The sequence below is a fragment of the Streptomyces sp. NPDC046335 genome (assembly GCF_055587985.1).
This window is the reverse complement of sequence record NZ_JBVJFF010000003.1, coordinates 1-461,373: the sequence shown is the minus strand read 5'-3', so window position 1 is coordinate 461,373 and position 461,373 is coordinate 1. Positions and strand designations below refer to the sequence as shown.

Genomic DNA, 461,373 nt, shown 5'->3' with positions numbered 1-461,373 from the left:
TCGGACTGCTCGGCGTCGGGCTCAACCTGCTCTCCGCCGCCTCCGCGCTCGGACTGCTCGTCCTCGTCTTCCAGGGCGACTGGGCCGAGGAACTGCTCTCCTTCGTCTCCCTCGGCGGGATCTCCTCGCGGGTGCCGCTCTTCCTCTTCGTGATCCTCTTCGGGCTCTCGATGGACTACCAGGTCTTCGTGGTCAGCAGGATCCGCGAGGCCGCCCTGAACGGCGTGCCCACCCGGGAGGCGGTCCTCGGCGGCATCGCGTCCTCCGCCAAGGTCGTGACCAGCGCCGCGATCGTCATGGTCACCGTCTTCGCGAGCTTCGTGATGCTGCACATCCTGGAGATGAAGCAGATGGGCTTCGTCCTCGCGGCGGCCGTCCTGCTCGACGCCTTCGTGATCCGCGTCATGATCCTGCCCTCCGCGCTGCTCCTGCTGGGGCGCGCCACCTGGTGGCCGTCCGGCGCGATCCGCCGCGCACAGGCGAGGGCGGCGCAGGATCGCACAGAGCGGTTCACCGGAGCAGATGGGGGTGGTGGGTGGGCGGCCACCCATTCGACCGCTTACGATCCTCTGCGTGTCCAAACTGACCGACGTGCCCAAACGGATTCTCATCGGGCGCGCACTGCGCAGTGACCGGCTCGGAGAAACGCTCCTGCCGAAGCGCATCGCACTCCCCGTCTTCGCGTCCGACCCGCTGTCCTCCGTGGCGTACGCGCCGGGAGAGGTCCTTCTCGTCCTCTCCATCGCGGGCGTCTCGGCGTACCACTTCAGCCCGTGGATCGCTGTGGCGGTCGTGGTCCTGATGTTCACCGTCGTCGCGTCGTACAGACAGAACGTGCATGCCTATCCGAGCGGTGGTGGCGACTACGAGGTCGCCACCACCAACCTCGGCCCCAAGGCAGGCCTCACCGTCGCGAGCGCCCTGCTCGTCGACTACGTCCTGACCGTCGCCGTCTCGATCTCCTCCGGCATCGAGAACCTCGGTTCGGCGGTCCCCTTCGTGGTCGAGCACAAGGTGCTCTGCGCCGTGGCCGTGATCCTTCTCCTCACGGTGATGAACCTGCGCGGCGTGAAGGAGTCGGGCAAGCTCTTCGCCATCCCGACCTACGTGTTCGTGACCGGCGTCTTCATCATGATCGCGTGGGGCGCCTTCCGGGGCATCGTCCTGGGCGACACCATGCGGGCGCCGACCGCCGACTACGAGATCAAGCCCGAGCACCAGGGCCTGGCCGGCTTCGCGCTGGTCTTCCTGCTCCTCCGCGCCTTCTCCTCCGGCTGCGCGGCGCTCACCGGCGTCGAGGCGATCAGCAACGGTGTCCCGGCCTTCCGCAAGCCGAAGAGCAAGAACGCGGCGAGCACCCTGACGCTGATGGGCGTCCTCGCCGTCACCATGTTCTGCGGCATCATCGCGCTGGCCATGACGACCAAGGTCCGCATGGCGGAGTACCCGGGCAAGGACCTCTTCCACAACGGAGTGGCGGTCGGCGCCGACTACGTCCAGAACCCGGTGATCTCCCAGGTGGCCGAGGCCGTCTTCGGCCACGGCAGCTTCCTCTTCATGATCCTCGCCGCCGCCACCGCGCTGGTCCTCTTCCTCGCGGCCAACACGGCGTACAACGGCTTCCCGCTGCTCGGCTCGATCCTCGCGCAGGACCGCTACCTGCCGCGCCAGCTCCACACCCGCGGCGACCGCCTGGCCTTCTCCAACGGCATCGTGCTCCTCGCCGGCGCCGCGGCCCTGCTGGTCTTCATCTACGGCGCGGACTCGACCCGCCTGATCCAGCTCTACATCGTCGGCGTCTTCGTCTCCTTCACGCTCAGCCAGATCGGCATGGTCCGGCACTGGAACCGTCACCTGGCGAGCGAGCGGGACCCGAACAAGCGCCGCCACATGATCCGCTCCCGCGCGATCAACACCTTCGGCGCGTTCTTCACCGGCCTCGTCCTGGTCGTCGTACTCGTCACCAAGTTCACGCACGGCGCCTGGGTCGCGCTGCTCGGCATGTGCATCTTCTACGTGACGATGACCGCGATCCGCCGCCACTACGACCGCGTGGCCGAGGAGATCGCCGCCCCGGAGACCCCCGACGACGACAGCATGCGCCCCTCCCGGGTCCACTCGATCGTCCTCGTCTCCAAGATTCACCGACCGACGCTGCGCGCCCTCGCGTACGCGAAGCTGATGCGCTCGAACACCCTTGAGGCGCTCAGCATCAACGTCGACCCGGCGGAGACCAAGGCCCTCAAGGAGGAGTGGGAGCGGCGCGGGATCACGGTCCCCCTGAAGGTCCTCGACTCGCCCTACCGCGAGATCACCCGGCCGATCATCGAGTACGTCAAGAACCTGCGCCGCGAGAGCCCGCGCGACGTGGTCAGCGTGGTCATCCCGGAGTACGTGGTGGGCCACTGGTACGAGCACCTCCTGCACAACCAGAGCGCGCTGCGCCTGAAGGGCCGCCTGCTCTTCACCCCCGGCGTCATGGTGACGTCCGTCCCCTACCAGCTCGACTCCTCCGAGGCCGCGAAGAAGCGGGCCCGCAGGCGCTCGGAGTGGAACGCGCCGGGTGCGGTGCGCCGGGGCCCGGTGGAGAAGCCGAGGCGGACGAAGGAGCCGACCAGCAAGAAGGGCTGAGGCCGCGGGCAGGGCTCGGGGCACGGCTTCGGGCAGGGCTCCGGGCACGGCTTCGACACTGCTTAGGCGGCTTAGGCACGGCTTCGACACTGCTTAGGCATGGCTTATGGCGAGCGGCCGGGCGACACCCACGTAGACTGGTGGGCTGTTGTCCGGCCGTACCCCTTTTTACGTTGTGGAGCCACCCGCCATGCAGGCAGAACCGAAGAAGACGCAGGCGGGGAACGCGGAGGACGCGAGGCCCGCGGCCACGTCGCTGATCGGCCAGGAGTACGAGGTGGAGATCGGCCCCGTCGCGCACGGCGGCCACTGCATCGCCCGTACCGCCGAGGGCCAGGTCCTCTTCGTACGGCACACGCTGCCGGGCGAGAAGGTCGTCGCACGCGTGACGGAGGGCGAGGAGGGGGCCCGTTACCTCCGCGCGGACGCGGTGCGGATCCTGTCGGCGTCCAAGGACCGCGTGGAGGCCCCCTGCCCCTACGCCGGCCCCGGCCGCTGCGGTGGCTGCGACTGGCAGCACGCGAAGCCGGGCGCGCAGCGCCGCCTCAAGGGCGAGGTCATCGCCGAGCAGCTGAAGCACCTGGCGGGCCTGACCCCCGAGGAGGCGGGCTGGGACGGCACGGTCATGCCGGCGGAGGGCGACAAGGTCCCTGCCGGGGAGGTCCCGTCCTGGCGTACGCGCGTGCAGTACGCGGTGGACGAGGACGGCAACGCGGGGCTTCGCCGCCACCGCTCGCACGAGATCGAGCCGATCGAGCACTGCATGATCGCGGCGGAGGGCGTCTCGGAGCTCGGCATCGAGAAGCGCGACTGGTCGGGCATGGCGTCGATCGAGGCGATCGCGGCGACGGGTTCCCAGGACCGTCAGGTGATCCTGGCCCCGAAGCCCGGCGCGCGCCTGCCGATCGTCGAGCTGGACAAGCCGGTGTCAGTGATGCGGATCGGCGAGAAGGACGGCGGAACGCACCGCGTGCACGGCCGCGCCTTCGTGCGCGAGCGGGCGGACGGCCGCACCTACCGCGTCGGCAGCGGCGGCTTCTGGCAGATCCACCCGAAGGCGGCGGACACGCTGATGCTCGCCGTGATGCAGGGCCTCACGCCCCGCAAGGGCGACACGGCCCTGGACCTCTACTGCGGCGTCGGCCTCTTCGCGGGCGCGCTGGCCGACCGCGTCGGCGAGAAGGGCGCGGTGCTCGGCATCGAGTCCAGCAAGCGCGCCGTGGAGGACGCCCGCCACAACCTGGCCGCCTTCGACCGCGTCCGCATCGAGCAGGGCAAGGTCGAATCCGTCCTCCCGCGCACGGGCATCACCGAAGCCGACCTGATCGTCCTGGACCCGCCGCGCGCGGGCGCGGGCAAGCAGACGGTCAAGCACTTGGCGAGCCTGACCCCACGCCGCATCGCCTACGTGGCCTGCGACCCGGCGGCCCTGGCCCGCGACCTGGGCTACTTCCAGACGAACGGCTACCGGGTGCGGTCGCTGCGGGCGTTCGATCTGTTTCCGATGACCCATCATGTCGAGTGCGTCGCGATCCTTGAGCCTGCCGCAAAGGGTGCCTGACCTGCGGTTTTGGCGAGTGTGCATTATGTGCGTTACGGGCGATATCTTGACGCATGAGTGACGCACGCGGAGCCCTCGTGACGCACGTTTGACGCACGTTCTGATGGGGCGTCAGGCGTGCGTCCTCGCAGATGGCAGGTGTCGGGCGTGAAGTTCTGGGGAGCGGCCTTTGCCGTTTCTTGGTGCGCCCCTGTCGGTTATGGCCTCATTTGCGAATGAGGGGAAGTGCGGTTTGCAAACGCCTGCTGGGCGAGGAGCGGTGCGAGATCCGCGCTGCTGGGGGTTGGCGGCATGGGCAGTGTCGGCGTCGTGGCGGTGTTGATGAGCTGTTGAAGGTGGGCTTCGGCGAACGTGAGCCACTCCTTGATTTCAGTGAGTTCGTGTCCGGGCGTTAGGGATGTGGCCCGTTCGCGTACCGCTGTGACGTACTCGGCCAGACGCTTGGCTTTGTGCCAGGTTCCTGTCTGTTCTTCGAGGCGCTTGACGCGGTAGGCGTGGGTGTACGCGGCGTGGGCGTTGCGCAGGGCGTCTTCCTGGTGCAGCAGTGCCGTTTCCTCGGCCTGCGCCTCTGCTCGGCGGTTGCGTTCGGCGGCTTCGCCGCGGAGGTCGATTTCTTGGATGATTTCGGGGAGTTGGTCTTCCAGCGGCCGGCTGTCGAGGTCGGCCCATTCGGTTCCGCGGTGTGGGGTGCCGCCTCCGAGGATGAATCGCAGTCTGTTGGCGGGGGTGTAGTCGAAGCGGGGGATGCGCATCCATGTGTGCTTTGCGGCGTCGGTGCGTTCTTTGTCGGTGGGGATGTGTTTGTGGTGGTCGAGTTCCTGGAGGATGAGGACGTCGAGGCGCTCACCCTGGGCGGTGATGGTGAAGTGCGGTGCTGCGTGCCGGCGGTGACGGGACGGGGGAGTGCTCGGTACAGGGCTTGGTGCTGTTGTGTGGCCGTGTGATTCGGTGGCTGTAACGAGCGCTTGGGTGATGCGCAGGGCTCGGTTGAATACGGCTTTGGTCAGTCCCATGTGGCGTGGGTGCTGTTGGAGTGCGGCGACCACGCGGTGGGGTCGGATGAGTTTGGCCGGGACGGTGATGGGGGTGAGATCGATGAGCTGCCAGGCGGGGATGTCGGTCAGCCTGATTTCGTAGCCGTAGTCAGTTTGCTTTCCGCGGAGCTGCTGCGTGTGGGGGATCTTGCCGGATTTACGTGCGGCGCTGACCCGCGATGCCCAATTCACCGGGCGTGGACCGGATTCGACTGGTTTGGCGAGGTAGTTGTTGTTGGCTCTCAGCTCTTCGAGGAGCTGGTCGGTGTAGTTCGTGCGGGCTTCAGGCGCGGCTCGGGGATGTGGTGGATTGTCGGCGAGCGCTCGCCGTCCCTTGTCGGTGAGCGCGGCGTTCCAATGCCCACGCCGTTTGGTGATTCTGATCAGTCCTCGGCTTTGCAGGGCCTGAGCGCTGACCTTGTGGGTGCTGCCTGGCCAGATTCCGTCGGGACAGCCCTGGCTAACCCAGCTGAGAACATGATGTTGTCGCTCGTTGAGGTCCCCGTGCATGCGGTCCTCCCGTGGCCCCGGGTGTGCTCCTCGGGAGGGACTTTCCCGCCGCTTCCGTAGTAATTCCGAACGCGGTGAGGGGACGTTCGTTCGGACGGGACGTACTGCACGGTCCATGTACGCAGACGGTGGCGCTTATCGGAAGCTCGCTCTGTCGACGTGTCAGTGACTCCCGGTATGAATCAGGGTGCATGTGGCTGCGTGCCGAGGCCACAGCTCACTGAAAGGGGCAGGGCGTGACGGATCAGCCGGTGTTCTTGCTGGGGCAAGGGCTACAGGCGCTGGAAGTCGCCGGGTTCGAGACAGAAGCAGAGTTCCAGAAGTTGCTGGCTCGGCATCCTCGGGTGCTGGACTTCGGCACGTTGGGGGACGGACGTCCGTTGCGTCTTGTGTTGGTGGCGCGGGAGATGGGAGTGGCCACGAGCGCGGACGGCGGTTCCGCGTACTGGCTGGACCACCTCTTCGTCGATGCCGAAGGCGTACCGACGCTCGTGGAAGTCAAACGAGCTACCGACACCCGGATCCGCCGCGAGGTGGTGGGGCAGATGCTCGACTACGCCGCCAACGGAGCCCGCTACTGGCCGGCGGCCCTGCTGCAGCACTCATTCGAAGAGACATGCAGGGCTGACGGCCGTGATCTGGCTGAGGCGTACGGGGAACTGCTGGATGAACGCTCCCCGCACGACTTCTGGGCACTGGTGGAGGAGAGGCTGGCAGCTGGACAAATGCGTCTGCTGTTCGTCGCCGACAGAATCCCGCTGGAGCTCCGCGCGATCGTGGAGTTCCTCAATCGACAGATGAGCCACACCGACGTATACGCAGTGGAACTGACCCAGTACCGCGGCGACGGCGAGCTGACGGTCCTGGTGCCCCGTGTCTACGGCGAAGTCGCTACAGCCGCGAAGTCCCCCTCGGGCCAGCAGCGCAATGCACCTCGCGCGCGTGAGGAACTGGAAGCCGCCCTCGACAGGCGCTGCACGCCCGAGGTGCGTCGTGTCGCCAACGCCTTGTTGGATCACGCACAGGAGCGGGGGCGACTCGTGGGAGGCACCGCCAGGTATCCGAGCATGAATCTCCACTACCAGGCTTCAGGTCAATGGGTGCCGGTCGGGACCTTGTCGCTGTACGACGGAGACGCGGCCGGAGAACTTGCCTTCAGCTTGGGCTCCATCACAAAGCGATTGGGGCGTGAAGCTGTGGCCGGATTCGCGGATGCGCTGCCGCCCGTGGGCGGGCTGGGGACGAAGCTGGCCGTGCAGCGGGAGTCGGGCTTCAAAGGCTGGCCAGGCGTCTCTCTGTCAGCCCTTGCGGCCGCCCCGGGCACGGTAGAGCACATCATCCAAGCGATTGAGCAGCTCCTGGACCAGTAGCCGACAAGACCACGATGCGCTGGTCGGGCAGTGTCTGCGCTGCGATTCGGTCCTTCTCCCGATGCGACGCCACAAAGATCACCAAGGGGGCAAGTTCCGCCCTTGAGGCGTGGATTCTGCTGGCGACGGGGCACACCACGCCGTACGGACGCTGGCCGATGTACACCGGCACGCCCATGGCGAACTCGGGTGCCGGGTCTTCATCGATGTAGGGGGCGGCGCCTGTCGCGCGGCGTATGAAGTCGTACACCGGTTTCTCCAGAGCTGCCTGGCGTCGCATCAACGCATCAATTGCTGCTTGGTGGTCATCGGACCGGCCCGTGCCGAAGCGTTGCCGATCGCGTTCTTGCGCGGCACGGAGGCGTTCGGTACGGCGCTGCTGCTCGGCGTCACGCCGGTGGCTCAACTGACGCTGCGCTGCTGCAAGATGCGCGTCTTCGTCCTGGACGTATCGGGGCGCGGTCCACACCGTGTGCCATTCGCGCAGGGGAGCGATCACGGGTGCTCGTCGGTGATGGGGAACGACCTGTCCGGTGAAGATCCATTTGAGGAATGTGGTTGCAGGGGTCTGAGGGCCGCTCTGCCAGGAGCCATTCGTGAACTTGGCCAGAGCGTCGGTGACGAGGAGACCGTGCTCGTCGTCGAGGGACACGCGTGCGCTCGGAACGTGGCCGAGCCAGGGTGGGCGTTGCCGGTCGGTGAACCAGATGGCGGACACGCTGTCGATACTCATCAACTCCGTCCGGGTGATGATGTCCTGACGGGTAATGGGGGAGAGCTGGGCCTCCAGAGCGATCTGCCAGTCCCCGGTGGGGTGGGTGGCCAGCACATCTGCCCGCCAGGTTCCTGCGGGACCGGGGACTTCGAGTTCTGCATGGGCGCCGGCGGCGCGGGCAGCGGTAGCGAGCTCGAGTTTGAGTAAGTGATGGCGGACGGTCTCCTCCGCGAGGGCGCAGTGGGGTGCCCCTGGAGCGTGGGCAAAGAAGTGCAGGCCGTGAGGCGAGGTCTTCGCGTACATCGTGTGTCCGCACTCGACGCAGGAGAGAGGGGCTGGTGGGCGGGCTCTCCAGATGGTGGCCCAGTCGTGCCCGCAACCGAGATCTGCCATGTGGGCAAAGATTGTTCCCCACTGTGCGTGCAGTGCCCTGAACGCCATCACTCCCCCTGCTGCCCTCAATGCCTTCCATGCGTAAGCCGTCGATGACACCGATCTCGGTGCAGAGGACGCCCCTCGGTCGCCGACTGGTCCGCCGCGGTGGTAGCGGGAGAACGTCCACCGCGGTTCGAGGTGGCCACGTACTGTGCCACCACCTAGCGCGCACGCCTTCGGCAGGCGGCGCAGGCGTGCACGGATCCCGGGCCGTAGCGGTGAATCGGTGTGCCGCAGCCCGCGCAGGGGCCAACATGCCAGATGCGGCAGCCGTAGCGTCGTGAGGCTTCGGCGCGCTGCTCAGGACTGATGTTGAGGCGCTGAGGTTGGCGGGGGATACGGAAGATCCGCTGAGGTACCTCGGGGAAGGTGTGCAGGCCGGATGCGTCAGCATGGTCGCGGCGCGGTCGCCGGTCGTCGAAGATCCGGGTGTCCTCACCGTAGCGACAGGTGGAGTCGAGATCTTCCTCGGTGAACGTCAGAGTCGCCTGCGCCGGTGGTTCCGCGTCGGGAAGCGCCTCGTCCTCGCCGATGATGTTGCGCCAGCGGTCCCTATCGGCTGCCGGGGCCCACAGCCGGGTCGAGGCCCGGGGGTTGTGCTGGGCAGGGATCTTCATGGGCACGTAGTCGCCTTCGGCGCTCGCTGCGACGAGGGCGTCGACCCCGGTGTGGGGCTTGGGTGGCAGGCAGAGCGCCGGCAAGCTCCAGGCGACGTGTAGCCCACCGCACGAACTGCCGTTGAGCGGGCAGGGTCTTTGGGCGGCCGGCGTGCAGGCCCAGTCCTGCAGATGTCGTACCCCGCCGCGTACGAGCATCGCGCGGTCGGAGGCGATGGCCCGCCAGGGCAGGTCATCCACGCGTACCCAGGGTGCACGGTCGATCAGTGCCGCTCGGTCATCGTTGGTCACCCATAAGGGCATGATCCCGTGGTTCGCAGCGGCAGTTGAACGCCGTCGCACGGTCGATGCGGTGATCGGCGAGTATTGGGCCTCCCAGCCGATATGGCCTGCGCTGCCCGACACCAGGACATCGTTGCGTATCTTGCCGTCCGTGCTGCGGGCCTCGATCTGCGCGGCGAGGCCGTGACGGTGCGCGGCACGCGCGATCCGCTCCTTGAGCGCCTTGTGCTTGTCGCTCTCATCGGCTGTCGGTTTGGTGCGTACCGGCAGATGCGCGGCCACCAGGGTCGTGACCCCGTCGACAGTGCGCCGCCGGATTGTCATCCACGGGGAACGGTCTTCTTCTTCGGCCCGGCAGATGCCGGTGCCGTGATGCTGCAGACACTGCAGCAACTCACGGTCGCGCTGTTCGATCGGCAGGGTGATCTCGTCGAGCAAGTCGGGACGGTCCGGGTGTCCGAGGTCCGCATGCGTTAACTCGATCTTGATGTGGTAGCCGGTGTGCCACACGCCGTTTGCCATAACTCAACAGGTCAGGAACGGCCGCTGACAATGCACCAGATCACGTAACGTCTACGGCCATCGTCCTGCTCGGATAGTAGGACACCATCGCGACGCGCTGGCGCTGGTTCGGTGTGCGCCATTTCGCGATCACCTGCGTGGTCGGCGAGGACCGGCCTTTGCTGCCCTGTCGGTTTGCCGGTGGGGCGGCAGAGGCTGTCTGCGCTGGTGAAGTCGGCCCCGCCCGTAGGCGGGTTGGGCCAGAATGCAGCCATGGTTGCGATCATCAGGTGCGAGAGCTTCGAGTACGAAGACGTCAGAGCTCTCGAGGAGATTTACCGGTCTCGTCGTCTTGAGTACGAGTGGACACTCATACGCCAGGAAGAGCTCTTCAAGGGACGACACTTGGCCTTGATCGCAGCTCAGGACAGATATGGGCGCTACGAGGTCAAGTACGTAGGCAAGTGCGTTCGCGGCCGCAAGGCGGCAGACTCGGTGAAGCAGCTGCGCGTCACCTATGTCCGTCCTCTGCAAGTGCCGGTCCCGCTGTCAGAGCTGCTCGAAGCTGTACCAGGTCATCTGCAGCGCCATCTTGCTACGGAAGGGCAGCAGACCAAGACCGCAGGATCCGAGCTGCGGCGCGTACTTCTGGAACGACGCCCCGAAGCACGCGGCGCTATCGATGAGATCGAAGGCGCCATCGCATCATGGGACTTCGGGACTTCGCGCGCTGGCCAAGCAGTCTCCCTGCATCGCGACGGTACCTTGATAGCCGCGCGTATGGCTGGCTTCCGAGCCCCAGATCTGGCCGAATGGGATCCTCCGGCGGAGGAGCTCTACGACGACAGGATGCCGCCGCTCTTCCTTGACTTGGTTGCGCAGCCATCAGCCTCAGAGAGCCGGAGGCAACCCGATCTTCAGGGCAGAACTCGCCGTCCGGACACGATGGCCGCTCAGCCTGCTCTTGAGGATCACCTCATCGCCCACGACACGCACACGATGCGGGGATTGCTGAGCGACGCCACTGATCACGTCGCGTGGCGAGAGTTCCGTGAGCACGGGCGAACGCTGCTCGTCGGGAACGCTAATCGGGCGACAGCGGAACGACTGCTGGGGTGCGACGTTATCTTCTACAACGTCTCGCGAAACAGCATGGTCCTTGTTCAGTACAAGAAACTCGATGCGGAGAAGGGCGGCTTCTACTATCCGAACAGCGACCGGAACCTTGCCAAGGAGCTCCAGCGTATGCGGGCCTTGGACCGGTATGCAGCGAGCGTGACCGACGGAAGCAGCGAGCAGCGTCTCGACGCGAACCCAAGCTGGATCAAGCTCTGTCACCCGAGGTCGGTGTTGCCGCACACCTCGGAGATGATTTACGGCATGTACTTCTCCCGTCGCCAGTTTGAGTCGCTGCGTCAGGATGCTCGGCTGAAGGACGGACGGCAGGGTGCGGTCCGGTTCGGTTACAAGAACGTGCCCGGATACCTGGACAACACGCTGTTCACGCGCTTGGTCGAGACGGGGCAGATCGGCACGACTGGAACCAGCAGCGATCTTGTCCGCCAGCAGGTCTTTCGCACCTTCCGCGGGCAGCGCGATCTGGTGCTGGCGGCGCTCTACGGTGATGAGCCACCGCAGGCGGAGAGGAACGCGAAACGGCGCCTGGGCAGGTAGGGGCGGCCGTAGCGGTCGAATTTCGGCCATGTTGAGAACAGTGCCCGTGGACGTAGGTGGACGTCCACGGACTGGTGCGAACACGGTGAGAACCACTGAGACAGAGGGGGACTGTCCTGGTTCGATCCCCGGAGAGCTACCTACTTCTCTCAGCGGGGCACACTGCATCCATGGCGAGCTTTCAGCAGCGGAAAGCGATAGGCGATGCGCACGAGCGATACGTCGCCGAGCAACTCATCGAACGAGGATGGACAGTGGATTTCTGGGGGCAGGGACTGTTGAGTAGAGCGCTTCAACGCGCACTCCGCAGGACGGACAGCTCCATTCGCTGGTTCCCGGACCTCATCGCGGCGAAGGCAGGGGACCTGGTGCTGATCGATTGCAAGGGCGGGATGACGAGCCAGCGAACAGGGCGTCATGCCATTGAACGCTCGGCAGTTCAGGCGCACTTGCAGCTCGTTGCCTGGACCGGCCTCCCGGTCTACTACGTGTTCGACGGACTCGACGTGTGGGCGCCACACGATGTCCTCATTGCAGGACAGAAAGGCCCGCACAGCGTGATCGGCTCCGGAGCCCCGTACTTCCTGATCGCTGCACAAGGGGCTCGTCGATTCGACGCCCTGTTCGGGGCGAGAGATTTCCCAGAGTTGGGCGTTGCTTCGTAGGCCCGAGTGAAGTCTGTTGCTTCGCCGTCTCTGCGCAGGCTGCAGCCCGCCGGCTACATGCCGGCGGGCTGCAGCATCCAGTGCCTCTACTGGGCGTCGTCCTCGGTCTGGTTCAGCTCTTCCGGCGGTGCTGAGCGCCGGTACTGAGGATGATCGAGATCGAGTTGCTTGGCCGCGTGGAGCGGCACGGGATAGCGCGAGCGGTCGGCCCAGGCGATGGTCTGGTGGCACAGCCGCGCGATGGTGCGCGCGAGCATCGTGGAGTCGATCCCGTCAGCGACAGAGACGGGATAGATCTCGGTGGCCGTCATTGCCCACCACGGGCTCTTGAGCTCATTGGTTTCCCGCTCGTCCTCGTCGCCGGCTTTGCCGGGGTCGGCATCCCAGCGAGTGATCTTGCTACCGAGGGAGCCACCCTTGGCCTGGTAGTTGCGAGGGACGTTGAACAGGACCCAGAACGGGTTGCCGAAGTCGACGCGGGCGCGGTGGAGCTTGGTGGAGGTGAAATCGATGTCTTCCTTCTCGTCTTCAGCGGCCACGTCGGTGACGACGGGGATGAGCTGCGGGACCTCTTCAGCGTTGATGTTCATGCGGATGACCCCGGCGGGTTTACGGCGCGGCGCGCCGCGGCCCTTACCGTGTCCGGGCAGCCAGGTGCGAGGGTCGGCGATGTCGGTGGCCTGGTAGCTCTGGTTCTCGTTGTGCAAGCCGGTCCACATTCGGCGGCAGGAGTGGCCGTCGAGGGTGATGACGTATTCGGTGCCAGGCTCCATTTCGTCGGAGACGAGGCTGGCCAGGGCTGCTTCGACGTCCTCCGCGGCCTCCGCCCACCGCTGCTTCTCCGTTTTGCCCTTGCCGTCTACGTGCAGGGCGAAGTCGCCGGCGTGGAAGTCGGTGATGGCCTGCCGGTAGGGCACCCATTGTCCGATCTGGGGCGTCCATGCCTTCATCGTCCAGACCCCGTCGGGATCCGCGGAGGGGAACAGGGCGGTCGCGACGATGACACGTCTGGTGTTCTTGCCGTCGGCTGTCTTGGCCTGTCGGCGTACGTGGATTCCGACATAGACAAGGCTTCGTGCGTCGCCGGCTCGGCGGTCCTTTCCGATGGCGCGGGCGAGCCGCTGATCGATGATGCCCAGGGAGCGGTTGAGGTCCAGGAGCGCCATATACGCGGCGTGGTCCTTGCCCGGCTTGGGCGGGCTGATCTCGCTGCTTGCTCGCCCGAACGTGCCCGGCTGCAGGCCCTTGGTGAACTGAATGACGATGCCCTTGGTGGCCAACAGGCGGCGTACCTGGAACTTCCCGTCGTAGCGTTCCGCGCGCAGCGCGAACTGTGCGGCTGTCTCGCCCGGTTGCCGCTTCAGTTCCGGAATCTCCGTCTCGCACCATGCGCCGACCAGCACGCCGGGTCCAGCCTTGGCGAAGTCGTCGGCGATGCCCTTCCATTCCAACTCACGGTCGATGTCCGTCCCGTGGGAGAGGAACCGCTCTGCCTTGCGGAAGACGACGTGGATGCCCTCCGCCAGGTGGATCTCATCGCCCTGTTTCGGGTCGGCAGTGAGCCCCTTGGACTCCGGGAAGGCGATCGACAAGGCGTTGATCATCCGCAGGCGGGTGGTGTGGCGATACCAGAGGCAGACGATCCGCAACTGCTCGAAGCCCTGGGCCCGGACGGAAGCCGAGATGTCCATGCTCGGAGGAAAGCCGATGCTATGGAGCAGCTCGCCAGCTTCCACGCGCAGCGCCCGCTCTTGCGGGCTCATCTTCTGCTTGTCGGTGGGCCGCCCTTCGAACGTCATCGGCTCGACGTCGTAGTGCACCCACCCGGCCTTCTTGCCGAGGACCTTCTTCACGTGCTCGGTAAGCAGCCGCAGATGAAGGGTGCCCGGTCCGGTGCCCACGGCAAAGTTGTCGTTCTTCGGGAGCAGCGGCCGGGTGATGCCGGGCTCTGGGGTGATGAAGGATGCGAAGACGTCCTCGGCTTCGGCCCGGTCGATGACAGCCTGCTCGTCGGCAGCCCGCCGGGCCAGCTCATCGAGCACCTCGAGGTTCATTGCGTCGCGGGCGAGGAGTTCCAGAGCACGCTGATTGACTTGGCGCACGGTGCCGTTGCGCACCAGCTCGGTGTGCAGGACCGGGAGTCCGTCACCGCCCTGGTAAACGTAGGAGGACTTGGCGAAGCGCATGTTGCTGTGGATGCGTGTCACGTGGGCGTCGAGCAGGATGACCGGGTCGGCGATGTTGGGCTGAGTCTTCATCGCGACGGAGATCCGCGACATCGCGTACTGCGCCTCGGATGCCGTATTGACCGTTGTGCCGTCGTCGCGGACGTTGTACTTACGTCCGAACGGATGGTCCCAGGCGAGCAGGCCGCCGCGGCTGTCCGGCACATAGGTGACGGCGCGCTTGTTGGGGTTGGCCTTCCAGCCGCTGGTGCGGTTCTTGTAGACCTGCTCACCGTGCTCGTCGAGCTTGGGGGAGCCGTCCTTCTCCTTGGCCGGGACTTTCGTGATGATGGGGAGCAGGTCGTAGAGGGTGAACGGCTCTTCGGCGAGCATCTTGGAGATCACCCACGGCACGGCCACGTACATCCAGTTCGGGCACTTGGGCTGCCGTCCCTCGCGCGGGGTGAGAAAGCGCGTCATCTCGATGGTCTGCTGCGGTGTAGCGGCGACGGCTTGGGCCAGCGGCGGCGGTTCGAGCAGTACGGCCTGGTCAGTGCTCAGCCCGGCTCCGTAGCCGATGATGCAGGTGAACACGTGCCGCAGGGTGTCGTCGCTGATGGGTTCCAGCGAGACCAGGTACTCCAGGTACTTGTCGAGGTAGACGTAGCCACCGGTCTTGAACTTCAGGTAAGTGACCGCGGTGGAGTACGGCAGGCTTTTGTTGTCGTCGCCAATGAGGTTGTACCAGGCGTCGCGTTCAGCCTTGGCGAAGATCCTCAGGTACACCTTCTGCCCTCCGAGCAGGGCGGGGGTGCAGCGCAGGGTGAGGGTGTTGGGCAGGTCGAGGGCGTTGTCGGTCAAGGCTGGGGCCTCTTTCGGAATGAGGGGGTCACGCAGCAGGAGCGAGGTCGACGCCGGCGTAGGAGAGGAAGGCGTTGACGGCTTCGCCGTACAGGTCGGCCATCTGTCGGCGCTCTTCGGGCGTCCAGCGCGATGCCATGCGGTGGATGATGCTGGCCAGGTCGGAACTCCAGGTCTCGTCCTGGAAGGAGTAGTCCACGAAGTGGAGTTCCATGTCGGTGCCGCCGCGGCGGGCGCGGCCGGCGAGTTGGATGAGGGAGACCAGCATTCCGGCCACCATCTGTTCTTGAAGGATGAGGTCCATCGTGGACAGTTGGGGTGAGGAGCGCAGGATGGTGGCGAGCTGCTCGCGGGAGGCGGTGCGCGCTTCCTGGATCGCCCGGGTTGGGTCTGAACTGCCCGCGGGCGTGAAGGTGTTGATGCCTGCTGCGTTGACGCTGCCGTACATCCAGGTCGGATCGTCGATGATCAGCGGGGGCCTGACGCAGATGTAGATCGAGTGGATCGCCGAGCGCAGGTTGACGACGATGTTGAGCCCGCGTGAGATGTTGGCGAGAGGGGCGATGAGGATGTCGCCGAGTTCGGGGAACTCTTCGACTTCCTCGACGGTGATGCGGCGGACCAGGTTGGGGTCGGGGAGGTAGCGGACGTTGCGGAAGCGGTCTTCCTCCCGTACCAGGACGCACACGCGGTGGGTGAGTCCGTGTGCCTTGACCAGGCCGGTGGCGAGGTGGCCGCACTGTTCGTAGCTGTTGGCGGTGAGAATCACCCGTGCGCGAGCGCGGGTGGTGTCGCTTTTGGCGAGGCGAGCCAGTCGCTTGGCGAGCTTGGTCTCGTACAGCTGCTGGGCGATCTCGCGCAGGGCATGGGGTTTGTCGGCCGGGAACTGGCCGGCGATGGAGATCTTCTCGCCGGCGTTCTTGTGGCCCTGGCCGAAGGCGACGGAGGAGGATTCCACCATGATGGAGTCCGGTTGGGCATCGGTCATCCACCAGGTGACGGGGGCGTGGATGTGCTCCTTGACGGCCTGGGGGAAGAAGGCGGTGGCGGACAGGCCCAGGATCGGGCGCTCCACCCTCGCCGTGCGCAGGGACACGATCCCGCCGAGTTCACTGACGTAGGTGTGCGGGTCGCCGGCCATGGTCTGGGTGGAGAGTTTGGCGTCCTTCTCCGGGTTCTTCATCCCTGAGACCCGGTAGCCGTTGATCGGCCGGCCGATGGTGCCGTGGGGGAGTACGTCGGTGATGCCGCCGCCTTGCAAGGTTTCGATGATGCGGTTGGCGGAGACCAGGCCGGTGTGTCGCAGCGATTGCGTGGTGGCGCGCAGTTCGGCCAGGGAGCGGTCCAGTTCTCCCATGAGGGCACGGATCACCAGGTGGTCGATGGTCTTGTTCCGGGTCCGAGCGTCGGTGACGATGCCGCTGAGGGCTTCATGCAGGCGGAGCTTGATGGCGTCGCGCTGGTTGATGCCGCGTGGGGCGACGAGGGACAGCAGCAGGGCGCGGACCCGCTCCCACTTCGGGTCCATCAGCGGGGCAGTGTCCTCCTCGGCGGCCTCGTCGCGTTCGGGCAGCGGCAAGAGTGCATCGAGGCGCTGCACGGCTTCTCGGGGCAGTGGTTCGCCTTGGCCGACCTGGTACTCCGGAAGCAGGGCGGAGATAAGCTCGCGGTCTTTGCTGCGCGGAAGACGCCAGCCCTCGTAGTCGTATTCGTGGCGCAAGCGGGCCACCTTGGCGTCATCGTGGTGGTTGAGCCGGAAGGCTTTGGTGCACAGCCCGGTCAGTAGGGCCTCGGCAGTGAGCCGGACGTGGCTGACCGGCTCGACGAGTTCGCTCTCCAGCCGCAGTGGAAGGTGCTTGGCCGCTTGGTCCAGGGCTTGTGGAGCGGCGGTCCACGGCTGGCGTGAGTGCAACGCGAGATCGTCAGCGCACCGGTCGACGGCCACGGCCTGGAAGGCGTCGATCTCGTCAATGATGACGAAGTCGGTGGCCCGCAGCACGAATTCGCGCACCGGCATGGAGCGCACCGGGCGGCCGTCGAGCTGGACGCCCAGTCGGGTGGTGCCCTGGATGAAGTTGTGGTGGTTGGTCACGATGACTGTTGCCTCGGCCGCCCTGTAAAGGGGGGTGAACTTCCCACAGGTGGGCGCCCACGGGCAGGCTAGGGTGTCGCTGCCGCTGCGCAGGCTGAAGCAGTTCTCTCTTCCGGGACGGTAGATGCCGGCGGTCTCGAGCCAGTGGCGTTGCGCGCAGCCGTAGGCGAGATGGTCCACGTCCCGAAGGCCGCGCTTGCCCCACTCGCCAGGAGTGTCCGGGTCCTCCTTGATCAACGAGGCGTGCTTGATGGCTCGCTCGTGTCGCGAGGCGGGGGACATCAGGGGCGCGCAGGTCGCCGGGTGTTCGATCATGCCGACCTGGTGCAGCAGATCGAGGTCGTGGCTGATGTCCCAGGCTGAGACAAGAGTTGCCTTGACGTCGGGAACCAGAAGGGCGACCCGGTAGCCATTGCATGCTGCCCACGAGCCCAGGAGGCGGACGAGGATGGACTTGCCGGTGCCGGTGGGCGCGTGAAAGATCTGCGTCAGCCCGGACAGCAGCTCCATCACATCGACGGTGTCGGTGTCCCGGGCCCGGACTTGGGCGAACAGCCCGTTGAGGACGTGGAGCAGCCATGGCCCGGATGGGGACTGCGCGTACTGCGTATCGAGGACGGTGGCGATGTCCTTGAGCGCCTGGACGGGAACAGGAATCGAGGACAACCCTGTCCGGGTGGTGAGGGCGGGCAGGGTCTCGTGACTGAGCGGTTCGAGGGACGAGGGGTAACGGGGGATCGTCAGACGGCCGTGGACGATCTCGTTGCCCTCGGTGCGCTCGCTCGTTTCATAAATCTGCCCGGGCGCGGCGAACTCCTGTGGTTTGCGCCGGTTACTGGGGCGCCGGAAGGGGGCCAAGAGGCTGTGCGTGTAGCCCAGGTAGTCGCCGCCGAGCTGCGGGTAGGCCGCATCGGCGGTGTAGGGATCTCCGGCCAGGTGAAACACCGTGGGTTCCGCCTCGTCCTCTTCGTCGCCGACGTTCAGGGCGCCCAGAGCGATCCGGGCCGCGGAGGCGAAGCGTGCGGGATCAGCAAGATCGGGGTTGCTGATCTTCATGACCTCGACCACCAGCAGCCGCTCGTCCGCGCTCAGGGACCGCCACCTGTCCCAGACTTGGGGTTTGCTGCTGGCGAAGAACGCGGCGTGATGGAACACGGCCAGGTCCCGTTCCTCCTCGTCCTTCTGGGGGAAGTAGTGCGCGCTCAAGGCGAGCGCGGCGTGAATGAATGCGGTTGGCACGGTGCGCTCGCTCATGCCCACGTCACCCCCGCGGTACGGCAGACGGTCTCGGCGAAGTCGGTCATGGTGGCGGCCTTCATGGCGTACTTGCTGCAGGTCACGGACAGCAGTGGGATCTGGTCTGCCCGGTGGTCGGGGACCACGAGCCAGCGGGCGCCGCCCTTGTCGCCTTCGTTGCGATCCAGGCTTTCGGCCAGGACGCGGGCGTGTGTGTAGTCCTTCACGTCCACGGTGAACACATGGATGTCGCCGCCTGCCCCGGTCACCTCGATACGGTGGTCGTACGCGTCTTGCATCGGCCACAGCGTGACGTGGGCCCGTCCCCGCTCTGCCAGGGCTCCCAGCCGTTTCGACAGCTCTTGGTGCAGGCGCAGTTCGTGGAGTCCGGGCACGCAGGTGTAGCGCCACACCCCACGCCGCAGCGCCAGGCTGTCCTCGACGGGTTGTGCCTCAGGAACCGTCGTGCTGCCGTCCAGGAACAGTGCCGCCTCGCGTGGTGACGGCTCGAAGGTGCTGTCGGGGTGAAGTTCGGGCGCGCTGCCCATCGTCGGACGGAAGACGAAACTTGCACCGATATCCGCATGCCGGTCATACAGGCAGGCGGCGCGGTAATACTCGCCGACGCCGCTCACCCGCTTGCTGATCTTCATGGGCCACTGGCAGACAGTGCAGGGAAACCACCATGTGCGGTAGGTGGAGTGATAGGGGATCGGTTCGTAGTACCGCAGTGCGTTGAGGGGCAGACCGCGTGTGCTGACAGTTTTCCGGTCCCCGGCCGGGCACTTGACCAGTGTCGTGCGATCGCGTACGTACTGCTCATCGCCGCGCCCCTTGAGCAGCTCGTACATCTGGTCCTGGTCGATCTCGTCCTGGAGCTGTTCGTCGGTGAAGCGCGTACGGCCGTTCCGCTTCAACCACCGCAGGATCCGGTGTAGTTGTGTGGTCTCCCACTGGAGGTCGAAGGCGCTGCTGGTGACGCAGCCATCGGCGTCGACCACGGCGAAGTCGAGGTTGTCGAATGCGGACCGGTCCAACCAGTCAGGGAGCAGACCGTCGACGGTGCCGAGAAGCTTGCGGCGGAACTCACCGAAGGGCAGGTGTACACCCGGCCCATACGCGGCAAGCAGGTCGCCGTAGTACCGCATGAGTTTCTCGGTCCGCTGATGCGGGCCCAGCTCAGGGGCAGTCAGTGCCTCACAGGCTTTGATGAACGTGAAGTTGATCAGCCGGAAGGCATCGAAGTGAGAGAACGTCGGGCTTTCATCGCCAGCTGTGGTCGTCACGGTGGAGAACCGTAGAGCGTGGCACTGACAATCGACCCCGGGAACAACCTAGTTCGAACGGAATTACGAATTTATGGGGTGGTGATGGTCGGATACAACCGTGCGTATTGCTCCCGGTATTCGTCGGCATGCCGTAGGCCGAGCGAGGTTGCGTGCCACCGGTATTCGGCAACGTGCGTGTCGCCGTCAGCCATCCATGGCCTCAGCTCGATGAAGCCGCGGCTGGGATGTGCGCCGCGTTGGGGTCGGTAGCCCACCGCCAGGAAGAACAACGACTTGCCGGTCAATGCGCTCTCATGCACGCCCTCGTCTCCGGTGGCGATCACGCGTGACAGCGTCCCCCAAAGCCACTCGGACAGGAGATGTGCCGGAGTCTTCGGCGCTGGCGGCTCGCCCCGGCCTGCACGGGCGCACGCCCGCCCGCGCCGGGTCATCTCCACGAGAGTCCGTTCGGCCGCACCGATACCGTCGACCTCCACGGAGTCCCTGCTGACGATGATCAGTCCGAGGCGCTCCAGTGAGCTGAGGGTGGCTCCCGCGCCCTGGTCATGAACGCTCTGGGCGCGCAGCCGTTGTTGTAGGCGCGTAAAGCCGAAAACCTCAACCGGTGCGTGTACAGAGAACGGCATCTTCCGCCACTGCCGGGCCGGCGGGACCCCACTGCCGTTCTGCTTGCGCATCCACATCTCGGCTTCGGTCATTTGATCGTCTCGAAGAAATTCATCGAGGTAGACGCGCTGACGGTCGTTGAGCTCCGCCCAGCGTGCAAGTGCCGACGCGGGCGGGCTGGGCTGCTGCTCGTCGGGCAGGGCCGGGGAGATATCGCCGGGTCGTGTCCGCATCCAGGCATCCAAGACCATGCGCACCGGGACGCCGTACACCGTGGCTAGCTCCTTCACGAGGCGACCGGTGCATTCGGGCTTGCGCCAGTTCCAGCCGGACACGTGACGGCCCCGCTCAAGACAGCGGATCTTATGGGCGTCGACGAACAACGCCCGGCCTGCCGACGTATCACGCAGCCGACTGGCGGCGTCTTCGGCCGTCAGCCCGCAGGAGAAACGCAGATGGGCCAGTGTTTCGGTCCCACTCACTGCCTCGGTCAGGTCAGCCATCGAGCAGCGCAGTGCATCGCAAAGGCGCCGCGCGTTCCGCGCCTCTGGGACACAGGTTCCGTCCTCCCAGTACATGACCATCCGGGTCGTCACACCAACGCGGTCCGCCAACTCCTGCACAGACATCCCCGCGTCTTGACGCAGAGACCTGATCTTCGCGCACTGCACCAACAGCAAGCGCCTCGCCATGCCCCCAGCGAAGCGCAAGGAAGTCTTCGTGGCAACTCATGCACAGATGCGTCGAGGCGGGGCGTCGCCGCTTCCGATCGTCCTCGCTTCGGAGGTCGAGGACAAGCTGCAGCATGCCGTTGGCCTGCGCTGGAGTTGCACGCCAAGGTCACAGCAGGTACGAGAAGCGCAGTGCCCCGCCCTCCTCGCGATAGCAGCCCCGGCCGCGCTTCCCGTAAGGGTTGGGGAGCATCTGGATGGCCACCTTGTGTGGGGTGAGGGCGTAGGTGACCACCAGGAGGCGCCAGCGGTCGTTGCCCGCGTGCTGGCGGGCCGCGCGGACCTCGCTCTCCCCCAGCTCGAAGCGGCCTCCTCCGCCCCCGGTCGCCTTCACCTCGTACAGCAAGGGACGGCTGCCGGAGCCGACCCGGAAGTCGAAGCCGAGGCCGTCGTCGCCCGACGGGCCGGGGAAGGCTTTGCGACGGTTGCCCGACACCCAGCCGGTCTCGTCCATGTGGTCCGGGTAGCGCGCGCACAGCCATTGGTACGCGTACCACTCGCCCACGTACCCGATGGCCTCCCGTTGGGCCGTGGTCAGCCCGCTGTCCATACCACCTCCGTACCGCCGCCCGCGCGCGCGGCCGGTGGCCCGGGTGCTCTCGGTCCGGGGGAGGGGGTCCGTGAAACGGAGCGGACCGGCGGCGGTGATGCCTGGCGTAGATCCGCTGTTCAGGACCCGGTCAAGTTCGTGGGTGAGGGCGGTGAAGTCGCCGGAGTGCACGTCGAATTCGCGGCCGCCGACGGAGATCGACCGCCGTTCGCGCTCCCGTTCGCGCCGCTCGTGTTCCGCCGCGTTGCGCACCCGGTCCAAGTCGGCCTCGGACAGCCCGTGGTGCCCGGGATCCGTCGTCACCGCCATCCCGTCGGGCCATTGGCCGAGGGCCGCCAGCCAGCCGACGATGTCGGACGGGGACAAGGGGCGGAAGTCCAGCGCGCCCGCGGCCTCAAGCCGCGCGGTGACCTCCTCGGCCGGCTCGGCTCCGGTCAGGGCCGCGGGCAACGGATGTCCGGCTGCCCCGACCAGGACCGCGAGGTCGGCGGCCAGGCCGGTGATCGTACGGAGATTCGCGCCGCGGACCTGGTCGAGTGCCGGTAGGCGTTCGCCCGACCGGGGCAGCGGGCGGCCCAGGCGCAGCGCCAACTGGTCCTCCACGTGCGCCTCTAGGCTCCCCGTGTCGGCCGTGTCCAATGTGTACGTCCATGCCTCCGGCGTGGTGATCCAGTCGAGGGCCCGGACCGGGGGCCAGTTGGGCATCGGACGGCGCGCGTCGAAGTCCTCCAGTACCGCCCAGCGCAGCCGGTTGACGAGCTCCTTCTTGCGCAGGTCTAGGTGGGCGCGGAGTGCCTCCTCGTGCTCCTCGGCGTGGCTGATCGGTTCCAGGGGCGGGCCAAGCGCGCGCAGGGTGTCGTTCAGCTCGGCGAAACCGATGCCCAGGTCGCGCCGCAGTTCGTCCGTACCGCGGGCCACGCGGGCCCTGGCGATGAACTCGGATACGGGGGCCGGGAGTTCGGCAGCGAACTCCTCAAGGTGCGCCTGGAACTCCCGGGTGTCGCCCGGCGGCGGCAGAAGCAGCGAGTTCGCTGCCTCCGTGCCGAGCAGGTGGATGAGGAAGGGCCGGCAGCGCTCCAGGACCACGCCGATGGCCCCGTCGATCCGGCGGCTCGTCTCATCGACTTGGTGGACTGTGACTTCCAGGGCGTCGGCGAGCTCCTCCTGGCCCGGGTCGCGCAGGTCGGCGTGGCGGGTAGCGAGCTGGTGGGCGGCGAGGCGCAGTCGGTCACCCAACTCCCGCCGTCCCAGCAGCTCGGCGACCGCCACCACGATGCGGGTGATCTCGGGCCAGCCCGGCTCGCCCGCCGGGGCGAGGACGAGCGGATGCTTCGGATCGGGCAGCGGCAGCACTCCACCGAGGCGGCCTGGCAACGTCACGGGCTGGCCGTCGAGCTCGATATTCCAGGAGCGGTAGCGGTGCAGACGTATGCTCCGGACTAGGGACGTCAGCTCGCTCAACTCGGCCTCGCTCGTCCGGGGGCCGCGCGCCAGGTGGTCGGAGAGGACGCCCACGGCCAGGGTAAGCCAGGGCAGTTGTTGGACCAGGGGCTCTCCCATGGCCGCGGGGTCCACCCGTGAGCCGTCCACGGTCACTGTGAACATCAGGTCGTCGGTGTGCCGGACGGCGGTGGGGTGTTCGGCCGTCAGCAACTCGGCGGCCTCCGCCGAGACACCGGGAAGGGTGAGCAGGGGGCGCGCCATCTCCCGTATCAGCAGGGGCGTCAAGCCCTCGCGTTCACCACTGATGTAGAGCACGGCCCCGGCATCACCAGCGCCATCGCTCTCCCCTCCGTCCAGGGCGGACAGCGGAACGCTGATCAGCCGGTCTCCGGACTCAGCGAGCAGACTGGTGCTCTCGGGCAGTGTGGGAAGGGGACGCTGTACGAGGTGCCTCCAGGCGCGTTCGTTCGCACGCTGCGCGGCGGGCCGGTCCTCGGCCCCCAGCGCGGCCTCCGCCGCAAGACGTCCGAGCGCGGCGATGAGGCGGGCGCAGTCCCGGGGATTGCCCCAGGTCGGCATCCGCATTTCCCGCAGGCGGTCGCCCGCCTTCCCGCGTTCCAGAAGGTGGCGCAGCCGATGGTCGACGGTCGGCGCGTACGAGGGCTCCTCTTCCAGCCCGGGCGGGCAGTGCCAGGCGTCGGCCGGCCGAACGAACCGGACGGCCCGGTCGCGACCCCGCACCGGGAGCCACGGCTGCTCCCGGACGAAGACGCCGAGTGGGGTTGGGATCCGTTCCCTGTCCGGGGAACTCTGGCTGCCGGCACTGGTCCAGACGCTGGCGAACCTCGCGTCCTCCCAGCTGGCCAGGCCATGCAGGACAAGCCGTGCGTATGCCAGCCGGGCCTCCTGCCCGAGGCGTTCGATGACGTCCTGGCCGGGGAGCCGCCAGGCGGGGGTTCCCCGGTACGGCGTCCTGGGGTAGTAGACACCGGGCCAGTGGACGTACGGTTCCCACTGCTCCTGCACCTTGGCAGACACCTTCGCCATGCGGACCAGCTGCCGAGTGCAGAGCTCCTGGCCTTGCTCTACCCGGCTCAAGGCGTCGGAGGACCTGACAGGGACCAGCCCGTCGGCCACCCCGGCCTCCAGTAGGAACGCCCGCCACTCCTCGGTCTCGCCCCGCTTGGCAAACTCCTCGGGCGCGGCAAGGAGGCGTCCAGTGATCGTCTTGAGGCTCTTCGACACGTCCTGCCCGGCGGCGACCACTGCCGCCAGGTCCTCACCGGCGGACGCGCGGCCCCAGCCCCGGCCGAAGACGGCGCCGCTCGCCCTGATCAGTCGGCCGTCCGCCGACGGTACGTACAGCCCGAGCGAGGAGATCTCCGTCCCGCCCAGCGAGCGCCGCAGCTGCCACAGCCGGAAGACGAACCGCAGAGTCTGGAGCCGCAGCCGGAGATCGGTGCTCGCGCTGAGCGCCTGCCGCACGTGGTCCAGCAAGCCCCTTGTGTCGTACGGCCGGACGAGCCCCTCCTGCTCGAGGAACGCGCGGGCGGCTCGCCCGCGCGTACGCTCGCCGCTGTCCTTCCAGACCAGCCCGGGGTGTAGGGAGAACAACCGCTTGCCGAGCAGGGCGGGGACGGACGGGGCCTCAGCCTGGTTCGCTTCCGTACGCACCGGTTGGAAGAACGCCTCACGGCGGACCCTCTGACTGCTCGGCTTGCCCTGGGTACTCATGCTTGTGCCCGTACCCGCTCTGCCGAGGGGACGGTTGGTGTGCCGCAGTGTGTGGTCGTCCGCGAGCAGCAACTGCCTGTCGTGCAGGACGTGCCCGTCGTCCTCGAAAACCGCGGCCAGGTCCTCGTACAGCGCGCTCCACTGCTCGGGGGGCTCACCGGGCCGGGGGAGGGGCAGGCCCGCGACAATCCATTCCACGTACTCGGCGAGCATCTCCGGGCCCGGCTCCCATGGACACGCAATGGCCTTGCACAGAGTTGCCAGCCGTTTCAGCCGGTCGCCGCCGATCTCGGGGTCGGCCACCACGATCCCGGCCTCGTGCGCGCGGTGGGCCGTGAGAACGGTCAGGTCGAGGTCCGGCCACAGGACCGCGCCCCGGGGCGGGGCCCAGCTCGTCTCCGGCAGGGCGCCGTCCGCGGCGAGGACAGGCACGAGCGGTACGTCGGCGAGTTCGCTCCTGTGCACACGCAGAGCCGCCGCGCGGAGCCGCCCCGCCGAGCCCTTCTCGCTCTCCCAGCTCACCAGGTCCACGGCCAGCTGCCGCATGGACGGCTCGGGCACGGTACGCAATACCGCGGCGGCTGCCAGACAGGTCTCGGCGACCGCGTCGAACAGCAGCACGTTGAGGGGGTTGTCGGAGGGAAGTCCGGTGCGGTCGAACTTGGTGAAGAAAGGGGCGTTCACGTGTCCTGGGAACGGCGCGGTCTGGTCCTCACCCATCGGCAGGAACGTGTAGATCTGCCCGCGTCGCGGTCGGCGCGGTGCGGGCAGAGGGAGCGCGACCTCGACGACGGCGGACCGCTTCCACGCTTGCCATGTGTCGTCGAGGAGCCCAGCACCCACGGCCTCGGCGAGGGTGCTGTTCAGCCGTTCCTTCTCCACGGTGCCCCGTACTACGAGAAAGGTGCCGGACGGCCCCAGATCCACGGTCGCGCAGGAGACGGGGAATCCGTGCCCGGTGCCGTCCTGCGCAACCGCGAAGCACTCCTCGGAGCGGGTCAGTTCATGCCGCTCGAGCGCCACGTGGCGGTCTGCCTCGCCACCGATGGCCCGCCGTTCCAGCGTCAGGCCAGCAAGCCGGTCGAGGTACAGCATCACCGGTACCTTCGCCTCCGCAAGCTCGCCCATCCGTAGCCGGACCTCGGCCCGGGCGGCCTCGCCCAGCAAGGGCAGCCGGACGATGGTTACGTACCCCCGGGCGGCGAGCTGCCGACAGGTCGCGGGCACACCGTCCAGCGGCAGGGGCGCCTGGAGCGGTGGATACTTGGCGGCCACCTCGTGGGCGTTGTTCTCACCGGCGAGGAACTCCTCCACGTCGACCTTCTGCGCGAAGCGGAAGCAGTACCCGTCCAATTCCGGGCCGAGCGGGCTGTCGGGGTCTGCGCTGTAGATCTCGGGTGCCTCGCTGATTAGCAAGATGCTGCGAAACCCGACCCCCTTGTTCCCGATGCCCTCACCGACCTCCTTCGAGCTCTGCGCGAGCTCGCAGATCCGCTCGACGTTCCGCCAGGTGAAGGGCGTCCCGCCGTTGGCAACGTACAACGTCCCCCACTCGCCCTCCGCCTCGTCCAGCAGTACGTGGATCCGTCCGTCACGGCGGTCCCTCGGATGCGCGTCGTAGCCGTTCTGCAGCAACTCGAAGAGCGAGCGGCCGGCGTACTCCCGCGCGCTCGTGTACGAGACGGAGTTCACCTGCCGCGCCATGCGCAGGACTTGCTCCGATCGGGCCCCCTCCAGCACGGACCGGCCATACTCGCGCAGCTGGTCGGCCCGGGCGTTCCTCGCCATGGTTCTCCCCTTACCTCAGCGTGACGAGGACGGTATCCCGCCCCACTGACATCAGGGGGCGAGGAACCACCCTATGGAGCGCTGCTCGGAGCTGACCCGTCCCAATACCCAACCGGGCTCAAGTCGTTGGCGGACATCCGTCGAGGCCAAGCCGTCCCGCTTCCGCGGCAAGATCGGCGTCTACGATCCGTCGAACGCGTACGGATACGCCAGCAACCAGGGCTACGCCAGCACGGTCCCCGACGGCTGGGACACCTTCAAGCGGCTGCTGCCCTTCGCCCGCGCCGACCACTCGTCCGGCGCGCTCGTCGAGAAGGTCGTCTCCGGCGAGTACGACGTCTCGATCAACCTCAGCGACGGTGTCGTGATCCCGACCGCCGAAGGCAGCGGCGGGCTGCTCGGTTGGAGCTACTCCGATGAGGGGACAGGAGCAAGGATGATCGCAGAGCTCGTCAGTCCGTGATGACGGCGTCACGGTGGATCCACTCCGGGGCGCGGGCCGCCTTGTAGAGGAAGTCGGCGACGTCCGCGCGGCTGATCGCCGGGTGGCCCTTCATCGGGAGGCGCTCGCCGACGCGGTACGTGCCCTTGGCGGGGTTCGCACCGGCCGCCCCCACCTCGACGACCGGGCTGTCGCGGTCCTGCGCGCCCTCGGCTCCGGAGCCACCGACGAGGCCGCCGCACGGGACCTGGGCATGTCGCTGCGTACCTACCGCCGCCGAGTCGCCGAACTGCTGAGCGTCCTCGACGCGGACTCACGTTTCCAGGCCGGAGTACGGGCGGGGGAACTGGGCCTGACCCGGGGCTAAACCTGTTCGGTCGTGATCCGAGCAGGCAGGAGGAAGGCAGCGGACTGCGATGGAGCCGACTGCTGCAGAGTGGTGGACGCCCTAGGTGCCGTGCGTCAGACTCGCGCACGTAATGCACGCAGCGCACACAACGCACACGGTCGATTTGTCCCAAACCGCCTGCGAGGGGCACTGACCTGCGACTCTTTCCACGCGTTTCTGTTCCACATGTTTCGCGATGACCCACCACGTGGAGTGTGTCGCCATCCTCGAACCGGCCGCGAAGGGCTCGTGACCTGCGGTTTTGCCCGTGCGCATTATGTGCGGTGTGGGCGTTATGGGCGATATCTTGACGCTGAAATGACGCTCGTGGCGCTCATTTGACGCTCGTTCTGATGGGGTGTCAGGCGTATCGCGTCGCTGGTCAGCTGGCCTGATGAGGAAGTCCGCGAGGCCGAGGTGCCGGAGAGTTCTGGTGTCAAACAGCCATGCTCAGCCATATCAGCAGAGCGCCCAGCGGGTTCTTCGTCTGCTGGTGGTACAGGCTCGATACTCCCCGTTGACCACGGGAAATGGGGGATCTTAAGGCCGGAGGAGCAGTGTCGGCCCGCGTATGGTCCGGATCTTGGGAGGGGCAGCAGATTGACGGGTCAGCTCCGCTGGTATGGCGGCAGCACGGTGAGTGGTGAGGGATTGCGGCTGAGCCAGTGGTGACGGTGGTGGCGAACATGGTTGTAGTCGATGTAGTGCCACCGGGGGCGTTTGAGTTTGGTGAGCAGGCGGTCCGCCAGGGTGTCGACGACCGTGAGGTCGTCGGTCAGGACGTAGGCTCCGGCGTCGAAGACGGCTGAGCTCCGCTCGCGCGGAGAGCACACCACGCCGTTCCACACGGCGACCGTCCAGGCCGGCTCACCTCCGCTCGAGCGGAGGCGCGACGGCTGGAGGGCTCACGGCGAAAGAATCCAACGTGTGTTGTATGAGGCGGAGACGAGAGCAATGTGCGGAAGGTGGAGCATGGGTCCGGGCAGTGCCGCGTGGTGGTCGGCCGCAGCCGCAGCCTCAGCGCTCAAAGACTCTTTGGAGCCCGAACTGGAGGAGGCTCGTGCGGTTTCCTCTGTAGGTCGTCTTGTCGAAGCCGGTGGGACGGCCGCCCCTGCTGCCCCGGCTCTGGCGGTGAGCGCGCTGATTCTTCGGCTCGGGGATGGTGTGCTTGATCTGGCGTCGCCGCAGGTAGCGGCGGTTGCGGCGGGACGAGTACGCCTCGTCGCCGCCGACATGGTCGGGTCGGGTGCGGGGGCGGCCACTATCGAGGCGACTGACCCGGATACGGTCCATGACGGGGATGAACTGTGGGGCGTCGCCCCACTGTCCGGGGGTGATCAGCAGGGCCAGTGGGCGCCGTCCGCCCTCCCCGGCGAGGTGGATCTTGCTGGTCAGGCCGCCCCGGGAGCGTCCGAGTCCCTCGTCGGGGCGGTGCTGCCGAGGCGTGCGTCTTTTCCCGGAACCCGCGGAGATCTCCGGCGCGCTCCGGCGGCGTGCTGGTGGGCCCGGCAGGAGGTCGAGTCCACGCTGACCATCGACCAGTCGATGCGGCCTTCTGTGTCGACGTCAGCCAGGACGGCGGCGAAGATTCTGTCCCAGGTGCCGTCCGCCGACCAGCGTCTGTGACGTTCGTGCATGGTCTTCCACTTGCCGAAACGTGCAGGCAGATCCCGCCATGGCATCCCCGTGCGGTTGCGATACAGGATCCCGTTGATGACCCTGCGATGGTTTACCCAACGGCCGCCCCGACTACCGGACTTCAGCATATGCGGCTTCAGCCGGGCCTATTCCGCGTTCGTGAGATCCCCTCGCCCCATGGGTATGCCAACGATCAAAGGGTGAGTCAGTCACATGATCCGTCGGACAGGCCCTAGTGATCACTGAGGCCGAGCTGACTCTAACTGACATGATCTGCCACCGGCCATGAAGGTAACGCCCAGTTGCGAAGGATCAGTGCGTAGCGGTCAGCTTGTGCCGTAGAGGGCGGCGGCTATCGCGGCTCGCATCTCGGTGGCACTGCCATATCGCTCCTGTGGATCACGCTCAAGGGCCCGCATGATGATCACCTCATACGCGGGCGGCAGCCCTGGGCGAATCTGCCCTGGGGGCGTTGCCACCTCGGACATCTGGCGCGACATCACTTCGAAGGCGCTGCTGGCAGGGAACGGCACCTGGCCAGTACACAGTTGGTAGAACACGACCCCTGCTCCGTAGATGTCGACGGAAGTCGTGGGGAGTTGGCCGCGGATGGTTTCGGGCGCCATGTAGTTGGCTGTACCCACAATGGTCCCGTTGCCCTGATGCAGCGGTCCTCGCCCTTCCTCCGCGATGACGTGAGAGATCCCGAAGTCGAGGATCTTGACCCTTCCATTCGGCGTCAGCATGATGTTGGCCGGCTTGACGTCGCAGTGAACTACCCCAGCTTGGTGGGCGGCCTCCAACCCGGATAGTGCGTCGTGAACGGCTTCTGCCGCTTCGTCGGGCGACAGCGGCCTGTCCTCATTGAGCGCGGTTGACAGGTCGATGCCCGGGACAAGCTCCATCACGAAGAACCGCCCGGTTTTGCCCTCGACCACGTCGTGGATCGCCGCCACGTTCGGGTGACTCAGTCCGGCCGCGACCCGCACTTCGTTCCAGAAGACCTGCCCTTCGACGGGTTCTTCTTGCCCATGTAGCTGGATCGATTTCAATGCGACCTGTCGGTCCAGGAGACGGTCATAAGCCACATGCACGGTTCCCATGCCTCCCCTCCCGATGGGGTGGAGCACCTCGTAGCGCTCGCCGACCGGGGTCGGCTCCACATAGCGTCGGGAAGCGGTTCCAGCGCTTCGGGCATCCGCCGACCGCAGGAGCAGTCGGTCGGCCAGCGCCTGTAGATGTGTCCCAGGAGCGGGTCGCGAGGCAGCTGCGGGGGTACGTGGCCTGCACCTGGGGTTGCGGGCGATGACCAGGGTGCCGGAGGTGTCGGTACCTGTGCGGTCAGGTGTGGGGCGGCCCTGTGCAGCCAGGGCTCTTTTGACATGGGCGTAGGCGGCGTCGATGCTGATTTCTGCAGGCCCGCCGGCGATGCCATGGGTGAGGACCTGGAGCAGCTCGCCGGTGAAGGCGGTGTAGGTTTCGCCGATCGGTGCGAGTGCGGGTAGGTCGTGGCGGGCGGAGCTGATGACCACTGCTCCCGTGGTCGCCACTTGCCCCCGTAGAGCGTCTGCAGCGTCAGCCATCAGCCCGTGGGCTTGCCCGCTGAAGCAGCTGTCGAGAATCACCACCCGGCGTTCCGCCCGGGTTTGGATCAGCACCGACTTCAGCCATGCGTATGGCAGGCAGGTCCACGGCTCATTTGGCCGCGAGCCGGTGACCGAGACCGAGTACCGCAGCTCGTCGTCGAGATGGCCGTGTCCGCTGTAGTAGACGAGCAGGGTGTCGGTGGCATCGGCGGACGCCCGTCGCACGGGGTCGATGAATTCGGATGACTGGCTGGGGTCGGTGACGACGGTGCAGTGCTCCGACGGCAGGCCCCAGCCTGGTGCTGAGGTGAAGAAGTCGGCGAGTGCTCCAAGGTTGTTCCGGACAGCCGGGAGAGACGGCAGGTGGTCGTAGTCCGCGACACCGATGAGGACCACCCGCGAGGTTTCCGGGCGGGGGAGTGGCATCGGCGACTACTCGCTCTCCAGTGCCCGGACGATCCGGGCAACGTCGGCTGGGTCACCGGAATCCACCGTCACCCGTACGTCGTCGCGCTCGATGGTAACGACCGGCGTCGACGGCCGGGTCCGGCGCCAGGAAGAAATTGCCAGCGCCAGGCTGGCCGTCGAAAAACCGGACTGAGTGACCAACGCGATGACTTCGAGGGCCCCTCCCATCTGGTCCTCGGCAGGCTGCGCAGACTGGAGGACGATGGTTGCCCCAGTCCTAGTCGCCGTGTCCTGGCGGAGCCACTGCGTGAGTTGACGCAAGTCCCGTCCAGGTGAGACCCCATCCACGGAAATGCGGTACTCCGGCATACCCAGGCCCCTCCCCCTCAGTCCCCGTCCGTTACGGGTGCGGACTGGCAATCCATGATAGAGCTGGCCGGACTTGGGGCTGAGGCGGGGCATGGTGCAGCTGCGCCTGGAGCGTCGTGACCAGCATCGGTTACCACCGCAAATGGACTGCTCAGGTCCGCTCAGAGTAGGGCGGCGTCGAGGACGAGTTCGGTGCGCGGGGCCTCCTGGGGAGTCCTGCGTCCTGCGATGAGCAGGCGGCGGGCCTGCTCTCGGAGATCTTCGGGGAGTTACGTGGAAACTGCGCGAGCCCAGTGGGCGCCGACTCGTCGTCCCTCACGCGAGGGCTGGGCTAGCAGCAGTGTCCACAGCCTGTGTCCGCTGGGCCGGCTTCGACACCGGCGTCGTGGACGATCGCGCATGCCGTTGCCGCTCGCGGTCTCCTCCACGTCAATGCCATCGGCAGCCATGATCTGAGGATGGCGTCCCAGCTGCTCGGTGTAGGCGGCCCTTGTTGGATCTCTGCCGCGTCCGCGTCGACGGGCGAAGGCGGCTTCGTCCTGGGCGGATGGATTTTGCGTCGTGACACTCATTTGACACGTGGCGCCTTCATGGAGGGAGATGAGCCGAAAAAGTGTCTCTGACTTGGGGTTTTCCCTGGCCTGTTCAGGCCGACATCTCTCCGATGACTTCGCACGTGGAGTGCGTGGCGATTCTGGAGCCGGTCAAGAAGGGCGACTGACCTGAGGGTTCCTGTTCAGGGGCAGTTTCTCGGCCTGTTTCACCGTCCAGCAGGTCGGGTTCCTCGCCACGGCAAGCCCGAGGACGTATGCCCTCGACGTGACGGCTCGTTCGAAGGCTCCGCTGCTGGTGGTCGATGAGTTGCCGTAGGGGCCTGAGGTCTTGTGGCGGCTCCTGGCGCGGCGGTCGACGTCGTGACGTGCCGGGTCACGGCAGTGACGTGCCGGGTCACGGCAGGAAGCCTTCCACTTCCACACCGAGGCCCTGGGTCCGGGCGGCGTCGAGGACGGCGTCGGCCAGGGCGATGTCCAGCACGCCCAGTCCGAACGGCGCGTAGACGATCGTGCGGCCCCGTTCGGGGGTGAACGCGCTCCCGGAGCCCTCGCCCTCGTCCAGGAGCAGTCGGCCGATTTCCGGGTCGATGAAGTCCCGATGCCCCGCGGCCTGCACGGCGAGGGCGAGGGAGGTGCGCTCGCGCAGCGCGTGATCGACGTCGTCGACGATGTTGTGCGCGTCGAGCAGCGACTCGGGCAGCAGATCGCGCAGAGAGATGTGCAGCACCACCGTGCCGGGCCGGGCTGCCTTCAGGTCCAGGTGCGGTTCGATGGCGGACGTGGCGACGGAGACCAGTCCGTGCGTGGCGAGCGCCCGCTCCGCGCTGTCGAGCGTGACCACCTCGGCTCCGGGTGCCATCGCGGCTGCCCGCGCGGCGAACTCGGCGGCCCGCCGCGGCGAACTGTCGTACAGCGAGAGCGTCTTCAGGCCGGGCAGGGCCGCCTGCACATGGCGCAGGATCTCCAGGTTGATCACACCGCAGCCGATCAGGGCCAGGCCGTCCGGGCGGCGGTCGCGGGTGAGCAGCTCGGCCGCGAGCGCGGCGCTCGCGGCGGTGCGCGTGGCGGAGATCAGGGAGCCCTCGATCAGGGCCTCCGGCCGGCCGGTCTCCAGCGAGTTGAGAATGATCGCCGCGCTGGCCCGCTCGATGCCTCTCTCGATGTTGTCGGGGAAGGAGGCGATCCACTTCATGCCCGCGGCCGGCTTGTCTCCGCCCCGGTAGGCCGGCAGGCCGATGACGCGGTTGCGCGGCTGCCCGGGGAAGCGCAAGAAGACGGAGTGCGGCACGCTGGTGTCGCCCTGTGCGTGAATGCGGTAGGCGTCGGCCACGGTTCGGATGTTGTCGAGTTCACGGCCGTCGAGGATCCGCGAGACCTCGGAGTGTCGCACGATGAGCATGACGAGATTCAGTCCTTCCACAGATACGCGACGGCCCGGGAACACAGCCGGCGCCGACCCGCCGGAACACGGGCGGGCGCCGGATCAGGCGCGGCGGGCGAGCAGTACGCGGTGCATGGGGGTGTCCAGCAGGGCGACGCGGTGCAGCTCGGAATCGGCCAGCCACTGGTCGTAGTCGTGCAGGGTGAACGCGTTGCCGCCGCCGGTGGCGAGCATCGAGGCGGCGAACAGCCGGGAGAACTTGTTCTGGACGGACGCGGGACCTCCGTCGTCGTCGATGATGTGGTCGGCGATGGCGACGAGGCCACCCTGGGTGAGGCTCTTGGAGGACTTCAGCAGCAGCTCACGGGCGGACTCCGGGGTCTGCAGATGGAAGATGTTCACGAAGAGGGCCAGATCGATGTCCGTGCCCCAGTCGTCGTTCCAGAAGTCCTTGACGACCACCTCGAACCGGTCGGCCACGTCCAGCTCCTGTGCCTGCCGCGACGCGATCGCGGTGATCCGCCCGGTGTCTAGGCCGCTCGCCGTCAGCGCGGGGAACTCGCGCAGCAGCAGCTGGCTGTAGATGCCGGTGCCGCAGCCCACGTCCAGGACCCGCGCCGACTCCCCGGTGGACCAGCCCAGGTCACGCAGCGCGGCGGTGAGCGTGCGGACGATCGGCGGCGCCCAGAAGTTGATGCCGCGGACCAGCGCGGTGTAGTCCTCCTCCGATATCTGGTTCACCCGCTCCCCGCCGGTGGCGTCGCGGGCGCCGGTGCGCACGTTCTCGGCGAGGTTGCGCCAGGCGTTCCAGGCCACCTTGCGGTCATGGCTGATCTTCCCGACGAGGCTGTACAGACCGTGCGGCGAGAACACGGCGTGTAGCTCGGGCGGCAGGGTGTAGAGGGCCCGCCCGTCGGCGTTGTGGCTTCGCCGGACCACGTCGTAGGCGTAGAGACCTTCCATGAGCACCCGGGTCGCGCGCAGATCGGTGCCGAGGGTCTCGGCGAGCTGCACGGCGGTGGCAGGACCGCGGGCCAGCGCGGAGAAGGCACCGAGGTCCTGCGCGGCTTCGATGACGCCGGGTGCCCACAGGCCGATCAGGTGCTCATAGAGGTGGTGCGCGGCCTGCGACTCGGCTTCGACGCCGGTCAGGCGGGCAGTGTCGACGAGCGGCGTGAAGCCGGCCGACGCGCCGGCGGTGGTCTCGCCCGGTGCAGTCACGGTGTGCTTCTCCTAGGGGTGACCTTCTGGCGGCAGTCGGTGGGAGGACAGGCGACCACCTGGGCCGCGTACGAGAGGCCCGCGCCGAAGCCCAGGAGGAGCACGGGGGCTCCGCCGGGAATCTCCCCGCGCTCCACGAGCTTCGACAGGGCGAGGGGGATGCTGGCGGCGGAGGTGTTGCCGGAGTCGACGACATCGCGTGCGACGATCGCCTCGGTGGCGCCGAGCTGCTTGGCGACGGCCTCGATGATCCGCAGGTTGGCCTGATGGGTGATTACGGCCGCCAGGTCCGACACGGCGACGTCGGCGCGCTCGCAGGCCTGGCGGGCGACCTGCGCGAGTGAGGTCAGCGCCCAGCGGTAGACCGTCTGTCCTTCCTGCTGGAACACCGCGGGCGGCCCTGCCGGACCGGAGGTCTCCAGAGTGATGGCCGAGCCGTCCTGCGGCCGCGAGCCCCACACCACGGGACCGATACCGTCCGGTTCGGTCCCCTCGGTGGCCGCGATCACCGCCGCGCCCGCGCCGTCGCCGAAGATGATGCAGGTGGAGCGGTCCTGCCAGTCGAGGAAGTCACTCATCTTGTCCACGCCCACGACCAGCGCGATACGGCTGCCGCCGCCCTGTACGGCGAGGGCGGCCGTGGCGAGCGCGTAACTGAAGCCCGCGCAAGCGGCGTTGAGGTCGAAGACGGCGGCGGCGGGGATCCCCAGACGGTGGGCGACACGGGCGGCGATGCTGGGCATGCGGTCCACGGCGGTGCAGGTCGCGACGGTGACCAGGCCGATGTCGGCGGCGTCCACACCCGCCAGGGCGACCGCCTTGGCCGCGGCGTCGGCCGCCATGTCGGCGACACTCTCGTCCGCGGCGGCTATGTGGCGGGTCGCGATGCCGACGCGGGATCTGATCCATGCGTCGGAGGTGTCGACCATGGTGGCGAGCTCGTCGTTGGTGAGTACCCGGCTCGGCTGGTAGTGGGAGATCGACAGGATCCGGCTGCCCGAAACGATCGCGGTCATCGCCTCGTGCTCTTCCTGGGCGACCATGGATTGCGCATGTGTGCTCCTCCTTCGGTCCACAGTGGTGCGCCACGGGCTCCGGCGGTGGCGGTCGTCGCGCGGTCAGCCGAGCACGGGGCCGTCGCCCGACCGGTCCGCGCGGCTGCGCCGGTTGTCCAGATGCGCGTACACCCGCTCCATCCAGCGATCGTTTCCGTCGTACCGCGGGGTGAAGGAGGTCCGTCCGTGCACCGTCACGCGGTTGTCCACCACCGCCAGGTCGCCCACCTGAAGGCGGTGCGCCGACATCGTCGCGACGAACGCGTCGCGCAGCGCGGCCATCGCGACCTTGGCCGTGTCGTCCTGCGGATGCGTGGCGGCGAAGTCGACCACGGCATTGGGGTCGGCCAGGGCCCCCTGAAGAATCGGATGCACCGAGAGGGCGCCGTCCTGAGTGCCGAAGGACGGCGGAGGATCGGTCCGGAACCGCGGCTCGGCGAGCACCTGGATCACGCTCGCTTCGAGGAGCGGCAGCGCCTGGCGGATCGACGACGTGCACAGCTTCGCGTCGCCGGTCGGGTCCTCCCGCAGGGACAACAGGCCCACGTAGTCGGGGCGGTTGTCGTGAAACGCGTTCTCGATGTGCAGTTCGAGGAGCACGGATCCGGCATTGCTCTGCGATATTTCATGACCCGGAACCGGCACCACGTTCTGTACGAGATGGCCGCCCTTCTCGTTGCGGAACGCGATGACCTCGCCCAATTGCAGCATCACCGTTGCGATGACGGCGGCGGCGGTCGTGGGCACACGCTCCACCGAATTCGGAACTCCCGGAGTCGGCGGGAGCTGCTCGCCGGCCGCCGTCACCGGCAGTCCGCGGAGCAGCAGGGTGCCTTGGGGACCCGGATCGTGCCGGAACGCTCGCAGCGCGCGCAGCAGTGTACGGGGGAGCAGCGCGGAGGCGTCCAGTGCGGCCGACGGCCATTCCGGGGTGTCGATGAGCGGGTGGCGGGGGCCGGTGAGTGTCCCGGCGAGTGCGGCGATCTCGGCCCGTTCCTCCGCGGTGATCTCATGAACGACCACCGATTCAAGGGCGGCGCTCGTGTCCGGCGCGACAAATTCAGGCAGCTGGATCTGATGCATAAGGCGACATTCCCCAAGTCCCAGGTCGGCGGCGAGCGTTAAGGCACTGTGGGAAGCCGGTCTATCACCGATCTATTCTCGCTGGACAGCGTCTATCGGACCTGCTGCCGCATCCTGCCCCGCGCCGGTCCGCCGAGGTCGGTGCCAGGCCCCGCCAGTAGGGTTTCTCCCCTGGTCCCGGTCTTCCCGAGTAGCTCAGATATAGATGAAATATTGAATCTGTCTGAACACTTCAGCCGTCCGATCGAATGGGACACCCGGCTGGACGCGGCGAGAGGGAGCCTGTGAAAGGGAAGGTTCACGCGGGGATTCTTGACGCAATCGGAGATACCCCACTCTTTGAATTCGAGAGAATCTTCTCAGGTGCGCCTTTCCGGGTCCTCGCGAAGATGGAGAGCTTCAACCCCGGTGGCAGCATCAAGGACAGAACCGCACTGAACATGCTGCTGCACAAAATCCGTAACGGAGAGCTCGACCCCGCGCGTTCGGTGGTCGTGGAATCGAGTTCGGGAAATCTGGGCGTGGGTCTTGCCCAGATCTGCCGGTACTTCGGGCTGCGTTTCATCTGTGTCGTCGACGGCCGCACCACGGCCCGCAACATCGCGGTGCTGCGCGCCCTCCAGTGCGAGGTCGAGATCGTCGAGCAGCCCGACGCGGTCACCGGCGAGTACCTGCCGGCCCGCCTCGCGCGCGTCCGTGAGCTGCTCGCGACCGTCCCGAACGCCTACTGGCCCAACCAGTACGGCAACCTGCTGAATCCGGGCGCTCACCAACAGACCATGCGGGAGATCGCCCAGGCCCTCGACGGGAGGGTCGACTATCTCTTCTGCGCCGTCGGGACGTTCGGCACCCTCCGTGGCTGTGCCGAATACGTTCGTGAGCACGACCTGGGGACGACCATCGTGGGCGTGGACGCCGTCGGCAGCGTCATTTTCGGAGGTCCGTCCGCGCCGCGTCTCATACCCGGTCATGGTGCTTCGATACGTCCGGAACTCCTCGACACCGCATTGGTGGACGCGGTGGTCCATATCACCGACCTGGAATCCGTGGCGGCCTGTCGCCGGATCGTCGCCAAAGAGGCGGTTCTCGTCGGCGGTTCCTCCGGCGCCGTGCTGGCGGCACTGAACAAGATGACCGACACGATCGAGCCAGGATCGAACTGTGTGCTGATCTTCCCGGACGGCGGCGACAGATATCTCGACACCGTCTACTCCGACGCCTGGGTCACGGCGAATTTCGGTGAAGTGACGCACCTGTGGAAGTAGCTCGAAAAAAACGGCAAGTGCAACAACAGATCCCTGTGACTGAAGGAGAAGTGTCCGATGCCCGAAGAGCAGACTGAAGGACCCGTGTACTGCGTCGTCCTGAACGACGAAGAGCAGTACTCCATCTGGTGGGCCGACCGAGAACTGCCGGCCGGCTGGCGCACGGACGGCACCAAGGGATCCCGCGAGGAATGCCTGAAGCACATCGGCGAGATCTGGACCGACATGCGGCCGCTCAGTCTGCGCAGGCGCATGGAGCAAGAAGCGGCGAAGTAGCTGGAGGCGGCGCCGAGCGACAGGCACCGCCTTTGTCACCGAGACACATCCGGACGGGAAAGCAGATATGGGCGTTGAGGCACGATCGACCGATACAGCCGACGCATACGTCCCCCTGCACGTACGAGTCGAGCGTCAGGCCACGCTGACGCCGTCGGCCGTGGCTGTGGTTGACGGGGCCGAGACATGCACCTACGCGGAACTCGAGTCCCGCGCGGCGCTGTTGGCTCACCGGCTCCGCGAACTGGGAGCCGCGCCGGAGGCGGCGATCGGGGTCTGCCTGCCGCGAGGCATCGATCTCGTCGTGTCGCTGCTCGCGGTCTGGAAGTCCGGCGCGGCCTATGTGCCCCTGGACCCCGAACACCCCTGGGAGCGGTCCGCGTGGGTGCTCAAGGACACCGGAGCGGACCTCGTCGTCGTCGACGACGCGCTGTCCGCCCAGGTGTCGGGCACCGGAGCGCGACCCGTCGCGCCCACCTGTGCTGCGGGCCCGGAATCCCCTGCCGGGCCCGCTTCGGACGTACCCGGCGAGCAGGCTGCGTACATCCTCTACACCTCGGGCTCCACGGGCCGCCCCAAGGGCGTGGTCGTCAGCCATGCCGGAATCGCCAACAGGGTCTCCTGGGTGGTGCGCAGGCAGGGGCTCGGCCCGGCGGACCGTGTGCTGCACAAGACGACGCTCACCTTCGACGCGGCCTGCTGGGAGGTGTTCGCCCCGCTGGTGTCCGGAGGAACGGTCGTCCTCGCGCCGCGGGGAGCGGAGGCCGACGCCGCCACGCTGCTGCGCGCGGTCGCCGCCCACGAGGTGACCGTGCTTCAGGTCGTGCCGTCCATGCTGCGCGTCCTGGCGGACGAACCGGGCTGGGCGGACTGCACCGCACTGCGTCTCCTGTTCTCCGCCGGGGAACCCCTCCACGCGGAACTGGTCCAACGCGTCCTGGCCTGGCGGGACGTGGAGGTCTGGAACACGTACGGCCCGACGGAGTGCTCGATCGACATCACGGCCCACCGGTTCGATCCCGCGCAGCAGCACGGCTCCGTGCCGATCGGCAGGCCCATCCCGGGCATGCGCGTGCTCGTCGCGGACTCCGAGGGGCGCCCCGTCTCGGTGGGCACCCGAGGCGAGCTGTACGCGGGCGGTGTCGGGGTCGCCCGAGGCTATCTGGGGCAGCCTGAGCGCACGGCCGAGAGCTTCGTCCCCGATCCCTTCGCGGCCGACGGGTCCCGTCTGTACCGCACCGGCGACCTGGTCCGCTGGACCCCCGAGGGGACCCTCGAGTATCTGGGCCGCGCCGACGGCCAGGTCAAGGTCAACGGGGTACGTGTCGAACCCGGGGAGGTGGAGGCCGCCCTGGTGGCGCACCCCGATGTGCGGGGAGCCGTCGTCAAGGCCTTCACCCGTGACGGCGCCACCCGCCTGGTGGGATACGTGCAGCGCAGGGATGCCCGGGAAGGGCAGCGTGCCGACGCCGACCTGCGGGGCTTCCTGCGCACCCGGCTGCCCGGCAGCCATGTGCCCGCCGTCGTCGTCGAGCTCGACGCGTTCCCGCTGACCCCCAACGGCAAGGTGGATCGCCTCGCCCTGCCCGAACCGGCTCCCGACGCCGGCCAGGACGTCACGGCCCCGCGCACCGAGGCCGAGCGTCTCGTGGCGAGCGTCTGGCAGGACCTGCTCGGCGACGAGGACATCGGGGTGAACTCCGACTTCTTCCGGCAGGGCGGCACCTCGCTCCAGCTCACGCGCCTCGCCAATCGGCTGCGCTCGGCGTCCGGCAGGGAAGTCCGGCTCCGGGAACTGCTCACGGCGACGACCGTCGAGGCCCAGGCCCTGCTCATCGAGGGGTATGCCGAGGACGCGACCTCGCTGCCCAAGGTCCCGCGTCCCACCGGTGGTTCGGGCGGTCTTCAGGTCTCGTACGGACAGCGCCGCCTGTGGTTCCTCGACCGGATGAACCCCGGCAGCCCGGAATGGGTCTCCGTCCTGCCGCTGCGGGTCCCCGCCGACGCGAGCGACGACTCGGTCCGGCGCGCTCTGGACGCCCTGGTCGCCCGCCACGAGGCGCTGCGCACCCGGTTCGCCGTGGTGGACGGCGAGCCGACGCAGTTCGTGATGGAGCCGGGCGCCCAGGAGCTGACGGTGGTGGAGACGGACCAGGACCAGCTCCCTCAGGTCCTCGCTGCGACCGCCGAACGCGGCTTCGACCTGGAGAAGGGACCCGTGCTGCGGGCCCTGCTGGCCAGGGTGCCCGCCCCGCAGGGGGAGTCCGTCCTCTCCCTGGCGATCCATCACATCGCCTGCGACGGCTGGTCATCGGCGATCCTCGACCGCGAGTTCCATGAGCTCCTGGCCTCCGAGATGAGCGGCCGCCCCGCCCGCCTGGCGCCGCCGCGCCGCCAGTACGCCGACTACGCCGCATGGCAGCGGAGCGCCGAGGACCAGGCGTCCACCGAACGCGAGATCCAGCACTGGGCGTCCGTCCTCGACGGCGTCGAGCCCCTGCCGCTGCCCACCGACCGGCCCCGCCCGCCGGTGCGCGACGGGCGCGGCGGCATCGTCGCCTTCACCCTGCCCGCCCCCCTCACGGCGGCGCTCGAAGAGCTGGGCCGACAGCACGGCGCCACACCGTACGAGACCCTGCTGACCGCGTTCGCCACGCTGCTCGCCCGCTACACCGGCCAGTGGGACACCCCCATCGGCACCCCGGTGGCCGGCCGGGACCGCGAGGAGACCGAGGAGATCGTCGGCTTCTTCCTGAACAGCCTCGTCATCCGCTGCCGCCCGCGGGCCGGCCTCGGCTTCGCCCGGGCCCTCGACGACGTACGAGGCGTCTTCCGCGAGGCGCTCGCCCATCAGACGCTGCCCTTCGAACGCCTCGTCGCGGCACTCGACGCCGAGGGCGACCTCGCCCGCACACCGCTCTACCAGGTGGCCTTCGACCTCCACGACGAGGAGCTCACCGGATCGGCGGCGCTCGACGACTTCCACTCCCTGGAAGACGCCTGGAACGTGGCCAAGACCGACCTCAGCCTCTTCATGCGGCGGGCCGCCGACGGAAGCATGATCGGCGGCCTCGAGTACGCCACCGCGCTGTTCGACCGCACGACCGTCGAACGCCTCGCCCAGCACTTCGTCCGCGTCGTCGAAGCCGTCACCGCCCGCCCCGAACTGCCCCTGGGCCGGCTTCCGCTCCTGTCCCCGCAAGAGAGCGACCGACTCTCCGAATGGAGCCGAAACCCGGGCACGCGGCCCGACGCGTGCTCCTACGAGGTGTTCGAGCGGTGGGCCGCCGCCACACCGGACGCGATCGCCGTGACCGGCGACGGCACCGACCTCACGTACCGCGCACTCGACGAGCGCGCGAACGTCCTCGCGCACCGGCTGCGGGCGCTCGGGGTGGGCCCCGAGGACGTGGTCGGCGTGCTCCTCGACCGCGGCCCCGAGCTGCTGGCGGCACTCCTCGCCGTGTGGAAGGCAGGCGGCGCCTATCTGCCGCTCGACCCGTCGTACCCCGCGGCACGCATGGAGGCCGTGCTCGCCGACGCGGGCGCCCGCGTCCTGGTGCTCGACTCGGCAGGCCGCGACCGGATCGGGCGGCCGCCCGGCACGCGCCTGCTGCTCACCGAAGCGGCCACCGAGCCCGCCGTGACCACCGCGCCCGACCGCACCCCCGATCCGGACGGCCTCGCCTACGTCATCTACACCTCCGGTTCCACAGGACGCCCCAAAGGAGTGCAGGTCACCCACGCCGGACTGGCCAACCACCTCGTCTGGGCCGCCGCGGAACTCGCGGGACGGGGCGAAGGCGGCGCCCCGGTCTTCTCGTCCATCGCCTTCGACCTGGTCGTACCGAACCTGTGGGCTCCCCTCATGGCCGGCCGGACCGTCACCCTGCTGCCGCAGGACCTCGACCTCAGCACCCTGGGCCGGCAGTTGACGGAGGCCGGCCCCTTCGCCTTCGTCAAGATGACCCCGGCCCACCTGGAGATCCTCTCCGAGCAGCTCTCCGCCGAGCAGGTACGCGCCCTGGCGACGGTGTACGTGGTGGCGGGCGAGGCCCTGCCCGGCCGGCTCGTCGACCGCTGGGCCGCACCGGTGATCAACGAGTACGGCCCCACCGAGGCGTCCGTCGGAACCTGCGTCTTCCCGGCACCCGACCAGGGCAACCGGGAGATCGTGCCCATCGGACGCCCGCTGCCGAACGTGACGATGCGGGTGCTCGACCCGTACCTTCAGCCGGTGCCCGTGGGCGTGACGGGGGAGCTGTACGTCGGCGGCGCGGGCGTGGCCCGTGGCTACGCGGGCCGGCCCGCACAGACCGCCGCGGCCTTCCTGCCCGACCCCTTCGGCGCGCCCGGCGACCGGATGTACCGCACCGGCGACCTGGTCCGGCTGCTGCCCGGTGGCGACGTCGACTTCCTCGGACGCATCGATCACCAGGTGAAGATCCGCGGCCACCGCATCGAGACCACGGAGATCCAGCTGGTCCTCGCCGACCACCCGCAGGTGCGTGAGGCGGTCGTCACGGTCCGGGAGACCGGCCCCGGGGACCGCGGCCTCGTCGCCCACTATGTGGCCGCGGGCGACGCACTCCCCACCCATGACGACCTCGTCGACCACTGCGCGGACCGCCTGCCCCCCTACATGGTGCCGTCGGCGTTCACGGCACTGCAGGCCCTCCCGCTCAACGCCAACGGCAAGGTGGACCGGGCCGCTCTCGCCTCACTCGAACCCCAGGGAGAGCCGGACGTCGTGGCGCCGCGCACCGTCGTGGAGGAGCGCATCGCCGAGATCTGGACCGACCTCCTGGGCCGGGACGTCGGAGTGCTCGGCCACTTCTTCCACACGGGCGGCAATTCCATCCTCGCGATCCGTCTGGTCGCGAGCGTTCAGGACGCTTTCGAGATCGAGCTGCCGATGAGGGCCGTCTTCGAGGCGCCGACCGTCGCCGAACTCGCCACGACCGTCGAGGAACTGATCCGGGCCGAGGTCGAGGCGCTGACGGACGACGAACTCATCGCTCAATCACAGCCGTCCGGGGAGTAGAACACACATGAGTACCGAGGACTACACGCAGCACAGCTCGGACGCCGTCCGTGACGAGCTTCTCCGCCGGCGACTCAGCGGCCGCGGCGGCCGCCGGCGTTCCGGGATCGGGCGCGCCGACCGAACCGGGCCCCTGGTGCTTTCCCATGGCCAGCAGCAGATGTGGTTCCTGAACCGCCTCGACCCGGACAGCACCGAATACCTGGTCCCCCTCGCCTTCCGGCTGCGCGGCCGACTGGACACCACGGCTCTCCAGCGGGCCTGGTGGGCCCTCCTCGCCCGCCACGAGATCCTGCGCACCCGCTATGCCATGGCCGACGGGCGGCCCGTGCAGGTCATCGACGGGCCCGTGGACGTCCCGCTGGTGCCGCAGGACCTCACGGACCTGCCCGCCGACGAGCGGGAGGCGCACACCGCCGCGCTCGTTGCCCGGTACCTGGACGAGCCCTTCCAGCTGGAGCACGACTGGCCGGTGCGGGCCCGGCTCCTGCGCCTCGCCCAAGACGATCACGTGCTCACCGTCGTCTTCCACCACATCGCCTGTGACGCGTGGTCCAACCGTATGTTCGCCACCGAACTGAGCGCCCTCTACACGGCCTTCGCCGACGGCACCGACGCCACGCTGCCCTCGCTCGCGGTGCAGTACGCCGACTACGCGCAATGGCAGCGCCAGGAGGTGTCGGGCGCGGCCCTCGAGCGCCAGCTGAGCTACTGGCGCGACCAGCTCACGGGCGTCCGCCCCCTCGACCTGCCGACCGACCGGCCGCGGCCCGCAGTGCGCGGACACGACGGCTCCGAGGTCACGTTCCCGCTGCCTGACGGGGTCGCGGCGCGCGTCCGGGACCTGGCGGCCCGGCATGACACCACGCCCTTCGTGGTCTTCCTGACGGCACTTCAGACGCTCGTCTCGTACTACACCGGCGACAACGACGTCGTCGTGGGCACCGTCGCCAGCGGTCGCACCCGCCCCGAGCTCCAGAACGTCTTCGGTTACTGCATCAACACCCTCGCCATGCGCGCCACCTGGGACGACACCACCTCCTTCGGTGAACTCGTCGACAAGGGCCGGCAGTCACTCATCGACGCCTACGACCATCAGTCGGTGCCGTTCGCCCAGCTCGTGGACGAACTGCAGCCGGAGCGCGACCTGTCCCGCACCCCCCTCTATCAGGTCGCCTTCACCCACCACGAGGCCGGCCGCGAGGGCTTCATCCTGCCCGGGGTGGACGTCACGCCCTACGCGGCGTCCGGCAGCGTCGCCAAGTGCGATCTCGAACTGCGGGTCGGCGAGAACGCCGACGGCTCGTACGAGACCCGGCTCACCTACGCCACCGCACTCTTCGACGAGACCACCGTGCGACGCATGGCTTCCCACTTCGTACGCCTCCTCGACCAGGCGACCCGCGACCCCGACGCCGCCGCCACCGCATTCGACCTCCTCGACACCGACGAGCTGGCGGTCGTGCTGGGCGAGGGTCCGGCTCCGGTGGTCGGTTCGCCGGGTCGGTGCCTGCATGAGGTGTTCGAGGAGCGGGCGCGGCGGACGCCGCAGGCCGTGGCGGTCGTCGCGGACGACGTGGAGCTGTCGTACGGCGAAGTGAACGAGCGGGCGAATCGTCTCGCGCATGTGCTGCGGGACGCCGGGGTCGGCGCGGAGTCGCTGGTGGGCGTGTGCCTGGAGCGTGGCGCGGACCTCGTGCCTTCGCTGCTGGGTGTGCTGAAGGCCGGCGGTGGCTATGTGCCGTTGGATCCGGTGAATCCGGTGGAGCGGTTGCGGTTTGTGCTGGCGGACGCCGGGGTGTCGGTCCTGGTGACGTCGGCCGGGCTCGCCCGGACGGTGGAGTTCGCGGGCCGGGTCGTCGTGCTGGACGGCGCGGACGCGGACGTGATCGCGCAGGCGCCGGCCGGGGACCTGGCCCCGGTGTCGGAGGCATCGAACACGGCGTACGTGATCTACACGTCGGGATCTACGGGACGTCCGAAGGGCGTGGTGGTGCCGCACTCGAACGTGGTGCGGCTGGTGGGGACGGCGCACGAGCACTTTGCGTTCGATGCGTCGGATGTCTTCTCGCTGTTCCACTCCTTCGCGTTCGACGTCTCGGTCTTCGAGATGTGGGGAGCGCTGCTCTTCGGCGGCAGCATCGTCGTGGTCGAGCGTGAGGTGACCCGTTCTCCGGAGGACTTCCTCGACCTGCTGGTGGAGCGCGGGGTGACGGTGCTGAGTCAGACGCCGTCCGCCTTCCGGTCGCTGGTGGTGGCCGCCGGTGCGGGGGACGAGCGGGTCGACAGGCTCTCCCTGCGCGCGGTGGTGTTCGCCGGTGAAAAGCTGGAGATGCCCGAACTCAAGCCCTGGGCCGACCGTTTGGGTCTTGACCGGCCGGCCCTGGTGAACATGTACGGGATCACCGAGACGACCGTGCATACGACGTTCCACCGGGTGGCGCAGGCCGATCTGGAGCCTGCCGGCGGCAACCCGGTGGGGCGGCCGTTGGCTGATCTGCGGGTGTACTTGCTGGACCGGTTGGGCCGGTTGGTTCCGGTGGGTGTGCCGGGAGAGATCCACGTCGCGGGTCCGGGTGTGGCCCGGGGGTACTTGAACCGGCCTGAACTGACGGCGGAGCGGTTCCTGCCCGATCCGTTCGGCGGGACCGGTGCCCGGTCGTATCGCAGCGGGGACCTCGCGGTGCGTCGTCCGGACGGGAGTCTGGACTTCCTGGGCCGGATCGACGACCAGGTGAAGATCCGGGGCTTCCGGATCGAGCTGGGCGAGATCGAGGTCGCGCTTGCCGGGCAGGACGGCGTGAGCGAGGCGGTCGTCGTCACCAGTGACAGCGCTTCGGGGGACCGGTCTCTGGTGGGGTACGTGGTGCCGCAGGCCGGTGCCACGGTGGACGTGGCGGCGGTGCGGACCGGGTTGGGCCGTCTGCTGCCCGAGTACATGGTCCCGTCGGCGGTCGTGGTGCTGGACGCCCTGCCCTTGACGGTGAACGGGAAGCTCGACAAGCGGGCGCTGCCCGCGCCGGACGAGGACGCGTTCGCGCACGCGGAGTTCGTGGCGCCGCGCACACCGGCCGAGGAGCGGATCGCCGGGGTCTGGCGTGACGTACTGGGCGTGGAGAAGGTCGGCGTACAGGACTCGTTCTTCGACCTGGGCGGCGACTCCATTCGCGCGGTCGCCCTCGTCGGTGATATGCGCGCCCAGGGCATCGACGTCGCGGTGCGTGACGTGTTCGCACAGCGGACCGTCGCCGGCCTGGCCGAACTCGTCGGCGGCCGGGACGCGTTGGATGCCTCCGCACAGCGTTACGTCGCGCCGTTCGAGCTGATCGACGACGAGACGCGCGCCCTGCTGCCGGACGGCGTCGTCGACGCCTACCCCCTCACGCAGATCCAGGCCGGGATGGTCGTGGAGATGCTGGCCGACACAGGTCAGAACAACTACCACAACGTCAGTTCCTTCCGGATCCGGGACACCGGGACCTTCCTCCCGGACGCCTTCCGCGCGGCGGTCGAGCGGGTCGTCGCCCGGCACGAGGTGCTGCGCACCTCCATCCACCTCACCGACCTCCCCGTGCCGCTCCAGATGGTCCACGCGTCCGCCGAACTGCCGGTCGCCGTGGCCGACGTGTCGGAGCTGGCGCCGGAGGGCCGGGAAGCGGCCCTGCGCGCCTACATCGCCGGGGAACGGGCGAAGCCCTTCGACCTCGGCACCCCCTCACTGATGCGCTTCGGCGTCCACCTCACCGGTGACGGCGGATGGTGGCTCTCCGTCACCGAGTGCCACCCGATCCTGGAGGGCTGGAGCCACCACTCGCTCCTGATGGAGGTCCTGACCTGCTATCGGCAGTACGCCGACGGCACGGAACTCGACCCCTACGACCTCCCCGACGTGCGCTTCGCGGACACCGTCGCCGCCGAACTCGCCTCTCTGGCCTCCGAGGAGGACCGTGCCTACTGGCGGGGCGTGGTCGGCGGCGGCGAGAAGGTGTCCCTGCCGGCCGGCTGGGGCGACGAGCCGACCGGGCCCCGCACGAAGCATCAGGTGGGCATCGGCTGGGGCGACCTGGAGGACGGCCTGCGCGCGCTCGCGACCCGCGCCGGGGCGTCCCTGAAGAGCGTCATGATGTCGGCCCACGTGAAGGTCATGAGCCAGCTGACCGACGCGGAGACCTTCCACACCGGTCTGGTCTACGACGTCCGTCCCGAGGTCCTCGGCGCGGACCGGGTCCACGGCATGTACCTCAACACCCTGCCGTTCCCGGCCGACCGCACGGCAGGCACCTGGTTGGAACTGGTCCGCCAGGTGTTCGCCCGCGAGGTGGAGACGTGGTCGCACCGCCGGTACCCGCTGCCCGCCATCCAGCGTGACTCCGGTGGCACGCAGCGACTCATCGACGTCTTCTTCAACTACCAGGACTTCCGCCAGGTCGACGCCGACCTGGTCGACGGCACCGTCGGATTCGACGACAGCCCCACCGAGTTCCCGCTGACCATCTCCTCACGCAACCAGCACGTCTACCTGACCGCCGACTCGTGGATACTCAGCCGGGCCAACGCCGAACGCGTCGCGGACATGTACCGTGCCGTCCTCGCGGCAATGGCGCACGACGCCGACGGCGACGCCCGAGCCACCTACCTGCCCGAGGGCGAGCGCCACGCGCTGACCGGTGCGTGGGCGGCCAACCCCGGCCCGCTGCCCTGGCGTACGGTCCGCGAGGCGTTCGAGACGCAGGCCGACGCGACCCCCGACGCCACGGCCGTGTCCGTCGACGGCACCACCATCAGCTACGCGGAACTCGACGCGCGCGCCAACCGGTACGCACAGCACCTGCGCTCCCTGGGCGTCGGCCCCGAGTCCGTCGTCGCCGTGCTCCTCGACCGGGGGCCCGAACTCCTCGCCGTACTGCTGGGTGTCTGGAAGGCCGGTGGCGCCTACCTGCCGCTCGACGCGGTGTTCCCGGACGAGCGGATCGGGCACATGCTCGCCGACGCGGGGGCCGTGGTGACCGTCACCCAGGAGACGCATGCCGAGCGCGTCTCGAAGGTGTCCGACCGGCCGACCGTGCTGGTGGACCGCGACCGGCACCTCGTCGACGCGAGCCCGGCGGAGCGCCCGGAGGCGCCGGCCGGTCCCGGCGCCCTGGACACCCTCGCCTACATGATCTACACGTCCGGCTCCACCGGTCTGTCCAAGGGCGTCCTGGTGACCCACGGCGGTCTGGCGAACCACGTCGAGTGGGCCGTCGGCGAACTCGCCGCCCGTGGCAACGGCGGCGCGCCGCTGTTCTCGTCGATCGCCTTCGACCTGGTCGTCCCCAACCTCTGGGTACCGCTCGTCGTCGGCCAGACCGTGCACCTGCTCCCGCACGACGTGGACCTGGCCGAGCTCGGCCGGCACGTCGCCGCGGCCGGCCCCTACAGCTTCATCAAGCTCACTCCGGCGCACCTCGACATCCTGAACCAGCAGCTCACCGCCGAGCAGGCCGCAGCCCTCACGTCCGTCCTCGTCGTCGCGGGCGAGGCCCTCACCCGGCGGGTGGTCCAGGGGTGGCGCGACCTGGCCCCCGACACGCCCCTGATCAACGAGTACGGTCCGACGGAAGCCTCCGTCGGCACCTGCGTCCACCCGGTCGAAGGCCCCCTGCACGCCGACGTGGTACCGATCGGCAGCCCCTTGCCGAACGTACGGATGCATGTCCTCGACCCGCACCGCGAGCCCGTCCCGGTCGGTGTCCCGGGTGAGCTGTACGTCGGAGGCACCGGCGTCGCCCGCGGCTACGCGGGCCGGCCCGAGCTGACCGCCGACAAGTTCGTGCCCGATCCCTTCGGGGAGCCCGGCGCCAGGCTCTACCGGACCGGTGACCTGGTACGGGTGCTGTCGGGCGGCGTCGTGGACTTCATCGGACGCACCGACGGCCAGGTGAAGATCCGCGGGTACCGGGTCGAACTCGGCGAGATAGAGGCCGCTCTCACCCAGCTCCCGGAGGTCGACGAGGCTCGCGTCCTGCTGCGTGAGGACACCCCGGGGGAGCGGCAGCTCGTTGCCTACCTGGTGCCCGTCGCGGACGGCATCCCCGAGCCCGGCACACTCCGTGCGGTCCTGTCCCGCACGCTTCCCGACTACATGGTGCCGTACGCCTTCGTGGCCGTGGACACCATGCCGCTCAACGCCAACGGGAAGCTCGACGCGCCCGCTCTGCCCGCACCCGGCACGGACGCCTTCGCGCAGGTGCGCCACATCGCCCCGCGCACCCCCTTGGAGGAACGGGTGGCCGCGGTGTGGCGCGACGCCCTGCCGTCCGCGGCCGCGGGCGTGGAGGACGACTTCTTCGAGGCCGGCGGCGACTCGATCCGCGCCGTCGCCCTGGTCGGCAAGCTCCGTGCCGACGGCTTCGACATCGCCGTACGGGACGTCTTCGACCGGCGCACCATCGCGGGAGTCTGCGAACTCATCAGCGGACGCGGAGAGCTGGAAGCCGGCCGGACCGGCGGCGTGGCGCCCTTCGCGATGATCTGTGACGAGGACCGGGCGCGCCTGCCGGAGAGCGTCGTCGACGCCTATCCGCTGTCCCTGAACCAGACCGGCATGCTGGTGGAGACCCTGGTCGACGGCGGCCAGAACAACTACCACAACGTCAACGTCTACCGGGTGCACGACGACCGGCCCTTCGTCTTCTCCCTGTTCCGGCAGGCGGTCCGGGCGGTCACCGCCCGCCACGACGTGCTGCGCACCTCCGTCCACCTGAACGGCTTCTCCGAGCCGATGCAGCTCGTGCACGCCGACGCCGACGTCAGCTGCACCAGCCAGGACCTCAGAGACCTGGACGAGCAGGCGCGGGACGAGGCCCTGAAGGCGTACGTCACCGCTGAACGCATGGACCCCTTCGACCTCAGTGTCGCCTTCCCCCTGCTGCGGGTCGCCGCACACATCGCGGACGACGCCACCTGGTACTGCGCGTTCACCCAGAGCCACGCGGTCCTGGACGGCTGGAGCAACCAGCTGCTCCTCAAGGACATCGTGCAGACCTATCGGGCCCTGCGGGACGGTACGGACCCCGCGCCGCACGCCGCACCGCTGGTCAGGCTCGCCGACTCCGTGGCCGCCGAGCGTGCGGCTCTCGCCTCCGACGAGGATCGCGCGTACTGGCGCGACATCGTCGCGGATTACGCCAAGACGGCCGTACCGGTCACGTGGCACGGCGACCTGTCCGCGCCCGCCGAGGTCGTCCACGCGGTGGTCGACTACCGGGACCTGGACGAGGCACTGCGCGAGGCCGCAGCCGCGGCGAGGGTCTCACCCAAGAGCGTGCTCGTCGCCGCGCACGTGAAGGTGATGAGCCAGCTCACCGACGAACCGGCCTTCCACACCGGCCTGGTGACCCACAGCCGCCCCGAGGCCGCCGGAGCCGACCAGATCCTCGGCACGTTCCTCAACACGCTGCCGTTCCCCGCCGAGCGGCCGACCGGCACCTGGCGCGAGCTGGTGCGCCAGGTCTCCGACCGGGAGATCGAGACCTGGCCGCACCGGCACTTCCCCATGCCCGCCATCCCCAGGGAGCCGGGCTCCGGGCGGCTGGTGGACATCTTCTTCAGCTACCTCGACTTCCACCGGCTCGACAGCGTCGACGCCGAGGAGGGCGCGGGCCTCAACGACAGCCCCACCGAGTTCGGCCTCAGCGTCAGCGCCCTGGGCGGACTGATCACCCTGCGCAGCAACACCCATGTCCTCAGTCGCGCGAATGGTGAGCGTCTGGTGGCGATGTATCGGGGTGTGCTTGAGGCGATGGCTGATGACTTCGATGGGGATGCGGGGGCGGTGTTCCTGCCTGCGGGTGAGGGGGCGTGGCTGCTGGATGCGGGTCGGGGTGAATCGGTGCGGGTTCCGCTGCGTTCGGTCCTGGACCGTTTCGAGGAGCAGGTTGGTCGTACGCCTGATGCCGCGGCGGTTGTTCATGGTGGCGATGTCGTGTCGTATGCGGCTCTTGATGTCCGGGCGAATCGCATCGCGCATCGGTTGCGGGAGCTGGGTGTGGGTGCCGAGTCGGCTGTGGGTGTGCTGTTGGACCGTTGCACTGATTTGCCGGCCGTGTTGTTGGGTGTGTGGAAGGCGGGTGGGGCTTATGTGCCGGTGGATCCGAAGGCGCCCGATGAGCGGACCCGGTATGCGTTGAGTGATGCCGCGGTGAGTGTTCTGGTCACTGACAGCTCGCTCGTGGAGTCGGTTGCCGATGCGGTCGATGCGCCGTGTCTGCTGCTGGACCGTGAGTCGGAGGGTGTCGACGCGTTGCCGGGGACGGCTCCGGCGCGGGTCACCGACCTGGACCAGCTGGCGTATGTGATCTATACGTCGGGTTCCACCGGGCGTCCCAAGGGCGTGCAGACGACGCAGCGGGGTCTGGCCAACTATCTGGACTGGTCCGTGGCGGGTTATCTGTCGGAGGGGGGTGGTGGGGCGCCGCTGTTCTCGTCGGTTGCTTTTGATGTGGTGGTCACGACGCTGTATGCGCCGTTGATCACGGGTCGCCCGTTGCACATTCTGCCTGCGGATGCGGATCTGGCTGAGTTGGGTGAGCTTCTGAGGGCTCAGGGGCCTTATGACTTCATCAAGCTCACGCCAAGTCACCTGGAACTGTTGCTGCCCCAGTTGGCGGGCGCGGGGCAGGACGCGGGGGAGGGCGTGGTTCCGCTGGCCAGGACGTTGATTCCTGGTGGTGATGCGCTCTCGCGGGAGAGTGCGTCGCGGTGGAGCACGCTGTTCGGTGGGGCACGTGTGATCAATGAGTACGGGCCGACGGAGATCACGGTCGGCAACAGTTTCTTCCCTGCGTCGGAGCCGTTCGAGGGGGAGATCCTGCCGATCGGCCGGCCGATTCCCGGGACGAGCATGTATGTGCTCGATGCGGAGATGCGGTTGGTGCCGGTGGGTGTCACCGGTGAGGTGTGTGTCGGTGGTGAGTGTCTGGCGCGGGGGTATGCGGGCCGGCCGGACCTGACGGCGGATCGGTTCGTGCCGGATCCGTACGGGGCTCCGGGTGCGCGGCTGTACCGGACCGGCGACCTGGCGCGTGTGTTGCCGGACGGCAATCTCGAGTTCCGGGGCCGGGTCGACGACCAGGTGAAGATCCGCGGGTTCCGGGTCGAACTCGGCGACATCGAGGTCGCCCTGGCCGGACAGGACGGCGTACGCGAGGCAGTCATGGTCGCCCGCGAGAACCAGACCCTGGTGGGGTACGTCGTGCCGCAGGCCGGTGTCACGGTGGATGTGGCGGAAGTACGGGCCAGGCTGGGGCGGGTCCTGCCGGAGTACATGGTGCCGTCGGCCATCGTGGTCCTGGACGCGATGCCGCTGACCGCGAACGGGAAGCCGGACAAGCGGGCGCTGCCCGCGCCGGACGACGACGCGTTCACCCACGCGGAGTTCGTGGCGCCGCGGACACCTGCGGAGGAGCGGATCGCGGAGGTCTGGCGTGAGGTCCTTGGCGTGGAGCGGGTCGGAGTGCATGACTCGTTCTTCGACCTCGGCGGCGACTCCATCCGCGCAGTCACCCTCGTCGGCGCCCTGCGCGCCCAAGGCATCGACGTCGCAGTCCGGGACGTGTTCGCGCAACGCACCGTGGAGGCCCTGGGCGAACTCGTCGCCCGGCGCGGAGAGCTGAGTGAGGAAGCTCAGCGATCCGTCGCGCCGTTCGAGCTGGTCGACGCCGAGACGCGCGCCCAGTTGCCGGACGATGTCGTGGACGCCTACCCCCTCACCCAGATCCAGACCGGCATGGTCGTCGAGATGCTCACCGACAAGGGCCTCAACCGCTACCACAGTTGCGCCATGCACCGGGTCCCCGACGACCGGCCCTTCGACGAGGCCGCCCTCCGCGAAGCCCTCCGCACCATCGCGAGCCGCCAAGACGTGCTGCGCACGTCCATCGACCTGACCTCGTACTCCGTGCCGATGCAACTGGTCCACGCCGACGTGCGGATTCCGCTCGCGGTACGTGACCTGCGCGGGCTGGGTGACGAGGAGCACCGCCAAACCCTGAACGACTTCTTCGAGGCCGAACGCGCCGATGTCTTCGACCTGACCGTCGCCCCGCTCCTGCGGGTGACCGTCCTGCTGGAGGAGGACGGCTGGCGCCTCGCCTTCACCCAGTTCCACGCCATCACCGAGGGCTGGGGACACCATGTCTTCCTGATGGAACTCCTCACCACTTACGGTCTCTTGGCGGACGGTACGTCCCCCGCCGCCCATGAGGCTCCGGCAGTGCGCTTCGCCGACACCGTCGCCGGGGAGCTCGCCTCCCTCACCTCGCCGGAGGACCGGGCCTACTGGACCGCGCTCGTCGAGGACCGGACGCCCGTCGCTCTGCCCGCCGGTTGGGGGGCGGACGACGTACCCGAGCAAAACCTCACTCTCCGCGTCCAGCTCGACGACCTGGAAAAACCACTGCGCGCACTGGCCTCGCAGGCGAAGGCCTCCGTCAAGGCCGTGCTTCTCGCCGCCCATCTCAAGGTGATGAGCGGGCTCACCGAGGCACGGCACTTCCACGCGGGCCTGGTGTGCGACGTGCGGCCGGAGGCCCTGGGCGCGGACCGCGTCTACGGCATGTTCCTCAACACCGTGCCCTTCCCCGCCGAGCGGCCCATCGGCCGTACGTGGCGTGAGCTGGTCGAACGCGTCCACGAGCAGGAAGTCGACCTGTGGGCGCACCGTCGGTTCCCGCTGCCGGAGATCACTCGCGCGGTGGATGCGGGGCAACGGCTGGTCAACGTGGTGTTCAACTACCAGAACTACCACGTCGTCGACCGGTCGTTGATCGACGTCGGCATGAGCGCCGGCGGCGGAGCCACCGAGTTCGACCTGAACGTCATCGCCATGGCCCACGGCATCAGCCTGAAGACCACTACCCGCGTCCTCAGTCGCGCGAATGGTGAGCGTCTGGTCGGGATGTATCGGGGTGTGCTTGAGGCGATGGCTGCTGATTTTGACGGGGATGCGGGAGCGGCTTTCCTGCCCGCGGGGGAGCGGGACTGGCTTTTGGGTGTGGGCCGGGGTGATGGGGTGGCGAGGCCGCTGCGTTCGGTTCTCGACCGTTTTGAGGAGCAGGTTCGTCGTACGCCTGATGCTGTGGCTGTCGTGCATGGTGGCGATGTTGTTTCGTACGCCGCTTTGGATGTCCGGGCGAATCGCATCGCGCATCGGCTGCGGGAGCTGGGTGTGGGTGCCGAGTCGGCTGTGGGTGTGCTGTTGGACCGTTGCACTGATTTGCCGGCCGTGTTGCTGGGTGTGTGGAAGGCGGGTGGGGCTTATGTGCCGGTGGATCCGAAGGCGCCCGATGAGCGGACCCGGTATGCGTTGAGTGATGCCGCGGTGAGTGTTCTGGTCACTGACAGCTCGCTCGTGGAGTCGGTTGCCGGTGCGGTCGATGCGCCGTGTCTGCTGCTGGACCGTGAGGCGGGCGGGCTCGATGCGTTTCCGGGGACGGCTCCGGAGCGTGTCACTGATCTGGATGGGCTGGCGTATGTGATTTATACGTCGGGTTCCACTGGGCGGCCCAAGGGTGTGCTGACCACGCAGCGGGGTCTGGCCAATTATGTGGACTGGTCTGTGGCCGGGTATTTGTCGGAGGGCGGTGGCGGGGCGCCGCTCTTTTCGTCGGTTGCTTTTGATGTCGTTGTCACGACGTTGTATGCGCCGTTGGTCACGGGTCGGCCGTTGCATATTCTGCCCGCGGGTGCGGACCTGGGGGAGTTGGGCGGTCTTCTCAGGGCGCAGGGCCCCTTCGATTTCATCAAGTTGACGCCCAGTCATTTGGATGTGTTGTTGCCGCAGCTCGCGGATGTGGGGGAGGGGTCGGTTCCGCTGGCCAGGACGTTGATTCCCGGTGGTGATGCGCTTTCGCGGGAGAGTGCGTCGCGGTGGAGCACGCTGTTCGGTGGGGCGCGGGTGATCAATGAGTACGGGCCGACGGAGATTACGGTCGGCAACAGTTTCTTCCCTGCGTCGGAGCCGTTCGAGGGGGAGATTCTGCCGATCGGGCGTCCGATTCCCGGGACGAGCATGTATGTGCTCGATGCGGAGATGCGGCTGGTGCCGCTGGGTGTGACCGGTGAGGTGTGTGTAGGTGGTGAGTGTCTGGCGCGGGGGTATGCGGGCCGGCCGGATGTGACGGCGGATCGGTTCGTGCCGGATCCGTACGGGGCTCCGGGTGCGCGGCTGTACCGGACCGGCGACCTGGCGCGTGTGTTGCCGGACGGCAATCTCGAGTTCCGGGGCCGGGTCGACGACCAGGTGAAGATCCGTGGGTTCCGGGTCGAACTCGGCGACATCGAGGTCGCCCTGGCCGGACAGGACGGCGTACGCGAAGCCGTCGTCGTCACGCGCGAGGCCGCTTCGGGGGACCGGTCGCTGGTGGGGTACGTGGTGCCGGAGCCGGAAGGCATCGTGGATGTGGCGGAGGTACGGGCCGGCCTCGGCCGGCTGCTGCCGGAGTACATGGTGCCGTCGGCCATCGTGGTCCTGGACGCGATGCCGCTGACCGTGAACGGGAAGCCGGACAAGCGGGCGCTGCCCGCGCCGGACGACGACGCGTTCGCCCACGCGGAGTTCATGGCACCGCGGACACCTGCGGAGGAGCGGATCGCGGAGGTCTGGCGTGAGGTCCTTGGCGTGGAGCGGGTCGGAGTGCATGACTCGTTCTTCGACCTCGGCGGCGACTCGATCCGCGCGGTCACCCTCGTCGGCGCCCTGCGCGCCCAAGGCATCGACATAGGTGTCCAGGAGGTCTTCCTGAGCCGCACCGTGGCGGCTCTGGGTGAACTGGTCGGTGAGCGCGGCGAGGTCGCCGCCCCCGAGCAGCGCTTCACCGCGCCGTTCGAGCTGGTCGACGCCGAGACGCGCGCGCAGTTGCCGGACGATGTCGTGGACGCCTACCCCCTCACTCAGAACCAGGTGGGGATGCTGGTTGAGTCGCTGGCCGGTGACGGGCGCGGGAGCTACCACAACGTCGAGGCTTTCCACGTACGGGACGAGCGGCCTTTCGACTTCGGTGTTTTCGAAGAGGCTGTCCGTGTGGTCGTGGCGCGGCACGAGGTGTTGCGGTCGTCGGTGAGTCTGACGGATTACGCGGTGCCGCTGCAGTTGGTGCGTGAGGGCGTCGAGGTTCCGTGCGGGTGGCGCGATGTCAGTGGCCTGAGCGAGGAGGCGGTGCGGGCGGAAGTGCTGTCGTTCGTCGACGCCGAGCGGGCGGATGCCTTCGATCTGGCGGCCTCCGGTTCGTTGTTGCGGGTGTTCGCCCATGCGGGGGCCGCGGACGGCTGGATCTGCACGTTGACGCAGCACCACGCGATTTTGGAGGGCTGGAGCTTCTACGCCCTGTCGATGGAGATCGTGGAGTGCTACCGGCGATTGCGCGATGACGCGGGTTCCGATGCGTATGAGGCTCCGCGGGTGCGTTTTGCGGACGCGGTGGCGGCGGAGTCGCGGGCTCTTGAGTCGGTGGAGGACCGGGAGTTCTGGTCGGGTGTGGTGGCCGGGCGCGAGCGGTTCGTGGTGCCGGCCGGCTTTGGCGATCCGGGCATGGCCGAACCGGCGGGGCCGGTGGAGCCGGTGCGTGTGCGGGTGGAGCTGGCAGGCGTCCGGGAGAGACTGCTGACGTTGGCGGCGGCTGAGGATGTGCAGGTCAAGAGCGTGTTGTTGGCCGCACATGTGAAGGTGCTCGCGCAGTTGTCGCAGGAGGAGGAGTTCTTCACCGGGCTCGTGGGGCACTGCCGACCGGAGGTGGTGGGTGCGGAGCGGGTGTACGGGATGTTCCTGAACACCATGCCGTTCCCGGTCGACCGTACGGCGCGTACGTGGCGTGAGCTGGTGCGTCAGGTGTTCGCGCGGGAAGTCGAGGCGTGGCCGCACCGGCATTACCCGATGCCGCAGGTCCAGCGTGATGCCGGTCGTGGCGGCGAGCGGCTGATCGATGTCCTCTTCAATTACATCGACTTTCAGCAGGGCGCCGAGCCCGGGCCCGTGAGCACCGTCGTCAGCGAGGGGCCCAACGAGTTCGGCCTGGGCGTGCACGCCCGCGGTTGCGACCACTTGGCACTCAGCACGACATCCCGCGTCATGACCCGGAGCAATGCGGAACGCCTGGCAGCGATGTATCGCACGGTGCTGGAGGCCATGGCGACCGACCCCGACGGAGACGCACGCACCATCCGTCTACCTGCTGAGGAGCGCGAAACCATCATGGGAGGAAGCGTCGTGGGTTCCGGTGTGTCGTCTTCGGGCAGTGTGCACGAGTTGTTCGAGGAGCGGGTGCGCCTGTCGCCGGAGGCGGTGGCGGTGATCGCCGGTGGGGTGGAGCTGTCGTACGGGGAGGTGAATGAGCGGGCGAACCGGTTGGCGCATGTGTTGCGGGACGCGGGGGTGGGCGCGGAGTCGCTGGTGGGGGTCTGCCTGGAACGCGGGGCGGATTTGCTGCCGTCCCTGCTGGGCGTGATGAAGGCGGGCGGTGGCTATGTGCCGCTGGACCCGGCCAACCCGGTGGAGCGGTTGCGGTTCATGCTGGCGGACTCCGGCGCGTCGGTCCTGGTGACCACCGCCGAGCTCGCCGGGACGGTGGGCTTCGCGGGGCGGGTCGTCGTGCTGGACGGCGCGGACGCGGACGTGATCGCGCAGGCGCCGGCCGGGGACCTGGTCCCGGTGTCGGAGGCATCGAACACGGCGTACGTGATCTACACGTCGGGATCGACCGGGCGCCCCAAGGGCGTCGTCGTCCCGCACTCGAATGTGATGCGGCTGCTTGAGACGACGTACGAGCACTTCGCGTTCGACGAGTCGGACGTCTTCTCGCTGTTCCACTCCTTCGCGTTCGACGTCTCGGTCTTCGAGATGTGGGGAGCCCTGCTCTTCGGCGGCAGCGTGGTCGTGATCGAGCGCGAGGTGGCGCGTTCACCGGAGGACTTCCTCGACCTGCTGGTGGAGCGTGAGGTGACGGTGCTGTGCCAGACGCCGTCCGCGTTCCGGTCCCTGACAGCCGCAGCGGCCGCGGGGGACAAACGGATTCGGCAACTGTCGTTGCGGTCCGTGGTGTTCGCCGGTGAGAAGCTCGAAGTTCCCGAACTGGCTCCGTGGGTCGAGCGACTGGGTCTCGGTCGCACGGCTCTGGTGAACATGTTCGGGCCGACGGAGACCACGGTCTATGTCACCTACCACCGCATCGTCAGGCGCGACCTGGAGCCCGGTTCGGGCAATCCGATCGGACGCCCGCTCAACGACCTCCGCATCCACCTCCTTGACCCGTCCGGAAGTCTCGTTCCGATGGGTGTTCCGGGCGAGATGCATGTCGCGGGCCCGGGTGTGGCCCGGGGCTATCTGAACCGGCCGGGGCTGACGGCGGAACGGTTCGTGCCGGACCCGTTCGGCGGTCCGGGGGGACGGTTGTACCGCACCGGGGACCTGGCGGTACGACGTCCGGACGGGAGGCTGGAGTTCCTGGGCCGGATCGACGACCAGGTGAAGATCCGGGGATTCAGGGTCGAGCTGGGCGAGATCGAGGTCGCGCTGGCCGCGCAGGAAAGCGTGCGTGAGGCCGTAGTGGTCGCCCGGGAGAACCAGAGACTGGTGGGGTACGTCGTGCCGCGGGCCGGTGCCACCGTGGAGGTGGCGGCGGTACGGGCCGGGGTGGGGCGTGTACTGCCGGACTACATGGTCCCGTCAGCGCTGGTGGTGCTGGATGCTCTGCCGTTGACCCCGAACGGCAAGCTCGACAAGAGAGCGCTGCCGGCGCCGGATGAGGACGCGTTCGCGCGGGCCGCGTTCATCGCCCCGCGCTCCCCCCTGGAAGACCGGATCGCCGGGGTGTGGCGCGATGTCCTCGGCGTGGAGAGGGTCGGCGTACAGGACTCGTTCTTCGACCTCGGCGGCGACTCGATCCGGGCGGTCACGCTGGTCGGTGCCCTGAGGGCGCACGGCGTCGATATTGCCGTACGCGATGTCCTGGCTCGACGCACAGTGGCGGGCCTTGCCGAAATCGCCGACGACCGAGCCCCGCTCGTCGACCGCACCTACCGTTCCGTCGCCCCGTTCGAGCTGATCGACGCCGAGACGCGCGCCCAGTTGCCGGACGATGTGGTGGACGCCTATCCCCTCACTCAGACGCAGGTGGGGATGCTGGTTGAGTCGCTGGCCGGTGACGGGCGCGGGAGCTACCACAATGTGATGGCTTTCCACGTACGGGACGAGCGGCCTTTCGACTTCGGTGTTTTCGAAGAGGCCGTCCGTGTGGTCGTGGCGCGGCACGAGGTGTTGCGTTCGTCGGTGAGTCTGACGGACTACGCGGTGCCGCTGCAGTTGGTGCGTGAGGGCGTCGAGGTTCCGTGCGGGTGGCGCGATGTCAGTGGCCTGAGCGAGGAGGCGGTGCGGGCGGAAGTGCTGTCGTTCGTCGACGCCGAGCGGGCGGATGTCTTCGATCTGGCGGGCTGCGGATCGTTGTTGCGTGTGTTCGCCCATGCGGGGGCCGCGGACGGCTGGATCTGCACGTTGACGCAGCATCACGCGATCCTCGAAGGCTGGAGTTACCACGCACTCTTGATGGAGGTCGTGGGTTGCTATCGGCGTTTGCGTGACGCCGGGGGGCTGGAGGAGTACGAGGCTCCGCCGGTGCGTTTCGCGGACGCGGTGGCGGCGGAGTTGCGGGCTCTTGAGTCGGTGGAGGACCGGGAGTTCTGGTCGGGTGTGGTGGCCGGGCGCGGGCGGTTCGTGCTGCCGACCGGTTTCGGTGGGTCAGGGCCCGTGGAGTCGATGCGTGTGGGAGTGGAGCTGGCAGGCGTCCGGGAGAGACTGCTGGCGTTGGCGGCGGCTGAGGACGTGCCGGTCAAGAGCGTGTTGTTGGCCGCGCACGTGAAGGTGCTCGCGCAGTTGTCGCAGGAGGAGGAGTTCTTCACCGGGCTGGTGGGGCACTGCCGGCCGGAGGTGGTGGGTGCGGAGCGGGTGTACGGGATGTTCCTGAACACCATGCCGTTCCCGGTCGACCGTACGGCGCGTACGTGGCGTGAGCTGGTGCGTCAGGTGTTCGCGCGGGAAGTCGAGGCGTGGGAGCACCGGCACTATCCGATGCCGCAGGTCCAGCGAGACGCCGGCGGTGACGGCGAGCGGCTGATCGACATCCTGTTCAGCTACACCGACTTCCACCAGGTCGACTCCGGAGTCCTCACCCAGGCGGCGACCAGCGACCCGACGGAGTTCGCTCTGTCCGTACACGCCCTGGGCTCGCGGCAGATGGCGCTCACCACGAACACCCGGGTGATGACCCGAGCCAATGCTGAGCGGCTGGCCGCGATGTACCGCGGGGTGCTTGAGGCCATGGCCGCTGACCCCGATGGGGACACGGGGACGGTCTTCTTGCCGCCGGGGGAGCGGTCGTGGCTGGTGGACACCGGCCGGGGAGAGCCCGTTGAGGCCCCGCCTCACCCGGTGCTCGACCGCTTCGAGGAGCAGGTTCGCCTCACTCCAGAGGCCACGGCTGTGGTCCACGGTCCGGAGTCCATTTCTTATGCCGAGCTCGATGCGCGAGCGAACCGGATCGCGCATCGGCTGCGCGGGCTGGGTGTGGGCTGTGAGTCGGTCGTCGGTGTTCTGCTCGAACGGTGTGTCGATCTGCCGGTTGCGCTGCTGGGTGTCTGGAAGGCCGGTGGTGCCTACGTTCCGGTGGATCCGCAGGCTCCGGAGGAGCGCATCCGGTATGCGCTGGCCGATGCCCGAGTGAATGCCCTGGTCACCGACAGTGCGCACGCGGGGCCGGTTTCCGGTGCCGTGGAGGGGCCGTGTCTGCTTCTGGACCGGGAGCCGGAGAGCGTCGACGCGCTCCCGGATTCCGCGCCGCCCCGCGTCACGGATCCCGATCTGCTTGCCTACGTGATCTACACCTCGGGTTCCACCGGTCGCCCCAAGGGGGTGCAGACCACGCACCGGGGCCTCGCCAACTACCTTCGCTGGGCTGTGGCCGGATACGTGGGTGAGGGCAGTGGCGGGGCGCCGCTGTTCTCCTCCGTCGCCTTCGACGTGGTCGTCACGACACTGTTCGCCCCCTTGGTCTCCGGCCAGCCTGTGCACGTGTTGCCTGCTGACGCCGATCTGGCGCAGCTGGGAGATCTCCTGAGGGCTCAGGGCCCGTACGACTTCATCAAGCTCACGCCCGCCCACCTGGATCTGCTGCGGCCCCAACTGGAGGACGCGGCACAGGACACAGGCCCCCTGGCGTCGACGCTGATAGTCGGGGGCGACGCACTGTCCCGGACCAACGCCGAGCGGGGGCGCACGCTCCTCGGCGGAGCACGGGTCATCAATGAGTACGGGCCCACCGAGATCACGGTCGGCAACAGCGTCTTCCCTGCGTCCGAGTCGTTCGAGGGTGAGATCCTGCCCATCGGCCGGCCGATCCCGGGAACCAGCATGTATGTGCTCGACGCGAAGATGCGGCTGGTTCCGGTCGGTGTCACCGGCGAGGTCTGTGTCGGCGGCGAGTGCCTGGCGCGCGGCTATGCCGGCCGTCCCGAACTGACCGCGGAGCGCTTCTTGCCGGATCCGTACGGAACGCCGGGCGCGCGGTTGTACCGGACCGGTGACCTGGCTCGGGTTCTCCCGGACGGCAACCTCGAATTCCGCGGCCGGATCGATGACCAGGTGAAGATCCGGTCGTTCCGGGTCGAACCGGGGGAGGTCGAGGTCGCGCTGGCCGGTCAGGACGGGGTAGGCGAGGCGGTCGTGGTCACGCGCGAGGCCGCGTCCGGGGACCCGATTCTGGTGGGGTACGTGGTGCCCCTGGCCGGGGCCACCGTGGACGTGGCGGCGATCCGGACCGCGTTGGGCCGAGAACTGCCGGAGTACATGGTTCCCTCGGCAGTGGTGGCGCTGGAGGCAATGCCGTTGACGGCGAACGGGAAGCCGGACAGGCGGGCGCTTCCCGCGCCGGACGAGGAGGCCTATGCGCGGGCGGTGTTCGTGGCGCCGCGCACGGCGGCGGAGGAGCACATCGCCGGGGCGTGGCGCGAGGTGCTCGGCCTGGAGCGGATCGGCGTGCTGGACTCGTTCTTCGACCTGGGCGGCGACTCCATCCGCGTGGTCACCCTGGTCGGCGCCCTCCGCGCCCAGGGCATCGACGTAGGTGTCCAGGAAATCTTCCGGCATCGCACCGTGGCCGCACTGACCGAACTGGTCGACGGCCGTGCCGCCCTGGGCGACCAGGCCTACCGTCCCGTCCAGCCGTTCGAGCTGTTGGACGACGAGATCCGGGCCCAGCTGCCCGACGATGTCGTCGACGCCTACCCCCTCACCCAGAACCAGACCGGCATGCTGGTCGAGTCGCTCGCCAGCGGCGGCCGGAACTACCACCTGGTCAACTCCGCGCGCATCCGGGATGACCGCCCCTTCTCGGCCGACGCCCTGGTACAGGCAGTCGGCGCCCTGGTCGCGCGGCACGAGGCTCTGCGCACCTCCGTCGACCTGGAAGGCCACCCCGTCCCGATCCAGCGGGTGCACGCGACAGCCGATCTGCCCATCGGCGTGGTGGACCTGCGACCGCTGGACGCCCGGGAGCAGGAGCTGGCCCTGCGGCAGTTCATGCGGGCGGAGAGCGCCACGCCGTGCTCGCACGACAGCGCGCCGATGATGCGGATCGCGGTACACCTCTGCGGCGACGGCAGCTGGCAGTTCACGATCAGCCAGTCGCACGTCATTCTGGAGGGCTGGAGCTCCCACGTGCTGATGGCCGAACTGATGACGCTCTACCGGGCGCACCGGGACGGCACGACACCAGAGCCGTACGAGCAGGCGCCCATACGGTTCGCGGACGCCGTGGCCGCCGAGCTGCGAGCTCTGGAATCCGAGGACGACCGTGCGTTCTGGCGCGAGGTGGTCACCGGCCGCGCGAAGTACGAGCTCCCGCCCGGCTGGGGCAGCGCGAGCGACGTGCCGCACGAGTCGTACAGCGTTCGCGTTCCCCTCCGCGACCTCGACGCCCGGCTGCGCGCGTTCGCCTCCGGCGCCGAAGTGCCCCTGAAGAGCGTGATGCTTGCCGCGTTCCTCAAGGCCATGGGCGCCTTCACCAGCGATTCGTCGTTCTTCGTCGGCCTCACCACCCACGTCCGCCCGGAGGCGGCCGGGGCGGAACGGGTGCACGGCATGCACCTCAACACGCTGCCGTTCCCCGTTGACCTGAACTCGCCGACCTGGCGTGCTCTGGTCCAGCAGGTCTTCACCCGTGAGACGACGGCCTGGCCGCACCGGCACTATCCGATGCCGGCCATCCAACGTGAGCTGGGGGACGGGCGACGGCTCATCGACGTCTACTTCAGCTATCAGGACTTTGAGCGGTTCGACGGCGGTCTGGCCGATCAATCCGCGAGCTACGGATTCAGTACGAACGAGTTCCCGTTCTCGGTCGCCACCGGCGACGGCTTCCTCAGCCTGCGGTCCAACACCCGGGCGGTCAGTCGCGAGAACATGGAACGGATGGCCGAGGTCTTCCGGGCCGTCCTCGTCTCGATGGCCGACGACCCGGACGGGGACGCCCTCGCGACCGCGCTGCCGGCCGCGGACCGCGTCCTGGCCGACAGCGCTCACCGGCTGAGGGACGAACCGCTGCCGCCGAGAGACCTGTGCTCCCTGATCGAGGAGCAGGCCGCGCGCACGCCGCACGCGACCGCGGTGATCGACGGTGCCCGCGTTCTGTCGTACGCCGAACTCGACGCCCGTGCTGAGCGGCTGGCCGGCCGGCTGCGTTCCGTCGGCATCGCGGAGCGTCCCGCCGAGGAAGCGGTCGTCGGCGTCCTCCTCGAGCGAAGCACGGAACTCGTGGTCTCCCTGCTCGCGGTCTGGAAAGCCGGCGCCGCGTATCTGCCCATCGACCCCTCGTCTCCCCGGCCGCGTGTCATCGGCACACTGCGCGATGCGGGCGTCTCGGTCGTGGTCACGGATGACGCCCTGCGCGAGCGGCTGCCCGACGACCTCGGTGACGGAGTCGTCATCGCCGGCGCCGACGTCCGGGATCCGGCCCCCGCGCCGGCCGTCGTCACGGACCGGGTCAGAGACCTGGACCGCACGGCGTACGTGATCTACACATCAGGTTCCACGGGCCGGCCCAAGGGCGTGCAGGTCACCCATCGCGGCCTGCTCAACCACGTCCGCTGGGCCGTGGACGAGCTGGCGGCCCGGGGCACCGGAGGCGCGCCGCTGTTCTCGTCGGTCGCCTTCGACCTGGTCGTCCCCAACCTGTGGGCCCCGCTGGTGGCCGGGCAGCCGGTGACGGTGTTCCCCGGCACGCTGCCCCTGGACGAGCTGGGGAGCCACCTCGCCGACGCGGCGCCTTTCAGCTTCGTCAAGCTCACCCCCGCCCACCTGGAGCTCCTCAGTGCCCAGTTGACGGCGGAACAGGCGAACGCGCTCGCATCGGTCGTGGTCGTGGCAGGTGAGGCCCTGACCCGCCGGGTGGTCGACTCCTGGCGCAAGCTCGCGCCCCAGGTCGAGCTGGTCAACGAGTACGGGCCGACGGAGACGACCGTGGGGGCCTGCACCTTCACCCTGGGCGACTCCTCACCGGCGGACGTGGTGCCCATCGGCCACGCCCTCCCGGACGTACGCATGTACGTCCTGGACGCATGGGGCGAGCGCGTCCCGGTCGGTGTGCCGGGAGAGCTCTGCGTCGGCGGTGCGGGCGTCGCCCGTGGCTACGTCGAGCGCCCCGGGCTGACGGCTGAGCGATTCCTGCCCGACCCGTACGGCGTGCCCGGAAGCCGCATGTACCGCACAGGCGACCGGGTGCGCATGCTGGCCGACGGCGCCATCGACTTCCTCGGGCGGATGGACGACCAGGTCAAGATCCGCGGCTACCGCGTCGAACCGGCGGAGGTCCGTGCCGCGCTCGCCGCGCACGAGGCGGTCCGTGAGGCGTTCGTCCTCGTCGACGAACCCGCCCTCGGCGAACGCCGGCTGGTGGCCTACGTCGTACCGGAGCAGTCGGACGAGGCCGCGGCGCCGACCGAGACCGAGCTGCGCGCGCACTGCACGGCGCACCTGCCGGAGTACATGGTGCCCTCGGCATTCGTCCTGCTGGAGCGGCTGCCGCTGAACCCCAACGGCAAGATCGACCGGACCGCCCTGCCGGACCCGGACCGGCAGCTACCGGACACGGGGCGTGAGTACCTGGCCCCCGTGGGCTCCACCGAACGGGCCCTGGCCGACATCTGGTCCACGGTGCTCGGCCGGGACCGCATCTCCCTCGACGACAACTTCTTCGACCTGGGCGGCCACTCGATCCTGGTCATCCACGCCGTCGCCATGGCCCACCAGGCCGGGCTGCCGCTCTCGCTGTTCCTCCTCTACCAGCACCCGACGCTGGGCGAACTGGCGGCGGCGTTGGACGCCTCGGCCCCGCAGCCGGCGCACCCGCCCGTCGTGGAGCCGGCGACCGAGCTGGTGCCCGGGGCGGCAGAGGCGCTGGCCCGCGGCAATGTGCCCGGTGCCGCGGTCGCCGTGCTGCGCGGCGGGGAACTGGTGGCCGTGGAGACCTTCGGTACGGCGACCGCGGGGGGCTCGGACGCCGTCAGGCCCGACACGCTCTTCCCGGTCGGTTCCATGAGCAAGCACGTCACCTCGTTCGCCGTGCTGCGCATGGCAGACGAAGGCGCTCTGGATCTCGACGCGGACGTCAATGAGTACCTGTCCGGCTGGCGGATACCCGGCGGCTCCGACGAGCCCCCCGTCACCCTGCGGCACTTGCTGGGTCACATGTCCGGGCTGTCCTTGCTCCAGAGCAAGGGCTTCCCGCGCGGTCAGGAGCCCGCCACCCTGCTCGACCTGTTGCAGGGGCGGCCGCCGGCGACCAACCCGCCGGTCACGCGGGAACTGCCGCCGGGCAGTATGTTCCGCAAGGCCAACGCCAACTTCTCCGTCGTACAGCAGGTGCTCACCGACCTCACCGGGGAACCGTTCCCCGACCTCATGCGGACGCTCGTCTTCGACCCGCTCGGCATGCGCGACAGCAGCTTCGACCAGTACTACCCGGAGACCTCCGGGCGGCCCGTGGCCCTCGGGCACACCGCGGACGGGGCACCGCTCGCGGACGGCTGGCTCGTGCGTCCCGACATGGCGGCCGCCGGCCTGTGGAGCACCGCCGTCGACATGGCACGACTGGCCCTCGCCGTGCGTGGCTCTCGGCTGGGCAGGCCGCTCGCACCGCTCTCCGTCCGGCGCGCCGAGGAGATGCTGACACCCCATCGGGCCAGTTCCTACGGGCTCGGCACGGTGATCGACAGCACGGGCAGCGAGGTGCACTTCGGCCACGGCGGCGAAGCCGTCGGATACCGCGGCCTGACACTGTGCGGCCTGCACGCCGGAACCGGCTGGGTCGTCCTGACGAACGGCCCGGGCGGCCACCACCTGATCAGGGCCCTGGACACGACCGACCGGAGGAAGTGACCCATGTACACCCCCGTGCGCAGTCTCATATCGATCGACGACCTGACGGACGACGAACTGCGGGCGCTCGTCGGCCGCGGAGTCGAGTACAGCACCGGCCGGGCCGGACACCCGTCGCCCCTGGACCGCCAGGTCGCCGGGATCTACTTCCGCATGACCTCCACCCGTACCCGTACCGCCTTCTCCTCGGGCGCCCTGCGTCTGGGCGGAAGGCTGATCACCTACGGCCCCGACGATCTCCAGACCAACACGGGCGAGAGCAGCGAGGACACGGGCCGCGTCTTCTCACGGATGCTCGACGTCCTGGTGGCGAGGACCGGCGGCCCGTCGGCGGAGCTGCGGGCGTGGGCCGCCCAGGACCGGATGTCCGTGGTCAACGCGATGAGTGCCGAGGAGCACCCGACGCAGGCGCTCACCGATCTGACCACCCTGCACGCGCACTTCGGGCGGATCAAGGGCCTGCGGGTCCTGTACCTCGGCGAGGGCAACAACACGGCCGCCGCCCTCGCCCTGGCCCTGTCCCGCTACCCGGAGGTCGAGTTCGATCTGCGCACCCCACCGGGGTACGGCCTGACCGACGACATCCTTCGCTCCGCCAAGGCCCACGCCGCCCGCAGCGGCGCCGGCCTGACCGAGCGGCACGACATGGACGGTCCCCTGGGCACGTACGACGTCATCTACACCACGCGCTGGCGCACCACGGGAACCAGCAAGGCCGACGACGACTGGCAGCGGATCTTCGCGCCCTTCCAGGTGACGCAGGCGCTGTGGGAACACAGCCCGTCCGCGGTCTTCATGCACGACCTGCCCGCCCACCGGGGCGAGGAGGTCACGGCACAGGTGCTCGACGGCCCGGCCAGCATCGCCTTCGACCAGGCGGAGAACAAGATGCACAGCGCCATGGCCGTCCTGGAGTGGTGCCGACAGGGTGGCCGCCTCGATACCGGGCCCCTTGAATGACCCTCTCCTCCGACACCGCGGCGCAACAGGTTCCGCCCAGCGGCCCGCTGCGCCGCAACCGGGACTTCCTGCTGCTGTGGAGCGGGGCCGGCCTGTCCATGCTCGGCTACCGGATGAGCACCGTCACCTACCCCTTGCTGGCGATCTGGTATCTGGACTCGACAGTGGCCGCGGGCCTGATCGGCTTTGCCTCCCTGCTGCCCATGCTGCTCGTGCAGCTGCCGGCCGGGGTGCTCGTCGACCGGTACGACCGGCGCCGCGTGATGATCGGATGCGACATCGTCGGGTGCGTGGCCATGGCCAGCCTCGTGGTGTCGCTCCTCGCGCACCAACTCTGGCTGGGACATCTCATGGCGGTGGCCTTCGTCGAGGGCAGCGCGGCGATCGTCTACCGGCTCGCGGAGCGGGCCGCCGTACGCAACGTGGTCCATCCGCAGCACCTGCCCGCGGCGTTGTCGCAGAACGAGGCCCGTGCGCAGGCCGCCGGGCTGATCGGGCAGCCCGCAGGCAGCTCCCTGTTCACGTTCGCGCGCTGGACCCCGTTCCTGAGCACGGCGGTCGGCCACGTGCTGTCCCTGATCGGCCTCCTGTTCATCAAGGCGGAGTTCCAGACCGAGCGACGCGAGGGGCCGAGAAAGCTGCGCGGCGAACTCCTGGAAGGCATCACCTGGTTGCGCGGCCAGCGCTTCCTGCGCGCGGCCGTCTTCCTGGTCGCCGGAAGCAATCTGCTGTTCCAGATCTCGGGCCTCGCCATCATCCTCGTGGTCAAGGAGAACGGCGGTTCACCGACCGCGATCGGGGTGATCGGAGCGGTGTCGGGCGTCGGGGGCGTCCTGGGGTCCCTGTTCGCCTCCCGGCTCCTCAAGCATCTGCCGCCCCGGACCATCCTGGTGGGCGCGCTGTCCGCGTGGGCGGCCGTCACCTCGTGCCTGGCCTTCACCAGCGGTCTGTACACGATCGGCGGGCTGATGGCGCTCATCAGCTTCGTCGGGGCCTCGATGAACGTCTCGGCCGGCGTCTATCAGGTGCAGACGACCCCCGACGGCCTCCAGGGCCGGGTCACCAGCGTCGCCATGCTGGTGTCCTCCGGGTCCAATTCCATCGGCTCGATCGCCGGGGGAGTGCTGCTGAGCATCGCCAGTACCACCCACACGATCGCCGGCGTCGCCGCGGTGATGTTCCTGCTCGCTGTCTCGGCCGTGCTCAGCCCGGCCGTCCGAAGCGCCGGTGACAGCCCCTTGCTGTCCAAGGGACAGGGCGGTGGACCACCCGCACAGCGGACGGGCGAGGTTTCGAGAGAGGAATGACGATGGGTGAGCGGGACATGACCACCTCGCAGGACGAAGCCCGGGCCGAGTACCTCAGACTCAGACTGGCGGGCAGGAAACACGGCCGCCGGACCGCCCTGCCGCACGCGGACCGCTCGGCCCCGCTGCCGCTCTCCTCGGGGCAGCAGCAGATGTGGTTCCTCAATCAGCTGGACCCCGAAAGCCCCGAGTACCTCGTGCCGATGGCGCTGCGGTTCACGGGGCCGCTCGACGCCGACGCGCTGCTGCACGCCTGGACGCAGGTGCTCGATCGGCACGAGATCCTGCGCACCCGTTACGCCATGGGCGACGAAGGACCCGTCCAGACCATCCACCCGGACGGGCCGCGCGACCTCCCCCGCATCGATCTGTCGACGCTGCGGGACGAGGCCCGGGAGGCGGAGGTCCTGCGGATCCTCACCGAGCAGTCGTCGGCGCGGCTGGACCTCGCACACGACTGGCCGGTGCGCGGCGGGCTGATCCACTGCGCGCCCGACGACCATGTGCTCGTGCTGGTGGCGCACCACATCGTCTGCGACGCCTGGTCGACCCGGCTGTTCGCCCAAGAGATGGGGGCGCTCTACCGGGCCGCGGTGACCGGCGCCTCGCCCGGTCTCCCGCCCCTGGAGATCCAGTACGCGGACTACGCGGCCTGGGAGCAGCAGCACATCTCCGGCCCAGCAGGGCAGCGCCATCTCGCCTACTGGCGAGCGCACCTCGCCGACCTGCCCGTCCTCGACCTGCCCACGGACCGGCGGCGCCCCGCCCGCCGTGACCACACCGCCGACGCGGTCAGGTCCGAACTGCCGACGGCACTCACCGACCGGGTGCGGGCGCTGGCAGGACGGTACGACACCACGCCTTTCGTCGTCCTGCTCACCGCTTTCCAGACGCTGCTCGCCCGCCACACCGGCAGCACGGACCTGGCCGTGGGCACCGTCGTGTCAGGACGTACCCGGCCCGAGGTCCAGCATCTGATCGGCTACGGCATCAACAGCCTGGTCCTGCGCGCCCGTTGGCGGGGGAACCCGTCCTTCGGCACGCTGCTGCGGCAGGCCCGGCAAACCGTGCTCGACGCCTTCGATCACCAGGAGGCGCCGTTCCCCGTGCTGGCGCGCGAGCTGGCACCGGAGCGGGACATGTCCCGTACGCCCCTGTTCCAGAGCATGTTCATGATGCGCGAGACGGCGACAGAGGACTACGGGTTCCCGGGCGTCGACACCGAAGCGCTGAACGTGTTCGCGCCTCGCGCCCGCTTCGATCTCGGCCTGACGGTCGAGGAGGGCCCGGACGGCACCCTGACCTCCCGGCTCGAATACGCCACCGCGCTGTTCGACCGGACCACCGCGGAGCGGCTCCTGCGCCAGTACCACCGGCTGTTGCGGCACGCGGTCGACGAGCCAGGTACTGCGCTCTCCCACCTCGACGTGTCCGACGAAGGCGCCGTCACACGCGCACCCGGACCGCAGGCCCAGGAGGCTCCCCGCTGTCTGCACTCCCTCTTCGAGGAGCAGGCGCGGCGCACCCCTGACGCCGTCGCCGTCGTGGCCGCGGGCACCTCCCTGACCTACGGTGAGCTCGACGCCCGCGCCAACCGCGTGGCGCATCGGCTGCGCGGTCTGGGGGCCGGGCCCGAAAGCCTGGTGGGCGTCTGCCTCACCCGGGGCGCCGAACTCGTACCCGCCCTGCTCGGTGTGCTCAAGGCAGGCGCGGCCTACTTGCCCCTCGATCCCTCGCACCCGCGCGAGCGGCTGCGGTTCGCGCTGCGGGACGCCGGAGCCTCGGTGGTGCTCGCCCAGTCCTCGACCACCGGCCTGCTGAACGGCACCGGCACCGAGACCGTCGTCCTCGACGACGACCAGGATCCGGTGCACACATCCCCGGCGGACGCCCCCGTGACCGGCTGCGTCCCCGACAACCTCGTCTACGCGATCTACACCTCTGGATCCACCGGCCTCCCCAAGGGCGTGGCCCTCACCCACACCAACGTCCACCGCCTGCTGACCAACGCACGCCGGCACCTCGCCTTCGGGGAGGGCGACGTCTGGTCGATGACCCACTCCTACGCCTTCGACGTCGCCGTCTTCGAGATGTGGGGCGCACTCCTGCACGGCGGTCGGCTCGTCGTCGTACCGCACGAGATCAGCAGTACGCCGCAGGAGCTCATCGACCTGCTCGCCGGGGAAGGCGTCACCGTGCTCAGCCAGACCCCGTCGGCGTTCCGCGGCCTGGTGGCCGCGGCCGAGGCGGAGGAACCCCGGCTCGGCCGGCTCGCCCTGCGAACGGTGATCTTCGCGGGCGAACGCCTCGACATCTCCGGTCTGCGGCCCTGGACCGACCGGTTCGGCCTGGACGGTCCTGCCCTGGTCAACATGTATGGGATCACCGAGACGACCGTGCACACCACCTTCCACCGGGTCACCCGCGACGACCTGGACCCTCTCGCCGCCAATGCCGTCGGGCTGCCGCTGGACGACCTCACCGTTCATCTGCTCGACGACCACGGTTGCCCCGTGCCGGACGGCGGGCGAGGCGAGATCCATGTCGGTGGTCCCGGTGTGGCCCGCGGCTATCTGGGCCGGCCTGAGCTCACCGCCGAGCGGTTCGTGCCCGACCCCTTCGGGCCGCCCGGCGCCCGCCTGTACCGCAGCGGCGACCTCGCCCGCCGGGGCCCCGAAGGGCGGCTCCAGTTCCTCGGCCGGACGGACGACCAGGTCAAGGTGCGCGGCTACCGGGTCGAACCCGGCGAGATCGCGACCGTCCTGCGGGAGCACCCGGCCGTCGGCCAGGCAGTCGTGGTCGTCGACGGCACGGCCACCGGCGACCACCGGCTGATCGGCTATGTGGTGCCCCAGGGCGACAGCACGGTCAAGGCCGGGGTGCTGGCCGCACACTGCGCGGCACGGCTCCCTCCGTACATGGTCCCCGTGGCCTTCGTGCCGCTGGACGCGCTGCCGCTGAACGCCAACGGCAAGCTCGACCGCGACCGCCTGCCCCGGCCGGACCGCTCCACTCTCCTCCCGGAAGCCGTGTACGTGGGGCCGCGTTCGGGGTTGGAGGAGCGGGTGGCGGGTGTGTGGGGGGAGGTGCTGGGTGTGGAGCGGGTCGGGGTCTTCGACGGGTTCTTCGATCTGGGCGGGGATTCGATCCGTGCGGTGGCGTTGGTGGGTGCGTTGCGGGCCGCGGGTCTTTCGGTGTCGGTGCGGGATGTGTTCGGTCTGCGGACGGTGGCGGGTCTGTGCGAGGTGCTGGCGGATCGGCCCGCGGCGGAGTCGCAGGAGTCGGTGGCGCCGTTCGCGTTGGTGGACGCGCGGGACCGTGAGCTGGTGCCGGACGGCGTCGTCGACGCGTACCCCATGGCGTCGGCACAGATCGGCATGGTCGTGGACATGCTGACCCGCGACCGGTTCAGCAACTACCACAACGTCGCCACGACCCGGATGCGCGACGACCGGGAGTTCTCCGTGTCGGCACTGCGCGAGGCGGCGCAGGTCGTCGTCGGCCGGCACGAGGTGCTGCGCACCTCCTTCGACCTGCACACCTTCTCCGTACCGATGCAGCTGGTCCATCCGACGGCGACGGTGCCCGTGGTGGTGCGCGACCGCCGGGGCCTGGACGCGGCGGCGCTGCGCGCCGACTTCGACACGTTCCACGACACGGAACGGGCCCACTTCTTCGACCTGGCCGAGCCGCCCATGATGCGGCTGACCGCCCATGTGAGCGACGACGGATGGTGGCTGTCGATCACGGAGTTCCACGCCATCGTCGAGGGGTGGAGCTACCACTCCCTGATGCGCGAACTGATCGACTGCTACCTGCGGATCAGGGACGGCCGGGCCGTGGCACCGAGGCCGCCCGTCGCGGTGCGCTACGCCGACTCGATCGCCGGTGAACTGCGGGCACTCGCCTCGCCCGAGGACCGCGCGTACTGGACGAGGACCGTCGAGACGCACCCCAGGTTCAGCCTCCCGGCCGAGTGGGGGGACCCCCGGGAGCCGGTGCGGACGTACTGGGAGTCCGTCCCCTTCGACGACCTGGAGGACGGCCTGCGGGCCCTCGCCGCGTCGGCGAACGCCTCCCTGAAGAGCGTGCTGGTGGCCGCGTACGGCAAGGTCCTCGGTTCGCTCACGGATCAGCGGCGGTTCAGCGCGGGAGTCGTCGTCCACACCCGACCGGAAGCGCTCGGCGCCGACCACATCTACGGCATGCACCTCAATACCGTCCCGTTCGCCTTCGAGCGTGCGGGTGGTACGTGGCGGGAGTGGGTGCGGCAGGTCTTCGACCGGGAGATGGAGCTGTGGCCGCACCGGCGTTTCCCGATGCCGGAGATCCAGCGCATGGCGGGCGGAGGGCGGCTCGTCAACGTCCTGATCAACCACGTGGACTTCGACCGCCTCGATGACGGAGTCGCCGATCTCGGCACCGCCATGGCGCCCGGCACGACCGAGTTCGACCTCGCCGTCACCACGCTCTCCCGACGCATCAGCCTCAAGAGCCACACCGGAGTACTGAGCCGTGCGAACGCGGCGCGGGTGGCGGCGATGTTCCGTGCGGTCCTTGAGGCGATGGTGGCCGACGGTGACGGGGATGCCGGGGAGGTGTTCCTGCCGTCGGGGGAGCGGGAGGTACTGGCGGGGCTGCGGGCCGCTGAGTTGGGTGGGCCCGAGGTGCTGGTGCCGGAGTTGCTTGCCGAGCGGGTGCGGCTGACGCCGGGGGCGGTGGCCGTGTCGGCCGGTGGTGTGGAGTTGTCGTACGGGGAGGTGGCGGAGCGGGCGAACCGCCTCGCGCAGGTGCTGCGGGGCGCGGGAGTCGGCGCGGAGACGCTGGTGGGGGTGTGCCTGGAGCGTGGGGTGGACCTGGTGGTGGCGCTGTGGGCCGTATGGAAAGCCGGTGGCGCCTACGTGCCCATGGACCCGGCCTTCCCCCTGCCCCGGCTGCGCTCGGTGGTGCGGGAAGCCGGCATCCGGACCGTGCTGACCGGCGGCTCCGTCGCCTCAGCCGTGGAGGGGGCCCTGGGGTCGGCGGCCTGCGTCCGCGTCGACGAGGTGGAGGCGGCACGGACGAGTGCCTCGGAAATGGTGGGCAGCGTCCCGTTCGACCCGCAACCGCTGGACGCACCGCTCGATCCGAACCAGTTGGCCTACGTGATCCACACCTCTGGATCGACGGGGCGGCCCAAGGGCGTCCAGGTCACCCACCGCGGCCTCGCCCACCATGTGCGCTGGGCCGCGCAAACCCTGACCTCCCACGGCGAGGGCGGATCCGCGCTGTTCTCGTCGGTGGCCTTCGATCTCGTCGTACCCAACCTCTGGGCAACGCTGGTCAGCGGACAGCGTCTGTGGATGTGGCCCGAGGACGGTGACCTCGCGGATCTGGCGGACGACTTGTGCGCAGCCGGCCCCTTCAGCTTCCTGAAGCTGACTCCCAGCCATTTGGAGGTACTGGCGAGCCGATTGGACGGGAAGCGCGCGAGGGCGCTGGCCGAGACCGTGCTGTCGGCGGGGGAGACCCTGACCGGATCCGCGGCCGATCGCTGGCTGGGGTGGCTGGGCCCGGGGCGGCTGATCAACGAGTACGGCCCGACCGAGACGACCGTGGGTGCGTCCGTCATGCCGGTGAACATCTCGCCTGCCCCCGACCGGGTCCCGATCGGACGTCCCTTGCCGGGTGTCTCCCTGCACACGGTCGATGAGGGCCTGCGCTCGGTGCCGGTGGGCGTGGTGGGCGAGTTGTGTGTGGGTGGTGTCGGTGTGGCCCGCGGTTATCTGGGCCGGCCTGAGCTCACCGCCGAGCGGTTTGTCCCCGATCCCTTCGGGCCGCCCGGTGCGCGCCTGTACCGCACCGGTGACCTGGCCCGGGTCCTGTTCGACGGCACCGTGGAGTTCGTCGGCCGCACCGACGACCAGGTGAAGATTCGCGGCCACCGCGTCGAGCCCGGTGAGGCCGAGGCCGCCCTCGTCACGCTGCCAGGGGTCGCGGAAGCCTGCGTCGTGGTCTCCACCCTGGGCCGCGGGCCCGCCCTCGTCGCCTACGTGGTGCCCGCCGAAGGCGCCACCCCCGACGGCGCGGAGCTGCGCGCCGCTCTCGAACGGACCTTGCCCTCCCACCTCGTGCCCGCGGCTTTCGTGCCGCTGGACGAGCTGCCGCTGAACGCCAACGGCAAGCTCGACCGCGCCGCTCTGCCCGCTCCCGACGGCGAATCCCTGAGCACCGCCCAGGTGGGGCCGCGTTCGGGGTTGGAGGAGCGGGTGGCGGGTGTGTGGGGGGAGGTGCTGGGTGTGGAGCGGGTCGGGGTCTTCGACGGGTTCTTCGATCTGGGCGGGGATTCGATCCGTGCGGTGGCGTTGGTGGGTGCGTTGCGGGCCGCGGGTCTTTCGGTGTCGGTGCGGGATGTGTTCGGCCTGCGGACGGTGGCGGGTCTGTGTGAGGTGCTGGTGGATCGGCCCGCGGCGGAGTCGCAGGAGTCGGTGGCGCCGTTCGCGTTGGTGGACGCGCGGGACCGTGAGCTGGTGCCGGACGGCGTCGTCGACGCGTACCCCATGGCCCAGACGCAGATCGGCATGGTCGTGGAAATGCTCTCCGACGACTCCCTGCATCCGTACCACAGCGTCTCCTCCTTCCGGATACGTGACGAACACTCCGTCTCCCCGGAGGCGTTGCGCCGTGCGGCGCAGACAGTGGTGGAACGGCACGAAGCCCTGCGCACGTCGTTCGACCTGCACACCTTCTCCGTACCGATGCAGCTGGTGCATCCCGCCGCCGAAGTCCCGGTACGCCTGCGGGACCTGGGCGGTCTGACCGCCGAACAGATCAAGAACTCTCTCGACGAATACCAGGCCCAGGAGCGGGACCGCCCCTTCGACCTGGCATCACCGCCTCTGCTGCGGCTGTGCGCGCACCAGGAGGGCGACGGAGCCTGGTGGCTGACCGTCGTCCGCTGCCACGCGATCTCCGAGGGATGGAGCCACTACAACCTGCTGGTGGAGCTCCTCGGCTGCTACGAGGAGGTCAGGAACGGGACGACGCCCACGAGCCCGCCGCCCGCGGCGGTGCGTTACGCGGACTTCATCGCAGGCGAACTGGAGGCGCTCGCCTCGCCCGACGACCGCTCCTACTGGAGCGGGGTGATCGAGAGATATCGCCGGTTCACGCTGCCCGCGGACTGGGGCACTCCCGGAGCCGCCCGCGAACGCGTCCGGCTCCGCGTCCCCGTCGACGACCTCGCGGACGGACTGAGGGCCTTCGCGAGCCGGTCGGGCGTCTCGCTCAAGAGCGTGCTGCTCGCGGCCCATCTGAAGGTGCTCGGCTCGCTCACCGAGGAGGAGACCTTCTGTACCGGCCTCGTCTGTGACGCCCGGCCTGAGGCGCTCGGCGCCGACCGCGTCTACGGCATGTACCTCAACACGGTCCCGTTCGCCTCCGGCCGTGCGGGTGGTACGTGGCGGGAGTGGGTGCGGCAGGTCTTCGACCGGGAGGTGGAGCTGTGGCCGCACCGGCGTTTCCCGATGCCGGAGATCCAGCGCATGGCCGGCGAAGGGCGGCTCGTCGACGTCTCCTTCAACTACCTCGACTTCAGCAGTATCGACACCGGCCGGATCGACGTGAATCCCACGCTCACCGCCGGGGCGACGGAGTTCGACCTGGCGGTGACCGCACAGGCCGGCCACATCGGGCTCAGCACGCATACCGGGGTGCTGAGCCGTGCGAACGCGGCGCGGGTGGCGGCGATGTTCCGTGCGGTCCTTGAGGCGATGGTGGCCGACGGTGACGGGGATGCCGGGGAGGTGTTCCTGCCGTCGGGGGAGCGGGAGGTATTGGCGGGGCTGCGGGCCGCTGAGTTGGGTGGGCCCGAGGTGCTGGTGCCGGAGTTGCTTGCCGAGCGGGTGCGGCTGACGCCGGGGGCGGTGGCCGTGTCGGCCGGTGGTGTGGAGTTGTCGTACGGGGAGGTGGTGGAGCGGGTGAACCGCCTCGCGCATGTGCTGCGGGGCGCGGGAGTCGGCGTAGAGACGCTGGTGGGGGTGTGCCTGGAGCGTGGGGTGGACCTGGTGGTGGCGCTGTGGGCCGTCTGGAAAGCCGGTGGCGCCTACGTCCCCGTCGACCCCGACGGTCCTCCGGCACGGCTGCGCCACACGATGGCCGACTCGGGAGCCTCGGTGCTCGTGACGTCGGGCGCGTTCGCAGGAAGCCCGGGCGCCGCCTTCACCGGTCGCGTGCTCGTGCTCGACGGCGCGGACGCGGCCCGGGTCGCGACGGCACCGGCGACGGAACCGGACCCCGTACCGGCGCACTCCGGGGCGCACCTCGCCTATCTGATGTACACCTCGGGATCGACGGGGCGGCCCAAGGGCGTCCAGGTCACCCACCGCGGCCTCGCCAACCGTGTCCGGTGGGCCGTCGAAGCGATCGGCCTGCGCGCGGATGACCGTACGCTGCACAAGACCGCACCGAGCTTCGACGCCGCCGTGTGGGAGATCTTCGCTCCCCTGGTGAGCGGCGGAACGCTGGTCCTCGCCCCGCCCGGCGCCGAACGCGACCCCGGGACGATGAACCGCGCGCTGGCCGACGAGCGGGTGACCGTGCTCCAGGCGGTCCCCACCGTGCTGCGGACGCTCGTGGAGTCCCCGCGATGGGCGGACGGTACGGCACTGCGACTCGTCTTCTCCGCCGGAGAGCCGCTCGACGCCGACCTCGCCAGGCGCATCGTGGGCGGACGACCGCTCGCCCTGTGGAACACGTACGGCCCCACCGAGTGCACCATCGACGCCACGGCGCACCGTTACGACCCCGGGCAGGAGACGGGCCCGGTACCCATCGGGCGCCCGCTGCCCGGTGTCTCGTCGCAGGTGCTTGACGGGAATCTGCGCTCGGTGCCGGTGGGTGTGGTGGGCGAGTTGTGTGTGGGTGGTGTCGGTGTGGCCCGCGGTTATCTGGGCCGGCCTGAGCTCACCGCCGAGCGGTTTGTGCCCGATCCCTTCGGGCCGCCCGGTGCGCGCCTGTACCGCACCGGTGACCTGGCCCGGGTCCTGTTCGACGGCACCGTGGAGTTCATCGGCCGTGCCGACGACCAGGTGAAGATCAACGGCGTCCGCGTGGAACCCGGCGAGGTGGCCGTCGCGCTGCGTGCGCTGCCCGGCGTCGCCGATGCCGCGGTCGTGCCGCGGGACGACGAACACGGCAACCGGAGACTGGTCGCGTACACCGTGCCGTCCGGACCCGACGCCCCGGACGGCACCGCTCTGCGCCGCGCCCTCACCGAGTCACTGCCGGCGGCTCTGGTGCCCGCGGTCTTCGTGGGCGTCGAGCGCATACCGCTCACCGCGTCGGGCAAAACGGACCATCGCGCCCTGCCCGCGCTGCCGAACGGCCCGCGGAAAGACCACGTCGAGCCCCGCACAGCGACCGAGCGGGCGCTCGCCGACATCTGGTCCAGGGTGCTGCGCCTCGAACGGGTGGGCGCGCACGACCGGTTCTTCGAGAACGGCGGCGACTCCCTGCGCATCACCAGAGTGATCGCCGCGGCCCACCGGCAGGGCATGCCCCTGACCCTTCGGATGCTCTACGAACACGATGTCCTCAGCGATCTGGCCGCAGTGATCGACTCCCTTGTGGAAGGGCGAGACACGACCATGGTTTCCGACCTCACCCCCGCTACCGACACGGCCCCCGTCCCGTCCACGGGACGCTCCCGCCCAGACACCGCGCCCTCGGTCCCCGAGGACGCCGTACTCGCCGCGATGGACCGCCACGCCGTACCGGGCGTGGGCCTCGCCCTGCTGCGCGGCGGCGAGGTGACCACCCTCGCGGGGTACGGCGTCACCGCGGCGGACCGCCCCGCACCCGTCACCGCGAGCACGCCGTTCCAGGTCGCCTCGATCAGCAAGCACGTCACCGTGCTCGGCGTCCTGCGGCTCGTGGCCGACAAGGTCCTCAACCTGGACGAGGACATCGACCACTACCTGACGTCCTGGCAGGTCCCGCGGAGCACGGGCATCACCCTGCGGGAGCTCCTCAGCCACCAGGCCGGTCTGAGTCACGTGCCGCCCACCAACCATCTGCCCGGCGCCACCATGCCGACGATCCTCGAGGTCCTGCGCGGAGCCCCGCCCGCGGCCAATGAGCCCGTCCGCGCGGAACACCGTGCGGGGCAGGTGTTCAAGAAGACCAACATCAACTTCTCCGTGCTCGAACAGCTCCTCGAGGACGTCACCGGTGAACGGTTCGGCCCGCTGATGCAGCGCCTCGTCCTGGATCCGTTGAAGATGGCGGACAGCAGCTTCGACCAGGCCCACCCGGACAAGTCGCCGGTGCCGGTGGCCATCGGCCACGACGCGAACGGAGCCCCGATCGCGGGCCGTTGGCGGGTGCGCAACGAAGTGGCAGCAGGCGGCCTGTGGGCCAGCGCCCGGGATCTCGCCAAGGTGGCCCTCGAAATCCGCCGGGCCCACAACGACGACGACGGCGTGCTGCTGACCCGCCCCCTGGCCCGTCAGATGGTGATGGTCTGGCACCCCGGCAGCTACTACGGTCTCGGCTCCGTGGTCGACGACTCCGGCGGCGACCACGAATTCGGCCACGGAGGCCGCACGGTCGGCTACCGCAACGGCACCTTCACCCAACTCGGCACCGGCGACGGCCTCGTGATTCTCACGAACGGTGAGTCCGGCAAGCACATCCAGACCTTCGTGGCCGACCACATCAGAGCACCGAAGGCCGGTCTGGGCACCGGCCGGGGCAGCGATGGCTGGGCGAACGCCGTGGACGAACCGGTAGAAGGCCCCCGTCGCGCCCGAAGCGGCGGCGCGAGATGACGCATGATGCCGTGCACGACGTGATCGGGCGGCGCCCGGACACGGAGGCGAGCGCCTTCCTGGTCAGGCTGACCGGACCCGACGGCACCAGCACCTTCGGCTCGGGGGCCGCGGACCTCGACACCGGCGCCCCGCTCCACGCCGGCCAGCACTTCCGCATCGGCGGGGTCACCAAGACGTTCCTCGCCGTGGCCGTGCTGAGCCTCGTCGCCGAGGGGCGGATCGAGCTCGACGAGCCGGTGGAACGCCGGCTGCCCGGCCTGCTGCCCGCGACCGTCACCGTACGCAGCCTGCTGGACCACACCAGCGGCCTCGTGGACGAGAGCGACGTCCGCTACAACGACACCGCCTGGTTCCTGCGCCATCGCTTCGACACCTTCACCCCGGACCAGCTCATCGCCCGAGCCCGGAGCCGCCCGCTCGCCTTCCCGACCGGCACCCGGCAGCAGATCACCCGGGCCAACTACGTCGCGCTCGGCATGCTCGTCGAACAGGTCACCGGGCGCCCCTACGCCGAGGTGACCCGGGACCGGGTGCTTCGCCCACTGGGCCTCGACCACACGCACCTCCCCGGCGACGACCCCGACCTGCCCGTACCTTTCGTCCGCGGATACGACGAGGGCGTGGACGTGACCCGGCACAGCCCCTCGCTGCACGGCGCGGCCGGCGAGATGGTGTCCACGGTGGCCGACCTCGACCGCTTCCTGGACGCCCTCACCGCGGGTGACCTGCTGCCCCCCGACATCGCGCGGGAGATGTACCGCGTACCCGACGTGCCGTACGCGAAGGGCGGTCGCGCGTTCTGCGGAGCGGGTCTCGACAGCGTGACGCTGCCCGGAGACGTGACCGTGTGGGGGATGGTCGGCATCGTGCACGGCTATCTCGCCGGCATCGTGACCGGCGCGACCCCCGAACGCCGGCTCGTCTACCTCATCTGCCCTACACGCCGGGGCGAGTTGCGGGCGCCGCCGATCGTCGCCCGCCTGCTGCACTCCGCCTTCTGCGGTACCTCGAGTAGCCCCATTAGCTAAGAAATATAGGTCCGCGCCGGAGATTGGATGCGGACGACGAAAGGAGCAACAGGGTGCACGACAACCCGATGTGGGCACCGTTCGAGGTCACTCCGGAAGAGACCGGCGCCACGGCCGATGCCGGTGGACTCGTGGCATACCTCCAGGACAAGGAGCGGCTCGACGCGGCTCTGGTCGAGCGGAAGGCCCTCACGTTCCGCGGGTTCGGGGTCGAGACGTCCGAGCTCGAAGCGGTCATGGACGTGCTGGTGCCGCACCGGCTCGCCTATGTGCACGGCAACTCGCCGCGTACCAAGGTCGGCCAGAACGTCTACACGTCGACGGAGTACCCGCCTCAGTACACCATCTCCATGCACAATGAGATGTCGTACGCCCATCAGTGGCCGGCCCGGCTGCTCTTCTACTGCGAGAGGGCACCGCTGAGCGGCGGCGCGACGCCTGTGGTCGACGGCGTCCGCTGGCTCGCCGCACTCGACCCGGAGGTCCGCGAGGCCTTCGCGGGAGGTGTGCGCTACACGCAGAACCTGCACGGCGGCATGGGACTCGGACGGAGCTGGCAGCAGACCTTCGAGACGGAGGACCGTGACGAGGTCGAGCGCTTCCTGGACAAGGGGCAGTCCGAGTGGGAGTGGCGCCCCGACGGCGGTCTCCGGGTGAGCCAGATCCGGAATTCCACCACACGCCATCCGGTCTCCGGGGCCGAGGTCTGGTTCAACCAAGCCGACCAGTGGCACGCCTCGGGCCTGGGCGACCAGACCGCGGCCGCCCTCGCCCAGATCATGCCCGAGGAGGAGATGCCGCAGTCGGTCACCTTCGCAGACGGCACTCCCATTCCCGCCGAGTACATCGCACAGATCCAGGAGCGCGGCCTGGCGTCCGCCGTGGACGTCGACTGGCGGGTCGGCGACCTCCTGCTCATCGACAACGTTCTCGTGGGGCACGGCCGCCGCCCCTTCGAAGGGCCCCGCCGCGTGCTCGTCGCCATGTCCGACTGAGCAGCCGCCCGACCGCCGCTTCACGTTCTGTCCTTTCACACCGCTCGGAGGCACGTACTCATGACTGCGCACGGGGGCCGGGAGCCGGCGTTGCCCCTCACCGTGGAAGGCGATCGGGACGCCCCGGACGTCAGCGGCTACATACGCGACAACCAGGACGCCCTGCGTTCGCAGTTGTCGCAGCACGGCGCCGTGCTGCTGCGGGGGTTCCGCATCGGAGGCGTACCGGGCTTCGAGCAGGCCGTGCGCACCATGTCGGGGGAGCCGCTCGCCTACGCCGAACGCTCTTCACCGAGAAGCTCCATCAAGGGCAACGTCTACACGTCCACGGACTACCCGCCGGATGAGGAGATCTTCCTCCACAACGAGAACTCCTACCAGGCGTCCTGGCCCCGCCTGCTGTTCTTCTACTGCGACCGGCCGCCCGCCACCCGCGGCGCCACGCCGCTCGCCGACACGCGGCGCCTGAACAAGATGATCGACCCCGCGGTCCGCGAGGAGTTCGCCCGCCGCGGCTGGATGGTCGTCCGCAACTTCCACGAGGAGTTCGGGGCGTCATGGCGTTACATCTTCAACACCGACGACCGTGACGAGGCAGAGCGGTACTGCCGCACAAGAGACGTCGACTTCGAGTGGACGGGCGAGGACGTACTGCGCACCCGGGCCGTGCGGCGCGCGATCCACCTCCACCCGGAGACCGCCGAGCAGGTGTGGTTCAACCACATCACCTTCTTCCACCACACGACCCTCCCCGAGGAGGTGAGCGAGGGCCTCCTGAGCCTCTTCGGCGAGGAGAGCCTGCCGAGCAACACGTACTACGGCGACGGCGCGCCCATCCCCAACGACGTGGTCGCCCACCTCAGGGACTGCTACCGCTCCTGCTCCACGCGGTTCGACTGGCAGCAGGACGACCTGCTCGTCGTGGACAACATGCTCGCCTCGCACGGGCGCGAGCCGTTCACCGGCGACCGGCGCATCGCGGTGGCCATGGCCGAGGCGTTCACCCCGCCCGCGGCCCCGGACACCACCGGCCCCGCGGACCTCACGGCCCACTCGGCCCAGCGGGTGGGCTGAGACGTGGCCACTTCCTGGAACACCTGGCTGCGTGTCTCCACACCACGCCCCCGCGCCCGCATCCGGCTCGTCTGCTTCCCGCACGCCGGAGGCGCCGCGAGCGCCTTCCGCGACTGGGGTGCCCTGCTGCCCGCCGCGATCGAGGTCGCCGTCGTGCAGTACCCCGGCAGGCAGGACCGCTTGGGCGACCCCCTGCCGCGGGACGTCGCCGAACTCGCCGCGTGGACCGCGGCCGCCGTCGGGGAACGGCTCGACCGGCCGACGGCGTTCTTCGGCCACAGCATGGGCGCCACCGTGGCCTTCGAGGCGGCGCGGCTGCTCCAGCCCCGGTTCCCCACCCCGCTGGTGCGCCTCTTCGCCTCGGCCCGCAAAGCCCCCGCCCACTGCCGCCCCAACGGGCTGCGCCTGGACGACGCCGCGGTCAAGGCGTTCGTACGCAGACTGGGCGGCGAGGGCGCGGCCCTGCTGGAGAACGAGGAGCTGTCCCGCCTCGTCCTGCCCGTCCTGCGCCACGACCTGAGCATGGTGGAGAGCTACCGGCATGTCCCCGGCGCCCCTTTGACCTGTCCGATCACCGCGATCATCGGCAAGGACGACCCGTCCGTCACCCAGGCCGACGCCGAACGCTGGGGCGCCTGCACCATGGCCGCCTGCCAGGTGCGCGAACTGGACGGCGGCCACTTCTACTTCGAGAAGTCACCGCGCGACGTCATGGATCTGCTCGTGAAGGGCCTGCTGACGGCGGAGGCGGCGCATGTCTGAGGCACGGACGCGGCGCTTCCCCCTGACCGCCGTCCAGGCGGGCGTCTGGTACGGCCACCAGGCCGACTCCTCGGGCCACCAGTACAACGTCAGTCAGTACGTGGACTTCCGTGGGCGCCTCGACACGGCCCTCCTGGCCGAGGCCTGGCGCCGGCTGCGGCAGGAGACCGAGGTCATGCGGATCAGCGCCGTCATCGAGGACGACGGGCTGTATCAGGTCGTCGGTGAAGGCGACGCCGAGCTGCCGCTGCTCGACCTCACCCGGGAGGCCGACCCCGAGGCGGCCGCCCTGGAGTGGATGCGGACCCAGGCGCTGCGGCCCATCGACCTGACCGCGGCGCCCTCGGCCTACGCGCTGCTTCAGCTGGCCACGGACCGGTTCTTCTACTACCACTGCTTCCACCACATCCTCATCGACGCCTACGGCGAGTCGCTGCTGCTGCGCAGGCTCGCGCAGCTCTACACCGCACTGGTCGCGAACCGGCCCGCCCCCGCGGCGGAGTTCACGACACTGGACGAGCTGGCGGAGGAGGAAGCCGCCTACCACGCGTCCCGCGCGTTCGCCCGCGACCGGGCGTACTGGGTCGAGCGTTTCGCGGACCGGCCCACCCCCACCCGGTTGGTGGAGGACCGCGCGCAGGGCGCACGGAGCCGCGGCACCGACGTGCCGACCCTCAACCGGACCAGCGCCTTGAGCGAGGAGACCGAGCGGCGGCTCAGGGAGATCGCCCGAGCCGCCGGAGCCGAATGGCCGGCGACGCTCATCGCCACCATGGCCGCTTACACCGCCCGGACCACGAGGCAGCGCGAAGTCGTGCTGACGTTGCCGCTCACGGCCCGAATGACCCCCGCCATGATGCGGGCCCCGTTCCTGACCGCCAACGCGATGCCGCTGCGGCTGCCGGTGAGCGACGACGACTCGCTCTCCAGCCTGCTGCCGACCGTGGCGCGGGAGATCCGCGTCGTGCTCAAGCACCAGCGCTACCTGCACGAGGACCTCCGCAGGGAGCTGGGCCTGGCGGCGGACGGCCAGGGCCTGCTCGGCGTGATGATCAACGTGATGTCCTTCGACCTCCGGCTCGACTTCGACGGCATCCCGGCCGCGCTCCGCAGCCTGCTGCCCGCGACGACCGGCGACCTGGCGCTCCACGTCTTCGACCGCCGCGACGGGCACGCGCCGCAGCTCGTGTTCGACGCCGACGCCACGCAGTGCGACGCCGTGACGCTCGACGGGCACCGGGCGCGCTTCCTGCGCTTCCTGGAAGCGGCGGTCGCCCGACCGGACACTCCGGTCGGTGAGCTGCCCCTGCTGAGCGAGGCGGAGGAGCGGGAGCTCACTGAGGGCGCCGACGATCCGCGTACGCGTGTCCCGGACACGACCCTTCCGGAGCTGTTCGAGGACCAGGTGCGCCGGACCCCGGACGCGGTGGCGCTCGCCACGCTGGACGAGACCCTTACGTACGCCCAGCTCAACCGCCGGGCGAACAGGTTCGCGCGCACACTCATCGCGCACGGTGCCGGTCCCGAACGCTTCGTCGCACTCGGGCTGCCCCGCTCGACGGACTTCTTCGTCGCCCTGCTGGCAGTGGTCAAGGCGGGCGCGGCCTACGTGCCGATCGACGTCGCCTACCCGGCCGAGCGGGTGTCCCGCATGCTCGACGACTGCGCCCCGGTCTGTGTGGTGACCGCCCAGGACTCCGGCTTCGTCGTGCCGGCCGGTGTGCCATGCCTGGCCGTCGACGCACAGGGCCGGCGCGAGGAGGCCGATCACGATGTGACTCAGGAGGAGCGGGCAGGACGGCTCGGCGCGGCGAACGCCGCCTACACGATCTACACGTCAGGTTCGACGGGCCTGCCCAAGGGCGTGGTGATCAGCCAAGGCAGCGTCGTGAGTTTCGCGGGCGTCTACGCCCGCGTACTCCGTGCCGAACCCCACCACCGGGTGCTCCAGTTCCTCTCCCTGAGCTTCGACGCGTCCGGCGCGGACTTCTGGCCGGCCTGGAAGGCGGGGGCGCGGGTGGTCCTGACGCCGCCGCACGCGTCCCTGCCGGGCCCGGAGCTGACCGAGTTCATGCGCGAGCAGCGGATCACCCACGCCGGCTGGACGCCGACCATGGCGGAGACCATTCCCGACGACGATCTCCCGGACCTCGTCAACCTCATGATCGGCGGCTCAGCTCCCAGCCCGGGCGTCATCGGGCGCTGGTCGGCACGGTGCCGGGTGGCCAATGTGTACGGCCCGACCGAGAACACGGTCGCCGCCACCGCCAGCGCCCCGCTCGTCGGCGAGCAGCACGCACCGATCGGCTTCCCACTGTCCAACACCCGGGCGTTCATCCTCGACGACGAGCTGCGCCCGGTCCCGCCGGGCACCACGGGCGAGCTGTACGTGTCCGGAGCCGGACTGGCCCGCGGCTACTGGCGGCTGCCCGCCGTGACCGCCGAGGGGTTCGTGCCCTGCCCCTTCGGGCCGCCCGGCGCCCGGATGTACCGCACCGGCGACCTGGTGCGCCGCCGAGCGGACGGACCGCTGGACTACATCGGACGCACCGACGGACAAGTGAAGATCCGCGGCTACCGGATCGAGCCGGGTGAGGTGCAGGCCGTGCTCACCGACCATGCCGAGGTGGCTTCCGCGGAGGTCCTCGTCCGGGAGGACGAGCGGGGCGAGCGCAGGCTCGTCGGGTACGTCGCACCCCTCGCCGGAGCGCGTCCGCACGCCGCGGACATCCGCGCCTGGGCCCGCACCAGGCTGCCGGACTTCATGGTGCCGGCGGCGGTGGTGGTTCTCGAAGGACGGGAGTGGCCGCTGACCGCCAACGGAAAGGTGGACACCGGCCGGCTGCCCGCACCCGACTTCTCCGCGCTCACCTCCAGCCGCGAGCCCCGTACCCAGCGCGAGAAGGTGCTGTGCGGGCTCATGGCGGAGGCCCTCGGCCTGGAAAGGGTGGGCGCGGACGACTTCTTCTTCGACCTGGGCGGCGACAGCATCATCGCCACCCGTCTGGCGTCGGCGGCATGCCGCGAGGGCGTGGCGATCACCGTCCGCGACATCTTCCAGCACCGCACGGTCGAGAGCCTCGCCGCCGCTGCCGGCCCCGGCGACCCGGGCGGCGACCGCGCGGGCCCGGACCCCGTGCTGCTGCCCGACGAGGACGAGGTGCTCGCCCGGCTGCGGCGGACGAATCCCGGCGTCAGCGAGGTGCTGCCGCTGTCCCCGCTCCAGGAGGGCTTCCTCTTTCACGAGTTGCTCCATGAAGGGGACGCCGACGTCTACGCGGCCCAGCTCCAGATGGACCTCCGCGGTGAGCTCGATGTGACGGCACTGCACACAGCGGCCCAACAGGTGATCGACCGGCACGGCAATCTGCGTGCCGCATTCGTGCACGACGTGGGCGACCGGGCGGTCCAGGCGATCCACGCCTCGCTCCCCGTGCCCTGGGACACGGCCGACCTGTCCGAGCTGACCCCCGGGCAAAGGGAGGAGCGGGCGACGCGGCTGGCCGCCGATGACCGCACCCGGCCCTTCGACCTCGCCCGTCCGCCGCTCCTGCGGTTCCGGCTGCTCGCCCTGGCGCCAGGACTGCACCGGCTGGTGATCACCGGACAGCACATCCTTGTGGACGCCTGGTCGACGCCGGTCCTGCTGCGTGAACTGTTCGCCCTCTACGCGGGACCCGAACAGGCCGGCCCGCTGCCGGCGGTGGCCCCCTACCGCGCCTACCTGTCCTGGGTCGCAGCCCAGGACGGTGCCGCGGCCGACCGTGCCTGGACCGCCGCACTGGCCGGCCTGGCCGGGCCCACCCTGGTGGCGCCCGGCGCGGCCGAGTCCGCGCGTCTCGAACAGCGCACCCTGTCCGCGCGGTTGACTCACGTGGACACCGCCCGCCTGGTCGCCTGGTGCCGTCACCACGGGGTCACGCTCAACACCGCGGTGCAAGGAGTCTGGGCCCTGCAACTGTTCCGGTGGACCGGTTCGGACGATGTCGTGTTCGGCACGTCCGTCTCCGGCAGGCCACCGGAGGTGCCTGGGATGGAGCGGATGGTGGGCCTGTTCACCAACACCCTGCCGGTACGGGTCAGGCTGCGGCCGGGCGTGAAGTTGTCCGACATGCTCGTGCAACTCCAGGAGCAGCAGGCGCAGGTGATGGATCACCACCACGTGGGCCTCTCCCGTATCCAGCAACTGACCGGACACAGCGCACTGTTCGACACCACCACGGTCTTCCTCGACGCCTCGATGAACGCCAAGGACCTCGACATCACGGCAGGCGGACTGCGGGTGTCCACCCATGCGCTCGTCGAAGGAACTCCGTACCCGCTGCGACTGGCGGCCGTCCGCGGCGACTGCCTGGAACTGGCACTGAACTACCGGCCCGACGTCATCACCGCGGACGCGGCGGACGACTTGCTCGACCGGTGCTCGGGCCTCCTGGCCTCCCTGGCCGAGGCCCCCGAGCAACTGGTCTCCGAAGCGGGAGCGCCGAGCGAGGCGGAACAGGCCCGCATGCTGACCGAATGGGGTGGATACGGAGCATGAGCACCGACACCGTCGATCTCACTCGGCTCACCGACCCGCTGAACCGAGCCGATCCCTACCCCGTCCTGCGGGAGCTGGCGCTCGCGTCGCCGTCCCGGCCCGCCGAAGGGCTCATGCTCATCGGCCGGCACGCGGACTGCTCCGCCGTGCTGCGCCACCCGGCCATGAGCAGCGAACGCGAACGCGCGCGCCTCTCCCCGAACGCCAGGGGGCCAAGGACCCGGAACTTCCTGCACCTGGACCCGCCGGATCACACCCGGCTCCGCAGGCTGGTGGTCAAGGCGTTCACCCCGCGCGTGGTCGCCGCCCTGGAGCCGCGTATCCGGCAGGCCGCCGAGGCACTCTTCGCCGAAGCGGCCGCGAAAGGGCGGTTCGAGGTCGTCGCGGACCTCGCCTATCCACTGCCGCTGCGGATCATGTGCGAACTGCTCGGGGTGCCCTTCGCGGACCGGTACCTGATCCAGGACTGGTCGGGCAAGCTGTCCGAGGCCCTCGAACCGCCGCTGCCCGGCCTCGTCGCCCCGCGCGCCACGGCCCAAGCGGCGCAGGCGCGCTCCGAGTTCATCCAGTACTTCCGCGATCTCATCGCCCGGCGGCGCGCCGACCCGCGTGACGACCTCGTCTCCCATCTCGTACAGGTGGAGGAGTCCGGCGACCGCCTCGACGAGCACGAACTGCTCGCCACCTGCATCCTGCTCATCAACGCGGGCCACGAGACGACGGTCAACCTGATCAGCAACGGCGTCCTGGCCCTGCTGCGCAACCCCGACCAGCTGGAACTGCTGCGCGGCCGACCCGAGTTGTCGGGCAGCGCGGTGGAGGAGGTGCTGCGCTACGACGCCCCCGTGCACGTGACCTCACGCGTGGCGCGCGAGCCGGTGGCCCTCTCCGGCTCACACGCTCAGGAGGGCGATTTCCTCGTGCTGCTCCTGGGCGCGGCGAACCGGGACCCTGACGTGTTCCCGGACCCGGACCGCTTCGACATCCTGCGCTCACCCGGCGCACCGCACCTGTCGTTCTCGGCCGGCCCGCACTTCTGCCTCGGCGCGGGCCTCGCACGCCTCGAGGTGCGCATCGCCTTCGAACTCTTCGCCTCGCGCATGGTCAACCCGCGCCTCGCGGCAGCGGGCCTTTCGTACAAGCCCAACCTCAGCCTGCGCGGCCCCGACCGGCTCGAAGTGGCCTACGAGGGCATTCGACCGGCGGAAACGGAATGAGGAGTGGATTCGTGGATGAGCTGACCACGGCGACGAGTGTTGCGGCGCTTCTGCGGCGGCGCGTCCGTGAGAACCGTGAGGAGCGGGCAGTCGCCCATGTCGCACACCTCGACGGCCCCGACGGCGTCAGTTCATGGACGTACGGCAAGCTGGACGAGGAGGCTCGTGCGGTGGCCGCTCGGCTGCGACACCGGAACAGCCCGGGTGACCGGGTCCTGTTGCTGTACCCGGTGGGGCTGTCGTTCGTAGCCGCCTTCATCGGCTGCCTGTACGCGGGTGTCATCGCCGTACCCGCACCGGAGCCCGGACAGTACCGCCAGCAGCGGCGCCGTCTCAGAGCCATCGCGACAGACGCCGACGTACGGACCGTGCTGACTGATTCGTCAGCTTACGAGGCGGTACTGGACTGGCGCGCCGAGGAGGGTCTCGACCAGCTCCGAGTGGTGGCGACGGACGTCGCGGATCAGGGCTCCGGAGTCCTGGAAGCCGGTGACGCGGTGGAGACGGACCACGGCACGGTCGTGCTCCTCCAATACACCTCGGGGTCCACCGGCGACGCCAAGGGCGTCATGATCACCAACGGCAACATGCTGCACAACGGCGCGTCCTACCTGCGGGGCATGGGACAGCGGCCCGGCTACCGCTCCGGCGGCTGGCTCCCCCTGTACCACGACATGGGACTGAGCGCACAGCTGCTGCCCGCGCTCATGGCCGGTGGCAGCTCCTACCTGATGCAACCGATGACGTTCGTGCGGCGGCCCCACCTCTGGCTGCGCATGATCGACACCTTCGGCATCCAGGTGTCCCATGCGCCCAACTTCGCCTACGACCTGTGTCAGCGCAAGATCACGGACAAGCAGGTGGAGGGCCTCGACCTTTCGCGCTGGGAGTACGCGGGCAACGGCTCGGAGCCGATACAGGCGTCGGTCCTCACGGCCTTCGCGAAACGCTTCGCCGACCACGGCTTCCAGGAGACGTCGTTGGGCCCGAGCTACGGCATGGCCGAAACCGTGGTCTATGTGAGCGGCGTCTCCGGCCGGCGGCCCGTCGTGCGCAGTGTCGACGCGGAGCTGCTCGAACAGGGCGAGTTCGCGCCGGCCCGGCTGGGACGTCCGGCGCGCAACCTGGTCGGGTGCGGCCCCGCGGAGAGCTACGAGGTGCGCGTCGTCGATCCGGTCACGAGGCGGACGGCGCCCCCGGACGGCCTCGGCGAGATCTGGCTGCGGGGCCCCAGCGTCTCGCCGGGGTACTGGGGGCGGAAGGAAGCGTCCCGGGCGACGTTCGACGCCGCCCTCGCGGACGGTGACGGAGGGTGGCTGCGCACCGGTGATCTCGGGATCGTCGTGGACCGGGACGTCTTTGTGAGCGGGCGCATCAAGGACCTGCTCATCGTGCGCGGCCGCAATCTGTACCCCCATGACATCGAGCACGAACTTCGCACCCAGCACCCTGAACTCGGCCAGGTCGGCGCGGCCTTCGGGGTGTCCCCCTCGGAAGCCGAACCGGGGGACGAGCACGTGGTCGTGGCGCACGAGGTGCGCGGGAGCGACGGCGACCTGCTCCAGGCGCTGGGCACGGCGATGAAGCTGACCGTCGCCCGCGAGTTCGGCACGGAGAGCACCGTCATCCTGCTCAGACCCGGTTCCGTCGCCCGCACCACCAGCGGAAAGGTGCGGCGCGGTGAGATGCGCCGCCGCTATCTGGCCGGTGAGCTGGCCCCGGTCTGGCAAGGCTGATGGCCGCCGCCGAGCGGCAGCTACGCCGACCCGTCCGACAATTCGAGGAGACGAAATGACCGCCCCCGCCGACCGCCTGGCACGAGAGACACTGGCTGCCTGGCTGGCCGAGTGCGTCGCCGCCCATGTGCGCATGGCACCCGAGGACATCAAGCCGGCCGAGCCGATGTCGTCGTACGGCCTTGATTCCATCGGTGCCACCTCTTTGCTCGTTCAAATCGAAGAACGAGTCGGTCATGAGCTGGACGCCAATGTCCCCTGGGAATACCCCACCATCGATGCGCTCACAGATTTTGTGTTGCAACTGGAGTCGCAGGATTCCGCTTCGGGCCGGATAGGGGCCGTCTGAGATGCCGGCCGCTGCCGAATTCGCCGTCGCACAGGACGCTCCGGCCCTCGCCAAGATCATTTCGCATGTCGTCGATCTGTGGCCCGAGCACGAGAAATTTCTGACGGGCAGCCTGGCGGGCCTCGACTCGCGTTCGCTGCGCGACACGGAGGAGATCGCGAGCCTCGTATGGAAGCTGGTGGAGCCGGAGATAGCCGCCGTAGTGGCCAGTTATCGCTGGGTGTGCCGAAGGCTTCTCGACGAGGAGCTGTACTTTCGCAGACACGGTTGCTATCGCCACGCATCGGTCCGTGAAGTGGAGGAGTCGGGGTTCTACGATTCCGACGACATCCAGCACTATCACCGGGGCCTTTTGCTTTCCCAGGTCCTGTGGCGCAACCATGCCGACGTCTCCCGGATGTACGTACGCGATTTCCTGTCCCGCTGCGATTCGGGGAGCCGGATCCTGGAGGTCGGCCCGGGGCATGGCCTGTTTCTGGCCCTTGCCGCCCGGCATGCCACTCAGGCGCTCACCGGCTGGGACATCAGCCCCGGGAGCCTCCAGTACACGCGGAGGAACCTCGCCGAAATGGGCGTGAGCGGCGTAGATCTCGCGTTGCACGACATTCAGGACGGAGTGCTCGGGAACGACGGGTTCGACCGTGTCGTGGCCAGCGAACTGCTGGAGCACGTGGACAATCCGGGAGAGGTGCTGCGCTCCCTTGCCGGCGTCATGCGGCCGGGGGCCGAGATCTTCATCAATGTTCCTGTGAATAGTCCGGCTCCGGATCACATCTACCTGTGGAACACCCCGGACGACTTCTTCAAATTTGTCTCTTCGAACGGGATTATTCTGATGAAGACGCATGCGTTCCCTATGTCCGGATATACCGAGCAGCGTGCGCTCGAAGACCGTGTCACGATCTCATGCGTGGCCATCGGAAGGGTGGGGTGAAAGGGGCCGCCACCTTGGTAGTTTGAATTTGTTTTGTGTTGACGGTGTGGTCTGGGCGCCGTTACACTTTGGATGTTCGGTGTTCGATTTGAAGCGAGAGTTTGGGCGGATATCGTCGAACGTCTCGTAGGTTTTTGGCAAAGCCGGAAGCGCGGGGGATTCGTACACACCGCTGGTGGGGCTTTTCGATGGTTCCTCGACGGCGTGTTCTCAAGCTACGCCGATCGTATCGGTCGGTGTGCTGTCCGGACCGGGAGTGGGCGAGTCGTGATGATGCCGACGCCCAAACCCTTCATGCCTGCGACCCACGCCAAGCCCCGAGGCGCGCCATTGATCTCAGGGAGAGAAAGTGGAATTCCAGCTCCTCGGTCCAGTGCAGGCGAGCGGTCGTGACTGCGAAGTGATCATTTCCGGATCGAAGATCTCCACCGTCCTTGCGTCGCTCCTCCTCGCCAGGGAGAGGCTTGTCGGGAGTGACCGCATGAGCTACTTACTGTGGGGTGCGCAGCCTCCGGCCACCCGAAGCGCCCAGATCTACACGTACATCTCCAGGCTGCGGAAAGCGCTCGGCCACGATGTTCAAGTGGAGCGGAAGGGGTCGGGGTACCTGCTCAGAATGAACGGGTCCCGGCTGGACGTCGTGGAGTTCGAGGAACTCTGCCGGATCGGCCAGGGCGAACTGGCCCGCGGAGACTATGCGTCGGCTGCCGAGTCCCTGCGGCGCGCCCTCAGTCTGTGGCGAGGGTCCGCGCTCACCAACGTGACGAGCTACCTCGAGGATGCCGAGAGACCCAGGCTCGACGAGCTCAGGAACGCGGCTCACGAGAGCAGGATCGAGGCTGACCTCGGCCTCGGCCGGCATCGGAGCATCATCCCGGAACTGACGGCCCTCGTTTCGGAGTACCCGACCCGCGAGAAGCTCCGTTCCCAGCTCATGATCTCCCTCTACCGCTGTGACCGGCAGAGCGAGGCGATCGACATGTTCCACGCGGCTCGCCGCTACCTCGCCGACGAACTGGGCGTGGCTCCCGGGGACACACTCAACAACACCTACCTTGCTGTGCTCAGAGGAAATGTCGATCTCCTGATGCCCGCACCATCTGTGCCTTGACGATCCCGGCCGGCCGGGGCAGGGCGGCGAACTCGCACACGTCGTGCCGCGTGCCGCGTCGCCGTACCATCCGGTGGATGGCCGCGCCGCTGATCGCCACCACAGGAACCAGCAGCGTGACGAACGGCATCCAGGGTGCCGCGCGCTCGGAGGAGGCCCGGGCCGCGGCACCCAGCCCGGTGTAGAGGGTGGACCAGAGCAGCGAGCTCGCCACCGACCAGCTGAGGAACCACCGGAACGACTTGCCGGATGCGCCGGCCGCCAGTGGTGCCAGCGTGTGTGCCACCGGGACGAACCGGATCCACACGAGCGCTTGCCATCGCCGCCCTTCGCCGATGAATGCCTTGGCCCGCTGCCAGTGCCGCGGCTTCGAGATCCGGCTGCAGAGGGAATCCGAGAGGCGTCGACCGAGACGTCGGCCGATTCCGTAGCCGGCCGCCTCGCCGATGACCGACCCGAGGGTGGCCGCCGCCACGACGTACAGGAAACTGCCTGGATCCGTCGAGAGGGTGCCGGACAGCACGGTGAGAGAGTCGCCCGGCACCATGAGTCCTACGAAGATCAACGTCTCCGCGACCATGGCAGCGCACAGCAGCAGCGCCAGGAGCCCCACAGGCTGTGCGGCCAGGTGGTCGTGGAGGGTCGCGACGGAAAAGCCCACTGATGCCTCCCTCGCTGTTCAGCCGTGGCGGCTGAGATCGTAGAAGAATCCCGGAATGGTCGTCAGGTCCGGTCGCGCTGGGTCCTGGTCGTCGACGAACTTCGCCGACACCAGGCCCAGTGCGCCAGGCCGGACGGTGAGAAGACAACAGATGGTTCCTCAGGGGAGCCGCTGCCCCGCCCGGCACGTCGTCAGGGCCGGCGTACTCATGGACGCGTCCCCACCGAGCCGCCCACGATCGAGGGCTCCTCGGGCTCGGGAGCGCGGATCTTCTCCGGGGCCGCCGCTGCTTCCTTGCCGCCCGGGATCCAGTGCAGCCACCGCGGCAGGGCCCAGGTCTTCTGGCCCAGCAGGGCCATGATCGCGGGAAGCAGCACACCCCGCACGATGGTGGCATCGATGATGATCGCCATTGACATGCCGACGCCGAGCATCTTGTACTCGATGGCCGACAGCGTGACGAAGATGCTGAAGACGGCGACCATGATGACAGCCGCGCTGCTCACCACGCCGGCGCTGGTGGCGATACCGCTGACGACGGCAGCCGTTGGCTCCTCGCCTGCCCGCCGCCGTTCACGGATCCGGCTCAGGATGAAGATGTGGTAGTCCATGCTCAGGCCGAAGAGCAGCACGAACATGAACAGTGGCAGCCAGCTGGTCACTCCGCCGTACGGGGTGAAGTCCAGGAGCGAAGTGAAGTGACCGTCCTGGAAGACCCAGGTGACGGCACCGTAGGCGGCAGTGATCGACAGCAGGTTGAGGACGATCGAGATGATCGGAACGGCCAGCGACCGGAAGGAGACGAGCAGGAGGATGAAGGCCACGGCGAGCACGAACGTGAAGACGATGGGCGTGGTGTCCCTCAGCGTCTTGGTGAAGTCGTACGGCTGGGCCGTCTGACCGTTCACCGCGTACTCGATGCCGTCGACCTTGCCCAGCGTCGCCGGCAGGAGGTCTTGGCGGAGGGTTTCCAGAGCGGCGTTCGAGGTCTCGTCGGTCCCCGAACCGGCCAGCGGTACCTTGACCACGAGTGCGTCACCGACCGCGGCGCTCGTGATGGAGGTGCTGATTTGCCCGTCGGTGTCGGCCGCCCGCTCGCGCAGTGAGTCGACGGCCTGGCGCACGGCCGAGTCGCCCACGTTGTCGCCCCAGACGACGAGCCGAGCCGGAGACGGATCACCGGGGAAGGCCTTGTCCATACGGGCCACCGTCTCGACGGCGACATTGGAGTGCGGCAGGCTGTCCGTGACGGACGGGTCCTGGAGGCGCATGTCCAGCGCGGGGAGCGCGACCGCCAGCAGCGCGAGCAACGCGGCGCCGCCCCACGCCAACGGACGACGTACCACGGCTCGGGCCACTGTGCCCCACACCCGTGACTCCGCTGCGGCAGTCCGCCGGCGGCCCAGCCAGGGGATCCGGCCCTTGTCCACGCGGTGGCCCAGTACGGACAGGAGAGCCGGGAGCACGGTCATGGAGCCGATCACCGTCAGGCCGACGACGATGCTGGTGCCGACGGCAAGCCCGCGGAAGACGTCCATGCCGGTCAGATACAGGCCGGAAAGACAGAGCATCACGGTGACGCCGGAGAGAACGACGGCGTGTCCGGAGGTGCGAGAGGTGACCTTGAGAGCTTCCTGGAAGCTGCGGCCCCGCTGCCTCTCCTCACGCTCGCGGCGCAGGTAGAACAGGGAGTAGTCGATGCCGACGGCCATGCCGATCAGGAGCACCACGGAGGAGACGGTGCTGTTGATGGGGATCACGTGGCCGAGTGCCTGGAGGAAGCCGAGGGCGGAGAGCACCGCAGTGATCGAGAGCAGCAGCGGGACACTCGCCGCGATCAGCGCGCCGAACACGATGAGCAGGATGATCAGCGTCAGCGGCAGCGAAATGACTTCGGAACGCTGGAAATCGTCGTCGTAGGCGTTGTCCACCGCGGTCCGCGTACTCATGTCGCCGGCCTCGCCGACCCAGACGTTCTCGTGGCGATCCTGGACGGCGTTGATGGCTTTCCACGCCGTTTCGGAGTGCAGGCCCAACTCCTCGTCAGGACCGGAGACCTCGAAGGTCACGAGTCCGGAGCGGCCGTCTTCGGAGAGGAGGCTGTCGTTGCCTTTGTCCAGAGGCGAGCGAACGTCGGCGACCGACTCGGACTCGCGTTTCAACGTCTGCACCATGTCGGTGACCGCTGCCTGGATCTCGGCCGAGGAGAACCGGGTCCGGCTGTCGCTCTCGCGCGGCTGGATCAACACGTTCTCTTGGACGGGCTCGTCGGTCTGCTGCGATCGCAGCACTTCCTGGGCCCGTCCCGATTCCCCTGGGTCGCTCGTCAGGGCTTCGGGGCCCGATACCATGCCGCCGGCCAGTATCGCGGCAAGGACCAGCGCGAACCAGCCCGCGATAGCCGTCTTGCGATGTCGTACTGACCATGCGTTGATGCGTTCGACGAAGGTGCCCCGGGGGCCGTCGACCGCCTCGTCGGGACGCGGCTTGCCAATGCCCGGCATGACGTGTTGTCCTTCCTCAGAGGGTGTTTACCTGCGAGAACTCGCCTACTGGCGAGATGGAGCGCCTTCCATACCTGGGCCGACGAGTTGCCGCTCGTCGGCCCGGGGTCGTTCTGCGGTGGTGCGTCGAGGTCTATTCGGTCTCTTTGAGGATGCGTTCAACCCCGTCCAGGCGGTTCTGCATGTCCTCCAGCCGTGCATTGACGGTCTCCAGTTGGCGCAGCACCGTCTGCTGCGTCTTCGCGCCTTCCTCGGACAGGTCCCGGTAGTCCGACTCGCGGGACAGGAGCGCCTTGGCCCGGGCAGTCGTCGTGCGCATCCATATGAGGACCACGATCACGGACGTGACCAGGATGAAGACGCCGATGATCGCGGCTACGGCCTGCCACTGATACTCGTCATCCATCGGATGACTCCTTTCGTCCGGACTGTGATCCATCACGAGGCAGCGTGAGGGTCTGGGCGGCGTCCGCGATGGTCTCCGGGCTGAGGAGGACCGCGAATCGGGTCACCTCGTAGTACTTCATTGCTTTCCCGTCCTCCGAAAGCTGTAGTTCAGCCGTAACCAGTTCAGCCGCCTCCAACTTGCGGAGGTGCACCTGTAGCAGGGCGCGGCTGATGCCGAGCTCGCGGGCCAACTCGCTCACGTAGCTGCGCTTGCCTGAGAGTGCCGCGACGACACGCATCCGGTGCGGATTGGCGAGCGCCGAGGCAGCCCGCAGCATGTGGTCGCCATTCATCCTCCGCATACCAGCTCCTTGCTCGTGCTAAGGAATACTTGCAGGTGCCTAGAGATGGTGCAACCCCCGGCGTCCGCAGATCCGAACGTCACCTCGGAATTCGAACGAGGGGTGAGGGCGCGGTAGTTGCCGTGGCGGCACGAAGGAGCGGGTATCTGGAAGGCACCTGTTCGGTGCCTCGTTGATGTAGCGCAACGGGAGTGCGCGGGGATTTCGGAGCCGGCCGTGGAGGGCGCCTGAGGGCTTCTGCCTCAGCTCGCCGCCCCGCCGTCCGCCCCGTCCGGGCGCCACGTGGCTGTCACCGTCAAGTGGGCCTGGCCGCTGCCGTTCACGATGCCCAGTTTGAGGTCCTGGCCGACCTGGACGCCGAAGGTGACGGTGATCTCGGTGGGGGGCGTCGACGCGGTGTTCACCGCGGCGTGCACCTCCTGTACGAGCGGGCCGAGCGGCTTGAGCGTGGCGCGCAGCGTGTCGGCGGCGAGCGCGGGGACGTTCCGTGCGCGGGAGACGGGTACGGCGGGGCCCAAGCCGTTGGTGACGGGGGTCGCCTCCTCCGTCAGGACGAACCGGACCGTGGTCCCGTCGTCCAGGGTGAGTCGCGGCTGCTGCGGGTCGGTCAAGACGGCTCCTCAATGTGTTGCGTGGGTGTGTGCCTGGTCGTCACGGACATGGCGGCTCCTCGGGTGTGCCCTCAGGCAACAGCCTGCGTTCCGCGCCGGTGTAGTCGCGCCCGGCGGCGTCGCAGAGCGCACGGAATTGCTCCTCGGGCCGCAGGTCGATGTTCTGTCGCACGGCCCCCGTGTCCACCACCAACCGCTCCCCGTCGACGTGGAACAAGCCCTTCATCAACGGGACCGAGAAGTCGCCTCCGCCTCTGCCGGGGTCGACGAAATGGAGTCGACCGTCACGGAAGACCATCACATGACCGTCCGTCGTGAGGCCGACGAGACCGTCCCTGTCGTCCGCCCACGGGATGCCGCGCGTGAACTGCTTCCTCTTCGGTACGTCCCAGACCCGCGCCTGGGCATCGTCGTTGACGACTGCGAGATACGTGCCCGTCGGATCGAAGGCGAGCAGCGCTTCGTAGGGGGCACTGGCCGAGCCGTAGCTGATGGAGGGACCGTGCAACGCGTCGACGCGCCTCGGCGCCCGTAGGTCCCACAACAAGGTCTCGCCGCGCCTGTCGCTGACCGCGACCTGACCGGGGTGCTCCGGCCTTGCCACGAGCTGATCCCCGATGTAGCCGCCGTCGTCCGGACTCTCGCCCGCGCCCCGGTAGACGGAGAAGGGGCGCGTCGTCACCCTTCCGTCCGCGGCGTCGATCCGCGCCAGCCGGCCCCGGGAAAGCAACGCGATCTCACTGCCGCCGACATCGACCACACCCTGGATACGGTCGAAGCCCGGCAGCGCGTCGTCCAGAGCCACGGGAGGGGAACTGAGGTCGTCCGCCGCGTACGACCGGTTGAGGCCGAGCCCTTCGTCCCACACCACGAGCCGTCGGGAGTCGGCGGTCCACGTGACGGCCCACCTCACCGGCTCGTCGCCCTTTGGGCCGGGAACCCGAATCGACCGCAGCTCCCTGCGCGAGGCGTCCAGGATCGCGAGCCGGCCCTTCGAGGAGACCTGGGCGAGGAGCTGTCCGTTCGGGGACAACGCCTCCGTGTCCACATCCAGGAAGCCGAACGGGGACCGCTTGCCGCCGACCGGGTCGGCCCGTGCCTCCACCAGGGTCGAACCGACGGCAGCCAGGACCGTGAGTCCGTCTCCCTCTCCCGGGAAGGCCGCGACAGCGGTCGCCACCACGGACGCGTCGCCCGAATCCGGGACCCGGGTGTGGAAGGCGCGGCCGGTGCGCACATCCGTCAGAGTGTGTTCCGCGTAGTCGTGCGTCTCGCTCGCGGGATCGCGCGACCGAGCGGTTTTGATCTCGTAGCGGGTGGTGGCGTCGGTGACGCTGAATCCGCCGGCGGCGGGTATCCGATACGAGCGTCCGGGCGCGCGGCCGAGTTCCAGCGCCCGCCCGTCGTCCTGGACGGCGATCTCTCCGCCTGCCCGCAGCGAGGCCGGCGTGGCCATGCGTGTGGAGTGCAGCCGGCGCCCCGACGGCAGGTCCCGCACATCGACGACGTCCCTGGTCGCCGCGGAGGAGCGGAGTGTCGCCACCGCGTCCGCGTCGGCCGTGAACGCGACGTCGTCCAGGCCGGCCGGCAGCGCGATCCGGTCGATCACCTTCCCCGGGCGCCCGGAGTCGGTGGCCCACACGTCCATGAAGGCCGAACCGCACTTCCGCGCCTCGGCCGCGCACCCTTCGTAGGGATGGAACAGCAGCAGACGCTCGCCGTCGCCGCTGAAGTCGAGGACCCTCCGCGGATCCTTCTTCTCCCCGTCGAGTCTGTGGGGGCCGGTCTCCAGGGTCACCGGGCGCTTCGGGCCGCCTCCGCCCGTCCGCCACAGAAGAACGTCTCCCTGTCCGGCGGCGGCCGCGACATGACGCCCGTCGGGGCTCACCACAGTGACCAGATTGCCCTCGGGAACGCCGCTGAGTTCCCGCGCGCGGGGCTTCCCGTCGCGGGCGCCGGTGACCACGGTGACCGTCGACCGTCGGCCGCCCGAGGGCTTCGATTCCACCACCAGTACCCGGCCGTCCTCGCTCGCGGTCAGCTCGTCGACGTTGCCGCGCCACAGGGACGGATGGGTGCCCGTGACGAACTGCCCCCGCACGTACTGGTTCATCAGCGCCTGCCGGGCACGTGAGGTGGGTTCCGTGTGCCATGCGGCGAGGGCCAACTGGAGTGCGGTGGCCGGGTCGTTCGGCGGGCGCTCCTCCGCCACCTGGGCGAGGGTTCCCGCTGCCTGGGTGCGGAGCTGGTGCTCGGTCCGCCGGAGGCTCTGGTAGGTGGTGAACGCCAGGATGACCGCGAGGACGGTCAGCACGCCGAGCACCGCTACGGCGGCCCGCCGCAGCCGGGAGCCGCGCCGTGCGTGGTTCCTGCTGAGGTGGATGTACTCCCGTTCGGCCGACGAGATGTCGTCCGGGTCGGGATGCGCGTTCAGCCGGCACTCCGCCTCGGTGAGGTCCGTGCCGCTGAGCAGCCGGGCGGACTCGCGCTGTTGGGACTGCCAGCGGTGCAGGTCGGTGCGCACCTGTTCCTGCCAGAGGCGGAAGTCGCGGGAATCGATCAGCCATTGCCGCAGGAGAGGCCAGTGGGTCGTCAGCGCCTCGTGCGCCAGGTCGACGATCTCCTCGTGCTCGTCGCCGCCCGGTGCGTGGGAGAGGACGACGAGCTTGCCCGGTGCGAGCCGGCGTGCGAGCGCGACGAGTTCCGGTGCGAGACCGCTCGTGCGGGTGGGTCTACGGGTGAAGGTGTCACCGTCACCCGGGCGGGCGAGCTGGACGAGGAGCCGCTGGGCGAGGACCTGATCGGCCGTGGACAGCTTCTTGTGGGCGAGGTCGGCGTAGCCGACGAGCGCGCCCGCGACTCCGCCCAGGTCGTCGTAGGCCGCGTGCGTGAGCATGGCGCGGCTGCGCCGCTGCCACAGCTCGGTCAGCGCGAACTGGACCAGCGGCATACGACCGGGCTCGTCGCCCGCGTCCGCGACGATCCGCTCCGGCAGGCCCGCTTCGAACCACAGCCCGGGGACGGTGTCGACCGGTGCCGTCACCGCCTGCCGGAGGTTCTCGGCGGCGAGCGGCGCGAGGAACTGGACGGCATCGCTGATGAGGTCGGAGGTGTCGGCCGTGATCAGGACGTTGAGCGAGTCGGGGCGTGCCGTCGCGACGATCCGCAGGTCCTCGCCCGCCAGGTCGGCCAGCAGGCCGAAGAGCGTACGGGCGGCGGCCGGTTCACCGGCCACGTACTCCTCCAGCTGATCCACGAAAAGGACGCGTCCGGAGTCTCCGCTCCGGCCCAGCAGCCGGGCGCGCAGCTCGGAGGCGATGCCGTGGCCCGCGTCGAGCAGACCGGCCAGCTCCCGCGCTTTGGCGAGACGGTCGACCTCGCCCAGGCCCGGTTCCAGCACCTCGGCCAGCGCCCGCGCGACGACGTCGGCGGGAGGCACGCCCAGCAGCGGCCGCAGTTCCGTCACGTCGGCCCCGGCCGCCCGCAGCCGGGGTAGCACCCCGGCACGCACCAGTGACGACTTGCCGCACCCCGACGGCCCGGCCACGAGCGTCACGGCACGCGTGCGGACAGCGGCGAGCAGCCGTTCGGTGTCGGCGTCCCTGCCGTGGAAGAACTCGGCGTCGTCCTCGGTGAACGCGGCCAGGCCCTGGAACGGGCACCGCGACTCCAGCGTGGCCTCGTCGATCAGATGGGCCGAAGGCAGCAGGTACGCGGTGCGCTCGCCCAGGTGGGCGGCCACCGTCATCCCGACGACGCCGTCCTGCGTGTGGTCCCAGACCGGCGCCCCGCTGAAACCCTCCGCGACGCGGGGGCCGGGCTCGTCCGCCTCCATCTGCACCCAGCCGGCCCCCTGCCCGGCGCGCAGCGTCCCGTACGCCCAGACTCCCTGACCGGCGCCTGCCGGAAAGCCCATCGTCCGGAAGGTGTGCCCCCACACGCCCGTCCCGTCGACCAGGGGCGCGGGCCGGGCTCCCTCGACCGGCGCGTCGAGCCTCAGCAGCGCCACATCGGCGTCGCCCGTACGCCAGGACTCCACCGTCGCGCGCGCCCGGGGACGGCCGGCAAGCAAGGGAAAGTCGATGTCGACGGCGCCGTCCGGAGCCTCGTCGGCCCCGGTCTCCGACCCCAGGGACAGTGACGGTGCCAGTGCTCTGACGACGACGTGCGCGCATGTGCACACCACGTCCTCGGTGACCAGGAACCCGGCCCCGACGACCTCTCCGTCACTCGCGAGCACCCGTACCTGCGACGTCTCCAGGACGTCGCTTCCCCGTACAGCGGCCATGGTCAGCCCTCAAATCCCCTGCGCCCTGAGGACATGTCAACAACTGGCGGCGCAGCCCTTCACCGGTGTCACTTTACGCACAACACCCGTGTGCAACAGGGGCTTTGGGGTCACTCCTTGGTCATGTCGACGGGGCTGTCGATGGGGGCGGTCGCCCGGGAGAGCAGGTGGAGTGCGGCCTGTGACGGGGAGCCCGGTTCGGCGATGGCGAGCACGATGTGGCGTTCCTCGTCCTGCGGGGCACGCAGGCTCTGCTGCGTCACGGTGAGGCTGCCGACCAGCGGGTGGTGCATCTCGTACTCCGCGGAGTCGCAGGGGCTGACCCGGTGGTCGGCCCACATGGCGGCGAACTCCGGGCTCTTCATGGTCAGTTCGCCGACGAGCGAGGTGAGCAGCGCGTCGTCGGGGTGCCGTCCTGCCGTCATGCGGAGGTTCTCCACGACCGCCCTCGCCTTGCTCGGCCAGTCGGCGTACAGCGCGCGGGTGTGGGGGTCCAGGAAGACCAGCCGGGCCAGGTTGGGGCGGTTGCCGGGATCAGCCGTGCCGGCCGGGTCGACGTGGGAGGCGAACAGCGCGTGGCCCATGCGGTTCCAGGCCAGTACGTCACTGCGCCGCCCGCTGACGAGGGCCGGAACGTCGCCGAAGGCCTCCAGCAGGTTGAAGATCGCCGCGTCGACGTGTTCCGGCGGCGGGCGGTGGGCGACCGCGCGCCGCTTCACGCTGCCCGCCAGATCGTGCAGGTGCCGCTGCTCGGCCCCGTCCAGGTGCAGCGCCCGGCCGATGGCGTCGAGTACCTCCGGTGAGGCGCCCACGGACTGGCCCTGTTCCAGGCGTGTGTAGTACGAGGAACTCACGCCGGCCAGCAGCGCCAGTTCCTCCCGGCGCAAGCCGGGCACCCGGCGCCGGTCCCCGTAGTCCCGGAGCCCGACGTCCTCGGGACGCAGCTGGGCGCGCCGAGTCTGCAGGAAGTTCCCGAGTTCTCGCTGTCCGCTCATGAGGCCCAGTATGTGGGCCCCGCCGACCGCGAACCTGACCCGGTCAGGGATAGGCACGGCCCGGTCTGGCTCGGCCGCCGCGATGCCGCTGACATGGGTCCCGCACCGTTCGTCCGCCGCGACGGCGGCACTTCCGTGCGGTGCGCGTCTCGCCACCGGCCGCCGATCACCGGCCGACCTGACCCGATTCGATCCGAGCCCGGAGCTTCCCTTGCACACCACCACACACCAGGCCGACGCCGTGCCTGCCCACGTACCCGTGCCCGTGCCCGTACCCGTGCCCGAGGCGGCCGAGTACACGTTCACCCGCAGCGCATGGGTCCACGCCTCTCCGGAGGCGCTGTACGAGGTGATCAGCGATGTCTCGATGATCAGCACCTGGAGCCCCAGCGCTCATGACGTCGCCTACGACGACGGCGACGGGCCCTGGCCCGGCGCCCACTTCGAGGGGCGCAACCGCAGGGGCGAGCGCGAGTGGAGCAGCCGCTCCGAGGTCGTCGAGAGCCGGCCCGGCAGCGTCTTCGCCTTCGTCGTCGAAGGCATCGTCCTATGGCGTTGGACCCTCCGCGCCGACGGCACCGGAACCGTCGTCGAGCAGTCCTGGCAGCTCCTGCGCCTTGACCCGGTGCTCGGCAGCACCCGCGGCGACCTCGACGCCCTGCGTGACCACATGGCCACCAGCGTCGAGCACACCCTCCGCGCCCTGGCGCGCTGGATCGCCGAGCGCGGCGGCACCACCACCAGCCCCTGACCTCCTGACCCCCTCACCCCCGGAGACCGAACGTGAACACCATCACCCTGGGTGACGTCACAGTCACCCGCATCCGCGAGTATTACGGACCTGTGGACATGACTCCCGAGACGTTCTTCCCCGACAGCCCCGCCAAGGCATGGGAAGAACACCGCGCCATGCTGGTCCCGGAGTTCCTGGACGATGACACCCGGATCGTCAACTCGGCCATCCAGAGCTGGCTGTTGCGCAGCGAGGGCAAAACCATCCTCGTCGACACCGGCGTGGGCAATCACAAGGAGCGCCCGTACGCCCCTGTGTGGAGCCGGATGAACACCGGGTTCCTCGACAACCTCGCCCGCGCGGGAGTCCGCCCCGAGGATGTGGACATCGTGATCAATACGCATCTCCACATTGATCACGTCGGCTGGAACACGTATCTCGACGGGCGTACCTGGGTTCCCACCTTTCCCAACGCCACCTACCTGATGCCGAAGGACGACTTCGACTTCTGGAACCCGGAGAACGGCCACAAGACCGTGCTCGGGCGCGGCAACCAGAACGTGTTCGAGGACAGCGTCCTGCCGGTGCACCAGGCAGGACGGACGCTGCTGTGGGAGGGCAGCCACCGGATCGACGCCGGTCTGCGCCTGGAGGCCGCCCCGGGGCACACCCCCGGTTCCTCCGTACTGACGCTCGCCTCCGGGACGGACCGCGCGGTCTTCGTCGGTGACCTGCTGCACAACCCGGTGCAGATCCTCGAACCGGACTGCAACAGCTGCTTCTGCGAGGACCCCGCGCAGGCACGCGCCACCCGGCACAAGGTCCTTGGCCGGGCGGCCGACGACAACGCCCTCGTCATTCCCGCGCACCTGGGCGGCCACGGCGCCGCACACGTGGTGCGCGACGGCAGCAGGTTCGCCGTCAAGGGCTGGGCGCCCTTCTCCCCGTACGACGCACAGGGCTGAACCCTGCGGAAAGGCACTCCAAGTGAACCAGCACACCGGCCCCGGCCCCGTCGTGGCCACCACGCGGGGAACCGTCCGCGGCCTGCGCCAGGGCGGCGTCCACACCTTCCTGAACATTCCCTACGCCGCTCCGCCCCGCGGCGCCGACCGGTTCGCGGGGCCCCGCCCGCACGAACCGTGGGACGGCGTACGGGACGCCACGAGGCCGGGGCCCAACGCCCCGCAGTCCGAACGGAAACTCGGCCGCGTGGACATGTCCCCGTACTTCGGGACCGGTTGGAGCCGTGGCGATGACTACCTCACGGTCAACGTCTGGGCGCCCGCCGACGCGGACGGCGACCTGCCCGTCATGGTGTTCGTCCACGGCGGTGGGTTCGTCGCGGGGTCGACGCGGTCCGCGCTCTACGACGGCTCCGCCTTCGCCCGCGACGGCGTCGTCCTCGTCACCCTCAACTACCGGCTCGGCATCGGGGGATTCCTCGACGTCCCCGGAGCGCCCGCCAACCGCGGCCTGCTCGACGTCGTGGCCGCGCTGCGCTGGGTACGGGACAACATCGCCGCCTTCGGCGGTGCCCCGCACAAGGTCACCCTCTTCGGCCAGTCGGCGGGAGCGACCGTCGTCGGGGGAGTCCTGGCCACTCCCGAGGCCGCGGGACTGTTCCGCCGGGCGATCGTCCAGAGCGGCAGCGGCCTGGGCGCGTTCACGGCCGAGCAGGCCGCCCGCGTCACCGGTGCGGCGGCCCGGGCCCTGGGCATCGAGCCGCACGTCGATGCCTTCGCGCGTATCCCGGACGCCCGCCTGGTGGAGGCGGCGTCCGCGGTCACCGGCACGGACCTGCGGACGGCCACACACCACGACCCGCTGATCGGGCTCAGCCCCTTCAGCCTGGTCCTGGACACCCAGCCGGCCGCCGGCGTCGCCGCGGGCCTCGCCGCCGACGTCGACCTGCTCGTCGGAACCAACACGGAGGAGGGGAACCTCTACCTGGTCCCTGTGGACGCGTACGCCACCTCGACCCGCGCGGACGTCGACGCCGTCGCGGCACGTGCGCACTCCGATCCCGGCCGGCTCGTGGCCACGTACCGCGAGACCCGCCCGGGGGCGACCTTCGGCGAGCTGCGGTCCGCCATCATGGGCGACGCCCTGTTCGGCGCGGGCAGCCGGGCCCTGGCCGACGCACATGCCGACGCCCACGCCGAAGCACGTGTCGGCCGGTCCGGGGGCGCCACCTACCGCTACGAGTTCGCGTGGCGCTCCCAAGCCCTGGGCGGGGAACTCGGCGCCACCCACGCGATGGAGCTGCCGTTCGTCTTCGACCTCACGCGGCTGCCCCAGTTGTACGGTCCCCACGCCATGCTCGGCCCCGACAGGCCCCCGGCCGATCTCGCCCCCCGGGTGCACGAGGCGTGGATACGGTTCGCCGCGACGGGCGATCCCGGCTGGGATACGTACGACTCCGAGCGCAGGGCCACGATGCGTGTCGACGCCGACTGGGCCCTGGTCGACGACCCTCGCGGCCGGGAACGCCAGGTGTGGACCTGACCCGGCGCTCCCTTTGCCCCCGACACACGGTGCTAGGACACGGTCAGCTCGCGTACGTCTCGAACTCGGCGATCCTCGGGGTGCCGGTCGAGCCGGTGATCTCGAAGGTGACCTTCTTCAGGGATGTCCGGGGGAAGGTGATGACGCCCGCGCCGCTGCCGGAGGTCAGGACCGCGCCGGTGTCACCGTTGACCACGCGCCAGGCGCCGACGCGGCCCGTGGCATCCGCCGACTCGCGGATGCTGACCTTGGACACGGCGGTGGCGGTGCCCCACTTGATCGAGACGGAGCCGGTCGATCCGGAGGGCGACCAGTAGGTGTTCAGGTCACCGTCGCGCACATTGCCGTAGCTCGTACCGGAGGCCTTGCCGGAGCCGTCCGCGCCGGCGCCGATGCTGAGGTTGGTCCCGGTGGGCGGCGTGGGGTCGGTGGGGTCCGGCGTGGGGTCGGTGGGGTCCGGGGTGGGGGTCTGCGGGGTGCAGCTGCCGTCGGAGACCTTCATGCCCTTGCCGGCGCCCGCCGTCTGGGCCACGACGGACGGTACGCAGGAGGCCGCGTCGAGCGCGAAGGAGTACGGGACGGAGACCGTGGTGGTGGACTTCATGTCGGGGCCGGCCGGGTTGGTGTCGGTGCCCGGGGGCGACCAGGTCACGTTGTCCAGGATGTTGCCGCTGACCTGCCAGTAGCCCTTGGCATCGGTGTAGAAGGTGCCGAGGACGTCCTTGGAGTCCTCGAAGTAGTTGTTGTCCACCTTGGCCTTGGCTCCGGCGCGGGAGTTGATCCCGGAGTCGTTGAGCCGTGAATAGTGGTTGTTGTACATGTGCGCGATGCCGCCGCGCAGCAGCGGGGCGCGGGAGTCGATGTTCTCGTACAGGTTGTGGTGGAAGGTGACGAACCCGTTGGAGAGTTCGGTCTCGCTGGAACCGATGAGACCGCCGCGCCCGGAGTTGCGCAGGGTGCTGTACGACAACGTCACGTACTGGGTGTTGTTCTTCATGTCGAAGAGGCCGTCGTAGCCCTCGGACTCGCCGCCCGACGCCTCCAGGGAGGAGTGGTCGACCCAGACGTTGCGCACGTCGCTCTCCATGCCGATGGCGTCACCGCCGTTGGACGTGGGAGAACCGGACTTCTTGACGTTCTTGACGGTCACGTTCTGGATGATGATGTTGCTCGACTCGCGGATGTGGATGCCGAGTTGATCGAACACGGCGCCGCCGCCCACGCCCACGATCGTGACGTTGCTGATCTGCTTGAGCTCGATCACCCCGGCCGCCGTGCTGCAACTGCTGCCGGACACCTTGGTGGTGTTGCCGTGGTTGATGGTGCCCTCGACCTCAATGATGATCGGGGTGCTGCTGCTGGCGCGCCCGCACAGCGCGGCGTGGATGGCGGTGCCCGTGGTGGCCTTCACCGTCCGGCCGCCGGTGCCGCCGGTGGTGCCGCCGTTCTGGGAGGCGTAGCCGGTGGCGCTGCCGACGACGCCGGCGGGCGCCGCCGATGCCTCGTCGGACATCGTCAGGGCGGCGGTGGTGGCGCCGGCCAAGGCCATCACGGCCACGGCCGCGGAGAGCCGCAGGGCGACTGGTCTTCTCATGTTCGTATCCCTCTTCGTCGGTGACGGGCCCTGTTCCGGCTCGGCTTCCCGGCCCCGGCCGGACCTCTCGCCGGACAGGTGGCGGCTACCGCGCGAGGGCATGACAGAGTCATGACAAGCGCTGCCGCCGGGAAGTGGAGCCGATGGAGCCGCGGTAAGGGGAAAGCGCTTTCTGCCGCGAGAATAGGGGGGTCGTGAGGAGGCTGACAAGGCTTGTGCAAGGGCCGAAATGCTCCCGGCGCGGCCCGCCTGCGACGCCGCCCGCGTCACGGCCGCACCGCGGCATCCTCCTACGGTGTTCCGCCCGTACTCTGTGTCGGATGCACGGTTGTGTGCACGCGTTCGAGCTTGGTCCAGCCCGTCCAGCCGCGCTCCTTCAGCAGCTCGATCAGCCGACGGGCCGGCGGCAGGGTGTCGAACACATGGATGTCCAGCAGCTCGGCGAACGGTGGATCGAGGGCGGTGTCGTCGACGTAGAAGTCGCCCTGCTCGTCGGCCACCTGCGTGATGTAGGCGGCCAGCCCGTCGGCCAGTTCCACCAGCCGTGGGTCGTCGTCGGTGCGGTCGAGGGCTTCGCTCAGGGTGAGATAGAAGTCGACGATCCGCGGGTCGGCGATCTGGTCCCGCTTGCGTGCCATCCACTCCGGGACGCGCTCGGGGGAGTGCGCGGCCAGCGGGATCCAGCCGTCGCGTTCGACCTGGACGATCCGTTCGTCGACCCCGAGCGCCCGCAGCCGGTCCAGGAAGCTGACCACCTCCTGCGGCAGTGCCAGGCTGTCCCCGGCGGTGAGGCGGGCGATCCGCTCGCGGTGCCGCTGCCGCTCCCGGATCTCCGCCCGCAGCCGCTCGTCGATGTCCGCGACCGCCGCGGCGAACTCCTCCTCGCCGGCCCGCAGCAGCTCCCGTACGCGCGCCAGCGGGACCCCGGCTTCGGCGAGCGTCCGGATCCTGACCAACTCGACCACGGCGGCGGCGTCGTACCTCCGATAGCCGGAGTGGTCCCGCTCCGGCTCGGGCAGCAGCCCCTTGGCGTGATAGTGCCGCACCGCGCGCACCGTCACTCCGGCATACGACGCCAGCTCGCCGATGGTCAGCATCAGAGCAGTCTCCTAGTTCGCGGCCCGGGTGCGGTAGAGACGCCGCGCCCAGAGGTGACCGACCAGCCCGATCACCACACACCAGCCGATGGCCCCCAGCACGTCCGAACCATCGGGCGACCCGGCCAGCAGACCGCGGAAGGCGTCGATGACCGGCGTGTACGGCTGGTGTTCGGCGAACCACCGCAGCCCGGCCGGCATCGATTCGACCGGCACGAACCCGCTGCCCACGAACGGCAGCATGATGAAGATCATCGGCCAGTTGCTCGCGGCCTCCGGGTTCGGGCTGAACAGCCCCAGCGCCACGGCGAACCAGGTCATCGCGTACGACAGCAGCGCGAGCAGACCGACCAGGGCCAGCCACTGCGGCGCCGAGGCCGCGGTCTCCAGGCCGAGCGCGAACGCCAGGCCGAGGACCGTCGCGAGTGCCAGCGCGGTCTGGATCATCGCCCCGAGCACATGGCCGGTGAGCACCGAGACCCGGGCGATGGCCATGGTCCGGAACCGGTCGATGATTCCGCCCGTCATGTCGGCGGCGACCGAGACCGCGGTGCTGATGGACACGCTCGCCACCGCCATCACCAAGATGCCGGGAACGATGAACGTCAGGTAGTCGCCGCGGCCACCCGCCCGGGCGCCGGGCAGACCGGCGCCCATGGTGCCGCCGAAGACGTGGACGAACAGCAGCAGGAACAGCAGCGGCAGACCGATCAGCATCAGCGTCTGCGACGGGTACCGGGCCATGTGCTTCAGGTTGCGGCGCAGCATGGTCACCGAGTCGCGGACGGCATACGTCGCGCTGCTCATGCCCGTACCGCCTGGGGAGTCTCGTCGGTGGCGGGGCGGTCCGTGAGAGCCAGGAACACGTCGTCCAGGTCGGCGGTGTGCACGGCGAGTCCGGTGACCGCGTCGTCATCGATCCCGGCCAGCAGACGTCGCAGGGTGGTGAGGCTGCCGTCGTGCGGCAGGGACAGGGTGAGCGCGGCGGCGTTCAGGCCCGCCTCGGGGAACTCGCGTGCCAGCTCGGCCAGTTGCCCGCCGTCGGCGGCCTGGAGCTCGATGCGGCCGCCGGGTACCAGCCGCTTGAGCTCGGCCGCGGTACCCTCGGCGACGAGCCTGCCCTTGTCGAGCACACCGATCCGGTCGGCGAGCTGGTCGGCCTCCTCCAGGTACTGGGTGGTGAGGAAGACGGTGGCCCCGTCCGCCACCAGCTCCCGCACGATGCCCCACAGGGCGCGGCGGCTGCGCGGGTCGAGACCGGTGGTGGGCTCGTCGAGGAAGATCAGCCGGGGCCCGGACACCAGGGTCATCGCCAGGTCCAGCCGCCGCTTCATGCCGCCGGAGTACGTCGCCGCGCGCCGGTCGGCGGCGTCGACCAGGTCGAACCGTCCGAGCAGTTGCTCGACCACTCTCGGCGCGCGGTCGTGGTGGCGGTCGTGGTGGCGGTCGAGGTGGCCGAGGTCCGCCATCAGGCGCAGGTTCTCCCGCCCGGTCAGAAACTCGTCCACGGCGGAGAACTGTCCGGTCACCCCGATCGACGCGCGCACCTGGTCCGCCTCGCGGCGTACGTCGTATCCGGCGACGCGAGCCTCACCGGCGTCGGCGGGCAGCAACGTGGACAGGATGCGGACCATGGTGGTCTTACCGGCCCCGTTGGGCCCGAGCAGGGCGTAGACGGTGCCTGTGGGGACGGTCAGGTCGACTCCGGCTATCACCTCGTGGTCGCCGTTGTCGTTGCCGTACGACTTGCGTAGACCGGCGACCTCGATCGCGTTGGTTTTCGTCGTCATGCCCGCCATGCTGAGAGGTTGCCCCTGCGTCAGGGTCAACTGTCGCGGCTACTGACTTCGTTGGTCGTCTCCTTCGTGTCCGTGTCCGTGGCCGTGTCCGTGGCCATGTCTGTGGCCGTGGCGTGGGTGCGGCGGCGTCCCAGCAAGGTGGTGCCCGCGATCACCAGGCCGATGGCGGTGACCTTGGCCGCCCCGAGGTAACCGGTCGGCGACCCCTCCGGAACGCCGGGCAGTCCGAGGAAGACCCACGCTGCCGCGAGGCCGCCGAAGACGATCAGCCCGACCGCCCCCCACGTTCCGATCCCCGCCCACCAGGGCTCCAGGGCGTGGGGCTGCTCGTCGCTCTGCTCGACGCCTTTGTCTTGCACGCTCTGTTCTCCCTGTGGGTGTGGTGACGGTCGTAGGGGAAGACGCAGGTCAGGTGTGGGTGGTTCGCCGGGGACACGGCTGCGGGTGACGGTGCCTGACGGTGGCGGTCTGCCGCGACCTATTGTTGAGCAGACGTGAGGTGGCGCGACGGGGGGGGGCTCGGGCGTGGGGAGTGGAGTCGGCGCGGGGTGTCAGCCCGGTGGGCGTGTGACCGGCGGTCGTCCGGCGCCCGCGGTGCTGCCTCCGCCGCTGCGCGCGTGGCTCGGGCTGATCGCGGCTCTCGCCGCGCTGGTGGTCGTCGCGCTCGGGGTCATGTACGCGGGGCACGGCCGGCCGGGCACGGTGGACAGGTGGTTCGTGGACCCGACGGCGGACAGCGTGCGGCCGCCGTGGCGGCACGCCGCTCTGGCCGTGGACTTCCTGGGGGAGCCCGTCGGAGCGGCGGTGCTGGTGGTGGCCGCCGTGGCGGGCTGCCTGCTGCGTCGGCGGCTCCGCGCGGCGGTGTTCATCGTTGTCGGCGTCTGCGTGGCCGTGGGGGCGACGACGCTGCTCAAGCCGCTGGTGGGACGCACCATCCACGGGGACGGCAACTTGGCCTATCCGAGCGGGCACACGGCCTTCCTGACCGCGCTCGCCCTCATGGTGGCGCTGCTCGCGGCCGGCCGGCTCGGCCTGGGCAGGGCGGCCGGTACGTCGCTCGTGCTCGCCGCGGCGCTGGCCGCCGGCGCCGCCATGGGCTGGGCGGAGGTCGCCCTGAGCGCGCACTACCCGACCGACGTCCTCGGCGGCTGGTGCACCGCGCTGGCGGTGATACCGGTGACGGCACGCCTGGTCGACCGGGCGGCCGAGCGGCTCGTCGAGCGTAGGGGTGAGCAGGGGGCGGAGCGGAGGGCTGAGCCGGGGGCTGATCGGCTGGAGGGGCGGGGGGCTGAGCCGAGGGTGGTCCCGCTGGATGGGCGGGGGGCCGACGCCCCCGGTCGGCGGGAGCGGCGCTGACGTTAGGTCACCTTGCTTCCACGGTCGGTGTGGGCGCTGACGTGACGTCGCCTCGCGCCTCCGGCTCACCTCATGCCCTGTGCGGGCCGGGGCCGATGCCCCGGCGCCGGGAGCGTCGCCGATGTCCCGTCATTTCACGCTACGGCTCGGCGGGAAGCGCGTTGACGTCGCGTCATATCGCGCCCCCCCTCACCTCACGCCGCCCCCGACTCGCCCCCCCCGGGGGCCCCCTCGCCTCACGCCAAGCGGCGGAATACCGGCTTCACTGGGCGGCCGCCCAGCCAGGGGGTGGGGTCCGTGGTGTCCAGGGCCTTTCGGTATACCGCGCATGCTTGCGCCACCACCTCGACGGTTCGGTCGATGTCGGCGTCGCTGAGTGCGCTGCTCACCACGAACGACGGGGCGAGCACCCCGCCCGCGAGGAGCCGGCGCAGGAACAGGGTGCGGTACCGCTGTGACGGCCGGCCGTTCTCGTCGAGCGTGGCGAAGACCAGGTTGCTGGCCCGGCCCCGGACCACGACGTGGTCGCCGACGCCCATGCCCGCCGCGACTTCGCGGACCCCGGCCGCCAACCGCTCCCCGAGCGCGTGCAGTTGGGCGGTGACGCCCTCCTCCGCGTACGTCGTCTGCACGGCCATCGCGGCCGCCAGGGAGTGGGTCTCCGCGCCGTGCGTGGTGGACAGCAGGAACACCCGGTCGCCGGAGTGGCGCAGTCCGCCCCGCTCCATCAGCTCGCGGCGTCCCGCAAGCGCGGAGACGGCGAATCCGTTGCCCAGCGCCTTGCCGAACGTGGAGAGGTCGGGGACCACGCCGTACAGGCCCTGGGCGCCCGCCTCGGACCAGCGGAAGCCAGTGATCATCTCGTCGAAGATCAGTACGCAGCCGTGCCGGTCGGCCAGTTCGCGCAGGCCCGCGAGGTAGCCGGGCGGAGGCTCGGTGTGACCCGCGGGTTCGAGGATCAGGCAGGCGACCTCGTCCTGGTACCGGGTGAGCAGCTCCTCCGTGGCGGCCAGATCCCCGTAGGGGAACGACACCGTGAGGTCGGTGGTCGCCGCCGGAATGCCGGCGGGCATCGGCGTCGTACCGATGAACCAGTCGTCGACGGAGAAGAACGGATGGTCGCCGCAGATGGCCACCCGCGGGCGGCCGGTGACGGCGCGGGCGAGGCGTACCGCGGCGGTGGTGGCGTCGGAGCCGTTCTTCGCGAACTTCACCATCTCGGCGGTCGGCACGGTGGCCAGGAAGCGTTCCGCGGCCTCGACCTCCACGACGGACGGCCGGACGAAGTTGCTGCCGCGGTCGATCTCGCGGCGTACCGCCTCGTTCACGCGGGGGTGGGCGTGGCCGAGGCTGACCGACCGCAGGCCGGAGCCGTACTCGATGTAGCGGTTGCCGTCGACGTCCCACACGTGGGCGCCGCGGCCGTGGCTGATGACCGGGGCCAGGTCCTCGGGGTACTGGTCGTCGCCCTTGGCGTAGGTGTGCGCGCCCCCGGGGATCATGGCGTGCAGTCGCTCGTTCGCCTGCCGCGACCGGGGGAGACGGAACTCTTCGGTGCCTTCGGTGTCCGCGCCCACGTCACTCTTCCTTCTGCTTCAGGGCCTCCGCGAGGCTCGGCGCCTGCCGGTCCCGCTGGGACATCAAGGTGACCGGCAGCGGCCACGGAATGGCCAGCTCCGGGTCGTCGAAGGCGATCGTCACGTCCTCGGCCGGGTCGTGCGGGCGGTCGATCCGGTAGGAGATGTCGGCGGTCTCGGTCAGCGCCTGGAAGCCGTGGGCGCACCCCGCCGGGATGTAGAGGGTCCTCTGCGTCTCGTCGGACAGTTCGAAGAAGGCCCGGTTGCGGTACGTCGGCGAGTCGGCCCGCAGGTCCACGACGACGTCGAAGATCTTCCCGTACGAGCAGCGCACCAGCTTGGCCTCGCCGGCTCCGGAGCGCAGGTGCATGCCACGCAGCACGCCCCGGGCCGAGCGGGACACGCTGTCCTGGATGAACGTCTCCGGGGCGAGGCCCACCGAGCGGACCACGTCGGCGTCGAACGTGCGGCAGAAGAAGCCGCGTTCGTCGGCGTACGGTGTCGGCTCGAAGAGGAACGCGCCCGCGATATCCGGGACTTCGGTCGCTTTCATGACACCTCTCGCGTGGCAGGGGTGGGGTCGGGGGTGTGGCCGGCCGCGGGGAACAGGGCCGTGGTCAAGGCGGTGAACTGGTCCGCGAGTTGCCCCGTCGCGATACGGTTCCGCTCGGTGAGCGTCTCCCGCAGTTCCGTCGAGCGCCGCTCCAACTCCCGGAACTGCTTGAGCAGCCGGTCGGCGTCGACCTCACGCGCCGGGTGGCAGTACGCGGCGAGGCCCATCCGTTCCATGAGCGCGTCGCTCTTCGCCGCGTAGCTGAGGGCGAGCGTCGGTGTGCCGGCCTTCAACGCGCAGACCAGGTTGTGGTAGCGGGTCGCCACCACGGCGTCGGCGGCCGCCGTCTCCCTCATCAGGTCGGCGAGCGAGGACGCCTCGGCGGCGGTGACCAGCGGAGAGTCGACCGCGTCGATGATCGCGGCGACCACCGGACGGTCGACGTCGTCGCCGGTGAGCAGCCGGACCGGCCTGCCGTCATCGACCAGTGCGCGGACGAAACGGGTCGTCCCGTCGAGGTAGCGCCCGTAGATCTCCTCGGCCCGGCCGCGGTCGTCGTCGCCGCCGCGGAAGGCCATGACGCCGACACAGACCGTGCCGGCCACAGCGGCAGCCGGCCCCGGCACACCCGCCCCCGGCGTAGGCAACGCGAACGCCAGGTCCGGGTAGACCTCGTCGCGCGTGGTGTCCACGCCCATCGCCCGCATCGCGTCACGGGAGGGGACGTCCCGGTACGACCGGTACGTGGCGAGCCGTGCCGACCAGCGCATCAGGGCCCTGGTCGGCCGGTAGCCGATCGGGGCGGCGCCCACGCCGACCAGGGCGATCCGGGTGCCGGTCAGGCGGCCGGACGCGCAGAGCAGGAACAGTGAGTACGGGAAGCCCCACGGCCGCAGCGGCAGCGTGGCCTCAAGGACGCCCGTGCCGGGCACGATCACCACGTCGTGCCCGCGCACCCAGGCGGCCGTGCGGAACACGTCGACGGCTTTGCCGAGGCCCTTGGCCGCGATCGAGCCCGCACGTGAGGCGGTCCGGTACTCGCCGCGGTACCAGTGCAGTCGTGTGGCGGGGATCCGGTACCGCGACGACACGGCCTCGGGGCCGCCGCACAGTGCGTCCACGACCGCCTCCGGGTGCTCGGCGCGGAGGTAGCCGAGCAGGGCCTCCAGCGACCCGTCGTTGCCGGTGTTGCCGGAGCCGAACAGGCCGAACAGCCCTACGCGGGGGGCGGTCACGGCTGCCTCCCCCGGCGGTCCTCACGGCCGGCGACGAGGTCGTCGAGGGAGACGGTGAGCATGGCAGGGTCGGCCGGGGCGCGGTCCTCGACGCGCTCGCCGGCGCCCGGCCGGGCCCTGCTGGCCATCCACGCGGCCAGGTGGGCGTAGCACGCGCGCCGGTCGGCGGCGGACAGCGGCGCCCGCCGGATCGCCGCGACGAAGCCCCACACGTACTCGGCGAGCAGCCGGGGCGTGGGGTGCAGCGGTCCTGCCCGGCGCGGGTCCAGGTTGACGCACCGGGAGCGCTTGGAGGGGTTGGCCCGCTCGGCGCGGGTGGGGTGGTCGCGGCGGAAGTACAGCAGCTCCGGAACCTGGTGGAAGGGCCCGTGCAGGCCGATCTCGCTGACGAACGTGCGGTCCGCGTGGTGGTAGCTGTCGTGCGGCTTGACCCGGCGCAGCACGTCGGCGCGCATCACCCCGTAGAAGTCGTCGCCGCCCGGCTCGAACAGCATGCTGCGGAAGCGCTCCGGCGCGCGCGGCGAGTCGGTGGCGAGCGTGTACTCGTAGGGGACCTTCACCTGTCCTTCGCTGTCGATGACCGCCTGGTCGGAGTGGGCGAGGACCACCTCGGGGTGTTCGTCCAGCGCGTCGACGCAGCGCCGCAGCAGGTCGCGGGCGTACAGGTCGTCGTGCGAGGCCCACTTGAACAGCTCGCCGCGGCACTGGGTGAACACGTAGTTGTGGTTCGGCGCGGCGCCGATGTTCCTGAGCAGCCGGACGTACCGGATGCGCGAGTCCGCCGCGGCGTACTTGCGGCAGATGTCCTCGGTCGCGTCGGTCGACGCGTTGTCGGTGATGACCAGCTCGAAGTCTTCGTAGGTCTGGCCGAGCAGGGCGTCGAGCGACTCGGCGAGGTACTCCTCGCCGTTGTACACGGGCAGGCCGATGCTCAACCGGGGGTGGGCGGTCATGATGTCCCTTCTTCACGGATGGAGTTGTGGGGGAGTTCGCGCAGGGCGGACCGCAGGTGCAGCCACCACACGGCCGAGCCGCAGACGGTCGCCGCGGCCACGCCCCAGGCCGAGCCGACCGTCCCGGCCACGACCGCCCCGCCGAGCCCGCCGCCGACGTAACAGGCGGAGGCGAACAACTGGCTGCGCAGACTGCGCCGGGCCGCGCCGAGCGCCCGGAGCCCGGCCGCCGCGCCGGTACCGAGCCCCGAGCCCGCGACGCCCAGCGTGACCGGCACGATGAGCGCCGCGGCCGAGCTCCAGACGCTGCCGAGTACCAGCTCGCCGAGCCGGTCGGGTACGAGCAGCAGCGCCGCGCCCCAGCTCAGCGCGGCGACGGCCTGGGCGCCGCCGAGCAGGAGGCAGAATCTGCCGAGGCGGTGCGGGGCGCTCCGCAGCACCCGTGCCGCCTCCGCGACGGTGACCAGGGACAGGCCCATCAGCACGGCCATGAACGGGCCGAGCAGGAGCTCGGCGCCGCGGACCACGCCCACCGCGCCGACACCGACGATCGCGCCGAGCCCGTACGCCCGCAACTGGGCGGCGCCGCTGTTGCTGACGTTCTCGACCAGGTACCGGGAGCCGAGGTCGCGGTGGTCGCGAAGCCACTCGCCCACCCCCGCGGCCCGGGGCCGGATGCCGGACTGGAAGCAGCCGTACACCGCGGCCACCGCGGCGGACCCGCCCCAGGCGAGCACGAAGGCGGCCACGCTGCCGACGCGGGCCGCCACCACCAGGGCGGGGAGGAGCGCGACGGCCCACACGACGTCGTTGACGAACGCCTTGCGCCCGGCTCCGGCGGCGAAGAAGGAGAACCGCCACGCGTCCTGCGCCAGCAGCCCCGGCAGGACGACGCCGAGGCAGGCGAACGCGGTCCCCATCCGGCCGCCGAGGGCGAGCCCGGCCACCACGGAGACCGCGCCGAGGGCGGCACCGACGCCGAGCGCGGTGCCCGACGCGCGGGCCACCGCCCCGCGCCAGGCCGCCTCCGGCACACCGCTGAAGCGCACCATGAGCGGGTCGGTGGCAAGGCCGCGGGAGACGTTGAGCACCAGGCCGTACGTCACCCAGGCCAGGGTGAACACGCCGAACGCGGTCACCCCGAGGGACCGGGCCACGTAGACGCCCACCGCGAAGTTGGACAGGCTGGAGGCCGCCTGGTCCGCGAGCCCCCAGGACAGCCGGCCGGCCAGGGCCCGTTTGGCGGACCGGGCCGGTGGCGTCGTCTTCTCCTTCTCGGTGGTCACCGGCTTCACGCCTTGATCAGCCCGGCGCCGTGCAGGGCGTCGGCCGCGGCGGCGACGGTGTCGAACGGCAGCCCGGACCGCTCGGCGACGTCCAGCAGACCGTGCTCGCCGTCGGAGAGGCTGAGCACCCAGAGCATGGCCATCTGGGCCTGCTTCGCGTCGCTCCGGCCGCCGAGCGAGTCGTACAGCCCGCGCCGGCCCAACTGCGGTTCTCCGTAGGGGCTGAGGTTGACGTACCGCCGGTTGCGGTCGAGCACGGCGAACGCCTCGTGGCACACGGCGAGCGTGTCCGCCAGCGCCCGCGGGGTGACGAAGTCCGGGTTGTCCGCCGAGGTGTGATATTCGGGGTAACCGGCGTACGGGGTGCGGCTGAGCGAGCCCACGCCGAGATCGAACCCGGGCGAGCAGTACTGCCGCTCGTCGTAGCCGTACGGGCTGAACTCCCGTATCTCATGCGGGCGTTCGGAAGCATTCAGCACGTGCCGCATCACCCGGTCGATTTCCGCGTCGCCGCGCCTGCTCTGCTTGTACGTGAGCTGGCCCCTGTCACCCGCGCACGCCAGCACGAGGCCGTGCTTGACCTGTTCGATCCGCTCCTTGTTGCGGGCCAGCCAGGTGATCGCCCCGATGGTGCCGGGCGCGAAGATGAACCGGTAGGTGTAGTACGGCGTCTCCTCCGCCAGCGCCCTGGCAAGGAACGTCGCCACCGCGATGCCCGCCAGGTTGTCGTTGGCCAGCGACGGGTGGCAGACGTGGCAGGAGACGATCACCTCGTCGGGGACCTGCCCGGGGACGACGTGCTCGGCGTAGGTGAGATGGCCGTCGGCGAGAGTGGAGTCGACGCGCACCTCGTACTCGCCGTCCGGCAGCGCGTCCAGGGTTTCCTGGGCCAGGCAGAAGCCCCACTCCGGCGTGTAGTAGCTGGTGCGGTACGGCACCCACGCCGGGTGGTCCGGCAGGGTGTGCAGGTGCGCGCGGAGTTCGGAGAGCGGCATGGTCGCCGACACCGGCACGCTGTAGCCGAGCACGTGCAGGCTGGACGCGGCGAAGTCAACGACGCGGTTGCCCGCGGCGTCGGCGATGTAGGCGTCCCGGATGTTCCACTCCTGCGGCACCGTCCAGTCGAGCACCTGCGTCCCGGTCGGCACCTCGTGCACCGTCAGCGGAACGTACTCGTCGACGATCTCCAGGGTGGCGCGCACCCCGTCGCCGGTGATGCTCCGGCACAGCGGATACAGCCGCTCCACCAGCGCGTGCATCCGCTCGCCCGCCTCGGTCATCGGCGCCACCGCAGGGTGTCGTCGACGGTGCCGGCCTCGGACGCCGCGCGCAGCACGGCGAGACGGGTGAAGCGCCGCTCGAAGCCCTCCCGGGTCAGCCCGTGCTCGCGGTAGGCGTCGGCGAGTTCGAGCGCGCCCTGCTTCACCGTCCACTCGCAGTCGAAGCCGGGTATCGCGGCGCGGAACCGGGAGAAGTCCACCCGGTAGGACCGGGGGTCGGCACCGGTCTCCCCGGTGATGACCACCTTGGAGCCGGACACCGCCTCGGCGACCTGCCCGGCGATCTCGGCGACCGTGACGTTGTTGACCTCGCTGCCGATGTTGAACGCCCGGTCGTGCACGGCCTCCCGCGGTGCGTCAAGGGCGGCCACGAAGGCCCGTGCGATGTCGGCGGCGTGCACCAGCGGACGCCAGGGCGTGCCGTCGGACATCACGAGCACCTCGCCGGACAGCAGCGCGTGGCCCACCAGGTTGTTCAGCACGATGTCGGCGCGCAGCCGCGGGGAGTACCCGAAGGCGGTGGCGTTGCGCATGAACACCGGGCTGAAGTCGCCGTCCGCCAGGGCGTGCAGGTCGTCCTCCACCCGCACCTTGGACTCCGCGTACGGCGTCACCGGGTGCAGCGGGGCGTCCTCGCCGACCAGGTCACCGCCGCCGGCGGCCCCGTAGACCGAGCAGGTCGACGCGTACAGGAAGCGCCGCACCCCGGCGTCGCGGGCCAGCCGGGCGAGGCGTACGGACGCGTGGTGGTTGATGTCGTAGGTGAGGTCGGGTGCCAGCGCTCCCAGCGGGTCGTTGGACAGCGCGGCCAGGTGGATCACGGCGTCCACCCCCGCCACATGTTCGGTGGTGACGTCGCGCAGGTCCACCCGGTGGCCCTGCGGGTCCGCGGGCGGCGGGCCGAGGACGCAGTCGGCGAACAGGCCCGCGTCAAGACCGACGACTTCGTGTCCGGCGGCCACGAGCACCGGGGCCATGACGGTGCCCAGATAGCCCTGGTGTCCGGTGAGCAGTACGCGCAAGGTTCATTCCCCCAGGTCGAAAGTGCCGAGATCGAGAGTGAGTTTGGTGACGGCGAACGCCTCGGCGTAACGCGCGTGGCTTTCGATGCCGCGGATACGCGCGAGACCCAGGAAGGCCTCGCGGTCGTACCAGGGCCGGTGCCGCTGCGAGGGGTAGTGCTCCTGCAACAGCCGCACCTTCTGTTCGGCGATCTCCGGCGCCAGCGGCTGGTACGCCGCCATGCGGCCGAGATCGCCGTCCCACTTGACGATCTCGTAGCCGAGTACGAGATGGTCGCGGAACGCGGTGGTCATGAGCTTCGCCAGGCCGCGGTGGTCCTGGTGGGCGTCATCGGTGCGAGGGGCGAGCACCAGGTCGGGATCGGTCTGCCCGCGCAGCTCCTCGACGGCGGCCTTGGCCTCCTCCCACTGCGCGGGCAGCCGGCCGTCCGCCAGTTTGAGCACGGTCAGGCGCAGGTCGGCGCCGGGGCAGAAGGCGGCGAGCGCGGCCTGCTCCTCCTGCTCCCGCTCACCGCCACCGCCGGTGAGCACCAGCGCGTCCACGCGGATGCCCGGCCGCGCGCGGCACAGCGTGAGGAGCGTGCCGCCGGCGCCGATGGCGATGTCGTCGCAGTGCGCGCCCACCGCCGCGATCCGGTCCAGCCGTCCGGTCCCGAGCCGTATCACGCCCCCACCTCCGCGCCGTCCCGCTCCCACACGGCCCACGGGCGGTCGCCGCGGGTGTAGGCGTCGTCGAGCGCGGCCCGCTCCTTCACGGTGTCGGTCGGCTTCCAGAAGCCGCGGTGCTGGTACGCCACCGCCCGGCCTCGCTTGGCCAGTTGGGCGCAGCCGTCGGCGACCAGGTCACCGTTCTCCGGGATGTGGTCGAAGACCTCCTGGCGGAGCACGAAGTAGCCGCCGTTCTCCCACAGCGGCAGTTCGCTCACCGCGGTGATGCCTCCCACCAGGCCGTCCTCGCCCAGGTCCACGCAGTGGAACGAGGACTGCGGCGGCACCACCATCATCGACGCGCCGGCGTCGCGCCGGGCGAACTGGTCGATCATCCGGGGCAGCGGGGCGTCGGTGAGCACGTCGGCGTAGTTGGCGAGGAACATCTCGTCGCCGTCCAGGTGGTGCCGCACCCGGCGCAGCCGCTCACCGATGGGTGACTCGATGCCGGTCTGCGCGAACGTGATCGTCCAGTCGGCTATGTCGGTGGACAGCAGCTCGGCCCGGCCGCCGCGCAGCACGAAGTCGTTGGACGTCGTCTCCTCGTAGTTGAGGAAGAAGTCCTTGATGTGGTGGGCGCCGTAGCCGAGGCACAGGATGAACTCGGTGTGCCCGAAGTGCGCGTAGTAGCGCATGACGTGCCAGATCAGGGGCCGTGGGCCGACCATCGCCATCGGCTTGGGTACGTCGTCGGCGGCGCCGCTGCGCATCCGCATTCCGTAACCGCCGCAGAACAGTACGACCTTCATGCTGCGACCTCTTTCATGACGTGGCATCGACAATGCTCAGTTCCGGGATGGGGAAGACGAGACGGCCGCCCCAGGAGTGCACGAAGGACAGTTGCTCGACCAGCTCGGCCCGCAGGTTCCAGGGCAGGACCAGTACGTAGTCCGGCCGGTCGGCGGCGATCCGCTCGGGCGGCAGGATCGGGATGCGGGTGCCCGGGGTGAACCTGCCGTGCTTGTAGGGATTGCGGTCGACCGTGTACGAGAGCAGGTCGGGCCGGATGCCGCAGTGGTTGAGCAGGGTGTTGCCCTTGCCGGGGGCGCCGTAGCCGACGACCGTCTCGCCGCGCTCGGCCGCTGTGATGAGGAACTTCAGGAGGTCCCGGCGCACCTTGGCCACCCGGTCGGAGAACTCGGTGTACCCGGACAGCTCCTGGAGCCCGGCGGCCTTCTCCCGGTCCAGGACGTCGGCCACCCGCTGCGAGGGCTCACCGGCCACCTCGGCCGGCCGGGCGAGGAGCCGGATGGAGCCGCCGTGCGTGGGCAGCAACTCCACGTCCACCAGGGTCAGTCCGCCGCTCGCCAGCGCCCGGATCGCGGACGCCACCGTGTAGTACTGGAAGTGCTCGTGGTAGATCGTGTCGTACTGGTTCTGCTCGATCAGGGTCAGCAGGTGCTGCACCTCGATGGAGACCCAGCCGTCGTCGGCGACCAGGGCGCGCAGCCCCTGGGTGAACCCGACCACGTCGGGGATGTGCGCGTACACGTTGTTGGCCACGACCAGGTCCGCCGGGCCGTGCTCGGCGCGGACGGCCGAGCCGGTGTCCGGGCTCAGGAACTCCGTGAGCGTGGGCACGCCCGCCTCCCGCGCCGCCGCGCCGACGTTCACCGACGGCTCGATGCCCAGGCAGCGGATTCCCCGGTCCACCATGTGCTTCAGCAAGTACCCGTCGTTGCTCGCGACCTCGACCACGAAGGCGTCGGGTCCGAGGTCCAGGCGCCGCACGGCGTCGGCGACGAACGTGCGCGCGTGCTCCACCCAGGAGGTCGAGAAGGAGGAGAAGTACGCGTACTCGCTGAACGTCTCCTCCGGCGTGATCAGCGGCGGGATCTGCGCCAGCCAGCAGTCGGTGCAGACCCGCAGGTGCAGCGGGTACGCGGGCTCCGCCCTGTCCAGTTGGTCCGCGGCGAGGAAGCTCTCGCACGGCGGCGTCGCTCCGAGGTCGACGACGCTCGCCATCGCTTCCGAGCCGCAGAGTCGGCATTGAGTCATCTGCTGTTCCCATTCCCCTTGCCCGCGCGGGTGTCCCCGCCGCGAGCCAGTGCTGACCGACCCGCGATCGCGGTTCGGTATCCCTCCACCAGGCGCTCAAGACCCACGGCCGGGCTGAAACCCTGTTCGTAACGGCGCCGGGCCGCCAGGCCCATCGCCCGGTTGAGGTCCGGATCGGCCGTGATCCGGCGTATGCGGGACGCGAGCGAGGCGGAGTCGCCCGGCCGGTGGAGCAGCCCGGTCACGCCGTCCTCGACGAGTTCCACGAAGGAGCCGTGACTCGCGGCGACGGACGGAACCCCGGCCGCCATCGCCTCCGCGACCACCAGGCCGAACGTCTCCATGGCCTCCGACGGAGTCACCATGGCGACCGACCGCGAGATGGCCTCCCTGCACTGCTCCGGGTCGTACAGGCCGAGGTAGCGCACGTCGTCCCGGCCCGCCGCCCAGGCGGTCACCTCGTCCGCCAGTGGCCCCGCGCCGACGAACACGAGCGGCACGCCCACTCCGCCGCTCGCCGCGATCTCGTCCCACGCGGTCATGAGCAGCCGCACGCCCTTGGCCTCCGCGAGCCGGCCGAGGAAGAGCAGGTGCTCACCGGCGCCCGTGCGGCGGGTGCCCGTGTCGGGCACGAAGTTGTGCTTCACCGCGAGACGTCCGGGCGGCATGCCCGACCGCACCAGGATGTCGCGCTGCGCCGCGGAGATGCAGAAGAACCGCTCCACGCCGGACCACCAACGCCGCCGGTTGACCGACAAGCTGACCGCGAGCGGCACCGTCGCGAGGCGGGAGTCGCGGTAGCAGCCGTGCCGCACGGCGGGCAGCGACATCTTCGAACCGACGCACTCGGTGCACGGCCTGCCGTCCCGGTGCAGGGTGCCGGGCGGGCAGACCTGGGTGTAGTTGTGCAGCGTGGCGACGACGGGCACATCGGCGTCGGCGCAGGCGGCGATGACCGAGGGGGACAGGAGTGGGAAGACGTTGTGGACGTGCACCACGTCGGGCCGTTCGGCGCGGAGCCGGGCCGCGAGTTCTGTGCGGACCGCCGGGTTCCACGGCACGAGGAGCGGCACCGCGACCTTGGCGAGCAGCGACCGGGCGGCTATGTCGTCGCTGCGTCGCTCGAACACCTCGACCCGGTGGCCGGCCGCGCGCAGCAGCCCCACCTCCTCGTCGACGACTCGGTTCTCCCCGCTCGGCTGCGCCGAGGAGTAGCGGTTGTGCACCACGAGGACGTGCATGGTCAGGTCACCTTCCGGTCCCGGGCCCAGCTCGGGACACGTCGTCGAGGGGCGGGCGGCACCGGCAGGGGCGTGGCCGCGGCGGGTGCCGCGAGCAGGGCGGCGGCCAGGGCCAGGTGCAGCAGATAGGGCGAGGCGTCGCCGAGACCGGCCTCGGTGTACGAGGAGATCCCGCAGTAGCTGATGAGGAAGATCGCGCAGGCCCGCTGCAACGACGGTGGCCGCAGCAGCGCGACGGCGCCGAGCACGGCGACGAGCGTCGCCACGATGGTGATGCCGATCAGACCCTGCTCGTGGTAGACGGCCAGCCAGCTGTTGTCGATCGGCAGCCCGCCGAACGACTTGTCGCCAAGGCCCATGCCGAACCACTTCTCCGCGGTCGTCCGGTCCTCCGCGAGCAGGGCGTCCCAGACCTTGGCGCGACCGGTGAGGTTGGAGAGGTTCTCCTGGTCCTGCCCGCGCAGGAACCACGCCCGCAGCGCCGAACTGAACACCACCGCGGCCACCGTGGCGCTCAGCACCGCCCAGGTGAAGAACCGGCGGGCGGCCGCACTGGTCAGGATGAGCGAACCGACCGCCAGCGTCAGCGCGATGATCAGGCCGATCGTGGCCGTGCGGGTGTGGGTGAGCGCGAGCAGCACGAGTGAGGACACGATGATGACCGCCGCACCGGCCTTGTCGGTGCGACGGCCCAGCAGGAGCAGCACGGTGAGACCGATGATCACTGCGGCGTACTGTCCGATCTGCGGCGGGGTGAGCGGCCACAACGCGCCGACGAGCCGCCCGCCGTAGTACTCGGGCAGGGCCGTTCCCGGTGAGATGACCAGGCCGACGGCCACCGAGCCGAGCACCGCGAAGTACATCCGGATGTGGTGGCGCACGAAGGTCAGGCCGCCGTCCCACCAGCGGCTGAGCAGCCACAGCGTGCCGACGAAGAGAGCGAGCCGGGCGCAGCGGAACAGCGCGCCGAAGCCGACCTCCAGGTTCGCGCTGGAGATCACGCTCGGCACGAGCAGCAGGGTCAGCAGGAACACGAAGGCGCCGGCCCGGACGCGCAGCCGGAGATTGAGCGCGAGCGCCAGCGTGAACGCCGCGACCAGCGCCCCCATGGTGGCCATCTGGATGAGGGAGCGGGGCAGCGGGACGATGGTCTTCGCCCCGGCGGAGCCGAGCGTGTTGAGGCCAAGCAGCACCCAGACCATGCCGACGGCCTTCGGCGTGCCGCCGCGCGCCGTGTAGCCGCCCATCTCAATCACCGGCCCGTGAGGTGAACGTGCTGCCCGCGTCCTGCCGGTACGGCGTCTCCTGCCACTGCCCTGAGTCGAGCTTCTGGCTCGTGTCCTTGGCGACGAAGCTCCACGGCCCGCGGTAGACGTTGTCGTGCCAGCGGTTGTGCTGCTTGTGGGTGATCGCCTCGGCCACCCGCTTGCCCTTGTACGGCGACCACTTCGGGTAGGTGCCGTAGTTGGCGAGCACCGCCATGCGGCCGCACTCCACCGAGCACTTGACGACGGACGTGTCCAGCAAGAAACGGTTGTCGTGGATGTCCACCCGCTGGGTCTTCCACCGGCAGTCGGCGTACAGGGGCGCGGTGGTGATCTTCGGCCGCGCGCAGCGGTCGGTGTCCTTCACCAGCAACGTGCAGTAGCCGGTCGAGGTGTTGGCCGGGCTGTTGCAGAACCGGTCGGCGTTCTCCCACAGGGTGATCCCGGACCAGTTGTCCTCCAGCACGTTGCGGTAGATCTCGATCTTGTCCGTGCGGGCCCGGACCCGTGGCTCGCCGCCGGCCTCGGACACGTAGATGGTCGCGTACGGGAAGTCGTCGCCGCGCTCGGCGTACTTGCGGCCCTCGACCCAGTTGTTCCGCCGGATCGTGTTGTTCCGGATGACCGCGTTGTAGCTGGTCTCATACATCAGCGCGGCGCCGTCGTTGGCTTCGAGGACGTTGTCCTCGATGCGGAAGTCGTTGTTGTTGTTGTCCGCCCACAACCCGGCCCCGCGGTTGTCGTGCACCCAGTTGCCGCGGATGTCGGCGCCGTCGACGGCCCAGAACTTGACGCCTCCGGTGCAGCCGCAGCCCTCCTGCCGCCGCTCCCAGTCGTCGGTGTTGTTGCCCACGATCTCGTTGCCCTCGACCACGAGACCCTTGATGGAGTCGCCGGTCTTGTACGCGTTCATTCCGTACTGCCCGTTGTCGCGCAGGCAGCTGGCGCGGACCTGCTGGCGGGCGCCGGCCATCAGCCCGGCGCCGGAGTTGTACTGGATCTTCGCGTGCTCGATCACCCACCCGTCGGCCATGTCGTGGTTGACCACGCCTTCGTCGTGCGGTGCGACGAAACGCTCCACGGTCAGGTGGCGGATGGTGACGCCGGGGGCGGTGCCGCTGAACGCGTACTGGTTCTTCTTCCGGCCGTCGAGCACCGCGCCCGGCGCGCCGATGTAGCGGTTCCCCTTCTTGGTCATGACCTGCGCGTACCGCTCCGGCTTGAGCCTGTGCTTGCCCGGCCGGAGCCAGAACGTGGTGTTCGGGGGGCTGCTCTCGGTCTTCGCCGCCAGGTCACCGACGACCGACGGGTCGACCGTCACCGCGCCCTTCGGCGCCTTCGCGGGCCCGGCCGCGGGCTTGGCGCACATCCGGGCCACGGACGTGGCGGGCGCCCCGGACGCGGAGGGCCTGCCGGTCGGCTCCGCCGGGGCGTCCGACGTGCCCGTACACCCCGTCGCCACCAGCAGGACCACCGCCAGCGGTGCCGCGGGCAAGGCCCAATGCCGCCTGATCACCACGCGTCCCCCTAGCCCCGGAACCTCAGTACGGTGGTGAACCCCTCCGTGCCGTCGGCGAAGCCGGTGCCTATCAGCGCCGTGGCGGGTTCCTTGCGCCCGAAGCCGGGGGAGTACCAGCCCAGCGGCGGATCGGTCTCGCCGCGGTGCGCCCGCCAGCTCAGCTGTCCCGGCAGGTCGAGCACCGCCGAGCGGTTCTCGCCGTCCCGGGTCCAGGTGAGCACCGCCCGGTTCCCCACCAGGTCCGCGGTGATCGCGGGGCCGAGGTGGAAGGCCAGGCGCGCGGCCCTGCCCTGGCCGCGCACCTCGTCGATCACGCGCAGCTCCCGGCTCGCGGCGGTCAGCTCCACCCGGCGGCGGTGCACGGAGCGCTCGTAGCCGTCGTGCTCGGCGGACCAGCGGGCCACGCCGTCGCCGGACGGGTCCGCGACCAGGACGCGGCTGCGGGCATGCCGGGTCCACAGGAACGGGCCGCCGGAGACGGACTGGTCGGCGCCGTCCAGTTGCAGCGTGTTGTGGCCGAGGGTCGAGCGGAAGTACTGCCGCCACTGGGGCTGCCCGTGGTAGCAGAACGTCCCCGGGTCGGCGAGCACGTCGACCCCGTCGTGGCGGACCTCCACGGACAGCGCGTCGGCGTGGGCGTGCGCGGCGATGGACAGGAAGCCGTGCGGACCGCCGTCGCAGCGGCACCAGATCTCCCCCGGACCGCGCAGGATGGTCATGCCCGCGTCGGCGAAGTGGTCCGGCCGGCGCGCCGGGCGGGCCACGGCCGGCGCGGTCTCCTGCTTCCCGTACGGCCGGACGAGCGCGGCGAGGAGCGCGGTGCGCACATCGGTGCCGGTCACCGCGGGCCACCAGGGGAGAGAGCCGAACACGGCGTTCCCCGTGGAGAGGAGCGAGGCCCAGCGGTCGGTGCCCGTACCGTCCACGATCAGGCCGTGCCCGTCGTCCGCGTCGCCCTGGCGCGGCGGCCGTAATCGGCTGTCCACGACGGCCGCGAGCGCGTCGGTCATGCGCAGCAGCACGAGCCGTACGGTCGCGGGGACCGGCACGTCCGCGGCGTCCGCCTCGGCCACCGCGGCCAGGCCGAGCTCAAGGACGAGTCCGTGGTACTCGGTGGCCAGCTCGCGGTTGAGGCCGGAACCGAAGGTGTTGCCCCGCAACTGCCGGTCGAGGGACCGCAGCGCGTCGTCCCGCCAGCGCGCCGACGCCGGGAACCAGCCGAACGCGCAGCCCGCGGCGGCCTGCCCGGCGGCCTCCGCGATGACGTGGTTGTTCGCCGAGGACCCCCGGCTGGGGAAAGCGGCCAGCCAGCGCTGGTGGTGCCAGATCTGGCGCAGCGCCACCGGGTTGTCCTCGAAGAGAGCGGCCGCGCCCGGCCAGCCGTCGAGCAGCCGGCGCACCCACACCCAGGAGAGCAGCCGGATGCCCAGCTCGATGCCGCTGATCCAGTGCACGCCGCGCAGCGGTGGGTTGGCCGCCCACCACGACCGCAGGTGATCGGCCACCCGCTCGGCGTACCGCTCGTTCCCGGTGACCGCGTAGGCGGCGGCGAGGACGGTGAGGTACTGGTGCCGGGACAGCTCCCAGATCTGCTTGATGTCGCCGACCGCGTCCTCGTCGCGGTACGGCACGTCGAAGGCGTAGCCCCAGGGGGCCCGGCGCCCGGTCTTCGGGTCGTACCACCAGTCAGGGTCGGCCAGGTCGTCGCGGTCCACCCCGAAGTACTCGGCGTGCCCGGCCATCAGCCGGTCCGCCTGGGCGACGAGACGCTTCGCGGCGTCCGGCGGCACGGCGGCGATCGTCCCGGCGGGCAGCAGCGCGGTGAACCGGGCGCCGGTCACGCTCGGGCAGTCCGGCCGCGCCGACCGCCAGCGCCGCCTGCGCACCGCGTCGCCCACCCGGCCGCCGACCTCGGCCGGCCCCATCCGGGCCAGCCGCCGCAGGTACCAGCCCGGAGTTCCCGCGTTCACCGTCATCAGGGCCTCGCCAGTGTCACCGGCGCACCGGTGACCAGGGAGGTCCGCACGGCCAGGGTGGCCGCCGTGGTGGCGACGAGCGACTCCAGCGGCACCGGCATCGGCCCGCCGGTCCGCACGGCCCTGACGAACGAGGCCAGCTCGGCGGACTGGCCCTTGTCCCTGGCCTTGGGCAGCCGCGAGCTGACCCACCGCTTGGAGCCGTACACCGAGGCGCGGACGAAGTCGTCGAGCCGCAGGGCGTGGCCGTCCGCGACCATGTCCAGCGTCTCCTTGGGGAAGCCGGCCGGTCCTGTGGTGACGTAGCTGATGGTGGCGGTGGACCCGTCGGGGTAGCGCAGGACGACCTGGAGGTCCTCGTTGCCGGGGGCGGCGGTCGCGTACACCGAGACCGGGTCGGCGGCCAGCAGCCAGCTCGCCGTGTCGATGAAGTGCCCGCCCTCACCCGCGAACCGCGAGCCCTGCGTGCCCTGCTGGAGGTACCAGCTGCCGTGTGCGAGGCGGCCGGCGTTGACCAGGTAGCGGAGGTTCGCGGGACCGGTCCTGGCGCCGAACCGCTTCCCGGCCTCCTGGAGCAGTGGCGCGAACCGGCGGTTGAAGCCCACCTGGAGCCGGTCGTTGCCGGACTCCTCCACCGCGGCGAGCACATCGGCCAGCTCGTCCTCGGTGAGCGCCAGGGGCTTCTCCACGAAGACCGCCTTGCCGGCGAGGAGTGCCTTGCGGGTCAGTTCGGCGTGCGAGCTGTGCCGGGTGACCACGAACACCGCATCGACGGACTTGTCGCCGAGCACGGCGTCGAGATCGGTGGTCGCCTCGGCGAAGCCGAACTTCCGCTTCGCGTTGGCCGCGGAAAGCGCCGTCGTGGTGACGACCGTGGACAACTCGACGCCGTCGCGCCCCACCAGGTGCGGCAGCAGCATCGACGTCGCGTAGTTCCCCGCGCCGACGAACGCGAGGCGCACCGGCCCCCTGGCGGCCGTGGCCGGACTCCGCCGCACGTTCACCGCGGGCACGGCGACCACGGGCGCCGCCTCCGCTTCCCCCGTCACTCCCGCCTGCTCGGGGTAGCGGAACAGCACGGCCACCGCCTTCAGGTCGCCGTCCTTCAGGCGCTGGTACGTCTCGGCGGCGTCGTCGAAGTCGGCTATGTGGGAGATCAGGGGCTCCACGTCGACGCGGCCGCGGGCGACGAGGTCGAGGAAGCACGCCAGGTTGCGGCGCTCGGTCCAGCGGACGTAGCCGATCGGGTAGTCGCGCCCCTCCAGCTCGTACTCCGGGTCGTAGCGCCCGGGGCCGTAACTGCGCGAGAACCTGACGTCGAGTTCCTTCTCGTAGTACGCGTTCCACGGCAGGTCAAGGCGGCACTTGCCGATGTCGACGACCCGGCCGCGGTCACGGCTCAGCCGGGCGGCCAGCTCCACGGGCTGGTTGCTGCCGCCGCCGGCGGCCAGATACACCTGGTCCACGCCGTGGCCGCCGGTGAGTTCGGCGACGGCCGCCTCCACGGCCGCGGCCTCCGGGTCGCCGCAGGCCGCCGCGCCCGAGCGCTCGGCGAGCTCGCAGCGCACCGGGTCGGGGTCGACCCCGACGACGCGCACTCCCGAGGCGGTGAGGAGCTGCACCACCAACTGGCCGATCAGACCGAGGCCGATGACCAGCGCGACGTCGCCGAGCTGGGGTTCGCCGCGGCGGACACCCTGCATCGCGATCGACCCGACGGTGCCGAAGGCCGCGTGCCGCGGCGCGAGGCCGTCGGGCACCGGGGCGTAGAGGTTCTTCGGCACCCAGTTCAGCTCGGCGTGCAGCGCGTGCTCATTGCCGGCGCAGGCCACGAGGTCGCCGACCGCCACATCGTCGATCCCGGCACCGACCTGCTCGACCACCCCGCACAGCGAGTAGCCGAGCGGCGTGTAGGAGTCCAGCTTGCCCATCACCTTGCGGTAGGTGGCGGGCACCCCGTTGGTGGCCACGCTCTGCATGACCTTGGCCACCTGGTCGGGACGGGAGCGGGCCTTGCCCACCATCGACATGCCCGCCTCGGACACCTTCATGAGCTCGGTCCCGGTGGAGATCAGCGAGTAGGCGCTCCGCACCAGCACGCCGCCCTGCTTGCACTCCGGCACGGGCACGTCGAGCAGCGCCAGCTCGCCGCTCTTGTAGTTCTGCACAACCTGTTTCACCCGAGCTCCTCTTGATTCTTGCGCTGTCAGGCCGCTTCGCCCCGGCCGGAGCCGGAGGTCGCGCCGCGGTACCAGTACTCAAGGGTCAGCACATGCCACAGATGCTTGGAGAAGTCCCGCTGCCCCGCGGCGTCCTCGGCGACCATCCGCGCCAGCGCGTCACGGCGCAGGAGCCCCGAACGGACGAGCTCGCCGTCGTTCACCACCTCGCGCACCAGCGGTGCCAGATCCCGGCTCATCCAGGCGCGCAGCGGCGCGCTGAACAGGCCCTTGGGCCGGTAGACGATCTCCCGGGGCAGGACCGATCCTGCCGCCTCCTTCAGGACGGCCTTGCCCTGCCGCCCGACGATCTTGCGGTCGCCGGGCACGGTGAACGCCGCCTTGACCACCTCGACGTCCACGTACGGCACCCGTACCTCGGTCGACGCGGCCATGCTTGAGCGGTCCGTGTAGGCGAGGTTCAGGCCCGGCAGGAACATCCGGGAGTCGCCCAGGCACATGCGGTTGACGAAGTCGTCGAGTTCGTTGTCCTCGTAGACGTCCGCGTGCTCGGTCAGCACGTCGTCGACCGTCCCCGCCAGGTCGGGATCGACCAGGCCGAGCAGTTCGTCCCGGTCGTACATGGTGTAGCTGCGCCGGAACGCGGTCTCCTCCGGCAGGTCGGCGAAGGAGAGGAACCGCTTCGCGAAGCGCACCGACCGGTACCCCCGGCGGGCCGTGGCGACCGGCAGCCGGTCCACGGCCCTGGACAGGCCGCGCCGCAGGGGCCGCGGGACGCGCTGGTAGCGCAGCGCGAGGAGGTTGGCCAGGTGCTTGCGGTACCCGGCGAACAGCTCGTCGGCGCCCATCCCCGAGAGCATCACCTTGACCCCGGCCTCCCGGGCGGCCTGGCAGATCAGGAACGTGTTGATCGCGGCGGGGTCGCCGATCGGCTCGTCCAGGTGGTAGGTCATCCGGGGCAGCAGGTCGAGCACGTTCGGAGCGATCTCGATCTCGTGCAGGTCGACGCCGAACTGCTCGGCCACCTGCCGGGCGTAGCGCAGGTCGTCCGGCATCGCCTCGAACTTGGCGTCCTCGGGCCGGAATCCGATCGTGTACGCGGAGATCCCGGGCTGCCGGCGGGCCGCGAGCGCGGTCAGGTAGCTGGAGTCGAGGCCGCCGGAGAGGAAGGTCGCCACGGGTACGTCGGAGAGCAGGTGCCGCCGGGTCGACTCCTCGACGATGGCCGCCACGTCCGGCCGCTCGCCGCTGAGGGCCCGCTCCCGGCCCTCGGCGGCGACGTCCTTCAGGTTCCAGTACCGGCCGCGCTCCACCCGGCCGTCGGGGCGGCACCTGAGCCAGCTCCCCGGCGGCAGCTTCTCCGCCTCGCGGAACGCGCAGCGCGAGTCCGGCACCCAGTAGTACAGGAGCGAGGCCACGAGCGCCCCGTGGTCCACTTCGAGCGACCCGCCGGTCACGGCGGCGAGCGCCTTGAGCTCGGAGGCGAACATCAGGCCCGTACCGCGCCGGAGCAGGAACAGCGGCTTGACGCCCAACTGGTCGCGAGCGAGCACCAGATCACCGGTGCGCTCGTCGAAGACCGCGAAGGCGAACATGCCGCGCAGCCGCGGCAGACAGTCCGTGCCCCAGCGCCGCCAGGCCTCAAGCACCACCTCGGTGTCGGAGGTGCCGCGGAAGCGCACCCCGGCGCCCGTCAGCTCGGCGCGCAGGTCGGGCGCGTTGTACAGCTCGCCGTTGTACGTGAGGGCGAGGCCGCCCGAGACCATCGGCTGGGCGCCGGTCTCGGACAGGTCGATGATGGCGAGACGGCGGTGCCCGAGTTGTACGTCGCCGTCGCCCAGCGGGTGGCCGTACCGGCCGGCCCCGTCCGGACCGCGATGGGCGAGGACATCGGTGAGCCGGTCGGTGACGGCCTTCCCGTCCGGCCATCGGTACGTGCCTGCGATGCCACACATGTTCTACCGCACCTCCTGGTCACTGTCCGGGACCCGTACGGCCGGCATCAGGGGCCGTTCCGTCCGCGGTTGGCCATCCCCCACGGCCTCGACGCCGTGGGAGGTACCGCCATCGTTCTGCCGGGCCAGCCGCTCGTGGTGGCCGCGCAGCGCGGTGTGCAGCCCGTCCCACAGCGTGCCGTCGGTGTGGTCACGCGGATCGGGGTCGATCAGCACCACACCGATCACCGCGATGCGCTGGTCCGCGAGCTGCCGTGCCACGGTGTGCAGCCATGCGGCGCTGCCGTGCCCGGCGCGCACGACGAGCACGGTCTGACCACCGAGGTACTGGAGGTCGGTCCACGCCGTGCCGGGCGCGACCGAGCCGACGCCGAGCCTGCGCACCTGACGCGGCATGGCCGCGGCACGCTCGCCGCCGACCACGGTCACGTCGTCCGGCTTCTCGCGGCTGCCGGCGAGCTCCGTGCCGGGCAGACCGTCGATGACGGCCACCGGACCCTCCGCCGCCAGCGCCCGGGCGGCGTCGAGGGCGATCACGCTCGTACTGCGCGCACAGCCCAGTTCGAGCAGCGACACCGGTTCCGTGGAGCCGCGCACGGTACGGGCCAGGGTCGTGGTGAGTCTCGCCCGTGCCGCCCGGGTCCGCCGGCGCTGCCACAGCCGGGCCGAAAGGCGGGGCGCGCGGGGCAGCTCCGCGATGACCGAGGCGCCCAGGTTCGCCGCGATCTCCCGGCGCAGCACGGGCCGGTCCGCGACCACCGAGCCGACCGCGGCCAGCGCGAGCCCCAGGGCGAGCCCGAGCGCGAGCCCGATCGCGGCGTCGGTGGCCGCGGCCTTGGGCAGGGAGTACGGCACCGCGCGCGGGGCGTCCACGATCTGCGTGCCCGCGACGAGCTTGGGCGTGCCGGTGCGCGCCTCCGCGGCGCGCTGGTCGAAGTCGGCGATACGGGAGTTGAGTTCGGCCCTGCGGGCGAAGAGCGACTCGGTGCTTGCCGAGGACTCCGGGTCGCTGTCCGGCGAGCGGTCGCCGATCTCCTCGTTGACCTCGGCCAGCTCGCCCCGCATGCGGTCACGCTGGTCGAGCAGGGCCTTGGCCTCGGCCTTCGCGGTCTCCCGCATCCGCCGCACGTGGTCCGCGACGAACGCGTCGGCCAGCGCCTGGGCCCGGGCCACCGCCTGCGCGTCGCTGTCGCCCGTCACATCGATCCGGAGCAGGTTGTTGGTCAGGCCGGTGCCCCGGTAGTCCTGGATGAAGTCCTCGGGTTTCTCGGCGGACTTGAGGGCTTGCAGAGCCTTGCCCGCGATGCGCGTGGTCCCCAGCAGTTCGACGTCGGTGCGGATCAGCGTGCCGGTGTCGTTGGGCTGGTCCTCCGCGTGGGAGACCAGCACCTTGGTCACCGCGGTCGGCGGCGGCGGCAGCAGGACCGCCACCGCCACGCCGGCCAGCATCCCCAGCAGCGCCATGAGGCACCAGAGGCGGCGGCGTCTGCGCACCGCCACCACCAGCGCGTGCAGGTCCAGCAGTGGAACGGCTGCCGACGGCTCATCGGTCGTACGCGTCGTCACCCTGAACCTCCCGTCCCGTGGCCGGGGACCGCGAACGCCGGCGTGGCGTTCTCCGGGGGCCGGTCGGCGGACCGCGTCGCGGCGGCCCGGACCGGACCGGCGACGACGACGCCCACGACTTCGTGCCTGCCGTCCGCACACGCCTCGGCGATACCGGCGAGCTCACCGGCCGTCCAGCTGCCCGCGCTGAGCACGACCAGGGCACCGGACTCGGTGCCGCGGTCCGGCACCATCGGCTGCGACACCGGCACCTCCACCACCCGCAGCATGGGGTACCCCCTGCTCGAGGAGGCCGGGGAAGCATCGCTCCCGGACTCGGCGACGAGCTGCCCGGCGGCCCGGCGGGCGATCTCGTCGCCCTCCGGTACGACGACAAGGAGCCGCCGCGGGGCCGGCGACCGGTCCCGGAGGCGAGCGCACACCCGCCGGTAGCGGACGCGCCTGCCGGCCTCGTCGCCGGACGCCTGCGGGGCAGGCATGTCCCACCGGGTGTCGAGGGCCAGGAACCGGCGGATCACGGGCCACGGGCCACGGCCCTCCGGCCGGTGCGCGCGCCGTTCCTCCGGCACGTCGACGGTGCCGATGACCGCCGAGCCCAGCGCGGCGGCGATCTCCGGTTCGGCGCGCAGCCGGCGGTTCGTCCGCGCGGCGGTGAGGTGGCCGACGACCGCGAGCACGAAGAACAGCAGCGCCCCGCCGGCGATGAGCTGCGTCCTCGTCGGCGGCGCCTCGGCGGTCGGCAGGGCCGCCGGTCCCATGACGACCATGCCGGACTTGCTGCTCGCCGGGTCGGCCTCGTCCAGCTTCTTCATGGCCTCTTCCAGCGCGGTGCGGAGCTTCTCGAGCGAGGTGCGGGCCTGCACGCTCTCCACGGTCCGCCCCGGGTCGGCCGCGTTGGCCAGGTCGGTGATGCGGCGGTTGGTCTCCTTGACCTTCTCCCGCAGCACCTCAGGCCCCGTGGCCGCTTCGGGGTCGGTGCTGTCACCCGCGATGCGCGCGGCGAACGTGATGAACTCCCCGGCCATCCGGTCGGAGAGCCGCTGCGCGCGCTCCGGGGAGCCGGCCGTGCCCGAGATCTTGATGATGTTCCCGTCGGCGGCCTCGGCGCTCACCTGGTCCCGCAGCTCGCCCCCGCTGACGCCCGCCCAGCCGAGCTTGGCGGCCGCGCGGTCGACCACCGCCGAACTGGTCGCGATGTCCACCTGGGTCAGCAGCTCGCGCTCCTCCCACTGACCCGGCAGCAGTACCGATGCCGACGCCGTGTAGCGCGGCGGGAAGAGCACCGAGACGCCGTAGCCGACCAGCGCGCCCACCACGGCGAGGGCGGCCAGCAGCCGCAGACGCCCGCGGAGAATCCGCCCGATCGTGACCAGACGTATCGTGTCGTCGCTCAACGGTGCGGCCTCTTCCCTGCGCGGGCCGGGCCGCGCGCCGACACCGGAGTGCGGTCGCGGCAGGCGGCGGCGTAGGCGGCGAGCAGCGACGCCTGCGAGTTCCGCCAGGCGAGCTGTCCGCCGATCCGCTCCTGGCCGATCTTGCCCATGCGGGCCCGCTTCTCCGGATCGTCGAGCAGCAGCGCGATGAGCCCGGCGAACTCGGCCTCGTCGTCGTCGGACGCGTAGAGGGCGGCGTCACCGGCGGAGACCCGCGCCTCCTTCAGGTCGAACGAGACGATCGGCCGGCCCATCGCCATGTACTCCAGGACCTTGTTCATGGTCGACACGTCGTTGAGCGGATTGCGCGGGTCGGGGGAGAGGCACACGTCCGCGGTGGACAGGTAGCGCACCAGGTCGGCGTCCGGAATGCGCCCGGTGAACCGCACCTGATCGCTGAGCCCCAGCTGCCGGGACAGCTCCACCATCGCGTCGAAGGCGTCGCCGCCGCCGACGAACACCGCGTGCCAGTCGGTCCGGCCGAGCTCGTCGCGCAGCTTCGCGAGCGCCCGCAGGGCGTAGTCGACGCCGTCCTGCGGGCCCATGACGCCGAGGTAGCACAGCAGATGAGGCTTGCCGTTCTTCAACTCCGGCTCGGGCGGCACCGGTTGGAACCGGTCGGTCGCGGGCGCGCTGCGCACCACGAAGACGTCCTCCGGCCGCTTGCCGCCGCGGCGCACCGCGACGTCCCGGTAGCTCTCGTTCGTGGCGAGCACGATGTCCGCGGCCCGGTAGGTCAGCCGTTCCAGCGCGCACACGCCGCGGTAGAGCAGGTCCTCGCCGCGGTCGAACCGGGAGAGGTACAGCTCGGGCACCAGGTCGTGCTGGTCGAAGATGAACCGCGCGCCGCGCCGCGTCAGCCACCGGGCCGGCAGGAACAGCAGGTCGGGCGGGTTGCAGGCGTGGACGACATGGACCGGGCCGACCTTGCGGGCCAGCCGGGCCGTGTGCCACAGCGCCGATCCGTACTCCCGCAGGTAGCCGGCGGGACCACCGGTGGCCGCGCGCAACGGGTAGCGGTGGATGGCCACCCCGTCGATCACTGCCTCCGGCTCGGTGTCCCGCTTGCTGCCCCGCGGGCAGATGACGTGCACCTCCCAGCCCGCGTCGCGCAGCGTCGTGCACTCCTGCCACACCCGCCGGTCGAACGGCACCGACAGGTTCTCCACCATGATCAGCGCGCGCCGGTCCTGCCGGTTGCTGCTGGTCGTGTTACCAAGCAAGGCCTATGTACCCCGGTTCGGTCCGGCGCGCGTCGGCGTCGGGTAGATGGATGAGGTCGATGATGACCGGGCCTTCGCCATGGGGCAGCGCCGAGAGGACGGCCGGGTCCTTGGTCCCGACCAGGCACACCTCGGAGTGGTCGAGCACCTCGTCGACGGAGCCCGCCATCAGCTGCGCGAGGTGCGGCAGCCGGGTCTCGATGTACTCGCGGTTCGCGCCGAGCAGCCGCGAGAGGCTCACGTTGGCGTCGTGGATCCGCAGGTCGTACCCCTTGCCGTGGAGTCTCTCCGCCAGCTCGACGAGCGGACTCTCGCGGAGGTCGTCGGTGCCGGGTTTGAAGGAGAGGCCGAACAGGCCCACCCGGCGCTTGCCGGTGCGCTCGACCAGCTCCACCGCACGCTGGAGGTGGTCGGAGTTGGAGGGCAGCACGTGGGCGAGGATGGGCACCGAGACGTCGGCGCGCTGTGCCGCGTGGACCAGGCTGCGCAGGTCCTTGGGCAGGCAGGAGCCGCCGAAGGCGAAGCCGGGGCGCAGGTAGGCGGGGCTGATGTTGAGTTTGCGGTCGGCCAGGAACACGTCCATCACCTGGTGCGAGTCCACCCCGAGGGCCTGGCAGACCGCGCCCAGCTCGTTCGCGAAGCCGATCTTGAGGCCGTGGAACGCGTTGTCCGCGTACTTGATCGCCTCGGCCGTCGGCACCGGCACCCGGAACACCTCGCCGGGCAAGCTGTCGTACAGCGCCGCCACCACGTCGCCGCTCGCCGCGTCGAGCTCACCGATGACGGTCTTGGGCGGATCGAAGAAGTCCCGCACGCTGGTGCCCTCGCGCAGGAACTCCGGGTTGACCGCGACCCCGAAGTCCACCCCGGCCGTGCCGCCGACGGACTTCTCCAGGATCGGCACGAGCAGGTTCAGGCAGGTGCCCGGGAGCATGGTGCTGCGGAACACGACGGTGTGCCGCCCGCCCCGCTCGGCCAGCGCGGCGCCGATCTGCTCGGTGACCCGCTCCAGATACGTGGTGCACAGGCTGCCGTTGGGCTCCGACGGCGTGCCCACGCAGATCAGCGACACCTCGCTGTCCATGATCGCTTCGCGGACGTCACCGGTGGCGCGTAACGCCCCGGTCCGCACGACCTCGGCGATGAGCTCGCCGATCCGCTCCTCCACCACCGGGGCCTTGCCGTCGTTGACCAGGTCGACCTTCACCTGGTTGACGTCCACGCCGATGACCTCGTGCCCCATGCCGGACAGGCACGCGGCCGACACACAGCCCACGTAACCCAGTCCGAAAACGCTGACCCTCATGAACCGTCCCCCCAAGGCAGGCCCTTTCGGCCCGCGTTCCGTACGCCGGCTCGACGCCGGTCCCCGCCCATCAGTAGGCCCCCTGCCCGTACACCACGGCACGCAGCGTCTTCCACAAGATCACCGTGTCCAGGGCGAGCGACCAGTCCTCCACGTACCGCAGGTCGAGCCGGACCGCCTCCTCCCACGGCAGGTCGCTGCGCCCGCTGATCTGCCACAGGCCGGTGAGACCGGGCTTGACGAGCAGCCGCCGCCGGATGTCCGGGCCGTACGCGGCGGACTCCTCCGGCAGCGGAGGCCGCGGGCCGACGAGCGACATCGACCCGGTGAGCACGTTGAAGAGCTGCGGCAGCTCGTCGATCGAGTACCGGCGCAGCACCGCTCCCACCCGGGTCACCCGCGGATCCCGGCGGAGCTTGAACAGCAGACCGGCGCCCTCGTTGAGGCCGGCCAGCTCGGCGCGGGCCCCGTCGGCCCCGGCGACCATGGTGCGGAACTTGAAGATCGTGAACTCGCGGCCGTCCTTGCCGACCCTGCGCTGGCGGTACAGCGCCCCACCGCGGCTGTCGGCCAGCACGAGCAGCCCGACGAGCACCATCAGCGGCGCGAAGAGCAGCAGCAGGATCGCGGCGCCCAACCGGTCGACGACCCCTTTGACCGCCCGGCGGCCCCCGGTGAAGGTGGGCATGCTGACCCGCAGCAGCGGAATCCCGAGCACCGCGTCGACGTGCAGCCGCGGCCCCGCCACCTCCATCAGTACGGGGGCCACGACCATCTCGGCATCGCTGCCTTCGAGGTTCCAGGCCAGCCGCTGCAACCGGTCCGGTGACCAGTGCGGGTCCGGGGTGATCGCGACGACACGGTAGCCGTCGCGCTGGACGTGGCCCGCGACGTCCGAAAGCCGGCCGACGACCGGCACTCCGTCGAGCTGGTCGCCGTCGGACCCGAGACCGTCCGTCGTGCACACCGCGTCCACTCGCCAGCCGAGGTGCGGGAGCTTGCGGGCCCGGGAGATCAGGTCCTGCACGGTGGCCAGGCTCCCGGCGGCGAGCACCGGTCTCAGGCACCGCCCTTCCTTACGCTGTTTGTGCAGCCAGAGGCGGAGCAGATACCGCGCCGTCATGGTGAGAAGCCCGATCGCGGGAATCGCGACGAAGATCCATAATTTGATGTTGCGCGAGGTGAGGGCGATCCCGCCGAGCGCCAGTACGACGGCCGCCGTGAACACCGAGCGTCCGAGCCTTCGGAATTCCTCGGCGCCCTGACCGAGTACGGCCGGAGCCCACGCCCGGCTCATGGCAAGCGCTCCCAGCACGAGGAGCTCGGTGCCGAATGCGAGAATTCCCCATTTCTCGTGCCAGTTGGCCGCGTCCCTGGCCCCGAAGAAGCTGCCGATGGACGCCACCACTAAGGCGGTGGTCACCGTATCGCTGGTGATCACGGTACGGCGATATCGCTGTTCCCAGTCGATCGCGGGCCGGCTGATCGTCCCGTCCGCCAGGCGCCCGCGCGCCGGCGGAAACGGGCTGACTAATCCCCCCTGCCGCACAGAACCCCCCAGGTTCCCAGTGGTTCGACGTGTACGCCTAACACTGCCCCTCCCCCCGGGAGGCGCCCCCGCCCCCCGCACCGGTCCTCCCCCCGGGGGACCGAGTCCCCCGTGCCGCGCTGTTCTCCCCGCGGAGGGCCCCCACCCTCCGCACATGCCATTCCGGCTATTGCGGCGCTACTCGTACGGTCCGTTCCGGCGGCAGCGCAAACGCATGTCTGCCGGACTTCGGAGGTGTGCGGAACCTATCGAAATCTCGAGTGCTCCCCGCACCCAAGACCCCCCTTGAGCTGCCGGAGCTAAAGATCATTAATTGGTCGCCTCGTGCCCGAACAGCTGAAGCACGGTCAATCTAGACCATGGGGGCCGGGTATGGAGAGAGGATGTGTGGAATTTGTGCTCAAGCTTTGGGGCTCGCCCGGTCGGGCAAGTGGCGGCCCGGACGCGGACCGGGTGCGCCCCCATGGATGGGGACGCACCCGGTCGTGCGTTACAGGCAGGACTGCTGGCCGGAAGTGGCTAGAAATAGTGTTTGCGGCCGCCGACCGCGCGTCCGGTCGCGCCGAGGATCCACAGCACCGCGCCGACCACGACGAGTACCCCGCCGATGGTCGTCAGCAGTGAGATACCTGCCAGCAGGCCGATGATGAGCAGGATGGCGCCAAGAACAATCATTACGGCTCCGATCGTCAAGTCTTCCCGGTGCGTGGGCCGCCGGCTTCGGTGGGCCCACAGTTCCCGGCGGCGCTGATTGGGTCGTGCCACATCCGTGTGCCCTGCGCCCGGCCATTCATGCGGGTGCGCCGATGAGATGTGAGCCGGCGGACGGACCGGCGCGGGTTCCGCGCTCGCGCCGAGAGCAATGGCTACTTCGCTGATCCGGGCCTTTCGTGCTTGCCGGCATTGAAGCGCGCCTTCTTCTGACGATTCCCGCATGTGTTCATGTCGCACCATTTGCGGGTGCGACTTCGGCTGGTGTCGAAAAAGGCGGCCTGGCAGGTCGGCGATGAGCACAAGGCCAGTCTTCCGTCCCGTTCGCCCGAGATGACGCTGATCGCGTCGGCGGCGACAACGCCCAGGGCGTCCTCCACGGAGGAATTCGAGCCGAGCAGCCATTGCCGGTTTCCCTCGGGAGTCAAGACGGCCGCGGCCCGGCCCTGAGTGCTGCGGTCATTGATGACCTGGACAGCGGACATGGGGAGGGGGTCCCGGCGCGCGGCGGCTGTCGCGGCGGCGTGAATTGATTCCCTCAGCTCCCGAGCGCATTCGAGCTGGGCGGTGGTGCAGGAATCCACGGCGAGGCCATTCACCGCCAGCCAGTCGACGAGTCGGCCCGGTGTGGGAATGCGTTCCACGGCGTCGCCGCGACGCTCCGTGAGAGTCGCCGTGAAGCTGGTCGCCAGCACCTTGCCGAGACGGAAGTCGGGGAACTGAACACGCATGGAACCACCTTAGCCGGTTGCAGGCCCGCACCGAGGGCTGCTAGAACCGTCATAGCCGGTTCCAGTGTGCGGCTCGCGGCCTGCCGGACGCCGTGAGCCGGTCCGCCCGATGGCCAGGAGGTCTCATGTCGACCAGCGACGTACAAGCATGTGAATTCCACGCAACCGACGCCGACCTCGACGATCTGCGCGGGCGGTTGGCCGCGGCACGGCTGCCGGAAGCCGAGACGGTCCATCGCGCCGCGCCCGGCCCCGGCCGATGGGGGCAGGGAGTTCCTCTTGCCGACCTCGTGGACCTCGTGGACTACTGGCGCAGCGGATACGACTGGCGGTCGTTCGAAGCGCGCCTTGACCGGATGGGCCAGTTCCGTACGACCATTGACGGTCTGGGAATCCACTTCCTGCACCGCCGGTCCGCGCGCGCGGACGCCACTCCGCTGATCGTGACGCACGGCTGGCCCGGCAGTATCGCCGAGTTCATCGACGTAATCGACGAGCTGGCGGACCCGGAAGACGCGGACGCGCCGGCGTTCCACGTCGTGGCCCCTTCGCTGCCGGGTTTCGGTTACAGCGACAAGCCGGCCGCCACCGGGTGGGGGACCGAAAAGATCGCGGCCGCCTGGGTGGAACTGATGGGAAGGCTCGGCTACCGCAGGTTTCTGGCCCACGGCGGCGACTGGGGAGGCAATATCACCACGGTTCTCGGCGGCAGGTTCCCGGAGCATGTTCTCGGCATCCACACCACATTCGCGGAGGCACTGCCCGGGGCGACGACGGACGGGCTGACGGCGGCCGAGCGCGAATGGGCCGAGGAAACCCGCGATTTCTGGCGCCACCGCGCGGCGTACGCGAAGCAGCAGGCGACCCGGCCGCAGACCATTGGATACTCGCTCGTCGACTCACCGGTCGGGCTCCTCGCCTGGATTCTCGACAAGTTCGCCGAGTGGTCGGACACCGAAGACAGTCCGTTCGAGACGATTTCCAGGGACAGGGTTCTTGACGACGTCACCCTGTACTGGCTGACGCGGACCGGCGCGTCGGCAGCCCGCATTTACTACGAGAGCCACAATTCGCTCGACCCCGAGCTCCGGGTCGACGTCCCGTCGGCAATCACCATGTATCCCCGCGACGTCGAGAAGTGCCCGCGCGCCTGGGCGCAGGAGCGGTACCGGCAGATCGTCCGATGGAGGGCGCCCGAAGCCGGGGGACATTTCCCGTCGCTGGAGGTGCCCGAGTACTGGGTCAAGGACCTCCGAGAAGGCCTCGCGGCAGTACTGGCAGCCGGCGGTGTGGGCTAGTCGAGGTCGTGGTCGTCGATGACGTTCTGGGCCGTGTGCAGCAGTGGCTGGTCGTTGGCGAAGGCGTGGGCCCGCAGGCGGGCGAGGGCGTCGTCAGGAGTGAGGCCGTACTTCGCGGCGACGACGCCCGCGGCCATGTGCACCACCGGCGGATAGCCCTGCGGCCCGCTCGTCGTGGGCTGCGACCGGGCGGTGAGCACGTGCGGGTGCTCGTCCAGCGCGAGGAGGGCGAAGATGCGCGCGTAGGCCTTGGCCCGGGTCTTCTGTGCCGCGGTGAACGGGCGGGGCTCGCAACGGTAGACGTCCGTGGCGCCGATCGGAACGTCACCGACGGACAGGGGCAGGGCCAGCACGCAGCGGCCTCCCTGCTCCAGGACGATGGGAGCGTACGCGGGCCACCGGTCGGCCGCGTCGTTCAGGTCGGGCACTTCGACGACGCCGCGCTTCGTGTACGCGTCGGTGCACGGCCCCTCTCCGGCCACCAGCTGGGCGTCCTCCGCGAGGCGGGCGCGCTCGTCGGTGGCGCAGGCCAACAGCCGCAGCTCCCCGGCGATGACCAGGGTGACGCCCGCGAAGTCGACGTCCAGGTCGGCGGCGCAGGCCCGGCAGGCGGTCGCGAGCGTCGGGCCGCCGGTCGCGGCGGAGTCACTGACGTTCTGCCATGCCCTGGAGTAGTGGTCGTCGTTCACCGGCCGTCCCTGCGGAGTTACGGAGTACGTGGTCAGGGCCGCTGTATGGCGGAGGTGTCGAGGGTGCCGTCGAGGATCTGCCGGCACAGCACGGTCAGCGAGAGGCGATGGGCGCGCGCGTACCGGCGCAGCGCGTCGAACGCCTCGTCCGGTGTGGTCTGCCACCGCTCGGTCAGGACGCCCTTGGTCTGCTCGATGACGACCCGGCTGGACAGGGCGGCCCGCAACTGGGCCCGCTCGACGTTGCTGTGCACGATGGAGCGCTGTTGCAGTATGGCGATGGTCGCCACATCGGCGAGCGCCTGTGCCACCCGCGCGTCGGACTCGCTGAGTTTCTGCGCCCGGGTGTCGAAGAGGTTCAGCGCGCCCACGTTCTGCTGGCGCAGGCGCATGGGCAGGGCGTGTGTCGTGACGAAGCCCGCCTCCAGGGCCTGCTCGGCGAAGCGCGGGAACCCGGAGGTGTCCGAGGGCGAGGCGAGGGCGATGTTCAGCCGGGCGGCACCGCTGCGCTGGGCCTCCACGCAGGGCCCCTCGTCGACCTGGATCGCGAAGAGTTCGAGCAGCCGGGTGTGTTCGTTGGACGCCGCGATCAGCTGGAGGCCGCCGTGGGGATCGGTGAGCATGATGCCTACGGCGGACACGTCGAGGAGTTCGTCGCACCGTTCGCACAGGTGGTGCAGGAAATCGATCAGGTCGAAGTTGTCGACCAGCGTGTCCACGGCATCAAGCATGGCCGCCAACAGTTTTTCCTCGCGCGTCATGGCCCGTCAGTCCCTTCACCGGCAGCCGTTCCCGGCCCGGCCTCATCATCTCTGAAGCGCAGTCGTCTGGCCACCACGTCGTCGGCGACTTCGACCACGGAGCGTCCGTGGCGGAAGGCATGGGCTCTCAGCAGCAGAAGTGCCTGAGCGAGGGACACCCCGGCCTGCACGCTGACCACGCCCGTCGCCTGGTGGACGGCGGCCCGGTAGAAGTCCGAACCGTTCTCCGCCGCGGCGAACGCGTCCAGCGGTGGGCCGCCCCCCAGGAGGGCCGCGGTCAGCGCGCCCGCCACGATCCAGGCGTCGGTCATCCTGGCGTCCGGCAGCGGGCCGGGGACCGCGCACTGAAGCGTCAGGGAGCCCAGGCAGGCGGAGCCGACGTGCAGCGGGAAACCAAAGACCGCGCCGATGCCGAGTGCCGTCATCTCGGGCAGCAGCCCCGGCCACCGGTCGGCCGGCAGGCGCGGCACGTACGGTGCGAAGACCGGCGCGCAGGAGGCGGCCACCTCCGGGCCCGGACCCTGACCCAGGGTGAACTGGAGATCCTCCAGCCGGGCGCTGACGTCACCGGAACACCACACCAGTTCGCTCAGGCCGTCGTCGGTCGTCACCGACACGGCGAGACCGTCCACCCCCAGGACCCCGGCGCACATACGTGGATCGGCGCCGAGCAGGCTCCTGCCGCCCGGGACGGGACGGAGGCTCCCCAAGACAACGGCAAGGTCGTCGTCGGTCGGCATCTTCGCACCTCCAGCCCAGCCGCTTCGGGGAGGTCGACCTGCGGCGCGGGAACCAGTCTCGTGTAATGGCCAGTCTAGACAGCCCCCGCTGTCCGGCTTCGGGTAACCGGTGCCCGGCGAACACATCCCTACACCTGTGGTGGGAGCGCCCGCGGCGTAGACTGAAGGACCACGCTTCGCCAGGTGGCACCGGCCGCCGAGGGCCCCTCGCAGCAGCTTCGCCCGGGGCGGCGTCGGCGGTGGGACCCGGAGATCGGAAGGCCTCCATGGCCGCGCGAACACGGGCTGCCGCCCCGCCCGTATCAGCATCGGTATCAGTATCGGTGCGCCCGTTATGTCTCCCCGTCCGGGAGCGGCGGTGATCGCTGCCCGGTATGCAGGCAGGGCCCACCCGGCCCGTCTCATCAGCGAGGCGTGCCGCACGGCACTGCGCGGCGAGTACTCGGTGGGACTGACGCTGGCGGCCCGGCCCGCGTACGCGGACCGGGTGTCACTGTCCGCCGCGGGCCTCCTGGCAGGGCCTGGCGAATCGCTCCAGATCAGCCTGGGGGAGGGGCCGTGCGTCCAGGCCCTGAGCCGGCACGGGCCGGTAGCGGTCGACGACGTCGATGTCGCGGACGCGACACGCCAGTGGCCGCTCTTCGCCCTGCGGGCCAGGGAGCACGGCATCCGCGCGCTGTACGCCCTGCCCACGCAGGACGGCTCCGCATCCACCGGGCCGGCCGAGCTGGTGCTCACGCTCTACCGGGACCGCCCCGGCCCGGCGTCCGACGCGGACCTCGAAACCGCCCGGGACCACGTGGCCGCCGCCGCGCTCCTGCTCGTCTCACCCGCGATGCCGTCGCCCTCGTCGTCCACCGCGCCGAGCGGGGAGAGCCCCGACGACGTCTGGCTCGTACCGGGCCCCGCGGTCGTGCACCAGGCCATCGGCGTGCTCAGCTACCGGCACGCCGTCTCCACGGGGGAGGCCCTGGCACTGCTCCGCGCCCACACCAGCAGCTGCGACACGGACCTGCCCTCGCTCGCCCATGCCGTCGTCCACGAGAAGCTGGAGCTGCCCGGACCGCCGGGCCCGTCCTCTCCGGGGCCGTCGTGGACCTGACCGCGACGCCGTGAGAGGCCGGTGAGCCGCGTCGGCCAGGCACCGGCCGGGAGCGTCCTGTGAGGAGAAGAGCAACGCGATGCCCGAGGAACGCCCAGGCAGGCACGGGCCCGAGCAGCAGGCGCTCTTCGGGTGGGAGGAGGCCGCGCCGGAGACGACTGCGCACCGGACGTTCCGGGACAGCCCGGAGGCGCGGCGGATGCTGGACGTGCGGGAGGTCTACGCGGAGCCCGCGGCCCTCGACTCCCCGCGCGGCCGGCAGATCATGGCCCGGCTGCCGGGCGTGCGGGTGACCGAGGTCGAGGGGCACTGGCGCATCCCGTCCCTGCACGGCAACGACGGCAACATCGGGCGGTGGGTCCGCATCAAGACGCAGACCCTCGTCCTCGGGGTGAAACAGACGCTCACCACCCGCGTCAACGGCAGGTCCGCCGACTGGATCGCCCCGGGCACCTCCAACGGGTGCGCGATGTCCTGCGCCTACTGCTACGTCCCGCGCCGCAAGGGTTTCGCCAACCCCATCACGCTGTTCACCAACATCGAGGCGATCCTGGCCCATGTCCGGCGCCACGTACGCGCCCAGGGGCCCAAGACCACGCCCAACCAGTGCGACCCGCGGGCGTGGGTCTACGACTTCGGCGAGAACGGTGACTGCTCGGTCGACGACCTGGTCTGCGACAACACCGCGGACTTCATCGCCGCGTTCCGCTCCATGCCGACGGCCAAGGCGTCCTTCGCGACCAAGTTCGTCAACCCCGACCTGCTCGCGCTGGACCCCCGGGGGCGGACCCGTATCCGCTTCTCCGTCATGCCGCCCGACGACGCGAAGCTCCTGGACATCCGCACCAGCCCGGTCCCCGAGCGGATCGCCGCTGCCGCCGACTTCCTCGACGCCGGGTACGAGGTGCACTTCAACCTCTCGCCGGTCGTGCTGCGGCCCGGCTGGGAGCGGGACTGGGCCGATCTCCTCGACCACCTCGACGACGTCCTGCCCGCCCGGGTGAAGGAACAGGCGGCGGCCGAGATCATCATGCTCACCCACAACCAGGGCCTGCACGACGTCAACCTGGGCTGGCACCCCCGCGCCGAGGAGCTGCTGTGGCAGCCGGACATCCAGGAGACCAAGCGCTCGCAGAACGGGGCGCTCAACGTCCGGTACGCCATCGACGTCAAGCAGCGCTCACTGGCGCGCCTGCACGAGCTGATCGCCGAGCGAGCGCCGTGGCTGCGGGTCAGGTACGCGTTCTGAGGAGAGGGACGGGTTCAGCGCCGTCTTCGTGACGCGGGGTTCAGTGCACCCAGCCCGTGTAGCTGCGACCGCCCTGTGGTGCACCCGGGCCGGCGCGGTGGGGGGACTGGGGAGACTGCTGCGAGGTCAGCGTGGCGGAGACCGCTCTGACCAGCCAGGCGTTGACCGACAGCCCCTCGCGGGCCGCGGCCTCCTCGATCCGGGTCTTCAGCTGCTCGGGCGGCCGGAAGTTGATGCGGGACGTGACGCCGTCCTTGGCGCCGAGATCGGCCGGCAGCGCGGCGGGCGGCGCCGGAAGCGCGCCGCTGGAGGCAGGTGCGAAGCCGTCCTCGACGCCGGGAGAGGCGGACTCGGACGGCGGCCGCGTGACGACGAAACCGGGGTCGAGGCCGCGCAGCCGCACCTCGACGGAGCCGGGGGCCAGTTCGCGGGTGATCTCGTCAGCGGCGGTCGACAAGGCGTCGAGGAGCACCAGCCGGATGGCGGAGGACAACGGCGCGACGAGGCGTTCGGCGACCTCGCGTGTCTGCGGGTCCCCCGCCTCGGCCGCGATGGCCAGCTCCTGCCGCAAATTGTCGACATACCGCATGAGTTCCATGGCTCATCCTCACGCTGACGCGGCGCGAGGTGCAAGTTCGTCCGCGAGGCCGCGGGGGCGGGGTCTTCAGGCCGGGTCACGGCGGCGCCGGAGCCGGAGGTGGCGCCACAATGGCACATGCACCGAAACGGCAACTGCCGGTATGCACCGGAAGGTTGTCGGGGGCCATGGACTGCGATCACTTGTGAATGGCGCCACCCTCACGCCATGATGGCGCCACGAACTCGACGACGTACGTACGCAATCGGCTCACCAGGGAAGGCCGGCATGCCCACTTTCGACACTCCCGTACCGATCACCGCCAGGATCGAGATCTTCGCGGGTGCCATCACCGTCACGGCGAGCGGACGGACCGACACGGTGGTCGAGGTCCGCCCCGCCGACCGTTCCGACCCGGCCGACGTGAAGGCCGCGGAGCAGATGCGGGTCGACTTCGCGCAGGACAAGTTGCACGTCAGGGCCCCGGCGCAGATGCTCCCACGGCTCGGCACCCCGTCGCGTCGCGCCGGCTCCGTGGACGTGGTGATCGAGCTTCCCGAGGGCTCCCGTCTGCGGGGGAGCGCTTCCTCGGTGACGCTGCGCGGTGAGGGCCGCCTCGGCGAGTGCCGGTTCGAGGCCGCGCACAGCGACATCCGGCTGGAGGAGACGGGACCGCTCCGGCTGACCACGTCCCGCGGCGAGATCAGCGTGGCCCGGGTGGCCGGAGACGCCAAGGCCGTCAACGGCTCGGGTGGTGTACGCGTCGACGCGATCGACGGAGCGGCCCTGATCGGCAACGACCAGGGCGAGGCCAGGATCGGTGACGTCACCGGGAACATCCGCCTGATCGGCATGAACGGTGACTTCCACGTCGAACGGGCGCACGCGGGCGTCGAGGCCAAGACCGCCAACGGCAGCATCCGGATCGGTGAGATCAGCCGCGGCACGGTCGTGGTGACGGCCGCGTCCGCCGAGATCGAGATCGGCATCCGTGCGGGCACGGCGGCGAAGCTCGACGTGAGGACGCTGACCGGCACGGTCCACAACTCGCTGAAGGCCACCAGCGGGCCATCGGAGAGCGACGAGATCGCCACGGTACGCGTGCGCACCCACAGCGGCGACATCATCATCCGCCGCGCCGGCCCCGTGCGGACGGGGGAGAGGTGATGGCGGCGCGCGAGGGAGTCGTACTGGACGTCGAAGGCCTGCGCATGCGCTACGGCACGACCGAGGTCCTCAAGGACGTGAACCTCCGGGTGCGCGACGGCGAGGTGGTGTGCCTGCTCGGACCGAACGGGGCGGGGAAGACGACCACGCTGGAAATCCTGGAGGGCTTCCGCATGCGGTCGGCCGGCCGGGTCGAGGTGCTGGGCACCGATCCGGCGCACGGCGACGAGCACTGGCGGGCGCGGGTCGGCGTGGTGCTCCACTCGTGGCGGGATCACGGCAGGTGGCGGGTGCGTGAACTCCTCGCCCACCTCGGCATGTACTACGCCCGCTGTTCCACCGGGCAGATCGAGCGGCCGTGGGACCCGGACGAGCTCATCGCCGCCGTCGGGCTGACGGCACAGGCCGGCAAGAAGGTCCGCATGCTCTCCGGCGGCCAGCGCCGGAGGCTGGACGTCGCGGTCGGCATCGTGGGCCGCCCCGAACTGCTCTTCCTCGACGAACCCACCGCCGGCCTCGACCCCGTGGCCCGGCGCGAGTTCCACGGCCTCGTCGAGCGCCTCGCCGGCGAGCAGGACACCACGATCGTGCTCACCACCCACGATCTGCACGAGGCCCAGCAGCTCGCCGACCGCATCATGATCCTCAACGGCGGGCGGATCATCGCCGACGGCACGGCGCGGGAGCTCGCCGAGCGGATCGTCGGCGAGGACACCGTGCGCTGGTCCCGCGCCGGGCGCGACTACGTACGCTCGACCGGCGAATCGACCGAGCTGGCCTTCGAGTTGTTCCGGCGGTACGGCGAGGACATCACGGATCTCGAAGTCCGCAAGGCCACGCTTGAGGACACCTACCTCTCACTGGTGACCGAGAGCGGGCTGGGGGAGGTGACCCGGTGAACGAGACGGCACTGCGAGCGGGCTGGTCCCGCGGCATGATCGAACTGCGCCAGTCGTTCACCAACGGCTCGGACCTGTTCAGCCACTTCTTCTGGCCCGTGCTGATGCTGGCCGTGACGTTCTTCCTGCGGGACGTGTCCTTCGGCGGCAGCGGCTTCGAGCTGGGCACCCTGGTGCTGCCCGGCATCCTCGGCATGAACGCCGCGATGGCCATGGTGTCCATGAGCCAACTCCTCACCGCCGAGCGGGAGGACGGGACGCTCCTGCGGGCCAAGGCGACGCCGAACGGGATGCCCGCCTACCTCATCGGCAAGATCATCTCGGTGGCGGGCGGTGTCGTCGCCGACCTGGCGATCTTCCTCGTACCCGGGCTCTTCCTCGTCCCCGGCCTCACGGTCGGCAGCCTGAGTTCCTGGCTCACGCTGGGCTGGGTGCTGGTTCTCGGCCTGGTCGCCACGCTGCCGATCGGGGCGGTGCTGGGGTCGGTGTTCAGCAGCGCCCGCAGCCAGGGACTGCTCACCCTCCCGATCCTCGCCATGATCGGTACCTCCGGGATCTTCTACCCGGTCACCTCCATGCCGGAGTGGGCGCAGTGGATCGCCCAGGTCTTCCCCGTCTACTGGCTCGGCCTCGGCATGCGCTCGGCCCTGCTCCCGGAGGGCGCGGTCACTGTCGAGATCGGTGAGTCCTGGCGGCACCTGGAGACCGTCGGCGTTCTGACCGGGTGGGCGGTCATCGGTCTCGTCCTCGCCCCCGTCGTGCTGCGGCGCGTGGCCCGGCGCGAATCCGGGTCGACCATGGCCGAGCGCAGGGAGAAGGCCCTTCAGCGGGTCGGCTGACCGGCCTCACGGGCCGGTGGACGTGACCCGACGGCGGCCTCGGCGCCGTCCCGCCCCAGCCGGGCGAGGCGCCGCAGGGCCGGCAGCGCGTCGGCGAGCGCGCCGCGCTCCTCGGGGGCGAGCAGCGCGATGAGCGGCGTGAGCTGCTCGGCCCGTTCCCGGCTCCGCGACTCACCGACGCCGCGGCCCTTCTCGGTGATGCGCACGAGGACGGCGCGGCCGTCGCGCGGGTCGCTCGCGCGTTCCACGAGGCCGTCGCGTTCCAGGCGTCGGACGATCTGGGTGAGTCCCGGCCGGCTGAGCTGTTCGCTCGCGATCAGCTCGGTCAGCCGTTTCGGGCCGCCGTCGCGGGCGAGGGCGTCGAGCACCGACAGCGAGCTGAAGGCGTGGTTACCCCGACGTGGCAGCGGGATGTAGAAGCGGTTGAAGTCCTCGACGACATCGATGAACTGAGTCACATTCAGATGGGTTGCGGAGGCACGCACCCTGGGGAGCCTATAGCTTGCGGAGTGGCGATGTATTGATAACTTACACAAGTTGCTTATGGTGTTTCGGGTGGTCGCCACGGCGTGACGCGCCATGCGGCCGCCCTCTCCGACCGTCGAGCTCTCAACCGTTGTGAGAGGAACGCATGACTGTTCGTGTAGGTATCAACGGCTTCGGCCGCATCGGGAGGAACGTCTTCCGGGCGGTTGCCGCCAGGAACGCGGACCTGGAGATCGTCGCGGTCAACGACTTGGGCGACGTTCCGACCATGGCCCATCTCCTGACCTACGACTCGGTCCTCGGCCGTTTCCCCGAGGAGGTCACCGCCGAGCCCGGCGCGATCCGGGTGGGTGACCGCAAGGTCAAGGTCCTCGCCGAGCGCGACCCCGCCCAACTGCCCTGGGGCGACCTGGGGGTGGACGTCGTCATCGAGTCCACAGGCATCTTCACCAAGGCCGAGAAGGCCCGCGCGCACATCGACGGCGGCGCCAAGAAGGTGATCATCGCCGCGCCCGCGAGCGACGAGGACGTCACGATCGTCCTGGGTGTCAACGACGACATCTATGACCCCGAGCGCCACACGATCATCTCCAACGCCTCCTGCACCACCAACTGCCTGGGCGTTCTGGCCAAGGTGCTGCACGACACGGTCGGCATCGAGTACGGGATGATGACCACGGTCCACGCCTATACGCAGGACCAGAACCTCCAGGACGCACCCCACAAGGACCTGCGCCGCGCGCGCTCGGCCGCCGTCAACGTGGTGCCGACGTCCAGTGGGGCCGCCAAGGCCATCGGCCTCGTCCTGCCCGAACTCAAGGGCCGCCTCGACGCGTTCGCGCTGCGGGTCCCCGTGCCGACCGGGTCGGTCACCGACCTGACGGTCACCACGAGCCGCCGCACCACCGTCGAGGAGATCAACGAGGCGTACGCGAAGGCCGCCGAAGGCGCGTACAAGGGACTGCTCTCCTACACCGAGGCGCCCATCGTCAGCTCCGACATCGTCACGGACCCGGCCTCCTGCGTCTACGACGCCGGACTCACCCGTGTGATGGGCCCGCAGGTCAAGGTCGTCGGCTGGTACGACAACGAGTGGGGCTACTCCAACCGCCTCATCGACCTCGCCCTGAAGGTCGGCACCTCGCTCTAGAGCCTCTCGCGGACGGTCGTGGGCGGTCCCGGCTCCAGGCGTTGCCGCCGCAGGGCGTCGGGCCGGGCCGTCACGGCCGGTCCTGGTTGCCGAGTTCCGCGAGGCGGGAGAGCGCGGGGAGCGCCGCGGTGATCGCCTGCTGGTCCTCGGGCGTCAGTTGGGCGACGAGCGGGAGCAGCCGGCGGATCCGGTCCTCCAGGCGCGACGTGCCGACCTGCCGTCCCGCCTTGGTGATGTGGACGAGGACGGCGCGTCCGTCCGTCGGGTCGGGACGGCGTTCCACGAGCCCGTCCTGTTCGAGGCGCGTGACGAGCTGGGTGAGTCCCGGCTGGCTGATCTGCTCGGTCTTGGCGAGTTTGGTGAGCCGTGTCGGGCCGCGGGAGGTCAGGGTGTCCAGCACCGACAGAGTCGTGAACGACAGCGTCTGGAGCGCGGGCAGACGAATGTAGAAGCGGTTGAAGTTCTCGATCGCCGTGATCAGGGCACCCACGTCCAAGTGGTCCCGCGGGCTGTTGGTCTGCGAAGTGGTCACCCTAGAAAAATAGCGCACACTTATATAGTCTCGTTGATGCATTGGTGGTCGGCGCCTCGCGGCGGTACGCGGGCCGCACCAGACCTCCATGGCGCAATGGCGCGTCGGTCCACGTCAGTAGCGCAGAGCGAGGAATGCATCTATGCCTACGCGTATCGGCACCAATGGATTCGGGCGGATCGGCCGCAGCATCTGTCGCGCGGTGGCCGCACGGAGCACGGACCTCGGCATCGCGACTTCTCCATGAACTCGGCGCCGCCGGAGCCGCATCGCTCATCGCGGTAAAAAGCAGACACTGACGCAGAATTCCCGCCGCTGTCGATCCGGGGTGCTTTCAGCAGAATGCCCAAATCCTCGGGGAAATGAGCATGGCCACGTGAAGGAAATTCCGAGGTTACCGTTCGACAATCCGTCCATCATGGGCATCGCACCCCAGATGCGCGCACTCCAGCGGGAGGGACCGATCACCAGGGTGCGTACCGCCGGCGAGGACGCCTGGCTGGTCACCCGCTACGACGAGGTCAGGACACTGCTCGCCGACCGCCGCCTGCGCCTCAGCAACCCCGACCCGGAGCAGTCGGCCAACAGCGCCGCCAGGGGCTTCATGGTCGCGCTGATGGCCGGGGACGACTGCGAGACCGAGCCCGCCAGGCACGCGCAGATGCGCGCCCTGCTCGTACCCCTCTTCTCCACGCGCCGGATGCGGCAGATGCAGACCCGGATCGAGCACCATGTGGACGAGCTGCTCGACCAGTTGGCCGTCAGCGCTCCGCCGGTCGACCTGCACCGCGCGCTGTCGTTCCCGCTGCCGACCATGGTGGTCTGCGACCTGCTCGGTGTGCCGCTGGAGGACCGGGAGCGGTTCGGGCAGTGGGCGAGGGGCACGTTCGACAACAGCGACGACCAGCACGCGGCGAACACCTTCAAAAAGGTCGTCGACTACATGATGGAACTGGTGGCCCGCAAGCGGACCGAGCCGGGCGACGACATCCTCTCCGAGCTGATCGCCGCCAAGGACGGGACACTGTCCGACGAGGAGATCGTCCAACTGGGCGCCGCCGTCCTGCTGTTCGGCTACGAGACCACCATCGTCCGCATCGACCTGGGCACCCTGCTGCTGTTCCGCAACCCCGCCCAGCGCGCGCAGCTCGTCGAGAACCCCGGCCTCGCCCCCGCGGCGGCCGAGGAGATCCTGCGCCTGAGCGTCGGCGGCAAGGGATCCAACGCGCTGATACCCCGCTACGCGCACGCCGACATCGCCGTCGGCGACACGGTGATCAGGGCCGGGGACGCGGTGAAGCTGGCCATCGGCGCGGCCAACATCGACGAGCGGGCGTACCCCGACGCCGACGTACTGGACCTCACCCGGGACAAGCCCAAGTCGCACCTGGCGTTCGGGCACGGCGCCCGCCACTGCATCGGCCGCACGCTGGCCCGCATCGAGCTGACGGCGGTGTTCGAGCGGCTGTTCCGCAGACTGCCCGACCTGCGGCTCGCGGTGCCCGAGGAGTCGCTGCACTGGCAGGAACACCGGATCACCGGCGGGTTCGACGAAGTCCCCGTGACGTTCTGAGCGGCGTACGCCGGGCGTACGCCGGGCCGCCGATCCGCCCCGAGCAGGAACCTCCGTACTGAGCACGCTCCTTTCCCCACGCGCGGACACCACGAGGACAAGGAACCATGACGGACACTTTCAGCGACTACGTCGACTGCACGCCCCTCATCGACGACCGTGAGGCCCTCGACCGGTTCTACGACGAGCACGGCTATGTCTACCTGCGCGGCGCCCTGGACCGCGAACTCGTGCGGACCGCCGCCGAGCAGATGCTCGCAGGGCTGATCGCGCTCGGCCACGCCGCCCCCGGCACCACGCTCGACACCCTCGCCATCGAGTCCTTCGAGGCGGTCGACGAGGTCGCGATGCACGACCACGTCAAGTACGACGAGCTGTGGAACCACCCCTCGACCCTGAAGGTCTGGGAGAAGGTCTTCGGCGAGCCCGTCTTCGTCTTCAAGTCGACGACGATCCGCTACTACCCCTCCGCCGCGGGCTCCGCCGAACCGAGCTTCCTGACGCCGCTGCACCAGGACGGCTTCTACATAGGCCCGAACAAGGACTTCCGGACCGCCTGGATACCGCTCCTCCCGACGACCCTCGGCACAGGCGGCGTCGCCGTCGCCGACGGCAGCCACAAGAAAGGCCCGCGCGAGCACGTCGTCACCGAGAACTTCCGCCGCTTCGGCCACCCCGTACGCGGTATCCCGGCGGAGGAGTTCGGCGCCGACGAGCGACTGCTGTTCTCGCCCATGGAACCGGGCGACGTGATCATCTTCCACGCCTTCATGTGCCACAAGTCCATCCCGAACGTCTCGGTGGACCCGGCCGCCATGCGGATGTCGATGGACACCCGCGTCCAGCCCGCCTCCTCGCACCGCGGGTTCAACGCCCTGACCCCTTGGCCGGAGTCCGCGAGGGACCCCTCCAAGGGCATCCTGTCGAAGATCACCGGTACCCCGACCACCATCGAATGACCTCGTCACCCCCGCATCCGCCTCAACCGTCCCCCACCAACGCCCGGGTAGGCAACGCATGACGAAACGCGAGGGTCTCCCCTCTCTGCAGGGACCCAGCGCGGCACAGGAGCCCACGGCCGGCCCGAAACCGGCCGCCGCGGGGCTCAGCGGCATCGCCTTCGTGGTGGTGCTCACCGGATACGCCCTGTCCATCGTGGACGCCTCCATCGTCAATGTGGCGCTGAACCCGATCAGTGAGGACCTCCACGGCGGCCCCGCCGCACTGGAACTGGTCGTGTCCGGCTACGGCCTCACCTACGCCCTCGGCCTGGTGCTCGGCGGCCGCCTCGGCGACGCCTTCGGCAGACGGCGCCTGTACGCCTACGGGCTCGCCGCGTTCACCCTCACCTCGGCGCTGTGCGGACTCGCCCCGACCATCGAGTTCCTCGTCACGGCCCGGCTGCTGCAAGGCGCCGCCGCCGCGATGCTCGTACCGCAGGTGCTCGCGACGATCCAGGCGGCCACCGAGGGCCAGGCGCGCGCCCGCGCGATCGGCATGTACGGCGCGACCGCGGCCCTCGGCATGGTCATCGGGCAGATCCTGGGCGGACTCCTCGTCTCGCTGGACATCGCGGGCATCGGCTGGCGGGCGGTCTTCGCGATCAACGTGCCGATCGGCGTGGCCGCGCTGCTCGCGGTCCGGCGCGTCCCCGCGACCAAGGCCGACACGAAGCCGTCCTTCGACCCGAAGGGCACCGCGCTGTTCGGCGTCACCATGGTCAGCGTCCTGGCCCTCGTCGTGGCGGGCCCCGAACTGGGCTGGCCGCCGTGGCTGTGGTCGCTGCTCGTGGTCGCCGCGGTGGGCGCGGTGGCGCTGGCGCGGGCCGAACGCGGACTTGAGGCGCGCGGCGGCTCACCGCTGCTGTCCCCGTCGGTGCTGTCCCACCCGGGGATGCGCAGAGGGCTTGCGGCGATGGTGCCGTTCTCGGCCGGCTTCGGCGCCTTCCTGTTCGTCTACGCGCTGCTCGCGCAGGGGCACTTCGGCTTCGACGGGCTCGAATCCGGCGGGGGTCTCGCGCCGTTCGCCGTGGCGTTCTTCGCGGTGACACTGTTCACCCCAAGGATCGCGGCGGCCCTGGGCGCCCGCATCGTCACCCTGGGCGCCCTCGTCCAGGGCGCGGGCCTGCTGCTGCTCGCCCTGGTGATCGGCCTCGGCTGGCCGCACCCCTCACTGGCGCTCGTGCTCGTCGGGATCGGCCTCTACGGCGTGGGCGCGGCGCTGACAGGGCCGACGCTGTTCCGGATGATCCTCGCCGACGTACCCCCCGCGCAGGCCGGCATGGGCAGCGGTGTGCTGGTCACCAGCCAGCAGATGGCGACCGCGCTCGGCGCGACCGTCGGCGGGACCGTCTATCTCTCCCTGGCCGACTGGCAGTCGACGGTGTCGGCGGCCGTGTCCGTCCTCGCACTCCTGGCATGTTGCTCGGTGACCGTTCTCATGATCAGCCTGAAGCTCCCCGACCCCAGGTGACACCCGCGCCCGTGAACGGCGCGATCTGATCCAGACCTTCTCGTGGGCAACGGCGCGCCGTCCTTCGGCGTACCCGTGCGCAGAAGCGGAGACAGCCAAGTGCACTTACAGACAAGGGCAGCCGTGGTGACCGGCGCGGCCAGCGGCATCGGCCTCGCCCTCAGCGCCCGCTTCGCACGGGCCGGCGCCGGCGTGATCATGGCGGACATCGAAGGCGACGCACTGCGCCGCGAGGCCGCCGGACTCACCGCGCAGGGCGCCCGGGTCACCGCGGTGACCGCCGACCTGACCGACCCGGACGCCGTCGAACGGCTCGCGGACACGGCGTTCGGCCTGCTCGGCGACGTCGACGTGGTGTGCAACAACGCCGGGGTCCTCGGCCCCGTGGGACAGCCCCTGTGGGAGGTGCCGCTGGAGCGCATGCGGCAGGTCTTCGAGGTGAACCACTGGGCGCACGTCCTTGTGGCCCGCGCCTTCGTGCCGCGGCTCCTGGCGCGCGGCCGGCCCGCCCATCTGATCCACACCGCCTCGATGTCCGCCTTCGTCGTCGGCGCGGGCAGCGCCGCCTACGCCGCCTCCAAGCACGCCGACCTCGCGGTCGCCCGCAGCCTGCGCGCCGATCTGGAGGGCACCGGCGTCCGGGTGTCGGTGCTGTGCCCCGGGCGGGTCGACACCCCCATGGTCCAGGGGATGACGGCCCCGCGCGGCGCGGGCGGCGACACCTCGGTGAGCGCCGAGGACGTCGCCGAGATCGTGTGCGAGGCCCTCGGCTCCGACCGCTTCTACCTCTTCAGCAACCCCGACGCCCCGCCGCGGTTGCGCGATCAGTTCGACGACGTATGGCGTCATGTCCCCCTTTCGCCCCCTTCCCCCGAGGAGGAGCTGTGGCCCGCGCCGAAGGCGACGACCGTAGCGACGAACAACTGACCATCGACCTGGCGGCGGTGCGGGAGAAGTACCGGGAGGAACGCGACAAGCGCGGCGTGGGCCGCAGCTACCAGTTCGCGCGCGGTGACTTCAGCCGCTACGCGCGCGACCCCTACACCGAGTGGCGGGAACGCGAGCCGCTCACCGACGAGGTGGACGTCGCCGTCGTCGGCGCGGGCATCGGCGGCCTGCTGACCGGCGCCAACCTGCGCAAGGAGACCGGCCTCGACCGCATCCGGCTGATCGACGAGGCCGGCGACGTCGGCGGCACCTGGTACTGGAACCGCTTCCCCGGCGTCCGGTGCGACGTCGAGAGCTACATCTACATGCCGCTGCTCGAAGAGACCGGCACGATACCCACCGAGAAGTACTCCACCGGGCCCGAGATCTTCGCCCACCTCCAGCGGATCGCCCACCAGTACGACCTCTACCGCGACGCCCTCTTCCAGACCACCGTCACCGAGCTGCGCTGGGACGAGGCCGCCGAGAGGTGGCTGGTGAGCACCGACCGCGGGGACCTGATCCGAGCCCGGTACGTGGCCATGTCGATCGGTCTGATGCACCGCCCCAAACTCCCCGGGCTGCCGGGCCTTGAGACGTTCGCCGGGCACTCCTTCCACACCAGCCGCTGGGACTTCGGCTACACCGGCGGCGACAGCACCGGCGGCCTGACCGGGCTGAAGGACAAGAGGGTCGGCGTCATCGGCACCGGCTCGACGACCATCCAGCTCGCCCCGCACCTCGCCGAGTGGGCCGAGCAGCTCGTCCTCTTCCAGCGCACCCCGGCCACGGTCGACGTCCGCGGCAACCGGCCCACCCCGCCCGGCTGGGCGGACACCCTCGAACCGGGGTGGCAGCAGCGCCGGATGGAGAACTTCCACGCGCTGACCTCCGGCGTCCCGCAGGACGAGGACCTGGTCCAGGACCGCTGGACCCAGACCACGGCGAAGCTGGCCGCCGCGATCCTGCCCACCGGCGACACCGGGGGCGACCCCAAGGAGCGGGCGCTCGCGGCCGAGCGGGCGGACTTCCTCAAGATGGAGGAGCTGCGCGCCCGCATCGACGGCGTCGTCACCGACCCCGCGACCGCCGCCGCCCTCAAGCCGTACTACCGCGTGTACTGCAAGCGGCCCTGCTTCCACGACAGCTACCTCCAGACCTTCAACCGGCCCAACGTGACCCTGGTCGACACGCAGGGGCAGGGCGTGGAACGGCTCACCCCGGGCGGGGTCGTCGCGAACGGCCGGGAGTACCCGGTCGACTGCCTGATCTTCGCCACCGGGTACGAGCACGAGTTCGCCGTCCCGTACACCGACCGCGCCGGCTACGACATCGTCGGCCGCGACGGCACGAGGCTGTCGGAGAAGTGGGCGGACGGGGCGCGCACCCTGCACGGGCTCCAGGTGAACGGCTTCCCCAACTGTTTCATCCTGTCCAAGGTCCAGGCCGGCAGGCACGTCAACATCGCCTACATGCTGGGGGAGCAGACCCGCCACCTCGCGCACATCGTCAAGTGCGTCGAGGAGCGCGGCCACCGGGTCGTGGAGGCCTCGGAGGCCGGCGAGAAGGAATGGGTCGAGGAGATCCTCCGGCTCGCCAGCAACGACCTCGGCTTCCTGGAGAACTGCACGCCCGGCCTCTACAACAACGAGGGCGACCCGGGCGGACTGCCCCTGCTCAACTCCAGCTACGGCGGCGGCTCGGTGGAGTTCGTGGACATCCTCAGGCGCTGGCGCCGGGCGGGCGACCTCGCCGGCCTCGATCTGCGCTGACCACCCCATCCCTCTGTGAAAGGCGGCAACGCCCATGGACGTCACGCCGATACCCGGCGCCGCTCTCGGCGCCGTCGTGGACGGCGCCCATGTCACCGGCGACATGGACAAGACCCAGGCCGAGGAGATCTGGGCGGCGCTCGACACGCACCTCGTCCTGGTCCTGCGCGGCCACGAGACCCCCTCCGACGAGGAGTTCCTGGCCTTCGGCCGCCGCTTCGGGTACATCCCGAAGACCGGCCTGACCAGCGGCGCCCACCCCGACCACAACGAGATCCTGATCGTCTCCAACCTGGTGGAGGACGGCCGCAAGATCGGCGTCGGCGACGCCGAGTGGATGGGCTGGCACACCGACTACTCCTTCCGCCCCCGCGTCTCCCGGGTCGGCTTCCTGGAGGCCGTGGAAGTGCCGTCGTCCGGCGGCGAGACCCTCTTCACCGACATGTACGCCCTGTACGAGTCGCTGCCCGCCGAAGAGCGCCGCCTCCTGCACTCCTACCGGGTCCGCCACGCCCTGCGCACCGGGTACGAGGAGACCATCGAGGAGGAGCTCCAGGGCGAGGTGTCCCTCGGTGAGGGCACCGGGCAGATCAGGGCCGAGGACGGCACCTCCACCATCCACCCGCTGATCGCCCGCAATCCGCGCACCGGCCGCCGGTCGGTCTACGTCAGCACCCTGAACACCGAGCGGATCGTGGACCTCGCCCCCGACGACAGCCGCAAGCTGCTCGACGGACTCCTCTCGCACGCGGGCAAGCCCCAGTACACCTACGCCCACACCTGGCGGCCCGGGGACATCGTCATGTGGGACCAGCTCGGCACCATCCACGCCAAGCAGGCCTTCGACCCGGCCGAACGGCGCGTCATGCGCCAGGTCGTCGGCATCTTCGACGATCCCACCGACCCCTGGCGCGCGGAGGCCGCCGCATGAGCACCGCTCCCGCCTGCCTCCGCCACAGCCGCGTCACGATCACCCCGGCGCTGCGCGCCGCCGTCGACAGGCTCGACCGCCGCTCCCGTCACCAGGCGTCCTACCACTTCGGCTGGATCACCGCCGGGGGCGCGCCCACCAGCGCCGACGCCGGCAAGGCCGTACGCCCTGCGCTCGCGCTCCTGTCGGCCGAGGCGGTCGGCGCACCGCCGGAAGTCGCCCTGCCCGGCGCCGTCGCCGTGGAGCTGGTGCACAACTTCTCCCTGGTGCACGACGACCTGATGGACGGCGACGAGGAACGCCGCCACCGCCGCACGGTGTGGAAACTGTGGGGTCCCTCCAGCGCCATCCTGACGGGTGACGCGATGCTCGCGCTCGCCCAGGAGGTGCTGCTCGACACCGGGCTGCCGACGGCGGCGCCCGCCGCTCGGCTCCTCGCGCGCACCACCCGGCATCTCATCCGAGGCCAGGTCCAGGACCTGTCCTTCGAACAGCGCGCGCACGTCACGGTCGACGAGTGCCTCGACATGGCCGCGGGCAAGACCGGCGCGCTGCTCTCGGCGAGCGCCGCGATCGGCGCCGTCCTCGCCGGGGCGCCGGAGACGACGGTGGACGCGCTCGCGCTCTACGGCGACCACGTCGGCATCGCCTTCCAGCTCGTCGACGACGTTCTCGGCATCTGGGGCGACCCTGCTGTCACCGGCAAGTCGGTCCACTCCGATCTGCGCTCCCGCAAGAAGTCCCTGCCGGTGAGCCACGCACTGAACCAGGACGGCCCGCTCAGCGACGAGCTGGCCACTTGGTTCGCCACCCGCGGCGAACCCGACGAGGAGGAACTGCGCCGGGTGGCAGGCCTGGTCGAGGGCTCAGGCGGCCGGGACTGGGCGCTGGCCGAGGCCGCCCGGCGGATGGCCCTCGCCGAGGACGCGCTGCGCGGCGTCGAGCTGGACGCCGGCGCGCGGGACGAACTCCTCGCGCTCGGACGGTTCGTCGTCGACCGAGAGGTGTGAGGCCCCGCCGGCCCCGCACCCGCACGCCCCGCCCGTACCCGTATACGCCCCAACGCCCCACGCCCGCCCCGCTCCACCACACGTACGCGCACACCGCACACCCCACTCAGCACACCGCGGGCAGCGTCGCCCCGGTGCGTCCCCCTCGCCCCCACCCGGGCGCGCTCAGCGCCCTGTTCCGCAGCCCAGGGAGTATCCCCATGCCCCAGGACGTCGACTTCTCCATACCGCTGCCCGGCCGCCGCAGCCCCGACCACGCCAGAGCCGAGGCCGCGCACATCGAGTGGCCCCGCTCCCTCGGCCTGATCAGCACCGAGGCCGCCGCCGAGCGCCACCGCAAGGGCGGCTACGCCGACCTCGCCTCCCGCTTCTACCCCTCCACCAGCGGCGCCGACCTCGACCTCGGCGTCGACCTGATGTCCTGGTTCTTCCTCTTCGACGACCTCTTCGACGGCCCGCGCGGCGAGGACCCCGTGCGGACCAGGGAGCTCACCGACGCCGTCGCCGCCGCCCTCGACGGACCGCTGCCCGCCTCCGCCCCCCTGATCGCGCACGGCTTCGCCGACGTCTGGCGGCGCACCTGCCGGGGAATGTCGAAGGAGTGGTGCGCCCGCAGCGCCCGGCACTGGCGCAACTACTTCCAGGGCTACGTGGACGAGGCGCACGGCCGCCTCGACGACACGCCCTGCGGTTCGGCCCGGGAGTACCTCGCCATGCGCCGCCACACGATCGGCGTGCAGCCCACCGTCGACCTCGCCGAGGCCACCGGACACTTCGAGGTGCCGCACCGCGTCTTCGACAGCGCCGTCGTGTCGGCGATGCTGCGGATCGCCGTCGACGTCAACCTGATGCTCAACGACATCGCCTCCCTGGAGAAGGAGGAGGCGCGCGGCGAGCTGAACAACATGGTCTTCATCCTGATGCGCGAGCACGGCTGGCCCAAGAGCCGCAGCATCGCGTACATGCAGGACGAAGTGCGCGTACGCCTGGAGGAGTTCCTGCTCCTGGAGAGCATCCTGCCCAAGGTCTGCGACGCCTTCTCCCTCACCGCGGACGAGCGCGAGGCCGTCGAACGCTACCGCCTGGACGCGGTGCGCCCCGTCATCCGCGGCTCGTACGACTGGCACCGCTCCTCGGGACGTTACGACGCCGAGTTCGCGCTGGCCGCCGGCCGCCAGGGGTTCCTGGAGGAGCTCGGCAGCGTCCGCTGACGGCCCCGGCCGCCCCACCCCGTACCACCCGAGGGAAACAAGGAGAACCCCCATGGTCCAGCAGAGCGCCCAGACCTCCCCGACCTCCCCGACCTCCCCGACCGAGCGGCAGACCTTCGTCGCGGGCACGGCGCCCGGAGCCGCGCCCCTCGTCGGGCACGCCTGGCAGATGATGCGCCGCCCGCTCCAGTTCATGTCGTCGCTGTCCCGCCACGGCGACCTGGTGAAGATACGCCTGGGCCCCACCGAGGCCCACGTACCGACCCATCCCGCCCTGCTCCGCCAGGTCCTGACCAGCGACAACGAGTACGACAAGGGCGGCATCTTCTACGACCGCGCCCGCGACATCGCGGGCAACGGCCTGGTCACCTGCCCCTACGCCGACCACCGGCGGCAGCGCAGGCTCATGCAGTCGGCCTTCACCCGCCCCCAGCTCAAGCGGTACGCCTCGGCGATGCACGCCGAGATCGAGACCACCGCCGAGCGCTGGAACGACGGCACGGTGGTCGACGCCTTCCCCGAGATGTACGGCATGGCCCTGCGCACCGTGGGCCGCACGCTGTACTCGACGCCGGTCAGCAAGGAGCTCGCCGACAGCGTGGAGCGCGCCTTCGACGCCGTGCTCAAGGGACTCTTCCGGCAGATGTTCCTGCCCGCGGTGGTGCGCAAGATGCCGAGCCCGGGCAACCGGCGCTACCGCGCCAACCTCGACTACCTGCACCGGACCACGCAGACGCTGATCGACGACTACCGCCGCGACGGCGCCGACCACGACGACCTGCTCTCCGCCCTCCTCGACTCGCGCGACGAGGACGGCGGCAGACTCGGCGACAGGGAGATCCACGACCAGGTCATCACCGTGATGGCGGCCGGCACGGAGACCGTCGCCGCCACCCTCACCTGGATCTTCTACCTGCTCTCCAAATACCCGCGGATCGAGGAACAGCTGTACGCGGAGATCGACGAGGTCCTCGAAGGCAGGGCCCCGGAGTTCGACGACGTCGCCCGGCTCCAGCTCACCGACCGCATCATCACCGAGACCCTGCGGCTCTACCCGCCCGCCTGGCTCTTCACCCGGCTGACCTCCACCGACCTCGACGTGGCCGGGCTGCGGCTGCCCGCGCAGAGCACCGTCGTCTTCAGCCCGGCGGCCGTGGCGCTCGACTCCGGGTCCTTCCCCGGGGAGCGCCGGTTCGACCCCGACCGCTGGCTGCCCGACCGGGTGACGCCGCAGGCCCGGCAGTCGTTCATGGCCTTCGGCACCGGCGCCCGCAAGTGCATCGGCGACCTCTACGCCCGCACCGAGGCCACCCTCGCGCTGGCCACCATCCTCAGCAAGTGGCGGGTCACCTGCGAACCCGGCGTCGACGTGCGCCCCGTCCCGCTGGCCACCGTCTACCAGCCGCGCACCCTGCGCCTGCGGCTGACCGCCCGTACTCCGGGGGCGTAGGGAGCGGCGGGGGCGGCGTGGCGGGGCGGGAGTGGTGCGTACGTCCATGGAGGGTTCGTACGTACAGTGACGGGCACCGCAGCGAGACAACGAGGAGCGTGCCATGCCCGACGACCCCGCACTCACGGGAGACCTCGCCGACCTCTACCGCGACCTGCACGCCCACCCCGAGCTGTCGTTCGAGGAGCACCGCACCGCCGCCGAGGCCGCCCGTCGCGCCGCCTCGTACGGCTACGAGGTCACGACCGGCGTGGGCCGCACCGGCGTCGTGGCCGTGCTGGCGAACGGCGAGGGCCCGGCCGTCCTGCTCCGCGCCGACATGGACGCGCTCCCGGTCGCCGAGGGCACCGGCCTCCCGTACGCCTCCCGCACCGCGGGCGTCATGCACGCCTGCGGCCACGACATGCACGTCACCTGCCTGCTCGGCGCGCTGAAGCTGCTCGCGGACCGCCGCGAGGAATGGTCGGGGCGGATCGTCGCGGTGTTCCAGCCCGCCGAGGAGGCGGGGCAGGGCGCGCAGGAGGTGATCGCCGACCGGTTCTACGAGCGGTTCGGCATCCCCGACGTCGTCCTCGGCCAGCACGTCGCCCCGCTGCCCGCCGGCATGATCGGCGCCCACGCGGGCCCCGCCTTCGCGGCCACCGACGCCCTGCGGGTGCGGATGTTCGGCAAGGGCGGCCACGGCTCACGCCCGGAGGCGACGATCGACCCGGTGGTGATGGCCGCGTCCACGGTGATGCGGCTCCAGACGGTGGTGTCCCGCGAGGTCGCGGGCGGCGAGACCGCCGTCGTCACCGTCGGCGCGCTGCGGGCGGGCACGAAGCACAACATCATCCCCGACGAGGCCGAGCTCCAGCTCAACATCCGTACGTACACCCCCGAGGTCCGCACCCGCGTCCTCGCCGCCGTCGAGCGGATCATCAAGGGCGAGGCGGCCACGGCCGGCGCGGAGCGGGAGCCCGAGATCACGGAGATCGACGCCTTCCCCGTCGTCGTCAACGACGCGCACGCCGTGGAGAAGACGATGGCCGCGGTCGGCGCCGTCATCGGGGCGGAGCAGATCATGGACCCCGGCCAGGTGACCGGCAGCGAGGACGTCGGCTGCTTCGCCACCTCCGCCGACCGTGAGATCCCGCTCTGCTACTGGCTGCTGGGCGGCGCGGACCCGGCGAAGGTCATGGCCGCGCGACAGGCGGGCACCTTCGAGCGGGACATCCCCTCCAACCACTCGCCGTTCTTCGCCCCGCTGATCGAACCGACGATCACCACCGGGGTCACGGCGCTGACGACGGCCGCCCTCGCCTGGCTGGACGGCCGTCGCGCGCACACCGGCTGAGGGCTCAGCCCTCGTCCTCCAGGTCGCCCTCGGTCTCCAGGTACGCCTGCCGCAGCGCTTCGAGCACCGCCGGGTCCGGCTTGGCCCACATGCCGCGCGACTCCGCCTCGAGGAGCCGCTCGGCGATGCCGTGCAGCGCCCAGGGGTTGGCCTCCTGGAGGAACTGCCGGTTGGTGGGGTCGAGGACGTACGTCTCGGTGAGCTTGTCGTACATCCAGTCGGCGACGACGCCCGTCGTGGCGTCGTAGCCGAACAGGTAGTCCACCGTCGCGGCGAGTTCGAAGGCGCCCTTGTAGCCGTGGCGGCGCATCGCCTCGATCCACTTCGGGTTGACGACGCGGGCGCGGAACACCCGCGAGGTCTCCTCGACCAGCGTGCGCGTGCGGACCGTCTCGGGGCGCGTGGAGTCCCCGATGTACGCCTCGGGGGCCGTGCCCCGCAGCGCGCGCACGGTCGCGACCATGCCGCCGTGGTACTGGAAGTAGTCGTCCGAGTCGGCGATGTCGTGCTCGCGCGTGTCGGTGTTCTTGGCCGCCACCGCGATGCGCTTGTACGCCGTCTCCATCTCGGCGCGCGCCGGGCGCCCTTCGAGCCCGCGGCCGTACGCGTAGCCGCCCCACACCGTGTACACCTCGGCGAGGTCCGCGTCCGTGCGCCAGTCGCGGGAGTCGATGAGCTGGAGCAGCCCCGCGCCGTACGTGCCGGGGCGCGAGCCGAAGATGCGGGTGGTGGCCCGGCGCTCGTCGCCGTGCTCGGCCAGGTCGGCCTGGGCGTGGGCGCGTACGTAGTTGTGCTCGTCGGGCTCGTCCAGCGAGGCCGCGAGGCGCACCGCGTCGTCGAGCAGGCCGATCGTGTGCGGGAACGCGTCACGGAAGAAGCCCGAGATGCGCAGCGTCACATCGATGCGCGGGCGGCCCAACTCCTCGTACGGGATGGCCTCAAGGCCGGTGACGCGGCGTGAGGCGTCGTCCCAGACGGGGCGGACGCCGAGCAGCGCCATGGCCTCGGCGACGTCGTCGCCCGCCGTGCGCATGGCACTCGTACCCCACAGGGAGAGGCCCACGGAGGTGGGGTAGTCGCCGTTGTCGTTCTTGTACCGCTCGATGAGCGAGTCGGCCAGGGCCTCGCCCGTCTCCCAGGCGAGCCGGGAGGGGACGGCCTTGGGGTCGACGGAGTAGAAGTTGCGGCCGGTCGGCAGGACGTTGACCAGGCCGCGCAGCGGGGAGCCCGAGGGGCCCGCGGGGACGAAGCCGCCGTTCAGGGCGTGCACGGAGTGGTCGAGCTCGGCGGTGGTGGCCGCCAGGCGCGGCACGACCTCGCGGGCCGCGAACTCCAGGATGGCCCTGACCTGCTCGCTCTGGTCGGCGGGGACGGCGGCCAGGTCCCAGTCCGCGTCGTCCATCGCCTGGACGAGGGCGCGGGCCTTCGCCTCGGCCTCGTCGGCGCTCACGCGGGTCGCGGCGGACTCGTCGAGGCCCAGCGCCTCGCGCAGGCCGGGCAGGGCCGAGGTGCCGCCCCAGATCTGGCGGGCGCGCAGGATCGCCAGGACGAGGTTGACGCGGGCCGCGCCCGCAGGGGCGGTGCCGAGCACGTGCAGACCGTCGCGGATCTGCATGTCCTTGATCTCGCAGAGCCAGCCGTCGACGTGCAGCAGGAAGTCGTCGAAGCCGTCGTCGTCCGGGCGGTCCTCAAGACCGAGGTCGTGGTCGAGCTTCGCCGCCTGGATGAGGGTCCAGATCTGCGCCCGGATCGCGGGCAGCTTCGCCGGGTCCATGGAGCTGATCTGCGCGTACTCGTCGAGGAGCTGCTCCAGGCGCGCGATGTCGCCGTAGGAGTCGGCGCGGTCCATCGGCGGGACCAGGTGGTCGATGAGCGTGGCGTGCACGCGGCGCTTGGCCTGCGTGCCCTCGCCCGGGTCGTTGACCAGGAACGGGTAGACGAGCGGCAGGTCGCCGAGCGCGGCGTCGGGGCCGCAGGCCGCCGAGAGGCCAGCGTTCTTGCCCGGCAGCCACTCCAGGTTGCCGTGCTTGCCGAGGTGCACCATCGCGTCGGCGCCGAACCCGCCGTCGTCGGCGGACGCGGCGATCCAGCGGTACGCGGCCAGGTAGTGGTGCGAGGGCGGCAGATCCGGGTCGTGGTAGATCGCGATCGGGTTCTGGCCGAAGCCGCGCGGCGGCTGGATGAGGATCAGCAGGTTCCCGCGGCGCAGGGCCGCGAGGACGATGTCGCCCTCGGGGTCACCGCCGTCGCCCACACGGGAGCGGTCCAGGAACATCTCGCCGGGCGGCGGCCCCCAGTGCTCCTCGACGGACTCCCGCAGCTCCTGCGGCAGCGTCGCGTACCAGCGCTTGTAGGCGGCGGCCGGGATGCGGACGGGGTTGGCGGCGAGCTGCTCGTCGGTGAGCCAGTCCTGGTCGTGGCCGCCCGCGTCGATCAGCGCGCGGATCAGCTCGTCGCCGTCACCGGAGACCAGGCCCGGGATGTCCTCCGTGGGCCCGAAGTCGTAGCCCTCGTCGATGAGCCTGCGCAGCAGCGCGACGGCGGACGCGGGGGTGTCCAGGCCCACCGCGTTGCCGATGCGGGAGTGCTTGGTCGGGTACGCGGAGAGCACCAGGGCCAGGCGCTTGTCGGCGGCCGGGATGTGCCTCAGGCGGGCGTGCCGCACGGCGATCCCGGCGACGCGGGCCGCGCGCTCCGCGTCGGCGACATAGGCGGGCAGGCCGTCCTCGTCGATCTCCTTGAACGAGAACGGCACGGTGATCAGCCGCCCGTCGAACTCCGGCACCGCGATCTGGCTTGCGGCGTCGAGCGGCGAGACGCCCTCGTCGTTCTCCTGCCAGGCCGAACGCGACCCGGTCAGGCAGAGCGCCTGGAGGATCGGCACGTCGAGGCCGGTCAGCGCGCCCGCGTCCCAGGACTCGTCGTCACCGCCGGCCGACGCCTCGGCGGGCTTGGTGCCGCCCGCCGCGAGGACCGTCGTCACGATGGCGTCCGCCGCGCGCAGCTCCTCGATCAGCTCCGGCTCCGGGGCGCGCAGCGAGGCCACGTACAGCGGCAGCGGGCGGGCGCCCGCGTCCTCGATCGCGCCGCACAGGGCGTCCACGAACGCGGTGTTGCCGCTCATGTGGTGGGCGCGGTAGTAGAGCAGCGCCACGGTCGGGCCTTCGACGTCACGCGCGGCGCGCTCCAGCGGGCCCCAGGACGGCGCGGGCGCGGGCGGCTCGAAGCCGTGGCCGGTGAGCAGCACGGTGTCGGAGAGGAAGCGGGCGAGCTGCTCCAGGTTGGCGGGGCCGCCGTGCGCGAGGTAGGCGTGCGCCTCGGCGGCGATGCCGACCGGCACCGTGGAGGAGGCCATGAGCTGGGCGTCGGGCGCCTGCTCACCGGTGAGCACGACCACCGGCAGACCGCTGGCGGTGAGCTGGTCAAGGCCGTCCTGCCAGGCACGGACGCCGCCGAGGAGGCGTACGACGACCAGGTCGGCGCCGTCGAGAAGGGAGGGCAGCTCGGCGAGGTCCAGGCGGGAGGGGTTGGCGAACCGGTAGTCGACCGGACCCCCCGCCGCGCGGGCGCTGAGCAGATCGGTGTCGGAGGTCGACAGCAGCAGAAGCATGCGGGCGCAGGCCTTCCTCGGGGTGTCCGCGCCCCGGGTGGTCGTATGGACGGCAGGAGTTCCTGGCTCACCCCACGTGGGTGGGGCTCACAGTGGCGGGACCGCGCCGGATTCGCACCGGGCTTCCTCCTTCGGGCCCCTGTCGGGCCCACGCCGTCGCTGGCGTCGGCGGACCTGGCGGACCGCCGTCTGCATAGTAAGTCCTGCCCGCGCCGGAGCGGGCGCCCGCCCGCCCCGAAGGCCCTCGTCGGGAGGCGACCGCCCGCAGGCGCGTGGGTATGCTCGCCGCCATGCCGCCCACCCGAGCAACCTCCACGAACAAGGGCGAATCCCTCATACGTGACCGGGGCGACGCCTGTCCCGGAGCCCTGCGCCCGCACCTCGCCGACGACGGTGCGCTGGTCCGACTCCGGCTGCCCGCAGGGCTTCTGACCGGCCGTCAGGCGCTGGTCCTTGCCGACGCGGCGGAGCGCCTGGCGGACGGCCGGCTCAGCGTCACCTCGCGCGGCAACGTCGAGCTGCGCGGCCTCGCCGAAGACTGCGGCTCCACCCTGGCCGCGCCGCTCGCGGACGCCGGCCTGCTGCCCTCCGCGCGCCATGAACGCGTACGGAACATCGTGGCCTCCCCGCTCGCCGGAATCGACGAGAACGGCCTCGCGGACGTGCAGTTGTGGGCCCGTGAGCTGGACGGGCTCCTCTGCGCCGAGGAGTGGACCACCGCGCTGTCCGGCCGCTTCCTGTTCGCCCTCGACGACGGTCGCGGAGACATGGCGGGGCTCGGCGGCGATGTGACCTTGATCGCAGAATCGGGCGGGACGGCGGTCGCGCGGGTCGGGGCCCTGGCGGTGCGGGTGGCCGCCGCGGACGCCCCGCGCGCCGCCCTCGCCGCGGCCGGGGCGTTCCTCGCCGCGGCGCGCGAGGCGGGCAACGGGGCCTGGCGGGTACGGGAACTGCCTCCCGGCCGCGACGCGGGGGTGGCCGAGGCGCTGAGGCGGGCGTCGATCCCGGCGGTGCCGGTGACCGGGGCGGAGGCGGAGGAGCCGCTCGTGGCGGTTCCGCCGCTGCCCGGGGTCATCGGCCGCGCCGTCGCCGTCAACGCCCCGCTCGGCCGGGTCACCGCCGCCCAGTGGCGGGCCCTTCTGCCGCTGCCCGCCGACGAACTGCGGGTTACCCCGTGGCGCGGCTTCGTCCTCCCCGGCTTCGCCGACGCGACGGCGGCCCGCGACCGCCTGGCCGCACTGGCCGACGCCGGGTTCATCACCGACCCCGCGTCGCCCTGGCTCGGCGTCGGCGCCTGCACCGGACGCCCCGGCTGCGCCAAGTCCCTCGCCGACGTCCGCGCGGACGCCGTGCCGGCCCCCGGCGGCCTGCCCGTCCACTGGTCGGGCTGCGAGCGCCGCTGCGGACACCCGCGCGGTGACTGGGTCGACGTACTCGCCACCGGCGAAGGGCGGTACGAGGTGACGGCCCGCACCGGCGGCACGGCGGCCCCCGTGACCGGCACCACCCTCACCGAGGCGGTCACCACGGCACGTACGGCACAGGCACGTACGCGTACGACATCGGCAACCACAACAACGGCCACGAAATGAGCGAGAGCACAGTGTTCGACTACGAGAAGGACGGCGCGGCGATCTACCGCGAGTCCTTTGCCACCATCCGCGCGGAGGCGGACCTCGCGGGTCTGCCCGCCGACGTCAGCCAGGTCGCGGTGCGGATGATCCACGCCTGCGGCATGGTCGACCTCGTCCGCGACCTCGCCTTCAGCCCCAGCGTGGTCGCCGACGCCCGCAAGGCGCTGCGCGACGGCGCCCCGATCCTGTGCGACGCGAACATGGTCGCGAGCGGCGTCACGCGCAAGCGGCTCCCGGCAGGCAACGAGGTGGTCTGCACCCTCACCGACCCGTCCGTGCCCGACCTCGCCGCGCGGCTCGGCACCACCCGCAGCGCCGCCGCCCTGGAACTCTGGCGCGACCGCCTCGAAGGCTCCGTCGTCGCCATCGGCAACGCGCCCACCGCGCTCTTCCGCCTCCTGGAGATGATCGAGGCGGGCGCGCCGCGCCCGGCCGCCGTGCTCGGTATACCGGTCGGCTTCGTCGGCGCCGCCGAGTCCAAGAACGCGCTCGCCGAGCACACCTCGGGCCTTGAGTACCTGGTCGTACGGGGACGTCGCGGCGGCAGCGCGATGGCCGCGGCGGCGATCAACGCGATTGCGAGCGAGGCGGAGTGAACACCGAGACCACTGATCCGGGGAAGCTGTACGGGGTCGGGCTCGGCCCCGGCGACCCCTCCCTGATGACCGTACGGGCCGTCGAGGTCATCGCCGCCGCCGACGTCGTCGCGTACCACTCCGCGCGGCACGGCCGTTCCATCGCCCGCTCCATCGCGGCGAAGCACCTGCGGGACGACCACATCGAGGAGCCGCTGGTCTACCCCGTCACCACGGAGACCACCGACCACCCCGGCGGCTACCGCGGTGCCCTCGACGAGTTCTACGAGGCCGCCGCCGCACGCCTCGCCGAGCACCTGGACGCCGGGCGCACGGTCGCCGTACTCGCCGAGGGCGACCCGCTCTTCTACGGCTCCTACCAGCACATGCACAAGCGCCTGGCCCACCGCTACGAGACCGAGGTCATCCCCGGCGTCACCTCGGTGAGCGCGGCGGCGGCCCGGCTCGGCGAACCCCTGGTGGAGGCCGAGGAGATCCTCACGATCCTGCCCGGCACCCTCCCCGAGGAGGAGCTCGCCGCGCGGCTCGCGGCGACGGACTCGGCGGTCGTCATGAAGCTCGGCCGCACCTTCGGCAAGGTGCGCGGCGCCCTGGAGCGCGTGGGCCGCCTGGACGAGGCCCGTTACGTGGAGCGCGCCACCATGGAGGGCGAGCGCACCGGACGCCTCGCCGATGTGGACCCGGAGTCGGTGCCGTACTTCTCCGTGGCCGTGCTGCCGAGCCGGGTGGCCCCGCTGACCGGCGGCCCCGCGCCGGAGCCGGCCGCGGACGCCCGCGGCGAGGTCGTCGTGGTCGGCACCGGGCCCGCGGGACCGCTCTGGCTGACCCCCGAGACGCGCGGCGCGCTCGCCGCCGCCGACGACCTGGTCGGCTACACCACCTACGTGGACCGCGTGCCCCACCGCCCGGGTCAGCGGCGGCACGGCTCCGACAACCGCGTGGAGTCCGAGCGCGCCGAGTTCGCCCTCGAACTGGCGCGGCGCGGGCGGCGCGTGGCCGTCGTCTCGGGCGGCGACCCGGGCGTCTTCGCCATGGCCACGGCTGTCCTGGAGGCCGCCTCGCAGGACGCGTACGCGGACCTTCCTGTGCGGGTGCTGCCGGGGGTGACCGCCGCCAACGCGGCCGCCGCCCGCGTGGGCGCCCCCCTCGGCCACGACTACGCCACCATCTCGCTCTCCGACCGCCTCAAGCCGTGGGAGGTCATCGCCTCGCGCCTGGCCGCCGCGGCCTCCGCCGACCTCGTCCTCGCCCTCTACAACCCCGGCTCACGCAGCCGCACCTGGCAGGTGGGCAAGGCACGGGAGCTGCTGCTCGAACACCGGGCGCCCGATACTCCCGTGGTGCTCGGGCGTGACATCGGCGGTCCCGAGGAGAGCGCACGGGTGGTGCGGCTCGCGGACCTCGACCCGGCCGAGGTCGACATGCGCACGCTGTTGATCGTGGGCTCCTCGCAGACGCGGTGGACGCGGCGGTCCGGCGGCGACCAGATCGTCTGGACACCGCGCAGGTACCCGGAGGGCGGGGACGGGAGCTAGACGAGGGAGGGGACAGCAGCTAGGCGCGCCGTCGCAACCAGGCGGCCGCTTCCTCCGGAGTCGCCGCCACCGGTACGCCCTCGGGCGTCGGCGGGCGCCGCACGACCACCACCGGCACCCGCGCCTCGCGCGCGGCGGCCAGCTTCGGGGCCGTCGCCGCGCCGCCGCTGTCCTTCGTCACGAGCACGTCGATCCGATGCCGCCGCAGCAGTTCACGCTCGCCCTCCAGCGTGAACGGGCCCCTGTCGAGGAGCACCTCCATCCGCTCGGGGAACGGCGGCTCCGGCGCGTCCACGGACCGCACGAGGAACCGGAGCGCGTCCAGCTCGGGCCGGGCGAAGGCGGCGAGCCCCATCCGCCCGGTGGTGAGAAAGACGCGCTCACCCAGGGCCGGAAGGGCCTGTGCGGCCTGCTCCAGGCAGCCCACCGGATGCCAGTCGTCGCCCGGGGACGCCACCCAGCCGGGCCTGCGCAGGGCGAGCAGGGGAACATGGGCCGAGGCGGCGGCCGTCGCCGCGTTGAACGAGATCGTCCCGGCGAAAGGATGGGTGGCGTCGATGAGCACGTCCACGCGGTGCTCGCGCAGCCAGGCCGCGAGCCCCTCGGCCCCGCCGAAGCCGCCGACGCGGACCTCGCCGGGCGGCAGCCGGGGTGCCGCGACGCGCCCGGCGAGGGAACTGGTGACCCGAGGCCCCGCCTCGGACGCCTCTCCCGCCTCGTACGCTTCTCCCGCCTCGCCCACGAGAAGCTCGGCCAGGCGGCGGCCCTCGGTCGTTCCCCCAAGAATCAATACGTGCACGGAGTCCGGTTTCCTTCATGAGTGAGGCAAAGGGCGGGCGCAGCGCCCAACTCAAGCACACCGGTCTGCGGCCCGGCTGGACGACCGGCGCCTGTGCGACGGCGGCGACCACGGCCGCGTACACGGCGCTGCTGACCGGCGACTTCCCCGACCCGGTGACCATCACGCTGCCCAAGGGCCAGACGCCCGCCTTCGCGCTCGCCGCGGAGGAGCGCGGGGACGCGTACGCCATGGCGGGCATCGTCAAGGACGCGGGCGACGACCCCGACGTCACGCACGGCGCGCTGGTGCGGTCCACGGTGCGGCGGCTGCCGCCGGGCTCGGGCGTCGTGTTCAGGGCGGGCGCGGGCGTCGGCACGGTCACCCGCCCCGGCCTGCCCCTGGACGTGGGCGAACCGGCGATCAACCCGGTGCCCCGGCAGTTGATGCGGGACCACGTGGCGCGGGTGGCTGCGAGCGCGGGCACGGCCCCGGACGTGGAGATCACCGTCTCCGTCGACCACGGCGAGGAGATCGCCCGCTCCACGTGGAACCCGCGGCTCGGCATCCTCGGCGGCCTGTCGATCCTCGGCACCACCGGCATCGTCGTGCCCTACTCCTGCTCGGCGTGGATCGACTCCATCCGCCGCGGCGTCGACGTGGCGCGGGCGGCTGGGCGCACGCATGTGGCGGGCTGCACCGGTTCGACCTCGGAGAAGACGGTCGTGGCGGAGTACGGCCTCCCCGAGGAAGCCCTCCTCGACATGGGCGACTTCGCGGGAGCGGTCCTGAAGTACATACGCCGCCACCCCGTGGCCCGCCTCACCATCTGCGGCGGCTTCGCCAAGCTCTCCAAGCTGGCGGCGGGCCACCTGGACCTCCACTCGGGCCGCTCCCAGGTCGACAAGGGCTTCCTGGCGGACCTGGCGACACGCGGCGGCGCCTCCGAAGCCCTGGCAGGCCGGATCGCCGCGGCCAACACGGGCCTGGAGGCCCTGCGCCTGTGCGAGGCGGCGGGCGTCCCGCTGGGCGACCTGGTGGCGACCACGGCCCGCGACGAGGCCCTGGCGGTCCTGCGCGGCGCCCCGGTCGAGGTCGACGTCATCTGCATCGACAGAGCGGGCACGGTGGTGGGCCGAAGCACCCCGTGAGCGCTCAGCAGACGTGCCGGTCCCGTTCCGGGGAGTACAGGTGACTGTCGCGGAACTGTGAGGCGCCGAGTGTGCGGCCCACCATGATGACGGCGGTGCGGACGATGCCCGCGGACTTCACCTGGTCCGCGATGTCGCCGAGGGAGCCCCGCAGGATCACCTCGTCGGGCCGGCTGGCCAGGGCGACCACGGCCGCCGGGCACTCGGCGCCGTAGTGGGGCAGCAGCTCCTCGACGACCCGGTCCACGTAGCCCGCGGCGAGGTGCAGCACCAGCAGCGCGCCACTGCGGCCAAGCGTGGCCAGGTCCTCGCCCTCCGGCATGGCCGTGGCCCGCTGGGCGACGCGCGTGAGGATCACCGTCTGGCCGACGGTCGGCACCGTCAGCTCCCGCTTCAGGGCGGCCGCTGCCGCGGCGAACGCGGGAACACCCGGCACCACCTCGTACGGCACCCCCGCCGCGTCGAGCCGCCGCATCTGCTCGGCGACCGCGCTGAACACGGACGGGTCGCCCGAGTGCAGCCGCGCCACGTCGAGTCCCGCCTCGTGCGCACCCACCAGCTCGGCGGTGATCCGGTCCAGGTCGAGCTGCGCGGTGTCCACCAGACGCGCGCCCTCGGGGCACTCGGCGAGCAGCTCGCGCGGCACCAGGGAGCCCGCGTACAGGCAGACCTGGCAGGCCGCGAGCGTCCGGGCGCCGCGCACCGTGATCAGGTCGGCGGCACCGGGGCCCGCGCCGATGAAGTACACGGTCATCGTTGTTGTTCTCCAGACATTCCGGACTTGGTGACAGGCCGCTTGGTGACGGACCACTGGGTGACCGGCATGGCCTGGCGCCACCCGGTGAAGCCGCCGACGGGGACGGCCTGCGCGACGGCGAGCCGCACCAGTTCGCCGCCGTGACGCCGGTAGCGGTCGGCGAGCAGGGCCTCCGACTCCAGCGTGACGGTGTTGGCGACGAGGCGTCCGCCGGCCGGCAGCGCCGCCCAGCAGGCGTCGAGCAGGCCCGGTGCGGTGAGGCCGCCGCCGATGAACACGGCGTCGGGGACGGGAAGCCCGGCGAGCGCGGCGGGGGCCGCACCGGTGACCACGCGCAGCGCGGGGACGCCGAGCCGCTCGGCGTTGCGTCCGATCCGCTCGGCGCGCACGGTGTTCTTCTCGACGGTGACCGCACGGCAGGAGGGGTGCGCCCGCATCCACTCCACCGCGATCGACCCCGAGCCGCCGCCCACGTCCCACAGGAGTTCGCCGGGGGCGGGCGCGAGGGCCGCGAGGGTGGCGGCGCGGACATACCGCTTGGTGAGCTGCCCGTCACTCTCGTACGCCGCGTCGGGCAGCCCCGGCACGGCACCGAGCCGCAACGCCTCTGGGCTGCGGCCGCACTCGACCGCGAGGATGTTCAGCGGGGCGCCGGGCGGATGTGACCAGGCATCGGCCGTGTCCTCGTACGACTTCTCGCGCTCGGAGCCCAGCTGCTCCAGTACGCGCAGCCTGCTCGGGCCGAAGCCGCGGTCGCGCAGCAGGGCGGCCACCTCGGCCGGCGTTCCTGCGTCCGCGCTGAGGACGAGCAGCCGCCGCCCGTCGTGCAGCGCGGCGGCCAGGCGCGCGGCCGGGCGTCCGACGACCGTGACGACCTCCGTGTCCTCGACCGGCCAGCCCAGGCGCGCGCAGGCGAGGGAGACGGAGGAGGGGTGGGGCAGGACGCGCAGGGCCCCGGGGCCCAGCTCCTCGGTCAGGGCGCGCCCGATGCCGTAGAACATGGGGTCGCCGCTGGCCAGGACGGCGATCCGGCGCCCCGCGTGGGCGGCGAGCACGGCCGGCACCGCGGGGCGCAGCGGCGAGGGCCAGGCGACGCGTTCGCCGGGGCAGTGGGAGAGGGGCAGCAGGCCGAGCTGGCGCGGGCCGCCGATCAGGACCTCGGCGTCGGCCAGCGCCGCGCGCGACGCCGCGGAGAGGCCGTCCCAGCCGTCGGCCCCGAGCCCGACGACGGTGACGGCCGGTATGCCTTCGGGGGAGGCGGGAGGTGCGGGGCTCAACTCTGATACCTCGGGGTTCGGGAGGGGACTGCGCGACCGCACTCTACTGCTGACCAGGCCCGGCGCCCTTATCGCACCTGGCGTGCGACAAGCCGTACGGGATGTTCGCGGCGGGTCATTCGTGTCGGTGTTGGGCTGAACGGGTGACTTGGCGTAAGAATTGGCCGGTGCAGATTTCACGTGCGAGCCAGGACGGGGTGGGCCAGTGAGTAACAGTCAGCGCCACGACGTCACCGATGAACAGTGGGAAGGGCTCGCCCAGGTCGTACCTCTGCGCAGCCGCAATGAATGGCCCTCGTGGCCCGGGCACCGTGCGATGCCCGAGGCCGAGACCGAGACGCGGCGGCGCTTCGTGGTGATGCGGGTGAACGTCTTCTCGGACGCCCGCGAGGTGGCCGAGACGGTCATGGCGCAGATCCCGGTCCTCCTCGACCTGACCGGAGCCGAGACGGAAGTGGCCAAGCGCGTACTGGACTTCAGCAGCGGCGTGGTCCTCGGCCTCGGCTGCGGCATGCACCGGGTCGACAAGAACGTCTTCCTCCTGGCGCCGCCCGGCACGGAGGTGCAAGGGCTGGTGGAAGCGGTCTCCCAGTCCTGAAGCTCTGAGCTTCTTGAGCTTCCTGGGCTTCCTGGGCGGTGCTATCCGCGGCGCGGCTGGTTGAAGCGCAGCATGTTGCCGGCCGGGTCGCGGAAAGCGCAGTCACGGACGCCGTAGGGCTGGTCGACCGGCTCCTGGAGCACCTCGCCGCCCGCGGCCCTGACGCGCTCGAAGGTGCCGTCCACGTCGTCGGTGGAGAAGATCACACCGCGCAGCAGGCCCTTGGCGAGAAGCTCCGCCATGACCTGCTTGTCGGCGGGCGACGTGGCCGGGTCGGCGGCCGGCGGTTCGAGCACGATCTCCACGCCCGGCTGCGTGGGCGAGCCGACGGTCACCCATCGAAGCCCTTCGTACGAGACGTCGTTGCGCACCTCCAGGCCGAGGGCGTCACGGTAGAACGAGATGGCCTTGTCATGGTCGTCGACGGCGATGAAACACTGCGAGAGCTTGATGTCCATGCCCTAGAAACTACGGGCGGCCCGGGGCTTTCGCTTCTCCATTCCTGACCGGTCTCAGAAGGAACTTCGCCACGCACGCGGGGATGGGCTCACCCGGCTCGTGCGACCGGGCCCGGTAGGCGCTCGGGCTCTCGCCCACCAGCTCGGTGAAGCGTGTGCTGAACGACCCGAGCGACGTACACCCGACCTCGAAACAGACGTCCGTCACGCTGAGATCACCCCGCCGCAGCAGCGCCTTGGCGCGCTCGATGCGACGGGTCATGAGATAGCTGTACGGGGTCTCTCCGTAGGCGGCCCTGAAGCTGCGCGAGAAGTGGCCGGGTGACATGAGGGCCACGCGCGCGAGGGCGGGGACGTCCAGAGGCTGGGCATAGTCGCGGTCCATCACGTCCCGGGCGCGGCGCAACTGTCTGAGGTCCTCCAGATTCACCCGCCCAGGATCGCACGGCGGTGCGTCACCGGGGCGCCGCCTTAAACCTCTGGCCGTCCCGCGCGCGGGATCTTCGCCGCTAATGCCCCGATCGTAGGAAGGCCGGACGGGCGGAACGGTTCGCCGGACCGGCCGCCGCCTACCTTCCGGACATGACGGTGCTCACATGACGCGCTCCCGTGACGGTGCTCACTTGACGCGCTCCCATGACGGTGGCCACTCGACGTCCACACATGACGGGGTTCAGGACGGGGTTCAGGACGGGGCTCAAGACGGGGTTCAGGACGGGGTACAGGATGGGGTTCACATGCAGGTTCTTCCTCCGGGGACGGCCCCGTGGCCGCCCACCGGAAGGGCCCGGCCGCACGTGGTCGAGCTGAGGCTGTCCGCCTTCGCCGGGCACCGCGGCACGGTCCTTCCGCTCGGCCCGCTGACCTTCGTCACGGGACCCAGCGGCAGCGGCAAGTCCAGCGCCCTGCGCGCGTACGAGGCCCTCGCGCGGCTCGGCGCGGGCGCCGAACTGGTCGACGTCTTCGACGACCCCGCGGCCTGCGTACCGGAGCGCGCCCGCGCCGACACGCAGCGGCGGCGCGGATTCCGCATAGGCTGCTCGGTCGACGGCCCCGCGGGCACCGTCCGCCTCGACCTCGCAGTCCAGGCCGAACCCGAACTCCGCGTCGTGGGCGAGCGGCTGACCCGCGGCGGCCTCGTCCTCCTGGAGACCGCGCTGCGTGATCCGGGGCGGCCGGTGGTCCAGGCGGCCTGGCACACCGCGGGCACCGCGCCCGTGACGCGGGCCCCGATGCCCGACGACCGGCTCGGCACCGCGCTCGTACCGCTGCGCGTGGCGGGCTCCACCGAGGGGCAGCGCCTGGTGCTCGCCGCCGCCGAGCAGGTCGTGGTCGCTCTCCGCTCGGCGTTCACCTGCGACCCGCGGCCCGGCCGGATGCGCGCCCCGGTGCCCGCGGGACTCATCGGCGGCGGCCGTCTCCTCGGCGGCTGCGACAACCTCGCCGAGGTGCTGTGGCGCACCCGGGCCGAGTGCGCCGTGCGCCACGGGTTGCTCGTCTCGGCGGCGCGCGCCGGCTTCGCGGGGCCGGTCGTCGACGTCGTGGCCGAGGAAGCGGAGGACGGGGCGGTCGCCGCCTTCGTGGACCGCGGGGACGGCGTACGCACCCCGCTCGCGCGCCTCGGCGACGGCGAGCTGCGGTACCTGGCCCTGGCGCTGGTCCTGCTCACAGGCCCCGGAGTGCTCGCCGTCGACCCGGCGGCCGAGGTGCCGGAGGCCTGCCAGACCCTCACGGTCCTCGCCGACGGCTTCGACCACCGCCTGGACGCACGGCAGGTCCGCGCGCTCGGCGAACTGGCGGCGCGTACCTGCGCACGCGGCCACATCCGCCTGGTCGGGGCGGTACGGGACGGTGCGGCGGCGGCCCGCGTCACCGACGCCTCGGTGGTAGACCTTGAGCCGTGACAGAGGAACGTGATGCAGAGCGGGACGCGAAGCGGGCTGTAGAGGGTGAGGGGCAGGGCGTTGTCCGGGGTGGTGTGCGGCGGGACGCGCGGCGAGACCTGGATGCGCGGCGAGACCTGGCGGGGCTTCAGCGGAGGCTGGCCGAGTTCGCCGCGGCCCGCGACTGGGGGCGCTACCACACCCCGAAGAACCTGGCCGCCGCGCTGAGCGTGGAGGCGTCGGAACTGGTCGAGATCTTCCAGTGGTTGACGCCGGAGGAGTCGGAGCGCGTGATGGCGAACCCGGACTCGGCGCACCGGGTGACGGACGAGGTCGCCGATGTCCTCGCCTATCTGCTCCAGTTCTGCGAGGTCCTGGGGATCGACCCGCTCGCCGCGCTCGACGCGAAGATCGACAGGAACGAGCGGCGGTTTCCGGCGCCGGGAGCCTGAAAGCGCCCCTCACCCGGTGCCGTTCCCCCGACGTTCGTCACTCTCCGGAGTTGTGGACTTGTCTAAACCGACGTGGTTGTCCACAGATTTCCGGTCGCCCCTGGCTTTTCGCCCGGATGAGTATCACTCTGGGTAGTGGATGCGGGAGTTCGGGCGGACGTGCGGCGAATGCGTGCGGGATGGATGGGGGGTGGCTCATGAACGCGATGCGGCTCATCGAGGCGAACCGGCGTGCCCTCGCGCTGTGCGAGGACCCGGCCGAAGTGGTCGCGGAGGTCTGGCAGTCGCAGGCCCTCGCGCAGGCGATCGGCAGCCGCCTCGCGGTCGCGGGGCCTCCGGAGCTGCGGGGCGAGGCGCTGGGCCTGAGTGAGGTCGGCGGCAGGGCCTGCACCGTGCTCGACGCCCCGCGCCTGGGCACCGAGGACATACGGGCGGCGCGGTTGTCGGAGACCGGCGACGCCCAGGAGGTCCTGGTCGCGCTCGACGGGCTCTTCGGGGAGGTCGGCATCGCGCTCGTCGGGGTAGCCATGGGCGCCGCCGAGGAGGGGGTCTACTGGCAGTGCATGGAGGCGATCGACGCCGCCGACGAGTCCAGGGACCGGGTCCTTGAGATGCTGCGCAGACTCGCGGTGCGGGAGCAGCGCCTGCCGGAGGCCGACTCGGCGGCGGGGCCGGCATGAGGCCGGCGTGGAAACGGCCCCGGAGGTGGCCCCGACCGGGACGGGGACAGGCGCGGGCCGTCGTGCCGACGGATTTTCACCCGACCGGGGCGGCGGACGCCCGGCGGGAACGGCGGGGCCAAGGGGCGTGCGAGCGTGCAGGATGGAGCCATGGATCTTCGAATCTTCACGGAACCCCAGCAAGGGGCGACCTACGACACCCTGCTCACCGTCGCCAAGGCCACCGAGGACCTCGGCTTCGACGCCTTCTTCCGCTCCGACCACTATCTCCGCATGGGGTCGTCCGACGGCCTGCCGGGCCCCACGGACGCGTGGATCACGCTGGCCGGGCTGGCGCGGGAGACCAAGCGGATCCGGCTGGGCACGCTGATGACGGCGGGCACGTTCCGGCTGCCCGGCGTCCTGGCGATCCAGGTGGCGCAGGTCGACCAGATGTCGGGCGGCCGGGTCGAACTGGGGCTGGGAGCAGGCTGGTTCGAGGAGGAGCACCGGGCGTACGGCATTCCCTACCCCAAGGAGAAGTTCGCCCGCCTGGAGGAGCAGCTCGAAATCGTCACCGGTCTGTGGGCGACGGAGGAGGGCAGGACCTTCTCTTTCGAGGGAAAGCACTACCAGCTCACCGACTCCCCGGCCCTGCCCAAGCCCACGCAGAGCAAGGTGCCGGTCCTGATCGGCGGGCACGGGGCTCAGCGCACCCCACGCCTCGCCGCGCGGTACGCGGACGAGTTCAACATCCCCTTCGCCTCACTGGAGGACAGCGAGCGGCAGTTCGGACGGGTCCGCGCGGCGGCGGAGGAAGCCGGGCGCAGGGGCGGCGACCTGGTGTACTCCAGTGCGCTGGTCGCCTGCGTCGGCAAGGACGACGCCGAGGTGGCCAGGCGGGCGGCGGTGATCGGCCGCGAGGTGGACGAGCTGAAGGCCAACGGCCTGGCCGGTTCGCCCGCGGAGGTCGTCGACAAGATCGGGCGGTACGAGGCGATCGGCGCGAGCCGCATCTACCTCCAGTGCCTCGACCTCGCCGATCTGGACCACCTGGAGCTCATCTCCTCGCAGGTGCAGTCGCAGCTGTCCTAGAACGGGCATGCCCGGCCATGCCCGGCCACAGACGTGGCCGCCGGACGCACCCCTCCGGCGCCCGGCGGCCACTTGCCGGACCACGCGGTGCGACGCCGCTCGGGGCGCTTCCGCCGGTGGTGCGCCGCCGGGTGTCAGCGGACGGCGGCTCGGGCGAGGACCTGTTCCGTCTCGGAGGGGAAGAAGCCGGTGATCCCCAGCATCAGGTGCAGGGCAGTGGTCACGCGCGGGGGCAGCGGCTGCGCGATGCCCGCGGGGGCGAGGGCGGCGCCGGACGGTTCGGTGCGTGCCGTGTCGAGCTCGTCCCTGGCCCGCTGGGCCTCACCGTTGCGTATGTGGACCAGCGCCCTCCGTACGCTGCTGGACGCGTGCTCCGAGACACGCAGGAGCGCGACGATGGCCGAAGCCGCCGGGTCGGAGGCGGGATCGGAGGCCGTGGAGGGCTTGGTGGGCGTGGTGGGCGTGGCGTTCGTGGGCCCGGGGGGCGCGCACTCCCGGGCCGCCAGACGGAGATGACTGCTCGCCTTGTCCAGGATCTTGACGATCGCGCACAACCGCCCTGTGTCGAACGGCGTCATACGATCACTCCTCTGCGATCCGATGCCGATGCCGGTGCCGCGCGCGGGAAGACGCGCGAGAGCAGGACTGACAACAGGCGTATCACCGTCGTGCGCCCTGCCTGAACGTCATACGGGGAGCGCACACGGTGCGCAGAGAGGGCAGGGGCCCGACACATCTCCCGCGCTTTCCGCCGGGGGGCGCACGCCCCACGCGGGGGCCCGCGTGGGGTCATGGGGGCCTCACGTGGGGCGTAGACGGGTAGGGGGAAATTCCAGGGTGTGCCCGTGGTGATCGCTGTACGTTGAAGAGGCGTGCCTCCGTGATCACCGGAAGCGCGCACTTCCACTGCCGCGGTTCATCGGCGCCCGGCCCGGAGGCACTCGCGTGCACCGCGCCGGGACGCCCGCTGCGCACCGCGGCTCAGACCCCGTTTCGAGGCCCACTCACCGTGTTCCTTACCGTCACCACCACCGGCACCCCCGAACGCCCCGCGACCGACCTCGGGTTCCTGCTGCACAAGCACCCCGACAACGCGCAGGCGTTCTCCACCTCCTATGGCACCGCGCACGTCCTCTACCCCGAGGCGACCGCCGAGCGCTGTACGGCCGCGCTGCTTCTCGAGGTCGATCCCCTCGCGCTCGTGCGGCGCGGCAGGGCGAAGGGCAAGGGACAGGGCGGGGCACCCGACGCGGCCCTCGCGCAGTACGTGAACGACCGGCCCTACGCGGCGTCCTCGCTCCTGGCCGTAGCGCTGACCACGGTGTTCTCCAGCGCGATGCGTGACGTGTGCAAGGCGCGGCCCGAGCTCGCGGGGCAGCCGCTGCCGCTGAGCGTGGAGGTGCCCGCGCTGCCCGCGCGAGGCGGTGCCGCGCTGGTGCGGAGCCTCTTCGAGCCGCTGGGCTGGTCGGTGTCGGTGGAGCCCGTTCCGCTGGACGTGCGGTTCCCGGAGTGGGGCGACTCGCGGTACGTCCGTCTCGTACTCGACGTGCCGGACGGGAAGCTGACCCTGGGCGAGGCCCTTCGGCACCTGTATGTGCTGCTGCCCGTCCTCGACGACGCCAAGCACTACTGGGTCTCGGCGGACGAGGTGGACAAGCTGCTGCGGGCCGGCGAGGGCTGGCTCGCGGACCACCCGGAGCAGGACCTCATCACCAGCCGCTACCTCTCGCGGCGCTGGTCCCTGACCCGTGCGGCGAAGGCCCGGCTCGAACTGGTGCGGCTCGCCGACACCGACGACTCGGACATCGACGAGATCGACAACGCCGTCGACGAGGAGAGCGACACGGAGGAGGCCCCGGTGCCGCTCGCCGTGCGGCGCCGCGAGGCGATCCTCGCCGCGCTGGCCGAGTCCGGGGCCTGCCGCGTCCTCGATCTGGGCTGCGGGCAGGGCCAGTTGGTGCAGGCGCTGCTCAAGGACGTCCGGTACACCGAAGTCGTCGGGGTCGACGTGTCGATGCGCGCGCTGACCGTCGCCTCGCGGCGGCTGAAGCTGGACCGCATGGGCGAGCGCCAGGCCGAGCGGGTCAAGCTGCTCCAGGGTTCGCTCGCGTATACCGACAAGCGGCTGAAGGGGTACGACGCGGCGGTGCTCAGCGAGGTCATCGAGCACCTGGACGTGGAGCGCCTGCCGGCCCTGGAGTACGCGGTGTTCGGCTCCGCGCGGCCCCGCACGGTCCTGGTGACGACGCCGAACGTCGAGTACAACGTCCGCTGGGAGACCCTCCCCGCAGGCCACAGCCGCCACGGCGACCACCGCTTCGAGTGGACCCGCGAGGAGTTCCGCGCCTGGGCGACCGAGGTCGCCGGACGGCACGGGTACGGGGTGGAGTTCGCCCCCGTCGGCGACGACGACCCCGAGGTGGGCCCGCCGACCCAGATGGCGGTCTTCACGCAGACCGAAGGGGCACGGAACGGCAAGGACGAGCGCGCGAAGGGAGCGAACGCGGCATGACGAACCACAACGACCCCCAGCCCATCGCCTCCGGCACGCCGGGACCCCGGGCAACCATTCCGCCCTCCGGCACCCCCGAACCCCCGGCCCCCACCCCCGCCGGCCGTCTCCTCCCCGTCACCGATCTCTCCCTCGTCGTGCTCGTCGGGGCCACCGGGTCCGGGAAGTCCAGCTTCGCGCGGCGGCACTTCAAGGGGACCGAGGTCATATCCAGTGACTTCTGCCGTGGGCTCGTCGCCGATGACGAGAACGATCAGAGCGCCAGCGGCGACGCCTTCGACGTGCTGCACTACATCGCGGGCAAGCGGCTCGCCGCCGGGCGCCGTACGGTCGTCGACGCGACCAACGTGCAGAGCGAGAGCCGCAAGCAGCTCGTCCAGCTCGCCAGGGAGTACGACGTCCTGCCGATCGCGATCGTGCTCGACGTGCCCGAAGAGGTCTGCGCGGCGCGCAACGCCGTGCGCGAGGACCGCGCCGGGCTGCCGCGCCGCGTCATCCAGCGCCACCAGCGCGAACTGCGCCGCTCCCTGCGGCACCTGGAGCGCGAGGGCTTCCGGAAGGTGCACGTGCTGCGCGGGGCCGAGGAGGTCGACCGTGCCTCGGTCGTCACCGAGAAGCGGTACAACGACCTCACTCACCTCACCGGCCCCTTCGACATCATCGGCGACATCCACGGCTGCGCCTCCGAGCTGGAGACCCTGCTCGGCAAGCTCGGTTACGTGGACGGCGCGCACCCGGAGGGCCGTACGGCCGTATTCGTCGGCGACCTCGTCGACCGCGGCCCGGACACCCCGGGCGTGCTGCGCCGCGTGATGGGCATGGTCGGCGCCGGCACCGCCCTGTGCGTGCCCGGGAACCACGAGAACAAGCTCAGCCGTTACCTCAAGGGCCGCAACGTCCAGCACACCCACGGCCTCGCCGAGACGATCGAGCAGCTCGACGCGGAGAGCGAGGAGTTCCGCGCGGGAGTGCGGGAGTTCGTGGACGGACTCGTCTCGCACTATGTCCTGGACGGCGGAAAGCTGGTCGTCTGCCACGCGGGCCTGCCCGAGAAGTATCACGGGCGCACGTCGGGCCGAGTGCGCTCGCACGCGCTCTACGGCGACACCACCGGCGAGACCGACGAGTTCGGCCTGCCCGTGCGCTACCCATGGGCGCAGGACTACCGCGGCCGTGCCGCCGTGGTCTATGGCCACACCCCGGTGCCCACCGCGTCCTGGCTGAACAACACCATCTGCCTGGACACCGGCGCGGTCTTCGGCGGCAGGCTGACCGCGCTGCGCTGGCCGGAGCGCGAGCTGGTCGACGTCCCCGCGGAGCGCGTCTGGTACGAGCCCGCCAAGCCGCTGCGCCCGGAGGCGCCGGGCGGCCACGACGGACGGCCGCTCGACCTCGCCGACGTGCGGGGCCGCCGCGTGGTGGAGACCCTGCCCCGCGCCCACGACTTCGTCCCGGAGGGGGAGACCCCGACCGGGATCCGCGTCAGCGTGCGCGAGGAGAACGCGGCGGCGGCCCTGGAGGTCATGAGCCGCTTCGCCGTGGACCCGCGCCTGCTGCCGTACCTGCCGCCGACCATGGCACCCACCCCCACCTCGCGGCGCGAGGGCTATCTGGAGCACCCGGCGGAGGCCTTCGCCTCGTATGCGCAGGACGGCGTCGGCCGTGTCGTGTGCGAGGAGAAGCACATGGGCTCGCGTGCGGTGGCCCTGGTCTGCCGGGACGCCGACGTGGCCCGCGAGCGCTTCGGCGTCGGGGGCACCCCGGCCGCGCCGGGCGGTGGCGAGGCTCCGACCGGCTCGCTCTACACCCGTACGGGCCGCCCGTTCTTCGGTGACCCCACCGTCACGGAGGAGATCCTGGCCCGGCTGCGCGCCGCCGTCACGGAGGCGGGCCTGTGGGAGGAGCTGGACACGGACTGGCTGCTGCTCGACGCCGAGCTGATGCCGTGGTCGCTGAAGGCATCGGGCCTGCTCCGCACCCAGTACGCGGCCGTGGGCGCCGCGTCGGGAGCCGTCTTCCCCGGCGCGTTGGCCGCCCTGGAGGCCGCGAAGGCGCGTGGCGTCGACGTGGGCGCGCTCCTCGCGAGGCAGCGGGAACGGGCAAGGGACGCCGCCGCGTTCACCGAGGCGTACCGGCGCTACTGCTGGCCGACCGAGGGCCTGGAGGGCGTGCGCCTCGCGCCGTTCCAGATCCTCGCCGTCAGGGGCCGCAGCCTCGCCGCGCTCCCGCACGACGAACAGCTCGCCCTGATCGACCGCATGGTCGAGCACGACGGCACCGGTCTGCTCCAGACCACCCGCCGCCTCTACGTCGACACCGGCGACGAGGCGTCGGTCGGCGCAGGCATCGACTGGTGGCTGGAGATGACCAGCCGCGGCGGTGAGGGCATGGTCGTCAAGCCGGTCGCGGCCCTGGTCAGGAACGGCGAGGGACGTCTGGTGCAGCCAGGCGTCAAGTGCCGTGGCCGCGAGTACCTGCGGATCATCTACGGCCCGGAGTACACGCGTCCGCGGAACCTGGAGAAGCTGCGCGAGCGCTTCCTCGGCCACAAGCGCTCGCTCGCCACGAGGGAGTACGCGCTCGGCCTCGAAGCCCTGGACCGCCTGGCCGAGGGCGAGCCGCTGTGGCGCGTCCACGAGGCGGTGTTCGCGGTCCTGGCCCTGGAGTCGGAGCCGGTGGACCCGCGGCTCTGAGACGGGCCGCGGCTCCGGGCCACCGACCGCATCGCCCGGAGCCGCCACGAGGTCGAGGTAGCGCATTGACTGCGCGCCGGCCGTCCTGCCGGGGAAAGATGGACCCCATGGGATTCCATGTCGACTCCGAGGCCGGGCGGCTGCGCCGCGTCATACTGCACCGCCCCGATCTGGAGCTCAAGCGTCTGACGCCGAGCAACAAGGAAGCACTCCTCTTCGACGACGTCCTGTGGGTGCGCAGGGCCCGCCAGGAGCACGACGGGTTCGCGGACGTCCTGCGCGACCGGGGCGTCGCCGTGCACCTCTTCGGCGATCTGCTCAGCGAGACCCTGGACGTGCCCGCGGCCCGCGCGCTGGTCCTCGACCGGGTCTTCGACGAGAAGGAGTACGGCCCACTGGCCACGGACCACCTCCGGGCCGTGTTCGAGACGATGCCGTCGGCCGAGCTCGTCGAGGCGCTGGTCGGCGGGATGACGAAGCGTGAGTTCCTGGAGCTGCACGCCGAACCGACGTCCGTGCGCTTCCACTGCATGGACCTGGACGACTTCCTGCTCGGCCCGCTGCCCAACCACCTCTTCACACGCGACACGTCGGCCTGGATCTACGACGGCGTCTCCATCAACGCGATGCGGTGGCCCGCCCGGCAGCGCGAGACCGTGCACTTCGAGGCGATCTACCGGCACCATCCGCTCTTCCGCGACGACGACTTCAACGTCTGGTCGCAGGGTCAGGCGGACTACCCCTCGACCATCGAGGGCGGTGACGTCCTGGTGATCGGCAGGGGCGCGGTGCTCATCGGCATGAGCGAGCGCACCACTCCGCAGGCGGTCGAGATGCTGGCGCACAAGCTCTTCGCGGCGGGCTCGGCCCAGACGATCGTGGCGCTCGACATGCCGAAGCGGCGGGCGTTCATGCACCTCGACACGGTCATGACGATGGTCGACGGCGACACCTTCACGCAGTACGCGGGCCTCGGCATGCTCCGCTCCTACACCATCGAGCCGGGCGTCGGCGACCGGGAGCTGAAGGTCACCGACCACCCGCCGGAGCACATGCACCGGGCGATCGCGGCGGCGCTCGGCCTGGACTCGATCCGCGTCCTCACGGCCACCCAGGACGTGCACGCCGCCGAGCGCGAGCAGTGGGACGACGGCTGCAACGTCCTGGCGGTGGAGCCGGGGGTCGTGGTCGCGTACGAGAGGAACGCGACGACCAACACGTTCCTGCGCAAGCAGGGCATCGAGGTGATCGAGATCCTGGGCAGTGAGCTGGGACGCGGCCGGGGCGGCCCGCGGTGCATGAGCTGTCCGGTCGAGCGGGACGCGGTGCCGGGGGCCTAGCTCCGCCTGGTCCCGCCTGGTCCTGGCGGCTCTTTGGCCAGGCAGCAGTGCCGAGCCGCCCCTCGGCACACCTCATGCATAGAATTGTCGTTGATCGTATATAGTTCCAATGGTTCCCATACTTCGATCGATGGTTTCACCGTCCACGTATCCGCACCTAGGAGCGCCACCATGGCCACCCACCTCTCCGGCCGCCACTTCCTCAAGGAGCTGGACTTCACCGCCGACGAGTTCCGTGGCCTGGTCGCCCTCGCCGCCGAGCTGAAGGCGGCGAAGCGGGCGGGGACGGAGGTGCGGCGTCTGACCGGCAAGAACATCGCGCTGATCTTCGAGAAGAGCTCGACCAGGACGCGCTGCGCCTTCGAGGTCGCCGCCGCCGACCAGGGTGCGTCGACGACGTACATCGACCAGTCCGGCTCGCACATAGGGAACAAGGAGTCCGCCAAGGACACCGCCCGGGTGCTCGGCCGGATGTTCGACGCGATCGAGTTCCGCGGGGACGCCCAGGACACCGTCGAGACGCTCGCCGCCCACGCGGGCGTGCCCGTCTACAACGGGCTGACCGACGTCTGGCACCCCACCCAGATGCTCGCCGACATCCTGACGGTGACCGAGCACACGGCGAAGCCGCTCACCGACGTCTCGTTCGCCTACCTGGGCGACGCCCGGATGAACATGGGCAACTCCTACCTGATCACCGGCGCCCTGCTCGGCATGGACATCCGGATCGTGGCACCCCGCGCCTACTGGCCGTCCGAGGAGACCATCGCGGCGGCCCGCGAGCTCGCCGAGGCCGGCGGGGCGCGCGTCACGCTCACCGAGGCGGTCGACGAGGGGGTCAGGGGCGCCGACTTCGTCGCCACCGACGTCTGGGTCTCCATGGGGGAGCCCAAGGAGGTCTGGGAGGAGCGCATCACCGCTCTCGCGCCCTACGCCGTGACGATGGACGTGCTGCGCGCCACCGGCAACGCGGACGTGAAGTTCCTGCACTGCCTGCCGGCCTTCCACGACCTGGGCACCGAGGTCAGCCGCGAGATGCACGACAGGTTCGGGACCACCTCCCTGGAGGTCACCGACGAGGTCTTCGAGTCGCCGTACTCGGTCGTCTTCGACGAGGCGGAGAACCGTCTGCACACGATCAAGGCGGTACTGGTCGCCACGCTCGCCTGAGCGGCGCGGTCCCTCTCAGTCCCGGGACGGCAGCCTGAACCACACCGCCTTGCCGGAATCCGTGGCGCGGTGGCCGCAGGAGGAGCTGAGGGTACGGATCAGGAGGAGGCCGCGGCCGTGTTCCTGCCAGGGGTCCGGCGGGCCCGGGGGGCAGGGCGAGGTGAGGTCGCCGGGCGGCAGCGGGCTCGAGTCGCGCACCTCGACCTGGCAGCCGGTCGGCAGGAGCTCGATGACCAGCTCTATCGGGTCCTTGCCGTCGGTGTGCTCGACGGCGTTGGCGACCAGCTCGGCGGTGAGCAGCTCCGCGGTGTCGGTGTCGGCGGGCGACTCGATCTCGGTGAGCGCCGTACGGACCAGGGCGCGCGCGACCGGCACGGCTGCCGTGGTGTGCGGCAGCTCGATGCGCCAGGAGGCGGGGGAGGGTGGCTCGTACAAGGCGGGTCCGTTCCGGGCAGCAGGCGGTCCTGCTTTCAACCGTACGAATCTTAAGCGCTATGTCGACAGTGACCACGGTCGGGCACCCATGGGGCCATAGGGCCCAGGCGGACGCGGCGTTATCGCGTGGTCGTGACGACAGTCACCGTTCGGTGATAACTTCGTGGGGCAGCGAGCTTCAGCCCCCAGGCCGAGGAGGCCGCACCTCATGAGTCCCTTCACCGGCTCCGCGACCCGTACCCCCGACTGGCGCCACCTGCGCCTCGCCGTCGACGACGGGGTCGCCACGGTCACCCTCGACCGTCCCGACCGGCTCAACGCGCTCACCTTCGGCGCCTACGCCGACCTGCGCGATCTGCTCGCCGAGCTCACCCGCGACCGGTCCGTGCGCGCGCTCGTGCTCGGCGGCGAGGGGCGCGGCTTCTGCTCCGGCGGTGACGTCGACGAGATCATCGGCGCGACCCTCGCCATGGACACGGCCGAGCTGCTGGACTTCAACCGCATGACCGGGCAGGTCGTGCGGGCGATCAGGGAGTGCCCCTTCCCGGTCGTCGCCGGCGTGCACGGCGTGGCCGCCGGTGCCGGTGCCGTGCTCGCCCTCGCCGCCGACTTCCGCGTCGCGGACCCCTCGGCGAAGTTCTCCTTCCTGTTCACCCGGGTCGGTCTCTCCGGCGGCGACATGGGCGCCGCCTACCTGCTGCCCCGCGTCGTCGGCCTCGGCCACGCCACGCGCCTGCTCATGCTGGGCGAGCCGGTGCGCGCCCCCGAGGCCGAGCGGATCGGCCTGATCAGCGAGCTGACGGAGGAGGGCAAGGCCGCCGAGGCCGCGCAGGCCCTCGCGCGCCGCCTCGCCGACGGTCCCGCCCTCGCGTACGCCCAGACCAAGGCCCTGCTCACCGCCGAGCTCGACATGCCGCTCGCCGCCTCCGTGGAGCTGGACGCGGCCACCCAGGCGCTGCTCATGAACGGCGAGGACTACGCGGAGTTCCACGCCTCGTTCACCGAGAAGCGCCCCCCGAAGTGGCAGGGCCGATGAACAGCACCGCAGGGCCGATGAACACCGCCCCCACCGGAAACACCGCCACCACCCAAACCGCCGCCCCCAAAGCGCACCGCATCGCCGTCATCGGCGGCGGCCCCGGCGGGCTCTACGCCGCCGCGCTGCTCAAGCGCCTGGACCCGGCCCGCGAGGTCACCGTCTGGGAGCGCAACGCCCCGGACGACACCTTCGGCTTCGGCGTCGTCCTCTCCGACGAGACCCTCGGCGGCATCGAGCACGCCGACCCCGCCGTGTACGCGGCCCTCCAGGCCGAGTTCGTGCGCTGGGACGACATCGACATCGTGCACCGCGACCGGCGGCACACCTCCGGAGGCCACGGCTTCGCGGCGCTCGGCCGCCGCAGGCTCCTGGAGATCCTGCACGAGCGCTGCCGCGGCCTCGGCGTCGAGCTCCGCTTCCGCACCGAGGCACCGCCCGCCGCCGCGCTCTCCACGGCGTACGACCTGGTCGTCGCGGCGGACGGCGTGCACAGCCTCACCCGCGAGGCGCACGCCGAAGCCTTCGGGCCGCACATCACGACGCACCGCTGCCGGTACATCTGGCTGGCCGCCGACTTCGCCTTCGACGCGTTCCGCTTCGAGATCGCCGAGACCGAGCACGGCGTGATGCAGCTCCACGGCTATCCCTACGCGCGCGACGCCTCCACCGTCATCGTCGAGATGCGCGAGGAGGTGTGGGAGGCGGCCGGCTTCGACGGGCTCGACGAGCGCGAGTCCACCGAACGCTGCGCCAAGATCTTCGCGGACGCGCTCGGCGGACGCCCTCTGCACGGCAACAAGTCCGCCTGGATCAACTTCCGCACGGTCGTCAACGACCGCTGGTCCCACGGCAACACGGTCCTCCTCGGCGACGCGGCGCACACCGCCCACTTCTCCATCGGCTCCGGCACCAAGCTCGCCGTCGAGGACGCCCTCGCCCTCGCCGCCTGTCTCCAGGAGCAGCCGGACCTGCCCGCAGCGCTCCAGGCGTACGAGGCCGAGCGCCGCCCGGTGGTCGCCTCCACGCAGCGCGCGGCCCGCGCCAGCCTGGAGTGGTTCGAGCGGATCGCGGACCACCTCGACCAGCCGCCGCGCCAGTTCGCCTTCAACCTCCTGACCCGCAGCCGCCGCGTCACCCACGACAACCTCCGGCTGCGCGACGCGGACTTCACCCGCGCCGTCGAGCGCGAGTTCGGCTGCCCGCAGGGCACGCCGCCGATGTTCACGCCCTTCCGGCTGCGCGGTCTGACCCTGCGCAACCGCGTGGTGGTCTCGCCGATGGACATGTACTCCGCCGTGGACGGCGTCCCCGGCGACTTCCACCTCGTCCACCTGGGCGCCAGGGCGCTCGGCGGCGCGGGCCTGGTCATGACCGAGATGGTGTGCGTCAGCGAGCACGGCCGCATCACGCCGGGCTGCGCCGGGCTCTACACCGAGGAGCAGGCCGAGGCCTGGCGGCGGATCACCGGCTTCGCGCACGCGCGGGCCCCCGGTACGGCCATCGGCGTGCAGCTCGGCCACTCGGGCCGTAAGGGCTCCACGAAACTGATGTGGGAGGGCATCGACGACCCGCTGCCCGACGGCAACTGGCCGCTGCGGGCCGCGTCCCCGCTCCCGTACAAGCCGGGCAGCCAGACCCCGCACGAGCTGTCACCGGCCGGTCTGGCGGAGATCCGCGACGAGTTCGTCGCGGCGGCCACGCGCGCCGAGCGGGCGGGCTTCGACCTGCTCGAACTGCACTGCGCGCACGGCTATCTGCTCTCCGGGTTCCTCTCCCCGCTGACGAACCACCGCACGGACGCGTACGGCGGCTCCCTGACGGCGAGGCTCCGCTTCCCTCTGGAGGTGTTCGACGCGGTCCGCGAGGCATGGCCCGCGCAGAAGCCGATGACGGTCCGGATCTCCGCCACCGACTGGGCCGACGGCGGCACGACCGCACAGGACGCCGTGGAGATCGCCCGCGCCTTCGCCGCCCACGGGGCCGACGCGATCGACGTCTCCACCGGCCAGGTCGTCGCCGACGAACGCCCCGCCTACGGCCGCTCCTACCAGACCCCCTACGCCGACCGCATCCGCAACGAGACGGGCATCCCCGTGCTGACGGTCGGCGCCATCTCGTCCTGGGACGACGTCAACTCCCTGCTCCTCGCGGGCCGCGCCGACCTCTGCGCGCTGGCCCGCCCGCACCTCTACGACCCCCACTGGACGCTGCACGCGGCCGCCGAACAGGGTTACGAGGGTCCGGGCGCCCCCTGGCCGGTCCAGTACCGCGCGGGCAGCCGCCGCCCGCAGACGGGCCGCACGGACGCCCCGAAGCCGCGGCTGACGCTCAACAGCTGAGCCCCGGCCGCCCGGAGAGCGGTCAGCCGCCCGACGCCACGAAGAGCGCCCCGGCCGCCCGGAGCCTGCCGTCGAGCGCCGTGAACACCGCGGCAGAGCGGGCGCCGGGCCAGTCGGCGGGGAGCAGCTCGGCGGGGAGCCCGGGGTCGGCGTAGGGGAGCTGCCGCCAGGAGTCGAGGGCCAGGAGGTAGTCGCGGTACGCCTCCCGCGGCGCCGGGTCGGCGCCCTCGCGGGCCTCCCAGGAGCGGAGCACCGGCTCATGGCGGTCCAGGAATGCCTCGTGCTGCTTGGCCAGCGAGGTGAGGTCCCACCAGCGGGACACCGCCTCGGCGGTCGGGGCGTAGCCCAGGTGTTCGCCGCGGAACAGGTCCACGTAGGAGGCCAGTTGCAGGCGCTCCAGGGTGTGCCTGGTCTCTTCGTAGAGGTGCGCGGGGGCGATCCAGACGCCCGGCGCGGCCGTGCCGAACCCCAGGCCCGCCAGGCGGGAGCGGAGCACGTGCCGCTTGTGCCGCTCGGCCTCGGGCACGGAGAACACGGCGAGGACCCAGCCGCCCTCGCGCCCGGCGGCGGCCGTGCCGTAGATGCGGCGGTCGCCGTCCTCCAGGAGCTGACGGGCGTCCGGCGAGAGCGCGTACCCCGCCGCGCCTCCTTCCGTGCGCGCGGGCACGAGCAGGCCGCGCCGCTTGAGCCGCGAGACCGACGAGCGCACCGACGGCGCGTCGACGCCGACCGGCGCGAGAAGGCGCACCAGGTCGGCGACCGGTACGGGGCCTGGTGCGGCCCGGCCGTAGGCGCCGTAGAAGGTGACGATCAGGGACCGTGGAGTGTGCTGCTCGGACACGTGATCACTCTACGGGCCCCGGCCCGCCCGCTGTCCGGCCCCGCAGCCGGAAGCGCTGGAGCTTGCCGGTCGCGGTCCGGGGCAGCGCGTCCAGGAAGACGATCTCCCTGGGGCACTTGTAGGGCACCAGCTCCGCCTTCACGAAGTCCCGCAGCCGGTCCGCGTCCGGCTCGGTCCCCGCACGCGGGACCACGTACGCCACGGCCACCTGGCCGCGCAGCTCGTCGGGGCGGCCGACCACCGCCGTCTCCGCCACGTCGGGGTGGCGCAGCAGGGCCTCCTCGACCTCGGGGCCCGCGATGTTGTACCCGGCGGAGATGATCATGTCGTCGGCGCGCGCGACGTAGCGGAAGTAGCCGTCGGCGTCCCTGACGTAGGTGTCGCCGGTGATGTTCCAGCCGTGCCGTACGTAGTGGAGCTGGCGCTCGTCGGAGAGGTAGCGGCAGCCGACGGGGCCGCGCACCGCGAGCAGTCCGGGCTCGCCGTCCGGCAGCGGGGCGCCGGAATCGTCGACCACGCGCGCGTGCCAGCCGGGGACGGGGCGTCCCGTGGTGCCGGGCCGTATCGCGTCGTCGGCGGCGGAGATGAAGATGTGGAGCAGCTCGGTCGCGCCGATGCCGTTGATGATGCGGTGCCCCGTGCGCTCGTTCCAGGCCTGCCAGGTGGCCGCGGGCAGGTTCTCGCCCGCCGACACGCAGCGCCGCAGGGAGGAGACGTCGTACGCGTCGAGTTCGTCCAGCATCGTGCGGTACGCGGTCGGGGCGGTGAACAGCACCGATATCCCGTGCCGTCCGATGGCCGGGAGGAGTTGCCTCGGGCCCGCCTGTTCGAGCAGGACGGACGAGGCGCCGAAGCGCAGCGGGAAGATGACGAGCCCGCCGAGGCCGAAGGTGAAGCCGAGCGGGGGACTGCCGGCGAACACGTCGTCGGCGGTCGGTTTCAGTATGTGCCGCGCGAAGGTGTCGGCGATGCCGAGCACGTCGCGGTGGAAGTGCATGCAGCCCTTGGGGCGGCCCGTGGTCCCTGACGTGAACGCGATGAGCGCGACGTCGTCGGCCGCGGTGTCGACGGCTTCGTACGGCTCGGGGTGCCCGGCGGCGCGCACGAGCAGATCCTCGGGCCCGTCACCCCCGTACGTGGTGATGCCCAGGCCGGGCACCCCGGCCTTGATCAGGTCGTCGACCGACCGTACATCACACAGTGCGTGCCGCACCTCGGCGATCTCGCACATGGTGGCCAGCTCCTGCGCGCGCTGCTGGGCGAGGACGGTCACGGCGACCGCGCCCGCCTTCATGACCGCGAGCCAGCAGGCCGCGAGCCACGGGGTGGTGGGCCCGCGGAGCAGTACGCGCCGGCCGGGCAGGACGCCGAGATCGTCGGTGAGCACGTGGGCGATCCGGTCGACGTGGCCGCGCAGTTCGCCGTACGTCCAGGTCTCGCCGGACGCGGCGTGGAAGGCGGGACGCCCGGCGCCGTGCCGCGCCACCGTCCGGTCGAGCAGTTCGGCGCCGCAGTTGAGGCGGGCGGGGTAGTGCAGCTCGGGGCGGTCGTGGACGAGGGCGGGCCACTGCTCGCGCGGCGGGAGGTGGTCCCTGGCGAAGCTGTCTGCGTGGCCGGATGGTGTCAGCCCTGGGATGCCGTTGGTTGCCATGGCGGCTCTGCCCCCTTGCCTGCCGGACGGGCGCTGTGGTGGGCTCGCCCGACGAGCGTATCGTGATGGTGACGACAGTCAACGGTGCGCGATAAAGGAGGGGACGGGGATGCCGACATTCGCTCTCGATCCAGCACAAACCGCCTGGTGCGCGGAGCTGCGCGCACTGACCGCCGACCGCCTGCGCCCCCTGGCGGAGAAGGGCACCCCCGGCCATGTGAACCGGCCACTGGTCGAGGCGCTGGGGGAACTGGGGCTCCTTGGACGGCTGTTCGAGGGGCCCGGCGCGGACGGGGGGCCCGGGAGTGAGGACGCCGGTTCAGGAGCCCTGGGGCTCTGCCTGATGCGCGAATCCCTCGCCTACGCCTGCACCGAGGCCGAGACGGCGCTCGCGCTGCAAGGGCTCGGCGCCCACCCCGTGTACGCGTACGGCACCGCCGCCCAGCGCGAGCGGTGGCTGCCGGAGGCGGCGGCAGGCCGCGCCGTCGCGGCGTTCGCGCTCTCCGAGCCGGGGGCAGGATCGGACGCGGCGGCCCTGTCCCTCGCGGCGGTCCCGGACGGTCCCGTCGGCTGGCGCCTGACCGGCGAGAAGTGCTGGATCTCCAACGCCCCCGAGGCCGACTTCTACACCGTCTTCGCCCGTACGGCACAGGGCGCGGGGGCCCGCGGCGTCACCGCCTTCCTGGTCCCCGCCGACCGCGAGGGCCTGACCGGCACCGCCCTCGACATGCTCTCCCCGCACCCGATCGGCGCGCTCGCCTTCGACGGCGTCCGCGTCGGCCCCGAGGACGTCATCGGCGAGGTGGACCGCGGCTTCCGCGTGGCGATGACCACGCTGAACCGCTTCCGGCCCAGCGTCGGCGCGTTCGCGGTGGGCATGGCGTCCGCGGCCCTGGACGCGACCCTCGCCCATACCGCGCGGCGGGACGCGTTCGGCGGGACCTTGGCGGACCTCCAGTCGGTGGCCCACCAGGTCGCCGAGATGGCGACCCGTACGGAGGCGGCGCGCCTGATGGTCTACGCGGCGGCGTCGGCCTACGACCACGAGGGCCCGCGTGCCCCCGGCATCGCGCGCCGCGCAGCGATGGCGAAGCTGCTGGCCACGGAGACGGCGCAGTACGTGGTCGACGCGGCCGTCCAGTTGCACGGCGCGCGGGCGCTTCAGCGGGGGCACCTCCTCGAACACCTCTACCGCGAGGTGCGGGCGCCCCGTATCTATGAGGGGGCGAGCGAGGTACAGCGGACCATCATCGCGAAGGAGCTTTATGCGTAGTGCGGTGCCCGGCGGGGGCTTGGGCGGTTCTTGTTCCGCGGGCGCGTCGTGGCTTGTCGCGCCGTTCCCCGCGCCCCTGACGGGGCGCTTCCCTGTACGCCCCTTCGACCGAGGAGTCGTAGCCCCATGGCCCTGAATCGCGTCAATCCCGCCGAGCTCTCCCCGCCCGCCGGCTTCTCGCATGCCGTCACGGCCAGCGGGGCACGGCTCGTGTTTCTCGCGGGGCAGACCGCCCTGGACGGTGAGGGCGAGGTCACCGGAGTGACCCTGCCCGAGCAGTTCGAGCGTGCCCTCACCAATCTCCTCACCGCCCTGCGCCACGCGGGCGGCACCCCCGCCGACCTCGCCCGCGTCACCGTCTACGCCACGGACGTCGCCGACTACCGGGCCCGCGCCCCCGAGCTGGGCCGTATCTGGAAGAGGCTGGCGGGCCGCGACTACCCCGCGATGGCGGTGATCGGCACGGTCCGTCTCTGGGACGAGCAGGCGATGGTGGAGCTGGACGGGGTGGCCGTACTCGACTGAGTGGCCGTACTGGACCGGACTGAGTGGCCGGCCGTACCGGACTTGAGCGCCCCGGCATCTCGGCCGGCCCAGCAGAGCGAACCGCGGCGGCCCGGCGCGCCAGCGGTGGCTGGAACCCACCGGTTGCGCCCAGACTCGAGAGCGGGGCCGTGCTCGTCGCCTGCGGCGGGGTACTCGGCAGTCCGCAACGTTGTCCTGTCCCAGGAGGCACCACGTGACGTTCAATCCGCTTGAGCAGCGAGGCATCCCGCTGGACCGTCAGCTGCCACGCTGCTGCGCCTGACCGGCTTGCCCGAACGCCCGGGCAAGCAGCCACTGCTGGTGAACTGGGTCATGCATTTCGGTCAAGCGGCGCTCCTGGGTGTCGTGCGCTCGGCCATGGCCCAGGCGGGGCTGCGCGGACCGCTGGCCTCGGCACAGTTCGCGGTGGTGCGGCTGACCAACGACCAGATCCTTGAGAACGCCACCGGGGTCGGCGCCCCGCCCTCGACCGGGCCCCGGCCGGCGACACGCGTCACTGCGCCCGGGCCGCCACTCCGACATCGGCCCGCTTCCCCCGGGGCACCAGTGACGTAGGCACACGGACGGCGGCATCCTCGGTCAGATGTCCCGGAACGTCTCGATCTGCGCGCCCACCGAGTTCAGGCGCTCCGCCAGCTCCTCGTAGCCGCGGTTGATGACGTATACGTTGCGCAGCACCGACGTGCCCTCGGCCGCCATCATCGCAAGCAGTACGACCACGGCGGGGCGCAGGGCCGGCGGGCACATCATCTCGGCGGCGCGCCAGCGGGTCGGGCCCTCCACCAGGACGCGGTGGGGGTCCAGGAGCTGGAGGTGGCCGCCGAGGCGGTTGAGGTCGGTGAGGTAGATCGCGCGGTTGTCGTAGACCCAGTCGTGGATCAGCGTCTTGCCCTGCGCCGCCGCCGCGATGGCCGCGAAGAAGGGGACGTTGTCGATGTTCAGGCCGGGGAACGGCATCGGGTGGATCTTGTCGATCGGCGCCTCCAGCTTGGAGGGCCGGACCGTGAGGTCGATCAGGCGCGTACGGCCGTTGTCGGCGAAGTACTCCGCCGTGCGGTCGTGGTCGAGGCCCATCTCCTCCAGGACCGCGAGCTCGATCTCCAGGAACTCGATCGGCACCCGGCACACCGTCAGCTTCGACTCCGTGACGACGGCGGCGGCCAGCAGGCTCATCGCCTCGACCGGGTCCTCGGAGGGGGAGTAGTCCACGTCGACGTCGATGGTCGGGACGCCGTGCACGGTCAGCGTCGTCGTGCCGATGCCCTCGACCCGCACGCCGAGCGCCTCCAGGAAGAAGCACAGGTCCTGGACCATGTAGTTCGACGAGGCGTTGCGGATCACCGTGGTGCCCTCGCTGCGGGCGGCGGCGAGCAGCGCGTTCTCCGTGACGGTGTCCCCGCGTTCGGTGAGGACGATGGGCCGGTCGGGGGTGACGTTGCGCGCGACCTCGGCGTGGTACAGCCCCTCGGTGGCGGCGATTTCGAGGCCGAACCGGCGCAGCGCGATCATGTGCGGCTCGATCGTGCGGGTGCCGAGGTCGCAGCCGCCCGCGTACGGGAGCTTGAAGCGGTCCATGCGGTGCAGCAGCGGGCCGAGGAACATGATGATCGAGCGGGTGCGGCGCGCCGCCTCCGCGTCGATGGCGTCCATCTCCAGCTTCACGGGCGGCACGATCTCCAGGTCGACGCCGTCGTTGATCCAACGGGTGCGTACGCCGATGGAGTTGAGCACCTCCAGGAGGCGGTACACCTCCTCGATGCGGGCGACGCGGCGCAGCACGGTCCGGCCCTTGTTGAGCAGGGAGGCGCAGAGCAGCGCCACGCACGCGTTCTTGCTCGTCTTGACGTCGATGGAGCCGGAGAGCCGGCGTCCGCCGACCACTCGCAGGTGCATCGGCCCGGCATAGCCGAGCGACACGATTTCGCTGTCGAGCGCCTCGCCGATACGGGCGATCATCTCAAGGCTGATGTTCTGGTTGCCGCGCTCGATGCGGTTCACCGCGCTCTGACTTGTGGAGAGCGCGTCGGCGAGCTGCGTCTGCGTCCAGCCCCTGTGCTGGCGGGCGTCGCGGATGAGCTTGCCGATGCGTACGAGGTAGTCGTCTGCCATGTGCAGCAGGTTATCTCAGATATGAGATGACGCGCGCGCTGGGGTGAGCCATAAGGGGGGCGAGGCCAACGAGGGCCAACGGGTGCCCATGTGGGTGCCCATGTGGGTGCCCATGCGGGGCCAGACGACTGCCGTCGTGCACCCACTCTGCCCCCGACGCGCGTGAGGCGCATCCCGGCAGCGCCGATCCGGTGACCGGACACCGATCGCCGATCGCCGATCGCCGGTCACGGTCACCGGACGCCGCGTCACATCACCGCCCCGGGCCTGGAGGGCGCGGGCTCAGCCCGCCGCCGAGGGTTGGTCGACGTACCCCTGCGCCCCTCCGCGGTAGTACGTGGCCGGGTCGCCCGGCGCCGGCTCGCGGCCCGCGGCGAACCGGCTGACCAGGTCGGGATTGGCGATGAAGTGCCGGGCGAAGGACACGGCGTCGGCCACGCCCTCCTCGACGGCGGCGTTCGCCGAGACCCGGTCGAAGCCGTTGTTCACGATCAGGGGGCCTCGGAAGAGCCGCCGGTAGCGGGCGAACTCCCCGAACTCCCCGAAGTCCTCGCCGGGGTCGTCGCTGTCCCGCCCCCGCAGGTGCAGATACGCCACGGGGTGGTCGTTCAGCACGGCGACCAGTTCGTCGTACGAGGCGAGCGTCGCCGCGTCGGCGGTGAAACTGCCGCCGTGCCAGTACGGCGAGAGGCGGACGCCCACGCCCCGCCCGTCCCACGCGGCAGCCGTCGCGTCGATCACGTCGAGCAGCAGACGCCGCCGCCCCGCGAGGTCACCGCCGTAGGCGTCGGTACGGCAGTTGAGCGCCGGGTTGAGGAACTGGGCGAGCAGGAACAGGCCGAGAGCGCCGATCTCCACCCCGTCGAACCCGGCCCGCCGGGCGTTCGCCGAGGCCAGGCGGTACTCCTCGACCGTCGCCCGGATGTCCGCCAGTGTCATCGCGCGCGGCGTGACGGTCGCCTTGAACCCGTCGGAGGTGAAGGACCTCTCGCCGGGGTTGACCGCCGAGGGGCCGAGCGGCAGTGCGCCGCCCAGGTGATCGGGGTGCGAAGCCGCGCCCGTGTGCCAGAGCTGGAGCACGATGCGGCCGCCGAGGCCGTGCACCGCCTCGGTGACCCCGCGCCACCCCGCGACCTGCGCCTCGCTGAAGATCCCGGGCACGTCGACGAAGCCGATCGCGCGCTCGCTGACCCAGGTCCCCTCGGTGACGATCAGCCCCGCCCCGGCCCGCTGCCCGTAGTACGTGGCGTGCAGCCCGGTCGGCGCGAGGGCGGCGTTCGTGGCGCGGGCCCGCGTGGCCGGGGCCATCACCACGCGGTTCGGCAGGCGAAGCCCGCCCAGGTCGAGGCCGCGCAGCAGGGGTTGGGTGCTGAGGGTGGTGGTCATGGCGTTCCTCCATCGGCGACGGGAATGGGGCGACAGGAATGGGGCGACAGGAATCGGGCGGCAGCAATCTGGTGACGGCAATCGGGTGACGGGAATGGTCACCGCGGCTCGGCCGCGTACGTCATGTAGGTGACGGGACACGACGAGGAAAGGTGACCGATGGATCGGGACGGGGACGGGGACGCGCACGGCGGGGTGTACGGGGACGCGCACGGCGGGGTGTACGGGGACGCGCACGGCGGGGTGTACGGGGACGGGCATGGCGAGGCGTACGGGGACGCGCACGGGGACGCGCACGGGGACGCGCACGGCGAGGCGCACGGGGACGCGTACGGCGAGGCGTACGGCGGGGTGTACGGCGACGGGCATGGCGAGGTGCGCTGCGAAGTGCGCGGCGACGTGCGCGGCCAGGTAGAGGCTCACACGGCGGGCGGCAGGAATTGCTCGCGGAGCGGTTCGAGGCGCACCGCGGCCACCTGCGCGGCATCGCCCACCGGATGCTCGGCTCGCTCGGCGACGCCGACGACGTCGTACAGGAGGCCTGGCTGCGGCTCAGCCGTGCCGACGCCGACGCGATCGGAAACCTCGCCGGCTGGCTGCGTACCGTCGTCTCCCGCATCTGCCTCGATCTGCTGCGTTCCGCCGCGTTCCGCCATGAAGAGCCGGCGGGGGAGCGGCTGCCCGAGCCCGTGGCGGCGTCCGGGGCGTCCGGGACGTCCGGGACGTTCGGGGAGGCCGCGGGGCCCGAGGAGGAAGTACTGCTCGCCGACTCGGTGGGCCGCGCGCTGCTCGTCGTCCTCGACACGCTGGGCCCCGCCGAACGGGTGGCCTTCGTACTGCACGACCTGTTCGCCGTGCCGTTCGTGGACATCGCCCCCGTGGTGGAGCGCACCCCGGTCGCCACGAAGAAGCTCGCGAGCCGGGCCCGGCAGAAGGTCCGCGGCACACCGCGCGCCACCGCCCCGCGGCTCGTACGGGACCGCCGGGTCGTCGAGACCTTCCTCGCGGCGGCCCGCAGCGGCGACCTCGAAGCCCTGCTCGCGGTCCTCGCCCCGGATGTCGTACGCAGGGCGGACCCCGCAACGCTTCCGGCGGGCCGGGCGGCGGAGCTGCGGGGCGCCAGGGCCGTGGCGGAGGAGAGCGTGCTCCTGCGGCGCAACGCCCGCTGTGCCGAGGCGGTGCTGATCGACGGCTCTGTGGGCCTGGTCGTCGCCCCGCGCGGGCGGCTGCTCCTGGCGCTGCTGATCAGCGCGGAGGCCGGGCGGGTGGCCGCGTACGAGGTGATCGCCGACCGCGCCCGGCTCCGGGAGCTGCACGTGACGCTGCTGCCGGAGGCCTGACGCCTACCGGACGCCTGACGCCTACCGGACGCCTGACGTCTACCGGACGCCTGACGCCTACCGGGTGGCTGTCGGCAGCCCCACCCCGCTGTCCCTGGCGTCCCCGCCGTCCCCGCTGTCCCGGCCGTGCGTGCCGTGGCCGGCTGTGGTCAGACTGCACCGGCCGTTCTCGCAGGAGCGCTGGAGACGGCCCCGAGAGATGGTCTGCATCAGCCCGACCGCCCAGCACGTGGGGCAGCCCCGCAGGGAGAGCAGGCCGACCGGCAGCAGAACCAGGCTGACCAGTCCGACCACCGGGATGAGAGCGACCGACCCGACCAGCGAGCCGAACCCCACGACACCGCGCACGATGTGCTCGGCGAGGGACTTGCTCGCATAGTCGGGACCCCCGGGGCGGGAGCCGGACCCAGACCCGCGTTCAGTCATCGTGCCCTCCAGAGGCTGATACAGGAGCTGATCCGGCGGCTGATCCGGCGGCAGACGCGGAAGCTGACCCGGGATCCGCCCGCAGCGTCCGCTGGACCGCCGCACGGGCCCGGTGCAGACGGGACTTCATCGCCGCCGTACTGAGGCCCAGCGCATCGGCGACCATCCGGCCGCTGTGGCCCTGGACGTCCCGCATGATCAGTACGCGACGCTGGTCGGGGGGCAGCGCGGCGACCGCCGCCGCCACCCTGCCCGCGTCCATGCGCTGGAGGACCTCGTCCTCGGCCGAGGCCACGGGGGTGTCCTCCCGCAGCGGTGCGCCGTGGTCCCGCAGCCGGGCCCGCGCACGCCGGAGGCACTCGTTGCGGACTATGCGGAACATCCACGACGCCAGGGCGCCGGAGGCCCGTAACGTCCCGATCTTGCGGTACAGGATGATCAAGGCTTCCTGCGCCGCGTCCTCCGCGTCCTCCGGGGTGGCGCAGAGGGAACGGGCGAACCGCCGCACGTTCGGGTGCGAGCCCGACACCAACGCGGCGATCGAGTCGAGGTCACCGCTCCGCGCGGCGGCGACCAGTCGTTCGTCCGGCCAGGCGGAGTCAGCCACGCCCGGCTCGCCTGCGCTTGACGACGAACACGCAGGTGCAGAGCAGCACCATGACGACTGCTGCGATACCGATTCCGATGACCACGACTACCTCCGGATCCCGTGCCGACGTCTGACGGCACACCAATAAGAGGCACGGGCCACCACAAAGGATTCAGCCGGAGAGGTACGGAGAGGCGGGGAGGTCGGAACGTCACGTATGACACGTCGGCGCGGCGGACAGCCGGGCGTGCCTCGTCGCGCGGGCGGGTCATGTACTAGAGTTATCTCGACATCGAGATATCTGCCGAGGCGCACCAGAAGCCGCCACTCGGTAAGGGTTACCTAACTAAGCCTTACCTTAGCGGATCGACGAGGAGTCGTGGCGGCAGGATGTGACGGAAACGCGCACAAAATAGAAGGAGACTGTCGTGTCGGCGAACAGCTTCGACGCCCGCAGCACGCTGCGCGTGGGCGACGAGTCGTACGAGATCTTCAAGCTGGACAAGGTCGAGGGCTCCGCACGCCTTCCCTACAGCCTGAAGGTCCTGCTTGAGAACCTGCTCCGTACCGAGGACGGCGCGAACATCACCGCCGACCACATCAGTGCCCTCGGCAACTGGGACTCGCAGGCCCAGCCCGCGCAGGAGATCCAGTTCACGCCCGCCCGCGTGATCATGCAGGACTTCACCGGCGTGCCCTGCGTGGTGGACCTCGCCACCATGCGTGAGGCCGTCAAGGAGCTCGGCGGCGACCCGGCGAAGATCAACCCGCTGGCCCCGGCCGAGCTGGTCATCGATCACTCCGTGATCGCCGACAAGTTCGGCACGGCGGACGCCTTCGGCCAGAACGTGGAGCTGGAGTACGGCCGCAACAAGGAGCGCTACCAGTTCCTGCGCTGGGGCCAGACCGCCTTCGACGAGTTCAAGGTCGTCCCCCCGGGCACCGGCATCGTCCACCAGGTCAACATCGAGCACCTGGCGCGCACGGTCATGGTCCGCAACGGCCAGGCCTACCCCGACACCCTCGTCGGCACCGACTCGCACACCACGATGGTCAACGGCCTGGGCGTCCTGGGCTGGGGCGTCGGCGGCATCGAGGCCGAGGCCGCGATGCTGGGCCAGCCGGTCTCCATGCTCATCCCGCGCGTCGTCGGCTTCAAGCTGACCGGTGAGCTGAAGCCGGGCACCACCGCCACGGACCTCGTCCTCACGATCACCGAGATGCTGCGCAAGCACGGCGTCGTCGGCAAGTTCGTCGAGTTCTACGGTGAGGGCGTCTCCGCCACCTCGCTCGCGAACCGCGCCACCATCGGCAACATGTCGCCGGAGTTCGGCTCCACCGCCGCGATCTTCCCGATCGACGACGAGACGCTGAAGTACCTGCGCCTGACCGGCCGCGACGAGCAGCAGGTCGCGCTCGTCGAGGCGTACGCCAAGGAGCAGGGCCTCTGGCTGGACCCGGCCGCCGAGCCCGACTTCTCCGAGAAGCTCGAGCTGGACCTCTCCACGGTCGTTCCGTCGATCGCCGGTCCCAAGCGTCCGCAGGACCGCATCGTCCTCGCCAACGCCGCCGAGCAGTTCAAGAGCGACGTCCGCAACTACGTGGACAGCGTGGACGAGGCGGGCAAGGAGTCCTTCCCGGCCTCCGACTCCCCGGCGACCACGAACGGCGTCCCGTCGAACCCGGTCCTCGTGACCGCCCCCGACGGCTCGACGTACGAGCTGGACCACGGCGCCGTCACCGTCGCCGCGATCACCTCCTGCACCAACACCTCGAACCCGTACGTGATGGTCGCCGCCGCGCTCGTCGCGAAGAAGGCCGTCGAGAAGGGTCTGACCCGCAAGCCGTGGGTCAAGACCACCCTCGCGCCCGGCTCGAAGGTCGTCACCGACTACTTCGACAAGGCGGGGCTCACCCCCTACCTCGACAAGGTCGGCTTCAACCTCGTCGGCTACGGCTGCACCACCTGCATCGGCAACTCGGGCCCGCTGCCCGACGAGGTCTCGAAGGCCGTCAACGACCACGACCTGGCCGTGACGTCCGTCCTCTCCGGTAACCGGAACTTCGAGGGCCGCATCAACCCCGACGTCAAGATGAACTACCTGGCGTCCCCGCCGCTGGTCGTCGCGTACGCCCTCGCCGGCTCGATGAAGGTCGACATCACCACCGAGGCCCTGGGCGCCGACCAGGACGGCAACCCGGTCTACCTCAAGGACATCTGGCCCTCCGAGGCCGAGGTCAACGACGTCGTCGCCAACTCCATCGGCGAGGACATGTTCAACAAGTCCTACCAGGACGTCTTCGCGGGCGACGCCCAGTGGCAGGCGCTGTCGATCCCCACCGGCAACACCTTCGAGTGGGACACCGAGTCGACGTACGTCCGCAAGCCCCCGTACTTCGAGGGCATGACGATGGAGACCACCCCGGTCCCCGACATCACGGGCGCCCGCGTCCTGGCCAAGCTGGGCGACTCGGTCACCACCGACCACATCTCCCCGGCCGGTGCGATCAAGGCCGACACCCCGGCCGGCAAGTACCTCACGGAGCACGGCGTGCAGCGCCGCGACTTCAACTCCTACGGCTCGCGCCGAGGCAACCACGAGGTCATGATCCGCGGTACGTTCGCCAACATCCGCCTGCGCAACCAGATCGCGCCGGGCACCGAGGGCGGCTTCACGCGTGACTTCACGCAGGAGGACGCGCCGGTCTCGTTCATCTACGACGCCTCGCGCAACTACATCGACCAGGGCATCCCGCTGGTCGTCCTCGCGGGCAAGGAGTACGGCTCCGGCTCGTCCCGCGACTGGGCCGCCAAGGGCACCGCGCTCCTCGGCGTCAAGGCCGTCATCGCCGAGTCGTACGAGCGCATCCACCGCTCGAACCTCATCGGCATGGGCGTCCTCCCGCTCCAGTACCCGGAGGGCCAGACCGCCGCGTCCCTCGGCCTGACGGGCGAGGAGACCTTCTCCTTCTCCGGCGTGACCGAGCTGAACAACGGCTCGACGCCCCGCACGGTCAAGGTCACCACCGACTCCGGTGTGGAGTTCGACGCGGTCGTCCGCATCGACACGCCCGGCGAGGCCGACTACTACCGCAACGGCGGCATCATGCAGTACGTGCTGCGCAGCCTGATCCGCAAGTAAGTCAGCGCGTACGGCGAGCAGTTGAGGGCCGTACCCCCGGATACGTTCCGGGGGTACGGCCCTCGCGCATGACGTGGTCGATGTGGATCAGGCGGGCGAGGAAGCGGCCGTTCTCCACGTTCGCCTCGATGCCCACGGGGGCGAGCGAGTTCCCGTCCGGGAGCCCGGCGTAGTAGAGGCCGGGCAGCGCGCCGAGGAGGCCCTTCCGCTGGACGGGGGCGCCGGGTGCTTCTCCGGTGCCGCGAAGCCCCGTTCCCGGACCTCCGTGTCGATGAGGTCGAGGGCGCGCCGGAACGACCGCGCGGATTCGTCCGCCGTGGCGACGACGTTCTCCTTGAGCAGTAGCCGGCCGCCGTTCGCCGCGCGTACCGAGCCGACCAGGGTCACGCCCTTCGCGGCCAGCGTGCCGAGGTTCAGGTCGTCGCTCTTGTCCCGCACCGCGGTGACCGGCAGGCCGGGCAGGACCGGTCCGCCGTCGCCGCCCGCCGCGCCGAACTCCTCGTGCAGCGAGGAGAGCACGCCGATCCACTCCTGGATGCCCCAGCCGCGGTACTGGCGGGGCCACGCGCGATGACGGCCGACCGCGAGGAACGTGCGCCGCCCGGCGTCCACCAGCTCGTCGGCGATCTGCTGGCCGCTGATGCCCGCGCCGACCACCAGCACGGTACTGCTCACCCGCCTGCCGCCAACGCGCCTACCGCGCACGTGGACGTGCGTGACGGCTTGCTGGTCTACACCTCGGGCCAGCCGCCGTACGGCACTGTGATCAGCTCCATGGCGTGCCCGGCCGGATCCAGGAAGTACACGCCCCGGCCGCCGTCGTTGCGGTTGAACTCCCCCGGCTGCTTCTGGTGCGGGTCGGCCCAGTGCTCGATGCCGCGTGCCGTGATCTTTTCGTACGCCGCCTCGAACTCCGCCTCCGACACGAGGAAGGCGTAGTGCTGCGGAGTGATCGACTCGGCCGGGATGGCGGCGAAGTCGAGGGTGACCGAATTGCTGAGGGCGACCGCGACGAACGGTCCCCATTCTCCGGCGATTTCGAGGCCCAGCAGCTCCGCGAAGAACTCGGCGGACTCCCGGTTGTCCCGGGCGTGGACGATCGTGTGATTCAACTGAACGGACAAGGAATGCCTCCACAAGGCATCTCCCGACACCTCCATGCCTCACCCAGCCGGTGACCGGCACGCGATGTCGCCGTGGATCTTAAGCACGACGACATCGCGTTGTCGAGAGGCGTCCGGTGGCGATCGCCGTCAGCAGGACCTGATCGGGCTGCGCCCGGCCGATCCTGTTGATCTCTATCGCCGCCGCGTCCTGCGCGACCGTCGGAGCGCGCCCCCGGCAAGGTCGTCCGGGGCGAGTTCGGGACCCGGTCGGAGACTAGTGCGGCTGCTTCTTGCTGATCACGTGGGCCATGCCGAAGGCGCCTCCCGCCGCCACGACGAGGCCCGCCAGGGCGACGCCTTCGCTGAGGCGGTGCCACCAGAACTTGTGGGGGGCCATGGGCTCGTGCTCCAGCATCATTTCGAGCAGGTCGGCGCCGCCGGCGTCGAGCAGGGTGAACACGTAGCCGTTGGCGACGCCGAAGTACGCGCCGAGCGCGGCCAGGACGGCGGCCCAGACGTGCGGTCCGGCCCCACGGCCGCCGGTGCGGCCCACCACCGCTCCCACGGCCGGCGCGAGCACGGCCGCGACGACGAGATAGCTCACCTGGAGGCCCGTGCGCGACAGATCCTCGTGCGTGGCGAGCAGGATGCCCGCGTAGACGAGCCCGAGGGCTCCCGCGACGAGCAGGCCGAGGAAGAACGCCTTGCCCGGCTTGGCGCCGCCGGGGGGCGGGAAGCCCGGGGCGTACGGGTACGGGTGGCCGGGCTGCATGGGCTGCATCGGCTGCTGGGCCGGGTAGCCGTACCCCGGCTGTTGCGGCATGGGCGGCTGTACGGGCCGGCCGTACGGATCGTGCTGCGGCGGGTGCGAAGGGCCTGGCTGCCAGGGCTGGTTCATGGTTCCCCCGATGGTGAATGCGTTCTCACGCATGAGCGTGCGAGCGGCCCAAAGTACCAACTCACCCGATCCGGTAGCCTCCCCCAGGCTCTTCGCTTCTCAAACAGCCAGCCACACCGCTCGAACCGTCTGAACCATTCGCGCATTCTGTTTTCGGGGGATCATCACATGCGTGTCCGTCGCGCCGTCGGCGCCGCCACTCTCGCTCTCACCGCCACCGTCGTGCTCTCCGGCTGCACCGACGATCCGAAGGACAAGGCCTTCGGCGGCCTCGGGGACTCGCCCGCAGTGCCGACCATGCCGACTCCGTCACTCACGCTGAGCCCGCCGAGCGGGCTGCCCGACGCCCCCGGCGCCTCGTCGGGCGGCACGAGCGGGTCCGGCGGGCTCACCTCCGGAGGCGGCAGTGGCAGCGGCGGCAGCAGTTCCGCTCCCACCGCGCGGCCGACGTACAACGCGAACGCCCTCAGCGAGGTGATCGGTGAGAACTGCCGCTTCGAGCGCACCGCCGGCCGGATCACCTACGACGTCGACATCCAGAACGCGTCGTCCGACTTCGCCTACCGGTACAACTTCACGGTGCAGTTCAAGATCGGCAAGTACCCGAACTCCGCCGTCGCGAGCAAGAGCATCGGCTCCCGGTTCGAAACGGTGACGGTCGCCGCGGGCGGTGACCGGTCCGTCACGGTGCACACCTCGCACAGCACGAACAACCGGCTCGTCTACTCCTGCCAGGTGATCTCGGCCACGAAGTCCCCGGCCTCATAACGCCGTTCGGCCCGGGGACGGGGTGGATTTCACCACACCTGTCCCCGGGCCGCAGACGCCCGCGCCCTCAGACGCCCGCGCCGTCAGCCGAGCAGTTCCACCTCCGCCAGGGTCGCGGAGCCGTCCGGGACGAGACGGTAGTGCCCGTACGTTCCCGGGCGGGCGATCGAGAACGCCCGGGTCTGCTGGTCCCAGGCGAAGGACTCACCCGAGCGCCGGTCGAGCGTCTTCCACTTGTGGCCGTCCTTCGAGCCCTGGAGCACCCAGCCCTTGGGCGCCTCGGCCTTGTCGGTGGACGACGTCAGCGTGTACTGGACGGCCTTCGTCCTGCCCGCGACCGGCAGCTTCACCGGGGCGGAGGACGTGGCGTCCGTCGCCGAGGTGTTGTCGAAGAGCGCGCCCTCACCCTTGAGTGCGTCCTTCTTCGGTGACGGCACCTTGTCGTCCTTGGTGATCGAGGTCGGCTGGGCCTTCTTGCCCGAACCCCACGTGGACGGCTTCGGGCCCATGTCGAACTCCAGGACACCGCCGCGGGCGATCGCCGTGTGCGGGAGCGCCGTCGAGTTCCACTTCTTGCCGTTGACCTTCAGGCCCTGCACGTAGATGTTCTTGGCGCTGTTCTTCGGCGCCTTGACGACCAGGTCGCGGCCGTTCTCCAGGTGCACGGTCATCTTGGTGAACTGGGGCGAGCCGATGGCGTACTCGCCGCTGCCCATGACCAGCGGGTAGAAGCCGAGGGAGGAGAAGAGGTACCAGCCGGACTGCTCGCCGTTGTCCTCGTCGCCGTGGTAACCCTGGCCGATCTCGCTGCCGGTGTAGAGGCGGGAGAGGACCTCGCGGACCTTCTCCTGCGTCTTGTGCGGCTGCCCGGCCGCGTCGTACATGTACGCGGCGTGGTGGGCGACCTGGTTGGAGTGGCCGTACATGCCCATGCGGACGTCGCGCGCCTCGGTCATCTCGTGGATGACGCCTCCGTAGGAGCCCGCGAACTCGGCGGAGCCGGTCTCGGGGGTGGCGAAGTACGTGTCGAGCTTGTCGCCGAGGCCCTTGCGGCCGCCGTAGAGGTTGGCGAGGCCGCGCGAGTCCTGCGGGGCCGTGAAGGCGTAGCCCCAGGCGTTGGTCTCGGTGTAGTCGTGGCCCCACACGCGCGGGTCGAACTTCTCCGAGTCGACGCGCCAGACGCCCTTGGCGTCCTTGCCCTGGAAGAAGCCGGGGCTCGTGCCCGCGCCCGCGGCCTTGCCGTCGAAGAGGTGCACGTAGTCACGGGCACGGTTGAGGAAGTACTCGGACTCCTCCTTGTAGTGCTTCTCGCCCGTCTTCTTGTAGAGGGCCGCGCCCATCTTGGAGATGCCGTAGTCGTTGAGGTAGCCCTCAAGCGCCCACGACAGGCCCTCGTGCGTCTCGCTGGGCGTGTAGCCGAGGAACGGCGACGTCTTCATGCCCTTGCGGCCGACGCCCGAGGCGGGCGGCGCGACCGTCGCGTTCTTCAGCGCGGCGTCGTACGCGGCCTCCGCGTCGAACTTCACGCCCTTGGTGTACGCGTCGGCGAACGCCACGTCGGACGAGGTGCCCGTCATCAGGTCCGCGGCACCCGGCGAGGACCAGCGCGAGGTCCAGCCGCCGTCCTTGTAGTGCTGCACGAAGCCGTCGACCAGCTCACCCGCCTTCTTGGGGGTGAGGAGGCTGTACGCGGGCCAGGTCGTCCGGTAGGTGTCCCAGAAGCCGTTGTTCACGTACGGCTTGCCGTCGACGATCTTCGCCCCGGTGCGGGTCGGCGTGTCCTGGCCGGTCGCGGGCGAGAAGGGCGAGGCGTACTGGTACTTGGCCTTGCCGCCGGACCCCTCGACCTTCTCGAAGCCGGAGTTCGGGTAGAGGTAGAGGCGGTAGAGGGAGGAGTACAGCGTCGTGCGCTGGTCCTCGCTCGCGCCCTCGACCTCCACCTTGCCGAGGATGTCGTCCCAGCTCTTCTGGGCGCGGTCCTTGACCCGGTCGAACGAGGTGCCCTCGGGTATCTCCTGGTTCAGGTTGGCCTTCGCCTGGTCCAGGCCGATCAGGGACGTGGCGAGGCGCAGGGTGACCGTGCGGTCCTTGCCAGGCTTGAAGCGGAGGTAGCCCGTGACGTCGCCGCCACCGCCGCCGTCCAGCTTGCCGCCCGCGGTGGCCGGGGTGTCGAAGGTGCCGTAGACGAACATGCGGGTGGCACCGGTCGACAGGCCCGACTTGACGTCCGAGAAGCCGGAGACGATCCCCTTCTCCTTGTCGAGGGTGAGCCCGCCCTTGTCGTTGACGTTGTCGAAGATCACGCTCGCGTCGTCACCGGGGTAGGTGAACCTCATCATCGCCGCGTGGTCGGTCGGCGCCATCTCGGCCTTCAGGCCGTTCTCGAACGTCACGCCGTAGTAGTGCGGGCGCGCCGTCTCCTTCTCGTGCTTGAACGGCAGCGCGCGCTTGGTCCGCGACGCGTTCGGGGTGTCCTTGGCCACGGACGGCATGAGCTGGAACGTCTGCCGGTCGCCCATCCACGGGCTCGGCTCGTGGCTCGCGCCGAACGCCTGCATCGTCGGCAGGTTGTCGTCGTTGTTGCCGCGCGCGTAGTCGTACAGCCAGCTCAGGGAACCCGCGTTGGTGACCGGCGTCCAGAAGTTGAAGCCCTGCGGGACCGCCGTGGCGGGGATGTTGTTGCCGCGCGAGAAGCCGCCGCTGGAGTTGGTGCCGCGCCGGGTGTCCGCGTAGTCCGAGGGGTGCGCCTTCGGCTTGGCGGGCGCCACCTGCTTGAGCGACACGTCGTCCAGCCAGCCGCGGAACTTGGCCGGGCCCTTCGGGGCGTCGTACGCGATGAGGACGCGGTCGACCGTCTTGCCGCGCGCGACGTCGCCGATGTGCGAGGCGACGTTGTTCCACTGGTTGACGTAGAGCACCTTGGCGGCGCCCTGGCCCTGCGGGGTGAGCGCGAAGCCGTGCTGGTCGACGGCCTTGAGGTCGCTCAGATAGGTGCCGTCGGTGAAGGCCAGGTCAACGGCCACGTTCGTGGCGGCGTAGTCCAGGTCGCCCTCGGCCATAGAGGGGAAGACCCGGTAACCCAGCTCGGTGTGGCGCCTCACCGGGACGTTGACGTCGAAGACCTTGTTGTACGAGTAGCCGTGGCCGTCCGCCTTGTGGCTGCCCGCATAGCGCAGCGCGTGCTTTCCGGTGAACCCGGCGCGCGCCTTGGCGGTGGGGGAGCCGCTGGGACCGCGGTCCACCAGGCTCAGCATGTCCTCGGGGGCGGGCGCCTCGGAGCCGCCCACGGAGAGCTGGACGTCGGCCAGTTGCAGGGCGTCGGAGGCGCCGTTGTTGCCGGTGACGTCGATGCGGAAGTGCGAGTAGGCCGTCGCGTTGTCGAAGTCGTACTTCTTCGTCTTGTGACGGCCGTCGAACGTCTCGCCCTTGCGCTCGTCGAGGACCTTCCAGTCCTCGCCGTCGGTGGAGCCCTTCAGGGTCCAGTCCTTGGGGTCACGCTCGGCGTGGTCGTTGGCCGAGGTCAGCGCGTACGTCACGGCCTTGGCGGGCTCGTCCAGGTCGAACTCGACCCAGCCGGCCTTGTCGAACGTCAGCCACTTGCTGGTGGCCTCGCCGTCGATGAGGTTCTCCGCCACCTCGCCGGAGCCGGCGTTCTCGCCGCTGGCCCGGACCTCGGTGACGTGGTTCATCACGCTGCCGGGCAGTCCTGAGCTGAACTCGCCGTTGACTCCGGCGGTCTTCTTCTTGCCGTCGGCGCCGGTCTCCACGGTGTTCAGCCAGTCCGGCACGGCCTCGCCCTCCTCGAACGAGGAGGAGAACCCGGCTTCCGTACGCGGTGGTTTCTCGGGCCCGGCGACGGCGGCCCCCTGTGCCGCCACGACGAGCGCCAGCGCCACCGTGCCGATGGCGGCTGCCGAGCGCGCCCCGGGAATCCCCGGACGCTGGTGTCTGTATCGAGGTCTGCGAGCCTGCTGCGGCATCCCCGAGCCCCTCCCTGCGGTTGGACAACGTTGTCACGATCGCTACGCAAGGTCTAGTAGGGAGTGAAGTGGTGAAGGGTGTCAAGGCTGTTGCCGCGATTCGCGGGACGGGAGTCGCTGTTGGGGCCCGACTGCCCGCCGGTGCGGGGCGACGGTACTCTCACCTGCGGAACGGGGGAGGTGACAGGGGAATGGAGCCGCTCGGGACCGGCGATCCGGAGTCGATAGGTGTGTACGCGCTGTCCGGAAGGCTCGGCAGCGGAGGCATGGGAGAGGTGTTCCTCGGCCGGGCGCCGGACGGGAGCCTCGCCGCGATCAAGGCGGCACGGCCCGAACTCTCCCACGACGTCGCGTTCCGCCGCAGGTTCGCGCGCGAGGTGGACGCGGCGCGCAAGGTCGACGGGCGGTTCACCGCGGCCGTGCTCGACGCCGATCCGCACGCGCCGCGGCCGTGGCTCGCCACCGAGTACATCCCCGGTGTGTCGGTCTCCGAGGCCGTCGCCATGGGCGGGCCGCTTCCCGAGGCGTCGCTGCGGGCGCTGATGGCGGGGACGGCGGCGGCGCTCGCGGCGATCCACGAGGCCGGACTGACGCACCGTGACCTCAAGCCGTCGAACATCCTCCTCGCCGAGGACGGCCCCCGCGTCATCGACTTCGGCATCGCCCGCTCGGTCGCCCACTCCCAGATCACCCGGACGGGCCAAGTGCCGGGAACGCCCGGCTACATGGCCCCGGAGCAGCTCCGCGGCTCGGAGATCGGCCCGCACACGGACGTGTACGCGCTCGGGGCCACCCTCGTCTTCGCGGCCACGGGGGAGGGGCCCTTCGGTCACGGTGACGTCTTCGCGATGATCTACCGCACGATGGAGCAGGAACCGCGGGTCGACGGCGTGCCCGGCTCGCTGCGGGCCGCGGTGGCGCGCTGCCTGGCCAAGGCCCCGGCGGAGCGCCCCACGGTGGCCTCGCTCCTCGCGGAGTTCTCGGTACCCGCCACCTTGCCGGAGGGGCGGCCGGGGCGGTGGCTGCCGGACGAGCTCACGACGTTGGTGCGGGGGCGGGCCGGGGCGGTCGGCGAGTCGGCGCCGGAGGCCGAGGTGCGGTCTCCCGTGGCTTCTCCTCCCGCCGTGGGTCCTCCTCCCGCCGCGGCTCCTCCGCCCGCCGTGGCTCCGGCTGTTGCCGCTCCAGTGGCTGGGCCCGCTCCGGTGGCCGAGACCGTCCCCGGAGCGGGCGTCGGCGTACCCCGCAAGGGGCTCTCCCGCCGATCGCTGCTCGCGGTGTCGGCCGCGGGCGTCGCCACGGCCGCGGCGGGCGGGACGTTAGCCGTGCTGCGCGGCCGGGACGACGGCGGCGGAGGCGGAGGCGGGACCGGCGGCGGGAAGAGCGGCGCCGAGGCGGGGACCGCCGCCGATCCGTTCAAGGTGGCGAAGAGCGGGGGCCTGTCGCTGCTGCTCTTCGACGGCCCGTACGGCAAGGACATGCTCGTCGACGCGGTGCGGCGCCTCGGCGAGGCGCACCCGGGGGTCGACGTGGCGAAGGAGTTCGCCCCGGACCCCGGCAAACGCGCCCGGGCCGAGCTGGCCGGCGGATCACCGCCGGATCTGGTCCAGAACTCCGGCGCGGGCTTCGCCGATGTGCGGACCTTGGCCAAGGGCGGCGGCCTGCGCGAACTCACGCCGCTGCTCGACGCCCCGGCGTTCGGCAGCCCCGGCAAGAAGGTGCGGGACGTGCTGCTGCCGGGCGCCGCGGCGAGGGGCGGGCCCCGCGGGGAAGGGCCGGTGCACGGCATCAACTACCTGCTCACGGTCTACGGCTTCTGGTACTCCCGCAAGGCCCTGCGCGACCTGGGCAAGAGCTACCCCCGCACCTTCGACGACCTCCTCGCGGTCTGCGAGGCCGCCGACCGGCGGGGCATGGCCGGGCTCGTCTACCCGGGCAAGTACCCCTACTACCTGTGGTTCGCCGTGGCCGCCTCCGTGGCCAAGCGGGGCGGCAGGCAGGCGCTCGACGCCCTGGTGGACAACAAGCCGGGGGCCTGGCGCGCGCGGGCCGTGCGGGACGTCTTCGAGGCGTACGCCGAACTGGGGCGGCGCGGCCATGTGCTGAAGCAGTCGGCGGGCTACGACCACACGCAGGCGCAGGCCCGGTGGACCGAGGGCAAGGCCCTGTTCATCCCGAACGGCTCATGGCTGGAGAAGGAGTCCCGGCCGCCCGAGGGCTTCGACCCGGCGGTCGGCCCGCCGCCTGCCGTCTCCGGGGGCGACCGGCTGCCGTTCGGGACCGTCGCCGTCAACTACGGCGAGCCCTTCGTCGTGCCCGAACGGGCGAAAAATCCCGGTGCGGCCATGGAGTTGCTGCGCATCATGCTCGGGCGCCCGTCGGCCGCGCGGTTCGCCGCGCGGCACGGCGCCCTGCCCGCCGTCCGGGGCGCGGGGGAGTGGAAAGGGCTCACCGCCGGCGCCGAGTCGGCGATCACCGCGTACGAACGTGCCAAGGGCAACGCGGTCGACTGGAACGGCTTCGAGGCCACCGAACTCCAGGACGTGAGCGGGCGGGCGCTGAGCGAGATGCTGCTCGGCCGCGCCACCCCGGGTGAGACGGTGGACCGCATCCAGGACGCGGCCGACGATCTCTGAGGAGCCTCGCGGGAAAGTCCATGGAAACCGGCGCGAAAGTCCACGCGTCGCGGGGGCCATGTGCGAGAGGTTCGACCAGGGAAACGTCGCAGGTCTCAACTCGGAAACCCTGCGGAGCAAACGTGTATTCGATCTTGCTCAGTGGAGCGTGAGTGGACTATACCTGTCGGCGTCCCACACCACCGCGGTGCCGGGGAGGGTCCGGTTCACCGCCTGAGTCCTGGAGAAGGCGAGGACTTGAGCATGGGATCCACCAGCGTCAACCGTCGTGATGTCATGAAGAGGGCGGCGGCAGCGGGTCTGCTCGCGGTGCCCGCTGTCGGGGCACTCAGCTCCTGCGCCAGCGGAGGCGGCTCGGAGAACAAGGCCGAGAAGGGCAAGAAGACCAAGAAGAACCCGCTCGGCGTGAAGGAGGACGCGGGACTCACGGTCTACATCTTCAACGGTGGCTACGGCGACAAGTACGCCCAGTACGTCACCGACATGTACGCCGACAAGTACCCGAAGGCGAAGCCGGAGCAGAAGGCGACGGAGAAGATCGCCACCCAGGTGCAGCCGAAGATCGTGCGCGGCAAGCCCACGGCGGACGTCGTCAACAACTCCGGCGCCGAGCAGATGAACATCGGCAAGCTCGTCCACAACAAGCAGGTCGCCGACCTCGGCGAGGTGCTCGACGCCCCCTCGTGGGACGACCCGGACGTCACGGTGCGCGAGACCCTGGTGCCGGTCGTCGAGCAGATGGGCCGCTTCGGCGGCGCGGAGTGCTACCAGCTCAACATCGCCCTGACGGTGTACGGCAACTGGTACTCCAAGAAGCTCCTGGAGGACGGCCTCGACTCCGCGTACCCGAAGACCTGGGACGAAATGCTCGCGGTCTGCAAGAAGGCCAAGGCCAAGGGCATCCACGGCTGGAGCTACCCGGGCGGCCACCCCCGCTACATGTTCTTCAGCATGTACTCGATGTTCGCCCAGCGCGGCGGGCGCGGCGTCACCGAGGCCATGGACTACCTGGAGCCGGGCGCCTGGCGGCACGACGCCGTCAAGGACGTCTTCGAGGCCTGGGAGGAACTGGTCGCCAAGAAGTACGTGCTGACCGGCTTCGACGGCACCGAGGCGCACACCGAGATGCAGACGGCCTGGACGCAGGGGGGCAAGTGCGTCTTCGTGCCGAACGGCTCCTGGGTGGAGAACGAGGCCAAGGACACCACGCCGAAGGACTTCGCCATGACGGTGGGGGCGACCCCCTCGCTCGACTCCGGCGACAAGATGCCCTTCGGCACGCTCTACGCCCCGGCCGGTGAGCCCTTCGTCATCCCCGCCAAGGCCGAGAACCGCCAGGGCGGCCTGGAGTGGCTGCGGATGATGTACAGCAAGAAGGCCGCCGTCAACCTCTTCAAGGAGGTCGGCTCGATGCCCGTCGTGAAGGGCGCCATCGACGGCGAGGACCTGCCGTCGGGCACGGCGAGCGCGCAGGCGGCCATCAAGGCGGCCGGCGACAACATCGTCATCCCGCAGTTCATGGACTGGTACAACGAGCTGTTCCGCGAGGACTTCAACAACATGATCCACAAGTTCATGCAGGGCCAGATCGGCCCCAAGCAGGCCATGGACATCATGCAGAAGGCCACCGAGCGGATCCTGAAGGACCCCGACATCAGCAAGGTCAAGAAGGCCTGACGAGCGAGGTGGAAGAGCGGGCGGGGCTGAGCACCATGAAGACCGACACCCTGGTGGGCAAGACGCCACCTCCGAAGAAGCGGGCGGACCGAGGGCCCGCGCCGGGCGCACCGAGCCGGCTGCTGTTCCTCGTCGCGATCCTGCTGCCGCCCCGCTTCACCCCCGAACGGGTCCGCTACGACCGGCGTTACCGCACGCTCGACAAGTACCGCTTCATCGTGGGCTTCCTGGCCGTGCCGCTCGCGTTCTACGCGCTGTTCGTCGTCTCGCCCTTCCTCCAGGCGATCTACTACTCGTTCACCGACTGGTCCGGCGGTCCCGTCGCGAACTTCGTCGGGTTCGACAACTACCAGAAGATGTGGAACGACGAGCGGTTCTGGGACTCGTTGCGGGTCAGCACCCTTCTGCTCGTCGTCGCCCCGGTCCTCACGCTCGTCCTCGGCATGTTCTTCGCCTACATGATCACCGCGGGCGGCCGGCACCGCAGGGGCCAGGCCATCGCGGGCGTCGCGGGATCGTCCTTCTACAAGGTCGTCTACTTCTTCCCGCAGGTGCTCTCCGTCGCCATCGTCGCCGTCGTGTGGGGACGCGTCTTCAACACCCGCAGCGGCCTGATCAACGGCGGCCTCGACAAGGTCGGCGTCGAAGGACCCGCCTGGCTCGGCGGCGACCAGACCCTCGCCGTGATCGCGCTGCTCACCGTGATCAGCTGGAGCTTCATCGGCTTCTACGTGGTCTTGTTCTCGGCGGCGATGGGCGCGATCCCCAAGGACATCTACGAGGCGGCGCTGCTCGACGGCGCGGGCCGGGCCCGCACCTTCTTCAGCGTCACGCTCCCGCTGATCTGGGACACGGTGCGCACCGGCTGGATCTACATGGGCATCCAGGCGCTCGACACCTTCGCGATCTGCCTGGTCATGGTGCCCCCGCACGTCCTGAAGGTGACCCCCGTCTTCCTCTACGAACGCTTCCGCGACGGCCAGTACGGCTACGCCACGTCCATCGGCGTCGTCCTGCTCGTCCTCAGCATGGCGTTCTCCCTGATCGTCATGCGGGCCGGGAATCGCGACCGGATCGAATACTGAGACCGCGGGAGCCACTGCATCATGACCACGACCACCACCACCGCGCCCCGCATCGAAGCCTCCGACGCGCCCCGCGGCGAGAAGGAGAAGGGCGCCACCCTCAACGTCTTCTCGCACGCCTTCCTCGTCCTGTGGGTGCTCCTCGCCGCCGGTCCGCTGATCTGGGTCGCGCTCACCGCGTTCCGTCCCTCGGCGGAGATCCTCAGCGACCCGATGGGCTGGCCCGCCGCCTTCCACTGGGAGAACTTCGCCAACGCGTGGAACAAGGCCGACATCGGCCGCTACACCATCAACTCGCTGATCATCCTGTCCGGTTCGCTGACCGGCACCATGCTGCTCGGCTCGATGGCGGCGTATGTCATCGCCCGCTTCACCTTCCCGGGCAACCGTCTCATCTTCATGCTGTTCGCGGGCGGCATGATGTTCCCCGTCATCCTCGCGCTCGTCCCCCTCTTCGCCGTCATGGAGAACTTCGGCCTGCTGGAGACCCGGCCCGGGCTGATGATCGCGTACATCGCGTACTCACTGCCCTTCACCACCTTCTTCCTGACCTCCTTCTTCCGCACGCTGCCGACCGGCGTTCAGGAGGCGGCGATGGTCGACGGGGCCTCGCACACCCGTACGTTCTTCCAGATCATGCTGCCGATGGCCAAGCCGGGCCTGGTCAGCATCGGCATCTTCAACTTCCTCGGCCAGTGGAACCAGTACCTGCTTCCGCTGCTGCTCAACAACGAGGAGAAGGAGAACTACGTGCTGCCGCAGGGGCTCGCCTCGCTGGCGGTCTCGCAGGGCTACCGCGGGGACTGGGGCGCCCTCTTCGCGGGCCTGACGATCGCCATGCTGCCGGTCCTCGTGGTGTACGCGGTCTTCCAGCGCCAGGTGCAGGCCGGTCTCACGGCCGGTGCCCTCAAGTGAGCCTGGCGGCAAGTGATTTCAGGTTGGCCACGAAAGTGGTCTAGGCCTGTTGAGGCGAAACGTCACGTGAGTAATGTCGGCGCGACGGCGCCGCAGGGTGCGACTGTACGCGCTCAAGTCGACACCGATGTCGAAGGGTTGAACAGCATGAGGAATCGAATGGTCGCCACCGGTGCGGCAACGCTCTGTATGGCACTCGGACTTACCGGCTGCGGCGGCGACAGCGACAGCGGCGACGGAAAGACGATCAAGCTCGTCGCGGCCGACTACGGCGACAAGGCCTCCAACGCCTCCAAGGTGTACTGGAACGAGGTCAAGAAGGAATTCGAGAAGGCCAACAAGGGCTACAAGGTCGACGTCCAGGTCATCAACTGGAACGACATCGACAAGTCCGTCAAGAACATGATCCAGGCGGGCGACGAGCCGGACCTCCTCCAGACCGGCGGCTATGCCGACAAGGTCGCCGACGACCTGCTCTACAAGGCCGACGAGGTGCTGTCCGCAAAGACGCGCGACAACCTCATCCCGACCTTCGCCAAGGCCGGCGAGGTCGACGGCACGCAGTACGGCATTCCGTGGGTCTCCTCGAGCCGCGTGATGTTCTACAACAAGGACGTCCTCAAGAAGGCCGGCGTGAAGACCCCGCCGAAGACCTGGGACGAGCTCGCCGCGGCCGCGAAGAAGATCAAGTCCGCCAAGGCCGCCGAGACCCCGTACGCCCTGCCCCTCGGCCCCGAGGAGACCCAGGGCGAGACGATGATGTGGGAGCTCGGCAACGGCGGCGGCTACACCGACGCGGACGGCAAGTACACCCTCGACAGCGCCCAGAACGTCGAGACCTTCGAGTGGCTCAAGACCAAGCTGGTCAAGCCCGGCCTCACCTACGCCAACCCCGCCTCGACCGACCGCAAGACCGCCTTCGGCGACTTCGCGGCCGGCAAGGTCGGCATGCTGAACGGCCACCCGAGCCTGATCCAGATGGCCAAGGAGGGCAAGGTCGACTACGGCGTCGCGCCCATCCCCGGCAAGACGGGCCCGCTCGACAGCACCCTCGGCGTGGCCGACTGGATGATGGCGTTCAAGGACGGCGGCGCCGAGAAGGAGGCCGTGAAGAAGTTCCTGGACTTCACGTACTCCAAGAAGATGCTGGCGTTCGACGAGATGTACAACCTCATGCCCGTCACGCAGGACGTCCTGAAGGAGATGCAGAGCAACGGCAAGCACAAGGACCTGGAGCCGTTCTTCCAGGTGCTGCCGAACGCCAAGTTCTACCCGCTGGGTGACACCTCCTGGGACGTCGTCTCCGCCGAGATGAAGAAGACCGGTGGCAAGGCCGTCTCCGACGACCCCAAGCAGATCCTCGGTGACCTCCAGAAGAAGGCGGAGACCGCGGCGGCCGACGCCAAGTAGCCACCGCCCAGACCCAGTTCGCAAGGAGTCCTTGTGTCCCTGAAGGCCCCTCCGTCCCCGGCCGCCCGCGGCCGGGGACGGGGCGGGCGCGCACCCGGCCGCGTGAGCCGCCGCAGCGGCATCGCCCGGCTCGGCCCGCTGCCCTGGATAGCGCCCGTCATCCTGCTGATCCTCGCCGTGGTCGTCTGGCCCGTCGTCGAGCTGATCCGCACCTCGTTCCTCAACGTCTCGATCTCCGGCAAGGTGCGCGGCAGCGCCGGGACCGACAAGTACAAGAAGCTCTTCGAGGAGAGCGACCTCGGCGCCGTCCTGCTCTGGACCGTGGTGTGGACGATCGTCGTCGTCGGCTTCACGATGCTGTTCTCGCTCGCCCTCGCGCAGCTCTTCAACCAGAAGTTCCTCGGGCGCCGCGTCGCCCGCTGGGCGCTCATCGCCCCCTGGGCGGCGTCCGTCCTGATGACCGCCATCGGCTTCAAGTGGATGCTCAACCAGACCGCGGGCGTCCTCAACACCGTGATGCTGGACCTCGGTCTCATCGACAGCTCCAAGGACTGGCTGGGCAGACCGGAGACGGCCTGGCCCTGGATGATGGCCGTCGCCGTGTTCGTCTCGCTGCCCTTCACCACGTACACGCTGCTCGCCGGGCTCCAGACGATCCCGCGGGAGGTCTACGAGGCGTCCCGGATCGACGGGGCGGGGTCCTGGCACACGTACCGGTACATCACGCTGCCGATGCTGCGGCCCGCGTTCCTCGTCGGCGTGGTCATCAACCTCATCAACGTCTTCAACTCCTTCCCGATCATCTGGGCCATGACGCAGGGCGGTCCGGGTTACGACACCTCCACGTCGATGGTGTTCATGTACAAGCTGAAGGAGACCGACATCGGTGAGTCCGCGGCCATGTCGGTCGTGAACTTCCTGATGGTCGTGGTGCTCGTGCTGATCTTCCTGAAGGTCAGCCGGTGGAACGAGGAGGACTGATGGCCACCGCCACGGCGCCCCGCAAGGCGCCGCACAAGAGCCCGGGGGCCCCGAAGAAGCGCTCCTTCCGGCCGCGCACCCTGGTATACACGGCCGTCGCGTGGCTGCTCGCCGCGCTCTTCCTCGCGCCGTACCTGGAGATGATCGTCACCGCGCTGCGGCCCAAGGACGAGCTGCGGGACCGCACCTACCTGCCCCAGAACCTGGAGTGGGCCAACTTCGTCGACGTGTGGAAGGAGTCCGAGCTCGGGCAGAACCTCCAGGTCACCCTCCTGGTGGCGGGCGGCGCCACGCTGCTCGTGCTGATCGTCTCGCTGCCGGCCGCGTACTACACGGCGCGCATGCGCTTCCGGGGCCGCAAGCTGTTCCTCCTGCTCGTCCTGGTCACCCAGATGTTCCAGCCCACCGCCCTGCTGGTCGGCCTCTACCGCGAGTTCCACCAGCTCGACATGCTCAACTCGGTCTGGACGCTGATCCTCACCAACGCGGCGTTCAACCTCGCCTTCGCGGTGTGGATCCTGACGGCCTACATCAGCTCCATCCCTCCGGAGCTCGAAGAGGCCGCCATGGTGGACGGCACCAGCCGCTTCGGGGCCATGATCAAGGTGACGCTGCCGCTCGCGCTGCCGGGCGTGGTCACCGCGGTGATCTTCACCTTCATCACCGCCTGGAACGAGTTCGTCATGGGGCTCACGCTCACCACCGAGCCCGCCAAGCAGCCGCTCACGGTGGGCATCAACAACTTCATCGGCAACTACACGGTGCAGTGGAACTACCTCTTCGCCGCGTCCGTGGTCGCGATCGTGCCGGTCATCGTGCTGTTCGCCTTCATCGAGCGGCATGTGGTGAGCGGGCTCACGGCGGGGTCGGTGAAGTAGCCGGGGCGGCTCTACGGGGCGGCCGGGCGCTCCGCGGTGACCAGCCACGACGTGCTGCGCAGCCGCACCGTGCCGTCCGCCGCCTCGTGCTCGCGCAAGTGGTCCGTCAGGGTGCGCAGGGCGCGGGCCCGCGCGCTCGCGTCGGCCTGCTCCATCAGGTGGCGGCCGGGGCCGGTTCCCAGCAGGAACCGGGCCGCGTCCCCGGCTCCCTGCCCCCACACCCCGTACGCCTGTACCTGGTTGAGGGCGATGCCGGTGAATCCGGCCGCGGTGAGGACGTCGCGGGTGCGGTCCGGCGCGGCCAGGGAGAACATGCCGGGCGCCCCCGGCCGCCCGAAGTCGCCGACCGGCAGGAGGTCGCGCAGTGACGCCATCGCCGTCACCCAGCCGTTGAGCGCGGCATCGGCCGGGCAGACGAACGCCAGGCGCCCGCCGGGGCGCAGCGCCCGGCCGACGTTGCCGAAGGCGGCCACGGGGTCGGCGTAGAACATCACCCCGAAGCGGCTGATCGCCGCGTCGAAGGCATCCGCTCCGAGGGGGTGCACCTGCGCGTCGCCCTGCGTGAACGACACGTTGACGATGCCTTCCCGTTCGGCGCGGGCCCGGGCCTCGGCCAGCATCGGGCCCGACAGGTCGAGGCCCAGCGCGCGGCCCCGGGGTGCCCGGAGCGCGGCGAGGCGCGTGGTCTGCCCCGAGCCGCAGCCGAGGTCGAGGGTCCGGTGGTCCCCGGTGATCCCTGCGGCGTCCAGGAGCGGCTCGTCGAAGCCTCCGTTCACCGCGTTCCAGCGGTCCTGGTTGCGGGCCCAGTGGGTGCCCTCGGGGCCGTTCCATGCCTGGGCCTGCTCGGTGTTGACGATGTCCGGCACGGGTTCCTCCTGTGGTGGACGACAGGGAGTGAGCACTTGCCCAGCCAGTTTGGGCAAGTGCCCAAAGAGTATGGGCGCGTGCCCAAACTGGCAATGCCCGGTACTATCCAGGTGCTTGAGCCCCACGGGGGCGGCGGAGTCGGAACGGAAGAAGAGGCCCATGTCACCGCGCGGAGTGGCGACGCCGGACGTACGCGAGCGGCTGTTCGCGGCCGCCGAGCGCATCGTGGAGAGGGACGGCCCCGGCGCGCTCACCAGCCGGTCCGTCACCACCGAAGCGGGCAGCGCCAAGGGGCTGTTGCACACGCACTTCGCGGGGCTCGACGAGTTCGTGGCCGAGCTCTGCCTCGACCGGTTCGCGCGGACGGCGGCGAAGGCGCGGACGCTGTCGGGGGCCGCCGGGCAGGGCACGGTGACGCGGAACCTGGAGGCCGTCGCCTTCGCGCTGTTCGACTCCGGCGGTCCCGCCATCTCGGGCCTGGCCATGACCCGCCCCGCCGCCGCGCTGCGCATCCGCGAGGCCCTCGAAGGCGGGGCGCCAGGCTTCAACGCCATCCAGGAGGCCATCACCGGCTACCTGAAGGACGAGCAGGGGCTCGGCAGGGTGGCGGCGGCCGTCGACCCGGACACGGCGGCCCTCGCCATCGTCGGCACGGCCCACCACCTCCTGATGACCGCCCACCCCGACACGAACCCACGGCCCGCCATGGCACGCCTGGTGGCCACACTGGTGAACGCTTAGCACCGCCCACCGGCCGGCCGGCTTGGTTGGCGGGCTTCGCCCGGACGCGGGCTTCCACCTCTTACACGCGTCGAAGCCTCGCCCGGCCGCCCCGCAGGGGCCGCGGCGCGGTCCGTCGAGCGGTCATGCGGAGCTGGTCCGTCCAGTGAGGGGGGCACGGCGGCGGCAAGGTCACCCGTGTCGGATCTCCGTCAAGGACTTGACTGCGGCATCTCCTACAGCCGAGTTTGGAGTTCACAACTTGTACATGGCCTGGTACCCACTCCGGGGACCGGCGTCACGGGGGGCCTCGCGCCGCCCGAAATAGGGCAAAGGGTGGATGAGTCAATGGAGACTCCGGGGTCGCAGTCCTCTCTGCACCGGGCCAATCTGGAGCGGGTCGTACGCGCCGTGCGGCTCGCCGGATCGCTCACGCAGGCGGAGATCGCGAGGGCGACGGGCCTTTCGGCCGCGACGGTCTCCAACATCGTCCGCGAGCTGAAGGACGGCGGAACCGTCGAGGTCACCCCCACTTCGGCGGGCGGCAGGCGGGCCCGCAGCGTGTCACTCAGCGGCGACGCGGGCATCGTCATCGGCGTCGACTTCGGCCACACGCACCTGCGCGTGGCCGTCGGCAACCTCGCCCACCAGGTGCTCGCGGAGGAGTCCGAGCCGCTGGACGTGGACGCCTCGGCCGCGCAGGGCTTCGACCGGGCCGAGCAGCTCGTCAGCAGGCTGATCGCGGCCACCGGCGTGGACCGCGAGAAGATCGCCGGGGTCGGGCTCGGCGTACCGGGGCCCATCGACGTGGAGTCAGGGACGCTCGGCTCGACCTCGATCCTGCCGGGCTGGACCGGCACCAAGCCCGCCGAGGAGCTCGGCGCCCGCCTCGGGGTCCCGGTGCACGTCGACAACGACGCCAACCTCGGCGCGCTGGGCGAGCTGGTCTGGGGCAGCGGCCGCGGGGTGCGGGACCTGGCGTACATCAAGGTCGCGAGCGGCGTGGGCGCGGGGCTCGTCATCAGCGGGCACATCTACCGCGGGCCCGGCGGCACGGCCGGGGAGATCGGGCACATCACCCTGGACGAGTCGGGCCCGGTCTGCCGCTGCGGCAACCGCGGCTGCCTGGAGACCTTCACCGCCGCCCGGTACGTGCTCCCGCTGCTCCAGTCCTCCCACGGCACGGATCTGACCATGGAGCGCGTGGTCGGCCTCGCGCGGGACGGTGACCCGGGGTGCCGGCGCGTGATCGCGGACGTCGGGCGGCACATCGGCAGCGGCGTGGCGAATCTCTGCAACCTGCTCAACCCCTCCCGGGTGGTGCTCGGCGGGGATCTCGCGGAGGCCGGTGAGCTGGTCCTCGGGCCCATCAGGGAGTCCGTGGGGCGGTACGCGATCCCGAGCGCCGCGCGGCAGCTCTCGGTCCTGCCCGGCGCCCTCGGCGGCCGCGCGGAAGTCCTCGGCGCGCTGGCCCTCGCGCTCAGCGAGATGGGCGATTCAACCCTTTTGGACGGAACGCTGCCCGCGAGCGCACCTGCCTTCACTTAGATAACGCATGGCACCGTTGTCATCTCGTTAAGGATTTACTCCTTGACGCTGGTGTGGCGGCCGAGTTGACTTCGAGCCACCTCGGCCGCAACGACGCGGCCTCGTCAGGGAGGCACCCCAAATGAACGCAATGACGCGTCGCGTCGTCATAGGCACCGCCGCGGTTTCGATGGCACTGGCCATGACCGCCTGTGGCAAGGCCGGAGACGGCGACGACAAGGGCAGCGAAGCCGGCGACAGCAAGACCATCGGTCTGCTGCTCCCCGAGAACAAGACCACGCGCTACGAGACCTTCGACCGCCCCATCATGGAGGCGAAGATCAAGGAACTCTGCTCGGACTGCGAGGTCAAGTACAACAACGCGGCTCAGGACATCGAGACGCAGAAGAAGCAGTTCGAGGCCCTTGTCACCCAGGGCGTCAAGGTGATCATCCTCGACGCCGTCGACTACAAGTCGACCAAGTCGTGGGTCAAGCAGGCCGAGAAGCAGGGCGTCAAGGTCGTCGCGTACGACCGTCTCGCGGAGGGCCCGCTCGCCGCGTACGTGAGCTACGACAACGAGAAGATCGGCCGCCTCCAGGGCGGGGCCATGGTCAAGGCGCTCGGCTCCGACGCCAAGGACGCCAACATCGTCATGATCAACGGCTCGCCGACCGACCCGAACGCCCCCTTCTTCAAGAAGGGCGCCCACTCGGTGCTCGACAAGCAGGTCAAGAAGATCGCGTACGAGCAGGACATCCCGGACTGGTCGCCGGACGAGGCGAACCGCAAGATGTCCTCCGCGATCGACAAGCTCGGCAAGGACGGCATCCAGGGCGTCTACGCCGCCAACGACGGCATGGCGGGCGGCGTGATCACCGCCCTCAAGCAGCGCGGCATCAAGGTCCCGGTCGGCGGCCAGGACGCCGAACTCGCGGGCATCCAGCGTCTGCTGAGCGGCGACCAGGACTACACGATCTACAAGCAGATCAAGCCGGAGGCCGAGACCACCGCCGAGATCGCGGTGAACCTGCTCAAGGGCAAGAGCATCGACGCGATCGTGGACCGCAAGGTCGACTCGCTCAGCGGCGACTTCAAGGGCATCCCGGCCAAGCTGTACGACGCCCAGGCGATCACCAAGGACGACGTCGCCGACACGATCGTCAAGGACAAGGTCTACAAGGTCAGCGAGATCTGCACCGCCCAGTACAAGAAGGCGTGCGACTCCGCGGGCATCAAGTAGTCCGCGTGGCCGCGGGCATCAGGTAGCCCGCAGGCCCCCTCGGTACCGGTCCGGTGCCCGCCCCGACACACCGCCCCGCAGACGGGGGGCGGGCACCGGACTCCCCTCTCGCACAGCTCTTGCTGCACCACCATCCCCGCCGGTCAGGCGGCGAAGGAGATGATTCACGTGTCCGCTACGCCCGTGCTGGCGTTGCGCGGGGTCTCCAAGCGGTTCGGCGCCGTCCAGGCGCTCACGGACGTTGACCTCGAAATCCACACCGGTGAGGTGGTCGCCCTCGTCGGCGACAACGGCGCCGGAAAGTCCACTCTCGTCAAGACGATCTCGGGCGTTCACCCGATCGACGACGGCACCATCGAGTGGGAGGGCAGGAGCGTCCGCATCGGACGGCCGCACGACGCCCAGAACCTCGGCGTGGCCACCGTTTACCAGGACCTCGCCCTCTGCGACAACCTCGACGTCGTCGCCAACCTCTTCCTCGGCAGCGAGCTGAAGAGCGCGTCCGTCCTCGACGAGATCAAGATGGAGAAGCGGGCCAGGGAGCTCCTGGACACCCTCTCCATCCGCATCCCCAGCGTCCGCATCCCGGTCGCGGCGCTCTCCGGCGGTCAGCGCCAGGTCGTCGCCATCGCCCGCGCGCTGGTCGGCGACCCCAAGGTCGTCATCCTCGACGAGCCCACCGCGGCCCTCGGCGTCGAGCAGACCGCACAGGTCCTCGACCTGGTGGAGCGGCTGCGCGAGCGCGGCCACGGCGTCATCCTCATCAGCCACAACATGGCCGACGTCAAGGCCGTCGCGGACAAGGTCGCCGTGCTGCGGCTCGGCCGCAACAACGGAATCTTCTCCGTCGCGGACACCACCAACGAAGAGATCATCGCCGCCATCACCGGCGCCACGGACAACGCCGTGACCCGCCGCAGGGCGCGCACGGCCACGGCACCGAAGGAGGACGCGAAGTGAGCGACCTCGCCAAGACCCCCACCGGCAAGGACTCGGGTCCCGCGACCGACGCGCCCGCGTCGGCCGCCCCGAGCCCCGCCGTCGACCCGCGCCTGCTCGTCCGCGAGGAGGGCCTCGCCGGCTACCTCACCGAGTTCAAGCGGAAGCTGCGCGGCGGTGAGCTCGGCTCGCTGCCCGTCGTCATCGGGCTGATCGTCATCGCGGTCATCTTCCAGATGAAGAACGACCACTTCCTGGACGCGAGCAGCCTCGCGAACATCGCGGTCTTCACCTCCGGCCTCGGCATCATGGCCGTCGGCATCGTCTTCGTCCTGCTGCTCGGCGAGATCGACCTCTCGGTCGGCTCGGTGGCCGGCATGGGCGCGGCGGTCTGGGCCGTGCTGAGCGTCACCCATGGCCTGAACGACTGGCTCTCGGTGCTCATCGCCATCGCGTCCGGCATGGTCATCGGCGCCGTCCACGGCTTCTTCTTCGCCAAGGTCGGCGTGCCCGCCTTCGTGGTCACCCTGGCCGGCTTCCTCGGCTGGAGCGGGCTCCAGATCTGGCTCATGGGCGGCGAGGGGAGCATCAACACTCCCGAGGGCAGCGTCGTCGAGGACCTGACCGGTCACTTCTTCGCGGAGAAGGGCGCCGCGTACGGTCTGGCCGCCGTCGCGATCATCGCGTACGCGGGTTCCCTGCTGCTCGACAGCAAGCGCCGCAAGGCCGCCGGGCTGCCCTCGCGCCCGGTCAGCGAGATCGCGCTCCGCACGGTCGTCGTCGCCGTCCTCGCGGGCGGTGCCGCGTACCAGCTGAACGAGCCCCAGGGGGCGCGCGGCCTGCCGCTGGCCCTGGTGCTCTTCCTGGCCGTCCTGGTGATCGCGGACTTCGTGGCGCGGCGCACCACCTTCGGCCGCCAGGTCTTCGCGGTCGGCGGCAACGCGGAGGCCGCCCGACGGGCCGGCATCAACGTCGACCGGATCAGGATCACGGTCTTCGCCATCTCCGGAATGCTCGCCGCGTTCGGCGGCCTCTTCATCGCCAGCCTCTCCGGCGGCGCGACCAAGAGCCTGGGCGGCGGCAACACGCTGATGATGGTCATCGCCGCCGCCGTCATCGGCGGCACGAGCCTCTTCGGCGGGCGGGGCAAGGTGTGGTCCGCCCTGCTCGGCATGCTGGTGATCCAGTCCATCCAGCAGGGGCTGAACCTGCTCGGCATGGCGAGTGAGATCCAGTACATGATCACCGGTGCGGTTCTGCTGGCCGCGGTGGTCATCGACTCCATTTCGCGGCGTACGCAGAAGTCCGCCGGCCGGGCCTAGCCGGTACCGGCTCTCGGCCCCGCCAGGCTCTGACGACCCCGCGCGCCCCTTCCGGGGCGCGTGGGGTTGCCTGTTTGAGTGACCGGGAAACTACTCCCCTGACGCGGGCGCCCGTAGCGGAACATTAGACTCGGGAGTTCCGGCAACGCTCGAACAGCACATCTCAGCTCTAGCAAGGAGGCACGGGTGCCGCTGCTGAACCGCATCTCGGGACCGCGCGATCTGGACCAGCTCAGTCCCGAGGAGCTGAGCCGGCTGGCCGGAGAGATCCGCAGCTTCCTCGTCGAAGCGGTCGCCAAGACCGGTGGCCACCTCGGCCCCAACCTGGGCGTGGTCGAGCTCACGATCGCCCTGCACCGCGTCTTCGAGTCGCCCAAGGACAAGGTCCTCTTCGACACCGGCCACCAGAGCTATGTGCACAAGCTGCTCACCGGCCGCCAGGACTTCGGCAAGCTGCGCAGCAAGGGCGGCCTGTCGGGCTACCCCTCGCGCGCCGAGTCCGACCACGACGTGATCGAGAACAGCCACGCCTCCACGGTCCTCGGCTGGGCCGACGGCCTCGCCAAGGCCAACGAAGTGCGCCGCAAGGACGACCACGTCGTCGCCGTCATCGGTGACGGCGCGCTCACCGGCGGCATGGCCTGGGAGGCGCTGAACAACATCGCGGCCGCCAAGGACCGCCCCCTGGTGATCGTCGTCAACGACAACGAGCGCTCCTACGCTCCGACGATCGGCGGCCTCGCCAACCACCTGGCGACCCTGCGCACGACCGACGGCTACGAGCGCTTCCTGGCCCGCGGCAAGGACATCCTGGAGCGGACGCCGGTCGTCGGCAGGCCGCTCTACGAAACGCTGCACGGCGCCAAGAAGGGCCTGAAGGACTTCATCGCCCCGCAGGGCATGTTCGAGGACCTCGGCCTGAAGTACGTCGGCCCGATCGACGGCCACGACATCGAGGCCCTGGAGTCCGCCCTGACGCGCGCCAAGCGCTTCGGCGGCCCGGTCATCGTGCACTGCCTCACCGAGAAGGGCCGCGGCTACCAGCCCGCCGAGGAGGACGAGGCCGACCACTTCCACGGCATCGGCCCGATCCACCCCGACACCGGGCTGCCCATCGCCGCGGGCGGCATGGACTGGACGTCCGTCTTCGGCGAGGAGATGGTCAAGCTCGGCCGCGAGCGCGAGGACATCGTCGCGATCACCGCCGCGATGCTCCAGCCGGTCGGCCTGAAGAAGTTCGCCGAGGAGTTCCCCGACCGGGTCTACGACGTGGGCATCGCCGAGCAGCACGCGGCCGTCTCCGCGGCGGGCCTGGCCACCGGCGGCGTTCACCCCGTCTTCGCCGTCTACGCGACCTTCCTCAACCGCGCCTTCGACCAGCTCCTGATGGACGTGGCCCTGCACAAGTGCGGCGTCACCTTCGTCCTGGACCGCGCGGGCGTCACCGGCACCGACGGCGCCTCCCACAACGGCATGTGGGACATGTCGATCCTCCAGTGCGTGCCGGGGGTGCGGATCGCCGCGCCGCGCGACGCCGACCAGGTCCGCCTCCAGCTCCGCGAGGCCGTCGAGGTCGACGACGCCCCGACCGTCGTGCGCTACTCCAAGGGCGCGGTCGGCCCGGCGGTCAAGGCCGTCGGCAAGGTCGGCTCGATGGACGTGCTCCGCGAGGCGGGCAGCGACCGCCCTGACGTGCTCCTCGTCTCCGTGGGCGCGCTGGCCCCGATGTGCCTGGAGATCGCGGGACTCCTCGACAAGCAGGGCATCACCACGACCGTGGTCGACCCGCGCTGGGTCAAGCCGGTCGACGAGGCGATGGCGCCGCTCGCCGACCGGCACCGCGTCGTCGTCACCGTCGAGGACAACTCCCGCGCGGGCGGTGTCGGCTCCTCGGTGGCCCAGGCCCTGCGGGACGCCGGCGTGGACGTGCCGCTGCGGGACTTCGGCATCCCGCCGCGCTTCCTCGACCACGCGTCGCGCAAGGAGATCCTGGCCGAGATCGGCCTGACGGCGCCGGACATCGCCCGCCAGGTCACCGGACTCGTCGCCAAGCTCGACGGCAAGTACGAGCGTTCGACCGCAGGCGTGGACTCCGTGGAGCCCGCCCGCGACTGACGCACCGCCCGCGAGCGACTCCGACGAGCGGCACGGCCGATGGGCCGGTCCCGACACCCTGTACGGGTGGTGGGACCGGCCCATTCGCGTGAATGGGACCGCGCCGGGGCGTACGGGGTACTAGGTCTCTCGATCATGTCGGGGACGACAAGCGTGGGAGGTACGCCCGTGAGCAGCACCCTCTTCAGGACGAAGAGCGTCGAGCAGTCCATCAGGGACACCGAGGAGCCGGAGCACGCGCTCAAGAAGTCGCTGTCCGCCCTCGACCTCACGGTCTTCGGCGTCGGTGTCATCATCGGCACCGGCATCTTCGTCCTGACCGGAAAGATCGCCAAGGAGACGGCGGGCCCCTCGGTGGCCCTGGCCTTCGTCGCAGCCGGGCTCGTCTGCGCGCTCGCGGCCCTCTGTTACGCCGAGTTCGCCTCGACGGTGCCCGTGGCGGGCTCCGCGTACACCTTCTCGTACGCCTCTCTGGGTGAGTTCCCCGCCTGGATCATCGGCTGGGACCTGGTCCTGGAGCTCGCGCTCGGCTGTGCGGTGGTCGCGGTCGGCTGGTCCGGCTATCTGCGCTCGCTCCTGGACAGCGCGGGGCTGCACCTGCCGCAGGCGATGAGCGGGACGCACGAGGGGAAGTTCGGCTTCGACCTGCTGGCCTGCGTCCTCGTGCTCGCCCTGACCGGCATCCTGATCGCGGGGATGAAGCTCTCCTCGCGTGTCACCAACGTCATCGTCGCCGTCAAGGTCACCGTGGTGCTCCTCGTCGTGATCGTCGGCGCCCTCTTCATCACCGGGTCCAACTACGACCCGTTCATCCCGCCGTCCGAGCCGAGCGAGGGCAGGGGCGGCATCGCCGCCCCGCTGGTCCAGCTCATCTTCGGCTTCACGCCCTCGCACTTCGGCGTGATGGGTATCTTCACCGCGGCGGCCGTGGTGTTCTTCGCGTTCATCGGCTTCGACATCGTCGCCACCGCCGCCGAGGAGACCCGTAACCCGCAGCGCGACGTGCCGCGCGGCATCCTCGGCTCGCTCATCATCTGCACGCTCCTGTACGTCGCCGTGTCCGTCGTCGTCACCGGCATGCAGAAGTACAGCGAACTCTCCACCGACGCGCCGCTCGCGGACGCCTTCAAGGCCGTCGGGCACCCCTTCTGGGCGGGGCTCATCAGCTTCGGCGCGGCCGTCGGCCTGACCTCGGTCTGCATGATCCTGCTGCTCGGCCAGACCCGTGTCTTCTTCGCGATGAGCCGAGACGGGCTGCTGCCCAAGACCTTCTCCAAGGTGCACCCGAAGTTCGGCACGCCCTACCGCTCCACGATCCTGCTCGGCGTGGTCGTGGCGGTCGTCGCGGGCTTCACCTCCATCGACGAACTGGCCGAGCTGGTCAACATCGGCACGCTCTTCGCCTTCGTCGTGGTCGCCCTCGGCGTCATCCTGCTCCGCAAGCAGCGCCCCGACCTGCCGCGCGCCTTCCGCACCCCGCTCGTGCCGTTCGTCCCGATCCTCTCCGTGCTCGCCTCGCTGTGGCTGATGCTCAACCTGCCCGCTGAGACCTGGCTGCGGTTCGCCGTCTGGATGGTCCTCGGCGTCGTCATCTACTTCGCGTACGGGCGCTCGCACAGCCGCCTGCACACCGGCGACGGACGGTAGCGGCGCCCCATGCCCGCGGCGTCCGCCACTTCGGCACCCTCCGTCCGCGCGCCAGGGGAGGGGGCGCCCGGCCGAGGCACCTACTGGGCGCGGCTGCTCCCGCTGCTCGCCGCCCTGGCCTGCGTGACCCGGCTGCCCTCCTTCCGCCGGCCGCTGTGGAGCCCCGACGAGGGCTATCTCGCCGTGCAGGCGCGGATGCTGGCGCAGGGCGGCGCGCTCTACGAGACGGTCGTCGACCGCAAGCCGCCGCTCGTCCCCTGGCTGTACGCGGGGTCCCTGGCCCTCTTCGGCGACTCCTCGCTGCTCGCGCCGAAGGTGCTCGCCGCCGCCGCGCAGCTCCTGACCGCGGTGCTCCTCGCCTCGCTCGCCCGGCGCCGCTGGGGGAACCGGGCGGGGCGCACGGCGGGCGTCGTGTACCTCCTCATCTCGATCGGCCTCAACCCGGAGGACACCCAGGCGGCCACCTTCGAGATCTTCATGCTGCCGTGCACGGCGGCCGCCGTGTGGTGCGCCGACCGCCGCCGGTGGGGTGCGGCGGGCACGGCGGTGGCCTGCGCGTTCCTCGCCAAGCAGACCGGGGGAGCGGTGCTGCTCCCGGTGGTGTGGCTGCTCTGGCGGGGCGGGGGCCCGCTGCGCGGCGGGCCCCCGCGGCGGGACGTGGCGCGCCTCGCGGCGGGGCTGTGCGGTCCCGTCCTCGCGGCGGCCCTCGTCACGACCCCGCGGGGCTTCGTCTTCTGGACGGTCACGGGCTCGGGCGCGTACGCCTCGTTCACCGGCTCCGAACTGCACGTGCTCGGCCGGGGGCTCGTCAACGCCCTGCTCCTCGCGGCGGCCTGCGCGGGCATCATCCCGGCGGTCCTGCGGGCCCTGCGGGGGGCCCGCGGCGGGGCGGCGGACCTGTGGCTGTGGCTGGCCTCGTCGGTGGCCGCGGTACTGCTCGGCTTCCACTTCTTCGGCCACTACTACCTCCAGCTCATGCCGCCGCTCGCCCTGCTCGGCGCGGCGGCGCTGCGAGGCCTGCCGCGCGAACGGACGGCCGGGGCGCTCATCGCCACGGGGTGCTCGTGCGCGGTGTTCCTGGCCTGGGGGCTGCTCGCGCCGCGCCCCGACCTCGCGCACGCGGGGCGGCTCGCGGAGGCGGTGCGGGAGCGGACCGCCCCCGGCGAGCGGGTGCTGGTCTGGGGGATACACCCGGAGACGTACTGGCTCGCCGACCGCACCCCGGCGAGCCGCTACCTCACGGCCGGCCTCCTCACCAACTACAGCGGCGGCCGCAACGGCCCGGGGGTGGGCGAGAAATACGCCGTCCGGGGCGCCTGGCCCACCTTCCACGAGGAACTGCGCCGCCACCCGCCGGCCCTGATCGTCGACGACTCCCGCGGCAAGCCGTACGGACCCGACCGGGTGCCGTCCCTGGGCCGGGTCCTCGCCGAGGGCTACCGGGCGGTCGGGAGGGTGGACGGGGCGGTCCTCTACGCACGTACGGACGGGCCCCGGGGCGCCTTCGGCCGGGGGCTAGGAGGTTTCTGACGGTGCGTCCTGGCGGCGCCAGGTGCGGGTGAGGCCGGCCAGGGCCTCGACCGCCTCGCGCGCGTGCGTGCGGTCCTCGCGGATGCCGGGGCCGAACTCGAGGTGCAGCCAGGGCACGTCGTGGAACGCGGCCGCCCGTCCCTGCACGTTGGAGCGGCCCTCCAGCGGGCAGGACCTGGCCCAGGCGCGGCAGACGTCGAAGCCCTGCTCCCGCAGCGAGTCCGCGAGGTCGCGGCCCTCGGTCACGGCATGCCTGCCCCGGCCGGTGGAGGCGACGACGTCGTGCTTCGGTGCCGAGTCGTCGGCCATGCCGTGGAGCTGCACACCGGGGAGTCCGCGGCGCACCAGTTCGGCACAGATGGCGTGAAAAACGCTGTCCCTGCGGTGCGCGACGTCCGCCGTGTCACCACGCCCGGCTTCGCGATGTGCACCTGCGATGACAAGCATGCCGCCCGGGGCGCGGCTGAGGAGCTGCGCGCCGAGCTGTTCGGTGTACCGGTCGGCCACGGGGTGCGGCACCTGGACCGACCAGCGGACGGGGGAGTCGAGGTCGATGTAGACCCGCCCCCAGCCGCGCGGCGCCGCACCGCCCTCGGAGCGGTCGGCGACCTCCGCGTACCGCCGCCCGCCGACCGGGTCCTTCACCGTGCGGACCGCGAAGTCGACGTCGGCGAGGCGGCGCTCGGCGGCGGCGCGCTCGCCGTCGAGGAGCAGGGCGACACTCGTGGCCAGCGTGCGCCGGTCGTCGCGGGTGGGGCGGCGGTAGCCGCTGTCCTCGTCGAAGCCGGAGGTGTAGTCGGTGACGATGCGTTCCAGGCCGTCGGCCGGCCGGTCGTCCGGCGTGGAGCCGGCCGGGCTCCGGCTCCCTCGCGAGGGCTCGCGGCCCGGGTCCGAGGACCCCGAGCCGCACTGCGACAGGCTGAGGACGCAGGCCGTCACGCCCGCGAGAACCCCGAGTTTCTTTGCGATCGTGATCAGCCGTGTGCGGTAGCTCTTCATGGTTGTATAAAGATATCCCTGTGATGACACGTCCCCCCCGCAGGCATTTTGTGACCTGTGCGGCCTCCGCGTTCCTGCTCGCCGGCACCGCAACCGCCTGTGGCTTCGTCGGCAACGACGACAAAGCCGCATCCGACGGCGGCCCCTCGTTCACCGTCGCCGCCGCGGGCGACATCCTGATCCACTCACCCCTGACCGATCAGGCCCGCAAGGACGCCAAGGCCACCGGCAAGGGCGAGCAGGGCATCGACTTCGGGCCGATGCTGGCCGGGGTCAAACCCGTCATCGGCAAGGCCGACCTCGGCATCTGCCACTTCGAGACCGTGACGGGCAAGCCCGGCGGCCCCTTCGAGGACTTCCCCGATTTCATCGTGCCGCCGCAGATCGCCACGGCGATCAAGGGTGCTGGCTACGACCAGTGCTCGACCGCGTCCAACCACACCCTCGACCACGGCCTCGGCGGCGTCACCCGCACCCTGGACGCGCTCGACAAGGCGGGTCTGCGGCACACCGGGTCGGCGCGCAACGCCGCGGAGGCGGGCAAGCCGCTGGTCACCGAGGTGAAGGGCGTCAAGGTCGCGCAGATAGCCTTCTCCTTCGGATTCAACGGCCGTGAGGTCCCGAAGGACAAGCCGTGGATCGTGAACCAGAACAAGTTCGACGCCATCGCCGCCGCCGAGAAGAAGGCGCGCTCGGCGGGCGCCGAGGTCGTGATCCTGAGCATCCACTGGGGGCGTGAGCACCAGCCCGAAGCCACCTCCTCGCAGATCAGTCTGGCCCGCAGGATCGCGCGCGAGACCGGCATCAACCTCGTCATCGGCCACCACGCGCACGTGGTCCAGCCGATGGAGAAGGTCGACGGCACCTGGATCGCGTACGGACTCGGCAACCAGGTCGCCCGGCACGACGCGCCCAGCGGACTGACGGAGGAGGGCGTCATCGGCTGGTTCGAGTTCGTCAAGCGCGGCGGGGAGTGGGACGTCGACGCCAAGTACGTGCCCACGCTCATGGACATCCCGCCGGACCCGGACGAGGCCGGCACCCAGCCCAAGGGCGCCGTCAAGGAGCACCGGCTCCTGGATGTGGCCGCCACGCTGAAGGACGGTGAAGGGCTCAGCGAGCAGCAACGCGCCCGCTACCGCCTGGCCTTCGAGCGCACCCAGGGCACGCTCCTGAACCGGGGAGCGGCCAAGGACGGCCTCGAACCGCTTGAGTCACTACCCGGTGACTGACCGCCGCACTCCGGTCATCAGTGCGACCTAGCTCACACTTTCCCCATCCCGTACATCTCTTCGAGGGGTTCACGGGTCCAAGCTCTCCGGAACGCATCACTATGCGCTTCCGCGTCCCGCGTCACCCCCAGGAGAGGAGCACCCCTTGGCCGCTTCGCGTTCGAAGCGGCGGCACAAGGTCCGCCGAAGGACCGACATGTCTCTGCTGGGTGGCATACGTCCCCCCATCGCCGTGCTGTCGGTCCTGCTCCTCGCCCTCGCGGGCGTCACCGCTCTCACCCTCGGCCGCGCCGGCCAGGAAGCAGTTCCCAAAGCAGTCAAACTGTCCCAACAGCACTTCGCCGAGGACGGCGCCATCGCGCTGCGCGCCTCCATCGACGAGTCGGTCACCGACCTGGCCCGGAACGCCGAGCTGTTCAGTGCCGGCGATCCGGTGCCGCCCGACGCCGTCCTCGACAAGATCGGCAGTGTCTACCAGAAGTGGAGGGGCACCGCGGTCGTCGAGATCTCCTCGGGCAAGCTCCTCGCCGCCCGTGGCGAGAACGTGCCGCTGACCGCCATCGACCGCGGCAAGCTCGCGGACAAGGACGGTCTCGCGCCGCGCATGGTGCGCCTGGAGAACGGCGAGACCCGCCTGCTCTCCTTCGCCCTGCTCACCTGGAAGGGGCAGCCGCAGCAGCTCCTCGTCGCCTCCGGCAGCCTGCGCTTCCCCGGCATCAGCCTCGGCAAGTTCCGCTCCATCGCCGTCGTCGGCCAGGACGGGCACATCCTGAGCGACGACGGCATCGCCGACCCCGCGCAGGCGGACGGCGACGGCGAGCGCGAGCGGATCAGACAGGCCGACAAGCAGCTCAAGGCCTTCGCCACCACCGCGGCGAAGAAGTCCCGCACCCACCCGGTCATGTCCAAGGAGCCGGGCTCCGGCGGCTTCCTCGGCGTCAGCGGCCACCTCACCGGCGATCGCCATCTCGGTGAGCGTTCCGTCGCGGGTTACGCGAGCCTCGCGGGACCCGAGGCGGGCGAGGCCACCGTCGCCACCCGGCTCGGCCTCACGGTCGTCGCCATGGTGCCGGTCGCCGAGGACCCGACGGCCACCACCAGTTCGGCCTTCGGGCTGCTGGCTGCGGCCGCCCTGCTGCTCATCGGCGGCGTCACCGTCTTCCTGCTCCTGCGGACCGTGCAGCGCCCGCTGATCCAGCTCTTCCTGGAGGGCCGCCGGCTGAGCCGGGGCGACCTCGAACGGCCCGTCTCCGTGCCGCGCCGCGGCGAGGCCGCCCGCATCGGAGCCGCCCTCGAACGGCTGCGCCGCCAGTTGCTGGGCGCGCCCGCCGACAAGCAGGAGCGGTCCGCCCGCAAGGGCAAGTTCGGCAGCCGTACCCTCATCGCGGTCTGCGCGGTGCTCCTGCTCGCCTGGTCCGCGCCGCTCATGCTGATGCTCAACCGCGCCGGCGACAGCGTCGTCGTACCGCAGCAGATGGTCAACGACCAGCGCGAGCGCACCGACACCCTCACCGACCGGGTGCGCCGCGCCCTCAACGAGGGCCACGCCGACCTCACCTCGGTCGCCTCGCTCATCGGGAACCGCACCGAGGCGTCGGACATGTCCAAGGTGCTCGAAAGCACCATCCACCAGCACAGCCGCTACCAGTCCCTCTACGTGCTCGACGCCAAGGGCAAGGTCCTCGCGAAGGCGGGCGACGACCCCCGCAGCCCCTCGGACGAGGGCCCGTCGGACAAGGCCGTCCGCGTCATCGACGAGGGCAGCAAGGAACCGGTCATCATCGGCACCGCCGAGATGTCCGGCCGCGAGGGCGCTGCCGTGGTCGGCGAGTTCCGCATCGAGTTCCTCAACTCGCTGCTGAAGCGCCCCGGGCTCGGCGAGGTGCGTGTCGTCGACGAGAAGCGCAAGGTGATCGGCGCCAACTCCGGTTACCAGGAGTTCGAGGGCCTGCCGAGCGGGCGGCTCAACGCGCTCGCCGAGGGCACCGCACAGAAGGTGGGCGTCAGCACGCGTCCCAGCGGTGTCCTCTACCGCGACGGCGACGAGATCCAGATCGCGGCGGCCGCGCCCTTCGCGGGCGGCGGCGCCGCGGCCTCCCTCGGCTGGACCGTCGTGAGCTGGCAGCCCGCCTCCGGTCTCGCGATCCCCGAGTACACCCTCCAGAACCGCACCGTCCTCGCCGGACTCCTCGGCATCACCGCGGCGGCGGCCTGTCTCGGGTGGCTGCACATCATCGTCGTGCGACCGCTGCGGAACCTCGTCGAGAAGGCCGAGGCGCTCGCCGACGGGGACCGCCGCACCGTCCTGTACCCGACCCACCACGACGAGGTCGGTGCCGTCACCCGCAGCCTGGAACTGATCAGGCAGCAACTGCCGACGGGCACACAGCGCAAGCGGGACGGCGCCACGGCCGGCCTCGCCGGAAGGAACTGAACCCCGTGCTCTTCCTCTACACCGTGCTCGTGGTGTGCAGCGCCATCCTGCTGGCGGCCGGAGTCGTCGAACAGCGGCGGCACTTCGCCAGCCTGGAGCACATCCCCACCCGGGTGCTCGTCAACGGCATCCGCGGCAAGTCCTCCATCACCCGCCTCTGCGCGGGAGCCCTGCGCGGCGGCGACCTCACCACGGTCGCCAAGACCACCGGCACCGCCGCCCGCTTCATCCACCCGGACGCCACCGAGGAGCCCGTCTACCGCAAGTTCGGCATCGCCAACGTCGTCGAGCAGATCGGCATCGTGCGGCGCGCCGCCGCGTACAACCCGGACGCCCTGGTCATCGAGTGCATGGCGGTCATGCCTGCGCTCCAGGAGATCAACCAGTCCAAGCTGATCCGCTCCACCATCGGCGTGCTCTGCAACGTCCGTGAGGACCACCTCGCCGAGATGGGCCCCACCCTCGACGACGTGGCGCGCTCGCTGTGCCGCTCCATGCCGGAGAACGGCATCTGCGTCACCGCCGAGAAGGACCGTTTCGACATCCTCCAGGAGGAGGCGGACGCGCGTAACTGCGAGCTGATCTACGCCGACCCCGAGACGGTGAGCGACGAGGAGCTGCGCGGCTTCAGCTGGTTCACCTTCAAGGAGAACGTGTCGATCGCGCTCAAGGTCGCCGAGCTCGTCGGCGTGGGCCGCGAGGTCGCCCTCCAGGGCATGTACGACGCCCCGCCGGACCCGGGTGTCCTCTCGGTCGAGCGGTACGCCACCGAGGACGGCAAGAAGCTCCGCTTCGCCAACGTCTTCGCGGCCAACGACCCCGAGTCGACGCTGATGAACATCAACCAGCTCCTCGACCTCGGCGCCATCAACCGCCCGCTCAACGTGGTCATCAACTGCCGTCCCGACCGCGTCGAGCGCAACGGCCAGATGGGCGAGATCATCCCCGACCTCCAGCCGGAGAAGGTCTTCGTCATCGGCCACCCCGCCAAGTCCGCCATCGACGCGATCCCCGCCGACTGGCGCGGGCGCGCGGTGGACCTCGGCGGCGACCGGCGCGACCCCGAGGAGTTCATGAACGAGATGCTCGGGCTGCTCGGCCCGGACTCCTCGCTCGTGGCGATCGGCAACATCCACGGCCAGGGCGAACTGCTCCTGGAGCACCTCGCGGAGCTGCCGCCGGACGAGAGCGAGGAGCAGGCTCCGGAGGAGCCCGCACCGTTCTACGAGCCGCACGTCGACCCGTACCAGCACTACCCCGAGGCGTACGAAGAGCGGTACACCCCGGTCCACACCCAGCAGATCCAGCAGATCCACGCGCAGCAGGCCCACGCGCACGCGCAGCAGGTCCAGAACCAGCCGTACCAGGACCAGCAGTTCTACGCCCCGCAAGAGCACTACCAGCAGCACCCGCAGCACCAGCAGTACGTACAGAACCAGCAGCAACAGCAGCACCAGCAGCAGCACCAGCAGTACGTGTCCCACGAGGGCTACGCGCCGCAGGAACCGCAGCCCCAGCCCCCGGCACCCCGCGGCCTCTTCGAGCCGCGGGTGCCGCCCGCACCGCCCGCCCATGACGACGACCAGCAGTGGCACAGCCCAGGAGAGCCCCGTTGATTCCCTCCGTCCTCACCCCCGAGATCGCCGCGGTCGGCATCGCGCTCGGGCTGCTCTTCTCCCTGGTCTGCTACCTGACGACCAACCTCTCGCCCGGCGGCATGATCACGCCGGGCTGGCTCGCCCTGACCCTCGTCGAGGACCTCCAGCGCGCGGCCATGGTGCTCGGCGTGACCGTGCTGACCTACCTCGGCACCCTGCTGATGCAGAAGTACGTGATCCTGTACGGCAAGCGGCTGTTCGCCGCGGTCGTGCTGCTCGGCGTCACCCTCCAGGCGACCGTGATGATCGTGCTGTCGATCGAGTTCCCGCTGATGTACGCGAACCAGACCCTCGGATTCATCGTCCCCGGCCTCATCGCCTATCAGCTCGTGCGCCAGCCCAAGGGCCCCACCCTGCTCGCCACCGGTTCGGTGACGCTCATGGCCTACGTCATCCTCACCGCCGGGATCCTCCTCGGCTTCATGCCGTCCGTCTGAATCGCAGGAGTCACCCATGCCGCCCAAGAAGAAACGTCCCGTCGTCCACGCGGCGACCGTGCTCGCCCTCCTCGCGGGCAGCGCGTACCTCACCGTGGAGCTCCGCAAGGACGAGGAGGCCAAGACCCCCACGGTCCAGGCCGTCACCGACACCCCCGGCCTGCAGAACAGCAACGGCAAGCCGGGGAGCGGGAAGCAGAAGTGGGAGCGCCTGAAGAACCCCGACCGCTCCGTCCTGCGCACCGAGAGCGGCAAGGTGCTCGCCACCTTCACGGACGGCGCCCGCAGCGCGACGCTGACCGGCCCGAGCCGCACCTTCACCGAGCCCGCGAACACCAAGTCCCGCGTCGTCACCAACGACTGGGTGCGGCTGATGCCGGAGACCTGGCGCGAGGGCGCCGAGAAGGAGAAGTGGTTCAAGGACTGGTACAAGGAGTTCTCCGGCAGCGAGCAGGACGACATCTTCGCGATGGCGTTCCAGTACGTGGAGAACGCGCCGGTCAAGAAGGACGACGAGGGCATCGCCTACGCGGGCGACGCCGACTTCGGCCCGATCAACCCCGAGGGCAGTTCCGGCAACGACCTGCGCCTGGAGCAGTCGGACTTCTTCGACTACCTCGGCATCCCGTACACGTTCCGCGACGGCACCACCATCCAGCCCGAGAAGATCCGGGCCCGCGCCATGGACTGCTCCGGGTTCATCCGCACGGTCTTCGGCTACCGCGCCCGCTACCCGCTGATGTCCAACGACCAGGCCGGCGACGGCCTGCCCCGCACCGCCAACGGCATGGCGCGCGGCAAGGCCGGCACGGACGTCATCAAGCTGAAGGGCGTCTCCGCGGCGGACCGCCCCAAGTCCATCGACGTCATCCAACCCGGTGACCTGGTCTTCTTCAAGCTGGACGCCCGCACCAAGCAGCGCCTGGACCACGTGGGGATCTTCCTCGGCCACGACGCCGACGGCCACAAGATCTTCATCTCCAGCCGCGAAGAGGTCAACGGCCCGACGATCGGCGACAAGGGCGGCACGTCACGCCTGGACGGCAACGGCTACTACGCCTCCACCCTGCGCAGCGCCAAGCGGCTCTAGGGGCGTATCTCACGGGCGTACGGTCCGGGGGCCCGCGCATTGGGCCCCCGACTCGCCCACCCTCCGGCGCAGTTCCCGGTCGGCCGTGATGACCAGGCAGGGACGGCCCGCGGCCCCGGCGGCCAGTTCCGCGATGCGGTCGTCGCCGCTGCCGGGCGCGCTCTCCACCCGTACACCGGGCACGGACTCCACGCCGCGCGCGGCGCCCTCCACGACCAGGACGATGTCCAGCGGCCCCGGATGGCCGGGCAGCCCTTCCTCCGCGTACGCGACGAGTCCGTCCCGCAGCCGCTCGGCGGCCCCGCGGCGGTCGTGCCACCAGCCGTCGGGGACGGACCCGACGACGTTCGCGGCGTCGACGACGACGAGAGTTCTCATGCGGCAAACGTAAACTAACCAGTAAAGCGTTGTGCGCACGTGGTCGTGGAAGGGTTGCCGCCGAGTCATGCCGTCGAGGTCGAAGCCGGTGATCACCGGTGTTCTGGAGAGCGCCCGCTGGCTGCTGAGCGGCCGGGACGGCAGGCTCACCGCCTACGTCCGGGCCGAGGGCGGACTGCTCCGCTGGACGGAGACCACACCCGGCGGCCCCGACTGGACGGGCCCCGACTTCTTCGAGGCGCCCGACCTGACCTACCTGACCCTGGCCCAGGGCGCCGACGGGTACGTGCACTTCCTCGGCCGCCGCGAGCTGCGCGACGGCGAGGGGAAGCCCGTCGTCGACATCGTGCACTCCATCCAGTACCAGTCGGGGCGGCCCCTCATGGACTGGCGCTCCGTCGGCAACCCGCACACCAAGCTCGTCGAGCGCGCCCCGCACCTCGGCGCGCCCGCCGCCGCGGTGGACGCCGCGGGAACCGTCCACGTCTTCGTGCGGGACGCGGTGAACAGCGTCCGGATGCGCCGCGAGGGCAAGGGCGGCAAGTGGGAGGGGTGGAAGGACTTCAAGGTCCGCCAGGCCCTCGACGGCATCGTCGCCCTCGCCACCTCCACCGGCCGCGTGGAGGTCTACGCGCCCGGCGCCGAGGCGACCCTGCGCTGGGCCCAGGAGACCCAGGGCGGTGAGCTGCTGCGCGCCGACGACGTCCCGCTCGCCCCCGCGCCCGCCTCCGGCACGGTCCTGGAGACCGGCCCCGACCGCCTCACGTACTACGCCGCGGGCGCGGACGGCGGCGGGGTCCTCGCGCACCGCCCCGCCGACGGCGGCGCCGCCGTGCCGCTCGGCGGCAGTCCGGGCCCCGGAGCCGTCGCCGCCCTGCGCACGCCCATAGACGGCCACGACTGCACGGTCCTCGCCCACCGCACGGCCTCGGGCCGCCCGGCGATCGGCGCGTTCCCCACCGAGGACGAGGGCGCGGGCCTGTGGTGGGCCGAGACCGGCGAGCCGTGCCTGGGCGCGCCCGCCCTCGCGCTCGACGCGCGCGGCCGTGTGGTCATCGCGGCGGTCGGCCTCGACGGGACGCTGCGCCTGGCCCGCCAGAAGGCGGAGCAGGGGCTCGCACTGGAGGCGTGGACCGCGCTCTGAGGGCCGGTACGACGGCGGGGGGGGGGGGGGGGGGGGTTCCTTCTGCCCCCCCCCCTCCCTTTTCCTTTTTTGTTTCCCCCCGGAACCCCCCCCCCCCCCCTCTCAGAAACCCCTCCCCCATCCCCCCCCCCCCCCCCCAAAGGAGCAAGAACGTGCCCCCCCCCCGCCCTCCCCCCCCCCCCCGAGCCGACCCACCGCCACCCAACCCCACCCCCCCCCCCCCCCCCCCCCCCCCCCGCCGTCGTATGCGCCTTCGCGGGTTACGCCGGGACGCTCGCCACGCCCCGGTCGAGGAACCGCTTGCCGTTGACGCGCTCGCTGACGCCCTCACGGTCCAGGTACGGCGTGATGCCGCCCAGGTGGAAGGGCCAGCCCGCGCCGGTGATCAGGCAGAGGTCGATGTCCTGGGCCTCGGCGACGACGCCCTCGTCGAGCATGAGCCCGATCTCCTGCGCCACGGCGTCCAGGACACGCTCCCGCACCTGCTCCTCCGTCAGGACGCTGTCGCCCTGCTGGAGGAGAGCGGCGACCTCGGGGTCCAGCTCCGGCTTGCCGGAGTCGTACACGTAGAAGCCGCGCTTGCCCGCCTTGACGACGGCGGCGAGGTTCGGGGAGACCGTGAAGCGCTCCGGGAAGGCGCGGTTCAGGGTCTCGGAGACGTGCAGCCCGATGGCCGGGCCGACCAGCTCAAGGAGGACCAGCGGCGACATCGGCAGACCGAGCGGCTCGACGGCCTTCTCGGCGACCGCGACCGGGGTGCCCTCGTCGATGACGTTCTGGATCTCGCCCATGAAGCGGGTCAGGATGCGGTTCACGACGAACGCCGGGGCGTCCTTCACGAGCACCGCGGTCTTCTTCAGCTTCTTGGCGACACCGAAGGCCGTGGCCAGGGACGCGTCGTCGGTCCGCTCGCCGCGCACGATCTCCAGGAGCGGCAGGATCGCGACCGGGTTGAAGAAGTGGAAGCCGACGACCCGCTCGGGGTGCTTCAGCTTCGACGCCATCTCGGAGACGGAGAGCGAGGAGGTGTTGGTGGCGAGGATGGCGTGCGCCGGAGCGACGGCTTCCACCTCGGCGAACACCTGCTGCTTGACGCCGATCTCCTCGAAGACGGCCTCGATGATGAAGTCGGCGTCGGAGAAGCCCTCGGCCTTGTCGAGCACACCGCTGACCAGGGCCTTGAGGCGGTTGGCCTTGTCCTGGTTGACGCGGCCCTTGAGGAGGAGCTTGTCGATCTCCTCCTTGACGTACGAGACGCCCTTGTCGACGCGCTCCTGGTCGATGTCGGTCAGGACGACCGGCACCTCGAGGCGGCGCAGGAAGAGCAGCGCGAGCTGAGAGGCCATCAGGCCGGCGCCGACGACGCCCACCTTGGTGACCGGGCGCGCCAGGCTCTTGTCCGGGGCGCCGGCGGGGCGCTTGGCGCGCTTCTGCACGAGGTTGAACGAGTAGATGCCCGCGCGCAGTTCACCGCCCATGATCAGGTCGGCGAGCGCGGTGTCCTCGGCGTCGAAGCCCTTCTGGAGGTCGCCGTCCTTGGCGGCCTCGATGATCTCCAGGGCGCGGTAGGCGGCCGGAGCGGCGCCGTGCACCTTGGAGTCGGCGATGGCACGGCCGCGGGCGACGGCGGCGTCCCAGCCCTCGCCGCGGTCGACCTCGCCGCGGACGACCTCGACGGAGCCGTTCAGGACGGAGGCCGTCCAGATCAGCGACTGCTCCAGGAAGTCGGCGCCCTCGAAGAGCGCGTCGGCGATGCCGAGCTCGAAGACCTGCTTGCCCTTGAGCTGACGGTTCTGGTTCAGCGAGTTCTCGATGATGACCGAGACGGCCTTGTCGGCGCCGATCAGGTTCGGGAGCAGCGCGCAGCCGCCCCAGCCCGGGACCAGGCCGAGGAAGACCTCGGGCAGCGAGAAGGCGGGCAGCGCCTTGGAGACGGTGCGGTAGGAGCAGTGCAGGCCGACCTCGACGCCACCGCCCATCGCGGCGCCGTTGTAGTACGCGAAGGTCGGCACGGCCAGGCCCGAGAGCCGCTTGAAGACCTCGTGGCCGCCCTTGCCGATGGCGAGCGCGTCCTCGTGGCGCTTCAGCAGCTCCACGCCCTTGAGGTCGGCGCCGACGGCGAAGATGAACGGCTTGCCGGTGATGCCGGCGCCGACGATTCCGCCCTCGGCCGCCTCCTTCTCGACCTGGTCGATCGCCGTGTTCAGGTTGGCCAGGGACTGCGGGCCGAAGGTGGTCGGCTTGGTGTGGTCCAGGCCGTTGTCGAGCGTGATGAGCGCGAAGCGGCCGGCTCCCGCGGGGAGGTCGAGGTGGCGTACGTGCGCCTGCGTGACGACCTCGCCGGGGAACAGCTCGGCCGCGCCCTTCAGGAGCTCAGTGGTGGAGCTGCTCACTTGTCGCCTCCGGCGTCCTTGTGGTTCGGGTTCTCCCAGATGACCGTCGCGCCCATGCCGAAGCCGACGCACATCGTCGTGATGCCGTAGCGCACCTCGGGCTGCTCCTCGAACTGCCGCGCGAGCTGCGTCATCAGGCGTACGCCGGAGGAGGCGAGCGGGTGGCCGAACGCGATGGCGCCGCCGTACTGGTTGACGCGCGTGTCGTCGTCCGCGATGCCGTAGTGCTCCAGGAAGGCGAGCACCTGCACGGCGAAGGCCTCGTTGATCTCGAAGAGACCGATGTCGGAGATGTCCAGGCCCGACTTGGCCAGCGCCTTCTCCGTGGCCGGGATCGGGCCGTAGCCCATGACCTCGGGCTCGACGCCCGCGAAGGCGTACGAGACGAGGCGCATCTTCACGGGGAGGTTGTTCTCCCGCGCGAACTCCTCGGAGGCGATCAGCGAGGCGGTGGCGCCGTCGTTGAGGCCCGCGGCGTTGCCGGCCGTGACGCGGCCGTGCGTACGGAACGGCGTCTTGAGCCCCGCGAGGTTCTCCAGGGTCGTCCCCGGACGCATCGGCTCGTCGGCGGTGGCGAGGCCCCAGCCGGTCTCACCGGCCTCCTCGTTCGTCCGCCGTACGGAGATCGGCACCAGGTCGGCCTGGATCTTGCCGTCGGCGTACGCCTTGGCGGCCTTCTCCTGCGAGCGCACGGCGTACTCGTCGGCGCGCTGCTTGGTGATGCTCGGGTACCGGTCGTGCAGGTTCTCGGCGGTCATGCCCATGAACAGGGCGGACTCGTCGACGAGCTTCTCGCTGACGAAGCGGGGGTTCGGGTCGACGCCCTCGCCCATGGGGTGGCGGCCCATGTGCTCGACACCGCCGGCGACGGCGATGTCGTACGCGCCGAAGGCGACGCTGCCCGCGACCGAGGTGACGGCGGTCAGCGCGCCGGCGCACATGCGGTCGATGGAGTAGCCGGGCACGGACTGCGGGAGCCCGGCCAGGATGCCGGCGGTGCGGCCGATCGTCAGACCCTGGTCGCCGATCTGCGTGGTCGCGGCGATGGCGACCTCGTCGATCTTGGCGGGGTCGAGGTCCGGGTTGCGTCGAAGGAGCTCCCGGATGGCCTTCACGACGAGGTCATCGGCACGGGTCTCGTGGTAGATGCCCTTCGGGCCCGCCTTGCCGAACGGGGTGCGGACGCCATCCACGAAGACGACGTCCCTGACGGTACGAGGCACGATGGCTCTCCTCCAGGGTGCGGTTGCGCCACACCTGCGGCGCGCTTCCTTCTCTCCACCCTACTTGCCGGTAACTATGCGGCCAAGGGAGGGCTTGGGGAGGCGAACGTCACATCTGGCCTCGGGCCGCGGTGGCTGTTGTCCCGGGGCCGGGCGGTGGCCTCGGCTGCGCCGCGGTCGGTGGCCTGGGCTGCGCCGCGGTTGGTGGCCTGGGCGGGCGTCGGGTGCCGCTTCGGGGCGTCTCGCCTGGCTGGTGCTTCTCGCTTGGCGGTCCGGCCGGTTCTGGGCCGCCGCTTCGCGGCGAATCTCTCCCACCCACCCGCCCGCTCACCCGGCTTCGAGTGGGTGACGTAGGGGCACGGCATCCCTTGATGCGGGGTAAACGGGTGGGTGGGTGGGAAAGTCTTGCCGCGAAGCGGTGCGGTGGCGAGTCGGGCCCTGCCCCGCCAGAGGTCCCGGCCCCGCCCCGGCCAGGGGTCCCGGCCTGCCCTGTCCCGCAGGGGCTCCGTCCGCCCCGCCAGGGGCCCCGGCCCTGCCCCGCCAGAGGTCCCGGCCCCACCCCGGCCAGAGGTCCCGGCCTGCCCTGTCCCGCAGGGGCTCCGGTCCGCCCCCGCCAGGGGCCCGGGCCCTGCCCCGCCAGGGACCCTGGCCTCGACCCCGCCAGGGGCCCGGCTTCGGCCCCGCCAGGGCCCCGGCTTCGCCCCGCCAGGGGGAGGCCACGCCCCGCCGGGGGGGGGCGTTCAGGCGAGGGCTGCTACCAAGGCTGGGGTTACGTGGGTGATCTGCCAGGGGCGGGCGCCGTGGGAGGCCAGGGCTTCGGCGACCGTCTCGGGGTCCACCTGAGCCGGCGGCTCCCAGCAGACGCGACGGACCGTGTCCGGGGTGATCAGGTTCTCCTGAGGCATGTTCAGCTGCTCCGCCAGCGCGGAGACCGCTGCCCGCGCCGCGGACAGACGTGCCGCCGCCGCGGGGTCACGGTCCGCCCAGGACCGCGGCGGCGGAGGACCGCTCACCGTCTGCCCCGGCTGCGGAAGCTCGGAGTCCGGCAGCGCCTTCGCCCGGTCCACCGCCGCCTGCCACTGCTCGAGCTGGCGCCGCCCCATGCGGTGCCCGAAGCCCGTGAGGCCCGCGAGCGCGTGCACGTTGGGCGGCAGCCCGAGCGCCGCCTCGACGATCGCCCCGTCACTGAGCACCTTGCCGGGCGACACGTCCCGCCGCTGCGCGACCTTGTCACGCGCGGTCCACAGTTCCCGTACGACCGCCATCTGACGGCGCCGCCGCACCTTGTGCATCCCGGACGTCCGACGCCAGGGGTCCTTGCGGGGCGGCGCGGGCGGCGCGGAGGCGATGGCGTCGAACTCCTCGCGGGCCCACTCCAGCTTCCCCTGCCGGTCCAGCTCCTTCTCCAGGGCGTCGCGCAGGTCGACCAGGAGCTCCACGTCCAGTGCCGCGTACCGCAGCCAGGGCTCGGGCAGCGGCCGGGTCGACCAGTCGACGGCGGAGTGCCCCTTCTCCAGGACGTACCCGAGGACGCTCTCGACCATCGCGCCGAGACCGACCCGCGGGAACCCGGCGAGCCGCCCCGCCAGCTCGGTGTCGAAGATGCGGGAGGGGATCATGCCTATTTCGCGCAGGCACGGCAGGTCCTGCGTGGCCGCGTGCAGGACCCACTCCGCGTCGCCGATGGCCTCGCCGAGACCGGAGAGGTCGGGGCAGGCCACGGGGTCGATCAGGGCGGTGCCCGCGCCCTCGCGGCGGAGCTGGACGAGATAGGCGCGCTGGCCGTACCGGTAGCCGGACGCGCGCTCGGCGTCCACGGCCACGGGGCCGGTGCCGCGGGCGTACGCGGCGATCATCTCGGCGAGGGCCTCCTCGTCGGCGATCACCGGCGGAATGCCGTCGCGGGGCTCGAGCAGCGGGGTCGGCGCCGTTTCGACGTCGTCCGGAGGAGCGCCTCCGGTGGTTCGCAGTGAGCTGTCTGCTGCGGTCTCTTGGGCGTCGGTCACCTGTCAAGGGTATCTGTGTATGCGCGGCGCCCGTCGACGGAACGTTCCGTCGACGAGCGCGAAAGGGTTGTAAATCAGTCAGTGGATGATTCCGGTGCGCAGGGCGACCGCGACCATCCCGGCCCGGTCACCCGTGCCGAGCTTGCGCGCGATCCGGGCGAGGTGGCTCTTCACGGTCAGGGCGGACAGGCCCATCGAGACGCCGATGGCCTTGTTCGACTGGCCTTCGGCGACCAGGCGGAGCACCTCGACCTCACGGCCGGACAGCTCGCGGTAGCCGCCGGGGTGGCTCGGGGTGCCCGGAGGGCGGCGGTGCATTCGGGCGGCGGCCGAGCCGATGGGAGCGGCGCCGGGGCGGGTGGGGAGTCCGACGTTCGTACGCGTGCCGGTGACGACGTAGCCCTTGACGCCGCCCGCGAGGGCGTTGCGCACGGCACCGATGTCGTCGGCGGCGGAGAGGGCGAGGCCGTTGGGCCAGCCCGCGGCACGGGTCTCGGAGAGGAGCGTCAGGCCTGAGCCGTCGGGGAGGTGGACGTCTGCGACGCAGATGTCCCTGGGGTTGCCGATGCGGGGACGAGCCTCCGCGATGGACGAGGCCTCGATGACGTCGCGTACGCCGAGCGCCCACAGGTGGCGGGTGACGGTGGAACGGACGCGGGGGTCGGCCACGACGACCATGGCGGTCGGCTTGTTCGGGCGGTAGGCGACCAGGCTTGCGGGCTGCTCGAGGAGAACGGACACCAGGCCTCCTGGGGGTGGCGGGACGGGGCCGGCTCGGGGATGAAGCCGGGCGAAACCGTGCTTTCAAGGTCACAAACCTCTTCGGCAGCAAAGGCGCCCGCCTTTAGGAAATGATCAGGATTTGGTGCGTAATAATCGGGGCAATTCGGACGCGCACTCGATCATCCGAAGATCGAACCGAGTGGTCACTCTTCCGAGTGACCACGGAAGAGGCACCCCAGGCCGAACGCTCCGGCGCACACGAAACCCACCCGTTGGATCAACGAGTGGGTGGATGCGTGGTCGGTCGGCTGGTCGGGGAGGGGGGCGCGCGGCGCGCGAGAGGCCGGGCCGGCGGAAGCGGGTCAGGGGGAGAGTGGTCCCCTCCGCTGCGGCAGCGACACCACGGACGCGTCGCCCGGCGCGGCCGGCGGCAGCCCGGCGACCTGGCAGAGCAGCTCGCACCACGCGGCCAGATGCGTCGCGGTGTCCGGCACCCCGCCGGCGCCCTCCCGCGGCGTCCACGAGGCCCGGATCTCGATCTGCGAGGCGGGCGGGCGCTCCGCGAGCCCCCCGAAGTAGTGCGATCCGGCGCGCGTCACCGTGCCGCTGGCCTCCCCGGCGGAGAGCCCGCGCGACTGAAGTGCGCCGGTCAGCCAGGACCAGCACACCTCGGGGAGCAGCGGATCCGCCGCCATCTCCGGTTCCAGCTCCGCCCGCACCAGCGTGACGAGCCGGAAGGTGCCCTGCCAGGCGTCGTGCCCCGCCGGGTCGTGCAGCAGCACGAGGCGGCCGTCCGCGAGGTCCTCATCGCCGTCCACGACCGCCGCCTCCAGCGCGTACGCGTGCGGCGCGAGCCGCTGCGGTGCCCGCGTCGGATCGATCTCGATCTCCGGCCGCAGCCGTGCCCCCCGCAGCGCGTCGACCGCCGTGCGGAAGGGCAGCGGAGCCGAATCCGCCACCTTCCCCTCCGAACTCTCCATCTCGCCAGCGCCGTCCGACCGTTGTCCCTGAGCCGCAGCCATGCGGGGAAGGTTAAGGGGAACGGCGCCTTCGTGCAGGGAGAGACACCCGTCGGAGGGCCGCCGGTCGACGTGGGAGACTTTCCGGGTGAGTGCCAACAGCAGCCAGAGCCCCGCGGGCCGGCGACACGAAGCGACGTACGACTCCCCGTTCATGAAGGCGTGCCGGCGTGAGGCCGTGCCGCACACGCCGGTCTGGTTCATGCGGCAGGCGGGGCGCTCACTGCCCGAGTACCTCAAGGTGCGCGAGGGCACGGCCATGCTGGAGTCCTGCATGCGGCCCGACCTGGTCACCGAGATCACACTTCAGCCGGTGCGCCGCCACAACGTGGACGCCGCGATCTACTTCAGCGACATCGTCGTGCCGCTGAAGGCCATCGGCATCGACCTCGACATCAAGCCCGGTGTCGGGCCCGTCGTCGAGAACCCCATCCGTACGCGCGCCGACCTCGCGCAGCTGCGGGACCTCACGCCGGAGGACGTGCACTACGTCACCGAGGCGATGGGCATGCTGACGGCCGAGCTCGGCTCCACGCCGCTCATCGGATTCGCGGGCGCGCCTTTCACCCTCGCGAGCTACCTCGTCGAGGGCGGACCGAGCCGCAACCACGAGCACACCAAGGCGCTCATGTACGGCGACCCGCAGCTCTGGGCCGATCTCCTGGACCGGCTCGCGGAGATCACCGGGGCCTTCCTGAAGGTGCAGATCGAGGCGGGCGCCAGCGCCGTGCAGCTCTTCGACTCCTGGGTGGGCGCCCTGTCGCCCGCCGACTACCGGCGCTCGGTGATGCCCGCGTCGGCGAAGGTCTTCGACGCCATCGCCTCGTACGGCGTGCCGCGCATCCACTTCGGCGTCGGCACGGGCGAGCTGCTCGGCCTCATGGGCGAGGCCGGTGCCGATGTCGTCGGCGCCGACTGGCGGGTGCCGGTGGACGAGGCGGCGCGCCGCGTCGGGCCCGGCAAGGCGATCCAGGGCAACCTCGACCCGGCGGTCCTGTTCTCCACGCGCGAGGCCGTCGAGACGAAGACCGACGAGGTGCTCGCCGCGGCGAAGGGCCTGGAGGGGCACATCTTCAACCTCGGCCACGGTGTCCTGCCGACCACGGACCCCGACGCGCTGACCCGGCTCGTGGAGTACGTGCACGAGCGCACGGCTGTCTGAAAAATGTCCGGAAAACGGTCCCTGCCCCGCTCGGGCAGGGACCGTTGCAGCGGTGTGGTCATCGGGGCTCCCCGGCGGCCCGTGCGCGCCGGGGTGCGCCGTCCGAGGCCCAGAGCGTGGTCACCGAGTCGCGCAGGGAGAACCGCGGCTGCCAGCCGAGTTCCCACTCCGCCGCGGTGATGTCGGCGCACTGCCAGGGCACCGCGGTGGAACGGCCGGCCGCGCCGGCCGTCTCCAGGAGTTCGCCGGTGAAGTCCGCCGCCCTGACCAGGCCGTGAGCCAGGTCGCGCACCGGGGCCGCCCGCCCGCCGCCGACGTTGATCAGCCGCGGCAGCCGTCCCGGCAGGGCCAGGGCGAGCGCCACGGCCCGCGCCACGTCGCGTACGTCGACGAAGTCCCGGTGCGCCGACAGATCGCCCACCTTGACCGTGCCGTGGGGGGTCTGGGCCACGGCCCGGCTCAGCTCGGCGGTCAGGCGGCCGGGCAGCCCGGCGGGCGGCGCGCCGGGGCCCACCGGCATGGTGACCCGCAGGACCAGGGCGTCGAGCCGGCTCTCCAGGACAGCGAGAGTCCCGGCCAGCTTGGTGGCGCCGTACGGGGTGACCGGGCGGGCGGGAGCGTCCTCCGGGGTCCGCTCGCCGGCGCCGGTCGGCCCGTACTCGGCCGCCGAGCCGAGGTGCACCAGGCGGGCCTTGGGCAGCGCCGCCGCCATGGCCGCGCAGAGCACGGCGGGGCCGCGGGCGTTGACCTCGGCGAGGGGCAGGGGGCCGGCGCCGACCGAGCCCGCGCAGTTGACCACGGCGTCGGGCGCCGCCTTGGCGAGCCGCTCGGTGAGCCCGTCGAGGGTGCACGTGGCGAGGTCGATCCGCGGGGCGTCGCCGGGGGCGCGGCCGGCGCGCAGCAGCCGCACGCCCGGCAGGCCGTGCAGCCGCCCGGCGATGTGCCCGCCCAGAAATCCGGTGGAGCCGAGGACGAGGATGCGCACGGTCGCCTCACGCTTCCTTGAGGAGGAGGGAGCTGTCCGGCTCCGCCGGTGTGCCGGGCAGCGAGAGCATGAGAGGCAGGGCGCCGGCGTCGAGAGCCGCCGCTCGCGCGGTGTTCTTCATCTGGTGTGTGGTCCCCTCCACGGTCGGGCCGAGAGGGGGTGTCCCCACCCCGGCCCGGCCCCCAACGGCGCGGACACCTGTCGCAGTGTGTGTCCGTGCCGCTCTGACGCGTCACATGGTGCGTCCCACCTGGGGGATCTGTGCTGATTCCGTGAAAGCTGGCGGAAAAGAGACGGCACTCCTCTATTGGGACAGAAGGAGAGCCGAGGTGGGGGTGGTGCACGGGTGGAGGGACACGTTCCGGTGAACCCCCGCCGCTCAGAGGGGGTGACGCCGCACGCCGGGCGGTCGCGTGTCGTATGCATGCGCATGCCGTGGGCGGGCTCCCACGGCACGGTGATTCCCGCGCGTACGAAGCGAGTGAATCAGCCAAAGGGCGTGGGCCGCCGGGTGGCGGCTTTTCCGTAGCAAGCGCGTTCTGACCTGCACGGCAAGTGTCCTCCGCGCCGGGGGAGAGGGACTGGAACAGGGCATGCCCGGGGGCGCGGGCATACCCGGGGCGTCGCCGTCAGCCCGCGCGAACCGCCGCCACCGCCTTGCGCGCCGCCACCAGGACCGGGTCCCACACGGGGGAGAAGGGCGGCGCGTAGCCCAGGTCAAGGGCCGTCATCTGCTCCACCGTCATCCGTGCCGTCAGGGCGACCGCCGCGACGTCCACCCGCTTGCCCGCGCCCTCACGGCCGACGATCTGGACGCCGAGCAGCCTGCCCGTGCGCCGCTCGGCCAGCATCTTCACCGTCATCGGGGCCGCGCCCGGGTAGTAGCCCGCGCGGCTCGTCGACTCGATGGTCACCGTCACGTACCGCAGGCCCGCCGCCCGCGCCTCCTTCTCGCGCAGACCCGTGCGGGCGATCTCCAGGTCGCACACCTTGCTGACGGCCGTGCCCACCACGCCGGGGAACGTCGCGTAGCCGCCGCCCACGTTGGAGCCGATGACCTGCCCGTGTTTGTTCGCGTGGGTGCCGAGCGCGATGTGGCGCTCCCGGCCCGACACCAGGTCGAGCACCTCCACGCAGTCCCCGCCCGCCCAGATGTCCTCGTGGCCGCGCACCCGCATCGCCAGGTCGGTCAGCAGGCCGCCGTTGTCGCCGACCGGCAGCCCGGCCTCCTCGGCGAGCGTCGTCTCGGGGCGGACGCCGAGGCCGAGCACCACGATGTCCGCCGGGTACTCGGCGTCCTCGGTGGCCACCGCCCTGACCCGGCCGTCGTCCCCGGTGAGGACCTTCGTGACCTCGGCGTCGTTCACCATCTCGATGCCCATGCCGGTCATCGCGTCGTGGACCAGGCGGCCCATGTCCGGGTCGAGCGTGGACATCGGCTCCTTGCCGCGGTTGACGGCCGTCACGTCGTAGCCGCGGCGGATCAGCGCCTCCGCCATCTCGACGCCGATGTAGCCCGCGCCGACCACCACCGCGCGCCGGCCCTCCGTACGCGTCAGGGCGTCGATCAGCGCCTGCCCGTCGCCGAGGGTCTGCACGCCGTGCACGCCGGGGGCGTCGATGCCGGGCAGCGGCGGGCGGACGGGACGGGCGCCGGTCGCGATGACGAGCTTGTCGTACGCGGTCCAGTACTCCTCGCCGGACGCGAGGTCGCGGGCCAGTACGCGCCTGCCCGGGACGTCGATGCGGAGCGCCTCCGTGCGCATCCGCAGGTCGATGTCGCGCTCGCGGTGCTCCTGCGGCGTGCGCGCGATCAGGTCGTCCCGTTCCCCGACGTCGCCGCCCACCCAGTACGGGATGCCGCACGCGGAGTACGAGGCGAAGCCGCCGCGCTCGAACGCGACGATCTCCAGCTCCTCCGGCTTCCTGAGCCTGCGTGCCTGCGACGCCGCCGACATGCCGGTGGCGTCGCCTCCGATGATGACCAGTCGCTCTCGTGTGCCGCTCATACCGACACGCTACGACCCGCCCCGCCGCGGCGAGCGCCGCACCCTCGGGCGCACCACCCGCAGCCAGAGCACGACCAGCAGCGCCGCCACCGCCGCGAACGGCAGCACCGCGGCGAGCGCGACCCCGATCCAGCGCAGCACGGTGACGAACGCGTTCCAGCCGCCCGCCAGCGCGTCCACGAGCGTCGGATCGCCGTCGTCGTCCCCGGTGTCCGCACGCGCCGCGCCCTCGGTGAGGGACAGCGTGACCGTCGCCATGGTCGTGCGGTCCTTCAGCGAGGCCCGCTGGGCGAGCAGCGCCTCCAGATCGGCCTGACGGGTGCTCAGCTCGCCCTCAAGGGCGACCACGTCGCTCAGCTTCGTGGCCTTGTCCATCAGCTCCCGTACGCGCGCCACGCTCGCCCGCTGCGACGCGACGCGGCTCTCCACGTCGACGACCTGGTCGGTGACGTCCTTGGCCTTGGCGTCCCTGTCGACCAGCCTGCCGGTGCCCTCCAGGGCGGTGAGGACCTCCTCGTACCGCTCTTGGGGGACGCGCAGCACGACGCGGGAGCGGTCGCGGCCCGTGCCGTCGCGTGAGGTCTTCTCGTCGCCGACGATGCCGCCCGCGTCCTCGGCCGCCGTCCGGGCCCGCGCCAGCGCCTTCGGCACGTCCTTGACGCGGATGGTGAGCGTCGCGGTGCGGATGATGTGGGTGCCGTCCGGCTGCCGCGGCTTCTTCGCGCCCGACCCGCCGGGCTTCGCGGCGGACTTGTCGGCCCGGCCGCTGCCCAGGCCGTTGGCGCCCGCCCCTTTCTGGTCCACGGCCGCCTTGTCGCCGCCGGCGCTGTCGCTGTCGCCCGCGGTGCACCCCGCGAGCGCCAGCGCGGCGGCCAGCAGGACCGCGGGGAGGATCCGGACCGCGCGGAGCGTGCCTGATGTGTCCATGGACGTTCCCCCGGGGGACTCGGTGACTGGTGCCCCTTCGACGCCGGAGCGGGGCGAAACGGTGGTTGCCGGGCGGTCCCGATGCGGTCACGGTCGGGACTCGGCCGTCCGAGAGCCTGTGTCGGGGGACCGGAGCGGGCTCTGAGAGAGTGGGGACATGCGCGAAACGGACACACGTACGGGTAGCGGCCACGCCGTCGTCATCGGGGGCGGCATCGCGGGCCTCGCGGCCGCGCACCGGCTGCTCGTCACCGCCCCGGGCACCCGGGTGACGCTCCTCGAAGCCTCCGACAGGATCGGCGGCAAGCTGCACGCCGGGGAGATCGCCGGGGTCCGCGTCGACCTCGGGGCCGAGTCGATGCTCGCCCGCCGCCCCGAAGCCGTCGCGCTCGCCCGCGAGGTGGGCCTCGGTGAGCGGCTTCAGCCGCCCGCCACCGCGACCGCGTCGATCTGGACCCGCGGCGCCCTGCGCCCCATGCCCAAGGGCCACGTCATGGGCGTCCCCGGCGACGCCTCCGCGCTCTCCGGGGTCCTCTCCGACGAGGGCCTGCGCCGCATCGAGCAGGACCGTGAACTGCCGCCCACCGAGGTCGGCGACGACGTCGCGGTCGGTGCCTTCGTCGCCGAACGCCTGGGCCGCGAGGTCGTCGACCGGCTCGTGGAGCCGCTGCTCGGCGGCGTCTACGCCGGGGACGCGTACCGCATCTCGATGCGCTCGGCCGTCCCGCAGCTCTTCGAGGCCGCCCGCACGCACGCCTCCCTCACCGAGGGCGTGCGCGCCATCCAGGCGAAGGCCGCGCGGAACCAGCGGACAGGGCCCGTCTTCATGGGCATCGAGGGCGGCGTCGGGCAACTGCCCCTCGCCCTCGCGGACTCGGTACGCGCGCGTGGCGGGGAGATCCGCACCGGGACGCCGGTCACCGGGCTGCGGCGCACCCCGCAGGGGTGGCAGGTGAGCACCCGCGACGACGCCATCGCCGCCGAGTCCGTCGTGGTCGCCGTGCCCGCCTACGCCGCCGCCGCGCTGCTCGGCGTCGAGGCGCCCGCCGCCGCGGCCGAACTCGCCGGTGTGGAGTACGCCTCCATGGCCCTGATGACCCTCGCGTACCGCCGCAGCGAGACCGACCTCCCCGAAGGCAGCGGTTTTCTCGTGCCGCCCGTGGACGGGCACACCATCAAGGCGTCCACGTTCGCCTCGCGCAAGTGGGGCTGGATCGCCGAGGAGGACCCCGACCTGCTGGTGCTCCGCACTTCGGTGGGGCGGTACGGGGAGAGCGAGATCCTGGGGCGCGACGACGCCGAGCTGCTCGACCTCTCACGGCGCGACCTGCGCGCGGCGACAGGTCTTGCCGCCGAGCCCGTCGCCACCCGCGTCACCCGCTGGCACGACGGCCTCCCGCAGTACCCCGTCGGCCACCACGCGCGCGTGGCCCGCGTCCGCGAACACGTGGGCAGGCTGCCCGGCCTCGCGGTGTGCGGAGCGGCGTACGACGGTGTGGGCATCCCGGCCTGCGTCGCGAGCGCCAACGCCGCCGTCGACCAGCTGGCCGGCGACCGGACCGGTGTGGACGAGCTCACCCGCAACCCGGTGCAGAGTCTCCACGGGGCCGGAGGAGAATAGGGGCATGAGTGACGACGCCACCGCCAAGAGCCCGAACGCCGGCAAGAAGGCCAAGGACCTCAACGAGGTCATCCGCTACACCCTGTGGTCGGTCTTCAAGCTGCGGGACGTGCTCCCCGAGGACCGCGCGGGCTACGCCGACGAGGTCCAGGAGCTGTTCGACCAGCTCGCCGCCAAGGACATCACGATCCGCGGCACGTACGACGTCTCCGGTCTGCGCGCCGACGCCGACATCATGATCTGGTGGCACGCCGAGACCAGCGACGAGCTCCAGGAGGCCTACAACCTCTTCCGCCGCACCAGGCTCGGCCGCGCCCTGGAGCCGGTCTGGTCGAACATGGCGCTGCACCGCCCCGCCGAGTTCAACAAGTCGCACATCCCGGCCTTCCTGGCAGACGAGACGCCGCGCGACTACATCAGCGTGTACCCCTTCGTGCGGTCCTACGACTGGTACCTGCTGCCCGACGAGGACCGTCGCCGCATGCTCAAGGACCACGGCATGATGGCCCGCGGCTACCCCGACGTGCGCGCCAACACCGTCGCCTCGTTCTCGCTCGGCGACTACGAGTGGATGCTGGCCTTCGAGGCCGACGAGCTGTACCGCATCGTCGACCTCATGCGTCACCTGCGTGCCTCCGAGGCCCGCATGCACGTCCGCGAAGAGGTGCCGTTCTACACCGGCCGCCGCAAGTCCGTCGCCGACCTCGTGGCGGGCCTGGCGTAGTCCCGGAGCCCCGGAGCCCCGGAGCTCCTCAGAGTGACTGCGGCTCCGGCTCCTGGCGCGGTGCGCACGACGTGCCCCGCGCCGGGACACGGCCCTCCAGGAGGTACGTCTCCAGGTGCCGGTTGACGCAGGCGTTGCTGCCGCCGCCGATCCCGTGCGTGCCCGTGCCCCGCTCGGTCACCAGGGCCGAGCCGCCCAGCCTGCGGTTCAGCTCACGGGCGCCCTCGTACGGGGTCGCCGCGTCGCGCTCGGCGGCCAGGATCAGGGTCGGGGGCAGCTCGCCCCCGGCCGCACGGACGTCGACCTGCCGCTGCCGGGGCACCGGCCAGTAGGCGCACGGCAGGTTCATCCACACGTTCGCCCACGTCTCGAACGGTGCCGAGCGCGCGAGCAGGGAGTTGTCGCGGTCCCAGGTCTCGAAGTCCGTCGGCCAGGGGGCGTCGTTGCACTCCACGGCCGTGTAGACCGAGCCGGCGTTCTCCGCCTCCGCCGCCCCGCGCGGTTCCGGCGCGGCCTGCTCGATCAGCGGCTTCGGGTTGCCCTTGAGGTACTCCGAGAGCGCCGCCGCGCGCATCGGCCAGTAGTCGTCGTAGTACGCGGCCTCCAGGAACGCCGCCTGAAGCTCGCCCGGGCCGACCTTGCCGCCGGCGGGCCTGCGGGCCAGCCTCTCGCCCGCCTTCTCGTAGCCGCGCAGGACGGCTTCCGGCGTCCTGCCCAGGCCGTACGTCTTGTCGTGCTTGGCCATCCACGCGCGGAAGTCCGCCCAGCGCCGCTCGAAGGCCGCCGACTGGGCGAGGTTGTTGCCGTACCAGATCCGCGAGGGATCGGGGTTCACCGCCGAGTCGAAGACCATGCGGCGCACGTGCGAGGGGAAGAGCGTCGCGTAGACCGCCCCGATGTAGGTGCCGTACGAGGCGCCCATGAACGTCAGCTTCCGCTCGCCGAGCGCGGCCCGCAGCACGTCGAGGTCGCGCGCGTTGTTCAGCGACGTGTAGTGCCGCAGACCGGGGTTGCGGGCGGCACACCCGCGCGCGTACGCCTTCGCCTTGGCGATGCGCTCCTTCTTGTACGCGGCGTCGGGGTGGCTCGGCGCGCTCGTGGGCGCCTCGGTGAGGTGCTTCGGGTGGCGGCAGGAGAGCGGGGCGGAGCGGCCGACGCCGCGCGGGGCGTAACCCACCAGGTCGTAGGCGGCCGCGACGCGCTTCCACTCGGGCATCATGCCCATGACGGGGAAGGCCATGCCCGAGGAGCCGGGGCCGCCCGGGTTGTAGAGCAGCGAGCCCTGGCGTGCGACCGCCCGCTCGCCGGCCGTGCCGGTCGCCTTGGCCCGGCTGACGGTCAGCCGGATCTGCGTGCCCCGGGGCCGTGCGTAGTCCAGCGGCACCACGACCGTCCCGCACCGCAGCGACGGGGGCAGGTCCTCGGCCTTGCCGCAGGCGCCCCAGCGGATTCCGGCGGCCTCGGCGCGCTCGGCGGCGACGAAGACGCCCCGCTCCTCGGCGGACGGTGCGGTGGCACCGCTCGCGCTTTCCGCGGGGGCGACGACGAGGGCGGTCAGGACCAGGGATCCGGCGGTTCCGTAACGGGCGGCTGCTGCTCTCATCGCGCTTCATACCCCTTTGGTCCGGGCGTGCGGCCCCGGTGACGTCGGCGTGGAACAAAGGGGATGATTCGTGCGATATTCGGTGAAGTAAAGCACCGGCCCGTCGGTGTCGGCTCAATGCCCCCGTTGAGCGGCTCTCCCGTCCGCCCGGCCCGCCCGCCGCGAGAAGGCCGCGCGCAGCTCCGGGTCACGGGCGGCGCGCACTCCTCGTACCGCCACGGTGGTGAGGTGGTCGTCGCCCGCGTCGAGCGCCCCAAGGAGCCGCTGCCCCGCCGGTGAGGCCCAGCGCGTGTACGGATGGGCCTCGACGCGGGCGATCAGCAGACAGCCGGCGCACAGCAGCAGAGGAAGCGCGAACCATGCGGCGACCGGCAACTCCCCTGCGGACGCGGGCTCCTGACCCGGCATGAGCGCCGCGACGGCGCCGAGCGCGAGCACCGCCACCGCCGTGGCCCGCACCTGGCGCACCCCGGCCGCCACGCCGTCGCCCGACCCCCGCGGAACGGCGAGACCCGCGGCGACGAGCCGGTCCGCGAGGGCCCGCACGGCGTCGGCGGTGGCCGCCCCGCGGCGTATCGGCGCGATGCGGGCCTGCCCGCCCCGCCCGATCGCGCCGAGCACCGAACGCTCGATGTCGTCGCGCCCCTCCGGGTCGACCACGGTCGCCCAGCCGGTGTGCGCGATCAGCAGCCGCCGCGCCCCGGCCATCGTGACGAGCGCCAGGTCCGCGACGCGGGCGGGGCCGCCGGACAGAAACGCCGCCTCGTAGAGCGTGAGTTGACGCCGTTGAGGCGCGGCCGTCTCCCCGGCGGCGGCACGGGCGGCGGCCACGCAGAGCCTGCCGCAGGTCAGGCCGGTCGCGGCGCAGGCGAGGAGAAGCAGGGGGACCCAGAACATGGCGGTGTTCTATGCGAAGGCGGCGCTTCCCGCCATGGCATTTTCACCATGCGGACACGCGGTGACGGGTGGGTAACGTTCCGTTTGTGGAGGCTACTCCGGCTTCGGGCGGGACGCGGCCGGGGGCAGGGGATACGTGGGGGACGGGGTGACGGGCGAGGCCGGGGCCGGTGACGTGGTGGGGCCCGGCGGGGCGGGGGAGCGGGTCGCGGGGGCCTGGCCGGGAGCCGCGTCCCGCGCGAGACCGTCGAAGTCGACCAGGCCGGTCTTCTCCAGGACGGTGATGTGGTCCAGGACCGTCGTGTTCGCGTCGTCGGCGAGCGTCCGCACCAGCGAGTTGCGGGTGTTGGCGCGCACCTCGGCCACCACCGAGAAGACCTTGCCGTGCGCCCGGCGCAGGATGTTGGCGAACTTCTCGTCGTACGTCCCGCCGCGCGCCGCGCTCAGCTCGGCGAGCCACTGCCGCTGCTGCGGGCTGGGCTGGCTCGGCAGTTCGAGGCGCAGCCGGGCGGCGACCTCGCGTACGCGCGCGTCCAGGAACGTGTGGCCCTCCACGAGGTGGTCGCCCGCGGTACGCACCGCCCGGGTGGTGCCGCGCTCCTGTGCCTGCTGGCCCGCGGGCAGCTCCCACAGGCCCGCGAGGCGCACCTTGCCGACGAAGTCCCTGTCCAGGGCGGAGAGCGGCCCGAAGTCGGTCGACACCGTCTCCGCGTTCAGTCTGTCCAGGCCGGTGCCCGAGCGGTCCTCGTAGGACCAGAGGGGAAAGATCAGCGCGGCGAGCGTCGCGACGAGTCCCGTGACGACGAGGCCGGTTCCGTTGATGATTCGGGATCGCATGGTGCCTCCTGTTGCGGCACCGCACGCTAGTGCGCCCCGAGTGGCCCGGAGAGGCGTTACGGCGGGGCGTACGCCAACCTCCGTACGGCGCCACCGGGCCGGGTGGCGCGGCGTGCGCCGCCCATTAGGAGGAGGACGAGCTGCCGCAACTGGACCCACCGCCACCGCCGCCACAGGACGAGCCGCCCCCGCCGCCGCACGACGAACCGCCGCCGCCCGAGCAGGCGCTGCCGCTGCCCGAGCAGGCCGCTCCGCCGCCGCCACCGGAGCACGCGGAACCACCGCTGCCGCCGCCTCCGCCGCTGAAGCCCGAGTTGGACCCGCACCAGGCCGGCGCCCCGGCGTTCCAGAGGTTCGGGTCCTGGTACGGCAGCGGTGCCGGGGACGAGGGAGGCAACGCGAGGCCCCGGGCCCTGGCCGCGGCGATGAGCTGGGACCGCAGGTCGGGGTGGGCCGCCGAGAGCCCGCGGGTGGCCACGAGGTGGGCGGCGCCCGTCAGGTGCCGGGACGACTCGACGTACTGGCGCAGGGCACGGCGGCCCGCGGGCGTGAGCTGTCCGGACGTCAAGCCGAGACAGAGGAGGCCGACGCCGATGCCGAGGGCGGCGGCGGGGAGCAGGACGTACAGGAGGCTGTCGAGAAGCCGGTCCGGCTCCGTGTAGTCGTCGTCGGCGTACTGCACGGCCGTCAGGAGACCCGCCACCATGCACCCGACGAAGGCCAGGAAGACCTGCGCCCCCGCCCAGCGCCGCCAGGTGCGCCGGGCCCCTGGGCGCACGACGAGCCCCCGCCCCGCCAGCGCCTCGCCCGTCTCCTGGACCGGGTGGCTGCGCATCACGGCCGCACGCAGCCAGTGCAGCGCGCCGCTGGGAGCCGCCGTGTGGGCGTCGATGACCGCCTGTTCGGCGGCGTTCCGCGCGGTCGGCCGCGTGATGCCGACGACGCCGGGGCCCGCGACGACCAGACGGCCGTCCTCGTGCAGCCCCGCGATCACCGCGTCGACGGCGCGGGCGGGGCCGCCGGAGAGGAACGCGGCCTCCAGGGTGCCCCGTACGAAGGCCCCGTCCCCGGCACGGGGGTCCTCGCCGTGCGGGGACCCGCCGCGGCGGGCCGACACCACGCCCGTGACCAGCAGCGCGGAGGAGATCAGGACGGCGGTCGCGTACACGATCGCTGCCGCGCCCATGGGGTCAACGCCTCAGCAGGACGCGGCGGGTGGCGTGCAGGAGCCTGGCGGCGGGCCGCCGGGAGAGCGGCGCCGGGCCCGAGCGTTCGAGCCACCAGTCGCCGAGCAGCCGCCGGGCGTCCGGCGACTCGGGCCGCCCCGCGAGCAGCAGGTGCTCGGCGAAGCCGAGGGCGTCGTGGCGGTAGCCGCCGGTCATGGGGCGCCTCTGGGCGTACGAGAGGAACTCGGCGCGGTAGGCGGCCGCGAGGATCTCCGGCAGCTCCGGCGCGACCTTCGCGACGACATCGGCCCGCTTGGCGGCCAGCGCGTGGCTCTGCACCTTCAGGCGCGCGCGGTCGAAGCCCTCGGGCGCCGGGGTGCCCGCCACGAGCGCGGAGAGCAGGGCGGCCTGGGAGAGCGCGGTGCGCTGCCGGGCGGCGCCGGAGGCGGGCGGCACCGCGTCCGGCGGGGCCGAGGCTGTCCCGCCGGATATCCCCGAGGTCTTCACCGTGGCCCGGATGGCGTCCAACTCACGCGCGAGCTCCGCCGGTTCGGGAAAGTTCTCGTCCCTTTCGAGGAGGACGCCGGGCGGTTCGGTGCGCGACGCGAGGTCGGCCAGGATCGCGAGGACCGGCTCCGGGACGGGGTGCGCGTGGCTGTCGTGCCAGACCCCGTCCCGCTCGAAGCCGCCCGCGACATGGACGTACGCGATGGCCTCGACCGGCAGTTCGTCCAGCGCCTTGGCCGGGTCCTCGCCGCGGTTGACGTGGTTGGTGTGGAGGTTGGCGACGTCGATGAGGAGCCGTACGCCGGTGCGGTCGGCCAGCTCGTACAGGAACTGCCCCTCCGTCATCTCCTCGCCGGGCCAGGCGAGGAGCGCCGCGATGTTCTCCACGGCGAGCGGCACGGGCAGCGCGTCCTGCGCGACGCGGACGTTCTCGCAGAGCACGGCGAGCGCGTCGCGGGTGCGGGGTACCGGCAGCAGATGGCCGGCCTCCAGCGGCTGCGTGGCGGTGAGGTCGCCCCCGGCCCGTACGAACGCGATGTGTTCGGTGACCAGCGGCGAGCCCAGGGCCGTGGCCCGCTCGGCCAGCGCGGTCAGACGTCCCTCGTCGGGAAGGTCCGCGCCGCCGAGGCCCAGCGAGACGCCGTGCGGCACGACGGTCACGCCGCGCTCGCGCAGGCGCAGCAGCGAGTCGGGCAGATGCCCCGGACAGACGTTCTCCGCGACGGCCTCGACCCAGTCGATGCCGGGCATCGCCTCCACGGCGTCCGCGATCTCAGGACGCCAGCCGATACCGGTCCCCAGACGCTCCATGTCTCCCCCTTCGTCCCCCGAGCCCCCCGGTCGCCCGGTCACCCGTCCCCAGGACCATCGCCTGGGCGGGACCGGCCGAACCCCGGAAGAGAGACGTTCAGAGCTACATTTGAGGTTCCGGCCGGCCGGTGTCGATGCTCCCCGGCGGCCCCGGTGACGGGCGCGACGTGGTGGACACGTCGCCCTCGGGCCCGGCGGGCGGGGGCTCGGGCGGGGTGCCCCCGGACGGCGGGGGAGGCCCGGTGGGGCTGGCGGTGGCGGCGCCCGCGGCGCCGTTGGCGATGTCGTCGAAGTCGACGAGTCCGGTGGCCTCCAGCATCGTGATGTGGTCGAGGACCGTCTGGTTGGAGTCCGTGGCGAGCTGCCTGACCAGGGAGTTGCGGGTGGTGTCGCGCACCTGGGCGATCACGCTGAACACCTTGCCGTGCGACACGCGCAGCAGATTGGCGAACTTGCGCTGGTACGTCTCCCCGGTCGCCTCCGTCAGCTCGTCCAGCCAGCCCTGCTGCTGGTCGGTCGGCTGGTTGGGCAGCTCCACGCCGAGCTGCGCGGCGGCGGAGCGCACCCGCTTGTCGAGGTCGGTGTGGCCGACGATGAGGTGGTCACCGGCCTCCTTGACGGCCTCGGTCGGCGCACGCTCGACGGCCTGCTGGCCCGCGGGGATCTCCCAGAGCCCGGCGAGCCGCACCTTCACGAGCAGATCCCGGTCGGCCGCCGAGAGCGGCCCCCACCGGGTGGCCACCGACCCGGCGGCCAGATTGGCCTCACCCGTACCGGAGCGGTCGGCGTAGGACCACACGGGGAACGCGATCGCGCCCAGCGTGGTGACGAGTGCCGCGATGATCAGAGCCGTGCCGTTGACGCGCCGCAAGGTGCCTCCCGTGTGCTCCCGTACTCACCGGTGATACCGGGGAGTACGGAAGATACGGGCGGGGCGTTCAACCGCGCGAGAGTCCGTACGCGATCTCGTGCACCCCGCGCGCGGGGTCACGCCCCAGCAGGGTCAGCGTCTCCTCCATGGCGGAGGCGCCCGGCGGGACGGGCAGGGGCGGCGCGAACGCGGCGCCGGGGCCGCGGCGTCCGGGGCCCGTGGGCACCCGGCGGGCGACGGCGAGCGCGGCGTCGACGACGGGTCCTGGCAGCCGGACGGTGAGGCCGAGAGTTTCCGCCACGTCCCAGGCGTGCACGACGTGGTCGACGAGGTGGAAGCCGACGGCGACGCGCCCGGGAAAGCGCCCGCCGAGCTCCGGCAGTTCGAACTGCCGGTCCAGCGGGCTCCCTTCGTACTCCTCCGCGAAGGCGGCGAGGACGTGCCGCACCGACTCCTCGTACCGCGTGAGCGGGTCGCTTCCGAGGTCCTGCTCGATCCAGTACGTCAGGTCGGCGCCCGCACCGCGTGCCGCGGCCGCGAAGCCGTGGTGCTGGGCGGTCATGTGCGTCACGAGCCTGCGCAGCGTCCAGCCCTCGCACGGGGTCGGCAGCTCCCAGTCGGCGGCGTCACGGGCGGCGGCCAGGACGCGCAGTGACTCGTGGACGGCGACGCGGTCGAGGGCGACGAGGCCGGTCATGGCGTGCCTGCTTCCTCGCGGGGTCCGGGGGTCGGGTCCGCGGGCCAGGGGGAGGGGTCGCCGAGGAGGGCGAGGGCGGCGGCCCAGGTCCCCGCGGTGTCGAACGGCTCGGTGGTGTCGAACGGCTCGGTGGTCCATGAGGTGGCCCGCATCGTGCCGCGGCCCCGGTGCGCGCGGACGATGCGCAGATGGTCCGGCCGCGCGACGAACGCGCGCAGCGCGGCGGGGTCCGCCCACACGGACACGGAACCGGACCGCTTGCGCGGCGGGTCGGCCCAGAGCCACATGCCGACGGCACCGGGCATCCGCGCCCATCCGCGGCGCAGCCGCAGCCCCGCCATGGCGATGGGCCCCGTCTGCCGGTGATGCCGGGCGGTGAACTCGGTGAGGCTGACGAGGAGGGGGCCGGCGGGAGGCGGGGCGGGAGGTCCGCTGGTCCATCTCGTACGCAGGATCGTCGTCGTCGTCGACGACGGTGAAGGTGAAGGTGAAGGTGAAGGTGAAGGTGAAGGCATGAGCCGAGGATAAAACTAAACGAACGGTCGTGCAGTTAATTGCCGGAACCGGGATGGCGGCGCCGGCGCCCGGCCAACGGGCCGCTACACGGCGGAAGTCGGAAGCGAGCCCACCCGCCGCGGCTCGGTCGCGGCGGCGCGCAGCCGGTCCGTGATGGCGACGCGGGCCCTGCGGTAGGCGTCCGGCTCGCCGTGCAGGACGGAGTGGGCGTTGGCCGTCTCCATGAGGGCGATGAACTCGAAGGCGAGCTGGCCGACGTCCGTGTCCGGCCGCAGCTCGCCGCTGTCGACGGCCTCGGCGAGGCAGCGCTCGACGCGCGCGCTCCAGTCACGGTTCGCGAGGACCAGGGCGTCGTGCACGGCACCTTCGCGGGCGTCGAACTCGGCGATCACCCCGTAGAAGAAGCAGCCGCCGGGAAAGACGCGCCGCTCGGAGTAGTCCAGCCATCCCGCGCAGAGCCGCCGCACCCGCCCGAGGCCGGGCGGGGCCTCCAGGGCGGGTTCGGCCACCGCGTCGAGGAAGATGCGCCCGGCGGCCCTGATGGTCGCGAGCTGAAGCTCCTCCTTGGACCCGAACAGGGCGAACACCCCGCTCTTGCTCAGCCGCAGTTCGGTGGCGATCCGCCCGAGGGACAGCGCGTCGAGCCCCTCGACGGAGGCGATGTCGACGGTCCGGCGCAGGACGAGCCGCCGGGTCTGGTTGCCCCGCTCGACGCGGCCGTCGGGGCGCGGGTCGCGGCCGCCGGTCATGACAGGGTGGCGTGGAGCGCGGGGTGGTCGGCGACCACCGTGCAGGAGCCCGGGGCGATCTCCGTGAAGCCCGCGTCGCGGACCACCGGGAGGCCGCTCGTGGCCAGCGCCTGCCACTGGGCGGGGGCGGCCGTGCGGACCGACAGGGGGAAGCCGGCGCCGTGCCAGGCCGCGCGGTCCTCGGGGGACAGTTCCCACCACGCAAGTTGGGCGCCGTGGCCCGCCTGCGCCATCGCCTTGCCCGCCGACATGTCGACATCGGGGCTCATCCAGAGGACGGGGTGCGTCGCGTCGGCCTCGCCCGGCGGCTCCGGGTCGTCCAGGTCGGTGCCCGAGACCTGGAGCTTCGCCAGCTCCTTGGGCCAGCCGTCCAGCGGGACCGGCGGGAAGACGCGGACCTCCGCCGACTTGCCGGTGACCGTGATGCCGGGCAGCGCCTCGGCCTTGCGCCACTCGCCGCCGCGGGCCCTGCGCACCACCTTGCGGATGCGGGCGTCCTGCCAGTCGCGCATCGCCTGCGCCCACTCGCCGTCGCCCAGCGAACGCTCGTCGCTCAGCATCATCAGCACGGCACGGGCCGCGGTCTCCAACGCGTCCGTACGGGCCGGGGGAGCGGCACGCTCGATGCGGGCGACGAGGGGCAGCACGAACTGCGGGGCCTCGTCGCGCGAGGTGCTCTCGTGGCGGAAGGGGCTGTCCGCGGTGCGCTCGTCGTCCTGCGTGCCGGTGGGGGTCGTCTCGTCGCTGCTCACGCGCCCAGTCTGCCAGGCAGGGGATCCGCCACGCGGGGCCTGTCCCGTACGCGAGGATGGCCCGCATGGAACGTGATCTCGTCCTCCGGCTCGGCGGCGTCGGCCGCCGCTACGGCCTGCGCGGCCCCTGGGTGCTGCGCGGCGTGGACCTCGGCATACGGGCGGGCACCCTGACACGGGTTCAGGGCGCCAACGGGACCGGGAAGTCGACCCTGCTGCGGCTGCTCGCCGGTATCGACGCGCCCTCCGAGGGGCGGGTCACCGGGCGGCCGCGCACGGCGTTCGTACCCGAACGCTTCCCCGCCGCCATGCCGTTCACCGCCGTCGGCTACCTCACGCACATGGCCCGCGTGCACGGCCTCGCGCGCGGCGCGGCCGTGCGGAGCGCCGAGCGGTGGCTGGAGCGCTTCGGCGCCGGCGGCCTCGCGCGCACCCCGCTCGCCGAGCTGTCCAAGGGCGGCAGCCAGAAGGTGGCGGTCGCGCAGGCCTTCCTCGCCGGCCCCGAGCTGCTGGTCCTCGACGAGGCCTGGACGGGCCTCGACGTCCTCGCCCGCGCCGAACTCGACCGCGCGGTCGCCGAACGCACCGCCGCCGGTGGCTCCGTCGTCTTCGTCGACCACGACCCCCGCCGCCTCGCGGGCGTCGCGGACGAGACGTACGCGGTGGCGGGCAGCGCTCTGGAACGGCGTACGGAGGAGCGGAGCCCGCGGGGTGACGGGCCGCGCGGCCCCGTCGTCGTCATCGTCGCGCAAGGGCCGCCGGGCGCCGCACTTCCCCCGGCGGTCGAGGCGATAGCCGCCGGCACGGACACCGACGCCCTTGACGGAACCACGCGGCTCACGATCCCGGAAACCCACTCCGACCTGGCCCTACGAGAACTCCTGACGGCACGGGTGCCTTGGCATGTGGTGGGGGTGGGAAACGGGCCCGACGTTCCCTCTCAGCCGCAGCCGCAGCCGCAGCCGCAGCCGCAGCCACAGGCCCCGACCCCGACCCCGCCCCCGTTCACCGCTCGCGAAGGGCAGGTGCCCCGGTGATCGCGCTTCTCCGGTATCAGGCCGCCCTGCTCGTGCGGTCCCAGCGGTGGCTCGCGCCCGTGATTCTGTACGCCGGGTTCCTCGGCGTCGGCGTGCAGAGCGGGCAGCCCGTCCTTGACTCGCTCGCCTACGCCGCCGCCGCGCTGCTCCCCGTGGCCGCCTGGCTGGTGCGGGTCTGTGCCGGGAACGAGCCGGCCGCCGCCCGCGGTTGCACGGCCGCCGCGGCCGGCCCGGCGCGCGCCCATCTCGCCGCGCTGCTCACCGCGTTCCTCGCGGCGGTCGCACTCGGCGTGGCGGCGGTGCTCGTCGTGACGGCCATCAGCGACGCGGCGAGCACCAATGCCCGTATCCCCGTACCCCGGCTGCCCGCCGCCGCGGCCGGGCTGCTCGCCATGCTGGTCAGCGCCTTGCTCGGCACCGCCGTCGGGGCGCTCACCAACTGGCCGCTGCTCCGCTCCGCGGGGAAGGCCGTGCCCGCCATGCTGCTCGGCGCGCTGCTGCTGCTCGTCACCACGGGGTCCCCTGCGAAGTCGGTCCTCGTCGATCTGACCACGGGCTCACGCGAGGGGGCCGTACCGGTGCCGTGGGCAGCGGCGCTCGTGGCCCTCACCGTGGCGGTGGCCGCGGTCTGGCCCGCCTGCGTGCTCAGCTCGCGGCGTCACTGACCCCCCGCGCACGCGCAGGAGCGACCGGGTAGGCTGCCCGCCTTCTGTACAGCGACAACGGGGAGAATGCCGAATGCGCGACGTCACGGGCGTCCGGCGCCATCGCGTGGTGACCGGCGCCGTGCTGGCCGTCCTGCTCACGGCGTCCGGGTGCGGCACCGGTTCCGAACCGGCCGGCTCCCGGACCACGGGCTCCGAGTCGTCACGCCCCGGCGGCTCAGCCACCTCACCCCTCTGGGAGTTCGAGCACATCGCGGACTTCAGCGGCGGCTTCACCGACATCGCCGCGCTCGGCGAGGACGACATCTGGGCGGTCGGGACCGAGAACAACGGCAAGGCCAACGCGCATCTGCTGCACTACGACGGCGAGCGGTGGCAGCGCGAGCCCCTGCCCGAAGCCCTCGGCGGCTCCGACTACCCGCCCGTGCTCGAAGAGGTCGGCGACGACGCCCTGTGGCTGCGGCCGCAGAGTTACGGCGCGGGCGGCGGCCCCCACCCCTGGGCGCGCTGGGACGGCACCCGCTGGTCCGCCGTGCCGAACCCGCCCCCGGGCGAGGTCGGGGACCTCGATGCCGCGGGGCCGCGGGACATCTGGGCCCTCACGGGCGAGCGGACCGCCGTGCACTGGGACGGCACCAGCTGGACCACGACGCGACTGCCCCACACGACCGCCGACCTCGCGGTGGTGGGGCCGGACGACGTCTGGGCGGTCGGCAGCCGTTCGACCGGCCCCGGCACCGACCATGTCCACGGTGAGTCCTACGCCCAGCCCGCCTCGGCGCACTGGGACGGCACGGCGTGGCAGCCGGTGGAGACGCCGCAGTCCCGCTTCGACGACCCGGTCCCGCCGGAGCCGAGCGCGGGCCTCACCAAGGTCTTCGCGCTCAAGGACGGCGAGGTGCGCGCGTACGGCAGCAACTCCTTCAACCACGGCGAGGTCGAGGACGAACCCGACGACGAGTTCATCCGGCTCCGCCGTGACGGCTCCCGGTGGGTCGGCCAGAAGGAGGTGCCGGGCGGGTGCGCCCTGCGCGTCCCGGTGGCGCAGGACGACGAGGGCCTGTTCCTCGACGGCAACTGGTTCCTGGACGACGACGGCCGGTGCCTGAAGATCAAGCGCCACCGCCTGCCCCTGAGGACCGGGGCCCGCAAGGGCTCGGGCCAGATGCTGTGGCTTGAGGAGATCCACCGGGTGCCCGGGACGGACGAGTGGCTCGGCGCGGGGAAGGTCGAGGTGACCCAGTCCGGCGACCCCTTCGGCGCCCCCGTCCTCGTACGACTGAAGCGGTAGCGCGGGTCGGTCAGCCCGAGCACGCCGAGCGCTGGGCCTCCTGCCAGGCGCAGACCGGGCAGAGGGTGATGCCCTTGTGTGACTCCGGGTACTCCGTGGGCTCCTGGCAGAGCACGCACGCGGCGAACGGGCCATCGGGGGCGTCCGGGCCGAGAGCCAGAGCGCGCTCAGTGTCCGTACCCGTATCCGTGCTCGGAGCGGCGCAGTAGTTGTCGTCGTCGGCCATACGTCCAGGCTAACGCCGGGGCCGCGCCGAGCCGATCTGCTCCGAGACCCGGACGAACCGGTACCCGCGCTCGCGGAGCCCGGGGACGATCGTGCGCAGGGCACGCTCGGTCGCGGGGGCCGCGCTGCGGGTGCAGTGCATGACGACGACCGAGCCGGGCCGCACCCCGTCAAGCACCTGCCTGGCCACGGCCGCCGAGTCCGTGGCGAAGGCGTCGCCGCTGACCACGTCCCACTGCACGGCGGTGACGCCGCCGGGCGCCAGCGCGCGAAGGGCCCGCTGGTCGTAGCAGCCGCCGGGGAAGCGGAAGTACGGCACGTACCGCTCGACGCCCGCCTTGTGGAACGCGTCGAAGGCGCGCTCCACGTCCGCGCGCATGCGGGCCGCGGGGATGGTGCGGAGGCCGTAGCAGTCGCCGGTGAAGGCGAAGTGGCTGTACGAGTGGTTGGCGATCTCGAAGAGCGGGTCCTTGCCGATGTCCTTGGCCTGGGCGGGGTACTCCTCGGCCCAGCGGCCCGTCATGAAGAACGTCGCGGGGACCTTCAGCCGCCGCAGCGTGGCGACGAGCGCGGGGTTGTCGAACCGCTCACCGGCGGCCGCGCGAGGCCCCTGGTCGGCCGTCATGTCGGCGTCGAAGGTGAGGGCGACGGTACGGCCGTGCGTCCGCGAACCGTTCTTGAACACCGGGGTCAGCCCCGCCGGGCCCGGCGCGAGCGTGGGCGGGGCCGAGCGGGAGGCGGCAGCGGGGGGCCGCTCGGCGCGCACCGGCCGGGCGTCACCGGAGCAGCCGACGAGGACGGTGGTCAGGGCGCCGAGAGCACAGAGCGCGGCGCTTCTCCGTACGAGTGCGTTCACGCCGTGACGGTATACGCATAAATACGACAAAACGATTATCTGTCCGGGGGGCACACCGTGCAGCCACCCGTCCGGGCCGCACGGCGCCTACGCCGGTACGCATGGCCCCCGCCCGCTCACAGCCACCCGTCCAGCGACTCCATGAACGCCTCGAAGTCGTCGCGATGGATGGTGTGCCCGGCGCCCTCGACCGTGCGCACCTCGAATCCCCGCAGCTTCAGCTCCGCCCCGCGCGCCTCGTCGACGAGGCGGCCGAGGCCCGCGACCTGCACGAGCGAGGGGACGACCGGCGCGGCCGGCGTGTGGTCGACGGCGTACCGACCGGACAGGGAGAGCGCGGTGTCCGGGTCCCAGGCGGCCAGGGTGGCCATCTCGATGTCGACGTCCACCGCGTCCCAGCGCGGGTTGAAGCCCGCTATGGCTCCCCGCGTGACCTCCTTGAACTGTACGAACGTCGCCGGGTCCGCCGCCCCCGTGTTGTCGAGCGCCCACGCCGGATCGGAGTAGACGGCCCGCGCGGGCCGGAGGCGTCCCACGGCCAGGGAGAGCGCGAGCGCGCCGAGGGAGTGCCCGATCGCGAGCTCCGCGCCGGCCGGCAGCGTCTCGACGAGGTCGTCCGCGAAGATCTCCGCGCCGTACTCGCCGCGCCCGCTCGCGCCGTGCCCCCGCAGATCGACCCCGATCACGCGGTACCCCTTGCCGGCGAGCGCGGGCCCCACCCGCCGCCAGGTCCGGTGGTCCGACATGATCCCGTGGACCAGCAGGGCGACGCGGTCGCCGGTGCCCCATTCATGGGTGTGCAGCTTCATGGCGGTGGAGCCTTTCTCTCGCGTGGGCGCGTGGGTGTGACCGGTGTGACCGGTGTACGAGCCGAGTGGCACAGGTCGATCATGCTGGATCCGGTACGCGGACGTACCCGCGCCCCTTGGAAGAGCGCCCGACACCGACTCATGATCGAGATGACGACGTGATGACGTGATGACTTGACGACGAAAGGCCCCCGATGCGTTCGACCCTCTTCAATGTCGCCTTCGACTGCTCCGACGCGTACGGACTCGCCCAGTTCTGGAGCAAGGTGGTGGACCACCCCCTGAACGACGACGACCTCCCTGGTGAGTCCACGGCCGTGGTCGCGCTGCCGACGGGGCTGCGGCTGTACTTCGCGGAGGTGGCCGAGGCGAAGACCACCAAGAACCGTGTGCACCTGTGCCTCCGGCCGGACGGCCCCCGTGACGCGGAGGTGGAGCGGCTCAGGGCCGTGGGCGCGACGGTGGTCGCCGACCGGCGCACGGCCGACGGCGCGGGCTGGGTGGTCTTCGCCGACCCCGAGGGCAACGAATTCTGCGTGCTGCGCAGCGAGGCCGAGCGGGCGGCAGGGGAGGCCGCGACCTGCGGTTCCGCCACGGCTACGGGGATTTGACGCCGTCTGCGGGGGCCTCGCGGCGGAACAGCGCCGTCCAGAGGAACGGCTCGCCGAAGTGCGGGGACTCCGGGGGCTCGGCGCGCATGCGGCGGAGTTCGACCTCCGTCAGGGCCGCGAAGATACGGCGCAGTGACTCGTCGTCGTATGCGATGCCGCCGTGCAGCCCGGACTGCCCGGACGGCTCGGACTGCCGGTAGAAGGCCGCGTCCGGGAGTTCGGAACCCATGCCCGAGGGGCCCGCCGCGAAGCAGGACAGGGCGAAGTGGCCGCCGGGGGCCAGGGCGCGGTCCAAGAGGGCGAGGTAGCTGACGCGGCGGTGCGGCGGCAGGTGGTGGAAGCAGCCGGAGTCGTGGATCAGGTCGTACGGTCCGTCCGGCACGGTGCCGCCGGGCGCGAAGGCGTCGCCGAGGTGGAAGCGCACGTCGGCACCCGCCTCGCGGGCCCGCTCCTCGGCCCAGCCGATCGCGGCGGGCGACAGGTCGACGGCGTCCACCTCGAAGCCCGCCGCGGCCAGGTACAGGGCGTTGCGGCCGGGGCCACAGCCGAGGTCGAGGGCGCGGCCGGGCTTCAGCAGGCCCCGTTCGACGTACGAGGCGAGGTTTTCGTCGGGCTTCGCCACGAAGAACGGCACCGGCTTGGCGCGGTCCGCGTAGAAGCCGTCCCACCAGGAGGCACCCTCGGCCGTCCACCGGTCGGCCTCCGGCGCGAACAGGCCGTCCAGGAGTCGCATCGCGTCGTCGATCGTGCGGATGTCGCGTTCCATCAAGTCCCCTTACGTGAGGGGGTAATTGTAGCTTCGAGGGGCGGTGTAAGCCCAGGTCAGGCGGGGTTTGCGGGTGGGGCGCGGAGGCTGTCGGCAGGCCCTGGACGGCCTGGCGCGCGGGGGTCGGGCGGCGCCCTCCACCACCGGGGCGGAAAGGCGTCCGCACGGCCGCCGAAGGCCGTACAAGGGCTGTGTGCGGCGACCCCGGAGCGGCTTTCCCTGCGGCCCGTTGCCGGGTGCGAGCGCGGTCGGGGGAGCACGGTCGAGGAGGACGGGACCGGGTAACGGGACCGGCGTGTTCACGCGAAGTATCCCCAGAAGTAATCGCGGCTGGTTGGATGTGCGGGCGCCGGGCCGGCGGCCGCTTGCGCCCGTCCGGGCCGGCGTCAACTGCCGCCGTGCGTGACGGGGTCAACGGGCTGCCGTCCGCAACGGCGTCAACTGTCGCTGTCCATGAAGCCGTCATCCGGCCGCCGTCCACAACGGCGGTCACCCGGCGGTCACCCCCACCCCTCACTCCCGGGAGTCCCCTTGCCGTACTCAGCGCCGAGCAGGTCCCACGTGGCCGCGGCCGCGGTCGCCACCGTCCTCGCCGCCGCCATGCCGGCCGCCGTCGCCCCGTCCGCCCACGCGGCCGCCGCGCCGCCGCCGCTCAAGGTGCTCACGTACAACACCTTCCTGTTCAGCAAGACGCTGTACCCGAACTGGGGCCAGGACCACCGGGCCAGGGCCATACCGGAGGCCGGGTTCTTCCAGGGGCAGGACGTCGTCGTGCTCCAGGAGGCGTTCGACAACTCCTCGTCCGACGCGCTGAAGGACACCGCCGCGGGCCGCTACCCGCATCAGACGCCCGTGATGGGCCGCTCCAAGAGCGGCTGGGACGCGACCGGCGGGGCGTACTCCGCGGTGGCGCCCGAGGACGGCGGCGTGACGGTCCTCAGCAAGTGGCCGATCGTCCGCAAGGAGCAGTACGTCTACAAGGACGCCTGCGGCTCCGACTCGTACTCCAACAAGGGCTTCGTCTACGCCGTCCTTGACGTGAACGGCGTCAGGGCGCACGTGGTGGGCACCCACACCCAGTCCACCGACCCGGGCTGCGGCGGCGGCGAGGCCGCGGCGACGCGCGCGAAGCAGTTCAAGGAACTGGACGGCTTCCTGGACGCCAAGAACATCCCGGGCGACGAACAGGTCATCGTGGCGGGCGACCTCAACGTCGACGGACACAGCTCCGAGTACGCCTCGATGCTCGCCGACGGCGGCCTCGCCCCGGCCGACGCCCGCACGGGCCACCCGTACTCCTTCGACACCCGCGACAACTCCATCGCCGCCGAGCGCTACCCGGACGACCCCCGCGAAGACCTCGACCACATCCTCCACCGCAAGGGCCACGCCCGCCCCGCCACCTGGCACAACAACGTGCTCAAGGAGCAGAGCGCCCCCTGGACGGTGTCGAGCTGGGGCAAGAAGTACACGTACACGAACCTGTCCGACCACTACCCCGTGACGGCGTACTAGGGGGTTGGGTTCGCGCCGGGACCGGGCGGGGCCGCTCCGACCGGCGTACGCCGAGGGCCCCGTCCCGGAGCGGGACGGGGCCCTCGGGCGCCTCGGGGCCGCTACTTGTGCCAGGGCCCCGTCACCGCGAACGTCGTGCCGGGGGTGTAGCAGTTGACGTACATCGTGTCGTGGTCCGGGGAGAAGGTGACCCCCGCGAACTCGCCCCACTCCGGCTCCTCGGCGGTGCCGATGTTCTGGCGGCCCCGGGCCATCGCGTAGACCTCGCCCTGGCGGGTGACGCCGTAGACGTGCTGGGCGCCGTTGCCGTCCTCGGACACCATCAGGCCGCCGCTGGGGGCGAGGCAGATGTTGTCGGGGGACTCACCGGGCAGTTGGATGTCCGTGCTGGGGCCGAAGACGATCACCAGGGTGAGGCGGCGCCGCGACGGGTCGTACCGCCAGATCTGACCGAAGTGGTCGCCCGCCGAACCCTCCGCCTTGCGCGCGAAGGACGAGACGAAGTAGACCGACGAACCGCCCCAGTAGCAGCCCTCCAGCTTCTGCGCGTGGGTGATGCCCTTCTTGCCGAAGTCCTGGTGGCGGATGGGCGTCTGCGCGGCCAGCGGGTCGGGGACGTCGACCCACTCGACGTTCTCGAAGCTCGCGCCCGTCTTCTGGACCGATGACAGGTCCGGCACGCCCGGCACTCGCATCGCCTGAAGGCTGCCGCCCGCGCGCAGCGACCCGCGACCGCCCTCGGGCTTCTTCGGCAGGAAGCGGTAGAAGAGACCGAAGGGCTTGTCGAAGGCGTCCTCGGTCTCGTACACGACGCCGCGCCGGGGGTCGACGGCGACCGCCTCGTGCTGGAAGCGGCCCATCGCGGTGAGCGGCACCGCGCCGGTGCGGCGCGGATCGACCGGGTCGACCTCGAAGATGAACCCGTGGTCCTTGGTGTAACCGTTCGTGCCGGCCTTGTCCTCGGTCTCCTCACAGGTCAGCCAGGTGCCCCAGGGGGTCGGACCACCCGCGCAGTTCACGGCCGTCCCGGCGATCGCGACGCGCTCGCCCAGGACGTTGTTTCTGGAGTCGAGCGAGAGCGCCGTACAGCCGCCCTTGCCCATCGGGTCGTAGGTGAGGCCCTTGACGGTCGGCACGCCGATCTTGCCGGTGACCCGGTTCTCGTGGTTGCGGACGAGGTGGACTCCGCCCTTCCGGCCCCGGAAGGCGGCCATGCCGTCGTGGTTGCTCGGCACCTTGCCCTCACCCGAACGGAGGTCGTCCCCCTCCCGTGAGAGCACCTTGTAGCGAAAACCTTTCGGCAGGTCGAGCAGACCCTTGGGGTCGGGTACGAGCGGGCCGTAGCCCGCCTTTCCATGTGCGGCGGCGGTGCCCGCGAAGAGCTCCGAGAGAGCGCCGGTGAAGGCGATCCCGGCCCCCACGGCACCGGTACGGGCAAGAACCTGACGTCGAGTGGCAGACATGTTGGGCAACCTCCTGCTGGCGGACAGGAATATGACCGGATGTGTGTACCACGCGCCTTGGTGCGCGGGAACCACGCGCGTAGTCATCTGTTTCCGCGCCGTCCGAGCTTGCGCCGCGGCGGGCGTCGTCCGGAACGCCGTGGAGGGCCGGATTCCGCGGGCTGCCGGGGCGGATTCTGGGTGCTGCCGCGGTCGGGTTCGGCCTCCGGCTGCGGGCGGATTCGGCGTGCGGCCGCGGGGCCCGCACGCTCACGCGGGGCCGCGGGTACGCACGCTTACACGCCCACGAGCCCCTTCGCGTCCCGGGCCAGTGCGGTCAGCCGGGATATGGCACGGAAGTACTTCTTCCGGTATCCGCCGTTCAGCATGTCCTCGCTGAACAGCTGGTCGAAGGGCACGCCGGAGGCGAGTACGGGCACCTCCCGGTCGTACAGCCTGTCAGCGAGCACCACGAGCCGCAACGCGGTCGACTGGTCGGGCACCGGCGCGACGTCCGTGAGGCAGACGGCCGCGATGTCGTCGGTCAGTGCGCCGTACCGGCTCGGGTGGACCTTGGAGAGGTGGTCGAGGAGCTGCGGGAAGTCGTCGAGCGAGGCGCCTCCGGTCGCGTAGGCCGCCTTGGTGACCTGCTCCTCCGAGTACGGCGCGGGGGCCTCGGGAAGGCCGCGGTGCCGGTAGTCCTCGCCGTCGATGCGCAGCGCCCTGAAGTGCGCGGAGAGCCCCTGGATCTCGCGGAGGAAGTCGGTCGCGGCGAATCGGCCCTCACCGAGCTTGCCCGGCAGCGTGTTCGAGGTCGCGGCCAGCGCCACGCCCTGCTCCACGAGCTTGGCGAGCAGGGACGAGACGAGCACGGTGTCGCCCGGGTCGTCCAGTTCGAACTCGTCGATGCAGAGCAGCCGGTGGCCGCCGAGCGTGCGCACCGTCTGCTGGAAGCCGAGCGCGCCCACGAGGTTCGTCAGCTCGACGAAGGTGCCGAAACCTTTCTGCTCTGGCGCCGCGGGCGTGGCGTGCCAGAGGGACGCCAGGAGGTGGGTCTTGCCGACGCCGTAGCCGCCGTCGAGGTAGATGCCGCGCGGGCCCGTGGGAGCCGCGGGCTTCTTCTGGAACCAGCGCTTGCGGCCCGCCCCGGAGGCGTGCGCCCCGCCGAGGCCCGCCGCGAAGCCGCTCAGGGCGCGGACCGCCTCGGTCTGGCTGGGCTGACCGGGGTCCGGGATGTACGTGTCGAAGCGTACGGAGTCGAAGCGCGGCGGCGGCACCATCTCGGCGACCAGGCGGTCGGCGGGGACGTGCGGCTCGCGGGCGCACAGGGACTGCGGGACCGCTTCGGCGGCGGGGCGGCGCGCGGAGGCGGCGGGGGAGGACGACACGGTTCCCCAGCTTAAACGGCGTGCGAGACTGCCGACATGCGACGCCTGTTTCCTGTGACCGACCAGACAGCAGACTCGAGAGCCGCGGGGGCGGAACCCAAGGGCGGCGGGGGCCGCGCCGGCGACGCGGGCGGTACGGAGCACGCGGGCGACCGCGCTAGCCACCACGTGGGCGACCGTGAGAGCCACCACGTGGGCGGCCACGTGGGAGATCACCCGGGTGACCACTCGGGCGGCCACGTGGGGGATCGCTCGGGCGATCACGAGTGGGGCCTCGACGCGCTGGCCGAGGCCTACGCCTACCCCGCCCGTGCGGCGACCTGGCTGCGCGCCAACATGGTGTCCACGCTCGACGGCGCCGCCCAGCACGACGGCCGCTCCCAGCCGATCTCCAACGACACCGACATGCGGATCTTCGGCACCCTGCGCGGCCTCGCCGACGCCGTGATCGTAGGTGCCGAAACGGTACGACTGGAGGGGTACCGCCCCGCACGCGCGCGTGCTGCCTTCACCGAGCGCAGGGAGGCGGCAGGCCAGACCCCGGCGCCCGCCATCGCCGTGGTCAGCGCGAGCCTGGACCTGGACTTCTCGCTCCCGCTCTTCACCTCGCCCCTCACGCCCACGCTCGTGGTGACGGGGGCCGCCGCGCCCGCCGACAGGATGGAGGCGGCCAGGCAGGCGGGCGCTGTCGTGGTGATCGCCGGTGAGGGCGCGACCGTGGCGCCTGGCCGGGTGGCGCCCGCCCTCGCTGAGCGGGGGCTGACGCGGCTGCTCACCGAGGGCGGGCCCCGGCTGCTCGGGCAGTTCGTGGCCGCCCAGGCACTGGACGAGCTGTGCCTGACGGTGTCGCCGATGCTCACCGCGGGGGACGCGCAGCGGATCGCGGGCGGGCATGCGCTGGCGACGCCGGATCAGTTCGTGCTGACGTCCGTACTGGAGGAGGCCGGGTTCCTCTTCACCCGATACCGTCGAAGCTGACAATCGGCGGAATCACTCGTTCCGTTTGGCTTCGGCTGGGCACACTAGAACTCGCAGGGCCCCGTGCGGCCACGGGGCAGGATGGTTTCCGCGCGGGCCTCCACGGGCGGCCCACGGATGAGAAGGGCGCCTGTCGTGTTCACAAGCGTATTGATGATCGAGAAGGCGCTGACCTCCGCGGACGTGGAGTTCGTCACCACCTTGCACGGGGACGAGCCGGTCAGTTTCCACGTGCTGCTCCAGCCCCGGGGGGACCAGGCGGACCGGCTCCTTCGGGCCATCGACGACGTGGCCCTCGGCGAGCTCGACGAGGCGGCGCGGGAGGGTTCGACCCCCGAGGGCGACGAAGCGGCAGGGCCCGCCGAGCAGGCGCTGCGGGTCTCCCTCGTGGCCTTGCGGGCCGCGGGGTGCGAGGCGCGGGGGCGGCTCATCGAGGATCATCCGCTGGACGCGTTGAAGACGCTGGTGGGTGAGGTGGCGGCGGACGAGGTGATCGTGCTGACCGACCCCCACTATGTGGAGGAGTTCTTCCACCGGGACTGGGCCTCGCGGGCGCGGCACAAGGTGGGGGTGCCGGTTTTGAAGCTGTTCTCGCACACCGAAGCTTAGGCTGGCCCCTGGGCCTTGGGGGGCTTTGCTTGGCCCCCTGCGTGGGGGTGTGCCGCGGGAGGGCTGCTCTTGGTGGGCGGTTTTTTGTCTGCGGGTTTGGTGTGGCTGGTCGCGCAGTTCCTCGCGCCCCTGACGGGGCGGCCGGGGGTGGTCTTTTGTCTGCGGGGTGTGTGTGGCTGGTCGCGCAGTTCCCCGCGCCCCTGGTCGGGCTGGTCTCGCGTCGTCCCCGCGCCCGTGTGGGGGCTGGTCGCGCAGTTCCCCGCGCCCCAGGTCGGGCTGGTCTCGCGTCGTCTCGCGCGGCCCTGACGGGGCTGGTCGTGGCGTTCCTCGCGCGGCCCTGACGGGGCTCGTCGTGGTGTTCCCCGCGGCCTTGGAAGGGTGGGGAGTGGGAGGCAATAGGCTGGGGGGGATCGGCCGTACGTTTCGTCGGCATCTTCGTCGTATCAGGGAGACACACGCATGGCACCCGGCCTTCCTACCGCCATGGACCGACCGCACTTCATCGGCATCGGCGGCGCCGGAATGTCGGGGATCGCGAAGATCCTGGCCCAGCGCGGCGCCAAGGTCGCGGGCAGTGATGCCCGGGAGTCCGCCACCGCGGAGGCGCTGCGCGCGCTCGGCGTCACGGTCCACATCGGGCACGACGCCGCCCACCTCGCGTCCGACGCGACCTGCGTCGTCGTCTCCTCCGCGATCCGCGCCGACAACCCGGAGCTGGCCCGCGCCGCCGAGCTCGGCATCCCGGTCGTGCACCGCTCGGACGCCCTGGCCTCGCTGATGGAGGGCCTGCGCCCGATCGCCGTGGCGGGTACGCACGGCAAGACGACCACGACGTCGATGCTGGCCGTCACGCTCGCCACCCTCGGCCTCGGTCCGTCGTACGCGATCGGCGGCGACCTCGACGTGCCGGGCTCGAACGCGCTGCACGGCGAGGGCGACATCTTCGTCGCCGAGGCCGACGAGAGCGACCGCAGCTTCCACAAGTACGCGCCCGAGGTCGCCATCGTCCTGAACGTGGAGCTGGACCACCACGCGAACTACGCGTCGATGGACGAGATCTACGAGTCCTTCGAGATCTTCGCCGGAAAGGTCGTCCCCGGCGGCACCCTCGTCATCTCGGCGGACCAGGAGGGCGCGGTCGAGCTGACCCGCCGCCTGCGCGACCTCGGCGGCCTCAAGGTCGTCACGTACGGCGAGTCCGAGGGCGCCGACCTGCGCATCCACAAGATCACCGCGCGGGGCCTGACCAGCGAGGTCACCGTCCTCCTCGACGGCAAGCTGCTCACCTTCACGGTCTCGGTCCCCGGCCGCCACTACGCCAACAACGCGGTCGCGGCCCTCGCCGCCGGCGTCGCGCTCGGCATCCCGTCCCGGAACCTGGCCGGCGCCCTGAAGTCCTACACGGGCGTCAAGCGCCGCCTCCAGCTCAAGGGCGAGGCCGCGGGCGCCCAGGTGGTCGACTCGTACGCCCACCACCCGACCGAGATGACGGCCGACCTGGAGGCGATGCGCTCCTCCGCGGGCGACGCCCGCATCCTGGTCCTCTTCCAGCCGCACCTGTTCTCGCGCACGCAGGAGCTGGGCACGGAGATGGGCCAGGCCCTGGCGCTGGCCGACTCCTCCGTCGTCCTGGACATCTACCCGGCCCGCGAGGACCCGATCCCCGGCGTCACCAGCGCCCTGATCATCGACGCGGCCCGCGAGGCGGGCGCCGAGGTGCGGGCCGCCCACGACAAGGACGAGGCGGTGCGCGAGATCGCGGGAATGACGAAGCCCGGTGATCTCGTTCTCACCATGGGAGCGGGCGACGTCACCGACCTCGGCCCGCAGATCCTGGCCCACCTGTCGAAGTAAGGGGATTGCACCCATGGCGTACGACGTCGAAAAGCCGGACGAGCAGTGGCGGGCGGAGCTGACCCCTTCGGAGTACGCGGTGCTGCGCCAGGCCGGTACGGAACCGGCGTTCGTCGGTGAGTACACGGACACCAAGACGCAGGGCGTCTACTCCTGTCGCGCGTGCGGCGCGGAGCTGTTCACCTCCACGGAGAAGTTCGAGTCGCACTGCGGCTGGCCGAGCTTCTTCGACCCGAAGGACACGGACGCGGTCGAACTCGTCCAGGACTCGTCACACGGCATGGTCCGCACGGAGGTCCGCTGCGCCCGCTGCGGCTCCCACCTGGGCCACGTCTTCGAGGGCGAGGGCTACCCCACGCCGACCGACCAGCGGTACTGCATCAACAGCATCTCCCTGAGCCTGACGCCGAACGAGGGCTGACGCCGCCCGAGGCTGGAACATGCCGCGCGCCCGGATTCGGGCGCGCGGCAGAGGCGGAGAGCGTGGGCGGGGAGCGCTAGAAGGTCAGCTTCCAGCTGTTGATGTAGCCGGTGTCCTGGGACGCCACGTCCTGGACGCGGAGTTTCCAGGCGCCGTTCGCGGCCTCGCTGGAGGCGTTGACCGTGTAGGACGCGATGATGTTGTCCGCCGAGTCGTTGCCGCTGGAGCTCTTCAGGCGGTACGCGCTGCCGTCGGGGGCGAGCAGGTCGACCACCACGTCGCCGCGCCAGGTGTGGCGGATGTCGACGTCGACCTTGAGGGCGGCCGGGGCGTTGCCGGTGCGGCCCGTGACGTTCACCGTCGAGGTCACCGCGGCGCCGTTGTCCGGGATGGAGACGTCCGTGGTGTTCTCGTAGACGTCACCCGGCGGGACCGGTGTGTCCGTGGCGAGGGTCCAGACCGCGTGGGCGACGGCGTCGCTGTTGCGGTCGAGGGCGGTGTCGTTGATGTTCGACGTGGAGTCGCACGACGAGTGGTAGCAGCGGTCGAAGGCCTGGCCGGCCGTGCCGCCCCACTTCTGGGCCTGTGCGCTGGTCTTGGCGCGCTCGGCGCCGCTGAAGAGGCCGCCGACCGGGATGCCGACGTTCTTGAACGGGGCGTGGTCGGAGCGGCCGTCGCCGTCGGTCTCGATCTCCGTGGCGACGTTCAGGCCCGCGTAGTAGTCCTTGAACGTCTTCTCGATCGTGGGATCGTCGTCGTAGACGAAGTAGCCCGGGTTCGGGGAGGCGATCATGTCGAAGTTCAGGTAGCCGCTGACCTTCGAGCGCTCCGTCGTGGGCAGGTTGTTCACGTAGTACCGCGAGCCCACCATGCCCAGCTCCTCCGCGCCCCACCAGGCGAAACGCAGGTGCTTTGTGGGCTTGAGCTGCGCACGGGACACCGCGAGCGCCGTCTCCAGGATTCCTGCCGAGCCCGAGCCGTTGTCGTTGATCCCGGGGCCCGAGGAGACGCTGTCGAGGTGCGCTCCGGCCATCAGGGTCTTGCTCGTGTCGCCGCCCGGCCAGTCGGCTATCAGGTTGTAGCCGGTCGCGCCGCTGGACGTGAACTGCTGGACGGTGGTGGTGAAACCGGCCGCGTCCAGCTTGCCCTTCACGTAGTCGATGGAGGCCTTGTAGCCGGGCCTGCCGTGCGCGCGGTTGCCGCCGTTGGCCGAGGCTATGGACTGGAGCTGGGAGAGGTGCGCCTTGACGTTGGCGAGCGGGATGTCCGGCGCCGCGAGCGCCGAGGCGGGCGCCTCGGGGGCCGCGGCGGCCGAGGGCGCGGCGGTGGCGAGCAGTCCGGCGGCGGCGAGGACGGCGACGCCCGCCGTGGTGCGTCTCAGGGCCCGGGGCAGGGCAGGTCGGACGGATCTGGAGAGACTCATCTGGGGCTCCGAATTCCGGACAGAAGTGGGGTCGGAACGTGCCAGGCGCCCTGCGACGCGGGTGTCGCGGGGCGCCTTTGGAGCTGTGCGTTGCCTGATGTTGAAGGCGGGGTGAGTTCTCGTCAAGAGCGGAATCCGGTCACAATGCGGGCAGGCGTGTTCGTATATCGGACCTCGCCTGGTTGACGCCCCGCCCCGTGACATCGGGTCAGAAGAAGACTCCGCAGCGCAGCAGCACATTCGCGTACGGGCGGGCCTCCCCGGTGCGGACCACCAGGCGGGCCCCGGCCGTGAGCCCCTTCAGCTCCTCGTGGGAGACCAGATCGAGCGCGGGGAGGCTCTCGCGCAGCAGTCGTGCCGCCTCCGGGTTCGCCTCCGTCGTCTCGTGCGCCGCCGTTCCGCCCTCCACCACCAGCTCGTCGAGCAGGCCGTCCAGCACCTCAGCGAAGGACGGGACCCCGGCGCGGAACGCCAGGTCCACCACGCGCGGGCCCGCCGGGATCGGCATGCCCGCGTCGCAGACCAGGACCGTGTCACCATGGCCCAACTCGGCGAGCGCGCCCGCGAGATGGCGGTTGAGGATGCCCGACTTCTTCACGAGGACGACACCTCCGGCGCGACCGGGGCCAGCTCCGCCGCGGTCGGGTACGAGTCCTGCGCGCCCTTGCGGGTGACCGCCGCCGAGCCCACCCGCGCCGCGTAGGCCGCCGCCGTCGCCAGGTCCTCGCCGAGGCCGAGGCGCCAGCCGAGCGCTGCGGTGAAGGCGTCGCCCGCGCCGGTCGTGTCCACCGCCGCCACCCGCGGGCTCGCCACCCGTACGGGCTCCTCGCCGGGCTCGGCGGTCAGCGCGCCCTCCGCGCCCAGCGTGATCACCACCGAACGGGGGCCGAGCGCGAGCAGCCCCCGCGCCCACTCCCGCGGGGTCTCGCCCGCGGCGTCGCCGAGGATCACCCGGGCCTCGTGTTCGTTGACCACCAGCGGGTCGCAGGCGGCGAGGACCTCGTCCGGCAGCGGGGCCGGCGGCGAGGGGTTCAGGACCAGGCGCGCCCCGGGCCGCAGCCCGCGCGCCACCTCGGCGACCGTCTCCAGCGGGATCTCCAGCTGGGTGGAGACCACCCGCGCCGCCGCGAGCAGGCTGCCCGCCGCGCGGATGTCCCCGGGGGTGAGGCGCATGTTGGCCCCGGGGGAGACCACGATGCTGTTGTCGCCCGACGGGTCGACCGTGATCAGCGCGACGCCGGTCGGCGCCCCGCCCACCAGGACGCCCACGGTGTCCACCCCGGCCGCTCGCTGCGCGTCGAGCAGCAGCGTGCCGTGCGCGTCGTCGCCCACCCGCGCGAGCAGCGCGGTGCGCGCCCCGAGCCGGGCGGCGGCCACCGCCTGGTTGCCGCCCTTGCCGCCGGGGTGGACGGCCAGATCGGAGCCGAGGACCGTCTCGCCCGGCGCCGGCCTGCGCTCCACACCGACCACCAGATCGGCGTTGGCGGAGCCCACGACCAGCAGTTCGTAGTCGTCGTTCATGTGCTGTTCCCTGCTTTCGTACGGTGCTGACGCGGCGCGCGGCCGGAAGGGGCCCCGCGCGCGGGGCCCCTGGACGGAGCGGTCAGAAGGAGGAGCGGTCAGGAGAAGGAGCGGTCAGGAGAATTCCTTCACGTTCTTCGCCGTGACGACCTTCACCGGCACCTTCACCATCTCCTTGACCTCCTTGCCCTGGGCCGCCCGCACCGCGTTGCGCACCGCGATCCTGCCGAGCTCCCTGGGCTGCTGCGCCACGGATGCGTACAGCGTGCCCGCCTCGACCGCCTTGAGACCGTCCGGGGTCCCGTCGAAGCCGACCACCGGCACCGACGTGCCCGCCTTGCCGCCGAGGGCCTTGACCGCGCCGAGCGCCATCTCGTCGTTCTCGGCGAAGACGCCGTCCACGCCCTTGTGGGACTGGAGCAGGTTCGTCATGACGTCGAGGCCCTTGGTGCGGTCGAAGTCCGCGGGCTGCTTGGCGACGACCTCGATGTCCGGGTACGCCTTGATGCCCTCCGCGAAGCCCTGCCCGCGCTCACGGCTCGCCGACGTGCCCGCGGTGCCCTGGAGGACGACGACCTCGCCCTTGCCGCCCAGCTTCTCGGCGAGGGACTTCGCCGCGAGCCTGCCGCCCGCGATGTTGTCGGAGGCGACCAGTGTGGCGGTCTCGGCCTTGTTGACACCGCGGTCGGCCGCGACCACCGGGATGTCGGCCTTGTTGGCGCCGCGCACGGCGGGGCCCGCCGCGTCGGAGTCCACCGGGTTGACGATGATGGACTTCACGCCCTCGCCGGTGAAGTTCTGGAGCTGGTTGGACTGCTGGGAGGCGTCGTTCTGCGCGTCGGTGACCGTCAGGTCGACGCCCGCCTTCTCGGCCTCGGCCTGCGCGCCCTCCTTCATCTGCACGAAGAAGGGGTTGTTGAGGGTGGACAGCGACATGCCGACCTTCGTCGACGTGCCCGATGAGCCCGAGTTGAAGAAGGACACCGCGCCGACCACGGCCGCCACGACCACGGCGGCCACCGCGTACTTGACCGCCTGCGGGCCCTTGAGCCCGGCCCCCGGCGCGCCCGACGAGGCACCCGGGGTCGCCCCTGCCTTGCGCCGCAGCGTGTCCAGGAGGACGGCCAGCGCGATGACGACGCCGATCACGACCTGCTGCCAGAAGGCGGAGACGGACAGGAGGTTGAGGCCGTTGCGCAGCACCGCGAGGATCAGCGCGCCGACGAGCGTGCCGGACGCCTTGCCGACCCCGCCCGCGAGGCTGGCGCCGCCGATCACCACCGCGGCGATGGCGTCGAGCTCGTAGCCCTGCGCGGCCTGCGGCTGCGCCGAGACCAGGCGGGAGGCGAGCACGATGCCCGCGACGGCGGCGAAGAGCCCGGAGAGCGCGTAGATGACGAGCTTCTGGCGCTTGACCCGCAGACCGGAGAGGCGGGCCGCCTCCTCGTTGCCGCCGATCGCGTACATGGAGCGGCCGATGAACGTGCGGCCGAGCACCACGGCCGTGACCAGGCCCATGACGATCATCACGATCACCGGGACGGGCAGCCAGCCGCCGACCGTGTCACCGAGGTGGGAGACCGAGTCGGGGAACGGGATCGGGCTGCCCTGCGAGATCACCAGGGAGAGGCCGCGGGCCACCGACAGCATCGCGAGCGTCGCGATGAACGGCGGCAGCTTCCCGTACGAGACGAGCAGCCCGTTGACGAAACCGCAGGCCATGCCCGCGGCGACGGCGAAGATCACCGCGAGCCAGACGGGCATGCCCTCGGAGGTCGCCGTCCAGGCGAGGACCGTGGCCGAGAGCGCGGCCACCGAACCGACGGACAGGTCGATGCCCGCCGAGACGATCACGAACGTGACGCCGAACGCGAGGATCGCGGTCACGGCGGCCTGCACGCCGACGTTGAGCAGGTTCTGGGTGGTGAGAAAGTCGCCGGAGAGCAGCGACATCGCCACGACCAGGACGATCAGGGCGCTGAGCGCGCCGTTGTCGAGCAGGACGCGGCGGAGCGAACTCGCGCCACCCGCGTCGCGCTTCACGGTTTCAGTGGCCACGGGAGCCCTCCGCTTCTTCTTCGTTCTGTCCGTCGTTCTGTACGGGGTCGGCCGCCGTCGCGCTGCTGACGGCCAGGGCCATCACCGCGTCCTGCGTGGCCTCTTCGGCGGGCAGTTCGCCGGCGATCCGGCCCTGGGCCATGACCAGGACCCGGTCGCTCATGCCGAGCACCTCGGGCAGGTCACTGGAGATCATCAGGACCGCGTGCCCGGAGGCCGTCAGTTCGTTGATCAACTGGTAGATCTCGACCTTCGCGCCCACGTCGATGCCGCGCGTCGGTTCGTCGAGGATCAGCACCTTGACGTCGGCGAGCAGCCACTTGCCGATGACGACCTTCTGCTGGTTGCCGCCGGAGAGCGTGCGCACGTGCTGGCCGAGCCCGGCCATCCGTACGCCCAGCTGTCCCGCGATCCGGGCGGCGTCCTCGTACTGGCCCCTGAGGTCCACGAACCCGGCACGGGTCGCCGACCGCAGCGTGACCAGGCCGAGGTTCTCCCTGACCGAGGCGTCGAGTACCAGGCCCTGGCCCTTGCGGTCCTCGGGCACGAGGCCGATGCCGGCGCCCATCGCGGCGTTCACGTCGTGCCCGCGCAGCCGCTCGCCGCGTACGTCGACGGTGCCCGCGTCGTACGGATCGGCGCCGAAGACCGCGCGCGCGACCTCCGTGCGCCCGGCGCCGACCAGACCCGCGAGGCCGACGACCTCACCGGCCCGCACCTCGAAGCTGACGTCATGGAAGACGCCGCCCCGGGTGAGCCCCTCGACGCGGAGCAACGGCGGACCGACGTCCGGCCGCTCGCGCGGGTACTGCTGCTCGATGCTGCGGCCCACCATGAGCCGTACGAGCTCGTCCTGCGGGGTCGAGGCGGGCACCTGCTCGACGCTGCGGCCGTCGCGCAGGACGGTGACGCGGTCGCCGAGCGCGGCGATCTCCTCCAGGTGGTGGGTGATGAAGACGATGCCGACGCCGTCCGCGCGCAGCGTGCGCACGATGTCGAACAGCTTCTCGACCTCCTCGGAGGTGAGGACGGCGGTGGGCTCGTCCATGATCAGCACGCGCGCGTCCAGGCTGAGCGCCTTGGCGATCTCGACCATCTGGAGCCGGGCGATGCCCAGTTCGCGCACCTTGGCGCGCGGCGAGACCTGGAGCCCGACCCGCTTCAGGAGGATCTCGGCGTCCGCCTCCATCTTCTTGCGGTCGACCATGCCGAGGCGGCGCGGCTGCCGGCCCAGGAAGATGTTCTCGGCGACCGTCAGGTCCGGTACGAGATTGAACTCCTGGTAGATGGTGGCGATGCCGAGCCGCTCCGCGTCCTGCGCGCCGTTGACGCGCACCTCGCGGCCCTCGGCGAGGATGCGGCCGCTGTCGGGGCGGTAGGCGCCGGACAGCATCTTGATGAGGGTGCTCTTGCCCGCGCCGTTCTCGCCGAGCAGGACGTGCACCTCTCCGCGCCGCAGGTCGAAGTCCACGGAGTCGAGCGCGACGACTCCGGGGAAGGTCTTGCGGATGCCCTCGATGCGCAGCAGCTCGTGCGGGTCCCGCTCCCGCGGGTCGCGCCGCGCCTCTTCCTGGCTGCTCACGGATTGCTCCTTCGTACGCGGGTGTCCTCGCCGCAGGAACGCCGGACGACGAGGCGGGCGGGCAGGGTCACGGAACGGGGGCTCCTGCCCTCGATCCGGTCGACGAGCGCGTGCACGGCGGCCCTGCCCAGCTCCGCCGTGGGCTGGGCGATCGCGGTGACCGGCGGGTCGGTGTGCACGAACCAGGGGATGTCGTCGAAGGCGGCGAGGCCTATGTCGTGCGGGACCCGCAGGCCGTGCGCGCGGATCGCGTCGAGGGCGCCGAGCGCCATCAGGTTGTCGGCGGCGAAGACGGCCTCGGGCGGCTCGGGCAGGGCGAGGAACCGCTCCGTGGCGCGGCGTCCGCTGTCGGCCTGGAAGTCGCCCTGCCCGATGTACGCGTCGGGCAGCGCGATGCCGTGCTCGCGCAGCGCGTCCCGGAAGGCCTCGACGCGCTCGCTGCCGGTGGTGGTGGCCGCGGGGCCCGCGATGATGGCGAGCCTGCGGTGGCCGAGGCCGTGCAGGTGGGCGACCAGGTCACGCACGGCCTGCCGGCCGTCGGAGCGGACGACGGGGACGTCGACGCCGGGGATCCACCGGTCCACGAAGACCATGGGGGTGCCCGCGCGCACGGCGTCGAGCATCAGCGGGGAGCCGCCGTCGGTGGGGGAGACGAGCAGGCCGTCGATCCGCCGGTCGAGCAGCGTCCGTACGTGGTGGTCCTGGAGCTCGGGGCGTTCGTCGGCGTTGCCGATGATCACGCTGTAGCCGAGGGCGCGGGCGGCCTCCTCGACGGAGCGGGCCAGCTCGGTGAAGTACGGGTTGAGCACGTCGCTGATGACGAGGCCGAGCGTGTGCGTCTGGTGGGTGCGCAGGGACCGGGCCACGGCGTTCGGCCGGTAGCCGAGCGCCTCGACAGCGGCGAGCACGCGCTGCCGGGACCCGGGGCTGACCGAGGGGTGCCCGTTCAGGGCCCGCGACACCGTGGCCACGGAGACCCCGGCCTCGGCCGCGACGTCCTTGATTCCCGCCGAGCCGGGCGAACCGGGTGAGCCGGGGGAGCCGGGTGATCTGGGCGAATCAGGTGACCCGGGCGCCCCGGACGGCCGGGGTGGAGTGAGTGCCATCGCCGCTTCCACCTCCTTGTGGAATCGATTACACGGAGGATTGGAAACGATTACATGGGTCGCTGGCAAGGGGTGAACGAGGCCTCTGGGGCTAGTGAGACCTGATTGTGATGATCGGGCCCGACGGCCCGCCGGGGCTCAGCCCACCCGGAACGGCACCGTCAGCCACGGGCTGTCCGGGTCCGTGGTCAGGGCCCGGTGGGCGTGCAGGACGTCCGTGTACCAGGTGCCGAACGACTCCTCGTCGAAGTGCAGACAGCGGCCGAGTACATAGCCCGCCGAGAACTCCTCCCACGAGTCGTACGAGGACTCCGCCGCCCGGGACGCCCGCTCGACGGCCGCCCGCATCTCCGCCCCGGTCGCGTAGCGCGCGCCCCTGCCCCAGCGGGCCATGTTGGAGGCGCGGCCGATGTCCCAGGCCGCGACGGTGCGCACGAAGCCGTCCGGCGGCAGCAGCTCGTCCGCGCGGAAGCGGGCCTCGTAGCGCAGGATCTTGCCGACGAGGCCGCGCATGGCGGTCACGAAGTCGTCCAGGCCCGGGTCGTCGCCGGGGCGGTGCGGGGTGCCGGGGCCGCCGGTCTCCCTGACGCGGTTGCGCAGGGTGACCTCGACGCACTCCCGCCACCGCTCGGGATCGAGGCGCGGGCCGACCTCCGCGATCACCGCGACGCGGGCGCCGAGCACGAAGTCCCAGTACCAGGGGCTGACTTCGCGCGTGAGCAGGCGCTCCTGCGTCGCAAGCCACTCCTCGCGGTTCCCGACACTCCAGGACTCGGCGAGGCGGCCGACCTCGTTGTGGTGGCCCGTGCCGTGCCAGTCGAGGGTGTTCCAGGGGGCGCCGTTGGCGAAGCAGAGGTGGGCGCCGCAGGCGAGGCCGTGCAGGAGCGGGCCCGGCGCGGGCGCCCCGGTGCGGCGCGTCTCGATGCGGTCGCCGAGGCCGTCGTGCCGGTGGTGGCGCTCGTGCAGGTCGGCCCAGACCCGGCGCTCCTCGTCCGTGGTGAGGAAGTACTGCTCGCACGGCGTCCGCACGTTGACCGCGAGGAAGTCGACGTCGTCGGGGCAGCCCTCGGCCAGCGCGCCGAGCGTCACGAACTCGTAGACCACCGCCGGATGCGGGCGCGGGAGCAGTCCCGCCGTGTACACCTGCGCCGCCTTTCTGCCGTCCGGCAGGTCGACGGTGAGCAGCGGGCTCGTGTCCGCGTCCGGGTCCTTCTCGTGCAGCGCCACCGGGCGGTAGAGGCCCTCCACGGCGATGGCCCGCAGATAGGTGTACGGGTCGTCGGCCTCGCGGAGTTCGTACAGGTGCGCCTCCAGGTCGGCGGGGGCCTGCCAGCCGCCGTCTTCCGGGGCGGGGACGGACGGGAAGATCTCGTCGTGGAACTCGTCCTCGTCATCGGGTGCCGGCATGGCGCTCTCCGCTTCCGCTTCCGCTTTCGTCAGTGGATCTTGCAGCCTACGTGGGTCCGCTTCGCGGGTGCGTCTGCCGGGTTGCCGCTCGTCCGCCGGGTGCGGGTCGTTCTCGGCTGGTCGCGCAGTTCCCCGCGCCCCTGACGGGGCGCCCCCGGGCGCCGGTGCGGGAGTCGCGTACCGAGACCGGGGTGAAGTTGGCGGACGGCCTGCGAGGGGGCATCCCGGTTGGTCACAATGTGGCATGGCCATCCGTCGCCTCAGTTACCGACTCGACCAGGAGCCGGACACCGGAGCCGTCCGTCTGATCCCCGCGCAGCCCGCGTGCTCCCCCCGTCAGGCCCCGCAACAGCTCATGGAGGCGCCCGAGTTCGGGCCCGCCGTCGAAGACGTCATAGGCGCGGGCTCCGAGCTGAGCTACACCCTGCTCCCGGACGGCGGCCGGCTCCTGTGCGCCACGCTCCACGACCGGCGCGTGGAGGTGCTTCACCTGAGCGCGGACACGCCGGGGCCCGGCTCCGTGTGGCCGATCGACACCTGGCGCTCCGCCACCTGGGAACCGGAGGCGGGCGAAGCCCTCGGTGCGGGGTTCGTCGAGTCGGAACTGCCCGTCACGCGGGCGCACTTCGACAGCGAGCGCCTGGTGGAGTTCGCCAGGGCGCGCGCCGAGCGGGTCGCGCCCTTCCTCGCCGATGTGCGCCGCCTCTTCGGCGACCCGGCGGGACGGCAGATCGTCCTGGTGGAACAGGACCCCGAGACCGTCGCCCACTGGGTCGCGCTCGCCTGCGCCTCGCTGCCGGAGACCTACGTACCCGTACTGACGTTCACCACCTGGACCGCGGAGCCGTACCGCGCCCCGCAGCAGATCATCGGCATCGGCCCCGACGCGGAGTTCGACCGGAGCGACGACGCGACGGTCGAGTACCTGTACCGCGTGCACGACGGCACCGGCGGCCGCCAGAGCCCGCCCGCGAGGACCGACGCCTGGGCGCAGCTCACCGCCGAGCGCTGGATCTCCGGCAGCCCGCCCGCGCCCGGCACGGGAGCGCGCACCGACGACGCCTTCGCCTTGATCCCGCTCATCTCCGGCGCACCCGGCGGAGGGGATGGCGGCCGAACGGGCGCGGCGGCCCTCACCGCCGCCGATCTCGCCGGGTTCGGCGGCCAATCGCTGCGCGTCCTCGTCGACGCCTTCGCCAACTCCGTGGCCAGGGGCGAGACCGACGCCCGTACCGTCGACGAACTCGAAAGACTGTGCAGGGAACTCGACGGCGAGCAGGCGCTCGCCGCGCGGCCCCTCGCCCTCGCCCTCGTCAAGCACCGCCTCGACGCGTCCCGCACCCGCGGCGCCCTCCCCGACCTGGCCGCCTTCGAAGGCCTCCCGCTCGGCCAGGACGCCTGGCGGGAACTGCGCGAGGAGTACGGCGAGCGCGCCGACGAGGCCCTGCGCAGGGCGGTGCGCGGACCCATCCCCACCTGGACCGAGCCGCTGCGGCTCGCCCTCGCGGTGGGCGCCGACAACGGCCCGGGGCTCGCCGAGGCCATGGACCGGCTCGCGGAGGCGCTGCTCCGCCCCGAACAGCGCGACTGCGGGCACGCCGTGCGGGTCCTGGAGGAACTCGCCTACGTGCCCTTCACCCGCCGGGTACTGCACATGCTGACCGTGGGCCTCAACACCCGGAAGCTGGACCGCATACGGCAGCTCGCCAGGTCCCCGCAGGGCGTGTGGCTCCAGCGCAACATCGAGGAGGCGCCGCCCACGGTGCGCCTCGCCGCCGCCGCGGAGCTCTGGTCCGGGCCCCCGGACCACCTGCGCGGCGCGGACCTGCTGGAGCGGCTCATCGGGCTCCTGCCCGGCCGGCGCGTCAGCGACATCGCGACGATGAAGCTGCTCTGGCGCCTCGTGTGGCGCAGCAAAGTGCCCGACCGCGCCGACGTCGCCCGGGTCGCCCGCACCTGCACGTCCCGCCTCATCGTCGAGGCAGGGCACGGCCGCGCCATCATCGCCTGGGTCAGGGACCCGGACCGCTGCGATCCGGACCTGGTCGCCTTCGCCCGCGACATGCGGGGCGACGGGCAGCTCGGGGCGGCCGACCGGGCCACCGCCGACCTGCTCGTGACCGCCCAGGACCTCGCCGACGGCCGTCTGGGCGTCACGCGGGACTCCGTCGGCCGCCTCGGCGAGCTGGGCCACAAGGCCGCACCGCTGAGCCGGGTGCTGCGGCAGGGCGTCGACGAGCGGGTGGGGCGCGCGCTGGCCGGGGCCGACCCGCTCGACGTGTGCGAGGCCCACGGGCTGCGCATCCTCGTCGCCGCGAGCCCGGAACTGCTGAGCGCCTACCGCGCGCACTTCCTGGACGACCGCGTCAGCGACCAGTTGCGGCACGAACTGCCGGACAGACCCGCCGAGTTGGCGGCGTACCACCACATCTGGCGCCCCCGGCGGCGGCACGGCGTCACCGACGCGTGGCGCGCGCTCGCCGAGGAACTGCTCGACCAGGTGCTCGCGTCCGTCGTAGCGGAAATGGACGAGCACCAACTCGGCCGGGTCGCCACCGTCATCCAGCGGGAGGGCCAGGACCTCCAGGGATGGACGGCGTGGCGCCACCGGATCAGGCAGCGCCACGAGTGACCTCCGCACCCGCGCCCCACGGGGCCCCGACCGCGGGCCCGCCCGCACCCTTCACGCTCCACAGGAAAGGACCAGCGTGAGCGACACCACCCAGATCCTCGCCGACAACTTCCCCGGCGGCAGTATGGCCAGCCGCCCCGTCCACTTCATCTGGATGCTCGACTGCTCGGGCTCCATGGGCGTCAACGGCAAGATCGGCGAGCTCAACTTCGCCATCCGCGAGGCCATCCCCGAGATGCAGCAGGCCGCCCAGTCCAACCCCGCCGCCTCCCTGCTGGTGCGCGCCATCACCTTCGCCAGCGGGGCGAGCTGGCACGTCAGCGACCCCACCCCGGTCGACCAGTTCTCCTGGGAGGACGTCCACATCTACGGCGGCACCGACATGGGCGCCGCCTTCAAACTGGCGGCCGGCGCCCTCCAGACCCCGCCGATGCCGCAGCGCGCCCTGCCGCCGGTGCTCGCGCTCGCCTCCGACGGCCAGCCCACCGACGACTGGCGTGCCGGTCTCCGCGCCATCGACGGCACCCCGTGGGGCAAGCGGGCCGTGCGCGTCGCGGTGGCCATCGGCGACGACGCCGACAAGAGCATGCTCAAGGAGTTCCTCGGCAACCCCGAACTGGAGCCGCTCCAGGCCAAGAACCCCCGCCAGCTCGCCGCCGCCATCCGCTGGATGTCCACCGCGGTCGTCAAGGACGCCTCCACGCCGAAGGTCGACGACGGCTCGAAGGCCGCGACGCCGATCGACGTACCGTCGATGACCAAGGGCGAAGACGACATCTGGTGACCGAACCGGGGGCAGTGACGGAACGCGACCCGGCGGCCGGCCGGGCGACGGCCGCACCCTGGACGCTCATCAGCGGCGCGGTCAAAGGGGTGGCGAAGAAGTACAGCCAGGACCGCAGCGCGGTCGTGCCCGTCGCCGGGGGGCGCGCGGTCGTCCTCACGGTCGCCGACGGACACGGCAGCGCCGCCCACTTCCGCAGTGAGCTGGGGGCGCGCTGGGCGGTCGAGGAGTTCACCGCGTGCGCGCGCGCCTTCGCACGCGAGGTGGTGCGCGTCGGCGGTGACGCGGCGAACTGGACCGGCCTGCGCGAGGAGGCACGCAGGCTGCCGCAGCAGGTCGGCCACCGCTGGCACGAGCGCGCCCTGCTGCACGACTGCAACGCGCCCGCCCACGGCCCGGCCGCCGCGCGGCACACGGCGGGGGAGCGGGAGCGCAAGGAACCCCCGGACCTCGCCGCCTACGGAAGCACGCTCGTCGGAGCCGTCCTCACCGAAGGCATGGTGTTCTGCTGGCAGTTGGGCGACGGAGACTTCGTACTGGTCGACGACACCGGCACCGCGCACACCCCGCTCTCCACCGGGCCCGACATGGGCGACGAGACCGACTCGCTCTGCGCGCCCGAGCCCTGGCGCAAGATGCGGTCGCACTGGCAGCCCTTCATCGGCGGGCCACCGCCGTGCGTGCTGCTCTCCACGGACGGGCTCTCCAAGAGCTTCACCGACGACCAGGGGTTCCTGGACTTCGCTACCGGCGTCCGCGGCCGAGCCGCCGAGCAGGGTGTCGCGGCGGTCCAGGCCCAGCTACCGGACTGGCTGGCGCGCGCCGCCACGTTCTCCGGGGACGACACGACCCTCGTGGGCGCCATCGCGGCGTCCGCGCGGCGCAGCGACGACAGTTGAGTGCAGGACGACAGACGAGTGCAGGACGACAGCTGAGTGCAGGAAGGAAAAGCATGACGAACGGCATGCTCGCCGCCGGAAAGACCCTGGTGGCCGAGTCGGGGGAGAAGCTCAAGGTCGCCGAGCTCTTCGGCTCCGGCGGCCAGGGCGAGGTCTACCGCGTCCAGACGCCCACCGGCGACCGCGCGGTCAAGTGGTACTACCCGCAGCTCGCCGACGCCCGGCAGCGGACGATCCTCGAAGGGCTCATCGACAAGGGCTGGGACGACGACCGCTTCCTGTGGCCGCGCTCCATCGTGATGGACCCCGACGGCAAACAGCCCGGCTTCGGGTATGTGATGGACGTGCGGCCCGCCCGCTTCTGCGACCTGCCCGCGCTCTTCCGCCGCGACCCCTCGGTCTCGGCCGCGACCATGCGCACCCTGGTCACCGTGGCCCTGCACACCGTCGAGGCGTACCGCGCGCTGCACTCCCGCGGCATCGCCTACCGCGACATCAACTGGGGCAACATCTTCTTCGACCCCCGCACGGGCGACATCCTGGTCTGCGACAACGACAACGCCGTCGTGGAGGGCGCCGAGGCGGCCGTCGAGGGCACCATGGACTTCATGGCGCCCGAGCTGGTGCGCGGCGACCGGGGCGCCATGCCCGGCACCCAGAGCGACCTGCACTCCCTCGCCGTACTCCTGTTCTACCTCCTGATGAACGACCACCCCTTCAACGGCGCCCTCCAGTTCAACATCCGCTGCCTGGACCCGGCGGCCAAGCGCAAGCTGTACGGAACGGACCCCGTCTTCGTCTACGACCCGAACGACACCCGCAACCGCCCGGTGCCCAGTGAGCAGCCGACCATCGTCGCGAGCTGGAACGCGCTGCCGCAGATCCTGCGCGGCCTCTTCGTCCGCACCTTCACCGACGGCCTGAAGAACCCCTCGCTGCGGGTGCGCGAGTCACAGTGGCGCGAGGCGCTCAGCCAGGTCCTCGACGCCATCACGCAGTGCGGCGTCTGCGGCAAGCAGAACCTCACCCAGCCCGACGGCGCACCGCCCGAGTGCTGGAAGTGCCGCAACACCCTGACCCTGCCGCCGCGCCTGGAAATGGTCACCGGCACCGGCACGCTCCGCACCCGCCGCGGCATCCGGCTGGCCCCGAGCGCCCGCGTCTACGCCCACCACCTGCGCGACGACCCCGACCGCCACGACTTCAACGCCGTCGTCGGCGAGGTCACCGAACACCCGCAGCAGCGCGGCCGGTTCGGCCTGACCAACCGGACCCACTCCGTGTGGACGGCGCGCAAGGACGACGGGACCGTACGCGACGTCGACCCCGGCAAGACCATCGCGCTGCGCTCGGGTCTGCTCATCGAGTTCGGCGGCGGCACGGAGGCCGTGGTCAAGGAGTAGCGCGCCTCACGTCCGCCACCAGCGCCGCCAGAACGACCACCACCGGGGCGGCGCGGGCGGCGGCAGCGGCGGGGGCGGCGGTGGCGCCGCGGGGAGGGTCGCGCGGGCCGGTGCCGTGTCGATCGCCACGGCGTCTGGGCGGGGCAGCGGCACCACGGTGACCTCGCACGCCTCGGCGGAGACGGGGATCTCCACCTGCCCGGCCCGCAGCGCGCTGCGGGCCACCCGCCGCTCACCGCCGCGGATGCCGTCGGTCCACGCCGCGCGCACCAGGACCGCGGGCTCGGGCCAGTCGAAGGTCAGCGCGGCACGGTCGGCGCTCAGCCGCTGTACGCGCAACTCCCCTATGGCCGTGGGGTGTTCTATGACGACGCTCGGCCCGGACACGGCCCGGTCGCCGAGTACGCTCACCGCCGTCATCCGTACCCGCCGCTCGGGCGGTGGTGTGAGCTCCACGAGCGACTCGGCGCCCGCCGTGCTCGCGGGCAGCCGGTCCACCGTGCCGACGAGCGCGGAGACGTCCGTGCCCGGTGTGACGGGTCCCGAGGTCCACGGCAGCAAGTGGCTCTCGCCGACCGCGGGCTGCCGCCAGGCGATGGTGACGCGGTCGCCGTCCGGGTGCCTGCGCACGGTGAGCTCCTCCACCGGCGAGGGCCACCGTTCGGCGCGGGCGGTGACGAGGACACCGCGGGACCACACCAGGTCACCGTCGGCGTCGCGGTAACCGGAGCGCACTTCGTACGTGTACGTGCCCGCGGGCAGCGGCACGTCGAGCAGCCGGTCGTGCTCGCAGGGCACCCGCACCATCGATCCCTCGCCCCAGCCCTCGGCGTCCTCGCCCGCCCCGGAGCGCGTGACCCGCACCTCGGCCGCCGCCGGGTCGGGCCGCCAGCGCAGCTTGAGGCCGCCCGGCACGGCGTCGGCGCGCAGCTCCGTCACGACGGGCGTGACCAGCACAGGGGCGGTGACGCGCGGCACCCCCGCGATGCGTGACCGGCGCAGCGGGAACACGGCGTACCGCAGGGTGCGGCCCACCGGGGCGTCGGCGTCGACGGCGGCGAGACCGCGCTCGTCGGCCGCCGTCTCCACCGCGAGGTGCGGGGCGCCGTCGGGGAAGCGGAGCACCCGGTACGAGACTCCGTCGGCGCGGCGCGGCGGTGCGCACCAGGCCAGGCGTACGGCCCGGTCGTCCGCCGCGGCCGTCACCGTCGCCTCGGCCGGGGTGAACGGGTCGTCGGCCAGGAGCGCCGCCACGCGCAGCAGCCCCGTCTGGGCGTCCGCGTCGTCCCTGGCCAGGCGGAGCGCGGCGAGCCAGGAGCCGGCGGCGGCCCGCAGCGAGCCCGCGGACTCCTGCCGGCCGGCCTCGGCGGTCAGCCCGCGCACCTCCGCCGCGCGGGCGCGGACGCCGTCCACGAGGGCGGCCAGGCGGTGGTCGTCGGGGCCGTCAGGGTAGGCGGAGGCGAGCGGCAGCCGCGCCACGACGCCCTCCGCCTCGCGCAGCCGCACGCCCGGCCATACGTCGTTGAGCGTCTCGGCGGCGTGCCGGGCGGGGCCCGCCTGCGGGAACCCGGCGGCCACGGCGGCGGCCAGCGCACCGGCCTCGCCGCGGTGCACCCCGAGCGCGACGGCGTCGGCGGCCGTCGGGCGCTCCCCGCCGTCCCGCAGCCGACAGCACACCTCCCACAGGATCAGCCGCCGCAGCCCCATCGCGTCATCCCGTACGAGGGTCTCCAGGGTGTCCACCAGGGCCGCCGCGGCGAGGGCGCGCGCGTCGGCGGCCGAAAGCCAGCGGCGGCGGGCCTCCTGCACCCGGGGCAGGTCGACGCGTACCCAACTGCCTCCGCGGCCGGGGAACCAGAGCCCGTCCAGGATGCGGAAACCGTCGTCGGTGTCGGCCTTGGGGAGCGTGCCGAAGACCGCGTTCGCCGAGGGGGCCGCGGGCGCGGGCGGGCGCAGTACGTCGGCGGCGTGCCGGAAGGACAGGGCCGTCAAGGTGTCGTGCAGGTGGGCGTAGCCGCGCATCGCGGGGGTGCGGGGCAGCGTGGGCAGCGGCGGGCGGGTGCCGCTCGCCCTCGGGCGCTCGCCGGGGCGCAGGACCGCCATGGCTCAGCCGCCCGGCGCGGTGTAGAAGTACACGCGGACCACGGCGGTCTCCGGGCGCTTGCCGAGGTTGTGGAAGTCGTCCGTGGCCGTCTTCTTGGTGAACATGTCGCCACGGCCCTTGCCGAGCAGGCCGTTCACGCGGTGCGCGTAGACGGTGCCGTTCGGGCCGCCGCCGAAGGTGAGGACGAGCGCGGCCGTCCGCCCCTTCCACTTCCCGGTGCCCTTGCTGATCTGCTTGATCAGGTCGCCCTTGTCCCTGCCTGAGACCTTGAACTCCTGGGGGTTGCGGTCCACGGAGCGTGGTCCCGTGGGGGTCGGGGTGGGCTTGCTCGGCGACGGCTTCGGCCGGTCGTCGGCCAGCGGATCGGGCCGGTCGGCCATGGACACGAGCGCGAGCACGAGCAGCAGGTCGGCGAAGAGCCACCCGGCGAGCACCACCGCCCCGATCCGCCCACCACGCCCCCGCGCCCCCCGCTTCCGCGTCACGCGGAGCCCCCGTCACGGGGCCCGGGCGGGGGCAGCCGCGTGGTCGGCGGATCGAGCGGCTCGTCGAGGCGTTCGTCGAGGGGACGGGTGGGTGTGGGGAAGGGGGTGCTGGTGGGGGCGGGGTCGTCGGAGGTGCCGCCGGGTGAGTTGCCGGTGCTCTCCGCCTGGCGGCTGCCGGATGTGTGGGCGCTGTCGTACGGGGAGGAAGTGCCGGATCGGTGACCGCCGCTGGGCGAGTGGCCACTGCCGGGTGAGCCGCTACCGCTGGGTGAGTGGCCACTGCCGGGCGAGGCGCTGTTGCCCTGGGAGTGTCCGCTGGCCGGGGAGCCGCCGTTGCCCTGTGCGTAACCGCCGCTGGGGGAGCCGCTACCGCTGGGTGAGCCGCTGCCGCCGGGCGCGTAGCTGTTGCCGGAGGAGGCGCCGGGGGCTGCTCCGGCGTGGGGTGTGCCGCTCGTGGCGGTGCCGTACCCGCCGGAGGTTCCGCCGCTCCCAGTGGTGCCGTACCCGGCGGGAGTTCCGCCGCTCCCGGCGGTGCCGTACCCGCCGGAAGCCCCGGCGCTCGTGGCGGGGGCCGTGTTGTCTGCGTGGGTGCCGTAGGAGCCGCCGTTCGACCCGTACGCGATGGTGGCGTCGGGCTCGGGTTCCGGGGTGTGCGGGAGGCCCACGAGGGACATCGCTCCGGCCAGCGTTCCCATACGGGCGTCCAGGCGGGCCGCGGCGTCCTGCCAGTGGGCCGCAGCCGCGTCCCAGCGCTCCGTGGCCTCGCGCATGCCGTCCACGGCGTCGCCCGTGCGCCCGGTGCTGGAGATCAGGGCCTGAGAGGCCTGTTCCGTGGCCTTGACCACCGACTCCGACCTCACCACCAGCGACTGCTGCGCGCTGACCAGAGCCTTGAGGGACGCCTCCACCGTGTCGCCCACCGACTTGACCTGCCCGGCGATCTTGCCGGCGGCGATCGCGTTGGCCCGCCCGGCCTTGGCGGTCTCCGCCGTGCCGTTGTGCAGCGTGGTGTCGATGCGGTCCGCGACGGCGCCGAGCTTCGGGACCTCCGTGGTCAGGGTCAGCGCCGCGTTCTTCAGCGCGTCGGTGGCCTGTCCCACGGACGCGGTCGCACCGCTGAGCGCCTTGTGGCTCTGCACCGCCTTGGCGGTCAGGTCCCCCATCTGCTTGGCGGCCTTCGTCAGCTCCGCCGCGAACTGCTGCGGCGAGGCACTGCGGTGCGGCGCCAGCAGCATCTGCGTACGGGTGAGGACCGAGGCGAGCTCGGCGAGGACCCGCTCCCTGGCGGCCTCCTGCGCGGCATCGTCCCGATCCGCCCGCACCCGCGCGCGCGCGTGCCAGACGGAGAGCGCCACCAGCAGGGCGATGAGCAGGACGGCCATCAGGGCCACGTTCTCGAAGCGGCCGAGCGAGGACAGGTGCCCGCCGAAGCCCGACTGCCAGAGCTGGAGGAAGGGGCGCGTCGCCTGCTTGGGCTCCTCCGCGGCCAGCTCGCCATAGGCACGGACGGCCTCGCGCAGGCCGTACCAGGTGATCAGGAGCGGCACGAACACCAGCACCCCGAGAGCCGCCTCCAGGAGACGGTCCCGCTTGCCCGACGTCTGTTCGGGAGGTGACGTGACGCTTTCGGGCCGTACGTAGGCCTGGACGAGGTCGACCTCCGCCCACTGGTCGAGCTGCGACATGGAACCCAGATCCTTGTGCAGCACATCGAGTTCGGCGGAGCGCGGCGACAGCTCGGGCAGCGCCGCGAGACGCCGCAACTCCTTGATGATCAAGGCCTTGTCGAGCAGTTGTGCGGGCGTCAAGCGCTTTCCTCCTGGCTCGCGGGGTGGCTCATGAGGTGGGGGCCGTGCCCTTCATCCGAGGACGTCCCCTCTGCCACGCCGGTTCCTGCCGTCACGGTTCAGCCGCCGCAACAACGCCTCGGCGTCGGCGTGTTCAGGATCCCACGTCAGACACTTCCCCAGGGCCTCAATCGCCTCATCACGCTCGCCGCGCCGGTCCAGTTCCACGGCGTGCCGGTAGGTGCGCTCGGCGAGCAGGCCGCGTACCCGTACGTTCGTCGGATCGTGGCCGTACGCGCAGTTGAGCCACCGCTCGGCGTCGGCGAAGTGCTCGGGGGACATGTCGGCCATGGCCGCCGCGCAGTGCACGTCGATCATGGCGTCCAGCATGTCCGCGCCGGCCGGCCTGGTCGCCGCGTCCTGCCAGGCGATGTGCGCGGCCTGCACGGCATGGTCGTAGTGGCCGAGCGAGAGCAGCGCCTGCGCGCGGGCGAGCTGCCGCCGGGAAGTGCGGTCGAGCACCGGCGCGGGCCGGGACTCCGCGAGGGGCGCGGGCTCGGGCGGGGGCGAGGGACGGTCCAGGTCGTCGAGCAGCTCCTGCGCCTCCGCGATGATCTCGCGCAGCAACGCGGACGCCTCGCCCGTCCGCCCCTGCCCGACGAGCAGCCGCGCCCGCTCCACATCGCGTGCCTCATGGGCCTCATGGGGATCGTGCGCGACGCGCGGGTCGCGCACCGGAGGCTGCACGGAACGCTGTCCTGCGGAGTCCAGCTCGTCGGCGTCGTGGCGGCGGGCCGCGTCCACGGACGGGCGTTCACCCTCGCCGCCCACCAGTGTCGCCGTGAGCGGCGGCGCGTCGGAGAGGGTGTCGTGGGAGAGCGCGGCCGGTTCCAGCGGGCCCTCCTCCAGGGCCGCGGGACCCGAGGACGCGGCGCCGCCCGCGAGCCGCACCGCGTGTTTCAGCGCGCCGAGCGCGAGCAGCTCGGGACTCGCCCGCACACAGCGCGGCCCGAGCCCGGCGACCCGCGAACGCACCTGCTCCATCCGCGTGTTGCCGCCCACCAGGAGCAGCGTGTCCACGTCTTCCTGCCGCATCCCCGCCCGGTCCAGGAGCGCCTGCGCCCGGTCCAGGGTGCGCCGCACATGCCGGTCGACGTACGCGTCGAAGTCGGGCCGGTCGATCCGCACCTGAAGCGGCGGCCCCCCGCCGAACCGCAGCCCGAGCACCGCGGCCGGCGGCCCCTTCGGCCTGCCGAGCGCCTCGCGCGCCTCCTGCCCGCGCGCGCGAAGGCCCTGCCATACGGAGGTGTCGGGGCCCCCGGCCCGCCACGCGCCGCCGCGCGGAAGCAGCCGGACCGCCGAGGACAGCAGCTCGGCGTCGAACGCGCGGCCCCCCGACGTCGTCCCGCCCTCGTAGCCGAGCGAGCGGAAGTGGCCGCGCACGCTGCGGATCAGGCCGAGCTCGAAACCCTCGTACCCCATGCCGTAGACCAGGCACGTGCCGCTGTCCCGCTCTGTGGTGTGGCCGATCACCGCGGCCATGGAGTCGCTGACGAGGCGCGCCGGTTCGAGGCCCGCCTCGCGCGCCGCGTCCCGCAGGGCCGCCCGCTGCGCCGAGCCGAACCGCGCGGGCACGCTGATCACGGTCTGCGCCACCCGCCCGGGCGCCGCCGCCTCCACGCGCTCGCGCAGGGACCGCAGCCTGCGCACCACGATCCGGTCGGCGTCGGCCGCCCCCTCCGGGGTGCGCACCGGACGCCCGCTGCCCAGGCGGCTCTTGAGGCTCGGGAACGTCACCGGCAGCGTGCCCGTCTCCGCCGGCTCGCACAGCAGCCACGGCCCTTCCTCCGCAGGCTCCAGGCGCCGGCCGGGCCCCTCGGGCAGGGCGAAGAGCGCCCGCAGGCCCGTGGCGCCGAAGTCGATGCCCAGGCTGACGGGGGCCGCCCCCGGCGCGGGGCGGCCGTCCTGCCGCGCCTGCGTCATCCGCCCGCCGTCTCTTCGGCGAACCGCAGGATGCCCTCGTAGTCGGGCCGGTCGGGGAGCGCGGGCACGGCACGCTCCGACTGGGCCACCGCCACCAGGTTGACCAGATTGCGGGCCTGCTGCGCGGTCGTGACGCGGTTGCCCTGCCGGTGGGCCTGCTTGACGTACTCCACCGCCTCGTTGATCTGCCGCACCGTCTCCGGCGGCGCACCCTCCGACGCCAGCTCCGCCTGCCGGAACTGGCTCGCCAGGCCGCACTGGCGGTACATGTCGTCGAGCAGCAGCTCGGTGAGGCGCTTGTACTCGCCGCTGTCGCCCATCGCCACCGCCCGCTGCGCCTGCTCGATGTCACGGCGCACCTTCATCGCCTGCACCGGCTCGATGTAGGGCCCGTACCGCTTCAGGAAGTTGTCGGCCTCCCGCTCGGCGAACGCGAGCTGCTCGCGCAGGACCGCGCTGTCCAGCTCCTCCACCGGCTCGGGCGGCGGGGTGCGGGGCTTCTCCCGGTTGGGCGTGGCCTCCAGGACCATGTCCGTGCCGCGCACGCTGACCTTCACCGTGATGATGCGGTCCGCGGAGTAGTTGAAGGAGACGTCCACCTGGCGGTTGATCTCGATCTCCTGCGGCAGCTCGAACTCCACCACGCCCTGCTCGTGGTTCTCGCTCGCCACCTTGCTGTCGCCCTCGTAGACCGGCACCCGGATACGGCGGCTGTCGGTGGCGTGGAAGGTGCGCTGACGCGGCTCGGAGAGCGGGTACGGCGAGCCGGCCTCGATGATCTCCACGAACACGTCGCGCTGGCTGCCCTTGATCGCGGCGATGCCCATCGCCATCGGCGTCGACTCGTACAGGCCCGTGTCGCCCCTGGAGCGCCCGTCGGCCAGGCTCCGGCCGCAGGCCGAACAGGCGACCGCCCCGTACTCGTTGACCTTCGCGCACTGCGGGTCCGAGCACTCCACGCCGTGCAGCGTCTCGGCGAGGACGCCCGCGCCGAAGGCCACGCACTCCATGGGGTTGATGTTCCTGCGGACCTTGGCCACGCCGAAGAACGCCTCGACCGCCTCGTACACGGGCCGGGTGAGCGTGCCGCCGCCCACGAGCAGGACGTCGGAGATGTCGTCCGTGGACAGCTCGTAGCGCGCGAGGGTCTCCTGGACCAGCGCCATGGTCCTGCTCACCAGCGGCGAGATCATCGCGTTGAACTCGGCGCGCGTCAGCTTCATCTCGACGTCGAGGACGCCGTTCTCGCCGCGGTAGGCCGCGGGGACCACGATGTACGTCTCGTCCAGGTCGTTCAGCTCCCGCTTGGCGCGCTCGGCGGCCTTCTTCGCGTGGAAGAGGAACGCCTTGTCGCCCGACGGGTCCACGTGGTGCTCCTCGCGCATCCACGCGATGATCCGCTCCACGATGGCCAGGTCGAAGTCGTCACCGCCCAGCCAGATGTCACCGGCCGAGCGCAGCACCTGGAACTGGCTCCTGCCCTCCTGGTCCTTGACCGCGTTGAGCACGGAGATGTCGAAGGTGCCGCCGCCGAGGTCGTAGACGAGGACCCGGCTGCGCGCCCCGCCCGGCTTGTGCAGGCCGAAGGCGACGGCGGCGGCCGTCGGCTCGTCGACGATCTTCTTGACCACCAGGCCCGCCTTCTCCGCGGCCTCGCGCGTGGCGGCGCGCTGGGCGTCGCGGAAGTAGGCGGGCACGGTGATCACGGCGTGCGTCACGGGCTCGTTGAGGGTGCGCGAGGCGTCCCTGACCAGCTTGTCCAGGATGACGCTGGAGATCTCGGCGGGGGTGCGGGCGCGACCGCCGAGCACCACGTGAGCGCGCGGGTCGTCGTCGGGGCCCGCGACGATCTCGTAGCTCATGCGGTCGCGCGCCTGCGCCACGGAACTGTCGGCGAAGTCCCGCCCCATCAGGCGCTTCACGGAGGCGATGGTCTCCTTGGGCTGCATGATCGCCCAGTTCAGCGCGTCCTCGCCGACCAGCGGCTGGTCCTTGCCGTCGCGGTGCATGACGCCGACGACCGAGGGGGTGAGCCGCTCGCCCTTGCTGTTGGTGAGCACCGCGATGTCCGCGCGGTGCGGATCGTGGGCGGCGACAGCGCTGTTGGTCGTGCCGAGGTCGATGCCGATGGCCTTCATTCCCGCTCCGTTCCTTGCTCCGTCTCGCCGCCCGCGGCGACGACCACCCGGGCGGCACGCAGCACCTGCCCCCGGTACCGGTAACCGCGCTGCACTATCTCCAGGACCTCGCCCGCGGCCGCGCCAGGCGGCACGGCACGGGCCTCGGTCACGTGGTGGGTCGCGGGCTCGGCCCGCTCGCCGGGCCGCCCCACCTGTTCGAGCCCCTCTTCGGCCAGGGCCGTCTCCAGCTGCCCCGCGATCAGTGCGACGCTCCTGCGGTACGTGACGACGTCGCCGGCGGCCCCGTCCGCGAGGAGCCGGTCGAAGGAGTCGAGCACATCGGCGCAGCGCAGCAACAGCCGCTCGGTGAGCGCCTGATGGGCGGCGTCACGGGCCGCCAGGTCGCGGGCGTGCTCGTAGGCGAGCCGGGCCGTGGGATCAGACATCAAAGCGGACGAGGTCGGCCACGAGGCGCGCGGCGGCCTCCGGGAGAGGGTGCGGCGACGGGCCCTGCTGGGTGGATTCCAAGGCGAGCTCCCGGTCGGTTTCCGCCGCGGCCTGCGGCAGTTCGGCTTCCATGTCCACGTCGTACAACAGCAGATCGACGAGCAGCCTGCGGCGTACGCCGCGCAGCTCGTCCCAGGCCTGCTGGGTGACCGGCGTCATCAGATGCCGGGCGAGCAGCTCGAAGGAGACGTCCCGCATGTCGGCGTGGGTCGTCCAGGGGGTCACGCCGGCCGGGGCGAGCGCGTCGTAGGGGAAGGGGCCTTCCCAGCTCGCTTCGGGGTCCTTGATCACGCGACACTGCCTCCTGCTCGGTTCTCGGGAGCCCTGCTGCCGGGCCTCAGCTCGGTGTGCCAGCGGCGCACCGCGTCCAGGAGCGCCCGTCTGATCCGGCTGTTCGTGGGCTCCGCGCGGGTGGCGCGGAACAGGTGGTGCAGCGCCCACAGGATGTCCCCGCGGCTCAGCGCGAGCTCCGCCTTGTCGGTCAGCTCCGCCGCCCAGGCGGGCAGATCCTCGTCGTCCGGCGGCGTCTCCTGGCCGTCGCTGCGGATCAGGTCGCCCATGCCGCCCACACCGAGGTGCCGGGTCAGCAGCTTCTCCATCTCGTCCAGGGCCTCGCCGAGCGTCTCGCGGTAGCGGTGCGTCAGGGCCTGCCCGAGGCCCACGTCGAGCAGCCCGAGCGCCTCGTGCAGCAGCTCCAGGCGCTCGGGCACCTCGTACGTACGCTCGTCCAGCGTGAACACCAGGGCCCGCGCCAGGTTGTCGCGGGCGTGGTTCGACTCCGGGTTGAGGGCGAGCGCGCGGCGCAGGTCGGCCTCGGCGCCGTACACGTCGCAGCGCATGCCGTGCTTGGTCCGGGTGTAGCCGCGCCACACCCCGCGCAGGGACAGCAACGCCGACAGCTTCGCGTGCAGTTGCCCGAGCAGCTCGCGGTCCAGCGGATGCAGCACCGTGACCGCCGACTCGACGAGCGTGACGGCCTCGTCCAGGGCCGGGCCGAGCGGTGGCCCCTCCTCGGCGGACAGCGCCTCGACGCGGCCGAGCACCGTACGGATGACGGCCTTCTTGGACCGGGCCTGCATACCGGCCCTGCGGGACACCTTCACCAGCTCCGCCCACTGCTCCAGAGCCGTGCCGAGGCCGCCGTCGCCGCGCGTCAGGGCGGTCCTGCCGAGCGCGAGACGGACGTGGACGGCCAGCTCCACGCCGTCCTGGAGCAGCCGGGCGTGGCGGCGCGGCAGCCGGACGTAGGCGGGGTTGTCCCGCAGGAAGGCGAGGCAGTGCCCGCACTCCTCGGCGTGACCGGCCGACGAGGCGGGGCCCGCGCAGTCCTCCGGCAGGGTGGTCAGCGTGCGCAGCGCGGGCAGCTCGCGCAGCGCCTGCTCGAACTTGCGGACCTCCGAGAGCGCGAAGCTCCGCGCGAGTTCCGAGAAGGCCCAGCGCAGCTCGCGCACCGCGTACTCGCCGGGGTCCTTGCCCTGCTGCGCCGCCGCGTCCAGGCTCGCGACGAGGTCGCCCAGCGGTGCCTGGAGCCGCAGCAGCCGCAGATAGCGCGGGCCGCACGCCAGCGTGGCGCCCGCGCCCGGCACGGACGGCAGGCCACCCACGTCCTTCAGGACCCGCGCGCCGCCCAGCTCCGACTCCAGGAGGCCCGCCAACGCCTGGTAACCGGCGGCCTGTTCGGGCCGGCCCTGCTCGGTGTGGCGCTGCTCGAAGCCCGAGAGCTGCCCGAAGAGGTGCTGGTTCAGCTCCCAGCGCAGCGCCGCCATGTCCTCCGGCGTCAGCTCCCGCTCGTACGCGGCGGCCCGCTCGGCACACCAGCCGTCCCAGTACTCGTCGTCGCTCAGCAGGGTCGCCCAGTACACGAGCGCGGCCTCCCACGCGCTCACCGCGTGCTCCCACGCACCGCTCTGCTCCAGCTCCTGCGCCTGCCACAGCCGGGCCACCGCGAGGCCGTGCACCACCGTCATGTCGCCCGGCGCCGCCCGCAGCCGCCGCTCCCACTCGGTGGCCGCCGCCTCCCTGTCCCTGGCGAGGAGGAGCAGCAGCGGGGCGTCCTGCGGGAAGCGTTCGCACAGGGTTTCCAGGAGCGCGGGGCCCTCGTCGGGGGAGAGCTGGGCCAGGGCGTCCCGCAGGTCAGGGGCGGCGTGCCAGCGGTAGAGCAGGGCGTCGAGCTGGAGCCGCCGGCCCGGCAGCCGCAGCCGCTCCAGGGCGACGCGCTCGTGCCAGGACATCGAACCGCGTTCGAGCAGCGCGTACGAGGCGTTCTTGACGACGTCCATCGAGGCGCCGGGGTCCACGCCGGCGTCCCGCAGGGCCAGGTACGGGAACGCCTGGTCCCGTACCGCGAAGGGGTCGGCCACCAGGGGGGCGCTGGTGAGACCGTCCGCCCAGGGCAGCAGCCCGATCAGCCGCCGCAGCCTGCGGCACCGCACGTCGGCGCGGTCGAGCACACCGAGGGCCCTCTCGTACGCGGCCACCGCGCCGCTCCACTTTCCCGCGGCCTCCCGTAGCCGGCCCTCGGCGTAGGCGAGATGGGCGTCGGCGTCCCGGTGCCCCGGGCACCGCCGGAACGCCTCGGCGGCCCGCTGCCACTCCTGGTGGGCGTCGGCGAGGCGCCCGCGGGCGTACGCGGCGAGCGCGGGCGCGTCCCGGTGCCCGCCGAGGGCTTCGGCCTCCTGCACGACGCAGGCCCAGTCCCCCTCGGCCTCGGCGAGCCGCACGCGCGCGTACCGCCCCCGCGTGTCCGCGTCGACGCCGAGCGACCCGTCCACCGCCCCGTACGCCTCGACAACCCGCCGCCACGCCTCACTCGTGCCGGCCTCCGCTTCGGCGATGCGGGCCCGTACGTAGCGCTGCCGGGCCGGGGCGTCGGCCCAGTCGTCGGGCAGCGCTCCGTAGAGTCCGTCGGCATCCTGCCAACGCCCGGCCAGCTCGTGGGCGCGGGCCAGGGCGTACCGGTAGAGCCGGGTGGGCTCGTCCCCTCCCGGGCCGGGGCCCGCTCCCGGGCCGGGGTCCGCCGAACCCCGCGGGAACGCCCCCGCGTAGATCTCGCAGGCCCCCGCCCAGTCGCCCGCCTCCTCAGCCCTGCGGCCCTCCGCCTTGCGGCGCAGGGCGGACACCGTGCCCTCACGTGCTCCGTCCGGCACGCCGGAGAGCAGGCCGAGGACCGCCGTCCAGTCGCCGCGCAGATCGGCGGCGACACGCGCGCGTGCGTAGCGTCGGCGTACGCCCACCTCGCCGTCGGCGTACGTGTCGGGCAGCCGGCCGAAGCCGTCGATGACCCCGGTCCACTCGCCCCGCTCGTCGGCGGCCCGGCCCCGCGAGTACAGCACGCGGTCCGGCACGTCCAGTACCTCGGAAGGCAGCCCCGCGAAGTGGGCAAGGGCCTCGGACCAACGCCCGACCTCCTGGCAGAGCCGGCCCCGCGCGTACGCGCGAAGGTACGGAGCATCCGCCGGCACACCATCCGCAACGCCGAACCCGGGCGCGGCTGTGCCGGTTCTGGCGGAGCCCGGCGGGGCTGTGCCGTTGCCGCCGTTCGGCGGGGTGTCCGTGGCCCGCCTGTTTCCGGCGGTGTCCCGCACAGCCGTGCCGGTCACGGGGGAGTTCGGCGTGGCCTCGCCGTTTCCGTCCGTGTCCACCGAAGCTGTGTCGTCCCCGGGCCCCACCTCCCCGGACGCCTCGCCGGGCCCGGTCTCCCCGGACGCATCGCCGAACGCCTTCTCCGCCGTTGCCCAGTCGCCCTCCGCCATCGCCGAGCGGCCCTCGGCGTACCGGCGCAGGGAATCGGTGGCGCGGTAACCCGCGGGCATGGGGGCGAGGGATTCCAGTGCCGTGCGCCAGTCGCCCGCCTCCGTCGCCGTGAGCGCGGACTCGTACACGTGGTGGCGCAGATCGCTCAGGAGCGGTTCCGTGTCCCAGCCCTCCGCGGAGGCCGCCGACAGGTCGGCGAGAGCCTCGACGGCGCGGCCCGCCTCCGCCGCGCCCCTGCCCCGCGCGTACAGGAGCCGTACCGCGCTGTCCCGGAAGCCGGCCGCCTCGTAGGCCCGGACCGCCGTCGCCCAGTCGGCCACCGCGTCCGCCGCACGCCCCGCCGCGTACGCGCACCAGCGGTCCTGGCCCGCCCGCGCGAACGCCTCCCGCGCCGCGGGCCAGTCCCCGTCCTGCGCCGCCGCCCGGCCCCGCGCGTACGCCGAGCGCTCGGCCGCGTCGTCCAGGCCCCCGCACCCGCCGTACGCGGACTCCGCCGCACGCCAGTCCTCGCGCTCCTCGGCCGCCAGGCCCGCCACGTACGCGGCACGGGCCCGGGCCTCGGCATGGCCAGGACGCAGGGCGAGGACGGTCCCGTAGGCCTGGGCGGCGGTCGCCAAGTCCCCTGCGCTCCGCGCCTGTTCGGCGGCGGCGAGGGTCCGCGCCACATGCAGTTCGTCGCGCGCGGCGGCGAGCCGCGCCGCCACGTCCCGAGGCCCCCCGGGCCACGCGGCGAGCACCTCCTCGTAGCGGCTGATGGCGGTGGTCCAGTCCGCCGCCGCCTCCGCGGCCCGCCCCTCGTCGACGAGCGCGGCCATCCGCCGCAGACCGGCCACCTCCGCCGCGAGGCAGGCGGGCGCCGGTCCTGGCAGGCGCTCGCCGACCACCGCGAGCTGGGCCGCCGCGCCCGCCGCGTCCCGCTCCCCGGCCAGCAGCTCGCAGAGCTTCTCGATCTCGGGCCAGGCCAGTTCGAAGGCGGCCTCGGCCCGCATCCGCCGCTGCTCGTCGGCGTACTGCCGGGTCGGCGTGCGCAGGGTGCGCTGGACCTGCTCCCAGAGCCCGAGGTCCCGCAGATGGCGCGCCGCGCGGATCAGTACGGTCGAGTCGACGTGACCGAACTTGCTGTTCAAGGCCTCCAGCGCGGCCGCGCCCTCGTTCAGCGGGTCCGCGACCGCCCCGCCCTCGTCCCGCACCTCGCGCGCCTTGAACAGCCAGCCCTGCCTGCACTCATCGTGGAGGAACAACGCGGGCGTCGCCCACTCCACCGCCGTGTGCTCCGGCTGGTGGGAGATGCGCAGCCGCGCGGTGGCCATGGCCTCGTCGATCGTCTTGTTGGCCGCGATGCCCTTCAGGAGCTCCGGGCTGAAAGCGCCCGCCGAGACGTCGCTGACCTTCCCGCGCATCGCCACCACGGCGGGCACACCGTCACCGATCAGCGCCTGCGCGAGCCCGGAGAAGGGTTCCAGGTGCGAACTGTCCGCCCCGGAGCAGAGGTTGAGCGCGACGAGGCGCAGCCGCTGGGCCTTCAGGAGCATCGCGCTGAGCAGGTCGGCGGGCACGCGGTCGACACCGCCGCCCTCCGTCTCCAGGGACACGACGCCCTTGCCCAGCTCGTCGTCGTACGTCCCGTGGGCGATCAGCAGGACGGCCGTGGGCAGCTCGGAGTGGGCGGCGAGCGCCGACTCCAGGTTCGCGCGCGTGGCGCGCTCCACCACCGTCGTCTGCACGGCCACCTCCGGCAGGTCGTGCCGGAGGGCGGCGATCTCCGCCGAGGCCCGCAGCGGCGCGAGACCGGCGGGAGACGCGCAGGCCACCAGGAGCCTGATCAGGCTCGGCTCGTCGGCGGAGTCCGGAAGGCGCTGGCCAAGCGGCCCGCCGGGCAGCGAACGCGCCAGGGAGTAGCCGTGGTTGAGGGCGAGCGACTGCTGAGGGCTGCCGGGCGGCGCGCAGAGCGCCTCCAGTGGGAGGTCGCGCAGCTCGGGCGGCAGATCGAAGCGGAGCCGCAGGCCGCGCGACGGCCGCATCCGCTGGGCCCTGCCGAGCGACGCGTCGACGCAGGCCCCGACGTGCGCCCCGACCGCCTCGCACGCCGCCTCCGCCGCGCCCGTCTTCTCCCCGGCCCTGCCGGGCTCGCCGAACAGCAGCTTGAACACCCCGCGCCCCAGCTCCCTGAGCTGCGCCACGGTGTGCTGCTCGCCCATCGGCGCCCGGCCGAGCTCGGCGGCGATCAGCCGGTCCCACTGCCGGCGGAAGTCCGCGGGCTCCCGGCCGACGGCGACGATCTCGGCGGCCGACGCGGGGCCGCTCGCCGTCACGAGATAGCGGGCGGCGCCGACGCGGCGGACCCGGATGCGCAGTTCCTCGTACGTGAGCACGGCCGTCACCGCTCGCTCTCGTCGGGCTGCCACATCACGTGGTCGAGATCGGCGACCGCGGCCTCGCGCTGCTCCTCCAGCTCGGGGTCGTCGGGGAAGTGGCCGAGCGCGGCGGTGAGCTGGTCGATGGCCTCGCGCAGGGCGGCCCGCGCGCCGGAGAGGCTGCCCGAGCTCCAGCGGGCCGCGGCGAGCCCGCGCAGCACGATGCCCAGGCTGATCTGGGCCCGCAGCAGATGCGGGTTGAACGCGACGGAGCGGCGCAGATCGGCGGCGGGTCCGTCGAGCGGCTCCTCCTGGCCGTTGGCCACGGAGATGCCGCGGTCGGCGAGGACGCGCGCCAACTGCCCTTCGAGTCGCCCGCGTTCGTTGGCGCCGATCACCGAACGGGTCGTCTCCAGGGTGGCGACCGCGAGGCTCAGCCGCCCGTCGCGGTGGGCCTCGCGGGCCGCGCCGAGCGCCATGTCGACGATGGCGGTCTGCGTCTCGCGGTACCGCTCGATCTCGCGGCTGTGGACCAGCGCGCGCCGCCAGTACGCGGCGGCCGCCGGGAAGTCGGGCCGTGGCGCGGTCAGTTCGGCGCGGCCCATGCTGAGCCGCGCCTCCAGGGCCAGACCGCGCGCGTCCAGAACGAGCCTGTGGTGCTTGTCCACGAGCCCGGCGTACCCGGGGTTCAGCTCGTCGAAGCGCGTACACCCCGGCTCGCACACGGCCGCCGCGCCGGGGCCGCTGCCCCGCGCCCGGCAGCCGGGGCAGCGCAGCTCGGACAGGGCGGCGAGCGCGTCGGCGGGCTTGCCCTGGCCCAGCAGGAGCTGCGCGAAGCCGAGCTCGGAGAAGGCGTACGTGAGGGAGGCGTACGCGGGGGAGTCGTTCGCGGGCGAGGCGTTCGAGGCCGAGACGTATGCGGGTGAGGCGTTCGCGGCCGAAGGCGCGGTGCCCGTGGCCGTGGATCCCGGCGGGACGGTGGCCGCCGCCTTGAGGGCGCGGGCCTCGTGCGCGGCGGCGAACGCCCCGAACTCCGCGGTCCTGCCCAGCTCCGCCACCCGCAGCGGCCCGCAGAACAACGGCACCCCGCCGCCGTCGGCGGACGGGAAGCCGCCCACGGCCGCGAGCAGCTTCGCCGCGTCGGCCTCGCGCTGGAGCAGCGGTCCCGGCGCGACCCGCGCCCCGGAGTCGTCGGGCATCCGCCGCTCGATGAGCTCGCGGAGCCCCGCGCGCACCACGGGTACGAGCGACTCCTCCACGGGCACGCCGTACCGCCGGCCCGCGGTGGCCCGCAGCCGCTCCCAGAACATCGCGTCGTGCAGCACGGCCGCCCACGCGGCGACGCACCGCTCCCACTTCCGGCCGTCCGTGTCCTCGGGGGAGTGGAGCAGGGCGAGCGCCAAGGTGTGGGACACGCGATGGTCTGCCGGGTCGCGCCGGACCGCCGCGTCGAGCAGCTCCACGGCTGCCGCGCGCCGTCCGCCGCGTACGAGCACCACGGCGTGCAGGGGCGCGAAGCCGCCGGGGTCGCTGTCCAGGCCCCGGGAGGCGTCGAGCAGGGCGCAGGCCCGCTGCCACGCTCCTTCTGCGTCTCCGCCCGCGTCTCCCGTGCTGTCCAGCAGCCCGGTGAGCGCCGCCCGGCGCAGCCGCAGGGCCACCTCGCGGTCGGAGCGGCCCGACAGCGCGGCGAGGAGCCAGCGGGCCTCGTCGTCCAGGGGTGCGCCGCGGGACGCCTCGCGGAGGTCGGCGAGGGCTGCCGCCGGGTCACCCGCGCGGGCCCGCACATACGCGCGCTGCACCAGGGATCGGCCGTGCGGGACCGCGCAGGCCAGCGCGGCGGTGAGATGGCGCTCGGCGGCGGCGAGGTCACCGCGGTGCGCGGCGGCGCACCCCAGCCAGTGCAGCGGCCCGGCGGCCGTGGGCCGCAGCCGCCGCGCCCGCTCGAACTCCGCCACGGCCTCGTCCAGTTCCCCGGCGGCGAGCCGCACCCGCCCAAGGCCGGTACGGGCCCGCGCGGCGACACGCCGCTCCAACGTGTCGGCGTCGGGCCCGGCGGCGGCCTCGGCACCGGGCCCCGTGCCCGTCAACGCCTCCCGGAACCCGGCCTCCGCCGCCGCGGTGTCCCCGGCGGCCAGGGCCTTCTCCCCGGCGGCGCACGCCTGTTCCGCGCGGCCGAGCTCCGCCGCGATCTGCGCAGTCACAGTCAGTCCCCGTTCCACGGCGAACGCACCGCCGCGTCCTTCGGCCGGCGATCAGCCGGCGGCCTCGTCAAGGACCGAGCGCCAGCGTCCCTGGGCGCGGTCGTAGTGCAGCGGTCCCACCGAGTACGCCGTCAGGTCGAGTCCGACGAGCCGCTCGTACGCCTCGGCGGGCAGGTCGGCCTCAAGGACGATGCTCAGCCCGCCCACCGGGTCCTGGAGCAGCAGCGGCCGCGCCTCGCGCGCCTCGCCGAGGGTGCCGGGAGCGGGCGACGCGGGGCGCGCCAGCTTCCGTACGAGCCCCTTGAACGTGGTGTACGCGTCCTTGACCGCCTCCGCGCCCAGACCGCTGAGGAACGCCTGTAGCGGCAGGGAGGCCAGGATCACCCAGGGGATGTCCGCGGCACCGCGGTGGTCGATGGCGCGGCGGATCCGGACGGGCGGTGAGCCGAGCCCGGCCAGCGCGGCGACGAGTTCCTCGGCGAGGCCGTCGGGGACCTCTGGGTCGAGGAGCAGTTCCGCTCGCAGGGGCACGTCGGTCATGGAGGCTGTTCCTTCCGGGGACGTGCACCGCAGCCTAGGGGCGTGAGCCGAGGGCCCGAAGGGAAACCGGTGATTCACCGGGGGACCGGTGCCTCGGCGAGGCGCACCGGGGCCGCCGCCCCTGCTCCCCGTGCGCCCTCGACGCGCCCCGCCGCGCCCCCTGTTCACGCGATGGTGCGATCATCGGCAACCACGCGGATGGTCCCGGAGAGCCCCGGGTAGGGCGGGGCCATGACGCAGCCGTTCGAACTGCCGCACTTCTACATGCCGTACCCGGCGAGGCTCAATCCCCACCTCGACGAGGCGCGCGCGCACTCCTCCCGGTGGGCGCGCGGCATGGGCATGCTGGAAGGGTCCGGCATCTGGGAGCAGAGCGACCTCGACGCGCACGACTACGGCCTGTTGTGCGCGTACACCCACCCCGACTGCGACGGCCCCGCGCTGTCACTGATCACCGACTGGTACGTGTGGGTCTTCTTCTTCGACGACCACTTCCTCGACATGTACAAACGCAGCCAGGACCGCCCGGCAGGCAAGGCCCACCTGGACCGCCTGCCCCTCTTCATGCCGATGGACCTCGCGACCCCGTTACCCGAACCGGAGAATCCGGTGGAGGCGGGCCTCGCCGACCTGTGGGCGCGCACGGTGCCCGCGATGTCCGCCGACTGGCGCCGCCGCTTCGCCGAGTCCACCGAGCACCTCCTCGACGAGTCCCTGTGGGAGCTGTCCAACATCAACGAAGGACGGATCGCCAACCCCGTCGAGTACATCGAGATGCGCCGCAAGGTGGGCGGCGCCCCCTGGTCGGCGGGGCTCGTGGAGTACGCGACCGCCGAGGTCCCGGCGGCCGTGGCGGGGAGCAGGCCGCTGCGGGTGCTGATGGAGACGTTCTCCGACGGCGTCCATCTGCGCAACGACCTCTTCTCGTACCAGCGCGAGGTCCACGACGAGGGCGAGCTGAGCAACGGCGTACTCGTCCTGGAGACCTTCTTCGGCTGTACGACGCAGGAGGCCGCCGACACGGTCAACGACATCCTCACCTCACGCCTGCACCAGTTCGAGCACACCGCCCTCACCGAAGTGCCCGCGCTCGCCCTGGAGAAGGGCCTCACGCCATCCGAGGTCGCCGCCGTGGCCGCGTACACGCGAGGGCTCCAGGACTGGCAGACCGGCGGCCACGCATGGCACCTGCGCTCCAGCCGGTACATGAACGAGGGCGCCCTCACCACCTCACCGCTCGCCGGGCCCACCGGCCTCGGCACCTCCGCCGCCGACATCCGTGCGCTGCTCGCCTCCGCGGGCGCGGAACGGTTCCGCGCCTACACGCACGTGCCGTTCCAGAAGGTGGGGCCCTCGCTGCTGCCCGACTTCCACATGCCGTTCCCGTTACGTCTCAACCCGCACCTGGACGCCGCCCGGCGGCACGTCACCACCTGGTCGCAACGCATGGGCATCCTCGCGGAGGGCGTCTGGGACGAGGACAAGCTCGACGCCTACGACCTTCCGCTGTGCGCCGCGGGCCTCGACCCGGACGGCACGCCCGAAGCCCTCGACCTCAGCTCCCAGTGGCTCGCCTGGGGCACCTACGGCGACGACTACTACCCGCTCGTCTTCGGCCACCGCCGTGACTTCGCCGCGGCGAAGATCTGCACCGAGCGCCTCGCCGGATGCATGCCGATCGGGGGCGAAGCCGTCACCGTCCCCGCGAACGGCATGGAGCGCGGCCTCACCGACCTGTGGCTGCGCACCACCAGGAACATGACCGCGCGGCAGCGCCGGACCGTCAAGGGCACCGTCGTCGTCATGACGGAGAGCTGGCTGTGGGAGCTCGCCAACCAGCTCCAGAACCGTATTCCCGACCCCGTCGACTACCTGGAGATGCGCCGCGCCACCTTCGGCTCCGAGCTCACCATGAGTCTGTGCCGCATGGGCCACGGCCCGTCGGTGCCGCCCCAGGTCTACCGCAGCGGCCCCGTCGGGTCGCTGGAGAACGCCGCCATGGACTACGCGATGCTCGTGAACGACGTCTTCTCGTACCAGAAGGAGATCGAGTACGAGGGCGAGATCCACAACGGCATCCTGGTCGTGCAGAACTTCTTCGGCTGCGACTACCCGACCGCGCTCGGCATCGTCCACGATCTGATGACCCAGCGCATGCGGCAGTTCCAGCACGTCGCCGAGCACGAGTTCCCCGTCCTGTACGAGGACTTCCATCTGTCGGCCGAGGCACGCGCCACCATGGACGGTTACGTCGTGGAGCTGCAGAACTGGCTGTCGGGCATCCTCAACTGGCACCGCGACTGCCGGAGGTACGGCGCCGAGGACCTGGCGAGGCGGGCCCACGGCTTCGTACCCGATCTGGCGCCGAAGGCCCCCTCACCGGCCGGTCTGACGTCACCCGTTCGTGAGGCGTCACCGCGGGGGTGCGCCGGGTAGGGCTGTGCGCGGAGGTCAGCCATGGAACACAGTGCGTTGCGGCCCAAGCCGATGCCGGGGCAGGAACATTCCGGCATGCCCAGGAGCCGGGGTGACGACCCCGGGCGAAGTCACGGCCACCGCCATGACGGGGTGAAGCGCCGCGGCAGGCGCCTGGCGGCCCTGCTCTCCGGGCTGGGCGCCGCCGTCCTCCTGGTGGTCTGCGGGGTCGGCATCGGCACCGTCGGCGCCACGGTCATCGGGGCGAGCAGGCTCGCGGAGATGCGGGAGGAGGCGGGGGCCGCCGTGGAGCGGGCCGGAATGACAGGTCCCGGCGGAGCGGCGGGGGAAGCCGTGGCGAAGGGCGCGGGAGCGGCGGACACCAGGGCCATGGGCGGCGCCGGACACCCGGCCGCCGACCGGGAGCGGGAGCCCACGCGGAACCCCCGGCCCCCGGCCCGCACCGCGACCCTCGGCATCGAAGCCGTGGACGCTCCGCGCGGCCCCGGCGCCCTCGTCGTCGGCTTGCACGTCCCGGGGCCCGGCCACACCGCGGGCCTCGCACGCGGAGACACCCTGCTCGCCCTCGGCCGGTCCCGCATCGACTCCGCGGCCGAACTGGCCGCCAGGGTCGCCGCCGCCCGGCCGGGCAGAGCGGTGACCCTGACGGTCCGCCATGCGACAGGGGGACAGCAGCTCATCCGGGTCAGGCCGGGCGTCGTGACCTGACCGGCGGGCTCCCCGGCCCTAGACGGCTGCCAGGACCGCGCACGACTCCCCGGGCAGCCGCAGCACGCCGTCCGCGCCCGGGGCCTCGACGGGCTCCCAGGCGGCGAGCACGCGCGCGTGGTTCCCGCCGAGCGGGATCGCGGCGGCCTCCTTGCCGAGGTTCAGGACGACCCGCAGATCACCGCGCCGGCACGCGAACCAGCGCGCCGCCTCGTCGTACGCGACCCGCACCGACGCCAGGTCCGGATCGGTCAGGTCACCACGGGCGGCCCGCAGCGCGATCAGCTCGCGATGCCAGGCCAGCAGGCGGGCGTGGTCGCCGCCGTCCGGCTCCGACCAGTCGAGGCACGACCGGTCCCGTGTCGCGGCGTCCTGCGGGTCGGGGATGTCCTCCTCCGCCCAGCCGTGCTCCGCGAACTCCCTGCGCCTGCCCCGGCGTACGGCCTCGGCCAGCTCGGGGTCGGTGTGGTCCGTGAAGAACTGCCACGGCGTCGACGCCCCCCACTCCTCACCCATGAACAGCATGGGCGTGAAGGGACTCGTGAGCGTGAGCGCCGCCGCGCAGGCGAGCAGCCCGGGGGTCAGGGAGGCGGAGAGCCGGTCTCCTTGCGCCCGGTTGCCGATCTGGTCGTGCGTCTGCGCGTAGCCCAGGAAGCGGTACGCGGGCGTCCGCGCCCGGTCCACGGGGCGGCCGTGCGCGCGCCCGCGGAACGACGAGTACGTCCCGTCGTGGAAGAAGCCACGCGTCAGCGTCTTGCCGAGCGCCGCGAGGGGGGCCCGCGCGAAGTCCGCGTAGTACCCCTGCCCCTCACCGGTCAGCGCGGTGTGCAGCGCATGGTGGAAGTCGTCGTTCCACTGGGCGTGCAGGCCCAGGCCGCCGCTCTCGCGCGGGGTGATGATCCGTGGGTCGCCGAGGTCCGACTCGGCGATCAGGGACAGCGGCCTGCCCAGCTCACCGGCCAACGCGTCGACCGCCGTGGACAGTTCCTCCAGGAAGTGGCACGCGCGCGTGTCCACGAGCGCGTGCACCGCGTCGAGCCGCAGCCCGTCGATCCGGTAGTCCCGCAGCCAGGCGAGCGCGCTGCCGGTCAGATACGCCCGCACCTCGTCCGAGCCCGGCGCGTCCAGGTTGACCGCCGCGCCCCACGGGGTCTGGTGGCTCTTCGTGAAGTACGGGCCGAAGGCGGGCAGGTGGTTGCCCGAGGGCCCGAGGTGGTTGTGGACCACGTCCAGGATCACGCCGAGTCCGTGCGCGTGCGCCGCGTCGACGAAACGCTTCAGCGCCTCGGGGCCGCCGTACGGCTCGTGCACCGCCCAGAGCGACACCCCGTCGTAGCCCCAGCCGTGGCGGCCGGGGAACGGGCAGAGCGGCATCAGCTCCACATGCGTGACGCCGAGCCGCGCGAGGTGCCCCAGACGCTCCGCCGCCGCGTCGAGCGTCCCCTCGCGCGTGAACGTGCCCACGTGCAGCTCGTACAGGACCGCGGCCCGCACCCCGCGTCCCGCCCACGGCGTCCGCCACGCGTACCTGTCGTGGTCGACGACCGCGCTCAGTCCGTCGGGGCCGTCAGGCTGCCGCCGCGAACGCGGGTCCGGCAGCGTCGGGCCGCCGTCCAGCGAGAACCCGTACCGCGTCCCGTCCGCCGCCTCGGCCTCGGCCGACCACCAGCCCGCGCGCCCGCGCACGCGTTCCATCGCCCGCCCGGCACCCGCGCAATCCAGCACGGCCCGCTCGGCCTCCGGCGCCCACACCTCGAACCTCACCGACGGTTCCCCCTCGTCCGCTGTCCGGCACACCTGTGTCCCATGGTGCGTCAGGAGCCCCTGCTCCGTGGGCCGAAGTGATCGATCGGCCGCCGCCCGACCCATTCTGGACACCCGGGGCGGCGTTGCCCGACAATCGGCAGGTGACATCCTCTTTCGAGTTCTCCACGTACCCCGCGCGGGTGACGGACGTCGAGCGCGACCGGGCGCTGGACGCACTCAAGGAGGGCGCGGCCTCGGGCCGACTCTCGCACGACACCTTCGTGCGGCGCATGGAGCGTGTCCTCGCCGCCAGCAGGCCCGACGAACTCGCCGCTCTCACCGCCGACCTGCGGACCGAGAAGCCGTGGGCGCGCAAGGTGCTGGGCGGCGTCGAGGCCGTCTCCGGATTCACCATGAAGCTGCGCAGGGCCTGGCAGTCCGAGCGTCTGCCCAAGCTGCTCCTGCCGGCCCCCGACACCTCGCGTCCCCTCCTCATAGGCAGGGAGCCGACCAACGGACTGCGGCTCAGCCACGACACGGTCTCCCGGGTCCACGCCGAGCTGCGCAGGCAGGGCGGCATGTGGGTGCTGCGCGACCTCGGCTCGACCAACGGCACCTCGGTCAACGGCCGCAGGGTGATCGGCGCCGCCGTCGTCCAGGACGGCGACCAGGTCAGCTTCGGGCAGATGAGCTTCCGGCTCGCGGTGGCCTGAGGGCAGCACGGGGCACACCCCTCGCCCTCCGCTCAGCCCTCCGTCCGTTCGAGCAGCGCCACGGGCGACTGTGCGAAAAGCTCCGCCACGCGCGCGTGGCCCTCGAAAACACGCTCAGGGGCGAGCAGGTCCGTCCACCGCCCGGCCGGCAGCGGCAGCTCCGTCCCGCGCCAGCCGCCCGCGTCCGCGAGGCGCAGCGACAGCCGCGTCGCCGCCGCCACGACCTGCCCGGAGCGCGCGAACGCCACGCAGTGCGGCGCGCCCGGCCCCTCGGCCGTCAGCGGCTCGTACGTCGCGGCCCCGCCGAAGAGTTCGGGGCGCCTCCTGCGCAGCCGCAGGACCGCCGCCGTCAGCGCCGTCTTCTCCTCGGAGAGGTCGCAGCGCTCCCCGCCCGCGTCGAGCCGCTCCAGGACATGCCGCTGGAAGCGCGCGGGGCGCCGGTTGTCGGGGTCGACCAGCGCGCGGTACTCGCCCTCCGTGCCCTGGTACAGGTCCGGCACGCCCGGAGCGGCCAGATGGAGCAGGGCCGCGCCCAGCACGTTGGCCCGTACATGGGCGTCAAGGTCGCGCGTGAACGACGCGACCGCGTACAGCGGCGGCCCGCACGGCCCCGCCTCCACGAACGCCTCCACCGCCTTCTCGTACGCCTCGTCGGGCTCGGTCCAACTCGTGTGGAGGCCCGCCTCGCGCACGTGCTTGACCAGCGCGTTCCGCAGCCGTGCGTCGTACGGGAAGCCGAACCCCACCGACGTCTGCCAGGCCGCCCAGGCGAGCTGCGGGTCCGGCGCGCTCGTGCCGCCGGCTCCTGCCGTCTGCTCGGTCAGCGTGGCCAGCAGGTCGGCCCACCGGTCGGGGCACTGCGTGAGGACCGAGATGCCCGCCCGGACATCCGCGCTCCGCTTGGTGTCGTGGGTCGAGAGGACCGTGCCCGAGTAGGGCCAGTCGCGCTGCACGCGCGCGAAGTACCCGTGGAACTCCGCCAGGGAGACCGCGGGCCGCTCCGGCGCGCCGCCCACCTCCGCCGCCGAGAGCAGCGGCGCGTGCCGGTAGAACGCGGTGTCCTCCAGGGCCTTGGCCCGCAGCGCGGAGGCGACCTGCGCGAACCGCGCGCGGAACCCCGCCACCGCCTCCTTCTGGCGCCCATCGCCCGCCGCACCGGCCCGGCCCAGCGCAAGGTCCCGTACGACCGTGACCGTCTCCGCCTCCTCCGGCACGGTGAAGACGGCCCGTGCCTCGTCCGCCGCCCGCTCGGTGAGCACCGTTTCGGGGGCGGCGCCCCCGGTGGCGTACGGCCGGTAGACGGGAACGCGCACGAGCAGCTCGCGCAGCGCCGTCCGGATCGCCCAGGGCGCGTGGTCCCGCAGCGCGGGGTCGGCCGCGCAGATCGCGGTGGCCTCGCGGGTGAGGCGGTCCACCTCGGCGGCCAGTTCGTGCGTGACGACCTTGTACGCGGCGCGGCGCGCCGTCGCCTCCCACTCGCCGCCCCGGTCGGGAGGCGGCGCGGCGAAGCGCCGGTACTGCCCGAGCAGCTCCCCCGCGCCCGCCGGATCGGTGAGGACGCCGTCCAGGTGGCGCAGCGCGTCGTAGCCGGTGGTGCCCGCGACCGGCCAGGCGGCGGGCAGCCGCTCGCCGTCGGCGAGGATCTTCTCGACGACCGTCCAGCGCCCGCCCGTCGCCTCGTGCAGCCGTTGCAGATACGTTCCTGGATCGGCGAGGCCGTCCGGGTGGTCGATCCGCAGGCCCTCGATGACGCCCTCGTGCAGCAGCTCCAGGATCTTGGCGTGGGTCGCCTCGAAGACGTCGGGATGTTCGACGCGCACCCCGATGAGGTCGGAGACCGTGAAGAAGCGCCGGTAGTTGAGTTCCGTACGGGCCAGCCGCCACCAGGCCAGGCGGTACCACTGGGCGTCGAGCAGCTCCGGCAGCGGCAGGTGGCCTGTGCCCTCACGGATGGGGAACGCGTGTTCGTGGTAGCGCAGGACGTCGCCCTCGGCCCGCAGCGCCCCCAGCTCGTGCCCGAGCCTGCCCCCGAGGACCGGCAGCAGGACGCGCCCGCTCCCGGCCTCCCAGTCGATGTCGAACCAGTGTGCGTACGCCGACTCGGGACCCTCGCGCAGCACTTGCCAGAGCGCGTGATTGTGCCGCGGCACGGCCGCCATGTGGTTCGGCACGATGTCCACGACCAGGCCGAGGCCGGCCTCCCGGGCCGTGCGCGCCAGGGCCCGCAGCCCCTCCTCGCCGCCCAGTTCCTCCCGCACGCGCGCGTGGTCCACCACGTCATAGCCGTGCGTCGAACCGGGCACCGCCTCCAGGACCGGTGACAGGTGCAGATGCGACACACCGAGGGCGGCGAGATACGGGACGGCCGCCTCGGCGGCGGCGAACGGGAAGTCCGGCTGCAACTGGAGCCGGTACGTCGCGGTCGGCAGAGGCGGCACCGCGGGGCCGGAACGGTCAGGGGTCATGCGAAGGTACGTACCCGCCCGGACGCCTTTCGTGTCATCCGCTCCCGCCGGTCACCCTCTTCGGCGCCGCCCGGCCCCGGAGCCGCCGCCACGTCGCTCGCCGAAGCCGTCGTCACGCGGGCCGCCGCAGCACCGTGAGGCTCCGGTCGGTCAGGGTCAGGCGGTCGCCGGCCCGCACCTTGGGGCCCGCGTCCGGCTCCGCCCCTTCTTCGAGCGCCGTGTCGACCACGATCTGCCACTGCCGCCCGTGGTTGACCGGAACCACGAACTCCAGGGGCTCCGGAGAGGCGTTGAACATCAGCAGAAACGAGTCGTCGGTGATCCGCTCGCCGCGCTGTCCCGGCTCCGATATGGCGTTGCCGTTCATGAACACGCTCAACGCGCGCGCGTGCGACGCGTCCCAGTCGCTCTGCTCCATCTCCTCGCCCTCCGGAGTGAACCAGGCGATGTCGGACAGCTCGTCACGGGTGCCCTGGACCGGGCGGCCGTGGAAGAACCGGCGCCGCCGGAAGACCGGATGGTCGCGCCGGAGCATCGCCATCGCGCGCGTGAAGGCCAGCAGGGAACTCTCCCCGTCCGGCCAGCGCACCCACGCCACTTCGTTGTCCTGGCAGTACGCGTTGTTGTTGCCGCCCTGGGTGCGGGCGAACTCATCCCCGTGGCTGAGCATCGGCACGCCCTGGGAGAGCATCAGCGTGGCGATGAAGTTGCGCATCTGCCGCTCGCGCAGGGCGAGGACGTCCGCGTCGTCGGTCTCGCCCTCTGCGCCGCAGTTCCAGGAGCGGTTGTGGCTCTCGCCGTCCCGGTTCTGCTCACCGTTGGCATGGTTGTGCTTCTCGTTGTACGAGACGAGGTCGTGCAGGGTGAATCCGTCGTGGCAGGTGGTGAAGTTGATGGAGGCCAGGGGCCGCCGGCCGTCGTCCTGGTAGAGGTCGGACGAGCCGGTGAGCCGGGACGCGAACTCCGCGAGGGTGCGCGGCTCGCCCCGCCACAGGTCGCGCACCGTGTCGCGGTACATGCCGTTCCACTCGGTCCACAGCGGCGGGAAGTTGCCCACCTGGTAGCCGCCCTCGCCGACGTCCCAGGGCTCGGCTATGAGCTTCACCTGGCTGACGACGGGGTCCTGCTGCACGAGGTCGAAGAACGAGGAGAGCCGGTCCACCTCGTGGAACTGCCGGGCGAGCGTCGCCGCGAGGTCGAAGCGGAAGCCGTCCACGTGCATGTCAGTGACCCAGTGCCGCAGCGAGTCCATGATCATCTGGAGTACGTGCGGCGACCGCATCAGGAGCGAGTTGCCGGTCCCCGTGGTGTCCATGTAGTAGCGGGGATCGTCGGTGAGACGGTAGTACGAGGCGTTGTCCAGGCCCTTGTAGGACAGCGTGGGGCCCAGGTGGTTGCCCTCGGCGGTGTGGTTGTAGACGACGTCGAGGATCACCTCGATGCCCGCCTCGTGCAGCGCCTTCACGGCCTGCTTGAACTCAAGGACCTGCTCGCCCCGGTCGCCCCAGGAGGCGTACGCGTTGTGCGGGGCGAAGAAGCCGATCGTGTTGTAGCCCCAGTAGTTGTTCAGGCCCATGTCGACCAGGCGGTGGTCGTTGACGAACTGGTGGACCGGCATCAGCTCCAGAGCGGTCACGCCGAGGCCGGTGAGGTGCTCGATGACCGCCGGGTGGCCGAGCGCCGCGTACGAGCCGCGCAGGTCGTCGGGGAGGTCCGGATGCAGCATCGTCAGGCCCTTCACATGGGCCTCGTAGATCACGGTCTGGTGGTACGGGGTGCGGGGCGGCCGGTCGTCGCCCCAGTCGAAGTACGGGTTGACCACCACCGACGTCATCATGTGGGGGGCCGAGTCCAGGTCGTTGCGCCTGCCGGGGTCGTCGAAGTGGTAGCCGTACACCTCCTCGCCCCAGTCGACGCGCCCGCTCACCGCGCGCGCGTAGGGATCGAGCAGCAGCTTCGCGGAGTTGCAGCGGTGCCCCTGCCCGGGGTCGTAGGGACCGTGTGCGCGGAAGCCGTAGCGCTGTCCGGGCATGACGCCGGGGAGGTAGGCATGCCGTACGAACGCGTCGGACTCGCGCAGTTCGACGGCTGTCTCCGAGCCGTCGTCGTGCAGCAGACACAGCTCCACGCGCTCCGCGGCTTCGGAGAAGACCGCGAAGTTCGTGCCGGCTCCGTCGTACACGGCGCCTAAGGGGTACGCCTGTCCAGGCCAGACCTGCATGCGGAGTCTCTTTCACTCACGCCCCCTCTGTTCGGGGCACATTGGCCAGAGTCTGCCCAAAAGTGGGGCAACCACTGCGTAGTCGAACCCGTCTAACCCGCTGACCACATACTCGGCATGCCCACAAAAGGGATGCCAGGGGAGTAGGGGGAGTAAGTGCGCGAAATAGTCAGACGCCACCTGGGGAAGGTGGTGGCGGGCGCGGCAGTAGCGGCGGCCGCCACCGCCGTGCTGGTGGGCGCCGTTCTGCCCGGAGCGGGGGCGGGCGAGTCGGGGGACCGCCAGGCCAACGCGGCAGCACAGGAACAGGACGCCATCGCCAAGAACGGCGTCGTCGAACCAGCGCCCGAGGAGGGCGCGAGGGGCGTCGGCAGCGATCCGCTGACCGACGACGAGATCAAGCGGGCCGAAAAGGTGTCGGTGTCCGCGCCGATGCGCTCCAGCGCCCGGGACGTCGAAGGGGACCGCGGCCCGCAGCTGCTGTCCACGAACCTCAGCGAGCCGGACCCGACCGACATCGGCGCGGCCGCGGAGCGCAGGGCCGAAGTCGTCTACTACGACTACAAGAAGGACGCGGTCATCACCAAGACGGTCAACCTGGAGACCGGCAAGGTGGACGACACGACGACCGCCCAGAACATCCAGCCGCCGCCCAGCCAGGAGGAGCTCGTCGAGGGCGCCCGGCTGCTGATCGCCGACCCGCTCGGCAAGGGCCTGAAGAAGGACTTCAAGCACGCCACCGGCAAGGCGCTCACGGGCCCCGGGCAGCTCGAACTGAGCGGCATGGTCTTCCGCAAGGAGACCGTCGAGCGGGTGCCCGCGGAGCTGACCGAGTGCGGCAAGCACCGCTGCCTCCAAGTCGTCACCAAGGTCAAGAGCGGCCCCTGGATCGACACCAGGTCCCTCGTCGTGGACCTGAGCGCCGGCACCGTGGGGCGCCTCGGCTGACCCGGCCGCGCGCGGCACGGCGACCCGTGTCCGCGCCCGACACCACACTCGTTTCTCCTCGTACGAGGGAGTTCACTCCGCAATGCACGTCAACAGACTTTCGCGCGCCCGCGGCCGGGCCACCATGGCCGTCGCGGTCTCCGCGCTCATCGGCGGCGCCCTGAGCGCCACCACCCCCGCCTCCGCCGCACCGCAGGCGCCGAGCGCGCCCGCCGCCGCGGCCGACTGCAGCGCCGCCTACAAGATCGAGCAGACGCTCGACGGCGGCACGACCTGGCGCATGTGCTGGCACTACAACACGCTCTCCGGGCTGATACTCGACAAGATCAGCTACCAGCCCAAGGGCGAGCCCAAGCCGATCCCCGTCCTGACCAGCGCCCGCCTCGCGCAGGTCCACGTCCCCTACGACGACGGTGAGGCCGAGTACGACGACGTCACCGGCACCGACTTCGGCCAGGCGCTTCAGAACCTCAAGACGAGCGAGTGCCCCGGCGGCACCATCAAGACCGTCAAGGTCCCGAACCGCGGCAACGTCAAGGGCCTGTGCACCACCACACGCGCGCGTGGGCACGCCTACCGCCTGAACGACGACCCGAGCACCGGCGGCACCGGCAAGGTCTACACGAGCCAGGGCAAGGACCTGCTCGTCTACACCGTGAACAAGGCCTCCTGGTACGAGTACATCACCGAGTGGCGCTTCTCCTCGGACGGCACGATCACCTCCAACGTCGGCGCGACCGGCAGCCTCTCGCCGTACGACTACGACGGCGGCGACAGCCGCGGCTGGCCCATCGGCAAGGGCGACCAGGCCAAGGCCGAGAGCCACGCCCACAACGTCTTCTGGCGGCTGAACTTCGGCCTGGACGGCTCCCCGAAGGCCAAGGTCGAGCAGTACGACTCCAAGGTCACCCCGCCCACCGGCCAGGGCAGCCCCAAGACGAAGACCACCCGCACCAAGGTCAGCAAGGAACTCGCGGGCGACCGCAAGGACATGCGCTGGTGGCGCGTCGTCAGCGGCGCGGGCAAGAACAAGGACGGCCACCGCAGGTCGTACGAGATCGTGCCCGGGGCCAGCAGCAAGCACGCGGGCCGGGAGTTCACCAAGCACGACGTGTACTTCACCCAGTACAAGAAGTGCGAGCAGTACGCGAGCAACAACCCGGGCTGCGCGGGCGGAGCGCCGACCAGCGTCGACAAGTGGGTGAACGGCCAGACGATGACGCACCCCGTGACCTGGGTGCACGTCGGCTTCCACCACATCGCCCGTGACGAGGACCAGCAGCCGATGCCGGTCCACTGGCAGGGCTTCTCGCTCGCCGCGCGTGACGTCACCGCTATGAGTCCGCTCACTCCGCAGGACCTCGCGGGGCAGAACGGTCAGCCTCCGATGGGCGGTTGAGAAACCACCCTGCCCATCGGGCTGCACCGCCCGCCGCTCCCGGAGTACCCTTCCTTGATCGTTGACCGGGGGAGTGTGCGGGGGAGCGGAAGGCGGGTGCGCGGGTGAGCTCGGGTGGGCGGGAGCTGCCCCCAGGTGACGAGGGTCACGAGGGGGGCTCCGCGGACGTACCCGCCGGAGCGGTGTCGCTGGCGCGGCCGATGGAGACGGCGTCCCAGATAGGTCCGGAGCTGGAGTGGGGCGCCGACGCCTGGCGCGAGGTCCGTACGCGCGCCCAGCGGGCGGGGCGGGCCTACATCTGGCTGAATCTGGTGGAACAGCGGCTGCGCGCGGTCGTGGCCGCTGTTCTGCGCCCGATCTACGAACCGGTGCACGGGGACGACTGGGTGGTCGCCGCCGCAGGGCCCGCCGGCCAGGAGTGGGTGCAGCGGGCGGTCGCCGTGCGCGAGGTGAGCCGCCGCAAGGGGTACCTGCTGGACCTCGCCGACGACAACGTCCTCAGCTTCCTCACGCTGCCCCAGCTCCGCGAGCTGATGGTGCAGCACTGGCCGTGCTTCGAGCCGTACCTCGACGAGCGGCGCGACGTCGAGCTGGCCCTGGACGAGCTGGAGGTCACCCGCAACGTCGTCTCGCGCAACCGCGCGCTCTCGGAGGCGGTCCTCGGCCAGGCCGAGCGCGCCTCGGCCAGGCTGCTCGACATCCTCGGCGCGGGCACCGACACGCCGTCCGCGCGGCGCCTGCCCGTCGACGCCGTCGAGGATCTGGTCGGCGACCGGTACGCGGACGTGGTCGCAGTCCACCCCGACCGGGTGCGGCTGCTGCGGCAGTTCCCCGCGGAGGACATCTTCGGCGGCGCCCGCCGCCTCGACGCGATCGGGATCGGCCTCAACCTCCTCGCCCAGAACTTCTCCGGCCGCCGTCTCGTCGGGCTCGCGGAGTCCGGCTGCCGGGCGCGGCTGCTCTTCCTCAACCCGGCGAGCAGCGCGGTCAAGCGCCGCGAGCGCGAACTGGGCATCAAAAAGGGCGAGTTGAGCCGTACGGTCGAGATGAACATCCTGCACATGCGCCGGGTCAGGGCGCGCCTGCGGGACCCGGGTGCCTTCGAGATCCAGGTCTTCGACGAGACGCCGCGCTTCACCGCGTACCTGGTCGACGGGGACGGATCGGACGGGATCGCCGTCGTCCAGTCGTATCTGCGCAGGACGCGGGGGATGGAGGCGCCGGTGCTCGTGCTGCGCGGCGGCGGCCGGGTGGTGAAGTCGGACGATCCGGGTGAAGGCGGGCTTTTCGCCACGTACCGCGAGGAGTTCGAACTGGCGTGGGCGGACTCGCGACCGGTGTCGTGAACGCGGCCGCGGCGTTCGTGGTGGCGGGCTGAGCGGAACGCGGCCCTCGCGTTGTCAGTGGTGCGTGCGATCGTGGTGGTCACTGGGGGAAAGCACCACGAAGAAGGGGGCGGCCATGGGCTGGCACCAAGAGCTGATGGTCGGGTTCGACCTGGAGACCACGGGGACAAACCCGGCCGAGTCACGCATCGTCACCGCGGCGGTGGTGGAGCTCAAAGCCGGAGAGACGCTGGGGCACCGCACCTGGCTCGCGGACCCGGGCGTTCCGATACCGGCCGACGCGGTCGCCGTGCACGGCGTCACCAACGAGCGCGCGGTGGCCGAGGGCAGACCCGCCGACGAGGTGGCGGGGACAGTGGCCGACGTCCTCACGTCGTACTGGCTGTCGGGCGTCCCGGTCGTCGCGTACAACGCGGTCTTCGACCTGAGCCTGCTCTCCGCCGAACTGCGGAGGCATGGCCTGCCGTCCCTGAGCGAGCGCCTCGACGGCGCCGAGCCGGGCCCGGTCATCGACCCGTACACGATCGACCGCCGCGCGGACCGCTACCGCAGGGGCAAGCGGAATCTGGAAGCGGTCTGCACGGAGTACGGCGTGGTCCTGGAGTCCGCCCACGACGCCCTGGCCGACGCCCTCGCCGCGGTCCGCCTCGCCCGCGCGATAGCCGGCCGCCACCCCAAGGTCGCCGCTCTCGGCCCGGCGGAGCTGCACCGCCGCCAGACCGAGTGGTATGCGCAGTGGGCGGCGGACTTCCAGACCTTCCTGCGCGGCAAGGGCAACGCGGACGCGGTGGTGGACGGCGTGTGGCCCCTGCGGGAGGGCTAGGGCTAGGGCTCCGGCCGCCGGGCTCAGAAGGGGTACCAGCGGACCTCGGGATCGCCGTCCCGCAGGGACGCCACCCGCCGGCGGAACTCGTCGAGCGCCTTGGGGTTGGCGGGCGCGTGCTGGGCGACCCAGGCGCAGCTCGCGGTCTCCCTGGCCCCGCGCAGCACGGCACACCCGTCCCACTCGCGCACGTCCCAGCCGTACGTCGACACGAAGCCGTCGTACGCCTCGGGCGCGAGGCCGTAGCGGTCGCGGGAGAGCGCCATGACGACCAGGTCGTGCTCGCGCAGATCCGAGGAGAAGGTCTCCAGGTCCACGAGTACGGGGCCTTCGGGGCCGACCAGGACGTTGCGCGGCAGCGCGTCGCCGTGGATCGGGCCCGGGGCGAGGTGCGGGGTCAGCGCGGCCGAGGCGGCGGCGAAGCCGTCCCTGCGCTGCCGGAGGTAGTCCGCGTCGGCCGGGTCGACGGCGTCGCCCGCGAGCCGCAGCCAGCGCTCGACACCACCGAGCAGTTCACGGCGGGGCAGTTCCAGGGAAGGAGGTTCAAGGGCGTGTACGAGACGGATGAGCGCGGCGAGGTCGCGCGGCTCGGCAGGGCGCACGGCCTCCGGGAGCCGGTGCCAGACCGTGACCGGATGGCCGTCCACCAGGCGGGCCTCGCCTTCGGCGGCGCGCACGGCGGGGACGCCGGCCTGTTCCAGCCACCGGGCGACGGCGAGTTCCCGCTCGGCCCGGTCGAGCAGTTCGGGGGCGGCGCGCCCGACCTTGACAACGAGATCGCCGGCGGCGAACACCGCGTTCTCACCGAGGGCGAGCAGCTCGGCCCCGCCCGTCGCCACCGCCGGAGCCGCCGCGCGCAGTACACGCCGCGCCTGTGCCTCGTCCATCCCGTGCCTCCCGCACCCATCACCCGGATCGCCGACAGTCTCGCATTCGCACTGGCCAAGGCGTGTGCGCGGGCTGCGCAGCTGCTTGACGTATCAAGATCACATCAGCACGATGACGGGGGCCGCCAGGGCGGCCGGACCCACACCAGCCGCCCAAAGGAGCCGATCCCGTGACATTGGCGACCGCGACGAAGCGGTCAGCGAGAGGCGCGCCAGGCCCCCGGCCCGCGGACCACGGCGCCTGGTTCCTCGTGCTGCCCGCGCTGATCCCGATCCTCGTCCTCAGCGTCGGCCCGCTCCTCTACGGCATCGCGCTGGCCTTCACCGACTCCCAGTCGGGCCGCACCGAACCCACCCAGTGGATCGGCGGGCTCAACTTCCAGGACCTGCTGCACGACACGCTGTTCTGGGACTCGTTCCGGATCGGCCTGCTGTGGGCGTTCGGCGTCACCGTGCCGCAGTTCTTCCTCGCGCTCGGCCTCGCCCTGCTGCTCAACCAGCCGCTGCGGATGCGCTGGCTGGCGCGGGCGCTCGCGATCATCCCGTGGGCGATGCCGGAGGTCGTCGTCGGCATCATGTGGCGGCTCGTCTACCACCCGGACGCCGGCGTGCTCAACGAAACGCTCTCCGGCCTCGGCCTCGGGGACGGCAAGGACTGGCTGACCGGCACGGCCACCGCGCTCTTCGCCGTGATCGTCGTCGGCATCTGGGCGGGCATGCCGCAGACCACCGTCGCCCTGCTCGCCGGACTTCAGAACACCCCGCGCGAGCTGCACGAGGCCGCCGCGATGGACGGCGCGGGGGCATGGCGCCGGTTCCGCACCGTCACCTGGCCCGCGATCAAGCCGGTCGCCCTCGCCATCACCGCGCTCAACTTCATCTGGAACTTCAACTCCTTCGCCCTGGTCTACGTCCTGACCCAGGGCGGCCCCGGCGGCCGCACCCGCCTGCCCATGCTGTTCGCCTACGAGGAGGCGTTCCGCTACGGCCAGTTCGGCTACGCCGCCGCCATGGGCTGCGTCATGGTCGCCGTGATCTCGGTGATCCTCGCCTTCTACCTCGTGGGCCGCCTGAAGGGAGGCGACGAGGCATGACGCGTACGAAGAAGACCACCCGCGCCGCGCAGTACGTGGCGCTCGCCGCCTACCTCGTCTTCCTGGCCTTCCCGTTCCTCTGGCTGATCTCCACGGCCTTCAAGCCCGCGCGGGAGCTGGGCAGCCTCCACCCCACGTGGATCCCGCAGGACCCGACCCTGGAGAACTTCCGGCAGGCCTTCGACGAGCAGCCGCTGCTGCGGGCCGCGGGCAACTCCCTGGTCGCGGCGGGCAGCGCGGCCCTGATCGCGGTCGTCATCGCGACCCCGATGGCGTACGTCATGGCGCGGCACCGCAACCGCCTCGCGAAGGCGGCCACGGGCTGGGTGGTGATCAGCCAGGCGTTCCCGTTCGTCCTGATCATCATCCCGCTCTTCCTGATCCTGAAGAACCTGCACCTGATCAACTCACTGCTCGGCCTGATCATGGTCTATGTGGTGTGGTCGCTGCCCTTCGCGCTGTGGATGCTCGTGGGGTACGTCCGTGCCGTGCCCGCCGAGCTGGAGGAGGCGGCGGCGGTGGACGGCGCGAGCAGGGTGCGGACCTTCGTCTCGGTGGTCGCGCCGCTCCTCGCGCCCGGCATCGTGGCCACCGCGATGTTCGCCTTCATCACCGCGTGGAACGAGTTCTTCTTCGCGCTCGTCCTGCTCAAGACCCCGGAGAAGCAGACGTTGCCGGTCATCCTCAACCGTTTCATCGGCGCGGAGGGTGTCGCGGACCTCGGTCCGCTCGCCGCGGCGGCCTTCCTCGCGACCATCCCCTCGCTCGTCATCTTCGCGATCATCCAGAAGCGGATCACGGGCGGCATGCTGGCGGGGGCGGTGAAGGCCTGATGAGCACCTCGCGATTCCGCTTCCGCCGCGGCCGGCTCCTCGGCGCCGCCACCGCGCTCACCCTGCTGCTCGCCGGCTGCGGCGGCGGCTCGGGCGACGACGACGGCGGCCGGATCACCCTCCAGTTCCAGTCCCTGGCCTGGCAGAAGGAGTCCGTCGACGCCAACAAGGCACTGGTCGAGGAGTGGAACGCCACGCACCCAGACGTCAAGGTCGAGTACGTGCAGGGCAGCTGGGACAGCGTCCACGACCAGCTCCTCACGTCCTTCGAGGGCGGCGAGGCGCCGGACATCATCCACGACGCCTCGGACGACCTCGCCGACTTCGCGTACGGCGGCTATCTCGCGGACCTCGGCGACCTCCTGCCCGAGCGCCTCAAGTCGGACATCCCGCAGCGGAGCTGGGAGACGACGACGTTCGGCGGCAAGGTCTACGGAGTCCCGTTCCTCCAGGAGCCGCGCGTCCTGATCGCCGACGCGAAGTGGCTGAAGAGGTCGGGCGTACGGATTCCGACCCCCGAGAAGCCCTGGAGCTGGCAGGAGTTCAGACGCGTCACCGCACGGCTCGGCGACGGCGAGGACGGGAAGTACGGCGTCGCCTGGCCGCTGAAGGAGCCGGTCTCCGCGACGCTCAACCTCTCGCTGTCCGCGGGCGGCCAGATGTTCCACCGGGGCGAGGACGGCAAGGTCGACATCCGCTTCGACAAGGCCGACGAAACCATGCCGCGCACGGTCCACGACCAGGTGAACAAGGACAGGAGCGCCTCGGACGTCACTCTCGGCATGGGCGGCTCCGACACGCTCCCCGGCTTCTTCGGCGGCAAGTACGCGATGGTCCCGCTCGGCTTCTCCTACCGCCAGCAGATCGTCCAGCAGGCCCCCAAGGGCTTCGACTGGCAGGTGCTGCCCGCGCCCGCGGGTCCCGAGGGGCTCGCGCAGGGCGTCAGCCCGCAGACGCTGTCCGTGGCCGAGGACAGCCCGCACAAGAAGGAGGCGGCCGAGTTCATCGACTTCTTCCTCCAGCCGCAGAACATGGTGAAGCTGGCGCGCGGCGACTGGATGCTGCCGACCGGTGAGGAGGCACTGCGAGACCCCGCGCTGCACACGGAGAAGCACGACTGGGCCACGGGCACGGCCCTCGCCAAGCATTTGCGCCCGGCCCCCGCCCAGTCGGTGCGCGGCTACCCGGAGTGGAAGGACAAGGTCGCCACCCCGGCGCTCCAGGAGTACTACAGCGGCGCGATCGACATGGCGGAGCTACGCAAACGCCTGGTGGAGGACGGCAACAGGGTGCTGGCGAGATACCAGCGGTAGCCCCGCCTCACACGGCCACCGACTCCTCCATCTCCTCCTCGGGGGCCTCGGCCGCACCGGGCGTCGCTGCACCGGGCGTCGCCGCCGTGGGACGGCGCCGCTCCCACAGGGCCGCGACGGCGACGATCAGCAGGCCGAGGACCAGCCAGGCGGTCAGCGTCCACACGTGGGTGGCGAGGTCGTGGCCGCCGAAGTAGAGGTGGCCGCGGACGCCCTCGACGAAGCCGGCGCCGTTCCAGAAGGAGTGCAGCGAGCCGAAGAAGCCGTTCTGCAGTTCGGGGCGGAAGAGGCCGCCGGACGTCGTGAAGTTCAGCATCACGAAGAGCACCATCATCGTCAGCGTGGTCCAGCGCTTCAGGAACGTGTGCAGGCCGACGCCGATGAAGAGGACCCCGGCCGAGTAGAGCCAGGCAAGCGCCCACACGCCCCAGAGGCCCTGGTGCGCCAGGTGGAAGATCGGCCCCGCGAGCGCCGCGCCGATCAGGCTGACGGCGAAGGAGACCCCCACGACGAGGCCCGCGCGGGCCCGCATCCGCAGCCCCGCGCCCGCGGCGCCGAGTACGGCCACGGAGGCGTAGGAGCCGATGCTGACGGCGACGAGCAGGAAGAACAGGCCCTGCCCCGTGGGATCGTCGACGACCGGCTTCGCCACGTCGGTGACCTTCAGCGGTACGCCTTGCTCCGCCGCGATCGGCGTGAAGATCTTCTGCACCGCCATGGCGCTCATGTCGGAGCCCGCCGAGGCCACGACCAGCTCGGGCGCCTTCGCGTCGGGGACGTAGGCCCCCGCGATGTCCAGCGACTTCAGCGCGTCCACGGCCTGCCCGCGGTCGGGGAGCGAGCGCACGTCGAGCGCGTCGCCCGCCGATGCGCGGACGCCCTGCGCGAAGGAGTCGGCCGCCGGGCCCGATCCGACGACGGCGACCGGCAGATGGTTCGGCTCGGGGGTGACGAAGGCGCCCATGTAGGCGAGGCCCATGCCGAGGCACATGAGCAGGGGCGTCACCAGGTGGAGGAGGACGTGGCGCAGGGTGTCGCGCACTCCGGGGGCGGGTTCCGCTGTGGCGGACATGGGCGTTCTCCGGTTGTTCGTCTTGATCGGGTTGCTCGTCTGGATCGGGGTGTGGCGAGACGGATAGGTAGTTGGTATATACAACTCATCGTCATGTTGTACTCTACAACCATCCACGGAAAGGGTGAAATCGTGACCGAGCGAGACAGTTCCCCGGGTGGTGCCCCGGCCGGCGGCCCGGCTGATTCCCCGGCCGGGGAGCCGGGCGAGGCGGCCCCCGAGTCGCGGGACGTCGCCATCGAGACCATCCAGCGCGAGATGACCGCCTTCGCGCGCCGCGCCCGCGCCACCGCCGCGCGGATGCACCCCGAGCTCTCGCTCGTCTCGTTCACCCTCCTCGGGCACCTCGAATTCCAGGGCGGCTGCCGGGCCACGGATCTGGCCGCGCACTACACGCTCGACAAGTCGACGATCAGCAGGCAGGTCGGCGCGCTGGAGAAGGCCGGGCTCGTCGAGCGGCGGCGCGACCCCGCCGATCACCGGGTGCACGTGCTGCACCTCACCGAGCGGGGCGACGAGGTCCTCGCGCAGGTCGGCAACGCCCGCCGGATCGCCTTCCGGGAGCGGCTCGCCGAGTGGAGCGGGCCGGACCTGTCCCAGTTCGCGGAGTACTTGCTGCGCTACAACGAGACCGCCGCCGAGGAGCCTGGCATCGAGTAGCCGCCGCTGGCGCGGGAAAGGTATTGCACGAGACGTCTCGTCTTGTTTAGGCTGCCGGGTATGACCACACCCCGGCCCGCCCATATCGCCATGTTCTCGATCGCCGCCCACGGCCACGTCAATCCGAGCCTCGAAGTCATCCGTGAGCTCGTCGCCCGCGGGCACCGCGTCACGTACGCCATTCCGCACGCCTTCGCGGAGAAGGTCGCCGAGACCGGCGCCGAGCCCCGGCTCTACACCACGACGCTGCCCTCGCCGGACGATGACCCGGAGGCCTGGGGCACCGAGCTGATCGACCACGTCGAGCCGTTCCTCGCCGACGCGGTCCAGGTCCTGCCGGAGCTGGCCCGCGCGTACGAGGGGGACGAGCCCGACCTCGTACTGCACGACATCACCTCGTTCCCCGCGCGCGTCCTCGCCCGCCGCTGGGGCGTCCCCGAGATCTCGCTCTCGCCGAACCTCGTGGCCTGGGAGGGGTACGAGGAAGAGGTCGCCGAGCCGATGTACGCGGAGTTGAAGGCGACCGAGCGGGGGCAGGCCCACTACGCGCGCTTCACCGCCTGGCTCGCCGAGAACGGGATCGACCAGCACCCCGACTCCTTCGTCGGCCGGCCGCCGCGGTCACTCGTGCTGATCCCCCGGGCCCTTCAGCCGCACGCCGACCGGGTCGACGAGAGCGTGCACACGTTCGTCGGCGCCTGTCAGGGCGACCGGGCCGCGCAGGGCGACTGGGAGCGGCCCGCCGGCGCGGAGAAGGTGCTGCTCGTCTCGCTCGGGTCCGCCTTCACCAAGCAGCCCGCGTTCTACCGTGAATGCGTCAAGGCCTTCGGGGACCTGCCGGGCTGGCACGTGGTGCTCCAGGTGGGCAAGCACGTCGACGTGGGCGAACTGGGGGATGTGCCGGGGAACGTGGAGGTGCGGTCCTGGGTGCCGCAGCTCGCGGTGCTGAAGAAGGCCGACGCCTTCATCACGCACGCCGGTGCGGGCGGCAGCCAGGAAGGGCTCGCCACGGCCACGCCGATGGTCGCCGTACCGCTGGCCACGGATCAGTTCGGCAACGCCGACATGCTCCAGGGGCTCGGCGTCGCCCGGCATCTGCCGATGGCGGAGGCGGACGCGCGGGCGCTGCGCGAGGCGGTCCTTGCGCTGGTCGACGACCCCGAAGTGGCGCGCAGGCTGGCGGAGGTCCAGGCCTCCATGGCGGGCGAGGGCGGCACGAAGCGGGCGGCCGACCTCATCGAGGCGGAGCTGTCGAAGGCGCGAGCCTGACCTGGCCCGGCCCGGGCTGGCCTGGCCTGGCCTGGGCCGGGCTGACCGAAGCGCGGCGTGAGCGAGTGTGCGGGCGTCCCGCCGTTCGCCATCGAAACGACCGGAGCCCAGTGGTTCCACTTTCAATGTAACGCTCCGTCACGCTTTTCGGTAACGCTCAGGTAACGCGGCCTTGTTCTGGCAGGGCTATTGACTCGTCCGGAAAGGCAGACCGTTACCCCCCGTTAAAGGTTGCACGGGGGAGATCTTGTCCCTTGAGCGAATATCTCCCTAGCGTGAGGTGAACTTTCATCGAACACCAGGAAGTTGACCCCCATGCGCCGAGACATACCGCCCCTCGCCGAGGTGCGCCGCATCACCGAGAAGAAGCGCGACGCGTGGTGGACCGTGTTGCTCGTCGACCCGGTCGCCACGCCGCTCGTACGGTTCACCGCGATGCGGACGAACATCACGCCCAACCAGATCACGTGGGGTGCGTTCCTTCTGGGGCTCGGCTCCGCCGCCTGCTTCGCGTTCGGTGACTGGAAGTGGCTCGTTCTCGGCGCCGTCATCTACCACCTCAGCTTCATCCTCGACTGCATGGACGGGAAGGTCGCCCGGCTCACCGGTCAGGGCTCCGTCTTCGGCGCATGGCTCGACTTCGTCTTCGACCGCATCCGCGTCATGGTCTGCGGCGTCGCCCTGATGGGCGGCCAGTACGAGCGCACCGGCGACACCTTCTACATCTGGCTCGCGCTCGCCGTGGTGGGCCTCGACACCCTGCGGTACATCAACTCCCTGGAGATCTTCAAGATCCGTCACACCATGCGCAAGCAGATCAAGACGCGCATGCGGGCGGCGCGGCGGGCGCAGAACGAGGCGGAGCTCGCCTTCATGGAGGACCTGCTGCGGGACAACCCCCAGGCGGACATCGAACAGGACATGCAGAGGGCGCGCGGTGAGGCTCCGTACACCGTGCCCGCCCAGGCCGAGACCGAGGCCGACGTCGAGGCGGGGAGCGGGGCCGGGATCGACGGGGAGGAGTCGGCGGCCGCCGCGCCCAAGGCCCGTGTCATCGACCTGCACCAGGAGTTCCGGCGCAAGTTCCCGCTCTATCTGCGGGCCCGTTCCTTCCTGCTCCGTCACCGCATCCGGGCACACCTCGTCAGTGGCATCGAGTTCCAGATGGGCGTCTTCATGATCGGCCCGCTCTTCGACGTGGTGATGCCCGCGACGATCGTGTCCGGCGTACTCCTGCTCGTCTTCGAGCTCGCCATCATCTACAAGCTGCTGCTCTCGACGAGGGACTTCACGCGGACGATCGACTCCTTCGAGGAGGAGCGGGTCGCCGCCACGGTGTGACCTGAGGCGGTCCCGCCGTGAGGTGACGCGGGGCGGTCCCGTCGTGGTGCGGCCGGAAATGGGTGGCGCGGGGCCCGAGTTGGGGGGATTCGGGCTCTGGATGTCCGTTCCCTTGTGACAGATCCGGTTTGTTATTACAGAACCTTGTTGAACAAGTCACAGCTGCATGAAGGTATTGATCTGCGCGCGTCAATCCGTCAGGGTTTCGTCCCAACACCCGGAGATCTTCCGGGCCGCGAGGGCTGTCGCGACGACTTCGTCGCCACGACGCACCCCAAGCGAGACAGCTGAATACCCCCCACATCCCCCCACATGCACCACGAGGAGACCCCTCTTCATGGCAACTCACAAGCGCGCTCGCTCGATGAAGCTCACCGCCGCGATAGCCACCACCGCCACCGCGATAGGCGTCACGGTCTTTGCCACCTCCTTCGCCGGTGCGGCCACCCCCGCCGAGGGCAAGGTGTACGGCGCCGAGGCCAAGGGCGCCGTCGCAGGCAGCTACATCGTGATGATGGACGAGAAGGCCGACAAGGGCGCCAAGTCCGACCTGGCGAAGGAGTACGGCGGCGAGCTCAAGCGGAACTACTCCTCCGCGATCAACGGCTTCTCCGCCAAGGGCCTGAGCGGGACCGAGGCCAAGCGCCTGGCCGCCGACCCGGCCGTCGGCAAGGTCGTCCAGTCGAAGAAGTTCACCATCGACGCCACCCAGGACAGCCCGCCGTCGTGGGGCCTCGACCGCATCGACCAGGCGGACACCGCGGGCGACGGCAAGTACACCTACCCGGACGCCGCGGGCGAGGGTGCCACCGCGTACGTCATCGACACCGGTGTCCGCGTCAGCCACAAGGACTTCGGCGGCCGTGCCACCTCCGGCTTCGACGCCGTTGACAACGATGACAACGCCGACGACGGCAACGGCCACGGCACGCACGTCGCCGGCACCATCGCCGGTGAGGCGCACGGTGTCGCCAAGAAGGCGAAGATCGTCGCCGTGCGTGTCCTGGACGACCAGGGCTCGGGCACCACCGAGCAGGTCGTCGCGGGCATCGACTGGGTCACCAAGAACCACCAGGGCCCGTCCGTCGCCAACATGAGCCTGGGCGGCGGCGCCGACGAGGCCCTCGACGCGGCCGTGCAGAAGGCCATCGCCTCGGGCGTCACCTTCGCGGTGGCCGCGGGCAACGAGTCGACCGATGCCTCGCAGGGCTCCCCGGCCCGCGTGAAGGAGGCCATCACGGTCGCCTCCTCCACCAAGGACGACGAGCAGTCCGACTTCTCCAACTACGGCGACGTCGTCGACATCTACGCCCCGGGCTCGGACATCACCTCCGCCTGGAACACCGGTGACGACGCCACCAACACCATCTCCGGTACGTCGATGGCGACCCCGCACGTCGTGGGAGCGGCCGCCGTCTACCTCGCCGCCCACCCGGACGCCAAGCCCGCGGACGTGGCCACGGCCCTGACCGAGGGCGCGACGCCCGACAAGATCTCCAACCCGAGCGAGGGCACGCCCAACAAGCTCCTGAAGGTCGTCGAGTAGTCTCGCCGCCCCGATGGACCGCGGTCGCCGTGCCCACCCCCACGGGGCACGGCGGCCGCTTCGCCGTGTGTGCGCCCGCCGTACCCGTCGCGTGTCTATCGTGTGCGCATGGTGACGGTGACCAAGACCTACGCGGCACTCCTGCGCGGCATCAACGTGAGCGGCCACAAGAAGGTGCCGATGGCCGAGCTGCGCGCGGTCCTGGAGGGCCTCGGGCACAGCGGCGTACGGACGTACCTCCAGAGCGGCAACGCGGTGTTCGAAGCGGCAGGGGGCGACGAGGAGACGCTCGCCGCCGGGCTGCGGGCGGCGATCGAGGAGCGCTTCGGCTTCGCCGTGGACGTCCTGGTGCGCGACGGCGCCTATCTGCGGGCGGTGGCCGACGCCTGCCCCTTCCCCGCCGCCGGCCTGGCGCCCAAGCAGCTCCACGTCACCTATTTCTCCGCGCCGGTCGACGCGGCGCGGTTCGCCGGCATCGACCTGCCCGCGTACGCGCCCGAGGAGTTCAGGCTCGGCGACCGCGCCCTCTATCTGTACGCGCCCGACGGGCTCGGCCGCTCCAAGCTCGCCGAGCAGCTCGCGAAGCCACGCGTGAACAAGGGCGTCGTCGCCACCACCCGTAACTGGAACACCGTCACCCAGCTCGTGGAGATGACCCGTGACTGACCGCAACCCCGCCGTCGATGCCGCCATCGACGGCGAACTGCACCTCCTGGACCCCGAGGTCCGCGCGTCGCCCGAGCTGTTCGGGGCGCTGCTGCACCCGGAGTTCACCGAGGTCGGGGCCTCCGGGACGCGCTGGGACCGGGCATCCATCGTGCGGGTCCTCATGGCCCGCCCGGAACCGGGAGCCATCCCCACCACGACGTCCGGCATGCGGGGCGTGCAGCTCGCCGACGACCTGGTGCACCTGACCTTCGACACGGACCGCAACGGCCACAAGGCCCACCGCAGCTCGCTGTGGCGGCGCACGGACGACGGCTGGCGGCTCTGGTACCACCAGGGGACGCCTTACGAAGAGGAGTGATCTCCGGCGGGCGGCGGCGCGGGGAGCCGTGAGGTGAGGAGCAGAGTGGTCCTGCCGTTCTCCTCGGGGACCTCGTGGCCCTGGGTGTAGCCGAGGCGCTTGAGGACGGCGAGCGAGGCGGTGTTCTCCGAGTCCACGGTCGCGTGCACCTCGGCGAGACCCAGCGTCTCGTGGCCGTACGAGGTGAGCAGCCGCGCCAGCTCGGTGCCGAGACCGAGGCCCCAGCTCTCCTTGGTCAGGCCGTACACGATCTCGTGGCCGTCCAGCCAGCTCTCGGGGGACGGCTTGATCTCGGCATGGCCGACGTAACGTCCCTCGTGGCGCACGGCCCAGACGGGGAAGCGCTCCTCGGCGTAGACGAGGCTGAATATACGGCCGAAGAGCGCCCGGTCCTCGGCGGCGCTCTGCACGCCCTCACCGAACCAGCGGCCCACGGCCTCGTCCTGGAACAGTGCGACGAAGTGCGTCTCGTCGGAGGCGACGTAGGCGGTGAGCGCCAGGCGTTCGGACCGCAGTTCGGGTGTCATCCGCGAGACGGTAGGGGGCCGAGACCCTGCGGAGCAAGCGATTTGGCCTGGCTTTGGCCAACGGTTTGGAGCGGCCACGGCGTGATCCGGACGACAGGCCCTAGCCCGCCATGCGCGGCAGGCCTATGGGGTTCGGGAAGGGCAGGATGCCGGAGTCCAGGACGGAGCGGGCCGCCGGGAGCAGGGCGGTGAGCAGGGTGTCCGTCGTCGTTCTGGTGAGGGGGCGCAGGAGGTGTTCCGAGAGGCGGTCCGTGTCGTCCTCCACCAGCTCGCGCTCGGTCACCCCGCGCTCGGTGACCCGGCCCGAGCCGTCGATCAGGCCCCGGTCGCGCAGCCGGTCCACGGAGACCGCCCACTCCTCCTCGGTCCAGCCCCTGGCCTGCCGGATGCCTGCCGCGTCCACCCGGCCGGTGACGGCGGCGAGCGCCAGCGCCTCGCGGGCGTCCAGGCCGTGGTCGGCGAGGACCGCCACATGGGCGTCACCGCGGAACTCCCGTACGCACGTCGCCAGTTGCCAGAGCTGCTCGACAGGGTCGGAGCGGTCGGCGAGGGAGCGATTGGCGGCGAACAGGGGGCGGGCGAGCGGAGGCGCGTCCTCCACGGCGGCCGCCAGGGGGCCGTTGACCGTCGCCGCCAGCCTCTCGACGTCGGGCACGAGGCGCCGAAGCGCGCGTGCCGTGTGCCGGGCGCGCTCCTCGACGACACGGTCCGGCGACACGTACTCCCAGGCCGAAGGCAGGGCGCGCTCGACCATGCCGGGCGCGAAGACCCCGAGCGCCGCCCCGGCGACGCCGGGCCCGACACGGCCCATCGGGGCGGTACGGCCGGCGAAATACCCCATCCAGAAGCCCTTGAGACCCAGGGCACGGCCGAGGCCGCGGCACTGCTCCTCGAAGTAGATCACCGCGTGCAGAGGTTCGGTCCGCAGCCACAGCGTGCGGGATCGGCTCGGGGTCATGGATCCACAAGCTAGGCCAGTGCGGGAGTCCGCGCCAGAGGAGCCGTCCGGCGGGTGCCGTAAACATGGGCCTCGTCATAGCGCCGCAGGAGCAGCCCGGCCACCGCCGGTGCGGGGCCGAGGACGTCCGCGAGTACGTCGGCCTCGGCGGCGCCGCGCGCGATGCGGTCCGGCAGGAAGCCGGGGGCGAGGACGTACGGGGCGACGGCCACCCGCCGCACCCCGGGCTCGGCCCGCAGCGCGCGCACGGCGTCCTCGGTGCGCGGCAGGGAAGCGGAGGCGAACGCAGGCCGCACGGCGCACCAACCGGTGTGCCGCCACTCCCGCGCGATGTCAGCGATCACTGCGATCGCCTCCGGGTCGGAGGACCCCGCCGAGGCCAGGACGACCCCGGTCGAGGACTTGTCGGCGGGGTCGAGCCCCGCCTCGTACAACCGCTGCTCCAGAGCGGCCGTCAGCAGCGGGGACGGGCCGAGGACCGCCGCCGTGCGGATGCGCAGTCCCGCGGGGGCCCGGCGCAGGACGGCCGGGATGTCGGCCTTCGCGTGGAAGGCGCGCGTCAGCAGCAGCGGGAGCGCGACGACATCACGCACGCCCTCGGCCGCGAGACGTTCCAGGACACCCGGCACCGTGGCCGCGTCGAAGTCCAGGAACGCCGTCTCCACCCGCAGTCCCGGGCGCAGCGACCGCACCCGGCGCACGAGCGCGTACACGGTCTCGGCGTGCCGCGGGTCGCGGCTGCCGTGGGCGATGACGAGCAGCACGGGCCGGTGCATGGGGCTCGTGGAGTGCCCGAGACGCAGGGGTTGCGTGGGATGCATGGTGGTCAGCTCCGCACCAGGAGACCGCGGCCGCGCAGGACCCGCCGCTCCAGCGGACTGAAGATCAGCAGGTCGATGGCGATGCCGACGACGAGGATGAGCAGAATGGCCAGGAAGATCATGGGCATCGAGCTGGCGTTGCGGCCGTTCTCCAGCAACTGGCCGAGACCGATGCCCAGCTCGGGCGAGGACGCGATGATCTCGGCGGCCATCAGCGACCGCCAGGAGAACGCCCAGCCCTGCTTGAGCCCCGCGAGATAGCCGGGCAGCGCGGCCGGGAGCACGATGTGCCAGGTGTGCCGCAGCCCCGTCGCGCCGAGCGTGCGGCCCGCGCGCAGGAACAGCGGCGGCACCTGGTCGACGCCGGAGACCAGGCCGTTGGCGATGGAGGGGACGGCGCCGAGCAGGATCACCGCGTACATCATCTTGTTGTCCAGGCCCAGCCAGAGCACGGCGGGCGGCACCCACGCCACCGACGGCAGCGACTGGAGGCCGGAGAGGATCGGGCCGATGGCCGCCCTGATGAACCGCACCCGCGCCACGATCAGGCCGAGCGGTGTGCCGATCACGAGGGCGAGCAGGAAGCCGAGGAGGCCGCGCGAGACGGACGTCCAGATGTAGTCGAGGAGGGTGCCCTGGAGCCAGGCCTCGCGGACCTCGTCCCAGACCGCGGACGGCGAGGGCAGCTTGCTCGGGTCGTCCACGATCTTGAAGGAGACCAGCGCCTGCCAGACCACCAGGATGAGCAGCACCGCGGAGAGCGGCGGCAGCACCTTCTGTACGAGGACCTGGCGCACCGGGGTGCGGACGGGGCCCGCCTGGGACTCCAGGGCGTCGAGCCCCGCCTCGAGACCGGCGAGGTCCTGGCCGTCGCCTGCGGTCCCGGCCGCGCCGGCGTTCGTCGCCCCGTCGGCCGACTTCGCCTCGCCGGTCGTCTCAGTGCTGGCCATGGCGGCGGATCTCCCCACGCAGTTGTTCGGTGATCTCCAGCGAGAGTTCCGCCACGGCGGAGTCCTCGATGCGGCGCGGGTGCGGGATGTCGACCCGCCACTGGTGCGCCACCCGGCCGGGACGCGACGAGAGGAGCACGACGCGCTGGGCGAGGCGCACGGCCTCGCGGACGTTGTGCGTGACGAAGAGGACGGAGACGTTCGTCTCGCGCCAGACGCGGGTCAGCTCGTCGTGCAGCACATCGCGGGTGATGGCGTCCAGGGCCGCGAACGGCTCGTCCATCAGCAGCAGTTGGCTGTCCTGGGCGAGCGCGCGGGCCAGGGCCACACGCTGGCGCATGCCGCCGGACAGCTCGTGCACCCGCTTGCCGTACGCCCCGTGCAGCCGGACGAGTTCGAGCAGCTCCTCGGCGCGCGGGCGGCGCTCCGCCTTCGGTACGCCGCGCAGCTTCAGGGCGAGTTCGATGTTCTTGCCCGCGGTCAGCCACGGGAAGAGGGCGTGCTCCTGGAACATCAGGGCCGGGCGGCCGTCGGTCGCGATGGCCCCGGCCGAGGGCTTGTCGAGCCCGGCCACGAGGTTGAGCAGCGTCGATTTACCGCAGCCCGAAGCGCCGAGCAGCGTCACGAACTCGCCGGGCGCGACATCGAGGGTGATGTCGTCCAGGACGAGCTGGGGCCCGGCGGGGCCGTCGAAGCGCTTGGACACGTGCTCGATGCGGGCGGCGTGCGTGGCCGTGGTGCCGATGTCCTCGGCGGCCTTGGCGAGGGTGGTCGCCATGGTCGTCACCTCCAGGGAATCCAGGGAACGGGGCGTCTTCGGTGGTTACTCGACGCCGAGACCGGCGTCGTCGACCGGGGACTCACCCGCGGCCTTGAGGACCTTGTTCAGCGGACGCAGGTCGTAGATGCCCTTGAGGTCGGGCTTCTCCAGGAGCCCCGCCTCGACCGCGTGGCCGGCCTCGGCGTCGAGCGTGGCGGCCAGCGGATCGTCGGTGGTCCGGATGGACTTCCAGGCCGGGTCGAGCACCTCGGCGGGCAACGGCTTGCCGGAGTCCGCCTTGAGCCGGGCGTTGGCGGCGGCCTTGGCCTTCTCCGGGTTCCGCTCGATGAAGGCGTTGGTCTTCACCGAGCCGCGCAGCACGGCCTCGACGACCTTCGGGTGCTCCTCCAGGAACTCCTGCCGCACGATGATGTTCGTGATGACGAACTTCTTGTCCGGCCACAGGTCGGCCTCGTCGAGCAGCACCTTGCCGCCCTCGGCGACCAGCTTGGACGCGGTCGGCTCGGGCACCCAGGCGCCGTCGATGGAGCCCGACTTGTAGGCGTCCGGGGTGATCTTGTTGTCCGTGCGGACCACGGAGACGTCACCCTTGCCGCTCTGCGCGTCGACCTTCCAGCCCTTCTCGGCGATCCAGTTGAGGAAGGCCACGTCCTGGGTGTTGCCGAGCTGCGGCGTGGCGATCTTCTTGCCCTTGACGTCGCTCTGGGACCTGATCTTCTCGGGGTTCACGACGAGCTTGACGCCGCCGGAGGCCGAGCCGCCGATGATCCGCAGGTTTTTGCCCTGGGACCTGGTGTAGCCGTTGATGGCGGGGGAGGGGCCGATCCAGCCGATGTCGACCGAGCCCGCGTTCAGCGCCTCGATCTCCGAGGGACCGGCGTTGAACTGGGAGTACTTCGCCTCGGTGCCGCCCAGCTCCTTCTGGAGGATGCCTTCGTGGCTGCCGACCAGAGCGGTGGCGTGGGTCAGGTTCGGGAAGTACCCGATCTTCACGCTGTCCAGGCCGTCGATCTTCTTCGCCCCCGCGGCGATCTTCGACCGGCCGCTCTGCTCGTCCGCCTGGGAGCCGTAGCCGCAGGCGGTCAGGGTCAGGGCGAGCAGCGGCAGGGCGGCGAGGGCCGCGCGGGCGCGGCGGCCTGTGGTGCGGCGGCCGGTGGCGCGGGAGCCGGTGGGGCGGGAGGTGTGGCGGGCTGGCACGGGAGGGGGTCCTCTCGTCGGCCCGGCGCTCACGCCGTCAGGGCGCGGCCGGGGCTCTCGGCGGTATACGTCTTCGTGGGGCGGTGCGGTGGGCGCGCGAGCGGTGCGCGTACGTCATCGCGCACATCGGGCGACGCCTCCCTGACCACTGCCGAGGGCGCCGCTGCCGATGCGGCCGCCCTCCTTCGCGAACGTCGCGAACACGTCGGCGTAGGACATGGTCAGAAGTCCCAGCCCTCGTCGTCCGCCGAGGCCAGGGCCGCGGCCGCCGCCTCGTCGGAGTCCGGCGCGGCGAAGGCGGTGCCCGCCATGCCGGCCGCGAGCGTCGTGCCGTCCGCCGGGTCGATGAGCAGGAACGATCCGGTGCGCCGGGAGTCCGCGTACGCGTCGAGGGCGAGCGGCTCGGCGGTGCGGACGAGCACCCGGCCGATGTCGTTGGCGACCAGTTGGCCGGGGGCCGGGTGCTGGGAGAGGTCGTCGAGGGTGAGCCGGGAGGGGATCTCCTTGACGATGGCCTTGACCGTGCGGGTGGTGTGCTTGAGCAGCACCCGCTGGCCGACGCCGAGCGGCGTGTCCGCGACGTGGCAGACCGTCGCCTGGATGTCCTGCGTGGACGGCGGGACGTCCTTGCTCGGCACGATCAGGTCGCCGCGCGCGATGTCGATGTCCTCCTCCAGGAGCAGCGTGATCGACTGCGGCGTCCACGCCACGTCCACCGGCTGCCCGAGCAGGTCGATCCCGGCGATCTTCGAGCTGCGGCCCGACGGCAGGACCGTCACCGACTCGCCCACGCGGAAGGTGCCGGCCGCGATCTGTCCCGCGTAGCCGCGGTAGTCGGGGTGCTCGGCGGTCTGCGGACGGATCACGTACTGCACGGGGAGGCGGGCGTGGCAGGTCGCCAGGTCGTGGCTGACCGGGACCGTCTCCAGGTGTTCGAGGACGGTGGGGCCGCCGTACCAGTCCATGTTGGAGGACGGCTCGACGACATTGTCACCGGCGAGCGCGGAGATCGGGATGGCGGTGATCTCGGGGACGCCCAGCTCACCGGCGTACGCCGTGAACTCCTCGGCGATCCGCGCGAAGACCTTCTCGTCGTAGGAGACGAGGTCCATCTTGTTCACGGCGAGCACGACGTGCGGGACGCGCAGCAGCGCGGCGACCGCGGCGTGCCGGCGGGTCTGCTCGATGACGCCGTTGCGGGCGTCGACGAGGACGACGGCGAGGTCGGCCGTCGAGGCGCCGGTGACCATGTTCCGCGTGTACTGCACGTGCCCCGGGGTGTCGGCCAGGATGAACCGGCGCCGCGGGGTCGCGAAGTAGCGGTAGGCCACGTCGATGGTGATGCCCTGCTCGCGCTCGGCCCGCAGGCCGTCGGTGAGCAGCGCCAGGTCGGGCGTGTCCTGGCCGCGGCCGAGGGAGGCCCGCTCGACGGCTTCGAGCTGGTCGGTGAGGACCGACTTGGAGTCGTGCAGGAGCCGGCCCACCAGGGTGGACTTGCCGTCGTCGACGGATCCGGCGGTGGCGAACCGCAGCAGGGTGGTGGCCGACAGATCGGCGAACTGCTCGGTCACGGCGGTGGTGTTGCTCATGGTTAGAAGTACCCCTCGCGCTTGCGGTCTTCCATCGCGGCCTCGGAGAGCTTGTCGTCGGCCCGGGTCGCCCCGCGCTCGGTGAGCCGGGACGCGGCGATCTCGGTGATGACGGCGTCCAGCGTCGTCGCGTCCGAGTCGACGGCGCCGGTGCAGGACATGTCGCCGACCGTGCGGTAGCGGACGAGCCGCTTCTGGACGGTCTCCTCGTCCTTGGGGCCGCCCCAGTCACCGGCGGTCAGCCACATGCCGGACCGCTGGAAGACCTCGCGCTCGTGCGCGAAGTAGATCTGCGGCAGGTCGATGTCCTCGCGGGCGATGTACTGCCACACGTCCAGCTCGGTCCAGTTGGAGAGCGGAAAGACGCGCACGTGCTCGCCGGGGGCGTGCCGGCCGTTGTAGAGCTGCCACAGCTCGGGGCGCTGGCGGCGTGGGTCCCACTGCGAGAACTCGTCGCGCAGCGAGAACACCCGCTCCTTGGCGCGCGCCTTCTCCTCGTCACGGCGTCCGCCGCCGAAGACCGCGTCGAACTTCTCGCTCTGGATCTTCTCGGTGAGCGGCACCGTCTGGAGGGGGTTGCGCGTGCCGTCGGGGCGCTCGCGCAGCTTGCCCGCGTCGATGTACTCCTGCACCGATGCGACGTGCAGGCGCAGCCCGTGCTCGGCCACCACCCGGTCGCGGTACTCGATGACCTCGGGGAAGTTGTGCCCGGTGTCCACGTGCAGGAGCGAGAAGGGGACGGCGGCCGGGGCGAACGCCTTCAGCGCCAGGTGCAGCATCAGGATGGAGTCCTTGCCGCCGGAGAAGAGGATCACCGGCCGCTCGAACTCGCCCGCGACCTCGCGGAAGATGTGCACGGCCTCGGACTCCAGGGAGTCGAGGTGGCTGAGCGCGTAGGGGCTGTCGGTGCCCTCGTCGGTCACGGTGGCCACGGTGGTCATGCCAGACCCCTTTCGGTGAGCAGAGCGTGCAGGGCCGCGGCGGACTCCCGCACCGTCTGGTCCTGCGATTCGATGCGCAGATCGGGCGACTCGGGCTCCTCGTAGGGGTCGTCGACCCCGGTGAGCCCGGAGATCTCGCCCGCCGCCTGCTTGGCGTACAGGCCCTTCACATCGCGTACGGAGCAGACGTCGACCGGCGTCGCGACGTGCACCTCCAGGTAGGGCGTGCCGCCGCTCTGGTGGCGCTTGCGCACCGCCTCGCGGCTGTCCGCGAACGGCGCGATGACCGGTACGAGGGCCAGGACGCCGTTGCGGGCGAGGAGTTCGGCGACGAAGCCGATGCGCTGGACGTTGGTGTGCCGGTCCGCGCGGCCGAAGCCGAGGCCCGCCGAGAGGAACTCGCGGATCTCGTCGCCGTCGAGCACCTCGACCTGGCGGCCCTGAGTGCGCAGCAGGCCCGCCAGCTCGTACGCGATGGTCGTCTTCCCGGCGCTGGGCAGGCCGGTGAGCCAGACGGTGGCTCCGGTCACGTGATTCTCCTGAAGTGCTTGTCGTCCCGCGGTCGCCGGGACCGCCGCTTGCCCCGCGGTCATCCGTGGATCCCGCACTCGGTCTTGGCGTTGCCGGACCATCGTCCCGCCCGTGCGTCCTCGCCCTCAAGGAGGCGGCGGGTGCAGGGCGCGCAGCCCACCGAGCCGTAGCCGTCCATCAGGAGGGGGTTGGTGAGGACGCCGTGCTCGTTCACGTACGCGTCGACATCGTCCTGCGTCCAGCGGGCGATCGGCGAGACCTTGACCTTCTGCCGCTTCTCGTCCCAGCTGACCACGGGGGTGTCGGCGCGGGTCGGCGACTCGTCGCGGCGCAGCCCCGTCGCCCAGGCCGCGTACCCGGTCAGGCCCTCTTCGAGGGGCGCGACCTTGCGCAGCTTGCAGCAGAGGTCGGGGTCGCGGTCGTGCAGCTTCGGGCCGTACTCGGCGTCCTGCTCGGCGACGGTCTGCCGGGGCGTCAGGGTGATGACGTTGACGTCCATCACGGCCTCCACGGCGTCGCGGGTGCCGATGGTCTCGGGGAAGTGGTAGCCCGTGTCGAGGAAGACGACGTCCACGCCCGGCATGGCACGCGAGGCGAGGTGGGCGACGACCGCGTCCTCCATGGAGGAGGTCACGCAGAACCGCGGGCCGAAGGTGTCCGCGGCCCACTTCAGGATCTCCGGGGCCGAGGCGTCCTCCAGGTCGCGCCCGGCCTGCTCGGCGAGCGCCTTCAGCTCGTCGTTCGTCCGGGTCTCACGCGCTTGAGTGGCCGTCATATCCGATCCCCTCCGCCGTCGGTGCGCTGAACGCCCCGGGCGAGGAGCCCGAGGAACTTGAGCTGGAAGGCCCGGTTGCACGCCGCGCACTCCCACGCGCCGTGGCCGGTCTCGTTCGGCCGCAGGTCCTCGTCACCGCAGTAGGGGCAGTGGAAGGGCGCCGCACGCTCGCTCACTTGAGGTCCTCCTCGCCGGCGCGGGCGGCCCAGGCGGCGAACCGCTCGCCGTCCTCGCGCTCGGCCTGGAAGCGCTTGAGGACCCGCTCCACGTAGTCGGGCAGCTCGTCGGCGGTGACCTTCAGGCCGCGGACCTTGCGGCCGAACCCGGCGTCGAGCCCGAGGGCGCCGCCCAGGTGCACCTGGTAGCCCTCGACCTGGTTGCCGTCGTCGTCAAGGACCAGCTGGCCCTTGAGGCCGATGTCGGCGACCTGGATGCGGGCGCAGGCGTTCGGGCAGCCGTTGAGGTTGATGGTGATCGGCTCGTCGAACTCCGGGATGCGGCGCTCCAGTTCGTCGATGAGCGAGGCGCCGCGGGCCTTGGTCTCGACGATGGCGAGCTTGCAGAACTCGATGCCGGTGCAGGCCATGGTGCCGCGCCGGAACGGCGAGGCGTTGACCCGCAGGTCGAGCGCTTCGAGCGCGGAGACGAGCGGCTCCACCTGCTCCTGCTCGACGTCGAGCACGATCATCTTCTGCTCGGCGGTGGTGCGCAGGCGGCCGGAGCCGTGGGCCTCGGCGACGTCGGCGATCTTCGTGAGGGTGGCGCCGTCCACGCGTCCGACGCGCGGGGCGAAGCCCACGTAGAAGCGGCCGTCCTGCTGCTTGTGCACGCCGAGGTGGTCGCGCCAGACGCCCGCGGGCTGCTCGGGCGCGGGGCCGTCGGCCAGCTTCCGCTCCAGGTACTCGTCCTCCAGGATCCGGCGGAACTTCTCCGGACCCCAGTCGGCGACGAGGAACTTCAGGCGGGCGCGGTTCCTGAGCCTGCGGTAGCCGTAGTCGCGGAAGATGCCGATGACACCGGCGAACACGTCGGGTACGTCGTCCAGGGCCACCCAGGCGCCGAGGCGCACGCCCAGCTTGGGGTTGGTGGAGAGGCCGCCGCCGACCCAGAGGTCGAAGCCGGGGCCGTGCTCGGGGTGGTGCACGCCGACGAAGGCGACGTCGTTGATCTCGTGCGCCACGTCGAGCTGCGGGGAGCCGGAGATCGCCGTCTTGAACTTGCGCGGCAGGTTCGAGAACTCCGGGTTGCCGATGAAGCGGCGCTGGATCTCGTCGATGGCGGGGGAGCCGTCGATGATCTCGTTCTCGGCGACGCCCGCCACGGGGGAGCCGAGGATGACGCGCGGGGTGTCGCCGCAGGCCTCGGTGGTCTGGAGCCCGACGGCTTCGAGCCGCCGCCAGATCTCGGGCACGTCCTCGATGCGGATCCAGTGGTACTGGACGTTCTGCCGGTCGGTGAGGTCGGCGGTGCCGCGCGCGAACTCCTCGGAGATCTCGCCGATGACGCGGAGCTGATCGGTGGTCAGCCGCCCGCCGTCGATGCGCACCCGCAGCATGAAGTACTCGTCGTCCAGCTCCTCCGGGGCGAGGACCGCGGTCTTGCCGCCGTCGATCCCGGGCTTGCGCTGGGTGTACAGACCCCACCAGCGCATGCGCCCGCGAAGGTCGTTGGGGTCGATGGAGTCGAAGCCGCGCTTCGAGTAGACCGTCTCAATACGTGTCCGCACGTTGAGACCGTCGTCGTCCTTCTTGAACTGCTCGTTCCCATTGAGCGGCGTGAAGTGACCCACGGCCCACTGGCCCTCGCCGCGGTGACGGCTCGCCTTGCGGCGGGGCGTGGCTGGGGCAGGCTTCTCTGGCGTGGCGGGCATCGGGTTACGTCCTTCGGGCAGCGGGAAACCAGTTCTGACCTGCGGGTATGGGCACATGCGAAATGTGCGCGCGGCGCTGCGCAGGAGAAAGTCAGGGAAGACCGGTGATCAGATGTGCGGCGGTGCTGAGTCGATCAGCAGGCCGGACACATGGCGCTGGACATGCGGCCGAGGTCGACGTGACGCCGACTCACCAAGGCAGTTCCAGTGCGATCCATGACGGAAGCGTGTCACGGGACTTTCGGCCCAGTCCAGCATTATCCAAAATGTGGACACCCTTGTCCCGTATCGTGGACAAGGGTGTCGTCGGTCACATCAGCGGGGGTCAGTGTCAGTCCCTCGCGGCCCCCGGCCACGGCCCCGGATTCGGCACGTCGGGCTCCTGCTCGACCTTGGTGTCGAAGAGGCGGAAGCCGCGCCGCAGGTAGTTGTCCATGGCGTGCTCGCCGTCCTTGGAGCAGGTGTGCAGCCAGACCCGCTCGGTCGGCGCGAGCCCCGGCCACCGCCCCGCCAGGTCCCACGCGCGCGCGATCCCGTACGAGAGGAGGTGGCCGCCGATCCTGCGGCCGCGGAAGGAGGGCAGGAGCCCGAAGTAGACGATCTCGACGACGCCCTCCGGCCCGTCACCGCTCTCGCCGCGCGCCGCCAGCTCCACGTACCCGGCCGGTGTGCCCCTGTCGTACGCGACCCAGGTCTCCACGCCCGGCCGGTCGAGCAGCTTCTCCCACTCGGCGTACGTCAGGGACAGCCGGTCGGTCCAGCGGATGTCGCCGCCGACGGAGGCGTAGAGGAAGCGGCTGAACTCGGGCGAGGGCACTTCGGCGCGTATGACGCGTACGTCGCCCTCGGGCGCGGCGGCGGGCAGCAGGTCGCGCGGGGAGGTCTGCTCCAGCGACCAGGTGGTGACAGTGAGGCTCATGGGGCCCAGCGAATCATGGCCGCTCACGGCCCCGCCACGCACCGCCCCCGGCGCACGGCGGGCGCGGTCGAGTGCGGCAGGAGGCCGGAGGGGTCGTCCGGCAGGACCACCTCGACCCGGACCTCCTCGTGGAAGCGGTAGGGGCGGTGTTCGAGGAGCCCGCCCAGGTAGCGGCGGACACGGGACAGTTCGGCGCGGACCGTCACCGTGCGGGCGGGATCGCCGAAGATGTCGCGGGCCAGGTCGGAGGCGCTGCGGCCCTCGGGGTGCGTGGACAGGACGTAGAGCAGCTCGGCGTGGCGGGGGCTCAGTTCATGGGTCCAGTCGCGGGCGCCGCCGAGCGCCGTGATCGTCCAGCGGCGGGCCCCTCTGACGTTCAGGACGAGCCGGGCGGCCGCGGGCGGCTCCGGTTCGTCCCCGGGGTCGTCCGGGCGCAGCAGCCAGCCGCCGGGCAGCGGTTCCACCCGGCAGACGCCGAGCGAGGGCAGCCAGGACCGGCCCGCCATGAGCGACTTGGGCAGGGCCAGGCGGTCCTCCAGGGGCATCCCCGTGACGGTGGCGGTCCAGCCGTGCACGTCCACCGCGACCGCCCGGCCCTCGAGACGGGCCAGGATGGGGGCCGCCACCGCCCGCAGCCGGTTCAGCGACCTCTCGTGCCGCTCCCGCAGCCGGGCCTCCGCGAGCTTGGCCACCGAGTCGACCAGGGCGAGCGTCGCCGGGTGCATGGTCCGCAGCGGGCCGCTGACGTCGATCACGCCGAGCAGCCTGCCGTCGCGCGGATCGGTCACCGGGGCGCCCGTGCACGTCCACGCGTGCTGGGTGCGCACGAAGTGCTCGGCGGAGAACACCTGCACCGGGCGCCGCACCACCAGCGGGGTGCCGACACCGTTGGTGCCCACGACGTCCTCGCTCCAGTCCGCCCCGGGCGTGAAACCGAGGGCGTCCGCTTGGCGGAGCACCGCCGCGCTGCCCTCACGCCACAGGACCCGCCCGTCCGCGTCACACACCACCATGATGTGCTGCGCGGCGTCCGCCACGGGGACCAGCGCGTGCCGCACGGCCGGCAGCACCTCCGCCAGCGGCGAGGCACGCCTGCGCTGCTCCAGCTCCTCCTCGCCCAGCGGACTCGACCGGTGGCCGCGGTCGGGGTCGACACCGCCGGTCATCATGCGCACCCAGGAGTCGCCGATCACCGGACGCGGCAGGACGAGCGGACGCCGCCCGGAGAGCGTGGCGTCGCGCACGCCCGTCAGGAGCCGCGCGGCCTGAGTGCGGTCCATGGCGGAGATTCGTGCGAGGTCGATCGTGGAGGGAGCGTTCATCACCGCGGAGTCCTTTCGCACCGGACCGGTGTGCCGGGCATCCCTTCATCGTGCCCTGTGACCGCGCCGCCACGTGATGGTTCGACAATGAATCAACGGGGGCGCCCGCCGCGCGTTGCAACCTCCTGCAACTCTGGCGCGGCCCCGTCAGGCGGACGAATCTGTACCCAACGCCGCCCGTGCGGTGTTCACGCTCCTCAAGGGGCCTGAAGTGCGGGGGTGGTGCCGTGTCGGCGCAGCACCACCCCCGTGTCAGCTCCCGGGCGTCCCGCTACGGGCGCGCGGCGGCCCGCTCCACCACCGAGGCCAGGTCCAGGGTGTGCGGCAGTGTGCCGAACGCCGCGCCCCAGTCGCCGCCGAGCCGCGAGGCGCAGAACGCGTCGGCGACCTCCGGGGGCGCGTACCTGACCAGCAGCGATCCCTGGAGCACCAGCGCCATGCGCTCCACCAGGCGCCGGGCCCGCGCCTCGACGCCCGCCAGGTCGGCCAGTTCCGTCAGCAGGTCCTTGATCGCGCCGTCCAGGCGGTGGTCGGCGCCGCGCGCCTTGCCGACCTCCTGGAGGAACGCGTTGAGCGCCAGCGGCTCGCGCTGCAACGCCCGCAGCACGTCGAGGGCCTGTACGTTGCCCGAGCCCTCCCAGATGGAGTTGAGCGGCGCCTCGCGCAGCAGCCGGGGCATGCCCGACTCCTCGACGTAGCCGTTGCCGCCCAGGCACTCCAGGGCCTCGCCGACCATCGGCGTACACCGCTTGGTCACCCAGTACTTCGCCGTGGGCACCGCGAGGCGCAGGAACGCCCGCTCCTGCTCGCCCCCGTCGTCGTACGCGGCGGCGAGACGCATCGCCAGCGTCGTCGCCGCCTCCGACTCCAGGGCCAGATCGGCCAGTACGTTGCGCATCAGCGGCTTGTCGATGAGCTTGCCGCCGAACGCCTCCCGGTACGTGGCGTGGTGCACCGCCTGCACGACGGCCTGCCGCATCAGGGCCGACGAACCGATCACGCAGTCCAGGCGGGTGGCGGCCACCATCTCGATGATGGTGCGCACCCCGCGCCCCTCCTCGCCGACCCGGCGCGCCCACGTCCCGTCGAACTCGACCTCGCTGGAGGCGTTGGACCGGTTGCCCAGTTTGTCCTTGAGCCGCTGGATCGCGAAGGCGTTGCGCGTGCCGTCCTCCAGGACGCGCGGCACGAGGAAGCAGGTCAGCCCCTGTTCGGCCTGGGCCAGGACCAGGAAGCCGTCCGACATCGGCGCCGAGCAGAACCACTTGTGGCCCGTCAGCTCGTACGTCCCGTCCTCGGCCAGGGCACGCGCGCGTGTCGTGTTGGCCCTTACGTCGCTTCCGCCCTGTTTCTCCGTCATGCCCATTCCGAAGAGGACGCCGGCCTTCTGCGACGCCGGGCGAAGACCCTGGTCGTAGATGGTCGAGGTCAGGCGCGGCTCCCACTCGGCGGCCAGCGCCGGGTCGGCGCGGAGCGCGGGCACCGCCGCGTGCGTCATGGAGACCGGGCAGCCGTGCCCGCCCTCGGTCTGCGACCAGACCAGGAACCCGGCGGCCCTGCGCACATGCCCGCCGGGCCGCGTCCAGGCGGCGGTCAGGCCCGCGCCGACCGCCTTGCCGAGGAGCCGGTGCCAGGACGGATGGAAGTCGACCTCGTCGATCCGGTGGCCGTACCGGTCGTGCGTGCGGAGCACGGGAGGGTTCTGGTCGGCCAGCGTCCCCCACTCCTGTGCCTGGGCCGAACCGGCGCTGCGGCCGAGCAGCGAGAGCTCGTCGCGGGCCGCGCTCAGGAGCGCGGGGTCCAGATGCCGCTCCACGCCCTCCACGAGGGCCCGGTCGGACGCGAATACGTCATATCCGACCAGGGGCGGAGCCTGGTTGGTCACTGTGTGGGTGGTGGCTGCCATGCCGCTACGGTAAGGAGGTGCACCAGGCAAAAGAAACACCCGGGCAGCCCGCGGGGCGCTGGAACCGGGCCCGCGTTCTGTATCGAAACGTCTCCAAGCGCAGGACCGCCTGGCTGCTGCTCAAGGACACCGTCAACTCGTGCATCGAGTACCGCATCCTCGGGCTCGCGGCCGAAGCGGCGTTCTTCACGCTGCTCTCGGTGCCGCCGCTGCTCCTGAGCCTGATCGGGCTGCTCGCCTACGTCGACACGTGGACGGGCGCGGACACCATCGCCAGCGTCCAGAACAACATCCTGGAGGCGTCGCGCACGGTCCTGTCCGACCGGGGGGTCAGCCAGATCGCGCAGCCGATACTGGAGGACGTCATCAAGGTCAGCCGGCCCGACGTCATCTCCATCGGCTTCCTCTTCGCCCTCTGGTCGGGCTCGCGCGCGGTGAACGTCTTCATCGACACGATCACCGTCATGTACGGCCTCGACGGGGTGCGCGGCATCGTCAAGACCCGCATCCTCGCCTTCGGCCTCTTCCTCGTGGCGCTGCTGATCGGCTCGGTGGCACTGCCGCTGATGGTGGCGGGGCCCGACGCGGTGGTGGACCTCCTGCCCGGGTCCACGACGGTTGTCCAGATCCTCTACTGGCCGGTCGTCGTCCTCCTCTCCATCGTCTTCCTGACGACCCTCTACCACGTGTCCGTGCCGGTGCGGTCGCCGTGGGTCGAGGACATGCCGGGCGCGCTGGTCGCGCTCGGCATGTGGGTGCTCGGCAGCTTCCTGCTCCGGATCTACCTCACCAGCACGGTGGAGGGCCCGACGATCTACGGCTCGCTCGCGGCGCCGGTGGCCGTGCTGCTGTGGATCGGCGTGTCGGCCTTCGCGGTCCTGGTGGGCGCGGCCGTCAACGCGGCGATCGACCGCGTCTGGCCCTCCGTCGCCACGGCCGCCGCGCGTGCGGCCAACGACCGCATAAGGGAGGCGCAGGCCGCGGAGGTCGTGGCCCGCGCGGCCGCCGCGCGCGAGGCGTACGCGGACCTGGACCCGGACGACCCCGAGATGCCCTCGGAGTTCCCGGAACGCTGGTCCCGCTTCCTCCCCCCGGACGACGTCACCTCCCGCCTGAGGACCCACGCGAAGAAGAACGGCGACCAGCCTCCTCCGGAGTAGGTGGGCGCCCCGCGAGCTTCAGGCGGGAAAATTTAGCCCCTCCGGCGTTTGAGGAGCGGGGTCCGGGGTGGAGCCCCGTGGGGGTGTGGGGCGGGCCCTGCCAGGGCTGGGTCATTGCCAGGCGCCGGCCGCCGCGCACTCGTGGGCGAAGGCCGTGAAGTCCCTCGGGGCGCGCCCGAGGACCTCCCGCACCCCCTCGGAGAGCTCCGCGTTGCGCCCGTCCAGGTTCGTCTCGAAGAGTTCCACCAGGAACTCCGCCTCCCCGGGCGGGACGCCGAAGTCCGCGAGCGCGGCCCCGTACTCCTTCGCGGACACCGGAACGTACGCGATGTCCCGCCCCGCCGCCGCCGAAACCTCCGCGACCGCCTCGCGGAACGAGAGCAGCCGCGGGCCCGTCAGGTCCAGGACACGGCCGGCGAAGCCGCGCGTCAGGGCAGCCACCACCACGTCCGCTATGTCCCTCGTGTCGATGAACGGCTCCAGCACCTCACCCGCGGGGAACACCAGCTCCCCGGCGCGCATGCCGTCGAGCAGCGGGCCCTCGCTCAGGTTCTGCGCGAACCACGCCGCCCTTACGATCGTCCAGCGCGCCCCGGAGTCCCGTACCGCCTGCTCCGTCGCGTGCGCCTGGTCCTCGCCGCGCGCGGAGAGCAGCGTCAGCCGCCCCACGCCGAGTTCGACCGCGAGCCGCGCGAACGCGCCGACCGCTTCGGCCGCGCCGGGAGCCCCGACATCCGGCAGGTACGCGATGTGCGCCGCGTCGGCGCCCCGCAGGGCGTCCGCCCACGTCGACCGGTCCGCCCAGTCGAACCGCACCGCCCCGTCCCGCGAGCCCGCGCCGTTCCGCGAGGCCGCCCGTACCGTGAGCCCGGCCGCCTCCGCCGACTCCACGACCCGGCGGCCCACCCGCCCGGTCGCGCCCGTCACCAGCAGTGTCCGAACGCCCGCGTCCGTGTTCGTCATGTCCGTGTTCGTCGTCATGGGTTCAGTCAACCGGCCCCCAGGCCCCGCGCCCATCGGCGAGAAGCTCACGGCCATACGCGTACGTCTACGCTGCCGCCATGGACGTACTGGCAGGCTTGCTGGAAGGCCCGCGGGCGCGCGGTGCCTTCATGATCCGGGCGCTGTTCGACCCGCCCTGGTCCGTGCGCATCGCGGACGAGGCCCCCCTCTCCGTCATGATCATGGTGCGGGGCACCGCGTGGATCCGCCCGGAGAACGGCGGGCCGGCGCAGCGCTTCCGCCCCGGTGACGTCGCCATCGCCCGCGGCCCGGACCATTACACCTGCGCCGACGGGCCGGACACCGCGCCCTTCGCCGAGATCCGGCCCGGCCAGCGTTGCGTACCGCTGGACGGCGCCCCCGTCGCCCGCTACGCCGATCTGGGGCTCCGCGCCTGGGGCGAGTCACGCGACGGCTCCGTGGAGATGCTGATCGGCACCTACCAGATGCGGGGCGAGCTCACGGGACGGCTCCTCGACGCGCTGCCGCCCCTCCTCGTACTGCCCACGGAGGTGTGGGACTGCCCGCTCACCCCGCTGCTCGCCGAGGAGATCAGCCGCGCCGACCCCGGCCAGGAAGTCGTCCTCGACCGCCTCCTCGACCTGCTGCTCATAGCCGCCCTGCGGGCCTGGTTCTCCCGGCCCGAGGCCGAGGCCCCCGCCTGGTACCGGGCGATGGGCGACCCCGTCGTCGGCCGCGCCCTGCGGCTGCTCCAGGACGACCCGGCGCACCCGTGGACGATCGCGGACCTCGCGGCGAAGGCGGGCGTCTCGCGGGCCGCGCTCGCCCGGCGGTTCGCGGAACTCGTGGGGGAGCCCCCGATGACGTACCTGACGAACTGGCGGCTCGCGCTCGCCGCCGACCTGCTGCGCGACAGCGGGCTGACGATCGCCTCCATCGCCCGCAAGGTCGGCTACGGCAGCGCCTTCGCCCTCTCCGGCGCCTTCAAGAGGGTGTACGGGGTCAGCCCGCAGGAGCATCGCGGCCGTGGCGGCGTAGCCTGAGGCGCGTGGCCGACCAGCACACCGCGCGCTATCACGAGCGGCCGTCCCGGCTGACCGGCGCGGTCGTCTGGACCAGCGTCCCGGCCGCCGCCGGTGGCGACGACGACGTCCGTCCCGTGCTCCCCGACGGCTGCATGGACCTGCTGTGGAGGCAAGGGCGGCTCTTCGTCGCCGGTCCTGACACCCGCGCGTACGTACCGGGCGGCACGGAGACCGGCGGCCGCCATGTCGGTGTCCGTTTCGCTCCCGGCACCGCCCCGGCCCTGCTGGGCGTACCGGCCCACGAACTGCGTGACCAGCGAGTCGAGTTGGCCGACCTGTGGACCTCGGCGCGGGCCCGCCGCCTGACCCGGCGGGTGGACGCCGCGGACGACCCCATGGCCGCTCTCGAAGCCGTCGCCGTGGAGCGCGCCGCCGACGCCGCGCCCCCCGACCCGCTCCTCGCCGAGGTCGTCCGCTGCCTGGCCGCCGGGCGTCCGGTCGCCGAGACCGCCGCGAGGGTGGGGCTCAACGCCCGTACTCTGCACCGCCGTTCACTGCCCGCCTTCGGCTACGGGCCCAAGACGCTGGCCCGGGTGCTGCGGCTTCAGCGGGCGCTCGCGCTCGCCCGCGACGGTCTGCCGTACGCGCGCACGGCGGCCGAGGCGGGCTTCGCCGATCAGGCCCATCTGGCGCGCGAGGTACGGGAGTTGACCGGGCTTACCCTCGGCGGGCTACTGAACGGGCAGGTGGTCGAGCGGCGCGAAGAGGTCGACTCCGTTGCCGTCCGGGTCGAGCACGGTGGCGTACCGCTGCCCCCAGGGAGCGTCGAACGGCTTGAGCTCGCTCTCGTGCCCGGCGGCCGTCAGCTCCGCGTACGTGGCGTCGACGGCCTCGGGGGAGGCGCAGAGGAAGGCGAGCCCGATCCGGCCGCCGCCGGCGGCCGGCTGCCAGCCGGGGTGGAAGGACCGGACGATCTCCTCCGTGTCGAAGGCGATGCGCAGACCGCCGAGGAGCTGGGCCTCGACGTGCGGGGCGCTCTCGGCGTCCTCGGGGAAGCGCAGGCCGAGCCGCCGGTAGAAGGCGAGGGACGCGGCCATGTCGGAGACGACGAGGCCGATGAGGTCGAAGCGTGGGATCGGTGTGCTGTTCATGCCTCGCAGCGTAGGAAAGCATCCGGTGCGGGGTCTTGAACGAAACGGACACGGCGCGCCCCGGCCGGCCGACGGGCCGCCCGCGCAGACGCGCTGCGGGCCGTGTGGGTGACCGGCTACGGCGATCAGTTGACGGGCGTCTATGTTCCGCCCCCGCGCGACCAGCCAGAACACGGCCAGATGGCCGAGACGCGCCCCGGCCGACTGTCACCCTCCCCCGATCCCCGCTACGTTGGAGGGTATGGATTATCCCGGTGACAACCGGCTCGCGGCGGCTGTCGTGGCCCATCATGGCCGCGTCCTGCTCGTGCGGCGCAGTGAGACGGAGCGGTTCCATCCCCGGGTGTGGGGCGTGCCGTGCGGAAAGCTGGACCCGGACGAGAGTCCGCGCGACGGCGTCCTGAGAGAGCTGAAGGAAGAGACCGGGCTCCTCGGCGAAGTGATGCACAAGGTCGGCGAATCCTCCTTCCTCAGTGTCTACCACGGCCACGAGGTGAAGAACTGGCAGGACAACTTCCTCGTCCGCCCCCTCACCTTCGACGTGACGCTCCCCCTGCCCGACCAGGCCTACCGCTGGCTGGCGCCGGCCGACTTCGGCTCGGTCGACATCGACGACTACAACCGCGAGATCGTCCGCCAGGCCTTCGGCCAGGACTCCCGTCAGCTGATGAGTTCCGCGAGTACGGCCAGCTCCGCCAGGTAGTCCGACACCTCCAGCGGCTTCTTCCTCACCATCGCGCCCGCGTCCGCCGCGCCAGGTCCCGTGAACACGTCCGTGTACCGGCGCCGCTCCGCTCCCGTCTCCAGGAACAGCGTGACCGTCGGGCCCGTGGAGGCGCACCACGCCCGGTGCAAGGCGTCCGGCGGCAGCGCGTAGCCACTGCCCGCCGCGTACTCCATGGTCAGCGCGAGCCGCAGCCGGGCGCCTCCGGCCGGCTTGAGCAGCCAGTCGCCTCCGTCGTCCGACAGCGACTCGCGGTACCACGACGCGGGCGCGCCGCCGTCCGACGCCGCGTGGGCCGCCTCGTACAGCTCCATGCCGAGCGTGCCCCGCACCACGCGCGACGCCAGCGGTGAGCGGTGGTTGTGGACGTCCTCGCGGCCGTTCGGGCCCGGATGCCAGATGTGGGCGCGCAGCATGTGCCGCGGCCCGCCGTCGATGAGGAGCAGCTTGTCGAAGCCGAGGACGTGCCGGTACGACAGGAGAGCGCAGCCCGAGGGGTCGCCCTCGCCCTCGGCCAGCTCCCGTACGAGGGGCAGGAGCCGTTCCTCGGAGCCGAGTTCGGAGACGACCGTCCGGGCGGCCCGCACCAGATCGTCCCCCGTGGATTCGTCGAGGGCTTCTTCGAGGAGCCGTCTCGCGTCGTGGACGTGCCGACCACCCAATGGATTCTCCCCCTCGTCAGCCGCGCACGCGCGCACGCGGAGCCGGGGGTTCAGTCACCCGGCTGATACATCCATACGGCATGTGCCCGCAGCACCGAAAGCCCTTGATAGGTCATCCAGAGCGGGTGGGCGAGATCGTCACCGTCCCACGTCCAGATCCCGTCGCTCTGCTGGCGCCAGACCGAGGCGGCGGCACCGGCGAGCATCTCGTGCCAGGCCGCGTCCAGCCCCTCATCGGCCGCCGTCTCCCTGGCCCCCGGCGTCAGCAGGGCCCGCATCACCCAGGCGGCCGAGAAGTGCCGTACGGACAGCACCTCGTGCCGCGAGGCGTCGACCGGGTGCGGGCGGCGCACCGACTCGTGGCCGCTCTCCAGGTCCTCGCAGCCGTCGTGGGCGGGCCCCGGGCAGGCCAGCAGCCAGCGGATGCCGTCCTGGCGGGTGGCACGGGCGTTCGCGTCCTCGCCGAGCACCCGCGCCGTCCGGTCCAACGCGACCACGGCCTGCGCGGTGTGCACGGGCGACGGCGCGACCGGGCGCCCGCCGAGCGGCGCGAGCCGCGCGCCCCAGCAGCGCCGGTGCTGCCGGGCCGGGTCGGTGACCGCTCCGTCGACGAGCGCGTCCCGCAGCCGCGGCAGTGCGTCCGTCTCGGGCGCCGCGCGCAGCAGCCCGCGCAGCACGGTGGTCACCACGTGCGTCATCTCAAGCCCTGCGGGCTCCATCTCGTGCCGGAACCGGTCCGCGCACTGCTCCGCCTCCGCCGCGAGCCGCTGCGGGTCCGCGCCCGCCCGCGCGAGCGCGCCGAGCACCAGTGCGGTCACCTCGGGGCGTGGCACGGCACCCTGCGAGCGCGCCGCCCAGCCGCCGTCGGGCAGCCGAAGCCGCCACAGCGTCTCGACCAGCTCCGATGCGCGCAACCGCCCGTCCGGCACGCCCAGTTCAAGGACCGTGTGCAGTCCGTACGCCGTCCCCGTCGCCGTCGGCCGCACCGGCTGGGACTGCTCGTCCAGCGCGTGCGGCCAGCCGCTGAGACGGCCCCGCAGCGGATCGTCGAAGACCGTGAGCCGGGCGGCGAGGGTTTCGTACGTGGCCGCCGACAGACCCGGCAGCGGCCCCGCCCCACCGCCCCGCGCGGCCGTACCCGGCCCCCGCTGCGGTGGAACCCCGTCGAGCCTCCCCGTGACCCCGCTACCGCCCGCCCTCGCCCGCATCAGCGCCCCGGCCAGCCAAGCGCAGAGCCCGGTGCCGAGGCCGCTGACCAGGGCGAGCGAATAGCGTGCGGTGTCCCCGTACAGGGCATCGGGCAGCAGCCCCACCAGGGCCTGGAACACCGCGTACCCCACGGCGATCGGCCCCAGGGTGCCGAGCCACGACACGACCCTGCCGGCCGGTGGCGGCTCGGGCTCCGGCTCGGGCGGCGCGGAGGGCCCGCGCGCGGGTGCGGTTCGCATGCTGCTCGCTTAGCGGTTTGCGGTGTGCTTGATGAACTCCCCCCAGGCCTGGGGGGCGAGGGCCAGTTGAGGTCCTTGCGGGTTCTTGGAGTCTCGTACGTGGATGGTGGACGGGCAAGGGCAGATCTCGACGCAGTCGCCGCTTGAGCCGCTGCTGTACGTCGACTTGCGCCAGCCGCGGGCCACCTCGACGCAGTCGCCGCTGTCGTCGCCGCTGTAGCTGGACTTGCGCCAGTCGAGGGCTACTTCGATGCAGTCGTCGCCCTGCGAGCCGCTGTGGCTGCTCTTGAACCAGGCCAGTTCACTTGTGCCGTTGCTCATAGCGCTCCTCGCATCTGCCGGAGCAGGCTCACGGAATCCTCGGGGGTGAGGGCCTGCGATCGCAGTTTCGCATACCGCATCTGGAGCACGCTGATCGTTCGTGGTTCGGAGAGCAACTGGCCGGTCTCCTGCCCCTCGATGTAACCGAACCACCGGTTCTCCGGGGTTTCCAGCAGTCGCATGGGCCCGTTCAGCCCGGAGTGCACCTCCCGCGCGAGCGGCATCACCTGGATCTCCACGTTCCGCATGCGGTCCAGGGCCAGCACATGGTCGATGAGGTCACGCGTGGCCTCCACGCCGCCCGTGCGGCGCAGGAACATGTGCTCTTCGAGGATGAAGCTGAACGCGGTGTTCGGCCGGTCCGGGAGCAGTTGCTGCCGCTCCTGCCGCGCGGCCAACTGGATGTCGACCTGCTCGTCGCTCAGCAGCGGAACCCGGTTCTCGAAGAGCGTGCGGGCGTACGCCTCGGTCTGGAGCAGGCCCGGGACCAACCGGCTCTCGTACGTGTAGAGGCTGATGGCCAGCTCCTCCAGCCCGGCCCATTGACGGAACCAGGCCGCGAGGCCCGGCTGGCGGGTCAGTTTCGCCGCGACCTTGCGGAGGATTCCAAAGGCATCGAGGACCTCCTCGGCCCGTTCCACGAACCGCGCCGGAGGCAACCGGCGGCCCTGCTCGACCGACGCCACGCAGTGGACGGAGTACCGCACGCGCCGGGCGAACGCCTCCTGCGTGAGGCCCGCGCGTTCTCGGAAGCCTTGAAGAACCGCGCCGAAGATCTTGAGACTTTCGCACGGTCCGGGTTCGCTGCTGATGGTGTCGGCGGCCACGGCTGGTACCCCCAGGTGTCTGAATGTTCTGATGGTGAACCCCGCCAAGCCATCAAGAGTCACGCACGGTGACCAGTACTGTCCAGCCTTGGGACTCGTACGCTGAGGCGCGTACGAGTCCCGTACGGTCGACGTACCTGGTCAAACCCCGCGCGGAAGCGCCACCGTAGGCGTATGACAGCGCAAGCCAGACAGCAAGTGCCGGTTACCGTACGTATGTTCACCCAGTGCTTCAGCTCCACGCCGAGGGGCGCCCGGCTCGCCCGGCGGCTCGTGGCGCATCAGCTGGACGGCTGGGGGCACCCCTACGCGGGTGAGGTCAACGAGACCGCCACGCTGATCACGGCGGAGCTGGCGGCGAACGCGGCCCGGCACGGGCGGACCTTGCCGGCACGCGACTTCCGCGTACACCTGACGGAGGCGGCGGACGGCACCGTCCGCGTCGAGGTCACCGACACGCGCGGGGAGCGGCTGCCGGTCATCGCGGGAGTGGTGGACCCGGAGGCGGAGTCGGGCCGGGGGCTGCTGCTCGTCGAGGCGCTGGCCTGCCGCTGGGGAGTGATGCCCCGCCCGGACGGCCCACCGGGGAAGACCGTCTGGGCGGAGCTGAGGGTCACCGTTCCGTCAGACTGAAGGCGTACGCGAACTCAGCCACGCGCGCGTGCAGTTGATGCTGCGGGAGCACGCCGGGCCCGCAGGACTCCGTGCCGATACCGTGCTGGCCGCTGTCGAGGTTGACCCAGACCGTGTCGCCGGGCGTGAGGTCGGGGCGGTGGGCGGCGGCGTCGAGCTGTTCCGTGGTCCAGCGGCGGACGGTGAGCCACGGCTCATGGTCGGTGTCGATGCGGAGGCCGTCGATCTCGGCCCAGCGGATGCCGGGGCGGGCGCCGTTCTCCTGCGGGCGGACGTACGGGGTCTGCATGGCGTCGACGTCCGCTTCGTACAGGCCGAGCATCGAGGCGGCGCGACTGTCCGGGTAGGCCTCGCCGGGGCCGCCGCCGAACCACCGGACCCGCCCGGCCGCGCCCGGCAGCCCGAAGCGGACGCCGAGCCGGGGGAGCGGCACCTGCCAGTCGCCCTCCGGCGTCACGGAGACGGCGAGGCGGAGCCTGGCCCCGTCGGAGGTCCAGCGGTAGGTGACACGCAGCCCGAGGTCACTGGCGGCCGGGGCGACGCGCGTACGTACGGTCAGGGCGTCGTCGCCCAGTTCGACGGCGTCGACGCGGTGTTGGACGCGGTCGAGGCCGATGGCGCGCCAGCGTGCGGCGACGGACGGCTCGGGGCGCCACGGCATGCCGTTGTCGTTGTCGGTGGGCGCGCGCCACACGTCGAGGCGGAGACCCTCGAACTCCAGGTCGCCGAAGGAGAGCAGCGTGCCGTGGGCGTCGAAGGCGGCGGGGCCGAGGGTGATCCGCCGGCCGTCGCGGGCAGGGGGCGTGGAGCCGGGTACGGGTGATCGGTCCATGCCCGGCTCCACGGGACCCGGCTCCACGGGCAACTGGGCCCAGGCGACGACATGTCCGCGTGGCGCCCACGCCGTGTCCTCGGCGAGCACGGCCCGTACGGTCCACTGCGTCTCGGCGCCCGTGCCGCGCGTCGGGGCGGGCGGCAGTTTCACCTCGGTCCGCTCGCCGGGCGCGAGGGGCGGCACGGTCAGGTCACCGTCGGCGACGCTCACGCCGTCCACCTCGTACGACCAGGTGAAGGCGAGGTGGGAGAGGTCGGCGAAGTCGTACAGGTCGGTGATCCTGACGGTCCCCTCGGGGCCGTCGCCTTCGATGCGGACCGGCTCGATCACCTTCTTGTACTCGATCAGGCCGGGGGAGGGCGTGCGGTCGGGGAGGACGAGGCCGTCGCAGACGAAGTTGCCGTCGTGCACCTCCTCGCCGAAGTCACCGCCGTAGGCGTACTCGTACGCGGGGTGGGCGAGGCCGTGGTCGATCCACTCCCAGACGAAGCCGCCCTGGAGGTGTTCGTACGTCTCGAAGAGCCGCTGGTATTCGGTGAGGCCGCCGGGGCCGTTGCCCATGGCGTGCGCGTACTCGCAGAGGATGAAGGGGAGCCCGGCCCGCCTCTCCGGCCCGCCGTCCTCTCGCCGTCCGATGCTCTCGACCTCGGCGTGGTCGGCGTACATGCGGGAGTAGACGTCGGTGTCTGCGCAGGAGCGGTCGCCCTCGTAGTGGATGAGGCGGCTGTCGTCGCGGGCCCGGATCCACTCGGCCATGGCGGTCAGGCCACGGCCCGTGCCGCACTCGTTGCCCAGCGACCACATGATGACCGAGGGGTGGTTCTTGTCGCGCTCGACCATACGGGCGGCACGGTCAAGGAGCGCGGGGGTCCAGCGGTCGTCGTCGACGGGGTTGGCGCGCCAGCCGAAGGCGTGGAAACCGTGGGTCTCCAGGTCGCATTCGTCGATGACCCAGAGGCCGAGTTCGTCGCAGAGGGCGAGGAAGGCGGGGTGCGGCGGGTAGTGGCTGGTGCGGACGGCGTTGATGTTGTGCCGCTTCATGAGGAGGACGTCCGCGCGCATGGTCTCGGCGTCGAGGGTGCGGCCGGTCTCCGGGTGGAACTCGTGGCGGTTCACGCCCCGGAAGAGGAGCGGGCGGCCGTTGACCTTGATGAGCCCGTCTTCGAGGGCGACGGTGCGGAAGCCGATGCGGAGCGGGATGCGTTCGCCTTGGCCTTGGTGTTCGCCTTCACCGGGGGTGGCGAGGGTGGCGTCGTAGAGGCGGGGGGTCTCGGCGGTCCACGGCTGGACGGGGAGGGTGACGGATTCGCCGGTGGCGATGTCGATGCCCAGTTCGTCGAGGGTGACACGGCCTTGCGCGTCGGCGTCGACTCGTAGGGTGCCGGTTCCGGTGCGGTGGTCGTACGTGGCGTGTACGAAGTGGTCGCGGGCGGCGTGCTCCGGGCGGTGGAGGAGGGTCACGTCGCGGAAGATGCCGGGCAGCCACCACTGGTCCTGGTCCTCCAGGTAGGACCCGGAGGACCACTGGTGGACGCGGACGGCGAGGACGTTGCCCTCGGGGCGCAGCAGCGTGCCCACGGCGAACTCGTGGGCGAGGCGGGAGCCCTGGAAACCGCCGAGCTCCGCGCCGTTGAGCCAGACGCGGGCGAAGGACTCGACACCGTCGAAGCGGAGCGTGGCGCCGCCGGACGCGGGCCAGTCCGTGGGGAGGTCGAAGGTGCGGAGGTGGTCGGCGGTGGGGTTCTCGGTGGGGACGCGGGGCGGGTCCACGGGGAAGGGGTAGAGCGTGTTGGTGTACTGCGGCGAGCCGTGCCCTTGCAGCACCCAGTGTCCGGGGACGGTGACGTCGCTCCAGGGCGCGGAGTGGTATCCGTCGTACCCGTCGTGGGCGAACTGGTCGTCTTCGGCGTCAGCGGTGGGGGAGAGCCGGAATCGCCAGGTCCCGTTGAGGGAGAGGGTGGGGGCGTCGGACTCCGGATACCAGGCCCGGGGCGGGAGGGTGCCGCTGCCGGGGGTCAGATCTTCGTGACGGGAGAGATCCATGCCTCCCATGCAACCCTGCGGGCGCGGCTGGTCACCATTGCTTCGGGGTGGGAGTTGTTGGACTTTTTGGGCGCGACGCGGAAGAGGTCAAGCCCCGGGGGAGCAAAAATAAGCCCCTCCGGCGATTGAGGAGCGGGGTCCGGGGCGGAGCCCCGTGTGCGGTCACGGCAGCTTCGGGGGAGGGGAGGCGGCTTCGGGGAGGGGCAGCGCTTCGGTGCGGTCAGGGCAGCTTCGGCGGAGGGCAGCCGTGGGACCGGGCCGAGCGGGCGGCGAACTTCCGCAGCGCCGCGCGTTCATACGCCAGGTCCGCCGCCGGCTCCTCGGCGAGCCGCTCGTCGTCCTCCGCGTCACCGGGCCGGACCGTGTACAGCGCCGGGCCCCCGGCCCGACACGCCGCGCTCGCCCACTGGCCCCCGCCCGTCAGCCGCCCCGCCGGGGCCTCGCCGGGTACGGGCTTCTCGGAGTACCGGCCGTAGCGGTCCTGCTGACGCAGCCGTTCCGTCTCCGCGTACGGCCCGTAGTACGCGACCAGCGTGAAGCGGCGCTCGGCAGCCCCGGCCGGAGTCCCCGTACGGCCGCCGCCGAGCACGCACACCTCCACCGGCCCGCCGCCGGGCCCCGCGTCCTCCCACACCCGCGTGATCCGCGAACCCCGGCCGGGCAGGCCCGCGCAGGTGCCGGACGCGTCGGCCGACTTCACGTCCTCGTCGGCGCCGACCGGCAGAGGCACCGTCCGCAGCGGCTCGCCGAGCTTCGCGTCGCAGCCCCACTTCTCCGAGGCCTTCTCGGCCGTGGCGGTGGCGACGCGGGCGAAGGCCAGGCGGAGCCGGGGGTCGTCCAGCGTGGCGTCCTCCTCCTTGGCGTCCACGGAGACGAGGAGGCCACCCGCGCCGCCGCTCCCGGTACAGCTCAAAAGCACCGCCGTGCTCGCCGACTCCCCGCCGGACGAGCCGCCGAAGGCCTCGCCCGTGCTGAACATGCCCTGCCAGCCGTGGCCGAGCCCGGCGGGCGGCAGCTCGGTCGACACGCGCGGATACTGGGCGTCGTACTGGTCCGCCGGCGTGGTGGCACGCCATCCGTCGCCGTCGGACTTCAGCCGCCGCGACACGCTCTCCACGGTGACCTCGACCGACGCGTCGTGCGTGGGACGACCCGCGCTGTGCTCGGTCTCGCCGCTGACGGAGCAGGTCACCTGGCGCGCGTCCCCGTCGCCATCGCCATCCCCGGCGCCGTCGTCCTCCTCCATGTCCCGGACCTCGACGTCGATCCTGCCGCGACCGGTCCTGTAGGGCCCGTCGCCCAGCACGGCCCGCATCTCGGCGGACGGCAGCAGCCCGCCGCACGCCTCGTCCAGTACCCGCTGCGCCGCATGGCGCTCACGCGGCCCGCCCCACCAGTAATAGGCACCCGCGATCAGCGCGAGGGCGACCAGCGCCCCGCAGGACGTGAGCGCCACGCGCCCCGCCCTCGAACCCCACGTCAGCCGCGCCACTCCGCCACCTCTCCCATGATCTTCGTGGACCGGCAGTGCGCACGCCGGGGCCAGCCGTCGGGCGCCGCCAGGTAGCGGTCGAGGACGGCACGGGCCTGGCGGGACAGCCGCCGCCGGTCCTCCGGTTCGAGCACGGCCTTGCCCTCGTCGAGGCCGACGCGGTAGTCGAGCTCGGGGGTGACCGCGACCCGGTGGTAGGTCGGCCCCGCGTCGCACTCCGCACGGGCCCACAGCGCGAGCGCCGGGTCGTCGCCGGACTCCTCGACCGTCAGGGGCTCGTCGGGGTCGGGGTCATCGGGGTCGGGCCCGTCGTGATCAGGGCCTCCGGGGTCGGCGGGCCCGGAGGCAGGGACGTCGCCGGAGTCCTCGTAGTGGTCATAGGCACCGGCGGCAAGCACCCCCGACCAGCTCTCCACCCCTGCCCCCTTGATCTCGAACGCTCCGGGCGAGCCGATCGTGTCGTCCCAGTGCCGGTCGCACGAACCAGTGCGCGGGCTGTAGCCCGGGGCGTTGTCCGCCGTCGTCCCGCCGGACTTCCACTTGCCCGACGCGAAGGCGGGCAGCGCCTTGGGGTCGAGCCAGTCGCACAGCTTCGGCGCCTTGGCCGGGGCGGAGCCCGCCGCGTCCTTCGCGCCCAGCGGCTCGCTGCCGCAGCCCTGCTTCTCCGCCACCCAGTCCGCGACGCGGACCGCCGTGCGGGACGCGAGGAGACGGTCGGCGCGCGGGACGTCGTACTCGTCGGCCGCCGACGGCAGGGCCACCGTGACGAGCAGATCACGCGCCGGGCGGACACGCCCCCGCAGGCCATCGGGGCAGTCGGCGAGGAGTCGGGCCGTGACCTCGCTGCCCCGCAGCCGGGAGTCGGTCGACACGGAGCCCAACGCGCTCTCCGGCAGCGGGAGTCCGAAGCCGCCGTCGACGGCGATGGGGTCCGTACGGGTCAGGACGGCCTCGGCACGTACCCGCGCCATCGCGTCCGGCTCCCAGGCGTCACCGCCGCCGCCCCACGACAGCGTGCAGTCGAGCAGCGCCCGGCTCTCCTCGCGGGGGCGGAGCATCGTGCCGAACTCGTTCAGTACGCCACGCTCGTCGTCCGGCACGAAGGCGCCCAGCTCATCGGGGAGCAGGCCCTCACAGGCCCGCGCGAGCTGCCGCTGGTTGTCCGCGAGCCGGTCCTCGCGCTCCGCCGACCTCGCCACGCCGTACCAGGTCACGGACGCCGTGATCACCAGGACCGCCGCCAGACCGGCCACCAGCCAGGTACGCCGCCGTACCGAGCGCATCCCGGGCATGGCGTCCCCCTTCCCCCGTGTACCGCGTTCCCGGGTACCGCATCAAGATCAGTGGGGACCGTATCAACACCGGGGCGAACGGTCGTGCGGGGACCCTTGTGGCGGCTGGGGGCATCTGCTTGACTCCGGCCGCCTGAACCTACGTCCGAAGCCCATTCGGTCCCGCTGCCCAGCGCCTTCGCGGACGGTCCCGAGTAGGTTGCTGTAGAGCCCCGAATGCGTTTCCGAACCACGTACACCTGCTTGCCCGTCACCTGCCTGTCTGTCACCTGCCTGTCTGTCATCTGCCCGTCAGTCTGTCGTCGTTCGGCGGTGGAGGCCCGCATGGAGATCACCCGCAGAAGCCTGCTGTCGGCCCTGGCGGCCGCCGGACTCCTGGCGGTGGTTCCGCGGGCCCCCGCGGACGCCGCCACGGCGGCCGAGGACCGCGAGCGGCTGCTCGCCAACACCGTGGACGTCTTCGCGGGGACGGCCGCGTCCAACGCCCGGCCGGAGACGGCGGGGAAACTCGCGGCGATCGACAAGGCCGCGCGGGCGAACCTCAAGGCCATGGACGACGCGGGCGACGGCGAGCTCTTCGACGGCCTGGTCCTCGGCACCGACGAGGCCAACCTGAACACCGCCTACCGCCGCCTCTACGAGATCGCCCTCGCCACCCGCACGCCCGTCCCCGGCGCCACGTCCGGTGTGCACGGGTCCGGCCTGTACGGGGACACCGCCGTGCGGCGCCGTGTCATCGACGGCCTGGTGTGGCTGCACGAGCGCTACTACGGAGACCAGTCGAAGGGCTACTACGGGAACTGGTTCCACTGGGAGATCGGCATATCGCAGCACGTCAGCAAGACGCTCGTACTGCTCGCCGAGGAAGTGCGCGTGTACCGCCCGGAGTTGGTGCGCACGTACGTCACCTCCATGGACGCCTACCTCCGCAACGGCACCGGCGGTGACGTCGACCTCGACTCCCGTTTCCACACCGGCGCCAATCTCGCCGACATCACCACCAACCGCATCCTCCAGGGCGCCCTTCTCGGCGCGGACGGCGACGCCCGCGTCCGCAAGGCCCTGGTCGACCAGCTCACGGTGTTCGTCACCATCGACCCGTACCGCCTCTCCCACGGGGTGACCGACGGCCACTACGCCGACGGCTCCTTCATCCAGCACGCCTCCGTCGCGTACACGGGCTCGTACGGAAAGGGCCTGCTCAGCCGGGTTGTACAGACCCTCAAGATCCTCGAAGGGACCGGCTTCGCCCACGGCGGGGAACTGGTGCCGACGGTCTTCGGCTGGGTCAAGGACGGCTTCGCCCCGCTCATCTTCGAGGGCTGGATGATGGAGATGGTGAAGGGCAGGGCGGTCGCGCGCACCGACTCCGGCTACACCGACGTGGCGGTCGTCGTCGAGGCCGCCGTCGACCTCTCCTCGCTGGCCGGCGGGGCCGAGGCGGCGGCGCTGAAGGGCTACGTCAAGCACCTCGAAGCCACCTCGCGCGCCCGTCCCGACCCGGCGCGCTTCGTCTCACCCATCAGCATCGTGCGCCACGCCGATATCGTCGCCGACGACTCCGTGGCCCCCGCCGACCTCAACCCCGCCGAACGCAGCGTCGCGTTCAACGCCATGGACAGGACCGTCCACCGCAGACCGGGTTACGCCTTCGCGCTCGCGCGCAGCTCCGACCGGATCAGCAAGTACGAGTACATGAACGGCGAGAACCTCATGCCGTGGTTCCAGGGCGACGGCGCGCACTACCTGTACCTCGCGGGGCAGGACCAGACGCAGGCGTACGGCGTCGACTACTACACGACGGTCTCGCCGTACGGCCTCGCCGGCGTCACCGCCCCGGTCGAGCGGCGCCGCACGGTCCCGGAGGCCTACGGGAAGCCGTACTACGACAACCCGGGTCACCCGCTCAACTTCACGTCGTCCTCGGAGTCGCAGAACAAGTACGTCTACTTTCCGCGCGGCACCCACCGGCACTCCGGCGGGGCCGTCCTCGGGGCGTACGGAACCGCCGCGATGGTGCAGTCCAGCGATGCCGCGTACCGCGATCGGGAGCTGCTTCCGGATGACTTCCTGGTCTACCGGGGGGCGTCGGCCACCAAGTCGTGGTTCCTGCTGGACGACGAGATCGTGGTGCTCGCGGCGGGGGTCGGGGATCTCGGGGAACCCGGAGGCTCCCGGGGCTCCGGGGGCTCCGGGGGCTCCGGGGGCTCCGGTGGCTCCGGGGCGCGGGCCGTGACGACGACCGTCGACGCCCGTATCGCCGCTCCCGGCGACCGGGTCACGCTCACCGGGGCGCGCGTCGACGGCCGGGCATGGACCGGCCCCGGCACCGCCGACCTGCGCTGGCTGCGCTACGCCAACGCCACGCAGGACACGTCCGTCGGCTACGTCTTCCTCGACACGCCGCCGGTCCGGGTCAGCCTGGACCGCGTCACCCGGAGCCGCCGGGTCGTACGCACCGCCAACCCCGACACGGCCGTGACGCGGTCGGTGTTCGGCGTGACGGTGGACGCGGCGGCGGGGGCGACGGGGTCGCGGGCGGGGCGGTACGCGTACGCCTTGCTGCCGAACGCCACGGAGGAGGGGGTGCGGGGGTACGGCGACGGCAAGGGGGGCAAGGGGGGCCCGCTGAGGGTGCTCGCCAATTCCACCCGCCTCCAAGCGGTGACGCACGGCGGCCTCGGTCTGACGGGGGTCAACTCCTTCACCGCGGGGCGGCACGAGACGGCGGACCTGCGGATCGAAGGCCCCGCCTCGGTCCTCGTACGCCGCAGCCGGACCCGGAAGGGGAACACCACCGCCGTCGCCGTGTCCGACCCGACCATGGGCCGGGACACGGTGACGGTCCTGCTGCGCGGCCGCCGACTGCGCGTGGTCTCGGCCGACCGTGGGGTACGGGTCGGCGCGGCACCCGGCGGAACGCGCATCGACGTCGACACGCACCACGCATACGGCAGGAGCTTCACGGTGACACTGCGGTCCTGATCCGTCCCCCGTTCTGGGACTGCGGGCCTGACCCGTGCTCCGTCAAGGGACTGTGGGCCCGACCCGTGCTCCGTCCTAGGGCTGCCCGGTGATGGCGTCGGCGACGGTGATGGCCTGCACCGGGCACGCCCGTACGGCCTCCTTGACCAACGGGTCACCGCCGCCGTCCTCGCGGCCCCGGATCACCTCGCTGAAGCCGTCGTCGTCCTGGGTGAAGACGCCGGGCGCGGTCAGCGCGCACATGCCCGCGCCCACGCACCGGTCGTGGTCCACACGGATCACCGTGCCGGTCGCCTCGTCGCTCATCACGGCCGCCCCTACCAGGTCACGGGGAGTTCCAGCATCCCCTGGATCGTGTCGCCCGGTTTGAAGGGGATGTCCTCGGCGGGCATCGCGAGGCGAAGGCGCGGCAGGCGCTCGAAGAGGGAACGCAGGGCGATCTCGATCTCCGCACGGGCGAGGTTCTGCCCCAGGCACTGGTGGATGCCGAACCCGAAGGCGAGATGGTGCCGCGTGCCGCGGTGCCAGTCCAGCTCCTCGGGCGATTCGTAGGCCGTACCGTCGCGGTTGACGAGGGACGTGGAGAAGATGACGCCGTCGCCCGCGCGCACGGTCTCGCCGCCGACCTCCATGTCCTCCTTGGCCACCCGCATCAGCCCGTCCGCGATGGACAGATAGCGCAGCAGCTCCTCGACCGCGGCGGCCATCAGCGGTTGCCCGGCCGCCTCGCCGGTCCGCAGCTCGGCGAGCCGGTCGGGGTGCTGGAGCAGCGTGAACGTGCCGAGCGAGATCATGTTCGCCGTGGTCTCGTGGCCCGCGACGAGCAGGATCGTGGCGAGGCTGACCAGCTCCTCGCGGTCCACCGCTCCCGAGGCGAGCTGCTGGTGGATCAGCTCGTCGAGGAGCCCGTCACCCGGTTCACGCTGCTTCTGGTCGATCAACGCGTAGAAGTAGGCGTCCAGTTCCTCGCGCGACGCCTGGACGTCCCGCGCGTCAGGACCGCGCAGTAGCCGGCGTGACTGCTCCTCGAAGAACTCGTGATCGGCATAGGGAACGCCGAGCAGGGCGCAGATGACCATGGACGGCACGGGCAGCGCGAACGAGTTCACCAGCTCGGCGGGCGGCCCCTGTTCGACCATGGCGTCCAGGAGCCGGTCGACGGTCTCCTGGATGCGGGGCCGCAGGGCCGCGATGCGCTTGACCGAGAAACTGGGGATGAGCATTCGGCGCTGGGTGTTGTGCTTGGGGTCGTCGACGCCGAGCAGGGCGATGCTCCGGTTGCGCACCTGGGCCAGGCGCTCGCTCTGCATGGGGAAGCCCTCGCGCTCGCGGTCCGTGGAGAGCCGCTGATCGGCGAGCAGCTCACGGGCCGCCGCGTGCCCGGTGACGAGCCACACCTGGCGTCCGTCGAACAGCGTGACGCGGGTGAGGGGTGCGGCCTCGCGCAGTGGGGCGTAGCCCGTGGGCGGGTGGTAGGGGCAGGCGCGGTCCTGGGGGAAGGGGATGGGGTCGCTGGAGCGGGTCGTACTGAAGCGGGTTGTGGCGGTCCCCGTCGTGGCGGACTCAGTCGTGGCGGGCTCGATCGTGCTGGCCTCGATCGTGCTGGCCTCGATCGTGCTGGGCTCGGGCGTGGTGGAGTGCGTGGTCGGGGGGTGGGTCTGGGTGGACTCCGGCATGGACGTACCTCGCAAACGCAGACGTTCCCTTACGGGAATCCATTGGATGCCTCAGGCATCTATCTCGTCCACGGCAAGACCGGCCAGATCGTCCGGGGGACGGGTTCTGTCCGGAATCCACCCCTCCGCGAAGGGATGGAGGGGAAGTCGACCGGCGGCCCGGCGGCCTGGCGTGGCTCGTGCGAGGATCTTGCTCTTCGGCGGCGTGGCCGACGGTGTGATCGGTGTGACCATGGTGGAGGTGGGGGCATGTTCGCGATTTCCCTGGGTGACGAGGACGGCGCGGAGCTGCGCCCGCTGGAGCCGTGGCAGGCCGAGGAGTTCTTGGCGCACATGGACCGCGGCCGGGACTACATAGGCCGGTACGTCGGTCTGCCGGACGTCACGTCCGACCTCGCGTCGGCGCGGAGATGGCTCCGGGTGTTCGCCGACAAGGCGGCCGCCGACACCGGCCGCCTCTACGGGATCTGGCTCGACGGCCGCCTCGTCGGCGGCGTCATGTTCCGGGTCTTCGACAGCGCGAACGGCACGTGCGAGGCGGGCTGCTGGCTGGAACCGGACGCCTCGGGGCGCGGTCTGGTCACCAGGGCGGTGCGTGTTCTCATCGACTGGGCGTTCGAGCAGCGCGGAATGCACCGGGTGGAGTGGCGCGTGGCCTCGGAGAACCGCCCGAGCATCAAGGTGGCCGAGCGCCTGGGAATGAGCCGCGAGGGGGTCCTGCGGGGCAACTACCTCTACAAGGGCGTACGGCAGGACACGGAGATCTGGTCGGTCCTCGCGGAGGAGTGGCGCGCGGGGCGTGGCGGGGGACATGGCGCGGGGCGTGGCGGGGAGGGCTGACGGCCGTGGAGGTGGACCGGGAGTTCGGTGACCCGCGGCTGGCCGCGCTCTACGACCCGCTCGACCCCGACCGCGGCGATCTGGTCCCGTACCTCCGCATGGCGGAGGAGTTCGGGGCGCGCCGGGTCCTCGACATCGGCTGCGGTACGGGGGTGCTCGCGCTGCTGCTTGCCGAGCGGGGGACGGACGTCGTCGGCGTGGACCCCGCGCGGGCGTCCGTCGACATCGCCCGCGCCAAGCCGGGCGCGGAGCGCGTGCGCTGGCTGCACGGGGACGCCACGGCCTTGCCGCCGCTGCGGGTGGACCTCGCGACGATGACGGCGAACGTGGCCCAGGCCATCGCGGACCCCGCCCCGTGGCGGGCGACGCTGCGGGGCGCTCACGAGGCCCTGCGGCCGGGCGGCCACCTGGTCTTCGAGACGCGCGACCCCGCCCGGCGCGCCTGGGAACACTGGAACCGCGCGGCCTCGCACCGCGTCACGGAGGTCCCGGGCGTGGGCCCGGTCGAGAGCTGGGTGGAACTGACGGCGGTCGAAGGTCCGCTGGTGTCGTTCCGCTGGACGTACGTGTTCCGGGCGCGGGACGGCGAGGCGCTGACATCGGACTCGACGCTGCGGTTCCGGGAGCGCGGAGAGGTGGAGGCGGATCTGCTCGCCGAGGGGTACGTGGTGGACGACGTACGGGACGCGCCGGACCGGCCGGGGCGGGAGCTGGTGTTCGTGGCGCGCGCGTAGACGGCGATAGCGGTGGGTGGGGCGGGGCGGGGCGGGGCGTACGTGGCGTGGCGGTGCCGTGCCGTGCCGTGCGCGGGAAATTAGGTGGTGCTTCGCCCGGGGGGTTCTCTAGGCTCTGCGCTGTTCCCTGGTGGCCGGACGGTCGCCGGGGCCGGCCCAACAGATCAGGAGGTGTTGACGATGGCTGTCATCGCGACGGGCATGGCCTGCATCCGTGAGTTCACCAAGTCCACCTTCTTGGCCGCCGGCTGACCGGAGCTTCTCCTTCTGCGTGCCGCAGGGCGCGTATCGCCGGGGCCTTCTGTGAAGGGTCCCCTTGTCTTCCTCATCCTCATCCTCAATCTCGTCCTCGTCATCCTCGTCTTCGTCTTTCCCGTCTTCCTCCGCGCATCCCCTCGCCCCGTACGGCTGGGACGCGGACTGGGAGGCCGAGTTCGCGCCGTACGCGGCGCGGGGGCTGCTCGCCGGGCGGGTCGTGCGCGTCGACCGTGGCCAGTGCGATGTCATCACCGCCGAAGGTCCTGTGCGTGCGGACACCGAGTTCGTCACGCCGCGTGATCCGCTGAAGGTCATCTGCACGGGTGACTGGGCCGCCGTCGACGCCGACGGCCGCGACCCCCGTTATGTGCGCGCGTATCTGCCGCGGCGTACGTCCTTCGTGCGCTCCACCTCGTCCAAGCGGTCCGAGGGGCAGATCCTCGCGGCCAACGTCGACCACTCGATCATCGCGGTCTCGCTCGCCGCCGAGCTCGACCTGGGCCGCATCGAGCGGTTCCTCGCGCTCGGCTGGGAGTCGGGCGGGCAGCCGGTGGTCGTCCTCACCAAGGCCGACCTCGTGCCGGACTCCGCCACGCTCGCGCACCTCGTCGAGGACGTGGAGACCGCGGCGCCCGGCGTGCAGGTACTGGCGGTCAGTGCCACGTCCGGGGAGGGCGTGGACGTCCTCGCCGCGGTTGTCTCCGGCGGGACCTCGGTTCTGCTGGGGCAGTCCGGTGCGGGCAAGTCGACGCTCGCCAACGCGCTTGCCGGGGCGGACGTCATGGACGTGCGGGCCATCCGTGACGTCGACGGGAAGGGACGGCACACGACCACCACCCGTAACCTCCTGGTGCTGCCGGGGGGTGGGGTCCTCATCGACACACCCGGGCTGCGGGGCGTTGGCCTCTGGGACGCCGAGACCGGGGTCGGGCAGGTCTTCTCCGAGATCGAGGCACTGGGGGAGGGATGCCGGTTCCACGACTGCGCGCACGTCTCGGAGCCGGGGTGCGCGGTGCTTGCCGCGCTGGCCGACGGTTCGCTGCCCGAGCGGCGGCTCGACAGCTACCGCAAGCTCATCCGCGAGAACCAGCGGATCGTCGCCAAGACCGACGCGCGGGTCCGCGCGGAGCTCCGGCGGGAGTGGCGGCTGCGGGGGGCTGAGGGCAAGGCGGCTGTGCGGGCCAAGCGGGGGCGTCTTTAGCGGTTCTTCACCTGCGGTGGGCTTCAGGGCTGGGCGGGTGCCGTTCGTCTGTTCCCTGCGGGGGCGTCGGGGTTGCTCGCGCAGTTCCCCGCGCCCCTTACGGGGACTCGGGCGGCCGTTCCCGCGCCCCTGACGGGGCTCGGGCGGCTGCCTCCGTGTGCCTTACGGGGGCAGGTCCGTGTCCGAAAGCCGCCAGCGGCGTTGGGGGGCGTGGACGCACACTGGGTGGCGTGATCGATGAAGAGACCAGGTACGAGGCCGTGCGGAGTCGGGACGGGCGGTTTGACGGGGCGTTCTTCTTCGCTGTGGAGACCACCGGGATCTACTGTCGGCCGAGCTGCCCCGCCGTCACGCCCAAGCGGCAGAACGTCCGGTATTACGCCACGGCGGCCGCCGCCCAGACCTCGGGGTTCCGGGCCTGCCGGCGCTGTCGGCCCGACGCCGTGCCCGGGTCCGCCGAGTGGGACGTGCGCGCCGATGTCGTCGGGCGCGCCATGCGCATGATCGGTGACGGCGTCGTCGACAGGGAAGGCGTGCCCGGGCTCGCCGTCCGCCTCGGGTACAGCGCCCGGCAGGTGCAGCGGCAGCTCACCGCCGAGCTGGGCGCGGGGCCCGTCGCGCTCGCCAGGGCGCAGCGGGCCCACACCGCCCGGGTACTGCTTCAGACCACCGACCTGCCCGTCACGGAGATCGCCTTCGCCGCCGGGTTCGCCAGCGTGCGGCAGTTCAACGACACCATCAAAGCGGTGTACGCCCTCACTCCGACCGGCCTGCGCGCCGCTGCCCCGAAGCGGGGGGCCGGGCGGGCCACCCCGGCCGCCGGGATTCCGCTGCGCCTCGCCCATCGGGGGCCCTACCAGTCCGCCGCCGTCTTCGACCTGCTCGCCCACGAGGCGCTGCCCGGCGTCGAAGAGGTCACGGGAGAGCGCGGCAGCCGCACGTACCGGCGTACTCTCCGGCTGCCCTACGGCACCGGCATCGTGGCCGTCCAGGAGGCCCGCTCCGCCCTCACCCCCACCGCTGCCGTACACCGCGGCGGCTGGCTCGACGCCCGGCTGCACCTCAGCGACCTGCGGGACCTGACCACGGCCGTGCAGCGCCTGCGCCGCCTCTTCGACCTGGACGCCGACCCCTACGCGGTGGACGAACGGCTCGGCGCCGACCCACGCCTGGCCCCACTCGTCGCCGCCCGGCCGGGGCTGCGCTCGCCGGGCGCCGCCGACCCCGAGGAGTTCGCCGTGCGCGCGCTCGTCGGGCGGGCGGGGGCCGCGCGGCTCGTCGAGCAGTACGGCCAGGTTCTCGACACCGCGTGCGGGCGCCTCACCCATCTCTTTCCCGCGCCCGCCGCGCTCACCGCCGAAGCGGGGCCCCTGGGCTCACTCGCCGCGGCACTCGCCGACGGCACCCTCCGCCTCGACGCCGGGGCCGACCGCGACCAGGCCGAGGCTGTCCTCGCCGATCTGCCCGGCATGGACCCCCGTACGGCCGCGTTCATCCGCATGCGGGCGCTCGGCGACCCCGACGTCGCCCCGCCCGGCGAGCCCGAATCCGTACTCGACACCTGGCGCCCCTGGCGCTCCTACGCCCTGCGCCACCTCAGGACGAACGCCTCGTGAGGGGCTCAACCCCGAGGAGGGCCGCGGTCCTGGTGTAGACGGTCCGGGCGAGAGCGTCGTCCAGGGCCAGGCGCGAAGGGGTGTCCGGCCGGGACTCGCTGAAGAAGCCGCCGTTGGGGCGCGGTGCGGGCGAGGCACCGGCGAGCCAGACCGGGGTCCGCACACCTTCGTCCGGGGTGATGGAGAACGGACGGAACAGCGGGGCGGTCAGCCGCATGAGACCGCCCGCGTTGCTGTTCATCCCGGTGCCCTTCACCATGCCGGGATTGGCGTTGTACAGGCTCATGCCCTCAGGCAGGCGCTGCGCGAGTTCTCGCGCGGCCAGGAGGCCGACGAGTTTGCTCGTCGCGTAGACGTTGATCTGGTGGTAGAAGCGCTTGCTCCACGATGTTCCCGCGACATCCGGGTCGGTGGCATCGAGCCTGCCCCGCTTTTCCACGAACGAGGACATGTTGATGATCCGCGCTTCGCGCGTGAGTGCTCCCTCGGCCAGCAGGGCGTGGGTGAGGAGGAACGGGGCGTGATGATTGAGCGCGTACGTGCGCTCCGCGCCGTCCGGCGTCTGCTCGTACCGGGGGAACGCCGCTCCCGCGTTGTTGACGAGGACGTCCACCGGGTGTCCGTCGGCGGCCAGTTTCGCTGCCAGTTCCCGTACCTGCGACCACTGTTCGAGGTCAGCGGTGTATGTCCTCGGCGGTGCCGCGTCGCTGCCCGCAGGGGCCAGGCCGTGCAGGCTGTCGGCGGCGGCCCGGGTGCGGCTCGCGTCCCGGCCGACGAGGACGACGCTCCGACCGGCCTCGGTCAGGTGGCGTGCCGTCACCAGGCCCAGGCCAGAGGCTCCGCCGGTGATGACCGTGGTCCCGCCGCTCATCGCTGCTCCTTCTCCACGGTGCCGTCGATCACTTCGCGGAGAAGCGTGTGCAGGCGCTGCCTGCTCTCGTGGTCGAGATGGGCGAAGGGTGAGTGCTCGGTGGTGTGCTGGATGACGCGGTCGCGCAGTGCGCATCCCTCGGGGGTGAGCTGGATGACTTTCACGCGGCGGTCGTCGGGGTGCGGCACACGGCGCACCAGGCCGCGCTTCTCCAGCCGGTCGATCATCGACGTGGCGGTCGAGGCGTCGCACTGCAAGAGGTCGGCAAGACGGCGCGCGGTCATCTCCCGCCCGCGACTCAGCCTCCACAGCGCGTCGGTCTGCGTGTCGGTCAGCCCTATGTCCCGCACCAGCTCCTTGAGCTCGGCATGCACCTGGGTGCGGATCGCGAACAGGCAGTCGTAAAGCTCTTCGGTCAGTTGCCGGTCATCCATGACCCGACAGTACATGGAATTTCCAATCATTGGAAAGTCCATGTACTGCGGGGGTTCTCGGGTGCGGCCCAACGGGAGCACCAGGGTTCGGAAACGGTGACGGCGCGCTAGTTGCCTTCCAGGCCCCAGCTGTGGATGCGCCGCGGCCGGATGCGGATCAGTTCCTCGCTGAAGCCCGGGCCCAAGTCGTGCGGGCCGGTGAGGAGTTCGGCCTCGCCCCTGATGTCGATGCCCCGGACCTTCCACGGCTTCAGGGTCACGATGTCGTCGACGACCAGGGACACCTTCGGGTTCGCCCGGAGGTTGCGCCACTTCTTCGTGGTGCCCAGGGCATGGCCGCCGACCAGGATCGTGCCGTCGTCCTGCGGGAAGAAGCCGACGGGGTTCGCCTGGGGCTGGCCCTTCGGGTCGACCGTGGCCATGCGCCCCAGGCGCTGGGACTTGAGGTACGCGCGCTCGGCTTCGCTGAATTCGGTCATGCGGCGAGCCTCGCACGCGCACCGCCGCGACCGCAGCGGTCACGTACCGCCCGCCCGCTAACCCCAGAACACCGCCCCCAGCCACGCCCCCAGAATCAGCAGGCAGGCGAACAGCTCGGTCAGCACGCTGGTGCCGCCGTTCCGCATGGCGGTCCGTGTCGCCGTCACCGCCTCGCCGTGGCCGCCCAGCCGCAGCCGTTCCCCGGTGTAGATGCCGCCGACGAAGCCGGGCAGGGCGCCGAGCACCGGGATCACGCAGAAGCCCAGCAGTGCCCCGGCGCCCGCGAAGAAGGCCATCCGGGGCGTCGCGCCGCTCGCCCGCAGCCGCCGCGGGGGCAGTTGCCAGCGCACGGCCTGCGCGGCGAGCAGGACGAGGGACGACCCGACGAGGATCAGCCAGGCGAGGCCGTTCGGGTCCTGCAAGGCCCACCACAAGACCGCGGCCCACACCAGCCACGGCCCCGGCACCCCGGGCACCAGCACTCCGCACAGGCCGAGCAGCATCACCACAGCGACCAGCAGGAGTTCCCAGACTCCCATCTGCCCAGAATGCGACAGATTCGGAGAAACCGCAGGTCAGATTAGCCCTGGGGCGGATGGGGCCGACGTGCCACCCACTGCCGTTCGTACGCGTGCCAGCCCAGTTGCAGCCGCGTCGTCACGCCCGTCAGCTCCATCAGCCGCTTCACCCGGCGCTGCACCGTGCGCAGCCCGAGGTCGAGCTGTTTGGCGACGCTCGCGTCGGTCAGGCCCGCGAGCAGCAGGGAGAGAATCTCCAGGTCCGTGCCGTCGGGGCCGTCGGGGGCCTCTTCGGAGAGCGTGCGGCCGTCCTCGCCGATGCGCAGCGGCAGCGCGTCCCGCCAGACCGCCTCGAACAGGCCGGTGAGGGATTCGAGGAGGCCGCTGGCGTGCACCACCAGCGCGGCGGGCTCGGCGGTGCGCGAGGTCAGCGGCACCATCGCCAGACCGCCGTCGGCGATCACCAGCTTGGTGGGGACGCGGTCCACCGCCCGCACCTGCTCGCCGCGGCCGATCGCCGCCGAGAGCTCGATGAGACCGGTCGGCAGATCGAGGACCGAGCGCTCGACCACGACGCGGTAGCGCACGCCGCGGCCTGCGGCCTGCTCCTCGGCGCTGTTCTCCATGCCGGAGACGGCGATGGGGGTGCCGGTCACCAGCGCGCACACCTCGTCGCTCGCCCCGAGCTGGAGCTGGAGGAAGCGCTGCGAGACGGCCGCCGCCCCGGTGACCACCTCGACCAGATCGTGGACGGTGGGCTCGACGGCCCGCGCGCGGTACTCCTCGGCGAGCAGGGTCGCCGCCAGCTCCGCCTTCTCCAGCTCGTGCCGCTGCTGGGTGAGGAGCGCGCCGAGCGCGACGCCGGGCGGCGCCGCCACCCAGCGGCCCGCCCTGCCCGAGGCCTGCGCGGCCAGGCCGTGGCGCTCCAGGCGGCGCAGCGCCCGCTCCGTCTCCGGTTCGGCGAGGGTGAGCCTGCGTGCCAGATCGGGCACGTCGGCGGCGCCCACCGCCACAAGGGCCCGGTACGCCGACTCGTGCGTCTCGTCCAGACCTATCGCTGCCAGCATGCGGCGACGTCCCTCCCCGGGTTCCCATCCGACTGCCCCGACCCGGCGGCCCCGTGGCGGGAAACGGCCACGGCGTAAACCCGCCCCAGCACATCATCCCCGTACCGTTCGCGGATTGAACGCGCCGCTACGGGGCACGCGGCCCGGCGAGCAGGTCGGGCTCGGAGCCACACCGACACCGCCGGGCGGGCCTCCCGTGGGGGGTGGGTCCGCCCGGCGGCCTCCGGGCGGGCTCCCGGGCCGGTCCCCGTCGGTGTCACCGGAAGGGCCGGAAGGGCCGGATTTTCCGGAAGCACCGTTTTCGTGCGGCCCTCGCGGTGGAAAATTGGGGACATGAGCCAGCAGGGGGAGAGGCACACCGGCCGCGACGACGACTGGTGGGGGCAGCTGTACGACGATGCCACGCGGGACACGGGCCCGGCGCCCGCGGCGGACACCCTCGACGACCGGTTCGCCTCGGCGGCGGACGCGGTGCAGGAGGACATCCCCGCCCAGCGTTCCGGCGACTCCCCGGACGGCGACTCCCCGGACGGCGACTCCCCGGACGGCGACTCCCCGGACGGCGACTCCCCGGACGGCGAATCCCCGGGCGGCGGCCTCCCGGAAACCGCCGCGCAGGCGCCACCCGAAGCCGTGCCACCCGAAGCCGTGCCATCCGAAGCGGCGCCATCCGAAGCCGTACCGCCCGAAGCCGTGCCGCCACCTCGGGGCCCGGACCGCCCCGCCTCGGGACCGCCGCTCACCACCCCCGTCGCCCCCGCCCCCTGGGAGCCGCCCGCCGCGCCCAGCGGTCCCGTGACGTTCGGGTCCGGGGCCGGGCCCGTGCCCGGTGCGGAGGCGTCCACCGAGGAGCCCCCGCCGCCGGGACCCGCCCACGCGGAACCCCGCCCCGCGGGGCTCGACCACGTGGGCGACGGGCCGCCGACCTACGAGGCAGAGCCCACCGCCCTGCCCGCGGCCGACCCCGACGACCTCGGCGATCTCGTCGCCGACACCGTCCTCGACGGGGCCAGGTACGGCACCTGGACCCTGCGCGCCGCCTCCCTGCGCGGCGACTCCGCGCGGTACCGGGGCGAGCCCCGCCGCGACTCCCTGCTCACCGCCCGCTTCGGCAGCGGGGACGAGGCCCTGCTGCTCGTGGCCATGGCCACCGGCGCCCGCGCGACCCCGGGGGCGCACCGGGCCGCCGCCGAGGCCTGCGAGTACATCGGCAGGGCCGTGGGCCGCAGCCACCGGCGGCTCGCCGAGGACATCAGGGGCGGCCGGCGCGGCGACCTGAAGTCGGGCCTGCACCGCCTCACCGACCGCAGCCTCGGCAGGCTCCGCGCCCGCGCCGCCGACCTCGGTCTCGACCCCGGCGAGTACGCGGCGTCCCTGCGCTGCCTCCTGCTGCCCGCCGACCCCCGGTGCCGCACCCGCGTGTTCTTCGGCGTCGGCGCGGGCGGGATCTTCCGGCTGCGGGACGGCGCGTGGCAGGACATCGAGCCCCGCGTCGCCGCCGCCACCGGCGACGCCGTGGTCGGCTTCGGCTCACCGCCCCCGCAGACACCGGAGGGCGACCGCCTCACCATGGACCTCAACATCACCACGCCTCCCAGTCCGTACGAACGGGCCCCCGAGCCGCCCCACGACCCGTTCCGGTTCCGCGCCTCCGTCGCCCGGCCGGGTGACACGCTCCTGCTGTGCAGCGGCGGCCTCGCCGAACCCCTGCGCGGCGAGCCGGAGCTGCCCGAACACCTCACCCGCCGATGGCACAAGAGCGGCCCGCCAGGGCTCGCGGGCTTCCTCGCCGACGTCCAGGTGCGGGTCAAGGGGTACGCGGACGACCGGACGGCCGCCGGCGTCTGGGAGGCATGACCGCCGCACCTGTGAATTCATGGACCCAGCGGGGGAACGAGGACCGGGTCCACGGATCACCAGGCTGGAGAGGTGCGTACGGCATGGCCAAGCAGAACATCGCCGAACAGTTCGTCGACATTCTCGTCCGCGCGGGCGTGCAACGCCTGTACGGAGTCGTCGGCGACAGCCTCAACCCGGTCGTGGACGCCATCCGCCGCACCCCGGAGATCGACTGGATCCAGGTCAGGCACGAGGAGACCGCCGCCTTCGCGGCCGGCGCCGAAGCGCAGATCACCGGAAGGCTGGCCGCCTGCGCGGGCTCCTGCGGCCCCGGCAACCTCCACCTCATCAACGGCCTGTACGACGCCCACCGCTCCATGGCGCCCGTCCTCGCCCTGGCCTCGCACATCCCCTCCAGCGAGATCGGGCTCGGCTTCTTCCAGGAGACCCACCCCGACCGGCTCTTCCAGGAGTGCAGCCACTACAGCGAGCTGATCTCCAGCCCCAAGCAGATGCCCCGGCTGCTCCAGACCGCCATCCAGAACGCCGTCGGCCGGTCCGGCGTCAGCGTCGTCTCGCTGCCGGGTGACATCGCGGGCGAGCCTGCCCCGGCCAAGGCCGCCGAGACCGCCCTGGTGACGTCCCGGCCGTCGGTGCGCCCCGGCGACGCGGAGATCGAGAAGCTCACCAAGATGATCGACGCGGCCGACAAGGTCACCCTGTTCTGCGGCAGCGGCACGGCGGGCGCCCACGCCGAGGTCATGGAGTTCGCCGAGAAGATCAAGTCCCCGGTGGGCCACGCCCTGCGCGGCAAGGAGTTCATCCAGTACGACAACCCCTACGACGTGGGGATGAGCGGCCTGCTGGGCTACGGCGCCGCCTACGAGGCCACCCACGAGTGCGACCTGCTGATCCTGCTCGGCACGGACTTCCCGTACAACGCGTTCCTGCCCGACGACGTCAAGATCGCCCAGGTCGACGTGCGCCCCGAACACCTCGGGCGCCGCTCGAAGCTGGACCTCGCGGTCTGGGGCGACGTCCGCGAGACCCTGCGCTGTCTGACGCCGCGCGTCTCGCCCAAGACGAACCGCAAGTTCCTCGACAAGATGCTCAAGAAGCACGCGGACGCGCTCGAAGGCGTGGTCAAGGCCTACACCCGCAAGGTCGACAAGCACATCCCGATCCACCCCGAGTACGTGGCGTCGGTCCTCGACGACGTCGCCGCCGACGACGCGATCTTCACCGTGGACACCGGGATGTGCAACGTCTGGGCGGCCCGCTATCTCAGCCCCAACGGCAGGCGCCGCATCATCGGCTCCTTCAGCCACGGCTCGATGGCCAACGCCCTGCCGCAGGCGATCGGCGCCCAGTTCGTCGACCGCAGGCGCCAGGTCGTCTCGATGTCCGGCGACGGCGGCTTCTCGATGCTGATGGGCGACTTCCTCACCCTCGTCCAGCACGACCTGCCGGTGAAGGTCGTGCTGTTCAACAACTCCTCGCTCGGCATGGTCGAACTGGAGATGCTGGTCGCGGGCCTGCCCTCGTACGGCACGGACAACCACAACCCGGACTTCGCCGCCATCGCCCGCGCCGCCGGTGCCTACGGCATCCGCGTGGAGAAGCCCAAGCAGCTCGCGAGCGCCCTGAAGGACGCCTTCTCGCACAAGGGCCCCGCCCTGGTCGACGTCGTCACCGACCCGAACGCCCTCTCCATCCCGCCCAAGATCAGCTCGGACATGGTGACCGGCTTCGCGCTCTCCGCGGGCAAGATCGTCCTGGACGGCGGCGTGGGCCGGATGGTCCAGATGGCCCGTTCCAACCTGCGGCACGTGCCGAGGCCCTGAACCCGGGCCCCGGCACGCTCCCCTCGGCTCAGGCCGGCCGCAGCCGCAGGGTCACGATCTGGAACGGCCGCAGGGTGAGCGTCAGTCCGGCCTCGCCCGTCTCGGCGTCGTGCAGCGGCCGTTCGAGCAGGTCGGTGACCTCCGCCCGCGCCACGGGGAACGACGTGGCGAGCGTGGCCGCGGCCCGGCCGCCGCGCGACTCGTAGAGACGGACGATCACGTCCCCGCCCCGGTCGTCGGCGAGCTTGACGGACTCGACGGTGACCCCCGGATGGTCGACGTCCACCAGCGGCGCGAGCACGGGCGCGGAGGCCACCCGCAGCGGCAGGTTCAGGGCCAGGCCCCCGGCCACCGCGTCCCCCGTCGTCGCCCCGGGAAGCAGCGCGTACGTGAAGCGGTGCGTGCCCTGATCGGTCTCCGGGTCCGGGCTGTGCGGGGCCCGCAGCAGCGTGAGCCGCACGGTCGTGCCGAGCGCACCGCCGTGCTCGGCCCGGGTGACGTCATGGCCGTACGTCGCGTCGTTGAGCAGCGCCACGCCATAGCCCTCCTCGGCGACGCGCAGCCAGCGGTGCGCGCAGATCTCGTACCGCGCGGCGTCCCACCCGGTGTTGGCGTGGGTCGGCCGGTGCACATGGCCGAACTGGATCTCGGCGGCCGAGCGCTCGGCGTGCACGTCGAGCGGGAACGCGGTCTTGAGCACCTTCTCCGACTCGCGCCAGTCGACGTCCGTGACGACGTCGAGCCGTCTGCTGCCCGCGTCGAGCCGGATCTCCTGGGTGATCCGGGACTTCCCGAAGGCGCGCACCACCCGCACCGCGACCCGCAGCGGCCCGTCCTCGACCAGCTCCACGGACTCCGCCTCCGTGAGGTCGGTGTGCCGCCGCAGGTAGTGCTTGTCGAGGTCCCAGGCGTCGTAGTGCGTGGGGTGGTCGGGGTGGAGCTGGAGGAGGTTGCCGGGGGCGGCGAGCACCTCGCGCCCCGCGTCCAGGTCCATGACCGAGGTGAGCAGCCCGGCGGCGTCGACCGTCACGCTCAGGTGCTCGTTGGTGAGGAGGATCGTCTCCCCGGTGGTGTGCGCGACCGCGCCGGGCCCGGAGCCGCCGGCGGCCTCCAGGCTCCGCGTGCCGAGCGCGGGCACGTCGACGCGCGCCAGGGTGCCGTCACCGGTGTCCACGACCTCGTCACGGGCGTACGGCGAGGCGTTCAGGACAGCGGGACCGCCCGCGCCGAGCGAGCGCACGGCCGCCGCGGTGACCTCGTCAAGCTCGGCGAGGACCCGCTCATAGGTCTCCCGCGCCTCCCGGTGCACCCAGGCGATCGAGGACCCCGGCAGGATGTCGTGGAACTGGTGCAGGAGCACCGTCTTCCACAGGCGGTCCAGGGTGTCGTACGGATAGCCGTACGCGGGGTCGCGCACCGCCGCGGCCGTGCACCACAACTCGGCCTCGCGCAGGGCGTGTTCGGTGCGTCGGTTGCCGCGCTTGGTCGCCGCCTGCGTCGTGTACGTGGCGCGGTGCAGCTCCAGGTACAGCTCGCCGGACCAGACGGGGGCCCGGGCGCCGTACTCCTCCTCGGCCGCCGCGAAGAACGCCGACGGCTTCTCGATCTCGACGCGCGGCGAGCCCTCCAGGGAGCGGAGTCGCCGTGCCCGCTCCATCATCTCCCGGGTGGGGCCGCCCCCGCCGTCGCCCCAGCCGAACGGCACCAGGGAGCGGCTCGCGCGGCCCTTGTCGGCGAAGTTCCGCTCGGCGTGGGCGAGTTCGGCGCCGTGGAACTGGGAGTTGTAGGTGTCCACGGGCGGGAAGTGGGTGAAGACGCGGGTCCCGTCGATGCCCTCCCACCAGAAGGTGTGGTGCGGCATCTTGTTCGACTGGTTCCAGCTCAGCTTCTGCGTGAGGAACCAGCGGATGCCCGCGAGCTTCGCGAGCTGCGGGAAGGCCGCGGTGTACCCGAAGGAGTCCGGCAGCCAGATCTCCTCCGTCTCCACCCCCAGTTCCTCGCGGAAGAACCGCATGCCGTGCGTGATCTGCCGGGCGAGCGCCTCGCCGCCCGGCATGTTGGCGTCCGACTCGACCCACATCGAGCCCACCGGCGCCCACGTCCCGTCCGCGACCGCCTTCTTGATCCGCTCCCAGATGTGCGGCTGGTGCTCCTTCACCCAGGCGTACTGCTGCGCCTGCGAACAGGCGAAGACCAGCTCCGGATACTCCTCCGCCAGGGCGGTCACATTGGCAAACGTCCGCGAAGCCTTGCGCACCGTTTCGCGCAGCGGCCACAGCCATGCCGAGTCGATGTGGGCGTGCCCGGTCGCCGACACGCGGTGCGCGCTGGCGTGCGCGGGCCTCGAAAGGACCTCGGCGAGCTCGGCGCGCGCGGCGGCGGCCGTGCCGGACACGTCGTGCAGATCGAGGGCGTCGAGCATGTCCTCCAGGGCGCGCAGGATCTCATGGCGTCGCGGCCGGTCGGCCTCCAGTTGGGCCATCAGCTCGGTCAGGACCTCGATGTCCAGGACCAGTCGCCAAACGTCCTCGTCCAGTACGGCCAGATCGGCAGACGCGAATCGGTAGATCGGGGTATTGCCTGCGGTCAGGACGTCGCCAAGGGGCGTCGGCACGAAGTCGTGCAGGACGGCAGGGTTGGCCGCCGCCTCCAGGAGTAGGTGCACCGGCTCGCCGCCATCGGCCGGGGAGGCCACGGGAATATGCCGGTTGCGCGGGTGAACTCCCTTGATCGGGACGCCCGCCGCGTCGTACACGAGCCCCTCCGCCTGGAACCCCGGTCCCTCACCGCTGAACCCGGGGTCGACGACCACTTCGACCCGGCGTCCGCGCCACTCGCCCGGCACCGCTCCCTTGAGCCGGAACCAGCTCGTTGACCAGGGCTTTCCCCATTCCATGCCGGTCTCGAAGGGTTCGTACGACGCTTCGAGAGCCGCCGATACGGGCACCGGCTCGCCCGGCGCGTGCCAGACGGAGAGGGCCAGCGGCGCCTTCTCGGCGTACTGGGCGGGGCGGATGAACTGGCGCAGCGCCCGCTCCAGGCGGCCTTCCACCAGCAGTCTGTCGTCGTGCACGCGGGCTCCTCGGAACGCTCGGAGGCGGGGGTCCACGGCTTCACTTCCCCGTGAGCCCGGGGCACACCCCTGCCGATGGTTGACGATTCGACAGGAGTGCGGGTGCGGGCCCGGGGCATGCATTCCGAGAAGAAGTTCGAGCTAGGAGGCCAGAACATCGCTCTGTGGGCGGGGAACATGACGAGGCAGACACGTGGACGTGCCCCTGGGGGGCTGGGGGACTCGTCGCCGAGCGCAGCGGAAAGGAATGCCGGCGAGTTGCCGGTGGGCCCGGGCACGGCCCAACTCAGGCGCAGGCTGGCGAAAGCGGATCTGCGCGCGGTGTCCGAGGTCAGAAGAGCCCTGAGGGAATTCCTGAGACCCTGGGAAAGGCCGGGGACGGCCGACGTTGCCGAACTGCTCACCAGCGAACTGGTCACCAACGCGCTGGTGCACACCGATCACGACGCGGTCGTCACCGCGACCGTGGGCCCGCGCGGCCTGCGCGTCGAGGTGCGGGACTTCACGGGAAGCCGCCCCGAACCACGGACACCGGCCACCGGCGACGGTACGCACGGCCGGGGCCTGGTCCTCGTCCAGTCCCTCGCCGACGCGTGGGGGGTACGGGCCCACGGCGTGGGCAAGGCGGTGTGGTTCGAGCTGGGCAGTGGCAGCGCGGCCTGAGCGGCGGTGGCACGGACCTGGCCGTGTCACCGCCGCTCAGTGCTCGACGGCCCGGGAGGGCCGTCAGCCGAACTGCTGCTCAAGGTCCTTGAGCTTCCGCTCCAGGGAGTCGAGCCGGGGCAGTGCCTGGGTGTCGTCCTCCGCCGTGAGGTCGACGGTGACGGCGGCGTCGGAGTCACCCTTGACGGCCTGGAGGGAGGGCCGGGCGCGTAGCGGCAGCTGTTCCTGCGCCGCTATGGCAGGGTCCGCGCCGACCTGCGCGGACCCGGCACCCGACGAGACGGCCTGCACGTCGACCTGGCGGCCGCCCCTGGCGTAGCCGCGCTGACCGCGGCTGATCGCCTTGAGCTGGGCGCGCTCCAGCTTCTCCTTGTCGCGCCGGTGCAGCCGGGTGCGTTCCTTCTCCTTGCGGTCCTCCCGCACCTCCTCGACGGCCTCGTCCAGGGAACGCACGCCTTCCAGGAGCATCAGCGACCAGGCGCCGAAGGTCTCCCGGGGCGCGCGCAGCCACCGCACGATGCGGATCTGCGGCAGCGGACGCGGCACGAGGCCCTGCTCGCGCAGCGCGGCCCTGCGGGTCTGCTTCAGCGCACGGTCGAAGAGCACGGCCGCCGAGAGCGACATCCCCGCGAAGAACTGCGGGGCACCCGCGTGGCCCAGGCCCCTCGGAGCGTGCACCCAGTTGAACCAGGCCGCGGCCCCGGCGAACGTCCATACGAGCAACCGGGAGCCGAGCGCCGCGTCGCCGTGGCTGGCCTCGCGCACGGCGAGGACGGAGCAGAACATCGCCGCGCCGTCCAGGCCGAACGGGACGAGGTACTCCCAGCCGCCGGAGAGGCTCAGGTTCTGCCGGCCGAAGCCGACGAGTCCGTGGAAGGAGAGCGCGGCGGCGACCGCGGCGCAGCAGAACAGCAGGACGTAGGAGGCGCTGCCGTAGATCGCCTCCTTGCGCCTGCGGCGCTCCTCGCTGCGTTCCCACGAGTCGTCGGCCGAGGCGTCCTTGCCCGTCTTCGCATGGCCTCGCTTCCCGCGCGCGAGCACCGCCACCGCCACCAGCATGCCCAGGAGCAGGACGCCGCCGGGGAGCAGCCAGTCCAGCGATATGTCGGTCAGTCTCATCTGGGGTCCCTTGCGTCGCGGTAGGGCGTTTCGGCGCCATATTGACCTGGTCGCGATGGACCACAAGGGGTTTCGGGGCAAGAAGACGCCAAGGGGGTGCCAGGGAGCACCGAGAGCGCGTTTTTACTCGAACACGCCTCGGGGGAGCGGGCGTTGAGTTCGATTAGGCGGACGCGAAAGGGTGGTTCGAGGCGCGGCGCGGGTTCAGTTCGCCGCAGCGGCGGCGCTCAGCCGGGCGACGCGCTCCGCGTCACAGGTGCGCGGACAGGTGACGCAGGGGTCCTCGGGGCGCAGGGTGTAGAACATGCAGCAGCTCGCCCGGTCCCGGGTCGGCAGCGCCTCGCCGTCGGGGCCCGTCAGCTCCCGGAAACCGGCCGTGCCCACGTACGGCTTGGTGGCGCCAGGAAGCAGCCGCTCCAGCTCCGTCATGGCGCGCCGCTCCTCGCCGAGGAGGTGCGCGACGTACCAGAGGCCCTCGACGATCTCGTCGGTGGCGACGCTCCACAGGGCGCGCGAGCGGCGCCGCATCCGGGGGCCGAAGCCGTCGAGGAGCGGACCGAGGTGCTCGGCGACCGCCTCCCGTACCTCCGCGCGCAGCGCCTCCTCGTCCGGTACGACACGGGCGCCGGGCAGCGTGGCGGCCGGGTCGCCCGGCAGACAGGCGAAGCTCTCGGCGCGTACGGCCATCCGGCCCAGGGTGCGCTGGAAGGAGACGTTCCGTACGGGGTAGCGCGGGACGCGGCGGTGCAGGAACCAGGGGACCGTGATCAGCAGGGTGGCCGGCCAGGCGTACCGGTGCAGGCCGAAGCTCGCGATCACGTCCGGCCGTGCCTGGGTGCCGTAGTCCTTGAGGACCTGCGCGTTGTCCCAGGCCAGAAACGCGTCGAGGTCGGCCCCGCCCTCCGCGAGCCGGGCGGCGGTGACCCAGCCGCCGCCCTGTGGGGCCTGTTCCTCGTGGCCGAGTTCGGTGACGCGCAGTCCGGAGAACACCTCGGAGAGGCGGGCGTAGGAGTCCGCCACGGCGCTGGGGGCGCTCGGGGCGGGCGCTGCCAAGGTCTGAACGGACATGCGGGGACCACCGAATCGCGATCGATTGCAGGTAAGCCTTACCTTACCCGACATGATCGAGGTTTCAACCGCGGACGTGTCCGCCTAGGGTGCCTCTCGTACCTTTTCGGTGGCTGGACGCGAATGGACGCGGGTGAACGTGGTGGAGCAGGCCGGAGCGCGTGGGGTGGACCGCCTCGCGGGGATGCCGCGCGTCCGGGTGCCGGAGCAGCCGGGTCCGGGGGACCGCAGGCCGACCGTGACCGCGCGCGGGGAGCACACATACGGTGCGGCGGAGCAGCCGAGCAGGGCGGAGCAGCCGCGCAGGGTGGTGCGGCGCACCTCCGTACGGGGGCAGATCCTCGACGCGCTGCGGGCCGCGCTCGTGAGCGGCGAACTCGCGCCCGGCGAGGTCTACTCCGCGCCGGTGCTCGGCGAGCGCTTCGGCGTCTCCGCGACCCCCGTCCGCGAGGCCATGCAGCAGCTCGCCACGGAGGGGGCCGTCGAGGTCGTCCCGAACCGCGGCTTCCGGGTCACCGAGCACAGTGCCCGGGAGCTGGCGGAACTGGCGGAGGTGCGGGCCCTGATCGAGGTGCCGGTGATGCTGCGGCTCGCCCGCACCGTCCCCGCGGCGCGCTGGAGAGGGCTGCTCCCGCTCGCCGAGGCGACCGTGACGGCGGCGGCGGGCGGCGACCTCGCGCGCTACGCGGAGGCGGACCGCGCCTTCCACGGCGCGGTGCTCGCCCTCGGCGGCAACCAGCGGCTCGTCCAGATCGCCGCCGATCTGCACCGGCGCTCCCAGTGGCCCCTGACCGGCGGCCCCGCGGCGGGCCGCAGGGCCGCCCTCGTGGCGGACGCGGCGGAGCACATGGCGCTCCTCGAAGCGCTCGTCGCCCAGGACTTCGACGCCGTCCCGGCCCTGGTCCGGGGGCACTTCGCGGGAGCGGACGGCTAGCCCTCCGCCGGGCCGTCGCCCCCGCCCGCTCAGACCGCCGGTGCCGGTGGTGTCAGGTGCTGGGAGAGCCAGGCCGGCACGCCCCCCAGGAGGCGGAAGAGGCGGGTGGCCTCCGCGCGCAGCCGGGTGGCCTCCGGCTCGGGCTCCGCGTCGGCGAGGGCCGCGAGCGCCGGGGCCGTGCCGACCAGATAGCCCAGCTCCTCGCGGATGCGCAGCGACTCCGTGAAGCCGTGCCGCGCCTCCGCCAGCTCTCCGTCGCGCAGGGCGAGTCCGGCCAGGTGCCGCCAGGTGAACGAGAGCAGCAGGGCGTCGGCGTGCGCCGTGGCGCCGGCGTGGGCCCTGCGGTACGCGGCCTTCGCGGCCTGCGGGGAACCCGCGATGTGCTCGGCGATGAGCCCCCGGCGGAAGTCCAGCAGGGGGCGCCGCGCGGCGTTCGGTGCGAGCAGCGCGGCGGCCCTGCCGAGCGCCGTCCGCGCCTCGTCGGCCCGGTCGCGTACCCCCAACACCGTGGACGCGTAAGCCAGTTGGCCGCGCTCGCAGGCTGCCGCGCCGCGGTCGTCGTCGTCCTCGGCCAGGGCCTCCGCGGTGCGCAGGCCGTCCTCGGCCTCGCCCCAGCCGTCCCCGGTGAACAGGCAGCGCTCGACGAGGAGCGCCGTCCGCTGCACCGCGGGGCCGGGTCCGGGCCGCGGGGCCAGGAGGGCTGCCGCGTCGGTCCAGCAGCCGCGCGAGCGCAGCCGCCATACCGCGGTCTGGAGTGGATCGTCCCCTGCAGTCGTTCCGGTACCAGACATGGCGGTATGCGCCACGTTGCCCTCCCCGAGCACACCATTGAGCTGTTGAGTCGTGGGCGCATCTCAGCACGGATGGCGGCACCGGGCCAAGAGGCCGGGTGAAAGAATTCACAAAGGGTGGGCGAGGAAACGGGCCGGGGCCGACCGGCGGACGCGGCCGCCCGGACCCGCTTCCGGGGTCTTTCCTCAGCTCATGCGCAGGGCGAGGAAGAAATCGAGCTTGTCCTCAAGACGCGAGAGGTCGCGGCTCGTCAACTGCTCGATACGGCCCACCCGGTAGCGCAGGGTGTTGACGTGCAGGTGCAGCCGCGCCGCGCACCGCGTCCACGAGCCGTCGCAGTCGAGGAACGCCTCCAGGGTGGGCACCAGCTCGGCCCGGTGGCGCTTGTCGTACTCGCGCAGCGGGTCGAGGAGGCGGGCGGTGAACGCCCGGCGCACGTCGTCCGGCACGAAGGGGAGCAGCAGCACGTGCGAGGCCAGCTCCTGGTGCCCGGCGGCGCAGACCCGGCCGGGGCGGGCGGCGGCGACCCGGCGGGCGTGCCGCGCCTCCTCCAGGGCGCCGCGCAGACCCTCCGCCGAGTGGACGGAGGCGCTGACGCCCAGGGTGAGGCGGCCGTCGCCGTCGAGGCCCGCGGAGAGCGGGCCGCGCACCGACTCCAGGAGCGCGTCGGCGAGCAGGCCCGTCTCCGAGCCGTCGTGCTCGGTGGAGACCGCGGGGAGCGGCACCAGCGCGATGGCCTCGTCGCCGGTGTGCGCGACCGCGATGCGGTCGGAGGGCTCGGACCCGGCGGCGAGAGGAGCGACGAGGATCTCCTCCAGGAGCGACTGGGCCACCGGGCCGCTCTCGATCGCCGCGTTCTCCCACTCGACGCGGGCCACCACGACCTGCCAGTGCGGGGCCGCGCCGAGGCCGGGCAGGAGCACGGGCGCCGCCACCCGCAGGCGGGCGGCGATCTCGGCGGGGGCCGCGCCCGTCTGCACCAGTTCCAGGACGTCCTGGGCCAGGCGGCGGCGTACGGTACGGGCCGCGTCGCGCCGGTCGCGCTCGACGGCGATGAGCTGGGTCACGCCCTGCAACAGGTCGAGGCGCTCCTCGGGCCAGTCGCCCGCGTCGGCCTCCACGGCGAGCAGCCAGTCGGACAGGAGGGTCTCGCGCACGTCACGCGCGGCCCCCGCCGCCCCGCGCGCCTGGCCCTCCGCGGCGGCGGGCACGGCCGCTCTGGGCCGAATGGGGAACAGCGAGTACGTCACGCCCTCCACCGCCACGCGGTGCGGGCCTCGGCGGCCGGTGCGGGTGGCGGCCAGGTGCTCCCCGGCGAGGCGGGCGCGGACGGGGCGCGGCAGGGCCGTGCCGCCCGCGCTCGACCCCGCGACGGTGCGGCCCGCGGGGGAGAGGACCCAGGCCCGCAGGTCCAGGTCGGTGCCGAGCAGGTCGAGGACGACGTCGGGGCCGCCGCCGGTGGGGCCCGAGGTCATCAGGCGCCGGTGGCGGTCGACCACGGCCGCCAGGTCGCCCGCGCGCTCGCCGGAGACCTGGCGTACGACGTGCTCGGTGATGGTCGCGAAGGCCACCGACTCGTTGACCGCGAAGAGCGGCAGGCGGTGCCGGGCGCAGGCCTGCACGATGTCGTCGGGGACGGCGCCCATCTCGGCCTCGCCGGCCGCCAGGGCCGTGACCCCGGCGTTGGCGAGGATGCGCACGAAGGGTTCGGCGTCCCCGGCGTCGCGGCGCCAGGCGAGGCCCGTGAGGACCAGCTCACCGCCCGCGAGGTAGCGGCTGGGGTCCCGCAGGTCCGTGGTCATCACACCGCGCACGGTGCGGTCCAGTTCGTCCTCACCGCCGAGCAGCCGCAGGCCCAGCGCGTCGGTGTCAAGGAGTGCGCGCAGCCGCATGTGTCGTCGCCGCCGATCTGTCTCGAATGGGGTGTACAAGAAACGGCGCTCGGTAGCGCCGGGGCTCTGTGTCGACGGGTGCTTCCGGTTTCCCGGGGGATTCCGCGAGGTTACTGAGGCCCGTTCTTCATACGAATCTACAAGACGCGCGGGTTGGCCAGCCAACTCCTTCATGGTTTCGGTGACTGACCCCATCGGAGTACCGGGCGGTGTACTTGCCCCACTCCGCGTTAACAGCACATGAACGAGCAGTCGAGGGACCAACGGCCCCGGTGGCCTGATCGAAGTCCCTTCACAGCGAACGACCCTCGATACGAAGAAGAGAGCCTCATGGACTTCCTTCGCCCCGCCAGCTGGGAGGAGGCGCTCGCCGCCAAGGCCGAGCACCCCACGGCTGTGCCGATTGCGGGTGGCACCGACGTGATGGTCGAGATCAACTTCGACCACCGCCGTCCCGAGTACCTGCTCGACCTCAACCGCGTCGGCGAGCTGCGCGAGTGGGAGGTGGGCGAGGAGACGGTCCGGCTCGGTGCCTCCGTCCCGTACACGCAGATCATGGAGGAGCTCCGCACGGAGCTGCCCGGTCTCGCGCTCGCCTCGCACACGGTCGCGTCCCCGCAGATCCGCAACCGCGGCGGTGTCGGAGGCAACCTCGGCACGGCGTCCCCGGCCGGCGACGCCCACCCGGCGCTGCTCGCCGCCGGCTGCGAGGTCGAGGTGGAGTCGGTGCGCGGCTCGCGCCTCATCCCGATCGACGACTTCTACACCGGCGTGAAGCGCAACGCGCTCGCCGCCGACGAGCTGATCAGGGCCGTCCACATCAAGAAGGCGGACGGCCCCCAGCAGTACTCCAAGGTCGGCACCCGCAACGCCATGGTCATCGCCGTGTGCGCCTTCGGCATCGCGCTGCACCCGGAGAACCGGACCGTGCGGACCGGCATCGGCTCCGCCGCCCCGACCCCGATCCGGGCGAAGGCGGCCGAGGAGTTCCTGAACGCCGCGCTCGACGAGGGCGGCTTCTGGGAGAGCAAGAAGATCATCACCCCCTCGATCGCCAAGCAGTTCGCGGAGCTCGCCTCCGGTGCCGCCAACCCGATCGACGATGTGCGCGGCACGGCGAGCTACCGCCGGCACGCCGTCGGCATCATGGCCCGCCGCACGCTCGGCTGGACCTGGGAGTCGTACCGCGGCAAGGGCCGCAGCACTGAGGGAGTCGCATCATGCGCGTGAACTTCACGGTCAACGGCCGTCAGCAGGAAGCGGACGACGTCTGGGAGGGCGAGTCCCTCCTGTACGTACTGCGTGAGCGCATGGGCCTGCCGGGCTCCAAGAACGCCTGTGAGCAGGGCGAGTGCGGTTCCTGCACCGTCCGCCTCGACGGCGTTCCCGTCTGTTCGTGTCTGGTGGCGGCCGGTCAGGCCGAGGGCCGGGAGGTCGTCACCGTCGAGGGCCTCGCCGACTTCGCCAGGCAGCGCGACGAGCAGGGCGGCCACGCCGCCGGCGCCTGCGGCACCTCGCTCCAGGACGCCCGCCAGTGGCAGGCCCAGGGCACGGACTCGCAGACCGGCGAGGGCGGCGAACTCTCCCCTGTGCAGCAGGCGTTCATCGACGCCGGTGCCGTCCAGTGCGGCTTCTGCACCCCGGGCCTGCTCGTCGCGGCCGACGAGATGCTGGAGAAGAACCCGCAGCCGACCGACGCCGACATCCGCGAGGCGCTCTCGGGCAACCTCTGCCGTTGCACCGGCTACGAGAAGATCCTGGACGCCGTCCGCCTCGCGGCCGCCCGCCAGGACCGTGGACTCCAGGAAGGCGTGGTCTGATCATGGGAACGACCGGAGCCCCCACCAAGATCACCCAGGGTTCGCAGACCAAGGGCGGGATCGGCGAGTCGACGCTGCGCCCCGACGGCACCCTGAAGGTGACCGGCGAGTTCGCGTACTCCTCGGACATGTGGCACGAGGACATGCTCTGGGGCCACACGCTCCGCAGCACCGTCGCGCACGCCGAGATCGTCTCGATCGACACCGCCGAGGCCCTGGCGATGGACGGCGTCTACTCCGTCCTGACCTACGAGGACCTGCCGACCGCGACGAAGAACTACGGCCTGGAGATCCAGGACACCCCGGTGCTCGCGCACGGCAAGGTCCGCCACCACGGCGAGCCGGTCGCCATCGTGGCCGCCGACCACCCGGAGACCGCGCGCCGCGCCGCGGCCAAGATCCGGATCGAGTACAAGGAGCTGCCCCTCATCACGGACGAGGCCTCGGCGACCGCTCCCGACGCCGTGCTCGTCCACGAGGGCCGCGACGACCACCACATCGGTCACGTCCCGCACCCCAACATCGTGCACCGCCAGCCGATCATCCGCGGCGATGCCGACGAGGCCGCCAAGAAGGCCGACGTCATCGTCACCGGCGAGTACACCTTCGGCATGCAGGACCAGGCCTTCCTCGGCCCGGAGTCCGGCCTCGCCGTGCCGTCCGAGGACGGCGGCGTCGAGCTGTACGTGGCCACCCAGTGGCTGCACTCCGACCTCGGCCAGATCGCCCCCGTCCTCGGCCTGCCCGAGGAGAAGGTGCGCATGACGCTCTCCGGCGTCGGCGGCGCGTTCGGCGGCCGCGAGGACATCTCGATGCAGATCCACGCCTGCCTCCTGGCGCTGCGCACCGGCAAGCCCGTAAAGATCGTCTACAACCGCTTCGAGTCCTTCTTCGGCCATGTGCACCGCCACCCGGCGAAGCTCCACTACGAGCACGGCGCCACCAAGGACGGCAAGCTCACGCACATGAAGTGCAAGATCGTCCTGGACGGCGGCGCCTACGCCTCGGCCTCCCCGGCCGTGGTCGGCAACGCCGCCTCGCTCTCGGTGGGCCCGTACGTGGTCGACGACGTCGACATCGAGGCCATAGCCCTCTACAGCAACAACCCGCCCTGCGGCGCCATGCGCGGCTTCGGCGCGGTCCAGGCGTGCTTCGCGTACGAGGCGCAGATGGACAAGCTGGCCGCGAAGCTCGGCATGGACCCGGTCGAGCTGCGGCAGCTCAACGCCATGGAGCAGGGCACGCTGCTGCCGACCGGGCAGCGGGTCGACTCGCCGGCCCCGGTCGCCGAGATCCTGCGCCGCGTCAAGGCCCGCCCGCTGCCGCCCGAGCGCCAGTGGGAGTCCAGCGAGGGCGCCGACGTGCGCCAGCTTCCCGGCGGTCTGTCCAACACCACGCACGGCGAAGGCGTCGTACGCGGTGTGGGCTACGCGGTCGGCATCAAGAACGTCGGCTTCTCCGAGGGCTTCGACGACTACTCCACCGCCAAGGTGCGCATGGAGGTCATCAACGGCGAGCCCGTCGCGACCGTGCACACGGCCATGGCCGAGGTCGGGCAGGGCGGTGTCACCGTCCACGCGCAGATCGCGCGGACCGAGCTGGGTGTCGCGCAGGTGACGATCCACCCGGCCGACACGCAGGTGGGCAGCGCGGGATCGACGTCCGCGTCGCGCCAGACGTACGTGACCGGCGGCGCCGTCAAGAACTCCTGCGAGCTGGTGCGCGAGAAGGTCCTGGAGATCGGCCGCCGCAAGTTCGGCTCCTACCACCCCGCGTGGGCCACCGCCGAGCTGGTCCTGGAGGGCGGCAAGGTCGTCACCGACGGCGGCGAGGTCCTCGGCGACCTGGTCGACGTCCTGGAGGGCGAGAGCGTCGAGGTCGAGGCCGAGTGGCGCCACCGCCCCACCGTGGCCTTCGACCTCGTGACCGGACAGGGCGACGGCCACGTCCAGTACTCCTTCGCCGCGCACCGCGCGGTCGTCGAGGTCGACACCGAGCTGGGCCTGGTCAAGGTCATCGAGCTCGCCGTCGCCCAGGACGTCGGCAAGGCGCTCAACCCGCTGTCCGTGATCGGCCAGATCCAGGGCGGCACCACCCAGGGCCTCGGCGTCGCGGTCATGGAGGAGATCATCGTCGACCCGAAGACCGCGAAGGTCAGGAACCCCTCCTTCACGGACTACCTGATCCCCACCATCCTCGACACGCCGACCATCCCGGTCGACATGCTCGAACTCGCCGACGAGCACGCCCCGTACGGGCTGCGCGGCATCGGCGAGGCCCCGACCCTGTCCTCGACCCCGGCCGTCCTCGCGGCGATCCGGAACGCCACGGGTCTGGAGCTCGACAAGACGCCGGTACGCCCGGAGCACCTCACCGGCACGTAACCGCACGTAGGTCACGCCGGGGTGGAGTCATCCCCCCTCCGAAACTCTCCGAGCGGTGCGGGCGAATCCAGGAACGTCACAATTCCCCGCCCGCACCGCTCGGAGCCCAGCTCCCCTCCCCACGTGGGAGCGTCGTTCGTCTCGGGCCGTCCCCCGGGTCGTGCAGCCAATGCACCATCCCAAACCCCGCCACTCGTGCGGGTGCCCCTGTGAACCTTGGGAGTAGGCAACATGACCCACTCATCAGTGGAGCCCAAGACCACCGCGGAGGACGCGGGCCCCGGCTCACGCGTCCCGGCCGGCAGGTCCTGGCTCGACCGGTACTTCCACATATCCCTCCGGGGATCGACGGTCGCGCGCGAGGTGCGCGGCGGCATCACCACCTTCATGGCGATGGCGTACATCGTCCTGCTCAACCCCGTCGTGCTCTCCGGCAAGGACGCGGCGGGCGACACGCTGGGCCAGAAGGCCCTGGTCACCGCGACGGCACTCGCCGCGGCGGTCACCACGCTCCTGATGGGCTTCGTCGGCAAGGTACCGCTGGCCCTGGCCGCCGGGCTCTCCGTGTCCGGAGTGATCTCGTCCCAGGTCGCGCCCGAGATGACCTGGCCGCAGGCCATGGGCATGTGCGTGATGTACGGCGTGGTGATCATGCTTCTCGTGGTCACCGGGCTGCGCGAGATGATCATGAACGCCATCCCGCTCGCCCTGAAGCACGGCATCACCATGGGCATCGGCCTGTTCATCGCCATCATCGGCCTGGTCAAGGGCGGCTTCGTGCACCCCGGCAAGGCCACCCCGCTCTCCCTCGGCCCGGCCGGTGAGCTCTCCGGCTGGCCCGTGCTGCTCTTCGCGGGCACCCTGCTCCTGATCTTCATGCTTCAGGCGCGCAACACCCCCGGCGCGATCCTGATCGGCATCGTCACCGGCACCATCGTGGCCGTCGTGCTCAACGCGCTCGACGTCATCGACCCGAAGCAGTGGGCGAACGGCGCCCCCGAACTGCACGGCGGCGCGGTCTCGTCACCCGACTTCTCGCTCCTCGGCGACGTCGAGTTCGGCGGCTGGGGCGAGGTCGGCGCGATGACCGTCGGCATGATCGTCTTCACCCTCGTGCTCGCCGGCTTCTTCGACGCGATGGCCACCATCATCGGCGTCGGCACCGAGGCGAACCTCACCGACGAGAAGGGCCGCATGCCGGGCCTCTCCAAGGCGCTGTTCATCGACGGCGCCGGCGGTGCCATCGGCGGCGTGGCGGGCGGCTCGGGACAGACCGTGTTCGTCGAGTCCGCGACCGGCGTCGGCGAGGGCGCCCGCACGGGCCTCTCCTCGGTCGTCACCGGCCTCTTCTTCGCGGCCTGCCTCTTCTTCACGCCGGTCACCGCCATCGTGCCGCAGGAGGTCGCCTCCGCCGCGCTCGTCGTCATCGGAGCGATGATGATGATGAACGCACGGCACGTCGACTGGGCCGACCGCGCCACCGCCATCCCGGTCTTCCTGACCGTCGTGCTCATGCCCTTCACGTACACCATCACCACCGGTGTCGCGGCGGGCGTCATCTCCTGGGTCGCCATCAAGATCGCGCAAGGCAAGGCCCGCGAGATCGGCGCCTTCATGTGGGGCCTGACGCTCGTCTTCATCGTCTACTTCGCCCTCAACCCCATCGAGAGCTGGCTGGGCGTCCACTGACGCACGGCCCTCCGCACATCCACGAAGCCCGGCACGCCGGGCCGCCGAAAGCCTTTGAGGAGGCCGACATGCTGGACATCGCCGACGAGCTGAACCGGTGGGTCGAGCAAGGACGTGACTTCGCCGTCGCCACCGTGGTGGCGGTCGGCGGGAGCGCGCCCCGGCAGCCCGGCGCCGCCCTCGCGGTCGACGCCGACGGCACCGCCATCGGCTCGGTCTCCGGCGGATGTGTGGAGGGCGCCGTCTACGAACTGTGCCAACAGGCGCTCGCGGACGGCGAGACCGTGCTCGAACGCTTCGGCTACAGCGACGAGGACGCCTTCGCCGTGGGACTGACCTGCGGCGGCGTCATCGACATCCTCGTCACCCCCGTCCCCGCCGACGCCCCGGCCAGGCCGGTGCTCGCCGCCGCCCTCGCCGCCGCGTCCGCGGGGGAGGCGGCAGCGGTCGCCCGGGTCACCTCGGGCCCCGCCGAACTGCTCGGCCGCGCCCTCCTCGTCCGCCCCACCGGGCAGTACGAGGGCGGGCTCGGCGGACATCCGGAGCTGGACCGCACGGTGACGGAGGAGGCCCGTGCCCTGCTCGAAGCCGGGCGCACCGCCACCGTGGAGATCGGCGAGGACGGGTCACGGTGCGGAACGCCGCTCATGGTCCTGGTCGAGTCCAGCGTGCCGCCGCCCCGCATGATCGTCTTCGGCGCGATCGACTTCGCGTCGGCGCTGGTGCGCATCGGCAAGTTCCTCGGCTACCACGTGACCGTGTGCGACGCCCGCCCCGTCTTCGCGACACCCGCCCGCTTCCCCGACGCCGACGACATCGTCGTCGAGTGGCCGCACCGGTACCTGGAGGGCACCGACGTCGACGCCCGCACCGTGCTCTGCGTCCTGACCCACGACGCCAAGTTCGACGTGCCGCTGCTCCGCCTCGCGCTGCGGCTGCCCGTCGCCTACGTCGGCGCCATGGGCTCGCGCCGCACCCACGAGGACCGCAACCGCCGGCTGCGCGAGGTCGGCGTCACCGAACTCGAACTGGCCCGCCTGCGCTCACCCATCGGCCTCGACCTCGGGGCGCGCACCCCCGAGGAGACCGCCCTCTCCATCGCCTCGGAGATCGTCGCCGACCGCCGCGGCGGCAGCGGCGTATCCCTCGCGGGAGCGCACACCCCCATCCACCCGGTCACCGGGGGTACACCGGAACGGATCGGCTCGGTGGCCTGACGGCTCAGCCACGCCCCGCGGCCCCGCCCCCGGTGAGCCGACGCACGACCCTGCGGAAGACGACGCGGCCCGCGGCGGCGAGCACCCCGTCGAAGAACCCCGGCAGCCACCGCACGCGCAGGTCCTCGTGCCAGGACACCGTGGAGCCGGTGACGGCTTCGCGCACCTGGAACTCCGCCCACCCCGTGACGTACGAGCCCCGCTTCTCCAGGCGGCAACGGCCCGGGACGGCGCCCGACGGCGGGCGCCACTCGACGACCTCCATCGCGTCGTCGAAACCGGCGGGCCCGAGCGCGGTGCGGGCGACGAGGAGCGTGCCCGCAGCGGTCGGCGGCGGCGTGCGGACGGTGACGCGGGTGAAGGGCACGGAGTCGCCGTGCCGCTCCCACTCGGTCAGCCGGTGCCATGCCTCGGCGGGGGACAGCGGGGAGTGCTCGGCGAACTGGAAGACGGCCACGCCTTCGAGCGTGCCAGAGAGCGGGGCGGTGCGGGCCCTTCGACGCGGAGATCCAGCGGAAGCCCTGTAGCGGAAGCCCTGTGGCGGAAGCGCTCCAGCGGCAGACCTCCAGCGGCAGACCTCCAGCGGCAGGCCTCTAGCGGTAGACCTTGCCCGGCTCGGCCTTTCCGGGGGCGAGGAGCTGGGGGACCGTCACGAAGACGTAGCCGCGCTTCTTCAGCTCGGCGATGACGCCGGGCACGGCCGGCACGGTGCCCTTGTAGATGTCGTGCAGCAGGATGATGCCGTCCCGCTTCGTCTGGTCGATGACCCGCTTCTGGATCAGCGCGGAGTCATTGGTCGTGTAGTCCTTGGCGGTGACGGTCCACAGCACCTCCGAGAGGCCGAGCTCCTTGGAGAGCTTGTTGATGTCGCCGTTGGTGCGTCCCTGCGGCGGCCGCATCAGCGTCGGCTTCTTGCCTATGAGCTTCTCTATCGCGTCGTTGGGGCGCTGGAGCTCCCGGCGCGCCTCGGCCGCGTCGATCTTGGTCAGGATCTTGTGGGACCAGGTGTGGCTCGCGACCTCGTGGCCCTCGCGGTCCATCTGCTTGACCAGCTCGGGGTACTTCTCGATGTGGTTCTTGCCGAGGGTGAAGAACGTGGCGGGCACGTTCTCGCGTCTGAGTATCTTCAGCAGCCGGGGCGTGTTCTCGCTCGGCCCCGCGTCGAACGTCAGGGCGACGCACTTGGCCTTGCGGCAGTCGACCGTCCCGAATTCCGCGGCCTTCGCCTCCGCCGCCCCCTTCCGTACGGAACTGGGTGACGTGGTCTCCAGCTTGGTGCATCCGGTCAGCGCGAGGGCGAGCGCCGCCCCCGCCGCGAGGACGGGGGCGGTGCGACGCAACCTCTTGGGCCGAGTCGTCATCTTGCAGGTGGCAGGCGTGTTCACAGCGGACATGCGAGCACTATACACGCGGCGTATACATCGAGTTCATAGTGATCGCCGCGGCCCGTGCCGCGAGCAGGCCGACCGGGGTTCCTCAGATCGCGAGCACCCTGATCGCCGGGTGGATCGCCGTGTTCAGGTAGAGCCGCTCCTTCTTGCCCTCCTGCTCCAGCTCCATCACGAGCCGGTACCTGTACAGGCCGGGCTTGGCGGTGCTCATCACCGTGCCGGCCCAGTAGTAGTAGACGGGCGTGAACTTGTCGCGCATGCGGTCCGGCATCCCGTAGATCTTCAGTTCGTTGAAGATCCTGCGCTCCGCGACGTCCTCCTCGTCGCCCAGCTCGGTGTCGAGGAACACGATGTTGTTGATCTTCGGCATGGGCGGCCAGGTGCCGTCGAGGCGCTTCTCCATGTCGATGGGGCGCACGATCCAGTTGAGGACCTGACCCTGCTTGCAGACCGTCTCCAGGGACGGCGTGCCCTGTCCCTTGCCGCCGACGCTGTTGTCCATCATGTACATCGCGTCGCTCAGCGAACCCGTGTCCGCCGCCCGCTCCATGTTGATGAGCGTGACGATGTTGAGCTGGACCGAGTTCAGCTGGCCGGGATTCTGCTTCTCCTGCGTGCCCGTGGCTGTGCGCGCCGCCGTGCCCTTGCCCGTGCGCGCCGCCGTGCCCGTGCCTGTGCGCGTGCTCGTGCTCACCGCTCCTCCTTCGCGTACGCGGTCATGGCTGCCCGGGTCACTGGCCGACGAGGGACGACGACCGGGTCGCCGTGATCGGCTCGTCCCGCGTGCCCAGCCTGAACGTGATCTGGTAGGTGATCGGTTCGGGCCCCGTCTTCTTCACGGTCCCGGTCCAGTACGAGACGTCGGTGCCGGGGTAGACCTTCCGCTCCGGCTCGCAGAACTCGGGGTCGATCACGATGTTCTCGATGCTGACGTAGGCCTCGCACTCCAACGCCAGGCAGTTCCAGAGCAGTTGGTCGCCGCGCACGGCCCTGGTCCGCAGCTCCTCGGTGCCGAACCCGGTGGAGCCGCCCGAGCGGTTGGTGTCGTACATGTACAGGTGGCCGTCCGTGTCGCCGGCCGCGAGCGCGCCCACGGCGTCCACGACCGCGGTGATCGAGATGGGTCGCTTGGCCGCGGTCTCCCGCGGCTTCGTCCTGGTGGTCATCCGTTCCTCCTCGTCCGGTGGGATCTTCAGGCGCCCTGGCCGGGGGGCGTGTGCGGGATCGGCAGCGGGCCGACACCCGCCTTGGTGAACGCGTTGCGCCGCGGCTCCGAGGAGATCTTCAGGGCCGAGGGGCAGGTCAGGTTCACCGGCTCCCACCGGAGCTCGCCGTTGACCTGCGCCAGCTTGTGGAGCTGGATGCGCATCATGTACGAGTACGTGCCGGGGCGGGACGTGTCGACGGTCGCCGACCAGTACCAGCCGTCGGTCACCATGTCCGGGGAGCCGTACTCCGCCGGATACATGATCTTGGCGTCGACCGCCTCGCCGTAGATGTCGGTGATCACCGGGGCCGGGTAGCTGTGCGCGTGTGTGCTGTCCTCGGCGACGACCTGCCCCGTGACGTCGAGGATCTTCGCGCCGGACATCCTGCCGCTGGTGCGCCGCGTCGTCTTGACGCGCGTACCGGTCTTCGTGCGGATCCGGGTCAGCTCGCCCGCCGCGTCCGTGCCGGCCACCGAGGACTTGTTCGCGAGGTCGTGCAGCTCGGCCAGGGCCTCCTCGTCGCTCTGCCGCGCCCGGTCGGCATGGTAGCCGCGCGGGACGGTCGGCGGGAGGGAACCCAGGCTGTACGGCAGCCAGTTGAGGACCTGCTCGCTGGCCTGGGAGCCGTCGCGCCAGTAGGAGCCGTGGATCGCGGTCACCAGCTCGCCGGTCCCCTGGTTCTCGGAGCCGTGCAGCTTCATGTTGTCGAACAGGTAGGTGTTGCCTTCGAGCGTGCTGGTCGCCAGCGCGTTGCCGACGTCCACGAGCACGATGATCGCCAACTGTTGGGGCATGTTTCCGCCTTCGTCGTCGTTCCCGGCACGGCCGTCGTCGGATCGGCCGCTACTGGCACATCAGCGCGGGCGTCTCGACGTGCATGACGCTGTGTGCGCCCTCGTACATCTGGAACTCGATGCGGTACTGGTACGGGACGCCCGGGGTCATCCAGTGCGGCACCACGCCGGTCCACACATCGAGGTCGAGCTTCGCGCCCGCGGCGTCCTCCCCGCCGTTGGTCTCCGGCTCGTGTGCGCCGGGGAGCTGCTGCCCTTGGGGCTGCTGTCCGTACGCGTGCGGGCCCTGCTCCGTCCGGCCGTGCACGTCGTGGTCGGGCGCGTCGTGGCCGTGCGTGGCATGGTCGTGCGTGGCATGGCCGTTCGACGGCGCGAACGAGATGTTCTTGATCTCGACCGGCGTCTGGAGGTCCACGGCGAGCGCGGTCCACGAGACGACCTGTCCCGGCTTGACGATGGTGACGAGGTCCGCCGTCCCCTGGTGGGAACTGCCGAACGGTCCGTCGTCCACCATGCAGAGGTTGCCGTCGTGCAGTCCCCTGATCGACAGAGCCCCGATCACGTCCACGACGGCGATGATGTTCACCTGCGATTTCATTCCACTCCTGTCCTCGCACCTGGTGGTTGCGCGCGGTGCCCCGCGCCTAGCCGCGGTCCCGCACGAGCGGGACCTTTCCGACAGCCGTCCGCTCGATCTCCGCGGACAGCCTGGGTACGAACGTGAGCTGGAAGGTGTAGCCGGTCGCCTCGAACGACACGGCGTTGGCCTCCCCGTGGTTGAAGAGCGAGAGGGCGCGCGGCAGGGCGTTCACGAAGAGCCGCTGGAGGCCGTAGGGGCCGAGCACCGTGTCGGCCCGGTAGGTCAGGCCGAGCACGTCGTCGACCGACGCGTAGAGCTGGATGCGCTTTCCCTCGCGGTGGTTGACGAACTGCACCTCGTGCGCCACCGCGTCCAGGTCGACCACCTCGGCGGCCCGCAGCTCGTCGCGGAGCACGGCGTACGCGCGCACCGCCGAGTACTGGCTGTCGTTGATGTGCAGCACGTCTCCGGTGCGCCCCGCGAACTCGAACTTCCGCGTCTTCGGTCCCGGGCCCCGCGTGCGCGGCCGGTGGATCATCCGGTCGCCCAGCTTCAGGCGCAGCAGCGGCGTCTCGTGCGCGTGCAGCCGCGTGACGACGAGCTCGCCCTCCTCGCCCTCGGCGACCTGGCGCCCGTCCTCGTCGACGATCTCGATGAAGTGCAGCCCCGGAACGGCCGACAGATCGGGGGACTCCGCGTCCAGTTGCAGCCCCACGGTCTCCGCCTGGGTGGCGGCGAAGTAGCTGAGGATCGCCAGGTTCGGGTACATCGCCTTGAGCTCCACCCGCTTGCGCTGCGGCAGCACGCCGCTGCCGTACAGGGCGACGCGGAAGCTGTCGCGGTACTCCTGGCGCATGCCCGCGCCCAGCTCCGCGAGGATCGCGATGCCCGCGGAGATCCCCATCAGGGCCTTGGGGCCCCGGTAGGAGAACATGTGCTCGAGGACCGGGGCGGTGACCGGCCCCGCTCCCACGTAGTTGACGCCGGGCACCTGCTGGAGGACCCCGCCGACCATCGTCCCGCTGCTCCACATCTGGTAGTCGGCCAGCGTGGTGAACAGCCATTTCGGATCGGTGCCCGCGAGGTGCGGCGCGAGCTGGTGGGCGCCCATGAAGCGGCCCGCGATCTCGTACGTGTCACGCAGCTCCCGCAGGGCGTAGACGACCTCCAGGGGGCGGCCGCCGCTGGTGCCGCCGCTCGCCACGATCTCGAAGTCGCCGCGGGTGAGGGGCACCACCATGCCGGGCCGTGACTCCATGAAGAAGTCGCGCTGGACGTCCTTGTCGGAGAGCGGGACGCGCTGCCACTCCTCGTACGTGCGCGGCGCGTCCGTGATGCCGGCGCCGCGCAGCCGTTCGCGCCAGAGCGGATTGAGCAGCACCGTGTTGACCATCTGCTGGAGCCTGCGCAGGACGAGGGCGTCCTGTACCTCGTGGGCGATCTCGCTGTAGAGGGTCTGGCAGACCCGCTCGCATTCGCGCATCTTGCTCGCGAACGAGGGAAGTACGGTCACGGCCTCGATGGACTCCGGCCGCAACTCCCATTCGGGAATGAGCCATTCGGCCAGTTCGCGGGCCCCGCCCGGAGCCGGGGGCGCCGGTGGAACACGTGTTACCTGTGGAGCGTGAGATGTACTCAACATCCGTCCTCTCTAGGCTTTTCCGGTTCCCTCGTCACTCTCGATCAGGTCCTGCCCCGTCCTCCTGATTTCGGAGAGCAGCATCCTGAAGTGTTCCGTGGTGATCTGGTGGTTCATCATCACCACGCGCAGAGCGGCCACTCCGTCGATGTCCACCTTCGAGATGAAGAAGTTCCCCTCGCTTTTCACGCGGTTCCTGATGGCGACCTGGAGGTGGTGCAGCGCCTTGCTGTCCAGTTTCTTTCCCGGACCCCCGCCGAGACCGGCCGGGTGGTACCGGAAGCAGAGAATGTTCGCTTCGGGGCGGTGCGGGGTCTCGAAGTCGGGATCGGCCCGCAGAATGGAATGGGCCTCGCCGGTCAGCCGGCACAGGTACTCGATCTTCTCCGCGAAAAGTGACCTGCCGTAAATGGCCCACAGCGCCCAGAGAGTCATGACCATCGGCCGCTTCGTGCACTCGAAGTTCTTGCCCCCGCTGTCGAAGGCGGTGTAAATGTCCTGCTCCTCCTCGAAGACGTAGCTGGCCTTCTGGCGGAAAGCGGAGAGGGCCGTTTCCCTGTTCCGGTAGAAGAGCATCGTGCAGGGCGCGGGCACGAACATCATCTTGTGCGCGTCCCAGGTCAGGGAGTCCGCCTTCGCGATGCCCCGCAGCTTTCCGCGGAGCGCGTCGGAGACGAGCAGGCTCGCGCCGTGCGCGCCGTCGACGTGCAGCCAGAGGTCCTTCTCCGCGGCCAGGGCGGCGAGGTCGTCGATCGGGTCGAAGGCACCGACCGACGTGCTGCCGGCCGACGCGACCAGGCAGAAGACCTTGAGGTTCTGCCGCTCGGCCGCCGCCAGGGTCGCGCGCACCTCGCCCACGTCGATCTGCTGCCGGCTGTTGAGCGGCAGGCGGACGAGCTGCGCGTCGCCGATGCCGAGCACGCCGGCCGCCCGCGCCACGCTGTAGTGCACGTCCGCGCCCACGGCGATGGCGGGCCTCGGCTGGCCGCGGACGGCGGACGCGCCCTGTGACCAGTAGCCGGGCAGCTTCTCGTTCCGCGCCGCGAGCAGCGCTGTCAGGTTGGCCAGCGAGCCGCCCGAGGTGGTCACCATGGTGAAGCGGCCCGGGTCGTAGCCGATGAAGCGGTTCAGCTCGTCGGCCATGATCCGCTCCACGGCGTTGGGCAACTGCCCCGCCTCGTAGAACGACGCGGGCTGGCTGACCATGGAGCTCACGAAGTCGATGACGCCCGCGAGCGGCACCACACCCGAGAACTGCCGCCCCATGTAGCCCGGCGAGAGCACCTGGATCCCCGTCCTGACGTACAGGTCGATGATGCCCGTGAGCCGCTCCTCGTCGAAGGCGGCGACCGTGTCGTGCTCGGTCGTCATCAAGGCCCTCGCCGCCCGGGTCAACTGCTCGGGTTCGATCAGTTCAAGGCCTCTGATCGAGATGTCCGACAGGTGTTTCTCCAGTTTCGCGAGGGCGGTCTCCGAGTTCTCCCTGAAAAGCTGCGGATCGAACGCCTCAAGCAGTAAGCCGCTCGGTTCCGATCCGGGATCACTCGACCGAGATTCCGTCACTAGGGTCCCCCCTCTTCGTGGAAATTCCCTGTGCTGCCCGACGTACGGCATATGGGGGCGAGGGTATGCGGCAGCGCCAAGGAGACGACGCGAGCCGGCTGGTCGAACCGGATCGCGGCGTCATTCCGCACATGAAGCGTTGAAATTCCGCACATGAGGCGTCGAACGCCGTACGTACGGGATTACCCCTCCGAGAACCGCACGCCAGCCGTCCCCTCCGGCATGGTCAGTGCCTGCCCCCCACAGCGAACACCGTATGCGTTGCTGATCGGTGGATAAATCGAAACTCTGGGTCTGACCGAAAAATGTCGCGCACTTCCTGATGGGGCATCAATCCCCGTGAGTCACACGCGTCCCCATGGATATCGGGGGTTCCGGACGGGGTCCGTGTTTTTCGGACACGGTGCCTGTGGCATGTGCACGGCGGAAATGACGACAGGGCAGGACGGCGACGGCACATGGGGCGGCGCAAGGCGTTTCCTGCCAACTTCCGGGCCATTGCGGGGGATGCGTTTCCGGCGTCTGCCGGATCCTGCCGGCAGGGTGTGATTTCCGCCGTCGCGCGGGTGATCCGGCCATGACGACGGCGCGTGGACCCGGTGCTTTCGGAGCGATCGGGCCGGAACTGTTCGAACCGGGCCCGGACGTTCGACGTGACGCAACTGGCGGTCTCACGCCGCCCTTACGCGCCACGCGGGCGCCGGAAGTGGTGCGCAAGACCACACGCGACGCGGTTGTACGCCTGGCGCCCCGTGTGGCTAGGGTGCCAGGGATGTCTCGCACCGACGCAGTACCCACGAACTTGGTAAGACGCAGGATCGCCGCTCCGGGTTGCCTGCGGGAGGTGCCGTGAGCGACACAGCGCGCCTGCCCGGCCGCCACCGCGCCCCCCTCCCCGAGGCCGTCCCCGCGCCCGCGCCGACATCGAAGCGGGCGCCGGCCGCGAGACCGGGACGGCACGGCAGACGGCGCGCGTCGGGGGCGCCGGAGCCGGGCACGGCCGGGCCGGAGCCGGGCAAGCAGCGGGACGCCTTCTTCGACAACGCCAAGTACCTGGCCATCGTCCTGGTGGCCATGGGCCACGCCTGGGAGCCGCTGCGCGACGACAGCCGGACCGCCGCCGCCCTCTACATCACCGTCTACGCCTTCCACATGCCGGCGTTCATCGTCATCTCCGGCTACTTCTCCCGCAGCTTCGACGCGAGCCCCGGCCGCATCAAGCGCCTGGTGACCGGCATCGCCGTGCCGTACGTCCTCTTCGAGGTCGCGTACACCTTCTTCAAGCGCGGGGCGGGCGGCGACCCCACGTACCCGATCAGCCTGCTCGACCCCTGGTACCTCACCTGGTTCCTGGCCGCGCTCTTCGTCTGGCGGCTCTCGACGCCGCTGTGGAAGCTCGTGCGGTGGCCGCTGCCCCTGGCGCTGGCCGTGGCCGTGCTCGCCTCGGTCTCGCCCGACATCGGCGACGACCTGGACCTCCAGCGGGTCCTGCAGTTCCTGCCGTTCTTCGTGCTCGGCCTGGTCCTGAAGCCGGAGCACTTCCAGCTCGTGCGCCGCCGCGAGGTGCGGCTGCTCTCCCTGCCGGTCTTCGCCGCGGCACTGGCCTTCGCCTACTGGGTCGCCCCGCGGATCAGCGCGGCCTGGTTCTACCGCCGCGACAGCGCGCAGGAGTTGGCGGCCCCCGGCTGGACGGGCGTCCCCATGACGCTCGCGATGTTCGGCTGCTCGGTGGTCCTTGTCGCCTGCTTCTTCGCGTGGGTGCCGCGCAGGCACATGTGGTTCACGGCGCTCGGCGCGGGCACGCTCTACGGCTATCTGCTGCACGGCTTCCTCGCCAAGGGCTCCCGCTTCTGGGACTGGTACGAGGCCGACTGGCCGCACCGGCCGCTGGGCGCGATCGCCGTCACGCTGTTCGCCGGCGCGGTGATCACCCTCCTGTGCACCCCGCCCGTGCAGCGCCTCTTCCGCTTCGCCATGGAGCCGAAGATGGTGTGGGCCTTCCGGCGTGACGCGGCGGAGCTGCGCCACGGCGAGGGCGGTGCGAAGCTTTTCGGAGGAGGCCCGGGCCGCTCGCGCGCCCGAGGGGCGTGAATTCCGGCGTACGGGACACCCGCGTGAGCAGCATCCGGAAGAGCACCCGGCGCGCAGTCACCGAAGAGAGGAGCCGGTATGTCGAATCCACAGCAGCCCGAGCTGAGACGCAGCGGGAAGGGCGGTGCCACTCCCCAGGAGAGCGGGTCCGCGAAGGCGGCCGAGCCCACGAGCACGCAGGGTAAGGGAGGCGACGCGCACGGCACGGACCGCGGCGCGAAAGGCGGCGGAAAGGGCGGCGGGAAGCCCCCGGAGCAGCAGCCCGATCACCCCTGACGCATATCGGCGGTAAACCCGTCCGGGTGTACTCAGGAAACACTCTCGGTAGTTCCGTCGGAGCTCCCGGCGACGCCTCCGCGCGCGTCGCCGGGTAGCGCCTGCCCATTCCGGGGGAAGGCCGCCCGCCGTCGTTTGCCATTCGCCCGCGAATCGCACCGTCGACCGTGTTTAAAAAAGGTATGCCCAGCTATTTTTCGGGCCGGGCGGGTACAACCCCTGTATGGAAACAATGGAACTCGCAGCCTCGTCCACATCCCACCTGCTGATGTGGCTCGCCGGGCTCGTCGTGGTCGGCGTCCTGCTGAGCGCCTTCTACTTCGGGCGGCGCGCCCAGGCACGGCAGATCGATCCGCCGAACCCCGAGAAGCAGCCGAAACGCCCGTACGACGGCCCGGTCAGGGAGGAGCGGGAGTACCGCGAGCCGAACGAGATGCCGCACGACGGCCACCGGCTCCTGCCGCACGAGATCCAGGGGGGATACGGCAACTGCAGCAGCCATCCCTGTGAATCGCAGGACCCGGAGGACCACAGGAAAACCAGCGGGGGCGGCGGCTTCGGCAGCGGCGGACTCGGCTGAGCCGCGGGGCCGCTGAATTAACCGTGCCCATAGCCGCCTGGACAGCGAAAGGGAGTGGCCGACTTCTCGTACGGAATCCGAACCGACCAAACCGTCCGCCCGGCCCTGCCGCTGCCTCTCCCGCAGTGGCGGGGCTTTCTGCTTTCCGCCTGCTTTCCGCCTGCTTTCCGCCGTGAAAGACGCCCGTTCACCCGGTTGCCGTACGCCGCGTAGCCGTCTCTCTCCGTTTCGCGGAGGCTGATCGAGAAATCGGCACGGAGGAGACCTTGATGACCACAGCTCTGTCGGGGAACTGGGAACACGCCGTCGTCACCGGCGGAGGAGGTTTCGTCGGCTCTCACCTGTGCGCCGCCCTGCTGGCCGCGGGCACCGACGTCACCTGCGTGGACGACTTCAGCACCGGACGGCCGGAGAACCTCTCACCGCTCCTCGACCGCCCCGGCTTCACGCTCATACGGGCGAACGTCGCCGAAGGCCTCGGCGTCGACCGCCCGCCCGACCTCGTCCTCCACTTCGCCTCCCCGGCCTCGCCCGCCGACTATCTGCGGCTGCCCCTGCACACCCTGGAGACCGGCAGCCTAGGCACCCGCAACGCCCTGCGGCTCGCCCACCGCACCGGCGCCCGCTTCCTGCTCGCCTCGACGTCCGAGGTCTACGGCGACCCCCAGCAGAACCCGCAGGACGAGCGGTACTGGGGCCATGTGAACCCGGTGGGCCCGCGCAGCGTGTACGACGAGGCCAAGCGCTTCGGCGAGGCCCTGACCACGGCGCACGCCGAGGCCGAGGGCACCGACACCGGCATCGTGCGGCTGTTCAACACCTACGGGCCCCGCATGCGCGGCCACGACGGCCGCGCCGTGCCGACCTTCGTCCGGCAGGCCCTGGCCGGTGAGCCCCTGACCGTCACCGGTGACGGGAACCAGACCCGCTCGCTGTGCTACGTCGACGACACCGTGCGCGGCATCCTCGCCGCGGCGGCCCACGGAATGCGCGGCCCGGTCAACATCGGCAACCCCTCCGAGATCACGATGCTGGAGCTCGCGCGTCTGGTCATCGAGCTCGCCGGATCGCGTTCGGAGATCCGCTTCATCGACCGCCCGACGGACGACCCGGCCGTCCGCTGCCCGGACATCACCCTGGCCCGCGACAAGCTCCAGTGGGAGCCGCGCGTCGACGCGACGGACGGCCTCCGGCGCACGATCGAGTGGTTCCGCGGCACAGCGGACCACTGACCGCAGGGCGGCGCCCCGGCACCACGACTGCGCGGGAGACCTGCCTGCCCAGACCAGCCCGGTCATGTTCCCCGTCCCCGCGACCGCCGAAAGAAGGCCGGATCTCCCATGCGCATCCTCGGAATCAACGCCCTCTTCCACGACCCCGCCGCCGCCCTCGTGATCGACGGCCGAACCGTCGCCGCCGCCGAGGAGGAGCGGTTCTCCCGGCGCAAGCACGGCAAGCGGCCCGTGCCGTTCTCGGCCTGGGAACTGCCCGAGCAGGCCGCCGCCTGGTGCCTGAGCAGGGCCGGTCTCCGTCCGGAGGACCTCGACGCCGTCGCCTACTCCTACGACCCGGGCCTCGCGCGGCCCGCCGAGTCGATGGGGCTGGACGACCCCTGGGACCACCTGCGCCAGACGTACGCCCGTGAGGCGCCCGGCTTCCTCAAGGCCGCGCTGCCCGGCCTCGACCCCGGCGTCGTCCGCTTCGTGCCGCACCACATGGCGCACGCCGCCTCCAGCGCCTTCGCCGCGCCGGGCGCCGAGGACTCCTCGGTGCTCGTCCTCGACGGCCGGGGCGAGCGCGCCTCGCACCTCGCCGCGCGGCGCGTGCGCAACGAACTCCGGGCGCTGTACGCGCAGGACCTGCCGCACTCCCTCGGCCTCGTCTACGAGGAACTCACCGGGCACCTCGGATTCCTCCGCTCCTCCGACGAGTTCAAGGTCATGGCCCTCGCCTCCCACGGCACCCCGCGCATGCTCCCCGAACTGCGCAGGCACGTGTACCCGACCGGCGACGGCGGATTCCGCGCCACCGCGGTGCCCTGGCATGAACTCTGCCCGCCCCGCGGCGCCGACGAGCCCTGGACGCAGGCCCACGCCGACGTGGCCGCGAGCGCCCAGGCCGTCCTTGAGGAGACCATGCTCGACCTGGCGCGCTGGCTGCACGGCAAGACCCACGACAGCGTGCTCACCCTCGCCGGCGGCGTCGCCCTGAACTGCGTCGCCAACTCCCGCATAGCCAGGGAGGGCCCCTTCTCCCGGGTGTGGGTCCAGCCCGCGGCCGGTGACGCGGGCACGGCCCTCGGCGGCGCGCTGCTGCTCACCGCGGGCGAGGGCGTCGAGCCCGAGCCCATGACCGGCGCCGACCTCGGCCGCGACTGGACGGACGCCGAACTGGGCGCCTGGCTGAAGACGGCCGCCGTCAGCTTCGAGCGGCCCGCGGACATCGCGGGGACCGTGGCGCGGGCGCTGGCCGACAACCGGATCGTCGCCTGGTTCCAGGGCCGCTCCGAGTACGGCCCGAGGGCCCTCGGGCACCGCTCGCTGATGGCCCACCCCGGCCACGCGGGCAACCTGGAGCGCCTCAACGACGTCAAGGGCCGCGAGCAGTTCCGCCCGGTCGCCCCGATGGTGCTCGCCGAACGGGCCCCGGAGATCTTCGACGGGCCGCTGCCCAGCCCGTACATGCTCTTCGTGCACGATGTGGCCGAGTCCTGGCGGGAGCGGATACCGGCCGTCGTGCACGTGGACGGCACGGCCCGCATCCAGACCGTCGACGCGGCGCGCGAGCCCCTTGTCGCCCGCATGCTGGGCGAGTTCGAGAGGCTCACCGGGCTGCCGGTCGTCGTCAACACCAGCCTAAACACCGCGGGCCGCCCCATGGTCGACGACCCGCGCGACGCCCTGGAGTGCTTCGGCTCCTCGCCCGTCGACCTCCTGGCCATCGGCCCGTACGCGATCCGCCGCCAGGACCTCTTCCGCGCCGACCTGCGTGCCGACGAGAACGGCGGTGCCTGATGGCCACCCGCGAGCGACGGCACGAAGGCACCGAAGGCACGTACGCGGTGGTGATCCCCACGCTCGGACGGCCCAGCCTCGGCGCGACCCTGCGCGCCCTCGCCGCCGCGACAGGGCCGAAGCCCGAGAGCGTGATCCTCGTCGACGACCGGCCGCACAAGCACGGCACCACACCGCTGCCGGTCGACGTCCCGGCCGCCCTGCGCCCGGTCACCGCCGTGGTGCCGGGCAGGGCGCGCGGCCCCGCCGCGGCCAGGAACACCGGCTGGCGGGCGGCCATGCGGGTGCCGTGGGTCGTCTTCCTCGACGACGACGTGGTGCCGGGGCCCACCTGGTGCGACGACCTCGCCCTCGACCTCGCCGCGGCCACCCCCGCCAACGGCGCCGTCACCGCCCGCATCGACGTGCCGCTGCCCGCGGACCGCAGGCCGACGGACTGGGAGCGCAGTACCGCGGGGCTCGCCACCGCCCGGTGGATCACCGCCGACATGGCCTACCGCCGGGAGGCGCTCGAAGCCGTCGGCGGCTTCGACGAGCGGTTCCGGCGCGCCTTCCGCGAGGACGCCGACCTGGCGCTGCGGGTACTCGCCGACGGCTGGACGGTGGCCCGAGGGGCGCGCTCCACGGCCCATCCGGTACGCCCCGCGGACCGCTGGATCTCGGTGCGCCTCCAGCGGGGCAACGCGGACGACGTGCTCATGACCCGGCTGCACGGCCCCGACTGGTGGACCCGCGCCGCAGCTCCCCGCGGCCGGCTGCCCCGGCACCTCGCGGTGACCGCGGCGGGCCTCGGCGCCCTCGCCTGCGCCGCGCTGCGCAGGCCCGCGGGCGCCACCGCCTGCGCCGCCGGCTGGCTCGCCGGTACCGCCGAATTCGCCCTGGCCCGCATCCTGCCGGGTCCCCGCCACCGCGAGGAGGTGGTCGCCATGGCCGTGACCAGCGCGCTCATCCCGCCCGCCGCCACCTGGCACTGGCTGCGCGGCCACCTCGCGCACCGCGGGGCCGCGCCGCTGCGGCCGGTGTCGGGACCGTCGAGGCCGCCGGGTACGCCGCTTCGGCCGCTCACCGGGGAACAGGCCGGCCGATGAACCGGCACCCGGCCGCGCAGACCCGGCCCCCCAGGGTCACCACCGCCATCGCCGAGACCGCCGACGGGCCCTGGCTGATCGACGGGCCCGCCCCGCCGCGCGGCCCGGGCGCGGCGGACCGGGACCTCCCCGCCGCCGTCCTCTTCGACCGTGACGCGACCCTCGTCGCCGACGTGCCCTACAACGGCGACCCCGCGCGGGTGCGGCTCATGCCGACCGCCCGCGAGGCCGTCGACGCCGTACGGGCCGCGGGCGTCCCGGCCGGCGTGGTGAGCAACCAGTCGGGCGTCGCGCGCGGCCTGTTGTCGCGCGCCCAGGTCGACGCGGTCCGGCGGCGCGTCGAGGAACTCCTCGGCCCGTTCTCCGTCTGGGCGATCTGCCCGCACGGCCCCGGCGACGGCTGCGGCTGCCGCAAACCGGAGCCGGGGCTCGTCCTCGCCGCGTGCGCACGGCTCGGGGTGCCCGCCGGACGCGCCGTCGTCATCGGCGACATCGGTGCCGACGTGGACGCCGCGCGCGCCGCCGGTGCGCGGGGTGTGCTCGTGCCCACCCCGGTCACCCGCGCCGAGGAGACCGCCGCCGCGGACGCCGTCGCCCCCGACCTGCTCACCGCCGTCGGCCTCGTCCTCGGCCGCCGGACCGGGGCCGCGCGCCCCTCCGGCGTCCGGCCGGGGGAGGGGGAGCGGCGATGAACGGCTCCCGCGCCCCTCTCGTGTCCGCCGCCCTGCCCCACCCGCCGACCGGACCCGGCCGCGCGCCCGGGCCGGAACGAGGAGCGACCGTATGAACATCCTGCTGTGGCACGTGCACGGCTCCTGGACGACAGCGTTCGTGCAGGGGCCCCACACCTACCTCGTTCCCGTCACACCGGACCGCGGCCCGGACGGGCTCGGCCGCGCACGCACCTTCGCCTGGCCCGACTCCGTACGGGAGATCACCCCCGGGGAGCTGCGCGACGCGCAGGTGGACCTCGTCGTCCTCCAGCGTCCGCACGAACGCGACCTGGCCGAACAGTGGCTCGGCGGGCGGCGCCCAGGCCGTGACGTGCCCGCGGTGTACCTGGAGCACAACGCGCCGGACGGCGACGTACCGAACACCCGGCACCCCTGCGCCGACCGCGACGACCTCACACTCGTGCACGTCACGCACTTCAACCGGCTGTTCTGGGACAACGGCGGTACGCGCACCGAGGTCATCGAGCACGGCATCGTCGACCCCGGGCACCAGTACACCGGACGGCTCGCCCGCGCGGCCGTCGTCGTCAACGAACCGGTCAGGCGCGGCCGGTACACCGGCACCGACCTCCTGGCCCACCTCAGCGAGGCGGCGCCCCTCGACGTCTTCGGCATGCGCACCGAGGGCCTCGCCGCGCACCTCGGCGTGGCCGATGACCGCTGCCGCGCCGCCGACCTGCCCCAGGGCGAACTGCACGCCGCGCTCGCGCGACGCCGCCTCTACCTGCACCCGGTGCGCTGGACGTCGCTCGGCCTGTCCCTCCTGGAGGCCATGCACCTGGGCATGCCCGTCGTCGCGCTCGCCACCACCGAGGCGGTCGAGGCCGTACCGCGCGGCACCGGCACCCTCTCCACCCGCCCCGACGTCCTCGCGCGGGCGGTCCGGCACTACCTGGCGGAACCGGAGGCGGCGGCCGAGGACGGCGCCCGCGCCCGTCAGGCGGCACTCGAACGGTATGGACTCAAGCGCTTCCTCGCCGACTGGGAGCGCGTGATGACGGAGGCGTGCTCATGACCTCGTCCCTGGACCCCTTCGACCCCGGCATCCCCGGAGCGCTGTCGATCGCGCTCGTCTCGGAACACGCGAGCCCGCTCGCCGCCCTCGGCGGCGTGGACGCCGGCGGACAGAACGTGCACGTCGCCTGCCTCGCGGGCGCCCTCGCCGACCGCGGCCACCGGGTCACCGTCTACACCCGCCGCGACGCGCGCGACCTGCCCGACCGGGTGGCGCTGCGCGACGGCGTCGAGGTGCGCCACGTGCCCGCGGGCCCGCCCGAGCCGATCCCCAAGGACGAACTCCTGCCCCACATGGCCGAGTTCGGGCGGTACATGGCCCGCAGCTGGCGCAACCGCCCGCCCGACCTGGTGCACTCGCACTTCTGGATGTCGGGGCTCGCCTCGCTCCGGGCCACGCGCGAGCTCGGCCTGCCGCTGCTGCACACGTACCACGCCCTCGGCACGGTGAAGCGGCGCCACCAGCGGCTCGCCGACCCCAGCCCGCCGCGCCGGGTCGCCCTGGAGACGGAGGTGGGCCGCGGCTGCCACCGCATCATCGCCACCTGCCGCGACGAGGTCGCCGAACTGGGCCGCATGGGCATACCCGCCACCAAGGTCGGCGTCGTGCCCTGCGGCGTCGACACCGACCTGTTCACCCCGCGCGGCCCGGCCGCCGAGCGCGGCCCCCTGCGCCACCAGCTGCTCCAGCTCGGCCGGCTCGTTCCGCGCAAGGGCGCGGCGGTCTCCGTCGCCGCGCTCGCCCTGCTGCCCGACACCGAGCTGGTGATCGTCGGCGGTCCTTCCGCCGACCGGCTCGACCAGGACCCCGAGGTGCGCAGGCTGCGCGCCCTCGCCCGGGACGCGGGCGTCGCCGACCGGGTCCGCTTCACCGGCGGCGTGCCGAGCGTGGACGTGCCGCCGCTGCTGCGCGCGGCCGACGTGGTGGTGTGCCCCGCCGACTACGAGCCGTTCGGCATCGTCCCGCTGGAGGCCATGGCCTGCGGCAGGCCCGTCGTCGCCAGCGCGGTCGGCGGACAGCTCGACACCGTCGCCGACCCGGCCACCGGGCGCCTGGTGCCGCCCCGCGACCCCGTGGCCCTCGCCCGCGCCGTCGCCGGACTCCTCGCCGATCCCGCGGGGCGCGAGGCGGGCGGCGAGGCGGGGCGCCGCAGGACCCTGCGCCGGTACGGCTGGCCACGGGTCGCCGCGGCCACCGAGGCCGCCTACTGCGAAGTGCTCGACGCCCGGCCCGTCGTGACGGGCGTCGGCGCGGTGTGAGGCCCTGACCGGCCCCGGGCCCCGTGGCCCGGGAGCCGGCGGCCCAAGACCCAGCGGCCCATCAGAAGGAGGTGCGGGCCCGCCGCCGTCCCCCGCGGACGCGGTACGCCCGAACAGCATGAGCGAATTCTCTGCACTCGACGCCGCACATCTGCACTGCCGATCCCTGGAGCGGGCGATCGTCCGGCTGCGCCGGGACGGCCTCGGCCGCATCACGGACTGGGGCGGCAGACTCGCCGCCGCACTGCCCGCGGGGAACCGGCTGCTCGCCGCGGGCAACGGCGGCAGCGCCGCCCAGGCGCAGCACCTGACCGCGGAGCTGGTCGGCCGCTACCAGCGGGAGCGGCCCGCGTACTCCGCGATCGCCCTGCACGCCGAGACGTCCAGCATGACCGCCATCGGCAACGACTACGGGTTCGAGCACGTGTACGCGCGCCAGGTCGCCGCCCACGGCAGGCCGGGGGACATCCTGCTGCTGCTCTCCACCTCGGGCCGCAGCGCCAACCTCATCACCGCCGCCGTGGCGGCGCGGGCCGCGGGGCTGCGCGTCTGGGCGCTCACCGGGCCGGGCCCCAACCCGCTCGTCGAGGCCGCCCACGACTCCCTCAGCGTCGCGGGCGACACCACGGCGACCGTGCAGGAGGCCCACCTCGTCGCCGTCCACCTGCTCTGCGAGGCCTTCGACGCGGCGGTCGCCGAACCGGCGGAGGCCGCGGTGCGGACCTCCGTACCGAGTGTGATCCGAGTCAACGGGAGCGTGTCATGAAGAACACCGGTCCCAAGCCGCTCGTCGTCGTCGGGGACGTCCTGCTCGACGAGGACATCGAAGGCATCGCCACCCGGCTCTCGCCGGACGCCTGCGCGCCCGTCGTCGACGTCACCGTCGACCGGCGGCACCCCGGCGGCGCAGGTCTCGCCGCCGCGCTCGCCGCCCGCGGCGGACGCGACGTGACCCTGGTGACCGCGCTCGGCGACGACCCCGCGAGCGAGGCCGTGCGCCGCGAACTCCGCGGCCGGGTGCGCCTGGTGGAGCTGCCGCTCGAAGGCACCCTGCCGGTGAAGACCCGCGTCATCGCCTCCGGGCGGCCGCTGGTCCGCATCGACCGGGGCGGCGGCACACCGGGCGAGCCCGACGCCGCGGTGCGCGACGCGCTGGCCGGGGCGCACGCCGTCCTCGTCGCCGACTACGGGCGGCACACCGCGAGCGCCGTACGCGAACAACTGGTGGCCGTCACGCCGCGTACACCCCTGGTCTGGGACCCGCACCCCAAGGGCGACGACCCCGTGCCCGGAGCGCGGCTCGTCACCCCCAACGCCGCGGAGACCCGCGCGCTGTGCGGTGGCGAGGACGAGACGCTGCGCGCCTACGCGGGGCGGGGCGCGGAGCTCGCCGAGCGCTGGCGGGTCTCCGGCGTCGCGGTGACCCTCGGCGACCGGGGCGTCCTGCTCACCCGCCCCGGCTCGGGCACGCCGATGCTCGTGCCGTCCCCCTACCGCGCCACCGGCGACGCGTGCGGCGCCGGTGACTGCTTCGCGGCGACCACGGCCGCGGCGCTCGCCGACGGCGCGCTGCCGGAGGAGGCGCTTCAGCGGGCCGTCGCGGAGGCCGCCGCGTTCGTGTCGGCGGGCGGCGCGACGAACCCCGCGCTGTGGCGGACGACGCCCGCGGCCCCGCCGGAGGAGAGCGCCCGCACCGACGCCTTCACCCTCGTGGAGCGGGTACGGGCGCGCGGCGGCACGGTCGTGGCGACCGGCGGCTGCTTCGACCTCCTCCACGCGGGCCATGTCGGCCTCCTGGAGAGCGCCCGGGGCATCGGCGACTGCCTGATCGTCTGCCTGAACTCCGACGAGTCCCTGACCCGCCGCAAGGGCCCCGGCCGCCCCCTCAACCGCCAGGCCGACCGCGTCCGCGTCCTGGAGGCGCTGGGCAGCGTCGACGCGGTGGCGGTCTTCGAGGAGGACACCCCGCAGAACCTCCTGGCGAAGCTCCGCCCCGATGTCTGGGTGAAGGGCGGCGACTACTCGGTCGAGGACCTCCCCGAGGCGGAGACCCTGCGGGCCTGGGGCGGCCAGGCGGTGGTCCTGCCGTACCTGGACGGCCGCTCGACGACACTGCTGGCCCGCAGAGCGGCAGCGGTGGTACCCGCTACCCAGCGGGAGACACCGTGAGGTGGTTACGCGGCCGTGCTCAGCGCGGGCTGGGCCGTGGCCTCGTTCGTGTCCGTCCGGACCAGTACCGGGGAGCCGACGCCGCGCCTGCGCAGCAGGAGGCCCGCGCCGACCGATCCTGCGATGAGGAGGCCGCCCGCGACGAGGGCGCCGCGTGCGCCGGCCAGTTCCATGAGGAGGCCGAGCGCGGGCGGGCCGCCCAGGCCCCAGGCCGTGCTGATGCTGCCCCACACGCCGAGGACGCGGCCGCGCATGTGGGCCGGCGGGTCGGTCTGGAGGACCGTCGTGCCCGCGGTGTCGGAGACCGATTCCACGACGGCCATCGGCAGGACGAGGACGAGCAGGACCGCGAAGGTGGGGGAGAGGCCCGCGAGGACCTGCAACAGGCCTCCCGCCGCGGCCAGCGTGCCCACCAGGCGCACGGACGGCTTCCGCAGCCGGGCGCCGAGCACCGCGCCGATGATGCCGCCGACCGCAAGCACCGTCGAGACCGTGCCGAACGCCCCCGCGCTCCCGGCCAGCGGCCCGGTGACCAGCACGACCAGCGTGAGGTTGTAGTTCCGGCCGAAGACCGCGCTGATCCCGGTGATGCCCGCGAGGGCGACCAGGCGGGGCCGCCGCATGAAGTACGCGATGCCCTGCCGCACGGTCATGTTCTCGCCCACGGTCGTGTTCTCGCCCACCGTCGCGGTGGCATCCTTCGGCCGCTCGGCCACCGCCCCGCGCACCGCCCCGTAGGCGGGACGCAGGAAGGGTATGACCGAGGCCACGAAGAGGAACGACACGCCGTTGGCGGCGTAGGCCGCGGCCGTGCCGAGGAAGCCGACCGTGACACCGCCGAGCGCGGCGCCCGCGAGCCGCCCCGCGCTGTGCACGAGCGAGCCCACGCCGATGGCCGAGGGCACGTCCTCCGGGGGCACGAGGTCGTTGCCGAGCAGCGAGCACGCGGGCCCGTCGACGGTGGCGATGACGCCGGTCACGGCGGCGAGCCCCATGAGGACGGTCAGGTTCAGCCCGCCGCACGCCACCAGGACGGCGGTCGTGAAGGCGATGACGCCCAGTAGCGCCTGGCTGACGGCGGCCGTGAGCTTGCGGGGCCAGCGGTCGACCGCGGCGCCGCCCACGACGCTCATCAGCAGCGCGGGCGCGGCCTGCACGGACATGGAGAGACCGGTGGCCGCCGCGGAGCCGGTGATCTGGAGCACCAGCAGGTTCTGCACGGTGAGCTGCATCCACGTACCGGCGTTCGACACGAAGTTCGCGACCGACCACCAGCGCATGCTGCGGTACTTCAGCGACCGCCACGGCGACCGTGACGCGTCCTGGGCAGGAGAGGACAAGGGAGAAGAAGAAGACACAGGCTACTCGGGGCTCGGGCGAGTCGGCGGGGACTCAAGCGTGGTTCCGGCGGTGTTTCCGGACGCGCGCAGCTCTGCGCGGTCGCTCCACCGGATCTGTTCGGCGCCGTGTCGCCGAGTAGGCGTCTCCTGGCCGGCGTCACGTCGTCGCGGACACTCCGGAGTACGGCGATGACCATCGTGGCAGATGGTCCTGAAGCGCTTCTGCCCCGCTTCGGGACGCTTCGCCCCCGCGACCGGCCGTGGAGCGCCAACTCCCTTGCCGTACGCGGGCATTCGTACTTCTGGTGTGCTTGCTCACACGCTTCTCCGGCGGCTTCTCCGGCGGCTCCCGACGTGCCGTGCGGCGTGCTCCGGGTCACAGTGGGAGGCAGGAAACCAAGGAAGGCACAGCATGGGCGCCGCAGCACAGATCGACCTCCACGGCAGACGCGCGCTGGTGACCGGCGCGGCCCGGGGCCTCGGCGCCTCGATCGCCCAGCGCCTCGCCGCGGCCGGGGCCACCGTCCTGGTCGCCGACGTCCGCAAGGACCTCGCCGTGGAGCTCTGCGCGGAGCTCACCGGCGAGGGGGGCGACGCCCGCTTCGTGGAGATGGACGTACGCGACGCCGTGGGCGTGGCCGCGGTCTTCCGGGATCTCGACGAGGCCGGGGAGCCGGTGGACATCCTGGTCAACAACGCCGCCGTGGACGTCTCCAAGCCGATCGAGCACCTGACGGCCGACGAGGTGACCCGGGTCGTCGAGACCAACCTGCTCGGACCCATGTACCTCTGCCTGGAGACCTACCGCCGCATGATCGCCCGTGGCGGCGGCCACATCGTGAACATCCTGTCCACCGCGGCGAACCGCACCTGGACCGAGGCGGGACCCTACGCGTCGGCCAAGTCGGGCCTGCGAGCGTTCACCCACACGCTCTTCAAGGAGGCGCAGCGCGACTGCGTCGGCATCGGCGTCACGGGCGTCATCGCGGGCGGCATGGAGACCGCGTTCATCATGGAGCGCTTCCCCGACGCCGACGTCACGATGCTCCAGAGCCCGGACATCGTGGCCGACACGGTCCTGTACGCGCTCTCGGTCCCGGCGGGCAGCGTGGTGGGCGAGCTGGTCGTCGTACCCCGCAGGGAGCCGTCCTGGCCCTGAGACGAAAAGGTGCTCCCATGCGTCGTCCCACGAGCTCTCCCACGAGCTCTCCCACGAGTTCTCCCACGAGTTCTCCCACGAGCCTTCGCGCAGGCCCCCTCATGGCGCGTCACGCGAGGCCTCCCGGCACGGAGGCGATGTTCTCCATGGCTCCCGTGGCCCCGCCCCCCTGGCGGCACGCCCTGGTGACCGCCGGTACCGGATTCCTCGGCTCACATCTGTGCGAGCGCCTGCTCGACGCGGGCGTCGCGGTCGACTGCGTGGACGACCTGCCGCTCGGCGCCGCCCGCGACATCGCCCACCTCGCCGGCCACCCCCGCTTCCGCCACCTGGAGCGGAACCTCGCGCGGCCCGGCACCCCGGACACCCTCGCGGGACCGTACGACCTCGTGCTGCACCTCGCGTGCCTCGCCCCGCCCGCCGCCTCGCGGCAGCGCCCGCTGGACGCGCTCGACGCCGCCAGCCTGGGCACACGCAACGCCCTCGCCGTGGCCGGCAGGGACGGCGCCCGCTTCCTGCTCGCCTCCACCTGCCACGCCGAGGGGGCCCCGCCCCGCGACAGCGCCCGTGACGAGGCCCGGCGCTTCGCCGAGACCCTGACCACCGCCTACGTGAGCGTGGAGGAGGCCGACGCCGGGATCGTGCGGGTCTTCCCGGCGTACGGGCCGCGCATGGGGCCCGGTGACGGCGGCATGGTCCCCGGACTCATCCGGCAGGCCCTCGACGGCGAACCGGTCACCGTCCCCGGCGACGGCAGCCACGCGCCCTCCCTCTGCTACATCGACGACACGGTCGACGGCGTGCTCCTGGTGGCCGCGAGCCGGTCGGTGCGGCCGGTCGACATCGGGGGCGACGACGGGACCACCGTGGCGGAGATCGCCCGCAGGGTCCTCGCCCTGACCGGCTCCGACGCGCCTCTGCGGTACACGGGCGCCGCGGTCCCCGAGCCGCCCCGGCCCCTGACGGGCTTCGCCCACGAGCTCTTCGGCTGGATCCCGAGGACGGGCTGGGACGACGGGCTGAAGCGCACCATCGCCGACTGCCTCGACCGCCGCGCCGAGGCCCGCTCCGAAGGCGGAGGCCAAGGCGTGCCGGGCGCGGAGAGGGGCACACGGCATGCGTGCTCGTGGTGAGAGGGAGGATGTGTCATGAAGGCGCTCGTGGTCTGCCCCGACAGCATGTCCGGGGTACTTCTGGCAGGTCCGGCGGTCCGCGCCGTCGCGGCCTCGGCGGACCACGTGACGGTGGTGTGCGGACCCCGCGGCGAACCCGCGGCACGGCTGCTGCCCGGCGTCGACGACGTCCTCGTACCGCGGGCGCCGTGGGAGGGTGACGGGCCGCGCCGGCGCCTGGCGGAGGCGGCGTTCGACGTCGCGCTCGTCCTGGCCTCCCCCGGGGAGAGCACGCTGACGGCCGCGCTGCTGCGGGCGGCGCAGGTGCCCCGCGTCGGGGCCGGCGGCACCGCGCACGACGCCGAGGCGGCGCTCGACACGGCGGCGGCCCTCGGCTTCCACCCGCGGCACGGGGACGACGGCAGGCTCCGCGTCCACCCCGGCCCCGACACCACCGGCCTCACGGGCAACGGCCCGTACGTCGTGCTGCACCCGGGCGCCGACGCCTCGGCCCGCGGCCGGGGCGCCGAACGCGCGGCCGATGCGGTCGCCCTGCTCGCCGACACCGGCCACCGCGTCGTCGTCACCGGCGGGCCCGAGGAGACCGGCCTGACCCGGCGGGTCAGCGGCGACACCGCCGTCGACCTGGGCGGCCGCACGGACCTGCGGACCCTGTCGGGCGTCCTGCGCGCCGCCGACGCCGTCATCGCGGGCAGTACGGGCCCCGCGCACCTCGCCGCCGCCGCGGGCGCCCCGGTCGTCCGCCCCCGCGGCACGGCCCTCGACGTGGTCCGCTCGGTGCAGAAGCTGCTGGCGCGGCAGACGGCGTAGTACGTACGGGCCGACGCCCCGCCGCTCAGCCCGGCCGCTCGGCGGAAGCGGCGGCCGTCGCGGGCTCCGCGTGCTCGCGGCCCCGCAGGTGGTAGACGTTGAACGCCTTGCGGATGACCGGCTGGGCCACGTTGCGCACCGGCACGCCGCCGCTGGTCATCCCGTGTTCGGTGCCCGCGTGCGCGTGGCCGTGGACGACGAGGTCCGCGCCCACCGCGTCGACGGCCTCGGCCAGCAGATAGCTGCCGAGGAACGGGTAGATCTCCGGGGGTTCGCCCGCCAGGGTGTCCGGCACGGGCGCGAAGTGCGTGAGCGCCACGCGGGCCTCGCAGCCCTGCTCGGCGAGATCGGTGAGGGAGGTCCGCAGGCCGTCCGCGCAGCGGCGGGTGTACCGGATGAAGTCCTTCATCATCCGCTCGCCGAACTCGCTGCCGCAGCGCCCGACGAACCCGCCGCCGAACCCCTTGGTGCCCGCGACGCCCAGGCGCGCCCCGTCGACCTCGACGACCGTGCCCTCGCCTTCGAGCACCCGTACCCCCGCGTCGCGCAGGATCGCGGTGACCTCGTCGGGCTTCTCGTCGTGGTGGTCGTGGTTGCCGAGCACCGCGATGACGGGGACCGGCAGCCCCGTGACCTCCTCGGCGACCACCCGGGCCTCCTCCGGTGTGCCGTGGCGGGTGAGGTCACCGGCCAGGAGCAGCAGGTCGGCACAGTCGGGCAGGGTCTCGAAGGCGGGCCGGAGCACTCCTCGGCTGTCGAGGCCCATGTGGATGTCCCCGACGGCTGCGACGCGGATCATGACAGTTCCTCCGGGTGGTCCGGGGTCGCCGTCTCGGCGACCACGATGTCGCAGTGGACCGTGAGACCCTCCAGTTCCTCGCGCACGGTGCGCAGCAGTTCCTCGCGGCAGTGCGCCGTGGGCACGGTCCCGGCGACCGTGACGGACGAGCCGCGGTTCTCCACGCGCAGGCCCAGCTCGCCCTGTTCCTCGGCGGCGAGCCGTTCCTGCAAGTGGGCGATGCGGTACTCGACGTTGGCCGGGTCGTTCATCGGTCTCCTCCTCGCGGTGCGACGACCTGAAGGCGTTCCAGCAGATAGAGAAAGGCGGCCGGCATCGGAGCGTCCTCGTACTCGCGGCGGACGGTCTCCCAGTCGACCATCTCGCGGAGCTGCCGCGCGATCGGCAGGACGGCGCCGAAGTCGCAGTGGTGCTCGGAGAACGCGGCGAGCAGGGCCCGCATCAGGTCGGTCGGCGCCAGGACCGGCATCCGTACGGAGTCCACCGGCAGTTCGGCGGCCCGTGCCAGCAGGTCGGCGGTGACGGGCTGGTGGGCCAGCTCGAAGATGAGGTCGATGTCCTGGCCCAGGCACTTGGCCTTGAGCAGCCAGTCCTCGGGCGGCTGATACACCGTCAGGCCTGCTTCGGTGAGCGTCGCCGCGACCGTCTCGGCGTCCTCCGGCTTGATGCAGAAGTCGGCGTCGTGCTGGAGGTTCCCCGCCCCGCCGTGCGCGTACACGGCGACGCTGCCCGCGAGGGCGAAGTCGTGGCCGTTCCTCTTCAGCAGGGAACCCACCTGCTTGGCCGCCTCCAGGATGGCCTGGTTGAGGTCGGGCGGGAGTTCCTCCGCGGGGGCGTCGTGCCGGGCTTCGTTCACCCCGATGGGCCCGGCCGCCGGACGCAGCTCGGTGACCGGCTGCTGTCGCTCGCCGGCGGCGTGGTCGGGAGTGGCGTTCTCTGCGTTCCGCGTCACCTGCTGCTCCGTTTCCGGACGCCGGCTGCTGCACTGACCGTGCAGGTCGGCCGTCTGAGACGATCCCTGCTCCAGGCACCACCGGTACCCGGTCCGCCGACTTCGACACGGGCCGCTTCGCCGCCGGCCTCCTGACGTGCGGGGCCGCGCGATGTCGCTCTTTCCTTATACCGCAGGGCCGCGGGGGTCACCTCAGGGCCGCCGCCAGGCGTCGCTGTGGAGGTGGGAGCCCGCCTGGGGGCCCATCCGGACCATGCCGCCGTCGGCGACGTAGGAGGCGCCGGTCACGTACGAGGCGTCGGGGCCCGCGAGGAACGCGATGATGGCGGCGATCTCCCGGGCGTCGCCGGGGCGGCCGAGCGGGATACCGGGGCGGCTCTCGGTGTGCACGTCCGTGTCCTCCTGGCCGGTCATGGGCGTGGCGATCTCGCCGGGGGCCACCGCGTTGACGGTGATGCCGTGCTCCGCGAGCTCAAGGGCCATCACCTGGGTCAGCAGCCCGAGCCCGCCCTTGGCCGCGCAGTACGGGGCCGCGCCCACGCGGGGCTGGTGCTCGTGCACGGAGGTCACATTGACGATGCGGCCGCCGTCGCCCTGCCGGATCATCCGGCGCGCGGCGTGCTGGCCGCAGAGGAACGGGCCGATGAGGTCCACGTCGACGACGTGCCGCACGTCCTCGTGGGTGAGGTCGAGGAAGGGCGTCGCGGTGCCCGTACCCGCGTTGTTGACCAGTACGTCGATCCGGCCGAGCCGCTCGGCGAGCCGGTCGACCACGGCCGCCTCGTCGGGCAGCCGGCTCAGGTCCATCCGGGCGACCTCCGCGCGCCTGCCGTGGCCGCGCACCTCCTCGGCCGTCCTCTTCGCGCCCTCCTCGTCGGTGTGCCAGGTGATCCCCACGTCCAGTCCTGCCGCGGCGAGCCGGACGGCCGTGGCGCGGCCGATGCCGGAGTCCGCGCCGGTGACGACGGCCGCCTTGGCCGGGGGAGCGGTGAGGTCGGTCATGGGGGTCTCCCTTTTTGGGCTTTTCGGGTGAGGGCGAGGCGATCGGGTACCCGGTGGCGCACGCCACGAACGGACACGGCCGCCGCCCGGGGCGACCATGGACATATCGGAATGTACCGGGCTGAATGGGAGGCGTACCTCATGAGTGAGAACACCCCGTCGCAGGCCGAGGGCGAGCGGGACACGGGCGCCGACGGCACGGGCCGGACGGCCCAGGACGAGCGGACCGATCCGCCGCGCACGACGCCCTCGCAGGCCGAGGGGGACGACGACCAGGACGCGGACGACACGGACGGGTGAGCGCGGCTCCCTCGGCGCGGACAGCTCAGACCCGCACCGACGGCAGCCCCGGACACACCACGGCAAACCATGATCACCAGGCACGGAGCACGTGCCGATCTCGGGTCGAAGGAGCAGACGCAGTGACCGACGTATCGAGCAAGGGCCCCGCCCCGGACGACAACCGGGAGACGCTCACCAACCGGCAGGGCCACCCGGTCCACGACAACCAGAACCAGCGCACCGTCGGCGCCCGCGGCCCCGCGACGCTGGAGAACTACCAGTTCCTGGAGAAGATCAGCCACTTCGACCGCGAGCGCATCCCCGAGCGCGTCGTCCACGCCCGCGGCGTCACCGCGTACGGCTTCTTCGAGGCGTACGGGACCTTCGGCGACGAGCCGATCGCCCGCTTCACCCGGGCCAAGCTCTTCCAGGAGCGCGGCAAGCGCACCGACGTCGCCGTGCGCTTCTCCACCGTCATCGGCGGCCGTGACTCCTCCGAGGCGGCCCGCGACCCCCGCGGCTTCGCCGTGAAGTTCTACACCGAGGACGGCAACTGGGACCTCGTCGGCAACAACCTCGGCGTCTTCTTCATCCGCGACGCGATCAAGTTCCCCGACGTCATCCACGCGCTCAAGCCGGACCCCGTCACCTTCGAGCAGCAGCCGCGCCGCATCTTCGACTTCATGTCACAGACGCCCGAGTCCATGCACATGCTGGTCAACCTGTTCAGCCCGCGCGGCATCCCCTCGGACTACCGCCACATGCAGGGCTTCGGCGTCAACACCTACAAGTGGGTCAACGCACAGGGCGAGTCCCTCCTGGTCAAGTACCACTGGATGCCCAAGCTGGGCGTCCGCAGCATGACCGCGGAGGACGCCGCCAACGTACAGGCGCAGGGCCTCGGGCACGCCACCAAGGACCTGTACGAGGCGGTCGGGCGCGGCGACCACCCCGAGTGGGAGCTGCTCGTCCAGGTCATGGACGACCACGACCACCCCGAGCTGGACTTCGACCCGCTCGACGACACCAAGACCTGGCCCGAGCAGGACTTCCCGCCCAAGGCCGTCGGCCGGATGGTGCTCGACCGGATGCCGGACAACTACTTCGCGGAGAACGAGCAGATCTCCTTCGGCACCGGCGTCCTGGTCGACGGCCTCGACTTCTCCGACGACAAGATGCTCGTGGGCCGCACCTTCTCCTACAGCGACACCCAGCGCCACCGCGTCGGCCCCAACTACCTGCAACTCCCGGTCAACCACGCCAAGAACGCGAACGTCCGCACCAACCAGCGCGACGGACAGATGACCTACCACGTCGACCGCGGCGGCGAGAACCCCATCGTCAACTACGAGCCGTCCATCACCGGCGGCCTGCGCGAGGCCCAGTACGCCACCGAGGACGAACAGGGCCCCGAGATCCGCGGCAGGCTCACCCGCAGGCGCATCCCGCGCACCAACGACTACCTCCAGGCGGGCCAGCGCTACCTCCTGATGGAGCAGTGGGAGCGCGACGACCTCGTGGAGAACCTCGTCGGCATGCTGTCCCAGTGTGACCGGGCGGTTCAGGAGCGGATGGTCTGGCACTTCCTGCTCGTCGAGAACGACCTCGGTCTGAGGATCGGCGAGGGCCTCGGCATCGGGCCCAAGGACGTCGCGGGACTCCAGCCGCTGGCGAGCCAGGACCTGACCGAGGAGGACCGCAAGCGGCTCGCCAACCTCGGCGAGAACCCGCCGCGCGACGTCGAGGGGCTGACCATGACGCACTGCGTCCCCGACGAGCGACACGTCGTCTCGCGCTGACACAGCCGTGGTCAGGAGGAAGAGGTACGCGGTCGCGGCCTCCGGGCAGTGGGTCGAGGAGGAGGAGGGCCGCCGCAGGCTGCCCTCCGGGGAGGCGCACGCCTGGGAGCCGGGCCGCAACGAGACCGTCTGCGGGCTCTCCCTGCACCGCTCGCAGCTCACCCGCTTCCCCCATGTGCCGTGGACCGACGCCATCCCCGAGTCCGGCGGCGCCGCCGACCGCGTACAGCGGCTCTGCCCGCGGTGCGCCTCCGTCGCCGGACGCACGGGGGCCGACGCCCGGCCCCCGTGGCGGCGGGAGAACCCCCGCCCGTGAGCCGGGCACCGGCCCCGACGTCCCCTCAGGCGGCCGGCGCCCCGGCCGTGGTGGTCAGGGACAGCGCGTCGCCCTCGACGTCCACCGTGACCCGGCTGCCCGGCGTGAGCCGGCCGTCCAGAAGCAGCCGGGAGAGCCGGTTGTCCACCTCGCGCTGAATCGTGCGGCGCAGCGGACGCGCCCCGTACTCCGGCTGGTGCCCGGTCCGTGCCAGCCAGTCCACCGCCGCCGGGGTGAACTCGATGGTGACGTCCTGCGCGTGCAGCCGGCGCCGGGTCTCCTCCAGGAGGAGATCGGTGACCTGCCGGAGCTGCTCGTCCGTGAGCCGCCGGAAGATGACCACCTCATCGATACGGTTGAGGAACTCCGGCCTGAAGTGTTCGCGCAGCGGCCGCATCACCTGCTCGCGCCGCGCCTCCTCGTCCGCCTCGGACCCGTCCGCGCGGAAGCCGAGGGTGCCGCCGCGCCCGGTCAGCGCCTCGGAGCCGAGGTTGCTCGTCATCACGATGACGGTGTTGGTGAAGTTCACCGTCCGCCCCTGCGCGTCGGTGAGACGTCCGTCGTCAAGGACCTGGAGCAGGGTGTTGAAGACATCGGGGTGGGCCTTCTCCACCTCGTCGAGCAGCAGCAGCGAGTACGGGTGACGGCGGACGGCCTCGGTGAGCTGGCCCGCCTCCTCGTGGCCCACGTACCCGGGTGGCGCCCCGACGAGCCTGCTGACGGTGTGCCGCTCCTGGAACTCGCTCATGTCCAGGCGGACCATCCGGTCCTCGCTGCCGAACAGCGCCTCGGCCAGCGCCCGCGCCAGCTCCGTCTTGCCGACGCCCGTCGGGCCGAGGAAGAGGAAACTGCCGATGGGCCGGTCCGGGCTCGATAGGCCCGAGCGGGAGCGCAGGACCGCCTCCGCCACCGCGCTGACGGCTTCCTCCTGCCCGACGACCCGCTCGTGCAGATGCGCCTCCAGACCGAGCAGGCGCTGCTTCTCCTCCTGTGTGAGGGTGCTCACCGGGATGCCGGTCTGCCGGGACACCACCTCGGCGATGTCCTCGGCGGTCACCTCCACGATCTGCCCGTCGCCCGGCTCGCGGCTCCGCCCCGCGCCGATCTTGCGGGCGAGGTCGGTGACACGGTCCCGCAGCTCGGTGGCCCGCTCGTACTGCTCCGCCGCCACCGCCTGGTCCTTGTCCCGGGTGAGCTGCTCCATCTCGCGCTCCAGGGCCCGTACGTCGGTGCCCTTCGTGCTGGCCCGCAGCCGCACCCGCGCGCCCGCCTGGTCCATGAGGTCGATGGCCTTGTCGGGCAGGAAGCGCTCGGTGAGATAGCGGTCGGACAGCTCCACGGCGGCCAGCAGCGCGTCGTCGGCGTAGCGGACCTGGTGGTGCGCCTCGTAGCGGTCGCTCAGCCCCCGCAGGATCTCCACCGCGTCCGCCGGGCTCGGCTCCGCGACCAGGATCGGCTGGAAGCGGCGGGCGAGCGCGGCGTCCTTCTCGATGTAGCGCCGGTACTCCTCCAGGGTGGTCGCCCCGATGACGTGCAGCTCACCCCTGGCGAGGGCGGGCTTGAGCATGTTGCCCGCGTCCATCGAGCCGCCCTCGGAACCGCCGCCGCCGGCCCCGACCATGGTGTGCAGCTCGTCGATGAACACGATCAGCTGGTCGGAGTGGGCGCGGACCTCCTCGATGATGCTGTTCAGCCGCTCCTCGAAGTCACCGCGGTAGCGGGTGCCCGCCACGACCCCGGACAGGTCGAGGGCGATGACGCGGCGGCCCGCCAGGGTCTCCGGTACGTCGCCGTCGGCGATCCGCTGGGCCAGGCCCTCCACCACGGACGTCTTTCCGACGCCCGCGTCACCGATCAGCACCGGGTTGTTCTTGCCGCGCCGGGAGAGCACCTCGATGGTCTGCTCGATCTCCTCCTCGCGGCCGATCACCGGGTCCACGCCGCCCTCGGCGGCCCGCGCGGTCAGGTCCCGCCCGAACTGGTCGAGGGTGGGCGTCGCGCCGCCACCGCCACCGCCGCCCTGCCGCTGCTCGGCGTGGCCGCCCGACTGGCCCTGCGGCGGCTGCGGGGACGGGCCCGGGTCGAAGCGGGCCGCGTTGAGGATGTGCCCGGCCGCCGAGTCGGGGTTGGCGGCAAGCGCCATGACGATGTGCTCCGGGCCGATGTACCCGGCGCCGACCGCCCGCGCCACCTCGTGCGCGTCGAGCAGGGCACGCTTCACGGCCGGGGTGAGCGCGACGGCCTGCGTGGGCACGGCGCCCTCGGTCTCCGCGGAGTGCCGGTCGATCTCCTCGGCGATCTGCTCGGGGTCTGCCCCCGAGCGCGCGACAAGGCCGCGGGTCGGCTCGATGGTCAGCGCCGCCCGCAGCAGATGCTCGGTGTCGAGGTTGCTCTTGCCGCGCTCGGCCGCGTACGAGGCCGCGGCCGCCACGAGCTGCCGCGCCGGGCCGCTCATCATCCTGCCGATGTCGATCTGCCGTCGGCCGCTGCCGAGGAACCGTGCGAAGAGCTCCCCGAACGGGTCCTGCCCGAACCCTTCGGGGCCGATGAAACCGCTGCTCATAGCCGTCCGTTCCGGCGTCCCTGCACCCGGGACACCCTGGTGCGTGATCGTGTCGTACCCGTTTCGCGTACCCGTACCTAGGGGGCGGGTGGCATCTCCTCGTCGGGGACGACGTGGACCGCGGCCTCCTCGGCGGACGCCGCGCCCCCGTCGATCCCCTCGTCCGTCGCGACGACCTCCTTCGTGGTGTCCGTGTGGGCGCCCTCGTCCGGGGCGACGAGGCGGCCCGCGCGGCTCTCCCCGGCCTCCGGGTCCACGGGCTCGCCCTCGCCGTCCCGCAGGTCGCCGATGCCGTCACCGCCCGCGGGCTCCGTGTCGGGCACCTCCTGCGCGAGCCGCTCGTCGAGCGTCTCGCCCTCGTGCTGCTCCTCCGCCGTGGTGCCCGTCTTGTTGACGCCGAGGGGCTTCTCCGGCGGCGAGTAGCCCTCGTCGAGGATGTCGTCGTAACTACGCTCGTCCACCGCGTCCTGGAGGTCCAGCGGAGCCGCGTCCTCCTGCTCCTCGTTGTCGCCGGTGGGCTGGTAGGCGTCGTCCGCCATGTTCTGGTCGCTCATCACTACCTCGCGCTAGGGGTCGTCAGAGATCGCGCTTCGCCCTTAGATCGTCGCGCGTAGGTGCTCGAAGTGCCCGCGGCGGACTGAGCCAAACGCCCCGCCGGGCGGTCTGGCGGCACGCTTCCGGGGCACTTTTGAACCATGCGCGAGACGCGGCGGCTGCGGACCAGCCACATCGAAGGACCCGGGCTCACCCGCGTCCGTTCGGGCCGCGGATTCCGCTATACGGATGCCTCGGGGCGCCCCGTCACCGACCCCGGGGAGAAGGAGCGCCTGCGGCGGCTCGTCATCCCGCCGGCCTGGCGGGACGTGTGGATCTGCCCGTGGCCCAACGGACACCTGCAAGCCGTCGGCACCGACGCCGCGGGCAGGCGCCAGTACCTCTACCACCCGCGCTTCCGCGAGCAGCAGGAGGCGGCGAAGCACGAGCACGTGCTCGAAGCCGCCGCCGCCCTCCCCGACGTGCGCGCCCAGGTCGCACAGGACCTCGCCGGGCGCGGCCTCAGCCGCGAACGGGTCCTCGCCTGCGCCGTACGGATGCTCGACCTCGGCTTCTTCCGGATCGGCAACGAGTCCTACCGGCGGGACCACGGCACGTACGGCTTGACCACCCTCCTCAGGGAGCACGTCTCCTGCCGGTCCGGCGAGGTCTGTCTCACGTACCCGGCGAAGTACTCCAAGACGCAGACACGCGCGCTCGTCGACCCGCCCGCCTGCAAGGTCCTGCGCTCCCTGCTGCGCAGGAAGGGCGGGAGCGACCGGCTCTTCGCGTACTGGCATGGCGGTGCCTGGCACGAGGTGCACGCCGGCGAACTCAACGCCTACCTGCGGGACAGCGCGGGCCGCGACATCTCCGCCAAGGACTTCCGCACCTGGCACGCCACCGTCCTCGCGGCGGTCGCCCTCGCCGTGTCGGAACGGATCGCCGAGGAGTCGAGGACCGCCCGCAAACGGGCCGTCACCCGGGCGGTCCGCGAGGTCAGCGAGTACCTCGGCAACACTCCGGCGGTGTGCCGGGCCTCGTACATCAACCCCCGGGTCATCGAGCTGTTCGACGAGGGCCGCACGATCGCCGGCGACCTGGACCGCCTGGGCGACGGCGGCCGTCCGGCGACGCAGGGGGCGATCGAGGAGGCGGTGCTGAGACTGCTGACGTGAACGGCGTCGCGCCCCACGGCGTGGTGGCCGTGGGGCGCGTGGTGACGTCACGTGTCGGTCAACCGGATCCGGCCCGGTACACGCCGCTCCTCCTGCCGCGTCCCGCGCCGCCCTGCGACTCCGCCTTCTTGGCGGCCATGGCGGCGGCCAGGGCGAGCAGGGTGGCGATGGCGCCGGTGATGACATTGCTGACCACGGTCCGCGTGGTGCTCTGGTCACCCGCGACGACCCAGGGCGCGACGATGGTCCACAGGCCCAGGGCACAGGCGGCCCAGGCCATGCTGTGGCTCCGGTCGTAGGCCCGCCCGAAGCCGCCGCTCATCAGCAGCGCGTAGGAGATGCCGACGATGAGGTTGACGACGCTGAGGCGCGTGAGGCCGTTGAAGCCCACGATCCAGGGCGAAGCGGCCAGGTAAAGGCCTGTCAGGAAGGCCAAGGTGTCGATGGCCTGCACCTTCGGTGTGCTCGCCATGCGCTCGGCACTCTCGTGGCGGGCCCGCATGTCGACGATGTCGGGGTGCGTTTCCATGGACGGCGACCTGGGAGAGGTTGTCACTGCGTCCACCTCCAGCTAGGTGGTTCTGTGCTGCGGACGGGGCCGCGAACCCGACGCCAGGACGGCGTCACACGGCCGGACCAGGACTCGAAGGCGGGGCGGAAGACCTCGCCGTGCGTCCAGAATACTCGGCTATGTCCGTGTTGTCGTACGCGATCGGAGAGGCAAGAACAAGGGCCGGAAGGGGGACGTGTCCCCCTTCCGGCCCCATGCTCCGGTGCTGTCCGCTCACACCATCTCCGGTTGCGCCTCCGCCGGTTTCGGTGCAGGGGCGAGCTTCGGTTCCCAGAGCTTGGTGGTGCGCATGTAGCCGTAGATCACCGAGACCATCGCCAGGACCATGAGCGGGCCGAAGACGTACGGGTGCTTGGCCATCGGCATCGGAATGAAGCGGTACGACAGCAGGAGCAGCGTGAAGACCGCCGCGCCGTAGGCGACCAGTTGGACCGCCGACCTGTCCCAGCCGCGGTCGAGCGCGCGCATCGCCGCGTCGATCGTGAACGCGAAGACGACGCCCGCGATGATGTCCGCGCCGTAGTGGTAGCCGAAGCCCAGCGTCGCGCCGAGCGTGGCGATCAGCCAGAACGTGCCCGCGAACCGCAGGAGGCGCGGGCCCCTGCGGGAGTGGATGAAGATCGTGGTGGCCCACGCCGTGTGCAGGCTCGGCATGCAGTTGCGCGGGGTGATCTCGTTGAAGTCCATGTGCTGCGGGGCGCTCAGCGGCGGCATGACGTCCGGCCACAGGTCGGCCGTCGCGAACTGCCCGCCGTCGGCGCCGTACGCGAAGATCGGTCCCACCACCGGGTAGATCATGTAGAAGGCCGGGCCGAGCAGGCCGATGACCAGGAAGGTGCGCACCAGGTGGTGGCCCGGGAAGCGGCGCTCGGTCGCGACGTTCCGCAGCTGGTACAGGGCGACGATGACCGCGGCCACGGCGAGCTGGATGTACACGTAGTCGAGGACGTGCGCGCCGACCGGGCCCGAGGCCTCGACCAGGCGGCCCACCAGCCAGGAGGGATTGCCGAGCGCGTGATCGGCGGTGCCCACGTACTGGTCGAGCACCTGGGGGCGGGTCTTCGAGGTGATGAGCAGCCAGGTGTCACCGGTCTTGCGGCCCGCCACCAGGAGCAGACCGAGGCCGACGCCCTTCAGGAGCAGGACGCGCTCCGAGCCGGTGCGGCGGACGACGGCGACGACCGCGACGCCGATGATCACCCACAGCGCGCCGTTGCCGAACATCATCTTGGCGTCGACCACCCAGCGCACCAGGAAGAAGACGACGTCGATGCCGACCGCGACACCGGCGGCGATGAACCGCTGCCGCCAGGTGAGCACCACCATCATCAACGCCATGCTGGCGTACAGCAGCGGCCCCGACTTGGGTGCGAAGAGCACCTCGCGCGCCTGGTTCGTGATCGGCCCCGGCAGGCCGTAGTGGCGCGCGGCGATCTCCAGCGCGACGAGGAACCCCAGCCCCACCACGACGACCGCGGTCCACAGCAGCGCCCGCGGCCGGCGCCAAGCGGTGACCAGGTTTCTGTAGTTTTCCCGCGAAGTTATTCGCGATGCCATAGATATCAACTGTTTGGCCGATGTGTTAGATGTCGGAACAAGGTGACCCTCGTGAGCCAGATCATGCTAACGGAGCAGTGGGCATGGCTTCCCGGGGTTACGGCCCCACCTCGTGCCGCCTGCTGGGCCGACCGGGGCCCAGCAGTCTCTGACCTGCGCGGACGGGCGACTCAGCCGGCCCGGCGGCAGTCCTGGAGCATCTCGGCCACGAGGAACGCCAGGTCCAGGGACTGGCTGTGGTTGAGGCGCGGGTCACAGGCTGTTCCGTAGCTGCGCGCGAGGTCGCCGACGCCCACGTCCTGACCGCCGCCCAGGCACTCGGTGACATCCTCGCCGGTCAGCTCGACATGGATGCCGCCGGGCTGGAGGCCCAGCGCCTCGTGCACCTCGAAGAAGCCCTTGACCTCGTCGATGACGTCATCGAAACGGCGGGTCTTGTAGCCGCCGTCCGCGGTGAACGTGTTGCCGTGCATGGGATCGGTGATCCAGCAGGCCTGGATGCCGTTGGCGACGGCCTTCTCCATCAGCGCGGGGAGCAGGTCCCTGACGCGCTCGCGGCCCATCCGGGTCACGAACAGGCGGCCCGGGCGGCGTTGCGGATCGAGCCGGTCGGCGTAGGCGAGCAGATCGTCGGCGGTGGCGGAGGGGCCGAGCTTGATCGCGACCGGGTTCTCGATGCGCGAGAAGTACTCCACGTGCGCGCCGGACGGGTCACGGGTGCGTTCACCGATCCAGAGGAGATGCGCACTCGTGGCGTACGGTCTGCCGGTGTCGTCGTCCGGCCGCGTGAGCGCCGACTCGTAGTCGAGGAGCAGCCCCTCGTGGCTGGTGAAGAACTCGGTGATGTGCAGCCGGCGCGGATCGACCCCGCAGGCGCGCATGAAGGCCATCGTCCGGTCGATCTCGGTGGCCAGCCGCTCATAGCGGCCGGCGGCGGGGGAGTCCGTCAGGAAACCCTGGTTCCAGGCGTGTACCCGGTGCAGGTCCGCGAAGCCGCCGTCCGCGAAGGCGCGGACCAGGTTGAGCGTCGCGGCCGACGCTTCGTACACGCCGCGCAGCCGTGCGGGGTCGGGACGGCGCGCTTCGGCCGTGAAGGCCCGGTCGTTGACGGCGTCGCCGAAGTAGGAGGGCAGGGTCACCCCGTCGCGCGTCTCGGTGGGCCTGGAGCGGGGCTTGGCGTACTGACCGGCCATCCGGCCGATCTTGACCACGGGTACCGAGGCCCCGTGGGTGAGGATCGCCGCCATCTGGAGCAGGGTCTTCAGCTTGCCCTGGATGGAATCGGCGGTGACGCCGCCCAGGGTCTCCGCGCAGTCACCGCCCTGCAGGACGAACGCCTCCCCGCGCGCGGCGGCGGCCAGCCGGGACCGCAGCCGGTCGCATTCGGCGGGCTGAACGAGCGGGGGAGCGGCGGCCAGTTCGCCGGTGACGCGGCGCAGCGCGTCCCGGTCGTGCCAGTCCGGCTGCTGAGCGGCGGGCAGACCGCGCCAGCTCTGGGCCGCGGCCGGCTTCTCCATCGGATTCATTCGGTTCCCATTCCGGTGAGTGGGGTGAGTGCGTAATCCAATCCGCGCCGTCACAAAAGGGTCAAGCAATGCGGTGAATGGACCGTAGCGGCACCCGGGAATTGGTCTGGTCCCCCTCTCGCGGTGCCTGCTTGGCTGACCGAACCAATCCAGCGGATCAATTCGAATGAGGACCGCATGCCCGGCAGGACAGGAACGCAGACAATCTCCCGGGGGGTGTCCGCGGAACGCGTCGGCGTGCGCGTCACCACCACCGAACTGCCACCGCACGCCCCCTTCGACCTCTACGCGCTGCTGCGCGGTGAGCGCGGCGGACAGGACGTCTTCCTCACGGAGAGTCCCGTCGGACCCGAGCAGGACCGCAGGCCCGCCGTCGTCGGCTGCGGGCGTCTGGCCGAGATACGGGTGTACGCGACGCACATCGAGGTGGACGGGCTGCCTGAGCTGCGCACCGCGCTCGTACGCGTCGCGGAGCGGGCCGGGATGACGACGGACGAGGAGGGCGAGGCGGCCGGGGACGATCCGGCGGGCCGGGGGCCGGCGCGCCGCGCCTTCCGCTCCGCGGCGCAGATGTGGGAGCTGCTGAGCCGGGCGCAGACGCTCTTCGATCTGGACACCCCGGTGTCCGAGGACCGTTACGCCTTCGGGTTCCTGAGCACCCTTTCGTACGAGGCCGCCTGGCACATGGAGCGGTTCCGGCCGCGCGCGTCGGCGTCCGCCACCCCCGACATCACGCTCACCCTCTTCCGCGACACCGTGTGGTACGACCGTGACTCCGGCGGGGTGGAGCTGCGCCGGGCGGACGGTCCCGGCTTCGACCAGGTGCCCGTTCCCGACATGACGGAGCTGGCCGGGCGGGCGCTGGGCTCGCCGTCCCTGGGCCATCCCGACGCCCCCGCGCCGCGGTCCGTGCGCGACACCGTGGACCGGCAGACCTTCCTGGGCTGGGCCGAGCGGTGCCTGGAGCACATCCGGGTCGGGGACGTCTACCAGATTCAGATCGGCCACCGGATCGACGTGGAGAGCGACCTGGACCCGGTCGACGTGTACCGGCGACTGCGCGGCCGCAACCCCTCTCCGTACATGTATCTGGTACCCCGCGCGGGCAGCACCCTGATCGGGGCGAGCCCTGAGCTGTTCGTCAGGACCGAGGGGGACCGGATCGTCATGCGGCCGATCGCCGGGACCGCCCGCCGGGGGCCGGACGCGGCGGCCAACGAACGGGGCGTGGCCCAGATGCTCGCCAGCCGCAAGGAACGGGCGGAGCACATCATGCTCGTCGACCTGTGCCGCAACGACATCGGCCGGGTCAGCGAGCCGAGCACCCTGCCGGTGGACCGGCTGCTCTCGGTGGAGAGCTTCTCCCACGTCTTCCACCTGGTCTCCACGGTGACCGGGCGGCTCCGGCCCGACGCCGACACCTGGGCGGTGCTCCGTGCGACCTTCCCTGCGGGCACCATGAGCGGCGCCCCCAAGATCCGCGCCATGGAGATCATCGACACGCTGGAACACGAGCCGCGCGGCGCCTACGCGGGAGCGGTCGGCCTGATCGACGTACGGGGCTGGAGCGAACTCGCGCTGTGCATCCGCTCCGTGGTGTACGACGGGCGTACGTACTCGACGCAGAGCTCGGCGGGCATCGTCGCCGAGTCCGACCCCGTGGCGGAGTGGGCGGAGACGCTGGCCAAGATGGGCGCCACCTACTGGGCGCTCACCGGTGCGGAGCTGGAGGCGGCGGAATGAGGGTGCTGCTCGTGGACGCGTACGACAGCTTCGTCCACATCATCGACCGCTATCTGCGCACACTCGGCGCCACGACCCAGGTGGTGCGCTCCGGTACCCGCACCGAGGCCCGGCTCACCGCGTCGGCCCCCGACGCGGTGGTACTCGGCCCGGGGCCGGGGCACCCCGCGGACAGCGGCCACGTCGAGCTCGTCCGCTCCTTCGCCGGCCGGGTGCCGCTGCTCGGGGTCTGCCTGGGACACGAGGCGATCGCGCTGGCCTTCGGCGGCCGGGTGCGGGTCGCGGAGCACATCATGCACGGCCGCACCAGCACGGTGCGGCACGACGGGGAAGGACTGTTCAGGGGCGCCGGTGACGCGGCGGAAGTCACCCGCTACCACTCGCTCGTCGTGGCCGAGCCGCTGCCGGACGAGCTGGTGGTCACCGCCCGGTCGACCGACGACGGATACGTGATGGGGCTGCGGCACCGGACCCTTCCGGTGGAAGGGGTGCAGTTCCATCCGGAGTCCATCGCCACCGGGGGCGGGCTCGCCATGCTGGGCAACTTCCTCGCCATGTGCCCCACGGGTCAGGCGATGCGCGCCGCCGCCGGGGAGACGCGCCCCGAGACATCGGTGTAGGCGGCGCCCAACTGCCGCAGGGCCTCCGTCAGCCCGGACCTGGGCAACGACGTGTAGCCGACCACCAGAGCGGGCCGTGCCCCCGCCGGTCCGCTGTGGAACTCCCGTCCGCCGCGTACGAGCACCGACCGGTCCAGGGCGGCGGCCACCAGGGCGGCCTCGTCGGTGCCGTGCGGCAGTCGCACGTAGGCGTGCAGGCCCGCTTCCGCGCCGCCGACGCGCGCCTGCGGCAGGGAGTGCCGCACAGCGTGGACGAGGGTCTCCCTGCGCAGCCGGTAGCGGGCCCGCAGTCTGCGCATGTGGCGGTCGTACGAGCCCGATCCGAGCAGCTCGGCCAAGGCGAGCTGGGTGAGGCTGTCCGAGCCGAGGTCGCGCCGGGAGCGGGCCCGTTCGAGCGGCGCCAGGAGTTCACCCGGCACGGCGAGCCACCCCAGCCGGAGCCCGGGGACCAGGGACTTGGAGGTGGTGCCCGCGTACACCACCCGCTCGGGGGCGTGCCGTTGCAGCGCGAGCGGCCGGGAGCGCCGGTCGAACCAGAAGTCGCCGTCGTAGTCGTCCTCGATCACATAGCCGTCGACGTCCCGGGCCCACCGGGCCAGTGCCGCGCGCCGCTCCTGTGACATCGTGACACCGGTGGGGAACTGGTGGAACGGGGTGACGAGGACGGCGCGCGCTCCGCTGCGAGCCAGGGCCTCCACGTCGATCCCCTCGTCGTCCACCGGGACGGCGCGGGTGCGCAGGCCCGTCTCCCGCACGAACTCCCGCTGCCGCAGCAGACCCGGCTCCTCCATGGCCAGCACGTCGATGTGCGACTCGGGCAGCGCGGCACAGAGCAGGCCGAGGCCGTGGGCGAACCCGGACACCACCATCACCTGTCCCGGTGTGGTGCGCACTCCCCGCACCCGCCCCAGATGCCGGGCCAGTTCCTCCCTCAGGGCCGGTGCCCCCGAGAGCGGCGGATAGTCGAGATCGGACTGCCGCGCCGTCTGGAGAACCCGCTGGTAGCCCGCGAGCCACTCCCGGTAGGGGAAGTGCGACACGTTGGCCCTGCCGGTGCGCAGGTCCCAGCGGACGGACGGCACCCGGCCCTCGTCCAGCAGCGTGGGTACGACCGTCCCGGGCGTGGTCGACAGATGGCGGGCCACCCGGGTGCCGGAGCCCTGGACCGCCTCCAGGTAACCCTCGGCGATCAGTTGGCCGTACGCCTCCACGACGACGCTCCGTGACACGTCGAGATCGTCGGCCAGGCGGCGGCTCGGCGGCAGCCGGGTCCCCGGGTGCAGCACCCCTTCGGTGATCTCGCGCTTGAGCACGCGCTGGATCTGTGTGGTGAGGGATTCCCCGGAATTACGCGAGACGTCGATCGAAGTGCGCCAGCTCATTTCCCGACTCCTCCCGTGCGTAATTGGACCGCACTGATTTCCTCAAATGGTCTGGTGGACCGGTGGCCGCGGCTCGCAGAATGAGGGCCGGTGAACCGAGCCAACCGCATGGGGCGCTGCCCGCGAACTCAGGGAGAATTCGACGTGACCGGAAGCACGTATGCGGGGGACTGGCCCGCCCTTCTCACCGCTCTGCTCGCCCATCGCGATGTCACGTCCGGCGACACCGAATGGGCGATGGACCAGATGATGAGCGGGACGGCGGGGGCCGCGCGGACGGCGGCGTTCCTGATCGCGCTGCGCGCCAAGGGCGAGACCGTGGAGGAGATCGACGGCCTGGTGCGGTCGCTGGCGGCGCACGCGCGCCCCCTCGACGTGCCGGGCCCGGCCCTCGACATCGTCGGCACCGGCGGTGACGGCGCCCGGACGGTCAACGTGTCCACCATGGCGGCGATCGTCGCGGCGGGTGCCGGGGCACGGGTGGTCAAGCACGGCAACCGCTCCGCCTCCTCGGCCTGCGGCTCCGCCGATGTGCTGGAGGAGCTCGGCGTGCCGCTCGACCTGTCGCCGCACCATGTGGCGGAGACGGCGGCCCAGGCGGGGATCACCTTCTGCTTCGCCCCCGGCTTCCACCCCTCGATGCGCCATGCCGCGGGGGTCCGGCGCGAGCTGGGCGTCCCCACCGTCTTCAACGTGCTGGGACCGCTGTCCAATCCGGCGGCGCCCGCCGCGCACGCGGTCGGCGTCGCGGACCTGCGGATGGCTCCGCTGATCGCCGGGGTGCTCGCGCGCCGCGGCACCCGGGCCCTCGTCTTCCGGGGCGACGACGGCCTCGACGAGCTCACCGTCAGCACCACGTCCACCATCTGGTCGGTGCAGGGCGGTGAGGTTCACCGGACCCGCCTCGATCCGCGTGACATCGGCATCGGGCGCGCCCCGGTCGAAGCGCTGCGGGGCGGCGACCGGGTCCACAACGCCCGGGTGGCCAGAGCGGTGCTCGCGGGTGAGCGCGGCCCCGTCAGGGACGCCGTGCTGCTGTCGGCGGCGGCCGGGCTGGCCGCGCTGGATCCCGACGACCGGCCCGTGACCGAGCGGATCGCCGACGGAGTGGAGCGTGCGGCCCGGGCCGTCGACTCCGGTGCGGCGGCGCAGGTCCTGGACGACTGGATCACCGTGACCACCAAACTGACCTCCGCCACAGCTGCCTCCACCGGTTGAGCCGGAGCCGCACGACACCCGTCGGCCGGAGATTCAGCCGATGGGCATCCGTGGCGCGATCAGCGCCGGCGCTCCGCCACGGATGCCCATCGGCTCATCCGCATGTCTTCTTCACCATGACTCGGGCCGACCAGTTGCTTCCGGCCGCCGGTTGTGCTCACTCGAAGTATCCGGACGACGGGCCTCACCGGATCATGCGGCCTGTGGCTATGTGCAGTCCATCGCGCGGTTATTGAGTGGACAACTGGCGCTGGTAAGCCCCTTGTTGAGGCGTCCTGGGGCGTTCGCGCGCTCTGCGGAAGGTGTCATACCTGGCGGGATTTGATGGCTGTGCGCACCTTCGCCGTGCGAAGATCTCGTTGTCGTTGGTGTCCGGGAAGGAAGCGTTCCAGGGGATCGTCTCTCACACGACGGGGGAGTTCGCGCGATGGCATATCAAGGCCAAGGTCGGCGTTCGATGCTCAGACAAGGACTCGCGGAGGGAGAGAAAAGGGACGATATGTCCCGGTTTGGCCTGGAGTTCAAGATACTGGGGCCACTGGAGGCCGCCGTCGACGGAAAGCCGCTGCAGATTCGCGGCGTGCGTCAGCGGGCGGTACTCGCCCACCTCCTCCTGGCCCAGGGGGGAGTGGTTTCGGTCGAATCCTTGATCTCGAACGTCTGGGACGGGAGACCGCCGAACACCGCGCGCACCCAGGTCTCGATCTGCGTGGCGGAGCTCCGCAAGCTGTTCCGGAGGGCCGGATGCACCGGCGAGGTGATCGCCACCGTTCAGCCCGGCTATCAGCTCTCCCTCGCCGGGCACCGCCTCGACGCCATGGAGTTCACCCGCGGAGCGGAGCGCGGGTACGGCCTCGGGCGGGAGGGGAATCTGGCGGAAGCGGCCGAGTTCCTCAGACAGGCGCTGGCGCTGTGGCGCGGACCGGCGTTGAGCGACGTACCCGCGCAGTTCGCCGAGATGGCGGCGACACGCCTCTCGGAACAGCGGTTGCTGGCAGCGGAACAGTTAATGACGTTCCGCCTCGAACTGGGTGAACACCGCTCCATCATCGGCGAGTTGAGGGCGCTGCTGCACACGCATCCACTCCGTGAGCAACTGCGAGCCACCCTCATGCGGGCCCAGTGCCGCGCGGGTCAGCGGGCCGAGGCGCTGCACACGTTCCGCGAGGGCCGCGCGCTGTCGATCGACGAGCTGGGCCTGGAGCCGGGCGCCGAACTCCAGGCGCTCCACGACGCGATACTCAACGACACGTCCGTTGCCCCGGCGGTCGCCGATGGCCCGGCCGTGGAGGCCGAGCAGCTCGGGCGTCCGTGCGAACTGCCGCTGGACAACGGAGACTTCATCGGACGGACCGCTGAATTACGGGAGCTCGACTTCCTGTTGGCCGCCGAGCCCGGGCGACGGCGCACCGCCGTGTGTTTCATCAGCGGCAGCCCCGGCAGCGGCAAGACCGCGCTGGCGGTCCACTGGGGACGGACGAACGCCCGGCACTTCCCCGACGGCCAGCTCTACGTGGACATCCGGGACGCGGCGGCCGGGACGCCCGAGCGCACGGCCCTGCGCGTCCTGCAGCGGTTCCTGCGCTCCCTCGGCATGCATCCCGACCTGGTGCCGAAGGGCCTCGGCGAGTGCTCGGCCGCCTACCGCAGCATGCTCGCCGACCGGCGCGCCTTCGTCATCATCGACAACGCCACCGCGTTCCGGGAGGTCGAGCCGCTGCTGCCGGGCGGTGGACAGTGCTGCGTCCTGATCACCGGCCTCGAACAGTTCATGCACGGCCGGGGCACGAAGGGCCTGCGCCTCGGCCCGGTCGAGCACGACGACGCCATCGCGCTCCTGGCCGCCAGCACGGGGCGGGAACCGGCCGCTGCCGAGGCGGAGGCCGTGGACCGGCTCCTGGAGCTGTGCGGCCGGCTGCCCCTCGCCATACGGGCCGCCGGCATGAGGCTGGACAGCAAGCCGCACTGGAGCGTCGAGGACCTGGTCACGCGGCTGTCCGACCCGGCGCGCCGCCTGGACGCGCTCAGCCATGGCGAGAGCTCGCTGCGCGCCTGCTTCGACCGGGCGCTGCGCCATGTGCCGCAGGACACGGCGGCCGCGTACCGCGCGCTGAGCGCCAGCCCCTCGGCCGACTTCGACGTACGCACCGCGGCCGATGTGCTGCGCACCAGGGCCGCGGACGCCGAGGACACCCTGGAACGGCTCGTCGACCTCAACCTGCTCGAACTCAACCTCCTCGGATTCAACATCCTTGAGGGGCGAAGACGAATGCGGCGCGGCGCAGGTCTGCACTACCGCTATCCGCACCTTCTGCGGCTGCACGCCCAGCAGTTGCTCCACGAGGAATCCCTGGAGCGCACGACGTTACGGCTGACGCAGCACGTCCGGCCGACCCGTCTGGCCTCCGGCGCGTGCCCGACATAGTCCCGCGATAAAGCTGCCATAGCCGAGTTACGCAGAATGAGGAGCACGCACGATCGAATCCGCGTGTTTCCACGTGTTCTGCGTGGCTCGGCTGAGCCGCGCCCGATTTCGGAGGTTCAACGATGCGTTCTCGGGTACTTATGTCGATGGCCACAGCCGGTGCCGCGCTGGCGGCGACCCTCGGGACGGCCATTCCGGCGCAGGCGGCTCCGGCGGACAAGCCCCAGGTGCTGTCCAGCTGGACCCAGACAAGCGCTTCCAGCTACGCGGCGTGGAACAGCGCCCGGCAGAACCAGGGCAATTGGTCTGCCTACGGGTTCAACTGGTCCACCGATTACTGCACCTCTTCCCCGGACAATCCGTACGGCTACCCTTTTAAGATGTCATGTGCACGGCATGACTTCGGGTACCGCAACTACAAGGCGGCCGGTCAGTTCGACGCGAACAAGGACCGCATCGACAGCGCCTTCTACGCCGACATGAAGCGCGTCTGCGCCGGCTACGGCGGGGAGCAGCGCACCGAATGCGACAGCCTGGCGAAGGTCTACTACGAAGCGGTGCGCATCCTCGGCGTCAAGGAGGCGCAGGCGCACGTGAAGGCGGCGTGACACCCGCTCCCGCGTAGCAGTGTCCGTCGTCAGTGTCTCGGTGGAGGGCAAGGAACGTGCAGAGGATTCACTTCACGGTCGAGGATCTGGCGCGCACCCGGCTGAGCCCCACGCTCGGCCCGGTCGCCGAGACCGTGTTCGCCCTGGGAATGCTCGGCAGGCCGGGCGCCGCCCCGCATCTGCGCTGGCGCAACCGTCTCGCGAAGCACTTGCGGCAGCGCACCGTGCCGGCCGGCCTCCTCGCCTCACCGCAGAGCCGGGTGCGCGCCCCCGGTGACCTTCTCTGCCTGGTGGACAGGTCACCGGACGCGGACGACGGGCCCCTGCTCGCACTGGGGCTCTCGCGCGAAGAGGCGCTGACGGCGGTCTGGGACGTGTGGCACTGCGCCGTGGCGCCGTACTGGAACCGCGTGCGCAACCAACTGGAGTCCGAGTGCAACGCCCGCGGCCGGATCACCATGTCGGGCGGCGTCGACCGGCTGCTCGAAACCCTGCACTCCAAGATCCTCTGGCGCAGCCCGGTGCTTGAGGTGCCGGGCCCCGACCGGGACGTGCACCTGGACGGCCGGGGCCTGCTCCTGGTGCCCTCCCTCTTCCTGACGCACCAGCCGGGCATGCTGATCCGCTCCGAGCCGGAGTCGGGCAACGCGGCCCTGGTGTTCGCGGTGCCGCCGGACTTCCCGCGGGCCGCCGACCTGTGGGACGAGCCCGACCACATCGTGCAGGCGCTGCCCGCCCTGGTCGGCCGGACCCGCGCCGCCGCCCTGCAGGCGCTCACCGTCGCGTGCACCACCTCCGAACTGGCGGAGAGGCTGGGCATCTCCTCGGCCGGCGCCAGTCAGCACACGGCAATTCTCCGGGAATCCGGACTCATTACGACGCGCCGCAACCGAAACACCGTCGTGCACACGGTCACTCCACTGGGAATGGCATTGCTCGGGGTGCGGAACAGGGATGCCGCCGCCTTCGAGCCATGGGGCGGCGTCGAATCTCGGATGCCCGCGGCATGAGACAGGACCCCCACCCCCGTCACGCCGTCATTCAGGCGTCAGTGAAAGACGCAGTTGGCGCCGGAACCGTTCATTAAGCCCTCGCTTAAAAACGGTGACAGGCGATCCGGCGGGCCGCACGGCAATTGTCGACCAGCCCTCTTCGCTCTGAATCCCGTCCTTGACGCCGAGTTCTCGCGACGGATAGCTTCGCAATGCGCTGGCGACTGTGAACAGGTAATTCCCATCGGAGAATTGAGGAATCGACGGGCATGTCCGACGCAACGAATCATCCCAGCGCGACGGAACTCCTCCGGAATTGGGCCGCCGACCGTCCGGGGCAGGATTCCCTGATCTGGGTGCGCGACCCCGAGCAGGATGTCGCGACCCGTCTTTCCTACGCGGAACTCGACTCGCAGGCGCGAAAACTGGCCATCTTGCTCACCGGCCGCCACCCGGCCGGCTCCCGCATCTTGCTGCTCTACCCGCCGGCCGAATTCATCGTCCCTTTCGTCGCCTGTCTGTACGCCGGGATGGTCGCCGTGCCTGCGCCCCTGCCGGGGCGCTTCGCCCACGAGCGCAGGCGGGTGCGGGCCATCGCCGCGGACTCGCGGGCGAGCGCCGTGCTGACCGACACCGCGAACCTGCCGGCGGTCGAGCACTGGGCGGCGGAGGAAGGGCTCGACCGGCTCCCCGTGATCGTCACCGACGACGGTGAGCTCCCCGACGGCACACAGTGGTCGGCGCCCCGGGCCGACCACGGCACGCTCGCCCTGCTCCAGTACACCTCCGGGTCGACCGGCACGCCCAAGGGCGTGATGATCAGCCACGGGAACCTGCTCACCAACGCGGCCACCCTCTGCTCCACCCTTGAGGTGCCGGCGGACGCGAGGTTCGGCGGGTGGGCCCCGCAGTACCACGACATGGGTCTGATGGCCCAGACACTGCCCGCGCTCTTCAGGGGCAGCACCTGCGTGCTCATGGACCCGACGGCCTTCCTCAAGCGGCCGCACCACTGGCTGAAGATGATCGACGCCTATGACATCAGCTGGTCCGCCGCCCCCAACTTCGGCTACGACTACTGCTCCCGCAAGGTGACGGACGAACAGATCGCGGGGCTCGACCTGTCGCGCTGGCGCTACGCGGTCAACGGCTCCGAGCCCGTACAGGCAGGCTCCATGACCGAGTTCGCCAAACGGTTCGCGTCCGCCGGGTTCCGCGCCGAGGCCGCGTCCCCGTGCTACGGCCTCGCGGAATCCACCGTGTTCGTCTCCGGCGCACCCCCGCGCGTACCGGTCGTCACCAGGGTCGACGCCGAGGCCCTCGCCCGCCGCGAGTTCCGCCCCACACCCTTCGCCGACCAGGGGCGGGCCCTGCCGAGCAACGGCACCGCGCGGGGCTTCGAGGTCGCCGTCGTCGACCCCGCGTCCCGGACGTGCCTGGACGCCGGGGGCATCGGCGAGATCTGGCTGCGCGGACCCAGCGTCGCCCAGGGGTACTGGGGCGACGAGGCGGCCACCGACGCGACGTTCCGCGCGGTGACCGCCGACGGCAGGGCGGGCTTCCTGCGGACAGGTGACCTGGGCGCCGTGCACGACGGTGAGCTCTACGTGACCGGCCGCATCAAGGACATGATGATCTTCCGCGGCCGCAATCTCTACCCCCAGGACATCGAGTACGAGCTCAGGGCCCACCACCCCGAACTGGGGAACGTGGGCGCCGTGTTCGCCGTCACGGCGAGCCCGCACGCCGACGGTGACACCGAGGAGAACCTCGTCATCACCCACGAGGTGCGCACCGGCCTGGACGAGCGGCGACTGGCCGGACTCACCGCCCGCATGAAGCAGAGCGTCGCGCGGGACTTCGGGGTCGTGCCGTCCGCGGTGGTCCTGGTCCGCCGCGGTGGCATCCGCCGCACCACCAGCGGCAAGATCGAGCGCGCCGCCATGAAGGAACTCTTCGCCGAAGGACGCCTGGACAGCGTGTACGCCGACGACGCGACGCCGGGAGCGGCGGTATGACCACACACGGCGCGTCAGAGACCGAGATACGGCAGTGGCTGGCCGGGCGGATCGCCCACCTCATGGGCAGGGAGGGCCAGGATGTCCCGCCGGACCTCCTGCTGGCCGAGTACGGAGTGGACTCCCTCCAGGCGGTCTCCCTGATCGGTGAGATCGAGGACCGCTGGGGACTGAGCCTGGACGCGGCGCTGACCTGGGAGTACCCCACCATCGCGCTCCTGGCGGAATTCCTGGCGGCCGAGATAGCCGTCGACGCGGTCGGCTGACCCGCACCGCATCCCCGAGCCCCTGCCCGTGGAGACGGCACTCCCGGGGAGGGCCGCGCACTCATCGAAGAAGTCCCAGAAAGGGCAGGTTGAGTATGTCCGAGGGTGGATCCACGCGTCACCGTGCGTCGGCCGCACAGTTGGGTGTCTGGGTGGCACAGCAGTTGGAGCCGGCCGGGCCGCTCTACAACTGCGGCGTGTTCTTCGACATCGACGCGCCCCTGGACCAAGACCTCATGGAGCGCGCCGTCACCCGCGCCGTGGAGGAGACCGAGGCGCTGCGGGTGCGCTTCGGCGAGGACGACGAGGGCCTGTGGCAGGAGACCTTCCCCGGCACCGCACCGCTGGCCCACGCCGACCTGAGCGGTGAGCCCGACCCGTACGCCGCGGCCCTGGCCAGGATGAAGGCCGACCTGGCCGTACCGGTCGACCTGACCCGCGGGCCGCTGTACGGGCACACGCTGATCCGCGTCGCGCCCGACCGCCACCTGCTCGCCTTCCGCTACCACCACATCGCCCTCGACGGCTGGGGCCAGATCCTGCACTGCCGGCGGATCGCCGAGCTGTACACGGCGTACACGCGGGGCGCCGAACCACCCACCACCCCCTTCGGACCCCTGTCCCGACTCCTCGACGAGGACACCAGCTACCGCCGTTCCCCCGCCCACGAGCGGGACGGCGCGTACTGGCGGGACGCCCTGGCCGACGCCCCCGAGGCCCCGCGCCTCGCACCGGGCTCCGCACCCCCCGCCCACAGCGACCTGCGCGCCGCAACCCGCCTCTCCGACGAGCAGGTCAGCGCCCTCACGGCGGCGGCCAAGGCGCTCGGCACCCGCTGGACCGTGGTGTTCACCGCCGCCTTCGCCGCCTACCTCCAGCGGCTGACCTCCGTATCCGACGTCCTCATCGGTTTCCCGATCGCCGCGCGCACCGGCCGCGCCGCCCTCACCACCCCCGGCATGCTCGCCAACGAGGTACCGCTGCGCATCCGTGTGCGGCCGTCCGACACCATGGCCGACCTGACCGCGCACGTGGGGCAGCAGGTGCTTGGCGCGGTCAAGCACCAGCGCTACCGCGGCGAGGACATCCACCGGGACCTGGCGCGCAACGCCACGAACCCGCTGGCCGGCCCCGTCGTCAACGTCGTCGGCCACGAGCAGTCCCTGGACTTCGGGGGCACCACCGCCACGGCACGCCAGCTCTCCACCGGCCGGGTGCGGGACCTGTCCGTACACATCAGCGGAACCCCCGACGCCGCCGACGGCATCCGCGTCGACTTCGACGCCCATGGTGCCCTGTACAGCGACGCCGAGCTCCTGGCCCACCGCGACCGGTTCCTCGCCCACCTCTCCCGGCTCGTCGCCGACACCTCCCTGCCCATCGGCCGGGCCGACCTGCTGGACGCCGACGAGTACCGCCGCGCCGTCGTGGAGTGGAACGACACCGCCAAGGACGTGCCCGCGACCACCCTGCCCGCCCTCTGGGCCGACCAGGTACGGCGCACCCCCGAGGCCCCGGCCGTCACATCGGGCGAGCAGGTCCTCACCTACGCCGAACTGGACGAGCGCGCGGACCGTCTCGCGCGGCGGCTGAGGCGCGAGGGTGCGGGCCCCGAGAAGTTCGTCGCGCTGGTGCTGCCCCGTTCCCCGGAACTGGTCGTCGCGCTGCTCGCCGTGGTCAAGGCGGGCGCCGCGTACGTGCCGGTCGACCCCGACTATCCGGCCGACCGCGTCCAGTACATGATCGATGACTGCCAACCGGCGCTGATCGTCACCGACACCCGGCTCGCCGACCGCGTCCCGGGCCCCGCGTCCCGGCGCGTACTGATCGACGTGCCCGACACCACCGCCGCCACGCACGACGGGCCGGGCGGCCCCGCGGCCGACGACCGCAGGCACACCGCACCGCTCCTGCCGCACCACCCCGCGTACGTCATCTACACCTCGGGATCGACCGGCCGCCCCAAGGGGGTCGTGGTCGAGCACCGCTCCCTGACCGCCTACCTCCAGCGGGCCCGCGAGGCGTACCCCGCCGCGGCCGGCGGCTCCCTGCTGCACTCCCCGGTCGCCTTCGACCTCACGGTCACCGCGCTGTACACCCCGCTCGTCAGCGGTGGCCACGTCCGCATCGGCGACCTGGACGAAGAGACCGCGGGCGCCGGTGAGCGGCCTTCCTTCATGAAGGTCACCCCGAGCCATCTGGAGCTCCTCGACGCCCTCCCCGACGCCGCCTCACCCAGCGACACCCTCATCATCGGAGGCGAGGCGCTGCACGGCAGCGCCCTCGACACCTGGCGCCGCCGGCACCCGGACGCCGTGGTGTACAACGCGTACGGCCCCACCGAGGCCACGGTGAACTGTCTCGACCACCGCCTGGAGCCGGGCGAGCCCACCCCGGACGGACCGGTGCCTGTCGGCCGTCCCTTCTGGAACACCCGCGCCTACGTGCTCGACAGCGCCCTGCGCCCCGTCCCGCCGACGGTCGTGGGCGAGCTGTACGTCGCGGGCACGGGGCTGGCCCGCGGCTACTGGCAGCGCCAGGGCCTCACCGCCGAACGCTTCGTCGCCGACCCGTTCGCCCCCCTGCACGGCGCTTCCGGCGCACGCATGTACCGCACGGGCGACCTCGTGCGCCGGCGGCACGACGGCACGGTCGAGTTCGTGGGCCGCGCCGACGGCCAGGTCAAGATCCGCGGCCACCGCATCGAGCTCGGCGAGATCCAGGCCGCCATGGCCCAACTGCCGGAGGTCTCCCAGGCCGTCGTCATCGCCCGCGGCGACAGGACCGGGGACATCAGGCTCGTCGGCTACGCCGTCCCCGCGGGCGGCGCCCATCCCGACTCGCTGCGCGAGCAACTCGCCGACGTCCTGCCCGAGTACATGGTCCCGTCCGCCGTCGTCCTCCTGGACGACATCCCGCTCACCCCGAACGGCAAACTCGACCGCAAGGCGCTCCCCGCGCCCGAGTACGCCGACGACGCCCCCGCCCGCGCTCCCCGCACCCCGCAGGAGGAGCTGCTCTGCGAGCTGTTCGCCCGGGTGCTCGGCCTGCCGCACGTCGGCCCCGACAGCGACTTCTTCGCCCTGGGCGGGCACTCCCTGCTCGCCACCCGGCTCGTCTCCCGCGTACGGGCCGCCTTCCGGGCCGAGACGACCGTCCGCCAGCTCTTCGACACGCCCACCCCGGCGGGCCTCGCCCTTGCCCTGGCATCCGCGGGCGCCGTCGGCGAACCCCCGCGCTCGGCGGGGCCGCGCCCCGCACGCATTCCCGCCTCCTACGGGCAGCGCCGCTGGTGGTTCCTGGACCGCATGGAGGACCAGGACTCCAACGCCACCCACAACGTCCCGGCCGCTCTCCGGCTCTCCGGCACCCTGGACCGCGCGGCGCTGCACGCCGCCATGGCGGACGTCGTCCACCGCCACGAGCCCCTGCGCACCCTCCTCACCGAGGACTCCGAAGGGCTGCGCCAGACCGTGCTCAGCCCCGAGGAGGCCCGCCCCGCCCTCCCGGTGACGGCCATCGCGCCCGCGGACCTCGACGCCGGTCTCGACCGCGTGGCCGGTGAGCGCTTCGACCTGTCCACCGAACCGCCGCTGCGCACCAGGCTCTTCCGGACGGCCGACACCGAGCACGTACTGCTGCTCGTGGTCCACCACGTCGCCGCGGACGGCTGGTCCATGGAGCGGCTCGTCCGCGACATCGCCACCGCGTACGCCGCCCGTCAGCGGGGCAACGCACCCGACTGGGCCCCGCTGCCCTTCCAGTACGCCGACTACGCGCTGTGGCAGCGCGACGCGCTCGGTACGCCCGGCGACCCCGACAGCCTCGCCGACCGGCAACTCGCCTACTGGAAGGAAGCCCTGGCCGGCCTGCCCGAGGAGCTGCCGCTCCCCGTCGACAGGCCCCGGCCCGCCGTCGCCACCGGCGCGGGCGCCCACTTCGAGTTCGACGTGCCCGCCGAGCTGCACGGCCGGATGGTCACCCTCGCGCGCACCCACAACGCGAGCGTCTTCATGGTCGTGCAGGCCGCCCTCGCGGCCCTCCTCTCACGGCTCGGCGGCGGCGACGACATCCCGATCGGGTCGCCGATCGCCGGGCGCACCGACGAGGCGGTCGAGGAACTCGTCGGCGTCTTCGTCAACACCCTGGTGCTGCGCACCGATGTGTCCGGCGCCCCCGCCTTCAGCGAACTCCTCGCCCGGGTCCGCGAGACCGACCTCTCCGCGTACGTCCACCAGGACGTGCCCTTCGAGCGCCTCGTCGAGGAGCTCAACCCCGCCAGGTCGCTGTCCCGCAGCCCGCTGTTCCAGGTGATGCTCGCCTTCCAGAACACCTACCGTCACGACGGGATCAACGCGCTCAGCCGGCTCTCGGGGCTCGACGCCGAACTGCTGCCCAGCCACACCGGCACAGCCGAGTTCGACCTCTCCTTCGACCTCGGCGAGCGCTTCACCGCCGACGGCGCCCCGGCAGGCATGTACGGCGGCCTCGAGTACAGCACCGAACTCTTCGACCCGGCGACGGCTCGCGCCGTCGCGGACCGCCTCCTGCGCGTCCTTGACCAGGTGTGCGCCGACCCCGGTCGTCGTGTGTCCGATCTCGATGTGCTGTCGGGTGAGGAGTCGCGGCGGGTGGTGGTGGAGTGGAATGCGACGGGGGCTGTGGTGCCGTCGGTTTCGTTGGCTGATCTGTTTGTGGAGCAGGTGGGGCGGACGCCTGATGCGGTGGCGTTGGTGTTCGAGGGTGTGTCGTTGTCGTATGCGGAGTTGGATGCGCGTGCGTGTGGTGTGGCGGAGTTGTTGGTGGCGCGTGGTGTGGGGGTGGGTGATCGGGTCGGGGTGATGGTGCCTCGGTCGGTGGAGCTGGTGGTGGCTTTGCTGGCGGTGCACAAGGTGGGTGGTGCGTATGTGCCGGTGGATGTGGATTATCCGGTGGAGCGGGTTCGGTATGTGGTGGGGGATGCGGCGCCGGCGTTGTTGTTGACGGTGTCGGGTGTGTCGGTGGATGTGCCGGGTGTTCCGGTGGTGTGTGTGGATGGGGTGGGGTCTGGTTCGGCGGGTGGGTTCGTGTCGCGGGCGTTGCCGGAGGGTGCGGCGTATGTGATGTATACGTCGGGTTCGACGGGGCGTCCCAAGGGTGTCGTGGTGCCGCACCGGGGCATCGTCAACCGCCTCCTGTGGATGCAGCACGAATACGGGCTCACGCCTGACGACCGGGTCCTGCAGAAGACACCGGCCGGCTTCGACGTGTCGGTGTGGGAGTTCTTCTGGCCGCTGATCACGGGCGCGACCCTGGTGGTGGCGCGGCCCGACGGGCACCGTGACCCGGCCTACCTGGCGGACGTGATCCGCCGGGAGAGGATCACCACGATGCACTTCGTGCCGTCGATGCTGCGGGTCCACCTGACGGAGCCGACCGCCGCCGACTGCCCCTCACTGAAGCGGGTGTTCAGCAGTGGTGAGGCGCTCCCCGGTGAGCTGTGCGACCGCTTCCACGAGGTGATGGACGCCCAACTGCACAACCTCTACGGGCCGACCGAGGCGTCGGTGGACGTCACCTACTTCTCCGCCCGTGCGGGGGGTGGGGCGTCGGTGCCGATGGGGCGTCCGGTGTGGAACACGTCGGTGTTCGTGCTGGACGGTGGTCTGCGGCCGGTGGCGCCGGGTTTGGTGGGTGAGTTGTATCTGGCGGGGGTGCAGTTGGCCGATGGCTATTGGGGCCGTGCGGGGTTGAGTGCGGAGCGGTTTGTGGCGTGCCCGTTCGGGGTGGCGGGGGCGCGGATGTACCGGACCGGGGACTTGGTGCGGTGGACCGTGTCGGGTGATCTGGTGTTTGTGGGGCGTGTGGATGACCAGGTGAAGATTCGTGGTCAGCGGGTGGAGTTGGGTGAGGTTCAGGCGGTGGTGGCGGCTGCTCCGGGTGTGGGGCAGTGTGTGGTGGTCGCGCGTGAGGAAGGGGTGGGGGACTGGCGTTTGGTGGCGTATGTGGTGGCGGTCGCGGGTGGTGTGGTGGATGGGGGTGTGGTGCGTGAGTGGGTAGCGGGGAAGTTGCCGGAGGGGATGGTTCCGTCGGCGGTGGTGGTGTTGGACGGGCTGCCGGTGACGGTGAACGGGAAGCTGGATCGTCGGGCGTTGCCCGCTCCGGAGTACCGGGTGGGTGCGGGGCGGTTGCCGCGTGGTCCGCGGGAGGAGATCCTGTGTGGTCTGTTCGCGGAGGTGCTGGGTGTCGCGCGGGTGGGTGTGGATGACTCGTTCTTCGATCTGGGCGGGCATTCGCTGCTGGTGACGCGGCTGGTCAGCCGGGTCCGCACCGTCTTCGGCGCCGAACTCCCCATTCAGCGCGTCTTCCGCACACCCACCGTGGCAGGGCTCGCCGAGGTCCTGAAGACCGCGGAGACCGGCCGCGTCCCCGTCACCGCGGGGCCGCTCCCCGACCGGCTGCCGCTCTCCTTCGCCCAGGAGCGGCTGTGGTTCCTGCACCGTTTCGAGGGACCCGCCGCCACCTACAACCTTCCGCTCGTACTCGAACTGTCGGGGCGCCTGGACCGGGAAGCGCTGCGGGCCGCGCTGGCCGACGTGGTGGCACGTCACGCGCCGCTGCGCACCGTATTCGCCGAAGACTCCGCAGGGCCGTACCAGCGCGTACTCGACCCCGGCAGCCCCGAGCTGCCGGTCGTCCGCCTCGTCGGCGCCGATGAGTCCGAGGTGCGCGGGCACATCGACACGGCGGTGCGCACGGGATTCGACATCGCCGCCGAACCGCCGCTGCGCGTCACCCTCTTCGAGACGGCGGCGGACGAGCACAGACTGCTGCTCCTGCTCCACCACATCGCCGGTGACGGCTGGACCCTGCCCGTGCTCGCCGAGGACCTGGCGACGGCCTACACGGCCCGACTGGACGACACGGCACCCCACTGGACACCGCTCACCGTGCAGTACGCGGATTACGCGGTGTGGCAGCGGGAGGTGCTGGGGTCCGGGGATGATCCGGATTCGTTGCTGGGTGGTCAGTTGGCGTTCTGGCGTGAGGCGTTGGCGGGGTTGCCGGAGGAGTTGGTGCTGCCGGTGGACCGGCCGCGTCCTGCGGTGGCGTCGTACCGGGGTGAGCGGCTGGAGTTCGAGGTGCCGGCGGAGCTGCACGCGCGGGTGGTGGAGGTGGCGCTCCGGCATCGGGTGAGTGTGTTCATGGTGGTGCAGGCTGCTCTGGCGGTGCTGTTGTCGCGGTTGGGTGCGGGGACGGACGTGCCGATCGGTACGCCGGTGGCGGGGCGTACGGATGAGGCGGTGGAGCGGCTGGTGGGCTGCTTCGTGAACACGCTGGTGCTGCGCAACGACCTGTCCGGCGGGCCGACGTTCGCCGAGCTTTTGGAGCGGGTGCGGGAGACCGACCTGGCGGCCTATGCCCATCAGGACCTGCCCTTCGAACGGCTCGTGGAAGAGCTCAACCCCGAACGCTCCCTCGCCCGCCACCCCCTCTTCCAGGTCACCCTCACCTTCGACACCGAAGGGTCCGCCCATGAGCGGATCGGCCGGGCGATGCCGGGCCTTTCCGTCGGCGAAGGCACAGCCTGGACCGGCTCCGCCAAGTTCGACCTGGTCTTCGGCTTCGCCGAGCGCCACACCACGGACGGCGCCCCCGACGGGATGCGCGCCGCGCTGGTGTTCAGCACCGACCTCTACGACCCCGGGACCGCACGGTCCATGGCCGACCGTCTGCTGCGGCTCCTCGACACCGTCACCGCGGCGCCGACCGAGCGAGTGACGCTGGTGGACGTGCTGGCCGACGACGAACGTGTGGCCGGCGCCGAGCTGCCGCCCGAGGGTGTGCGCTCGACGTTGCCCGCGTTGTTCGAGGCGCAGGTGGCGCGGGCGCCGGAGCGTACGGCGGTGGTGTTCGAGGGTGTGTCGTTGTCGTACGGGGAGCTGGACGCGCGTGCGGAGCGGCTGGCGCACCTCCTGATCGACCGGGGCGTGTCAGCGGGTCAGTTCGTCGCGGTGGCGCTGCCCCGCTCGGCGGACCTGGTCGTGGCGGTCCTCGGTGTGCTGAAGGCGGGCGCGGCCTACGTGCCCGTGGACCCGGCGTATCCGGTGGACCGGATGGACCATGTGCTGCGGGATTGCCGTCCTGAGGTGACGGTGACGTCCACGGGCGTCGCGGACCGGCTGCCGGAGGGAACCGGTGGCGGACGGCTGCTGGTGCTGGATGATCCGGTGACGGTGGCGGAGTTGGCGGGTCTGCCTGCTGTGGGTGTGGTGGGCAGGCGTGGGTGTGTGGTGCCGGAGCATCCGGCGTATGTGATTTATACGTCGGGTTCGACGGGGCGGCCCAAGGGTGTGGTGGTGCCGCATCAGAACGTGGTGCGGTTGTTCGGTGCGACGGATGACTGGTTCGGGTTCGGTGCGGATGATGTGTGGACGTTGTTCCACTCGTTCGCGTTCGACTTCTCGGTGTGGGAGTTGTGGGGGCCGTTGCTGCGTGGCGGCCGGCTGGTGGTGGTCTCGCACGAGGTGAGCCGGTCTCCGGCGGACTTCCTTGATCTGCTGGTGCGGGAGGGGGTGACGGTCCTCAACCAGACGCCGTCGGCGTTCCATCAGTTGAG

The 461,373-nt window shown here is 71.4% G+C and carries 341 protein-coding genes, 4 pseudogenes and 1 riboswitch (1 of these 346 only partly in view); of the genes and pseudogenes, 165 read left to right on the top strand and 180 right to left on the bottom strand.

Features of this window, described 5'->3' with window-relative positions:
• From ACZ6JY_RS08705 to ACZ6JY_RS08695, 3 genes are all read left to right on the top strand, one after another.
• On the top strand, window positions 1-632 hold the final stretch of the coding sequence (locus ACZ6JY_RS08705) for an MMPL family transporter (protein ID WP_469193645.1). 1,783 nt of this gene lie to the left of the window's left edge; only the last 632 of its 2,415 coding nucleotides appear in the window; its start codon lies off the left edge, out of view; it ends in the stop codon at window positions 630-632.
• Window positions 574-2,631 (top strand): APC family permease, encoded by a 2,058-nt coding sequence (locus tag ACZ6JY_RS08700; RefSeq protein ID WP_469193643.1) that lies wholly within the window; start codon window positions 574-576, stop codon window positions 2,629-2,631. The genes ACZ6JY_RS08705 and ACZ6JY_RS08700 overlap by 59 nt, the downstream gene beginning before the upstream one ends.
• A 190-nt stretch (window positions 2,632-2,821) precedes the next feature.
• The gene (locus ACZ6JY_RS08695; protein ID WP_469193641.1) at window positions 2,822-4,192 is read left to right on the top strand and encodes a class I SAM-dependent RNA methyltransferase; all 1,371 of its coding nucleotides are present in this window, start codon (window positions 2,822-2,824) and stop codon (window positions 4,190-4,192) included.
• Between the two features lie 197 nt (window positions 4,193-4,389).
• On the opposite strand, the gene ACZ6JY_RS08690 is transcribed toward ACZ6JY_RS08695, so the two are convergent.
• Entirely contained in the window at window positions 4,390-5,736 is a 1,347-nt protein-coding gene (locus ACZ6JY_RS08690) for a hypothetical protein (protein ID WP_469193639.1), read from the bottom strand.
• 236 nt (window positions 5,737-5,972) lie between these two features.
• Here ACZ6JY_RS08690 and ACZ6JY_RS08685 point away from each other — a divergent pair, with 236 nt between their 5' ends.
• Window positions 5,973-7,106 (top strand): hypothetical protein, encoded by a 1,134-nt coding sequence (locus ACZ6JY_RS08685; RefSeq protein WP_469193637.1) that lies wholly within the window; start codon window positions 5,973-5,975, stop codon window positions 7,104-7,106.
• On the opposite strand, the gene ACZ6JY_RS08680 is transcribed toward ACZ6JY_RS08685, so the two are convergent.
• Entirely contained in the window at window positions 7,072-8,124 is a 1,053-nt protein-coding gene (locus ACZ6JY_RS08680; RefSeq protein ID WP_469193635.1) for a competence protein CoiA family protein, read from the bottom strand. The genes ACZ6JY_RS08685 and ACZ6JY_RS08680 overlap by 35 nt on opposite strands.
• Window positions 8,125-8,417: 293 nt before the next feature.
• Complete coding sequence (locus ACZ6JY_RS08675; protein WP_469193633.1) at window positions 8,418-9,593, bottom strand: competence protein CoiA family protein; 1,176 nt, start codon at window positions 9,591-9,593, stop codon at window positions 8,418-8,420.
• 336 nt (window positions 9,594-9,929) lie between these two features.
• Between ACZ6JY_RS08675 and ACZ6JY_RS08670 the strand changes: the two genes are divergently transcribed.
• Both ACZ6JY_RS08670 and ACZ6JY_RS08665 read left to right on the top strand, forming a co-directional pair.
• A complete protein-coding gene (locus ACZ6JY_RS08670; RefSeq protein ID WP_469193631.1) occupies window positions 9,930-11,330 on the top strand; it encodes a hypothetical protein in 1,401 nt (466 codons plus the stop codon).
• 170 nt (window positions 11,331-11,500) lie between these two features.
• Window positions 11,501-11,995 (top strand): hypothetical protein, encoded by a 495-nt coding sequence (locus ACZ6JY_RS08665; protein ID WP_469193629.1) that lies wholly within the window; start codon window positions 11,501-11,503, stop codon window positions 11,993-11,995.
• An 86-nt stretch (window positions 11,996-12,081) separates the two neighbouring features.
• On the opposite strand, the gene ACZ6JY_RS08660 is transcribed toward ACZ6JY_RS08665, so the two are convergent.
• The 5 genes from ACZ6JY_RS08660 to ACZ6JY_RS08640 all read right to left on the bottom strand — a co-directional run bounded on the left by ACZ6JY_RS08660 (window position 12,082) and on the right by ACZ6JY_RS08640 (window position 26,490).
• On the bottom strand, window positions 12,082-15,021 hold the full coding sequence (locus tag ACZ6JY_RS08660; RefSeq protein WP_469193627.1) for an RNaseH domain-containing protein: 2,940 nt from the start codon (window positions 15,019-15,021) through the stop codon (window positions 12,082-12,084).
• A 28-nt stretch (window positions 15,022-15,049) separates the two neighbouring features.
• On the bottom strand, window positions 15,050-18,367 hold the full coding sequence (locus ACZ6JY_RS08655; protein WP_469193625.1) for an ATP-dependent DNA helicase: 3,318 nt from the start codon (window positions 18,365-18,367) through the stop codon (window positions 15,050-15,052).
• Entirely contained in the window at window positions 18,364-19,635 is a 1,272-nt protein-coding gene (locus tag ACZ6JY_RS08650; RefSeq protein ID WP_469193623.1) for a restriction endonuclease-related protein, read from the bottom strand. Before ACZ6JY_RS08650 ends, ACZ6JY_RS08655 begins: the two co-directional genes overlap by 4 nt.
• Window positions 19,636-19,706: 71 nt before the next feature.
• Window positions 19,707-20,936 (bottom strand): helix-turn-helix transcriptional regulator, encoded by a 1,230-nt coding sequence (locus tag ACZ6JY_RS08645; protein WP_469193622.1) that lies wholly within the window; start codon window positions 20,934-20,936, stop codon window positions 19,707-19,709.
• Window positions 20,937-21,084: 148 nt separating this feature from the next.
• Complete coding sequence (locus ACZ6JY_RS08640) at window positions 21,085-26,490, bottom strand: sacsin N-terminal ATP-binding-like domain-containing protein (protein WP_469193620.1); 5,406 nt, start codon at window positions 26,488-26,490, stop codon at window positions 21,085-21,087.
• 73 nt (window positions 26,491-26,563) lie between these two features.
• On the opposite strand from ACZ6JY_RS08640, the gene ACZ6JY_RS08635 reads away from it, so the two are divergent.
• Both ACZ6JY_RS08635 and ACZ6JY_RS08630 read left to right on the top strand, forming a co-directional pair.
• The gene (locus ACZ6JY_RS08635; protein ID WP_469193618.1) at window positions 26,564-26,953 is read left to right on the top strand and encodes a hypothetical protein; all 390 of its coding nucleotides are present in this window, start codon (window positions 26,564-26,566) and stop codon (window positions 26,951-26,953) included.
• A gap of 142 nt (window positions 26,954-27,095) precedes the next feature.
• Window positions 27,096-27,299, top strand: a pseudogene (locus tag ACZ6JY_RS08630) (DNA-binding response regulator); the annotation flags it as partial.
• A 629-nt stretch (window positions 27,300-27,928) separates the two neighbouring features.
• Here the strand turns inward: ACZ6JY_RS08630 and ACZ6JY_RS08625 are convergent.
• From ACZ6JY_RS08625 to ACZ6JY_RS08590, 8 genes and pseudogenes are all read right to left on the bottom strand, one after another.
• Complete coding sequence (locus ACZ6JY_RS08625; RefSeq protein WP_469193616.1) at window positions 27,929-28,156, bottom strand: hypothetical protein; 228 nt, start codon at window positions 28,154-28,156, stop codon at window positions 27,929-27,931.
• A 235-nt stretch (window positions 28,157-28,391) separates the two neighbouring features.
• Window positions 28,392-29,086, bottom strand: a pseudogene (locus ACZ6JY_RS08620) (IS5 family transposase); the annotation flags it as partial.
• 198 nt (window positions 29,087-29,284) lie between these two features.
• Complete coding sequence (locus ACZ6JY_RS08615; protein ID WP_469193614.1) at window positions 29,285-30,940, bottom strand: caspase, EACC1-associated type; 1,656 nt, start codon at window positions 30,938-30,940, stop codon at window positions 29,285-29,287.
• Window positions 30,941-30,976: 36 nt separating this feature from the next.
• Window positions 30,977-31,321: an effector-associated constant component EACC1 gene (locus tag ACZ6JY_RS08610; RefSeq protein ID WP_469193612.1), complete on the bottom strand. Its 345-nt coding sequence runs from the start codon at window positions 31,319-31,321 to the stop codon at window positions 30,977-30,979.
• A 948-nt stretch (window positions 31,322-32,269) separates the two neighbouring features.
• Window positions 32,270-33,274, bottom strand: a complete 1,005-nt coding sequence (sbnB, locus tag ACZ6JY_RS08605) for a 2,3-diaminopropionate biosynthesis protein SbnB (RefSeq protein ID WP_469193610.1) — start codon at window positions 33,272-33,274, stop codon at window positions 32,270-32,272.
• Between the two features lie 84 nt (window positions 33,275-33,358).
• Window positions 33,359-34,477 (bottom strand): class I SAM-dependent methyltransferase, encoded by a 1,119-nt coding sequence (locus tag ACZ6JY_RS08600; RefSeq protein WP_469193608.1) that lies wholly within the window; start codon window positions 34,475-34,477, stop codon window positions 33,359-33,361.
• Window positions 34,474-35,520: a beta-ketoacyl-ACP synthase III gene (locus ACZ6JY_RS08595; RefSeq protein ID WP_469193606.1), complete on the bottom strand. Its 1,047-nt coding sequence runs from the start codon at window positions 35,518-35,520 to the stop codon at window positions 34,474-34,476. Before ACZ6JY_RS08595 ends, ACZ6JY_RS08600 begins: the two co-directional genes overlap by 4 nt.
• A 75-nt stretch (window positions 35,521-35,595) precedes the next feature.
• Entirely contained in the window at window positions 35,596-36,615 is a 1,020-nt protein-coding gene (locus tag ACZ6JY_RS08590) for a TauD/TfdA family dioxygenase (protein ID WP_469193604.1), read from the bottom strand.
• A 248-nt stretch (window positions 36,616-36,863) separates the two neighbouring features.
• Here ACZ6JY_RS08590 and sbnA point away from each other — a divergent pair, with 248 nt between their 5' ends.
• The 17 genes from sbnA (at window position 36,864) to ACZ6JY_RS08505 (ending at window position 93,482) form a co-directional block, all read left to right on the top strand.
• Window positions 36,864-37,880, top strand: coding sequence for a 2,3-diaminopropionate biosynthesis protein SbnA (gene sbnA, locus ACZ6JY_RS08585; protein ID WP_469193602.1), 1,017 nt, complete (start codon window positions 36,864-36,866; stop codon window positions 37,878-37,880).
• Between the two features lie 57 nt (window positions 37,881-37,937).
• Window positions 37,938-38,156 (top strand): MbtH family protein, encoded by a 219-nt coding sequence (locus ACZ6JY_RS08580; protein WP_447035931.1) that lies wholly within the window; start codon window positions 37,938-37,940, stop codon window positions 38,154-38,156.
• Between the two features lie 67 nt (window positions 38,157-38,223).
• Window positions 38,224-43,200, top strand: coding sequence for an amino acid adenylation domain-containing protein (locus ACZ6JY_RS08575; RefSeq protein ID WP_469193600.1), 4,977 nt, complete (start codon window positions 38,224-38,226; stop codon window positions 43,198-43,200).
• A gap of 7 nt (window positions 43,201-43,207) precedes the next feature.
• Window positions 43,208-66,658 carry a non-ribosomal peptide synthase/polyketide synthase gene (locus ACZ6JY_RS08570; protein ID WP_469193598.1) on the top strand — a complete coding sequence of 7,817 codons (23,451 nt, stop codon included), beginning with the start codon at window positions 43,208-43,210 and terminating at the stop codon, window positions 66,656-66,658.
• Window positions 66,659-66,661: 3 nt separating this feature from the next.
• Window positions 66,662-67,618, top strand: coding sequence for an ornithine carbamoyltransferase (locus ACZ6JY_RS08565; protein WP_469193596.1), 957 nt, complete (start codon window positions 66,662-66,664; stop codon window positions 67,616-67,618).
• Complete coding sequence (locus ACZ6JY_RS08560) at window positions 67,615-68,925, top strand: MFS transporter (protein ID WP_469193594.1); 1,311 nt, start codon at window positions 67,615-67,617, stop codon at window positions 68,923-68,925. Before ACZ6JY_RS08565 ends, ACZ6JY_RS08560 begins: the two co-directional genes overlap by 4 nt.
• Before the next feature lie 2 nt (window positions 68,926-68,927).
• Window positions 68,928-79,733, top strand: coding sequence for an amino acid adenylation domain-containing protein (locus ACZ6JY_RS08555; RefSeq protein ID WP_469193592.1), 10,806 nt, complete (start codon window positions 68,928-68,930; stop codon window positions 79,731-79,733).
• Window positions 79,730-80,764 (top strand): serine hydrolase domain-containing protein, encoded by a 1,035-nt coding sequence (locus ACZ6JY_RS08550; protein WP_469193590.1) that lies wholly within the window; start codon window positions 79,730-79,732, stop codon window positions 80,762-80,764. The genes ACZ6JY_RS08555 and ACZ6JY_RS08550 overlap by 4 nt, the downstream gene beginning before the upstream one ends.
• A 53-nt stretch (window positions 80,765-80,817) precedes the next feature.
• Window positions 80,818-81,759, top strand: a complete 942-nt coding sequence (locus tag ACZ6JY_RS08545; protein ID WP_469193588.1) for a TauD/TfdA family dioxygenase — start codon at window positions 80,818-80,820, stop codon at window positions 81,757-81,759.
• Between the two features lie 60 nt (window positions 81,760-81,819).
• On the top strand, window positions 81,820-82,833 hold the full coding sequence (locus ACZ6JY_RS08540) for a TauD/TfdA family dioxygenase (RefSeq protein ID WP_469193586.1): 1,014 nt from the start codon (window positions 81,820-81,822) through the stop codon (window positions 82,831-82,833).
• A gap of 3 nt (window positions 82,834-82,836) precedes the next feature.
• Window positions 82,837-83,595 (top strand): thioesterase II family protein, encoded by a 759-nt coding sequence (locus ACZ6JY_RS08535; protein ID WP_469193584.1) that lies wholly within the window; start codon window positions 82,837-82,839, stop codon window positions 83,593-83,595.
• Entirely contained in the window at window positions 83,588-88,135 is a 4,548-nt protein-coding gene (locus tag ACZ6JY_RS08530) for an amino acid adenylation domain-containing protein (RefSeq protein ID WP_469193582.1), read from the top strand. The genes ACZ6JY_RS08535 and ACZ6JY_RS08530 overlap by 8 nt, the downstream gene beginning before the upstream one ends.
• The gene (locus ACZ6JY_RS08525) at window positions 88,132-89,352 is read left to right on the top strand and encodes a cytochrome P450 (RefSeq protein ID WP_469193580.1); all 1,221 of its coding nucleotides are present in this window, start codon (window positions 88,132-88,134) and stop codon (window positions 89,350-89,352) included. The genes ACZ6JY_RS08530 and ACZ6JY_RS08525 overlap by 4 nt, the downstream gene beginning before the upstream one ends.
• Window positions 89,353-89,363: 11 nt before the next feature.
• Window positions 89,364-91,088 carry a fatty acyl-AMP ligase gene (locus ACZ6JY_RS08520; RefSeq protein WP_469193578.1) on the top strand — a complete coding sequence of 575 codons (1,725 nt, stop codon included), beginning with the start codon at window positions 89,364-89,366 and terminating at the stop codon, window positions 91,086-91,088.
• Between the two features lie 55 nt (window positions 91,089-91,143).
• Window positions 91,144-91,437, top strand: a complete 294-nt coding sequence (locus ACZ6JY_RS08515; protein WP_447035916.1) for an acyl carrier protein — start codon at window positions 91,144-91,146, stop codon at window positions 91,435-91,437.
• Window position 91,438: 1 nt separating this feature from the next.
• Window positions 91,439-92,371: a class I SAM-dependent methyltransferase gene (locus tag ACZ6JY_RS08510; RefSeq protein ID WP_469193575.1), complete on the top strand. Its 933-nt coding sequence runs from the start codon at window positions 91,439-91,441 to the stop codon at window positions 92,369-92,371.
• 349 nt (window positions 92,372-92,720) lie between these two features.
• Window positions 92,721-93,482 carry an AfsR/SARP family transcriptional regulator gene (locus tag ACZ6JY_RS08505; protein WP_469193573.1) on the top strand — a complete coding sequence of 254 codons (762 nt, stop codon included), beginning with the start codon at window positions 92,721-92,723 and terminating at the stop codon, window positions 93,480-93,482.
• Here the strand turns inward: ACZ6JY_RS08505 and ACZ6JY_RS08500 are convergent.
• The 7 genes from ACZ6JY_RS08500 to ACZ6JY_RS08470 form a co-directional block, all read right to left on the bottom strand.
• Entirely contained in the window at window positions 93,436-94,062 is a 627-nt protein-coding gene (locus tag ACZ6JY_RS08500) for a DedA family protein (protein ID WP_469193571.1), read from the bottom strand. The genes ACZ6JY_RS08505 and ACZ6JY_RS08500 overlap by 47 nt on opposite strands.
• Before the next feature lie 287 nt (window positions 94,063-94,349).
• On the bottom strand, window positions 94,350-96,647 hold the full coding sequence (locus ACZ6JY_RS08495) for an MMPL family transporter (RefSeq protein WP_469193569.1): 2,298 nt from the start codon (window positions 96,645-96,647) through the stop codon (window positions 94,350-94,352).
• Between the two features lie 133 nt (window positions 96,648-96,780).
• Window positions 96,781-97,053 (bottom strand): hypothetical protein, encoded by a 273-nt coding sequence (locus tag ACZ6JY_RS08490; protein ID WP_469193567.1) that lies wholly within the window; start codon window positions 97,051-97,053, stop codon window positions 96,781-96,783.
• Window positions 97,046-97,387 (bottom strand): ArsR/SmtB family transcription factor, encoded by a 342-nt coding sequence (locus ACZ6JY_RS08485; protein ID WP_447035910.1) that lies wholly within the window; start codon window positions 97,385-97,387, stop codon window positions 97,046-97,048. The genes ACZ6JY_RS08490 and ACZ6JY_RS08485 overlap by 8 nt, the downstream gene beginning before the upstream one ends.
• Before the next feature lie 251 nt (window positions 97,388-97,638).
• Window positions 97,639-98,007 (bottom strand): CU044_2847 family protein, encoded by a 369-nt coding sequence (locus ACZ6JY_RS08480; protein WP_469193565.1) that lies wholly within the window; start codon window positions 98,005-98,007, stop codon window positions 97,639-97,641.
• Between the two features lie 40 nt (window positions 98,008-98,047).
• The gene (locus tag ACZ6JY_RS08475) at window positions 98,048-102,295 is read right to left on the bottom strand and encodes an nSTAND1 domain-containing NTPase (RefSeq protein ID WP_469193563.1); all 4,248 of its coding nucleotides are present in this window, start codon (window positions 102,293-102,295) and stop codon (window positions 98,048-98,050) included.
• 110 nt (window positions 102,296-102,405) lie between these two features.
• Entirely contained in the window at window positions 102,406-103,290 is an 885-nt protein-coding gene (locus tag ACZ6JY_RS08470) for a helix-turn-helix transcriptional regulator (protein WP_469193561.1), read from the bottom strand.
• A 211-nt stretch (window positions 103,291-103,501) separates the two neighbouring features.
• Here ACZ6JY_RS08470 and ACZ6JY_RS08465 point away from each other — a divergent pair, with 211 nt between their 5' ends.
• From ACZ6JY_RS08465 to ACZ6JY_RS08455, 3 genes are read left to right on the top strand one after another with little or no spacing between them, the layout of a single operon-like run.
• A complete protein-coding gene (locus ACZ6JY_RS08465) occupies window positions 103,502-104,041 on the top strand; it encodes an SRPBCC family protein (protein ID WP_469193559.1) in 540 nt (179 codons plus the stop codon).
• A 32-nt stretch (window positions 104,042-104,073) separates the two neighbouring features.
• Complete coding sequence (locus tag ACZ6JY_RS08460) at window positions 104,074-104,988, top strand: MBL fold metallo-hydrolase (RefSeq protein ID WP_469193557.1); 915 nt, start codon at window positions 104,074-104,076, stop codon at window positions 104,986-104,988.
• A 22-nt stretch (window positions 104,989-105,010) separates the two neighbouring features.
• Window positions 105,011-106,531, top strand: a complete 1,521-nt coding sequence (locus tag ACZ6JY_RS08455; RefSeq protein ID WP_469193555.1) for a carboxylesterase/lipase family protein — start codon at window positions 105,011-105,013, stop codon at window positions 106,529-106,531.
• A 43-nt stretch (window positions 106,532-106,574) separates the two neighbouring features.
• Here the strand turns inward: ACZ6JY_RS08455 and ACZ6JY_RS08450 are convergent, their stop codons facing one another.
• From ACZ6JY_RS08450 to ACZ6JY_RS08430, 5 genes are all read right to left on the bottom strand, one after another.
• Window positions 106,575-108,125: a pectate lyase family protein gene (locus ACZ6JY_RS08450; protein ID WP_469193553.1), complete on the bottom strand. Its 1,551-nt coding sequence runs from the start codon at window positions 108,123-108,125 to the stop codon at window positions 106,575-106,577.
• A 290-nt stretch (window positions 108,126-108,415) separates the two neighbouring features.
• The gene (locus tag ACZ6JY_RS08445; RefSeq protein ID WP_469193551.1) at window positions 108,416-109,222 is read right to left on the bottom strand and encodes a MerR family transcriptional regulator; all 807 of its coding nucleotides are present in this window, start codon (window positions 109,220-109,222) and stop codon (window positions 108,416-108,418) included.
• Between the two features lie 12 nt (window positions 109,223-109,234).
• Window positions 109,235-110,029 carry an ABC transporter permease gene (locus ACZ6JY_RS08440; RefSeq protein WP_469193549.1) on the bottom strand — a complete coding sequence of 265 codons (795 nt, stop codon included), beginning with the start codon at window positions 110,027-110,029 and terminating at the stop codon, window positions 109,235-109,237.
• Window positions 110,026-111,012, bottom strand: a complete 987-nt coding sequence (locus tag ACZ6JY_RS08435) for an ATP-binding cassette domain-containing protein (protein ID WP_469193547.1) — start codon at window positions 111,010-111,012, stop codon at window positions 110,026-110,028. The genes ACZ6JY_RS08440 and ACZ6JY_RS08435 overlap by 4 nt, the downstream gene beginning before the upstream one ends.
• A gap of 35 nt (window positions 111,013-111,047) precedes the next feature.
• Window positions 111,048-111,380 carry a hypothetical protein gene (locus ACZ6JY_RS08430; protein WP_469193545.1) on the bottom strand — a complete coding sequence of 111 codons (333 nt, stop codon included), beginning with the start codon at window positions 111,378-111,380 and terminating at the stop codon, window positions 111,048-111,050.
• Window positions 111,381-111,588: 208 nt separating this feature from the next.
• On the opposite strand from ACZ6JY_RS08430, the gene ACZ6JY_RS08425 reads away from it, so the two are divergent.
• Window positions 111,589-112,377, top strand: a complete 789-nt coding sequence (locus tag ACZ6JY_RS08425) for a phosphatase PAP2 family protein (RefSeq protein ID WP_469193544.1) — start codon at window positions 111,589-111,591, stop codon at window positions 112,375-112,377.
• A gap of 236 nt (window positions 112,378-112,613) precedes the next feature.
• Here the strand turns inward: ACZ6JY_RS08425 and ACZ6JY_RS08420 are convergent, their stop codons facing one another.
• The 23 genes from ACZ6JY_RS08420 to ACZ6JY_RS08310 form a co-directional block, all read right to left on the bottom strand.
• Window positions 112,614-113,954, bottom strand: coding sequence for a glutamate-1-semialdehyde 2,1-aminomutase (locus ACZ6JY_RS08420; RefSeq protein ID WP_469193543.1), 1,341 nt, complete (start codon window positions 113,952-113,954; stop codon window positions 112,614-112,616).
• Between the two features lies 1 nt (window position 113,955).
• Window positions 113,956-114,507 carry a dTDP-4-dehydrorhamnose 3,5-epimerase gene (rfbC, locus tag ACZ6JY_RS08415; protein ID WP_469193541.1) on the bottom strand — a complete coding sequence of 184 codons (552 nt, stop codon included), beginning with the start codon at window positions 114,505-114,507 and terminating at the stop codon, window positions 113,956-113,958.
• Window positions 114,504-115,742, bottom strand: a complete 1,239-nt coding sequence (locus ACZ6JY_RS08410) for a polysaccharide pyruvyl transferase family protein (protein WP_469193539.1) — start codon at window positions 115,740-115,742, stop codon at window positions 114,504-114,506. The genes rfbC and ACZ6JY_RS08410 overlap by 4 nt, the downstream gene beginning before the upstream one ends.
• Window positions 115,739-116,695, bottom strand: coding sequence for a glycosyltransferase family 2 protein (locus ACZ6JY_RS08405; RefSeq protein ID WP_469193537.1), 957 nt, complete (start codon window positions 116,693-116,695; stop codon window positions 115,739-115,741). The genes ACZ6JY_RS08410 and ACZ6JY_RS08405 overlap by 4 nt, the downstream gene beginning before the upstream one ends.
• Window positions 116,692-117,990, bottom strand: a complete 1,299-nt coding sequence (locus ACZ6JY_RS08400) for a hypothetical protein (protein ID WP_469193536.1) — start codon at window positions 117,988-117,990, stop codon at window positions 116,692-116,694. Before ACZ6JY_RS08400 ends, ACZ6JY_RS08405 begins: the two co-directional genes overlap by 4 nt.
• Window positions 117,987-119,270: a DUF4910 domain-containing protein gene (locus ACZ6JY_RS08395; RefSeq protein ID WP_469193533.1), complete on the bottom strand. Its 1,284-nt coding sequence runs from the start codon at window positions 119,268-119,270 to the stop codon at window positions 117,987-117,989. The genes ACZ6JY_RS08400 and ACZ6JY_RS08395 overlap by 4 nt, the downstream gene beginning before the upstream one ends.
• Window positions 119,258-120,283 (bottom strand): NAD-dependent epimerase/dehydratase family protein, encoded by a 1,026-nt coding sequence (locus ACZ6JY_RS08390; RefSeq protein ID WP_469193531.1) that lies wholly within the window; start codon window positions 120,281-120,283, stop codon window positions 119,258-119,260. Before ACZ6JY_RS08390 ends, ACZ6JY_RS08395 begins: the two co-directional genes overlap by 13 nt.
• A gap of 3 nt (window positions 120,284-120,286) precedes the next feature.
• The gene (locus tag ACZ6JY_RS08385; RefSeq protein ID WP_469193529.1) at window positions 120,287-120,949 is read right to left on the bottom strand and encodes a PIG-L deacetylase family protein; all 663 of its coding nucleotides are present in this window, start codon (window positions 120,947-120,949) and stop codon (window positions 120,287-120,289) included.
• On the bottom strand, window positions 120,946-121,740 hold the full coding sequence (locus ACZ6JY_RS08380) for a glycosyltransferase family protein (RefSeq protein ID WP_469193527.1): 795 nt from the start codon (window positions 121,738-121,740) through the stop codon (window positions 120,946-120,948). The genes ACZ6JY_RS08385 and ACZ6JY_RS08380 overlap by 4 nt, the downstream gene beginning before the upstream one ends.
• Window positions 121,741-121,753: 13 nt before the next feature.
• Window positions 121,754-122,989: a class I SAM-dependent methyltransferase gene (locus tag ACZ6JY_RS08375; RefSeq protein ID WP_469193525.1), complete on the bottom strand. Its 1,236-nt coding sequence runs from the start codon at window positions 122,987-122,989 to the stop codon at window positions 121,754-121,756.
• Window positions 122,986-124,230 (bottom strand): glycosyltransferase family 4 protein, encoded by a 1,245-nt coding sequence (locus tag ACZ6JY_RS08370; protein WP_469193523.1) that lies wholly within the window; start codon window positions 124,228-124,230, stop codon window positions 122,986-122,988. The genes ACZ6JY_RS08375 and ACZ6JY_RS08370 overlap by 4 nt, the downstream gene beginning before the upstream one ends.
• A gap of 2 nt (window positions 124,231-124,232) precedes the next feature.
• Entirely contained in the window at window positions 124,233-125,477 is a 1,245-nt protein-coding gene (locus ACZ6JY_RS08365; protein WP_469193521.1) for an O-antigen ligase domain-containing protein, read from the bottom strand.
• Window position 125,478: 1 nt separating this feature from the next.
• Entirely contained in the window at window positions 125,479-126,990 is a 1,512-nt protein-coding gene (locus tag ACZ6JY_RS08360) for a right-handed parallel beta-helix repeat-containing protein (RefSeq protein ID WP_469193519.1), read from the bottom strand.
• Window positions 126,991-127,022: 32 nt separating this feature from the next.
• Window positions 127,023-128,990, bottom strand: coding sequence for a heparinase II/III family protein (locus ACZ6JY_RS08355; RefSeq protein ID WP_469193517.1), 1,968 nt, complete (start codon window positions 128,988-128,990; stop codon window positions 127,023-127,025).
• A complete protein-coding gene (locus tag ACZ6JY_RS08350; protein WP_469193515.1) occupies window positions 128,990-131,170 on the bottom strand; it encodes a bi-domain-containing oxidoreductase in 2,181 nt (726 codons plus the stop codon). Before ACZ6JY_RS08350 ends, ACZ6JY_RS08355 begins: the two co-directional genes overlap by 1 nt.
• A 26-nt stretch (window positions 131,171-131,196) precedes the next feature.
• Window positions 131,197-133,125, bottom strand: coding sequence for an asparagine synthase (glutamine-hydrolyzing) (asnB, locus tag ACZ6JY_RS08345; RefSeq protein WP_469193513.1), 1,929 nt, complete (start codon window positions 133,123-133,125; stop codon window positions 131,197-131,199).
• Window positions 133,126-133,128: 3 nt separating this feature from the next.
• Entirely contained in the window at window positions 133,129-134,691 is a 1,563-nt protein-coding gene (locus ACZ6JY_RS08340) for a Wzz/FepE/Etk N-terminal domain-containing protein (RefSeq protein ID WP_469193511.1), read from the bottom strand.
• A complete protein-coding gene (locus ACZ6JY_RS08335; protein WP_469193509.1) occupies window positions 134,688-136,085 on the bottom strand; it encodes a Wzz/FepE/Etk N-terminal domain-containing protein in 1,398 nt (465 codons plus the stop codon). The genes ACZ6JY_RS08340 and ACZ6JY_RS08335 overlap by 4 nt, the downstream gene beginning before the upstream one ends.
• Window positions 136,082-137,296, bottom strand: a complete 1,215-nt coding sequence (locus ACZ6JY_RS08330; RefSeq protein WP_469193921.1) for a glycosyltransferase family 4 protein — start codon at window positions 137,294-137,296, stop codon at window positions 136,082-136,084. Before ACZ6JY_RS08330 ends, ACZ6JY_RS08335 begins: the two co-directional genes overlap by 4 nt.
• Window positions 137,297-137,336: 40 nt before the next feature.
• A complete protein-coding gene (locus ACZ6JY_RS08325) occupies window positions 137,337-138,653 on the bottom strand; it encodes a nucleotide sugar dehydrogenase (RefSeq protein ID WP_469193507.1) in 1,317 nt (438 codons plus the stop codon).
• A 70-nt stretch (window positions 138,654-138,723) separates the two neighbouring features.
• On the bottom strand, window positions 138,724-140,202 hold the full coding sequence (locus ACZ6JY_RS08320) for a sugar transferase (protein ID WP_469193505.1): 1,479 nt from the start codon (window positions 140,200-140,202) through the stop codon (window positions 138,724-138,726).
• Between the two features lie 519 nt (window positions 140,203-140,721).
• Window positions 140,722-140,877, bottom strand: coding sequence for a hypothetical protein (locus ACZ6JY_RS08315; RefSeq protein WP_447040533.1), 156 nt, complete (start codon window positions 140,875-140,877; stop codon window positions 140,722-140,724).
• Window positions 140,878-141,068: 191 nt separating this feature from the next.
• On the bottom strand, window positions 141,069-141,644 hold the full coding sequence (locus ACZ6JY_RS08310) for a CGNR zinc finger domain-containing protein (protein ID WP_469193503.1): 576 nt from the start codon (window positions 141,642-141,644) through the stop codon (window positions 141,069-141,071).
• A 125-nt stretch (window positions 141,645-141,769) separates the two neighbouring features.
• Here ACZ6JY_RS08310 and ACZ6JY_RS08305 point away from each other — a divergent pair, with 125 nt between their 5' ends.
• Window positions 141,770-142,942 carry an epoxide hydrolase family protein gene (locus ACZ6JY_RS08305; protein ID WP_469193501.1) on the top strand — a complete coding sequence of 391 codons (1,173 nt, stop codon included), beginning with the start codon at window positions 141,770-141,772 and terminating at the stop codon, window positions 142,940-142,942.
• On the opposite strand, the gene ACZ6JY_RS08300 is transcribed toward ACZ6JY_RS08305, so the two are convergent.
• Genes ACZ6JY_RS08300 through ACZ6JY_RS08290 form a run of 3 tightly spaced genes read right to left on the bottom strand, consistent with a single transcriptional unit; the run spans window position 142,939 to window position 145,132 of the window.
• Window positions 142,939-143,631, bottom strand: a complete 693-nt coding sequence (locus tag ACZ6JY_RS08300) for a GAF and ANTAR domain-containing protein (RefSeq protein ID WP_469193499.1) — start codon at window positions 143,629-143,631, stop codon at window positions 142,939-142,941. The genes ACZ6JY_RS08305 and ACZ6JY_RS08300 overlap by 4 nt on opposite strands.
• A 32-nt stretch (window positions 143,632-143,663) precedes the next feature.
• The gene (locus tag ACZ6JY_RS08295; RefSeq protein WP_469193497.1) at window positions 143,664-144,392 is read right to left on the bottom strand and encodes a GAF and ANTAR domain-containing protein; all 729 of its coding nucleotides are present in this window, start codon (window positions 144,390-144,392) and stop codon (window positions 143,664-143,666) included.
• Window positions 144,389-145,132 (bottom strand): ANTAR domain-containing protein, encoded by a 744-nt coding sequence (locus tag ACZ6JY_RS08290; protein ID WP_469193495.1) that lies wholly within the window; start codon window positions 145,130-145,132, stop codon window positions 144,389-144,391. Before ACZ6JY_RS08290 ends, ACZ6JY_RS08295 begins: the two co-directional genes overlap by 4 nt.
• A gap of 358 nt (window positions 145,133-145,490) precedes the next feature.
• On the opposite strand from ACZ6JY_RS08290, the gene ACZ6JY_RS08285 reads away from it, so the two are divergent.
• The gene (locus ACZ6JY_RS08285; protein WP_469193493.1) at window positions 145,491-146,234 is read left to right on the top strand and encodes a hypothetical protein; all 744 of its coding nucleotides are present in this window, start codon (window positions 145,491-145,493) and stop codon (window positions 146,232-146,234) included.
• A gap of 79 nt (window positions 146,235-146,313) precedes the next feature.
• On the top strand, window positions 146,314-147,483 hold the full coding sequence (locus ACZ6JY_RS08280; protein ID WP_469193491.1) for a spore photoproduct lyase family protein: 1,170 nt from the start codon (window positions 146,314-146,316) through the stop codon (window positions 147,481-147,483).
• Between the two features lie 40 nt (window positions 147,484-147,523).
• On the opposite strand, the gene ACZ6JY_RS08275 is transcribed toward ACZ6JY_RS08280, so the two are convergent.
• Window positions 147,524-148,081, bottom strand: a complete 558-nt coding sequence (locus ACZ6JY_RS08275; protein ID WP_469193489.1) for a hypothetical protein — start codon at window positions 148,079-148,081, stop codon at window positions 147,524-147,526.
• A 267-nt stretch (window positions 148,082-148,348) separates the two neighbouring features.
• On the opposite strand from ACZ6JY_RS08275, the gene ACZ6JY_RS08270 reads away from it, so the two are divergent.
• From ACZ6JY_RS08270 to ACZ6JY_RS08260, 3 genes are read left to right on the top strand one after another with little or no spacing between them, the layout of a single operon-like run.
• Window positions 148,349-149,227, top strand: coding sequence for a DUF4097 family beta strand repeat-containing protein (locus tag ACZ6JY_RS08270; RefSeq protein WP_469193488.1), 879 nt, complete (start codon window positions 148,349-148,351; stop codon window positions 149,225-149,227).
• Complete coding sequence (locus ACZ6JY_RS08265) at window positions 149,227-150,126, top strand: ABC transporter ATP-binding protein (protein WP_469193486.1); 900 nt, start codon at window positions 149,227-149,229, stop codon at window positions 150,124-150,126. Before ACZ6JY_RS08270 ends, ACZ6JY_RS08265 begins: the two co-directional genes overlap by 1 nt.
• Entirely contained in the window at window positions 150,123-150,965 is an 843-nt protein-coding gene (locus ACZ6JY_RS08260; RefSeq protein ID WP_469193484.1) for an ABC transporter permease, read from the top strand. Before ACZ6JY_RS08265 ends, ACZ6JY_RS08260 begins: the two co-directional genes overlap by 4 nt.
• Here ACZ6JY_RS08260 and ACZ6JY_RS08255 read toward each other — a convergent pair.
• The gene (locus ACZ6JY_RS08255) at window positions 150,950-151,423 is read right to left on the bottom strand and encodes a MarR family winged helix-turn-helix transcriptional regulator (RefSeq protein WP_469193482.1); all 474 of its coding nucleotides are present in this window, start codon (window positions 151,421-151,423) and stop codon (window positions 150,950-150,952) included. The two genes, ACZ6JY_RS08260 and ACZ6JY_RS08255, sit on opposite strands and share 16 nt — an antisense overlap.
• 173 nt (window positions 151,424-151,596) lie before the next feature.
• Here ACZ6JY_RS08255 and gap point away from each other — a divergent pair, with 173 nt between their 5' ends.
• Window positions 151,597-152,601, top strand: a complete 1,005-nt coding sequence (gap, locus tag ACZ6JY_RS08250; protein ID WP_469193481.1) for a type I glyceraldehyde-3-phosphate dehydrogenase — start codon at window positions 151,597-151,599, stop codon at window positions 152,599-152,601.
• Window positions 152,602-152,671: 70 nt separating this feature from the next.
• Here the strand turns inward: gap and ACZ6JY_RS08245 are convergent, their stop codons facing one another.
• Window positions 152,672-153,133 (bottom strand): MarR family winged helix-turn-helix transcriptional regulator, encoded by a 462-nt coding sequence (locus ACZ6JY_RS08245; RefSeq protein ID WP_469193479.1) that lies wholly within the window; start codon window positions 153,131-153,133, stop codon window positions 152,672-152,674.
• A gap of 328 nt (window positions 153,134-153,461) precedes the next feature.
• Here ACZ6JY_RS08245 and penM point away from each other — a divergent pair, with 328 nt between their 5' ends.
• From penM to ACZ6JY_RS08195, 10 genes are all read left to right on the top strand, one after another.
• On the top strand, window positions 153,462-154,706 hold the full coding sequence (penM, locus tag ACZ6JY_RS08240; protein WP_469193477.1) for a pentalenolactone synthase: 1,245 nt from the start codon (window positions 153,462-153,464) through the stop codon (window positions 154,704-154,706).
• A 107-nt stretch (window positions 154,707-154,813) separates the two neighbouring features.
• Entirely contained in the window at window positions 154,814-155,665 is an 852-nt protein-coding gene (ptlH, locus tag ACZ6JY_RS08235; RefSeq protein ID WP_469193475.1) for a 1-deoxypentalenic acid 11-beta-hydroxylase, read from the top strand.
• A gap of 58 nt (window positions 155,666-155,723) precedes the next feature.
• Window positions 155,724-157,178 carry an MFS transporter gene (locus tag ACZ6JY_RS08230; protein ID WP_469193473.1) on the top strand — a complete coding sequence of 485 codons (1,455 nt, stop codon included), beginning with the start codon at window positions 155,724-155,726 and terminating at the stop codon, window positions 157,176-157,178.
• Between the two features lie 99 nt (window positions 157,179-157,277).
• Window positions 157,278-158,105 (top strand): 1-deoxy-11-beta-hydroxypentalenate dehydrogenase, encoded by an 828-nt coding sequence (ptlF, locus tag ACZ6JY_RS08225; RefSeq protein WP_469193471.1) that lies wholly within the window; start codon window positions 157,278-157,280, stop codon window positions 158,103-158,105.
• A 17-nt stretch (window positions 158,106-158,122) separates the two neighbouring features.
• Window positions 158,123-159,877 carry a neopentalenolactone/pentalenolactone D synthase gene (gene ptlE, locus ACZ6JY_RS08220; RefSeq protein WP_469193919.1) on the top strand — a complete coding sequence of 585 codons (1,755 nt, stop codon included), beginning with the start codon at window positions 158,123-158,125 and terminating at the stop codon, window positions 159,875-159,877.
• Between the two features lie 34 nt (window positions 159,878-159,911).
• Window positions 159,912-160,808, top strand: a complete 897-nt coding sequence (gene ptlD / locus ACZ6JY_RS08215) for a neopentalenolactone/pentalenolactone F synthase (RefSeq protein WP_469193469.1) — start codon at window positions 159,912-159,914, stop codon at window positions 160,806-160,808.
• Window positions 160,805-161,818 (top strand): polyprenyl synthetase family protein, encoded by a 1,014-nt coding sequence (locus ACZ6JY_RS08210; protein ID WP_469193467.1) that lies wholly within the window; start codon window positions 160,805-160,807, stop codon window positions 161,816-161,818. The genes ptlD and ACZ6JY_RS08210 overlap by 4 nt, the downstream gene beginning before the upstream one ends.
• 200 nt (window positions 161,819-162,018) lie before the next feature.
• Window positions 162,019-163,029: a pentalenene synthase gene (gene ptlA / locus ACZ6JY_RS08205; RefSeq protein WP_469193465.1), complete on the top strand. Its 1,011-nt coding sequence runs from the start codon at window positions 162,019-162,021 to the stop codon at window positions 163,027-163,029.
• A 52-nt stretch (window positions 163,030-163,081) separates the two neighbouring features.
• Window positions 163,082-164,479 carry a pentalenene oxygenase gene (ptlI, locus tag ACZ6JY_RS08200; RefSeq protein WP_469193463.1) on the top strand — a complete coding sequence of 466 codons (1,398 nt, stop codon included), beginning with the start codon at window positions 163,082-163,084 and terminating at the stop codon, window positions 164,477-164,479.
• Window positions 164,480-164,582: 103 nt separating this feature from the next.
• Window positions 164,583-165,815, top strand: coding sequence for an amidohydrolase (locus ACZ6JY_RS08195; RefSeq protein ID WP_469193461.1), 1,233 nt, complete (start codon window positions 164,583-164,585; stop codon window positions 165,813-165,815).
• 4 nt (window positions 165,816-165,819) lie between these two features.
• Here ACZ6JY_RS08195 and cobN read toward each other — a convergent pair whose 3' ends face one another.
• Window positions 165,820-169,425, bottom strand: coding sequence for a cobaltochelatase subunit CobN (cobN, locus tag ACZ6JY_RS08190; RefSeq protein WP_469193459.1), 3,606 nt, complete (start codon window positions 169,423-169,425; stop codon window positions 165,820-165,822).
• A gap of 43 nt (window positions 169,426-169,468) precedes the next feature.
• Window positions 169,469-169,589: riboswitch (cobalamin riboswitch) on the bottom strand.
• 114 nt (window positions 169,590-169,703) lie between these two features.
• Here cobN and cobG point away from each other — a divergent pair.
• Genes cobG through ACZ6JY_RS08175 form a run of 3 tightly spaced genes read left to right on the top strand, consistent with a single transcriptional unit; the run spans window position 169,704 to window position 173,190 of the window.
• Window positions 169,704-171,017 carry a precorrin-3B synthase gene (cobG, locus tag ACZ6JY_RS08185; RefSeq protein ID WP_469193457.1) on the top strand — a complete coding sequence of 438 codons (1,314 nt, stop codon included), beginning with the start codon at window positions 169,704-169,706 and terminating at the stop codon, window positions 171,015-171,017.
• Between the two features lie 11 nt (window positions 171,018-171,028).
• Entirely contained in the window at window positions 171,029-171,655 is a 627-nt protein-coding gene (locus ACZ6JY_RS08180; protein ID WP_469193917.1) for a precorrin-8X methylmutase, read from the top strand.
• Window positions 171,652-173,190 (top strand): precorrin-2 C(20)-methyltransferase, encoded by a 1,539-nt coding sequence (locus ACZ6JY_RS08175; protein WP_469193455.1) that lies wholly within the window; start codon window positions 171,652-171,654, stop codon window positions 173,188-173,190. The genes ACZ6JY_RS08180 and ACZ6JY_RS08175 overlap by 4 nt, the downstream gene beginning before the upstream one ends.
• Before the next feature lie 19 nt (window positions 173,191-173,209).
• Here the strand turns inward: ACZ6JY_RS08175 and ACZ6JY_RS08170 are convergent, their stop codons facing one another.
• Window positions 173,210-173,989: a cobalt-precorrin-6A reductase gene (locus ACZ6JY_RS08170; RefSeq protein ID WP_469193453.1), complete on the bottom strand. Its 780-nt coding sequence runs from the start codon at window positions 173,987-173,989 to the stop codon at window positions 173,210-173,212.
• A 17-nt stretch (window positions 173,990-174,006) separates the two neighbouring features.
• Between ACZ6JY_RS08170 and ACZ6JY_RS08165 the strand changes: the two genes are divergently transcribed.
• The gene (locus ACZ6JY_RS08165; protein ID WP_469193451.1) at window positions 174,007-175,119 is read left to right on the top strand and encodes a cobalt-precorrin-5B (C(1))-methyltransferase; all 1,113 of its coding nucleotides are present in this window, start codon (window positions 174,007-174,009) and stop codon (window positions 175,117-175,119) included.
• A 4-nt stretch (window positions 175,120-175,123) separates the two neighbouring features.
• Here ACZ6JY_RS08165 and cobM read toward each other — a convergent pair whose 3' ends face one another.
• Together cobM and cbiE are read right to left on the bottom strand one after the other, a co-directional pair.
• A complete protein-coding gene (cobM, locus tag ACZ6JY_RS08160) occupies window positions 175,124-175,873 on the bottom strand; it encodes a precorrin-4 C(11)-methyltransferase (protein ID WP_469193449.1) in 750 nt (249 codons plus the stop codon).
• Window positions 175,870-177,153: a precorrin-6y C5,15-methyltransferase (decarboxylating) subunit CbiE gene (cbiE, locus tag ACZ6JY_RS08155; protein ID WP_469193447.1), complete on the bottom strand. Its 1,284-nt coding sequence runs from the start codon at window positions 177,151-177,153 to the stop codon at window positions 175,870-175,872. Before cbiE ends, cobM begins: the two co-directional genes overlap by 4 nt.
• 205 nt (window positions 177,154-177,358) lie before the next feature.
• On the opposite strand from cbiE, the gene ACZ6JY_RS08150 reads away from it, so the two are divergent.
• On the top strand, window positions 177,359-177,751 hold the full coding sequence (locus ACZ6JY_RS08150; RefSeq protein WP_469193445.1) for a cell division protein SepF: 393 nt from the start codon (window positions 177,359-177,361) through the stop codon (window positions 177,749-177,751).
• 41 nt (window positions 177,752-177,792) lie between these two features.
• Here ACZ6JY_RS08150 and ACZ6JY_RS08145 read toward each other — a convergent pair whose 3' ends face one another.
• Both ACZ6JY_RS08145 and ACZ6JY_RS08140 read right to left on the bottom strand, forming a co-directional pair.
• A complete protein-coding gene (locus ACZ6JY_RS08145) occupies window positions 177,793-178,209 on the bottom strand; it encodes a VOC family protein (protein WP_469193444.1) in 417 nt (138 codons plus the stop codon).
• 10 nt (window positions 178,210-178,219) lie between these two features.
• Complete coding sequence (locus ACZ6JY_RS08140) at window positions 178,220-178,639, bottom strand: helix-turn-helix transcriptional regulator (RefSeq protein ID WP_469193442.1); 420 nt, start codon at window positions 178,637-178,639, stop codon at window positions 178,220-178,222.
• Window positions 178,640-178,946: 307 nt separating this feature from the next.
• On the opposite strand from ACZ6JY_RS08140, the gene ACZ6JY_RS08135 reads away from it, so the two are divergent.
• The 4 genes from ACZ6JY_RS08135 to ACZ6JY_RS08120 all read left to right on the top strand — a co-directional run bounded on the left by ACZ6JY_RS08135 (window position 178,947) and on the right by ACZ6JY_RS08120 (window position 182,298).
• Complete coding sequence (locus ACZ6JY_RS08135; protein ID WP_469193440.1) at window positions 178,947-180,113, top strand: AAA family ATPase; 1,167 nt, start codon at window positions 178,947-178,949, stop codon at window positions 180,111-180,113.
• 98 nt (window positions 180,114-180,211) lie between these two features.
• Window positions 180,212-180,544, top strand: coding sequence for a nucleotide pyrophosphohydrolase (locus tag ACZ6JY_RS08130; protein WP_469193915.1), 333 nt, complete (start codon window positions 180,212-180,214; stop codon window positions 180,542-180,544).
• A gap of 197 nt (window positions 180,545-180,741) precedes the next feature.
• On the top strand, window positions 180,742-181,224 hold the full coding sequence (locus ACZ6JY_RS08125; protein ID WP_469193438.1) for a DUF6099 family protein: 483 nt from the start codon (window positions 180,742-180,744) through the stop codon (window positions 181,222-181,224).
• Between the two features lie 150 nt (window positions 181,225-181,374).
• The gene (locus ACZ6JY_RS08120; RefSeq protein ID WP_469193436.1) at window positions 181,375-182,298 is read left to right on the top strand and encodes an LLM class F420-dependent oxidoreductase; all 924 of its coding nucleotides are present in this window, start codon (window positions 181,375-181,377) and stop codon (window positions 182,296-182,298) included.
• Between the two features lie 134 nt (window positions 182,299-182,432).
• On the opposite strand, the gene ACZ6JY_RS08115 is transcribed toward ACZ6JY_RS08120, so the two are convergent.
• On the bottom strand, window positions 182,433-182,876 hold the full coding sequence (locus ACZ6JY_RS08115; RefSeq protein WP_469193434.1) for a hypothetical protein: 444 nt from the start codon (window positions 182,874-182,876) through the stop codon (window positions 182,433-182,435).
• 431 nt (window positions 182,877-183,307) lie between these two features.
• Between ACZ6JY_RS08115 and ACZ6JY_RS08110 the strand changes: the two genes are divergently transcribed.
• The 4 genes from ACZ6JY_RS08110 to argF all read left to right on the top strand — a co-directional run bounded on the left by ACZ6JY_RS08110 (window position 183,308) and on the right by argF (window position 190,013).
• Window positions 183,308-184,810 carry a 3' terminal RNA ribose 2'-O-methyltransferase Hen1 gene (locus ACZ6JY_RS08110; protein ID WP_469193433.1) on the top strand — a complete coding sequence of 501 codons (1,503 nt, stop codon included), beginning with the start codon at window positions 183,308-183,310 and terminating at the stop codon, window positions 184,808-184,810.
• A complete protein-coding gene (locus tag ACZ6JY_RS08105; protein ID WP_469193431.1) occupies window positions 184,807-187,503 on the top strand; it encodes a polynucleotide kinase-phosphatase in 2,697 nt (898 codons plus the stop codon). The genes ACZ6JY_RS08110 and ACZ6JY_RS08105 overlap by 4 nt, the downstream gene beginning before the upstream one ends.
• A gap of 107 nt (window positions 187,504-187,610) precedes the next feature.
• Window positions 187,611-188,843: an arginine deiminase gene (locus tag ACZ6JY_RS08100; RefSeq protein WP_469193429.1), complete on the top strand. Its 1,233-nt coding sequence runs from the start codon at window positions 187,611-187,613 to the stop codon at window positions 188,841-188,843.
• 171 nt (window positions 188,844-189,014) lie between these two features.
• Window positions 189,015-190,013 (top strand): ornithine carbamoyltransferase, encoded by a 999-nt coding sequence (argF, locus tag ACZ6JY_RS08095; RefSeq protein WP_469193427.1) that lies wholly within the window; start codon window positions 189,015-189,017, stop codon window positions 190,011-190,013.
• Window positions 190,014-190,028: 15 nt separating this feature from the next.
• On the opposite strand, the gene ACZ6JY_RS08090 is transcribed toward argF, so the two are convergent.
• A complete protein-coding gene (locus ACZ6JY_RS08090; RefSeq protein ID WP_469193425.1) occupies window positions 190,029-190,448 on the bottom strand; it encodes an ATP-binding protein in 420 nt (139 codons plus the stop codon).
• A 208-nt stretch (window positions 190,449-190,656) separates the two neighbouring features.
• Between ACZ6JY_RS08090 and ACZ6JY_RS08085 the strand changes: the two genes are divergently transcribed.
• Both ACZ6JY_RS08085 and ACZ6JY_RS08080 read left to right on the top strand, forming a co-directional pair.
• Complete coding sequence (locus ACZ6JY_RS08085) at window positions 190,657-191,484, top strand: enoyl-CoA hydratase family protein (protein WP_469193423.1); 828 nt, start codon at window positions 190,657-190,659, stop codon at window positions 191,482-191,484.
• A gap of 17 nt (window positions 191,485-191,501) precedes the next feature.
• A complete protein-coding gene (locus tag ACZ6JY_RS08080) occupies window positions 191,502-193,826 on the top strand; it encodes a bifunctional salicylyl-CoA 5-hydroxylase/oxidoreductase (protein ID WP_469193913.1) in 2,325 nt (774 codons plus the stop codon).
• Between the two features lie 22 nt (window positions 193,827-193,848).
• On the opposite strand, the gene ACZ6JY_RS08075 is transcribed toward ACZ6JY_RS08080, so the two are convergent.
• Both ACZ6JY_RS08075 and ACZ6JY_RS08070 read right to left on the bottom strand, forming a co-directional pair.
• Window positions 193,849-194,667: a PaaX family transcriptional regulator gene (locus ACZ6JY_RS08075; protein WP_469193421.1), complete on the bottom strand. Its 819-nt coding sequence runs from the start codon at window positions 194,665-194,667 to the stop codon at window positions 193,849-193,851.
• 4 nt (window positions 194,668-194,671) lie between these two features.
• Window positions 194,672-196,318, bottom strand: a complete 1,647-nt coding sequence (locus tag ACZ6JY_RS08070) for an AMP-binding protein (protein ID WP_469193419.1) — start codon at window positions 196,316-196,318, stop codon at window positions 194,672-194,674.
• 109 nt (window positions 196,319-196,427) lie between these two features.
• On the opposite strand from ACZ6JY_RS08070, the gene ACZ6JY_RS08065 reads away from it, so the two are divergent.
• Window positions 196,428-197,591: an acyl-CoA dehydrogenase family protein gene (locus ACZ6JY_RS08065; RefSeq protein WP_469193417.1), complete on the top strand. Its 1,164-nt coding sequence runs from the start codon at window positions 196,428-196,430 to the stop codon at window positions 197,589-197,591.
• 126 nt (window positions 197,592-197,717) lie between these two features.
• On the top strand, window positions 197,718-198,116 hold the full coding sequence (locus ACZ6JY_RS08060; RefSeq protein ID WP_469193415.1) for a RidA family protein: 399 nt from the start codon (window positions 197,718-197,720) through the stop codon (window positions 198,114-198,116).
• 600 nt (window positions 198,117-198,716) lie between these two features.
• On the opposite strand, the gene ACZ6JY_RS08055 is transcribed toward ACZ6JY_RS08060, so the two are convergent.
• Both ACZ6JY_RS08055 and ACZ6JY_RS08050 read right to left on the bottom strand, forming a co-directional pair.
• On the bottom strand, window positions 198,717-200,246 hold the full coding sequence (locus ACZ6JY_RS08055) for a helix-turn-helix domain-containing protein (RefSeq protein WP_469193413.1): 1,530 nt from the start codon (window positions 200,244-200,246) through the stop codon (window positions 198,717-198,719).
• Window positions 200,247-200,528: 282 nt separating this feature from the next.
• Complete coding sequence (locus ACZ6JY_RS08050; RefSeq protein WP_469193411.1) at window positions 200,529-201,632, bottom strand: alkene reductase; 1,104 nt, start codon at window positions 201,630-201,632, stop codon at window positions 200,529-200,531.
• Between the two features lie 440 nt (window positions 201,633-202,072).
• Between ACZ6JY_RS08050 and ACZ6JY_RS08045 the strand changes: the two genes are divergently transcribed.
• The gene (locus ACZ6JY_RS08045; RefSeq protein ID WP_469193409.1) at window positions 202,073-202,972 is read left to right on the top strand and encodes a sigma-70 family RNA polymerase sigma factor; all 900 of its coding nucleotides are present in this window, start codon (window positions 202,073-202,075) and stop codon (window positions 202,970-202,972) included.
• Window positions 202,973-203,029: 57 nt separating this feature from the next.
• Here the strand turns inward: ACZ6JY_RS08045 and ACZ6JY_RS08040 are convergent, their stop codons facing one another.
• Together ACZ6JY_RS08040 and ACZ6JY_RS08035 are read right to left on the bottom strand one after the other, a co-directional pair.
• Entirely contained in the window at window positions 203,030-203,398 is a 369-nt protein-coding gene (locus tag ACZ6JY_RS08040; RefSeq protein ID WP_469193408.1) for a hypothetical protein, read from the bottom strand.
• Window positions 203,391-204,005, bottom strand: coding sequence for an RNA polymerase sigma factor (locus ACZ6JY_RS08035; RefSeq protein WP_469193406.1), 615 nt, complete (start codon window positions 204,003-204,005; stop codon window positions 203,391-203,393). The genes ACZ6JY_RS08040 and ACZ6JY_RS08035 overlap by 8 nt, the downstream gene beginning before the upstream one ends.
• A 410-nt stretch (window positions 204,006-204,415) precedes the next feature.
• On the opposite strand from ACZ6JY_RS08035, the gene acnA reads away from it, so the two are divergent.
• The gene (gene acnA / locus ACZ6JY_RS08030; protein WP_469193404.1) at window positions 204,416-207,130 is read left to right on the top strand and encodes an aconitate hydratase AcnA; all 2,715 of its coding nucleotides are present in this window, start codon (window positions 204,416-204,418) and stop codon (window positions 207,128-207,130) included.
• A gap of 87 nt (window positions 207,131-207,217) precedes the next feature.
• Here acnA and ACZ6JY_RS08025 read toward each other — a convergent pair whose 3' ends face one another.
• The 3 genes from ACZ6JY_RS08025 to ACZ6JY_RS08015 form a co-directional block, all read right to left on the bottom strand.
• Complete coding sequence (locus tag ACZ6JY_RS08025; RefSeq protein ID WP_469193402.1) at window positions 207,218-207,805, bottom strand: hypothetical protein; 588 nt, start codon at window positions 207,803-207,805, stop codon at window positions 207,218-207,220.
• A 56-nt stretch (window positions 207,806-207,861) separates the two neighbouring features.
• Entirely contained in the window at window positions 207,862-208,254 is a 393-nt protein-coding gene (locus tag ACZ6JY_RS08020; protein ID WP_469193401.1) for a VOC family protein, read from the bottom strand.
• Between the two features lie 256 nt (window positions 208,255-208,510).
• Complete coding sequence (locus ACZ6JY_RS08015) at window positions 208,511-209,167, bottom strand: hypothetical protein (RefSeq protein WP_469193399.1); 657 nt, start codon at window positions 209,165-209,167, stop codon at window positions 208,511-208,513.
• A 135-nt stretch (window positions 209,168-209,302) separates the two neighbouring features.
• Here ACZ6JY_RS08015 and ACZ6JY_RS08010 point away from each other — a divergent pair, with 135 nt between their 5' ends.
• The gene (locus ACZ6JY_RS08010) at window positions 209,303-209,902 is read left to right on the top strand and encodes a hypothetical protein (protein ID WP_469193397.1); all 600 of its coding nucleotides are present in this window, start codon (window positions 209,303-209,305) and stop codon (window positions 209,900-209,902) included.
• 83 nt (window positions 209,903-209,985) lie between these two features.
• Here the strand turns inward: ACZ6JY_RS08010 and ACZ6JY_RS08005 are convergent, their stop codons facing one another.
• The gene (locus ACZ6JY_RS08005) at window positions 209,986-213,882 is read right to left on the bottom strand and encodes a GH92 family glycosyl hydrolase (protein WP_469193395.1); all 3,897 of its coding nucleotides are present in this window, start codon (window positions 213,880-213,882) and stop codon (window positions 209,986-209,988) included.
• Between the two features lie 191 nt (window positions 213,883-214,073).
• Here ACZ6JY_RS08005 and ACZ6JY_RS08000 point away from each other — a divergent pair, with 191 nt between their 5' ends.
• From ACZ6JY_RS08000 to ACZ6JY_RS07970, 7 genes are all read left to right on the top strand, one after another.
• Window positions 214,074-216,515 carry a serine/threonine-protein kinase gene (locus ACZ6JY_RS08000; protein ID WP_469193393.1) on the top strand — a complete coding sequence of 814 codons (2,442 nt, stop codon included), beginning with the start codon at window positions 214,074-214,076 and terminating at the stop codon, window positions 216,513-216,515.
• Between the two features lie 243 nt (window positions 216,516-216,758).
• Window positions 216,759-218,192: an N-acetylglucosamine/diacetylchitobiose ABC transporter substrate-binding protein gene (gene ngcE / locus ACZ6JY_RS07995; RefSeq protein WP_469193391.1), complete on the top strand. Its 1,434-nt coding sequence runs from the start codon at window positions 216,759-216,761 to the stop codon at window positions 218,190-218,192.
• A 35-nt stretch (window positions 218,193-218,227) separates the two neighbouring features.
• Window positions 218,228-219,277 (top strand): carbohydrate ABC transporter permease, encoded by a 1,050-nt coding sequence (locus ACZ6JY_RS07990; RefSeq protein ID WP_469193389.1) that lies wholly within the window; start codon window positions 218,228-218,230, stop codon window positions 219,275-219,277.
• Window positions 219,278-219,298: 21 nt separating this feature from the next.
• Window positions 219,299-220,192, top strand: coding sequence for a carbohydrate ABC transporter permease (locus ACZ6JY_RS07985; protein WP_469193387.1), 894 nt, complete (start codon window positions 219,299-219,301; stop codon window positions 220,190-220,192).
• Between the two features lie 189 nt (window positions 220,193-220,381).
• On the top strand, window positions 220,382-221,602 hold the full coding sequence (locus ACZ6JY_RS07980) for an extracellular solute-binding protein (protein ID WP_469193386.1): 1,221 nt from the start codon (window positions 220,382-220,384) through the stop codon (window positions 221,600-221,602).
• A 33-nt stretch (window positions 221,603-221,635) separates the two neighbouring features.
• Window positions 221,636-222,583, top strand: a complete 948-nt coding sequence (locus tag ACZ6JY_RS07975; RefSeq protein WP_469193384.1) for a carbohydrate ABC transporter permease — start codon at window positions 221,636-221,638, stop codon at window positions 222,581-222,583.
• On the top strand, window positions 222,583-223,461 hold the full coding sequence (locus ACZ6JY_RS07970) for a carbohydrate ABC transporter permease (RefSeq protein WP_469193382.1): 879 nt from the start codon (window positions 222,583-222,585) through the stop codon (window positions 223,459-223,461). The genes ACZ6JY_RS07975 and ACZ6JY_RS07970 overlap by 1 nt, the downstream gene beginning before the upstream one ends.
• A gap of 11 nt (window positions 223,462-223,472) precedes the next feature.
• Here ACZ6JY_RS07970 and ACZ6JY_RS07965 read toward each other — a convergent pair whose 3' ends face one another.
• The gene (locus tag ACZ6JY_RS07965) at window positions 223,473-224,327 is read right to left on the bottom strand and encodes a methyltransferase domain-containing protein (protein WP_469193380.1); all 855 of its coding nucleotides are present in this window, start codon (window positions 224,325-224,327) and stop codon (window positions 223,473-223,475) included.
• 160 nt (window positions 224,328-224,487) lie between these two features.
• Here ACZ6JY_RS07965 and ACZ6JY_RS07960 point away from each other — a divergent pair, with 160 nt between their 5' ends.
• The 8 genes from ACZ6JY_RS07960 to ACZ6JY_RS07925 all read left to right on the top strand — a co-directional run bounded on the left by ACZ6JY_RS07960 (window position 224,488) and on the right by ACZ6JY_RS07925 (window position 235,371).
• Window positions 224,488-225,069 (top strand): TetR/AcrR family transcriptional regulator, encoded by a 582-nt coding sequence (locus ACZ6JY_RS07960; protein WP_469193378.1) that lies wholly within the window; start codon window positions 224,488-224,490, stop codon window positions 225,067-225,069.
• 327 nt (window positions 225,070-225,396) lie between these two features.
• Complete coding sequence (locus ACZ6JY_RS07955; protein ID WP_469193376.1) at window positions 225,397-226,596, top strand: ROK family transcriptional regulator; 1,200 nt, start codon at window positions 225,397-225,399, stop codon at window positions 226,594-226,596.
• 121 nt (window positions 226,597-226,717) lie between these two features.
• Complete coding sequence (locus ACZ6JY_RS07950; protein WP_469193374.1) at window positions 226,718-227,818, top strand: substrate-binding domain-containing protein; 1,101 nt, start codon at window positions 226,718-226,720, stop codon at window positions 227,816-227,818.
• A 159-nt stretch (window positions 227,819-227,977) separates the two neighbouring features.
• Window positions 227,978-228,778 (top strand): ATP-binding cassette domain-containing protein, encoded by an 801-nt coding sequence (locus ACZ6JY_RS07945; RefSeq protein WP_447040616.1) that lies wholly within the window; start codon window positions 227,978-227,980, stop codon window positions 228,776-228,778.
• Entirely contained in the window at window positions 228,775-230,079 is a 1,305-nt protein-coding gene (locus ACZ6JY_RS07940; RefSeq protein ID WP_469193372.1) for a sugar ABC transporter permease, read from the top strand. Before ACZ6JY_RS07945 ends, ACZ6JY_RS07940 begins: the two co-directional genes overlap by 4 nt.
• 186 nt (window positions 230,080-230,265) lie before the next feature.
• Window positions 230,266-232,194: a 1-deoxy-D-xylulose-5-phosphate synthase gene (dxs, locus tag ACZ6JY_RS07935; RefSeq protein WP_469193370.1), complete on the top strand. Its 1,929-nt coding sequence runs from the start codon at window positions 230,266-230,268 to the stop codon at window positions 232,192-232,194.
• 135 nt (window positions 232,195-232,329) lie between these two features.
• Window positions 232,330-233,841 carry an amino acid permease gene (locus tag ACZ6JY_RS07930; RefSeq protein WP_469193368.1) on the top strand — a complete coding sequence of 504 codons (1,512 nt, stop codon included), beginning with the start codon at window positions 232,330-232,332 and terminating at the stop codon, window positions 233,839-233,841.
• Between the two features lie 9 nt (window positions 233,842-233,850).
• Window positions 233,851-235,371 carry an ArnT family glycosyltransferase gene (locus ACZ6JY_RS07925; RefSeq protein WP_469193366.1) on the top strand — a complete coding sequence of 507 codons (1,521 nt, stop codon included), beginning with the start codon at window positions 233,851-233,853 and terminating at the stop codon, window positions 235,369-235,371.
• Here the strand turns inward: ACZ6JY_RS07925 and ACZ6JY_RS07920 are convergent.
• Window positions 235,357-236,370 (bottom strand): hypothetical protein, encoded by a 1,014-nt coding sequence (locus ACZ6JY_RS07920; RefSeq protein ID WP_469193364.1) that lies wholly within the window; start codon window positions 236,368-236,370, stop codon window positions 235,357-235,359. The genes ACZ6JY_RS07925 and ACZ6JY_RS07920 overlap by 15 nt on opposite strands.
• 23 nt (window positions 236,371-236,393) lie before the next feature.
• Between ACZ6JY_RS07920 and ACZ6JY_RS07915 the strand changes: the two genes are divergently transcribed.
• From ACZ6JY_RS07915 to ACZ6JY_RS07895, 5 genes are all read left to right on the top strand, one after another.
• Complete coding sequence (locus ACZ6JY_RS07915; protein ID WP_469193362.1) at window positions 236,394-237,602, top strand: CapA family protein; 1,209 nt, start codon at window positions 236,394-236,396, stop codon at window positions 237,600-237,602.
• Window positions 237,603-237,798: 196 nt separating this feature from the next.
• Complete coding sequence (locus tag ACZ6JY_RS07910) at window positions 237,799-240,036, top strand: HAMP domain-containing protein (RefSeq protein WP_469193360.1); 2,238 nt, start codon at window positions 237,799-237,801, stop codon at window positions 240,034-240,036.
• A 5-nt stretch (window positions 240,037-240,041) separates the two neighbouring features.
• A complete protein-coding gene (pgsB, locus tag ACZ6JY_RS07905; RefSeq protein ID WP_469193358.1) occupies window positions 240,042-241,652 on the top strand; it encodes a poly-gamma-glutamate synthase PgsB in 1,611 nt (536 codons plus the stop codon).
• Complete coding sequence (locus ACZ6JY_RS07900) at window positions 241,649-242,131, top strand: poly-gamma-glutamate biosynthesis protein PgsC/CapC (RefSeq protein ID WP_447040625.1); 483 nt, start codon at window positions 241,649-241,651, stop codon at window positions 242,129-242,131. The genes pgsB and ACZ6JY_RS07900 overlap by 4 nt, the downstream gene beginning before the upstream one ends.
• 16 nt (window positions 242,132-242,147) lie before the next feature.
• Window positions 242,148-243,221, top strand: coding sequence for a C40 family peptidase (locus ACZ6JY_RS07895; protein ID WP_469193356.1), 1,074 nt, complete (start codon window positions 242,148-242,150; stop codon window positions 243,219-243,221).
• 9 nt (window positions 243,222-243,230) lie between these two features.
• On the opposite strand, the gene ACZ6JY_RS07890 is transcribed toward ACZ6JY_RS07895, so the two are convergent.
• On the bottom strand, window positions 243,231-243,599 hold the full coding sequence (locus ACZ6JY_RS07890; protein ID WP_469193354.1) for an NTP pyrophosphohydrolase: 369 nt from the start codon (window positions 243,597-243,599) through the stop codon (window positions 243,231-243,233).
• Window positions 243,600-243,666: 67 nt separating this feature from the next.
• Between ACZ6JY_RS07890 and ACZ6JY_RS07885 the strand changes: the two genes are divergently transcribed.
• Window positions 243,667-244,743 carry a PLL family lectin gene (locus tag ACZ6JY_RS07885; protein WP_469193352.1) on the top strand — a complete coding sequence of 359 codons (1,077 nt, stop codon included), beginning with the start codon at window positions 243,667-243,669 and terminating at the stop codon, window positions 244,741-244,743.
• 260 nt (window positions 244,744-245,003) lie between these two features.
• Here the strand turns inward: ACZ6JY_RS07885 and ACZ6JY_RS07880 are convergent, their stop codons facing one another.
• The 5 genes from ACZ6JY_RS07880 to ACZ6JY_RS07860 form a co-directional block, all read right to left on the bottom strand.
• Window positions 245,004-247,136, bottom strand: a complete 2,133-nt coding sequence (locus tag ACZ6JY_RS07880) for a 3-hydroxyacyl-CoA dehydrogenase NAD-binding domain-containing protein (protein ID WP_469193350.1) — start codon at window positions 247,134-247,136, stop codon at window positions 245,004-245,006.
• Window positions 247,133-248,359: a thiolase family protein gene (locus tag ACZ6JY_RS07875; protein WP_469193348.1), complete on the bottom strand. Its 1,227-nt coding sequence runs from the start codon at window positions 248,357-248,359 to the stop codon at window positions 247,133-247,135. The genes ACZ6JY_RS07880 and ACZ6JY_RS07875 overlap by 4 nt, the downstream gene beginning before the upstream one ends.
• 740 nt (window positions 248,360-249,099) lie before the next feature.
• Complete coding sequence (locus ACZ6JY_RS07870) at window positions 249,100-250,365, bottom strand: HRDC domain-containing protein (RefSeq protein WP_469193346.1); 1,266 nt, start codon at window positions 250,363-250,365, stop codon at window positions 249,100-249,102.
• Window positions 250,366-250,443: 78 nt separating this feature from the next.
• Window positions 250,444-251,106: a response regulator transcription factor gene (locus ACZ6JY_RS07865; protein ID WP_016643199.1), complete on the bottom strand. Its 663-nt coding sequence runs from the start codon at window positions 251,104-251,106 to the stop codon at window positions 250,444-250,446.
• A 344-nt stretch (window positions 251,107-251,450) separates the two neighbouring features.
• Entirely contained in the window at window positions 251,451-252,110 is a 660-nt protein-coding gene (locus ACZ6JY_RS07860) for a DUF3000 domain-containing protein (RefSeq protein ID WP_469193344.1), read from the bottom strand.
• A gap of 151 nt (window positions 252,111-252,261) precedes the next feature.
• Here ACZ6JY_RS07860 and hemE point away from each other — a divergent pair, with 151 nt between their 5' ends.
• Complete coding sequence (gene hemE / locus ACZ6JY_RS07855) at window positions 252,262-253,269, top strand: uroporphyrinogen decarboxylase (RefSeq protein ID WP_469193911.1); 1,008 nt, start codon at window positions 252,262-252,264, stop codon at window positions 253,267-253,269.
• A gap of 58 nt (window positions 253,270-253,327) precedes the next feature.
• Here hemE and ACZ6JY_RS07850 read toward each other — a convergent pair whose 3' ends face one another.
• The 3 genes from ACZ6JY_RS07850 to ACZ6JY_RS07840 form a co-directional block, all read right to left on the bottom strand.
• A complete protein-coding gene (locus ACZ6JY_RS07850) occupies window positions 253,328-254,254 on the bottom strand; it encodes an NAD-dependent epimerase/dehydratase family protein (RefSeq protein ID WP_469193342.1) in 927 nt (308 codons plus the stop codon).
• A gap of 629 nt (window positions 254,255-254,883) precedes the next feature.
• On the bottom strand, window positions 254,884-256,263 hold the full coding sequence (locus ACZ6JY_RS07845) for an FAD-dependent oxidoreductase (RefSeq protein WP_469193340.1): 1,380 nt from the start codon (window positions 256,261-256,263) through the stop codon (window positions 254,884-254,886).
• Window positions 256,264-256,272: 9 nt separating this feature from the next.
• Window positions 256,273-257,190 carry a DUF4349 domain-containing protein gene (locus ACZ6JY_RS07840; protein WP_469193338.1) on the bottom strand — a complete coding sequence of 306 codons (918 nt, stop codon included), beginning with the start codon at window positions 257,188-257,190 and terminating at the stop codon, window positions 256,273-256,275.
• 157 nt (window positions 257,191-257,347) lie between these two features.
• Between ACZ6JY_RS07840 and hemG the strand changes: the two genes are divergently transcribed.
• Both hemG and hemQ read left to right on the top strand, forming a co-directional pair.
• The gene (gene hemG, locus ACZ6JY_RS07835; protein ID WP_469193336.1) at window positions 257,348-258,811 is read left to right on the top strand and encodes a protoporphyrinogen oxidase; all 1,464 of its coding nucleotides are present in this window, start codon (window positions 257,348-257,350) and stop codon (window positions 258,809-258,811) included.
• 4 nt (window positions 258,812-258,815) lie between these two features.
• Entirely contained in the window at window positions 258,816-259,535 is a 720-nt protein-coding gene (hemQ, locus tag ACZ6JY_RS07830) for a hydrogen peroxide-dependent heme synthase (RefSeq protein ID WP_469193334.1), read from the top strand.
• 28 nt (window positions 259,536-259,563) lie between these two features.
• Here hemQ and ACZ6JY_RS07825 read toward each other — a convergent pair whose 3' ends face one another.
• From ACZ6JY_RS07825 to ACZ6JY_RS07780, 10 genes are all read right to left on the bottom strand, one after another.
• Window positions 259,564-261,138, bottom strand: a complete 1,575-nt coding sequence (locus tag ACZ6JY_RS07825) for an alpha/beta fold hydrolase (RefSeq protein ID WP_469193332.1) — start codon at window positions 261,136-261,138, stop codon at window positions 259,564-259,566.
• A gap of 114 nt (window positions 261,139-261,252) precedes the next feature.
• Window positions 261,253-262,035, bottom strand: a complete 783-nt coding sequence (locus ACZ6JY_RS07820; RefSeq protein ID WP_469193330.1) for a TIGR04222 domain-containing membrane protein — start codon at window positions 262,033-262,035, stop codon at window positions 261,253-261,255.
• Between the two features lie 93 nt (window positions 262,036-262,128).
• Complete coding sequence (locus tag ACZ6JY_RS07815) at window positions 262,129-262,872, bottom strand: DUF4142 domain-containing protein (RefSeq protein ID WP_469193328.1); 744 nt, start codon at window positions 262,870-262,872, stop codon at window positions 262,129-262,131.
• A gap of 124 nt (window positions 262,873-262,996) precedes the next feature.
• On the bottom strand, window positions 262,997-264,058 hold the full coding sequence (locus ACZ6JY_RS07810) for a TIGR04222 domain-containing membrane protein (RefSeq protein ID WP_469193327.1): 1,062 nt from the start codon (window positions 264,056-264,058) through the stop codon (window positions 262,997-262,999).
• A gap of 4 nt (window positions 264,059-264,062) precedes the next feature.
• Entirely contained in the window at window positions 264,063-265,355 is a 1,293-nt protein-coding gene (locus ACZ6JY_RS07805) for an MbnB/TglH/ChrH family RiPP precursor modification enzyme (RefSeq protein ID WP_469193326.1), read from the bottom strand.
• Window positions 265,356-265,458: 103 nt separating this feature from the next.
• Window positions 265,459-266,226 (bottom strand): DUF4142 domain-containing protein, encoded by a 768-nt coding sequence (locus tag ACZ6JY_RS07800; protein WP_469193324.1) that lies wholly within the window; start codon window positions 266,224-266,226, stop codon window positions 265,459-265,461.
• Window positions 266,227-266,293: 67 nt separating this feature from the next.
• The gene (locus ACZ6JY_RS07795; protein ID WP_469193322.1) at window positions 266,294-266,923 is read right to left on the bottom strand and encodes a TIGR03086 family metal-binding protein; all 630 of its coding nucleotides are present in this window, start codon (window positions 266,921-266,923) and stop codon (window positions 266,294-266,296) included.
• On the bottom strand, window positions 266,920-267,264 hold the full coding sequence (locus ACZ6JY_RS07790; protein ID WP_469193320.1) for a hypothetical protein: 345 nt from the start codon (window positions 267,262-267,264) through the stop codon (window positions 266,920-266,922). Before ACZ6JY_RS07790 ends, ACZ6JY_RS07795 begins: the two co-directional genes overlap by 4 nt.
• Before the next feature lie 258 nt (window positions 267,265-267,522).
• Window positions 267,523-268,188 (bottom strand): TetR/AcrR family transcriptional regulator, encoded by a 666-nt coding sequence (locus ACZ6JY_RS07785; protein ID WP_469193318.1) that lies wholly within the window; start codon window positions 268,186-268,188, stop codon window positions 267,523-267,525.
• On the bottom strand, window positions 268,185-268,940 hold the full coding sequence (locus tag ACZ6JY_RS07780) for an aminoacyl-tRNA hydrolase (protein ID WP_469193316.1): 756 nt from the start codon (window positions 268,938-268,940) through the stop codon (window positions 268,185-268,187). The genes ACZ6JY_RS07785 and ACZ6JY_RS07780 overlap by 4 nt, the downstream gene beginning before the upstream one ends.
• A gap of 65 nt (window positions 268,941-269,005) precedes the next feature.
• Between ACZ6JY_RS07780 and ACZ6JY_RS07775 the strand changes: the two genes are divergently transcribed.
• From ACZ6JY_RS07775 to ACZ6JY_RS07765, 3 genes are all read left to right on the top strand, one after another.
• Window positions 269,006-269,977, top strand: coding sequence for an ABC transporter ATP-binding protein (locus tag ACZ6JY_RS07775; protein ID WP_469193314.1), 972 nt, complete (start codon window positions 269,006-269,008; stop codon window positions 269,975-269,977).
• Window positions 269,974-270,642, top strand: a complete 669-nt coding sequence (locus tag ACZ6JY_RS07770) for an ABC transporter (protein ID WP_469193312.1) — start codon at window positions 269,974-269,976, stop codon at window positions 270,640-270,642. The genes ACZ6JY_RS07775 and ACZ6JY_RS07770 overlap by 4 nt, the downstream gene beginning before the upstream one ends.
• A 73-nt stretch (window positions 270,643-270,715) precedes the next feature.
• A complete protein-coding gene (locus ACZ6JY_RS07765; RefSeq protein WP_469193310.1) occupies window positions 270,716-271,933 on the top strand; it encodes a hypothetical protein in 1,218 nt (405 codons plus the stop codon).
• Window positions 271,934-271,943: 10 nt separating this feature from the next.
• Here ACZ6JY_RS07765 and ACZ6JY_RS07760 read toward each other — a convergent pair whose 3' ends face one another.
• The 3 genes from ACZ6JY_RS07760 to ACZ6JY_RS07750 all read right to left on the bottom strand — a co-directional run bounded on the left by ACZ6JY_RS07760 (window position 271,944) and on the right by ACZ6JY_RS07750 (window position 273,823).
• Complete coding sequence (locus tag ACZ6JY_RS07760; RefSeq protein ID WP_469193308.1) at window positions 271,944-272,159, bottom strand: hypothetical protein; 216 nt, start codon at window positions 272,157-272,159, stop codon at window positions 271,944-271,946.
• Between the two features lie 9 nt (window positions 272,160-272,168).
• Window positions 272,169-273,014, bottom strand: coding sequence for a polysaccharide deacetylase family protein (locus ACZ6JY_RS07755; RefSeq protein ID WP_469193306.1), 846 nt, complete (start codon window positions 273,012-273,014; stop codon window positions 272,169-272,171).
• Between the two features lie 116 nt (window positions 273,015-273,130).
• Window positions 273,131-273,823 carry an alpha/beta fold hydrolase gene (locus ACZ6JY_RS07750; RefSeq protein ID WP_469193304.1) on the bottom strand — a complete coding sequence of 231 codons (693 nt, stop codon included), beginning with the start codon at window positions 273,821-273,823 and terminating at the stop codon, window positions 273,131-273,133.
• 194 nt (window positions 273,824-274,017) lie between these two features.
• Here ACZ6JY_RS07750 and ACZ6JY_RS07745 point away from each other — a divergent pair, with 194 nt between their 5' ends.
• Window positions 274,018-274,434, top strand: coding sequence for a VOC family protein (locus ACZ6JY_RS07745; RefSeq protein WP_469193302.1), 417 nt, complete (start codon window positions 274,018-274,020; stop codon window positions 274,432-274,434).
• Here ACZ6JY_RS07745 and ACZ6JY_RS07740 read toward each other — a convergent pair.
• Window positions 274,421-275,200 carry a class I SAM-dependent methyltransferase gene (locus ACZ6JY_RS07740; protein ID WP_469193300.1) on the bottom strand — a complete coding sequence of 260 codons (780 nt, stop codon included), beginning with the start codon at window positions 275,198-275,200 and terminating at the stop codon, window positions 274,421-274,423. The genes ACZ6JY_RS07745 and ACZ6JY_RS07740 overlap by 14 nt on opposite strands.
• A gap of 531 nt (window positions 275,201-275,731) precedes the next feature.
• Between ACZ6JY_RS07740 and sph the strand changes: the two genes are divergently transcribed.
• Complete coding sequence (sph, locus tag ACZ6JY_RS07735; protein ID WP_469193299.1) at window positions 275,732-276,715, top strand: sphingomyelin phosphodiesterase; 984 nt, start codon at window positions 275,732-275,734, stop codon at window positions 276,713-276,715.
• Window positions 276,716-276,816: 101 nt separating this feature from the next.
• Here the strand turns inward: sph and ACZ6JY_RS07730 are convergent, their stop codons facing one another.
• On the bottom strand, window positions 276,817-278,178 hold the full coding sequence (locus tag ACZ6JY_RS07730) for a PhoX family protein (RefSeq protein ID WP_469193297.1): 1,362 nt from the start codon (window positions 278,176-278,178) through the stop codon (window positions 276,817-276,819).
• A gap of 275 nt (window positions 278,179-278,453) precedes the next feature.
• Window positions 278,454-279,545, bottom strand: a complete 1,092-nt coding sequence (gene zapE / locus ACZ6JY_RS07725) for a cell division protein ZapE (RefSeq protein ID WP_469193295.1) — start codon at window positions 279,543-279,545, stop codon at window positions 278,454-278,456.
• Between the two features lie 36 nt (window positions 279,546-279,581).
• Here zapE and ACZ6JY_RS07720 point away from each other — a divergent pair, with 36 nt between their 5' ends.
• From ACZ6JY_RS07720 to msrB, 4 genes are all read left to right on the top strand, one after another.
• On the top strand, window positions 279,582-280,523 hold the full coding sequence (locus ACZ6JY_RS07720; protein ID WP_469193293.1) for a pyrimidine reductase family protein: 942 nt from the start codon (window positions 279,582-279,584) through the stop codon (window positions 280,521-280,523).
• Window positions 280,524-280,676: 153 nt separating this feature from the next.
• Complete coding sequence (locus ACZ6JY_RS07715; protein WP_469193909.1) at window positions 280,677-281,132, top strand: indole-3-glycerol phosphate synthase; 456 nt, start codon at window positions 280,677-280,679, stop codon at window positions 281,130-281,132.
• Window positions 281,133-281,591: 459 nt separating this feature from the next.
• On the top strand, window positions 281,592-282,986 hold the full coding sequence (gene murC, locus ACZ6JY_RS07710; protein ID WP_469193291.1) for a UDP-N-acetylmuramate--L-alanine ligase: 1,395 nt from the start codon (window positions 281,592-281,594) through the stop codon (window positions 282,984-282,986).
• A gap of 13 nt (window positions 282,987-282,999) precedes the next feature.
• A complete protein-coding gene (gene msrB, locus ACZ6JY_RS07705) occupies window positions 283,000-283,407 on the top strand; it encodes a peptide-methionine (R)-S-oxide reductase MsrB (protein ID WP_469193289.1) in 408 nt (135 codons plus the stop codon).
• 76 nt (window positions 283,408-283,483) lie between these two features.
• Here msrB and ACZ6JY_RS07700 read toward each other — a convergent pair whose 3' ends face one another.
• The 7 genes from ACZ6JY_RS07700 to ACZ6JY_RS07670 form a co-directional block, all read right to left on the bottom strand.
• Window positions 283,484-284,830, bottom strand: coding sequence for a M28 family metallopeptidase (locus ACZ6JY_RS07700; protein ID WP_469193287.1), 1,347 nt, complete (start codon window positions 284,828-284,830; stop codon window positions 283,484-283,486).
• 208 nt (window positions 284,831-285,038) lie between these two features.
• Window positions 285,039-285,428, bottom strand: coding sequence for a D-ribose pyranase (gene rbsD, locus ACZ6JY_RS07695; protein ID WP_469193285.1), 390 nt, complete (start codon window positions 285,426-285,428; stop codon window positions 285,039-285,041).
• Window positions 285,425-286,351, bottom strand: coding sequence for a ribokinase (locus ACZ6JY_RS07690; protein WP_469193283.1), 927 nt, complete (start codon window positions 286,349-286,351; stop codon window positions 285,425-285,427). Before ACZ6JY_RS07690 ends, rbsD begins: the two co-directional genes overlap by 4 nt.
• 114 nt (window positions 286,352-286,465) lie before the next feature.
• Window positions 286,466-288,409, bottom strand: coding sequence for an ABC transporter permease/substrate-binding protein (locus ACZ6JY_RS07685; protein ID WP_469193281.1), 1,944 nt, complete (start codon window positions 288,407-288,409; stop codon window positions 286,466-286,468).
• Window positions 288,399-289,991 (bottom strand): sugar ABC transporter ATP-binding protein, encoded by a 1,593-nt coding sequence (locus ACZ6JY_RS07680; protein ID WP_469193279.1) that lies wholly within the window; start codon window positions 289,989-289,991, stop codon window positions 288,399-288,401. Before ACZ6JY_RS07680 ends, ACZ6JY_RS07685 begins: the two co-directional genes overlap by 11 nt.
• Window positions 289,988-291,097, bottom strand: coding sequence for a LacI family DNA-binding transcriptional regulator (locus ACZ6JY_RS07675; protein ID WP_469193277.1), 1,110 nt, complete (start codon window positions 291,095-291,097; stop codon window positions 289,988-289,990). Before ACZ6JY_RS07675 ends, ACZ6JY_RS07680 begins: the two co-directional genes overlap by 4 nt.
• A 138-nt stretch (window positions 291,098-291,235) precedes the next feature.
• Window positions 291,236-292,504, bottom strand: coding sequence for a DUF1266 domain-containing protein (locus tag ACZ6JY_RS07670; RefSeq protein WP_469193275.1), 1,269 nt, complete (start codon window positions 292,502-292,504; stop codon window positions 291,236-291,238).
• A gap of 244 nt (window positions 292,505-292,748) precedes the next feature.
• On the opposite strand from ACZ6JY_RS07670, the gene ACZ6JY_RS07665 reads away from it, so the two are divergent.
• From ACZ6JY_RS07665 to ACZ6JY_RS07650, 4 genes are all read left to right on the top strand, one after another.
• Window positions 292,749-295,136 (top strand): GTPase-associated protein 1-related protein, encoded by a 2,388-nt coding sequence (locus tag ACZ6JY_RS07665; protein WP_469193273.1) that lies wholly within the window; start codon window positions 292,749-292,751, stop codon window positions 295,134-295,136.
• A gap of 124 nt (window positions 295,137-295,260) precedes the next feature.
• Window positions 295,261-295,920 carry a vWA domain-containing protein gene (locus tag ACZ6JY_RS07660; RefSeq protein WP_447042245.1) on the top strand — a complete coding sequence of 220 codons (660 nt, stop codon included), beginning with the start codon at window positions 295,261-295,263 and terminating at the stop codon, window positions 295,918-295,920.
• Window positions 295,917-296,819 carry a protein phosphatase 2C domain-containing protein gene (locus tag ACZ6JY_RS07655; protein ID WP_469193271.1) on the top strand — a complete coding sequence of 301 codons (903 nt, stop codon included), beginning with the start codon at window positions 295,917-295,919 and terminating at the stop codon, window positions 296,817-296,819. The genes ACZ6JY_RS07660 and ACZ6JY_RS07655 overlap by 4 nt, the downstream gene beginning before the upstream one ends.
• 53 nt (window positions 296,820-296,872) lie before the next feature.
• On the top strand, window positions 296,873-298,222 hold the full coding sequence (locus tag ACZ6JY_RS07650; RefSeq protein WP_469193269.1) for a protein kinase domain-containing protein: 1,350 nt from the start codon (window positions 296,873-296,875) through the stop codon (window positions 298,220-298,222).
• A gap of 6 nt (window positions 298,223-298,228) precedes the next feature.
• Here ACZ6JY_RS07650 and ACZ6JY_RS07645 read toward each other — a convergent pair whose 3' ends face one another.
• Genes ACZ6JY_RS07645 through ACZ6JY_RS07600 form a run of 10 tightly spaced genes read right to left on the bottom strand, consistent with a single transcriptional unit; the run spans window position 298,229 to window position 316,056 of the window.
• Window positions 298,229-300,325, bottom strand: a complete 2,097-nt coding sequence (locus ACZ6JY_RS07645; RefSeq protein ID WP_469193267.1) for a hypothetical protein — start codon at window positions 300,323-300,325, stop codon at window positions 298,229-298,231.
• A gap of 3 nt (window positions 300,326-300,328) precedes the next feature.
• Window positions 300,329-300,811: a hypothetical protein gene (locus ACZ6JY_RS07640; RefSeq protein WP_469193265.1), complete on the bottom strand. Its 483-nt coding sequence runs from the start codon at window positions 300,809-300,811 to the stop codon at window positions 300,329-300,331.
• The gene (locus ACZ6JY_RS07635) at window positions 300,808-302,619 is read right to left on the bottom strand and encodes a hypothetical protein (protein WP_469193263.1); all 1,812 of its coding nucleotides are present in this window, start codon (window positions 302,617-302,619) and stop codon (window positions 300,808-300,810) included. The genes ACZ6JY_RS07640 and ACZ6JY_RS07635 overlap by 4 nt, the downstream gene beginning before the upstream one ends.
• A gap of 51 nt (window positions 302,620-302,670) precedes the next feature.
• Window positions 302,671-304,581 (bottom strand): Hsp70 family protein, encoded by a 1,911-nt coding sequence (locus ACZ6JY_RS07630; RefSeq protein ID WP_469193261.1) that lies wholly within the window; start codon window positions 304,579-304,581, stop codon window positions 302,671-302,673.
• Complete coding sequence (locus tag ACZ6JY_RS07625; protein WP_469193259.1) at window positions 304,578-306,719, bottom strand: Hsp70 family protein; 2,142 nt, start codon at window positions 306,717-306,719, stop codon at window positions 304,578-304,580. Before ACZ6JY_RS07625 ends, ACZ6JY_RS07630 begins: the two co-directional genes overlap by 4 nt.
• Complete coding sequence (locus ACZ6JY_RS07620) at window positions 306,716-307,147, bottom strand: nucleotide exchange factor GrpE (RefSeq protein ID WP_469193257.1); 432 nt, start codon at window positions 307,145-307,147, stop codon at window positions 306,716-306,718. The genes ACZ6JY_RS07625 and ACZ6JY_RS07620 overlap by 4 nt, the downstream gene beginning before the upstream one ends.
• Complete coding sequence (locus tag ACZ6JY_RS07615; protein WP_469193255.1) at window positions 307,140-307,499, bottom strand: hypothetical protein; 360 nt, start codon at window positions 307,497-307,499, stop codon at window positions 307,140-307,142. Before ACZ6JY_RS07615 ends, ACZ6JY_RS07620 begins: the two co-directional genes overlap by 8 nt.
• Window positions 307,496-313,342 carry a CHAT domain-containing protein gene (locus ACZ6JY_RS07610; protein ID WP_469193254.1) on the bottom strand — a complete coding sequence of 1,949 codons (5,847 nt, stop codon included), beginning with the start codon at window positions 313,340-313,342 and terminating at the stop codon, window positions 307,496-307,498. The genes ACZ6JY_RS07615 and ACZ6JY_RS07610 overlap by 4 nt, the downstream gene beginning before the upstream one ends.
• Window positions 313,339-315,516, bottom strand: a complete 2,178-nt coding sequence (locus ACZ6JY_RS07605) for a tetratricopeptide repeat protein (protein ID WP_469193252.1) — start codon at window positions 315,514-315,516, stop codon at window positions 313,339-313,341. Before ACZ6JY_RS07605 ends, ACZ6JY_RS07610 begins: the two co-directional genes overlap by 4 nt.
• Window positions 315,517-315,567: 51 nt before the next feature.
• Window positions 315,568-316,056 (bottom strand): hypothetical protein, encoded by a 489-nt coding sequence (locus ACZ6JY_RS07600; protein ID WP_469193250.1) that lies wholly within the window; start codon window positions 316,054-316,056, stop codon window positions 315,568-315,570.
• Between the two features lie 231 nt (window positions 316,057-316,287).
• On the opposite strand from ACZ6JY_RS07600, the gene cyc2 reads away from it, so the two are divergent.
• Window positions 316,288-318,492, top strand: coding sequence for a germacradienol/geosmin synthase Cyc2 (gene cyc2, locus ACZ6JY_RS07595; protein WP_469193248.1), 2,205 nt, complete (start codon window positions 316,288-316,290; stop codon window positions 318,490-318,492).
• A gap of 75 nt (window positions 318,493-318,567) precedes the next feature.
• Window positions 318,568-319,200: a PDZ domain-containing protein gene (locus ACZ6JY_RS07590; protein WP_469193246.1), complete on the top strand. Its 633-nt coding sequence runs from the start codon at window positions 318,568-318,570 to the stop codon at window positions 319,198-319,200.
• 18 nt (window positions 319,201-319,218) lie between these two features.
• Here the strand turns inward: ACZ6JY_RS07590 and treZ are convergent, their stop codons facing one another.
• A complete protein-coding gene (gene treZ, locus ACZ6JY_RS07585) occupies window positions 319,219-320,964 on the bottom strand; it encodes a malto-oligosyltrehalose trehalohydrolase (protein ID WP_469193244.1) in 1,746 nt (581 codons plus the stop codon).
• Between the two features lie 143 nt (window positions 320,965-321,107).
• Here treZ and ACZ6JY_RS07580 point away from each other — a divergent pair, with 143 nt between their 5' ends.
• The gene (locus tag ACZ6JY_RS07580) at window positions 321,108-321,659 is read left to right on the top strand and encodes an FHA domain-containing protein (protein WP_469193242.1); all 552 of its coding nucleotides are present in this window, start codon (window positions 321,108-321,110) and stop codon (window positions 321,657-321,659) included.
• A 32-nt stretch (window positions 321,660-321,691) separates the two neighbouring features.
• On the opposite strand, the gene treY is transcribed toward ACZ6JY_RS07580, so the two are convergent.
• Together treY and glgX are read right to left on the bottom strand one after the other, a co-directional pair.
• Window positions 321,692-324,124, bottom strand: coding sequence for a malto-oligosyltrehalose synthase (gene treY / locus ACZ6JY_RS07575; protein ID WP_469193240.1), 2,433 nt, complete (start codon window positions 324,122-324,124; stop codon window positions 321,692-321,694).
• Between the two features lie 112 nt (window positions 324,125-324,236).
• Entirely contained in the window at window positions 324,237-326,345 is a 2,109-nt protein-coding gene (gene glgX / locus ACZ6JY_RS07570) for a glycogen debranching protein GlgX (RefSeq protein ID WP_469193238.1), read from the bottom strand.
• A 156-nt stretch (window positions 326,346-326,501) separates the two neighbouring features.
• On the opposite strand from glgX, the gene ACZ6JY_RS07565 reads away from it, so the two are divergent.
• The 4 genes from ACZ6JY_RS07565 (at window position 326,502) to ACZ6JY_RS07550 (ending at window position 330,861) form a co-directional block, all read left to right on the top strand.
• Window positions 326,502-327,293 carry a Tat pathway signal sequence domain protein gene (locus ACZ6JY_RS07565; RefSeq protein WP_469193236.1) on the top strand — a complete coding sequence of 264 codons (792 nt, stop codon included), beginning with the start codon at window positions 326,502-326,504 and terminating at the stop codon, window positions 327,291-327,293.
• 82 nt (window positions 327,294-327,375) lie between these two features.
• Window positions 327,376-328,692, top strand: a complete 1,317-nt coding sequence (locus ACZ6JY_RS07560) for a copper amine oxidase (RefSeq protein ID WP_469193234.1) — start codon at window positions 327,376-327,378, stop codon at window positions 328,690-328,692.
• Window positions 328,693-328,796: 104 nt separating this feature from the next.
• Window positions 328,797-330,038, top strand: a complete 1,242-nt coding sequence (locus ACZ6JY_RS07555) for an SAV2148 family HEPN domain-containing protein (RefSeq protein ID WP_469193232.1) — start codon at window positions 328,797-328,799, stop codon at window positions 330,036-330,038.
• A gap of 115 nt (window positions 330,039-330,153) precedes the next feature.
• Complete coding sequence (locus ACZ6JY_RS07550) at window positions 330,154-330,861, top strand: exonuclease domain-containing protein (protein ID WP_469193230.1); 708 nt, start codon at window positions 330,154-330,156, stop codon at window positions 330,859-330,861.
• Between the two features lie 23 nt (window positions 330,862-330,884).
• Here ACZ6JY_RS07550 and ACZ6JY_RS07545 read toward each other — a convergent pair whose 3' ends face one another.
• A complete protein-coding gene (locus ACZ6JY_RS07545; protein WP_469193228.1) occupies window positions 330,885-331,748 on the bottom strand; it encodes a phosphotransferase enzyme family protein in 864 nt (287 codons plus the stop codon).
• 170 nt (window positions 331,749-331,918) lie between these two features.
• Between ACZ6JY_RS07545 and ACZ6JY_RS07540 the strand changes: the two genes are divergently transcribed.
• The 3 genes from ACZ6JY_RS07540 to ACZ6JY_RS07530 are packed head-to-tail and all read left to right on the top strand — an operon-like array spanning window position 331,919 to window position 334,988.
• Complete coding sequence (locus ACZ6JY_RS07540) at window positions 331,919-332,842, top strand: carbohydrate ABC transporter permease (RefSeq protein WP_469193226.1); 924 nt, start codon at window positions 331,919-331,921, stop codon at window positions 332,840-332,842.
• Window positions 332,839-333,675 carry a carbohydrate ABC transporter permease gene (locus ACZ6JY_RS07535; RefSeq protein ID WP_469193224.1) on the top strand — a complete coding sequence of 279 codons (837 nt, stop codon included), beginning with the start codon at window positions 332,839-332,841 and terminating at the stop codon, window positions 333,673-333,675. The genes ACZ6JY_RS07540 and ACZ6JY_RS07535 overlap by 4 nt, the downstream gene beginning before the upstream one ends.
• Window positions 333,675-334,988 (top strand): ABC transporter substrate-binding protein, encoded by a 1,314-nt coding sequence (locus ACZ6JY_RS07530; protein WP_469193222.1) that lies wholly within the window; start codon window positions 333,675-333,677, stop codon window positions 334,986-334,988. The genes ACZ6JY_RS07535 and ACZ6JY_RS07530 overlap by 1 nt, the downstream gene beginning before the upstream one ends.
• Window positions 334,989-334,995: 7 nt before the next feature.
• Here the strand turns inward: ACZ6JY_RS07530 and ACZ6JY_RS07525 are convergent, their stop codons facing one another.
• The gene (locus tag ACZ6JY_RS07525) at window positions 334,996-336,060 is read right to left on the bottom strand and encodes an ABC-2 transporter permease (RefSeq protein ID WP_469193220.1); all 1,065 of its coding nucleotides are present in this window, start codon (window positions 336,058-336,060) and stop codon (window positions 334,996-334,998) included.
• Between the two features lie 258 nt (window positions 336,061-336,318).
• On the opposite strand from ACZ6JY_RS07525, the gene ACZ6JY_RS07520 reads away from it, so the two are divergent.
• The 6 genes and pseudogenes from ACZ6JY_RS07520 to ACZ6JY_RS07495 all read left to right on the top strand — a co-directional run bounded on the left by ACZ6JY_RS07520 (window position 336,319) and on the right by ACZ6JY_RS07495 (window position 341,903).
• Window positions 336,319-336,720 carry a MarR family winged helix-turn-helix transcriptional regulator gene (locus ACZ6JY_RS07520; RefSeq protein ID WP_469193906.1) on the top strand — a complete coding sequence of 134 codons (402 nt, stop codon included), beginning with the start codon at window positions 336,319-336,321 and terminating at the stop codon, window positions 336,718-336,720.
• Window positions 336,721-336,743: 23 nt separating this feature from the next.
• Window positions 336,744-337,989 (top strand): annotated as a pseudogene (gene mgt, locus ACZ6JY_RS07515) (macrolide-inactivating glycosyltransferase).
• A gap of 315 nt (window positions 337,990-338,304) precedes the next feature.
• Window positions 338,305-339,330 carry a CDP-alcohol phosphatidyltransferase family protein gene (locus ACZ6JY_RS07510; protein ID WP_469193218.1) on the top strand — a complete coding sequence of 342 codons (1,026 nt, stop codon included), beginning with the start codon at window positions 338,305-338,307 and terminating at the stop codon, window positions 339,328-339,330.
• Window positions 339,331-339,667: 337 nt separating this feature from the next.
• Window positions 339,668-340,876, top strand: a complete 1,209-nt coding sequence (locus ACZ6JY_RS07505) for a S8 family peptidase (protein ID WP_469193216.1) — start codon at window positions 339,668-339,670, stop codon at window positions 340,874-340,876.
• A gap of 117 nt (window positions 340,877-340,993) precedes the next feature.
• Window positions 340,994-341,542: a DUF1697 domain-containing protein gene (locus ACZ6JY_RS07500; RefSeq protein ID WP_469193904.1), complete on the top strand. Its 549-nt coding sequence runs from the start codon at window positions 340,994-340,996 to the stop codon at window positions 341,540-341,542.
• Complete coding sequence (locus ACZ6JY_RS07495; RefSeq protein ID WP_469193214.1) at window positions 341,535-341,903, top strand: nuclear transport factor 2 family protein; 369 nt, start codon at window positions 341,535-341,537, stop codon at window positions 341,901-341,903. Before ACZ6JY_RS07500 ends, ACZ6JY_RS07495 begins: the two co-directional genes overlap by 8 nt.
• On the opposite strand, the gene ACZ6JY_RS07490 is transcribed toward ACZ6JY_RS07495, so the two are convergent.
• From ACZ6JY_RS07490 to ACZ6JY_RS07415, 16 genes are all read right to left on the bottom strand, one after another.
• Entirely contained in the window at window positions 341,888-342,430 is a 543-nt protein-coding gene (locus ACZ6JY_RS07490) for a GNAT family N-acetyltransferase (RefSeq protein WP_469193212.1), read from the bottom strand. The genes ACZ6JY_RS07495 and ACZ6JY_RS07490 overlap by 16 nt on opposite strands.
• Before the next feature lie 100 nt (window positions 342,431-342,530).
• Complete coding sequence (locus ACZ6JY_RS07485) at window positions 342,531-343,388, bottom strand: SCO6745 family protein (RefSeq protein ID WP_469193210.1); 858 nt, start codon at window positions 343,386-343,388, stop codon at window positions 342,531-342,533.
• A gap of 11 nt (window positions 343,389-343,399) precedes the next feature.
• Complete coding sequence (locus ACZ6JY_RS07480; RefSeq protein ID WP_469193902.1) at window positions 343,400-344,164, bottom strand: sirohydrochlorin chelatase; 765 nt, start codon at window positions 344,162-344,164, stop codon at window positions 343,400-343,402.
• 50 nt (window positions 344,165-344,214) lie between these two features.
• A complete protein-coding gene (locus tag ACZ6JY_RS07475; protein WP_469193208.1) occupies window positions 344,215-345,159 on the bottom strand; it encodes an ABC transporter permease in 945 nt (314 codons plus the stop codon).
• Complete coding sequence (locus ACZ6JY_RS07470) at window positions 345,146-345,937, bottom strand: ABC transporter ATP-binding protein (protein ID WP_469193205.1); 792 nt, start codon at window positions 345,935-345,937, stop codon at window positions 345,146-345,148. Before ACZ6JY_RS07470 ends, ACZ6JY_RS07475 begins: the two co-directional genes overlap by 14 nt.
• A gap of 45 nt (window positions 345,938-345,982) precedes the next feature.
• The gene (locus tag ACZ6JY_RS07465) at window positions 345,983-347,047 is read right to left on the bottom strand and encodes an aliphatic sulfonate ABC transporter substrate-binding protein (protein ID WP_469193900.1); all 1,065 of its coding nucleotides are present in this window, start codon (window positions 347,045-347,047) and stop codon (window positions 345,983-345,985) included.
• A 311-nt stretch (window positions 347,048-347,358) separates the two neighbouring features.
• On the bottom strand, window positions 347,359-348,726 hold the full coding sequence (locus tag ACZ6JY_RS07460) for a sulfate adenylyltransferase subunit 1 (RefSeq protein ID WP_469193203.1): 1,368 nt from the start codon (window positions 348,724-348,726) through the stop codon (window positions 347,359-347,361).
• Between the two features lie 2 nt (window positions 348,727-348,728).
• Entirely contained in the window at window positions 348,729-349,667 is a 939-nt protein-coding gene (gene cysD, locus ACZ6JY_RS07455) for a sulfate adenylyltransferase subunit CysD (protein ID WP_469193201.1), read from the bottom strand.
• On the bottom strand, window positions 349,664-350,260 hold the full coding sequence (gene cysC / locus ACZ6JY_RS07450) for an adenylyl-sulfate kinase (protein ID WP_469193199.1): 597 nt from the start codon (window positions 350,258-350,260) through the stop codon (window positions 349,664-349,666). The genes cysD and cysC overlap by 4 nt, the downstream gene beginning before the upstream one ends.
• Window positions 350,257-350,973: a phosphoadenylyl-sulfate reductase gene (locus ACZ6JY_RS07445; RefSeq protein WP_469193197.1), complete on the bottom strand. Its 717-nt coding sequence runs from the start codon at window positions 350,971-350,973 to the stop codon at window positions 350,257-350,259. Before ACZ6JY_RS07445 ends, cysC begins: the two co-directional genes overlap by 4 nt.
• Window positions 350,970-351,149, bottom strand: coding sequence for a hypothetical protein (locus ACZ6JY_RS07440; protein WP_447040718.1), 180 nt, complete (start codon window positions 351,147-351,149; stop codon window positions 350,970-350,972). Before ACZ6JY_RS07440 ends, ACZ6JY_RS07445 begins: the two co-directional genes overlap by 4 nt.
• Window positions 351,146-352,843, bottom strand: coding sequence for a nitrite/sulfite reductase (locus ACZ6JY_RS07435; RefSeq protein ID WP_469193195.1), 1,698 nt, complete (start codon window positions 352,841-352,843; stop codon window positions 351,146-351,148). The genes ACZ6JY_RS07440 and ACZ6JY_RS07435 overlap by 4 nt, the downstream gene beginning before the upstream one ends.
• 134 nt (window positions 352,844-352,977) lie before the next feature.
• Window positions 352,978-353,061 carry a putative leader peptide gene (locus ACZ6JY_RS07430; protein WP_324611535.1) on the bottom strand — a complete coding sequence of 28 codons (84 nt, stop codon included), beginning with the start codon at window positions 353,059-353,061 and terminating at the stop codon, window positions 352,978-352,980.
• Between the two features lie 113 nt (window positions 353,062-353,174).
• Window positions 353,175-353,762: a GNAT family N-acetyltransferase gene (locus tag ACZ6JY_RS07425; RefSeq protein ID WP_469193193.1), complete on the bottom strand. Its 588-nt coding sequence runs from the start codon at window positions 353,760-353,762 to the stop codon at window positions 353,175-353,177.
• Window positions 353,763-353,785: 23 nt separating this feature from the next.
• Entirely contained in the window at window positions 353,786-355,084 is a 1,299-nt protein-coding gene (locus ACZ6JY_RS07420; RefSeq protein WP_469193191.1) for a GAF domain-containing protein, read from the bottom strand.
• 271 nt (window positions 355,085-355,355) lie between these two features.
• Complete coding sequence (locus tag ACZ6JY_RS07415; protein ID WP_469193189.1) at window positions 355,356-356,990, bottom strand: acyl-CoA dehydrogenase family protein; 1,635 nt, start codon at window positions 356,988-356,990, stop codon at window positions 355,356-355,358.
• 17 nt (window positions 356,991-357,007) lie between these two features.
• Between ACZ6JY_RS07415 and ACZ6JY_RS07410 the strand changes: the two genes are divergently transcribed.
• Complete coding sequence (locus ACZ6JY_RS07410) at window positions 357,008-358,150, top strand: YihY/virulence factor BrkB family protein (RefSeq protein ID WP_469193187.1); 1,143 nt, start codon at window positions 357,008-357,010, stop codon at window positions 358,148-358,150.
• A gap of 111 nt (window positions 358,151-358,261) precedes the next feature.
• On the opposite strand, the gene ACZ6JY_RS07405 is transcribed toward ACZ6JY_RS07410, so the two are convergent.
• Window positions 358,262-359,131, bottom strand: coding sequence for an NAD(P)H-binding protein (locus ACZ6JY_RS07405; protein ID WP_469193185.1), 870 nt, complete (start codon window positions 359,129-359,131; stop codon window positions 358,262-358,264).
• 80 nt (window positions 359,132-359,211) lie between these two features.
• Between ACZ6JY_RS07405 and ACZ6JY_RS07400 the strand changes: the two genes are divergently transcribed.
• Both ACZ6JY_RS07400 and ACZ6JY_RS07395 read left to right on the top strand, forming a co-directional pair.
• Window positions 359,212-360,156 (top strand): AraC family transcriptional regulator, encoded by a 945-nt coding sequence (locus ACZ6JY_RS07400; RefSeq protein WP_469193183.1) that lies wholly within the window; start codon window positions 359,212-359,214, stop codon window positions 360,154-360,156.
• Between the two features lie 5 nt (window positions 360,157-360,161).
• Window positions 360,162-360,881: pseudogene (locus ACZ6JY_RS07395) on the top strand (helix-turn-helix domain-containing protein); the annotation flags it as partial.
• Here ACZ6JY_RS07395 and ACZ6JY_RS07390 read toward each other — a convergent pair.
• Window positions 360,870-361,289: a VOC family protein gene (locus ACZ6JY_RS07390; protein WP_469193898.1), complete on the bottom strand. Its 420-nt coding sequence runs from the start codon at window positions 361,287-361,289 to the stop codon at window positions 360,870-360,872. The pseudogene ACZ6JY_RS07395 and the gene ACZ6JY_RS07390 overlap by 12 nt on opposite strands.
• A gap of 241 nt (window positions 361,290-361,530) precedes the next feature.
• Between ACZ6JY_RS07390 and ACZ6JY_RS07385 the strand changes: the two genes are divergently transcribed.
• Complete coding sequence (locus tag ACZ6JY_RS07385; RefSeq protein ID WP_469193181.1) at window positions 361,531-361,992, top strand: NUDIX hydrolase; 462 nt, start codon at window positions 361,531-361,533, stop codon at window positions 361,990-361,992.
• On the opposite strand, the gene ACZ6JY_RS07380 is transcribed toward ACZ6JY_RS07385, so the two are convergent.
• Genes ACZ6JY_RS07380 through ACZ6JY_RS07365 form a run of 4 tightly spaced genes read right to left on the bottom strand, consistent with a single transcriptional unit; the run spans window position 361,950 to window position 365,271 of the window.
• Entirely contained in the window at window positions 361,950-362,675 is a 726-nt protein-coding gene (locus ACZ6JY_RS07380; RefSeq protein WP_469193179.1) for a hypothetical protein, read from the bottom strand. The two genes, ACZ6JY_RS07385 and ACZ6JY_RS07380, sit on opposite strands and share 43 nt — an antisense overlap.
• 50 nt (window positions 362,676-362,725) lie before the next feature.
• Entirely contained in the window at window positions 362,726-364,123 is a 1,398-nt protein-coding gene (locus ACZ6JY_RS07375; protein WP_469193178.1) for a hypothetical protein, read from the bottom strand.
• Between the two features lie 9 nt (window positions 364,124-364,132).
• Window positions 364,133-364,444 (bottom strand): DUF397 domain-containing protein, encoded by a 312-nt coding sequence (locus tag ACZ6JY_RS07370; protein WP_469193176.1) that lies wholly within the window; start codon window positions 364,442-364,444, stop codon window positions 364,133-364,135.
• On the bottom strand, window positions 364,441-365,271 hold the full coding sequence (locus ACZ6JY_RS07365) for a helix-turn-helix domain-containing protein (RefSeq protein WP_469193174.1): 831 nt from the start codon (window positions 365,269-365,271) through the stop codon (window positions 364,441-364,443). Before ACZ6JY_RS07365 ends, ACZ6JY_RS07370 begins: the two co-directional genes overlap by 4 nt.
• Window positions 365,272-365,487: 216 nt before the next feature.
• Here ACZ6JY_RS07365 and ACZ6JY_RS07360 point away from each other — a divergent pair, with 216 nt between their 5' ends.
• Entirely contained in the window at window positions 365,488-365,904 is a 417-nt protein-coding gene (locus tag ACZ6JY_RS07360) for an ATP-binding protein (RefSeq protein ID WP_469193172.1), read from the top strand.
• Here the strand turns inward: ACZ6JY_RS07360 and ACZ6JY_RS07355 are convergent.
• The 3 genes from ACZ6JY_RS07355 to ACZ6JY_RS07345 form a co-directional block, all read right to left on the bottom strand.
• Window positions 365,885-368,782, bottom strand: a complete 2,898-nt coding sequence (locus ACZ6JY_RS07355; RefSeq protein ID WP_469193170.1) for a glycoside hydrolase family 2 TIM barrel-domain containing protein — start codon at window positions 368,780-368,782, stop codon at window positions 365,885-365,887. The two genes, ACZ6JY_RS07360 and ACZ6JY_RS07355, sit on opposite strands and share 20 nt — an antisense overlap.
• A gap of 220 nt (window positions 368,783-369,002) precedes the next feature.
• Window positions 369,003-370,238: a hypothetical protein gene (locus tag ACZ6JY_RS07350; RefSeq protein WP_469193168.1), complete on the bottom strand. Its 1,236-nt coding sequence runs from the start codon at window positions 370,236-370,238 to the stop codon at window positions 369,003-369,005.
• A 23-nt stretch (window positions 370,239-370,261) separates the two neighbouring features.
• The gene (locus ACZ6JY_RS07345) at window positions 370,262-371,566 is read right to left on the bottom strand and encodes a hypothetical protein (protein WP_469193166.1); all 1,305 of its coding nucleotides are present in this window, start codon (window positions 371,564-371,566) and stop codon (window positions 370,262-370,264) included.
• 324 nt (window positions 371,567-371,890) lie between these two features.
• On the opposite strand from ACZ6JY_RS07345, the gene ACZ6JY_RS07340 reads away from it, so the two are divergent.
• Window positions 371,891-374,551 carry a polysaccharide lyase family 8 super-sandwich domain-containing protein gene (locus ACZ6JY_RS07340; RefSeq protein WP_469193164.1) on the top strand — a complete coding sequence of 887 codons (2,661 nt, stop codon included), beginning with the start codon at window positions 371,891-371,893 and terminating at the stop codon, window positions 374,549-374,551.
• Window positions 374,552-374,626: 75 nt separating this feature from the next.
• On the opposite strand, the gene ACZ6JY_RS07335 is transcribed toward ACZ6JY_RS07340, so the two are convergent.
• Both ACZ6JY_RS07335 and ACZ6JY_RS07330 read right to left on the bottom strand, forming a co-directional pair.
• On the bottom strand, window positions 374,627-374,857 hold the full coding sequence (locus tag ACZ6JY_RS07335; RefSeq protein WP_469193162.1) for a ferredoxin: 231 nt from the start codon (window positions 374,855-374,857) through the stop codon (window positions 374,627-374,629).
• Between the two features lie 11 nt (window positions 374,858-374,868).
• A complete protein-coding gene (locus ACZ6JY_RS07330; RefSeq protein ID WP_469193896.1) occupies window positions 374,869-376,149 on the bottom strand; it encodes a cytochrome P450 in 1,281 nt (426 codons plus the stop codon).
• Between the two features lie 327 nt (window positions 376,150-376,476).
• Here ACZ6JY_RS07330 and ACZ6JY_RS07325 point away from each other — a divergent pair, with 327 nt between their 5' ends.
• The 4 genes from ACZ6JY_RS07325 (at window position 376,477) to ACZ6JY_RS07310 (ending at window position 380,876) form a co-directional block, all read left to right on the top strand.
• Window positions 376,477-377,067 (top strand): GNAT family N-acetyltransferase, encoded by a 591-nt coding sequence (locus tag ACZ6JY_RS07325; RefSeq protein ID WP_469193160.1) that lies wholly within the window; start codon window positions 376,477-376,479, stop codon window positions 377,065-377,067.
• Window positions 377,068-377,078: 11 nt separating this feature from the next.
• Window positions 377,079-377,801: a class I SAM-dependent methyltransferase gene (locus tag ACZ6JY_RS07320; protein ID WP_469193894.1), complete on the top strand. Its 723-nt coding sequence runs from the start codon at window positions 377,079-377,081 to the stop codon at window positions 377,799-377,801.
• A 340-nt stretch (window positions 377,802-378,141) separates the two neighbouring features.
• The gene (gene rsgA, locus ACZ6JY_RS07315) at window positions 378,142-379,260 is read left to right on the top strand and encodes a ribosome small subunit-dependent GTPase A (RefSeq protein WP_469193892.1); all 1,119 of its coding nucleotides are present in this window, start codon (window positions 378,142-378,144) and stop codon (window positions 379,258-379,260) included.
• Between the two features lie 230 nt (window positions 379,261-379,490).
• Window positions 379,491-380,876 carry a bifunctional transcriptional activator/DNA repair enzyme AdaA gene (locus ACZ6JY_RS07310; RefSeq protein ID WP_469193158.1) on the top strand — a complete coding sequence of 462 codons (1,386 nt, stop codon included), beginning with the start codon at window positions 379,491-379,493 and terminating at the stop codon, window positions 380,874-380,876.
• Here the strand turns inward: ACZ6JY_RS07310 and ACZ6JY_RS07305 are convergent.
• The 5 genes from ACZ6JY_RS07305 to ACZ6JY_RS07285 form a co-directional block, all read right to left on the bottom strand.
• Window positions 380,857-381,747, bottom strand: a complete 891-nt coding sequence (locus ACZ6JY_RS07305; protein WP_469193156.1) for an SDR family NAD(P)-dependent oxidoreductase — start codon at window positions 381,745-381,747, stop codon at window positions 380,857-380,859. The two genes, ACZ6JY_RS07310 and ACZ6JY_RS07305, sit on opposite strands and share 20 nt — an antisense overlap.
• Window positions 381,744-382,181 carry a MarR family winged helix-turn-helix transcriptional regulator gene (locus ACZ6JY_RS07300; RefSeq protein WP_469193154.1) on the bottom strand — a complete coding sequence of 146 codons (438 nt, stop codon included), beginning with the start codon at window positions 382,179-382,181 and terminating at the stop codon, window positions 381,744-381,746. Before ACZ6JY_RS07300 ends, ACZ6JY_RS07305 begins: the two co-directional genes overlap by 4 nt.
• A 107-nt stretch (window positions 382,182-382,288) precedes the next feature.
• Window positions 382,289-382,660 (bottom strand): PPOX class F420-dependent oxidoreductase, encoded by a 372-nt coding sequence (locus ACZ6JY_RS07295; RefSeq protein WP_469193152.1) that lies wholly within the window; start codon window positions 382,658-382,660, stop codon window positions 382,289-382,291.
• Between the two features lie 57 nt (window positions 382,661-382,717).
• Window positions 382,718-383,200: a DUF456 domain-containing protein gene (locus ACZ6JY_RS07290; RefSeq protein ID WP_469193150.1), complete on the bottom strand. Its 483-nt coding sequence runs from the start codon at window positions 383,198-383,200 to the stop codon at window positions 382,718-382,720.
• A gap of 41 nt (window positions 383,201-383,241) precedes the next feature.
• Window positions 383,242-384,246 carry a helix-turn-helix domain-containing protein gene (locus ACZ6JY_RS07285; protein WP_469193148.1) on the bottom strand — a complete coding sequence of 335 codons (1,005 nt, stop codon included), beginning with the start codon at window positions 384,244-384,246 and terminating at the stop codon, window positions 383,242-383,244.
• 333 nt (window positions 384,247-384,579) lie between these two features.
• Here ACZ6JY_RS07285 and ACZ6JY_RS07280 point away from each other — a divergent pair, with 333 nt between their 5' ends.
• Together ACZ6JY_RS07280 and ACZ6JY_RS07275 are read left to right on the top strand one after the other, a co-directional pair.
• Window positions 384,580-386,103 carry a protein phosphatase 2C domain-containing protein gene (locus tag ACZ6JY_RS07280; RefSeq protein ID WP_469193146.1) on the top strand — a complete coding sequence of 508 codons (1,524 nt, stop codon included), beginning with the start codon at window positions 384,580-384,582 and terminating at the stop codon, window positions 386,101-386,103.
• An 83-nt stretch (window positions 386,104-386,186) separates the two neighbouring features.
• On the top strand, window positions 386,187-387,929 hold the full coding sequence (locus ACZ6JY_RS07275; protein ID WP_469193145.1) for a pyruvate dehydrogenase: 1,743 nt from the start codon (window positions 386,187-386,189) through the stop codon (window positions 387,927-387,929).
• 28 nt (window positions 387,930-387,957) lie between these two features.
• Here ACZ6JY_RS07275 and ACZ6JY_RS07270 read toward each other — a convergent pair whose 3' ends face one another.
• Complete coding sequence (locus ACZ6JY_RS07270; protein WP_469193143.1) at window positions 387,958-391,002, bottom strand: alpha-mannosidase; 3,045 nt, start codon at window positions 391,000-391,002, stop codon at window positions 387,958-387,960.
• Window positions 391,003-391,260: 258 nt separating this feature from the next.
• On the opposite strand from ACZ6JY_RS07270, the gene ACZ6JY_RS07265 reads away from it, so the two are divergent.
• A complete protein-coding gene (locus ACZ6JY_RS07265) occupies window positions 391,261-391,665 on the top strand; it encodes an ATP-binding protein (protein WP_469193141.1) in 405 nt (134 codons plus the stop codon).
• A gap of 63 nt (window positions 391,666-391,728) precedes the next feature.
• On the opposite strand, the gene ACZ6JY_RS07260 is transcribed toward ACZ6JY_RS07265, so the two are convergent.
• Together ACZ6JY_RS07260 and ACZ6JY_RS07255 are read right to left on the bottom strand one after the other, a co-directional pair.
• Window positions 391,729-392,784, bottom strand: a complete 1,056-nt coding sequence (locus tag ACZ6JY_RS07260; protein ID WP_469193139.1) for a DUF2637 domain-containing protein — start codon at window positions 392,782-392,784, stop codon at window positions 391,729-391,731.
• A 204-nt stretch (window positions 392,785-392,988) separates the two neighbouring features.
• A complete protein-coding gene (locus tag ACZ6JY_RS07255) occupies window positions 392,989-393,852 on the bottom strand; it encodes a (2Fe-2S)-binding protein (protein WP_469193137.1) in 864 nt (287 codons plus the stop codon).
• A gap of 184 nt (window positions 393,853-394,036) precedes the next feature.
• Between ACZ6JY_RS07255 and ACZ6JY_RS07250 the strand changes: the two genes are divergently transcribed.
• Entirely contained in the window at window positions 394,037-394,786 is a 750-nt protein-coding gene (locus ACZ6JY_RS07250) for a GntR family transcriptional regulator (RefSeq protein WP_469193890.1), read from the top strand.
• A 29-nt stretch (window positions 394,787-394,815) separates the two neighbouring features.
• On the opposite strand, the gene ACZ6JY_RS07245 is transcribed toward ACZ6JY_RS07250, so the two are convergent.
• Window positions 394,816-395,592 (bottom strand): hypothetical protein, encoded by a 777-nt coding sequence (locus tag ACZ6JY_RS07245; RefSeq protein ID WP_469193135.1) that lies wholly within the window; start codon window positions 395,590-395,592, stop codon window positions 394,816-394,818.
• Between the two features lie 171 nt (window positions 395,593-395,763).
• Window positions 395,764-397,470 (bottom strand): PucR family transcriptional regulator, encoded by a 1,707-nt coding sequence (locus ACZ6JY_RS07240; RefSeq protein ID WP_469193134.1) that lies wholly within the window; start codon window positions 397,468-397,470, stop codon window positions 395,764-395,766.
• A 330-nt stretch (window positions 397,471-397,800) separates the two neighbouring features.
• On the opposite strand from ACZ6JY_RS07240, the gene ACZ6JY_RS07235 reads away from it, so the two are divergent.
• From ACZ6JY_RS07235 to ACZ6JY_RS07215, 5 genes are all read left to right on the top strand, one after another.
• A complete protein-coding gene (locus ACZ6JY_RS07235) occupies window positions 397,801-398,700 on the top strand; it encodes an FAD binding domain-containing protein (RefSeq protein WP_469193132.1) in 900 nt (299 codons plus the stop codon).
• Window positions 398,691-399,290, top strand: coding sequence for a (2Fe-2S)-binding protein (locus tag ACZ6JY_RS07230; protein ID WP_469193130.1), 600 nt, complete (start codon window positions 398,691-398,693; stop codon window positions 399,288-399,290). Before ACZ6JY_RS07235 ends, ACZ6JY_RS07230 begins: the two co-directional genes overlap by 10 nt.
• Before the next feature lie 2 nt (window positions 399,291-399,292).
• Entirely contained in the window at window positions 399,293-401,674 is a 2,382-nt protein-coding gene (locus ACZ6JY_RS07225) for a xanthine dehydrogenase family protein molybdopterin-binding subunit (RefSeq protein ID WP_469193128.1), read from the top strand.
• Window positions 401,675-401,905: 231 nt separating this feature from the next.
• A complete protein-coding gene (locus ACZ6JY_RS07220; protein WP_469193126.1) occupies window positions 401,906-403,363 on the top strand; it encodes an NCS2 family permease in 1,458 nt (485 codons plus the stop codon).
• Between the two features lie 68 nt (window positions 403,364-403,431).
• Window positions 403,432-404,580, top strand: coding sequence for an XdhC family protein (locus ACZ6JY_RS07215; protein ID WP_469193124.1), 1,149 nt, complete (start codon window positions 403,432-403,434; stop codon window positions 404,578-404,580).
• Window positions 404,581-404,584: 4 nt separating this feature from the next.
• On the opposite strand, the gene ACZ6JY_RS07210 is transcribed toward ACZ6JY_RS07215, so the two are convergent.
• The 8 genes from ACZ6JY_RS07210 to ACZ6JY_RS07175 form a co-directional block, all read right to left on the bottom strand.
• Window positions 404,585-405,037, bottom strand: a complete 453-nt coding sequence (locus ACZ6JY_RS07210) for an SRPBCC family protein (protein ID WP_469193122.1) — start codon at window positions 405,035-405,037, stop codon at window positions 404,585-404,587.
• Between the two features lie 136 nt (window positions 405,038-405,173).
• Window positions 405,174-405,941 (bottom strand): polysaccharide deacetylase family protein, encoded by a 768-nt coding sequence (locus ACZ6JY_RS07205; protein WP_469193888.1) that lies wholly within the window; start codon window positions 405,939-405,941, stop codon window positions 405,174-405,176.
• Between the two features lie 115 nt (window positions 405,942-406,056).
• Window positions 406,057-406,665, bottom strand: coding sequence for a hypothetical protein (locus ACZ6JY_RS07200; protein WP_469193120.1), 609 nt, complete (start codon window positions 406,663-406,665; stop codon window positions 406,057-406,059).
• 37 nt (window positions 406,666-406,702) lie between these two features.
• Complete coding sequence (locus ACZ6JY_RS07195) at window positions 406,703-407,137, bottom strand: hypothetical protein (protein WP_469193118.1); 435 nt, start codon at window positions 407,135-407,137, stop codon at window positions 406,703-406,705.
• A 26-nt stretch (window positions 407,138-407,163) separates the two neighbouring features.
• Window positions 407,164-407,973, bottom strand: a complete 810-nt coding sequence (locus ACZ6JY_RS07190) for a hypothetical protein (RefSeq protein ID WP_469193117.1) — start codon at window positions 407,971-407,973, stop codon at window positions 407,164-407,166.
• A gap of 49 nt (window positions 407,974-408,022) precedes the next feature.
• Window positions 408,023-408,571 carry a hypothetical protein gene (locus ACZ6JY_RS07185; protein ID WP_469193115.1) on the bottom strand — a complete coding sequence of 183 codons (549 nt, stop codon included), beginning with the start codon at window positions 408,569-408,571 and terminating at the stop codon, window positions 408,023-408,025.
• 46 nt (window positions 408,572-408,617) lie between these two features.
• Complete coding sequence (locus ACZ6JY_RS07180; RefSeq protein WP_469193113.1) at window positions 408,618-410,066, bottom strand: phenylacetate--CoA ligase family protein; 1,449 nt, start codon at window positions 410,064-410,066, stop codon at window positions 408,618-408,620.
• A 138-nt stretch (window positions 410,067-410,204) separates the two neighbouring features.
• Entirely contained in the window at window positions 410,205-411,563 is a 1,359-nt protein-coding gene (locus ACZ6JY_RS07175) for a pyridoxal phosphate-dependent decarboxylase family protein (protein ID WP_469193111.1), read from the bottom strand.
• Window positions 411,564-412,604: 1,041 nt separating this feature from the next.
• On the opposite strand from ACZ6JY_RS07175, the gene ACZ6JY_RS07170 reads away from it, so the two are divergent.
• From ACZ6JY_RS07170 to rfaE2, 11 genes are all read left to right on the top strand, one after another.
• Entirely contained in the window at window positions 412,605-413,846 is a 1,242-nt protein-coding gene (locus ACZ6JY_RS07170) for an acyltransferase family protein (protein ID WP_469193109.1), read from the top strand.
• Between the two features lie 78 nt (window positions 413,847-413,924).
• A complete protein-coding gene (locus ACZ6JY_RS07165; RefSeq protein ID WP_469193107.1) occupies window positions 413,925-414,122 on the top strand; it encodes a hypothetical protein in 198 nt (65 codons plus the stop codon).
• Between the two features lie 223 nt (window positions 414,123-414,345).
• Window positions 414,346-414,702, top strand: coding sequence for a DUF6479 family protein (locus tag ACZ6JY_RS07160; RefSeq protein ID WP_469193105.1), 357 nt, complete (start codon window positions 414,346-414,348; stop codon window positions 414,700-414,702).
• A 269-nt stretch (window positions 414,703-414,971) separates the two neighbouring features.
• Window positions 414,972-415,934, top strand: coding sequence for an NAD-dependent epimerase/dehydratase family protein (locus ACZ6JY_RS07155; protein WP_469193103.1), 963 nt, complete (start codon window positions 414,972-414,974; stop codon window positions 415,932-415,934).
• Between the two features lie 108 nt (window positions 415,935-416,042).
• On the top strand, window positions 416,043-417,716 hold the full coding sequence (locus tag ACZ6JY_RS07150) for a carbamoyltransferase family protein (RefSeq protein WP_469193101.1): 1,674 nt from the start codon (window positions 416,043-416,045) through the stop codon (window positions 417,714-417,716).
• Window positions 417,716-418,804: a glycosyltransferase family 2 protein gene (locus tag ACZ6JY_RS07145; protein ID WP_469193100.1), complete on the top strand. Its 1,089-nt coding sequence runs from the start codon at window positions 417,716-417,718 to the stop codon at window positions 418,802-418,804. The genes ACZ6JY_RS07150 and ACZ6JY_RS07145 overlap by 1 nt, the downstream gene beginning before the upstream one ends.
• Window positions 418,801-419,496, top strand: a complete 696-nt coding sequence (locus ACZ6JY_RS07140; RefSeq protein ID WP_469193098.1) for a D-glycero-alpha-D-manno-heptose-1,7-bisphosphate 7-phosphatase — start codon at window positions 418,801-418,803, stop codon at window positions 419,494-419,496. The genes ACZ6JY_RS07145 and ACZ6JY_RS07140 overlap by 4 nt, the downstream gene beginning before the upstream one ends.
• A gap of 91 nt (window positions 419,497-419,587) precedes the next feature.
• On the top strand, window positions 419,588-420,553 hold the full coding sequence (locus ACZ6JY_RS07135; protein WP_469193096.1) for a glycosyltransferase: 966 nt from the start codon (window positions 419,588-419,590) through the stop codon (window positions 420,551-420,553).
• Window positions 420,550-421,812, top strand: a complete 1,263-nt coding sequence (locus ACZ6JY_RS07130; RefSeq protein ID WP_469193094.1) for a glycosyltransferase — start codon at window positions 420,550-420,552, stop codon at window positions 421,810-421,812. The genes ACZ6JY_RS07135 and ACZ6JY_RS07130 overlap by 4 nt, the downstream gene beginning before the upstream one ends.
• Window positions 421,813-421,930: 118 nt before the next feature.
• Complete coding sequence (locus tag ACZ6JY_RS07125; RefSeq protein ID WP_469193092.1) at window positions 421,931-422,578, top strand: D-sedoheptulose-7-phosphate isomerase; 648 nt, start codon at window positions 421,931-421,933, stop codon at window positions 422,576-422,578.
• Entirely contained in the window at window positions 422,575-423,981 is a 1,407-nt protein-coding gene (gene rfaE2 / locus ACZ6JY_RS07120) for a D-glycero-beta-D-manno-heptose 1-phosphate adenylyltransferase (protein WP_469193090.1), read from the top strand. The genes ACZ6JY_RS07125 and rfaE2 overlap by 4 nt, the downstream gene beginning before the upstream one ends.
• A 5-nt stretch (window positions 423,982-423,986) precedes the next feature.
• Here the strand turns inward: rfaE2 and ACZ6JY_RS07115 are convergent, their stop codons facing one another.
• Entirely contained in the window at window positions 423,987-425,261 is a 1,275-nt protein-coding gene (locus ACZ6JY_RS07115) for an MFS transporter (RefSeq protein WP_469193886.1), read from the bottom strand.
• Between the two features lie 472 nt (window positions 425,262-425,733).
• On the opposite strand from ACZ6JY_RS07115, the gene ACZ6JY_RS07110 reads away from it, so the two are divergent.
• The 3 genes from ACZ6JY_RS07110 to ACZ6JY_RS07100 all read left to right on the top strand — a co-directional run bounded on the left by ACZ6JY_RS07110 (window position 425,734) and on the right by ACZ6JY_RS07100 (window position 428,423).
• A complete protein-coding gene (locus tag ACZ6JY_RS07110) occupies window positions 425,734-426,480 on the top strand; it encodes an SDR family oxidoreductase (RefSeq protein WP_469193088.1) in 747 nt (248 codons plus the stop codon).
• 146 nt (window positions 426,481-426,626) lie between these two features.
• Window positions 426,627-427,613, top strand: a complete 987-nt coding sequence (locus ACZ6JY_RS07105) for an NAD-dependent epimerase/dehydratase family protein (RefSeq protein WP_469193086.1) — start codon at window positions 426,627-426,629, stop codon at window positions 427,611-427,613.
• Between the two features lie 15 nt (window positions 427,614-427,628).
• Window positions 427,629-428,423, top strand: a complete 795-nt coding sequence (locus tag ACZ6JY_RS07100) for a glycosyltransferase family 9 protein (protein WP_469193085.1) — start codon at window positions 427,629-427,631, stop codon at window positions 428,421-428,423.
• Between the two features lie 25 nt (window positions 428,424-428,448).
• On the opposite strand, the gene ACZ6JY_RS07095 is transcribed toward ACZ6JY_RS07100, so the two are convergent.
• The 4 genes from ACZ6JY_RS07095 to ACZ6JY_RS07080 form a co-directional block, all read right to left on the bottom strand.
• Window positions 428,449-429,222 carry a metallophosphoesterase family protein gene (locus ACZ6JY_RS07095; protein WP_469193084.1) on the bottom strand — a complete coding sequence of 258 codons (774 nt, stop codon included), beginning with the start codon at window positions 429,220-429,222 and terminating at the stop codon, window positions 428,449-428,451.
• On the bottom strand, window positions 429,219-429,473 hold the full coding sequence (locus ACZ6JY_RS07090) for a hypothetical protein (protein ID WP_469193082.1): 255 nt from the start codon (window positions 429,471-429,473) through the stop codon (window positions 429,219-429,221). The genes ACZ6JY_RS07095 and ACZ6JY_RS07090 overlap by 4 nt, the downstream gene beginning before the upstream one ends.
• A complete protein-coding gene (locus ACZ6JY_RS07085; protein WP_469193080.1) occupies window positions 429,470-430,174 on the bottom strand; it encodes a nucleotidyltransferase family protein in 705 nt (234 codons plus the stop codon). Before ACZ6JY_RS07085 ends, ACZ6JY_RS07090 begins: the two co-directional genes overlap by 4 nt.
• Before the next feature lie 192 nt (window positions 430,175-430,366).
• Complete coding sequence (locus ACZ6JY_RS07080) at window positions 430,367-431,176, bottom strand: SDR family oxidoreductase (RefSeq protein WP_469193078.1); 810 nt, start codon at window positions 431,174-431,176, stop codon at window positions 430,367-430,369.
• 141 nt (window positions 431,177-431,317) lie between these two features.
• Between ACZ6JY_RS07080 and ACZ6JY_RS07075 the strand changes: the two genes are divergently transcribed.
• The 3 genes from ACZ6JY_RS07075 (at window position 431,318) to ACZ6JY_RS07065 (ending at window position 433,573) form a co-directional block, all read left to right on the top strand.
• Window positions 431,318-431,476, top strand: a complete 159-nt coding sequence (locus ACZ6JY_RS07075) for a hypothetical protein (RefSeq protein WP_469193077.1) — start codon at window positions 431,318-431,320, stop codon at window positions 431,474-431,476.
• Between the two features lie 122 nt (window positions 431,477-431,598).
• Window positions 431,599-433,257 (top strand): catalase, encoded by a 1,659-nt coding sequence (locus ACZ6JY_RS07070; protein ID WP_469193075.1) that lies wholly within the window; start codon window positions 431,599-431,601, stop codon window positions 433,255-433,257.
• Between the two features lie 7 nt (window positions 433,258-433,264).
• Window positions 433,265-433,573 (top strand): hypothetical protein, encoded by a 309-nt coding sequence (locus ACZ6JY_RS07065; protein ID WP_469193073.1) that lies wholly within the window; start codon window positions 433,265-433,267, stop codon window positions 433,571-433,573.
• Window positions 433,574-433,598: 25 nt separating this feature from the next.
• Here ACZ6JY_RS07065 and ACZ6JY_RS07060 read toward each other — a convergent pair whose 3' ends face one another.
• Both ACZ6JY_RS07060 and ACZ6JY_RS07055 read right to left on the bottom strand, forming a co-directional pair.
• Window positions 433,599-436,136: an ATP-dependent Clp protease ATP-binding subunit gene (locus ACZ6JY_RS07060; RefSeq protein ID WP_469193071.1), complete on the bottom strand. Its 2,538-nt coding sequence runs from the start codon at window positions 436,134-436,136 to the stop codon at window positions 433,599-433,601.
• A gap of 77 nt (window positions 436,137-436,213) precedes the next feature.
• Window positions 436,214-436,690, bottom strand: a complete 477-nt coding sequence (locus ACZ6JY_RS07055; protein WP_469193069.1) for a DUF5709 domain-containing protein — start codon at window positions 436,688-436,690, stop codon at window positions 436,214-436,216.
• A gap of 141 nt (window positions 436,691-436,831) precedes the next feature.
• Here ACZ6JY_RS07055 and ACZ6JY_RS07050 point away from each other — a divergent pair, with 141 nt between their 5' ends.
• The gene (locus ACZ6JY_RS07050) at window positions 436,832-437,848 is read left to right on the top strand and encodes a DNA topoisomerase IB (protein ID WP_469193067.1); all 1,017 of its coding nucleotides are present in this window, start codon (window positions 436,832-436,834) and stop codon (window positions 437,846-437,848) included.
• 58 nt (window positions 437,849-437,906) lie between these two features.
• On the opposite strand, the gene ACZ6JY_RS07045 is transcribed toward ACZ6JY_RS07050, so the two are convergent.
• The 3 genes from ACZ6JY_RS07045 to ACZ6JY_RS07035 form a co-directional block, all read right to left on the bottom strand.
• A complete protein-coding gene (locus tag ACZ6JY_RS07045; RefSeq protein ID WP_469193065.1) occupies window positions 437,907-438,377 on the bottom strand; it encodes an SPW repeat protein in 471 nt (156 codons plus the stop codon).
• A gap of 255 nt (window positions 438,378-438,632) precedes the next feature.
• Window positions 438,633-439,985 (bottom strand): phosphatase PAP2 family protein, encoded by a 1,353-nt coding sequence (locus ACZ6JY_RS07040; protein WP_469193063.1) that lies wholly within the window; start codon window positions 439,983-439,985, stop codon window positions 438,633-438,635.
• Between the two features lie 161 nt (window positions 439,986-440,146).
• Window positions 440,147-441,502 carry a class II 3-deoxy-7-phosphoheptulonate synthase gene (locus ACZ6JY_RS07035; RefSeq protein WP_469193061.1) on the bottom strand — a complete coding sequence of 452 codons (1,356 nt, stop codon included), beginning with the start codon at window positions 441,500-441,502 and terminating at the stop codon, window positions 440,147-440,149.
• Window positions 441,503-441,718: 216 nt separating this feature from the next.
• Here ACZ6JY_RS07035 and ACZ6JY_RS07030 point away from each other — a divergent pair, with 216 nt between their 5' ends.
• Both ACZ6JY_RS07030 and ACZ6JY_RS07025 read left to right on the top strand, forming a co-directional pair.
• Window positions 441,719-443,245, top strand: a complete 1,527-nt coding sequence (locus tag ACZ6JY_RS07030) for an anthranilate synthase component I family protein (protein ID WP_469193059.1) — start codon at window positions 441,719-441,721, stop codon at window positions 443,243-443,245.
• Window positions 443,242-443,865, top strand: coding sequence for an anthranilate synthase component II (locus ACZ6JY_RS07025; RefSeq protein ID WP_469193057.1), 624 nt, complete (start codon window positions 443,242-443,244; stop codon window positions 443,863-443,865). The genes ACZ6JY_RS07030 and ACZ6JY_RS07025 overlap by 4 nt, the downstream gene beginning before the upstream one ends.
• Here ACZ6JY_RS07025 and pdxR read toward each other — a convergent pair.
• Complete coding sequence (gene pdxR, locus ACZ6JY_RS07020; RefSeq protein WP_469193055.1) at window positions 443,814-445,247, bottom strand: MocR-like pyridoxine biosynthesis transcription factor PdxR; 1,434 nt, start codon at window positions 445,245-445,247, stop codon at window positions 443,814-443,816. The two genes, ACZ6JY_RS07025 and pdxR, sit on opposite strands and share 52 nt — an antisense overlap.
• Before the next feature lie 144 nt (window positions 445,248-445,391).
• Here pdxR and trpD point away from each other — a divergent pair, with 144 nt between their 5' ends.
• The 7 genes from trpD to ACZ6JY_RS06985 all read left to right on the top strand — a co-directional run.
• Window positions 445,392-446,465: an anthranilate phosphoribosyltransferase gene (trpD, locus tag ACZ6JY_RS07015; protein ID WP_469193053.1), complete on the top strand. Its 1,074-nt coding sequence runs from the start codon at window positions 445,392-445,394 to the stop codon at window positions 446,463-446,465.
• 499 nt (window positions 446,466-446,964) lie between these two features.
• Entirely contained in the window at window positions 446,965-448,890 is a 1,926-nt protein-coding gene (locus ACZ6JY_RS07010; protein WP_469193051.1) for an AfsR/SARP family transcriptional regulator, read from the top strand.
• Window positions 448,891-449,012: 122 nt separating this feature from the next.
• Window positions 449,013-449,498 (top strand): phospholipase, encoded by a 486-nt coding sequence (locus ACZ6JY_RS07005; RefSeq protein WP_469193049.1) that lies wholly within the window; start codon window positions 449,013-449,015, stop codon window positions 449,496-449,498.
• Between the two features lie 56 nt (window positions 449,499-449,554).
• Window positions 449,555-450,508 carry an ArsR/SmtB family transcription factor gene (locus ACZ6JY_RS07000; RefSeq protein ID WP_469193047.1) on the top strand — a complete coding sequence of 318 codons (954 nt, stop codon included), beginning with the start codon at window positions 449,555-449,557 and terminating at the stop codon, window positions 450,506-450,508.
• A gap of 251 nt (window positions 450,509-450,759) precedes the next feature.
• On the top strand, window positions 450,760-452,508 hold the full coding sequence (locus tag ACZ6JY_RS06995; protein ID WP_469193045.1) for a fatty acyl-AMP ligase: 1,749 nt from the start codon (window positions 450,760-450,762) through the stop codon (window positions 452,506-452,508).
• Complete coding sequence (locus ACZ6JY_RS06990; RefSeq protein WP_469193044.1) at window positions 452,505-452,774, top strand: acyl carrier protein; 270 nt, start codon at window positions 452,505-452,507, stop codon at window positions 452,772-452,774. The genes ACZ6JY_RS06995 and ACZ6JY_RS06990 overlap by 4 nt, the downstream gene beginning before the upstream one ends.
• A 152-nt stretch (window positions 452,775-452,926) precedes the next feature.
• Window positions 452,927-461,373 (top strand): amino acid adenylation domain-containing protein (locus ACZ6JY_RS06985; protein ID WP_469193042.1); only part of this gene is annotated, 8,447 nt, incomplete at its 3' end.

Coding starts and splice junctions, on each gene's coding strand:
- ACZ6JY_RS07625 (WP_469193259.1), bottom strand. CDS start 306,719: ATGAAGGCCATCGGCATCGACCTCGGCACGACCAACAGCGCTGTCGCC.
- ACZ6JY_RS07160 (WP_469193105.1), top strand. CDS start 414,346: ATGGAAACAATGGAACTCGCAGCCTCGTCCACATCCCACCTGCTGATG.
- ACZ6JY_RS07140 (WP_469193098.1), top strand. CDS start 418,801: ATGAACCGGCACCCGGCCGCGCAGACCCGGCCCCCCAGGGTCACCACC.
- ACZ6JY_RS07445 (WP_469193197.1), bottom strand. CDS start 350,973: ATGACGGCCACTCAAGCGCGTGAGACCCGGACGAACGACGAGCTGAAG.
- ACZ6JY_RS08330 (WP_469193921.1), bottom strand. CDS start 137,296: ATGGTGGAGAACCTGTCGGTGCCGTTCGACCGGCGGGTGTGGCAGGAG.
- ACZ6JY_RS07370 (WP_469193176.1), bottom strand. CDS start 364,444: ATGAGCAACGGCACAAGTGAACTGGCCTGGTTCAAGAGCAGCCACAGC.
- ACZ6JY_RS07955 (WP_469193376.1), top strand. CDS start 225,397: ATGGAGACTCCGGGGTCGCAGTCCTCTCTGCACCGGGCCAATCTGGAG.
- ACZ6JY_RS07665 (WP_469193273.1), top strand. CDS start 292,749: ATGGCCATCCGTCGCCTCAGTTACCGACTCGACCAGGAGCCGGACACC.
- ACZ6JY_RS08470 (WP_469193561.1), bottom strand. CDS start 103,290: ATGAGCGGACAGCGAGAACTCGGGAACTTCCTGCAGACTCGGCGCGCC.
- ACZ6JY_RS08670 (WP_469193631.1), top strand. CDS start 9,930: ATGGTTGCGATCATCAGGTGCGAGAGCTTCGAGTACGAAGACGTCAGA.
- ACZ6JY_RS07125 (WP_469193092.1), top strand. CDS start 421,931: ATGAGCGAATTCTCTGCACTCGACGCCGCACATCTGCACTGCCGATCC.
- rfbC (WP_469193541.1), bottom strand. CDS start 114,507: ATGAAAGCGACCGAAGTCCCGGATATCGCGGGCGCGTTCCTCTTCGAG.
- ACZ6JY_RS08550 (WP_469193590.1), top strand. CDS start 79,730: ATGACGCATGATGCCGTGCACGACGTGATCGGGCGGCGCCCGGACACG.
- gap (WP_469193481.1), top strand. CDS start 151,597: ATGACTGTTCGTGTAGGTATCAACGGCTTCGGCCGCATCGGGAGGAAC.
- ACZ6JY_RS07550 (WP_469193230.1), top strand. CDS start 330,154: ATGGGCTGGCACCAAGAGCTGATGGTCGGGTTCGACCTGGAGACCACG.
- ACZ6JY_RS08120 (WP_469193436.1), top strand. CDS start 181,375: ATGGATCTTCGAATCTTCACGGAACCCCAGCAAGGGGCGACCTACGAC.
- ACZ6JY_RS07720 (WP_469193293.1), top strand. CDS start 279,582: ATGCGACGCCTGTTTCCTGTGACCGACCAGACAGCAGACTCGAGAGCC.
- ACZ6JY_RS08680 (WP_469193635.1), bottom strand. CDS start 8,124: ATGTACGCGAAGACCTCGCCTCACGGCCTGCACTTCTTTGCCCACGCT.
- ACZ6JY_RS08015 (WP_469193399.1), bottom strand. CDS start 209,167: ATGCGTGAGAACGCATTCACCATCGGGGGAACCATGAACCAGCCCTGG.
- ACZ6JY_RS07950 (WP_469193374.1), top strand. CDS start 226,718: ATGAACGCAATGACGCGTCGCGTCGTCATAGGCACCGCCGCGGTTTCG.
- ACZ6JY_RS07760 (WP_469193308.1), bottom strand. CDS start 272,159: ATGGCCGACGACGACAACTACTGCGCCGCTCCGAGCACGGATACGGGT.
- ACZ6JY_RS08000 (WP_469193393.1), top strand. CDS start 214,074: ATGGAGCCGCTCGGGACCGGCGATCCGGAGTCGATAGGTGTGTACGCG.
- ACZ6JY_RS07920 (WP_469193364.1), bottom strand. CDS start 236,370: ATGAAGAGCTACCGCACACGGCTGATCACGATCGCAAAGAAACTCGGG.
- ACZ6JY_RS08115 (WP_469193434.1), bottom strand. CDS start 182,876: ATGACGCCGTTCGACACAGGGCGGTTGTGCGCGATCGTCAAGATCCTG.
- ACZ6JY_RS07025 (WP_469193057.1), top strand. CDS start 443,242: ATGAGGGTGCTGCTCGTGGACGCGTACGACAGCTTCGTCCACATCATC.
- ACZ6JY_RS08405 (WP_469193537.1), bottom strand. CDS start 116,695: ATGACCGCCCACCCCCGGTTGAGCATCGGCCTGCCCGTGTACAACGGC.
- asnB (WP_469193513.1), bottom strand. CDS start 133,125: ATGTGTGGCATCGCAGGCACGTACCGATGGCCGGACGGGAAGGCCGTC.
- ACZ6JY_RS07475 (WP_469193208.1), bottom strand. CDS start 345,159: ATGGCCAGCACTGAGACGACCGGCGAGGCGAAGTCGGCCGACGGGGCG.
- ACZ6JY_RS07840 (WP_469193338.1), bottom strand. CDS start 257,190: ATGGACACATCAGGCACGCTCCGCGCGGTCCGGATCCTCCCCGCGGTC.
- ACZ6JY_RS07235 (WP_469193132.1), top strand. CDS start 397,801: ATGGACTTCCTTCGCCCCGCCAGCTGGGAGGAGGCGCTCGCCGCCAAG.
- ACZ6JY_RS08080 (WP_469193913.1), top strand. CDS start 191,502: ATGAACACCGCCCCCACCGGAAACACCGCCACCACCCAAACCGCCGCC.
- ACZ6JY_RS07420 (WP_469193191.1), bottom strand. CDS start 355,084: ATGAACGCTCCCTCCACGATCGACCTCGCACGAATCTCCGCCATGGAC.
- ACZ6JY_RS07375 (WP_469193178.1), bottom strand. CDS start 364,123: ATGCGAACCGCACCCGCGCGCGGGCCCTCCGCGCCGCCCGAGCCGGAG.
- msrB (WP_469193289.1), top strand. CDS start 283,000: ATGGCGTACGACGTCGAAAAGCCGGACGAGCAGTGGCGGGCGGAGCTG.
- ACZ6JY_RS07340 (WP_469193164.1), top strand. CDS start 371,891: ATGGAGATCACCCGCAGAAGCCTGCTGTCGGCCCTGGCGGCCGCCGGA.
- ACZ6JY_RS06990 (WP_469193044.1), top strand. CDS start 452,505: ATGACCACACACGGCGCGTCAGAGACCGAGATACGGCAGTGGCTGGCC.
- ACZ6JY_RS07110 (WP_469193088.1), top strand. CDS start 425,734: ATGGGCGCCGCAGCACAGATCGACCTCCACGGCAGACGCGCGCTGGTG.
- ACZ6JY_RS08475 (WP_469193563.1), bottom strand. CDS start 102,295: ATGGCCGCTGTACGGGGAAGCGACGTCCTGGAGACGTCGCAGGTACGG.
- argF (WP_469193427.1), top strand. CDS start 189,015: ATGGCCACCCACCTCTCCGGCCGCCACTTCCTCAAGGAGCTGGACTTC.
- ACZ6JY_RS08450 (WP_469193553.1), bottom strand. CDS start 108,125: ATGAGAAGACCAGTCGCCCTGCGGCTCTCCGCGGCCGTGGCCGTGATG.
- ACZ6JY_RS07075 (WP_469193077.1), top strand. CDS start 431,318: ATGAGTGAGAACACCCCGTCGCAGGCCGAGGGCGAGCGGGACACGGGC.
- ACZ6JY_RS08525 (WP_469193580.1), top strand. CDS start 88,132: ATGAGCACCGACACCGTCGATCTCACTCGGCTCACCGACCCGCTGAAC.
- ACZ6JY_RS07690 (WP_469193283.1), bottom strand. CDS start 286,351: ATGAACGACGACTACGAACTGCTGGTCGTGGGCTCCGCCAACGCCGAT.
- ACZ6JY_RS07590 (WP_469193246.1), top strand. CDS start 318,568: ATGCCCAGGAGCCGGGGTGACGACCCCGGGCGAAGTCACGGCCACCGC.
- ACZ6JY_RS07345 (WP_469193166.1), bottom strand. CDS start 371,566: ATGCCCGGGATGCGCTCGGTACGGCGGCGTACCTGGCTGGTGGCCGGT.
- ACZ6JY_RS08485 (WP_447035910.1), bottom strand. CDS start 97,387: ATGAATGGCGACCACATGCTGCGGGCTGCCTCGGCGCTCGCCAATCCG.
- ACZ6JY_RS07525 (WP_469193220.1), bottom strand. CDS start 336,060: ATGTCCGCCACAGCGGAACCCGCCCCCGGAGTGCGCGACACCCTGCGC.
- ACZ6JY_RS08665 (WP_469193629.1), top strand. CDS start 11,501: ATGGCGAGCTTTCAGCAGCGGAAAGCGATAGGCGATGCGCACGAGCGA.
- ACZ6JY_RS07220 (WP_469193126.1), top strand. CDS start 401,906: ATGACCCACTCATCAGTGGAGCCCAAGACCACCGCGGAGGACGCGGGC.
- ACZ6JY_RS07910 (WP_469193360.1), top strand. CDS start 237,799: ATGTCTCTGCTGGGTGGCATACGTCCCCCCATCGCCGTGCTGTCGGTC.
- ACZ6JY_RS08085 (WP_469193423.1), top strand. CDS start 190,657: ATGAGTCCCTTCACCGGCTCCGCGACCCGTACCCCCGACTGGCGCCAC.
- ptlI (WP_469193463.1), top strand. CDS start 163,082: ATGGTCCAGCAGAGCGCCCAGACCTCCCCGACCTCCCCGACCTCCCCG.
- ACZ6JY_RS08645 (WP_469193622.1), bottom strand. CDS start 20,936: ATGGCGAGGCGCTTGCTGTTGGTGCAGTGCGCGAAGATCAGGTCTCTG.
- ACZ6JY_RS07990 (WP_469193389.1), top strand. CDS start 218,228: ATGAAGACCGACACCCTGGTGGGCAAGACGCCACCTCCGAAGAAGCGG.
- ACZ6JY_RS08370 (WP_469193523.1), bottom strand. CDS start 124,230: ATGCACGTCCTCGTGGTGCACAACCGCTACTCCTCGGCGCAGCCGAGC.
- ACZ6JY_RS08295 (WP_469193497.1), bottom strand. CDS start 144,392: ATGACGCGCGAGGAAAAACTGTTGGCGGCCATGCTTGATGCCGTGGAC.
- ACZ6JY_RS07080 (WP_469193078.1), bottom strand. CDS start 431,176: ATGACCGACCTCACCGCTCCCCCGGCCAAGGCGGCCGTCGTCACCGGC.
- ACZ6JY_RS07730 (WP_469193297.1), bottom strand. CDS start 278,178: ATGTCTGCCACTCGACGTCAGGTTCTTGCCCGTACCGGTGCCGTGGGG.
- ACZ6JY_RS07185 (WP_469193115.1), bottom strand. CDS start 408,571: ATGAAATCGCAGGTGAACATCATCGCCGTCGTGGACGTGATCGGGGCT.
- ACZ6JY_RS07535 (WP_469193224.1), top strand. CDS start 332,839: ATGACGCGTACGAAGAAGACCACCCGCGCCGCGCAGTACGTGGCGCTC.
- ACZ6JY_RS08055 (WP_469193413.1), bottom strand. CDS start 200,246: ATGGCAGACGACTACCTCGTACGCATCGGCAAGCTCATCCGCGACGCC.
- ACZ6JY_RS07130 (WP_469193094.1), top strand. CDS start 420,550: ATGACCTCGTCCCTGGACCCCTTCGACCCCGGCATCCCCGGAGCGCTG.
- ACZ6JY_RS07930 (WP_469193368.1), top strand. CDS start 232,330: ATGTCGGGGACGACAAGCGTGGGAGGTACGCCCGTGAGCAGCACCCTC.
- ACZ6JY_RS08310 (WP_469193503.1), bottom strand. CDS start 141,644: ATGCGTGTTCAGTTCCCCGACTTCCGTCTCGGCAAGGTGCTGGCGACC.
- pdxR (WP_469193055.1), bottom strand. CDS start 445,247: ATGAGCTGGCGCACTTCGATCGACGTCTCGCGTAATTCCGGGGAATCC.
- ACZ6JY_RS07670 (WP_469193275.1), bottom strand. CDS start 292,504: ATGCCGGCACCCGATGACGAGGACGAGTTCCACGACGAGATCTTCCCG.
- ACZ6JY_RS07915 (WP_469193362.1), top strand. CDS start 236,394: ATGACACGTCCCCCCCGCAGGCATTTTGTGACCTGTGCGGCCTCCGCG.
- ACZ6JY_RS07280 (WP_469193146.1), top strand. CDS start 384,580: ATGAGCCAGCAGGGGGAGAGGCACACCGGCCGCGACGACGACTGGTGG.
- ACZ6JY_RS08540 (WP_469193586.1), top strand. CDS start 81,820: ATGACTGCGCACGGGGGCCGGGAGCCGGCGTTGCCCCTCACCGTGGAA.
- ACZ6JY_RS07620 (WP_469193257.1), bottom strand. CDS start 307,147: ATGTCTGATCCCACGGCCCGGCTCGCCTACGAGCACGCCCGCGACCTG.
- rfaE2 (WP_469193090.1), top strand. CDS start 422,575: ATGAAGAACACCGGTCCCAAGCCGCTCGTCGTCGTCGGGGACGTCCTG.
- ACZ6JY_RS07510 (WP_469193218.1), top strand. CDS start 338,305: ATGCGCCGAGACATACCGCCCCTCGCCGAGGTGCGCCGCATCACCGAG.
- ACZ6JY_RS07885 (WP_469193352.1), top strand. CDS start 243,667: ATGCCGTCGAGGTCGAAGCCGGTGATCACCGGTGTTCTGGAGAGCGCC.
- ACZ6JY_RS07060 (WP_469193071.1), bottom strand. CDS start 436,136: ATGAGCAGCGGTTTCATCGGCCCCGAAGGGTTCGGGCAGGACCCGTTC.
- ACZ6JY_RS08100 (WP_469193429.1), top strand. CDS start 187,611: ATGGGATTCCATGTCGACTCCGAGGCCGGGCGGCTGCGCCGCGTCATA.
- hemG (WP_469193336.1), top strand. CDS start 257,348: ATGCGCGAAACGGACACACGTACGGGTAGCGGCCACGCCGTCGTCATC.
- ACZ6JY_RS08580 (WP_447035931.1), top strand. CDS start 37,938: ATGCCCGAAGAGCAGACTGAAGGACCCGTGTACTGCGTCGTCCTGAAC.
- ACZ6JY_RS07095 (WP_469193084.1), bottom strand. CDS start 429,222: ATGATCCGCGTCGCAGCCGTCGGGGACATCCACATGGGCCTCGACAGC.
- ACZ6JY_RS08105 (WP_469193431.1), top strand. CDS start 184,807: ATGACGAACCACAACGACCCCCAGCCCATCGCCTCCGGCACGCCGGGA.
- ACZ6JY_RS07775 (WP_469193314.1), top strand. CDS start 269,006: ATGGAACGTGATCTCGTCCTCCGGCTCGGCGGCGTCGGCCGCCGCTAC.
- ACZ6JY_RS07530 (WP_469193222.1), top strand. CDS start 333,675: ATGAGCACCTCGCGATTCCGCTTCCGCCGCGGCCGGCTCCTCGGCGCC.
- ACZ6JY_RS07560 (WP_469193234.1), top strand. CDS start 327,376: ATGCACGTCAACAGACTTTCGCGCGCCCGCGGCCGGGCCACCATGGCC.
- glgX (WP_469193238.1), bottom strand. CDS start 326,345: ATGCAGGTCTGGCCTGGACAGGCGTACCCCTTAGGCGCCGTGTACGAC.
- ACZ6JY_RS08195 (WP_469193461.1), top strand. CDS start 164,583: ATGCCCGACGACCCCGCACTCACGGGAGACCTCGCCGACCTCTACCGC.
- ACZ6JY_RS08635 (WP_469193618.1), top strand. CDS start 26,564: ATGGAGCGCTGCTCGGAGCTGACCCGTCCCAATACCCAACCGGGCTCA.
- ACZ6JY_RS07175 (WP_469193111.1), bottom strand. CDS start 411,563: ATGACGACCGAGCACGACACGGTCGCCGCCTTCGACGAGGAGCGGCTC.
- ACZ6JY_RS08230 (WP_469193473.1), top strand. CDS start 155,724: ATGACGAAACGCGAGGGTCTCCCCTCTCTGCAGGGACCCAGCGCGGCA.
- cysC (WP_469193199.1), bottom strand. CDS start 350,260: ATGACCGCGGGGCAAGCGGCGGTCCCGGCGACCGCGGGACGACAAGCA.
- ACZ6JY_RS07260 (WP_469193139.1), bottom strand. CDS start 392,784: ATGAGACTGACCGACATATCGCTGGACTGGCTGCTCCCCGGCGGCGTC.
- ACZ6JY_RS08515 (WP_447035916.1), top strand. CDS start 91,144: ATGACCGCCCCCGCCGACCGCCTGGCACGAGAGACACTGGCTGCCTGG.
- ACZ6JY_RS08005 (WP_469193395.1), bottom strand. CDS start 213,882: ATGCCGCAGCAGGCTCGCAGACCTCGATACAGACACCAGCGTCCGGGG.
- ACZ6JY_RS07745 (WP_469193302.1), top strand. CDS start 274,018: ATGCGTTCGACCCTCTTCAATGTCGCCTTCGACTGCTCCGACGCGTAC.
- cobG (WP_469193457.1), top strand. CDS start 169,704: ATGCTCGCCGCCATGCCGCCCACCCGAGCAACCTCCACGAACAAGGGC.
- ACZ6JY_RS07035 (WP_469193061.1), bottom strand. CDS start 441,502: ATGAATCCGATGGAGAAGCCGGCCGCGGCCCAGAGCTGGCGCGGTCTG.
- ACZ6JY_RS07255 (WP_469193137.1), bottom strand. CDS start 393,852: ATGTCCGTTCAGACCTTGGCAGCGCCCGCCCCGAGCGCCCCCAGCGCC.
- ACZ6JY_RS07150 (WP_469193101.1), top strand. CDS start 416,043: ATGCGCATCCTCGGAATCAACGCCCTCTTCCACGACCCCGCCGCCGCC.
- ACZ6JY_RS07700 (WP_469193287.1), bottom strand. CDS start 284,830: ATGAGTCTCTCCAGATCCGTCCGACCTGCCCTGCCCCGGGCCCTGAGA.
- cyc2 (WP_469193248.1), top strand. CDS start 316,288: ATGACGCAGCCGTTCGAACTGCCGCACTTCTACATGCCGTACCCGGCG.
- ACZ6JY_RS07425 (WP_469193193.1), bottom strand. CDS start 353,762: ATGAGCCTCACTGTCACCACCTGGTCGCTGGAGCAGACCTCCCCGCGC.
- ACZ6JY_RS07520 (WP_469193906.1), top strand. CDS start 336,319: ATGACCGCCTTCGCGCGCCGCGCCCGCGCCACCGCCGCGCGGATGCAC.
- ACZ6JY_RS07740 (WP_469193300.1), bottom strand. CDS start 275,200: ATGGAACGCGACATCCGCACGATCGACGACGCGATGCGACTCCTGGAC.
- ACZ6JY_RS07945 (WP_447040616.1), top strand. CDS start 227,978: ATGATTCACGTGTCCGCTACGCCCGTGCTGGCGTTGCGCGGGGTCTCC.
- ACZ6JY_RS07750 (WP_469193304.1), bottom strand. CDS start 273,823: ATGAAGCTGCACACCCATGAATGGGGCACCGGCGACCGCGTCGCCCTG.
- hemE (WP_469193911.1), top strand. CDS start 252,262: ATGAAGGCGTGCCGGCGTGAGGCCGTGCCGCACACGCCGGTCTGGTTC.
- ACZ6JY_RS08040 (WP_469193408.1), bottom strand. CDS start 203,398: ATGACTGAACGCGGGTCTGGGTCCGGCTCCCGCCCCGGGGGTCCCGAC.
- ACZ6JY_RS07805 (WP_469193326.1), bottom strand. CDS start 265,355: ATGGAGCGTCTGGGGACCGGTATCGGCTGGCGTCCTGAGATCGCGGAC.
- ACZ6JY_RS08280 (WP_469193491.1), top strand. CDS start 146,314: ATGCCCGAGGAACGCCCAGGCAGGCACGGGCCCGAGCAGCAGGCGCTC.
- ACZ6JY_RS07385 (WP_469193181.1), top strand. CDS start 361,531: ATGGATTATCCCGGTGACAACCGGCTCGCGGCGGCTGTCGTGGCCCAT.
- ACZ6JY_RS07790 (WP_469193320.1), bottom strand. CDS start 267,264: ATGGCGGGGCTGCGGCTGCGCCGCGGATGGGCGCGGATGCCCGGTGCC.
- ACZ6JY_RS07675 (WP_469193277.1), bottom strand. CDS start 291,097: ATGGCACTCACTCCACCCCGGCCGTCCGGGGCGCCCGGGTCACCTGAT.
- ACZ6JY_RS07100 (WP_469193085.1), top strand. CDS start 427,629: ATGAAGGCGCTCGTGGTCTGCCCCGACAGCATGTCCGGGGTACTTCTG.
- ACZ6JY_RS08135 (WP_469193440.1), top strand. CDS start 178,947: ATGCAGGTTCTTCCTCCGGGGACGGCCCCGTGGCCGCCCACCGGAAGG.
- ACZ6JY_RS07820 (WP_469193330.1), bottom strand. CDS start 262,035: ATGTTCTGGGTCCCCCTGCTTCTCCTCGCCTGCGCCGCGACCGGCCTG.
- ACZ6JY_RS08495 (WP_469193569.1), bottom strand. CDS start 96,647: ATGCCGGGCATTGGCAAGCCGCGTCCCGACGAGGCGGTCGACGGCCCC.
- ACZ6JY_RS08530 (WP_469193582.1), top strand. CDS start 83,588: ATGTCTGAGGCACGGACGCGGCGCTTCCCCCTGACCGCCGTCCAGGCG.
- ACZ6JY_RS07660 (WP_447042245.1), top strand. CDS start 295,261: ATGGCCAGCCGCCCCGTCCACTTCATCTGGATGCTCGACTGCTCGGGC.
- ACZ6JY_RS07300 (WP_469193154.1), bottom strand. CDS start 382,181: ATGGATGACCGGCAACTGACCGAAGAGCTTTACGACTGCCTGTTCGCG.
- ACZ6JY_RS07925 (WP_469193366.1), top strand. CDS start 233,851: ATGCCCGCGGCGTCCGCCACTTCGGCACCCTCCGTCCGCGCGCCAGGG.
- ACZ6JY_RS07650 (WP_469193269.1), top strand. CDS start 296,873: ATGACGAACGGCATGCTCGCCGCCGGAAAGACCCTGGTGGCCGAGTCG.
- ACZ6JY_RS07435 (WP_469193195.1), bottom strand. CDS start 352,843: ATGCCCGCCACGCCAGAGAAGCCTGCCCCAGCCACGCCCCGCCGCAAG.
- ACZ6JY_RS07135 (WP_469193096.1), top strand. CDS start 419,588: ATGAACATCCTGCTGTGGCACGTGCACGGCTCCTGGACGACAGCGTTC.
- ACZ6JY_RS07335 (WP_469193162.1), bottom strand. CDS start 374,857: ATGAGCGACGAGGCGACCGGCACGGTGATCCGTGTGGACCACGACCGG.
- ACZ6JY_RS07290 (WP_469193150.1), bottom strand. CDS start 383,200: ATGGGAGTCTGGGAACTCCTGCTGGTCGCTGTGGTGATGCTGCTCGGC.
- cysD (WP_469193201.1), bottom strand. CDS start 349,667: ATGACCACCGTGGCCACCGTGACCGACGAGGGCACCGACAGCCCCTAC.
- murC (WP_469193291.1), top strand. CDS start 281,592: ATGGCACCCGGCCTTCCTACCGCCATGGACCGACCGCACTTCATCGGC.
- ACZ6JY_RS07600 (WP_469193250.1), bottom strand. CDS start 316,056: ATGACCGACGTGCCCCTGCGAGCGGAACTGCTCCTCGACCCAGAGGTC.
- ACZ6JY_RS06995 (WP_469193045.1), top strand. CDS start 450,760: ATGTCCGACGCAACGAATCATCCCAGCGCGACGGAACTCCTCCGGAAT.
- ACZ6JY_RS07275 (WP_469193145.1), top strand. CDS start 386,187: ATGGCCAAGCAGAACATCGCCGAACAGTTCGTCGACATTCTCGTCCGC.
- ACZ6JY_RS07545 (WP_469193228.1), bottom strand. CDS start 331,748: ATGGACGAGGCACAGGCGCGGCGTGTACTGCGCGCGGCGGCTCCGGCG.
- ACZ6JY_RS08010 (WP_469193397.1), top strand. CDS start 209,303: ATGCGTGTCCGTCGCGCCGTCGGCGCCGCCACTCTCGCTCTCACCGCC.
- ACZ6JY_RS07470 (WP_469193205.1), bottom strand. CDS start 345,937: ATGGCGACCACCCTCGCCAAGGCCGCCGAGGACATCGGCACCACGGCC.
- ACZ6JY_RS07980 (WP_469193386.1), top strand. CDS start 220,382: ATGGCACTCGGACTTACCGGCTGCGGCGGCGACAGCGACAGCGGCGAC.
- ACZ6JY_RS07285 (WP_469193148.1), bottom strand. CDS start 384,246: ATGCTGGCAGCGATAGGTCTGGACGAGACGCACGAGTCGGCGTACCGG.
- ACZ6JY_RS07795 (WP_469193322.1), bottom strand. CDS start 266,923: ATGACCGGCCTCGTCGCCCTCGACCGCGTCGCCGTCCACGAGTCACTG.
- ACZ6JY_RS08590 (WP_469193604.1), bottom strand. CDS start 36,615: ATGCATCAGATCCAGCTGCCTGAATTTGTCGCGCCGGACACGAGCGCC.
- ACZ6JY_RS07390 (WP_469193898.1), bottom strand. CDS start 361,289: ATGAACAGCACACCGATCCCACGCTTCGACCTCATCGGCCTCGTCGTC.
- ACZ6JY_RS07630 (WP_469193261.1), bottom strand. CDS start 304,581: ATGACGCAGGCGCGGCAGGACGGCCGCCCCGCGCCGGGGGCGGCCCCC.
- ACZ6JY_RS07055 (WP_469193069.1), bottom strand. CDS start 436,690: ATGAGCGACCAGAACATGGCGGACGACGCCTACCAGCCCACCGGCGAC.
- ACZ6JY_RS07970 (WP_469193382.1), top strand. CDS start 222,583: ATGGCCACCGCCACGGCGCCCCGCAAGGCGCCGCACAAGAGCCCGGGG.
- ACZ6JY_RS08210 (WP_469193467.1), top strand. CDS start 160,805: ATGAGCACCGCTCCCGCCTGCCTCCGCCACAGCCGCGTCACGATCACC.
- ACZ6JY_RS08375 (WP_469193525.1), bottom strand. CDS start 122,989: ATGACTCAATGCCGACTCTGCGGCTCGGAAGCGATGGCGAGCGTCGTC.
- ACZ6JY_RS07815 (WP_469193328.1), bottom strand. CDS start 262,872: ATGCGATCCCGAATCATCAACGGAACCGGCCTCGTCGTCACGGGACTC.
- ACZ6JY_RS08355 (WP_469193517.1), bottom strand. CDS start 128,990: ATGACGGTGAACGCGGGAACTCCGGGCTGGTACCTGCGGCGGCTGGCC.
- ACZ6JY_RS07810 (WP_469193327.1), bottom strand. CDS start 264,058: ATGGGCGCGGCAGCGATCGTGTACGCGACCGCCGTCCTGATCTCCTCC.
- ACZ6JY_RS07860 (WP_469193344.1), bottom strand. CDS start 252,110: ATGGCTGCGGCTCAGGGACAACGGTCGGACGGCGCTGGCGAGATGGAG.
- ACZ6JY_RS08365 (WP_469193521.1), bottom strand. CDS start 125,477: ATGGGCGGCTACACGGCGCGCGGCGGCACGCCGAAGGCCGTCGGCATG.
- ACZ6JY_RS07985 (WP_469193387.1), top strand. CDS start 219,299: ATGACCACGACCACCACCACCGCGCCCCGCATCGAAGCCTCCGACGCG.
- ACZ6JY_RS08560 (WP_469193594.1), top strand. CDS start 67,615: ATGACCCTCTCCTCCGACACCGCGGCGCAACAGGTTCCGCCCAGCGGC.
- ACZ6JY_RS07295 (WP_469193152.1), bottom strand. CDS start 382,660: ATGACCGAATTCAGCGAAGCCGAGCGCGCGTACCTCAAGTCCCAGCGC.
- cobN (WP_469193459.1), bottom strand. CDS start 169,425: ATGCTTCTGCTGCTGTCGACCTCCGACACCGATCTGCTCAGCGCCCGC.
- ACZ6JY_RS07225 (WP_469193128.1), top strand. CDS start 399,293: ATGGGAACGACCGGAGCCCCCACCAAGATCACCCAGGGTTCGCAGACC.
- ACZ6JY_RS07360 (WP_469193172.1), top strand. CDS start 365,488: ATGTTCACCCAGTGCTTCAGCTCCACGCCGAGGGGCGCCCGGCTCGCC.
- ACZ6JY_RS08305 (WP_469193501.1), top strand. CDS start 141,770: ATGTCGACCAGCGACGTACAAGCATGTGAATTCCACGCAACCGACGCC.
- ptlH (WP_469193475.1), top strand. CDS start 154,814: ATGACGGACACTTTCAGCGACTACGTCGACTGCACGCCCCTCATCGAC.
- ACZ6JY_RS07005 (WP_469193049.1), top strand. CDS start 449,013: ATGCGTTCTCGGGTACTTATGTCGATGGCCACAGCCGGTGCCGCGCTG.
- ACZ6JY_RS07765 (WP_469193310.1), top strand. CDS start 270,716: ATGCGCGACGTCACGGGCGTCCGGCGCCATCGCGTGGTGACCGGCGCC.
- ACZ6JY_RS08595 (WP_469193606.1), bottom strand. CDS start 35,520: ATGGTCGCCCAGGAAGAGCACGAGGCGATGACCGCGATCGTTTCGGGC.
- ACZ6JY_RS08610 (WP_469193612.1), bottom strand. CDS start 31,321: ATGCCGGAGTACCGCATTTCCGTGGATGGGGTCTCACCTGGACGGGAC.
- ACZ6JY_RS08315 (WP_447040533.1), bottom strand. CDS start 140,877: ATGATTGTTCTTGGCGCCATCCTGCTCATCATCGGCCTGCTGGCAGGT.
- ACZ6JY_RS07480 (WP_469193902.1), bottom strand. CDS start 344,164: ATGCACCGGCCCGTGCTGCTCGTCATCGCCCACGGCAGCCGCGACCCG.
- ACZ6JY_RS07825 (WP_469193332.1), bottom strand. CDS start 261,138: ATGAGAGCAGCAGCCGCCCGTTACGGAACCGCCGGATCCCTGGTCCTG.
- ACZ6JY_RS07485 (WP_469193210.1), bottom strand. CDS start 343,388: ATGACCCCGAGCCGATCCCGCACGCTGTGGCTGCGGACCGAACCTCTG.
- ACZ6JY_RS08065 (WP_469193417.1), top strand. CDS start 196,428: ATGCCGACATTCGCTCTCGATCCAGCACAAACCGCCTGGTGCGCGGAG.
- ACZ6JY_RS08145 (WP_469193444.1), bottom strand. CDS start 178,209: ATGGACATCAAGCTCTCGCAGTGTTTCATCGCCGTCGACGACCATGAC.
- ACZ6JY_RS07645 (WP_469193267.1), bottom strand. CDS start 300,325: ATGGCGGTCCTGCGCCCCGGCGAGCGCCCGAGGGCGAGCGGCACCCGC.
- ACZ6JY_RS08125 (WP_469193438.1), top strand. CDS start 180,742: ATGAACGCGATGCGGCTCATCGAGGCGAACCGGCGTGCCCTCGCGCTG.
- ACZ6JY_RS07895 (WP_469193356.1), top strand. CDS start 242,148: ATGCCGCCCAAGAAGAAACGTCCCGTCGTCCACGCGGCGACCGTGCTC.
- ACZ6JY_RS08575 (WP_469193600.1), top strand. CDS start 38,224: ATGGGCGTTGAGGCACGATCGACCGATACAGCCGACGCATACGTCCCC.
- ACZ6JY_RS08640 (WP_469193620.1), bottom strand. CDS start 26,490: ATGGCGAGGAACGCCCGGGCCGACCAGCTGCGCGAGTATGGCCGGTCC.
- ACZ6JY_RS07230 (WP_469193130.1), top strand. CDS start 398,691: ATGCGCGTGAACTTCACGGTCAACGGCCGTCAGCAGGAAGCGGACGAC.
- ACZ6JY_RS08440 (WP_469193549.1), bottom strand. CDS start 110,029: ATGAGCAGCGCGACGTATGCCGTCCGCGACTCGGTGACCATGCTGCGC.
- ACZ6JY_RS08275 (WP_469193489.1), bottom strand. CDS start 148,081: ATGGAACTCATGCGGTATGTCGACAATTTGCGGCAGGAGCTGGCCATC.
- ACZ6JY_RS07460 (WP_469193203.1), bottom strand. CDS start 348,726: ATGAGCAACACCACCGCCGTGACCGAGCAGTTCGCCGATCTGTCGGCC.
- ACZ6JY_RS07785 (WP_469193318.1), bottom strand. CDS start 268,188: ATGACCGGCGGCCGCGACCCGCGCCCCGACGGCCGCGTCGAGCGGGGC.
- ACZ6JY_RS08435 (WP_469193547.1), bottom strand. CDS start 111,012: ATGACGACGAAAACCAACGCGATCGAGGTCGCCGGTCTACGCAAGTCG.
- cobM (WP_469193449.1), bottom strand. CDS start 175,873: ATGACCGTGTACTTCATCGGCGCGGGCCCCGGTGCCGCCGACCTGATC.
- ACZ6JY_RS08060 (WP_469193415.1), top strand. CDS start 197,718: ATGGCCCTGAATCGCGTCAATCCCGCCGAGCTCTCCCCGCCCGCCGGC.
- ACZ6JY_RS07045 (WP_469193065.1), bottom strand. CDS start 438,377: ATGGAAACGCACCCCGACATCGTCGACATGCGGGCCCGCCACGAGAGT.
- ACZ6JY_RS07505 (WP_469193216.1), top strand. CDS start 339,668: ATGGCAACTCACAAGCGCGCTCGCTCGATGAAGCTCACCGCCGCGATA.
- ACZ6JY_RS07715 (WP_469193909.1), top strand. CDS start 280,677: ATGATCGAGAAGGCGCTGACCTCCGCGGACGTGGAGTTCGTCACCACC.
- ACZ6JY_RS08490 (WP_469193567.1), bottom strand. CDS start 97,053: ATGGATGACGAGTATCAGTGGCAGGCCGTAGCCGCGATCATCGGCGTC.
- ACZ6JY_RS07325 (WP_469193160.1), top strand. CDS start 376,477: ATGTTCGCGATTTCCCTGGGTGACGAGGACGGCGCGGAGCTGCGCCCG.
- ACZ6JY_RS07250 (WP_469193890.1), top strand. CDS start 394,037: ATGCCGCGCGTCCGGGTGCCGGAGCAGCCGGGTCCGGGGGACCGCAGG.
- ACZ6JY_RS08325 (WP_469193507.1), bottom strand. CDS start 138,653: ATGAGGGTCAGCGTTTTCGGACTGGGTTACGTGGGCTGTGTGTCGGCC.
- ACZ6JY_RS07240 (WP_469193134.1), bottom strand. CDS start 397,470: ATGCGGCTGCGCGCACTCCTTGACACCGACGCGCTGGGCCTGCGGCTG.
- ACZ6JY_RS07405 (WP_469193185.1), bottom strand. CDS start 359,131: ATGACGACGAACACGGACATGACGAACACGGACGCGGGCGTTCGGACA.
- ACZ6JY_RS08510 (WP_469193575.1), top strand. CDS start 91,439: ATGCCGGCCGCTGCCGAATTCGCCGTCGCACAGGACGCTCCGGCCCTC.
- ACZ6JY_RS07305 (WP_469193156.1), bottom strand. CDS start 381,747: ATGAGCGGCGGGACCACGGTCATCACCGGCGGAGCCTCTGGCCTGGGC.
- ptlA (WP_469193465.1), top strand. CDS start 162,019: ATGCCCCAGGACGTCGACTTCTCCATACCGCTGCCCGGCCGCCGCAGC.
- ACZ6JY_RS08565 (WP_469193596.1), top strand. CDS start 66,662: ATGTACACCCCCGTGCGCAGTCTCATATCGATCGACGACCTGACGGAC.
- ACZ6JY_RS08570 (WP_469193598.1), top strand. CDS start 43,208: ATGAGTACCGAGGACTACACGCAGCACAGCTCGGACGCCGTCCGTGAC.
- ACZ6JY_RS08690 (WP_469193639.1), bottom strand. CDS start 5,736: ATGCACGGGGACCTCAACGAGCGACAACATCATGTTCTCAGCTGGGTT.
- ACZ6JY_RS08380 (WP_469193527.1), bottom strand. CDS start 121,740: ATGAAGGTCGTACTGTTCTGCGGCGGTTACGGAATGCGGATGCGCAGC.
- ACZ6JY_RS07105 (WP_469193086.1), top strand. CDS start 426,627: ATGGCTCCCGTGGCCCCGCCCCCCTGGCGGCACGCCCTGGTGACCGCC.
- ACZ6JY_RS07165 (WP_469193107.1), top strand. CDS start 413,925: ATGTCGAATCCACAGCAGCCCGAGCTGAGACGCAGCGGGAAGGGCGGT.
- ACZ6JY_RS07115 (WP_469193886.1), bottom strand. CDS start 425,261: ATGCGCTGGTGGTCGGTCGCGAACTTCGTGTCGAACGCCGGTACGTGG.
- ACZ6JY_RS08050 (WP_469193411.1), bottom strand. CDS start 201,632: ATGACCACCACCCTCAGCACCCAACCCCTGCTGCGCGGCCTCGACCTG.
- ACZ6JY_RS08695 (WP_469193641.1), top strand. CDS start 2,822: ATGCAGGCAGAACCGAAGAAGACGCAGGCGGGGAACGCGGAGGACGCG.
- ACZ6JY_RS07145 (WP_469193100.1), top strand. CDS start 417,716: ATGGCCACCCGCGAGCGACGGCACGAAGGCACCGAAGGCACGTACGCG.
- ACZ6JY_RS07845 (WP_469193340.1), bottom strand. CDS start 256,263: ATGAGCGGCACACGAGAGCGACTGGTCATCATCGGAGGCGACGCCACC.
- ACZ6JY_RS07155 (WP_469193103.1), top strand. CDS start 414,972: ATGACCACAGCTCTGTCGGGGAACTGGGAACACGCCGTCGTCACCGGC.
- ACZ6JY_RS08270 (WP_469193488.1), top strand. CDS start 148,349: ATGCCCACTTTCGACACTCCCGTACCGATCACCGCCAGGATCGAGATC.
- ACZ6JY_RS07050 (WP_469193067.1), top strand. CDS start 436,832: ATGCGCGAGACGCGGCGGCTGCGGACCAGCCACATCGAAGGACCCGGG.
- ACZ6JY_RS07215 (WP_469193124.1), top strand. CDS start 403,432: ATGCTGGACATCGCCGACGAGCTGAACCGGTGGGTCGAGCAAGGACGT.
- ptlD (WP_469193469.1), top strand. CDS start 159,912: ATGGACGTCACGCCGATACCCGGCGCCGCTCTCGGCGCCGTCGTGGAC.
- ACZ6JY_RS07430 (WP_324611535.1), bottom strand. CDS start 353,061: ATGGATCGCACTGGAACTGCCTTGGTGAGTCGGCGTCACGTCGACCTC.
- ACZ6JY_RS08445 (WP_469193551.1), bottom strand. CDS start 109,222: ATGCTGACCATCGGCGAGCTGGCGTCGTATGCCGGAGTGACGGTGCGC.
- sbnA (WP_469193602.1), top strand. CDS start 36,864: ATGGGACACCCGGCTGGACGCGGCGAGAGGGAGCCTGTGAAAGGGAAG.
- ACZ6JY_RS07490 (WP_469193212.1), bottom strand. CDS start 342,430: ATGACACCCGAACTGCGGTCCGAACGCCTGGCGCTCACCGCCTACGTC.
- ACZ6JY_RS07195 (WP_469193118.1), bottom strand. CDS start 407,137: ATGACCACCAGGACGAAGCCGCGGGAGACCGCGGCCAAGCGACCCATC.
- ACZ6JY_RS08265 (WP_469193486.1), top strand. CDS start 149,227: ATGGCGGCGCGCGAGGGAGTCGTACTGGACGTCGAAGGCCTGCGCATG.
- hemQ (WP_469193334.1), top strand. CDS start 258,816: ATGAGTGACGACGCCACCGCCAAGAGCCCGAACGCCGGCAAGAAGGCC.
- ACZ6JY_RS07205 (WP_469193888.1), bottom strand. CDS start 405,941: ATGACGACTCGGCCCAAGAGGTTGCGTCGCACCGCCCCCGTCCTCGCG.
- ACZ6JY_RS07190 (WP_469193117.1), bottom strand. CDS start 407,973: ATGCCCCAACAGTTGGCGATCATCGTGCTCGTGGACGTCGGCAACGCG.
- sbnB (WP_469193610.1), bottom strand. CDS start 33,274: ATGCTCATCGTGCGACACTCCGAGGTCTCGCGGATCCTCGACGGCCGT.
- ACZ6JY_RS07890 (WP_469193354.1), bottom strand. CDS start 243,599: ATGAGAACTCTCGTCGTCGTCGACGCCGCGAACGTCGTCGGGTCCGTC.
- ACZ6JY_RS07010 (WP_469193051.1), top strand. CDS start 446,965: ATGTCCCGGTTTGGCCTGGAGTTCAAGATACTGGGGCCACTGGAGGCC.
- ACZ6JY_RS07400 (WP_469193183.1), top strand. CDS start 359,212: ATGGACGTACTGGCAGGCTTGCTGGAAGGCCCGCGGGCGCGCGGTGCC.
- ACZ6JY_RS08290 (WP_469193495.1), bottom strand. CDS start 145,132: ATGCCGACCGACGACGACCTTGCCGTTGTCTTGGGGAGCCTCCGTCCC.
- ACZ6JY_RS07355 (WP_469193170.1), bottom strand. CDS start 368,782: ATGGATCTCTCCCGTCACGAAGATCTGACCCCCGGCAGCGGCACCCTC.
- ACZ6JY_RS08655 (WP_469193625.1), bottom strand. CDS start 18,367: ATGAGCGAGCGCACCGTGCCAACCGCATTCATTCACGCCGCGCTCGCC.
- ngcE (WP_469193391.1), top strand. CDS start 216,759: ATGGGATCCACCAGCGTCAACCGTCGTGATGTCATGAAGAGGGCGGCG.
- ACZ6JY_RS08070 (WP_469193419.1), bottom strand. CDS start 196,318: ATGGCAACCAACGGCATCCCAGGGCTGACACCATCCGGCCACGCAGAC.
- ACZ6JY_RS08555 (WP_469193592.1), top strand. CDS start 68,928: ATGGGTGAGCGGGACATGACCACCTCGCAGGACGAAGCCCGGGCCGAG.
- ACZ6JY_RS07415 (WP_469193189.1), bottom strand. CDS start 356,990: ATGGCAGCCACCACCCACACAGTGACCAACCAGGCTCCGCCCCTGGTC.
- ACZ6JY_RS07960 (WP_469193378.1), top strand. CDS start 224,488: ATGTCACCGCGCGGAGTGGCGACGCCGGACGTACGCGAGCGGCTGTTC.
- ACZ6JY_RS07090 (WP_469193082.1), bottom strand. CDS start 429,473: ATGAACGACCCGGCCAACGTCGAGTACCGCATCGCCCACTTGCAGGAA.
- ACZ6JY_RS08500 (WP_469193571.1), bottom strand. CDS start 94,062: ATGGTCGCGGAGACGTTGATCTTCGTAGGACTCATGGTGCCGGGCGAC.
- ACZ6JY_RS08165 (WP_469193451.1), top strand. CDS start 174,007: ATGAGTGAGGCAAAGGGCGGGCGCAGCGCCCAACTCAAGCACACCGGT.
- treY (WP_469193240.1), bottom strand. CDS start 324,124: ATGACCCCTGACCGTTCCGGCCCCGCGGTGCCGCCTCTGCCGACCGCG.